The sequence below is a fragment of the Clostridia bacterium genome (genome assembly GCA_016887505.1).
GTDB lineage: Bacteria > Bacillota > TC1 > TC1 > UBA5767 > UBA5767.
This window is the reverse complement of the sequence record CP069393.1, coordinates 1,213,015-1,674,387: the sequence shown is the minus strand read 5'-3', so window position 1 is coordinate 1,674,387 and position 461,373 is coordinate 1,213,015. Positions and strand designations below refer to the sequence as shown.

The window sequence follows — 461,373 nt, the reverse complement described above, 5'->3', positions numbered from 1 at the left end:
GTTACCAGCTTCATTTCGCTACCCAGTACTTTGAACGACTGGTTTATATCTCGCAGTGCGCTTTTAAACTCCTTTTCGCCCTCGACGCCTATTTTCAACCCGAAGTTATCAGCCACTTAAAACACCTCCTCCCTCAAAAAAATTAGATGCCATCAGGGATGACATCTTCGATAAACTGTTCGTGCTTTGGTTTGGTCATTCCGAGGAACTGGCGATGGCATTCCCACAAGTCCAGCAATTGCCCTATCGGGGTGAGCCACGTTTCCTCTTCGGAGCGATTCAGATGAACCGTACCGTAATATAAAAGTCGGGTAAACAACTCATCGTCGCTTACCCGACCTCGGCGTTTTTTGGTTCACCATCCTCGCTTTCGATGTTACGAGCCGTCCCTTTGAACATCGCCTCGGTAATTGCCGACTTATACGCCGCCAGTTCAAGTGGCGAGGTGAGCAATTCCACTTCCTCCTCGGTCAGCAGATCTTTCGGTTTCTCCTTGTTGCGCAGGTTGTGGATGAGGATGGGCTGGTTAGCAAGGAGCGTAATCAGCCAAATAATCTCGTCCAGCGCCATCTCGAAGTTTTCTGACTTCATTAACTTATCACCCAAGTTATCCAGTCCGCCGTAGCGTTTGGCGATTTCCTTTGTAGCACGGGTGGACAGAATCAACTGATAATCTTCATCGCCGATTTTTATGACTGCACTTCGTTCGTTATCCATGCATTAACCCTCCAAACCCGTGTCAAAGTCAGGTTCGTACACTTCTGTATACCAACCGCTGATCACACCTGGTAGCACATCCACATCATCTTCGTTAACTTCCGCTTTCCAAGGATGACGATCGTTGCCGTCCGGTTTATTGCGGCGGGAAACAGTACCTTCAATACTCGGTGTGGAAAAGGTGATGCTATCGCCCTTGGTGGCGAGATTGGTGGACGGAACGCCGAACTTCACGCGGTAAAGCCAGAAGTAGCGGTACTTACCATTTGCTTTTTTTGCCCGAAATCCAATAGCAACAGGGTCGCCACCGTCCTCTGAAGCCGAAATAAGAACGCCGTTTCCATCCATGGTCGCTCCTGTCAGCTTTGCGGCGACGGTTTTTCCGATGTCATCCACACCAAGGGTAAGCTTACCGTTTTTGAATTCCTTGATGATTTCAGCGGCACCATCGTCCGCCCAGAGTGTCGCTTCCGCAAGTTCGATAGATAATTCAGCTGAGATTGCCTTAGCCAGCATTACCGGAGTGTCGTAGGTCTCGTGACCCGTAATAGGCGCTTCGGTGACTGTTGCGTAGTAGAGTTTATCAAGACCAATTGTAGCCATGTTATATTTCCTCCGTTTCGTATTCTTTCGCCACATCGATGGCGTAATGATAATAGCCGCTATCGTTCTCATAGCCGATGTAGCGGCGATCTGTTATCGTAAACGCCGCACCAAGCAGGACGGCGGTAATCTGATTTTTCCGGTTGATGTAATTGCCTTCTGAAAACAGGGATATCCTCACCTCGGACACATCAATAAGCGGTGTATTATCCCCGAACAAGGCAAACTCATCCGTCATCGGTGTGAGAACAAGGTACTCGTTGGGTGCAACACCGCTGAATATGCCCGTTTCCACCGGTAGTAGAGGAGAGAGCAGCGCGTTCAGTTCCTGCAAAATGCTCATATGCGCTCCACCTCCTGGTCGAATTTTTCCTTCATCGCTTCAATAGCCGCATTCCTCGATTGTCTTCGGGCTGGTCTCATGAAGGGTTTCGGCGACTGACCGTGCTTACCGTATTCGAGAATATTAGCGATTTTGGCGTTACTGTCGCCGTCGCTTCTTGGCTCGGCAAAACCAATTTTGATATCCCAGCCTGAGCCGTCCCGTTTCTGCTTCGCAGGCGACAAACCGAGAGAGTCTTCCAACTCACCTGTGGAACGACTCTTTGTTTTCGTGCCATGCCCGACTACAGAGGAGAGGTTGCTTTTTGCCTTAGAAAGAACGACTTCACCGCCTGCTTCCAGCACTTTGGGGATAATTTCATCCGTTTTATTGCCAAGGCGAGAGAGTTTTAAGATGAATTCCTCCGGCATTTTCATCTCGATTTTTGCCATTATCTCACCGTCCCTTCCAATTTCTCCGCCAACACTTCGATATACATCCCGCGTCCACGTACATCTTCCGCGTTAATAATGTTATAGCGGCCATCAGCTTCGGAGATAAAGTGTGAAGTCGTGACCGTTAAGCCTGGAATTTTGCGGAAGCGATACATCGCTGTTACGCTTGAAAACGCTGCGTTCCCAATAATCCGTTCCCATTTTGCGGTGGTGTTGCGAACTTCCTTATAGGCCTTAACCGAAGCGATAATGTTGTCGCCTTTGGTGACGAAGCCCTCCGCATCTTTGACTGGATCGGTTGAGATGATGTTGATTGGCGTACTCATTTTTCCGTATCCCATGCTTACACACCCCACAATCTGTCAAGACGCATAAGCATGTTGACCGTATTCCAGACTTGTTGAGAAGCCTGAACGCTGTCGGCAAAGAAACCGGCCGTTGAGCCATCGCGGGATTCGTACCAATTCGATACAAGCATGATTACGGCCTGTTCAGTTGCGGCGGGCATAGAATTTTCGGTGTAATAGCCCTCCGCAATATGCTGGTAGCTCTCGGCATAATTGACAGCGGCGGCGATGAGGCGCAGGAGCAGATCGTCGTCATCAGCGTGTGTCAGTATTAGGTTTTCTTTGACTTTTGGCAACAATTCCGTTGGCGTCATCGCCGCTCACCTCCATTATTCTTGGTCTGCCATCAATCCCGCAGCTTTCAGCTTTGCGAGCAGGGCATTGAAATCCGTGACAAGAGTGGCTGTGTCCTCAGCTATGCTGTCAGCTTGATTCGCAGCAGCTTTCACAAGTCCGGAGACTGACTCCGTAGCATCGGTAGGATATGTCGGGACATACAGCTTATGGTCTTCGCCGATTTTCACTTCGACGGTGTCGTCCTCGGTTGCTTCGTCAGCTATCACACCGCCTAAAGTTTCATCTGTTGCCGCAGCAAGTGCTTGCACATACAGCTTACTGTCATCGCCGATTTTCACTTCGACAGTGTCATCCTCACCAGCAGCGGCGGCTTTTACACCGCCAAGAGTATCCCCAGTTGCCACAAGGAGAGGGTCGGCGGAGAGCCCCGTTACCGAGGCTCCCTCCTTGATTTCCAGCGTGCCGCCGATGACGGTTTTTTCGCCGCCTTGTTCGGTATAGTTCTTTGTGTTATAGCTCATATTGCACCTCCGTTAAGCTTTCTGCTGGAGAACCTTGATAGCCTCCGGCAGAACCAATTTGCCGTCCACACGTTGGGTGGCAACGAAGCCCACCTGCCCGGTGACAGCGAAGAGTTCATTCAGTCGCTTAAACACACGCCCCTGACGGTCGGCTACCCAGTAATAGCTGAAGTCTCCAAACACAATGGTCTTGGCGGCCGCAGCGATGGTAGGTACATATGCGGAGGTGTAAACAGGACGGTTCAAAATGGTGTCAGGGGTACCAGCTTGCAGGGAGGGCTGCCACAGATACTGGCCCTGCCCATCCTTTAACTTACGGATGGCCTTTACAGTAGCATCGTTCATAACAAATACAGCCTTGTTACGGTAAGGTGCCTTAAGCGAGTAGAACAAATCAAGCACCTCATCCATCGTGACGGCGGTAGCTCCTGCCGTGGTTACGCCAAGCTGTGCACCGCCAGTCGCAGCAAGGATGCCGGTGGGTTTGCCGGAGCCATCGCCGGTAAAGAAGGCGTCCTCTTCTTTATTACCGATGCGCCTTGCAAACTCTCTGGAAATGTAAGCTTCGAGATTGAACACGCTGTCGTTTAGGAGTTCCTCGGATACCTTGATGAGCGTACCGAGCTTGTAAGCGCCGATGGACACCTGGCCGAAAGCATCGTCGCTGTCGGGGATGGTACCTTCTTCGTCGATCCACGATGCGGTGCCCTTGGATGCTACGACAGGAATTTTACGATCACCGGAAGAGGTGGTGATGACGTTTGCCAACCTGCGGAAGACATTCTCCTCGTCGAGAGCTTCCACAAGCGTGCGCTCAAATTCGTCGGGCACGAGGTAGCCGCCCTCGGAGTCGGTGCCGATTTGCAGGGCATTCTTTACACTCATATCAAGACCCTCGTTGCCACGAGTGCGCATGGCATTCCAGAATGCTTTTCTGTATTCGGCGGACGCACGGCCAGTCTTGTCCTCAGTGGACTTGTTCGGCGCGCCCAAAATAGGAGCGGATGTAGGCTTGCTCATCTCAAGGTCATAGGCAGCCTGGCGTTCCAGACGCTCAATTTCCTTGCCGAGAGCGACCATGTCGGCTTCCATCTTGTCGTACTCTGCGGCAGCTTCAGCGGGAACAAACCCGTCAGCGCCGCGCTTCTGGTCGAGGAACTCCTTTGCGGTGTTCCAGATTTTGTTGCGCTTCTCGCGCAGTTCAAGGATTTTATTCATAGTCATTACCTCCATAAATTTAGTGGATAATCAAATTGAGCCGCTTTTGAAGCGACTCAGCGAGTACGCCTTGCGGTTCAGATTTCGGTTGCGGTTGTTCTTTGGTCTTTACCTTATCAAGCAATGAATTGGTGACTGCCCTGCGACTGAACGCATAGGTCGGAGTGGCTTGATGTCTTTTGCTGTCTTCCAGCACACCGTCAGCGAAACCCAGTTCAATCGCCTTGTTTGCGTTCATCCACGTTTCTGCGTCCATCCAGTGGGAGATTTTTGCTCTCGACTGATTGGTCTTGACTTGGTAGGCGTTGATGATGGATTCCTTGACCTCGTCCAGCATGGAGATGGCTTTTTGCATTTCGTCCGTGTCACCGATGGCGATGGTCAGTGGATTGTGCACCATCATCAGGGCGGTGGGAGCCATGAGGACTTTCGTGCCAGCCATAGCGATGACACTTGCCGCAGAAGCGGCGATGCCGTCAATCTTGACCGTGACGTTGTGCGGATAATCCATCAACATGGAGTAGATTTGACTTGCAGCGATGCAGTCTCCGCCGGGCGAATTTAGCCAGATGGTGATGTCACCCTTGTCTGAGAAGAGTTCCGATTTGAACATTGCCGGAGTGATTTCATCACCCCACCAAGTCTCATCCGAGATCTCTCCATCAAAGTAAAGGACGCGCTCGCCACTTTCGTCAGCATCACGCGCCCAGTTCCAAAACTTCTTGTTTTTTGCCATTAGCTTGTATCCTCCGTTTCATTTGGTTTGTATGCTGCTCCAACATCGGCCAGCTTGACCATGTTGCCGTTGACGAAGTGCAGATCGCCGCCTTCCTCGGCAGTCAGCAGATTCATATCCTCCAAGCCACGTACATCGTTGACCGACATAAATCCGTTTTGAATGCCTGTTGAATAGCCTTGCATACGGCTTTGGTAGTCGCCGCGAAGTAGTCCGTCGAGATTAAACTTGATAAAGATCGTCGCTTTTTCCGATGGCAGAATGAGAGCCTGCTGTAAAGACTGCTCCCACCTGACCACCCACGGGTCGAGGGTATACTTGACGAACTCTAAAGACTGCTGTTCGATGTTGGAGAAGCTGCTCTTTTCAAGGTCGCCGACCATATGAGGAGGCACTCTGAAAATACGGGCGATTTCATTTATCTGAAACTTACGTGTTTCCAAAAACTGCGCCTGTTCCGGCGGTATGGACATCTGGTGGAATTTAAGACCTTCCTCCAAAACCGCTACTTTGTGTGCATTTGCGCCTCCGAATTGCGACTGCCAGCTTTCTCTGAGCCTGTCGGCCTGTTCTGGCTTGATGACACCAGGGTGTTCTAACACACCGCCGGGATTCGCACCGTTGGCGAAAAAAGCAGCGCCGTAGTCCTCCGTTGCAAGGGCAAGCCCCACGGCGTTCTTTGCCATCGCAATCGGCGAGTAACCTATAAGGCCGTCAAAGCCCAAGCCGGGGATATGCAGGACGTTCTCACGCCGTAATTTGACCTGCCCCTTGTCACTTTGGTAGGTGTAGACCAGTTCGCCGATTTCGTTTCTATCCACAGCCATTCGGTCGGGCAGGAGTGGATAGAGTGCAATGGGAAACCCCCTGCCGTCTCTGATAATCTGTGCGTAGGCGTTGCCCCAAAGTAAAAGATGACTCATCAGTGTTTCTCTGAACACAAATGAAGTCATCTCGCGGTTAGGCTCATCATGAAGTAGCCGGTAGAGGGGATGCGATGGTTTTGTGGATTTGCTCCCGTTGGCGGTTCGCTCATATACATGGAGCGGAAGTCCCGCCACCGATTCGGCAAGGATACGGACGCAAGCATAGACCGCTGAGGTCTGCATCGCCGTTCGCTCATTGACCGCCTTACCGCTGGTTGTGCCACCGAAGAGAAAACTCCAGCCGCCGCCGACACGGTTTTTAGGCTTATCCCGTGAGCGGAACAACCCTGAGAATCTGCTCATATAAATAACAACCCCCTTTCATCATAGACACTGTCGTTGATACCACCGCCGAGGGTTGCCCTCGCAAGTCCCATGATCAGCGCGACCACACCGTCTATTTTCTCTGTTGATTTCTTTTTATTGGGTTTAATGTTTCCTGCAGCGTCTTGGTCGACGATGACATTACCCATATTCCAGTCGAGGACAGGATGTTTGCCGTGGCGTATTTTGCCTTCCATCACAAACTGAAAGAAGTCCTTTGAAGGTGGGGACATGGAAATGAAACCCTGGCCGAACGGAAACACCGTAAACCCATGCTCCGCACCCAGTTCTTCAAGGTCACGGCGTATCTTCTCCGCACCGTAGCGGTCGTAGGCGATTTCACGAATTCTAAAACGCTCCGACAGCTTGGCGATGAAAGCCACTATGTAGTCATAGTCCACCACATTGCCCTCGGTGGTGTTGAACACTCCTGTCTTTTTCCATACGGCATAAGGAACGTGGTCGCGCCTTGTCCGCAGGTCAATCACATCTTCCGGCAGCCAGTAAAACGGCATCACTGTGTATTTGGTATCACTCCCAACCGGTGGGAATACCAGAACCAGAGCCGTAAGGTCTCCGGTACTGGAAAGGTCAAGACCGCAATAGCAATCCCGACCCTCGTATTCTTCAAAGTCTATGTCTTCGCCGCAGACGTCCCATTTGTCCATAGGCATCCACCTGATATCAGCATTGCACCATTCGTTCAGGCGGAACTGCCGAAAGTGCATCTCCTCGGCGGGGTTCTGTTTCGCCTGTTCATAGGCAGCCTGTACCGTTTCAAAAGGAATCGTTACGTCGATGGATGGATTGACCCGTCGCCAGACGGCTTCGTCATTCCAATCGTCATCTTCTTCAATGCCGAATACAGCAGGATAGAAGGATGGATCAATTTTCGAGCCATCCATAACCGCTTTAGCTTTTTGGTGGATTTCATAACAGATGCTCGTCTTATCCCTGCCCGCTGTAGTGATGAGAAAGTAGAGGGGCTGCCGTCTGGCGTCACCCGTGTACTTGGTCATGGTATCGAACAGTTCGCGGGTCTGCTGGGCGAAGAGTTCATCAAATATAAGACCGGAAACATTGAAGCCTTGTTTGGACTTTGTTTCCGAGGACAGCACTCTATAAAAACTGTTGGTGTGCGGGAATATAATCCGCTTGGTTGACGGCACAAGTTTTGACAGCTTTGCCAGATCGCCGCATTGCTCGACCATCGCTTTGGCAGTATTGAAAACAATACTCGCCTGATTGATGTCGGCGGCACAGGAGTAGACCTCGGCACCCGCTTCGCCATCGGCGAACAAAAGGTAGAGGGCGATTGCCGCCGCCAGTTCCGACTTACCGTTTTTCTTACCGACCTCAACATACGCCGTGCGAAACTGCCGATAACCGTCCTCTCCGACGATGCCAAAAATATCTCGGATAATTTGCTCCTGCCACGGCATCAACTGAAAAGGTTTTCCATACCATTCGCCGGTGGTGTGCTTGAGCATGGATATAAAATTAACCGCAAAATCCGCTCGCCGTACATCGTATCGGCTGGTCGGCAGCATGAGTGGTGTTGGTTTGTATTTGAATTCAGGCATCGTCGTCCTCCTTTCGCGCAAAATAAAAGACCTCCGAAGAAGTCATCAAAATCTATCTGTACGAGAGACAGCCCCTTATCGGGGTGTCTGTCTTTCGGTTGTTTCGTGTTTAGTTGTACTTGCTGAGGATGATGGTGTAGACCGCCTTGACTTCGTCACCCGGTTCGATATCCCAGCCCCTGTCATAGCTGCAAAGGTCGCGGGTCTCGCCGAACTTGCGTAGTGTCAGCTTGCTGATTTTGCCGCCGTCGATACCGAACGGAGAGCTTCCCTCATAATGCTTGACCCAGTATTTGTACTTGCTGCCTGTCGATGGGCAGTAGATAATTCCTTCACTCCACTTTTTCAAGTTCCCCTGTCAATATCAGATTTGCATATCGCTTGGTGTCCGTGGAAATGAAGTTCGCTAATTCGTTGAATCCCATCTCCATCGCAATTTTGAACACTGCCTTGGTATCAAACATATTCGTGCGTCCCGTGGCCGCCACCTTACGACATTGTGCTTTGACAACCTCGGCTTTGGAAAGCAGTCTGATTTCATCCTCGCCAAAAACTGCTCCGAGATGTGAGCCGCTGTCCCAGATAACGAAAACCGTGCCTGTGTCGTCTACGAAGTCTACCGTTCCCGTGTCGCCGGGTTTCAGCTTGGTGTAGGGGTCAGTCATGGAAATCAGTTCAACACGAGCGCCTTTTTTGTACCTTGCCCTCCGTGCTTCGAGGGCTGCTTTTGATATGAAACTATTCACTGTCTGACACCTCCATTTTCTTGCCGCCTTTCCAGCTTGAATTGCCTTCAAGTCTTGAAAGTAATATCTTTCGAGCTGCTTTGTACTCGTCGCCGATGAATCCAAGGGAGAGCAGGAAACACCGCATGGCGTATTTCGGGTTTCTGTCGATGTCTTTTTCTCTTGCCGTGATTCGCTTCTTTTCAATTGCAGTTTTGCAAAGCAGGCTGATCAGCGTGGTGTATGCTTCTGTGTGTTCCGCATCAATTGTTCCTTTAAACCAGGGGAACTGCAGTGTGTCAGCGGTCTGCTTAATCGGCAGGTCATCCGTTCCGATCGACGCCTTGAGAAGCGGGGCTTTGGCATTCACCAGTTTGGAGAGATTGTCGAGTTTTTCAGGTGTAAAGCCGTTAAGGGGTATTTCGATGGTCAGGCGGTCGCTGAGATCCGCTTGGTATGTGCTGCTGGGTCCAGTCGCCAGCTCATCGTATTCTTCGGTGACTGCCTTGAAGCTGTGCAAACCGCAAAGGTTAGCGACCAGCTCCCGGTTGTCCTCGCCCGTGACTGTGCCGGTCTTGTCGATGTGGTAGCCGCCAATCTCGTAGGCGAATGTCGGCGCTCCGAGGTAATTGGTCGGGGCGTTTAGTTCATGGCTGATGGCTGCGACCAGTGTTTTACGTTCAGGGCCTGTTACGTTGTAAGAAAGTCTCATGCTCGTTTCCTCCATTTTCCTTGATTTTGCAGGGGTTTTGTCCTCCGTGCACTACATATATCACTCTGAACGCCTTTATTAGCAAGCTTTTATGTGATAATAAATGCACCGAATATCAAGGAAATACAGCCCCTTGTTATTGTGTGTATGACACAATGCCGCTGAGAATAAAATCATACTTGGAAGAGCCACATAGCGCTTTTGACTATATTAAAGCCACCTCTTTCACGAGGTCGGCATATTGGAATACCTTGCCGTCACGCTCACAGGTGATATCCTCGCCACCGTTTTGCTTGTACTCGGCATACCTGCGTAAAATGACCGAAGCATATTTCTCGTCCAATTCGAGCATGTAGCAGGTGCGGTCAAGCTGCTCGCAGGCGATGAGCGTCGACCCGGAGCCGCCGAAAGTGTCCAGCACGATGGCGTTTGCCTGACTGCTGTTGGCAATAGGATATGCCAGCAGGTCGAGGGGTTTGCTTGTCGGGTGATCGGCGTTTTTCTTTGGTTTATCGAAGTTCCAAATGGTAGTCTGCTTACGGTCGGAATACCACTTGTGTTTGGAGGTATTCTTAAAGGCATACAGCACCGGCTCGTGCATTTGCTGGTAATCACCCCGACCAAGCACGAGGGCATTTTTCACCCAGATGCAAGTCGTGGAATAATGGAACCCTGCGTCCACGCAAGCGCGGAAGAAATTTACCTTCTCCGAATCTGAATGGAAGCAGTAAAAAGCCCCGCCGTCGGCGAGGTTCTCGTAAAGATTCTTAAATGCCGACAGCAAAAAGATGTAGAATTGTTCTGCTTTCATGCTGTCGTTCTTGATTTTTAGTCCGCTCACAGATTCAAAGCTGACGTTGTAAGGGGGATCGGTCAGGACAAGATTGGCTTTGCGACCATCCATCAGCTTCTTGACAGTTTCCGATACCGTGGCATCGCCGCAAATGAGTCGGTGCCGTCCCAGCGTCCAAACATCTCCGGGTAAAACAAAAGCCGCCTGTTCAAGAGCGGCTGTTAAGTCGAAATCGTCGTCAGCTACGTCCCCGCCGGGGTCGGCGAAGAGTTTTTCAATCTCGTCGGCGTCAAAGCCCGTAATTTCGAGGTCGAAGCCGAGTTCCTTGAGGTCGGCAAATTCCAGAGCTAATAGTTCCTCGTCCCATCCGGCATTGAGTGCCAGTCTGTTGTCAGCAAGAATATACGCCCGCTTCTGGGCTTCGGTCAGATGCTCCACAAACACGCAGGGGATTTCGGTCAAACCTTCGGCTTTGGCGGCGAGGACACGACCGTGTCCTGCAATAATGTTTAATTCTTTGTCCACGATGATAGGGGATACAAAGCCGAATTCCCGTAGACTTGAGCGTAGCTGTAGAATCTGCTCCTTGGAGTGAGTGCGGGCGTTACGTGAATACGGAATAAGGCTATCAACACTAACCAATTCAAATCTGTTTGTGATTTTCATAGTGCCACCGCCTCTTTGTATAAGTCATTATTGGTTCTCGCAAATTCCCCATGTAATAAAACAGCGGCTCGGTCATATACCGTAGCCGCTTCTTTTGAGGTAGTGTAGAGTCCCAAATACACGCTTTTGCCGTTTCCCGCTCGGATATCTGCACGGTATTTGCCTAATCGACCGATGTAAGATACCCCTTTGTAGCCAGTCCGATTGTTCGAGTTGAGTTTTCGGTTTCGTATATTTTCTTCCGGCAAACAAACGCGAAGATTACTTTTTCGGTTATCGAGTTTGTCACCCGATATGTGGTCGACAAAGACATCACGACCACAATCAACGGCATCCATTATTAGACGGGCAAGGTATATTTGTCTGCCCTTTGCTTTTGTCTTTACATAGCCTTTCTTGTCAACCCACCAGTGATATTCAACGATACGCAGGTAATCGGCTTTATCGATTTGAAAGGCGTAGCCGTTGTTTGTTTTTAGTATCATAATTAAAACCCCCTATTTGTGAGTAGTTCGAGAAAGGCGTTCTTTTCTTCGCCCTGCGTGTTGCTGTGGCGATTGATGATTTGCATAATCAGGTTAAAGTCGCCTTGCATCGCCTTGTAATACTGAGCGCCTGCCGTGACGTAGGGCGAGAGCTTCAGTTCCTTGGTCATTCGTCCGATTTTACGGTTCATGGCTTCGCAGGCAAGGAAGCCCTGTCTGTTCAGCACATAATCTGTAATTGTCTGTGGCGCGACATAACCATCACAGCCGCGAACTGAGATATATTCCTCAATTTCATTTCGCAGCACCTCTGCCGACGGCACTTCTTTTTCACATTCCTTCATCGCAATGGAGAAGTAGTCCGTCATCACATTTTTGGAATTGACCTTTTTTGGTTTTGGCTGAGTTGCAGCATTTGCGCCAGAAGTTTTGCCTTCAAGCTTTTTATCGATTGGATTTTTCCGAGGACGGCCTGCCCCCGGACGATAGCCTCCGCTGGGCATTGTCATCACCTCGTTTTTGATTTTGATTTCCGTTTTGATTTTTTGATTTTTGATTTTTGAATAATTTGCACGGCAGGCCAAGCGCGCTGTCCACCTTAGAAGTCACAGGGATTGAGACCGCCCCTCGGTCTGAACTTAAAAGTAGTCGCCTTGCCCAGCGTGAAGTCTTGAGTGGCATTCCTGACAAAGCGCCATCATATTCTCCCAGTCGTTTGTGCCGCCGTCGGTCAGCTTGACCTTGTGGTGTGCAAGGGTGGCGGGAGTGAGCCGTCCGTCACGTTTACACATCACACATAGCGGGTTGGCCGACAGGAACGCTGCACGGATTTGTTTCCACGTTCTGCCGTAGCGTTTATTGCTGTCGGGGTCGCGGTCGTATCTGTTATATCGTTTGGCTTCCTGTTTCTGATGTTCCTCACAGTACCTACCCGTGGCCAGCTTGGCGCAGCCGGGGTAGGCGCAGGGTTTCTTTGCTTTATATGGCACGTTGCACCTCCTGTTCTGCGCATAAGAAAAGCCCCGTGGGATTGCTCCCGCGAGGCTCGTGTGTGCATTTAATTTTGCCATTTTAATAATAACAGGCTTCTAAGTGGAATTATAGTGGTCAACAGTGGCGTATGGCATCGATCTCGTCCAAAGCCCGGCCATGAAGCCGGTAAACCCAGCGAAGGTCAAAATGCAACTCGACCGCTATCTGTTCCCATGTCTTGAAACACAAATACCTTAATTCCAGAAGCGTCTGGAGTTCGGGGCTTTCCACGCACTTAATCACCGTGACGATTTCATGCTTCAGATTTATCAGGCGAGTCAGGTCAGCGTTGATTTCAGACTCCAGGTCTACCATCTTGGCGATAACATCTTCCATGCGGTGAACATTGCGGTTTCCCTTGCTTGGCGGCACATCGGACAGAGTGGCACTTGCTTTTCCGGCGAGTTCTCGCAATGATTGCACCTGCTCAATCTTGCTATTGATACGCTGGTCTATGCGATAGGCTTGGGACAAATAATCCTTTGCCGATAGTTTTGGTTTGTTCATAGGCTACCTCCGATAATTTAGTCCACTCGGATTGGCAGCTTTTGACTCCATAGATTGTCATAGATTTGCTTTTACCGCATCAATTAAGGCGGTTTGTGTTTTGTCCTTGGCGGACAGGGCTTTCATTACCCGTTCGTCAATGGTGTCATTGGCGATAATGTGGTGGAGAACCACCGTTTCGGCGGTTTGACCCTGCCGCCACAGACGGGCGTTAGCCTGCTGGTAGAGCTCCAAACTCCACGTCAGCCCGAACCAGATAATCGTGGAGCCGCCCGACTGGAGATTCAATCCGTGTCCGGCAGAAGCGGGGTGGATTAAGGCGACAGGCCATTTGCCCTCGTTCCAGCTTGCGATACTATCCGATGTATCCAATTTTGCAAATGATATATGCCGATCTTTCAGCCTTGCTGATATTCGCTCCAAATCGTGCTTGAACCAGTAGGCCACGAGAACGGGCTTGCCGTTGGCGGCTTCGATTAAATCCTCAAGGGCATCCAGTTTGCGGTCATGGATGTAGTGGACTGTGCCGTCGTCGCCATAGACCGCACCGTTCGCCATTTGGCAGAGCTTTCCTGATAGGGCGGCGGCATTGGCGGCAGTGACATCGCCACCAGCCAGTTTTAATACCAAGTCCTGCCGCAGTTCGTCATATCGCTCACGCTCTTTGTCTGATAGCTTCACAGGATACCCAGCTGTTACCAGATCCGGCATGATCAAGTGGTCAGTAGATTTCATGGATATGGTAATGTCGGCGATTTTGGCGTATATTTCTTTTTCAGCAAACGGCAGAGGCTTGTAGCTGAATATGACCTGACCGTTTCTTTTGTCGGGTGTAAAGTATGTGCTGCGATACTGCCCGATGAACCGTCCGAGCCGCTGACCCATGTCGAGAAGCCGGTACTCAGCCCATAAATCCATCAAACCGTTACTACTCGGTGTTCCTGTCAGACCGATGATGCGTACTACCTTGGGGCGAACCTTCATCAATGACCTGAACCGCTTTGTCTGGTGGTTCTTGAAGCTGGATAGTTCATCAACCACCAGGGTGTCGAAATCGAAAGGGATGCCGCTGTCCTCGATCAGCCACCCTACGTTTTCGCGGTTGATGATGTAAATATCTGCTTTAGCCTGAAGCGCCGCTTTGCGCTCCGTCTCCGTGCCGACAGCAACGGATAACCGCAGATCGGAAAGATGCTCCCATTTACTTATTTCTTCAACCCAGACTGCACTAACACGAAGCGGGCAAATAACAAGAATCTTTCCGATTTCGAAGCTGTCAAACAGCAGTTCATCCAAGGCTGTCAGAGTAGTTACCGTTTTGCCCAAGCCACAGTCAAGAAAGATAGCTGTTTGAGAGTGGGAGCAGATAAACTCTACGCTAAAAGTTTGATAGGGATGTAATTCAGCCTTTGTCAGAGAAGCGTCCATTTGCGTCCCTCCTTTTCTCGGCAGCATGAATCGACATATGCTCTGCCCGTGAGACTACAGCAAGGTTATCTAATGCGTTGTTAGCATGATTGCCGTCTATATGATGGATTTCTTCTTCATTGGTTAACACTCTGCCGATTTTTATTTCGGCAAGTGTGCGATATATGACCTTACCTGCTACATACTGATTGGCAGCGCCAGCTTGTGCGAAATTGATGAAGTCTTGATAGCAACCACGGTCACACAGATTGTGGCTCGACCGTGCTACATCAGAACGCTTCTTTTCAAAAGGCTGATCGCACCACTCGCAGATGACTACGATTTTTTTTACTTTATCAGCCCAACCGCATTCTCGACTGCAATAGAACTGCTTATTGCGTGAACCGTGGCGATTTTTCTGAATAAATTCCTTCCCGCAATAATCGCAGGTCATTTGATGGCTCTTACGGCTCCGCATCCCATTAGCTGTTCCTAAGCACTTTCGGCTGCAGAAGTTATGATCTTTTATTTGTGAAGGCTTTCTGTTAAATTGTTTTCCGCATGTTTCGCAAGTGATAAGCATTCGGCACCACCTCCAATCTGCTCTAAGATTTCTCCGATTTGCGCTCCTTCGTCCAGAACGTAGACCGCAAAACCCAAACGCCGAAGCAGCCCATGCCGCGCTTCCTGCAAAGGTCGAGGTTTCTCCCCATGCCACTTCACTTCAACAAAGGCGATTTTGCCACGTGGCAGGAGAATAAGGCGGTCGGGCATTCCATCGAAACCGGGACTTGTAAATTTAGGTGCGATACCGCCCACTGCTTTGACTGCTTGGACGAGTTTCTGTTCTATGGTTTTCTCTCTCACGATAACCTCCAATTTCTCAATTGCCGATTGCCCGATTTTTCCTATAATTACTACGCGTGCGTTTCCCGTGTGCCTATTACCCTTATCCTTACCTATATAAATTAATAGAATAAAATGGGCAATAAGGGAAAGAGCAACCGTAGAACACTGATTTAGTAGGGGCTTGCGACTTTGCCGAGCTTGGTTGCCTAAGCCCCAAAACGAGCAGACAGGCAATAAAAATGCTTCATTCCGTTCTGACGAACACCCTCTGAATGCCATAGATGGGCAAGGATTTTTTGCCGGTCTTATTTCCGTCGAATAGAGACCAGCCGCCGATACGGTTCAAGATACCTTGGATTTCGTAGGAATCAGCTTTCTTTATGGACTCGCGGGACTTTCCAAAGCACTCACACCATATCTCCATCACGCAGACTTGATTCCTGCGGACGCTTCCGCTCGCTCTTGTGGGGTCGTCAGGTGAACGGATGTATTCGATCCTGCGATAAAGGTCCATTGCATCCCAGCTTTCAGGTAGCAGGGTTTCAAGGTAATCTACAACCATGCCCTCGCGCTCGTCGTTTTCCATAGCGTTGCGCTGTTCGGCAAACGCCGCCATAGCAACATCGCCTTTTAAGAACAATTCTTCGCCGCCTTGGTATTTTACGAGGGCTTCTGCCCAAATCTGATCTATGTCCGCAAGCTCCCAAGCGCGGTATTTACTCTCGCCGGATACCCAAACAGGCCAGAAGCGTCGGTTGCCCGTGATGTCCCGCAGAAATCCGCCGTCTGAGTTGGTCGTACCTACGATAATGCACTGGCGCGGGTGGCTCTCAACCGCCCGGCCGTACGAAGGACGATACTTATCATCTGTGCGGGTGATAAACGATTTTACTGTCTCGACATCCATTTTCTTAATGCCCGCAAGTTCCCCGAGTTCGAGAATCCAGTAGCCCTGAAGCTTCTCCGGGGCAGTTTTATCTTTCATATCAGATATAGAAAGGCTGTCGGAATACCATTGCTGCCCCAGTTTGGAGAAGAGTGTGGATTTTCCAATACCCTGCTTACCGTTGAGGACAAGGATGGAGTCGTGCTTTGTGCCGGGGCTAATAATCCGAGCCACCGCCGCTACGAGGGTCTTACGGGTGACGGCTCTGGTATAAGGTGAATCTTCTGCACCGAGGTAATCAATAAGCAGTGTGTCGATTCGAGGAACTCTGTCCCATTCTGGCAAGCCTTCGAGGTATTCCCGAATCGGATGATAAGCACGGTCGTCGGCAACCTTAGCCAGCGCAAGTTCATAATTTCGTGCCGAAAACGTACCATAGCGTTTATCGACGAAAGCCACAAGCTGGGCGGTATCGACATCCCGCCAAGGCTTATGTGGACGTTCCCAGGGCAGTTCGTCACCGTATATCTGGTTGGCGAGGCGATTATGCCTTATACCCGTTAAGGTTTCGTCGTTGTTCAGGATAAGGAGCAGGTTGCCGAGGGTATTGGAGAGTATGCCGCTTTTCTCACGCTGAAGCTGGGATTTCCAATCAGCATCTTCATCAAAGTCGCTTTCTGCCTTGGCAATGCGCTCCTCGGCGAGCAGTAGTTTTACATTTTCATCCTGTACTGCCAGTGCGCTCATCGCCTTAAAGCCTGCCTTTTCGTCAAGATCGGTGAACTTATGGATGCGGACGAGGTCAAAGGCGTTTAACAGCCTGCCACAGGCGGGGTCGGTGGCGTGATGGGAATACGACCATTTGCTTTCATACAGCACCACACCCGCCGAACTATCGGCAGGGATATAGTCATAACGGCCGCTCATTGCCGACGCCTCGTATACATCAGATAGAAATGTTGCAATCACATCTTCAATCGAATAAGCGCGGCAGAAAGCGCCGACCACGCCATCTTTTTCGAGCGGATCTTGCTGCTGCCTGATGCTGCGCTGTATCACTTCGGACTGACGGCTTGATGTAGGCCAGAGTGAGCAGTCGTGCCAATCGGAGAGCTTGGAGAGGTATGCGTCTGGATCGAGGACATCGCCATCGATTTCTTTAAAAATGTATTCACCGTCGGAAGGTGTGGACGGCCAGTACATCAAACGCTCCGGTTCATAGGTGCTGTCATCAAAGAAGTCCATGCCGATGACTTCCGCTACCAGTCGGGAAACAGCAGCGTATTCGTCCGGCGAAACCTCGCGGGCAAGTGGAATAACCATGCGAAGCCGGGGTTCTTCGGGTGTATGGCTGTGGGTAGAATAGATCACGCACTTGTGAGGAAACAGCATCTCCACCGTGTCAATAAAATTACTACCGGCGTGATCGGCATCAAGGGTTATCCCCGAGCGGCTTTCTACCGTATCCTTTTTACGTCTGCCACCCTTGAGATGCCCGAGAACATAGCCACCTACATCTTTTGCGGCATCGCGACGGTCTTTGGTGAATCTCTTGTATTCTGCGACAGTTTCAGTTGTGCGGCGAGTGACTTTGAACCGCTCGCACAATCCTTCAAATGTGGTCTTTTTATTGATCCACCGTTTTGAAAGACGGCTGTCGCCATATGCGATTTTAAGTTCCATATTCCAGCACCTCACATTTGTGGTTGTAGTACTTAATAGGTATACCGCGCTTTTTTGCCTTAGCGACCTCGCGGGACATACCCTCTGAATGTTTGCCGAAAACCCATAGCTCATCGCATTTGCCAAGCAGGACCAGGGCAAAGAACATTCCCAATTCGCGCTGCTCTCTGTCATCATCATCCATGAACTGCGGGTAGTGGAGGTGGGGAGCAACCGGGATGCATCCCTTGGAAACAGCAAAGCGACAATATCCTCGTGCCCGTTCCATGTTTCTTTCTGTGTCTTCTGCGAAAGGTGAAGCGATGTAAACAAGCGGACGGTAAGTTTTCACTGGAACTTCTGACTTGGCAACCGCCGTCAATGCTTCATAGGCGGTCGGATCGGGATAACCCTCGCTATTGTACTTGTCCATCGGGCACCTCCCCTTGGTAATACTGCTCAACGAGTGAACGCAGCCAGTCGATTTCTTCATCAAGGCGGGCGTTTACCGATTCGTACATAGCGTTCTCAGCTTCAAGCGCAGCAAGCTGTTTTGACCGTTCTGCACTTTTATCCGCGCTGATAAACAGGAGTGAGAAGAAGCATGTCAGCCCGATCCACATCAATACCCACGGGAGCGCTGACCATATTGCCTTCCCAACCTTCTTCAGAGCCGTCTTGATAGCTTGCTTTTTCTCAATATTCATTTTCGTTTACCCCTTTCCCAAGGAACAGATTGATGAAATATTGCTGCCCCTTGCCTGTAACCTTGGTTGTTTTACTGATGGTGACATGACCGTCTGAATGAGTGATGGCGGTTTCCTTGACCCGGAAAAGCCCCAACTCCATCGCCCTTTGGGTTGGCGCGTTATAATCCGATCCCTTGCGCTTGATGAGGTAGCCGTCCTGACGAAGTTTTTCAAACAGACGGTTCTGGCCGATTTCGATACCGTTGCCTTTGAGGATTTTCGCCAACTCACCAATAAGAATGGTGCCCTCGGAGACAGATACCGCATCGGCGAAGATAACCTTTGGTTTATTCTCGGTGGCTTCCAGTTGTAGCCGTTCCTTGGCAGCGCGCTCTTCCTTAAGGGCGGTCAGAACTTTAATCCATGAGTCGGGATCATTCATCAACTCTTCTAATTTGGCGGGAGTGACATACGCGCCGTGCTTGCGGATGGTGGGAAGCACTTCATGGGTGACCCAGCGTTTGAACTTTTTGGCTTCGGGCTTGCGGGATAACAGAATAATGCTGTAAAGCCCGCTTTCAGTAACTGCGATCATTTCCTGTCGGCCACCAAGGGTGTCCACTAATACCGGCTCCCTTTCATCGTCGTCTAATCGTGCTGCTGCGTCGCGATATTTCTCAATCCCGAGAATGCCGCACACATCCTTAAGCACCCAGAGAATATCGCTACCCTTTTTAACAGTCCTGACTTCGTTCCCTTCATATGAGAACACTTGTAATCCGTTCATATTGAACCTCCTGAAAAGTTATTTTTCGAGAGGCAACAACCCCTCTACTGCCTACAGACAGGAGGGGTTGTTTTGCGTACCGGCATTTAATCTTTTTTATAAAATGAGCAATCGAACCCATCGGCAATGAGTAAAAGTCCCTCAGCCCAAGGCGGCGTCCGGCTCATTTGCTGACATAAAATTTCGGCAGACATCTCTGGACCGGTTTCGATAACGACTTCGTCGTGGATGTGCATCACGATGGAGCAATGACGGAGCGTCTGCATGGCGAAGGATAAAATATCCCGGCTGATCGCCTGCACAATATTCTCCACGAACTTGGGACCATAGCTTTCGATACGTTCCCATTTCTTTGTGCCACCGACGCCTTCGTAGGTCACACAGTCTGAGCCGAATTGGTTTGTTCCGATACGTGGCTTGACGTAGGAAAGCCGTCTGCCTGAGGGAAGCACGATAAACAGCATCCCGCTTTGATAACCAAAGCGAATGCCGTGAGTCTCGGTTACAGTCCTGTCCCTGACTGCTTTCATAGCCGCACGGTCAACATCCCACCAAAACCTCACGATATTTGGGTTCGCCGACCGCCATGCTGAAACGAGCGGACGGAGTTCTTCTTCAAATAAACCCATCTCTAAGGCGCCCATCGCTTTGAGTGCACCGACCGAGCCGCCGTAGCCGAGGGCAAGTTCGGCAATCTTTCCTTTTTGTCGGAGTGGGCTACCCTTGGTAACTTCCTCAATCGGAACATGGAACATCTGGCTTGCTGAAGCTTCGTAAATCTTGCCGTGGGTGGCAAACACATCGTTTCGCCACCGCTCTCCGGCAAGCCAAGCGATGACGCGGGCTTCAATCGCCGAAAAGTCAGCGACAATTAGCTTGTAGCCATCCTTCGGTACGAAGGCTGTGCGAATCAACTGGGAGAGAACATCAGGAATGTTGTCATAGAGCAGTTCCAAAGCGGCGAACTCGCCATCATGAACAAGCCATCGTGCATCTTCAAGGTCGGCCAGATGGTTTTGCGGCAGGTTTTGCATTTGAATGAGCCGCCCGGCCCATCTGCCGGTTCTGTTAGCGCCGTAAAACTGAAACATTCCACGGGCGCGACCGTCAGCGCAGATAGCGTTTTCCATCGTCTGATATTTCTTGATTGAGGATTTTGCTAATTGCTGTCGGAGCGATAGGACTTTTCCAAGTGGCTCAGGTGCATCCTTAAGCAGCTCCGTTACCACTTTTTTTCCGAGGGAATCAGTTTCCATACCGTTATCGGCGAGCCACTGTTTCATTTGTTGTACTGAATTTGGATTATCCAGATCAGTTAGTTCTTTCATCAAACGGGTCAACTCAGTACGGGAGCGTGCATCCGCTTTGATGGCATTGCGGACGAGCGCCATGTCCAAAGCTACGCCACGATCGTTAATCTCTTGATCATGGGCGTATTCTTCCCATACAGTATCAGGTACGGGAAACTTGGCAAGCCGCTCTTGGATAGAGAGTTCCGTCTCAACGTCACGGCGATTGTATGCTTTGAACGCTTCCCATTTGTCGGGGGCGTGTTCGGGTCGGTTACGCATCCGCTGACCGTTTGTGGCGGTGGGTTTACAGGGTGAGCAGAAATATCTGATGAGATCCTTGCCCTTGGTTAGTTTCTGCTTCTCAAGTCCCAAGACCGCTCCCGCGCCTTCGAGGGAGAGGGGCAACCCCATGTATGCTGACCAGACCATTGCACAACGCCATGATGCGGGGTTAAGGTATTTCGCCTTGCCGAGGATTTCAGCAGAGTGGTGGTTGTCGGCGAAGGGGTCAAGACTGATGTCCATATCCGAAAGGTATCGAGAGAGACAGACCCTCTCAAAATTGGCGTTGAACGCCCATTTTTGAACATTATCGTCTGTTAGTGCGTTGAGGATTTCCGGCGGTAGATGTTCGCCCGCCGCAAGGTCGATGACCTGAACATCGTCGCCATCTACGGAATAAGCGAACAGGAGAATATCGAAGTCGGGCGACTCGGCGTACTTGTACACACCGCTTTTGGAAAGGTCGTAGCCGCTATAGGTTTCAATATCTATGGATAATGTTTTCATAAGACCTCCATAATCGAAAAAGGCGGCAAGTTGCCCTGCCGCCCTCCGTAGTTGGTGTAATGTATTTATCCGAGGAAATCCTCGTCGTCGTAGGTGGCAAAATCATCCTCTGCACGGGATTTACCGCCGAGGGGTTCGCCGTCGCGAATTTTCTGCAGGTTGTTCAGGCCACAGGCAATACCTTTATTGCCGTTACTGTTGAAAGCGTAGAAATTGATGCTCGCTCTGCCATATACACCGCTGTAAATTTCCGAGCGGTTTATAATTTCCTGACGGTCTGCATCAACCACGCCTGGTGCGGTCGCACTGTTGGCGTTGATAAAATAGGCATTGTTGTAAGCGGGATCATCGGGTCTTTCGGTGTCGCCATCACGGAGCGGGGTCTTGAGGGCGGCAAGGGGCGGTACGGTTTTGCCGTTGCCTTTTAGTTTCGCCTCACCTTCGCGGTAAGCCGCTTCAATCGCTGTCTTGATTTTAGCGATGGTTTTGGTATCGGACTTGGGGATAATGAGTGATACCGAAAACTTCGGCGTGCCGCCGTTGATGGATTTCGCTTCCCACACATTAGCGTAAGACCAGCGGGTATCGGGTCCTGTGATGACCTTCATAGGGTTTTGAGTCTGTGTGTTTACATTGTTTGTCGTGTTAGCCATTGGAATTTTCCTCCTCATAATCATTAAAATCGTGTTTTGCTGTATGGATTGCCGGACGTTTGTCGCCCTCCGGTACGAGCGTTGGTTTGCCTTGTGGCTTCTCGACCAGACTGCCGAGCAGTTCGGAGAACTTTACCTTGCCGAGAGCCTTTTCCATTGCGGTGATGCCCATCACCTTGTGTTCATATGGGTCGTAGCCTGCCGCGCTGACGGCATCAGCGACTGCCTCATCATTTGTGTACCTGCGGTTAGAACGACCTTCAACCAGTTTCCAACCTGTCCAGTGCTTGCCGCTGAGTGCACTTTGAAGAGCATAGTCCTTGATGTCAGAAGCCCACGAAACAAGATCGTCTATCTTGCCAAGAATGGATTCGATTTCATCATCTTCCAAAAGGGGAGGCAACTTGAATTCGTATTTTGCGAGTTCAAGGTTTTGCTCTGCCCGTTTGCGGCAGTCATGCTTCGCCTTGCAGAACTGGCACCAATCGCCACACCGGAATTCGCCCTCACCGTCGTAGGCAAGTTCTGCGATAGGTTTTAAGGTTTCTGCTGCCCACTGATAAAGTGATTCCTTGAAAACTGTGTGGGTGCTGATGTTATCCCTCCTTGGCTGGTAAATGGTCATGCTGACTGTGTCGATGTCATAGATTCCGTCAAACAACTCCAGAGCACCCAAGGCGTATAGTTTCATTTGCGGGTTGTCGTCAGATTCGATCAGTACACCTTGTCCGTGCTTGTAATCCACGATGTGGAGCGTGCCGTCAGCGATGATCACGCAGTCGCCGGTGCCAAAGCCACCCTCGACATACTTAGAAAAGTCGAGACGCTGCTCAATCAGCACCACAGGGTCGGCGCAATTTTGCTTTGCCGTTTCCACCAGTTCCATGATGTAGGCGGCATATCCGTTGGCGCATTGTTCCATCTCCTCGGAGTAGTAGGTCAGGCTGATGGTTGGGTCTTTGGTGCGGATGCCGAGAGCCGTTTTCAACTTGTACTCACAAAGGGTGTGTGCCTCCGTGCCTTCAGCGGCATAACTGCTGCCGTTATCTTCGTACTGCTCTCCAAGCCGGGCCGAGGGAGGGCAGTTCAACCATCGGTGGCTTGAAGAAGCAGAGAGAAGTGCATGTTTACCCATTGCCCAGTACCTCCGCTTCTGCGAGCAGGGCAGCGTACTTTTGGGGGTCGATTTCTGATAGCTTCGCAGCGCCATGCTTTTCGAGCAGTTCCCGAACCTTGGCGGTATGACCATTGCGAGATTTTTCCGCAAGTACTGCTCTAACATCTTCCAGCGTTAGAGGTTTTGAAGTTGGCTTTGATTCTGGCTGTACCGACGTTCTGGGTTGGCTGCCGCTGAAAAGAGAAGTCAAACTATCAGCTACGGTGTTCAGGGACTGTGCAACACTACGAAGTTCGCTAACACAGAGGTCGAGTTCGCCCATCTTGCTCATCTGGTGCACCTCCTTCCCTGGTGGATTCTTTCTGCTTTTGAAGTGCGAGCAGCTTCTTGGCAAGACGTTTAGACACGACACTTATTGCCGTGAGGATGCCTGCAAGTTCTTCGTCCAGCTCGGCATCACGCATTTCCGCGTTCCTTTCAGTTGCTTCTGTTTGCATTTTCTTACCTCCGTTTCCGAGAAGCATTACCGCCCCTCTACCGTCTACAGACAGAAGAGGGGCGGTTGCGTACCACGAAGAGTGGTTACTCAAAAAACTTCTTCAGGGCTTCGTCATTTCGCAGGATGTCAAGGACACGGCGGACATGAACGGTAATGCTGCGTGATGATTTAAAATCGTACTTAGGCGCTAATTCACGCACGGTTTTTTCATGGATAATGCGGTCTGTTATAAGCTCACGGTCTTTTTGAGTGAGGGTAGCAAGTGCGGCATAGAGGGTGTCTAATACAGCCTTTTGTTCTAAAAATTCTGTGATATCAGTGGGATCGGCAGGTTCGTAAAATGTATCCGAGCCGTCAGAATCGTTACCCAATGGCTTATCAAGTTCAACAGTGCGGCTCGTGCGGGACTTACAAGTCTCACATTTTTGGTTACACTTGCTTGTTCCTTTCCATACGCATTGAAATTTCCGCTCTTGATATTTTTGCTCTCGCCATATAGAGCGCATATTCTCCCGCGCAAGGTCTTCCCCCATCTGGTTACGGGGCAGACGGACAACAAGGCCGGATTCCTCATCGACATACCAGCGTTGTGGAAAGGGTTTTTCGGGTTCTTCGGAACGGGCAAGGCACTCTGCTCTTGGTACTTTGAATTCCTGTGCTCCATCCTCCGATAGGATGTAGTAGGCCATCGGTTCACCGGATTTCGTGCGGTGTGGAATGGGGGTGGGTTTGAAAGACTTGTTTTGGCTTTGATTTGCTTGGTTTTTCATCAGATTTCCTCCTGTGATTTGAATTGCGTGAGCAATCGCAGGGAGGAAATATGGAAGTTTGTACAGATTCACACTGTTATCATTGTTTTTCGGATTGGTGCGTGATATAATGGTTTAACAGTGTTTAGTGTGGGTTGTTATTTTGGCTTTTGCACCTTCGCCACCGTACAAGAGCAACAAAAAATGCCCCTGCGATTTCTCACAAGGACATAAAATGGTTCGCCGAGTTCGCCAACCATACTTCGTAGAGTTGGTTAGAGTTCGCCGAGTTAGTTTTTTGAAAAGCGGTGAAAATATATGGCAAAAATAGTAAAGCAGCGTCTTTGCGGCGGCACTTTCCTTACATTGTTTTTACGTGCAAGAAAGCCCCTACGTGGAGCAAATGAATATTATACGGGGAATCCGGAGCCTTATTCCGAACCCATAGCTCTGTTCGCCTTATCTAAGGTGATCGTTCCTGACTGGCAGAACATATTTGTATTCGCTGACAGCACAGTTAGCGGCAATACTTCAGAATATAAGACCTGTAAAAATGAAGGAGGCTCAATATATCCTTTTGGTGACGATGCGGCACTGACTGCATTCAATACGCGAATCAAAGATAATTACCCCTCCGTATTAGCCGAAATGTCTAAGGTAATAGCATTGCTCATTGATACAGGCAGCATGAGAAAAGACGAAAGATTGGTTATAGAACTTTTAGCCTTGATTGAAGCTGATGACTCCATCGGTGATAATCAACTTTTCTTTGCTTCGGAAAGCGGTGATGCAATAACAAAATCCGACATTCTCAAAGCAACAAGTGTTTGCCTGCAATCATTTTTATTAGGTGTTTGGCATTTTGCAGTAACCCGTTCAGAAAAGAATACTTTTGGCAAGGAAACAATCAATTTATGGTGTCCTTCAACCGGAGGGGGAAAGCGTGAATATAAAGGGAACCTTGCAAACCTCATTTCAAGGAATATTACGCTAAACTATTGTGAAGGCTTTGGAGAAAGTGTCGATGCTGAAATTGTTGATGAGCCATTAGTGGACGAACCAATGACAAATGATGAAAGTCCTAATGAGGAACAGTCGGCAGAGAAAGAGCCTGACGCATCCATCTTGACGCAGCAGGTTATAAACAACAATCCTACATTCTTCAATTTCAACATATCCGGCAATAACAACAGTTTCTATAATCATGTAGATACAGTAAATATTAATAACGGAGGGCAAAAAGATGAGTGATAAACTGAAACCGATCTCATCCACCGTTCTTCCGTCGAGTGGTGCATCGGCAAATATAAACCTACCCGGTGATGGGAACACGCTGATTGCTCACGCGAATGCAGTGAATATGAAAAGCGTGTATATTCCTGTAGTTCAGACAAGTGGGGTCACGCTTCCGACAAGACGCACTGTAAATGAGAATTATTATAGTCTTTTCGTTATTGGTGATGAATTGTTCACCGGAGGCCATTTTATGGTACCGAAGGAATGTGCTTTGACCGAGAGTATAGCACCCGAATTAAAAGCCAAATACGCCAAATTAGATATGGGGGCCATTACAGCAATAAAAACCTTCCCGGCTATATTCGCAAGCAGAAATCATCAATATGGTCGTGCAGGTGAAAATCAAGATGCCTATCTCGGATTTGTTGATGAAGTAATAGTTCAAGATAACGGCATCAAGGTGTGTTTTCATTTGCTGTACGCCATATCGCAGCGCCGACTCAATGAGCTTACTTGTGAACTCTCTATCGATAGCGCTTCGGCATTTAATGAATTTGATCGTACACATTGGACGATAAAACAGATAAATCTAATTGAGAAGCTGCGCAAAGCAGATGTAATAAACACTCTGTTTTAAGAGTTGTAACCACAACAAAACGAGATATATACATTATGGAGGTTTTGACATGAGCAACGAGATTGATAAGAATATAACCGAAAAATGGGTGAATCTTGAGGATATCGCCGAGTATCTCAGTGTAAGCAAGGACACTGTCCGCACGTGGATGCGGGAAGGTAAACTCCCCGTTAATAAAGCCGGGAAACGCTATAAGTTTAAAGTCTCCGAAGTTGACGAGTGGGTACGCAAGGGCAAAATCAAGGAGTAAATCGAATGAAATTCTAAGGAGTCAATAATATGCAGATGCCAGAAATGCTTGATAATGTGAATAAAACGGTTAAGGACGACTTGACCGTTTCGATAAACAAGGGCGACAAGCTGTCCATAGCGGCTGCCTGTTTCTCCATATATGCGTACCAAGCCCTCAAGAAACAGCTTGATGGCATCAATGAGTTGCGTTTTATTTTCACCTCACCGACTTTCCTGCATGAGAAGGCGCCCAAGGAAAAACGAGAGTTCTATATCCCACGTCTTAACCGTGAGCGTTCACTCTACGGCACGGAGTTTGAAGTGAAGCTTCGTAATGAATTGACACAAAAGGCAATTGCCCGCGAGTGTTCCGACTGGATTCGTAAGAAGGTAAAATTCCGTTCCAACCTCACAGGCGGGAACATCAGCGGTTTTATGAATGTTGAAGGAAATGAGTGCACGACCTATATGCCACTACATGGGTTCACCACTTCCGACATCGGTTGCGAGCGTGGCAACAATATCATTAATCCGGTTAATAAGATGTTTGCGCCGCTCTCCGGCGAGTATATCCGTATGTTTAATCAAATTTGGAACGACAAGAGCCTGATGCAAGATGTGACTGAGCAGGTCATCGATGGTATCACTGCGGCCTATAACGAAAACGCACCAGAGTTTATTTACTTTGTGGCAATATACAATATCTTCAATGAGTTCTTGGAGGATATCTCCGAGGACGTTTTACCCAATGAAGCGACGGGATTTAAAGAGAGTAAAATCTGGAATATGTTATATGCATTCCAAAAGGACGCCGTACTTGCGATTATTAACAAACTTGAATCATATAACGGATGTATCCTTGCAGACAGCGTAGGACTTGGTAAAACATTTACCGCCCTTGCTGTCGTTAAGTATTATGAAAATCGCAACCGCTCCGTGCTTGTTTTGTGCCCTAAGAAGTTGTCGGATAACTGGAATACATATAAAGACAACTATGTGAACAACCCAATAGCTGCCGACCGCTTGCGATATGATGTGCTGTATCATACGGACCTTTCAAGGGATCGCGGCAAATCCAACGGGCTTGATTTGGATAGGCTTAACTGGGGCAATTATGACCTTGTGGTAATCGATGAGTCCCACAACTTTAGAAACGGCGGTGAAGTATATGGAGAAGACCGTCGCGAGAATCGCTACCTTCGTTTAATGAACCGTGTTATACGCACGGGAGTAAAGACGAAGGTTTTGATGCTTTCGGCAACTCCAGTCAACAACCGTTTTACCGATCTTCGCCACCAGCTTGAACTTGCTTATGAGGGCAATCCGAGTCTCATCAATGAGAAACTCGGCATAAATCGCACAATAGATGAAATTTTTAGAAGCGCCCAAAAGCAATTCAACCAGTGGAACAAGAAGGAAGAGGACGAAAGAACTACGAACTCGCTGTTAAAGTCACTCGATTTCGACTTTTTTGAGGTGCTGGACAGCGTGACCATCGCTCGCTCCCGTAAACATATAGAAAAATATTACAATATGAAGGAGATAGGCTCATTCCCCGAACGATTGAAGCCCATCTCTTTGCGACCGCGCCTGACCGATTTAGAAAGCGCAATAAACTACAGCGAAATTTACTATCAGCTAATGAAATTGAATCTCTCGGTGTATATCCCTACCGATTACATATTCCCAAGTATGCTCCATAAATATGTTGATACTTCCCGCAACATCAACCGCGCAGGGCGTGAAATGGGCATACGCCGCTTGATGAGCATAAACCTAATGAAACGACTCGAAAGCTCCGTAGAGTCCTTTCGGCTCACTGTTGGGCGGGTTAAGCAATTAATTGATAGCACAATTGCCGAAATAGATGCCTACACAAGTGGCGGCTATTCGGTTATAGACGGACGGGAACTCACAGGCGACGCAGACTTCGACGATGATGATCGCAATACGGAGTATTTTGCTGCCGAACACAGCATCAAAATTGACCTTGGCGACATGGATTATAAAACCTGGCGGGACAGGCTTTCAGAAGACAGCGAGGAGCTTGCCTTACTGAAAATGCTGATTGACGATATCACACCAAAACACGACACAAAACTCCAGACGCTTTTCGGACTTATCGAAGGCAAACTGACGAATCCGATTAACGATAGAAACCGAAAGATCCTGATATTCTCAGCATTCTCAGATACGGCGGAGTATCTGTACCACCATGTCAGTTCATTCGTGAAGTCTAAATTTGGGCTTGATACGGCGATGATTACGGGAAGCGTTGATGGCAAAACCACGATAAAGGGACAGCGGGCTTCTATGAACGAGGTGCTGACCTTGTTCTCCCCGATTTCAAAGGACAAAAACCTGTTGATGCCAAACAACACCGCTGACATTTCGGTGCTGATTGCCACAGACTGCATATCAGAAGGTCAGAACCTGCAAGACTGCGACTATTGCGTCAACTACGACATTCACTGGAACCCCGTCCGTATTATTCAGCGTTTCGGGCGGATTGACCGTATTGGCAGCCGCAACGAGGTTATTCAGCTTGTCAACTTCTGGCCGGACGTGGATTTGGATGAGTATCTCTCCCTTAAAGGTAGGGTGGAAACAAGGATGCGGATTTCTGTCATGACCGCAACCGGTGACGACGACCTTATCAACGCCGAGGAAAAAGGCGACCTTGAATACCGCAAAGCGCAACTCAAACGACTTCAAGAGGAAGTTGTGGATATAGAAGATATGCAGTCGGGCATCTCCATTATGGATTTGGGACTGAACGAATTTAGGCTTGACCTGCTTGAATATGTTAAAAACAATGGCGATATGGATAAAGTTCCTTTTGGGCTTCATGCGGTTGTCCCCGCTTCGGAGGATTGTCCGCCGGGAATTGTGTTCGTGTTGAAGAACCGCAATAACAGCGTAAACATTGATATGCAGAACCGCCTCCACCCGTTTTACATGGTGTATATAGGAACGGACGGTGAAGTCATTTGCGACCATCTTTCCCCAAAGGAACTGCTTGACAAGTTCCGGTCTCTATGCAGGGGCAAAACCGAACCAACGATGGAAGCCTGCCAAGACTTCAACAAAGAGACAAAAGACGGGCGAGATATGCGCGGCGTGTCCACGTTGTTATCGGATGCAATCAACTCAATTATTGAAGTAAAAGAGGAAAGCGATATCGATAGCTTGTTCAGCCCGGGCGGCACATCTGCCCTAAATACCAATATCAGCGGGCTGGATGATTTTGAATTGATTTGCTTCCTTGTGGTGAGGTGACGAGATGTTAGGATTGCCACGCACAACGCAGGTAAACCGCCGCATTGCGAAAGAGAAGCTCTACCAAAACGCCACTCTCACGCCGCAGTCGCGCGACATGATAAAAGACCAGATAGATTCAGTCTTCTGGCGAAACAAGCTTGCAGATAGCACGATGGCGATCAGTGCAGGCGAAACAGTTGCGGAAATTCAGATATTTGAAATTCAGCTTCGCCAACGGGAACTCGACAAGCGGGTTCTGCCCGCCATTGCCAAAGCAATACCGTATAAAATCCTGTTTATCCTCGTGTTCGGCGACGAGGCGCAGGTGTGGATTGAAGCATCCGGCACGTTCTACAACACCGACTGGCAGCCGCTTGGTGGTTTTATGTTGAGGTTCGATGGGTTAAATTTGGATGCGGTGTACGAAAACTTGGCGCGGCAGATATCGGGTGGTCGACTCGGAACGGACGGCGATATTGAAGAAGCCGTAGACCGTGATAAACAGCGGCAAAGACTCGAACGCGATATTGTCGCCTTAGAAAAGAAACTACTGCGTGAAAAGCAGTTTAATAAACAAGTTGAGTTGAACGGCGAGTTGAAACGACTTAAAAAAGAACTGGAGGAACTACAATGAGTGATGGATTCAAGTTAGATCCGGCAAATATGCCGAGAATAGATTTTTCAACAACAAATCACCTTGCTAATTCGGTAGCTGACTCGATAGCTGCAAATCAACGTGACATGGAGCGGTCGATGCAAGCTGTCCAAAGAGAGCGTGAACGAAAAGAAGCAGCAGAAGCCGCCTATCGTGAAGAAACAATCCGAAGCCTCCGCGCCATCGAGCAAAACACGGCGAACCTCTATACACTTGTTGACCTTATCAGCAAGAGCAATGAGCAGCAAGATGAATTGATTGAGATAATTGCCGAAGTATTGACCATCGCCAAGGCAAGAAGCCAAGCCGAAGCGAAATCCGTCTATACCAAGGTTATGGGCAGGATAACGCAAACAATCAAGGATGCAGAAACCCTTGCAAAGATAGCAGGTTACGCCACGGCTGTTTGGAACTTGGCTCAACCGATCATTGAGAAACTGCCATAAATAGGAGGATAATTGATATGGATAAAATGAAATTCGAAACCCCGAATCTCACCGCCGAGAATGTGACGAAAATTGCCGAACTTTTCCCCGGCGTAGTGACCGAGGGGAAGGTTAATTTTGACCTACTGCGCTCCATGCTTGGTGAGGATGTATACGGCGATGAAGCGTACGAATTTACATGGGTGGGCAAACGCGCCGCCATTGCCGAGGCCGGAAGACCTATCCGCAAGACACTCCGCCCCTGCGTGGAGGAAAGCAAGGATTGGGATACAACCGAAAATCTTTACATAGAGGGCGACAACCTTGACGTGCTCAAACTCTTGCAAGAGAGCTATTTGGGCAAAGTCAAGATGATCTACATAGATCCGCCGTACAACACAGGGAGCGATAGTTTCCTGTATCCTGATAATTATCGTGCTGACGATGACGAATATGAAGAGGCAGTAGATATGTTCGATGAGAGCGGGCAAAGAAACTTCCGCGAAAATACTATCAGCAACCCCCGTATGCATTCTGACTGGTGTAGTATGATATATTCTCGTTTACGGATTGCAAGGGATTTATTAACGGAAGATGGGGCAATTTTTGTGAGTATCGATGAACACGAGCATTCAACCTTAAAAGCCATGATGGATGAAATTTTTGGTGAAGCTAACTATGTAGACTCCGTTGTATGGGATAAAAAGTCCTCCGCAAAAGGTGTCCCCCCAAGAAATATGATGGTCAATGTCCATGAATACATAGTCGTTTACCAGAGAAGCGACAAGTTTAGTTTTATTGGTGAAGAGCGCAATGAGGAGACGGATGGGTTCAAAAACCCAGATAATGACCCAAGGGGACCGTGGCGCGAGTCAAATATTAAAAGCACGACAAAGCCAATTGAAGATTCCTTTACAATAACCGATCCCAATACAGGTAGAGAATATACAAATACTTGGGCGTTCTCAAAAGAATCGCTGGAAAGGATGATACAGGAAAACCGGATCTTATGGAAAGATACCCTTCCAAAACAGAAGGAATTCATGCGAGAAATGACCAATGAGAATAAAGCAATCAAAAGCAACTGGGGTGTCTTTGATGCACAAAGCACAACGGTTTACTTAAAAAAACTTATTACAGAAGTAAAGTTTGATAATCCAAAACCGTTGAATCTTATGAAATATCTTCTAAAGGTTGTTGTCAAAGGTAATGATATCGTTTTCGACTTTTTCTCTGGAAGCGGAACAACGGGAGACGCTTTAATGCAACTCAACGCCGAGGACGGCGGCAAGCGAAAATTTATAATGGTGCAGCTGCCCGAAGTCACCGATGAAAAATCTGAAGCCTACAAAGCGGGCTATAAAAATATCTGTGAAATCGGCAAAGAACGCATCCGTCGTGCCGGGGATAAAATCAAAGCTGAAGCGGGGTTGACCGCGCTGAATCTCGATATCGGTTTCCGTGTCCTCAAGCTGGACGATACCAACATGAACGATGTGTACTACGCGGCGGGTGACTATACGCAGGACTTGATTTTGCAAATGGAAAGCAACATTAAGCCCGACCGCACCGATATGGATTTGCTCTACGGTTGCCTGCTCGAATGGGGCTTGCCGCTATCCATGCCCCACACCCACGAAAAAATCGACGGCTTCACCGTCCATACCTACAACGACGGTGACCTGATTGCTTGCTTTGAAGATCGTATCAGCGAAAAGGCAATCCGCGAGATAGCAAGCCGCAAGCCCTTGCGTGCCGTGTTCCGCGACAGCAGCTTTTCCAGTTCGCCTGAAAAAATAAACGTGTTTGAAATCTTCAAGCTGCTTGCACCCAACACGAATGTGAGGGTGATATGATGAAAACTAAAAAAGAATGCGGAGGTGCTGGCGAATGAAACTACAATTCCGGCATCAGCCTTTTCAGGCAGACGCAGCAAAAGCGGTCTGCGATGCGTTCGCAGGTCAACCGTTTCGCACCCCAACATATATGATAGATTCCGGTTTGGGACAGCTTTCCCTATCCCAAACACAGGATTTTACGGGCTTCAGCAATGCGCCTATAGTTGTTACTGATGACAAAATACTGGAGCATATCCGCACCACTCAGCGGCAAGGTGGTATAAAACCGTCCGATTCACTTGTAGGCCGTTTTAACCTAACCATTGAGATGGAAACAGGTGTTGGCAAAACCTATACATATATCAAGACCATGTACGAGCTTAACAAACGGTATGGCTGGAGTAAATTTATCATCGTTGTGCCAAGTGTAGCTATTCGTGAGGGGGTTTATAAGTCCTTCCAAATGACGGAGGAGCATTTTGCCGAGGATTACGGTAAGAAAATCCGTTATTTCATTTATAATTCCTCGCAGCTCACTGAGATTGACCGGTTCGCTTCTGATAGTGCAATTAATGTGATGATCATCAACAGCCAAGCATTTAACGCAAGGGGCAAGGATGCCCGGCGTATCTATATGAAGCTGGACGAGTTTCGCTCACGCCGTCCGATTGATATCATTGCAAAAACAAACCCGATATTGATTATAGATGAGCCACAGTCGGTCGAGGGTGCGGCAACCAAAGAGCGATTGAAGGAGTTCGCTCCCCTTGTCACCCTTCGATATTCTGCGACCCACAAAGCTGACAGCCTGTACAATATGATTTACCGCTTGGATGCGATCGAGGCTTATAACAAACGGCTCGTAAAAAAGATAGCCGTCAAGGGTATTTCGGTTTCCGGTAGCACCGCCACAGAAGGGTATGTTTATGTGCAGAGCATAAACCTTTCGAAGGGCAACCCCACGGCGACAATCGAATTTGACATAAAGAATAAGACCGGGTTCAGCCCAAAAACACGGGTAGTAACCGAAGGTTATAGCCTGTTCGATAACTCCGGTGAGCTTGCCGAATATAAGGACGGCTATACCGTTTTGCGAATTGACGGCAGAGATTCTTCCGTTGAATTTACAAACGGTAAGAAGTTGTTTGCCGGGGATGTTATCGGTGCGGTCAGTGAGGATCAGTTGCGTCGTATTCAGATACGGGAAACCATCCTGTCCCATATCGAGCGGGAGCGGCAGTTATTTACCAAAGGCGTGAAGGTTTTATCGCTTTTCTTTATTGATGAAGTGGCGAAGTACAAGCAGTATGATGCTTCAGGCAACGCACAGGGCGGCACCTATGCTGAGATTTTCGAGGAGGAGTACAAAGCCATCGTCGGCAGTATGCAGCTTGCCTTAACTGACACGACGGAGTACCTTGCGTATCTTGACGGTATTGAGGTCGAGCGGACACATGCTGGTTACTTTTCAATTGATAAGAAAAGTGGTCGTATGGTAGACAGTAAGCTCGGCGATAGAAAAGAACGCACATCCGACGACGCGGATGCCTATGACCTCATCATGAAGGACAAGGAACGCCTGCTTGACCGCCGAGAGCCTGTGCGGTTTATCTTTTCCCACTCTGCCTTGCGCGAAGGCTGGGATAACCCGAATGTTTTTCAGATTTGTACTTTGAAACAGAGCGGAAGCGATGTTCGTAAACGCCAGGAAGTCGGGCGTGGGCTGCGCCTTGCCGTCAATCAAGGCGGCGAACGTATGGATGAAACCCTCCTATCCCGCGAGGAAGTCCACAATATCAACGTACTGACGGTTATTGCAAACGAAAGCTACGATAGCTTCGCCAAGGGATTGCAAAGCGAAATTGCCGAAGCTGTCGGCGATCGTCCGCGCAAGGTGGAAGCAAAGCTGTTCACAGAGAAGTTCGGCGAAGATACAGCCCTTGCTATATATGAGAGCTTAATAGAAAACGGTTATGTGAAGCGAGGCGAACTAACCGAGAAATATTACGAGGATAAGAAAAACGGCACTATAGAAGTACCTGAAGAAGCAGCCGGACAAACTGCTGATGTCATAGCCGTACTGGATTCTGTCTACGATCCGAATGCCAATAAGCCTGAAAACGCTCGCAAAAACACCGTCGAGGTCACGCTTGATAAGGGAAAACTGGATAGCAAGGCATTCCAAGAACTGTGGTCACGCATTAACCACAAAAGCTACTATGTCGTAGGATTTGATGAAGATGAATTGGTGGAAAAGGCTGTAAAGGAACTGAATGCACGACTGCGCGTTTCGAAGATTTATTTCAGGGTTGAGACGGGCGAACAGGCAAAGAATATTGACTCCAAGGAACAGCTTGAGTACGGAGAAGCATTTGTTCGAAAGGATATGGTGCGCGAGGAAGCGGCTTCATTCATGACGATGCGGGCAAGTTCATCCGTCCACTACGATCTTGTTGGAAAAATCGTAGCAGAGACGGGACTAACCAGAAAAGCCGTGACAAAGATTATGGTCAGGCTCGAAAAAGTAATCTTTGACCAGTTTGGAGACAACCCCGAAGAGTATATTATCCGCGCGTCTAACATCATCAACGAACAGAAAGCCACAGCAATTATCGAACACATAACCTACGATAAGCTGACCGCTGCTTTTGGTACTGATATATTCACCGAACCTGATCTTAAAAAAGGTAGCCTTGGCGTGAACGCCATGGAGGCAAAGCGCCACTTATATGATTATGTTATTTACGATTCAACCAACGAGCGTGATTTCGCTTCCGCGTTAGAAGCGCACAGCCAAGAAGTAGAGGTCTATGTCAAGTTGCCACGCGGATTTTATATCAACACCCCTGTGGGCAAGTATAACCCCGACTGGGCGATTGCGTTCTATGAAGGTAAAGTGAAACACATTTATTTCGTTGCTGAAACGAAAGGTGATATGTCCTCGATGGAACTACGCAAAATCGAGGAAGCCAAAGCACACTGCGCCCGTGAGCATTTCCGTGCTATCAGCGGCGATAAGGTGAAATACGATGTAGTTGACAGCTATGACAAGCTGTGGGAGCTGGTACAGGGATAAAAATAGTCTGAGGGGAGAGAAAATATGGGTGGGGCTACTATTATATGTCCGAATTGCAAAAAGTCTTTTGAAATATCTGATGCCATACAGCACCAGATTGAGGATGAGTTGCTTCGGGCAAAAACTGAGCAGTCGGAGACACTCCGCAAGGAGTATGATGCCGCTGCCGAGATAAAGTTAAAGCAAGCCGTGGAAAATGCTATATCCGAGGCACAACAGGCGGCACAGCTTCAAATTGAACGGGAGCGGCAGACTGCTAAACTTGAACTGGACAAGGCTCGCCAAACTACTGAACTTGAAGTTGAAAAGGCAAAGCAGACCACGGAACTCGAAACCGAGCGTCTGCGCCGTGAAGCCACCGCTTCAAAGGAAAGCGAAAAGCAGCTCCGTAAGCAGTTATCGGATTTGCTCGAAGAACTCTCCAAGGCAAATAAGGCGCGTGAGGATGCAGAACTCACGGCCCGCAAGGAACTGCTCGAAAAAGAAAAAGGCATACGTGCCGAGGCGGCGCAAAAAGCCTCCGAGGACTTCAACACAAAAATCCGCGAGCAGGAGGAAACCATCAACCGGTTACGTGAGCAATTAACCACAGCTAAACAGGTAGCGGAACAAGGTTCACAGCAGTTACAGGGTGAAATCCTCGAACTGGATATCGAAAATGCCCTCCGCAGCGGTTTCCCGTTCGATACAGTCGAGGAAGTCAAAAAGGGCGAACGCGGTTCGGACATTCGCCAAGTGGTCAACGAGCAGTTTTATATGAACTGCGGCTTGATTTTATGGGAGTGTAAAAATGCCAAGACCTATCAGGCAAGCTGGCTCGGCAAACTGAAAGATGAAATTGCATCAGAAAAAGCTCAAATGGGAGTTATTGTGTTCAATCCCACTGACGGAGGAGGCGACGACTTCAAACAGCTTGCTGATAATATCTGGCTTGTGAAGCCGCGCTATGTGATAATGCTCGCCACGTTATTGCGGGAAGCAATCGTCAAGGTCTTTGCGGCTAATCGCGCTGCTGAAGGCAAAGATGTGAAGGTTGAACTGATATACAACTATCTGACCGGTGGCGAGTTTAGTAACCGGATTCGTTATATCCTTGAGTCCTACGACGAAATGGCAAAGCAGCTCGACACCGAGAAGAAACAAGCCCAGAAACGCTGGGCAGCACAGGAAAAAATCTTGCAAAAGGTCACAAATAGTCTCTATGGTATGAGCGGCGATCTCCAAGGTATAGCCGGCCGGGAGATAATTGCGTTGCCCGCTCTCGGAGATGACGAAGAAGAAATTCCGGCTATAAAGCCACGTATATCGGAGCCGCGAAAACGAACGGAGGATATAGATGATGAATACTAAAATAACTTCCGCAATCGAAAAACTTATGCTAAACGCTGCGACTTTTCACGGCATTCCGGTTGAGCCCACGCTTATCAACTTCTTTTATGGAAACAACGGCACGGGAAAATCTACCATAGCGAGGGCTGTCCATGCCAATGAGGGTTTGTCTTGGCAAGCGGGAAAATCCGCAGATGACTACTCCGTGCTTGTCTATAATCAGGAGTTTGTAGAAGCGAACTTCCGTGACTACGGCAAACTCAAGGGCGTATTCACCGTTGGCGAGCAGAACATAAAGATTCAAGCTGACATTGCTGAAAAAAACACTCAGCGGGCTGAGCAGGAAAAGCTAAATGGCGAAAATACCATAACAAAGGACCGCAAGGAGTCAGCACGAAACACCTTGCTCGACGACTTTCAAGGAACCTGTTGGGATAAAACGAAAGCCATCCGAGACGTATTTGACGCTACGCAGAGCGGCTTTAAGCGGAAGGCTCAGTTTGCCGAGAAAGTATTGCAAATAGGAAACCCTACTCAGCATGATATAGGAGAGTTAAGAACTCTGTACGAAACGGCATTTGACCCAAAAGCTGCTACATATAAGAATTTTCAGCCTACTGGAGGCACGGAAAGATTAAAAGGGTCATCCGGCAACGAACTACTTAATAAATCCATTACGAGCAGTAGTGACACACCTTTTGCTGCTTTCATAAAAGCGATTAAAGCTACGGACTGGATACGCCAAGGGCATGAACATTTCGCCGAAAAATCAGAAGGAAAATGCCCTTATTGCCAACAGGAATTACCCGACGATTTTGAAAAACAAATCTCTGCCTGTTTTGATGGCCAGTATCAAGAGGATATTAGTGCCCTTCGGCAATTTCAAGAGGACTATGTAAGCGATATGCAAGGCTTCCTTGATGTACTTAACGGCAATCTCCAGGATGCTTTCCCGAAACTTGATCTTACTGAATATAAGACGAAACTTGCGCTCTTAGAGAAAATGATTGAAATCAATATCCAACGGATAACTGACAAGTTGAAAGAGCCGTCTTCAGTTATCACACTTGAAAACGTCAAAACTCTGCGTGATGAAATAAACGTCCTAATCGAGGGTTTTAATAAACAGATTCAAGCAAACAACGACATTGTCGGTGCGAAGCGTCAGAAGCAAACCGAGTGCACCAGGAAAGTCTGGGAACTTATTGCATTTACACTTCAAAGTGATGTTTCGACCTATAGATTACGGCGCAAGACCTTTGATGACGAGATTACTGCATTGATTAAGCTGGTCGATGACGGTGCTAAGGCATCACGAGCTTTAGAAAATGAAATTGCAGAACTTAACAAACGAGTGGTTAGTACCGCCCCAACCATCAAAAGCATAAACGATTTACTTCGAGATTCAGGTTTCCAGGGCTTCACCCTGCGGGAAAAGCGAGGTCAGCAAAATGTCTACGAGGTTGTGCGCCAAGACGGGACAGTTGCGGATAAGCTAAGTGAGGGCGAGAGGAATTTCATTGCGTTCCTGTACTTCTATCACCTCGTTCGCGGAAGTCATACCGATGCTGATGTTAGCAAGGATAAAATTGTCGTAATAGACGACCCCGTTTCCAGTATGGATAGCTGCGTCCTATTCATCGTCAGCACCTTGGTGCGGGAGATGGTAGGTGTCTGCTTTAACAACGCTGAATATCGTGAACAGGAACGTGAGGTTCAGGGCGACTATATAAAGCAGATTTTTATCTTGACCCACAACGTCTATTTCCATAGGGAGATAACCTATAACCAAGCATCCCGCTATCATTGCGTATCGTTCTATGTGATAAACAAAGCGAGTAACAATTCCACAATCAAGCATTGTGTCCGACAATGTATATCTAAGCCAACCGAGCAAGAAAACTTCAACCCTGTCCAAAACTCCTACGCTGCCCTCTGGGGTGAGTACAGAGAAGTGGATACAGTTATTCCGCTAATGAACGTAATACGCCGTATTTTGGAATATTACTTCATGCAACTTTGTGGTTACGACGGTGTGAATATCCGCAAGAGGGTTCTTGATGAACATAGAGATAAGTTCGTGGAAACGCCAGACGAAGGGTTACCCGACTACACGAAGTACCACCTCGCCACGGCTATGTTGTCTTATATCAATGCCAACTCCGTAGGGTTTAGCGATGGTTTGAATTATGTTGATGATTGCACCGACATCACGCTGTATAAGGATGTGTTCAAATTAATTTTTGAAGCCTTGGAGCAGGAACAGCATTACAAAATGATGACGGGCGAAGAAGTTGTATAATTCTACAAAAGTAGCAGGAGGGTTGAAAATGAGTTTTTCAAAACAGAAAATTGGTGACAAGAACTTCATCGCTCACGTTCCAAGGGGAGCAGATTGGATAAGCGTTGACGAAGTTCTTTCGTCATGGAAAAATAACAGTTTCAGTCTTCCTGAGAGCAAGTTTGATACTGATGCTGGTTTTCGCTCTGCCCAGTTGGGAGCCATCTATGCTATAAAGTCGCACTGGACAGTATCGTCTTCTGCTGCCACGATTGTTATGCCAACAGGAACAGGAAAGACCGAGGTGATGATAGCCACAGTAGTGTCTGAACATCGTTCAAAAACCTGCATAATAGTGCCAAGTGACTTATTGCGAAAACAAACGATTTCAAGATTTTGTTCTCTTGGCAAATTACGCGAGATAGGAGCAATAAATGATTCCTTTGAAAATCCAGTTATCGGGTGCCTTGTTTCGTCGCCAAAAGACATAACCGAACTACAGGAACTACTCGATAAGAGCAACCTTATCATAACAACAATGTCATTGCTTAATTCTGGTCACTTCAAAGATGAGTTTTTACGACTTTTGGCATCAATGTGCGACACACTTATTATTGATGAATCACATCACGTTCCGGCAAATTCATGGAAGAAAGTCAAAAAAGTGTTTGAATCCGTTGAGTGCTTGCAATTTACAGCCACACCATTCCGAAATGATGGGAAAAAGATAGATGGCGATATCATTTATAATTTTCCGCTTGCTCTTGCCCAAGAGCGTGGGTATTTCAAGCCGATAAACTTTTATCCGATTTATGAATTCGATAATGACAAAAAGGACTTTTCTGTAGCAGCAAAAGCGATTGATCTTCTTGAGGCGGACATAGCAAAAGGATACCCGCATTTACTACTGGTTCGGGCTTCGACACAAACCCGTGCGAAAGCGCTATATGAAAACGTGTACCAGAGTAAATATGCAAAATACTCCCCAGTTTTAATCGTTAGTGGAAACAAAGCAACCGATAATCGGACTGCTCTCCAGAAGGTCAATGACGGGACTTCAAAAATCATCGTCTGTGTAGATATGTTTAGCGAAGGGATAAACATCCCACAGTTGAAGATATGTGCAATCCACGACAAATATATGTCCTTGCCTATAACGATGCAGTTCATTGGACGATTTGCCCGGACACAGGCTGACCTTGGCGAAGCCTCCGTTGTGGCCAATATTGTCGACGACGACATTCAGGAGTCCTTGGAAGAATTGTATTCGCAAGATGCGGACTGGAATAAAATACTCAAAGACACGTCGGATGAAAAAATCGGTCGAGAAGTAGAATTGCAGAAATTGGCTCGTGGCTTCACGGGGACAGAAGTCATTCCACTAAATCAGATAAGACCGAAAATCAGTATGTTTATGTATACAACGACCGAGTCCCAGTGGTATTGGCGGCGATGGAGCAAGGTCTTCAACGAGGAGCATAGTCACCACTACGTAAATGAAACAGAGAAAATTTTGATAATTACGGAGCTTCGCACAAGCAACGTGGACTGGACCACTTGTCGCGACATAACGGATGACAACTGGAATCTGCACATTCTTTACTGGAACGAAACGAAAAACGTATTTTTCATCAACACGACCGATAAAGGAATAGCTGATAGGTTGGCTGAAGCTGTTTTTGACAACTATAAACGAATAGCCGGAGAAGATGTGTTCCGTTGCCTTTCAGGAATAAACAGATTGATGCTTTCTACTGTTGGGCTTAAGACCGCCGTTTCCAATCATCATATCCGCTACAGAATGTTCGCCGGTGTCGACGTTGCTGAAGGAATAACCGGGGCAACTACAGGTACCGCAACAAAATCAAACCTGTTTGGCGTGGGTTATGAAAATGGGAGCAGTATAAGTATTGGTTGTTCCTACAAAGGGACGATTTGGGCAAAGTGGGTTGAGACCATAAATTACTGGAAAGACTGGTGCGATAAACAAGCGGAGAAAATTTTAAACTCGGCTATTGATACCACGACCGTACTAAAAGGTGCGCTTGTTCCAGAGGAAATCACCGCACGGCCTGCGGTTGTTCCTTATCGAATCGACTTTCCATCGGAAATTGAAGAAGACTGGAAAGGATCAATCACCGTAAAAACGGCTCTAACTGATTCCAAGTCGTTCCTTATGGACATAAGGTTGACTTCATTTGATGAAACATCAGAATTAACTTTTTCAGTGGGAAACGATGACTTCAAAGAGGAGTTCACTCTTAAAATAACATCGACTGGGTATTCGGTTAGCCATAAAAGCGGTTCAATTATAAGCATACGTTTCAGCCGCGGCAGAGAGATGCTCATTAGAGACTTTTTCATGGATAACCCTCCGACAATATGGTTTGTTGATGGGTCGTCCCTTGAGGGCAATCTTCTTGTCAAACTAAAAACAGCCCGTCCAGTTACATTTCCTACAGATAGCATTATCCCGTGGGATTGGTCTGGGATCGATATCAGTAAAGAATCCCAGGGGACAGACAAAGCGACGGAAAGCATTCAATATAAACTTATTTCAGAATTAAAAGCATCAGGTAAATACTGTCTTATTTTCGATGATGACGGTTCTGGAGAAGTGGCAGATGTCATCGCAGTTCAAGAAGACGTTGCAAATAACAAACTTTTATTTGAATTATACCATTGTAAATATTCGAGTGCGCCAAAGGCTGGAGCGAGGGTCGGGGATTTATATGAAGTTTGTGGGCAAACGGAAAAATGTATTAAATGGGCAAGTGATTCAAAATCTATGCTGGAACGACTTATGAGACGCGAAAGCGACAGGGCCAGTAATGGGAAACCCTCGCGATATGAGATTGGAGACAACAAGTTAATGTTTATCCTAAAAAACAAACTGAAAGTCTATTCATCGGAGTTTAGGGTTTATATAGTTCAACCGGGTGTCGATAGCACCCAAATTACTACCTCAATGCATCAGGTACTTTGCAGTGCAGAGGCTTATCTGAAGGATACATACGCAATCCCGTTGACGCTGATCTGCTCATAGAAGACGAAATATGCCGTGAGCACCGAAAAATCAGCATTTACCATACTAAATTTTAAGGATTTGGATATAGACACTGTGGTGGTGCAAAAGCGGTGCAAATTTTAACGATTTGATTCGAGCGGTGCATTTTATCAATAGTTAGTTCCTTTGCCATATGTAAACCCCAATATTGATACACCGTGAAGCCTTTGATTTCAAAGGCTTTTATGTATTCTAGGGATAGAATTCAGGTGAAGCTAGAAGAATGCACACAGTTTTACTGAATTGTATGCACCCAGTGGGTGCATTATCTGGCGAAACTATATGATTATGGTTACGCAGCCAATGTACGTGGAGACAGTGGTAAGGCTGGAAAGAAAATGAGACTAGAAACCCTTGGGAATGCCTGATATATAGCATTTTCGAGGGTTTCTGTAGTTTGAGGGAATAAGATGATGGATGTATTTTAGGTGTGTTTTGAAAGAAAACATGAAATAGGGAAGAATTATCAGTAAAGAGTCCAGAAAAGACTGGGCTATCTCAGCCTTGTCCAATACCTGAACCAATGCTACAACGCAGTACCTTAGCGGGTATTGAAGCAATGAATATGATTAGGAAAGGATAGGTTGAAGGTAAGCATTTAGTTGGTTGATAATATGAAATGTTTAATGCACAAATGGAAAATATTAGGTATAATGAAAAAAGGGAGTTTCCGAAAGCAATGACTGGAGGAAACAATAATGAAAAAAAATGAATTTTTTGGAATAGTACAACTAGATGGACCTAAGTCTGTCTAGTTTTTTTGTTTTTATTACTTAAATATTGAATATATTTAATAGACAGGGACTTATATGCCCTTATACTGCCAGTTATTATAATAAAATGAGTTATAAATGAAATAGTTCTATACCAGATTTCTTGACTATGATGATACACATGTTTATTTAGGATTAGAACTTGATTTCGAATCACTAGGATTTGGTAGGAAACAGGAGGTATATATGAGTGAACCGAATTTTGAAATCATTGAACATGTTGGTGTTATCGCTACTAGCGAATTTGGATGGACAAAAGAGTTGAATATCATCAGGCAGAATGATGGGTTGCACCAATATGATTTACGTAGTTGGAATCATGAGCATGATGAAATAGGTGAAGGGGTAACTCTTTCACTAGAAGAGATTAAAGGATTGGCTGATTTATTGCCTCGAATTATAGTCACCTATGATAGTATTAAAAAATTCAAATTTCATTATGAGCGATCCTGGGATGAAGACAACGACTATTACGTCGATTTCGAAAATCATAGATATGGTTATTCAATAGAGGGGTACAACAGCAGATCAAAAGAAGAACCTATTAGGCCTGGAATGGAGAAAGAATTTTTAGATGGCTTGAAGGAATGTAATGTGCTCCTATGGGATGAAAAGTCTACTGTGCTTATGTGTGATGGCAAATCATGGACAATTGAAATTGAAACGGATAAATACAAAATAAAGAAATGTGGCTATAATGCTTTTCCCAAGGAATGGGAGATGTTCTGGAAGATGGTTAATAATTCTTTGAGAACGACTTATTAGATAAACAAAATTATTTCTAGAAGAAATCTAAAGTGGTTCAGAATGAGGAGGACTGAATAACCGATATAAGAAAAGGCTTATCAAATAGTTAGGGGGTTGCTCACACTGTGATTAATCTAGTTGTACAACTTGCGGGAACCGATAGAATTACAAATGGATTTCGATAAGGGGGCGTAGTGAAAAAGTGGACACGCTATTTATAGTCCCATAAGCGTAGGTGTAGTTATTCGAATAAATGCATAAGTTCGAAGCAAAGAGTACAGTAGAGTAAGCATTCAAGAAGATTATAAGGGTTTATTAAGTTTAGAATTATTGTGATTCAGGAAAGTAGGTTAACTATGAAAAAAATAATAGTCATCATTGCGCTAATATGTACCACTGTGTTCGCGTATATGATAATTCAGAACAACAGATTCACGGGATTAGTAGAACAAGGGATTATGAATTTTGATATTGAGGAGTATGCTGAAGCAGAAATAAATCTAACTGAAGCTTTATCATATAGCATAGGCTTCATACATAGTGAAAAAATCCTTGAGGTTGAAGAATTAATAGGAGAAACAAGGGAATTAAATCAATCCAAGAGCTCCTACTTGATGGGAGTAGACGCCTATAATAATCAAGATTATGAGGGAACAATTAGGTATCTTGAACTTGTTTTAGAAAATGATAAGTTAAGGTACGCTGAAGCACAAGGGTTAATTCATTTGTCAAAAATTAGTTTGTCAAATTCTTCTTTTGAAAAGGGATCTTCGGTGTTTAATGATGGAAAATATGAAAGTGCCATATTTCATTTATCAAGTGTGATAGAAGATGATGATAATTATTTTTCTGCTATAGAATTGATCGGAGACGCAAACCATTTTCTTGCTGAAGAATACTATCAGATTAGCTATAAGGCCTATAATTCTGACAATACTGTTGCTGCTCGTATAAATATCAAGAAGGCAATGGGATTCGAAAATTCTGATAAAATTATGGGACTTTCTGGAAAAATTGATAAAGCAATTAGTGATGAAAAGGAAGCAGCAGCAAAAGCGGCAGCAACAAAAGCTGCAGCAGCAAAAGCAGCAGCCTCAAAAGCAGCAGCCTCAAAGCCAACAAGTAATAGTAGTACGCTAGGCCCAGGTGAGTACTGGTGCATGGGCAAGAATGACACCTGTCAGAATAAGACATATGACCCGTGGGATTTTTATTGTGATGAATGTGATCCTGACAGGGATGGTATTGAGAACTAGTAGGTTTTACTAATGTTATAAACAAGTCATTTAGCAAGGCATACAGTTTTTCTAAACTTGGAAAAGGAATAGTACTATTATGAAGCAAATAGCAATCACCATTATTGCTGTACTTATCTTGGGATGCTGTGGGTGTTCAACACAGCATCTGCAAGAAAATGATTCCCAATATGAAAATGAGAGTTTGTTAGATAATTCCCATCCGACAGGCGATCTTGAAAGCTTGTCAGATAATAAGAAATCAGTGTTATCCCAGGATGAGGAGGTTGTTAGAATAATTGAGGAAAATTTTTCTGATATTGCCTACATCCAATTTGATGATGAAACACAAATAATAACGATTACTCCGTATGATGTATCTTTTACCGATGAAGTTATTTTAGCCTTGAATGGAGATGAAAGAGCTAAGAAAAGCTGGAACGCTCTTGTTGATGTAATGACCGACTTGTCTGAAAGGATTCTAGACGTTTCGCCGGGCTATTCTATAGCAATCATTAATCCAACTAATAGCGACAGTACATTTCTCTTTATTAGTGATGGAATTATTTTTTATGATGTTGTATCAGATTGACGTAATTAGTTTAGCAATTTAGCTTTAAGAACGTAGGTTATCTATGAAAAAAAACAAGACCCTTAAAGTTTATAATTACTAATAAATATAGGAGGAGAGAGAATGAGTAAATGGGAAATGTTTTTTTTATTTTTGAAAGCTTGGGGTATCAGCTTTGTGTTTTATATGATGGCCTTTCAGGGCTTTGACGAAATACCTTTACCTCTATTGTTCTCAACTTATATTTTTGCATTTGCTGTTGTTATTTTTGTTTATTTTTCGAAAAAAAGTATGAGCGCAGACTTGTACAAAACCTTATCAAAGAGGATTGATGAAGGGCATGCAATTGATTGGAAAGATGTGTTTTCAAAGGAACTTCAAGCAAAGCCGATTAGTATAATTGAGCAGATTATTAAAAAAGCCATTACAAATGACTTAGTTCAGGCAAATAAGGATTTCGTGATTTTTGATATTCAAGGATTAAGAGGAGATATTCAAGGATTAAGAGGAAAGGAATTATTGTCAATTGTTAAAGATGAGTCACTTAAGCGTTTGGACAAGCTAGCAGAATCAGTAGATATGACAAGTTATGGTTTTGTAGATGTTACACGATCTACTAGGATAGATATCAAGTCAGGAAGATACATATACGTATTTGATAATGATGATAACTTAATACTAATGCTAGTCCCATTCGGAGAATTGAAGGTAAAAAGAAAAAATGATGACCCGAATGGAAGGGGTTTTATAGATGGAAGAAGTTTTGCTTATGATTATAGAAAGCTGACAGATAAAATTGTTATTAAGAAAAAGGATATTAAGGATTTTCAAGTCTACGGGACACAACTGATGGAAAGTAATGTGAGTGTATCAGGGGAAAAGCCAGGAGTTGGTACCGTGCTTTCAGAGGTTATATTCGGCTCATCCTATTCGATTTTAAAGAACATCAGTAAATTTGCTTTAAACACATCACATTCAATTAACGATGCAAGAGTAGTGCAACTAATTACTAACAAGAAAGAAGATGTGGAGTTTAAAGGAATAACAATTTATTATGAATTCAACCGAAGGTATGGAAAAATTAAGAATAAAGAGATCAACAAACTGGTAGAGAATGAAACTAGTAAAAAGAGTGGAGAAAAAGTATCTGATAATTCCGTTACGAACTACATTGATGAAATTAAAGGATTGAAAGAGTTGCTCGATTTGGGTGCTATCACAGAAGATGAATATGAGAGAAAAAAAATGGTATTATTATCGCTAGATGAATAGTATGGTTTATAAGGAATTGCCAGTTATTGTAATAGTATTAATAAGGGAAGAATTGCTAATCATAAAGTTCTTGACAATAATGGGACACAAGTTCATTTAGGATTAGAGCTTGATTTCGAATCGCTAGGATTTGACAAGGTGACTGGAGGCAAGTATGAATAATTCATATCAAGAATCCAAAGGTAAACTTATCGAAGCGTTGGGAGGACTTGCACATTGTGATCATCCAGGTTGCACTACGTGTGGGGGACCAATAGGTCTGGAAATGGATTTTACAAAGGCCTTAAGTTTGTCAATCTATTCCGATGAATTGTTCAATCAGATGATGGAACTCAATGCAGATGATCTTCATAGAATTAAGTTTGATGTCGTTCGTGATAATGGAAGAGCAATAGGATCGATTTTGAAATGCATGAGCCACGAACGTTTTCAGAGACTCTATGAAAGGTATTTTTCTTTAGCGATAAGCGATGCAGAGTTAGCGAATAAATTGCTCGTTTGGACGCTTTTTGGAAAACGACTCACAGAGGATAAGCTAGAAATACTGATTCAATGTGCCTCACCGGTATTGGCAAGAGATTATTCTGCGCGTACGAAGCTAAAAGACACATTAAGATACGAAAACCGTGGGAAGAACATAATGTATTCACCAGATTTATGCAAGGCGTATGATGACGACATGGATAAGTGGCTTAATGAACTGAAAGAAAAAACACGTAAATGGGAAGAAGAAAACCGCAAACGAATAGAGTACAAAAAATATTTGGCCTGTCTATCTGAATTGCCGCTAGTCCAACGACTGGAAAGGATTGTTATTGAGGAAATCGATAGCCAATATTGGGATTCTGCTTGGTGTTATATATCAGAAGCGGAATTAAATAAGTTGACACTGCTAGAGATTCAAGGGTTGATTGAAAAGTGTTTCAGTATCGGCAAGTATTTTTGGAGAGATGTTATAATCGCTCTGTCTGACAAGAGAAATGAAATACGTATTATGGAAATGAATTCTTTGAGGAAAAAATATGTAGGAACGAATCCCGAGGAAATACTAAACATCTTGTTAGCCGACGACCAGATACCGATTGAGCATTATCCACACGAACTATCAGGTTCAGTTTCAAAGGAATGGTATGAGTCGTTGCAGGAAAAGGAGCAAAAAAAGTTCATAGAAATGCTGAGGAATACAAGATTAAGAAAATGGCATCGATTGTTAGAAAGGGTTTATAATTCAGAGAAAGAGAACTAGAAGAACTAGTATACCGTACAAAATTCATTATTTTGTTCAATTTCATCTTGTAATTCAGGTCTGGTTATATGGTTTAAAGGATAAACGAGTAAGTTCAAACGAAATGAGTGAAAATGGATAACAATAAAGGGGAAGCAATGTATAGTGATGACTGGCTGAAACAAGGATATATTACAGGCGACAGAGTAATGGTAAATGGTATTGTTGATTATTACATTTGGCTGGATACTGACGGTGAGATGGTTGGCGTAGCCGTTAATTTTGAAGCGGCTGATGATTTTCACTACGAATTACTTACAGAAGACTGGCACAGCTTTCTCACTAAAGTGTTAAACGTTTCGGACATAGCGTATTCCACAGAGGCGTTCTGTGATTTTTTAGCTCATAGAGATGATCTTTTTGCCTTTGAGGAAGCATTAAATTGTCATAGTATCAAATTTAAAAAGATATCGTTTTATTAATGAAAGCCCTGAAAGAGATGGCAAAAATTAAGTTTGAACTTAAAGAAAACATAAGCGTATTAAAAGTAACCATGAGATTTTATAAATAAATATTTTTTAATTTCACTCTGTACTTTTGCATTGAGTAGGAAGATCTTCAATAAGAAAGGGTACTGACATGGACAAAATGGAGTATATTATTCAGCAGATTGGAAAGACAAACAAGAAGAAATATGAGAATTATGTAGTGACTAGAATATGGAATTTGCTAAATAGTTTAGATTACAAGTTCGTGACTCAGCAATATGTAGTTCGACCGGAAGGATATGCTTTAACGGATATGTATTTCCCACAAGTAAAATTACATATTGAAATTAAAGAACCATATCACATAAAAATTGAATTAAAGGATAGGGATCGAGAAAGAGATATTGTTACAGCAACTGATCATGATGTATTCAGCATAGAGATAATGGGAGGTATTGAAAACATTCATCAACAAATTGATGATGTTGTTAAAGAAATCCGCAGCAAAAGAGAAGAATTGGGTAATACATTCATTCCCTGGGATATCGACTCTGAGTATAATCCTCAAACTTATATTGATAAGGGATGTATCAGCCTCGTTGATAATGTTGCTTTTCACAGAATCGTTGATACTTGCCGATGCTTTGGGCTCAATTATAAGGGATTTCAGCGTGGTGGCGCTACGCATCCTAAAGAAAAAGATACTTTAATTTGGTTCCCTAAATTATATCCTAATGATGAGTGGGATAATGAGCTCACGAGAGATGGTCTCTATATCTATGAAAAGAATCGAGATACTAAGATAGCAGAGAAACATTACCAGAAGGTTCTTGCAGACAATCAGAAGAGGCGGATTGTTTTTGCTCGTGGTAAGGATAATTTAGGTTCTATCCTGTATAGATTCAAAGGAGTATTTGCCTTGGATGTTGAGGAAACAAATAAGCGTAAATATCTAGTTTGGAAAAAGATATCAGATGAGGCAAAAACTTATCAATAACCTCGAGATCAATATGGTAATAGCCACAATATGCGCAAAGTTAAAACTTATATAAACAACATGAAGAGTACATGTTTTTTAGCAGAAATAGTTTTGCCATGAAGTGTATGTTTTTATATAGCCTTGTAGCTAGTGTGAGCGTTTTTCTAGCTAAGTATGTTCTGCTATAGTGAAATTGTAACACCCAGCGAGAGTTTGATGGTATATGCAAACTAGCACAAGGTATTACAATTTCGGTTGACCAGAACAATGCAGAGGGAAACGGTGTTGGGATAGATTTAGCAAAGGCAAAGGAATTGATTGATTTGGCGGAATACTTGAAAAAAAATGACTATCAATATCAATCGGAAAGCGATAGAGGATTACCGGCGACTGAAATGATTGTTGGTGATTTGAATATCAATGAGGATTACAAAATCTAACAAGAAAGTCTGAATATTTCTAGAGTATGACCTTTATAGGGGAGGGCTTCATGGAAGAATTATGCTGGGAAGCAACATTGCATGAAAAGAAAGCACTGAGATTTGCTATCGAAAAACATAAAGGGCAAATGAGACTCGGTGGATCTCAATATATTGACCATCCGATAGCGGTAGCAAATTATCTTTATAGTAAAGGTTATAGAAATGAATTTTTGCTAACTGCACTATTTCACGATTTACTAGAAGACACTGACGCAACAGTTACCGAAATTGAGCAGCTTGGTAACGAAAACATCGTAGAAGCTGTCGTATTACTAACAAAAACGAGGGAAATTGATACAGAACAATACTTAACTAATATCAAAGCGAACAATCTTGCATTCATAGTAAAGGTTTCTGATAGAATACAAAATCTTAAGGATTCTGAAAAAGCAGATCTGAAGTTTAGAGAAAAATATGTTGAAGAAACAATAAGACACTACTTGGAATTTGCGAAAAGAAGCCCATTTTTTAAAGAACTCAATGATGTCTTGTCTCGAATAAAAAATGTAAATGTCAGTGAAAGAGGTCTTGTTCAAATTGCTGATGTGAAAGTAATCTCTGTGAATAAAGGCAAGAATCACTATCTAGTAAAGGGTAATCTTCAGTGTAATAATCCAATGAGTCTGATATATTCTATTGATAAGAAAGAATTTGAAAATCGGACCAATGCAACTGACATTATTGCAGAACTATATGCTGTACCAAAGTGTTCAGCTGAGGTATTCCTTAATGAGATTGAATATTATGATATAAATAGAAGTGATTATTCTCGTCTATGTGAAACACTTGAGTACGACTACAAATACAGTCATCAGAATATTTCACAATCGGCTTTTTGCCTAAATGACGATGATAAAGCTACTGAATGCCCAACTACGAGGATAGCTGGAGTTGTTCATGAGGTGGGAAGTCCTATTCCCGTCCTCTATGGTGGTGTAGAATGCTTCATCACTAAAATTAATGTCTTTGGTATCAAGATAACGCTTCTAATGAATAAATTTGATTTTCAAAAGCCAAGTGTTGATAACATTATAGATGGGCATTTTCAGTTATATGCGAAATTGTACTAAATAGAAACATAGGTTACAGGAATACTAGTTCAAGTTGTAATTACAATTCAGGCTAAAAATATGATTACGTAGAGGAGGATTTTATGGAAAATGATGACAGAAGCATAATAAGAAATTTATTAAGAGAATTATCATGGGAAGGAAGAAGTATAAGAAACTACAGAAATGGTGGAATTGGTTATGAAAATGTCTTAACTGCCGAAGTATTTCAAATTCTTGATTTTCTTCCGCGTGAACATTTTTTAGGTTCCATCATTGATGAATTGAATATGGATAACGATGATTTGAAAACCAAAATGAAGAAAGAAATTGAAATGGGAGTGTTTACCTTACTACCTGGTAATTTTTATTTAAAGCCCAGTGGAGATTCTCATCAGACGAAACATGCAGTTCAACCTGATGGCATTATTGAATTCGATTCAATTTATACTGTCATTGAAGCAAAAAGGATAAGACACAATTCATTTCAAGAAAAACAGCTAGCAAGAGAATTTGTTTTAGCCACAAAAGAAGCAAGAGGTAAAAGTCCTTTGCTTTTTTTAATATTGGGACAGGAGCCTCCAGTATTGGTAAAGGGAAAAGGAAGACAATCTATTGAAGATTCAATTCGTTCACCTTTGGAAGGAATTGTGCTTAATACTGAGGATCATCCCCTAGCTATAGAAGAAATAAAAGAATTGATTAAACACCATACAGCTTGGATAACTTGGCAAAAAATAGAAGAAATTATAAGCAAGCAATTAGAATCATATTGTGAATTAGATTTACCTATATCAAATAAGAACTCAGTTTCTAGATTATGCAATTCACTCGTAGAAGCCATTAAAGCGCATGGATAAGCAGACCATGATTGGCAGTTAAGAGCTGCTGGTCATGGTCTTTTTAATTCTTGAGCCACTTCTTATAATCTTCAAGATCGTACTCGCCAGATCTGACCTGTTCAAGTTTTTCTTTTGCTTCTTGCTGCCATTCGAAAAAACCTGGTTTAGTAAGTTTCCCACTCTTGATTCTAGCATAATGTGTTTTGTAAGCTCTGCTATATGACTTTAGTGGTTGATCCGCTTCTAGTTTCTTCTGATATGAAAGTTTTGGCCCAACATCTGAACAAGTTCTATCATCGGTATTGTCATCATACTCATCTATCAATCTATTACAGTACTCTACATTTTTATTTTTCAGAACGAAGTATTTCCCGCAATTTCTGCATTTCTTTACTAAAACCTGTTCTAAAATCATATAGTAAATTTCTAAGAATAACACTTCAAATAAGCTGTCTACTTTATACTCCTCATAAATCCCTTCCGAATATCCCATCTTCGCCCTTTCAATTATGCTTTTTAAAGTATCAACGGCTTTTGGACGAACATCTTCTTGGTTGTTATGAAAATTCATCAAATTGCCATATAGCGTAGAAGAATCACTAATACCATCAAGAAAATCATGAAAATTGAAGCTATAGCCAAGGCTGTTTCGATGCGGATCTGTGAATGAAATTTGCTTTGTCACGGTCATATGTGGCATGTCGGAGATTGTACTATGCACGTTACCGTATACCCAAACTCTTTCAGAAATTGACAGTTCGTTTAAATAAAGGGCTGATGCATCAAGCATCCAGAATACCATACTACGCAGATGGTCTTGTAAAGAAATTAATCCGCTAAAACCTTTCGGTGGTAGTTCGATATAGGGTGGTAGATCGGCGTCATCATCGGGTTTCACTATTGACAGATAATTTTCATAGAAGCTCTTTATATGTTTTTCTTTTTCATTTTCATAATAGCAATCTTTCAGAAGTGCACTTAGCGTTTCCATATACCACTTTTCATCATAAATAGGTGAGTATGTGTAGTCATCTTCGCTATAACTTCTTTGTAGCAGTAGAGCATTGAAGTAATCAGCGATTGCATTATTAATCTCTTCTGACGAATTAATTTCAAAATATGGATGTATGTAGTCGAGTACATAGTCGACATCTCGTAAATCGTTATATGAAGGCTCGTATCCAGTAAGTTTGAAAGTCTCTTTATCAATTATTTTTGAAATATAGCTTTCTAAGATTTTTGGGAGAGATGACAAATCTGCATCCAAAAAATCGAATAATCCTTTATGTTCCTTGTCTTCATCATAAAAAGATGTACCATCTACATCAGTATAGCTATATCCGTGATTAGTGAATTTTACTAACAAGCTACGACCTCACTTTCATTTTTGATAGTTGTTTTAGCCGGAAAATAGAAAGTTACATTACTCTATAGCAACATTATAATTTTCGTTGCACTCAAAGTCAATGCAAAGTACAATGAAAATAGAAAGTTGTAGAGCCAGAAAGCAACAAACTATTATTGTGTTAAGAAAGTATGAAAGTACCAATCGATGGATATGACTGTCAAGAAAAGATTTATAAATATTATATTGGACAGAACAAATGTTCGGTTTTATAATATAGATAAGCCTTTTCGCCACAAATCAACTTGAAAAGGAGGCAATACATGCAGAGGGAAACGAAGATTCAACACCGCAAACTATCTTCCCAAACATCAAAGGGGGTGAAACAAATCAGGGAATCCAGGAAACCAGATTCACGTCAATACCATAAGACGAAGCTACTCCTGTTAATTTATCGGACTGTAGTATGGAGGATAGAAAGTGCTATCTATGAAGTTCAAGATACCGCTGATGAATACGGTGGTAAGAGAATATCCGAGTTGATGGATTTTCTAAGTCTTGAGCTTGATGAGTACGATCTTGCCAAAGACAAGGAAGCGGTGGAAGAACGTTTAATGTGCATAGCCGAGACGAAACAGATGATCGACATAATAGATAGGGCATTGGTGCATCTGAAAATGCACCCGAAGCACGGGAAAATCTACCACGATATCATTACTAAGTGCTACATTGACAAGCAAATCATGTGTGATGCGGCCATCATGCATGATCTGAATATTGCTCAGACGACCTATTATCGCTACAAGAAACAGGCCATTGAGCTTATGGGGATAGCGCTTTGGGGTTATATTATCCCCCCATTGAAGAATCATTGGAAAAACCTTCAATAACGAGAACGGGAAATGACAGTTATTGAGAACCTGCTGGCAGTGGAAGTGCAGTGGCAGGATTCAGGAAGCTTTTTGAAATTGTATTGGTGGCTCCTACCTCTTATGATAAGTATAGTAGGAAGTGCGTCAAATATTGAATATCATAGCTGGTAGCCGCTTTGACTAGAACTCTTAAGGGTTTTAATCAAAGCGGCTATTTTAGTTATCGGGCATTGGCCCCAGCACGCGAGTATGCGTATTGGGGCTTTTTTTGCGCCCATTTTTGAAACACTTCCTCCTACAAATCTATTCCAAGGAGGAAAGAGCTATGAGTAAAGAGATTAAGATTGGAAAAGTTTCAGTACAGGTGAGCGAGAAAATTTACAAGGAGTACTACAAGATGCAACGTCGGCAGCGGTATCTGGAAGAAGATATCAAGGTTGGAAGTAGTGATGTTGATGCTGAAACAGGCGAGGTAACCTACAAGCCTAGCAAGGAAGATTCCATTGAAAGGTTAATGGACAAGGGAAATGACTTTGCAGGTAATCAGTCGGTGGAAGATTTGGTAATAGATAAAGCCATGCTCATCATCCTACAGGAAGCCATGAAGGAGCTGAATAGAAAAGAGCAGGAGCTTATCAATGATCTCTTTTATGAAGAACTCACTTTACGTGAAGTTGCTGAGAAGGAAAATATCTCCCCGGTAGCAGTCATGAAGCGTAGAAACAAAGTTTTGGACAAACTTAGAAAGTTTTTTTAGAAACTTGGTTAACAAACCACCTCCCCCATTGGCTAATAAGTGAAGGGGTTGTGAAGTGGAAGGAGGTGACCTAGATATGACCCAAAAAAAGGGAGACGAGAACATGAACGCAAGTAAGGAAATTCAAGATGAGATGGTGGGAGTCTTAACCGCCATCAGCATTGTATCGAAGAGGTTGGCCAACAGGCTACTTGAACTTGAGGAAGATGAAGAAAAACCTGAAGAACAAAGAGAGGAGAACACGAATGAATAAAAAACAGAAACCAGCTTACATTTTTACCTCTGAGTCTGTGACGGAGGGCCATCCGGACAAGATGTGCGACCAAATTGCAGATGCGATCTTGGATGCCATTTTAAGAGAGGATCCAGAAGCAAGGACAGCCATTGAGGTAACTGCAGCAGATGGATTCATCCATGTCTTTGGAGAAGCACGAACAAAGGCAAGAGTGGACTACAAGAAGATCGTGCGCGACACCATCGATTCCATTGGTTACAGGGCAGATGAGCTTTCCACCGACGGGGAGTTCTACAGGATGCTGATCAGCATTAACAAACAGTCACCGGATATCGCAATGGGTGTTGATGGCAAGGAGCTAGGTGCTGGCGACCAGGGCATGATGTTTGGATACGCCTGCGATGAAACGGATGCGATGCTGCCTTTACCCGTAGTTCTAGCCCATAGACTTTGTAGAAGACTTGCTGATGCGAGAAAGTCTGGTGAACTTCCATGTCTTAAACCTGATGGAAAGGCGCAGGTTTCTGTGGAATACGACCAAGACCATAAACCTCTTTCTGTGAAAACTATTGTGGTTTCAACTCAGCACAGTGAAGAGATCGACCCTCAAAAGCTCAGAGAAGATGTACTAAGACACATTATTAGGAAGAGTATTCCATCCGCACTCTTTGATAAAGACACCAAGGTCCTAATCAATCCTACCGGTAGATTCGTCTTGGGTGGTCCGGCTGCAGATTCAGGTCTTACAGGAAGAAAGATCATCGTGGATACCTATGGTAGCAAAGGTAGACATGGCGGTGGCGCTTTCTCTGGAAAAGACCCGACAAAGGTTGATCGCTCTGGAGCTTATCTAGCAAGATACATCGCAAAGAACATAGTGGCAGCAGGTCTTGCTAGGGAATGCGAAGTGCAAGTGTCTTACGCGATTGGTGTAGCAGAACCCGTTTCTTTTAATATCAATACCTTTGGCACTGGCAAACTTGATGATGAAGCACTCACCGCTATTGTTTCCTCACTTATTGATATGAGGCCCGGCACAATCATAAAGTCTTTTGGATTGAAACGGCCCATCTATAAACAGTTTGCAGCTTATGGCCATTTTGGTAGAGCGAAGATGCTTGAGGGTGGTGTCGTGAAGAATACGCCCTGGGAGATGCTCGACATGGTTGGCATCCTAAAAGAACTAACAGAGGACTATTTAAAGAAGAAAGGGGGACAAGATCATGAGTAGAAACAAACGGGCACTTGAGGTTGTAGAGAACATGAAGGCATTGGCCACCAGTATCGCATACCTGGTTCAGGCCATAGAAGCTCAAGAATCAGCACCTGAAGATATTCCAGAAATAACAGAGAAGGCAGTTCCAAAAACAAAAAATGTAAAGAAGCGGAAGGTAGAAGAACAGCCTGAAGATGCAGCTCCAACCCTTGAAGAAGTGAGAGCCTTGATGGCAGAGAAAAATAGAGACGGTCACAGAGAGGCGGTAAAAGCCATCATCAACAAATATGGGGCAGAGAAGCTAACATCTCTTGACACTTCATATTACGAACAGGTGCTAGAGGAAGTAGGTGAGCTTAAATGAGTGGATCAACTAATGCCCATTCGATGCTCTCAGCTTCAGGAGCACATCGGTGGATGACGTGTATGCCTTCGGCAATCCTTGAACAGCAGTTCCCCAATGAAACCAGTGTCTTTGCTGAAGAAGGGACAGCGGCCCATGACCTGGCAGAACACAAACTGAGGAAAGCACTGAAGATGCGGTCAAGAAAACCTACCAGTAAGTTTCATTCAGATGAAATGGATGAGATGACAGATCTTTATGTGGAGTACTGTCTTGGCATCATCGAAAAAGCAAAAGAAGAATGCCAGGACCTGCAGATATTAATCGAGCAGAAGCTGGACTTTAGTGACTACGTGCCTGAAGGGTTTGGGACGGGTGACTTGGTGGTTGTAGGTAGTGGAACCCTCCATGTGGTGGATCTGAAGTACGGTCGCGGAGTAATCGTATCAGCTGATAAAAATCCTCAAATGATGCTCTATGCATTAGGTGCACTTTCCTTATTTGAAATGCTCTATGACATTGAAAAAGTATCCATGACCATTATTCAACCAAGAGTGGAAAACTTCTCCACCTATGAAGTAAGTGTGGATGAGCTTCTCTCTTGGGCTGAAAAAGAACTGAAGCCTAAAGCACTTCTTGCTAGTAATGGAGAAGGCGAGTTTTGTGCTGGCGATCATTGCCGGTTCTGTAGAGCTAGAAACCAATGTAGAGCGAGGGCTGTTAAAAATTTAGAACTGCTCAAGTATGAGTTTCAAGATCCAGCACTTTTGTTGGATAAGGAAATTGCTGAAATCATTGGTCTAGCAAATGAGCTATCCAAATGGGCAGGGGATGTCTACACCTACGCGACTGCTCTAGCCATTAATGAAGGAAGGCAGTGGGATGGGTTCAAGCTTGTAGAGGGCAGAACCAGAAGAAAGTACACTGATGAAATTGCTGTCGCGGAAGCTGCAAAGGCTCAGGGCTATACCGACATTTTCAAACAGAGTCTTATCAGTATTACTGAAATGGAGAAATTGATGAGCAAACAGAAATTTAAGCAGATACTTGGAAGCTTAGTGGAAAAGCCAAAAGGCAAGCTGACACTTGTCTCTGAAACAGACAAGCGAGAAGCAGTAGAACCTATAGAAGCAGAGTTCCAAATAGAAGAGTAGTTAACAAACAGTTGAAGGCTTGAGAGAGCCAAATTCAAGGAGGAAAATATTATGAGTAAAAGTACAAGAGTGGTCGTTCCTGGAAGACTTAGTTTCGTGAATTTGTTCGAACCAAAGAGTATCAACGGCTCGGATCCAAAGTATAGCGTATCGGTGATCATTCCTAAGAGTGACAAAAAGACCATCAACATGATTTTAAAAGCTATTGAAGAAGCGAAGGAAGAAGGCGCTCCAAAGTTTGGCGGCAAGGTACCTGCAAATCTTAAGACACCTCTTCGTGATGGTGATATCGACAGACCAGATGATCCCAATTATGCTGATGCCTATTTCATTAATGCTAATTCAAAGAACGCACCTCAGATTGTAGATAGCAAGATTCAAGCCGTTCTTGACCGAAGTGAAGTTTACAGTGGCTGTTATGGGAAGGTAAGTATCAACTTTTATGCCTTCAATGTGAATGGTAACCGAGGGATAGCAGCAGGCCTCGGCAATGCACAGAAGCTTAGAGACGGTGAGCCCTTGGGTGGCATGACAAGAGCTGAAGATGACTTTGAGATTGAGGACGATGATGATTTCATGTCCTAGGTCTCAGCATGTGAGGAGGCGGTAAACCTATGAAGATTTTATCTATAGATATCGAGACATTTTCAGATATCGACTTAAGAAAGAGTGGAGTTTACCGCTACACTGACAGCCCAAACTTCGACATCTTACTCTTTGCTTACAGCATGGATGGTGGTCCGGTGAAACTAATAGATTTGGCTAGTGGAGAAGACATGTCAAAAGAAATCACCAACGATCTGCTGGATCCAAAGGTCATCAAGACAGCCTTTAACGCCAACTTTGAGCGGGTTGCATTGATGAGATATCTCACAAGGAAACTCAGTAAAGAAATCTATCTCAACCCATCCTCATGGAGATGTAGTGAGGTTCAGGCAGCAATGCTTGGACTTCCCCTCCATCTGGAGGGTGTAGCAAAAGTACTCAAACTGGATGCGCAGAAGATGGCAGAAGGAAAAGCTCTGATTCGGTACTTCTGCCTACCCTGCAAACCAACAGCAGCCAATGGTGGTAGGAATCGAAACTTGCCATCGGATGCACCAGATAAATGGGAGCTCTTCAAAAAGTACAATATCAGAGACGTAGAAGTGGAATTGGCCATCAGGGAAAAGATAAAAGACTATCCAATACCTAAGTCAGAACAGGCTCTCTATGAGCTGGATCAGAGGATTAATGACCTAGGCATTATGGCAGATATGGCATTAGTCGACGAAGCAATATCTTGTGATAGGCAGTTCACGGTAGCAGCAACAGAAAGAGCCTATGAACTCACGGGGCTTGAGAATCCAAACTCCGTATCCCAGTTAAAAGATTGGTTATCAGATCGTGGTGTTGAGGTTGAAAGTCTATCCAAGAAAAATGTGAAAGAACTGGTAGATGAGACTGATGGTGAAGTGGAAGAAGCGTTAAAGTTGAGACTTCTTATGGCTAAGACCAGTGTCAGAAAGTACGAGGCTATTGAAAGGGCAGTGTGCTCTGATGATAGAGTTCACGGACTCTTTCAATTCTATGGGGCCAATCGTACTGGTAGATTTTCTGGGAGACTGATTCAGTTTCAAAACCTACCTCAGAACCATTTGAAGGATTTGAAATTGGCAAGAGACCTAGTGATAGAAGGACGTTTTGATGATCTGCAGATGCTCTTTGGCAATACACCGGGTGTCTTATCGGAACTGATAAGGACCGCTTTTATTCCCAAAGAAGGCCATCGGTTCATCGTAGCTGACTTCTCAGCTATAGAAGCAAGAGTGTTATCTTGGCTTGCAGGAGAGAAATGGCGGCTTGAAGTGTTTCAGTCCCACGGGAAAATCTATGAAGCTTCAGCAGCACAAATGTTCCATGTACCCATTGATGAGATTACGAAAGGTAGCCCCCTGAGACAAAAAGGGAAAATATCAGAATTAGCATGTGGTTACGGCGGGGGAGTCGGAGCGTTGAAGGCCATGGGAGCACTTGAGATGGGTGTGGAAGAGCATGAACTGCAAGGTCTTATCAATAACTGGCGCACAGCGAACCCGAGGATTGTTAAGTTTTGGTGGGATGTAGATAAGGCAGCCATTACCGCAGTGAAGGAACGAACCAAGACAAGCACTCACGGCATCTGCTTCACCTATAAAAGTGGCATGCTTTTTGTAACCCTTCCATCTAGGCGAGATTTAGTGTATGTGAAGCCAAAACTCAAGCTGAACAAATTTGGAAGAGAAGGACTCACTTATGAAGGTATTGGTATCACCAAGAAATGGGAGAGAATTGAAACCTACGGACCAAAGATTGTGGAGAATATTGTGCAAGCTGCATCAAGAGACTTATTGGCAGAAGCCATGCTCAGACTAGATAAAAGAGGGTTTGCTATCGTAGCTCACGTGCATGATGAGGTCATCTGTGAAGTGCCAATGGACGAGTCAAGCGTAGAAGAAGTTTGCAGCATCATGAGCGAGAGTCCCAAGTGGTCTGAAGGATTACCTCTAGATGCAGATGGTTACGAGTGCGCTTTTTACAAGAAAGATTAACCAAAGAACCAATTGCATTTCAAGAAGTAACGGAAGCACTAAATAAATTCAAGAAAGAAGGAGGACGCCATGAAATTCACTATTTCGACAGGCAATAGTCGTAAAGACAAGTTTTGGAAAGAACAGACAGTGTCCTGGGTTGAGTTCATACATCGACTCTCTCAAACAACAATCACAAGTGAAACTAGGGAAGAGTACCTGAAAATGAAAAAGTATCAACAGGACGATGTAAAAGACGTAGGTGGTTTTGTAGCTGGAAAGCTCAAAGATGGCAGGAGAAGAAAAGAGTGTGTAATCCATCGGTCCATGCTGACTTTGGACATGGACCATGGAGATGATGCTGAAGGTATAGCAGAGAGCATTGAGCTTCTTTATGGCTATGCTTGCTGCATCTACTCAACCCATAAACATACTAAAGAAACGCCAAGATTGAGGCTAATCATTCCATTATCGAGATCAGTATCCGCTGATGAGTATCAAGCTATCAGTAGAAGGATAGCTCAAGAGATCGGAATTGAGAGTTTTGATGATACAACATATGAACCCAACAGGCTTATGTATTGGCCTAGCACATCATCCGATGGGGAATATTTCTTTAGAAGTATTGAAGGGAGTTTACTGAATCCGGATGCAATTCTAAATCTGTATGAGAACTGGCAGGACACGTCATCATGGCCAGTATCATCAAGACAGACAACTCTTTTAGAGAAGCTGATGAAGAAGCAGGCTGATCCATCGAAGAAAGAAGGTATGGTGGGAGCTTTTTGTAGGGCCTATGCAGTGGAAGACGCTATTGATACATTTCTCTCAGAAGTGTACACGCCAAGTGTCATGCCTGAAAGATACGACTATATTCCAGCTGATTCAACAGCAGGAGTGGTGATTTATGGTAGCAGATACGCATACTCCCATCATGCAACAGATCCTGCTTGTGGAAAATTATCGAATTCCTTTGACCTTGTCAGAATTCATAAGTTCGGTGAGATGGATGAAGATGCAGATGAGAAGAAGCAGCTACCCTCATATAAAGCGATGCTTGAGTTTTGTACGGAAGACAAGTCGGTAAGAAAACAGCTCGCCAAAGAACGTGAGGAAGAGGTTAAGGAGGAGTTTGCCGTCCAGCAAGATGTTAAGAGCGCAGAGTCACAGGATTGGGAGCTAAGCCTTGAACTTAATAAGAACGGAACTGTCAAAGACACGTTAATCAATATCACAGAAATACTCCGTCATGATCCCATGTTTCAAGCAATCGCGTATAACGAGCTTTCTCATGCTATTGATGTGAATGGTACCCTGCCCTGGAAACAGGTGAAATCCGGTTGGAACGATTCAGATTTATCTCGGGCGAAGGTATATTTTGATATGAAATATGGAATCTGGTCTCCTGGAAAGTTTAAAGATGGCTTGTTGACAGCGGTATCCGAGCGAATGTTCCATCCCGTTAAGCAGTATTTCAGTGAATTACCTGTTTGGGACGGAACCGAGAGAGTGGATCGACTGCTTATCGACTATCTAGGTGCAGAGGACAACATCTATACCCGATCAGTAATGCGCAAGACACTATGTGCTGCTGTGGCCAGGATCTATGAGCCGGGTATTAAGTTCGACTATGTGCTAATCCTAAACGGTGATCAAGGGATTGGCAAATCAACCTTTTTTGCCAAACTGGCCGGTAAGTGGTTTTCGGATAGTCTGACAGTCTCAGATATGCGAGATAAGGCTGCTGCTGAGAAGCTGCAGGGATACTGGATTTTGGAGCTTGGAGAATTGGCAGGCCTTAGGAAGATGGATGTGGAAACAGTGAAATCTTTCATTACAAGGACAGATGATAAGTTTAGACAAAGTTATGGTGTTAACGTAGAAAATCATCCGAGGCAGTGCGTCATAGTGGGCACAACAAATGCTGAGAAAGGGTTCCTTAGGGATGTAACAGGGAATAGGCGGTTTTGGCCAGTCTACGTAAAGGTAGGAAAGAAAAGCATTTGGGATGATCTCACTGATTCGAAAGTGGCTCAGGTTTGGGCTGAAGCAATCGTAAAATATCAAGCGGGTGAAGATTTGAACCTAAAAGGTGAAGCGGCAGTGTTTGCTTATAGGAGCCAACAAGAATCAATGGAAGAAGATGATAGAGAAGGTTTGGTCAGAGAATATCTGGATATATTGATACCTGAGAGTTGGGATGATATGGACCTATTCGAGAGACGTAGTTTTCTAGCTGGAGATACTGAGTTTGGCTCTGATAAGTTAGTAGGAAGCGTTAAAAAGATGAGAGTAAGTCTTCAGGAAATTTGGTGCGAGTGCTTTGGAAAGAAGAAAGAGGATTTAAGGAGAACGGACTCTTTCGAGATACAAGGTATCCTAGTTAAAATCGGTGGCTGGAAACGATATGGTGGCAATAAGAATGGGAAGATGAGACTTCCAATTTACGGTCCTCAGCTGACCTATGTACGGGAAAATGGGGAAAAAGCATAAGAACAGAGTTGATGTTCCTAAGATACCTAGGATTGGTGAAGAAACATTTTCAGGAACACCCCAAAAGCCTGTAACTACAAGGGCTATAAGCTATTTGTTCTTATGTTCTTATCTCTACTAGAAAGTATAGATACTAATATATATATAGGTATATAAACACATATACACGCGTAGGGTTTTTGAAACACTTAAGAACACTCCTAGGAACAGAGAATGGGAAGCGAATAATCTTCTAATTTGAAGAGTTCAATAATTGAGGTGAAGGGTATGACGGAAAAAGAAATTGAGCTGATGCTCGTAAAAGAAGTGAAAAGAAGAGGCGGGAGAGCTTTCAAGTTCATCTCCCCTGGCATAAATGGTGTGCCTGACAGGTTGGTGCTGTTGCCTAACGGCAAGACTGGGTTTGTAGAAGTGAAAGCACCAGGCAAGAAGATGCGGCCTAACCAAATAAAGAGAAAAGGTGAGCTGGAAGGGCTAGGATTTTTGGTTTATTGCTTAGACGATCCAGAATACATAGGAGGTGTGGTGGATGGCATTGAACAGCGGAAGGTGTGAGTATCACCCTCATGATTATCAAACCCATTGCACCGAGTTCATCCTTGAGAACAAATCAGCTGGTATTTTTTTAGAGTGTGGACTTGGGAAAAGCGTTATTACATTAACCGCCCTAACGGACCTGCTTCATAACAGGTTTGAAGTATCAAAGGTTCTGGTGATTGCACCACTTCGAGTGGCAAACACCACCTGGCTGGATGAAGTGCTCAAGTGGGAGCATCTGAAAGGCCTCAAGGTTTCAAAGGTGCTGGGCAGTAAAAAAAATAGAACAATGGCTCTTTATAAAAAGGCGGATATCTACACAATCAACCGTGAGAATGTACCTTGGTTGGTGGAGTTCTATAAAAACGACTGGCCCTTTGATATGGTGATCGTCGATGAACTTTCGAGTTTCAAGTCGCCATCAGCTAAAAGGTTCAGGGCTCTAAAGAAAGTAAGACATAAGATCAAAAGGATTGTGGGACTTACTGGAACGCCAGCTCCCAATGGACTCTTGGATATCTGGAGTCAGATCTATCTTCTTGATTGTGGTGAGCGCTTGGGGAGAACCTACAGCGGTTATCGTGGCAGATACTTTCATCCGCAGAAGTATGTAAGTGGCAGCATTCCAACAGACTACGCGCTAAACGATGATGCTGAAGAAAAGATCTACCGTAAGATATCTGATATTTGCATCAGTATGAAAGCTCTTGATTATCTTAAGATGCCGGCGATTATCTATAACAAAGTGGAAGTCACCTTGTCAGATAAGGAGATGAGACTCTACCGTCAGTTGGAACGAGATCTGCTCCTACCGCTTGCAGATAGTGATGTGGATGCTGCCAACGCAGCGGTGCTTTCAAATAAGCTCCTTCAAATGTCTGGTGGTACTGTCTATGACGAATATGGAGATGTACACCAGATTCACGATAGGAAGCTCAATGCTTTAGAAGATCTCATTGAAGCGACCAATGGAAAACCTGTTCTCATCTACTACGGCTTCAAGCATGAAAGAGATCGCATCAAGAAACGATTTGATACAGGAGTTATTAACACCTCGGAGGATATAGCCAAGTGGAACCGGGGAGAAATGAAAATTGCACTGTGCCATCCAGCATCTGCAGGGCACGGGCTAAACCTTCAAGAAGGCGGTTCAACCATCATCTGGTTTGGTATCACTTGGAGTCTTGAACTCTACCAACAGGCAAATGCCAGACTGTGGAGACAGGGACAAAAATCAACAGTAGTGATCCATCATATCCTGGCCAAGGACACCATCGATCAGAGAGTGATGAGAGCACTTGATAACAAAGACACAGGTCAGAAGGCTTTGATTGAAGCTGTGAAGGCTAGAATAAACAATTTAAAAAATGGAGGAAGAAACGATGAGCGTTAATAAGTTCAATGCTGAAGGCTACTACGATCCAACCGCCTTTGAGGCATTAACTAATATTGAAAAAGTAAAAAAGCAAAAGAAGAAGATTGTTTTCATCTGCAGTCCTTTTGCGGGTGATATCGACTGGAGCACGAAAAGAGCCAGGAGATACGGAAGATTTGCAGTAACACAGAAGACGGTCCCGATTATAACCCATTTGATGTATCCGCAGTTCCTTGAAGAAACTGACCCTGAAGAAAGACAGTTGGGCTTAGACTTGGGGCTTGTGCTTCTTGGGAAATGTCATGAACTTTGGGTATTTGGAGATAAGATATCTTCCGGTATGTCCGTTGAGATCAAAAGCGCAAAAAGATGGAACATACGAGTCAGATATTTTACAACAGGGTGTAAGGAGACTGGTGGTACGAGATGATGAATGCAAAGGGATATTTGTCTCAGGCCATTTGGCTTGATCAGGTCGTTGAGAGTAAGTTAGAACAGTTGGAAACATTGAAAAGCCTTTCTATGAAAGTCACCTCGAGTTTTACTGCAGAGAGGATATGTGGGGGGAACACACCGAAGAGTAAGATGGAAAGCGCCATTGTGAAAGTCATTGATATGGAAAATGAAATCAGTGATGATATTGACCGCTTGGTTGATCTTAAGAAGGATATTCAAGATACGATCAACAAAATGGATGACATCAACCAACAGCTCTTGCTTGAACTAAGATACCTGAATGGTAAAGGGTGGGATGAGATTGCAGTTTCAATGAGATACGATCCAAGAACTGTGTTTAGGCTTCATGGTAAAGCCCTAAAAGAATTCGAAAATACGAAAAGATGTCAGTAAATGTCAGTAAATGTCAGTGAATGTCAGTAGCAATCTGTGTTATAGTTATGGTGTAAAGGTATAGAAAATCCACGTACACCATATGTTGTAGCATACGCCTAAGCTATATCGATTCGAATCTTAGGAAACGCAGCATTCTTGGATCCTAAGCTCTGGTTAATGAACTGGAGCTTTTTCTTTACCTTTTTTTAAGCGAGAAAACAGGAGGTGACTTTGATGCCTTGGAAACCAAAGCATATTTGCAACTATCCTGGGTGTCAAACACTGACCCATGATAGATACTGTGAGAAGCACAAGAAAGAGATGACAAAGAGACAAAATGAAAGAAGCTCGAAGATGTACACCTATAGTTGGCGAAAGACCAGCAAGGAGTTTCTTAAGAAGTATCCCCTGTGTGTTAACTGTAAAAGAGAAGGAAGACTCACCCCGGCAACAGAGGTGGACCACATCAAACCACACGGTGGAGACCGGAAGCTATTCTGGAACAAGAAAAACTGGCAGCCACTATGTAAAAGCTGTCACGCGAGGAAGACCGCAAAGGAAGATGGAGGCTTTGGTAATACACTTAAATTGTAGGGGGTAGGGGGTCTGAATCGCGCTAGAACCCTTGGTACGCCAACGCGCTGGGGTTTTGTGTGAAAAATCGCGAAAATCGCTAGGGGGGTATATCCTGAGATACTAGCGATAAATAAAATGAAGTAACATATTTTGTAACTCGTATGAATAGTGGGACGCAGCACACCCTTAATAAATAAAAAGTGTAATCGATGTGAACTTAATACAACCTTGAAAAGCAAACATTTTTCTATGAGTTTTAGCCTGATGACAGTGATCACGGGCTTTTTTTATGCAACGAAACGGAGGTAATCTGATGGGACAGGAAATGATTATAAGAAAAGTACCGGTGACTGGTATCAATCCGGCGGAGTATAATCCAAGAAAAGATTTGAAGCAAGGGGACCCGGCTTATGAAAAACTGAAAAGGTCCATGACTGAGTTTGGCTATGTGGAGCCTATCATCTGGAATGAAGAGACTGGCAATATTGTTGGAGGGCATCAAAGGTATAAAGTTCTTATTGAAGAAGGACATACGGAAGTTGAATGTGTCATTGTTAAGTTGACTGCTGAAAGAGAAAAAGCATTAAACGTGGCTCTTAATAAAGTAACGGGCGACTGGGAGGTTGAAGCGCTGGCTGATTTAATTAAAGACCTGGAAGCTCAGGACTTTGATGTGACCCTAACGGGATTTGATGCTGCAGAAATCGAGGATCTCTTCAGTCAGGTCCATGATAAAGATGTGAGCGACGATGACTTTGATGTAGAGGCTGCCCTAGAAGAAGAACCAATTTCAAAACAAGGTGACATTTGGCTGTTAGGCAAACATCGATTGATATGTGGAGACAGCACTCAAGCCGAAACTTATGAGAGGCTGATGGACGGAAAGAAAGCGAATTTAGTCGTAACGGATCCTCCATATGGCGTTTCCTATGATGGGAGCCAAGGAACTATTCAAAATGACAATTTGAAGGATGAAGAGTTTTACAGGTTTCTTTTTGATGCATTTAAAAACATGGAGAGTATTATGGCTATGGATGCTTCTATTTATGTATTTCATGCAGATACAAAAGGCTACATTTTTAGAAAGGCCTTTCAGGATGCTGGATTCTATCTTTCAGGTGTTTGTCAGTGGGTGAAACAGTCTTTGGTATTAGGACGTAGCCCTTATCAGTGGAAACATGAACCGTGTCTTTTTGGATGGAAGAAAAAAGGGAAACATAAATGGTATGCAGGGCGAAGTGAAACTACAGTTTGGGAATTCGATAAGCCATCAAAGAGCAGTCTTCATAGTACGATGAAGCCAGTTCCATTAATCGCATATCCCATTAAGAATAGTTCTAGTGTAAATTCAATTGTTGTTGATCCTTTTGGTGGATCGGGTAGTACTTTAATTGCTTGTGACCAGACAGATAGAATTTGTTATACAGCTGAGATTGATGAAAAATTTGTGGATGTAATTGCAAAAAGATACACAGCCCATGTTGGAAGCGATGCAGATGTTTTTCTTCTGCGAGATGGCAGGGAAATCCCTTATTCAGATTTGAAACAAGAAGATAGTGAAGTAAAGGTTATTTAAACGCATCTACGCTTGACTTATATCTCCTGTAGAGTGATGTATGTAGTACCGAGAATAAAGGAGGTATGAGTTAATGCGTATTGGAACAACATGTGAAAAGCGAAAAGATGGTGACAACCATGACGAATAAACCAAGAGCCTTGTTCGGAAGAAAGTTTAATGACCTCGAGGAACTCAAGGATGCTACCTTTTATGCGAAAAAAGATAGGAAGCAAGGCAGCTTATATGAAGTGACAAAAGAGATAGCTTTTAATGACGATGAGTTCAAAGCTTTTGCCGAGGACTTTTTTAAAGAGCAACCTTGGATTGAAAAGTCCGATGGCGGCTCTAATGAAAAAGGTGAATTGAGATGCATCCGGGTGATTAATACTGAGACTGGTGAAAGGGTCCTAGTGAGTAGCGAAGGCTATGATTATAGCCGGTACACAGCTCTTGAAGATTAGCGCAAACCTATGTCTAGAGGAGAATGAAGATGTTTACTAACAAAGAAATAGTTGAGAGACTAAAGAATCAGTACCCGCCTGGAACCAGAGTTGAACTAATAAGGATGGATGATAAGCAGGCACCTCCAACCGGAACGCAGGGGACGGTAGTCGGTGTGGACGATATCGGTTCCATAATGGTGTCCTGGGACAATGGCAGTGGACTTAGTATAGTTTATGGTGAAGACAGCTGCAGAATAATTGTAGGGTAATAACTTTATGTTTTAAAACGTAAAATCCTATCCGAGATCACCTGCCCTAAGTATATTCGCGGTGGTGGTTATTATGTATTCCGATGACGAATTAGAGATTCCATTATATGTTAACGAAAATGAATGGCCAAAAGCATTAGATGCATTGGTGTGGACCAGGGTCGAAGATGCTGATAAGGATTGACAGTTTGAGTAATACTTCGTGGAAATTAACAATGTAAAAGACTACTTAGATGAGTATGATTTTACAAAACACGGTATATATAATATACTTACATTGCGAAAAGGTAACAAGAAAGTTGTTCAAGGCGATTATTAAATATGAGAGCTCTTTTATTGTAAGAAGTTTAATCTGGGGGACGTATGAAAAAATTATTAGTAGTCATATTCATAATTTTGTTGGCAACTGGATGCAGTGAGCAGCAAAAAATTGACGAACAAACCGCGCCATTAAACGCGCAAATCGAAACGCAGGCAGAATACATAAAAGAGTTGGAAGAGAGAGTAGAACACAGAGAAGAAGAACTTGAGGATTTAAGTGTGGTGATAGGTGAGTTGACTAGACCAGTGGATAATAGCGTGTATAGTAAAGGATTTAATGAGCGAAAATTCGAGTACCTTCCGCGTGCCATGCATGTCGCTGGACCAACATACCTAAGAACACATCCATATGATGAGGCTGCCGCCCTAAGAAAAAGTACAAATGCACCTTGGCCTCTAAAGGAAAAGGATGTTATTATACATGCCCTCGTACGTAATGAAGACGGTGAGGATTGGGTGCTGGTTGAGTATCCGGATTTAACTAATTATTTGAATAATTTTGGCTATGTTCCACTTGATAGCCTTAAGGAAGTTGAGTATAGCGCCTCGCTCTCGGATGATACAGAATCTATCGCTGGGGTAAAAATTGGTGATATCTTTGAAAAAGCAGTCGTCGTATGGGGTGACGAATACAATAAGAGTAATGGACCTAATATGATGGGGTATTCTTTTGGGGATGAAGCTGTAGCTGGTGTTGATTTGGATCCAATAAAAAATACAATAATGAGTATATTTGTTAGAACTAAAGGATTCTGTACAAAAGAAGGTGTGATGGTTGGAGATTCTGCCAAAGAGGTGATGCAAATATACGAGAAGAAATATGAAAGAAATGTAGATGGTAAACTATATGAAGAAAGAAGCGAATATATCTTTAAACTAAACGATGATGGTTATGTGATAGAGTTTAGACTTAATGAAAATGACATTTCATATGAGAATTTATCTGATGAAATTATTACCAGCATGTCGATCTATAATATCTACGTTGGTGACGCGTAGCATAAAATAATGAAAAACAGTACTGTACAGAGCCTGAATTAGAAAAGCAAAAGACTTCTTAGGAGGTCTTTTTTTCATGGCACTAAAGCCAACGAGGGGAGGTGAGAAGTATGGCTGGGAGAGGAAGACCACCAAAACCCACAGCAATCAAGGAGCTGGAAGGCAATCCTGGGAAACGACCGCTCAACAAAAATGAACCAAAGCCTAAACAAAGAGCACCGAAGTGCCCGTCATGGCTTGAACGGGATGCCAAGAAAGAATGGAGAAGACTTTCAAAAGAACTGGAAGCCATGGGACTGCTGACGGAGGTGGACATGGCTGCTTTTGCAGGGTACTGTCAGGCTTTTGCCAGATGGAAAGAAGCAGAAGAATTCATTTCAAAGCACGGATCTATTCTTAAAACGAATTCTGGATATATTCAGCAGATTCCTCAGGTGTCCATTGCACAGCAGAACCTAAAACAGATTCGAAACTTCTGCTCCGAACTGGGACTCAGTCCATCAGCTAGAAGCAGACTAAACATCAATAATTCTGCGAACACCATCGAAGGAAATGCCATGGAAGAACTGCTTTGCAATGTACCAAGGGCAGAGGATATTTTGAAGAAGTGTGATGATTAATAATGAAAGGAGCCAGGCAATATGCCATTTAGTGAAGCTCATGCGAATCACGCTATTAACTTTATCGAACAACTGAAGCTGACCAAAGGCAGATGGGCCGGTCAGCCTTTTAAGTTACTTTCTTGGGAGAAAGATCTAGTAAGCAGGCTCTTTGGAACTTTGAGAGAAGATGGTACCCGCCAGTACCGAACTGCTTATGTTGAAATAGGTAAGAAAAATGGGAAAGCCCTGGCTATCAACACGCTTTTACCAACCCCTGCGGGGTGGACGACCATGGAAGCCTTAAAAGTTGGAGATGAAGTATTTGATGAAAACGGAAAACCTTGCAAGGTAGTAAGTTGCACGGAAGTAATGTATGGGCACTCTTGTTATGAGGTGACTTTATCAGATAAAGAAAGCATTATTGCTGATGCGGAACACTTGTGGCAGGTCGAAGAATACAAACCGCATAGAAGTCCAAGTTGTGCGACAAGAATACTCAGTACCGAGATGATGAAGGATCAGATCAAATTCAAGAATGACTGTTATCATTACCGGATTCCAGTGCAAAAAGCACTTGAGCTTGAAGAAAAGAAATTGTTAATACCGCCATATATGTTGGGTGTCTGGCTTGCAGATGGGAGTAGCTATAATGCGAGTTTTACCTGCAATGTAAACGATCTTGATATCGTGGAAAAACTGAATAGACTAGGTGTGGAACTTCGAGAATGGAAATCAACAAATACAGGTAGTGTCCAGTTAGCGTTTAGGAATGGAGATAAAAGACAAGCAGCGAGAAATGTTTCTTGGCAATCCAAGATGAGAAAAATGGGATTGTTTTGCAATAAGCATATTCCAAATGAATACCTACGAGCAGCATATGAACAAAGATTAGAATTACTGAAAGGGCTTATGGACTGCGATGGATATGTTTCAAAAGCTGGAGAATGTGAATATACAACAGTCAGCAGGAAACTAGCTCAAGATGTGACTGAACTTATTAGAAGTTTAGGTTTCAAGTGTTCAATAAACGAAGGAGTAGCAAAATTAGACGGCAAAGATTATGGAATAAAATATAGGATTCATTTTTATGCATACAGGAGTAATCCTGTTTTTTCTTTGCAAAGAAAGAATGAAAGACTTAAAGATGAGCCTGAAAAACCTACGAAGAACTCTTTTAGATCCATTATAGATATCAAGAAAGTAAAATCAGTACCAGTAAAATGCATCCAGGTGGATAGCCCTTCCCGACTGTATTTAGCTGGAAAAGCAATGGTTCCCACTCATAACAGTGAACTCGGAGCAGCCATCGCCCTGTATATGCTGCTTGCTGATGGAGAGCCGAATGCAGAAGTGTATGTAGCCGCTTGTGACAGACAGCAAGCCAGCATCATCTTTAATACCAGCATGAACTTTGTTGAAGGGAATCCGACACTTTCTAAAGTAACCAATCTGGTAAGGTCTACAAAACGAATCGTCTATCCAAAGACAGGCAGTTTCTATCAGGTATTAAGTTCTGACGTAAAGTCAAAATCCGGCATCAATGCATCCTGTGTTATCCTCGATGAGATTTGGACCTATCCCAATCCTGACCTTGCGAAGATGCTCACCACTGGGTCAGGAGATGCGAGAATGCAGCCGCTCTTTCTATACCTCACTACCGCCGGGAATAAACTTTCTGGTTATGGCTGGGAGATGCACCAAAAAGCAAAAGCTGTACTGGATGGGAGTCGTATTGATCCTACATTCCTATCCATTATCTATGGGCTGGAGGATGATGCGGATATTAGCGATGAAAAAAACTGGTATAAGACCAATCCGAGTCTTGGCCATACCATTCAGATAGAACGCGTGCGAGAACACTTTAGTCAAGTCAAAGATGATCCTGCGGATTTAGCTCTTTTTAAACAGCTGAGACTAAACATGTGGTTAAAACAGGAAATCAAGTGGATGCCCATGGATAAATGGGATCTTTGCAACTACCCTGTGGACCCTGATGATTTAGAAGGTAGAGTGTGTTATGGAGGTCTTGACCTATCATCCACCAGTGACATTACTGCTTTTGTATTGGTATTTCCGCCGATTGAGGAAGGTGATAAGTTTCATGTACTGCCTTATTTGTGGCTTCCTGAAGAGACCCTCTATCAAAGAGTAAGAAAAGATAAAGTGCCTTATGATATTTGGCATAAGAATGGATTTATCGAGCTTACAGAAGGGAACGTGGTTCATTATGGATTCATTGAGAAGTTTATTGAAAAGCTAGGAGAGAGGTACAACATAAGAGAGATTGTCTATGACCGTTGGGGAGCAACGCAGATGAGCCAGAACCTTGAAGGGATGGGTTTTAACGTCGTGCCATTCGGACAAGGCTTTAAAGATATGTCTCCACCGACAAAAGAACTTATGCGGCTTATCTTAAGCAAGCAGATTGCTCATGGAGGTCATCCGGTGCTTCGGTGGATGGCAGACAACATTGTGGTTAGGATGGATCCTGCTGGAAACATCAAAGTGGATAAAGAAAAATCAGCAGAGAAGATTGATGGAATTGTAGCGCTCATCATGGGACTTGCCAGAGCAACAGTAAATCCGCCAGATGATGTTTCCATCTATGATGAAAGAGACATGATTATTTTAGGATAGAAGGGGAGTGAATATATAGTGGCAAATTTCTTTAGATGGCCTTTTAAGGCAAGAGCAGAACCGACGGACAGTGTCAGTAGTGCCCCGAATTTTTATATGGGGCAAAGCGTATCAGGGAAAATCGTCAACGAACGAAGTGCCATGCAGACCACAGCGGTTTTTGCCTGTGTGAGAATCATTGCAGAGACGGTGGCGTCTTTACCACTTCATACCTACCAGTATAAAGGGGATGGAAAGGAGAAGATGTACACTCATCCGCTATATAGACTTTTACATGATGAACCTAATCCAGAGATGACTTCCTTCACCTTACGGGAAACCATGATGACCCACATTCTCCTTTGGGGTAACGCCTATTGTCAGATCATTCGAAACGGTAGAGGTGAAGTGGTGCATTTGTATCCCCTTCTGCCTGAAAAGATGACAGTGGACCGGGATAGTAATGGTGATCTTTATTACGCTTACAGGAAAGATGGCACCACTCATTATCTAGGTCCTGAAGATATACTTCATGTGCCTGGGCTTGGGTTTGATGGTGTGATGGGCTATTCACCAGTGGCTCTTGCCAAAAATGCAATCGGTCTTAATATTGCCGCTGAAGAATATGGTGGTAGGTTCTTTGCTAACAATGCTACGCCAAGTGGTATTCTTTCAACTCAAGGAACCATCAAGGATCCGACCAAGGTAAGGGATGCCTGGCAATCAGCCTATGGTGGTGTTAACAACAGCAACAAGGTGGCAGTGCTTGAAGATGGCCTGCAATATCAAGCCATCAGTATGCCCAACTCCGATGCCCAGTTTCTTGAGACCAGGAAGTTTCAGATAGAAGAAATATGCCGGATATTTCAGGTGCCTCCCCACATGGTAGCTGACCTGAGTAAGAGTTCATTCAGTAACATCGAGAATCAGTCCATTAGCTTTGTGGTCCATACCATCAGACCGTGGCTGGTTAGAATTGAACAGGCTATGAACAGAAAGCTTTTCAATGAAAGTGAAAAAGGCCAGTGTTTTGTCTCTTTTAATGCTTCCGCCTTGATGCGAGGGGATTATAAATCCAGGATGGATGGCTATGCTATTGGAATTCAGAACGGGTTTTTCTCTGTTAACGATGTAAGACGGATGGAAAACCTGGATCCCATTTCTCAAGATGAGGGCGGGGAGTTGTACTTGACCAATGGTAATATGTTACCGCTTAAGATGGCCGGTGCCTATGCTAAGAAGGCCCTTGAAGCAAGTGGTGGTGAGTAGTTTTGAAGATAAGTGTTTAACTATGGCCATTTGTTTGGAAAACTTAAAATGTAAGGATTAACAGCATTTCTCAAATGGAGGAGTGTTTTTTTAATACAAAAAAAGGAGGTCGATTTTATGGATAAATTTTGGCGATGGGTGGTGAACGAAGCAGGCGAGCCTAATGCGAGAACCTTGCATCTTGAAGGTTATATTGCAGAGTCTTCTTGGTTTGATGATGATATCACCCCTAAACAGTTTAAGACAGAGCTTTATGGCAGTGGTCCGCTTTCGGATTCCATTGTCGTGAAGATACATTCACCAGGTGGTGATACTTTTGCTGCTGCACAGATTTACAACATGTTAAAAGAATATCCCGGAAAAATCAGTGTGCATGTGGATGGCCTTGCAGCCAGTGCCGCTTCTGTGATTGCTATGGCAGGTGATGAAGTGTGTGTATCTCCCCTATCAGTAATCATGGTTCATAATCCAGCGATGCTTATTGCTGGGGAGGTTGCGGATCTTCAAGTGGGAATCAATCTACTGAGTGAAGTAAAGGAAAGTATTATCAATGCTTATCAGACAAAGACGGGACTTTCAAGAGCAAAAATCTCACACATGATGGATGCTGAAACTTGGATGAGTGCCAACAAAGCCATTGAGCTCAAGTTTGCCGACAAGATTCTCTATGAATCAGAACCGGTAGATGAAAAGTCCGGTGGCTTTATCTTTGACCAGATGACAGTGACAAACGCTCTAAGAAATAAGCTACCTGGAATTCAGGCGAGGATGAAGTACCTTAAGGCAAACACGGATAAAGATAAAGAAGCAGACCCTGAAAAGAATGTGGAGTTTGAACTACCGGTTACAGAGGACCCAAAGGGTCCTGCCATTTCAGAAAACCAGATACCCATTGCCCAGCTACAAAAACGGCTGGAGCTGATTGAAAATTGGAGGTAATAAATATGAGTAAAATTCAAGAACTAAGAGAACAACGCGCGAAGGTTTGGGAACAGGCCAAGGCATTCCTTGATGAACATCGACAGGAGAATGGTCTGATTGGACCTGAAGATAATGCAGTCTATGAAAAGATGGAAGATGAAGTGATAAGCTTCGGTAAGGAGATCGAACGTCTTGAGCGTCAAGAGATGATGGACAGAGAACTTTCAGCTGCAATCAGCAAACCTCTTGCTTCAAGACCAGAGAAGATGAGCGAAGAAAAGACTGGAAGAGCCTCGGACAATTATCGGACTGCCTTCTGGGGTGCCATGAGAAACAAGATAAACCCATCGGTTCAAAACGCACTGCAGATTGGGACAGATTCAGAAGGAGGCTTTCTGGTACCAGATGAATATGAGAACCAGTTGATTCAGGCTCTGCAGGAAGCCAATTTACTGAGAAACCTTTGTCATGTGATCAACACTAGCAATGGTGATAGAAAAATCCCTGTGGTGGCAAGTCATGGCTCCGCAGCCTGGATGGATGAAGAGGGTGCTTTTGCAGAGAGCGATGACGCCTTTACCCAGGTGACCTTATCTGCTTATAAACTCGGAACGATGCTAAAAGTATCTGATGAGCTTCTTAATGATAGCTACTTCGACCTTGAAGCATATATCGCAGCAGAGTTTGCAAGAAGAATTGGTGCATCAGAGGAGGAAGCGTTTCTTGTTGGTAATGGTACAGCCAAGCCTACCGGACTTTTGAATGCTACTGGTGGTGCTAGTCTTGGTTTAACAACAGCCAGTGCAACGGCCATCACCCTTGACGAGGTGTTGGACCTTTACCATAGTTTGAAGTCGGCCTATCGAAAGAATGCGACCTTCCTTGTGAACGATGCTACCATCAAAGCCATCAGAAAACTAAAAGATGGTCAAGGTCAGTACCTCTGGCAGCCTTCTGTTCAGGCAGGAACACCGGATACCGTCATCAACCGACCAGTCCTTACATCTCAGTATATGCCGACAATCGCCGCTGGTGAAAAGACGATTCTCTTTGGAGACTTCAAGTATTACTGGATCGCAGACCGACAGGGCAGAACCTTCAAGCGTCTAAGTGAGCTTTATGCTGCCAATGGACAAGTCGGTTTTCTTGCCTCTCAGAGGCTGGATGCGAAGCTGATCCTTTCAGAAGCCATCAAGGTGCTTCAGCAGAAAGCCTAAGTAATGTAATGGGAAGGCAGTCCAAGGGTTGCCTTCTCTTCACTTTGATAAGGAGGAAAAACCATGGGATATAACACGAAAAACTATACCGAGAGGGGCGGCGATAAGACCGTCATTGGTGGTGAGCTTGCTGTAACAGTAGAAGGGAAAATTACCTTTGATGGAACTGAGCTAAAACCTGCAGCAGTCCAAGCCGACAGTGCTGCAACTGAGGTTGCAGGTCTGGTTGTTGATTTCAACGCCCTGCTCGCGAAGCTTAAAACCGCTGGCCTGATGGCATCTGAATAATGATGGGAGGTAAGCGCATTGGTCGTTACACTTGAAAACACTAAAATATGGATGAGAGTCGAGTCTAATGACGAGGATGCGCTCATCGAAAGCTTCATTCTGGCGGCGGAGGATCTGGTAGAAGGCATCCTCCGCTTTCCTTTGAGCAGTTTTGAAGAAACCATTCCTGAACTTGTAAAACATGCCATCTACTTTACCGTTTCCAGATTGTATGAGGAAAGAAACGAGCTTGACACCGAAAAGTTAAACGATGTTTTAAAAGAGTTGCTTTTTCCCTACAGGGAGGTGATTTGGTGATGAAAATTGGGAGATTAAGGAAGCAGATCGCTATTGAAGTTAGCATGACCGGTAGAGACAGCTTTGGCGCAGAGACTTCAGAATGGGTTCAGTTTGCCAAAGTTTGGGCAGAGGTTTCTCCGATATCAGGAAAAGAATATGTCTCCTTTTCACAAGTCAATGCAGAGATAACAACCAAGATCACCATCCGTTATCTTGCAGGGCTCACTACAGAAATGAGAGTGCTATTTAAGGACCGGATTTTTGAAATCATCTCAATTATCAATTATGAAGAAAAGAATGTCTCCCTTCTTCTGATGTGCAAGGAAGTGATTTGATGGAGCTCGAGGAGGCACTAACGTCATATCTGCTTGCCTACCCGGGGTTTACTGCTCTCATTGGCGATAAGCTCTACCCGGATGAGCTGCCACAAGGGATAAAGCTACCAGCTGTCATCTACAGCAAGGTTAGTGACGTTAAGGAGCATACCCTTGTCGGGCAAAACCGCTTGGAAAGACCTATGCTACAGTTTAGCGTTTTTGCCAGCACGAAAACCGCTGCAAGAGCAATCGCAAACCAGCTAAAGATTGCACTATGCGATTTTCAAGGGATAATGTTCGGGCTTGAGATTCAATACATCCGGCTTGAAAATGAGATTTCAAGCCTTGAAAGAAGCTCGGATAGCTCCATTAAGGTATACACAGAAATATTAGAATTTGAAATCAACTATGTAAAGGAGTGAGATAAATGCCAGGAACACATGCATTTGGTACAACTTTTTCTTGGAATGGTACTTTGGTCGCAGGGCTTACCGCCATCAATGGCATTGAGCTTTCGGTGGATACCATCGATGTTACCACACACCAGTCCGCTAACTACTATAAGGAAATCCTGCCCGGCCTAATTGATCCGGGGGAGGTCAGCATCGAAGGACAATTTGATTACACCGATGTCTCTGGGCAGCAGGCGATGCTTGCAGATTTAAACAGCAGGAATGCTAGAGCTGGGGTTATCACCTTCCCTGCTTCAACCGGTAGCAGTTGGACCTTTCAGGGATACATTACCAACCTTAAAATTGGAGATGCGCCTATTGACGACAAGATTCCGTTTTCGGCCACCATCAAACCGACAGGAAAACCTGTTTTTGCTGTGGCAACAACAACTGGACTAACTGATCTTGAGATATCTGATTCAGCAGAGCTTGCTCCTGCTTTTGCAATCAGTACGACTGATTATGTGGCGTCTGTACTGACGGGAGTTTCTAGCGTAACCATGACACCGACAGCTTCTGCAGGAACCATCACCATTACAGCAAATGGGGCAAGTCAGGAGGTAGCTTCTGGTTCAGCCTCGAGCGCTATCCTTCTTGGTTCTGCGGTAAGCATTACCGTTGTCACCATTACCGTTCAGGAGACCAACAAAGCGCCCAAGGTTTACACCATCAGGATCAATCGTCCGTAATGGATAACAGAGAGGGCGGCCCGAAATCCGCCCGTATATTTTCTTAGGAGGAAAACTTTATGGCAATACCTTTTATTATGATGAGTCTAGATAAACCCAGAAAGCTTCGCTTTGGCATGGGCGCTATGGTGGAGTTCGAACAGCTGACCGGCATCAAGCTTATGGAACTGAATGATGAAATGTCTATGGATGTCTGCTCAAAGCTTTTGTGGATCATGCTGAAGCAGGAAGATAAGGAACTGACCTTAGAAAAAACTTGTGAGCTTATCGATGAATATGCAGAAAGCATCACGGAGGTTATCACCGCCATTACCAAGGCTATTGAGGCAGCCTTCCAAAAGGAGACAAATCACCCAAACGTAAAACCGCTGAAGAAATAAAGCCTGACTGGCTGGACTTCTCGGCGGAATTTAGTATTGGAGTTTGTGAACTTCTATTAAACCCGGAGGAATTTTGGAGGCTGACCTATGCAGAGCTTGTGGCAATGGCAGACGCCAGAATCAAAAGTCAAAAAAGAAAGATGAATGAAATGCTTTTTCTCGCCTGGCATATCGAGGCCCTTGCCAGACAAAAAAGGCTACCTGCACTAAGCAGTCTGATACAGGAAGAAAAAACAAATGGCAGGGTACAAAGTGACGAGGAAATGATGAATATGGCCAAGCTTCTTAATGCTGCTTTTGGAGGGGAGGTGCTCGAAGTCTATGACAATACACAGTAAAAACCAAACCACAGTTGAGGGTCTGGATGAACTGATTTCAGCATTTCAAAAACTAGGTGACGATGCGCTTCCCTACTTGATGGAGGGTTCTAACGAAGCCGGTAGCGAGGTGCTTAGGAAAGCTGTGGACAAGGTGCCTGTGGATTCGGGTAACTTAAAAAGAAAACTTAAAGTCGTAAAGGCCAAGAAAAGTGCTAAGTATCCATACCGGGTCTTTTCAAAGGTTACCTTTTCTAGAGGAGCTGCCTATGCGGTCCCTCTAGAGCTTGGACATAACATTATTATAGGTGGAAAGAAAGTGGGCGTTGTTAAAGAACGGCCATTTTTACGTCCTGCTGCAGATGAAAGTAAAGAAGAGGTTGTAAAAACTATAGCGGCCTCAATGAATAAAGCGCTTGGCGAGATGGGAGGGATGAGATGAGCACCGTAATTCGTTCATTAATGGTCAAGGTTGGCGCAGATCTGACGGAGATGCAAAAAGGTCTAAAGAAAGCTGCCAGAGAGCTAAAGAGTGCGGGAAGAGAGATATCCTCGCTAGGTGCTGGTCTCACTACCAGCATTACCCTTCCTATTGTCGGAGCGGCAGCAGCTTCCATTAAGTTCGCTTCAGACCTTGAGGAATCCACAAACAAGGTGAATGTTGCTTTTCAAGGCTCAGCCGAGGAAGTTAAAAAATGGTCTGATACCACTCTTGGGACTTTCGGTATTGCGAAAGGTTCAGCTCTTGATATGGCTGCACTATTTGGGGATATGGGAACGGCTATGGGACAGGCTCCTGCTGAGGCAGCGAAAATGTCTGAGAGCTTGGTTGGTCTTGCTGGAGACCTCGCCTCCTTTAAAAACATTGGTATCGAGGAAGCGCAGACCGCTCTAAAGGGAATATTTACAGGTGAAGGCGAGTCGCTTAAATCTCTTGGCGTTGTTATGCAGGACAGCACCCTTGAAGCCTATGCAATGGCTACCGGCCAAAAGAAAGCCTACGACGAAATGACGCAGGCTGAAAAGGTAGCTCTTCGCTATGCGTTTGTCATGGATACCACCAAAAACGCCCAAGGAGACTTTGCAAGGACCAGTAGTGGTACCGCAAACCAGCTTAGAATTGTCCAGGAATCTTTAAAAGAAGCTGCTGCCACCTTGGGGCAAAACCTGCTCCCCATCATTATGCCCATCCTTCAGAAAATCAATGGTCTTATACAGAAGTTCTCTAATATGGACGAGAGCACCCAGAAATTCATTCTGACGATGGCAGGCATTGCAGCTGCGATCGGCCCAGTCTTATCGGTTATAGGGGGACTTACAACCGGGCTTGGCGGCGCAGTTGGTGCAGTAAGTAAAGCTGCAGGTGTATTGTCGAAAGGTGGAGGTCTTGCGTCAGCATTTGGTGCGCTCATTGGGCCTGGCGGTATCGCTCTTTTGGTTATCACTGCCATTGCCGCCGCTGCTTATCTCATTATCAACAACTGGGCTGAAATAAAGGACTTTTTTACTAAGCTCTGGGAAAGCGTCAGTACCACCTTTACCAGCGCATGGGATGGAATAAAGAATTTCTTTTCCGGCATTTGGAGCTGGTTTCAGAGCTTCTTCAGCCAGTGGGGCATCTTAATATTGGCAGTACTTGCGCCCTTCATTGGGATTCCCATTCTCATTTATACCTATTGGGATGAAATCAAGCTATTCTTTGCTGGGCTTTGGGAAACAGTAAAAAGCTTATTTTATGAAGCTTTAACGGCAATTATTCAGTTCTTTAGTGACCTGCCTGCAAACATCGGCTTTGCGCTCGGTCTTGTCATTGGACATATTCTTAAGTTTGGAATCAGTCTTGCCTCCTGGGTTACGGACACCATACCAGCTGTTACCAGCAGCATCGCTCAGTTCTTTTCTGAGCTACCGGCAAGAATCTCAGAAATAGTAACCGGAGTTTTAGGTCTAATTGTTCAGTGGGGATTGAACCTTACAAATTGGGTCGCTTTGAATATCCCATTGGTGATAAATACCATTGTCACTTTCTTTGCTTCCCTGCCGGATCAAATAACCTCGGCTATTACCGGGGCTATTACTGCAATAGGAACATGGGCTGGAAACCTCATTACCAAAGCGAGCGAGGAAATTCCAAAAGTCGTAACAAGCATTGTAGAGTACTTCAAGGCCCTGCCCAAGGAGATGCTGCAGGTTGGTAAAGATTTAGTCACCGGCTTGTGGAATGGTATGAACGGCATGATGAGCTGGATCAAAAAAAAGATTAAAGAATTTGCTCGTTCAATTATTGACGGTATTAAAGAGGCTCTCGGCATCAGTTCGCCCTCAAAGGTCATGGCAGACAAGGTTGGAAAATGGATACCAGCTGGGATCGCTAGAGGTATTACAGGAAATGCAGGACTTGTGCAGTCGGCGATGGATGCGATAAGCGGCCAGCTAACCTCTAGAGCAAGTCTTGAATTAGAGGGTTCGGAATCAAATGGAAGAATATCAGCTGCCGGAACTTCAGATGGCAATCCAGGTCGTACAACAAACCTGACCTTCAATGTGCAAAGCTATTCTCAAGCCAGACATGAAATTGATTTACTGAATAAGCAACTGGCAGTTATGGCTGGCCTTTAAGGAGGTGACGGTTTGGAACGATTGATTTTCACAAATGCATTAGGACAAACCATTATATTTGATGAAAGTGGTGTCTACAGGTGGCTTGAGGTTGATGATCTTGGGGGCCTTGAGGCGGATTTTATGACTTCCTCTAGTCCTTATCAAGATGGGCTTACCTCAGTGGGAGACGCCTATTTTACAGCGAAAGCCATCAAGGTTAAATTTGTTGTCGTTGCAAGTGAGCTTGATGAAGCCTTGCGCAGCTTAAACAGCATACTTAATCCAAAGCTTGGGCTTGGCAAACTCACCTATGAGCGCGGCGGAAAGAAATATGTCTTAAACAAGGTGAAAACAAGAGCTTTGCCAGCCCTGCCGGGCATGCCATCAAGAGGGATAGGATATCAGGTTACTTGGGTCATCTATGAAGTGTTTGATCCGTATTTCACAGATGAGGAATATCTGGAAGCTTCGGTTTCCACTGGGGACAACTGCCTGGAGTTCCCGGTGAACATATTTGACAGCTTTGTTTTTGACTATACAAATACGACAGGAATTGTTGTAACCAACAGCGGAGATGTGGAATGTCCGCTGACTATTATTCTTGATGGACCTAAGAACAGTCCGCTAACCATAGAAAACTTGGGCACCGGAGAGAAAATCGTGCTGGCTTTAAATCTTCTAGAAAATGAACGTCTTACTATAACCACTGGTATCGATGATATCAACGTAATCAAGGAAGAACTTTCCACTGGAAATAAAGCGGTGGCTTTTCAATACATCGATGTGGCCCAGACTACTTTTTTCAGGCTTCCAAGAGGAACTAGCACTTTGAAGATCACTGCAGGTGAAGCGGAAGTCGAGGAAGCCACCATAAAATTCAAGCAAAGATGGGTGGGGGTTTAGTTGAAAACATTAAATATCATGAGCCTTGATTTTACCTTTAAGGCTGCAATCAGAGGTTATCAAAGCGCCATCATAACGCGCGTATGGAACGGCATCGGAACTTTTGCGCTTGTCATCAGTGAAGAGATTCCTAATGCCAGTTTACTTAGCGAAAATGACATCATCTGGTTTGATCATGAATACCACAAGGCTTTTATCATTGAACATATTGAAACAGAGTTTTCAGGAAACGTTATGACTTATAGGATTACGGCCAACCATATTAACGTTTTGCTCCATGACTATATTACTATTCCACCTACCGGAGAGGATACTGATGCCAGAACCGGATCCAGAGAACAAGTGGTAAGGGATTGGATAGAGCAAAACTGCATCAATCCGAACAATCCGGCAAGGGCGCAGTATCCACTTGTGCTGTCTGAGGTAGGGGGTTTTGGTGGCACCATAACAGAACAAAGCCGATTTGCGGTGCTTTCTGATGAAATTACAAGAGTGCTTTTACCAGATGATCTGGGTTGGCGGATAGATGTGGATTTGGAAAACTCTCAGTTTGTTTTCAAGGTGCTTGACGGCGTAAATAGAACTTCTGCTCAGAGTACTAATAACAGGATCCTCTTTGGCCTTCGTTATGGAAACATTGCAGGCTATCGGAAAGTGAAAGATGTTATCTCGACAAAGACAGTGGCTTTTATTGGCGGGCAAGGCGACGGCTCAACCAGGCTTCTTTTGGAGGTTGACAGTGCTGCTGGTGGACGGCGTAAAGAAGTATTCGTAGACGCCCAGGATATTGGAGCAACAAATGAACTTGCAGAACGTGGGTATCAAGCGCTCTCAGATGCTGCAGCCGTAAACAGTTTTGAATTTGAAGCTTTAAGCAGGCAGTTTCAGTATGAAGAGGATTATGATCTTGGCGACTTTGTTACAGTGGTGATCGATAAGGCCACTATTCAGCATCTTCAAATAAAAGAGCTTAGAGAAGTCTATGAGCAAGCAAATATTACAGTGAAGCCGGTGTTTGGAACTCCTGAGAGAACCTTTGCTAGGACAGTTGGAAGGGTTGCAAAACAACTATCATCCCTAGCCGTATCCTCAACTAAAATTGACGACAACAAGGTCTCTCCTGGCTCAACCTGGAGTTCGGAGAAAATAAAAAATAGTGGAAGTGCACCGGTGGGAGCCATACTTGCAATTGCGACGCCCAATATTCCTGAAGGATGGTTTGAATGTAATGGTGCAAGCATCAGCCGGACTGAGTACTCTGAACTTTTTGAAAGCATCGGCTCTACTTATGGTGCTGGGAACGGTACAACTACCTTTAATCTTCCAGACCTAAGAGGAAGAGCTTTAGTAGGAGTGGACGCTAGCCAATCAGAGTTCTTGGCTCTCGGTCAAACAGGCGGCGATAAAGGCCATACTTTAACTGTCGCAGAGCTGCCTCCACACACCCATGACATAATGATGGACAGCGATACAAGTCCAGATGGTGGAACAGGTGCAACCGCTTCAGAGGACAGCTTTAACAGGACACTGTCTGGAGGTGCAATGAGTACAGGAGACGGGGAAGCTCACAATAACCTGCAGCCATACATGGCGCTTAGGTGGATTATTAAATACTGAGGAGGAAAATAAATTGAGCAATATTAACGACTTTGGGATGCCGTTTACTTCCCAAGCGGGAGATAGGGCCTACAGTTCTTTGGATTGGCGTTCCTATTTCAGTTCTCTCCTTGAAGATGGCATCATTGGAGGTATTGGAAACGAACTTAAAGTCAAGCCCCAGTCCGCACCCAACAAGACGGTGTATGTGGATACAGGGGCCATATTTATGAGTGGAGCTATGCGCTTACTGGTGGATGTTACCAACCTATCTGTGGCAGATAATACCAGTGGTGAACCACGTATTGATCGCATCGTGGCAAGGCTTAATCTGACCAATAGGAAAATTGAGTTTGCAGTTAGACAAGGGTCTGCTTCTGAAAGTCCAAATCCACCAGAGTTAATACAAAATGGTATTACATGGGAGCTTTCTTTGGCGCAAGTTTACCTTGCCAACGGTTTTTCCACCATAACAATTGGTGTGATTGCGGATGAGAGAGGAAGCGAAGATTTATGTGGATACTTCAGGTATAGAGCTAAACCTGCTTGGTATCCGGAGGGAGGAACACCTCCATATGATGCATGGATGTATTCGCATTTCAAAGAGCTGTTATCTGTGGAAGAAGTTGCAGACATTGAAGCAAATGCGACGCTTATGAATATGGTGCTCTCCTCAAATAAGGTGATAAACCTTTTCCCTATGACCATCATGAATGCTTTGCAGCTGCATTCTGCGGAAAGCGAAACGATTTCTGCAAATACTACGCTTGCAGATAAGGTTAATATCTATGAGGATTTGACTATAGATTCAGGTGTGACCCTTACCTGTACACCTGGAACCTCAGTCCTTATTGTGCTTGGAAATCTGACGTTGAATGGCAATATTAATGCATCAGGAAAGGGCGGAGCTGGAGGAAGTGGGGGGACATATTATGGAGCTGGAGGTACTGGTGGGGGTGTTGTTTATGTCTTTGCTAAGAGAATTGCTGGAACGGGTGCGATACAGGCAAACGGAGAAGATGGTGTGGACCAGCTTACTGAGTATTCAGGTACCTCGACAGGGAATGGTAATGAGTCTGGTGTATCTGGTTCGTTTATAGGAAATACTACACCTGTTGGCTCAAAAGCGCATAAGACTTCTCTCCTATCATTCCTTAATTTCGATATTGGGGCTATAGGTGGTGGAGGAGGAAAAAGTGGATATTACGAAGGAGACGATGAAACCGGACCAATCGCTGCGGGAGGACATGGTGTTTATGCTGCGGGCGCTAATGATGGGTCTCTTACGACTAGTGGGGATTACTCCGGCGCTGGAGGAGGCGGTGGCGGAGGTGCCATCATCATTGTATCACTGGATGGTGTGCCGGAAATAGCGGTTGAGGCGAAGGGTGGTGCGGGTGGATCTGCTGAAACCCTACAAGACGGTATTGGAGGTAGTGGCGGTGGTGGCGGTCTGATTTCCATCGCAGCCCTAACGAATGCAGCGACTACTTCTGTTTCAGGCGGTGCAGGTGGTATGAATGGTACCTATAACGGGAACAGTGTAAATTCAGATGGGGATCCTGGGCTTGTTGAGTTTTATGAACTGCAGCTTATTAAGGGGGTGTAGTAGTGCGGGCAAAGATTGAGGAGGGTAAGATTATTGGTTATTACATAGGGTTATCCGATATCAAGGACTGCATTGATGTTCCTGATTTTGTAGCAACAGAACCAAACCGATTTAGTTATGAAAAAGGGAAATTCATAGAGAAGGAGAAAAATGGTAGTCAGGATATGAAGTCACTTGAGCAAAGAGTGCGTGAACTGGAAGAAACAGTCACGGGTTTAAAGGGCTTGCAAGCGGGCGTAAAAGCAGATGCTTAGTCACGTTTAATCCGGGCAGGGCAGTCTTTTTTGTTTAGTAGGTATTCGTCAGGGTGCTTGCCATATTCAAGGCACCGGGGTTTGCCCTCAATGAAAATATCATTTTCACAGGAGGCACATTGGGTAATGATTAGTGTCATATCACTTGTAAGCCTTTTTTCGGCAGCTGACTTCTTGTTCATAGAAATCTCCTTATTTATATTGGTGTGAGCTGTGCATCCTGTTTACAGTATACAACGAAGCAATACATATTGTTATGGCGGAGTCCGTATGGGCTTCGCTTTTTTAGAAAGTGAGGGATTTTATGAAGTATTCTATTACAGCTTGGCAACTTGGTTTTAGCACCTTGGGTGCATATCTTGGCTATTTCTTGGGAGGATGGGACGGATTTTTGTATGCACTAGTAGCATTTGTAGTTGTCGATTACATTACGGGAATTATGGTGGCGATAGTTGATAGAAAGCTTTCAAGCGAGGTCGGTTTCAGGGGCATATTTAAGAAGGTCATCATATTCGCTTTGGTGGGTATCGCTCATCTACTTGATGCAGAAATTGTTGGAAGTGGTAGTGCGTTAAGAACTGCTATTATCTTCTTTTATTTATCCAATGAGGGTATCTCCATCTTGGAGAATGCAGGACGGATTGGACTACCCGTACCGAATAAGTTACTAGAAATCATGGAGCAGCTTAATAAGAAAGGGGACAAGTAATGAATCTCATTAAGAAGTATATGACCAGAAACGATTGTTTCAAAGCAGGTAGAAAAATCATACCGAAAGGAATAATGGTGCACTCAACAGCAGTGCCGGGTGTTATGGCAGGAGATTGGTTTAGCCGTTGGAACAAATCATACAAAGCAAAAGAAACAAACAGACAGGTTTGTGTGCATGCTTTCCTAGATGATAAAGAGATCTATCAGTACCTACCATGGGATCATAGGGGTTGGCATGCTGGCGGTGAAGCCAACAATACACACGTTGGATTTGAGATCTGTGAACCATCAGGATTTACGTATACAGGAAATTTCCAGATGAAGGGATATGACATCAAAAAACAAGAACCGTATTTTAGAAAGGCTTGGCAGAACGCTGTGGACTTATGTGTATTTCTCTGCAAGGAATATGGACTCACTGAAAAAGACATCATCTGCCATTCGGAGGGTAACAAGAAGGGGATTGCAAGTAACCACGCGGATGTCATGCATTGGTTTCCAAAACATGGGGAGAACATGGATTCATTTCGTGCAGCCGTAAAAGCAACTTTGGATAAGGGGAAATCCGAGCCTAAATCTGATGTACTGAACCAGAAGAAATATTACCGCGTTCAGGTTGGCGCTTTCGCACACAAAGAGAATGCGGAAAGACTACTGGGGAGAATTAAGGCTGCTGGTTTTGATGCGATTCTGAAATATGACTAAGAAGTATTTCAATAGGGGCTAATGATGGAGGTGATTATGTGACAGAATCGCAAATTAGAAGAATAAGGGAACGACGTGAGGAGGGGGACAGTTACGCGAGTATTGCAAGGGAACTGTCCCTCTCTGCGAATACAGTGAAATCGTATTGTCAGCGAAACAAAATCGTAAAACCTACAAGGATCATGGAACCAAGCGCGAAGAAGAAGGGAGAAACATGTGTAAATTGTAAGAAGCCTTTAGAGCCAGGACTTACAGGCAGGCCAAAGCGTTTTTGTTCAGAGGGTTGCAGACGGGCCTGGTGGGAAGATCATCCTGAAGAATCCAAGAAGAAGGCATACTATACCGTGATATGTAAGGAATGTGGAATCCCATTTGAGAGTTATGGCAACAAGAACCGCAAGTTCTGCTGTCATGCATGCTTTATCAAGAATCGCTTTGAGAGGATGAAACAGAACTATGACAACGGAACAATTTGAGCGCGAGAAAAATTACCAGGTTACCCTATACATTACCAAGTCAATGCTCGAAAAAGGTCTGATTGATAAGAAGGATTTCGCAAAAATTAGGGCCAAGCTTGTGAAGAAATACAAACCAATAATTGGCAGTTTATAGTGGCCAACATCACTTGCTATGTATCAAAATCAGAGTTAACATGTGACAAATGGAGGTGCTAAGCTTGCGAAAAGTCAGAAAGATTGAGTCTGTTTTAACAAGAATTTCAATAAGAAAAAGAGTAGCAGCTTACGCTAGAGTATCCAGTAAGAAGGATGCTAGCCTTCATTCCCTGTCGGCTCAGGTTAGCTACTACAGTGAAATGATACAGAGTCATACTGGGTGGGATTACGTAGGCGCATATGTAGATGAAGCGATAACCGGGACGGAGAACAGAAGAACGGAATTTCAAAAGCTTCTGAGCGATTCCAGAGCAGGTAAAATTGACTTAATAATCACCAAGTCAATATCTAGGTTTGCTAGGAACACACTAATGTTACTTGAGGCGGTAAGAGAGTTAAAGGATTTGGGTATAGACGTCTTTTTTGAAAAAGAAAATATTCATTCAATGAGCGGGGATGGTGAGCTGATGCTTACTATCCTCGCTTCTTTTGCTCAAGAGGAAAGTAGATCGGCCAGTGACAATGTCAAGTGGCGAATCAGGAAACGCTTTGCTGAAGGTGAGCTGGTGAATCTTCGGTTTATGTTTGGATACAAGATTGAAAAAGGAACGGTAGAGATTAATGCTGAGGAAGCTGGTATCGTTCGACTAATATTTTCAGAGTACGTAAACGGATTGGGATGCACAAGGATAGCCAAGAAGCTTAGAGAAATGCGTGTAGCCAGACCAAGAGGCGGACGTTGGGATGCTGAACGTGTAGCAGAGATTCTTAAGAATGAGAAATACACAGGCAATTCACTGCTTCAGAAGAAGTTCGTATCCGATCATCTAACCAAGAAACTCAAACCAAATAAAGGTGAGCTGCCACAGTACTTTGCTGAAGGCACTCATCCTCAAATCATTGATGGAGTGACCTACCAGAAAGCCCAAGAGATTATGAGTAAGCGTAAGGAGAGGTTCCAAGGCAATACTAAACAAGGACGATATCCATTTACAAGCATGATAGTATGCGGCAATTGTGGGAAAAAGTATAAACGGAAAACTAGCCATGGACGAGTCTATTGGAATTGCTCAACCTACCTTGAGTTCGGAAAGAAAGCATGTCAGGTAAAGCAGATACCCGAGAAAATCCTTAAAGAGCTAGCAGTTGAGGTGTTAGGCGCCACCCCCTTCGATGGGGAATATTTTTTAAACTCAATAAAAGAGATTCGCGTTCTTGAACCTAGTAAATTAGAGTTCATTTTCATGGATGGCCATTCTGTAATTAAAGAGTGGCAGAACAAGACCAGAAGTGAAAGCTGGAATGAAGAAGATAGGGAACGAGCTAGGCAAAGAGGACGAATACAAGGGGAAGGAGGTATTTAGTGCAAACAGTTAAGATTATACCTGCAAAACAAGAACGTATTAAGATGGTTACTGAAAATCAGAGTGCAATGAAAAGAGTAGCTGCCTATGCGAGGGTCTCAACTGATAACGATGAACAACTTTCAAGTTTCAAAGCGCAGCGAGACTACTATGTAAAACATATTCATTCAAAGCCCGATTGGAAATTTGTTGAGATATATACAGATGAAGGGATATCAGCTACAAGTACCAAAAAAAGAGATGGTTTCAATCGAATGATTAAGGATGCTATAGGTGGAAAAATTGACCTAATAATTACTAAATCAGTCTCTAGATTTGCAAGGAATACAGTTGATTCACTAACGACAATTAGGCGTTTGAAGGAGAAAAATGTTGAAGTGTTTTTCGAGAAGGAAAACATATATTCGTTAGATAGCAAAGGCGAGCTAATGTTAACTATAATGTCCAGCCTTGCTCAAGAAGAATCGCAAAATATAAGTTCCAATGTGAAATGGGGACAGAGGAAAAGGTTTGCCGATGGAAAGGTCAGTTTGCCATATGGTAGATTTCTTGGTTATGAAAAAGGAAAGGATAATATCCCGCAGGTTGTGGAAAAGGAAGCTGTTGTTATTCGAAGAATTTACAGACTTTTTCTTGAAGGTAAAACACCTTCAAATATTGCGAGGGTATTAACAAAGGAGAGAATACGGACACCTGGAGGTAAGGAGAAATGGTCATCAAGTACAGTGAAAAGTATCTTAATGAATGAAAAATACAAGGGAGATGCTATTCTCCAAAAGACATTCACAACAGATTTTCTTACCAAGAAGAAAAAAATAAACGAGGGCGAGCTTCCCAAATACTATGTAGAGAATAGCCATCAAGCGATTGTTGATCCAGAAACCTATGAACTAGTTCAAGAAGAGTTCAAAAGGAGAAAGGCATCAGGCAAAACTACCAGTTCCATCAACTGTTTTGCAAGCAGAGTAACCTGTGGAGCTTGTGGTGGTTTCTTCGGTAGAAAAGTATGGCATTCCAATACTAAGTATGCGACCACCATATGGCAGTGCAACAATAAATTCAGAAAAAAGACGTATTGCCATACACCGCATTTGAAAGAAGAGGATCTTAAAAAAGCTTTTGTGGGAGCCTTGAACAGTTTGATTGAAAGTAAAGAAGAAATACTTAAGACTTGTGATGAAGTGATGAATACGATTACTGACTATACGAAGGAAGAGAATGAGGTTAGGGGGATTCAGGAAGAGGCTGATGCTATAGGCTTGGTTCTTGAAAAGCTCATAGGGCAAAATGCTAGGTTGGCTTTGGACCAAGAAGAATATAGCCAGAAATACAACTCGTTGGCCTCAAAGTACAATGAGCTGCAGGAAAATATTCATACTTTAAATGAGGAAATTATTAAGAAAAAAGCGAAAAGGAACCAGATGACAGTCTTTATTCGGGAATTAAGAAGAATGGAGCATCTGATAAGCGAGTTCGACGAAACCTTATGGTCAGCGCTTGTGACTACAGTTGTTGTGAATGGAATGGAAGAATTGATTTTTCATTTTCGGGGTGGGACGATGGCACCCTGGCAGATAAAGGAGTAGATGGTGTGCGGGATTCAAACGACAAAAAAATAATAAGTATTAGAGAGAAAATGAACTCGATTGTTCCCCTAGAAAAAATAAGGGTTTGTGCTTATGTTCGGGTTTCAACAGAGAATAAGGAACAGTTGAGCTCTCTTAAGAACCAGACTGATTATTATAGCGATAAACTACAAAGAAATCCTGAGTATGAATTCTGCGGAATTTTTAGTGACAAAGGAATATCAGGAAATAAAGTTCATCGACCCGGTCTGCAAGAGATGCTTGAGAAAGCAAGGAAGAATGAAATTGATCTTATAGTCACCAAATCCATTTCAAGGTTTGCTCGCAATACGCTCACACTTCTAAGGATCGTAAGAGAATTGAGAGAAAAGAGCGTTGGGATAATATTTGAAGAGCAGAATATCAATACCCTACGAGCTGAAGGGGAATTGATGCTCACTGTGCTTGGAGCCATAGCGGAGGAAGAAAGAAAGTCAGTCTGTGAAAATATTAGATGGGGAGTTAAAAGAAGATTTGAAAATGGGCAATACAAGGTGGATACAAGCCGATTGCTTGGCTATGTTCGTGATGATAAGGGAGATATGATAATCGATGAAGAACAGGCGTGTATTGTGAGGAGAATATACAGTTTATTCATAATGGGCGTTCCAGGTTATCAAATTGCCAAAATATTTAATGCAGAGGCAGTTACAACTTTTAGCCCTAAGCCCTGGGCCTCTCATCGAATCCTTAGGATTATTTCTAACGAAAAATACGTTGGTGATACACTTCTGCAGAAAACCTACGCAAATGAACTTGGAAAAAGTATATTGAATCGTGGAGGAAGACCACAATACTATATCAAAGACTCACATCCAGCCATAATAAGTCGAGTGGATTGGCAGAAGGCAAAGCAAATCAGGATTAGTAGGAAATGCAAACCATACCCATTCACAAGCAAGATAAGATGTCCTTATTGCGGAGCATCTCTCATCAGAGTTGTCCATCAGCGAAAGTGGGTGAGTTGGATATGCTTAACATATATGCAAAGAGGAAAAGATGTATGCAAAGGCGCGCGTATATCTGAGAGTATTCTTAAGAAACTGGTAGGCAGTGGTTCTTTATTGGAAGTAATGGTGCTAATGGAGGTGAATAATGAAAAACGTGCGAAAGACAGGACCGAAAAAGATTTCTATCTTATACCCGCTTCAAAGCATGACGGATCAAGAAGAAAAGAATAAGAAGTTGACGAGAGTGGCCGCATATTGTCGTGTATCCTCTGGAAGCGAAGAACAAAGGACAAGCTATAATGCTCAAATCCAGTATTATGAGAGGTCCATTAGGGAAAACCCAGAATACACCTATGCAGGCATCTATGCTGATGAAGGCATATCCGGTACAGCGCTTAAAAAGCGTGAAGCACTCAATAGGTTGATGGACGATGCCAGAACTGGCCAAATGGATATGATTATAACAAAAAGCTTATCGCGATTTGGAAGGAACACGCTAGATTGTCTGAACATAATAAGGGAACTGAAAGAACTAGGTATAGATCTTTATTTCGAGAAGGAAGACCTCCACACCATGAGAAGCGAAGGAGAATTTCTACTGACGCTGATCGCAGCCACCGCTCAACAGGAGAGTTTGGAGCAGTCCGAGAATGTGAAATGGGGTATTCGAAGAAAGTATGAAGCAGGCAATATAAAGAGCATACCGAGTGGTAAGTTCTTAGGTTATGATAAGGATTCAGAAGGTGAGTTAGTTATCAATGAAATGCAAGCGAAAACTGTGAGAAGAATTTACTCGGATTTTTTGGGTGGGTATGGCACCTATCAGATTGCGAATAGGTTAACAAATGAAAAGGTGCCTATGACTCATGGTGGCAAAGCATGGCATGCCAGTCATATTATGAAGGTCTTAACGAATGAAAAAATTAAAGGGGATACACAGTTTCAAAAGACTTACAATGTTGACTATTTGACCAAAAGACGTGCTAAAAACAAAGGAGAGCTACCCCAAAAGTATTTAGAAAACACTCATCCGGCAATCATAGATCGAAAGACCTGGGAAATTGTGCAACTAGAATTATTACGGCAGAAGCATTTTTCTTTAGAACACTTTACGGATAATTATCACTGGCACTCATTGGAACATCCATTTAGCGGGAAAATAATTTGTGCTCAATGTGGACACACTTATATTCACTTGTCTTCTAAGAAGAAAGGAGAGAAGCCGAAAGAATACTGGAGATGTAAAACATTCTTTGGAAGGAAAGGCTCTCCGATAACAGGGAAGATGTATACACCCAATGCGCCCAAAGGAAGAAACCCGACTCCATCAAATCTACGTCGTCGTAAGAAACTAGAGCCAAGGCAAATGCTCTGTACTGATATTCGGATTGATATAGAAAAGCCTGCAGAGAAATTTATTAGGTCCTGGAACCATTTAGTTGTTAAAAGGGACCAGTATATGGCGAAATGGGAGGGACTGATTGACGGTGAAGATATTTTAGCTTCATATAGGATTAAGGAATTGATGAGCCTACTAGCTACAACGGGTTGCATTGATGACGTGCCATATGAGCTGATGCTTAAGACGCTAAGCCATATTGAGGTTGATAGTGAGGGGGAACTGAAATTGGTGTTTTTAGCGGGGCTAAAGATCTGATTGATGGTAGATAGTACACAGCCAAAGATGTAGTTAATAAAATTACCGGCTTTTCACGAGTTGGGAAACCAGGTGACATTCCTGAAGTGAAAACCTCAAGAAAGAGATAGTTCATTGGCGTTTAGGAGACTGGAGAGGAAGCCAGAAGGACAATATTCGAATATTTTGAGGTCTTCTGCAACCGTCCAAGAGCCCAGAAAAGACTGGGCTATCTCAGCCCTATCCAATACCTGAACCAATACTACACCGCAGTACCTTAACGGGTATTGAAGCAATGAATATGATTCGAAAAGGACAGGTTGAAGGTGTTGATTCTGTCCTGTTAGAGATGAATTTTATAAATAAATTAATGGCCGAAGCAATGTAAAAAATGAATAATAGGGGGCAATATTACTAAGCAAATGATGATGTGGATTTTGTAAGCAATCTTTGCACCAGAACCTAAAAAGGCAAGTGCTTTCGACCTGTATTTTACGCCTATTGAAAGGGTTTGTAGGTAGTAAAATTGAATTATATGTAGAAGTGAGTAATTAAAAGACTTTTGGAATTGAGATGCTACGCTAGTGATGTTAGAATCAGGAATTCGTCAATCTGATGATGAGAGGAGATATCGTGAAGCTGTTTCAAGAGGAAAACCCGAACCCAACGACGATCAATATGGAACATGAAAAGCACAGGCGGTGGACGATTCTTTTAGGGGGATTTCTACTTTCTCTAATGGGGGGGATGAGTTACGCCTGGGGTTCTTTCGTTGTTCCCTTGGTAATGGACTGGGGATGGACTGCGACACAGGCTGTTCTTCCATTCACAGTATTGATTGTTGTTTTCGCGATAACAATGATTCCAGCTGGATGGATTCAAGATAAGATTGGACCAAGAAAGGTAGCAACATGGGGTGCGGTGCTGTTTTTTGTTGGCTACATTTTGTCTGGGTTTCTACCATGGATTCCCTATCCTGGCTGGTTAGTCTTTTCATATGGATTTATTGTAGGCATTGCCTGCGGACTTACTTATTCATGCATCGCTCCTACTGCCCGCAAATGGTATCCTGATCGACCTGGCTTTGCTGTGTCAACTGGGGTTATGGGATTTGGGCTTGCTGCAGTGGTGTTTTCACCGTTTCAACGATTGATGATTAACAGTATAGGAGTAGATGGAACTTTTCAAGTATTCTCGGTTTTTGTAGCAGCAGTAGCTCTCGTAGGCGCTCAGATAATGAAAAATCCGCCAAAAGGATATCATATTTCTAGCTTAAGTGGATCGGCACAAAACGAGGAGATGGACCCAATCAAAGTGGTTGAAGATGTCTCTCCTGAAAGGTTCATTAGAACACCTGAATTCTATCTCTTATGGTCAGCACTGGCTATGGTAATTGGTGGGGGATTAACTGCTATTGGTCTTATTCCTGCTTATGGAGAGATTGAGCTGAAGCTAGCACCAGCCGTAGCAGCTACAGCAATATCTGCTTATGCATTAACAAATGGTTTTGGGCGACCAATAGTAGGTTATTTGTCCGATCGTATCGGAGTAATCCGTATTATGACAGTTGTTTACATTGTACAGGCAATTGTGTTCCTTTTGCTGCCATGGGTTGCAGTGAATTTCGTATTGCTTGTATTATGCTCCTTGCTTCTAGGGGTAGGATATGCCACAACATTTGCACTGTTTCCAGTACTTGTGTCATCAGGTTTTGGTACAAAGTATTTAGGATTGAATTATGGCCTTGTCTTCAGTGCCTTCGCCATAGGGGCTCTTACAAGTTTAATTGGTTCCAAACTATTGGATATTACTCAGTCATTTACACCTGCATTTCTCCTTGCGGGATCCACAACAGTTGTAGGCTTAATTCTATTACGTATATTGAGAAGAAGGCTTAAATGATTATTAGCTACTTGTCAGACTCGCGATTCCGGAAAAATATACTTAGTAAATCCTAGTTTTAGAATAGAAACGTGAATAAGCTGCTTATCTTTTGAGTTTTTCGTCTTTAAATTCCTGATTATGGTACTGTTTTAAACTACTGATATATTCACTAAGTCTATCAGAACTTACATTTTTGTTTGGATTCCGGTAAGCTTTTTCGCCTATTAAGGATTTTAAATAATCCCAAAATACAGCGGTCAAGTTACTTTCATTAAAAGCAAATGCTACGGAGGGCGCAGAGGTTTTAGCAATAATCGCACCAAGATTTTCCTTAACGTAAACCATATATCGGATTTCTATGGGTTTTTCAATTAAATATACATTGAAGTTTGGATAGGTATTCATAAGGTGCTGAATGTTCTCCAAATGAGATGTGTATTCCTCCAGCGTGTAATATGCATCTTCTCCGCTCAACATATAAGAGGAGGAAATCTTAACTTCTCCGTTTTTTATTTTTTCACCGTCAAAAATTCTAATAATTTCAAAAAATGAATTGTCATGCAGCTGTTTTTGAAAGCTTATCATTCTATTTTTTGCGAGCTCATAATAATTTAAATTCTTGTCCATTATGCGAGGTATGAAGCTGGAAGCGACAGCTTCAGGCATTGTTAATAAGGATAGAGATTCCGTTATTATGATGCAGTTGACCTTTTCTTTTTCAAATTCTAGGAGAGTATCGATATATGATGGTTTTTCATACGATGTAAAAATCTTCATTAAGGGGTTACACAAACTTATGTATTGATTAAACTCTTCTGTAAGTGCCCAAACAGCCTCCTTGTTTTTAATATAAAAATTAGCCGCTTTGTTTATCATATCCCCTGTTGTACTTGATGTAATTGCAGATGTATTAGGAGCAATAAAAAGAGTCCTCTTAAAAATACCGTCTTTTTTCTTTGGATAATAATAAGGCTCTATCAAGCCGGACATATAAAGGGGTATCCACTGACTTATGGCATTTAGCATCTCATCAAGGTCACGGCTTACCGTATGGATGATTTTTATTCGATTGCCTTTTGATAGCACCTGCACCATTAACTCAGCCCATTTTGCCGCAAATTCCTTATTGGCAGTTATCCAGTCCGTAGGCTCGTCGCTGTAAAGCAATAAGGTTTGTGATTGCTCCTGAGCAAGAACTTCAGAAAGAAAATACTCAACAGCAAGTCTTTTACCTTCAAGCCCAAAGTAAATTTGAGTGTCAGCTGTGGAAGCAATCGTCGGCAAGAAATTAGCAGGTTCAGATGCTATAGGTCGGGCAGAAATGTTTGTTATTTGGTTTAAAAAATTCTCAATTTTTTTAGCACCCTCATTCTTTTCATCCATTAACCATCTCATTATGTATTGGGAGCTATTGCATGTATCAAGGAAAAGGAAATCTATACCCAGCGTGTCCGCAAGAGCCTTGCGTTGATAATCATCACTACAACGTCGTGAAAAGTACTCCGCCATTAGGCGCAAAGAATTTTCATCCTTAACGGCGCTTCTTTTCCCTCTCCGCAGACGGCTGATATGGGAAGGGTCAAGGTTAACATATAACGACAAAGCGCTGTTGGTTGTATTTGAAATGTTCATTAGAAAATCAAGCTTTTCATAAAATTGCAAATTAAATCACCTCTTTGTGATATTTTACTATATGAAATGATGAAAAACAATACGATTGACATGATTTGTGTCAAGAAAATGGCCGTGTCAAATTATCTAATGCTATTTATGAAAGTCCTTAAGTATTCTATAATTTTAAATATATATTTAATGGGGGTATTATGGGTGATTCTCGATATTCGAATGAAAACTGGCTTTTTTGAGACAAAAGCATACGAGATGCTGATTGGTACGGACAAATTGATAGTATCCTCAAAGGAAACAGAAAGTGATAGTATCATAATCCTGGCAAATAATATCACTTCAATTATATTGAAAAATGAAAAATCCCCGGGGATTGAAATTCAAACGGAGGAGAAAAATTATCAAGGTAGTTTTACTGAGAAAATTGATTTTGAAAAGCTTGTTAGTTTACTAAAAGAAAATCTAAGTGTAAAAATTATCTGCGAATATGAAGGAGGGGAAGATTATGTGTAAAAAAGCGTTATCATGGATACTTACAGTTGCTATGGTGTTTTCATTTTTTGTAACAATGCCGATTACGGCAAATGCTCAACCGCCAGATTACAATTGCCAAATTGTTGAGACTGGAGTTGAGTATGCAAGCCTGGATGTGGCGCTATCAGCAGTCTCTTCAGGTCAAACTATAAAGTTTCTGACGGACATTACGTATGAAGCAATGATTGCGGCGACTAATAAGTCTTATACTCTTGATGTTAATGGATACTCGCTGTCGGTTGCGCCGACAAACCAGACTTGTCTCTACGCGACCTCGGTATATAAACTTAGCATCACGGACAGCGCGGGTGGCGGCTCGGTCAGTTTATCGGTTTCCGGCGACCCTGGTTTAGCCGGTCTGTATGCAAACGGATACGGCAGTGAGATCAACATTGATGTACCAACGTCCGTAAACGTTTCCGCGGATAGCGGTTATGGAGTCTTTGCCCTTACTGGTGGAATCGTCTCTGTGACAGGTGATATCACGTTGATCGGCACCGGCAGCTTAGGCGCTTTTGCCGACAGCGGAGTTTACGGTAGTCTTGTCACCATAGACGGTGAAATAATAAATACCATCAACAACAGCTATGCCTATGTCAACGGCGATATTTTCTCCGGGCCCGGAGAGTGCATAACGCCTACCACGAAGGAAGGATATTATACCTTCCGGGACACGGGGGACAGCGCGAATCCTCAAAGCACTATCTGGGTAAAGGATGTAACTTATGTCTGCGAGGTCGACGGCGTACAATACGAAACCTTGGACGAGGGGCTAGTGGCCGCGGCGATAGATGAAGATACGCTTAAATTACTAACTGATATCGACTATGCCGGAGAGTTACGCTTGATTACTGACACGTGGATCAATTTAAACGGATTTTCTCTTGATGTGGTCAACGACTCCGGTATTGCTTTGTATGCTTACGGACACGATCTTGATATTTCTGGCACGGGAAGTTTGAATGTTACAGGCACTACATTTGGTGCCTTCATCCGTGAGGGAGCCTCGGTAGAAGTGACCAATGCTACTGCGACCGCTGAAGCCGGAAAAGCTATTTACGCTTTAGATCCCAATTGCAGGGTAACCGTACTTGGAAATGCAACGGCTAACGGACAAAATGGAACAGCAGTCTACGCAGAAGGTTCCGGTTCCAGCTCTGCGACAATCCATGGAGATGTTTATGCCCAGGGAACGGGTGGGATTGGAGTCTGTGCTGTTTCTGAAAGTGCAATCACGGTAATGGGAAGAATCTGCGCCACGAACTATCTGCAAGTAGGCGCTCTTATAAAAGAAGAAGAGGAATACACCACCCTTGAGAACAACTATTATATTTATACCGACGGCACCGCTACAGTACAGGCCAGGCAGGAAGTTTGCGCCCTTAACGGCATGCCGTATCTATTCCTAGAAGACGCTCTGGCTGATGCCGAGAGTGGTGACACCATCACTCTTTTGGCTGATATTCGCTATGTAAATGACATCGTTTTAACGGATACTGATCTCCACTTTGATTTGGATACGTATAAACTGGATGTGGGCCGTACCGGGGCTGAGGGATCACTAAAAGTCGATGGCGGTACACTTACCATCGACGATACGAATGGTGGGGAATTGAATATTGTAACCGGATATGTCGGCTTGAAGGCCATCAATGGCGGAAGGGCAACGGTTTCTTCCATTCTTGACCCCACCACCAGCAACAGTCTCAATGGTTATGGAATCATCGGCGAAAACGGCGGTTCTGTAACAGTAAAGGGTGATATCAAAGTATTGAGCTATATCGGAGAAGGACTGCATCTTTCCAGCGGATCTTCAGCTCATGTACTGGGTGACATTTATAGCCTTAATGGAATTACTGTTCAAGGAGACGGCACTGTCGCTACAATTGAAGGCAATATATCTTCTTCAAGCGGAAACGGTGTTGAGATAGGTTCCTCTGGCACGGCGGTCATTCACGGAAATGTACAAAGTGAAACAAGAGGAATTGTTGGCGGTTCTGGAGGCGGCTCTGTCCATGTCATGGGCAATGTAACAGCAAACCGTTGGGAGGGTATTTATGCTTACAGCGATGCGGATATAGTAGTTGATGGAGATGTGATAAGTCCCTACGGTCCTTATGCCTGGGGCGAAGGCACAACCGTCCTCATCAAGCAAAACACAACAACAACCGACACTGCCTATTGGGGCGCGTATGCCTTTGGTGGCGCCCAGATCTCGGTTTACGGTACTATTACAGCTGCTGATCCGGCAAACTACACAAAAGCCGGCGACGCCGTAATGACGGAAGACAGCTTTACTATTAACGGTAACGGTTATTATTTATATACGGACGGTACAAGTTCGGTAATGGTTAGAATAGGCACCTGCCTAATCGATGGCTGTTCCACATCCTTGGAAGACGGAGGCTTTACTCAATATAGTATAATTGACGGCGAAACGTATTATCATGTAACGAATGCCGCGCAGCTGGCGCATATAAATAGTCATTTGGATCAACATTACCTTCAAATGAATGACATCGATCTCACAGGAATAGATTGGTCCCCGATAGGTCTTACTTATGATAATCCTTTTAGGGGAATTTATGAGGGAAATCATCACTCTATAACTAACCTGGAGGTAAACCAAAATGCAGTCAATACTAATAAAAGTGGAGGATTATTTGGTGCCCTCAAGGGAGCTTCGGTTGTTAAAAACCTTAATGTATCCGGGAATGTAAGTTATAGCGTAGTCTATTATGCCTCAAGCTCTATGGCTGGTGGTATCGCAGCTTCAATGTTCAGTGATAATGGAGGAGAAAGACCTATAATCGACAATTGTTCTTTCACTGGGGATGTTACCGCCACTGCTGAATCCAATAACCTTAATAGCAATATTGGTGCTCATGCGGGCGGTATTGTTGGGTATGCTCGTGACGGCATTATTCAAAATTGTTATTATGAAGGGGGAATTGTTTTATCAACGACAATTCCTTATGGGATCAATATAAACATTAGATCAAATGCTGGGGGAATCGCGGGTAACTTAAATGAAGATGCTTCCATAATTAACTGCTACACTTCTTCCACTAGTAACATTTCAGCGACAGGTGGTTATCTAAACAACGCAGGAGGTATCGCGGGGCAGTTGCAATATAATTCAACAATATCCGTTTCTTATAATGTTGGCACAATTGACGCATATACTGAAGAAATAGATGGTACTGTTAATGTCGGTGGTATTTTAGGTCATAGTGAGGGTGTGAATACAATCTCCGATTCCTATTGGCTTGACTCATGTGGAGCTGACAATCAAGTTGGTAATGACGATAATACTTCAGCCAAAGGGAAAATAGCTGAAGTTGAAATGAAGTCTACAAATTTTAAGAGCACTCTAAATACTGCATTGAATACAATTGCCGATACAACACTATTAATATGGGATCAAAATATTGGGAACTATCCTACGTTATCTAGTGTATTATGGGAAGCACCTGTTCCAAGTGGAGGTGGTAGCTCCTATACTGCACCAACAATTGTCGTTATCACGGAAGAAAATAATAATTCAACCACAAATAGTACAGAGCTTTCTCCTACCACAACTTCCGGAACCACTTCTGCTACAGCAAGCACTGCAATCGTAGAGGCGCTTCTAGACAAAATCTCTTCTCATGGAGGTGCGCTCAAGAATGATAGGATTGATCTTGTAGTTGAAACAACGGCAAGGACTAAAGAATTAAAAGTAGATATTCTTCAAGCGGATTTGGCAAGAATAATTAATAAAACGGATGCTAGTTTGTCCATAACTTCACCCTTTATTTCGATTGTTTTTGAGGAGAAAGCCCTTAATACCATCTCATCTGCTGAAAGTGGCGGAACGGTAGTAATATCGGCAGGCATTATCGATAATGACTCCCTGATAGAAGCAGATAAGGCAAAAACAAAAGGAAGACCTGTATATAATATAAGCGTCATGAATGGAGATACTCAGGTTTCCCACTTCAATGGGGGACATGCGACAGTAACAATTCCTTACGAACTTCAGACAGGTGAAAATCCAAACACGGTGGTTATTTACTACTTGTCTGACGATGGTAAGCTGATAGCTGTCAGAGGGCGCTATGATGCTAATTTGAAAGCGGTTGTATTCAAAACTACACATTTCTCTAATTTTGTCATCGGTTATAACCCGATAAGCTTTAATGATGTCGCTGCTGATACGTGGTATAAGAATGCGATCGATTTCATTGCGGCACGCGAGATCACTTCGGGAACCGGTCAAGGAGTATTCAGCCCTGAGACCAAACTAACCAGAGGGCAGTTCATCGTATTGCTGATGAACGCTTACGGGATTAGCGCGGATTTCACTGAGGAAGGAACCACAAATTTTGTAGATGCAGGCAGTACCTATTATACAAATTACCTGCTTGAGGCAAAATCGCTTGGGATAGTAAATGGTATAGGAAACAACATGTTTGCGCCGGAACAGGCGATTACCAGGCAGGAAATGTTTGTGATGCTCTACAATGCCCTTGAAGTTATCGAGGAATTGCCTCAGGCATACGGGGACAAACAATTATCAGATTTCGATGATGTAAATCAAGTGGCATCCTGGGCTCAGGACGCGATGAGTGCATTGATTGAAGGCGGAGTGATTTCTGGCAGTAATGGTATGTTGAATCCAACCGCATCAACTACCCGTGCAGAAATGGCACAAATGCTCTATAATCTGCTTTCAAAATAAGTGCATCTAACTAGAACAGCAGCCAGAATGGATAAAACCCATCTGGCTGCTGTTCTTTAGATAGTTTATCGAAAACCTGACAACCAAGAAAAATCAAAGAAACGGGGAGAATATATATATACAATAAAATGGTTAGCAAATTCTGATTAAGTTAGATTGATTACAAGAAAGAGCAGATGAAGTATAAAAAGAGGTGCTATTGAATGGAGTCTTTATTTACTAGATTATTTAGATATAGGAGAAGAGAAAACAGGAGTCCTGAAGAGGATTTTATGACAGAATTAATAGCATACATATTTCAAAATCACAGGGGTATTTTGGTGTCTTTTCTAAAAGAATGCGGGAGTATGCAAAGCGTAATTGGAATAGAAAGCATAATGGTATCAACACAATACGTGCTGAATAATTCAGAAAGCAGGCCAGATATAGCAATCAAGCTAACAAATGAGAACATGGAGCAATCAATAATATTTGTGGAGAATAAAATTCATGCAGCAGAAGGCCCTAATCAATTACAAAGATATTTCTCATACTTGTCAGAGAAAAGTCAAAATAATATGTGTTCTTGTTATTTAATTTATATAACAAAGAACTACGACAGCAAAGAAAACTTAGATTTTCTTTCAAACAATACAAGTGAAGTGAATTTCATTCAACTGAGATGGTGGCAAGTATTTCAGTTTTTAAAACCATATGAAGACATCGAAGTAATAAAAGAAATATTGAGATTCATGAAAGAACGAGGATTAAGTATGTCCAGAAAATTTACAATTAATGATATAAGTGCATTGATGAATATGAATCGGGTTAGAGAAATGGCTCAGGAAAGTCTTGGCGGAAAAGTAGAGGAAATGTTTAATAAAATAAGCGGAATGAAATATAACATGCCGTCAGCGGAAAGCCAATTAAGAACCACGGGCAGGTATATTTACATGGGCAACCAAGATGATTGGTTCTGGATTGGCATAGGGTATTGGTTTGAAGGAAAGGTTATTGATACTAAATATCCTGATATAGGAGTTGTGGTAGGAGTAAAACCATATCATAGTCAAAGAAAATTAATTGTTAATGCAGTATCTGAATATACTGGAACCAATACAATATGGAAGAGTTTTGGCTTAACAAATGAAGATAAATGGGCAGGAATGTGGAAGAAAGTATCACTAAAAGAAATGCTTTCTGACGAAGATCATATTTCCTCAATTCAACAATGGTACATAAATTCTTTGAATGATGTCATAACATTTAAAGAAAAATACCCTAAGTTGCCATGGAAAAAAATGGATAGATTGTTTTATTTACGGCCATCAGGTTGCTTAAAAGGCTTTTAATGTGAGAACCAGGAACTTTTAAAGATAACTAAAAATAATTGTCAATTAGTAATTAAACCCGGAAAATGGAGAGCTTCATTTTTAAGAGTTAAGCCTGAATTTTCGAATCATCTTTGTGTAGATTCCGCTGGAAAAGAGAAGAAATCGTATTGATATGTTTCCACAAACAGCAAAAGCATTGAAATATTGCCTCAAACCTCGAAAGCTGTTGACCTGTTTCCGCAAACGTAAGATTTGAAATTGATCAACTGACATCAGTTGGCCAAACTCCGGCCATATAGAGACAGTTTTGAAATTGGTGAAAAGCAATGTAAAAAAGTAGTAGTAACTGTAAATATTGTTAAGCAATATTGTTAAGCACAAGAAAATCGGTTCTGGTGCAAACTTTAGTAATATATGATAAACTCACTCCTATAATAAAAATAGAGTTGAATTGTATGTTCAAAGGTAAGCAATATCAGAAAGAAATAATACTATTGACGGTTAGATGGTATTTGAAATATCCATTGAGTTATCGAAATATAGCAGAAATGATGGAAGAGCGTGGACTTACAGTTAGGCACACAACCATAATGCGATGGGTGCATCAGTATGGACCAATAATAAATAAGATGATTAGGAAGCATTTAAAGAAAACAAATGATAGTTGGAGAACTGACGAAACCTATATTAAGGGAGGGTGTAAAATAATTGGTGTAAACTCCTGAGATTGTATAAACTAAATCTATCTTCAAGGAGGAACACTATAATGGCCCAGAAAAAACTCATCGACAAACAACTGATCCGCGAACTCATGAAAGAAGGCGAGCTTAAGGATGTCAAAGACATCCAGTCCCTACTAAAAGCACAATTCAAAGACATCATGCAAGAAATGCTGGAAGCTGAACTGGATCATGAACTCGGATATAGCAAGTATGACTATAAGAACAAGGATACTACAAACAGCCGTAACGGCATTCGTTCTAAAAAGGTTCGTTCCGATTATGGAGAAATGGAAATTGACATACCTAGAGACCGTAATGGGGATTTTGAACCTGTAATCATTAAGAAAAACCAACGTGATGTTTCAAGTATTGATGACCAGGTCATAAGCATGTATGCCAAAGGGATGACTGTCAGAGACATTCAGGATCATCTACATAACCTTTACGGAATTGATGTATCACCAACCATGATTTCACAGATTACTGAGAAAATATTACCTGTAATAAAGGAATGGCAGCAACGCCCACTACAAGAGGTTTATGCCCACCTAATCATGGATGCCATCCACTACAAAGTCCGTCAGGATGGAAAGATAGTCAACAAAGCAGTCTACATCATACTAGGTATTGATTTGGACGGTAAAAAGGACGTTGTAGGTATGTGGGTCGGAGAAAATGAGACCAGTAAATTTTGGCTTAAAGTGTTAACTGATTTGCAGCATCGTGGTGTTAAGGATGTGCTGATAGTGTCTATCGATGGACTGAATGGCTTTAAAGAAGCAATACAGGCTGTTTATCCAGACACCAGAATTCAGCGGTGCATCGTTCATATGATTCGCAATTCAACGAAATACCTGTCCTGGAAGGACCGTAAAGCATTCGTCAATGATCTTAAACCAATCTACAAAGCAATCAACGAAGATTCCGCTTTGAACGCTCTACAAGATTTAGAAGACAAGTGGGGCGAGAAGTATTATATCGCGGTAAAACCTTGGAAAGACAACTGGGATGAAGTAGCAACAATGTTCGAGTATCCGGCTGAAATCAGAAGGATGATATACACAACAAACGCCATCGAAAGCTTTAACCGCCAGCTACGCAAAGTCACGAAATCCAAGAGTGTGTTTCCAACCGATGATGCCCTGTTGAAAATGCTGTATCTGGCAATGATTGATATAACCAAGAAATGGACTATGAGGACTCGGGACTGGGGTAAAATTATTAATCAGCTAGCAATTCACTTCGAGGGACGTATTTGACCTTCCACGAATTGAGTTAAGAAAAATCTTTAAGGAAGTTTACACCAATTTCTTGACAGACTCAATAATAGTGGGCAATATTACTAAGCCAATAATGCTGTGGATTTTACAAGCAATCTTTGCACCAGAAACGATAATCCTTACTGCTGTGATATATTGAGTTTGTATTGTGTCCTAGTATTCATATAAAAAGTGTTCTTACAAATTAACCATACATGGCTTTTGGGTTGGACACTTTCATATTCCATTTTCTAACCTAATCAATTCTAATTAATTTTGTATGATAGAAATATTTACTAATTTGCAATCGCCAATAACTATCCCTAGCGGCTAGTGTAATTCAGTAGTCTTCATGATATATTGTATCTGCTGAAAAAGCTACAAGCATTGAATCGAGCTAGTGCTAAAATGTAGAGAGGCGATAGAATGAAAAAAATTGCTTTAATAACGACCAATAAAATACTTGCACAAAGCCTTGCTGTTGCGGTAAGAGCTATGCCAGACTTGAAATTCGAGTTTATTTTATTGCTTAACTCGAAACAGGCTTTGCTGGATGCAGAAATCTTTGACATTGACATTGCTTTGATTGATGTAGCCTTGCGAGATGGAATAGATTGTAATACAGAAGAAATGACAGTGTTGGCATTTTGTGAAGACTTGTATCATCGTTTGCCAAATTGTCATCTTTTGTTGCTTATTTCGCAATATGATAAAGCAAATTGTAAAATGGTAACGGAAGCAAAAGCAAAGAAGATTATCGATGATTTTGTGTTTTATGATGTTTCGCTGAAATACTTGTTTGCAAAGATGGCAGCCTTTTGACATCGGCACAAAAACCATTTTCGGGTTTTACATGGCTAGAATACCGGTATGAAAGTAGTTTACTTTAAGAGGTCATCATTGTAGGGGGTGTTTTTTTGAAAGCTTGCCTTGCACAGTGTACAAAGCAACCAATGAAACTCATTGGTTTCGTGATCATCCTAATCGTCGCTAATATTCTTTCTGGCTGCTCAAAAGAATTAAAGTCTGATTCAATATTATTTACCTTGGATGATTATTCACTATACCCAAAAGTAGTGGAACAAATCTTACCGAAATATACGACTGGGCTATCGGATAACAATGCATATTATATATTAGACAATGGTGCCGTTGCAGAAGCTTTTGATACGCAAGCTGCTGGCGCAATTGGAACGGGAATTGCAAATCATTGGTATCCGCAGTACCTTGCCACCGTGGTTATAGCTGTGGATCGCAATCAAACGGATGCTGATGTTACTAGTTGGAATGATTTGTTGGCTACCCAACAGGAAGTAGGCTTTTCTGATACGCCAGGAAATGTACAAATGTTGCTGGCTGCGATGGCATACGGCTTGGAAGGTGGGCATTATACTTTGACAAAGCCCATTAACCTGTTGACTTCACTTCAAGAAAGACACCTTCTTAAAATCAATTCATTCGAGGCTCCTATAATTATTTGCTACGATTATCAAGCGGTTAATCTTATGGAAAAGGGGCGCAATCTTCAAATTATCGTCCCTGAAGAGGGGACACTGACATACGAAAAGGGTTTACTTTCAAATGAAGATCTTAACTTTTCTGGAGATGTAAACCAAGTATTGCTTGCAGCAAACTTACGTTTATTAGATGGAGAAAGTAATCTTACAATATATCCGGATGAAAGAGCCTATCGCCCGGCTATAAGAGTGGATGATTACAATTACTTTTCGAAAGCCACTCAAAATGCGAGTTGCCTCATGGAAAGAAACGTTCTGAAAGCCCGAATATATATGTCCATAGACCAGCGAGAACACCTGTTTTTCGCTTTAATTTACATTATTATAGTGACAATCTGGGTAGTGGCGATTATGATCCGGTCTATGCAGAAAGGGATTACATATGCTGCTTTATTCACTGGAATTATTTTAAACGGGTGGATACTGGTTCGTCTCATAAAATATCAGGTTCTAGCAGTTCCAATTCTTAGTCGATATCTATGGTACTCGTATTATATATTTCAATTATCATTGCCCCTAGTATTATTATGGATGGCATGGTCTATTGATAAGCCGAAAAATGAAACGTGTCCTCCAAAATGGTGGCGGGTGATGGCAATATGCATCGGGTTTTTGCTGGTTCTTGTATTCACCAATGACCTTCATGGATTGGTATTCCATTTAGAATTAAATCGTCCGGATTGGGATATAAATTACGGCTATGGCATTGGGTACTATACAGTGCTATTTGTTTGCATGGCGAATCTTGTTGCCGTGTTTGTTATTCTTGTACAAAAAAGTCTAAGAAATCCGAGAAAAAAAAGATTCCTTTTCCCTCTTACTATTTTATTAACCTTTGGTGTATATAATTATCTATATATTACCCGTTTCCCGTTTGTTTATGCAACCGACCTTACCATTGTTACAGGAATTTTTGCAATGCTTTTATTTGAAACTTGCATTCGTTCGGGTCTGATTCCAGTCAACACGAAATATATCGATATTTTCACACGCTCACCTCTTAAACTACAAATTATCAACCAAGATAAAGATGTAATATTGATGTCAGCATCTGCCGTATCCATCAATATGGATGATCTTGACAAAGTGTTGGCTTCAACGCCGGCCCCAATCCTTCAGAAGGATGATTCTTTGTTATTTGCGAACCCAATTCCGGGTGGCTATGCTCTCTGGCAGGAGGATATTCGCAAACTACGCCAATTACAAAAGGAAATTCAGAAGTCAACACAAATGTTGAAAGACGCTAACGTCATGCTCGCTGAGGAAGAAAAGCTAAAGCGAATGACTAATGAAAAAAATGCGAAAAAAGATTTGATGGAACAGTTGGGGGGCGAAATTGATGAACATATAATACAATTATCAACTATGATAGAAAAATTAGCTTTCGCTGAAAATCCATCTCAGGAAATCACACGAATTGCTTTATTACTTTGCTATATAAAACGTCGTTGCAATTTATTTTTCAAAGAGAAGGCAAACGCTACCACCGATTCCGGTGAATTAATTATTCATATTAAGGAACTTTCAGAAATAACATATTATTCGAATGTACAAATTGCAATCAGCAATGAAATAAAAGAAAGCATTGCAATTAGGCATGCTACGTTATTGTACGATTTTTTCTATTGGGTGGTTGATTTGGCCGTCCAAAAAGGTTGCCCATATATTATTGCACATTTGAGAATCGATGAAGGATTCCTTACCATGGGACTTTTGCCGTCAGAAGATATCGGATTTATCAATCCAGAATCAAAACTCATTGTTGCGATTACAGCGGAAAAGGGTGAGATTGTCACGAAGGATGTAGATGATACCATAGGTATCAGCATTTCCTTTCCAAAAGGTGGTGTCGCATATGATTGAATTTTACACTTTTTCATGGATTGCCCGGCTCTTAATTACTTTTCTACTTGGGGTTTGTATTTTGAGTCAAACTCTGGCTATGGTGTTGACTTATTATCGTCTCAGCGATGTATTTGCCCGAGCTTTAGAAACACTGCTTGAAATAGCTATAATATGTGAGATTTTTGTCTTTTCTATTATGTATGGTCAGGTGATCAATGGTTATAAAAATGGATTTGTTGTGCTGTCAGGATATGAGAATACTAGAAGCTTTGTTTTTATCTTAATTTTAATTCTAGTTATTCTTGTCTGTGGATTTGATAAAAAGTTGTTGCCTCTTTCTATTATACCGGGCGCAGTGATATCCTTGCCAATTATGGAGTCAATACTAGGCCCTGCTTTTTCTTGGTTCTTTATTGCTGCTTTAATTTTATTTCTAGCTAGAAGCATTATAATTAGTGTATCCAGTCTCATTGCAATAAAAACAAGCATTTCTGCATTGTCGATTGTCCAGGCAGTGAATAGCTTGCACTCAGGCGTTTTATTTTCTGAAAATGATGGCTACATTCTGCTTGCCAATCACCAAATGCGAAAATTGATGATTGCGATGACAGGCAAAATATTTCGCAACTCAATACAGTTTTATGATCTGCTTGTCTCGGATCCTTATGAAGCGAGATACAAAAAAGCAGAATTAGAGGGTCAAATGATTTATCCTTTGCCGAATGGGACAGCATGGATATTTACAAAAAAGGATGTTTTATTCCGAAGGAAAAAGTATGTTTATATTTCTGCGACGGATGTTAGTAAACAATGGGCATTGACGGTCAAGTTACAGAATCAAGCGCAAGAACTTAGTAGAAAAAGTGATGAATTAAAAAATGCAATTGCCAATTTGCATATTTTTAGCAAGGTACAGGGAATTGAGAAGGCCAAGATGCGCGTTCATGATATTTTGGGACAACGTCTCTCGGTACTACTTCGCATTATACAGAACGAGCATTGCCTAGACTATGATTTGCTTACATCCTTATCGAAAGGACTTTTGGATGAACTAAAAGCAGAACAGAGTAAAACTGGGCCAAAAGAAGATCTAAAAAGTATTCAGCAGATTTTCGCTGCAATCGGCGTAGAGATAAAAGTGGACGGGCAACTGCCAGACAATGAGCAACAAGCCTGTATCTTTGTTGACATTATAAGGGAAGGTGCCACAAATGCTGTCCGCCATGGTTTAGCAACAGAAATCAATATCAAGTCTGAAAAAGTAAAACAAGCATATTATCTAACAATAACCAACAATGGGTACACATCACCCGTCCCAATTGCGACAGGTAGTGGCATTGGATCCATGAGAAAAAAAGTGTGTGCCCGAGGTGGTAACCTGGATATCATTCAATACCCACTGTTCACTTTGTCTGTTGTTTTACCTGGAGGGGACTTATATGTATAAAGTGTTGATTGTAGATGATCATGAATCAATGTGTGATTCACTGTCCCAAGCACTGACAAGCACCAATAGTTTTATCGTTAGTGGAAGTTTGAAAAGTGCTTACCATGCCGAATTGTATTGTAGAAAACTAGAACCAGATTTGGTTCTAATGGATGTTTGCACTGAAGGGGGCGCATCGGGGATTGAGGCAACCCAAGTCATTCGAGAAATGTATCCAGATATTAAAATTATCGTAATGTCTGGGTTTGATGAGATTACGTATGCTCCTAGGGCAAAAGAAGCAGGAGCGCAGGCTTTTGTTTTCAAGAGCAAAAGTCTTGACTATTTTGTGCGGGTAGCTCAAGGTGTCATGGCAGGTGAGAACTTTTTCCCTGTCCCAAAAACTATTCATACGGCGGTGGGAGAAACACCACTTACTGAAAGGGAAATGGAAATATTGAGGCTTTTATGCAAGCATATGACCAACAAAGAAATTGCGGATGAGCTTTTCATCACTGAACACACGGTAAAGTATCACAAATCTAATATGCTGGCAAAAACAGGTTTTAAGAAAACCGTTGACTTAGCATTTTATATGATTTCAAATGGTTTAATCAACCCTCTATATTAAATAGAAAACCGTTTAATGAAAATTTATAAAAAGTAAGTAAAAAACAGGTTTGTGGCAGACCTATTTTTTATGCTTATTTTTAAAGACTAGCCGTTACGGCTAGGGCTAAAAAAAACAATAAACGATATATTAAAAATAAAATAGTTAGGAGGGTCAAACATTGCCCAATATTATGTTGTTAATGAGCCGTATGGCGATTGTTCAGGGTTTGATGGATAGGTTTCAAGATAGTCTCGATATCCACTTAATGTTTGAGCCTGACTATCATCAGGCTACGGATGTGATTCGCCGTTACACTGCTAAAATTGCACTTATTGAAGTTGCAGAATCTGGTCTCTATGATATGTCTTATTGTTTGACAATATGCAAGGAGTTACGTAAAGATGCGCCAGAATGTAAATTGCTTCTCATGTGTTCGGAACAAAATGACAAAAGTGTCCAGCAGGTAGTGGAAGCTAAGTGGGTGAAGCAAATCGATGATTTTGTATTTTATGATGTGCCCATTGACTATTTGGTATCGAAATTAATATCTTTATAGTTGAGCAGGAAATCATGGCTGAGTATAAATTTGTTAGAAGAATAAGGAGGAGATACTTATGAAAAAAATGACAGGGCACGGGATAAAACGGATGCTAGGTATTATACTCACACTGTGTATGGTGCTAACGATGGTGCCAGCTATGCCGGCATATGCGGGAGAGTATACAGACCATGTTATCATCAATGGGCAAGAACTTAACAGTGAGTACAAATATCTTGTAAACGGAGTTCGCAGCAAATCAGGCGTATTGAATGGTAGTACTTGCACCGCTGAACTTGGGGAAGAAGCATTAACTCTATATAATTATTACGGTGGCAGTATTATGCTTGAAACCAGAAGAGGGGATCAGTCCCGTTCTTTAACAGTCAAATTAAAAGGTAATAATACGATTACTAATAATAGTTCTGGCTTAGTTTATGGTGTGCTTGTCGAAACCGGTAAGCTTACGATTACTGCTGAAGAGGATGCCAAACTTGATATCTCAGTATCGAGCTCTAATAATATAGCAAAGGGGATTGACTGCTCATCTCCAATCGGGGTAAATATCACAGGAAAGGCTCGGGTTAGCATAAGGTCATTAAGTCCAAACAATCATCCATATAGAATATATGGGATTTATGCCAAGATATTCCGTGTTGACGAAAACTCCTCATTGGAGACTAACCTCAATGGTGGGATTACGAAGGGAGTATATGCGCCAGATAGTATTATTATTGATACCACTGGGGATGTGACAATAAAATCTGCTGGGACATTCTCTGATAGCCAAACATTAATAACGGAAGGACTCGGTAGTGGTGCTCAACTTGCAAATATTGGGACAATGACGCTTACCGTGCTAGCTAATGCCACTGATCCTGTTAATGTGCATGTGGAGGACACGACTAAAGTGTTTGCCAGATGGCCTTACGAAGAAGATGGCTACAGGATTAACAAGTATATAGGTTGTGAATCTTACAGAGCTAGTACAAATAGTGGGTCTTTTTCACCTCCAGGTTATCACCTTGCGGGAGATATTATTACTCTTACGTCATCCCCAAATCCCTACCATAGCGATAGCCCTTATCAGATATTTAGGGGCTGGGATATTGATGATGATGATCTGGTTATTTTGGAGGGTGCTTCTAGCCCTATAATTAAATTTATTATGCCAGCCAAAGATGTAGTTATAAATGGAAATTGGGAGGAAACCTTTTTTACAAAACATCCTGAAGTAGACGGAGAGGCGGTAGCTGGAAAACCACTTGCTTTTAATTGGGAAATGCATTATTGGAATAGCGTAACATATAGCCAATGTTCACTTCAAGTATACAATGGAACCGAGTGGGAGAGAGTTAAGTGGGTGGAAGCGCAACCTGGAGTGCACACCGACTATTTCACGTGCGATGTGGCTGGGGAAAAGACCTACAGACTATGGCTACAAACGCCGTATGTAGAGAGCTACAGTGAGGAATTTACGGTTGATTGGGGCGTTCCTCCTCTTGAGACACATTATGTACTTGTCGAAAATGGAGGTGGCAGTGGAAATTATACGGAAGGAGATACTGTTTTTATTCATGCAGATCCTGCAGGCTCAGGCATGTGCTTTGATAAATGGTTGGTTGAAGGCGTGGATGAATTGGTTTTTGTAGAAGGCACAATAAATAGCGCTTTCGCTAAATTTACTATGCCAAACAAAACTGTAGAACTTAAACCGAATTTCACATACAGCCCATTTCAAACTCAACCAGTAGGTTACACATCGTATACAAGCAAAGATAATTCAACAGGGGCTAGGTACACATATGGTATTTCTTATGAAGGCTCGTTAGACTATGCTTGTATTCAAGTAAAGAATGGCGAAGTTTGGGACGACATTTCAATGAAAGAAGCAGATAAAGCACCAGGATTTCATGACCTAAATATGCCTAGTGATACAGTGGGCACAAAAACCTTCAGATTATATTACAAAATTGATGGAGTGGACTATTATAGCAATGAATTCACCATAAACTGGGTGCTTGCACCTAATGAAATTAATTATTTTTTCGTTTACCCTGATAGTAATAATATGCAACCAGGGGCAGCACAAAAAGTAGAAGCATATGTTTTTGGTCACGGAGATTTTGATCCGTCAGTAAACTGGAAGGTGACTGGAAATGATAGTGAAAATACCTTTATCGAACACAGAGGTATGTATTTTGAGCCTTCCATTGAAGAAATGGTAAGCGTTGGAATGCTAGTTGTCGGCGAAGATGAAACGGCGGCTACTATTACTATAACTGGTATTTCTAATTTCGATAGCAGTAAGTTTGAGAGTAAGACAGTCACAATTGATGCACCGTTAGAATTGAACGGAACCGTTACAATATTAGGAACGCAGAATTATGGGGAAAAGATCAATGTTATTCTTAGTGATAGTAATAACACAGGGTCTCTAACCTATGAATGGTCTAGAGAAGAAGATAGCGAGGTTCTAGGGAGTGATGAGATTTATACTATACAAGAAGATGACATAGGTAAAACACTTACTTGCGAAATCACGAGCAATGTTCAGACCGGAAATATTTCTGCTTCCAGTGGCATTATCGGCGAGGAGTTAGTAAACATGTATGGTGATGTGAATGGCGACAAGATTATTGATGTTGTCGACCTCATTTCAGTTGCAAAGTATATTGCGGGAACTTATACCTTTAGCGATGACCAAGTACTAGTTGCGGATGTCAACGGTGATGCCAAAATAGATATAGTAGATTATGTTTTGATTTCTAAATACATAGTAGGAACTTTACCCCAATTTCCAGTTGAATAACAGTTTATAACTAAACTACTATTAAAGAGAGGATGAAAATTATGAATGTTAAGAATAAGTTTTCAAGCAAATTTTTTGCAGTAATGTTAGCCGTATCTTTGGCTTTTATTAGTATCCCTGTAGATGAGGCTGCTGCAACACTAGCGCAGAGGGCTGCCGCTTCAAATGGAACTGGTACGATAGGAGAAGAAGTACAAATTGATTTTACTATGAATGATGGTGTCGGGTTAGCTGGAATGCAATTTACGGTTAATTATGATAAAGACCAATTTGAAATTGATGAAAGCGATAGCGACTTTGATGGTAGAGAAGATGGAATTGTTCCAACAAGTGGACTAAATTTAGGTAGTGAACCTACCGTGGGAATATTTAATAGTCTTGGGTATATTAATATTGTTCTTGCGCGTGGCGGAGGTGAATCAATTCCAGCTGGGGCTGCAGGGCAGGTAGTGAATCTTGTGGGAATTAAGTTTACCATAAAAAGTGGTGCTGTAAACGGGACGTATCCGATTACAATTACGAACGTAACAGCGTCTGCTGGTGGAGACACTTCGGAACCATTAGGAGAATCCGTTGCGGGTTCAATTACAGTAACTGGAGGAGCAACATTAGTAGACATCACAGCCTTTGATGCCATTGCGGATGTAAACGCCGGAACGGCAGGCTCAGCAACGTATGCAGACGCCACAGCTGTAATTGACGTACTACCTACAATGGTGAGCGCAAATACAAGTGCAGTGACCGTTCCCGTAACAACATGGGTGGATACCGATAGTTATGATCCGTCTGTTGTAGGAAGTTATACATTTACCGCTACCTTGGGAGCAATTCCAGCAGGTTTTGCAAACCCAGGAGCACTCACGGCAAGCGTAGAGGTGGTAGTAGCATCACCCGTAGACATCACAGCCTTTGATGCCATTGCGGATGTAAACGCCGGAATGGCAGGCTCAGCAACGTATGCAGACGCCACAGCCGTAATTGACGTACTACCTACAATGGTGAGCGCAAATACAAGTGCGGTAACCGTTCCTGTAACAACATGGGTGGATACCGATAGTTATGATCCGTCTGTTGTAGGAAGTTATACATTTACCGCTACCTTGGGAGCAATACCAGCAGATTTTGCAAACCCAGGAGCACTCACGGCAAGCGTAGAGGTGGTAGTAGCAGCACCCGTAGACATCACAGCCTTTGATGCCATTGCGGATGTAAACGCCGGAATGGCAGGCTCAGCAACGTATGCAGACGCCACAGCCGTAATTGACGTACTACCTACAATGGTGAGCGCAAATACAAGTGCGGTAACCGTTCCTGTAACAACATGGGTGGATACCGATAGTTATGATCCGTCTGTTGTAGGAAGTTATACATTTACCGCTACCTTGGGAGCAATACCAGCAGGTTTTGCAAACCCAGGAGCACTCACGGCAAGCGTAGAGGTGGTAGTAGCATCACCCGTAGACATCACAGCCTTTGATGCCATTGCGGATGTAAACGCCGGAATGGCAGGCTCAGCAACGTATGCAGACGCCACAGCCGTAATTGACGTACTACCTACAATGGTGAGCGCAAATACAAGTGCGGTAACCGTTCCTGTAACAACATGGGTGGATACCGATAGTTATGATCCGTCTGTTGTAGGAAGTTATACATTTACCGCTACCTTGGGAGCAATACCAGCAGATTTTGCAAACCCAGGAGCACTCACGGCAAGCGTAGAGGTGGTAGTAGCAGCACCCGTAGACATCACAGCCTTTGATGCCATTGCGGATGTAAACGCCGGAATGGCAGGCTCAGCAACGTATGCAGACGCCACAGCCGTAATTGACGTACTACCTACAATGGTGAGCGCAAATACAAGTGCGGTAACCGTTCCTGTAACAACATGGGTGGATACCGATAGTTATGATCCGTCTGTTGTAGGAAGTTATACATTTACCGCTACCTTGGGAGCAATACCAGCAGATTTTGCAAACCCAGGAGCACTCACGGCAAGCGTAGAGGTGGTAGTAGCAGCACCAACATCTAGTAGTAGCGGCGGTGGAAGTTCTTCCTCAAGAACCTACACTATCACCACTACTGCCGGCAAAGGTGGTAGCATCGAAGCAGTAAAGGGCGTTAGTGTAAAATCTGGGGAAAATGCTACATTTAACATTATACCTAATGAAGGATATGCAATTAATGACATTAAGGTAGACGACAAGAGCGTGGGCGTAGTCAATTCTTACGAGTTTATAAAAGTGGGATCAAATCATATGCTTTCTGCTACGTTTAAAAAGATTGAGGCATTTGAATTTACGGATGTGCCAGAGAGCACCTGGTATTATGGACCGGTCATGACGGCTTATGATAGAGGCTGGTTTACAGGTACTTCTGTGAATAGTTTTAGTCCTAATGCAGCTATAAGTCGTGGTATGTTTGTTACAGTACTGTGGACTATAGATGGAAAACAAACAGCGGGAGTTCATGGCTTCAAAGATGTGTCCACGGATAAATACTACAATGCTGGAGTTGCATGGGCAGCTGAGCATGGGATTGTGGAAGGATACGGAGAAGATATTTTTGGGCCTAATGATAATATCACACGAGAGCAACTCGCCGTTATGTTTCAGCATTATGCAGTATATAAAGGATATGACTTGAGTGCTAGTGATGATTTATCAAAATTCACAGATGCCAACAGGACTTCAGCCTATGCGCGCAACGCTATTAAATGGGCTGTAGGATCAAGAATAATTAATGGAAAAGGTAGTGGTATACTTGATCCAACAGGAAATACTTCTCGCGCTGAGGCGGCTGCTATGTTGATAAACCTTTTTGAGAAATAAAAAAGGTAATTAGTCAGAGTATTACCCAGAAGATTGATGTAAAAATAAGTAGGAATGATTTTTTATAGGTTCATAAATAAATGTTGGGGTGTCAACTCGTAAATCGAGAAGGCACCCCAATATTTTATATTGCTTGATTATACAACCAAGCGTCTGTTATTAATTGATTAATGAGGTGTTTTGTAGTGGAATAAACCAATAGTGCGGAAATCAAAAAAAGCTGAAGGAGTTTTGCTCTCCAACGAATGAATACCTAGTTTATGTGGACAATGCGAATGAGTCAAGATAGCCTTCATATGTCTATAAGCCTTCTGTTTATATCATAGTATTAAATTTATGGTTCTGGTGCAAACTTTATCATATATGGATAAAGTTTGCACCAGAACCACAATTTGTATGCACCCAATGCGGAAATAACAAGGCAGGATATGTTCACACTTCTTTATAACGCACTACAAGTGTTAGGTGAACTACCAGCAGAAAAATCCGGAGATGTTCTTGAAGACTTCAGCGATGCGGGAGCGATTGCAGACTATGCAAAAGATCCAATACAGACTTTCGTTTCGGCGGGTATCGTATCTGGCAGTTAAGGAAAAATGAATCCTACTAATAGCTCAACACGGGCACAAATGGTGCAAGTGCTCTACAATCTACTTTCTGAGGTTAGTAACTAAAGTAAAACCGAAGGTGTGATCTAAGCAAAGTAAAAACAGATTGAAAGAAAGCCTCCTGTCATAGGGCAACACAATGGCAGGAGGTTTTATCTGGTTAAGGTGTAAACGTTATCCATATATGAAAACTTGTCCCTAATAAAAAATGGGGGTACGTGTATGTTCACGATAAGCAATGTTGGAGATGAATTGTATAGATGAGTTAATAGCCATAGCAATATAAATACTGAGTAGCAGTTGATGGCATTATTCATATTGACCGAGTAGAGTGTGATGAGAAAAATTTCGGCAATGTTTTAGCAGCCCTCAACTCAAAGAATCAGGTCGATATAAGATTTATAAAAGATTGTGGAATTTTTTGGTGTGAAGTAGGTTAAACAGGAAAATGATATTTTATTGAGGATGTGTTTCTCTTATTGGTGTTGCATTTGTTAAAAAGAGCAGTGGGTTTATTGGTCTCACTACTGAAATATTATCTTCGAAAGAAAAAGCTAAACAGTGTTCATGCAAGCAATTCAAAAGATACACAAAAAAATCTTAAGGCATTAGCAAGAATAAGGGCCATGGGGACTTTTAAGGCCTAAGATGGTTTGTTTCAATTATGTTACTGTTTGTATTAGTTTGGCTATGGGTGCAAACGATTTTGCGAAAATAAATACCGCTAAATTGTATCAAAATATTAGTCTTTAGACATATGTAAACCCCAATATTGATACAATGAGAACCCGTTGACGTAAATTATTTATGTCAACGGGTTTTATATATCTAGAGTACTAGGGGGAATCAGCTTTGGCATGTGTTTTGGGTAATACTATCGCAACTGGAATATGACAACTTAGGATGACCAATCGAATTTATTGCAAAACAAGAGAATTTTACCCACATTCAACTAGGTTACTCCTATGACAAGAATGGAAATCTCACGAGAATCAGTACTCCTGATGGACAGTATTCCTACGATATGATCCAACAGGCAGACTGATTGAAGAGCAGAATGGAATCAATGGTATCGAGTCCACTTATACCTATTACCCATCAAGCAATTTAAAGTCATTGAATCATAAACTTGGGGAAGATTCAATTGAATCATATTTGTATGAATATGATAGGGTTGGTAACCGAACTAAGGAGATTGAAGGGTTTGACGTCACTGAGTACAGCTATGACAGCCTTTCCAGATTGGAAATGGAAGATGCCGGATGGCACTATACAACATTACTCTTTCGATGATTTAGGAAACATCAAATCTCTGACTGAGATGATTGAGACGCCAAGTGGATCCCATATGATCTTTGAGAACCGTTACACTTACGATGTGTACAACAGGCTGCAGTTGAAGAAAACAACACGGGGAGAAGAAACCTCGTTTCTAAGATTTTCTTATGATCAGGAAGGAAACCAGCTTCAAAAGGATGAAGTATTCCAGGGTATCTATGGAAGCATCGTTATCTTAACGGATGAATTTAGGTATAATGGATACAACCAGTTGGTTGGTGTGGAGGACACTGCAGGATTCAACACGTATTACAAGTACAATGGACAGAATCTTCGTACAAGCAAAGAGAATTGTGGAGAAACCACCTATTTTATTTATGATGGTAACGCTAATATTATCGTTGAGCTGGATGGAAGATCTGCAGTTACTGCGCTGAATGTTCGTGGACTCAGATTATTATCTCGTGAAGCCAATGGGAATGATTACTACTATCTCCACAATGCTCACGGTGATGTGACAAAGCTAACTGACGGACTGGGTAAAATTGTTGAAGAGTACACTTACGATCCATACGGGAATGCTGTAGATAGTCCGGATTACCAAATGCAAGGCGTGATGCCTGAGCTTATGTCGAGCCAGATGGTGAATCCAATTGATAATCCTTATCGCTATGCGGGAGAGTATTTGGATGCAGAGACGGGGAACTACTATCTGAGGGCTAGGTACTACGACCCATCAACGCAGAGATTTACTTCTGAGGATAGTTACAGAGGTGAGTTGTGTGCGCCTCTAAGCTTAAATCGGTATTCATACTGTATGGGGAATCCCATTATCTATGTTGACCCAAGCGGAAATGAATCGACAGAAGAATTAATAATGATGAATATAATGAATGAAACTGAAGAAGGGAAAAAAATCCTAGATGAGCTGTTTGAAGAAAGTGGCTATGTATTGCCGCTTGAGGATGGCAAAACTGCTATAATAGTTACGGCGGATGCGACAGCTTCAGCTGGCGGAGCAGCACAATATAGTGCAGGTTATGTTGTTGTGGTTGATAGTATTGGTAGGGTTGTAAGCGTTGGACGAATTACTTCAGCAGGTGCAGGAGGTGGGTATCTTGACGCAGATTTAAGCGCGACTTTTGCCAAGATTGATGGTATCAATAGTATTGAGGATCTTGAGGGATTAGGCACAGAATTTGGTGCATCTTCAGCCATCGGTACATTAACATTTGGTGCTGGTGTAACATGTTCGAATGATGATAATCGGTATCGGGGTAATTACTTTAGTGTTGGATATGGTTTAAAGTCTCCTGCAGAAGCTCATGTTTTGGAGACGTATACCAATATATATACATCTCCAGATGCAATGTTCATGTCTTGGGCGCTAGGACCTTTGGGAGATTTATTAATAAATCAGCTAGGACTAGATTGATGATTCAGAAAGAAAATCTAAGGGTATAACAACATAAAAGTGTTTAGTCGCAGTATATTATGCTAAGCACTTTTATGGTTTGATGCTCAAATTTCATTGAGAATAGCGGGGATAAAATGCTTAAAAGTAAGCTGTCAAAATGGTGCACTATACTAACTTGTATATTTTTTGTAGCCTTTATTATTGGAGCACTGATGCATGATCAAAGTGTATTTTATGTTTATGCAATCTGCTCACTAGTCTATGGGATTCTTAATTATAGAAAAACTTGGATAAAATATAAACTGTACCTAAAGATTAATCATGAATTAGAATACAATAAATTGTTTAATGGCATAGAGTCTCTTAGAGGACCAGAGTATTTTCACTATGTTTTTTCGAAAGAACGCGAAATGACACAAGAATTACTTGATACAAGACAAGCATATTATTTTGTATTTATCGTATTTTCATCCATAGTATTTGCATCGATCATGTTTGTGTATATTTAGTAAGACGAATCAATAGAATTCCATAAACGATATTTAAGCATGGTGATATGTATCCTAATTTGCCATAGCCCTTTCTATCCATATATATTGCATTTGCTCATATTGGAGATGTTATCTGTTCGCGTTAGGGTTCTGGTGCAAACTTTATATAAATGGGCTAAACTTGCTGCTAGTAGATAAATGGGGGTGAGTTAAATGTTTAAAGGTAAACAGTATCAGAAAGAAATAATACTATTGCTGGTTCGATGGTATTTGAAGTATCCGTTGAGTTATCGCAATTTAGCAGAAATGATGGAAGAACGTGGATTGAATTTGTATGAAAAAGGCGAATATTTTTTTATTGCCGTTACGGGATACTATATGCCAGGAGCATTTCTTGCAGTATGTATTAGACTTATCGGGTGGTGCACACAATTTAGCGATACTCAATATCGCCAAATTGTATTAAAATCATAGTCTTTAGACAACCAAATCCACGACCATACTAGAGAAAATCTGGTATGGTTTTTTTGCGTGTTGGCAGATTGAACATACATGTTGCTGATCTTCCGCTTATAACAATTTAGAATCCAGTTTATGTTCTCATTTCCTCGGTGTACTTCGTTCTGTGCTAGGCATAGTTTTGTTTTTTTCTTTCTGTGCATATGGTGTCAAAACTGAGTATCATTTTTCCACTGAATTCCAATATAGGTAAAGCGATTGGGTATCAAATTCTCACAGCATTCCAGATTGACATAGGATAGTATTTGGTGTGGAAGAAGCTCGCTGTGGTGAATAAGAAAAGTAGATATGAATTTCAGTAGGGGTGCCTCGAAGCCTTAATACATAGGGGGTTCTGGGATTATGATGACTTGCAACGGTCTGCCTAGAGATGGGATTTGTTCTGTATTGGCAATTTGGTTTGCTTTCGCAACGAGTTGTTTGAGCGTAGCCTTAAAAGGATTAACGCGACTGGTTGTCGAATAACTTAAGAAAAGCTTAGTAGAGATAATAAGGAGGAATAAAGAATGAGCGACAACAAGACCCTTGATAACCTGATGGAGGCATTTGCCGGAGAATCTCAAGCAAATAGAAAATATCTGGCTTATTCTAAGAAAGCCGAGAAAGAGGGGAATATTAATGCTGCCAAGCTATTTAAGGCAGCATCTGATGCTGAAACGCTGCATGCATTGAAGCACTTTGAAGTTGCAGGCAAAATCAGCTCAACAGCTGATAACTTAAAGGATGCAGTTGTAGGAGAGACTCACGAGTACAAGGAAATGTATCCTGGTTTCGTGAAGGAAGCAGAAGCTGCAGGAAATAAGGCTGCGGTTAGATCGTTTACCTATGCGATGAAAGCGGAGGAGGTACACGCGAAGCTTTACCAAGAAGCATTGGATAATCTAGACCAGACTGAGGAGGTATTTTATTACCTTTGTCCTGTCTGTGGTAATATTGAAAGATTCAGGCCTGAAAAATGTAGACTTTGTGGTGTCTCAGGGGATAAATTTATCCAATACTGATTCATTCAAATATAATTATAATATATTTGGTGGATTTTTGCAGGTATGACCCATCTCCACCATATTGATAAATGGAGAATTCTGCTGAGCTAGAAAGATGGAAGCGTTGTCCTGTCAAGGGGTGGCGCTTTATTTGCAATTATTGGTTTGAGATATGAAGTTCTATAGTATAATAGTATCCTCGCTCTATTGCATATTAATCGTCCGAAAAATATGTTTTGTATACATAAAATACGGTTGAAAAAGTTGCATAAATTTCCCATATCCACCATATTTAAACCCAATATTGATACAATGAGAACCTGTAGATATAGATTATTTATGTCAACGGGTTTTATATATCTAGAGTACTAGGGGGAATCTGCTTTGGCATGTGTTTTGAATACTATCGAAATTGGAATATGACAACTTAGGATGACCAATCGAATTTATTGCAAAATAAGAGAATTCGACACACATTCAACTAGGTTACTCCTATGACAAGAATGGAAATCTCACGAGAATCAGTACTACTGATGGACAGCATTCCTATGACTATGATCCATCAGGCAATTTGAAGTCGTTGAACCATAGACTTGGGGAAGGCTTAATTGGATCATACTTATATGGGCTCTGGTGCAAACTTTAGTAATATACGATAAACTGGCTCCTAATAAATGGGGGTAAGTTGCATGTTCAAAGGCAAGCAATATCGGAAAGAAATAATACTATTGACGGTTAGATGGTATTTGAAGTATCCATTGAGTTATCGAAATATAGCAGAAATGATGGAAGAACGTAGACTTACAGTTAGGCACACAACCATAATGCGATGGGTGCATCCGTATGGACCAATAATAAATGAAAAGATTAGGAAGCATTTGAAGAAAACAAATGATAGTTGGAGAACTGACGAGACATATATTAAGGTAAAAGGCGAATGGCGTTATCTCTACAGAGCAGTAGATTCTACTGGAACTACAATAGGTTTCTACTTTAGTGCGAAGCGTGATCATAAAGCTCTAAAGAAAGTTCTTCGTTCATCGAAAAAGCATTATCTACTCCACATAACAGCAATCCAAGGGTCATTAATGTGGATAAGAATCCGGCATACTCTTTTGCATTTCCAAAGTTAGTCAAGGAACAGAGTCTCAAGAAGGAAACCAAGTTCAGGCAGAGTAAATATATGAACAATATAATCGAACAGGATCATCGCCATATTAAATGGTTGTACAAAACAATGTCTGGATTTAAAGATTTATGAAAGCTTCTAGTACCTTAGCTGGTATTGAAGCAATGAATATGATTCGAAAAGGACAGGTTGAAGGTATCCATGGATTTTACAAGCAATCTTTGCACCAGAACCGGGTCCTAGTGAGTAGCGAAGGCTATGATTACAGCCAATACACAACTCTTGAAGATTAGCGCAAACCTATGTCTAGAGGAGAATTTGGTGATTTTACCAGGTGTAATGAAACAGAGGATAGCGGTTTGTTTTTGTTGGAGCATTTCAGGCGCGTATAGATGCGTTGATAATTAGTTTGAAGGATGATATAATGCACCTAAATACCCGCATCAAAATTCCAATGCGGATAAAGAGGTGCAAGCATGATTGAAAAACATGAAATAATAGAGGAATTTGAAAAACATGGGGGCGTACTGAAAACATCAGAACTGAAAGAACTGGGTCTAAGTAGCCGACAAATTAAGAAGCTTTTTGAAGAAGGAGAAATATCAAAAATAAAGTATGGTTACTATGAACTCACTGATGAAGTGAACCCAGAGGAAATAATACTCGCAAAACTTTTCCCCGAAGCGGTAATATTTCTTGAAAGTGCACTCTTGCATTATAACTATACAGACAGAATTCCAACGGCTTGGCAAATAGCAGTGGATAGAGATAGTGAAAAAAGCCGGTATATGATCGAGTACCCTCTTGTAAAACCATACTACCAGGAGCCAAAATTCCTTAGTATTGGTGTTTCAACATTTGAAGTAAATGGTGTTGAAGTAAAAATTTTTGATAGGGATCGCACCATGTGTGACATTATGCGCTATGAAAAGAAACTCGAAAAAGAAGTTTTTACCAATGCGGTGATGAGATACATCAAGGACCCACAAAAGAACATCAGGCGACTATTTGAGTATGCTGAAATATTTAATATCACGAAAAAGATTCAATCTCAGATAGGGAAGTGGCTATAATGAATTATTCAAGCGCATCCATATTGGTAAGGCTAAAGAATAAAGCGAAAGCAGAAGGTATTGCTTTTCAGCAACTGCTAAATTTGTTTTTTCAGGAAGAATTTATTAGAAGGTTGGCTCAGAGTCATTATCGAGAACAACTCATTTTAAAGGGAGGATATCTCTTATATTCAATTAGTGACTTCACAACAAGACCTACGGTTGATGCTGACTATTTACTTAAAAATCATTCTAATGAACTGGGTTCAGTAGAAGAATTAGTTGGCTCCATCATTGCTACGAAGAGTAATAATGAATTCATGGAAATTGAAATAAGAAGCGTTGAAACGATTAGTGAAATGAAAGAGTATCAAGGTATTCGTGTAAATCTAATAGGGCGTCTGGGCAAAACAAAGACGCCATTTAGTGTTGATTTTGGTGTTGGAGATACAATTGCTCCATCACCACGCACAAGAACACTCCCTGTTTTGCTAGAGGGGTTTGAAAGACCAACCATTCTAACCTATTCTTTAGAATCAACGATATCGGAAAAGCTTGATGCCATTGTTCGATTCATGGAATCTACGGGACGCATGAAAGATTTTTATGATATATATTACCTTGCGACTTCCTTTGAATTCGAAGGCCGAAAAGTTCAAGAAGCAATATATGAGACCTTCTCAAATAGAGGAACACCAATTGAGAAAGATTCAGTTCAAGTCATCGAGAGACTGATCACGAATGATGCAATTATAAATAGATGGGATATATTTTGTAAGAAGGTATTGAAATACAAATTAAACCTGGATGGAGTCATTAAATTGATTATCTCTTTTCTCGACCCGCCCTTTCAAGCGATGATTATTGAAGAGGAATTCATGAAGAATTGGAACTCAACACATAGGCAATACAAATAAGAAGAGAAAAATAGAGAAATGCACTTAATTACCCGCACTTATAGATAAAGGAGGATAATTAAGTGCATTTTTAGTACGGTAAAATTGATAAATACCTTGCTAATATGTGACTTTAGATTGATGTATAGAGGCTCTGGTGCAAAATTTAGCAATATACGATAAACTGGCTCCTAATAAATGGGGGTAAGTTGCATGTTCAAAGGCAAGCAATATCGGAAAGAAATAATACTATTGACGGTTAGATGGTATTTCAAGTATCCATTGAGTTATCGAAATATAAATGATGGAAGAAGGTGGACTTACAGTTAGGCACACAACTATAATGCGATGGGTACATCAATACGGACCAATAATAAATAAGATGATTAGGAAGCCTTTGAAGAAAACAAAGGATAGTTGGAGAACTGACGAGACATATATTAAGGTAAAAGGCGAATGGCGTTATCTCTACAGAGCAGTTGATTCTACTGGAACTACAATAGATTTCTACTTTAGTGCGAAGCGTAATCATAAAGCTCTAAAGAAGTTCTTCGTTCATCGAAAAAGCATTATCTACTCCACATAACAGCAATCCAAGGGTCATTAATGTTGATAAGAATCCGGCATACTCTTTTGCATTTCCAAAATTCGTCAAGGAACAGAGTCTCAAGAAGGAAACTAAGTTTAGCCAGAGTAAATACATGAACAATATAATCGAACAGGATCATCGCCATATTAAAAGGTTGTACAAAACAATGTCTGGATTTAAAGACTTTAAGAAAGCTTCCAGTACCTTAGCTGGTATTGAAGCAATGAATATGATTCGAACAGGACAGGTTGAAGGTGTTGATTCTGTCCTGCTAGAGATGAATTTTGTAAGTGTATTAATGACCGAAGCAATATAAAAACTGAATAATAGGGAGAAATTTTACTAAACAGTGATGCGGTGGATAGTGTAAGCAATCTTTACACCAGAACCCTAATTAACAACTACGTGTTGATAATACATTTTGTGTGGTACAATTAAATTAACATTTAATGTATAAAAGTTACTTTAATTGCAGTCTTAATAAATCTATCCATCAATCCTAGGAGGTATATTTCATGAAAAGAACTAGTTTTAAAGTGGGGAGCCTAATACTTGCATTGGTTTTGGTCGTAGCCCTTTCTTTGCCAATTACAGGTGTAATGGCAATAGAAACAACGAATACAAGTATCATATATGTTTCGTTAAGCGGTAATAATGCTACTGGTGATGGTACAGAAGATAATCCTTACCAAACAATAGAAAAAGGTATTGAAGCTGTCGGCAATGGTGGGGGCGATACAGTACATATTGGTGAAGGGACATATAGAAATACACCTTTAATCATATCAAATAATATAACAATCACGCTAATAGGAGAAGGATATGATAAAACGATAATTGATGGAGGCAATAAGAATAGAGTAATTACAATTGAGAATGGATGTGATGTTCGAATCAAAAATCTCACCATTCAAAATGGTCAAGCTCCAAATGGTAGCGATGGTGTCGACAGTTTGGGTACAGATGGAGGCGCCGGTGGGTTTGGAGGAGGAATACACAACGCAGGAACACTAGTGGTAACTGGTTGTGCGATAAAGAATAATAGTGCAGGTAATGGCGGCAATGGTGGTGTTGGTGTAGGAAGTTTTGATCACCCTAGCGCTCCGACTCCTATAGATAGTGGAGATGGTGGTGTGGGTGGCTCTGGTGGAGGCATATACAGTACCGGCTCACTAATAGTAACAGGCAGTATAATTGAGAATAACTATCCGGGTGATGGTGGTGCTGGAGCGGAACAAGCTGGAGGGGGGCCTGATTCATGGCCAGGTGATGCTGGCATTAATGGTGTTAGTGGTACTGGAGGAGGAATTCAGAGCGCTAGTTCTTTAGAAATATCAATTAGGGGTTGTTGTATTTTGGACAATGGAGACGACAATGAATTATACGCCGAGGCTGGAAATATGGTCGCAAAGGATAATTGGTGGGGATCGAACATAGGACCAGATGGGGTAGTTGGGAATAACATTGACGCTTCAACATGGCTTGTATTGACTGTGGAAGCTTCAGAAAATCCAACATCACTTCATAGTAGTACTTTCATAAATGCAGGATTTACAATGAACAATCTCGGTCAGAGAATGATTGATGATTCTCTGCCAACGGGAAAGATAGTTGCATATAGTACCAATCTTGGTAGCGTGGAAGGAATGGCTCCTACTGTGAATGGATTGGCGAAAGCAACTTTTACAAGCGCTGAAACGGGGATAGCAACAATCTCAGTAACTGTTGATAGTGAAACAGCTTCAACAGAAGTGACAATAAAACCAACTGGTATACAAGGAGTAATTCCTACGGGTGTTGTTGGCAAATCCTTTATAGCGATATTTACTGGAATTGGAGGAACTGAACCTTATTCATGGACTGCAATAGGACTTCCTGATGGATTAACTATGAATCCAGGAACTGGCGAAATCTCAGGAACCCCATTACAGGCTGGAACGTATGCAATACAAGTTCAATTGGATGCGAATGTAGGTGAATTGGTTTCTCGTGGATACGAGATAAGCATAATAGAGGAAAGTGGTAACGGAGCATATCTTATCACGCCAGTAGATGATGATACGTATATAACAGGCATTTCAGACGGACTGATACCGACAATGACAGTGAATCAGGGATTCTCAGGGTTTACATATTTCTCAGTACAGATTGAGACACTTAAGGGACATTCTGGTAATGAAGTATGTGTATTTGTTCATATAAGAGATAATCAGCAAATTGGGATGAGTTTTATGAAAGCAGATTTAGAAACAGTAAATAGTGTGGGAGCTGCCTTCAATGTTCGTACAGGGGATGCAGTCAAAGCCTATATAGTTGACAATTTGAGTAATAGTCCAGCTTCTAATCCTATTGTATTGTAGATAGTTTAGACTGTGTAAGGATAGGAGTGAATGGAATGTTTAGAAAAATTAGTATTACAACAGTTAGTCGAATCCTAATATCAAGTTTAATCATTGTTGGATCATTGTGCTTGCTAATCAGTGCACCCGCCGAAGCGTGGGCTGCAGATGTCAATTTAAGCTTAAATCCCAGTCGTGGTTATGTGGGAGATAGCATAGCTGCATCAGGTACAGCTGATGCCCAGGTGTGGGTAACCATAAAAATTCTGGATTCTGAAGGTAATATCGTTTATTTTAACCCTACGATGGCTGATGCGGACGGGAACTATATTATTACTTTTAGAATACCTGATGTTTCCCCTGGGGATCTTCAGGTTGTGGCAGGATATGGTACGAGTGTTGCTAATGAGAATTTGACGGTCAAAAGAAGTTCAAGATCATCCGGAGAGGATGATCTTAGTGATGGTAAAACTTCAGATGATTTGGCTTTAGAAAAAGCACTTGAAAATCAAGAAGAGGTAAGGCTTGATCTAAGCAATAGCAAAGAGCAAAAATCCCAATTATCACCAGCATCTATCGAAAAGCTAATAAATAGTGGCAAAGCTCTAAACATAGAATTGTTAGGGATGAAGCTTGGATTTAAAGCAGGCTCTCTTAATGTAAAAGAAGTAGAGGGGGCCAAAGAAACAGAAGACGCCTTAGCAGAATTAGGCGCCAAGGAAGTTTCGGCAGATAAAGAGGCCGAATTTTTAGATGGAGGCCAGTTGGGGCAAAGTATGGGTCTTATTGAAATTGGTGGCAAATTCTTTGAATTGATCGCACAAATCCAAATTCCTAACGCAGATGGAAGCTTTCGTACAGAAAGAATAGAAGAATTTATGGAACCCGTGGAAGTAACCATGGACCTATCCTATTTAGGAGATTTGACACCAGAAGGAATCGATAGGCTAACAGGTGTGCGTTTTGATAAAAATGAAGACGGAAGTATTCAACCTGTACTATTAGGTGGGACATATGATCCTGTTAATAAAACCTTTACCTTTACAACTGAAAAATTCAGTTACTTTGAAGTGATGATGAACAATGAGTTGATACAAATAAAATTAAGCATAGATAAACAAGAGATAACGGTAAACGGGCAAATCAAGCGAGTGGATACACCCCCGGTGCTGATTGATAGTCGCACCATGGTACCTCTGAGATTTATAGGAGAAAACTTAGGTGCAGAAATTGCTTGGCAAGAAGAAACGAAAACGGTGGTCATTCAGCAGGATGGGAAAGTAATAGAATTGGTTATTGGACAGACTGGAACGGAGATCGATGTTCCTGCAACAATTATTAATGATAGAACGATGGTACCTATTAGGTATGTTTCAGAGAATTTGGGTGCAGATGTTACTTGGTTCCCTTCGACCAAGAGTGTGGAGATAGTAAAGTAGAAAGAAATGTTGAATTGTAAAATGAACTTGAACTAGTAAAAAACCATAGTGAATCTAACTGCAATATAATCATTTTCCACGAATAATTTTAATATGGATAGATGCATACTATGGATACTCACATTAACGCATCACGCAAGAAATAATAAACACTGAGGCTTGTTCCGCATGATTGAAACTATTTATATACAAAATACAAGCATAATAGTGCAGAATAATTTGGAAAAAAGAGAACGGAACTGTGGTTCTGCCTGAACTACGTTGGCTTCTGCATAATTGAATGCTACAATTGTGCAGAACCGATAAACTTTAGGCAGAAAGGAGTTTTGTTATGCATAAATTTAATTATGCGACAATGCCTAACGAACTAATGAATCATGAGTTGATGAACTTAGTATCTGCAATTCATGAATATAAAGGGAAACAGGAACTGTTTATCGAAGCTAAGCCGGATACACTTGAGGCGATGCTTGAAATTGCAAAGATTCAGAGTACAGGTGCTTCAAATAGGATAGAAGGGATATATACATCTGATGAGCGGCTGGATGCATTGGTTAAGTCCAAAGCAGAGCCTCGGAATAGAGCTGAAAGAGAAATTGCAGGTTACCGTGAGGTTTTGAGTTTAATTCATGAAAACTATGATTATATGGTTCCGCATTCAAATGTGATCTTGCAGTTGCATAAGGAATTGTATCATTTTAGTCCATCTGCAAGCGGCGGTAGATTTAAGAATTCAGATAGTATTATTGTAGAAATAGATTCAAACGGTGAAAGCAAGGCTCGCTTCCAGCCTTTAAGCGCAGTCGAAACGCCAGAGGCAGTAGATAGGTTAACTGAAAACTTTACTGAGGCAATCAATGCTGAAAAGTATGATCCTTTGCTCCTAATTCCTATGTATATATTGGACTTTCTTTGCATCCATCCTTTTAATGATGGAAACGGAAGAATGAGCCGCTTATTAACTCTGCTTACTTTATATCGATCAGGATACATTGTTGGTAAGTATCTGAGTATTGAGATGATAATTGAAAAGACTAAGGAAAGCTACTATGAGGCCTTGCTTGATAGTTCAGCAGGTTGGCACGAAGGAAAGAATTCGTATTTACCATTTGTTAAATATTACCTTGAAGTCATACTAAGCGCCTATAAAGAGTTTTCGCACCGGATTGAGTTGATGCAAGACCGAAGCCTCTCGAAGCCAGAACGGATTAGAAAGCTATTCGACGGTTCGCTTCAAAAATTATCGAAACGCATGATACTTGATAGGTGCTCGGACATTAGTCAATCGACGACTGAGGCAACCCTAGCAACTTTATTGAAGGAAGGATACATAATTAAGATTGGGGCCGGCAAAAATACTGCATATATTCGTAATACAGAACAATAGATAAAGCCTATAGCAGAAGCATCTTCTTATAAGAGGGTGCTTTTTTATGCTCAAAATCAAGATGAATTTTATGAGAATACCTTTATTATCTAGGATATTTCAGCCGGCTGCTTCTCCCAAGAACAGCTTTTTAGATAGCACATATACTTTTTTCTTCGGAATAACATCCAGTGGCAAAATTATTGGTTCTGATGCATACCCTTATACATATATAATAAATTCGCTCTTAATAATAAAAAGTGGGAGTGAGGTGTATATTCTGGTCAAGCAATATCAGAAAGAAATAATACTATTGACGGTTAGATGGTATTTGAAGTATCCGTTGAGTTATCGAAATATAGCAGAAATGATGGAAAAAGGTGGACTTACAGTTAGGCACACACCCTAATGCGGTGGGTACATCAATACGGACCAATAATAAATAAGATGATTAGGAAGCCTTTAAAGAAAAAAATGATAGTAGTAGAACTGACGAGACATATATTAAGGTAAAAGGCGAATGGCGTTATCTCTACAGAGCAGTTGATTCTACTGGAACTACAATAGATTTCTACTTTAGTGCGAAGCGTGATCATAAAGCTGCAAAGCAGTTCTTTGGAAAGGCATTATCTTCTCTACATAACAGTAATCCAAGGGTCATTAATGTTGATAAGAATCAGGCATACTCTTTTGCATTTCCCAAGTTCGTTAAGGAACAGAGTCTCAAGAAGGAAACTAAGCTTAGGCAGAGTAATATATGAACAATATAATCGAGCAGGATCATCGCCATATTAAAAGGTTGTACAAAACAATGTCTGGATTTAAAGATTTATGAAAGCTTCCAGTACCTTAGCTGGTATTGAAGCAATGAATATGATTCGAAAAGGACAGGTTGAAGGGATCGATACTGTCCTGTTAGAGATAAATTTTGTAAATGAATCAATGGCCAAAGCCATATGAAAACTGAACAGAAGTAGTCAATATTACTAAGCAAATGATGTTGTGGATTTTATAAGCAATCTTTGCACCAAAATTATATATTTTAACAAAAAATTGTTTAATGTAATAAATAGACAAGTGCTTTCGACCAGTATTTTACACCTATTGAAAGGGTTTGTAGGTAGTAAAATTGAATCATAGTAGAAATGAGTAATTTAAAGACGTTTGGAATTGAAATGCTACGCTAGTGATGTTAGAATCAGGAATTCGTCAATCTGATGATGAGAGGAAATATCGTGAAGCTATTTCAAGGGGAAAGCATGAACCCAACGGCAATCAATATGGAACATGAAAAGCACAGGCGGTGGACGATTCTATTAGGGGGATTTCTACTTTCTCTAATGGGTGGGATGAGTTACGCTTGGGGTTCTTTCGTTGTTCCCTTGGTAATGAACTGGGGATGGACTGCGACACAGGCCGTTCTTCCATTTACAGTATTGATTGTTGTTTTCGCGATAACAATGATTCCAGCTGGATGGATTCAAGATAAGATTGGACCAAGAAAGGTAGCAACATGGGGTGCGGTGCTGTTTTTTGTTGGCTATATTTTATCGGGGTTTCTACGATGGATTCCCTATCCTGGCTGGTTAGTCTTTTCATATGGATTTATTGTAGGTATTGCCTGTGGACTTACATATTCATGCATCGCTCCTACTGCCCGCAAATGGTATCCTGATCGTCCTGGTTTTGCTGTGTCAACTGGGGTTATGGGATTTGGGCTTGCCGCAGTGGTGTTTTCACCGTTTCAACGATTGATGATTAACAGCATAGGAGTAGATGGAACTTTTCAAGTATTTTCGGTTTTTGTAGCAGCAGTAGCTCTCATAGGTGCTCGGATTATGAAAAATCCGCCAAAAGGATATCATATTTCTAGCCTAAGTGAATCGACAAAAAACGAGAAGACGGAACCAATCAAAGTTGTTGAAGATGTCTCTCCTGATAGGTTCATTAGAACACCTGAATTCTATCTCTTATGGTTAGCATTGGCTATGGTAATTGGTGGGGGGTTAACTGCTATCGGTCTTATTCCTGCTTATGGAGAGATTGAGCTGAAGCTAGCACCAGCTGTAGCAGCTACAGCAATATCTGCTTATGCATTAACAAATGGTTTTGGGAGACCAATAGTTGGTTATTTGTCCGATCGTATCGGAGTAATACGTATTATGACAGTTGTTTACATTGTACAGGCAATTGTGTTTCTTTTGCTACCTTGGGTTGCAGTGAACTTCGGATTACTTGTATTATGCTCCTTGCTTTTGGGGGTAGGATATGCCACAACATTTGCACTGTTTCCAGTACTTGTGTCATCAGGTTTTGGTACAAAGTATTTAGGTTTGAATTATGGCCTTGTATTTAGTGCCTTCGCCATAGGGGCTCTAACCAGTTTGATTGGCTCCAAACTATTGGATATTACTCAGTCATTTACACCTGCATTTCTCCTTGCGGGATCCACAACAGTTGTAGGCTTAATTCTATTACGTATATTGAGAAGAAGGCTAGAATGATTAATAGCTACGTGTCAGACTCGCGATACCGGGAAAATATATTTAGTAAATCCTAGTTTTAGAATAAAAACGTGTAGAGCTGCTTATCTTTTGAGTTTTTCATCTTTAAATTCCTGTAGAATTGTAATCATCTCTTTCTTTTTATGTCTAATTCGGGGACAGATAAGTTTATTAAAAGGTTCAATCACAACATTGATTTGTTAAATAGTATCAGACCATTGTGATAGGTGTATTTCAGTATTCTGGTGTTATCGAAATATCTAGCCGTTAACGAGTTATTCGCATCTTCCCAAATGGGGCCTCAGTTATATCTTATTTATTTGCTTTAATAATGGAAAATGATAAGAAATAACAGACCGGCCGCAAGTACTTTGATATGAATCTCTACTACCGAACATTAACCAATCTAATGAGATACATCTGAAACTGCCGGCTCCTAGTTCATATTACCAAGTAAATTTATATAGAAAATGGGTTATGACTGATACCTGGTAAATTTAAGTCCGTTTCTAGTCACTGATTTTGATATCCCGCTTTCTTGTATTTTTCCCTATGATGCAGTAGTAGTATAATGAAAACAGAGATATTTTGAGGGGAGAAAGATTATGACAGTAGGTGCGTATGTTAAGTTTAATGGTAATTGCCGCGAGGCACTGAATTATTATGCCAACCTGTTCAAAACAGAACCCGATATTATGTCATTCGCTGAAATGCCACCAGACCCAAAGTTTCCCATTCCCGAGGAGATGAAAGACCTAGTAATGCATGGGAGCTTCTCTGCTTACGGCAGTCTCATCATGGTGTCGGATGCTATGCCAGGCCAAGAGCATACCATAGGAGACAATATTAGTTTAATCGTAACGTGGCATGATCCCAAAGAATTAAAGCGTGTATTTGAGATTTTGAGCAAGGATGGTACAGTGCTTATGCCTCTTGAGAAAACCTTCTGGTCGGTACTCTTTGGAATCGTTCGAGACCAATTTGGCATCGAATGGCAATTCGACTATGACGCCGAGTAACTTCACAAAAAAATGTACTAAACAAATTGAAGTGCACCATAAATGTGGGAGGATAGGCCAACATTTGAGGTGCACTTTTAGTACGACTTAATTTAGAGAAGAACTAAGGAGTGAAGTGGCGATGGAGTGAATAGGTGAGTGCAGTGTAAGGATACCTGAAACCGAACAATCTATATTGATGAGAGGTGATAGTATCATATGAACTCGAAAACTACACATGCCAACAATATATACAGTAAGAATTTTGTTTGCAGATGCAGACCTAGGGTAGTTTCTAATCACATGCTTAGATGAGAACGTAGATGTAGGGATTGTGGGGGAGAGGGGGCAGCATAAATAAATGATTTTACCAATGTTAATCTTTCCAGATATGTGTAACCATGGGGCGATAGCAAAGGGGAACCAAATTATTCGATGCATACAGTTAAGCGTAACTTAGTATTGCCAAATTATTTCAAAATATAAGTCTTTAGATAGATGTAAACTCAAATATTGATACAATGAAAATCTCTTTGGACCTGAACTGGTTCGTGTCAAGTAGACAGTTAATTAAATCAAAATTTATGCTGAGAGTGCTTGGTCCCGATATTCTATCGGAGTCGAGTCTGTCAAGAAATTGGTGTAAACTTCCTTAAAGATTTTTCTTAACTCAATTCGTGGAAGGTCAAATACGTCCCTCGAAGTGAATTGCTAGCTGATTAATAATTTTACCCCAGTCCCGAGTCCTCATAGTCCATTTCTTGGTTATATCAATCATTGCCAGATACAGCATTTTCAACAGGGCATCATCGGTTGGAAACACACTCTTGGATTTCGTGACTTTGCGTAGCTGGCGGTTAAAGCTTTCGATGGCGTTTGTTGTGTATATCATCCTTCTGATTTCAGCCGGATACTCGAACATTGTTGCTACTTCATCCCAGTTGTCTTTCCAAGGTTTTACCGCGATATAATACTTCTCGCCCCACTTGTCTTCTAAATCTTGTAGAGCGTTCAAAGCGGAATCTTCGTTGATTGCTTTGTAGATTGGTTTAAGATCATTGACGAATGCTTTACGGTCCTTCCAGGACAGGTATTTCGTTGAATTGCGAATCATATGAACGATGCACCGCTGAATTCTGGTGTCTGGATAAACAGCCTGTATTGCTTCTTTAAAGCCATTCAGTCCATCGATAGACACTATCAGCACATCCTTAACACCACGATGCTGCAAATCAGTTAACACTTTAAGCCAAAATTTACTGGTCTCATTTTCTCCGACCCACATACCTACAACGTCCTTTTTACCGTCCAAATCAATACCTAGTATGATGTAGACTGCTTTGTTGACTATCTTTCCATCCTGACGGACTTTGTAGTGGATGGCATCCATGATTAGGTGGGCATAAACCTCTTGTAGTGGGCGTTGCTGCCATTCCTTTATTACAGGTAATATTTTCTCAGTAATCTGTGAAATCATGGTTGGTGATACATCAATTCCGTAAAGGTTATGTAGATGATCCTGAATGTCTCTGACAGTCATCCCTTTGGCATACATGCTTATGACCTGGTCATCAATACTTGAAACATCACGTTGGTTTTTCTTAATGATTACAGGTTCAAAATCCCCATTACGGTCTCTAGGTATGTCAATTTCCATTTCTCCATAATCGGAACGAACCTTTTTAGAACGAATGCCGTTACGGCTGTTTGTAGTATCCTTGTTCTTATAGTCATACTTGCTATATCCGAGTTCATGATCCAGTTCAGCTTCCAGCATTTCTTGCATGATGTCTTTGAATTGTGCTTTTAGTAGGGACTGGATGTCTTTGACATCCTTAAGCTCGCCTTCTTTCATGAGTTCGCGGATCAGTTGTTTGTCGATGAGTTTTTTCTGGGCCATTATAGTGTTCCTCCTTGAAGATAGATTTAGTTTATACAATCTCAGGAGTTTACACCAATTATTTTACACCCTCTCGGAGTCAAGCACTTCAGTCGTTTCTGAAACCTTTTATCATTGTAGAACGTTATGTAATTCTTGACTTTATGAATCAAATCTTCCATGGAACTGAATTTCTTTCCATAAAATATCTCTGTTTTTAATGTACCGAAGAAGCCCTCCATTGGACCATTATCAATACACTTACCAATGCGCGACATGCTTTGCTGCATATTGGCGTCATCAATCTTGCTTCTGAAATTATTGTTGGTATATTGAAACCCCCTGTCGCTATGAAATATTGGCTTAGCTTCTGGATTATTTAATACCGCTCTATCAAACATCTTGAATACCAGTTGATTGTTGTTTTTGAAAGACAGTTCATACTCCACTATGCTGTTATCATAAAGATCCATTATTGGACTGAGATATAGCTTTTTGCCATCACCAGGAATCGAGAATTCTGTGACATCCGTCAGCCATTTCTCATTAGGCTTTTCTGACGCGAAGTCTCTGGCGAGAATGTTCTCTTTGACGTAATCAGGTTTGACTCTTTTGCGGTTGACTTTCTTTCTCCGGATCCTTGCAGTAATTCCAAGATACGACATCAGACGATGAATATATCCTTCCGAATAGGATGTCTGATTAAGCCTATTGATAAACATTGTCATACGTCTATAACCCAATATGCCGTCGTAGGTAGCATGATATTCTAGAATAAGTGTACAGAGTAGTTCATCCTGCTTTTCCTTTTCGGGTTTGACTCTGTTCTTATGCTTATAGTAAGCGCTTCTAGCTATACCAAGCTCTTCACAGATTGTCCTTACTGGGTAGTCCAGCTCATGATAATAATCCACTGTAAGGTAACTTGGTTCTTGTCTCACTTTCGAGAGCGAAGCTTCTTTTCGATTTCCTCTTTTTTTTTAAGAAGCTCGAGTCTGAATTCCGCCTTTTTCCTCAGTGCTTTTTCTCGCTCCAACTCATATTTCAGTTTCTCAGTCTCACTCATGCTACTTTCATCCAATTTACTTTTAGGCTTAGGTCCACGTTTCTTATGCTCAAGTCCACTCACACCATCTTTCAGATACTTCTGGACCCAACTGTAGACAAGAGAGTATTTGACTGCATATATGCTGGCAGCTTCCTTATAGTTCATGTCATTGTCAATAACCCATTTGACGATTACCAATCTCTCTTCAAATGTTGTTTTCTTGGATATCATGGTGTAGACCTCCGGTTTGGGTAAATAATCTTTTTGTTCTACACTATTATAATGCTTTTTCATCCACCGACGTATTGTCCAAGTAGAAATTTTATATTTGGCACCTAAATCAGCTAATGAATATTCACCTGAACAGTACAAATTGACAATCGATTGCTTGAACTCCTTAGAATAGGACTGGTTTGCAGGAGAATGATTGAATGCTTCTTCTCCGTGTTCATTATATCGAAGATACCATTCGCGTACGACCGACGGATCTGTGCCGATGCTGTCTGCAATGCTACTAAAGCTACCTTTGTCGCTGTTATAATCTTGGCATGCCTTAATTTTTTCCTCTTTGCTGTACTTGCATATTCTTCCCATATAAAAACCTCCAAAGTAGATTTGTCTAATTTTGATTAATTAGGCTGTCTACTTTGGAGGCATCATATCAACCCAAAGGGATTTTTGTATCACAGGAATTACGGTTTATATAAGCCATATGGGTTTGAATTTTTCCATAGTATTTAATATACTGAGACTGAAATTCTAAGTCGGCAATGAAAAGAGTAATACTAATGGCATATACTAATTTAAAAAAATCTCACTTGAATAAGCAGCACAACCTGTCGATAATCGTATTTTCGTTGTTTTCTGCCTGGGTATTGTCATTTCCTTTCGAAGGACAAGTTTTACATACTTTGGTAGAGCAATACTCAATGGATTCTAGCAAGATGATTCTAGGAGCAATTACAGCTCATATGCTGGGCCTTTTTTCTTGTGGGTTCTTTATACTCAATATAGCAGCTGCAAAGAAAGTGATCTTATATTCTACCTTTATTTGCATAGTTGGAAGCATTGCTTTTTTCTTTCCTCTTATGAATCTTCTCCCGTTTTTACTTTGGGTGCTTTCCTTTGTGGCGGGCTGGTTTGTAGCTGCGTGGGGGTATTTTTTTAAAAACGCAACCCCTTCAGGAAAACGAATTAAAACTGCGGCGGATGTATTGATTTATTCTAATATTTTAATGATAATTGTTAATGCAACGTCTGTATTACTTTCTGCATATTTCGGACTTGCACTATCCATTACCATTCTATTAGGGGCTATATATTTTGCCTCTAAACTAGACTGTAGTATAATGAACAACGGCCCAGCCTGTCCTATCGCACAATATGAATTTCCATCAAAACCGCTTTTTTTCCTTTGCTTGTTCATTTCTGTTATCACCATTAATTCAGGCCTTATGTATCAGGTAATAAATCCTGCCTTTGCATATCTCGAAATGCTTGTAAGCTGGTATTGGGCAGTACCCTATATTACAGCGATTCTTATTATCCGCAATCTTCCAGAAAAAGCAAACCGAAACTATTTATTGTTTGTCGGTATTTCCATGATTGGGCTAGCTTTCCTATTCTTTATGATGCTTGATAGATTACCAATTAGTTATTTAATTGTTGATACATTGATGCTTGGAGCCTGCGGGATATTTGATCTTTTTTGGTGGAGCATACTTGGTGAAATGCTAGAATTAAACCGTAATCCAGCAAAAATATTTGGTATCGGACTGTCAGCCAATGTACTGGGCGTTCTAATCGGAGGTTTAATTGGTTATGGCATTTATAGAATGGATCCCAATACATCGAATCCTACAATCATTGCTTTGGCTGTCGTTTTTATTGTATTAATTTTATTACCCCTTCTAAACGACAATTTATCCAAAATATTGTCAGATCATGCGTATTTAACAAAGCTTACTGTTATGCCAAAACCAGAGCGGGGGAATCAATTTATCAGCATTTTTGAGAGATACGAACTCACAGGGCGCGAAAGAGAGATTGTTCTTCTGCTTTTAAAAGGACGAACCTACAAAATGATTGCTAGTGAACTTTTTCTTAGTGAAAACACAATCAAAACACATTTGAAAAATGTCTATTCAAAATTGCAAGTAAAAAATAAATCGGAATTGATTAATTTGTTTTATTCAGGAATCTAGAAATTTTGTTAATCTAATAATTGAGACGATTTATATAAAATCCCCGTAACCTTTTAAGGTTACGGGGATTTTATATAAATATCACCCGTTTAGGGTGAGGGGGCTTTCACCTAAATGCGATATAGTAAACTATCTAGCAAAAACCATTATGTATTCTATGTAAAGGAGATATGTTGTTGAATAGAATCACGACTAGGATAAAATATATTGCAGCATCTGGCAGTATGACCATTCTAATTGCTTTGTTCTGTATAAATTCGTATGACATGACTATATATCCCACTAGAATTTGGCTGGTTTCTATATTCTTTATTTTATTGTCAATGGGTCTTTTGGGTTTTCTAATCCACGAAATACTAAAGCTCAGAATTGCAAGGATGATTGTTGAGAATAATATTATTCATATCCAGGCTGCAACATCAGAATCCACAAACGGACAAGAAGAAACTATTCCAACAGTATACCTAGAAATGTTCATTTCCTGCTTTGGCGTGCTTCTTGATTCGAAAATAATTAAATTTAACATAAATAATATTAAGCTGAAAGGAGTGAACATAGGCAAGGAATATATCATGCTTTCTTATGGAATAGATAATAATACAAAAAGAATAAAAATTATCCATTCAGCTTTAAGTAAAGAAGAGATAAATCATATTGCAGAAATATTTTGCTATGAGACTGGCATAACGCCCACTATAGAGTGAAATCCAATGATACTTGATGGAAGCAAAGAGCTGCATTTTTCAATTAGTATGATAAGGAGGATATATATGAAAATAATTATTAGAAAAATTCTATCATTGATGCTAACGGTATTTTTATTATTTGGCTTCGTGCCGACAACACTGGCTGTTACAGATAGCAATGTCTGCGAGATTGGTGAAATTGGTTACTTAAGCCTTAATGAAGCGCTTGCTGCAGCATCAGACTCTGAGACTACTACCATAAAGATTCTACAAGACATCAGTCTAAGCACAGGAATTATTATTACGAAGGATATAATTATCGATCTGAATGATAATAATATTGCCATTTCAGTTGCCACAGGCAAAGCTCTTCAGGCGGATGGTGGAAGTCTTAATCTTATGGGAAATGGTGAACTAAATATCTCGTCATCTGCTGCAGATTCTTGTGTCTATGCTAATAATGGGGGGACAATCGAGGTCACCAGCGTTACCCATGCAAAAAACAGTAGCGGTTACAGCATTTATGCCGAAAATTCCGGGTCTGTGATCACGGTTGCAGGTGATGTTTTTGGCGATGCCCCTGCTTATGCTTACGATAGTGGTGTTATCGTCATTCAAGGAAACGTAAGTGGTCTATATGGAATAAGCGCATCTCGTAATGGTTCAATTACTGTCGATGGAGATGTTACTTCCACAACAACAAATACGAGTACATATGCTGTCAATGCATCTTATGGCGCAAACGTGACGGTAAATGGTACTGTAAAGGGTTCCGCTGGTGCTTTATCTACAGGATATACCACCACAAGAAGCAGTGTCATGATAGGCGGTGATGTTATCGCCTTATATGGTATTGGGGTTAATGTTAATGTTAGCGACATGACTGTTCTAGGTGATGTTTTTTCATATAATTCATATGGGACATATGTCGACAGTTATTGGCAATATGACACAGCCTCTTTAAGCGTTGGAGGCAATGTTTTTGGCTATCAAATGGGCGTTTATGCGGCTTCTTCAACAGGAAGTTTTTCTACGGTTCAAGTTGGCGGAAATGTAGCGGCCTCTTCCGATAGCGGAAGTGGTGTATATGCCACGAATAACAGCAAAGTAACGATTGACGGGGGAATCGCAACAGTACCAGCTCCCGATGCTACGTATATCTACTTGTATACCAACGGTTCAAAAGTAAAAAAAACCCCCGATGATTATGAATCCACCTCATCAAAAGAAGGCTATACGGAATATAAAGCAAACAGCGCATATGTGTGGGCAAAGACGCTCACGCTCCCCAATATATGTGAGATCACTGAAACTCAAACGGCATACCCCCTTTTAGCCTCAGCAATATATGAGGGTGATGCACAGACCATAAAGCTTTTTGGAGACTTGGATTACTATTATCCAGTTTCCATCGTTAACAAAGATATTACTATTGACCTTGATGGTCAAAGCCTCACTTTCCGCCCTACACGATCAGACTTGACTGTTGAACAAGGTTCTCTCAATTATATAAACGGAGAAGAACTGAACGTCGTTTGCTACCCCAGTGAAATGTCTTTAGGCGTACATTCTGAAGATTCAGAAATAAGAGTCAATAATGTTGAGGGGCCGGTTGAAGTTGCTACATCACAGGATACTAATAGCAGCAGCCTTACCATCATGGGTGACCTCGAGGTATCCAGCGATATGGTGTCTGCACGAGCCAATGCAAACGGCGATATTAAAATATATGGTGATTATACAGCAATACAGGGTCCAATGGTTTTTGAAGGCACAATAACTGTAGATGGTGCTATGAGCATTCAAACTGAAGATCGATTTGTATATATTGGTTCTTCAAACAACTGGATAACAGTCAGCCAGTTTACCGTTCCCACTACCAAGGATGGTTATACTACTTACACAGGCACTGGAGGTACATTATGGGTCAAGGATTCAAACATTGCTCCATCGCTCGTCGCTGGCGAGGTTACCCGCACAAGTGACGAAGATGCAACGGTTAAATTTACTTCAGATAAAGCAGGGGACTACTTCTTTGATGTCGTCGATAGTGGAGATGACGAACCTGCAATTGACACAACTGTTGCCGGTAGTTCTTGCGACACGTTAGAACAAACAATTGCCTTAGATTCCCTTACACCAGGAGCAAAAGATATTTATATTGTGGTGAAGGATTCTGCCAATAATATCAGCGATATGTTAAAAATTATGATCCCCGAATACATTGCACTGCAACCGGGCACAATTCAATTTATCTCAAGCAGTTGGGAAGTTGAAGAAGGGTATAGCGGTTCAGGGAAAGTAGAGCGTATTGGAGGTACCAACGGAATTGTCACAGTTGATTATTACACAACGAACGGAACTGCGATAGCTGGCACGAATTACATGGCGACTAGTGGTACCTTAACATGGGCAGATGGGGAAAATGGTGAAAAATCGTTTCCTTGCACAATTTATGGTGACAATATATATAACGGATATCTTGATTTCACCTATACTCTGTATAATCCCACGGGGGGCGCCACATTAGGTACGCAGAAATTGCTACCCATCACAATCAGTGACGACGAAAACCCACCGATACCAACAGGCCTCAAAGCAACAGCTGGTAACGGAAAGGTAACACTAACATGGGATAGCGTAAACAGCGCATTTTACAAACTGTATTACTCCACAAGCTCTGGTGTGTTTTCAGATGAAAATAGTATAGTTGTATATGATAAGACGACCACTACAATAGACAAACTGCAAAATCGTACAACCTATTATTTCGCAATAAAAGCCGGACATAGCTCCTATAGCAGCCCCTTGTCGGATGAAGTGACAGCAATACCCTTCTCAAGCAGAACATCAAGTGCGACCGAAAATGAAGGTAAGTCAATAAGAGTAATCACATACGACGGCGGCACATCTGTGAACGGAATTTTAACAATTACGAATAATGGAGTTCAAGTCGATATTGCCGGAGATGATTTTGGTAAGATGGGAGAAACAAACCAAACCGTCATCATTAATGCTGGAAAAGCAATTGTCTCCTTTGATAAAGATGCCACAGACTATATTTGTAGCAAGGCAGAATCAAGTAAGATAAGACTCATAATATCCGAAGTGGCTCCATCGACACTTTCAGACAAGGCTCAAGTGTTAATCGGCGACCGACCTGTATATGACTTTACCTTAATGGCTGGAGAAGCCCAAATTTCAGCATTGCACGGTTTTGCAAATATCAGGATTCCCTACACCCTAAAGTTGAATGAAAATGCGGAGGCGCTAATCGTTTACTATATTAACGACCATGGTTCACTGTCCCATACCAGAGGAGTATATAATAGGGAGACAGGTACAGTTGACCTCACCGTGCGACATTTTTCCCGATATGCTATTAGCTACAATGAAGTGAGTTTTGATGACGTAACGGATGGTGCATGGTATTTTGATCCAGTTACATTCTGTGCCGCACGTGGAATTACTGTAGGCACCGGAAATCATTTATTCAATGCCAACAATACGTTAACACGAGGACAGTTCATTGTGATGTTAATGCATGCTTACGATATTGAAGTTAACGAAGACCTAACGGATAATTTTGATGATGCGGGAGACACATATTATACTAGTTTTCTAGCGACAGCAAAACAACTCGGGATATCCAAGGGCATTGGTGACAATTTGTATGCACCCAATGCGGAGATAACAAGGCAGGATATGTTCACGCTCCTTTATAACGCACTACAAGTGTTAGATGAACTACCAGCAGAAAAATCTGGAGGTGTTCTTGAAAACTTCAGCGATGCGGGAACGATTGCAGACTATGCAAAAGATCCAATACAGACTTTCGTCGCGGCGGGTATCGTATCAGGTAATGAAGGGAAATTGACTCCTACTAATAGCGCAACACGTGCACAGATGGCGCAAGTACTCTACAATCTACTTTCTGACTTTAGTAACTAAAGTAAAATTGAAGGGATTCTGTCGCATCTGTGACCTAAGCAAGGTAAAAACACATTGAAAGAAAGCCTCCTGTCAAAAGGCAACATTGCGACAGGAGGCTTTATCTGGTTCAGGTTTAAACGTTATCCATATATGAAAACTTGCCCTTAAATAGGAATGGTGAGTTGTATGTTTAAGGTAAACAATATCAGAAAGCAATAATACTATTGCTGGTTCGATGGTATTTGAAGTATCCATTTAGTTATCGAAATATAGTAGAATGATGGAATTACAGTTGGACAGACAACTATTATGGGATGAGTACATCAGTATGGATCAATAATAAACAAAATGATAAGGTATAAAATTTGAGTCTTTAGACCCTAGTATTGATACAACGAAAACTCTTTATTTTAAAGGTTTTTTTGCATTCAAGGGGATAGGTATTTGACTGATTGAATACACATTTTTATCGAAACCGTAAAATGAGTTATTGGCTCATTATCATTATACGTACTTATTCTAGGCTGCTATGAGCTTATTAAGAAATATCTACCAGGAAATAGATTATATGCTTGCCATGTGCTATACTTCTAAAGTTACGTTAAAAATAGTAAAAAAAGGCGGCTTATAATTGATTAGTACAAATAATATTAGCTTAAGATACGGCGGACGTAAATTGTTTGAAGATGTAAACATAAAATTTACGCACGGAAACTGTTATGGCTTAATCGGACCCAATGGAGTAGGAAAATCCACATTTTTGAAAATACTTTCCGGAGAAATTGAAGCAAGCACAGGTGTGGTCAACATAACTGCTGGCGAAAGACTTGCAGTCTTAAAGCAGGATCACTATGAATTTGATGAGCACGTAGTTTTGGAAACAGTCATAATGGGACACGTAAGGCTTTTTGAAATTATGAAGGAAAAAGATGCTATTTATACAAAAACAGATTTTTCGGAAGAAGATGGCATTAAAGCAGCAGAATTAGAAGCTGAATTCGACGAACTAAACGGTTGGGAAGCAGAACCTGAAGCTGCTTCACTTCTAACCGGGTTAGGTATAGAGGAATGCTTGCATCAAAAGCTCATGAAAGAATTAAATGGGGATGAAAAGGTTAAGGTTTTACTGGCTCAGGCCCTATTTGGCAAACCACAAATCTTACTTTTAGATGAGCCAACCAACCATCTAGACGAGGAGGCTATTTCTTGGCTAGAAAACTTTCTACTGGATTTTGAAAATACGGTAATCGTTGTTTCACACGATAGGTATTTTCTCAATAAGGTATGTACACATATCGCAGACCTGGATTTCGGTAAAATTAAAATACATGTTGGCAACTATGATTTTTGGTATCATTCAAGTCAGTTATCGCTCCAAATTCAGCGTGATGAAAACAAGAAAGCTGAAGAGAAGAGAAAAGCCCTGCAGGATTTCATAGACCGTTTCAGCGCCAATGCTTCCAAATCAAAGCAAGCTACCTCCCGTAAAAAACTACTGGAGAAGATAACCATGGAAGACATCGAGCCTTCCTCAAGAAAGTATCCCTATATAAAATTTAAGCCTGAGAGGGAAGCCGGCAATGAACTTTTAACCGTTGAAGGTCTGACTAAAACCATAGATGGCAATACACTTTTAGACAATATCAGTTTTGTAATTGATAAAGGCGATAAGGTTGCACTTGTCGGGTCTAATGAACAAGCAAAGACCGCGCTATTCAAGATTTTAATGGGTGAACTTGTCCAAGATAGTGGTGAATTTAAATGGGGTGTTACAACATCTCAAGCTTACTTTCCTAAGGACAACACAGCTTTCTTTAACAAGGTAGAGTTAAATCTAATCGATTGGCTACGCCAGTTTTCTGCGGAAAAAGCAGAAAACTTCATAAGAGGCTATTTGGGTAGTATGTTGTTTTCTGGGGAAGAATCTTTAAAAAAGGCCAATGTTCTGTCTGGTGGGGAAAGAGTTCGTTGTATGCTCTCCAAGATGATGTTAAGTAATGCAAATTTTCTCTTATTAGATGAACCGACCAACCACCTAGATCTTGAGTCCATCACATCACTCAATGATGGACTGATCAACTTCACTGGAACAATAATTTTTTCATCCCATGACCATGAATTTGTACAAACCATCGCAAACCGGATCATAGAAATCACGTCAGATGGCATAATAGATAAAAAAATGACATACGATGAATACCTGGAGTATCAATCCACTTCTGTGGTGAAAATGTAAAGTCAAATAAGCGCTTGTTTTGTAAAGGAGTCGAATTCGACTCCTTTACGTTTTCATTCCGACTTGTTCACAGTATAGTAACCACAAAAATCCAATTCGCTGTTAATCTCCTCTTAATACAGCAAAAATACCCTCCGACTCAGCCTGAAGCTACGAATAAGAAATCATCTTGTACACTCTTATATTTGTATTTAAGTCTTTGGTTTTAGCAAGTAATCTTTGCATTAGAAGCATCTTCGAAATTATTGAATCTGGATTTGCGAAAAGTGCAGAATGTGATTATGGTGTATGAAATGGATTTTTCCCAAGGTGCACCTAGCTGTGATTATTTTTGTCGGCAGGCTTTACTGGCCTCACTATGTTGTAAACTTTGGCAATGAGTGCTTTTAAAATTAACATGTTATAATAGTATGATAATTACTATTGAAAAATGAAAGGATATAAATTCAGGGTGATTACATGGAAAAGATATTCGAATCTAAGGCTTTAGAAGCTAATCTAGTAGAAACCAGACATGAAGATATAGAGATACCCGAAAAGCATAATTGGTTTATCGGCCTTTCGGCAGAGAAGTGGGGTATAAATAAACGAACAGAAGAATTTATTTTGGAATACAATCATAATTTCGTTAACTATGACTATATTTTAGAAAATTTGCATAATATAAGTTTAACTGACCTGTGGTTTTACAACTCCATTGAGGAGTCGGAAGAAGCACTTATTTTTTTGATTGGAATTTTTGAAGACCTCTATGCAAAGAAAATGGGACCTAGCAGAGAAGAACAGTTGATGAAAATCATCTTTAAGTTCATTGATCAACTGCTTAAAGAAGGAAAATCACGTCCTGAAGTTATTAAAAGAGTAATAGCTTTAATAAAAAAAGGTATGGCTAGCAACCAAGATATTTTTATTCGGAATGCAGGCTTTTTTAAAAACTATTTATCGAGGGTCGCAGCGATTCCTGAATTTAACACCGAAATATGTTCAATGACGAAAGATATTTTGCTAAAAAGCACGGATTATTGGAAAAAAAGCACCAATGCTGAAGAGTGGTTCGATAGTAAAAGAAGTATTTTTCAATCTAAATATGCATCTACGGTAAGTGAAGTAATAGGTGCTAAATTCTTTGATGATTTAAAGCAACAGATAGAGAACTCCCAAAATTGGGAGGAAATTACCTCTAATTTATTCTTTAATGATATAGCCAATCATTTTAGACATTTTAGTGATGAATTTGAATTGTCTATAGAGAAAATACAGTACCTATTTTTCATTATGCATTTACCTGGGATGAATCAACTTAAAAATCACTTACTATATAGTATGAATAGATTATTAAAAGATTCTTTAATTGGCTTGGAAAATGATGAAAGATATGAATTTATTGATAAATTATTTAGCCTTTTTGTAGAATTAAATTCTCAATATTCCGGGACTGTTTTAGACTGTATATCCACACTGGGTAAAGAAATTGTAGATATTGATGATCTAAAACTGATTTCTTATTTTAATCGTAAATTGATATCCTTCGGTTTTATAAATCCTGGTAATTTAGAATTAACGATTGATTGGCAAATCAAGGTAAATACAAACCATGTGAAAAATATTAGGGTGTGGTTAGAATTAATTGAAAGAGCACCCAATAGCTTTAAAAAGCTATTAGCAGCCTTGTTGGTTAATGTGAGACTGGGCGGTATATTTATTTCGGATACAGATCTTTTTCAAAGAGATGTTACGAAACTGCTTAATTCGGAAATAGCTCCAGTTTATAATCAAATAAAGCAGTTGGCTCGATTCTTCCCCGTTTATTTCAGAGAAATAGGAGCAGAAGGAAAACTTAGAGAAGCGACGACGGCGATGGATGAATTAGCTAGAAGAGAGGACCGCCTTATCCATTTTGTGCGAAAACAGATTCATACAGAAAGCAATAATACTCATATTGATTTAATTCAAAGAGTGGGCACTTACTGGCTTACAGGAGATACACTTAGCTTAAGTGATATCCTGCCTCCAGACTTAAAGGGCACATTAGATACTAAAAATAAGTATTATACAACTGTGCATAAGCTTATGAAGGCTACTTGTAAGGAGTTTAAAACAGATTATTTAGGGCTCTTAACTTTACCCGAAACGGAAGTCGTAAATTTTATTAGTGGATATGCGAGTGATAACGATCGAGATAAAAAGAGATTAATCTATTTAATTCAAATCAATAATTTGCTAATTGAAAAATACACTTTGGAAACGATTGATATTGTGGGAGTTCTAGAAAAAAGCAATTTTTTTAGTGAAAAGGAAGTTACTATATTAAAAAACCATATGACGGAGCAAAATAATATTGACTCGCTAAATCAAGTCTATTTATTAATGGGTAAATTGAAAAACGTAATACTGGACCCTAAGAAGAGTCAAGCGTATGAAAATATTTATTATAAGCGTCATATCGCTATTGGAATACCATCGATGTATGGGAAATATAGTGAGCCTAAATTTGAGGCTTTAGGCTTAATGTATAGATTGGAAAAAGTCGCATCTAGTTTGATGAATAATATCTTAGGAGAAATTAAATTAGAGTATATTACAGCGAAAACGTTGAACAACATTTATGAAGCGCTTAATTTGTTTAAAATTGGTTTGGAATTAGATGGAATGGAAAATCAGAGTTTCAATTCAAATTTAGAGATGTTTAGGTATAGCTTGTCTTCACCTAGCTTTACTTTGGAACAGTATATAAATATTTTTCAATTCATGGCTCTAAATATTAAAGAGATTATAAATGAATATTTCATGAGATTCTATGATGCTGCTCTTGGAGAAGTGGTACCTCGTATTTTTGATAATTCCAAGGAAACCTTACTAAAAAAATCTGAAGGATTTTATAGAGAGATACTCTCTTCTGCCTTTTTAATTCAACAATTAGATAATTTTATCTCGGATTCTATCAATAAGTTGCACCGTGTTATTGATAACTACTCGCAAAAGTACATCAGAAATATGATGACCTATAATCCTGATTTAACGGTAAGCCCATTCAACAGAGCAACGCCTAGAATAGATAATAGAGTTTTCTTAGGTGCAAAAGCCTATTACCTGAAAAAGTTGACGTCTTATAATTTTCCTATTCCAGCAGGTTTTGTCCTGACGACGGAAGTATTCAGACATATGGAAACGGTTTTAGATCACCCCTATATGAGTTTAGAATTAGAGGAATTAATATACGAAAATATTCGGGAAATAGAGAGAATTACTAAGCAAAAATTTGGAGATAAGAGCAATCCCCTTTTATTGTCTGTCCGCTCTGGAACAGCTATTTCTTTACCGGGTGGTATGAGTACTTTTTTAAATGTGGGCATTAATGATGAAATTGCTACCAATCTGGCTAAGGATCCTGACAAAGCTTGGATGTCATGGGACTCATACCGGAGATTTATCCAAAGCTGGGGGATGTTTAATGGGATAGAGCGATCGTATTTTGATATTCAGATGAAAAATTTAAAGGAGAAATATGGCGTAGTTAAAAAAGCCGATTTTAATTCTTCGCAGATGAAGGAACTAGTGGACCAGTATAAAGTGGTATTGTTAGAGCATAAAGTATTTATAAATAATGATCCCTATAAGCAGTTGAAGCAAGCAATTAATATGGTTTTAGATTCTTGGAATACGCCAAGAGCGATATCCTATCGCAAGCATTTACAAATAGCAGATGAATGGGGAACAGCGGTAATTGTTCAGAAAATGGTGATGGGTAATAAATCAAAAAAATCTGGCTCAGGTGTAGTTTTTACGCATAACCCCAAATTGAGTAAACCAGGGATTAATCTCTACGGAGATTTTACCTTATGTAGCCAGGGAGAGGATATTGTGGCAGGTTTAGTACATACCTTACCCATATCTGAGAACCAAAGAAAAGAGGATTATCAGGATTCGGAGATATCTTTAAAATCAGCTTTTCCTAAAATCTACAAAAGGCTTAAAGAAATATCTTGGGATTTAATATATAACTATGGTTTTAGTAATCAAGAGATAGAGTTTACTTTTGAATCAGAGGAACCAGAAGATTTATATATTCTCCAAACAAGAGAGCAAATAATTAATGCGAAAGAAAGAATTTCCTATTTTAATGTTCCAGCTGAAGATATGAAACTGATTGGCCGAGGAATAGGTACAGATGGTGGCTGCTTGACTGGTAAGATTTGCTTTGACATGGAGGACCTTAACTTGTATAAAAAAGAATCTCCAGAGTATGACCTTATACTAGTTCGGCCAGATACTGTGCCTGACGATATACCCAAAATATTTATATGTGATGGTTTGGTAACTAGTCGAGGTGGTGTAACTTCTCATTCTGCAGTTACAGCAGGCAAACTAGGAAAAGTGTGTATTGTAAATTGCCGGGATTTAGTGATAGACGATATGAAAAAAGAATGTATAATTAATAAGATGAGTTTAAAATCTGGAGACATTATATCGATTGATGGTAAGTCCGGGAATATCTTTTGGGGTAGTTACCCTATAGACTATATGTAGGCTTTAAATGGCTAAAGACAATAATACATTTACAAGGAGAAATCACAATGAATAACTTTTTAAAATGCAAAAAGATCTTAGGGATAAATGGTGCTGGAAGAATAGGAAAATTAACTTTGTGGAATCATTTAAGCTTGCAGTATTTCGATGGTTTCGTGATTAATGTAGGTCGAAAAGCTGGTAGAAAAATGGAGGACATGATAGATTTTTTAACAAAAGATTCTACCTACGGATCAATCCACACGTTTCTCTATGGATATACTAATAAAAAATGTGAAATCAATATTGTCGATGCGTCAGAGGGACTCCTTGAGATTAATGGAATACAGATAAAGATACTAATGACTTCTAGAAATCCTAGAGATATTAATTGGGCTAAAGAAGGCGTGCAACTAGTAATCGATTGTACGGGTGCTTTTGTGGATCCCACAGTACCGGCGGATAGCCCTAAGGGCAGTGTCCGGGGACATATTGAGGCGGGAGCGGAAAAGGTTATTGTAAGTGCTCCTTTTAAAATTAAGGACGATTCACAAAAAATGCCTCAAGATAGTGGAATGTTTGTTTATGGTGTGAATCATAACAAGTATAATCCGGATGAACATCATATAATTTCTGCAGCCAGTTGTACAACTACGGGTTTAGCACATATGGTTAAACCGCTTTTAGAAACTAAAGAGACCTCAGAAATAATCACGGCTTCTATGTCTACTGTGCACGCTGCGACGAACAATCAAAATATTTTGGATGCTATTCCTGGAGAAGGACGCTCTGATTTAAGAAGAAATCGTTCAGTTTTTAATAATATAATACCGACTACTACAGGTGCAGCGATAGCATTGGAAGAAATATTGCCGCAAATTAAAGAAATCGGTTTTATGGCAGATTCTGTTCGGGTACCTACAAATACAGCTTCTTTAATAACTTTAAATTTAACATTTAATACGAAACTTGATGCGGAAACCAAAACCCCGGTCATTAATAGAAACTTTTTGAACGAAGTGTATAAGTCAGCAGCACGTGGTGCTCAAAAAGATATGTTGGTTTTTAGCGAGAAACAAAATGTATCGTCAGACATTGTAGGCTATAGAGCCGCAATCGTTATTGAAGGGGTGGAAACGCATACTCGGACAGGTTTTATTCCACTTAGGGCTGAAACATTAAGGGAATATGGAATAGAAGATGCACAGGATATTAATATTCCCGTAACTCACGCTAAAATATTTGGTTGGTATGATAATGAATTGGGAAGTTATGTTAATTTATTAAGCAAATTAGCAGTCTATATACATAAGAGTATGTCGTAAGGGTTCGTTAATGCATGGCTGCCTAAATGAAGTTACAATCTCTTATGGAGACATAAGGGCAACGTTTGCCGCTTGAGGAAAAAATACTTACGCGACGGTTTTTAAGGTTCAAGAAAGTAAATGCTATTGGCTATACCTAAAATAGACTCTGCGATAGCATATGAAAAACAATTCGGTAATGACTGATATGCCAAAAAGAGATGGAACAGCCCTACTAGGGTAGGCAAAGGAAGAGGACTGTTATGTTAGGGCCAGGTAGAATAGTACCAGTGCAATGAGTGGAAGAAGTTTAGGAATTTGTAGTAGACAATTAGAGAATATGTAAGAAATTAATAAATAACAGGGGAACCCCCTGTTATTTTTGTTTTTTGACTGAGTTGAATTAGTAATGACAGGACTCTAAAAATACAAAAAAGCACATGGTCTGACCGAGAGTAATCTATGTAGACCACTTTACAATCAAGATTTATTCACTTTTTATTAATATAAATCTACCATTATGAATAATTATGAATTATTATATATGATAGAAAGTTAAATAAATGTGATAAGACAGGAGCAAGAAGACATGGTTTTTGGAAACAGAAGGGTAAGCATTATCCTAATAATGCTTATGGTTTTTACGACAGTACCGGTATCATCTTATGCGGCAATAGACAGCGATGCAGGAAATGATAGGGCATGGTTTTCTGATATGCCAAGTGATTGGTCCACAGTAGCACTTAGCAATGCTGTTAGTAACGATTTGTTGTCTGGCTATAACGGGTTCATTATGCCCAATGACTATCTTACTAGAGCACAAATGGCAGCTATTATGAACAAAGCATTTGGTGCAACGGGGCTTGCTTCTTTAGACCAGTATCAAGATGTAGACATCAATGCCTGGTATTATGATGATATGCAAAAAGCAGTTTATCTAGACTTTTTTGCTGGTTGTGATAATGAACTGAATCCAGACAGCAACATTACACGCGAGGAAGTTTTTACGGTGCTTGCCAAAGCATTTAAATTGTCTGAAGGTTCAGAACAGGCCTTAGATGCTTTCATAGATAAAAATTCAGTCAGCCCGTGGGCAAAAGAAGCAACTTCTTCAGTTGTGGAAGCAGAATATGCTGTTGGATCAAATGGTAAGCTGAATCCAAAGCAATTCATTACAAGAGCTGAGTTTGCCCAGGTAATGGATAATATTTTGAAAAATTATATTAAGGAACCAGGTACATATACTGAGGATATTACTGGTAGCTTAATGATAAATGTACCCGATGTGATATTAAAGGATATTATGATTGAGGGGGATTTGATTATTGGAGATGGTGTTGGAGATGGAGAAGTAACACTGGATGGTGTTGTCGTTACCGGGAGAACCGTTATCCGTGGTGGTGGTGTGAATTCCATCAGAATCATTGGAAGTTCCCAAGTAAAAAATATAGTCATAGCGCGTGTTGATGGACGAACTAGGTTATATACTGAAGATGGGGTTGAAATTGGTGATGTCATTGTAGATGGTAGTGATGATGTTATCATTGAAGGTGATGTAGAATCGATAAACGTTATCGCACCGAACGTAACAGTGATAATTAAGAATTCAAAGGTTAAAAATATTTGTGTTCAAGCTGAAAAATCGAACGTTATCATTTACGAAAGAGCTAGTGTTGAAAGTATTACGGTAGAGGGAAATGGAGTAAAAATCAGCGGGGACGGCGATGTCAGTACTGTTATTGCGAATGCAAATAACTTATATGTAACGACACACGGCACACTCCTTGAAGCTGCTGAGGGTACGGAAGGTATTAAAGCAGGCAAAAAAACAGTTCCAGCAGGAACTTCTAAAACCGTTGATAGCGAAAATAAAAGGAGAACTAGTCAAGATACTTTCTCAACCGATGTAGCATATGTTCAGTCCATGAGAGCAAGAAGCTTTAGTGTCTTATATTCATCAATTGCAAGGCAACCAGAAGCAGGAATGGAGATACTTAGAGCTGCAAGAGAGCTCACTGGCGAAGCTTGGAATATGTCATCTGAGGAAGTACAGATGTACAGAGCATATAGCTTTGGCGCCTTGTACGAAGCAATAGCCAGACAGCCAGAAGCAAGTGATAGTTTAATAGCAGGTGCTATTAAACTAACAGGTGAGGCTGGTGATCTGTCATCAAAGAACGCGCAAGTATATAGAGTAAGAAGCTTCAGCGATTTATACTCAGCAATAAGTCGCCAGCCAGTAGCACGTGATGAGATAATTGATGCAGCCATAAAACTAACTGGAGGAGCTAGTAATAAGTCAGATGCCGAGGTACAGGCCGCTAGAGTATCAAGCTTCAGTACCTTGTATATGGCGATAGCCCGTTATCCAGTATATAGTGATATGCTAGAAGCAATAGCCTTAGAATTAACAGGAACAGCTAAGGAAATGGTAGGTGCAGAAGTGAATGCAGGGGTACAGGCCGCTAGAGCATCAAGCTTCAGTACCTTGTATCAAGCAATAGGCAGCAATCCTGCAACAACTGGTATTCTAAAAGAATTAGCCGTAAGACTAACTGGTCCTGTTGGAGATATGTCATCGAAAGAGGCACAGGCTGCTAGAGCATCAAGTTTCAGTACCTTGTACACCTCAATTGCCGATGCATATCCAGAGTCAAGTGATGAGCTAATTGATACAGCTATCGCCTTAACTGGTCCTGTTGGAGACATGTCATCGAAAGAGGCACAGATTGCTAGAGTTTCTGGTTTCAGTGCTTTGTATGAAGCAATAGCCAACAAACCCGATGCAAGTGAAATGCTAAAAAATGTAGCCTTGGAACTAACTGGAGATGCAAGTCATATGTCTGATGCAGGGGTGCAGGCAGCTAGAGCATCAAGCTTCAGTACCTTGTACACTTCAATAGCCGCTATGTATCCGGATACAAGTGATGAACTAATTAATACAGCCATCGAGCTGACTGGTGTAGTTGGCGATATGTCATCGAAAGAGGCGCAGATTGCTAGAGTTTCAAGTTTCGGTGCTTTATATGAAGCGATAGCCTATAGACCTGCCGCAAGTGAGATGCTAATAGCTGCAGCCACTCAATTAACAGGAGAAGCCGGTGATATGTCATCGAAAGAGGTACAAGCTGCTAGAGCATCCAGTTTTAGTGCCTTGTATGGAGCAATAATCACGAATCCAGATGCAAGTGATGCACTAATCGCTGCAGCGATAGCGCTAACAGGCGAAGCTGGCGATATGTCATCAAAAGAGGTGCAAGCTGCCAGAGCAGAAAGTTTTAGCGCCTTGTATTACGCGATAGGCGAAAATCCATCAGCAAGTGATAAGCTAATAGGAGCAGCCATAGCGTTAACCGGTGAATATGGCGATATGTCATCGAAAGAGGTACAGGCTGCTAGAGCTTTAAGCTTTGGTGAATTGTATATGGCAATAGCTAAGCAGCCAGATGAAAACAATAGGTTAGTAGACACAGCCATAGCGCTAACTGGTGAATATGGTGATATGTCTTCTATTGAGGTGCAGGTTGCTAGAGTAACTGGTTTGAGTGATCTGTATTCAGCAATATGCAGAGAACCCAGGGCAAACCTAAAGCTAGAAACGGCAGCTTTAACGCTAACAGGAGAAGCTGGTGATATGTCAGATCCAAAGGTACAAGCTGCCAGAGCATTGAGTTTTAGCTCCGTGTATGAGGGAATTGCTAGACAACCAGAAGCAATAGACAAGATAGTAGGAGCAGCCCTCAAGCTAACTGGTGAAGAAGGGGATATGTTATTGCCCGCTGTATTTTCAAGCAATAAAGTAATCTCAGAATTCAGCTTGCATCAGTTAGACCCTTCGGTAATTGGCACAATAGATGAAGACAATAAGACGATTGAATTAATCGTACCTCTTGGGACAAAACTGACTTGGCTTTGTGCAGAGTTTACCAACTCAGAAGGATCGACAGTAACTGTAAATGGCCGAACACAGTCGAAATGGTCACGAAATGATTTTACAGACCCCGTAGAATATACAGTCAGTGCTGAAGATAGATCTACGGTGACTTACACGGTATCGGTATTATTTGAAGAGTAACCTTAAGGTTCCATTGGGACAAAAGTATTGGCCACTGTATTTGGAGTGTGGTGGAAGAGTGATATACGATTTTGATACTAAATCTAAACCCTAATAGTGATACATAAAAGCTTTTGATTTCAAAGGCTTTTATGTATTTTAGGCATAAAATTCAGGTATATATAGATAAATGCACGCAGCTTCTCTGAATGGTATGAATATGTTTATGCATCCCATGCATGTGGATATAGTGTGTTGGGGGGAGAGAGCTAGCTAGAAGCATTACGATGTTGTAAGTACCTTAATTGTAGGAATATCTGGCCGGGTGATGTATTTATGATACAACGATTGAGCTCTCGAATTTGAATTTTTTGAAAGGACAAAACAAAAGCAAAAGATTTCGTGGTATTAACTACAGGGATAGAACTCCTGTGGATGGATTGTACAAGATGGACTTTTTCATAAGTTCATAAAGGAGAACACGATAATGATTATTATTGATAAACCTTATATTTCAGAAGATTTAAAAAACTATTTGGACCTTTGCCAAATACCTGTTTTGAAAAGTCAGATTTCAATTAGGGAAAATGAGGAACATTCCTTTAATTTAATTAGTGATACGGATTTTATTAAAATATTTGATAAAAACTCACGGCTTTATACTCTTTCTGAGAATTCCCTCGATTGGGTTAAAAAGAACATAGACGATAAGTCTTTACTAAACAGTATTAATATCATGAAAGACAAGTTTGCATTTCGAGAAAAAATTAGTTCTCTTTACCCAAGTTTTTATTTTAAAAAAGTTTGCATTGATGACTTAGAAAAATTAGAGATTGACAAGAGTAAATTTCCTCTTATCTTAAAGCCAGTCGTAGGCTTCTTTAGCGCTGGAGTGTATGCTCTTAGTGATGAGCTAGACTTTAAAACTGCTATTGAGGATATTAAAGAATCGTATGGAAAATGGAAAAGTATATTCCCAACAACGGTTGTAGGAGAACATGAATTCATTTTAGAACAATATATAACCGGTGATGAATATGCTATTGATGCGTATTTTGATGAAAATGGTCAAGCTGTGGTTTTAAATATTATGGTACACGAGTTTTTGTCACAGTCGGATGTTAGTGACACCTTGTATTACACAAGCAAAGAAATACTAGAAAAATATGTCGTAGTGTTCGAAGACTACTTAAATAGTATTAATGCAGTATTGGGTGTGAAAAATTTTCCTTTTCATGCAGAAGTTAGAGTAAATGAAAAAAATGAAATTGCCCCAATTGAGTTTAACCCGCTAAGATTTGCAGGCTGGAGTACTACGGATATTACCAATTTTGCCTTTGGTTTTTTCACCTATGATTATTATTTCAACAATAAACGTCCTGATTGGAAAGAACTTTTAAAGGGCAAAGACGACAAGAAATATACGCTTATTCTTCTTAATAAACCTTCTTCTTACTCTATTGGAGATATATTTGATTTTGAAATGCTTAAAAAAGACTTTATAAAAATCCTTTGTCTTAGAGAACTTGATTATACAAAAACCGAAAATCCTTTTGGCTTCCTATTTACAGAAACACCTTATTGTAATTTAGCAGAACTTACAAAAATTACTACTTCCGATTTAAGTGAATATATAACAAAACAAGATAGCTTATACACCGAGCAGCCAGAAAAATAAAAGATGGCAAAAGTAATGTGATGAGAACTAAATAGTTGCAATAGGGGATGCCTTGTTTTGCGTATAGGGTAAATTAATACAAGGCTATTTTTTTGGAAATCCGTAAGTCATAATAGTAAGGGTAAGCCTTTGGTTGAATGCGTTGAAAATTGCTGTCTTTTGGCAAGAATTTACTTGGAAAAACAAGGCAATGATTTGGCAATTCTACAAAGTGATTTAAACATTGGTGGATTAGAACTGCTTCAGCTCATCTCCACCAATGAAACCCACGACCATACTAGAGAAATCTAGTATGGTTTTTGTTAGCTCTAGTTGATTGGTTTTTCGTATCTTCTCCGCAATACATGACCATAGACATGCCGTTATTAAAGTAGCGAAAGTAACAAAGAATTTCTAGAAATATGCGAGAGATAACAAAGAAGTTACGTGATAAACAAAGTGGATGGAAATACTAGACTGCCTGAAGACCATCTGATTCTGCCTAAGCTGAAAGCGATCAAAATAAAGCAACATAGAATCGTACCGGATGACTATAGACGCAAGTCGGTCACCGTAAGCTTGTAAATATTACATAAGCATCGTATAGGTAACGCCTTTGATTGTATGATCAAGCAAAATACGTCAGAGCAAGTGATTTATCTTTTTTAATTGACAAGGTGTATAACTGATAGTAAAATAAAACTGTAAAATGTAATGCAAACGTTTGTAATGGAATATAAAAAATTACAAAGGAGATTTTATAATGCCTAAAATTAAAGCAGTAAGCTACGGAATAGGGAACATTGGAAAAGATATTGCAAAGTTTATGACCGAAAAAGGGGTAATAATCACCGATGCAATTGATGTTAAAAATGTCGGGAAGGACCTGGGAGATGTAATAGGAGCAGGCCGTAAATTGAATGTAATAATATCCGACGATGCTGATAAAGTTCTTGCAGAAACAGGAGCAGATATCGCATTGGTGGCAGTAGCCACATCACTGGAAACAATATTTCCTCACGTTAAAAAATGTCTTGAGGCAGGCTTAAATGTAATTACCACCTCAGAAGAAGCTTCATATGCATGGACTTCTTCACCCGTATTAGCAGCAAAACTGGATAGAATTGCAAAAGAAAACGGAGTGACATTTACAGGCTCCGGAATGCAGGATGTATTCTGGGCAAATATGATTACAAATTTGACAGGTGCATCACATAGGATAGATTCTATTGAGGGTCAGGTTAGTATTAACACAGATGAATTTCCGACGTTTGTAGCAGACTATTATGTTGTTGGAAGAAAAGCAGATGATATCAGAGAAATGATAGAAAAAGGCGAAAAGCTTCCGATAGGAGACGAAGTAGTTTGTTTGAGAATGGATTTGGAAAACCAAATTTCAGCTCTTGGACTGACAACAAAAAGTATAAAAGAAATTGTGGAACCAATAATTCTTGATCATGATATTGAGTCCAAAGTAATGAAAGGTACAATACCGGCAGGTGATGTTATCGGATTGGATAACACCATAGAAATTGAAACAGAAGAGGGGATACTTTTTAAAGCTACGCAGATTGCTAAAGTATATGAACCTGGTGAAATAGATACTAATGAATGGTGGATTAAAGGTGAACCTAACATTCATGTTAGAAACGATAATCCTCCAACATTACTGGGAACGAGTTCACAGATTGTAAATAGAATACCCGATGTAATTAATGCTGAACCAGGATATGTAACCATCGACCAGCTTCCAAAATTGACTTGTAAAATAAGATCAATGGAACATTATCTTAAATAGTATTTAAACAAATGATATACTCCCCTTCTAGTAGATAGTTAAAGAATTAGCTGTTTACCGTGAGGGGAGTTTTTTATGAGTCCTATAGCCTAAAATAAATGGAGGTTATGACAATGGATGCTATTGTAGAGTGGCTTCATGAAGGTGATGTAAGTATCCAATATTTGACGAGAAAGTACTTATTGGGTGAGAAAGAAGAAGCCCTTATTCGTTTGAGGAAAAGAATAACAACAGAAGGTTGGGGTAAATCATTTTTGGATGCGCGGAATTCTACTGGCCATTGGGGAAAAGACTTTTATCAGCTCAGGTGGACTTGTTCTCATTATACTTTACTGGATTTGAGATACCTAGAAATTGAATCTGTCGAACCGATAATGGATACACTAGGACTTATTCTCAGCCATTGCAAATCTCCAGATGGTAGTATAAGTGAATCACAGACAATTAGGTCTGGTGATATCTGTGTTAATGGAATGTTTCTTAACTATGCTTCTTTTTTTAGAGTACCTGAAGATGATCTCAAGTCAGTCATTGACTATTTGTTGGATAATGTGATGCCTGACGGTGGTTTCAATTGTAGAAAAAAAGCGAGTCATAGTTCCATGCATACTACAATCTCAGTTCTTGAAGGTTTTTGTGAATATATTAAAGCGGGATACCAATATAGGGCTTATGAATTAGAAAAGGTTAAGAAAAATGCTGAGGAGTTTTTACTAGTACACAGACTATATAAATCTGATAAGACGGGAGAAATCATAGACAAAAGATGGATGATGCTTTCCTTTCCTTCGAGATGGAGATATGACATACTAAGAGCCTTATTGTATTTTGTGGATGCAGGTTCAACGTATGATTCTCGTATGGATGAGGCCATCGAGTTACTTATTTCGAAAAAAAGAAAAAATGGAATATGGCCTGTGCAGGCAAAACATCCGGGATTGGTGCATTTTGATATGGAGAAGACTGGCTCCCCTAGCAGATTCAATACCCTTCGTGCACTAAGGGTTCTTAAAAAGTTTGGATAAAGAATCCCATTGGTAGATTATATAGCAATCATTATGTGAGACGGTATTGATAAATTGGTTTCTTGTGCAAACTTACGCCATGTTTAAAAAAAATAGCCCTAATAATCAAAAATAGGGTGATACAGATGGCTAGATGCAATCCACTAAGTTATAGAAATACAGCATAAGTGATGGAAAAATTTGGGCTTACAAGTAGGCATACAATTGTAATGGGTTAGTACATTGGGATGGGTCAATAATAAATAAACGATTGAGAAGCATTTTCATAAGAAAATGATAGTTGCAGAATGGATGAGTTATAGCTTAAGATAAAAAATGAATGGTGTTTTCTTACAAAGCAGTTGTCTTACTGGTCCTACAAAAGATTTCTACTTCAGTGTAAAAAGTTCCCATAACGCTGCAAAGAAGGTCTTTGAAAAGGCATTAAATTTTTTTTGAACGTAATCCAAGGGCAACTAATGTTGATAAGAATTCTGCACACTCTTTTACACTTCCTAAGGTAGTCAAGAAAGCCAAGCGCCTTAGCAGGTATTGAAGTAATGTAAATACTGAATAAAATGGGCAATATAGATAAGCCTGTATCTTTGATTAAATAGATGAAGGCGTTTATTACCTTCTATAACCAAAAGGGATTTTACATATAATCGAACAGGGTTGTCCACATCTTAAAAGTTTTATAACAGGCTGAACGTGCTAGCGATGTCCTGTTCGTGATGAAGATTATTAATAGTTTATGGAAGCAAGTTGAAAAGCGTTTAAAGCACGATTACAATTATTTGAAGAAGGTCACACAGCTTCAGCTGGTGTGGCCTTTCTTTATAGTTTTATAGGCGTTGACACATAAAAAATCCGCTTTCAAATCAGCTGCACAACAATAAAAATTAGTCGTAAATAAGGTCTAGAGATAATGCTTTAATTATTATTATTTGTGGTATAATGAGGTCTTCAAAAAAAGCTGTATTAAGGCTTATGGAGAAAAAAGGTGATAAACAATATGAATAATTCTAAGAGATTCAAAATAATTAAAAGAATCCTAGTACTCCTTATGACACTAATAATACTGTACAGTGTTGCTGTTTTTTCCAATATAGCTTTTATCGCTAAGTGGCGAACGATTTATATAGAAACAGCGATGAGTACTATGGATCATCAGTGGTTAGCTACAAATTTTATTCCAGAAAGTGTAATTGAGAAGGTGCTACTTGAACGCAGTGGCCAAGAAAACTTTCAAAATGGATTAGAGAGTGACTGGACTATATTTCCTTTTTCTAAAAACGATTTATATGAGCCCTGGGACAAAGCAGAAAAGAATTTTTACAAAATTTATAGTGAAATTGATGAGCAAAGTTTCGAAGAGTATATTGAAGCAAATGCAGACGAAGTTCTTAATGAGAATCGTTTCTTAGTAATCGATAAGACCAGTCTTCAGGAAAAAGATATAAACATAAAAACCATTCATGGTGACCAGGTTTTAGCCATTGATACTGAAAATGCCTTGTCCATTATTAAAATAGAAGGTGATGGTTATGTGGGCAGGTTAGCTATCATAAAAGATCCCTCTAGGGTAGGTGTTGGATTAAGTGAAAGTTTTGGCGAAAAAGGGGCAATTATTGCAGATATTGCTCAATATAATCAAGCTATCTTAGCTGTTAATGCTAGTGGCTTTTACGACCCTTCTGGCCATGGTAATGGAGGGATGGTTTTTGGATTGGTGGTTAGTGAGGGCAAGACTTTAAATGATGCACTGAATGGCACAAATAAGAAAGTAGGGTTTGACTCTCAAAACAAACTAAAAATTGGCGGAGAAGAATCATCCTTTTCTTTTCGCGATGCAGTAGAATTTAAGCCGGCTCTCATTATTAATGGGGAAGTTCTCGTTACGGGATCTGCTGGATGGGGAATCCAGCCTAGAACGGCTATAGGTCAGACCCCGAATGGCGAAGTGTTACTACTAATAATCGATGGACGTATGCCGGGCTATTCTGTTGGCTGTACTGTGGGAGAACTTGCCCAGATTATGGAACGGTATGGGGCCGTTCAGGCTTGTAACTTAGATGGTGGTTCATCTAGTATATTGTATTATAATGGGCAGGAAATAAGTAAACCTTCCGCTGCAAACAAAATAAATGGTCGAAATATTCCTAACGGATTCGTATTATATAGTAGAGAAAATTAAAAACTACCTGGTAGAGTAATGCGTAATCTCATAAGATAGTAATATTCGAATAGATATTCAGAATGCATATTACTTCCCAAAAGTGTATCTGTGAGTTATTAGACCGGTCTAAATTCTAGTATTGATACAAAGGAAACCCCTGAAAATACCATCATAAGATACGGTCTTTTCTGGGGCTTCTTTATTTTGGGAGAGACAAGATGAAAAAGTAGTCGAATGTGCAGGACGAGATTGTAAAGGATACAGAAGAATGTAGGTGGCAAGAAAATTCGGCCATTTGCAATGAAGTGCGCAAAAAGGATTAAGCAAAAGGAACATGACGATGTCTCAGCCTAATTCCAATATACCCTTCGTGAAAATGCCAAATCCAATAGGAATGGGTTTGGCATTTGGAATTTAAATGAATTAGCCATAGATAAAACTGATGAAGTTCTTTGAACTATCAGTTTTATTTATTTTACATGTAAAAACAGGGATGATATCCTCTAATATGATGATTGGCCCGATAGCTGTTTGTGTGAAAATATCATATGAATTTATATGGTATTCAAGCCTCAATAGAATTAAAAGAAAGTGTTGCGACGGATGAAAAATAAATTGAATAAGCCGTTATTTAAAATACTCATCCTGGGAATGATTGTTGTTTTCATGGTGTTTATATTTAACAGGTTAAATTTAAATAATTACGGTCCTAATGAGATAAAGGATTTTATTTTAAGTAAAGGAAAGTTGGGGCCAATAGTCTATCTAGTTTTGCTAACCTTGCTTCCGCTCATACTATTTCCGGATTCAGTTCTTGTGATAGGCGGTGGGATGGTATATGGCTTAGCGGGTGGTATTATTCTTACATCCATAGGGTCGTTGCTAGGTGGTATTGTAGCGTTTTTAATCGCTAGAAAATTAGGCCAGGATGTTGTTAAAAAGCTGATCAAAAAGGACCTGGTTTTGTTTAGTAAAGACAATGGATTAGGTGGTTTACTGCTGATTTTGGTGCTTAGGCTAGTTCCCCTATTTCCCTTCAAAGTTGTTAGCTATAGTGCAGGTTTATCGGATATTAGACTGAGGGATTTTTCAATAGCAACTGTAATTGGTTCCTTGCCTGGAATCTTTGTATACACAAATCTAGGAGATAAAACGAACGATGTAGGTTCTAAAGGTTTTTATCAAGCACTTATTATGTTGGTTGTATTATTTATAGCATCCTTGATATTTAAAAAATTGATTAACAGGAAGAATGCTAAAATAAAAAGCGAAGCATACCATGAAGAAGCATAGAAAGGTATAATTCTATAAAGAAAATCAGATGATTTATTTTGAGATATATAAGTTGTCATAGCTGAAAGGAGCTGGTATATGAGGAATATAATAAAGGAAACCAAGGCGTAAAGAATATTGATAATTTAGTTTAGATATGATTATGAAAAGTGACGAGGAGATGCATAAAATGAATACAAAAAAAATAATGTCCCTAGTTTTAGTTTTGGTTATTACATTATCTATGGTGGCTTGTTCAAATGGGTCCGCTGAAGTTAAGGAAACTGCATTTGAAGGCGAGTATATGATCGATGGCAATACAGCCAAAGAGCAATTTGAAGCTGGTAATGCAATATTAGTTGATGCTAGGGGTGAAGATGCGGCCAAAGGCGGCACAGTTGAAGGTGCAATTGCAACCACTTGGCAATATTTATCGAATGTAGAAAATGTTGAATTAGGGGACTATGATTGGGGTTTAATTCTTCAACCAGAAGAACTAGCTACAAGACTTGGTAACCTAGGCTTATCCAAAGATAAAGAAATAATTTTATTTGCAGAAGGACCAAAAGGTTGGGGCGAAGATGCAAGAATCTTATGGACCTTACGAGCAGCAGGCTATGATCAATTGAAAATGGTAGATGGTGGTTTAAACGCACTTCTCGCTGCAGGATTAAGTGAATCAAAAGATGTTACCAAACTAGACCCAGTAGAAGTAAAAATTGATGCTTTAGATTATGAATATGTCGTTAATACCAACGAACTCGAAGCAGCAATAGACGATTACGTAATCATCGACGTTCGTGAAGACAAAGAATATGAGGGTGGCGTTTATTATGGAGAAGCACAAGGTGGACATTTACCAGGTGCGATTCAAATCAAATTTACAGATTTATTTGATGAAGACGGCTATTTAAAATCAAACGATGATATTAATTCTATGTTTGCAGATGCAGGTGTTACGAAAGACGACCAAATCGTTGCATATTGCACAGCCGGAATTAGATCTGCCTATATGCAGTTAGTTTTGGAAATGTTAGGTTATGACAATGCACAGAACTATGATGGCTCTTACTATACCTGGTGTGCTCATAACGACGTAGAAATGTAAAGAATTGATCTCAGACTAATATTGTAGTAATAAAATCCATAGTGTACTGACCGGCTGTTCAACGATATCGAAAAATAACTGGGAGGTAACACTATGGATATTTAAAATATACGAGTGGAAATATCAACAATGTAGTAGATTGCGCTACCAAATAGAGCAGGTAGATATTAAAAATACCTCAGTAGGACCAGGGGTTAGTTTCTATTTAGTTTATGGAATACATGTCGATTTTGTCGGCAATGTTTACACAAAAAGGCGAAGGTATTCAATTGGAGAAGAAACAAAGTATCATAAGTAAAAAAAATATGTATTTGATAATTCTGCTAGTACTAATCATTCTATATATGGTATCGGATGTTTTTAAGTCTTTTAGCAGCCAAATTATGATGCTCTTTACCTCAAATGGTTCCGCGTTCACCATAGGATATTTAAATTCCTTTGGCTTTATGCGACCGATCGTTGCAATAGCCTTAATGATCGTTCAAGCTTTGATATTTCCTTTTAAGTACGAAACGATGATTTTTGCAAACACGACAGTATTTGGAGAAATGCTAGGTGCTAGTGTAAGCATCATAGGAAGAATCATAGGGGCATACATTTGCTATGATATTGGAAAAGCGTTATGGCCAAGTACAATAACATCAAGCATTTGTAAGATCAATAGAAGAAAATTAAAAATGAATAATTTCACGCAAAGTAATTTGGTGAATGTGTTGATAAGGCTGCTACCAATAAACTTTGATTTGATGAGTTATTTCGGCGGAATCATGCGTATAAATTTTAAAAAGTACATGATAAACTCAATCATTTGGATTACAGGAACTACAGTCTTGTATGCCATAAAAAATGGTTATTTTAGTCATGCCTACGAGATATCCGCGATCTATATAAGACTAATTTTATCTTTTATAGTTTTAATAGTCATTGTGAAAAGATATAAAAAGGATAGGAAGGTATAAATGAAAAAAATTAAAAAAGCCACACTACTAAAACTTTTGCTTCTAGCTGTCGCCATACTGTTATTCATCTTTTTTAAACCCCTAAATACTGGATTGATGAATATGCTTATGGCTTTTAAAAATGTAGAATCGGTAAAACTGTACATTAAATCCTATGGTGCATGGGCCGTTGCTATTTCTTTTGCGATGATGATAGTACAGTCAGTCGCTGCACCAATACCTGCATTTTTTATAACCTTTGCCAATGCTGCAATTTGGGGATGGTGGCAGGGTGCCATACTTTCGTGGAGTAGTGCTATGGCAGGTGCTGCTTTGTGTTTTGGTATTTCTAGGTTTTATGGTAGAGGGGTTGCGGAAAAATTTGCCAGTAAAATGGCTCTCGATGAAGTAGAGATCTTTTTTGAAAAATATGGAAAGAATACAATTTTTGTCGCCAGACTATTGCCATTTGTACCTTTTGATCCCATAAGCTATGCTGCTGGTTTGACACCCATGACTTTTGGGGGATTTTTTTTAGCGACAGGTTTGGGACAATTACCGGCAACCATTGTATATTCGTATGCAGCAGCCAAATCTTCTAATCCATCTACTTTTGTAAGTGGCCTGTTGATTTTATTTGGAGTTAGTGCCTTAGGCTTTACGGCAAGAAAGATTTGGATGGATAGGAATAAGAATCTGAAAGATAAAAAAGCATAGGAGGGTTGTTTTATATGGATGCAACTCTTCTCTTTAACTATTGCTAGGGTAGGATGCTGTGCTAGATTGCGAGAAATGATTGGGAGATGAAAAACATGAAATTGTCAGATAAAAGTATGAATTTGATAATTCAAGAAGAAGAAAAATGCATAGGCTGTAAAAAATGCATGGAAGGCTGTCCCATGCTAGATACATTTTCTGATTCTCCCAAGACTCTGTTGGGACAGCTTAAATCTACAGGGACATTCAGCCCGTCATTACCCTATTCGTGTATGTTATGCGGGTATTGTACGGAAGTTTGCCCAACATCGGTGGATTTAAAGAGTTTATTTTTAGAACTGCGTAGAAATACAGTAGATAACTATGATGGTAAGCTCCCTAAAGAATTCAATCTTAGAGGTGTAGAACTGCATCAAAAACTCAGTTTCTCTAGTCTATTCACGGACGACATCCGAAATTTACAATCTGACACAATATTATTTCCAGGGTGTGCCCTTTTATCACATAGTCCTGAAACGGTACAGAACACCTATAATTATCTTAGAGAGAAAATAGATGGTATTGGTATATATACAAAATGTTGTGGAAAACCGACTAGCTATATGGGGAAAAAAGAAGAATTTGATTCCTATTATGGGATTCTTGCGAAAGAATTTCAAACCAAAGGCATAAAAAGAATTATTACATGTTGTCCCAATTGCTATATTACGATTAAAAATAATAGCCCAGGTATTGAGGTTATTTCCCTATGGGAAGTTATAGCAGACTTGGGAATACCAGAAGACAAGGTGGGTAGGTTTAGAAATTTAGACAAAGAGTTTACGATTCATGATCCTTGCCCCATCAGAAAAGAAGAAAATATGCATTATTCTGTTAGAAAAATAATGGAAGATCTAGGGCTTACAGTAGAGGAAATGCAGCATAGCAAGGGAAAAACACTTTGTTGTGGAGCCGGTGGTATGGTTTCAATAACCCATGACGAAATTGCCAAAGCCCATACCAATAGAAGAGCACAAGAAGCGAATACAGAGTATATTATTACCTATTGCCAAGAATGTGTAGAATCCATGAAGAAGGGTGGAAAGACTTCCTACCATATATTGGATTTATTGTTTAATGATAATTATGATAACATGAAAAAAACAAATCAAACATTACTGCTTCGATGGGTGAATAGGTTTAAGGGAAAAAGTATAGGAAAGTAATTACAACGCATTGTTTGTAGAGATGAGAACGTATAAGGGAAAATAGTTACACTAGGCAGTGGCAAGAAATGTAGAAGAAAGACGGCTAGGAGTATACAGCATAACTAGCATAAGAATGGCTATTCACTTAAATAAGATGGTGGATAGCCATTTCGCAATGATCTATTAATTGCTTTGAGTGGAGTAAGTTATGAAAGAGGGAGTGAATAGTTATGAAAGACAAAGGGATTATTTTATTTACAAAAATTCCTGAAATCGGAAAAGTAAAAACTAGACTAGTACCTTTTTTGACAAAAGAGATTTGTGTTGAACTCCAGACAGCTTTTATAAAGGACATATATGATAGTATAAGAGAAATGGGAATCGATATCATCATTAGCTATGCAGGAGCTGGCGATTTAGAGGTTCTAAAAAATATTGTTCATAATGATATTCAATTCATCAAACAAGAAGGACAGGATATAGGAGAAAAAATGTATCATGCCATAGCTAGCGCCTTAGAAGACTATAATAAAGTGATTCTTATAGGCAGTGATATTCCCCTGATACATAAAACGGACTTGGAAAAGGCGTTTAATATTCTGGAAGATAAGGAAATGGTTATTTCGCCCACATTTGATGGGGGATACTACTTAATTGGCATGAAAACGGAAAATCACGATATATTCAAAATAGAATATAGTAAGAGTTCCGTTTTTGAAAAAACAATCGAAAATATGGAAAGTCTAGGATTGAGCTATGGGATAGGAAATATTCTATTGGATATAGATGATAGAGAAGACCTTATACGCCTATATAATGCTTTAAAAAGTGATGAACATATAGCTTGTTGCAACACACGAAAAATTGTAAACCAGATTATGGAAAGTAATGAAGAGAATGAATAAACTATGTTTAGGCACGATAGAACAAGATGAATATTTTCAGGATAGATTCGGCATTGATGATGTGGGATTTAGCATTTTAGGTCAAGGGGAATATAATATTAATTATTTTTTTAGGTCAAAAACCTATGGCAAAGATTTGGTTTTAAGAGTGGCAACAGATAGTCAAATGGACCTCGAAAACCAAATTAAATATGAATATGACGCTCTAGTATTGCTAGAGAAAACAAAAAGGACACCGAGACCAATCTATTATGATGATAGAAAAAAATTGGTGCCATATGGTTTTTTAGTAATGGAATATCTTCCAGGAAGGCATTTGGATTATCGGAGCGACTTAGAAATAGCGGCTAGGATTTTGGCAGATATTCACAATGAACCTGTCCCTGAAGCAAATACTTTATTGAAACCTAAAAATCCAATCGTATCTGTTTATGAAGAATGTTTAAACCTGTTTGAAAAATATAGAAATTCAGACTATGTGGACCAAAGAATAAGCGATAAAATTATTGATTTATTAGAATATGGTAAAAATATCGATACGGATGATATTGGATATAGGTGCATCATAAATACAGAATTGAACTCTGGCAATTTTCTTATTAATGGTAAGAATGGTGCAAACTATTTAGTGGACTGGGAAAAGCCAATATGTGCTTATCCAGCGCAAGATTTAGGGCATTTTCTAGCGCCAACAACAACATTTTGGAAAACAGATGTTATTTTGTCCCGAGAAGAAATTAATCATTTTATAAAAGAATATTGTAGAAATTCCAATCAATATAAAGACGCAAGTGAGCTATGGCAATCTGTTAAAAATTATGTGGCTATAAACTGTTTGCGGGGGATTACTTGGTGCGCTATGGCCTATGTGGCTTACCAAGATCCCAATAAAATCATCGTAAATGAATACACCTATGCAAAAATAAAATCTTACTTATCTGAAGAATTTTTGGACATGATAAAGAAAGAGTATTTTTATGAATATGAATAGACAAGCTAAAATTTCGATAATTGTGCCTGTTTATAATGAAGCTACAAACATCCAAGCATTTATGTCATATATGGAACAATTTAAGCCTCATTGTGAAATTATATTTGTAGATGGTGGCAGCGATGATGGGACTGATCAGATACTTGCAGAAAAATATATGCTGTCCTATTCATCAAAAAAGGGTAGGTCCTATCAAATGAATCACGGGGCATCGCTAGCTAGTGGTGATATACTATTATTCTTACATTCAGATAGCCTTTTATCCGATGGTGCATTGGCTGAAATTGAAAGGATAATTTCAGAAGGTTATAAAGTTGGTTGTTTTAAAATAAGATTTGATAGTAGTAGCATTCTCATGAAGATATGCAGTTTTATGTCCAGTGTAAGAGTGAGAGTAAGGAATATAGCTTTTGGGGATCAGGGTATATTCATTGAAAGGGACTTTTTTAATCAGCTAGGAGGATTTGCAGAGCTTCCCTTGATGGAGGACTACCAATTGTCTATGGACATAAAAAGATATGGACAAAAAATTGCCTTGGCTGATGCAACGATCATAACTTCTGAGCGCCGATTTACAAAATTTGGAAGAATAAGGACCATGGCAAAAATGCAAAAATTGCAATATATGCATAGGCAGGGTGTCGATAGTGCAAAGATTGCCAGTCTCTATGAAGAGGATGCTATATAATGAGTAGAAAGATAATCATAGATTGTGATAATACGTTTTCCGTAAGTGGTTGTGATATAGATGATGGGCTTGCCATTATCTATGCTTTGGCACAAGAAGATACAGAAATCTTAGGTATATGCACAACATTTGGAAATAATGAGTTGGATATAGTCTTTCCGAATACTGTTAGATTTATGAAAGATATTGGATGCGAAAATATACCTGTTTACAGAGGGACAACGGATTCTTGTGCGGACAATGAAGCAGCGAAGTTTCTAGTAGACATGGCCAATACTTATGAAGGAGAACTATCGTTAATTGGCTTGGGCTCCCTGACAAATCTTTACCACGCCTGGCAACTGGACCATACATTCTATAATAAGATAAATGCGATTTCACTTATGGGAGGCATCACCGAACCTTTAATAATAAATAATACCTCTTTACGAGAGTTGAACTTTTCGATTCATTATCAAGCGGCGCTACATGTATTACAACATGCCAATAAACTCATTATCGCTACTGGGAATACGTGTTTAGATGGATTTTTTACCAGAGGAAGATTCGACAAACTGAAAGAGGGAAGTAAATTTGAAGGTTGGCTATATGAACAGGCCATATACTGGTTCGAAGGGGTAGAAAAAGTGTTTCATAGTAAGGGGATATACCTATGGGATATTCTAGCTGTTGCAGCACTCTTGAATCCAGAATTATTTCAAAATAATTGGGTGGATATTTCTCCGGACAAAGTAAGTATAAAGAATGGAATGCTTATTGGTCACGGGAATACCCGAAGTGTAGTGATACCAAAAATTAGAAATGTTGATAATTATATTGAACATATATATTTGAGCTTTAATAAATTTGGAGAAATATATAAATAAAAAGGATCAATTAGTGTGTTTGGGCTACGATAAATCAAAATAATTAGGCATTCAGCAACTCGGAACATGGTATAAAAAAATAATATTTATTGCTACAAGTTTCTACCTGAAGGTTAGTATCAGGATAACTACGCAATTTCATCAGTTTTGGGTTTCAGTATATTGGGATTTACCTGCTCTACTTCACTTGTGAATTCAAAATCTATGAGGTGCTCACAAAACTAGGTAGGTATGGCTAGCATGAATCTTCAGCAGTCATGAAATTAAGTGGAATGTTTTCAAAAGGAGCATTCAAATTAGGCCAAGCCATCAGGCGGTCTTTTTTTCGGTTTGTTTTGTAACTTACCTGATTCGGAGTTCACTGATGGCTTTCCTTTTATTTAATTATCTAGATAAAGAGGCTTGACTATGATAAATTGAATTGACTAAATTATGAGGAGAGAATTATGCCAGCTGGAGTAATCATTAATGTTTTATCTGTGTTTTTTGGAGGAATTCTGGGAGCTATTGGAGGCAAGAGGTTGTCGGAAGAGCTGAAAAGGGAGCTTACCATGATTTTTGGTATATGCGCATTCGGAATGGGTATCGCTGCCATAGGACTCATGAAAAACATGCCAGTTGTCATTTTTTCCGTAGTTTTGGGTACGGCGATAGGGTTACTCACCAACCTTGGTAACTGGATTCATAGATTGGCCATTCAAATGCAAAAACCGTTTATGAAATTGTTTGAAGGACATCATTCAGATATGAGCCATGATGAATTCATGGCTTCCTTGGTAACCATCATCGTCTTGTTTTGTGCAAGCGGTACCGGCATATATGGTTCCATTGATGCTGGGATGACCGGCGACAGTACCATCTTGATATCCAAATCTATATTGGACTTCTTTACGGCAGCTATTTTTGCCAGTCAGTTGGGTGCCGTAGTTTCGTTGATTGCAGTTCCGCAATTCTTAATTCTTGGCTTGCTAGCGGTTGGTGCCAAGTTGATTTTTCCGTTGACGACACCAGAGATGATTATGGATTTTAAAGCCTGTGGCGGTTTCTTGCTCCTTGCCACTGGGCTTCGCATTGCAGGAATCAAGAGTTTTCCCATTGCCGATATGATACCAGCCATGGCCTTGGTCTTACCTTTATCCTATATTTGGACCAATGTCGTTACACCATTACTATCATAATAAGTAATTCACTCGGAAGATTGCCTGGTAGACTTAGCTTAGAAAAATCAGTAATATAAATAGCAAGAAGAATGAACTAATCTTTCAGTAAAAAATGAAATAGTATACCGTTTTGGCTTGGTTTCTTATTTGAAAAGAGACCAAGCCTTTGATGTATTGCGGTGATTGATAAGTCAAGTCCACATTTGTGTGTAAATTCCTCGGTAGTTTAGATTAGGCGACTGCAGCAGCCTTTGCAGAATTCTTAGATTCAGAAAACGTCTGGTAGTAAAGAGCCATCTCAAAATACTTGCGGCCAGTCTGCCATTTCTCGTCCTGTTCCATGAGTAGGGCGCCAATGAGACGGATAACCGAAGCCTCATTCGGGAAGATCCGTATGACTCGCTCTCTACGGCGAATCTCCTGATTTAGTCGCTCAATGCCGTTGCTGGTTCGGATCCGTTTCCTGTATTTTAAGGGAACGCTGAGAACAGCTGTGACATCGGCAAAGGCTTCATCTAGAAGATTCATTGCACGTGATGCTTTGGTTTCGTACTTGTCCATAATCTCATCACGAACTTTGTTGGCACTTTCAAGGTCAACAGCTTCGTAGAGCCTACGTAGATGTTCTTTCAGTTCTGGCTGCAGTGACTTTGGTGTCAAGTCTAGCACGTTCCTTGAAAAGTGTGTTTGGCATCTCTGCCAGGTAGCACCCTGGAAATGTTTCCTGATGGCGTTCACAAGTCCTCTGTGGCTGTCCGAAGTGACCAGATGTACATCTTTAAGACCTCGGTCCTTCAAGGATGAGAAGAACTCGCTCCAGCTTGTTTCAGACTCTGTGTCTGCCACCCTGAAACCGATGATTTCACGGTAACCTTCTTGGTTAACAGCCACCGCTACAAGTAATCCCTTGGAACGTACTCTGCCGTCTTCGCGTACCTTGAGGTAAAGGGCATCCACCACCAGGAAGGGATAATGCTTTTCGAGCGGACGGTTCTGAAAATTCTTTACGATGGGATCCAACTTTTCGCACAGTTTAGAAACCATAGACTTGGAGAACTTCCTGCCACAGAGTTCATAGGTGATGTCTTCCACCTTCCTGGAGGATACACCGCTCACGACCATTTGCATCATGGCCAGAAGCAGGGCTTGCTCGCTGCGCTGGTAACGCTCAAAAAGTTCAGTGCTGAAGTCGCCGTTACGATGTCTTGGGACGTGCAGCGTCAGAGTACCCACGCGAGTGGTCAACTGTCGGTCCCTGTATCCGTTACGGTAAGCCTTCCTTTCGTCGGTGCGTTCGTATGGGGCAGCACCAATTTGGTCATTAGATTGAGCAACCAATACTTGGTTGAATATCTCTTCCAATAGGTTAGAAAAAGCTTCATCTTTTCCATCTGAGACGAAAAGACCGTGCAAGAGTTCTTCGGTTAGGGTAATATTGTACTGAGCCATGATTCACACTCCTCGGTTTAGTATTTGCTAGCACATTTATTGTAACCGAGTTGTGAGTTTTTGGCTCATTTTGTTTTTACACCATTATATGTACTTAATCAGAAGACCATCTGATTCTACCTAAGCTGAAAGCGACCATAATAAAGAAAATATCGGATGACGATAGACTCAAGTTGTCACAGTAAGTAGATTGCCAACTGGGAAATATTATATAAGCATCAGTATCAGAAATGAGATGTGCATTTAAATAAAAGGAACAGTGGGGAATACGGGGTTGGCTTGCTTATGCCTGCTTGAACGAGAAGCTCTCGCTTTTTTACGTAGTGAGAGTATATCACTATTTATATTACAAAATTTGCCGGGCTTCATGAATGTGAGTATGTCCGATAAAATTGGTCAAAGTCTAATTTTTTCAATGGCTGATTTTCCCACTTAAGGTTAAAAAATCCTATTAAAACAAGGGCTAGAAGCTTCATAAGTTTAATTTAGATTAGCCTAGATAGTATAATATTTATCTATTGGATAAAGTAATTTTAATATGATATTCTTCTTAAAGTATCATGATTTGCATACAGATAAATCTTAATTCGATTTACTTAGATTTAGTGACTTATTTTATCGATGGATGCAAAGAGTGACACCAATGGTATTGATGGACAAGAGGATACTGACGAATTAATTCGATTGGTGTAGAAATACTAAATAAAGAAAAGAGGAGTAATCATGAAAAAAATTTCCAATTCTAAAAAGTTAGTTTTAAGCGGATTGTGTGTTGCGCTCAACATAGTTTTAGGGGTTACTGTGGGAGCTTTGAACTTACCTTTTTATGGCGACACAATGGGTACCATGTTTTCAGCCATAATTTTTGGACCGTTAATTGGTGCGATTGTTGGATTCTTGAGTAGTTTTATTAAGAGTATTTTATTCTCTGGTATCCAAAACTTACCGTTTGCAGCTATTAATGTAATGATTGGTTTAATTGTTGGTTTTGCATTTAAAAACAGAAAAATGAGTTTATTGAAATCATTTTTAGTAGGCCTTTTGCTGAGCTTCTTATGCGCACTTATCGGTACACCGATTGGTATTGCTGTTTATGGTGGATTAACTGGAACCATGAGTGATGTTATTGTGATATCTTTGAAAAAAGCGGGAGCTTCCTTATTCACGGCATCCTTTGTTGCGAAAATTCAAAATAACCTAATCGACAAAGTTGGTTCGATGATTATTGTTTACTATATTGTTAAATCATTACCTCTTAAGTATAAAAAAGAGTTTTTACAAGAAAACGAAGAATAAAAGTTGTCAAAGGAGAACGTTATGTTAGAAGCGAAGAATATTGATTATTATTATGAAAAATATAACGAGAATTCTCAAAAAATCGAGAAAGTATTTGCAATTAAAGAGATGGATTTAACTATTGCAGAGGGTGAATTTTTGGTCATACTAGGAAAGAATGGTTCCGGAAAATCTACTTTCTCTAGGCTTTGTAACGCACTCCTTACACCAACTAGTGGTATTCTCTATGTTGATAATATAGACACACTTGACGAAGAGAAGGTTTATGAAATAAGAGAAAAGGTTGGCGTGGTTTTCCAAAATCCCGACAACCAAATTATTTCTACAAAAGTGGAAGATGATGTGGCTTTTGGGCCAGAAAATCTTAATCTAAATAGTTTGGAAATTAGAAACCGCGTCGATTATGCGGTTTCTTTAGTTGGCATTGACCAGATCAAAAATGCTTCTACTGATGAGCTCTCAATTGGACAAAAACAAAAGGTCTCACTTGCTGGTGTTTTGGCAATGAAACCTCAATATATTATTCTAGATGAACCCACATCAATGCAAGATCCAAAAAGTCGGGAAGATATCATGAATGTGCTCAAACAGATACGACAAAAGTCAAACGTTACCATAGTTCTGGTGACACATTATATGGAAGAGGTAATAGATGCGGATAGGGTAGTTGTTATGGATGAGTCAAAAGTTCGGATGAGTGGAACGCCAAGAGAAATCTTTTCTAGAGCAAAAAAGGTTAGAGAGTATGGCCTTGAGTTGCCAAGGATCCTACAGATATCCAATAAACTTAGGGAAAAAGGTGTGAAAATCAGTAAAACGATTTTAACAAATGAAGAATTGGTGGAAGAATTATGTCGATTAGGCTAGAGAATGTGAGTTATAGCTATGGTAAAAACCAAGCAATAAAAAATGTAAACGTAGATATTAAATATGGTGAATTCATAGCTATTATTGGTCATATAGGTTCTGGGAAATCTACATTTATTCAGATGTTAAACGGCCTTAAAATACCTACGAAAGGGAGCATATACTTAGATGGAGAGAAAGTTACGAAGAAAGACTACCAAAGGGGAAAACTAATTAACAAAGTCTCAATCGTATTTCAATATCCTGAGCAACAGCTCTTTGAAAAGACTGTTATAAAAGATGTCTGCTATGGCCTGATAAATCGAGATTTATCAGATGAAGAACGTCTTAAAAAAGCCGAGGCAGCATTAGAAACTGTAAAAATTGATAAAGGTAATTTTTACTCTTCTCCGTTTGAACTATCTGGCGGGCAGAAAAGACGAGTTGCAATTGCCGGCGTTCTTGCTATGGATTTAGATGTTATTGTTTTAGATGAACCAACTGCAGGTCTAGATCCCATAGGAAAAAATGATATATTAGGTATTCTAAAAGATTTGAATCAAAAACACAACAAGACCATTGTGCTAGTATCTCATGATATGAATGATGTGTGCGAATATGCAGATAGAGTAATCGCCATTAACAAGGGCGAGATTGTATTTGATGATATTCCGAGAGAAGTATTTAAAAACAAAAAAGAGCTTGAGTCTATGGGGATTATACTCCCGGAGGCTAATATATTGCTTCGGAACCTTAAGGATAAAGGATTTTCGGTGGATGCTAGTTTAGTCGGTATCGATGAAACAGTAGACGAAATTTATGATTGTCTAATAACTAGGAGGTGTCTGAATGAAAAGTCTTAAATATATTTCTACAGAAAGTATAATTCATTCTCTTGATCCTAGAACGAAACTCATCACAACATTTATATATCTAATACTACTTTTTACTGTAAAAGACATACCAGAGTTCCTTATAGTGGCGATCTTTCTCGCTGGAGTAATTAAATTGGCAAAGGTGCCTTTTAAAACTGTTTTCTCTTGCATAAAACCCTTGTTTTTCTTACTACTTGCTACGTTTATTTTTCAAGTACTAACCAATTCTGGTGATATTGTAAAATCATATGGCATTATTACTATTAGCAGAAAGGGATTCTATAAAGCTCTTCATTTATCTTTTAGAATTATTCTTCTGGTCATTGGTGGAGCAATGGTTTCTTTTACAACTACTACGACAGATATTATGAATGGCGTCGATAAAATCTTGGCCCCACTGAAAAGAGTAAAAATTCCTGTATCTGATTTATCTTTTATTAGTATTATTGCGATAAAGTTTATTCCGATTCTTATAGATGAGACAAGTAGAATAATGAATGCCCAAATGGCTAGAGGAACGAACTTCAGAAGCAATATTTTCAGCAAAGGCAAAAATCTAATAACCATCCTTATACCTGTATTTTTGTCTGCTTTTGATCGTTCTACTGCGATTAGTGAAGCCATGGATTCTAGGTGCTTTAAGGATACAAGCAACCGAACGTATCGAAATACTTTAGAATACGCGAAGATAGATTACATAGCCTATGCACTATTTGCCGTATATTCATTTGCTATCGTAGTAATTATTTAGAATGGAGGAAACAGAGAAATATGAAAAGAGAGAAAAAAATTATTGTTGTCTGTCATTGTTTGCTCAATTGTAATTCTAAAGTAGAAGGCCTATCAGTTTTTGGAGGAGCGCACGAAGTTGTAAGAAGAATTATTAGTGAGGGTTATGGATTAATTCAATTACCTTGTCCGGAAATGATTATGTATGGAATAAAGAGATGGGGACATGTGAAAAATCAATTTGACACCCCCTTTTTTAAAAGCCAATGTAGACTCATGCTGACACAGTACATCCAACAATTTAAGGATTATATTGACAACGGTTATAGCATACCCTCTATTATTGCTGTTAACTACAGCCCTAGCTGTGGTTATGATAAGACTTGTATATCTGAACAATGTGGAGGAAACTCCAAAGAAACGGGTGAATATAACGTAGAGAGCGTAAATGAAAAAGGTGTATTTATTGAAGTGTTGGAAAATATGTTAAAGGAAGAAAATCTCGATATTAAGATAATTGGACTAGATGAAAAATCGTATGATGATACTTTTGAATTCATGTAAAGCTAAGGTTTTGTTAGTGTCAAGTTAAGTGCGCAATTTCATCAGTATTGAATTAGGCATTGTGCCGATCAAGCTGCTTGTTGGCGCTCAGAAGCAGTCAGCTCAAGAGTTTCAGGTTTTACATAAGAACGACCAGTAGACCAATCTTCACTGTATTCAATAAGGTAGCTGGTGACTAGCCGGACATATGAATCAACAGTAGGAAAAACACCTACAACACCGGAACGACGGCGGATTTCTCGGTTGAGTCTCTCAATCATATTTGTAGATGAAATCTTACGAGAGTCAATTCGAGGAAATTCGTAGAATCTAATTGAGTCCTCAAGCCCATCTTCCAGTGTTTCAATCGCTTTAGGAAAACGGGATTCGTATTCATCCATAATCAGGTTTGCATAGGACCGTGCAGCTTGTTCATCAGGCTGAAGCCATATGTTTTTAAGTTTTGCGGCAAAGGATTTCTTTTCCTTTGCAGGTATATGCGCCAAGATGTTTCTCATGAAGTGAACCTTGCAACGTTGCCATGTAGTACCGATGAACGATTCTTTCACAGAGGCCACGAGCCCTTTGTGAGCATCGCTGACAACCAGCCAGACTTTCTCTAAGCCACGTTCCTTCAAAGAGTCAAACATGTGATTGTAGCTAGACTTGGACTCTTCATACATGGGTTCAACGGCCAGAATATCCCTGGTACCATCGGTTCTGAGACCACAGACAACATGGACTGCCATATTGGCGACATGCCCATCAACGCGAATCTTTTCGTAAAGGGCATCGACCCAAAGGACAGGATATTCCTTATCCAATTTCCGGTTCAAAAATGCATCTACCTGAGACTGTAATTCCTTGGTTATATTACTGACCTGGCTCCTTGAAATAGATTCAATACCTAGGCCCTTGGCAAGCTTCTCGATTTTCCTGGTGGAAACTCCGTTGATGAATGCCTCTTGTATAACATTGATCAGAGCCACTTCGGATCGTTTCCGTTCAGTCACGAAGAAGGGTATATAGCCTCCCTTACGTGGTTTGGGTACCATCAAGTACATGCTGCCCATTCTGGTGTCAAAACGTCTTGGACGGTATCCTGCGCGATACTTCTTACGGGTTTCGGTGCGCTCAGATTTGCCAGCACCGATTTCTTCTGCAAACTCAACTTGCATGAGTTGATCGCAAAGCCAGTTCAGCATCGCTAGCATAGGATCTTCAGCAGTCATGAATTTGAGTAGCATTTTTCAAAGGGTAGATTAGAATTAAGATGAGTCATCAGTTGATCTCCTTTTCGGATAGTTTCGTCACTTACCTAATTCGGAGTTCCTGATGGCTTTCCTTTTTTGAAAATTACTTTTGCGCACTTAATTGTATACGACCCAAAAATGGTGCATCAGTTTACAGAATCCATAAATAGCAAATAGCAGTTCTTAATAAAAACATACGCAGCTTGAAGTCTGAAGATGGAAGTTTTGCTTGTAGGCATAGGGATGATATTTTTAGTATATGCTTAACATACTATTGCTATCGTATACAAAATAACCCGTGCAATAGTATTTTGAATATAGTAATATTAAATAGTCAATGGCTATTTATCAAGTTTTTGCATACTGTGAGCAGAAACTTGCAGCTCATAATAGTGCGCCTCTGAATATGTTTTAGGTATTTATCAATATCAATATGTAAAGTAGATGAAGGTGTGTGGTGTTGATTTTTAGGTTAGCAATATGCCGGCGATTCCAATACAGATAATGCAGATAGTATTACACAAAAGAATAAAACATATTTTAGTATCGGAGGACAAGATGAAAAAGCGACCTGTTATTGCACTGCTGACCCTTTGTTTGATGGCGACATTGTTTTTTGGTGTACAGATTGATGAATGTAGCGCTATAGTCTTAGATTTGCCTATTGCAAACTCTAGCTATCTTTTTAGTGGAGGGGATGGATCAAAGGATGATCCCTACAGTATTGATTCGCCACAAGACTTTGCCCAATTCGGCGCAAATGTTAATGGAGGCAGTACCTATGTTGGTAAATATTTTGAATTAGCATCAGATATTGATTTGGGTGTTTATGAAAAATGGGTTCCAATAGGTATCAACGGTTTTTCACCTGACCAGAGATTTCAGGGAACTCTGGATGGAAAAGGTCATGAAATATCAAATTTCACAGTAGAGTATCAGAGTAGTTACAGTGGCTTGTTCGGGATATTGCAAGGAGGGACACTTTGTAATCTTGTTTTATCGAATGGTAGGGTAAATGGGAAGGATATGGTAGGCCTTGCGGTGGGCTTGAATTACGGGACTGTATACAATATATCGGTTGTTGACTCGGATGTTACAGGCCATAGAAGGGTTGGAGGAGTTGTTGGACATAATGGAGTGCAAGTATATAACTGCAGTACTGACGCTTATACAATAGTGTCTGGGGTTGAATTAGTCGGTGGAATAGCTGGATACAATTATTTTGGGTCTTTATTCAATTGTTATAATATGGCATTTGTTGCAAAGAACACAGAAAATTCATATTACACGATGCAAAACCACGGTGGTATAGTAGGCAAGAACCAATATGGCGAATTGGGGAACGTATTCAACGCTGGGATGATTGAGAATATGAATGGCTTCGGTCAAGTTATGGGAGAGGGTAGCATGAATTATTATGCGGATAGCTGCTACTATAACACGCTATGGACGCCGAATAATATGTTGGGAACAGCCGTTTCAGATAATTGTTTTTACAATTATACTTCAACAGATGAGCCATTATCCGAACTTTTAAATAAGAATTTGGATAAATCGTACCTATCGGATACCCGTTATCTAACATGGACTCAAGAGGAAGGGGACATACCAAGGCTTAGCACAGAATATTGGGTTGCTCCAATTAAGGTTGAATCATTGGAAGTTACATCTAAAAATGATAAAGATACCCTTGCATATGGAGATACTTTACAAATGGTTGCAATAGCGAGTCCGGAGGATGCAAGAGATAAATCTGTAAGTTGGTCTGTCGAAAATGGAACTGGAAAAGCAAAGATAAATGCTAGTGGACTTTTAACGAGCGAATCGATTGGCAAGGTCACGGTAATAGCTGTTGCCAATGATGGTAACGGTGTTCAAAACTCTTTAGAGATTACAATAACCAAAGGAGAACAAAATGCGCCCGAAAATCTACTAGGCCTTGCTCCAAGATTCATTGGCTATTCCGATGGAATAATAACAGGAACGAATGAAAAAATGGAGTTTAGCATAGATCAGAGTGACTGGGTTGCATGTAGTGGAGCTGACATAACTGGTTTATCCAAGGGGAACTATTATGTTAGGTATAAAGAAACAGAGTATTATAATAGTGGTGAAATAGCTACAGTCATGGTTCCTGCATCAAATATTTCAGCGCCTGTTGCAACCGTTGAAGGCACGCTTGGGGAAAATGATTGGTACATTGGGCAAGTGAATCTCGTGGCTCCAACTGGCTATACTGTAAGTACAGATGGACAGAACTTTTTTGATAAAATTCAATTCACGGATGATTGTTCATGGAAATCGTTTGAATATTATTTGAAAGAGATTAGTAGCAATACAGTCGAAGATAAAATATTTACCAATGCTATTAAAATAGATCAGACTAGACCAACTATTTTGGAAACTATCGTAAAGGAAATAACGTCACAAAGTGCTTCGATAACAATCACACCATATGATAAAACGAGTGGTATTGAAAAGATCTGTATATCAAATGTTAATAGCACCCCGGAACATATCATCGAGAATGGAACAGAAATAGACAAGACGTTTGAACTATCAGGATTGGCTGCAAAATCTCAGTATTATGTTTATGTAGCAGCCGTGGATTTCGCTGGCAACGTAACTACATATACGGATACGATTCAATTTACTACCCTACCAGCAACTCCAAGCGCACCGACGCTTGAAAGCCAAACTGCAACCAGCATAGTTCTGAATGCAGTAAATGGATGCGAGTATAAGCGGGATAACTTATCATGGCAGGATAGTCCTTATTTCAGTGACCTATCGCCAAATACAAACTATACTTTTTATCAAAGAATCAAGAAGAAAGAACCGATTGCTTCTTCGGAATCTAGTACAGGAACAACGATTTCTACGGAAAAGGGTACCCTGATTGTTGAGATACCACCAAGGGCAAATGCAGTCTATGGCACAAAGTTGGAGTCTATCCCGATTATAGGTGGCATGGTGAAATTTGGGGAGGAACCAATAACAGGAACCTGGGCTTGGAGCGAAGCACAGGATCCAAACGTACTTCCACCGGTGGATGGAGATTCTAAATATGAAATCATATTTATACCAAATCGGAATGCTGAAGACTACAAACCGTTAAGCACGACTATTCTTCCAGTAATTTCTAAGGATAATTATTTGGATGATTATGAGATTGAAACAGAAAAAATCTATGATGGCGAGTCGGTAGAGATTCTAACGGAATCTAACATTTCTTCTGAATATAGTTATATGTGTGAAGGGGAAACAGAGTTCCTTCCAGGGAAACCGATGAATGCCGGAACCTATACAGTGAAGATTATTATCCAAGGTGATCAAAACCATAATGATTTTGAAAAGATTGTAACGGGTATCAATATCTTCAAGGCCAATCTAACAGGAACACCTACCTTTCAAGAAAAAGCCGACCGGTTTGAAAAAATCAAGGTGGATTTAAGTGGTGTTCAGTTTAATGATGTTATGGTTCCTGGTACAATTTCATGGAAAGATTCGAACGGGACGCCACTTATGTCATATGTCAAGGCAGAAAAAGGAGAAACCTATTACTGGACATTTTCATCAGATAGTAACAATTTCAACAAGCTTGAGGGGAAAGTGGTGTTCACAAAAAGTGCTACTCGAGCCTCGTCGGATAATAGTACTAATGAATATGTAGCTATTTATGTGGATGATGACAAAGAATTTGCGGGAAGCCTTAGAACAGAAACTAGTAATGCCCAGTCTACTACAATGTTGACGGTTTCTGATGAGAAACTTTGTGAGATCCTTAAATCTAGAGCTCAGGGTGCAGAAGTTGTAATCCCGATAAAAACGGGTTCAAGTATATGCGCTAGTTTAATAAATGGACAGACAATCAAAGATTTGGAGTCGAAAGAATCAACGATTGAGATGCTAACGAAAAATACTAGTTATCGATTGCCAGCCAAGTTGATTGCAATTGATGACATTGCAAATCGCTTCGGTGAAGGAGTTGCTTTAAAAGACATTACGGTGGAGATTCGCATTAGCGAGGCATCTGATGAAATGGTTGATATGCTGGAAGAGGCAGCTCAAAAAAATAAGTTTTCGATTGTGAGCCCGGCTGAAGATTTCACCATTCGTTGCACATATAATGGGAAAGAAATCTTGGTAAACAGTTTTGGCTCATACGTAACACGAAGAATTGCCATTTCTGTCGCGCTAGATCAAACGAGCATCTTAACAGGAATAGCCATTAATTCAGATGGAAGTACTCGCCATGTACCGACCCGGATGCTAGTAATTGATGGTGACTATTTTGCAGAAATTAGTAGCCTGACAAACAGTACCTATGCTGTGATCGATAATGAGATTATTTTTACGGATATTGAGAATCATTGGGCACAGAATTCTATCCATGAAATGGGCGCGAGAATGGTTGTGTCCGGTATTGGAAATAACGAGTATGCTCCCAATAGTCAAGTCAATCGCGCTGAATTTGCTACAATCTTGGTAAAAGCTCTGGGGCTTGAAGCGGGGAATGGTAGTGAAAACTTCACGGATGTATCGGAAACGGATTGGTATGCAAGCTACATTACGACTGCCGTACAGTATGGTCTTATTGCAGGGTATAGTGATGGAACCTTTAGACCTGAAGAAGAAATTACCCGGGAGCAAGTAATGGCGATTGTTGCAAGAACAATGAAGTTAACGGGTATGGAGGCTTCTTTGCGTGATGATGAGGTTGCTGGGCTATTTGCCGAATATGAAGATGCTGAGCTCGTTGCAAACTATGCAAGAAACAGTGTTGCAACTTGTTTAAAGACGGGCCTTATATCTGGTAGGACTGATGTTACTCTTGCACCCCAAAAAGGTATGTCGAGGGCGGAGATTGCAGTTGTTATTGAGAGACTTTTACAAAAATCAGCGCTAATATAATGGCTGAATTTTGAAGGATAGCCTTGTATGGAGTTTGATAGGTACCGTATTTGAACAGAGATACTCCCAATTATTTTTGTGGGATAAGTAGCATTATGAAGATAAGAAAAAAGGGAGCTTAGCTCCCTTTTTGTTATTGAAATAGGTTTCAAAAATTGCAACGGATGCAATATTCTAGAATTCTTTTTCCTCAAATTCCCCCGAAATCTTGCTTGGGCAAATCATCCAAACTGGTTCTTTTTTCCATCTAAATATCATCATATACATGTAAAGCGCAAGACCGACTAGCATATATATTCCTAAAGCTCTCCAGGCACCTGCAGGTTGACCGAAGGCAGTACCAATCATAATGGCTAGACAGATAATCAAGGTAAATACCCTAAAGGCCATTCCGCCTTTCAGCTTAAAGGGCCTTTCCCAATCAGGTTCTCGTATGGCTAGGCGGATTGAAGAAATGGTAGTGATAAAATAGGCTACAGCTACGGAGAATGCCATCAGTGAGTAGAAGTTTGCTAGGAAGGCTGAGTCAGAAAATGCCAACTGTACCAAGGCCAATCCCAGTATGAGTAGATTGGGAATGATGGGTTGGTCGTATTTATTGGTTTTGGAAAAAGATTTTGGCAAGAAACCTTGTCTGCCCATTGCATACAATAAGCGGACACCTGAAATCCAAAAACCTAAGACGCTGGTGCCAATTGTGAATAGGACTGCTGCAACACCAAATATCCAAAACCATCCTGGTAACCAATATAGGGTTTCCTGTACTACTTTTAGGGATATAAAGGGACTGAAATCACCACTGTTTGTCAAGGCAGCCCATGGCTTTACGGATTGCAAAGCAAAATAGAAAAGCGAGTAGATTAAACCGCAGGTTACGACAGAACCGATGATTGCTTTAGACATGCTCTTTATTGGAAACGTACCTTCTTCCACCATCTGTGGGACAATTTCAAAGCCGAAGAAGGGTGTAATAATTAGCGCAGTACCAATCAACCATCCATACCAGTTTGACCCTCCTCCTACGGGTAATCCATCGGGTGTGAGGGTAGTTCCTGGGGCTGCATAGCCAGAGGCGATAAAATTATTAAAATTACTTAAAGACATATCTTTGCTGAATAAAAACAAGACAGTTGTTATGGCAACGATGGTTAAGGATGAAAACAGCATGAAGGATTGAACTTTACCCGCTATTTGAATGTTTAGCATACTCAAGGTGCAGTAGAAGGCCAACGCAATAGCTGCAATCAGAAACATTTGGGTTAAGGATAGATCCAGTTGGAACGAAAATGAAAACCATTCAATAATGCCCAAGACCCCTGCTGGAGGTACAATCAGCCAGGCAGCCATAATTAACCAGGCGGATAAGAATCCGAAGTGTTTACTTAGGCCTATCGTGTTATAGACAAGCTCGCCACCGCAGTTTGGCATCATCGTGGCTAGCTCACTGTAAATGAAGGCAATCGGAAGACACATCAAAGTCATAAGAATAAAAGATAGGAAGGTAGCTGGTCCTCCAGCCGACATAAACATACCATCCCAGTACCCGATGAAGGTGTAGATGGCACCTGTAGCTAATGCGTAAACATATAGAAGTCGTAATCCTCTTTTTAGCTTGCTTGATTGATCGTATCTTGATAACTTGACCTCACTTGGGGTTGTGCCATTTGTTTCCTTGTTATTAACTGACATACTTACCTCCTAAGTTAAATTGGATTTTTTACAACGTGTTTACTATAAGCCGTAAATATTATATCTGTCGGATTTGAACAGTTCTACTATGTGTAGAAAACCTACTTATGTCAATAGCCTATCTGCTTTATCAGGCGTTAGCCATCTATATATTTGTTCACAAAGATGCTATAAGGATAACGGAGATAATCAGCTTAAGCCTTAACAGATGGGTTGCATAGCTGTTACACTGGCTTCATTTGCAGAAGTATCAATAGCCAGTGTACTGTTACCATGGCTACTTTCTTCACAATCTAACTATTGTTGCTAGTATTCCCATAATTTCCCTCACTTTCACAATATTTGTTTATAATATGTAATATTAGCCTTTCTACGATACCTACCTGTGACAATTCTTTATTCTTATTGGCAATAACGAACATGGATGATAAAAATACATTGCAAATTAAATATTTCACATAGGATAAGAAATTTACTTCAAAAATATTCAAATTTATGCAATAAATGACAGCAATGATATGACTGATGTTAATTGGGTGGGAATTATCAGCGGAGATTAGTATAAATGCATAGTCTTCATTTTACTATATAATAAAGCAAGATATTCCGGATATAGCTTGAACCTTAATGCAAGTGAAAGAGTGCTCCTAGAAAGTGAGAATCGTGGAGTATAAAGGAATTTTTCGAAGTATCGGTATTATTTAAATGTAAAGAGATATTGGAGAATGGGGTCTAGCAGGTTGGAAGGATCATCGTATCAGCTAAAGCCAAGTATTATGAAGCTTTGATCGACAATTTGGCGATACCGAGGAAAGCAATATTAAAAGTGCTTGAAACGGTATTTAGCTAGAATATATAGAAACCGGGCCCTTATGACTACTAGGGCCCGGTTGGGGGTAAGTATTTGAATAGAAGGTTTGTGATGTTATTGATAGAAAACGTTCGCAGATGCCTTCTGGACATCGATGATGATGGTACGAGTTTTTTTTGTTTTAGGCAAATAGTAGCCACAATGTAATTTTTGTAATTTACTATTTAGAAATTGTTCAATATCCTCAGGGTCACTGATTTTGTAATAATGCTCAATGTATTCATAAGCATCTCTTCGGTCTCTAAGAGGTTGACCAAATTCATTTGCTTGAAAAATTTGAGTAAAGGGGATATTCAAATCCTTTAGAATATCTGGTGCTGACTCCATAATCTCTTTTCTTGAATAATCTAGGTTTTTCTTAGTATAAAGTTGTGGTGAGATAGTGTGATTATTCTTTTCTGGAACGATAGCAATGATGTACTTTTTTGCTACTCGCATTAATTTTTCGAGCTGTTCTTCCAAAGCACTAAAGTGACTGAAAAGCACCACGTCAAATTGTTTGTTTTCGGTATAAGGCAACCAGTTTGCAACTACTGGCTCAATATTGCGAATGTTGTTTGATACCAATTCATCCTTTAAAAAGGATATTACTTTTGGATTGATATCAATGGCAGTGATATGCTGTACATGGCTAGAAAGAGTCATGGATAAATGTCCGCAGCCACAGGCTATTTCACATATGTTACTATCTTGGTCTAACAAGTCTATAATTGGTTGAGCAATTTTTTGATAATATTCTGAGTAGGAAGCAGCTTGCTGCATCCATTGAAGTGATTTCTCATTCCATTTGAACATTTTGATTCTCCTTAGGCAAATAGCACCATTGTAGGATCCCAAGTGCCGGATGCAGGGAAGCATTGCACTGGAATATTATATCAGTACTAAGCGTAGTGCTTTGGAATTATCGTATGTAATCATCAAATAAATTCATAGGGATAAGGCCATTCCTAGTGGGTAGCTACTTGTTTGATGGTATTAAATTTGCTATAATAAATTACGTTATTCTAATAGAAGTATAACGCTGGCTGCGAATTTTGTCAATTTGGTTTATCACTGTTCTTATGCCATTGGATCAGTGTCAAACTTTCTGTATTTGTCGAGGATGGATTATGAAAAATATTTTGATAACTGGTGATATCAAGACTGGTAAAAGCACATTGGCAAAAGCGATTGCATGCCAAATGGGAATACCTGCAAGTGGATTCTTAACATTGCCTTATTTTGAGAAAGGCAAAAGAGAAGGATTCTTTCTGAGTAAATGGGGAGAGTCTCCTCTTTATGAACCCGAAAACCAATATCATAAAATATTTTGTCTATATGATGAAAAGCGTGATTTTGCGGTAAAGACGCAGGTCTTTGAAAGCTTTGGAGTTCAATTGGCTAGGGAAGCCTTGCAATCCAATAAGCAGTTGGTAGTCATAGATGAACTGGGCTTTATGGAAAGAAAGGCAACCTCTTTCCAAGAAGAAATATTGAAATTACTAGACAGTAGAAAACAAGTAATCGCTGTGGTCAAACCCAAAAAGACTGCATTTTTGGATGCGGTCAGGAGTAAAGGGATACTATTCGACTTAGATCGACAGTATGCAGAAGATATTATGATGGAAGTAAATGAAATGTTGATTAAAAGAAATAATCTATATTGTGTAGGTTAATCCTAGTACTAAAAATCGAAAAGATTCTACAACAGAGTTTATAAAGGTTAACGTCACCGTGATATGTACCCGGTGATGTTAACCTTTTTTTATTCGCTGATTCTACTCAAATTGAAAAAGGTGCTGATAAGAACCGAAAAAGGTCCTAATCAACACCTATCAACCTATAATTATTCCAATGTTCCTAATAACTCGGATTTAGTCTTATCCTTTTTAACATAGTAGAACTCTATATGGTCTGTGGTTCCATCACTTGTTTCAGTATCAAAATAGATAACGATCGTACCAAGTAGATTTTTTGTATTTCCGCTTCCCTCGTAGGCATAGTTTGCATTGTCTGTCATGAAAATAGCAGGGCAGAAACCTTCGCCAGAGGATAATGTATAGTCATAATCAAGGACACTTCTTTTGCCACTATAGGGATTTGTGATGTTAACTTTATTGCTATTAGTATCTTCACCAGCTTGCGGATTAGAATTGATTTTTTCCCATTCTTTTTCAATAAGGTTATTGAGTGTGGAGGTATCATTTCGGTTGGTATTACAATCTAGGCAATAGTCATCGTACTTGCCATGCCATTTGTTTTTCTCAATCGATACGGAATACAGTCTTACAATTCTCTTGGTATTCAGAGTATTAATCCTCAGGACATCTTCCTTGGCTTTTTCCGTATACTGTAAATATGAAGGAACTACAACGGCCATTAGAATACCTAAAATGGTAATAACAACGATAAGTTCAATCATAGTGAACCCACCATGGCGTATGCTTTCAAATCTTTTGTGTGTTTTCATAGTTGCCACTCCTTTTAGCGATTCTTAGTATTAGTCCATGCTTTTTGTTTAATGAACAATTTATCGACAATTATTGAAAATATATCAGTAATTCATAAAATATACAAGGCTTATTCATATTCCACTTGTTACGTAAAACATTCAGCGTTTGAAAAAGCATATAGCGAAAGTGCAATAGGACCACTTTTTTCCATTAAATATTGTATGGGGTTTAAATTGCAACCCCTAAAAATGAATTTGGCTCATTTTGTGTTTAACCTAAGCTAGCGTGAATCACGACTAGTTTGTCTGCCAAGATAGATAGAACTATTATCAATATTAGTGTATACTGACAAACATATGCACTTTTTAGTACAAAGGTAAATTATTATTTGTATCAAGTAATTTTATGGTAATAAATGTATGACGGATAAAAGATAGAGTTTGTTTTTCGGGATATAGTATGGCCCCAAGTAGGACTCCGATCGTACAAAAATACGGATTAGATAAGGGAATTAATTATGTCGAATCAACAAGAGTGTATTTTTTATAAGCGAAACAATAGATTAAAAACATCTAAGGGGAAATCGCTAAGAATAGCAGGCGCCTATTTTTTGGTTGGATGTATTTGGAGTGTACTTTCAATTTTCCATACCGAGATTGTGCTTGGAGGTACATCTATAGGCTTGGTTACTAGGGTAGCTGAAGATTTCTTATATATGCTTGTAACCTCCTCTTTAATATTTTGGTTGGTAAATCAAACCTTGAAAAAGAAATTGGCTTTGCAAGAGGAATTGTTGAAGGCCAATTCCAGTTTAGAAATTTCGAACAAGGAATTACAGAGGGAGAACCAAAAACGTTTGGAAAGCGAAAGCATTTATCGTTCCTTTATTGATTCTTCCAATGACATGACATATCTAAAAGATGACCAACTTAGACACGTTATCGTGAATCGGAAGATGATTGAAATGCTCGGTGTATCTGAAAAAGGAATCATAGGAAAAAAAGATATGGAATCCGTACCGAGTGAATTCATGCGGCTGTGCCAAGTAAATGAAGAGAAGGTTTTATCGAGCGGCTGTATGAATATTTCGGAAGAGACCGTTGGTGGAAAGATTTATAAGGTTACTAGATTTCCGGTAGAAATGAAAGATAATAGAATCGGAGTAGGCGGATACTTTCATGACATAACCAAAGCCAAGAAAGATCAGAAGGAAATTAATACTGAACGGAATAGAGCCCAAATGTACCTCGATATAGCTGGAATCATTTTTCTTGCTCTAGACAAAGAGGGCAAGGTAACAATGATAAATGACACTGGATGTAAACTGGTAGGCTTAAATAAAGAGGAAGTACTGGGAAAAAATTGGGTTGAATATTTCGTTTTAGAATCGGAAAAGGAAAGCGTAAAGGGTTTGCTCAAGAAAATGATTGAGGAGAACCAGTTCGATGTAAGTGCAAGAATTTACGAGAATCAAATTATAACGTGCAGTGGTGATAAACGGGTTATCGCTTGGAATAATGTTGCTCTACGCGATGATTCGGGCGAAATAAACGGCATTATCTCTTCTGGAATCGATATTACTGAACGAAAAATTGTGTCACAGGCCTTAAATGAGAGTGAACGTAGTAAAGCTGTTCTTCTGTCGCATATTCCAGGTATAGCATTTCGTTGCTACTATGATAGAGAATGGACAATGCAATTTTTATCGGATGGCTGCTATAAGTTAACGGGATATAAACCGGAAGCCTTTATTGACAATAAAGAACTATCTTACCGGGATATTATCAGCGAAGAATATCAAGAGGCTGTATGGTATGAAATTTCACGTGTACTTGAGACGAAAGAATCGTTTAATCATGAATATGAAATTATTACAGCTAGTGGCGAGCGAAAATGGGTAATGGAGTTAGGTCAGTATTTATTTGATGATAATGGAAAAGTGGAAGCACTCGAAGGGATTATCATCGATATTAGTGAGTCTAAACATAATTTTGCAAAAATCCAATATATGAATGAACATGATTCATTAACCAATCTATATAACCGTAGATATTTTGAAGATGCAAAAGTTCAGATGGATACGGAAAGCAATTATCCACTTTGTATTGTCATTGCGGATATCAATGGCATGAGATTAATAAATCATACATTTGGCAACGACAGAGGAAATTGGTTGATAAACCAAACTGCGAAAATTATACAAAGTTGTTGTAGGCCGAGTGATTTACTAGCGCGAACTGGTGGAGATGAATTTAGTATTCTTTTACCGAACACCGATCTTGATGAGGCAAACCAGATACGGTTGTCCATCATAAAGGCAATAAAAGAATTCAATTCTTCTGTTCAAGATGAGGCTTTTGCGATAAGTTTGTCTATTGGATTCGGTATCAAGAGAACCAAAGCTTCTAGTATTGATGAAGCTGAGATGGAAGCAGAAACCTATTTGGCACGTCGTAAGCTTTTGGAGGAAAAAAGTCATCATAGTGCAACACTTAATTCAATAATGGCAACGCTGTATGCTCGTAGCAATGAAACGGAAGAACATGCTCAACGTCTTGCGATGATATCTAGATTAATTGGGGAGCATATGAATTTAGAGCAAACCTGTTTAGATGATTTACAGCTGTTTTCAATGCTTCATGATATTGGGAAAATCGGTGTTCCTGACCGAGTGCTAAACAAACCAGGCCGGCTGACTGAGAAGGAATGGGTTGTAATGAGAAAGCATTCTGAAATTGGATACAATATTGCAATGACTTCCCCAGAGTTTGCCGTAATTGCAAACTATATATTAGCCCACCATGAACGATGGGATGGTAGTGGCTATCCGAGAGGTCTATGCGGTGAAGAAATCCCCTTGCTTTCCCGTATACTCGCCGTTGCAGATGCCTATGATGCAATGACGGAAGACAGGGTCTACCGTAAAGCCTTGCCCAAAGAAGTAGCAATCGAGGAAATTAGAAAGAATGCTGGAACACAATTTGACCCACATGTGGTTCGGATATTTATGGAAAGCATAGGTGTAGCTGATCATTACAATTAAGAACGCCTAGGGTACTGGATAGAGCATTTCGATTCTAACCAATCTTTGGCGGGATGTTCTTCTAGTTGTCTAGTTAAATTTTGAAGTTTACACTGATTAAAGGCACTCAATTGAGTGCTTTTTTTGGTTGAAGTATCGATAGCAATACTACAGCAGAAGGGGCTATACATAGTTGAAACTGCTCCTTGATTACGTATCTAGAATGATGCTTGTAAAGTGGTAAAAACAATCAAAGGCCCTCCTATTGGAGGGCCTTTGAATAGACAGTACCGGTAATAATAGCTATATGTTATGAAAAATTTTCTTCTGAAGCATGAATATCGTATAGTAATCTGTGTTTGGATAATTCAAAAATAGCAAAATACACATACTGGGAGTTGGCTGGGAAAGGAATCAAACATTTATTTGACTAACTCTCAAATGAATAATCACACAGTACATAGTTTTAAATTTGGATATTCTCACTAGTTCATGCGGCTATTAAAGGCTATCAAGCCTTTTGGAATATTCTTTGTTTTTTCTGCCCGCTTTATACATTTCCTTAACTGTAATATCAGTTTCAAGAATTTCAGTGAAGTCACTACATTTTTTTGCAAAATCATCATTTATGGTAATCTCTTTAATTTCGCAATAGGCGCCAGTTCTGTTTGCCGTGAAATACTCACAATTTTTGCAGTTTTTTGCTTTTCTTTTACTCATTTCTTACAATCCTCTCAAATGCTCATTTATTAAATATCAGAACAAATATTTCGAGTAGCTAATAATACTGTCTGTTCTAGAATTAAATCCTATGTTCTATTCATTTCTTGATTTTGATTGACGTAGAGTAAGCTTGATTACCCTAGCTTAAGAGTTGGTGAGTCATATCTGCAAATGAATTATATCAGCATTAATATTTAAGTAAAACAAAAATATTTCTGATAAAGAAAAATTTTTTTAATCTGTATAACTTTTGAAAAGATTAGCATTTCAGGGCGAAAACAAGCAGGCCGATATTTTGAAATATGGTGGAGATCTGGTCCTGCTTATGGTCAATTTAATATGGAAGAAGATTGTAGCATCCAACCATTCCTCAAGTAAGAAGCTAGCATAATTAAGAATCATAATCGCATTAAAAAATCTAGATTTTGATACTGTATGGTATCAAGCAGGAAAAGGTAGCTTGATGTATACAGGATAATATGAGTATCAGTTTCTTGATTGTGACATACTCTCGCTACATAAAGAAGTGGGAGGCTTCATTTGCGCAACCGAATGGATATAGCGTAAGCGAGTTAACCCCGTGTGCTCCACGGTTTCTTTGTTTATTTAGCATACCTTTATTTAGGATATTGATGTTTGCCTAGTAGTAATCCCTGTCGAGCTCTATAGGGCAGTGATTGCAGTAGTAGGTAGGTTCTGATAGTGATATAAGGTATCTTTTATTTTTTCACAAGCGTTGCATATCTTAGAACTTGGAAACCATTTGTCTACTACAATTAAATACTTTCCTTATCAATAGGCTAAAAAACAGACAAACTCAATGATGATTCCGTAAACTATGCCAGCGCTGAAGCCAACGGGATCAGCAAACCCCGTTGAACTATAAAAGGCAAACGAAACTAGAAAGCCTAGGATTGCGCCTCGGGCCAGTGCTTTCTTGAGTTCTAAATTCTTTATGGCCAAGCCAATAACCAAACCAATTAATACTCGGTTATACCAAAATGAGAATAAATAGATGGCATCTTTTGAAAAGTCGGAACGAAGCTGGGCACCTACAATACATACGATACCTAGAATTGCTCCTGTGATTAGACTGGTTTTCATTCTCTTTGTAAACAAAACATTCAACTCCTTTGAATAAAATACGATAGAGGCATATACCTTTTTTGAATAAGGCACAGAATAGGTTTATAGTATGTTATTAGAATTTCTGTTAAAGCATACTCACTTAGTTGCTCGTTGGATAAAGTTCATAATTTCGGTTACCGCTATTTCTTGTTGCTCATCTCGTGATATTGTGGCCGTACCATCTCCATCTTGCAGACCATAGTTTCCAAAATATGCATGGTTTCCACCGACAATTTCGATCACCTGGTCCGTCTTTTCAAGCTTTGAAATATCAAGTTTAATGTCCTCGCTACCATATATGGCAAGAGTTGGCACATCTGCATCGTTGATTGGATATGCTCCTAGGAGGATTAGGCCTTTGATGGTACTACCTTGATCTTCAACGAAGCTACTTGCCATTGCTCCACCGAGAGAATGGCCTGCTAGAAACCAATTCTCGATAGTGGGTACTGCCTCGATTACATTTTCCGCAGCATCTTTATTAAAAACGGCTAAGTTAAAGGGCATTGTAACGAGAACACTAGTCAGCCCTTCTTGTGATAGCAGGCTTAACAAGGGAAGATAGGCGATTGACTCAACTTTGCCTCCTGGATAGAAAATAAGTCCAATCTGCTTATCAACTGCGGGGTCTGGATAAATTGTGGTCAAATTTTTTGAAGTTTGGATATTCAGTGAATCCGACAAGGATACATTTCTTGCTTGCTCATCTGCTTTATAGTAGTCAGATACATAAAGATAGAAGAAACAGGCCAGTATAAGTAGAAGTAAAGCCAATATAGCAATAATCCGCTTTTTTTTCTTTAACATTTCTGCACCTCATTGATTTCAACCTATAGTTGTGAGTTAAGGACACCGTACACAACCTGGAGAGCGTGGTTCGACTATTTACTGGGCAGTTATACATCCCAAGTCTGAAATATTTTACAGCAATATCTATACAGCTCATTATATCTCTATTAGAAAGAGATGTCTCTCAAGTCGCATCCAAATTAGGAAAGAGATGATTTCTATATACTAGTAAGCCAACAATCCTGACGGTGTATTTTCCTCATCATAAATAGTGTAAAAAAATATTTTGACAAAATCTATAACGCCCTCCTCCCATGAGACATAAATTAGAATTCTAAGTTATACTAGTTGTATAAATAGAAAGCGAGTTGCACATTAGAGCTTTAGCCAAAAGAGGTCGCACACAATCCATGGCCGGCAAAATCCAATGTAAGTTTCACGTAAGTGGCAGGTGTGGCAAAGAAAGCGGGTGAGTAGATGATTGAAAAATTTACAATAAACAGGTTTGACCGAAATATTAGTACATCAGACTTTAAAGCGGCGGAAACATTGGGTCTTTCCAAAAAAGAAGTAAAAAAAGAATATCGCATCTTAAAAGATAAGTTTAGTGAACTTCAAGAAGTACTGTTTGCATCTAAAAAGTATGCTTTGCTCATTGTTCTTCAAGGTATAGATTGTAGTGGAAAAGATGGAACAGTTAAGAAGGTGCTATCTGGTATAAATCCCAACGGCTTTCGTGTGGCCTCCTTTAAGGAACCTACACCACTGGAATTAGGGCACGATTACTTATGGCGAGTACATCAGAAAACGCCGAAACTAGGTGATATCGTCATCTTTAATAGATCCTACTATGAAGATGTATTGGTGACTAGAGTGCATGGAACGATTGACGATGAGACAGCGTATAAGAGGTTCGAAGAAATACGTAGTTTTGAAAGGTATCTTACCAGCAACGATACCATAGTGCTTAAATTCTTTTTGCATATATCTCCTGAGTTTCAACGAGAGAAGCTTCAAGAAAGATTGGAAGAAAAGGATAAGAATTGGAAGTTCTCGGAATCTGACCTAGAGGAGAGAAAGCATTGGGATCGTTACCAACAGTGCTATTCGGATATGCTTGCACATTGTGCTACGGAGTATGCTCCCTGGTATGTTGTACCTGCAAATCATAGATGGTTTAGGGATTATTTGATTCTCAGTGTAATAGTAAATACTCTTGAAAGACTGCCCTTTAAGTATCCTGAGCTTCAAACCAATGTTCAAAAACTTATTGAAGAAGTAAAGAGTATGTCCTAGTTGTTGAATTTGTCGGGTAACTAAAATTGTATTTGGCGTTTAGACAGGACCACGCTCTCGTTCGTGTATTGGATTTTAAGGTGTTATAATGTTCATAGAGCCAGTTACAAATTGCTACGGATTACTCATTTTAGGAGGGACAATCATGGGCATTTTTAAAAGTGTAGGAGAAAAAGCAAAAGGTGCTGCAAGTGCTGCTGCATCGAAATCGCAAGAAATGGTAGAGGTTGGCAAGCTGAAGAAGAAAATTTCTAATTTGGAAGACCTAATAGGGGATTCAAAGATGAAAATTGGGGAGCTGACATATGCTGCTCACGTGGAAGGCCAAGAGTTGCCGATTTCGGAAATGGATAAGATTTATAGTGAAATTGATCAGAGTATAAAAGAAATCGAAACGTTAAAAGTAGATATTCAAAATGTAAAATCTGGTACGGTAATTGAATAAAGAATGATAAAAATAAGCGCCCGCGCAGGCGCTTATTCTACCTGCTAAAAGAGGTAAGCGATGATATACGCGGACCTTTAAAAATAATATAGACAAAACACCGAATAGGTGGAAATCTCATCCTAGCCACTGACATCCTGACTACTCATTTATTCGATACTTCATAAGGCCATCACAAATCACCAATTCATAATAACCCATATCTTTTTATTCCAGACTTAGATAGTTCATACAATGTAAAGACAATTGATTGAAGAGCACAGGTGTATATTTGTTTTTAGTGTAGGCGGTGTTATTTAAACGGAGGTTTTTATGAGTGAAGAAATTAGATGCCCAGTAACAGGAAAAACGCGTAAAACGGGTACGAGTGGTGGGACCACCAATCAAGATTGGTGGCCAAATCAACTGAACCTTAAGATTCTACATCAAAATACGAACAAGAGTAATCCACTAGGTGAAGATTTTAAGTATGCTGAAGAATTTAAGAACTTGGACTTTGTGGCCCTTAAAAAAGATCTATATGCTCTGATGACAGATTCACAGGACTGGTGGCCAGCCGACTATGGACATTATGGTCCCCTCTTCATTAGAATGGCTTGGCACAGTGCAGGAACATATCGCACAGGCGATGGTAGAGGTGGGGCATCAACTGGGAATCAGCGTTTGGCTCCCGTAAACAGTTGGCCAGATAATGTGAACCTAGACAAGGCACGTCGTTTGCTCTGGCCGATTAAGAAGAAATATGGTCGGGCAATATCTTGGGCAGACCTTATGATTTTAGCTGGGAATTGTGCCCTTGAATCAATGGGATTTGCTACTGCAGGATTTGGTGGTGGACGCGAGGATGTATGGGAACCAGAAGAAGATATTTATTGGGGCAAGGAAAGTGAGTGGCTTGGTGATGCGCGGTATTCTGGGGACCGAGAGTTAGATAATCCTCTTGCTGCGGTACAGATGGGCCTAATCTATGTGAACCCTGAGGGACCGAACGGAGAACCGAGTGCCGTTGCTTCTGGTAAGGATATTCGAGAAACATTTGCTCGTATGGCTATGAATGATGAAGAAACGGTTGCCCTGATTGCCGGTGGACATACCTTTGGTAAGTGCCACGGTGCAGGAAGTGCTACCCATGTGGGGCCAGAGCCTGAGGCGGCAGCCATTGAGAACCAAGGACTTGGATGGAAGAATAGTTTTGGCAAGGGGAGGGGTGTAGATACGATTTCGAGTGGTATCGAGGGTGCCTGGAATCCTACTCCAACCTCATGGGATAATGCCTATTTTGATACATTATTTGGATATGACTGGGATTTAGTTAAGAGCCCAGCGGGAGCTTGGCAGTGGATACCATCTGACCCTGCAGCAGCAGATACTGTCCCAGATGCCCACGATCCTGAAAGACGACATCCGCCAATGATGACTACAGCAGATATGGCCCTAAGGATGGATCCCATTTACAAGCCAATTGCCAAGCGCTTTCATGAAAATCCAGATGAATTTGCCAAGGTTTTTGCACAGGCATGGTTGAAATTAACGCATCGTGATATGGGTCCTAAAGTACGTTATCTTGGACCAGAAGTTCCGAGTCAGGACTTGATATGGCAAGACCCTGTACCAGTTGTTGACTACAAAATGATTGATGCAATGGATATATCTAGCTTGAAAGGTGAAATTGTATCCTCAGGCTTGTCAGTTTCGCATTTGGTTACGACTGCTTGGGCTTCTGCCTCTACTTTCCGAGGTTCAGATAAGCGAGGAGGAGCAAACGGAGCTCGCATTCGTTTATCCCCACAGAAAGATTGGGAGGTTAACCAGCCAACCCAATTGCAAATGGTATTAAGAATTCTGGAAAAAATCCAAGAAGGATTCAATGGTGCTAGGACTGATGGGAAACGTGTTTCACTTGCCGATTTGATCGTATTGGGTGGATGCGTGGGTATTGAAGAAGCCGCAAAGAATGCAGGCAAAAGCATCTCCGTTCCCTTTGCACCAGGAAGAACCGATGCTACTGAAGAACAAACAGACATTGAATCATTTGCTGTACTTGAACCGGTGGCAGATGGATTTCGTAATTATTTGAAGACTAAGTTTTCTGTATCCGAGGAGGAATTATTGCTTGATAGAGCACAGCTGTTGACCCTGACTGCTCCTGAAATGACGGTATTGATTGGTGGTATGCGGGTCTTAAATACCAATTATGGTCATTCACCATTCGGAGTGTTTACAGAAAGACCGGAAACGCTAACTAATGATTTCTTTGTTAATCTACTAGATATGGGTATAGTGTGGAAACCAACTCTTGAGGATGAGAATGTGTTTGAAGGGTCTGATCGTGCAAGTGGTGAGCATAGGTGGATTGGAAGGCGTACAGACCTCATATTTGGTTCAAACTCTCAACTACGAGCAATTGCTGAAGTCTATGCTAGTGATGATGCACAAGATAAGTTTTTACATGATTTTGTTGCAGCCTGGAATAAGGTGATGAACGCAGACCGCTTTGATTTAGATTGAGTGAGGGTATAGTGTAGCTATAGAATGAACTTTAATGCACCTCCAATAATGGAGGTGCATTAAAGTTCGTAAGCGAATGGTTTGGTATTGAGGTAGCGAGATCGATTGTGGTTGGAATCAGGTGAATAAAATGGATGTTTATTTTATACGAATAGAGCTCAGGTGGTTTTGCAAAAGCAATGGCCGTTAAGATTTTCAATCGCTATTAGAAATGCATACGGCATTAATTATCTGATATGTTATTAGAATGGGGATGATATTTTGACCATATCATTTTTAGAATTTATAGGACAAATGTTAGAACATCCAGTATTGTTTATTTCGGTTGTACTTTCCTTAGGTGTTATTCTTATTAATGGATGGATTGATGTGCCGAATTCTATCGCCACTTGCGTGGCTACCCGTGCACTACCCGTAAAGCAAGCGATTGTTTTGGCTGCTGTCTTTGATTTCATTGGTGTATTTGTGATGACCTCAATCAATGCTTCCGTGAGTCGGACAATTTTCTATATGGTTGATTTTTCTGGAGAAATGCAAGCGTCTATGATTTCACTGTGTGCTGCAATGTTGGCCATTGTGATTTGGTCGATTAGTGCTTGGAGCATGGGTATTCCAAGTAGTGAAGGTCATGCGTTGATTGCTGGGATTTCGGGTGCTGCGATTGCGCTACAGGGAGGTTGGTCTGGAATCATTTGGTCTGAATGGGTCAAGGTATTGTATGGACTGATAATTGCAGTAATTGTGAGTTTTTCGTTGGGGCTAGTAATCACACGCCTTATTGAGTCCTTGTTTTTTCGTGTTGAAAAACGTAAAACTACTTTTTTCTTCAAAAGAGCTCAGATTGCAGGTGCTGCCATGATGGCATTTTTGCATGGTGCACAAGATGGTCAGAAATTTATGGGCATATTTTTGCTTCAAGTTTTTTTGGTACAAGGGTATGGTGCGAATAATAATTTAGGCATACCCATATGGCTAATGTTACTTTGTTCAGTCGTCATGGCAACGGGTACATTTATTGGTGGCTATAGAATCATCAAATCTTTAGGAATGAACGTGGTCCATTTGACCATGTACCAAGGACTATCAGCAGATATTGCTTCTTCCATTACGATATTAGCGTCGACATTTCTAGGTATACCAGTAAGCACAACGCATGTTAAGGCAACTGCAATTGTGGGGGTTGGTGTATCGAATAAAGCATCATCGGTAAATTGGTATTTGGTGAAGGATATGGTGCTTACTTGGATTCTAACCTTCCCAGGTTGCGCTTTGCTCAGCTATGGGATTACGTGGTTATTTTTGCATCAAATCGGATAAGGAGAGTGTCATGTTTGGACGGAAAAGAAAAGGATATGATTATTTTGAAAGTATGGCGAATCTTTCAGATTATACTGTTCAGGCGGCCAACTATTTAAGTGAGGTGCTGAACAATTACAAGAAAAGCAATCTGTCGAAAGCAAGAGCGCAGATGCATGAACTTGAGAATGCGGCCGATGAAGCTAAAACGGATATGATGAAACGATTGATTGACGAATTTCTTCCACCATTGGAGAGAGATGATATCATAAGCTTGTCGCACTATATTGATGATGTGACTGATGCAGTTGAGGAAGTGATGATTCATTATGATGTTTTTGGATATATAGATCTTCGTAAGGACTCTCTAAGATTTGTTAAACTGATTCAAGCTAGTTGTGAGTCCATGAATAAAGCTTTGTGGGAAATGAAAAATTACGAAAAATCTGAGTTGCTTTTTAAACAGATTAAAGAGGTTAAGGAGCTCAAAGCCCAGGGGGATGATTTATATGTACATAGTTTGCGCCAGCTCTACCAAGAGAATAATGCACCAGAAATAGTACTAGCCTATTCAGAAATATTCATGAGGATGAAGAGCTGTTGTGACCGTTGCAAGTTGGTAGTCAATGACATTGAACGAATTGTGATGAAAAACTTGTAGAGGGATAAACAGTAGGCCTATAACGTTGTGTCTTAGATTATGCCTCTACGTGGTAACGAAGTGATCGTTTTTCACATGGACAGTTGATGTTTCTCTACGTGTTTTTGGAATTAGCAAAGGAACAACCGGGAACTTTTGTTGAAATAAGCTTATGATACCATCTTGAACAGTTTGACGAACAAGTCGAGTATGAAGGGGAATAGTATGGCGTAAAATAGGATGCTAACTTTTTTGTCGCCTAACTTATAAATCACCTTTTCAAATATTGGTTGGAGGATATACAAAAATAGTAGGCCGCCCAAACCGAAACGTATTGAAGGTGAAAGGGCAATTCTAGCCTGAAAATTGATAGCATAATCTGCATAGGTTTGCCAGGGCCAGCTGCCAGTTAATATTTCCAACATATAGCTGGCGACTAGTTCAATGCCGGTTGCAACGAAAGCGCAGCCCATAAAAATGATTAAAGGTTTTACATATACGAACCAGTTGGGTTCTTTCTTCTTCATTATTTTTCCAAAGCATAGGATGAAGGCCAATGCGCCAAAACCATAAACGGGACAGTAGGGGCCAAACAGCACACCACGATTTGTGAATCCCCACTGATAAACGACTACTTCTAGAAATACCTCATAGCACCAACCTATGATTGCGTACATCATGAAATAGAGGTATGTTTTCTTAATTGATTTACTGAGTTCCATATAATCTGCTCCAACTATGAAAATTTTTACCTTTAGTATATCATGTTGAAGCTAGAAAGGAATAATTGTCCTAGTGAATAATCATAGAGCTATATTGAATCATATAGGAAGATAGGTATAGAAATAGTCGGTTGCCACAGAGCCTTATCGCCAAGTTAGGTGTAGATGTATGTAGGGAAAATTACACAGGAGGTAATTATGAAAAAAAGAACGTTAATCGGATTATGCGTACTATTTCTTTGTGCTGTAACTCTGGTTGCATGTACTGAAAAGGAAGAGAAGCTTCACATTAATCCTGAAATCACCCTCTATTCTCCCAGTATGTCATCAACACCAGGTATTGGCTTGATTGCTGCTTTTGATCGGGATTTGAAGAATAGTGACTACAAATTTCATTGGGAGACAGAAGAAGGAACCTTTCTTCAATGGAAAAAGAGTGGCGCAGGAAAAATCGAGCAATTAGGTAGTGATGTGTATACGAATGAACACAAGGTATACTGGACGGTCCTGTTAGATAGTCCACCTGAAGGATCTGAATTTTATGTCCACCTTTCGGTCGTGAAATTGGATAATCAGGAAGTGATTGACAAGACAAGTCTAAAGATATACCAGAAGGAAAAAGGAGTATTCACGATAGAATCGGATTGATCGTATCGAGTGCTTCTTCTTAAGAGATGGACGTGCGCGGGGAATAGACCTGAGGGCTAACATTGTGTGAGCGAAAATGCATGTATTGTAGCCTGGGAGATAATTTGCATCTCATAAATCTCATAAATAAGCTTCTAGGGAGTAAAGTGTATGCTCTTGAATCGTCTGTATTCTAAGTGCTGTGGGAAAAAGAAGGGGGTAGCCTATGGATGATTCATCCATAGGCTACCCCCTTAACTTTACTCGGTAACAACGTCAGCGTCAGCGTCAACAACAGCGTCAGCGTCAGCGTCAACAACAGCATCAGCGTCAGCGTCAACAACAGCATCAGCGTCAGCATCAACAACAGCGTCAGCGTCAACAACAGCATCAGCGTCAGCATCAACAACAGCGTCAGCGTCAACGTCAGCATCAACATCAGCATCTATGTCAGCATCAGTTTCTACAGCAACATTGTCGTCATTGTTTACTTCAGCATCAGTAGCATTGGAACAGCCTGCTAGCATTGAAAAGGCCATACAAACAACCATCATCATTGCTAGAAAGTTTTTCAAACTCATTTTTTTCATTTAAGTATCCTCCTTTTGTATTGTCTAAAAACGTCTCTAAAATGTATCTTAGATTGTGTTTCCGAAATGTATTATACGAGCGTTAAAGCTAGAAGTACATATAAATATTTTATAAAAAAGAAAAATATTTTCAGTAAAGCTATTGCTTTATTTACAGTTCAGTTTTTACCTAGAATATGACTTTCGTTGGCAAGAAAGTAAGGGGGAAACTGAAACCATCGTACTATGCTTGATTGGAAGCCCATGCATTATTTAGAGCAATCCGTGGAGGCAAGAAGATACTATTTTTATAAAAAAGAGCAGTAATTTTATTTCTTAGCGTTTTTAGTAGCTTATTTGTTGTTTAGCAAGTATACTTGCAAAGTATGCAGAAATCATCAACTACCCAACACACAAAAGCAAGAGATTGAATGTTTGACACATTGGGCGTGTACAGGATGGTGATTAAGGAAAGACAGCATCAAAAATAATAGATATTAAGCTTAGAGTATTGATATATGAATATGGTGAAATCCTGTCACCGCCAAGTGAACTGGCCTTAGGTCAAGTAGTCAAAACGCGGAGGATTAGGATTATAAGTCTACAATCTGAAGAACGCATTTGATGCGTTCTTTCTTGGTTTTCAGGTTCGATTTGGTGATATCACCAATCGGAAAATCACATTCTCGAAGGTTAAAAAAGGAGAAAGAAATTGTATTTTGAAAATTTAAACATCATCAAGCCGATCCAAAAGGCATTGAAAGCACAGGGATATAAGGAAGCGACACCAATCCAGGCACAAAGTATTCCGCCACTGTTAAAAGGAGCAGACCTATTAGGTTGTGCACAGACAGGCACGGGGAAGACGGCCGCGTTTGCGATTCCTATTTTGCAAGACCTCGCTGCGGAGCAGACAAATCGAAAAGGATCTAGACAGATTCGAACCTTGGTCTTAGCTCCTACTAGGGAATTGGCAATTCAAATTGGCGAGAGTTTTGAAGCCTACGGTAAATACCTTGATTTGAAAACATTAACCATATTTGGGGGCGTTTCGCAACATCCTCAAACCAAATCGTTGAAGCAGGGTGTCGACATTCTAGTGGCAACTCCAGGTCGCCTACTTGATTTAATCAATCAAAAGTTTATCTACTTGGATCATGTAGAACATTTTGTATTAGATGAGGCAGATCGGATGTTGGATATGGGTATGCTTCGTGATGTAAGGAAAATTATTAAGTATATTCCCACTGAACGTCAGACCATGTTCTTTTCGGCTACTATGCCGGCAGAGATTGCCAAATTAGCAGATTCTATTTTGTGTAAACCGGAGAAGATTGAGATAACACCGGAATCACCAACAGTAGATATTATTGAGCAATCTGTCTATCATGTGAATAAAAAGAATAAGATTCAACTTTTGACACATATTTTGAAAGCACAGAACTTTAATTCTGTATTGGTCTTTTCTCGGACTAAACATGGTGCTGATAAGATTGTGAAAATGCTAAGCCGAAAAGGCGTAGTAGCTCAGGCCATTCATGGTAATAAGTCGCAGAATGCTAGACAACGCGCTCTTGGAGACTTTAAGAGTGGTAGGACGCGTGTTTTAGTTGCAACAGATATTGCTGCAAGAGGAATCGATGTAGAAGAATTATCTTGTGTGATTAACTACGATTTACCGGAAGTGCCGGAGACCTATGTACACCGTATTGGCCGTACGGGTCGTGCTGGACAAGGTGGCGTAGCTATCGCGTTCTGTGATGATGTAGAGAGACCCTTACTGCGTCAGATCCAAAAGTTAATTAAAAGATCGATTAAAGTTGTGGATGAGCATCCATATCCATATGTAAAGCTTGCGGAATCGGAAGTAGACTTAAAACCGAAACAAACATCGAATAAGCCTTCTAGCCAGCAGAGGAAAAACAGAAGACCAGCTAAAGGCAGTTACGGTTCACGCAAACAGGGCTCAAGCCAAAAGAGTTCAAGCCAAGGGCGCAGACGAGAAATAGCGTAAATCTTTAAATAGAAGAAGCAGAAAGTTCTAAATGAGCAAACGTCTCATACTGGGAACAGTGGAATGCTTTTCTTTATAAACGAACAGAGAAACAGCGCTATCATGTGATAGCGCTGTTTCTCTTATGCTATTTATGTATGACGAATTGCAATTTAGATTTCTTCTACAGTTACGCCTTTCCAAAATGCGATGTATCCAGCGATATGTTTAGCCTTTTCAAGTGGTTCAGGATAGTACCAGGCAGCATTCTCGTTTACTTTTCCATCTACTTTGATGGAATAATAGGATGCCAACCCTTTCCAAGGGCATTTGGTATGGTAATCTGTGGCTTCTAGATAATCCGTGTTTACATCCTCCGGTGGAAAATACTGATTGCCTTCGATTTCGATGGTTGCAGAACTTCTTGCTAGTTCAACATTATTCCATGACGCAATAAACATACAAAACCTCCTTATTAATAATAGGAGCAAAATGCTCTCAACTACATTACAATTTATTATATAATGTTCAAATGGAGATAGCCAATCCAGAAGGTAGTTGTAGGATAAATATATAATACAACTAGATTTTAATAGGTACTATAGAGTAGGCGACTGTGCTAATCTGCCATTTTACCTTTTACTTTAGAGGTCAAGATGTTTGTCAAAAAAGAATCAGAATAACCACCATATAGGTGATGAAATCAATGAAAAGAGGTTAATTATGAAACAATCAATGTATATCATAGGTAGTATTGAAATTATCTTTGGAGCCTTAATTTTGAGTGTGATTTCAATCGTTAAGAATGCTCTTCCTATTTTGGGAAGAATTGCTTATCAAGCTGGAACTAAGGGAAGTTATTATTCTGGGGATTTTATTGCCTCATTTCCGCTAGCAACAGTAATAGCCGTAATGCTTGTAGCGATGGGAATTATGCAAATATTCTATCCTATGCTGAAACATCTAAGAAAATAATACTGTTGCAGTTAGGTCTAAGTTGCTTTTTGTTTGAAGTGAAGGTTGAGGACATGGCGAACAATCATTTGTATGCATGCAGGACCTATACTTTTCGGTCTAGCAATTGCTAGTAGATTTAGTACAGGGGGTGTGGTCTATATATTTAATCATGTTTCCCTTGCCTGTGGTTGAATGTAAAATGATAAATATCATAGCAGTTTTCGGGATGAATCATTAAATAAAATTACAAGGTGTTTGCATAATTCAGAATAAAGGATTTGACAGAGACCTTATGTATGCATATGATAAGAAGAAGTATATAGCGAGTAAATACAATGACTGGAAACAAGTAACGATTGGGAAACCTTACAGAGAGCTTTTGGTGCTGGGAAAAAGCAGGTGGAAATATCGTGAATACATTCCAAGAGTAGCACACTGAAAGACCTTGGTCCCTAGGCTGTGCCGGTCCATCCGTTAACATGGGGAGCTATAAGCTCATTGAGGTCCTAAAGACGAAGACAAGGTGGTACCGCGTAAGATAATTCGCCCATGTCATGTAAGGGGCTTTTTTTATTTCTTAATTTTGCCGAAAAGGCGTTAAAAGGGGGAAGTATGAAGAAACTATTGAAGGTATTGAGTATTTTATTGGTGATGATGTTGGTCCTAGCCGGTTGTTCTCCTGCAGAAGAGATGGAGGGGGAAGAAGAGATTGCTGAACCAGCTCAGACGATTGAAATTGGTGTAATTCAGTATGTAGAACATGTGGCATTGGATGCAGCGAGAAATGGCTTTATTGATGCATTGGCAGACAATGGCTATACAGATGGAGATACGGTTAACATTGATGTGCAAAATGCCCAAGCTGACCAAAGTAACTTAGCTACCATCAGTGACCGTTTCATCAGCAATGATGTTGATTTGATTCTGGCAATTGCTACGCCTGCGGCTCAGGCTGTTGCAGGTAAAACGACAGAGATTCCTATCTTAGGTACTGCTATTACAGATTATGAGTCGGCGCGATTAGTTGATAGCAATGAAATGCCAGGTGGAAATGTAACTGGAACAACGGATATGAATCCTATCAAAGATCAAATCGACTTGCTGGTAGAATTGGTTCCTGATGTTGAAACGGTTGGGGTTCTTTATACTTCTAGTGAAGATAATTCTATTCTTCAGGCCTCTATGGCAAAAGAAGCAATTGAAGCATTGGGAATGGATTATGTTGAGGTTACCGTAACCAATTCTAATGATGTGCAACAGGCTACCCAGTCAATTGTTTCCCAGTGTGATGCCATTTATATTCCAACAGATAACGTATTTGCTATGGCTATGCCTGTAGTGAGCGGTGTTACGATAGATTCTAAGACACCAGTAATTTGTGGCGAGTCTGGTATGGTTGAAAACGGTGGTCTGGCAACATTGGGTATTAATTACTATGACCTGGGATACCAAACTGGTCTAATGGCTGTACGGATACTAAGTGGAGAAGAATCTCCAGCTAATATGGCTATTGAATCGGCAAAAGGTTTTGACTTTGCAATCAACGGAGCTGTTGCTGAATCTATAGGTGTTACCATACCAGAGCGTTTGGCAGAGTATGTAATTAGTATAAGATAGAAACGAGGAAGAATAATGTTACAAATTTTGCTAGGCGCAGTTTCATTGGGGCTTTTATGGGCCGTGATGACCATTGGTGTCTATATAACGTATCGTATATTAGATATCGCCGACTTAAGCGTGGAGGGCAGTATTGCAATGGGTGCTGCCATTGCGGCAAAGGGAATTATAAGTGGGGTTAACCCGTTTCTTTCAACTGCGCTAGCTTTTGTTGGCGGTATGTTGGCTGGTCTAATTACTGGAGTATTTCATACACAGCTTAAGATACCGGCCTTGTTATCTGGTATTCTCACAATGATTGCCCTATATTCGGTCAATCTTAGAATTTTAGGCAAAGCCAATCTTTCTTTGTTGCGTTTGGATACGGTTTATTCTGGACTCCAAAACCTTGGTGTTGCGCGAAATGATTCAGTCATCGTTTTGGGTGTGATTATTATTGTAGCCCTAATTGGCATACTATATTGGTTTTTTGGAACAGAAGTGGGTTGTGCAATTCGGGCGACAGGCAACAATCCCCAAATGGCGCGAGCCCAGGGAATCAATACGGACAACATGATTATTTTGGGTTTAGTAATTAGTAATGGATTGGTAGCCATGAGTGGTGCACTAATTGCACAAAGTCAGAGTTTTGCTGATGTGCAAATGGGTATTGGCTCTATTGTCATTGGCTTGGCATCCGTTATTATCGGTGAGGTACTCTTTAAGAGTAAAAGTTTCTTTAGCCGTTTGATTTCTCTGGTTTTAGGTGCAATAACTTACCGTGTAATTATTGCCTTGGTGCTGCGCATGGGTATGCCAGCCAATGATTTGAAGTTATTTACGGCTCTCACTGTGGCTGTAGCTTTGTCATTGCCTGTGCTTAAAGGTTACTTAGAACCAGTAAGAAAAGCCTTGAAGGGAGCGATAAAATGCTTAAAATCAGCAATGTAAGCAAAACCTTCAACCCAGGAACAGTAAATGAGAAGGTGGCTTTGCGAAATGTAAATCTGACTTTAGAAGAAGGTGACTTTGTTACCTTAATTGGCGGTAACGGTGCCGGTAAGTCTACGATACTGAACTGTGTTTCAGGAGTTTTTGGTGTTGAGTCAGGAAGCATTGTCATTGATGGCGATGATGTTACCAAACAATCTGAATATAAGCGGGCTGCAGTAATTGGTCGAGTCTTTCAAGACCCGATGATGGGTACAGCAGCCAGCATGGGTATTGAGGAAAATTTGGCGCTAGCGTATCGCCGTGGTCAGGCAAGAACATTGCGCTGGGGCATCACCCAAGAGGAAAAAGCGCATTTCAGTGAACTGCTGAGTTCCTTAGGGCTTGGTTTGGAAAACCGCATGACGGATAAGGTGGGCCTATTATCAGGTGGTCAACGTCAAGCGTTAACGCTTCTGATGTCAACGCTAATCCGGCCAAAAATTCTACTTTTGGATGAGCATACAGCGGCGCTAGACCCCAAAACAGCGGACAAGGTATTGGAGTTGAGTGATCAATTTATTACAGAAGGTGGCCTCACAACCTTAATGGTTACTCATAATATGCGCCATGCAATCAAGCATGGTAATCGTTTGGTCATGATGCATGATGGTCAAATCATTTTGGACATCAAAGGCGAGGAAAAGATGAAATTAACGGTAGAAGACTTAATGCAACGATTCGGCAAGGCAAGTGGAGAAGAATTTGCTAACGATAGGGCATTGCTGTCTGACTAAATGAATATACTGATTGAGAACGCTGCCATTTAGGCAGTGTTCTTTCTATATTGAATGTCTTTAGGCAGAAAACTCATACCAGAGAACAGCTTTGCTGTTGATTGAAGATGAACGTATTGGTACACTTGGAATATATGGTGGTTTTCGTATAACCATCAGAAGGGAGCGTACATCATGGAAAATCAGATTACGCTAAACAACTTGCTTCCATTGGCACATTTCATAGAGCTAGGCAGAAAAGGTAGTGTTAGCTACTACCAGATGAACGAACAGAATCTTCGCGACAGACCCTTCTTTGAAAATGTAAAAGAAATAGGAATAGAACTAGGTGTAACCATGACTTTCCAACGTGGTGATTTGTGCATCAAGATTCGCTGCATCAAATTAGAAGCCCAAGAATGTTATTGGCGGAAAATCAGGTAGTGGATGATAAGTTGAAACAGGTTTGAAACATAGATTGAAGCTGTGCCTATGGATTAAGAGTAGGGAAAATTAGTTGTTACAGTAAAACCACTTTAAAACAAGGAAATTTTTGGTCAATAAATGGCTTGGACTTTTTTCAAAGAGGGTATATAAGCTTTGGGAATACTACTATATATGGTAAAGTGATAATAAATATATATGATATGTTTAAAGGAGATGAGCGCTTATGTTGAAAAAATTAAACCGTGTGAGGAAGAAATTTTTACCTATACTTTTGTGCCTGTTATTATTGATGGCAACTTTTCCAGCAAGTTCGATTGCTGAGGATGATTCGCCATATTCCATAGAACTTGTGGAAGTAACGGTCAATGGAACGGTAGTTGAGGAAAATGTTGCTACTGGACCGTTTGCCATAGATGATGAGGTGACCTTTACCTATGGCTGGAGCATTGAAGATGGCGTGGAAGACACAGCCGGAAAAACGGTAGAGATGGCTCTGCCGGACATATTTGCGAATGCTACGATAAGTGGGCAATTGAATGATGATGATGGCTCATCGTACGGCGAATGGAGAGTAGAAAATGGACTCATTACATTGCATTTCAATGCATTGGCTGGAACTCAGTTCAATGTAAGCGGGGGCGTTCGTTTTACACTGAAATTATCGTTAGAAAAAGTACTTGTTGATGAACCCTATACAATATTGATCCCCATAGATGGAGAGTCAAGTGCGAGCTTTATTTTGACATTTGAACCACCGGAAGATATAGAGAGCATTGCCAAAGAAGGTAGTATTGATTATGACAGTGGAATCATAACTTGGACTATTGATGTAAACCAGGATTTTGCACAAACTGGTGATATAGAAATTATTGATGAATTAGATAGGAGACTGCAACTGGCATCAGATCCTGTTGTAAGCCTATACTCCCTAGAAGTTTATTCGGATGGAACTGTAGCAAGTGGTGATTTAATTGCTGGTGTGAACCCCTTGGTAGGGGTCTCACCAAGTACAGATGAAAATACACCGCATACCTTGACCTTCAACATTCCTGCATCGGCAGGTGGAGACCCAAGTCTGCCACATGCATATCGTATCATTTATGAGACGATACTTGTTCCAGAACTCATTGACACCAGTGCTACGGAGTTTATTTACGATAACCAAGCAAATTTGGGTCTAGATGAAGCGAGTGCTAGTGTGACTAGGATTGGTGCACCGATAATTGAAAAGATAGCCCCGGCATCGTTGGAGACAAATCAGCGAGAATTCACGTGGGAGATTATTATCAATGAAGCGAAATATTCTCTAAACGGTGTACGTATAGAAGATGTACTGCCAAATGGTTTAGAGATTGTGAATCTAGCCAGTGATGTGACTGTAATACGTGATGGGGATACACCAGGAGCCCCACCGGTTTTGGTAACACCAATTTCGCAGTCCTATAATGAAACCAGCCGCAAGTTGGACATTGAGCTTGGAGACATTGAGGGCACATATAGGATACGAATAAAAACGAATATTGCGGATAGTTATTTAGAAGGTTTGGATACGACCGGATCAAGATTTTATAAACTCGATTTTGCGAATACGGCCACCTTATACCAAACTCAAAATGGTATAGAGAATTCTACCAAAGATACAGCAAAGATATCTAACTTGAAGTTTGGTAAAATAATCTTTAAAAGTGGGACTGCTGACATAGGATACAACGACCAAAAAACTGTTTCTTGGACACTGGATGTGAATCTAGGTGAATTGACCACGGATATAACTCAAGTGACAGATACTGTTGGCACAAATCTGATTATGCCAGTAGAGTCAGATATAACAATTAAACCACTGACGATTGATGGAAATGGTGACATAAGTTCTGGAAATGCATTGGATGATGCCGATTATGATATCACAATTTCAGGAAATGATATTACGATAGATTTCAATGATCCTATCACACAGGCTTACCGCATCATATATACAACTAAAATTGATGAAAATTCCTATGATGAAGATGTGAATTTGACCTTGAGCAATACAGGTACGATTGGCTTCGGTGATGGGAAAAGCTATCTTGCTACTGTGACTCCAAAGATACGCAATACTTTTAATAAGGAAGCAACACTAGTAGACTACGAGAGCAATGAAATTAGTTGGAGTATTCAAGTAGACCCTCTACGTGAAGGAATTGATGAGCTGCAAATCGTAGATATGTTATCACCTGAACTTATGTTGTTGCCTGCTCAGTTCAATGCCATAACAGTCAACGTTGACCAAGGTACTGCTCCTGTAAAGGGAACGGACTATACTGTTACAGAAGAATTAATAGGTGGAAAAATAAAGGGATTCACCATTGCTTTTACTGATGGCTACCAAGTGAATAATGCGGTTTATACCATTGATTATGTTAGCACTATGGATCCTGATGTTATCGATGATTCATCAAATTATACCTATGGGAATACGATTAGTTACTCTTGGAAGGACGGTGGCACTTCAGGACCGGTTACGGTATATCCAGAGATTGACCAAGATTATGCCCAGAACAATGGAAGAAAAACGGGAAACCTTGTAGTTGAGGACCAAAAGATTAATTGGACAATTTATATCAATCATTTGTCAAAGAATCTATATGACTATGCAGTAAGAGATACTGTATATCAATCTCCGGAAGGGGATGGTGAAGCTCTAGTTTCAGGAAGCGTTAAGGTTCTTCCCTATACAGTAGACCAAGGTAATAGTATTGACACAGGGGAAGCACTTACTGAAAGTGAACTAGCGGATGCAGGAATTTCTGTAGTTGAGGATTTGGAAAACAACAGTTTTGAAGTTGTATTCAATGGTCTGCTAGCAACACCTTATCAGATTCAATATTCAACAGATTTGGTAGGTATTTCCTCTACCTTATACGAAAATGAAGCAACGACTAGCCTAGAAGAGTCTTTTAAAGCTAGCGTTACATTTGGAAAAGGTGATACCTTTGTGAGCAAGTCAGGTGAAATTGACGGTGACTATGTGAACTGGGAGATTGTCTTGAATGAAAGTCGCTCAGATATTACCAGCTTAACCTTGCTGGATACCATGAGTCCAGGACTTGAATGGGATGAGGAATATTACTTCTGGATGAAGGATTCTTCAGGAAGCTTGGTTGCCTTTGATAACTATTTTGATGTGGAATGGTTGGACAAGGAATTATTCAGCGATCCTACTCAATTTAGATTGATTACGAAAGATTCTGTCATGATAAGCGATATGTATACGATTGGTTATCGAACATCGATTGAGCCGGATGATTTAATTTCTGAATCTTTCGAAAATAAGGTAGTGTTTGATGGAAATAGAGTGGAAGAGGGCGTGAAAAGTACCACGACAAATATCCCACATACTTTTTTGAGCGGTACTGGTTGGGGTTCTGGTGAAGTTGGAAGCATAAGCATCCTAAAAACGGATCCAGACGGAATTCCTTTAAGTGGTGCGGAGTTTGAAGTATACCGGATTAAAGAAGATGATTCAGAGGTATATCTAGGTACGATTACTACAGACGATGATGGGAAGGCAACGATGGGCAACCTACGTAACTTCACTTACAGAGTACAAGAAAGTAAAGCGCCTGAGGGATACCTTATAGGGCTTGGTGAAGAAGCGCAGACTGAGACTACGATTAGTAGTGAAAATCTTAATTTTGATTGGACTGTTGTCAATGAACCTGCTCGCACATTGACCATAGTGAAAAGAAGAAATATTGATAATAGCGACGGATCACCATTTTATTTAGAAGGAGCTCGTTTCCTAGTAACGAAGGAGAATGATAATTCATTCGAGGAAACGGTGATTACGGATGCAAGTGGAAAAGCCTTGCTTGAAGGTTTGGAATATGGCACATATATCATCAAAGAAACCAAAGCTCCAAGTGGTTATGCGCTTGACCAAACACCAGTTGAGATTGTAGTTGATGGCTCGCAAATAGATTATGAAGTCGAGTTCTTTAATGAACGCGAGCGTAATGGAGGCGGTTCTTCAACAGACCCAGATCCAGATCCAGAAATAGAGGATGAGGATGATCCGGTAACAGATCCAGATCCAGACCCCGAAACGACACCGGATGAAGAAGAGACGGTAGAAACGGATGAAGGTGAACCGGTTGGTGGAGATGTGGATACACCGGATGGTAGCGATAACGAAGTGGTGGATGAACCGGATAACGGTACTGTGGAACTGGGACCGGATGGTGACTGGACCTATTACCCAAATGACGGTTTCACGGGTAGTGATTCATTTCGTATTCGTTCGGTAACGCCAGATGGTGAGGTCATTTACTATACAGTAAATGTTGAAGTTGAACCGTTAGCCTTGCCATATACAGGAGCAAAGAATCTTCGCTCTGTGTATGTGATGTTATTAGCTTTGGCTATGACCGGAATTTTTGCTAAAAAAAGAATAAAAGAATAATGATAAAAACCACCCTCGAAGCTAGCAAGTTTCGAGGGTGGTTTTTATTTTTTTATAAATGAAGGTGACAAGTGATGGATGATCTTATATAAGGATAGATGTTAGAGGAGTATTCGATATAAAATGTAATAATATAGGTAAAGAACTGCCAGGCTGATTTCCTTTTTGGTTTGCGGAGAACAAGTGGAGAGGAAGATGAGAAAAAGATGAGATGGAACGCAACTGAGCTTAAACTTCTAATGGTATTTTTAATGGTATTGGACCACATATATGAATTTATCCCGGGAACACCAATTTGGTTTACGTATCTAGGACGACTGGTTGCACCAGTTTTCTATTTTTTGTTGGCAGAGAGTTATCATTATACGCGCAATCGTATCAAATTGATTGAGAGGCTCTATTTATTTGGTCTAATCATGCTGGCTGGGAATATATTAATTACCTATATAATGCCCAGCGAACTAGGGATTCCCAATAATATTTTTATGAATATGGCCTTATGCCTTACTTTCCTTGAGTGCATGGAAAGAATGCACACCGTGACTGACGGGAGAAAAAGGATAGTGTTAACCACTGTCCTCCTGCTTTCACTGGTATTACTATTTTTTACGGAAGGCAATTATTTTACCCTGGCATTCCTCTTGGTTTTTCATTATTTAAGGGAGCGAACAAAACAAAGGGACATAGCCTACGGGCTGATAGCACTGGCTATGACTAATTTGGATTTTTCCTATGCTTCCTTGTTTTTATATAATTATCAATGGATGATGGTTTTTTCCATAGTTTTTTTCAGAATATACAATGGTGAACGAGGAAGGGGACTAAAGTACGCCTTCTATTTTTTCTACCCAATGCATATTTGGTTGCTCTATATAATTTCCCAGATGTTACAAGTTTAAGCGTGTGGAATCTTCATACCACTGATAACCCTCCCGCATGAAGTGATTCTAATTGGTATTTGAGACGCCAACTTCAAACGGGAGCTGTCATTTAGAACAAAATTAAGCGAATGGTTTCAAGAATGTCTTATGTAGTAAAAGAAATCGATGAAGTGGTCTTGGAAAATTACTTATTCGATAGGTATTCTTCAAGTGCTAGCATACTGCTATTAGAGAATAAGGCTGGATTGCCACCGGTATGCAAAAAGAGTACGCGGGATCCCTGCGCAATGATGCCACTTTCGATTTGTTTTAGCATACAATCAAAGGCCTTTCCAGTGTAACAATAATCAAGCATGATCCCTTCAGCTCTTGCTACTGTAAGTACTGTTTCGACGGTTGTTGTATCTGGGTGGTTGTAACCAGGCCCAACACTTTCCATGGTGATTCTCAAGTCGGATTCTTTGATTTTTTGCTCTAGAGAAAACTCTTCTGCCGTATCTGCAAGTAAGGAGAGTAATGAGTCGTGGACGATTTGTCTATCAGCTGGGTTTGAAAGTACATTCATTCCTAGGATTTCAAATGGATCACCCAATCGTTTCGCACCAAGGAGAAGTCCGCCATAAGTACCACCACTCCCATAGGCTGTCACGATATAATCGACGGATTTATGTTGACGTTCAAGTTGCTGATGGATTTCTTTGGCAGCTTCGACGTAGCCAAGAAGGCCCAAAGGGGAACTGCCACCCAAGGGAATTGTATAGACTGATTCACCTGCTCTTTCCGATTGCTCGCAGGCCTTGTCGATGGTCAGCTCAAGGTTTTCGGGTGTTGTAAAAATTAAATCGGCGCCAAAAATCTGATCAAGAATCAAGTTGCCAGAATACTGGCTTGGCTCTTCACCAACAAGGACTAGGGTGCATTTCATCTCAAACATTGCTGCAATTGCTGCGGTCAATCGCCCGTGGTTGGTTTGTACACCACCAGTTGTGAGCAATCTGGTTGCACCTTTGTCTTTGGCGTCTTGGATGAGATAAGCTAGTTTGCGAATTTTATTTCCACCCAAACCGATGCCGTTTAGGTCATCACGTTTTATGCTGAGCTTAACACCGGTCTTGCTTGAGAGCGTCGGTAGGTCTTGAATGGGTGTTTCGAGTAGCGGAAAAATGGTTTTGTTTGGTTTAATCATAATTGCCTCCTGCTAGAATTTTAGCATAAACATGCAATATAGTGTGGGATTACTATTTTGTTAGTTGCAAGCATAAAAAATGAGTACTGACTTACTGGAATTATAGGCAATTGATTCGGGATACATCTTGAATATTGAACGGAATTGAGGTAATATATGTAAGGAGTTTACATATTTTTATTAAGAATATAAGGGTTAAGTACAAGGGGTAAGTATCATTTTGATGCTTGAGATGTGAAGTAAGTTCAGAGCTCACTTTGTGCTTGACATTTTTTTTTTGAATTTGGAGTCAAGTAGGGTGCCCGCAAAAAAAACGGGTGTATGGAAATCATCGAGTAAGGAATAATGCTGAAAGGGAGAAAAAATGAAAAGAATTGTAAGTATTCTAAGCGCAATTTGTTTGTTTAGCAGCATTTTCATCACGCCAGTGATGGCTTTTGAGCCTACACCTTATAGTGATGCGTTTGCAGAAGCTGTGTCTGAATTTAGCGATGGGCAGTATGCAGAATTTGTAGAATTAATTGTCTTGGTTCGTGATTTGGAAAATCCACAGGATCTTGCATTATTATACGCAGAGGCCTTTAATCACCTGAGTCCTGAAGCGCAACAAAGAATTATGCAAGAGGGGTTCTATAACACCGATACGCAATCAGTAGTGAATGCCTTGGCTGCTTATGCAGAGGCTGTAGATGTCGGAGACTTTGGAGATGAGGATCTTCTCGCATTATTTCCTAATAAAGAGAGTTTGAATATGCAAGTATTCGTTCAAACGCTTAATGTGGAGGATGCACTTGAAACCCAACTTTCAACTGCCTATACATCTACAGAAGATATGAAAAAGGCAGTCCAAAGTATGAAAAAAATACTCAATACAACTTTAATTAGTGGAGTCTTCGAAACGGATATATTTGATCCTGTTTCAGAAGCAGATGCTAATTTAGTGTTAAACGAGGTAGAACTTGATAAGCTAATAGCTGTCTATAATGATACGTTAAGCGATGATGTCTTGGGTACGAATGCAATTAGTGAAGCCATAGGAGAATTTGTAGATTACTACAATGCTTTGGAGGATGATGCTGCAAATCGAACTTTAGTTTTTTCCTATTTGGAAAATAACGGCTTAGTCACTATTGAGTCTAGTGGTAGTGGTGGCAGTAGCGGCGGAGCTACTGAAGTCTCGGAAGAACCAGTGGTGGACGCGGGAGATGAACTTCCTCCTCTTGATAGACTGGAATATGAGGCAGCAGTACAGGTGATTGCAGAAGTAGATTTAGTAGATGGTGTTGCGATTGCTGAAGTTCTAGTGGATGGTGACAAAGTTGAAGAAGCTTTGGAGAAGGCTTTGAACATTGCATCAGAGATTGAAGAAATAATCGATGGACGTACGATACAACCGGTTCTGGTCCTGGAAACTGTTTGTGAGCTGGATGAAGGTGATGAACTTAAAAAGATTGATATAAGTTTGCCTCTGGAAGACTTGCAGAAAGCGGAAAAAGAAGGTGTGAAGTTAGCACTAAAGACAGATTTGGGTATGCTTGTTTTTAATACGGAAGATGTTTTGGCTGACCTAGAGCTAGGTGGGGAAAGAAATCCTGAATTGAATTTCAGCATGGAAGTGCTGGAGGCATCTGAATTTTCGGAGTTTGGAGTTCCAGAGTCTGCCCTCATTGTTGATATGTCTCTTTATGCTAATGGTATGCCCTTGAATCAGTTTAAAGCACCTGTCAAGGTGAAAATTCCATATAACCTAAGTGAAGGCGAAGAGCTGGAGGATATAACAGTATTTTGGATAGATGAGACAGGAAGGCCAGTGCCTGTAGGCGGTATTTATAATGAGTCTACTGGTACGGTTAGTTTCCTAACCAACCATTTTAGCAAATTCTTTGCTCAAACAGCGACGAAAGAGTTTCCGGATGTGTTGGATGCTCATTGGGGACATGATTATATTGCCAATATGGGTGCAAAGGGATATATCAGCGGTTACGAAGATGGAACCTTCCAACCGAATGGTGAGATTACCAGAGCGGAGTTTGTTGCCATACTTGCACAAATGTATGCTTTGAACGGTGATGTGAATGGTTTGGAATTCGATGATGTTTCTCAAGAGGCCTGGTATGCTCCCTATATCGCAGCTTGCTATGACAATAAAATAGTTGCCGGAAAATCAATAAATGAATTTGATCCTAGCGGAAAGATAAGTCGACAAGAAGCAGCTGCAATGTTGAGTAATATCTTAGATATGCAGGGCTTTACCGCAAATACTGATCTTGCTATGCTAGATCAGTTTAGTGATCAAACCGTGATTTCTAGTTGGGCTAGCAAGGCAGTTTGCAACAGTTATGCACATGGATTGTTCAGTGGACGTGATGACGGAAGATTTGCACCAAAAGAGAATCTAAATAGGGCAGAAGCTGCAACCATGTTGTATAACCTTCTGTACCTAGAGTAGATATATGAAACGTATAAAACGTGTTGCAGCGATAATGACTAGCATATTTTTACTGGCCATTATCAGTATAAATATACCAAGGTGGTTGTCTGATCCTGCAATGAATACAGATGTAGACAACGAGGGAATAAATATACAACAAGTTGAGGAACCATTAAAAAAACCGCCAACGGTTGAAGCTGAAATAGATGCACCAAACAAGAAAATGGAGGCACCGGAGGTAAGTATAAATCCAAATATGATGCCAATAGAAGATCAACCACTGGAAACAATTGTGGAGCAAGAGCCTTCATGGGCAGGAGAAGTGGGACAACTATTAGATGGCGTTAGCGGTATTGATGAGGAATGGGTGCTGAAAAAGGTAGAAGAGCATCAAGATGAGATTGAGCAGGAGGATCTAGAAATAGGTTTGGCCATTTTAGATAAAATTGATGCGAACTACTTGTATGAAATGTCTGATGGTGGTTTTACCGAAGATGAAAAAATAGCCGCTGAGAATTTTTTGTATGCTGAACTTTCTGAACAAGATATTCAAACTTTGTTGAGTCTTATAGATAAGTATTCGGAGTTGATTGACTGATGTTTGTAGATATTCATAGCCACGCGTTGCCTGGCGTAGATGATGGATCAAAACAATGGAAAATGACCCTGGAAATGTTCAAACAAGCTGTAGAACAAGATATAACTCATATGGTTTTAACGCCACACTATATTGAAGGAGATAGAGACTATTGTCTCGATACCGTGATGTCGGCATATGAGCGCTCGAAACAGTTGATACAAGAGCAGGGACTGGATTTAAATGTTTCTTTGGGCAACGAGGTATTCATTGATGAAAAAAATGTAACTCGTTTGAAAAACAAAGAATGCATGACGTTGAACGGTACTAGCTACGTGCTACTTGAATTACCAGCGCATATATCAACAAGTGCCCTTGAAGGTTTGATATATGACTTACAACTCGAGGGCTACCAGCCAGTATTTGCTCATGTTGAGCGTTATGACTGGCTTTATAGAAGACCGATATTGTTTAAGGAGTTATTAAACCATGGTGTCCTGATGCAAATTAATGCCACTTCAGTATTGAGCAGTGACTGGCGTATGCGCAGGCGCGTGAAACACCTGATTCAAGAGGGAATGGTACATATTGTAGCGAGTGATGCTCACGATGATGTAAAAAGAAGGTTTCGTCTGAAAGAGGCGTATGAAAAGGTGGGCAGGAAGTATGGCTGGAAATTAGCCAATTGTTTATTTATAGAGAATCCACTTCGGGTTATCCGGGATAAGTATGTAGGGGTTCCGGAAAAAGCACAAGAAGGAATATGGTGGAGAAGGTAGGAAAGGAAATAGTGCAAGGGAAGAATATGAAGAGATAGATATACGGGAAATCGTTAGCATACTACTAAAAAAGTGGTGGATCATTGCACTGTTTGTGGTAACTGCAATGTTAGTGACCTCGTATGTTACCAGAGAAATGGTTGAACCTGTTTATGAGGCTAGTTCGACATTATTTGTAGGAACAGAGAAGAATTCTGTAGCAGGCATCAGCTTCAGTGATTTGCAGGTGGATGATCAGCTGGTAGTGGATTACCAGGAATTGATTAAAACGAGATTGGTCACAGAAGAAGTTATTGAAAGCTTAAACCTGCCTTTTTCGGTAGAAAATTTTGTTGCTCGTTTAAATGTATCAGGCATCAAAGATTCTCGCTTTGTGCACATTGTATTCCAAGATACGAATCCGCAAAGAGCAGCAAATATTGCGAACGAGCTCACAGATTCGCTTGTGGCAAATGCTGAGCAAATTGTAGGTGTAGAAAATGTAATGGTCGTAGATAAAGCCGTTGTTCCGGTTAGCCCAATTAGTCCTAACTTGATGATGAATGTAGCGATATCAGCTGTTTTAGGGGCAATGTTGGGAATGTTTTTGATTATGCTTCTTCATATGCTGGATAATACTTTTAAGCGAGAAGATGACATTGAAAGAGAATTGGGAATTACCGTGCTTGGTGTTATACCAAAATTTGAAGGGGAAAGGAGGGCGTCATGATCAGCAAATCTTTAATTTCGCAAAGAGAACCTAAGTCTCCAGTTTCAGAAGCATACCGTATGGTTCGTACCAATCTGGAATATACAAGTATAGATGCGGAAAAAAAGACGATCTTATTCACCTCCTCCTTAGAAAAAGAAGGGAAGAGCACAACTCTAGCCAATATGGCAATAACTATGGCGCATGCTGGCTCAAGAGTGTTGGTGATTGATGCAGATTTAAGGAAACCAGGCTTGTATAAGATGTTTCAAGTGAAAAAATATCCGGGACTTACGAATTATCTTGTGAAGGATATTCCACTTTCAGATGTAATTCAGCAGGAAACCGGTGTTAAGAATTTGAATATAATTAGCGCAGGTCCTGTTCCACCAATGGCTTCTGAACTATTGTCCTCCAAGAAGATGTGGCATTTGTTGGAGGAATTGAAGCAAAGCTACGATTATATATTAATTGATTCACCACCAATACTGAGTGTGACGGATGCAAGCATTATTGCGGGGCATGTAGATGGAACCATCTTGTGTGTTGCCCAATCGGAAACACCCGTGGATGCAGTCAAGGCTAGTGTGAAAAGTCTTAGCAAAGTCAATGCCAATCTGCTCGGAGCGGTGATGACTAAGGCTGACTCCAGAAGAAATGGTGCCTATTCCTATAATTATTATTCTTATGAATATACTGATAAGCCAGAAACAAAAGGTTGGTTGAAAAAATTGAAGTTTTTAAAACATCGAATTTAGATTGTACTTGACCTCAAAGTCTTTATGGTGCAATATATACTGATAAGAAATATATTCTCTGAAACTGATTGTCCTACGGGTAACTAAGGAAAATTGGTCGCTAGGTCGTTTTAGAAATGAAGCGGTCCCCCATTGTGGAAAGGAGATCAATAGCGGACGTAGTCCGTCTGTTGTCGAGCCTTTCTCCGGGGATTCCGGAGTTTTTTTATGCAAACTTTGAGATGGGAGTATTAAAGGGCAAACCTGCCCTGTTTTTTAGGCGGGACTGGAACCGGTTCCGAGAAGGAGGAGAAAAATGAGTTATAGTATTGGTTGTTTTGATAACTATGTGAACGGAAAATTCTGTGCTTCCAGTAGTGGAGAAACGATGGAAACGAAGAATCCGGCGAATGGGTCATTGGTAGCAAAGGTACAGAAATCCACTGTTGACGATGTACACGAGGCCGTTCGCGTGGCCAATGAAGCGTTCAATAACGCTGATTGGGCATGGAATCCTAGACGTCGTACAAGAGCACTGTTTGCTTGGGCTGATGCCATCCGCAATAACATGGATGATTTGATGAGAAAATTGAGTATGGAAACTGGGAAGCCACTTCAAGAGGCAAGGGGCGAACTGATGGGTTCCATAGGTTATTTAGAATACTATGGAGCAATGGCGCGTAGCTTGTATGGAGGTGTTACTTCAATCGATAAAGATTCCTACTCTATGTTGGTACGCGAACCGCTGGGTGCGGTAGGAATAATAGTTCCTTGGAATTATCCGATCACCCTACTAATGCGAGATTTGGCACCAGCTTTAGCGGCAGGTAATACTGCAGTAGTCAAGCCAGCCAATCAAACTTCTGGTATCACCATGGAAGTAATATCACTTCTAGAGGGTATTGATGAGATACCGGCAGGTGTAGTCAATGCTTTGACTGGAAGCGGCAGGGTAATTGGGATGGAATTGGTACGGACAAAGGGCATTGAGATGATTAATTTCACTGGAAGCTCAAGCACTGGAAAAACAATTATGAGGGAAGCTTCCAATACTATGAAGAAGCTGTCCTTGGAATTGGGTGGAAAATCTGCTTCTGTAGTTTTTGCGGATGCTGACTTTGACAAAGCGATGACGTTTGCCATTCGTAGCATCTTTACCCATGCGGGTCAGCTATGTACATCAGCTTCTCGTTTGGTGGTTGAGGAATCCATTAAGGATAAGGTACTTGATGAACTTACCAAGCGCGCTCAAGCTCTTAAGGTGGGCAATGGATTGGAAGAAGGAACTCAAATGGGTGCCATCAGTACGAAAGATCAGTTTGATTCCATCATGAGATATATCGAGATTGCTCGAAAAGAGGGAAGAATCGTTACCGGAGGAAAACAAATTACTAGAGATGGTTTAGATCAAGGGTATTTTATTGAACCGACCATTGTAACGGATCTGCCAATTGATAGCAGGGTAGCCCAAGAAGAAATATTTGGTCCTGTGCTAGTAGTACAGACATTTAAAACCGAGGAAGAAGCAGTGGCGATAGCCAACAGTACTGCATTCGGACTAGCATCAGGGGTGTGGAGTAAGGATATTGATAGGGCTATGCGTGTAGCAAGAAGGATGAAAGCTGGCTCAACTTGGATTAATACATACAACCGCTTAATCCCCGAAGCTGAAACTGGAGGCTATAAGGAAAGCGGAATTGGAAGATCTGGTGGACGAGAGGGTATACTTGAATTTACAGAAGTAAAGCATATTATGATTGACCATACTCCTTTACGCTAAGATATGCATACAAACTATTGACTGTAGAAAAAAAATGTAGCAAACTAAGGCTAGAACGATTCTCTGAAATCTTTATTCCTACGGCTTGCTAAGGAATGAGATCGCTAGGTCATTTTAGAAATGAGATGGTCCCCTATTGTGGAAAGGAGATATACTGCAGAGCTCATTCGTCTGTTATCGAACTTTCGCTCCGGGGTAACCCGGAGCTTTTTTTATGGGAAATTCAAATATGAAAACAAGGAAATTAGTGTGCTTACTACTCATAACCATTCTAGCTTTTTGCAGTGCTTGTTCTGACTCCGAAACGGAGGCATGGAAGCAGGCACTGTATGAGCAGGTTGAACTTGATTTGTATCAGGAATTGCCTGTGGATGAACCTATCTTAGCTGCCTATGTTGATGAACAAAAAAGTGGGATGTTCATAGTGAGTAAAGCACTTGGCTATCATGGTGATGTTGTGGTTTTGGTAAGATATGCTGATAAGGTGGTTGAACAGGTTAGGATTCTTGAGGAAAGTGAAACGGAGGATTATGGGGGCTATATTAGAGAACAGTGGTTTCTTGAACGTTTTAAGGGTATGAATCCAGGACAGAAACTTCGCTTAGTAAAGATGGCCAAAGATGCAGAAAATGAAGTGGTAGGCGTTACGGGAGCGACAGTATCTAGCCAAGCTGTCCTTGAAGCAGTTCAGGCAACGTTGCAATATATGCAAGATTATAAGGGAGGAAACTAAGAAATGTTTAAAATGAAAAAAAGCTGGGTTAGTGTGCTATGCTTACTAGCGATTGTTTTATTGGTGGCTGGTTGTTCACAACCTACAGCCAATGAAGAAGAGAGTATGGGTTCTTTTACGGTAACAGGAATTGGAGATGAGCGTGTAATCTCTGTGGCCGATATTATCGAGCAATATGATGCTGTGGAAATGGATGTTACCAGCGTCGATTCAGCAGGCGAAACGAATGAATATCATGTCAAGGGCGTTCGTTTAGCAGATGTACTCGCAGGTGAAGGAATCTCAGCGGAAGATTATAGTAGTATGCGGGCGGTGGCTGGTGATGGATACGCCATTGAAGTACCGCAGGAAATTGTCGAAATTCGAGACATTGTGCTAGCTTATGAAATGGATGGAGAAGCACTTCCGGAAGATAGCAAACCGATTCGCCTGATTGTGCCGGAAGAGCGTTCCATGTATTGGGTACGCAATATGGCTACCTTGGATCTGATGCAAACAAAGCAGGTTGTTGAAACCACTAAAATTGTATTTTTAGACACGGCAGTTGCTGACTTAACCCAAGAGCCCTACACCTACTATGATAGCGAAGATATGGCTGTATCCATGACTGAGCTTCTGGCTACTTATGGTGTTGAAGGTTCGGACGATATATATTTTGTGTCAGCGGACGGTTTAGAAAAAGAGGAAACAAGAGACAATGTCGAGTTGGGCTATTTGAAGATTACAGGCGAGGATACTCCACTATTCTTGTCGCCTGACCTGCCGAAGGGTATGCATATTAAGCAGGTATTAAGTTTTAGTCAACCAGGAATCAGCTTTTATAGTTTAGAAAGTGGTTTTGCATCCCAAGAGATAGGAACAATAGATAAGTTTGAGGGCATTTCACTTCAAGAAATTGCCGGGCTTACTGGTTTGAAGGAAGCCTCTAGCTATCTTCTAACGGCTCGCGATGGCTATTCGGTCTCTGTAGAAGCAGATTATTTTAATTCCGGTATAATTTATTTCAAAGATGGAACGTACCGTTCGGTATTCCCAGATTTGGATAAAGCAACAAAAGTTAAGGAGATTCTAAGCATTGAAGCCGAATAGGCAATGTTGGGATAGATTAGGGAAAGAGGAGAATTAACATGAAAAAATTTGGAGCATTATTATTGATTGTCTTTTTAGCTATCGGCATGTTGGCTGGTTGTGCAACCGAACCTGCTGCAGAAGAACCAGCCGTAGAGGAACCAGTTGCAGAAGAACCCGCTGTAGAAGAACCTGCCGCAGAAGAACCTGCTGCGGAATGGACCATTGATATCAATGGAACTATGTTTACCCAAGCAGACTACGATGCCATTGATGAGGTGGAGATTTCTGCAACCAAAAAAAATAAGGATGGTACTGAAACAACGCAGACTTGGAAGGGTGTTCCCTTGAAAGCAGTATTAGACTATGTGGGTGCGGAAGGATATGCAGTAGTGACTTGTGAAGCCAGCGATGGTTACGCCAAGGATATTGATGATATGACATTGGTTGAAAGCGAAGGAACCATTTTGGGCACTATGGTAGACGGAGAAGCAGTAAGTGCGGAAGATGGTTATATCGAATTGGTTATGGATGGCAAGGGCTCTAACTGGTGGATTAAGAATTTGGTGAAGATAACAACCAAGTAAGAGGATAAAATGGGTTTTCTTAGTAAACATTTAAGAGATTTTTCTATAATGGAACTAGTACTAATCGGTTTGGTGGCTGCTTTAGGGGTAGCTACTAAACCGATTGTTGTGCCTCTAGTACATATTATTACCGGACCTCTTTTTATACCCGGTGGAGCAGTAGCTGGTGGATTTTACATGCTCTGGATTGTATTAGGAGCAGGCATCATCAGGCGCAGGGGTGCCGGCAGTTTCATTGCCTTAACACAGGCACTTTTGGTGGTTGTGTTGGGCGTATATGGAACGCATGGTATTGTTAGTGTCCTGACATATACTTTGCCAGGTATTGGAGTGGATTTGGTTTTTCTATTTTCGCGTGATAAGAAGTATACGCCATTGCACTATTTTTTAGCTGGTGGGCTAGCCAACTTGATTGGGACTCTCAGTGTGAACTGGGTGTTTTTCCAACTTCCGCTCGTTCCTCTATTGCTAAGCCTTAGTGTGGCTCTTCTTTCAGGTGGCTTAGGCGGATTGATTGCTTACCAAGTAGCCAAACGATTTGCAGCACTGCATTTGCTAAAACAGGACCAAGGTTAGCGAGGTGAAAATAAATTGAATTTTAAAAAGTATGTTTGGCCAATGGCAAGTTTTGTATTGGCAGCATTGCTAGTTGTGAGTTTATTTTATAAGGTTGGGGAGGATGAGTATAGACCGCGCGTGGAAATAATGGGTGATGTGAACCAGACCATCACTTTTAGTAATTTGGATGAAATTGATCCAGAATACCAAGACCAAGTTTCCTTGGCGTCCCTTTTAGAGGTGTGTGAACCTTGGGAGGATGACTATAGTGTTTTGCTTATTGGCGCTGACGGACTTGTCGCCCAGATAGATGAAAGACTCGAAGAGACTTGGCTTCAGTTCAGCACAGCAAATGGATGGGAGATTCGTGACGACGTGCATCCCGTTAGTGCACAAATAAAGCATCTAAGCCAGATTGTGGTGGTTGCCACGTCTGATACTAGTCTTTTATCCATTGGAGTAGATACAAGAAGTGGGGAACTCTTAAGGACTACACCGGGTAATCTAGTATTGCAAGGTTTGAAAAGGCACCTGAATTGGGAAGGCTCATCCAATATAGACCGCGAGTCGGGTACTTATGGGGTGGATATTTACACTAGTCTTTGGACACTCCCTATGGATAGTATCTTAAACACGGAATCAAGGCTCCATATTAGTGGACGCGATGGTTCTGTGCACTTACACCAGGGTACAGGGGAACTAAGTCTCGTAGGCAACCGAATTGACTATCTAGATGGCGAGTATGTCGTTGAAGACATTGCAGGTATTCTAGTTGATGCGCCTGCTGCTTCTGTAGCAGATGCATATGATGAGGCATTATACTATATCAGACATGGAGAACCGGTAATGTTACTATTTTTAGATGGTTTTTCTTATGAACAGTATGCCTATGCCAAAGAACAAGGTTTAATCCCTTACCTGTCTGAAAAACCGGTAGCGAAAGAAGCGCTTAGCTTCTACAAACCGGTTACCAATGTGGGTTTTGCGGCCATGATTAGTGGGCAAGGCCCCGATATGAATGGCATTCATGACAGGAGTGACAGATTGCTTGAGCACAGTATCTTTAGGGTGCTAGCAGACGAAGGAAAGAAAGCCCTTCTGCTAGAAGGCGATGTTCGTATTTTGGATGCAGGTGCTGAAGAAAAACTGCATGTGGATTTAAATGATAACGGTTTTTTAGATGATGAAATATTTGAATCTGCACACGAGGCTGTCAACAGTAGCTATGATTACCTACTGGTACATTTCCATGAAATTGATGATGCAGGTCACAGTTATGGTCCCTTCGGGGAAGAGACCTTGGAACAAATTGCTTTACATGATAAATTTGTAGAAGAGCTTGCGAACAATTTTGAGGGTAAGGTTATTGTGGTGGCAGATCACGGTATGCATGAAACCGAAGATGGTGGAACCCACGGTCAGGTTAGGTGGAGTGACATGGTAGTACCATATTTGGTGATGGATGGAGGAAAATGATATGAAAAAATGGCTAATCGGCATAATTGTGATTTTAGTACTAGCGGTGGGTGTTCTAGCTTGGCTAAATGGTGATCGGGTTGCAGAAAAAAAGAAAATTGAAGAAGACGCTGCTTTTGTCGTGAAGCTCCAAGATGACAGTGTTACCTATCACTTGTCCGATTTGAAAGAAATGGGGCCAGATACCTTTTCTGCGGTACTAAAAACCAATGGTAAAGATCCAATTAACTATGAATATGAGGGAGTAGAATTAAGAAAAGTATTGTCCGCTGCCGGCATCGATGTAGCTCAATATGACACCGTGATTTTGACGGCAATAGACGGATATTCAGTCGCCTATTCCGCAGAAGAAGTTCTTCAGGAAAAAAATGTATATCTAGTTTATGCCCGTGAGGGAGAACTACTGGAAACGGGGGAAAACGGTGGAAGAGGTCCATACCAAACCATCGTGGCTTCAGATCAATTCAGCAACAGACGTTGTAAGTTTGCTGTGGAAGTGGAAGTGCGCTAGATGTCAGCGCTTTGTTTTGAACATGTCAGTTTTGGCTATTTGGGTCAGGAACTGCTTTTGTCAGATGTGAATTTTTCACTTGAAAAGGGAACATGTACCTTGTTGGAAGGTCCTAGTGGTAGCGGGAAAAGCACTATTTGCCATCTTGCTTGTGGTATTATTCCTCGTAACTTTGGTGGAAAACTTGAGGGGAGAATTCTCCTAGATGGAGAACCCTTGCCAGATAAACCAGAACTCATTGCTGGGAAGGTTGGCATCGTCTTTCAAAATCCTGAAACGCAATTGTTTCTGCCATATGTAGAAGATGAGTTGGCCTTTGGTCCAGAAAATTTTTGCATGTCACCGGAAAAGATTGAAGAACGTATCAGCAATACACTTAAAGAGGTGGGCATTGAAGGACTACGCTACAAGAAGACCAACGAGCTTTCAGGTGGACAAAAACAACTAGTGGCCATCGCGTCTGTACATACCTTGGCACCAGAGGTCTTAATTCTTGATGAGGTTATGTCTCAGTTAGATGGATCTTCTACAAAGCGAATAAGAGAACTGATAGCAAAATTGCGAGAGGAAGGAAATACTTTGCTTCTAGTTGACCATGATTTAGAGGATAAAAGTATGGTTGACCAAATTCTTCGTGTTACCAAAAGTGGGATAGTTTGTAGTGAAGGAGTACCAGGATATGCAAATCGTAGAAAATGAAACCGTATATCGGGTTGAAAATATTGCCTTCTCCTATCCTAAAAAAACAGGCAGATACGAGAATTTTACGAGTGGTCCGTTACTTGAAAATATTAGTTTTCAACTTGCGCGCAATCAGTTTACAGTTCTAATGGGAGACAATGGTTCAGGAAAGACCACGCTTGGAAAGTTATTGCTGGGAATCCTGCAACCAGATGCGGGTCGTATTCTGCTAGAAGATAAAGACATAGCTAGATACTCATTGGCAAGTATTGCTAAACGGGTAGGATATTTATTTCAGGATCCTTCAAGACAGCTATTCGGAACTAGTGTCTACGATGATTTAGCCTTTCCTTTGCGCATAAGAGGAATTTCTGAGGATGATATAGAAAAACAAGTACAGCCTATTTTAGAAGAGCTAGATGTTGCGCATCTGCACAATCGGGCGCCATATCTACTTAGCCAAGGTGAAAAACAGAGGGTGGCATTGGCCGGCATTTTGCTCAATGGTGCAAAATACTTGGTTCTAGATGAACCGACTACGGCATTAGACCCGGAACGAAAGAAAAATTTAGGCGAGTTGCTTATACGTCTTAAAGCCCGGGGTGTAGGTGTTCTCATGATTGGTCATGACCAGAAATTTGTAACAACCTATGCGGACCGTTGCCTGAGACTAGGACAGAAGGGAATCAAAGATGAGACGATATGATCCCCGTACCAAGCTGGTAGTAGTTCTTTGCCTCAGCACCTTAGGTGTAATTGTGAAAGACGTCTTTCTGCTCAGCCTGATTTTTATCATTAGCATAATACTGAGTAAACATTTTGGCTCTGCCATCCGGCAAGCAGCCTATAGACTTAGGAAACTACTGTGGATGCTTATCTTGATTGCGATTATGCAGAGCGTATTCAATGGTCAGGGTGAGGTTTTGCTTAAATTCAACAGCATTACCCTCATTACGGTGGGCGGGCTTATGCGGGGGCTTGAGTTTTTGCTTCGTATGGCCATTGTGCTAGTGTCTGCTACTATTGTAGCAACAGCAGATCAACGAGAGATGGTCCAAGGATTGATTCAGGCTAAGATACCGTATGAATTGGCCTTCATGGTTTCTCTTGGTGTCAGATTTTTGCCGATTCTAGGACAAGAACTGAAAGACACCTTGGTTGCAGTACAATTAAGAGGAATAGAGTTAAATCACATACCATGGCGTCGAAGAATGGAAACGTATGGCCATCTGCTTTTACCTGTCCTTGTGGGTACAGTGAAAAAGGCAGAGGCTATCTCATTGTCTATGGAAACCAAAGGCTTTAGAGCTAGGTTGGAACGAAGCAGTTTTAAGCGCTTACTCTTTGCTCGAAAAGACTATATTTGGATGTCGACAAGCCTCATAGGAACCGTTTTGTTGTTGGTGGTGTATTGGTTGTAAGGAGAATAATATATGAAAATCTTATCCATATTTGGGGTAACCCAGTCCGGTAAGACCACAACGGTCGAAGGAATAATACGAGAACTGACGAAACGTCGCTACCGAGTGGACTCTGTAAAAGAGATTCATTTTGAAGAATTCAAAATAGATTTAGAAGGAAGCAATACGGATAGACACAAAAAAGCTGGTGCAGAAATCGTAACAGCTCGGGGATTTTTTGAAACAGATGTGCTGTACAATGGAAAACTTCCAATGGAAAAAATATTCCGCATGTATGACAGTGATTATTTAATCTGTGAGGGTGTGACAGATGCAAATGTGCAGAAAATAATCTGTGCCCACAGTACCCAAGAAGTGGATGAACGTTTAGATGATTCGGTAATTGCACTTGCTGGACGCTTGGGCAACACCATGACTGAGTACCGGGGACTGCCGGTATTTAATGTAGAACAGGACCTTGAGAAGTTGGTGGATTTCATAGAGGAAAAAATTGTAGAAAAATTACCGGACTTCCCTGAAGATTGTTGCGATGCTTGTGGACACGGCGGCTGCCGTGGCTTACTTGCTGCTATTAATAGGGGAGAAGCCAAAAGAGGTGAATGCATTTTAGACAAGAAAGCAGTTCGTCTTTATGTAGATGGTCAAGAAATTGAAATGGTACCTTTTGTGCAACGTATCGTGCGAAATTCTGTACTTTCTTCAGTAAGTGAATTAGATGGCTACAGGAAAAATGGTAAAATTGAAGTTGTCCTAAATGGAGATGATGTTCAATGACCAAGGACCAACTAGGGTTTGATGGGAGAGAACTAATTGTATGCCAGGCGTTTTTTTCCATTAAAAACCAGGTGTACTTGGTTCTTGATACGGACAAGAAGAAAAAAGTGTTGAAGATATTTCAGAGTAAGGAATCTTTAGTAAATGAAAAAGAAAATCTGCATAGGTTTTCTACCGCTAGTCCGCAAGTATTGGAAGAATCGGATGGCGCTCTGCTCATGGAATATATCCCCGGAAGCAACCTATTAGATCTATACATTGAATTAGAAAAAAGCGGGGCAGGTGTTGAAAAATTAGCAAGCCAAATAAAAAATACACTTCAGCGACTTTATGATCTAGCTCCGGGTTACCGCTTGGGAGATATGAATTTACGCAATTTTATACTAGATGAGAAAACTGGTTTCATCCGCTTCGTAGACTATGAAGAGTCATGCCTAGGAAAAAAGGAAGAAGATGCCGGTCGCTTGTTGGCTTTTCTGTTAACCTACCGCCCAATCGATACAAACTGGAAGAGGTCCTTCGTTGTTTTTTTGGCAAAACAATTGGTTTGCTCTGGTCAGGATGCAGAGCTGATTCGGCACTATGCACTAGATGAATTGCAAGCCATATCTAGACGACGAAATATTCCAATGGTTTATTTGCCACTGGAATTTCCAAGGAGAATTTCTTGAGCTTGCAGTGAGTATATTGTACAATGCGCCTAGGGGGATCAAATTATGAAGATAAAGGATATTTTTAGCAAGGATAATTTCGAGAGGCTAGGCGATGTATTCATTGACACTTGGAAACGCTATCCTTTGACATTGGCAATGAGTTACCTTGCGGTTATTTTGGTTATTTATCGGATTGCATCGAATATAGGATATGACCATATTGCTTATGAGGTAATAACAAAACTTTTACTTACGCTGTTTTTGGGGATGACCATTAGCATCGCTGCGCAAGCAATTCTGGAACGATTGGATGTTTCTTTTTTTAAACGTCTGATTTCGTATGGCTTGCAAATAGGTATTTTGGTACTCTATTACATCTTTGTTATGGTGCACTACGAGACAGATGCTGTCATGATTCGCCATTTTATGCTTATGGGAGCATTGCTATTTGCTTTTACAACCATTCCCTATATAGTAAAACGCAAAGGTTATGAGTTCTATGTGATTCGCTTAATGGCTCGCTTTTTCGAGACATTAGCATATACCATTGTACTAGGATTAGGCATTACAGCCATTTTGTTTGCTATTGAGAATCTGTTGTATGAGAAAATGAGTGGAGACTTCTATACCTATACTTGGGTTTTGGTATTTGGTGTTTTTGCTGCAACCTTCTTATTGGCAGGCATACCTAAATTGACAGAAGATATGGGAAGAAGTGAGCTGGGGAAAGTATTGCAGACCATCTTTACTCATATTGTTTTACCGTTATTAAGTGTTTATTCGCTTGTCTTATATCTCTATTTTTTCAAAATTATTATAACTAGAAATTGGCCATCGGGCATGGTTTCCTATTTGGTAATTTTTTCATCTGCCATCGGGGCCTTGGCCATATTTGTTTTGTCTCCAATACAAGAAGAAAAGAGTTGGATCAAGAATTTCAATACTTGGTATCCCCGATTGGTTCTTCCACTTTTGGCCATGATGTTCGTGGCTATATTTATGAGAATTGGGCAATATGGGTTTTCCGAGAACCGCTACTTCATTTTACTAGCTGGTCTATGGGTTACTTTTTCCTATCTCTATTTTAACCTGAGGAAGATTAAATGGAATATTACGCTGATTATGGCCTTGGCTGTGATGATGTTAGTATCTGTACTAGGCCCCGTGAGTGCTTTTGCAGTATCTATCCGGAGCCAGAATAATCGTTTTAATGAGATACTTACACGCAACAACATGCTTGGTTCTGACGGCAGCATACAAGTATCGGATCGTATTTCGGATGAAGACCTCAACCAGCTCTATGAAATCGTGTACTATTTTAGACAAAACCATGAGCTGACGGATTTGAAACGATTGCCAGATACGATTAGCATGGGAAAAGATTCTGACTTGGAAGCACTGTTTGGTGCTCCTAGACCGGACAGTACCAGTGATTTCCAAGGGAAGTACTATAACTTCCGGCTCGCTGAGGATAGGGTTTCTTTGGATATTTCTGACTATGATGCCTATTTCTCTGTTCACTACTATGATGGCTCGGATAAACCATACGAGCAGGAGATGATGACGAACCAGGGCCTATTGACGTTAACCATAGAAGATAGCAAGTGGGTAGTCATCTCACTAGACGGGACAGAACGCTACCGATTCGATATAGGGTCTTATGGTGAGGTACTCTATCATTTGGAGCAAGAAGAAGGATACCAGAGCCTACAAGAGGCTTTGGTGCATAGGGAGGAGAACGACGATGTACGGATTCTGCTTTATTTGAACTATATAAGGACGGACCTTCTTAGTGATGGAGTGGAGTCAATGGACATAGATTGTTATATAGGGATACGCTAAGAAAGAACAGAATACTGATTTTTGAAAAGGGCGGAATTCCGCCCTTTTCGTTATTTGCATACAAGTATAACGCATGCTATCATAGTACATACAATCTGGACATAGAGGGGTATGGAATATGAAAAAGAAGAACATAGTTGTCGCTTTGATTTTGGCTATAGTTTTGCTTTTGGTGACAATTCTTGTTAGCAAATCTAGAGAAAGCGATGAAGAAATTTTTGTTATGGCGGCAGCCAGTCTGCAGGATGTGCTAACCGAAGTGGCTAACCTTTATGAGTCTGAGACTGGTATAGAGCTTGTCCTTAACTTTGCCTCTTCTGGAACCTTACGCAAGGGGATTGAGGAAGGAGCTAATCCGGATATCTTTCTTTCTGCTTCCACCAAGCAGATGGATCTCTTGGTGGATCAAGGACTGGTAGAGGAAGAACACCAAAGGGTTCTAGTAATGAACCAAGTGGTGCTCATTGGCTACAGTGCTGAATCAGAGCCCTATACTCTAAACGAGGTCACAGATACGGATGCATTGCTTGCTATTGGTGACCCTGATTTTGTGCCAGCCGGGCGCTATGCGTTGCAGGTAATCCAAGCAAGAGGTTTGGAAGAAGATTTAAAAGAGCACTTTTTGATATGCAAGGACGTGCGTCAGGTGCTAGCGTATGTAAGCAGTGGTGAGGCGGAATTCGGTATGGTCTACAGGACGGATGCTATGACTAGTGATGTGGTGAATATCATGGAAACCTATGACGAACAAGAATCTGGTGTGGTTCAGTATCCAGCAGCCCTGCTTGCAAAAGGACAAGATAGTAAAAAGGCCCAGGACTTTTATAACTTTTTGTTTAGTCAAAAGGCGAAGAATATTTTTACGCTTCACGGATTTCTTACTTTGGAGGACTAACTATGTTACAACCAATTTTGGTGTCACTTAAGGTAGCATCATTGGCTCTAATTCTGATTGTGGGGATTAGTTTGCTTTTGGTCAGAATATTCACGGAAAAAGACTTTCGGTGTAAGGAGCCTCTTGAGACATTAATAATGTTGCCCATGGTATTGCCACCTACAATCTTGGGTTATGGATTGTTGTTACTGTTTGGTCGTCATGGATTTTTGGGAAAGCCTCTATTTGCTTTATTTGATGCATCCTTGATTTTCACTTGGGGAGCGGCGGTACTTGCTGCTTTTATTGTGGGACTCCCCTTAATGTACCAAAGTCTCAAAGGTGGCATCACAGCCATCGACGAGCAGTATATCCAAGCAGCTAGGACTTTGGGAATTGAGGAAAATAAGATTTTTTGGCGCATCAAATTACCCCTTGCCAAGCAAGGATTTATTAGTGGCCTGGCACTAGCACTGGCCAGAGCGTTAGGTGAATTTGGAGCTACCTTGATGGTTGCTGGAAACATACCGGGGAAAACGCAGACAGTGCCCATAGCCATATATTTTGCTGTGGAAGCTGGAAGATATAAGGAGGCCAATATCCTGCTTGGCTTTATGCTACTTTCCAGCTTGGGATTGATTTATTTCATCACATCCAAACGGAAGGGGAGATAAAGATGTTAGAAGTATCTGTAGAGAAGAAATTACATCAATTTCGTTTGGATTGTACCTTCAAGGTAGGACGAGAAGTCTTGGCGGTTACTGGTGAATCAGGGGCTGGGAAGACTTCATTACTAAAAATGGTTGCCGGTTTGATGCAACCAGATGCAGGACATATCATCTTGCAGGGACGAGAGCTTTTTAATCAGGGAAGTGTAAATCTGCGGACCCAGGATCGTAAAGTGGGTTATGTATTTCAGGACTATGCCTTGTTTCCTCATATGAGTGTGGAGGATAATCTATTTTTAGCCCAAAAAGTACGAGATGAAAAACAAGTAAGGCTGCTTTTGGCAACCTTTGGTGTTGAAAAATTAGCAAAATGCCATCCAAAAGAGATTTCCGGGGGACAAAGGCAGAGAGTTGCTTTTGCACGAGCCTTGGTGACCAAACCAGATTTCTTGCTATTGGATGAACCTTTTTCTTCCTTAGATGTACAGACGAAAGAGCGCTTATATAAAGAGTTTCAACATTTTCGGAAAGAGTGGAATATCGGGGCGCTTCTCGTAACACACAATGCGGTCGAGGCACAAATTCTCGCAGACAAGGTATTGAAAATCCGTGACGGTCGGGTAGTGCGTGAAAAATTTAATCATCTTAGTGGCAGGATTCTGGAAGTTATTGATGAAGAGTATTACAAGGAATTGGTTATTGAAGCCTTGGGTATACGCTTGAGTGTGGTTAAACCGGACTATTTCTCCCTTGCCAATTACCGAAAAGATATGCAAGTGGCGATTAGCATAAAACCGGAAAATCTTATTTTAACGAAGGACGCACAGATTGGAGCTTGTGGGGGGAATCGTTTTTGGGGCAAGGTGTTGCATGTTCATCGCACACGCCGATCCGTTAAAATTGAACTTCAGGTTGGACAGGACAGACTTCTTAGTGCAGTAGGTTTTAGTGCGGCCAAACGGCTGAATATAAAAGAGAACGACCAAGTGGTTTGCCTGCTGGCGGAGCAAGACGTAGAGCTTCTGAATACGTTGGATTGAAGGAGGATAATATGCTAAAAGAAGGAACGCAGATACCATCTTTTACCACAATGGACGGTGAAGAAAAGACGTGGACTGACGGGGACTTTAGAGGGCGTAAGCTGATTCTCTATTTTTATCCTAAGGATAATACTTCTGGATGAACCAAAGAAGCGGAAGGTTTCCGCGACCATTATGAAGAAATAGTGCAATTGGGTGCAGAAGTAGTGGGGGTCAGTAAGGATTCAGTTAGATCCCATAAAAAGTTTTCTGATAAGTTGGGCTTGCCATTTGTTCTTCTTGCTGATACAGAACTAAATATGATGCATGATTTTGAGGTCTGGAGTGAGAAGAAAATATATGGCAAGACCTATATGGGTACTGAGAGAACGACATTCTTGATTGACGAAAAAGGGAAGATTATTAAAATTTGGGACAAGGTCAAGGCGAAGGGACATGCAGAACAAGTCCTGGAAGCATTGCGAGATTAGGTGAGAAGATGAAAATTCTGCATGTCATTGCGCAGAAACCAGACTATACAGGTAGCGGCATTTATGTAAAAAACTTAATGTGTTGGGCTGCCAGCCGGGGCCATGACCAGGCTCTGGTTGCAGCGATGGAAAAGGGGGATCAGTTGCCCCTTTCTTTGATGGACGAGTATTTGGTTACGTTTGGTGATGAGAAATTGCCATTTTTTGTCCCTGGTATGTCAGATGAGATGCCCTATCCAAGTACCCCATATGGTTCCTTAGATGAGGAAGAATTATTGGCGTGGGAGGAGTCTTTCGAGCAACAACTTTTGCTAGCCAAGGAAGGTTTTAAGCCGGACGTAGTGATAGCACACCATTTATGGTTGCTTACGGCCAAGGTGCGGGAAGTCTTCAGCGAGATACCCGTCATGGCCATTTGTCATGGTAGCGATTTACGTCAAATGGGAAAGAACAAGCATTTGCGTGGAAAAGTGTTGCCGGCTAGTCGAAAACTAGATAGAATTTTTGCGCTCAATAGATTCCAAAAACAAGAAATTGCCTCAGTATATGGATATCCCTTAGAAAAAATCGTGGTTAGTGGTATAGGTTATGACGATAAGCTCTTTTGTCCTAGGAAAAAAACTAGGCAGGAGAAAAGAGGCAAAAGATTGATTTACGCAGGCAAGCTTGCACGCGCCAAAGGACTGTTAAGTTTATTTCGGATTATGGAACACCTTAGACGGGATCTAGATATTCGGCTAAGCTTGGCCGGTTCAGGAGATGTGGCGTATTGGCAAGAAGTAGCGCCTGAAGGTGTGGACTTTTTAGGAAGACTCTCCCAATGCGAGCTAGCGGAAGCGTTTCGAGAAAGTGATGTATTTGTATTGCCTTCCTATTTTGAAGGTTTGCCCTTGGTTGCCTTGGAGGCTTTTGGGTCAGGACTATCAGTGGTTATGAGCGATATACCTGGTGTTCGTAATTGGTTGGGTGATGATATTATTGAATCTGGGCATATGGATTTGGTGAAGTTGCCTGCTATGGAGAGGATGGATGAACCCATTGCTGCTGACCTGCCTTTTTTTGAAGCGCGATTTGAAGCAGCAATTCGTAGAATGCTGCTTCAAAAAAAAGATACTGAATGTATGCAGATGCTGGCTCAGCAGAGAAGTTGGGATCAGGTATTCGAGAAGATTGAGCAAGCCATGTATTATGGCTCGTAAATGTGAATATCTGAAAGATTACGGTAGTGCTCGTTGACATCTAGCCCATAACCGACCACATAGACATCTGGTATGGTAAACCCCAGATAGCGAATAGGGAGTTCAACTAGGCGACGAACAGGATTATCAAGCAAGGTACAGACCCACACGGATTTGGCACCTTGCTTTTGTACGTAATCTACTATGTAGTGCAAGGTAAGTCCGGAATCGATAATATCTTCGATGAGTAGTACGTGCCGGTCTTTAAGACTACTGGTCGGCGGGTATCGTATTTCCAACATGCCAGAACTGTCATGGGCTACAGTAAGAAAATCAATGCTATGTTTGGACTGCATTTGCTTGCTTAAATCTGCGGCGAAATAGAAGCTACCCTTCAAAAGTGTTAAGAGTAGAGGATTCGCTTCAGCATAATCGGTGTCGATTTCTTTGGCTAGGGCCTCGATACGTTCTTCTATGACGCGCTTTTCTAGCAGTACTTCCTTGGGTTTATTCATTGGTCTGCCTCCACGTGGGTTTTCAATTTGTAGCGTTGTATAAAGGATTCAAGTCCCTTCTTATCCATCAGTATTACTTTAATTTCAGGATAAAGTTCTCGCAGGCGCTCCACCTTACGCCTTTTTTCAGCCATGTATTTTGGATTCATAACAGTTAGCTCAATATAGGTATCTTCTTGCTTGAGATAAAAATCAGGTGAGATTGCTTGGGTGATATTCCCTTCATCATCGAAGGTGAGAGGGAAGGTGGTCGGTTCGTATTCCCAGTCTATCCCGTAACTATCTAATATAGCTGCAAACTCTCCTTCTACCTCATGTCGAAAATCATAGCGTGAGGTCTCATTTTGGAATAAAGAAAGCTGACCGGCATTATATGGACTTAGACGGTCTGCTTTGGAGATAAGTGTGCGAATCAATTTGCAACTTTCATCGATACCAATTTTAGTGGTATTGATTTTAAGGTCATAGAGAAACTCATCTTCCCAGTCCTGGCCATGTACCTTGCGGATAAATTTTTTCCTTCTAGAATCAGATTCAAGAAGGTTTGCGGTAGCTTTGTCAGTAGAAAGATGCCAACTTTCCTGCATACGCTCTAGGCGGACAGAAAAGGGAGCATTGATGCGAATATGCACTGTGCTTGGGTAGTCTTTGAAAATCACTTGAGATCCCATCCCTAAGAAAATCTTAGGTCCTGTGCTTAAAGTGCTTCTCAATCTGTTTGCAATGTAATCTTTATAGGTGTCTTCTTGATTGAAGGCATGGTGATAAAAGGCATAGCTCGAACGCAGCATATGCACAGCATGTTCATCGGTGACTTCTGGTAGCCATTCGGCGTAGGTAGTCTCTTTATCTATAATGGGTATACTAAGAATCTGCGAAAGTTTTTTAGCGATTTCATCTCCATAGCTACCCAATGTGCGAGAAATAGTCAATATATACAATAGTGTTCACCTCTATCTTCATTATAGTTTTTTTCAGACAAAAAGAAAAATTCTTTTCTATTTTTTTGACAGCCTCTCAGCTCGGGGATATAATAACTCTACATTCCAAGGATGCCCCAATCCCTTCAGGTTAATTCTAGAATCTAGTTTCCATTTACATCTAAGGATGTCGGTGTGAGACAAATAAAGATTGTTAGTACAACCTACCACCCTTTGTTTGCCACTAGAACGTTGGGTTATTCGAACTAGGGAAATAAAGATTCGTTGGAATGGGCGGACAGCATTTGCTGTCCGTTTTTTTTTTACTCGGATTTGAAAATAATCGTGCAATAAAGATATGGCTAAAGAGAATGAGTCTGAAAAGAATGAAATTTCTAATCGATAAATCTGATTCGCATCTTCTGTTTTATGATAAAATAAAGTTAGAAATTAACTGAAGGAGAGACATATGAAAAACGTAATTTGTAACAGACGTAGCATTCGTAAATATTCAGAAGATAAAGTACCATTTGAGGTTGCTAAGGAAGTAATTGAAATTGCAAGGAAAGCACCTTCTTGGAAAAATCAACAGTGTTGGCATTTTGTACTTGTAGATGACCAAAAAATTAAGGAACAGTTAGCTGATGCTATCCCTGAGGGAAATCCAGGACGTAAAGGAATCACGCAAGCACCATATGTAATTGTGGTTTTGGCTGATCCAGAGCATTCCGGCAATCTGGATGGAAAACCCTATTACTTAGTTGATGGGGGCATTGTCTTTTCTACCTTAATGTTGGCTGCGGCTGAACGTGGCTTAGGGACTTGTTTTGTTGGCTGGGTTGATGAAGAAAGTGCGAAGAAAGCATGTAATGTTCCTGAGAATTATCGACTTATTGGGATTACGCCACTTGGGGTAGCTCAGTATATGCCAGAAGAAAAACCAAGGAAAGAATTCGAGGAATTGACGACCATCAATGCTTTCGGAAAGGAAGACTAATGAGCTTCTTTTTGGATTCTGCTAATCAGACAGAGACAGTTCGTTCTTTGTCTGGCGTATTCCATGATAAAGTAGTTGAGAACATACTGCAGGTTTTTAAGGAAATGGGTAAAGAACGTCCACTGCTGGTGCTAGATGACCAAGTGTTTACGAATGAAACGACACAGGAAATCATCAATGCACTCGCCGAATTGGAATATGCTACCTTTTCTGGGTATCCTGTGCCCATTTCCTTAGACGATGTAAAACTGGGCACAGCTCAATATTTCCAGAACGATTGTGACTCATTGATAGCAATTGGGGGTGGCTCAACTGTCGACCTAGCCAAGCTTATTGGCTTGTTGGCCTGCAATAATCATCCTTGGTCGGAGTTTTTTTACAATCCAAATGCTGGTCGTCGAATACCACTTTTGATTGCAGTTCCAACTTCATTTGGTGGTAGCGAATCGAGTACAGGCGCTTTTGCACTAGATTTTTCTGGACCCTTGGTACGGAATATTTCACGTGAGTACTTTGTACCAGCATACGTTGCGTACGATTGGCGTTACCTAACGACTTTGCCCAAGAAGGTTGTCGTTGCTAACTTGTTGTCTATGTTATTGTCTCTAGTTGAACTTTATCTTAGAGGGAATGATGTTGAGGAGATGTTTATCCGGCTAGGTGTTCTTGCGAAGGAAGTATTGGATAAGAACCATGATTACTATCCGGATTTACAAAATTTTTCACTGGATATGGGAAAATTGTATCGAAACAGTGGTTATGGATTTTTATCCGGCTTATCTTGCTCAATAGCAGCCTTTACCGAAGTGCCATGCAATCTCGTAAAGGCAATCTTTATGAGTTCTTATCTGAGATATGAATTGGGGCATAGTGAATTGGCAGAAATAGCATCGCTACTGAGTTGGCCTAGTAGTCAGGCGCTGTTACAGGATATAGATAAATCAGTGGAAGGCAGTGGAATTCGAGAAGAACTAGAACAGGTAAAAGGTATAATTGCAAAAAAAGAAATGGTGATTGCGCTCCAAAGTGTTCAGTCTGAACAAGGAGAAGAAGATTTCAAAGGAATCAGTTCCAGCACAGTAAGACAGCTTATGAAGGAAGTGCTCGAGTATTAGCAGGGAGGCACCTATGAAGAAGATATTCGTACTTGACACCAATGTTTTTCTCAATGATCCCTATGCCTTTTTTGGATTTGCAGATAATGAGGTGGTTATTTCTTCGGTCGTGATTGAGGAAATTGATAGTAAGAAACGGCTGATGGATGATGTGGGGAGAAATGCCAGAGAATTTTCTCGAAAACTAGATCTCTTGCGTGAACAAGCACCTTTGAATATAGGGGTGAAAACCCCTGGAGGTGGACTTCTAAGAGTTGAGATGAACCATCAAAACAATGAAAGAATGAGCCACTATTTTCCAGCACAAAATAACGACAATAGGATTATTTCTGTTGCCTACACTTTACATGAGCAAAACAAGGCTGATAAAACGCCGGTCATACTCGTTAGCAACGATGCGATTGTACGAATTAAGGCGGACTCATTGGGCCTGCGGGCAGAGAGCTATCGCAACGACCAGGTCGTTGACTCTAGAGACAAGCTATATACTGGCTTTAGAGAACTTACCGTACCCGGGGAGCTTATTGACCGTTTCTATAAGGAACATCGCTTGGATATGAAGGCGCTGGATGTGGAGGCCTATCCGCATGAGTTTTTTATCTTGAAGGATCAAGAGGCTAGTAATAAGTCGGCCATCGGTCGATGCCGTGATGCGAAGACATTAGAACCATTCTTTTTCCTAGAAGACCAAGTTTGGGGCATTCATCCCCGAAATGTGCAACAAAAGATGGCACTTGAGCTATTGCTTGATGATACAGTTTCTTTGGTAACCGTCTCTGGTCGTGCAGGAACAGGCAAAACATTATTGGCTCTAGCTACAGCGCTTAGTAAGGTTCTTGATGAAAAACGCTACGTAAAGCTATTGGTGGCACGTCCGGTGATACCGATGGGCAGGGATATTGGTTTCTTGCCTGGGGAAAAGGATGAAAAATTGAGACCCTGGATGCAACCTATTTATGATAACTTAGAGTACTTGTTTTCTGCTGATGAGAAAAATCCATTGGAGAATATGATGGCAGGTACTAAAAGTATTGAAATAGAAGCCTTGACCTATATCCGGGGACGCTCTTTGCCTAAACAGTTTATCATCATAGATGAAGCACAGAATCTGACCCGACACGAGGCAAAGACGATTATATCCCGCGTGGGAGAACAGTCTAAGATTATTTTAGTCGGTGATCCAGAACAGATTGATCATCCATATATAGACAGTATCAGTAATGGGCTTAGCTACACAGTGGAGCAGTTCAAAGAACAGCATATTGCGGGTCATGTGACCTTGATTAAGGGAGAACGTTCGGAACTGGCGGAGCTTGCAGCTACATTATTGTAAGGAAATTCTATCTTGCATGAAAATTCTGTTTTCTATTGAAGAAGAGAAAACAGAACTGCTCGAATTTGTGAAACAGTAGGGACAATTTATCGAAAAGTGAAGAAGACGAGAAAGATGATTCTGTTAAGAGTCATCTTTCTCATATACAGATGAATCTAGGAGCAGCACGTGGAGTTTGTTTTCCTGATTTGAATAACGTGTCCGCTGGTAGATAAAGATTAGCAAAATTAGTCAAACTGAAGAAGCTAATATCACGTGATGCCACCTGCATCGTAAGGCATATTATGTTCAAAAATGGAGGAAGACAATTGCAACACAGGAATATATAGTGTATAGTTATACTGGGTTTGAAATCGCCAAATAGATTACTTGGAAGGAAATGTATGATTAGTAAAATGAATAAAATCATCACGGGAAGACAAAAAAAGATTTATTTTCATATCATTGATATGTTTTTCTTTATCTTAGCACATGGAGCTGCATTGGAATTATGCTTTACTACTGGAGTTCCCCAAGCGCTTATTGAAACTTTTTGGTTCGTATCCTTGGCTATTGCTGTGGTAATGCTCCTCGTATTCCAGTTTTATGGACTGTACAATAGCTTGTGGCAGTTTGCCTCAGTTGAAGAGTTGATTTCTACTGTGGTGGCCTCCATAACTGGTGTGGTACTGCTCTTTGGACTGAGTATTCTTTTTGATGTAGGTTATCCCCATAGTTGGTATTTTATATTCGCTTTATTGGTTATGGTGTTTAATGGTGGGCTTCGAATTGGGTACCGAATTATTCGTCGTTCCTTGACTTTAAATTTGACTAGTAAAGATGAAATGAAAAGAGTCTTAGTCGTTGGTGCGGGTGAAGCGGGTGCTATGGTTATTCGGGAGATGAACCGCAATCCTCAGTTGGGGAAATTGCCTGTGGTATTGGTTGACGATGATCCAGAAAAATTGGGAATGAAAATCTACGGAGTACCCATAAAAGGAAACCGTTATGAGATTAAAAGGCTAGTCAAAGAAGAATACATCGAAGAATTGATTATCGCTATCCCTGCCGCTTCTCAAAAAGATGTGCGTGATGTGCTGGAACTTTGCAAGGATACCCATACCAGGTTGCGTATTGTACCTGCATTGCATCAATTGATTGATGGCAAGGTAAGTATGAAGAAACTGCGTGATGTGGACGTGGTGGACCTTCTAGGACGTGAGCCGGTTAGTCTTAGTCATGAACACATTCGACTTTATTTACGGGACAAGACAGTTCTGGTTACTGGGGGTGGCGGATCCATCGGGTCAGAGCTATGTCGGCAGGTGGCAGCTTTTGAGCCGAAAGAACTAATTATTTTTGACATTTATGAAAATAGTGCATACGACATACAAAATGAATTGCTTAAGGAATTTCCAGAACTGAATTTATGCGTGCAGATTGGGTCCGTACGAGACAAGCATTGCCTAAAGGCACTGTTTGACAAGCATCCCGTGGATGTGGTTTTTCACGCGGCAGCCCATAAACATGTGCCCTTAATGGAAGACAATCCACGAGAAGCCATCTTGAACAATGTTATGGGTACCTATAATTTAGCTCAAACGGCACATGAAAGGGGTACGGAACGATTCCTGATGATTTCCACTGACAAGGCGGTTAACCCGACCAATGTTATGGGCGCTAGTAAGCGAATTGCTGAGATGATTGTGCAGACTTTTAATGCGCAAAGCAAGACGGAATTTGTTGCGGTGCGCTTTGGAAATGTATTGGGATCGAATGGTAGTGTGATACCATTGTTTCGAAAACAAATTGCAGCAGGTGGTCCGGTTACAGTGACGGATTCCAATATTATTCGATACTTTATGACCATCAAGGAAGCGGTTCAATTGGTTTTGGAAACAGGAACCATTGCAAAGGGTGGAGAAGTATTCGTACTAGATATGGGTGAACCGGTCAAAATATTAAAGCTTGCAGAAGACCTAATTAAGCTGTCGGGGTATGAGCCATATGAGGAAATAGATATCATTTTTACAGGTCTTAGACCTGGTGAAAAGCTTTATGAGGAACTATTACTGGCGGATGAGGGTATCGAGAAGACTCAAAATGATAAGATATTTATTGGGAAACCCATCGTTAAAAGCCGGGAAGAACTTGACGCAGATTTGGAACTGCTAAAATCAGTGGTGAATGTAGATGCCGCTCATATAAGAGAAGCCTTAAAACGTGTAGTACCTACTTACCAACCATATGAAGGATAGTTTAACCACAGGAGGAATAACCATGGATTATCATAAGAAGTTCCAAGATTGGCTTAAAGGGGCATTCTTAAGTGAACAAGAAAAAGATGAACTGAGAAGTTTAAGCGAAGAAGAGATAGAGGAACGTTTTTACCGAGACCTTGAGTTCGGAACGGCAGGTTTAAGAGGTATCCGGGGATTGGGTACCAATCGGATGAATGTACACGTTGTTAGAAAGGTCACGCAGGGATACGCGTCATTTCTCAAGAAAGCGTATGCAGACCGGATTGAAAACGGTGTATATTTGGCCTTCGATTGCCGCCATTTTTCGAGAGAGTTTGCATGGGAAGCAGCCCGTGTATTCAGTGGCAATGGGATTCCGGCCAAATTGTTTGCAGACTACCGTTCTACACCTCAATTGTCCTATGTCATCATGGAAAGTAAAGCGATGGGTGGGCTGATGCTCACAGCAAGTCACAATCCACCTGAGTATAATGGGTATAAGGCCTATAATGGACTTGGCTGTCAGCTTTCTCCTAGTGAGGCGGATGCTGTGTTCGATGAAATTGACAATATTAAGGATTATGAACAAATACAGTATGATGCAGAGGACCGCTTGGTTTCAGTAGCGGATGCTACTTTGGATGATGCCTTTATTCAAACGGTGAAGAATTTACACCAGGGACCAGTCAATCACAATCTTAAAATCTTGTATACTCCATTACATGGTGTTGGTGGCGAGTTTACACGAAATATTTTGACAGATCTTGGCTATCAGGTGGAAGTAGTTGCGGAACAGTTTGTTCCAGATGGAGATTTTCCGACTACCAAAAAACCAAATCCGGAGGAACCGGAAGCCTTAAAACTCCTTTTAGCGCAAGGGGAAAGGACCGGGGCAGATCTCCTTTTAGCAACAGACCCGGATGCGGATCGATTGGGTGTTGTCGTGCGCACAAATAGCGGGTATAGGGTACTCACCGGCAACCAAATGGGTGCGTTGATGGTAGACTATCTTATTGCTCACCGCAAGGTAGATAAACCAGCTTCAATCGTGAAAAGTGTAGTAACGAGTGACTTTCCGTCCGACATCGCTAAGAAACATGGATTGGGCGTAGAAAACACTTTGACTGGCTTTAAGTTTATCGGTGATAAGGTGCAGCAATTGGTGGATAAAAACGTGCAAGTATTGTTTGCGTTTGAAGAAAGCATAGGTTATCTGCCGGGTTCTTATCTTCGGGATAAGGATGGTATTGGGACTTCTGTACTCGTGGCAGAAATGGCTGGCTATTATATGAATCGTGGCCAAAATTTATTAGAACGCCTAGAAGAACTATATCTGGAGTATGGCTACTATATGGAAGACACTATGAATATCTATCTTGAAGGGCAGGAAGGTAAGGCACAGATGGAAGCCTTGATGCAAGATGTACGAACCAATCCCTTAACCTATCAGGATGAATTAGAGGTCATTCGTACCATCGATTTCATGGAGGATCTAGAGGGCTATGACAAATCTAATGTTTTACAATATAAACTGAAGAACGGCAGCTGGTTTGCAGTAAGACCGAGTGGAACGGAACCTAAACTGAAAGCATACATTAGCTCTTGGAATCAAGACCGGGGACAAGCTCAAAAGAATCTGCAGACTATTCAGGATGGCATCGAGCACAGAATTAACTCATTTTTGGAAAACTGGAACAGTTAAGCAAAATGTTTGGCAGCAGAAAAAATGAATTGAATGAGAATTCATATATGGATAATCTTTAACAAAGAGAGGGTACAACACAATGGGCGTTGTGCCTTTCTTTTTGTTAAAATAGAGCGAAAGCCTCCATAATAGTGTTAGGAAAATAGGTGTTGGATCCACCCTGCATTCGCATCATGTTGAAAAACGAGTACGTAGATGTTAGACATATAAACAAATTTACATATTCAAGAAGGATTTTAGGTATTACTCTAGAATAGGCATAAGTGGAAAGGATGGAGGACTTAAATGAGAACAATAGTTCATGGGGATTTTGCATATAGCAAGAAGATTACCGAGATGAGCACTCTAAAAGGCAGCTACATGATTGTCGAAGATGGGACAATTGTGGGTTTTTCTACTGAAAAACCAGAAATGCGTGAATCAGATTGTTTTCTGGAATTTGAAAGAAAGCTAATCATACCTGGATTTGCAGATATGCACCTTCATGCACCCCAATTTCCCAACGTGGGTCTAGGAACAGATATGGAACTGTTGGAGTGGTTAAAAAGATACACGTTTCCTGAAGAGGCTAAATATGTTGAAGTAGATTATGCCGAGAAAGTCTATAAGAAGCTGATTAACAAGTTATGGTCGGTAGGCTCCCTGTATAGTTGTATCTTTGGGAGCATTCATGAAAAAGCCAGTACTAGATTGTTTGAGCTACTGATTGATTCAGGCTTGTATTCCTTTGTGGGAAAGGTGAATATGGACCGCAATTCTCCAGATTTCTATGTGGAGACTACGGATGAGTCAATTCGAGAAACGAAACATTTTATTGAAAATAATTACAAGAAATCTGAGCGAGTAAAGCCCATCATTACTCCTCGGTTTGTTCCAACCTGTACAGCTAAACTGATGAAAGGCTTGGGTGAATTGGCTGAAGAATACAATATACCAGTTCAAAGCCATTTGGATGAGAATCAGGCTGAAATCCAATGGGTATGCTCTTTGCATCCAGATAGCAATAGCTACGCGCATGTCTATGAGAGGTTTAAGTTATTTGGTTCACAACCTACCTTAATGGGGCATTGCATTTATTGCAATGATGAAGAATTAGAACTGTTGCTTAATTCCGATGTCATGGCGATACATTGTCCGTTTTCTAATGCCAATTTGATTAGTGGAATCATGCCAGTAAAAAGATATCTTGATTTGGGTGTTAAAGTAGCTCTGGGTTCGGATATTAGTGGAGGCAATGAAATTAATATAGCGAAGGTTATGGTGCTAAGCATGCAATTGTCTAAAATGCTTGCAGTACATAATGCTACACCGGGAGATTACTTATCTACACAAGAGGCCTTCTATCTGGGCACCAAAGCAGGGGGCGCATTTTTTGGCAAACACGGGAGTTTAGAACCAGGCTATGAGGCTGATTTCTTGGTTATCGACGATAGCGATTACTTGATCAATGAATTGAGTGTTCAAGAGAGAGTGGAAAAATTTCTATATGTGGGTAAGGAAGAAAATATACGGGCTCGCTATGTATCAGGAAAGAAAATCGAGAAGCCTTTCGATGTTTAGATTGAATAAGAGGGAAGATAATAAAGAAGCACGCTCCCTTGGGAGCGTGCTTCTTTATTATTAACCTTCAAAGTTTTTACGTACTGCTTTACCATTTTCATTAACAATGGTTTTGGTAATTTTGGCAACTTTTTTCTCTTCACCAATTTTTTTGCATTCCACAGTTTGGAAAACCTTACCAGTAATATCGCCTTGTTTGGCGGCATCACGCAGGATTTTCATTATGGAATAAGTATACTCAGGTGCTTTCATGACCATCATGTTAGCTCCATCTTTCAGAACGACTTTGGTCAGCATTGCTTCCCAATCGACATCCTTCAGGTCACCGATGATGAAATAATCAGCATCAGTATCGAAATCTGACTCAGGTTTACGAACCTGCTTAAAGCTGGTGGTTTCTTTGTCGATGGACATCAACAGGCTACCGAAGAGCTGTGTCAGACCGTGACCTCTATGGCCGGAGATGATAATGGTTTCTTTGCGGGCGATTGCCTCTTCTAAGTATTGAGCTTGTGACTCAGTGATAAAGCCTTGTTCTACAAGGCCTTCAAGTTTTTTACTACGCATAGCGTACCTCCATATCGGAAATTTCAAATTAATTATAACACCTATATACAGAGGTGGAAACCCTTTAAGTGAAAGAAATCTCAAGAACTTTCTCTGATGCTGTGGCGATTATGCTATTTAAAAAGGTCGAATATTACAAAAAATCGAGAGATTATTGATAAATATTTAGAAATATTTTTGTTCCTTTGCAAAAAATGTTGTGTCTTTGGTGAGCAATGTATATAATAAGGTGCACAGGGAGAATAAATAAAAAGGGGGAATAATTATGGCACCAAATGATCGCGTTAGAACTGCAAGAAAGCAAAAGGGATATTCTCAAGTTGCTTTGGCTGATAAGGCGAGTGTTACAAGACAGACAATTGGTTTAATTGAGGCTGGAAAGTACAATCCTAGCTTAAAATTATGTCTTAGAATTTGTTATGCTCTAGATAAAACACTAGATGAATTGTTTTGGTACGATGAAGGAAAATTTGACAGGTAATAATAAAGGGGCCGGATATCCGGCCCCTTTATTTAGGTGAGTGATTGAATTTGAAGCAACAGGCAAGGCCTATTGCATAATTTCTAGTAAATCTTCTTCTAATTTAATATAATCAATTTTTGGTATGTGACTAATTGTTTCTTTTACCAAGGCCAAAACTTCAGGCAACTGATCTCTTTTCTTAATTCGCACTAGATGTGCAAATACAATATTCTTAATATAACTGTCGGAAATCTTGATGTTCATGTAGGCTTCCGATTGCTTTCTAGCTTGAATATATGCTTGTTTAATCTGTGGATTTTTTTCGCAGATTTCTTTTTGCATATAGGCATTCATCAAATAGAAGGTAGCGGTAGTATCTTCCAGGTAGCTTTTAATGTTCATGTAAAAGCTATATCCCAACTTTTTCTCAATGCGCAAGAATTCACTCATTCCATTGCTGATGGCACTTTCTGTAGTCATTACCATGTAAGAGGGAATATTATTGCCATCACAACGCTGGTAGAAGTACTCTTTAATTTTTAAAAGAAACATCCAGGCTTCATTTTTACGCTCAGCTCGTTGTAAGAGCTTGGGTACTTTCAAGAGCAAGTCTATCTCGGTATCGTTGTTAAGCAACATCTTTTCTTTTGCCTTACGGATAAGTGTTAGAGCCTTGTCTCTTTTACCTGCTTGTAAAAGACGATCAGCTTCTACGAGCATGTTTTCAGCCGTCATGGCTTTTAGGTACTCGAAACCTTCTCTGGTGTTGAGCAGTTCAACTAATTTACTTTGCTTTTTTGATGGAAACGAAAAAACTGCCATGAGACCTCCTTTTAAATAGTTAGTAATAGAATCGATTGATCCAGTTCGCTCATCTGCTTTAATGTGGCATCAAACCCATAAAGAGAAAACAAACAATAAAGTTTATCCACGCCGTCAGATTTCAGCAAGGCGACGCGGTCACGTAGGTTTTGTAAGTCGTTCAAGTTTGCTCCAGAAGGATCTGTTACCAATTCTACGGCTAAAATGTTGTGCGCTGTACCGTAAGCAAGTAAGTCAAACGAGGTGTTTTTATCCCAATATGGCCCGATGCGATCGATGTCTAGTTGTAGGCTCCGGCTTTTTTGCAATGCTAGTAGTGTTTCCTTGGCTGCCGGAATCAGACTGCCTTTGAGGAAATGGGGCAAGTTGGGTTTGATTTTATTGTCATAAATCCGATCTTGTTCTCCTTCTTCTAACCAAGAATAATTTGGATACATAAATCGGAAATAGAAGCGAAAATAATTATTATTGATAAGATACCTGCTGTTATGTGCCTTTGTCTGTGGCTCTAGGGATAACGGTTGTTGTTTTGTTACGACCTTATAGTTCTGCAGGTTCTTAAGATAAACATTGATTTTTGTGCGATCTAAACCCGTCTGTTTGCTTATCTCACCAATCCTGGTGAAACCGTTCGCTAAAGCTTCCAGTATGGTATAGTAGGTAGATGGTTCTCTAAGATCTTGCTTCATCAGGTAGTCTACTTCGTTGTACAAGGCACTTCCCTTACTGAGCAGGCTATCTTTAATGTTATCCTCTGTATTTTTAGTAGAAGAAAAGTATTGAAGGTAACGTGGTACGCCACCAAGTATTCCATACGCTTCTTTTGCCCATAGATTATTTTGGCCTAGTAGTGATAGAGAGGCGGTGTAGCTAAGTTCATCTAGGACATAGCTGCCATCGGTTCTTCCGAACAACGGTTTATCTCCTGCCAAAATTTCTTGTTCCATATATGTCATCGCTGAACCAGTAAGTACAATCATTACATTACTTGCTGCACTTTTTGCATCCCAAACGTTCTGCAGGATGGACGGGATTTCAGGATTATTTTGTACCATGTAAGGGAATTCATCAATGACAACTACTTTTTTCCCAAAGTTATTGTCTAATAGAAAAGAGAAGGCTGTTTCCCAGTCTTGAAATTCATGAATGTAGTTTTTCAGAGGGGATTCTTCTAAAACCTTCCGTGAGAATAGACGAATTTGTTCGCCGTCTGTGGTTTCACGGCATACATAGAAAGTATGGCTTTTACCTTTGCAGAATTGTTTTAGGAGTTCCGTTTTACCGGTACGGCGTTTGCCATAAAGAGCCAGCAAAGAGGCACCCTCTTTGTTGAAGTTTTGCTCTAAATACCTTATTTCCCGTTCTCTTCCATAAAACATGGTCATCACCAATATTCTTTAAATTTTCTTGAGTATAATATAGAATAATATAAGGAAAGATTATATAATGACAATAGATATAATCAACTTTATACAAATTATACCACTCGATTTAGCTTTTGTAAATTTGCTATTGCAAAATAGTTACTAGGAGGGACGAAGAAATGCCAAGATTTTGTGAAAACTGCGGAGGTGTCGTTCGGGATGACGCAGATTACTGTCCGAATTGTGGATACGAAATGGATGAACCGAATGATTTAGAAGAAAAGCAGCCAAAGACTGAGAGCAACTTTATCCCCAAAAAGCTTCTTCACTGGATGAAGAGTGATGATGAATATGTTGAAGAAAATATCAGTGTGGAATCTGTGGGCGCTGAAAAAGAAGCGCGTGGCACGCTGGAGGACTTGCGGCAACGGTTTAATCGTGTACAAGATGAAGAACCTGATGAACGTGAAGACTACCAGGAAGATTTTGAGGAAGATGACTTGGAAGAAGATTCACTGATGGATGGATATGAAGAGGATATATTAGAAGAAAAACCAAAGAAAAAAGGCTTGTTATCTTTGTTTGCCGGTGCATTTGGAAAAAATGATGTGTACGGAGATGATGAAGAGGATGAGTTTGAGGATGAAGAAGATGAGTTTGAGGAAGAAGATGAGGAAGAAGAGGAGTATGGTGTAGACGAGACCATTAGCAACCAAGAACCAATCAAGCGGTGGAAGCAAAATGATGACTATTATGAAGAGGATGAGTCTGAGGATGAGTATTTGATTTACGATGAAGAAAAAGGCTTTTTAAAGAGGATCCTCATTATATGTTTATCGGTAATTGCATTGACGGCCCTAGTATTCCTTGGTGTGAAGCTTTTTTCCGGAGGAGCAGAACCGGAAATTGTAGCTGTCGATGAACAGACTGAAGCACTAGAATCAAGTGCTATCCTCTTTTTTGAAGAAGTTCATGATGTAGATCCGACCGAACTTGCTGATTATGATCAAATTTATTTTGGCAATTATGAAGGTGATGAAACATCCTTGGAAGAAGATCTTTCTGTTTTTAGTTATTATACTCAGTATAGTGATATGCAAGTGGAGTCGGTAGAATCATCCGCGATTACGGGAAACATTGGAGCGGTGAAACTGATTTTAGAAGGTACGGCTGAGTCGAAAGAGTATTTTGAAGAAAATCAATTCCGCCTTTTTGGAGATGAGTGGAAGTTTGATTTTGGGTATTTTGCTCAGAAAATTGATGGAGCAAGCGTGGTACCATCAGAATCCTCAGAACCACAGAATCCGGAGGATGCGACTGATTCTGAGGGAACGGCTGACATCACTGCCGAAAAACAAGCAGTAGTACAGACTATTCGTGACTTTGACGAGGCCTGGATTGAGTATGTTAACACCACAGCAAGTGGGGTATTCAACTACTTGAATCCTGGCAGTGTAGCATACAGCCGCTTGGCCAATGCCAATGTTTCTGGATTAAAGGAAGAACTTCTCGAATTGGAATTAAGCAATGTGGAAGTTGATGGGAATAAAGCCAGCGTTGAGGCATATGAGAAGTTCAAAAAGAACAGAAGTGGGGAAGTTAGTATTGTAACTTACCGTTGGTTATATGAATTGGAAAAAGTTGATGGGGAATGGTTGGTAGACGATTATAGCAAGATTGATACTTCGAGCCAAACGCAGGAACCCACCCAAGAAGAACCTGCCCAAGAAGAGCCAGCCCAGGATGAGGAAAAACCAGTGGCTAGTTCTGGATTACTAGATGGCTTTACTTTGGACAAAAGTTTTTCTGGTGGAGCAAGTGGTGGTGGAGATGAGGTTCAAGAGATACGCTACTCAGCTACAACCAATCGGTTAGTACTAGAAATTGCTATGGATGGGGAAAAGACGGATACCGTAGGGCCATACCAGGTGAAGCGCAGTAGTGAAGGAATTTTAGTAACCTTGAATGGTGTCAAACAAGTTACCTCTAATTTACCGGACTTTTCAGGAGGCTTGCTAATAGGTATGAAGTCACCGAGTGTTTCTAGTGATTCAGTTAGCATAGAATTTAACATTGGAACTGACGTGGGGTATAAGGTTTTTGCACTTGGAGCGAACAATGATACCACGGCTAGGTTGGTAATAGATTTCGCAAAATAGCTGAATATGTCGATTACTATTGACAGCAGAGGTAATGAATTCTATAATGTCTTAAACGATGATGAAGTTTGCGAGGAAATGAACATGATACAAACGACGAATGCAAACACAACTTATTTCTTTTATTTTACTAGCTGGAGCTTTTATAGCGCCGGTTTTTTGAGATGAAATGAATAGTTTTAAAACATCAGAGAGATATTGTAGGTAAGATTGCATGAAGAGGCTCGCTGAGCCTCTTTTTTTTATTAAGAAAGGGGATTTATACATGGTTATCGTAATGAAACCGGGCACGTCGCCTGAAGATGTCAATAGACTTAGAGACGAGATAGAGTTATTGGGGTGCAAAGGAAGCATTACCCAAGGAGAAAATTATGCTATTATTGGAGTGGTAGGAGATACGACAAACATCAATGTAAGCCAACTAGAGGCAAGATCTGATGTTGCTAAGATTATGCATGTTGCTGAACCGTACAAAAAGGCCAATCGGCTGTTCCATCCCAAAGACTCTGTTTATAAAATAGGTGAGTCAAGTGTTGGTGGCAAAGAATTGGCCATCATTGCTGGTCCTTGTGCTGTAGAAAGTGAAGAGCAGCTACTTACCATTGCAAAAGATGTAAAGAAGATGGGCGCAACCTTTCTTCGAGGAGGTGCTTTTAAACCTAGAACTTCACCATATAGTTTCCAAGGACTAGGTCAAGAAGGTATCGAAATACTCAAAGAAGCCAGACGTTTAACAGGTTTGCCAATTGTTACAGAAATGATGTCTCCAGCTCAAGTTGGTGCTTTCGGTGAAGAAGTAGATGTGATCCAAATTGGGGCACGCAATATGCAGAACTTTGATCTATTGAAAGCCGTAGGTCAGTTACGAGTTCCGGTACTTCTTAAAAGAGGTATGGCTGCTACCCTGACCGAGTTTCTGATGGCTGCAGAATACATCATGGCAGGTGGAAATGAGCAAGTTATTCTTTGTGAACGTGGTATTCGTACATTTGAGACCTATACTCGTAACACGTTGGATATCAGTGCTGTACCAATACTGAAGAAGAAGAGTCACTTACCCGTTATTGTAGACCCAAGTCATGCAGCAGGAATCCGTTGGTTGGTAGAACCACTCGCTATGGCTGCTATTGCAGCAGGAGCGGATGGACTGTCTATTGAAGTTCACAATAATCCAGAAAAAGCATTCAGTGACGGTCAACAGAGTTTGTTGCCGGAAGATTTCAAAAAGCTGATCGATAGAATTGGCCCCATAAGAAAAGTTATCCAAGGAGAGTAGACTATGAATGTTTCGGAATGCAAGGTTACCATAGTGGGCCTTGGCCTCATCGGGGGCTCCATTGCGTTGGGGCTGGTGGGAAAAGTTGCAGAGGTCAGAGGAGTAGATATATCTGAAGAAATCCTAGATAGTGCTAGGAAACGTCAGATGGCAGATGTTTTGTCCATCTCACCTGAAGAGACCATACCTTATTCCGATGTAGTTATAGTTGCTTTGTATCCTAAGATGACAGAACAATTTATCATAAAGCACCGAGATTTGTTTACACCAGGAACCATTGTAATTGATGTGTCTAGTATTAAATCTCATATTGTAAGCAAACTACAAAATATCATGCCAGAGGGTGTGGAGTTCTTAGGGACCCATCCCATGGCCGGACGAGAGGGACGGGGTATTGATAAAGCTCGTGAGGAAATGTTCCTTGGTTCATATTATCTTTTAACACCTACAGAGAAGAACAGCGAGCGGGCAGTAAAGTTACTGGGTTCTTTGATGGAATTATTGGGAGTCCGAAAGATTGTAAGTTTATCACCAACGGAACATGACGCTCTTGTTAGTTATACGTCTCAAATGCCTCATGTGCTGGCATCACTGCTGATGAATGGATTCACAGAATCGAGTAAATTTTTGATTGGTGGCAGTTTTAAAGATGCTACTAGAGTGGCTACCATCAATGAAGACTTGTGGACAGAATTATTTATTGAGAACAAAGAACATCTATTAGAGGAAATGGACCAATTTGAGAAGCGCTGGTTTGTCTTAAAAGAGGCCATTTCTGAAGGAAATGAAAAGCAAATTTATCGTATTTTAAAGCAGGCCAAAGAATTGAAAGAAAAGATTTAGATAGAGTTTCAAAACAGAAGGAGAATTCATGAAAATCGAGTTGCAGTTATCCCAAAAGACAGTTGCTATTCAAATTAAGACGGGACTTTTCCAAGAGCTATCGTGCTGGATACCCAAAGTATATGAGGGGCGCAGGATTTTTGTCTTGACGGACGAGAATTTGGACCGTTTATATGGTGAGGAGTTGATGGAACAACTCCATCAAGGTGAATTTCGAGCCGTGAAAATGGTTGTACCTGCTGGAGAAGCAAGCAAGAGCTTAGCTATGGCAGAAAGTATCTATTCCTGTTTACTCGAAGAAGGATTTACCCGCAATGATTTAATCCTCATACTCGGAGGTGGCGTGGTTGGCGACTTAGGTGGATTTGTGGCGGCAACTTATCTAAGAGGAGTACGCTACGTTCAGATTCCCACCAGCTTGTTGGCTCAGGTGGACTCCAGCATTGGAGGCAAAGTGGCAGTCAATCTCAAAGAAGGTAAGAATCTGTGTGGCAGTTTCTACCATCCTGAGGCCGTTTGGATAGACCCTGCCTTATTGAAGACACTGCCTGCCCAGGAATTCCGTAGTGGGATGGGCGAAGTGATTAAATATGGATGCATAGGGGATGAAAAACTCTTTAGTTTAGTTGAGGAGTATGTAAGCGATAACAGTATGGATTTTTCAAAATTAAAAGAAATCATTGGCCGCTGTGTGGTTCAAAAGGTAGATGTCGTAGCTTCGGATGAAAAAGAAGGTGGGAAAAGAAAGATACTCAACTTTGGGCATACTCTAGGACACGCCATCGAGAAAAATTTGGGTTATGGCAATATTTCACATGGAGAAGCAGTGGCCATGGGTATGGCGCATATTACTAGAAGGGCACAGAATATGGGACAAACTTGCCAAGGTACTGTGGAGCGCTTGGATAGTCTATTGCAAAAGACGGGCCTTCGTAGCGAGATACCAAAGCAGCTTGCTGCAAATGACCTGTTAGCGGCGATATTTTATGATAAAAAGATGAGTGGGGACAAGATCTCCATTATTCTATTAAAGAAAATCGGGCATGCCTTTATCAAGGAAATTTCTAGAGATGATATCATTAAATACATCGAGAGAGGTTCCCATGGTGAGTAAAGCGAAATCGGTAACACTAGAATCGTCAACAATAAAGGGAACTGTAGACATTCCGCCATCCAAGAGTCTTTCCCATCGTGCCTTGGTGGCTGCTAGTTTAGCACAAGGTACTAGCCGGATATCGAACTTGATTTTAAGTGAGGATATTTTGGCAACGATTGATGCAATGCGTAAGATCGGTGCGGAGATACGGCTTGAAGAAGAAGGCAATCGCTTTGTTGCTTGGGTTAAGGGAGCGTCTTCAAACCTAAGTCTTGGTCGCAAAGATAATGTGACTTTCGATTGCAGGGAAAGCGGTTCAACGATTCGATTTATCATTCCCTTGTCTCTTCATTTTGCCAAAGAAGCCAAGTTTACTGGAAAGGGGAAATTGGTAGAGCGCCCCCAGTCCGTATATACTGAATTGTTTGATGAAAAGAATATAGAATATTCTTATTCAAATAAGCGACTTCCCCTAACTGTGCGGGGAAAATGGCAACCTGGAACGTATACGCTGAGGGGGAATGTAAGCTCGCAGTTCATAACGGGTCTACTATTCACACTTCCCTTACTAGCTGAAGATAGCGTGTTGGAATTGAGTACAGAACTAGAGTCCAAAGGGTATGTCGACTTAACCTTAGAGATGCTTTCCTATTATGGCATTCAAATCGAAAACAGAGGTTCATTTTTCATAATACCAGGGAACCAAACCTATCAGGCTAGAAACTATGTTGTGGAGGGAGACTACTCACAAAGTATCTTTTTCTTACTAGCAGGTATTCTTGGTGGTGAATTAAACATCGAAGGCTTGGCTGAAAAGTCTAGCCAAGGGGACGCAGTGGTGATGCGACTCATGCGTGAAATGGAAGCGGACGTGCGTATTCAAGCGGACAAGAGTATTCAAGTGAAAAAAAGTCGTCCCAAGGGCATTGCGATAGATTGCAATGAATTTCCCGACCTAGTACCTGCACTAGCGGTGCTACTGGCTTTTGCATTGGGAAAAAGTCACCTTACCAACTTAGGAAGACTAAAAATTAAAGAGTCCGACCGTTTGGAAGCGGTGTACCAAAATCTTAAGGCGCTAGGAGCAGATGTTGAACGGGGAGAAGATGATTTGACCATTATTGGAAAAGAACATCTGAGTGGTGGCCTAGTATCTGGTTGGAATGATCACCGCATGGTAATGAGCATGGCGATGGCGGTATTGGGTTGTGAAAAGAGATTGACGGTGACAGATCCAGACAGTGTAAGCAAATCTTATCCGGAGTTTTGGCAGGATTACCAGATGCTGGGAGGAAAAATATATGAGTGGAATATGGGGTAAACGCATAGAATTAAGTCTGTTTGGAGAATCGCATGGACCAGCCATAGGAATTACCATCCATGGACTGCCTAGTGGTATCAAACTGAATTTGACGGAAATTTCAAACCAGATGGCGAGGAGAAGACCAGGGCAGAATGCTTGGTCTACGCCTAGAAAAGAAATGGACAGTTTTGAAATTATTAGCGGATTCTTTGAAGGCTGTACTACAGGAACGCCTCTTACCGCTATTATTCGAAATACGGATCAAAAGAGTCGCGATTATGGGCGCCTTATGCATGTGATGCGTCCTTCACACGGTGATTATCCTGGATTTGTAAAATATGCTGGTGCCAACGATTACCGAGGAGGAGGCCATTTTAGTGGCCGAATTACGGCTCCACTAGTTTTTGCAGGCGCTGTGGCGGCTCAAATACTTGCTCTGAAGGGCATCCAAGCAGGTGCTGTTGTGACGAGTATAGGTAAAAAGAAAGCAGGTCGCATCGATTCTATGAATTTTGACATACAAGACTTGTCTGCTTTGAGAAAGGAAGGTCATCCTGTACTTCAACAACCGGACTGGTGCAAATTTGAAGAAGAAATAAGAATAGCCAGAGAAAACCAGGATTCGGTAGGTGGTACGGTTCAATGTGTGGTTATGGGAGTACCGGCTGGTGTAGGGGAACCATTTTTTCATTCGCTCGAATCGCATTTGGCTAGTTTACTTTTTTCCATACCGGCGGTTAAGGGTGTGGAATTTGGTACGGGATTCGATTTAGCCAGCATGCGTGGTTCAAGAGCCAACGATACATACTATTATAAGGAGGGTGAGGTAGCTACTAGAAGTAACCATAATGGTGGTATCTTAGGCGGTATCAGTAATGGTATGACGATCGATTTTACGGTGGCCATAAAGCCGACTCCGTCCATAGGAAAAGAACAAAAAACGGTAGATATTGAGACCGAGGAGGATACAACCTTGAGCATCAAGGGGAGACATGATCCTTGTATTGTGCCACGAGCAGTGCCGGTAATTGAAGCAGCGGCCACCCTAGCTGTGTTGGACATGATGATGTGGGGGCAAATATGGAACTAGATGAACTGCGGGTGAAAATAGACGAACTAGATGAACAAATACGTTCTTTGCTTATGGAACGTATGGAAATCTCAGTACGAGTGGGTCAATATAAAAAGAAGAATAACATTGCCATTTTCCATCCAGAACGGGAGAAAGAAGTTTTAGAAAAAAATGTGTCCAAAATGGAAAAACTGGAGTTCCGTTCGGCCTACAGGGACATTCTTCGAAAGATTATGGAAACCAGTCGGCGGATCCAAGGAAACCTTGTTTACGAAAAACATGAAAAACATGCAATGGTGGATTTAGAGGCTATATTAGATAAAAAAAATCCAGAAACTGAAAAGCGCATTGTAGGCTTTCAAGGAATCCCTGGCTCATATAGCCAAGAGGCCTTGGATTTAATGATGCCTGGGGCAGACCCTCGCAGAAATTATCCAACTTTTGAAAAGGCGGTATTGGCCCTAAAAGAGGGTGAAATCAGCGACTTAATATTGCCCATTGAGAATTCTTCCACTGGCGGTGTTAAGGAAGTGGAGCATCTGATTGCTAGTAATGACCTCTACATTAGTGGAGAGCTTATTTTACCCATCAAGCACGCACTTTTGGGTATTCCAACGGCGGACATTCACCAAATTAAGAGAGTGTTTTCTCATAACCAGGCGCTTAGCCAGTGTGCCAAATTTATTGAAGACCGAGGATATTTGCCTGAACCGTACTACAATACAGCGATGAGTGCGAAAAAAGTGTTCGAAACGAATGACCCCAGAGTAGGAGCAATTGCCAGTTTGCAGGCGGGAAAACTCTATGGCCTATCTGTTTTGGCTGAAAATATTGGGGACAATGGGACCAATTACACGCGTTTCGTCAGGGTTCGACGTACACCTCTTATTGATAAGGAGTGTAATAAGATTAGTGTGCGCCTATCCATGGCGCATGAAATCGGCTCACTCTACCGGATTATCGGTATTATTACCGAAAGCGATCTTAATATGACTCGGATTGAATCAAGACCTATTTTTGGAAAGCCATGGGAATATTACTTTTTTATAGATTTTGAGGGTAATCTGTTGGAAAATCGGGTTCGCAAGGCGATGTATCGCATGATGGAATCTTCTTCCCAATTTGAGTTTTTGGGTAACTACAAGAAAGGATCTATAGATGGACAAGGAAATTGAGCTGAAACTTGGAATTCAAGACGAACAAACCATGCGCGCTTTATTGTCCGACGATTCAATTTTAGGAAATAAAGCCAGAACCATACATCTAAGAGCAACATATTATGATACCCAGGATTTGCTTCTTGCTAATAGTAGGATTGGATTGCGCCTAAGACGAGAAGACGAAGATATTGTAGCTACCTTGAAATATGGCGGCGGGGTTGTGGATGGTTTGCATACTCGAATTGAGATAAATAAGAAAAAGGATGATTTTAATTTGAGCCTAGCGGATTTTCCAAAGGAACGAGGTATGTTGGAAGAGGTGTTAGGAAGTAAGGAATTAGTGCCACTCATTGAAACGGATATTTTTCGCCATGTACGACAAATTGAGTACAAGGATTCTGTACTTGAATGTGCACTAGACGAAGGCATTGTTCGCGCAAACAACCGAAGTGTAAACATCCGGGAGTTAGAGGTTGAACTTATTAAAGGCTCAATTGAGGCATTAGAATCATTCACGAAAAATGAGCTCCTAGACTACCATTTAGTACCAGAAGATCTGAGTAAGTTGGCTCGTGGGATTGAACTTGTTCATATGAAAAGTTAACCGTCTTATTGGCGGCTTTTTTACTGATTGGATGGGAAAACAGGTAGAAAAAACCAAGAGTCAGTCAATCGTGGTATTTGTAAACAAGAATGCTTGCTGGTATATTGGATAGGATGTTAGATGATCGCTCCCTACACGAAGGGACAGGAGACAAGATGAAAAAGGCTAAGAAAAATGTAAAGATTCAAGTACCTCGTTTTCCCGAAGAGATGTTTTTAGTGGAAAACACCATGAGGGTCATTGAGGATGAACAGCAAATTAATGCGTCAATTATAACTGACTGTAGTTTTGATGCAAGAAGTGCTGAAAGTGTATGTTTGAAAGAAACAATCATCAGGAATACTACTTTTCAGGATGGAACGTTTAGAAGAGCGGACATTGAGGATGTGCGATTCGAAAATTGTGACATGTCAAATTTGGACTTAAGCAATGCGACATTCAACCGAGTTGAGTTTCTCGACTGCAAGTTGTTGGGGTCAAACCTTAGTGAAGCATCCTTGCGACACGTATCTATTGGCAGGTGCAATGCAGGGTATGCTAACTTCAGATTTTCACATTGGAATGGGGTAAGTATTGAAGAGTCATCCCTATGTTTTGCTGATTTTCAGTTGTCTAGTTTTACCGCTGTTCGGTTGACGAACACTGACTTGCGAGAATGTCAAATGTCAGGGCTAAAGCTTGATGGTATTGATATCAGCAGCTGCAATATTTCTGGCCTGGGTGTTCGTATTGAGGATTTGAAAGGGGCTCTTGTTTCTCCCCAGCAAGCAATCCTCTTATCTAGGTTGATGGGCCTAATTATTAAACAATGAGATCATCCATCTGTGAACAGGCAGGCGGGCTATAGCACAAGGTATAATATAAAGTATTCTATTCGCGATAGGGGGATTTTTCCTCTATCGCTTTTTTATATACCCTTGTCACCCTTTCTTGAAACTATAGATAGAGAAAATTTAGGATGAGAAAGGACAATACAAAAAGTAATGCAGCAGTGCTAGATTGCCTTAACCTATTCTTAACAAAAGGTTAACTTCGATCAAACACAAGTTGAAAAACATCATGCTATACTTCATTTGTAAGTTGCAGTGAAGACCACAATGAGTTGACCAAGAATATAGGAGGAAGTTTAATGCTAAAGAAAATTATAATTGTACTAGTCGCCATGTCCCTGCTTTTTGCCTACACTGGATGTTCGGGAAATGAGGATTCAGAAGTAGCGTCTGATGCGCTAGAGGGTACTGTTACCATAGATGGTTCTGGAACGGTATATCCCTTGATGGCCTATATTGCAGAAGAATACATGACACAGGAAGAACCTGGAGTCAGCGTGCAGGTTGGCCGTGCAGGATCTAGTGCTGGCTTTAAAAAATTTATACCAGGTGAAACCGATTTTTCAGATGCTTCTAGAAAGATTAAAGATAAAGAAGTAGCCTTACTCAAGGAGCAAGGGTTAGAAATGGACCGCGATGTAATTGAAATAAAATTAGCGCTAGATGGCTTAACCATGGTAATTAACAAGGAAAATGACTGGGCTAGCGAAATGAGCGCAGAAGAAATCATCAGTATGTTTATTTCCGGTTCCTATAAAGCGGACGATGTGGTCCTTTGGTCTGACATTCGCCCAGACTGGCCTTCAGAAGAAATCAAGTTTTATGGACCAAATGAAAATCATGGTACCTATGAGTTTTTCTACGAAAAGATTCTGGATGAGCAGCCTATGGTCAAGACTGCAAGTCTACAGCAAGAATATTCGACCCTAGTTGATTTGGTAGCCAACGATCAATATGCAATTGCCTATTTTGGTTATGGCTACTATGAGAGCAATCAAGACAAACTGCAAGCTGTTCATGTAGACTTTGGTGCGGGACCGGTTGCACCGACACTTGAGACCATTGGTGAAGACTTAGAATATGCCCAATTCACAAGACCAGTATTCACGTATTTGAATGTGAACTATGCCAAAGAAAAGCCTCAGGTATTGGATTTTGCAAAGTACATAGTATCTGCGGAAGGTGCACAAAAATTGGCTGGAGAAACTGGCTTTGCGCCACTTCCTGCTGAAACCTATGCTGCCTATGCAGCTCAGCTGGATGCTATCAACTAGCAAATAAAGATGTGAGATAGGATTGCTGCTAAGATGAGGAGAAAGTCCTCATCTTGGTTCTGTCTAATTTAGTATGAAGCATTTATGAAATGACTCAACTGTAGGAATACACCGAAAGGATAGAATAAATATGGACGGAAAAACCAATGTCCGGCTGCTGATTCAGGACAATATAAGTCATAAGAAAAACCATGTGGATGCCTTTATGCCCAAGTTTCTCTTGCTCATGGCATCCATGTCTGTACTGACTACAGTCGGTATTGTACTGACCCTATTTTTTGATGCATACAAATTTTTTCAAAAGGTTCCATTTTCAGAAGTTTTCAGTACAAGTCTTGCGCCTCTAAGTGCAAATCCTTCTTTTGGTATTCTTCCTCTCATCAATGGAACTATTTTTACTTCGCTTATTGCCATGTTGGTTGCCGTGCCGGTAGGACTCGCAGCGGCGATTTATTTGAGCCAATTTGCTTCTGCGGGGAAACGTAGAGTTCTAAAACCGATACTAGAAATCTTAGCGGGTGTGCCGACCATTGTATACGGATTCTTTGCCTATTCTTTCGTAACGCCACTTTTAATGCATCTGATTCCTTCCTTGGGGGCTAAAAATGTAATCAGTCCAGGAATTGTAATGGGTATTATGATTATCCCCATGGTTGCTTCCTTGTCGGAGGATGCCATGAATGCAGTACCAAATGCCATGCGGGAAGGTGCCTTGGGCCTAGGATCGACTCGCTTTGAGGTAGCAACCAAGGTAGTGGTACCGGCTGCAGTTTCCGGCATCGTATCTTCTTTCGTTTTAGCCATATCCAGGGCAATTGGAGAAACGATGATTGTTGCGATTGCTAGTGGAAGTAATAAGAATTTCAGTTTTGATATTACTCAGTCTATGCAGACCATGACCTCCTATATTGTTGAATTTACCAGTGGCGATGCCGGCGCGGGTACAACGGGTTATTACAGTCTGTATGCTGTGGGTCTACTTTTGTTTATTTTTACCTTGTTAATGAATTTGGTGGCTCAGTATATTTCTAAAAAATATAGAGAGGTGTATTGAGATGAATTTTGAAACTCAACTATTAAAGGAATTGGCCATTGAAAAAGACAAAAAGATAAATCAAAAACGCTCGTTCAAGATTGATTCTTCCCACATTAAGCGGAGGGTTTGGCTTAACAATCTGTTGCAGAGAGTCTTTTCCTTGTCAACGGTATTCGCCATCGCTGTACTAGTGATCCTATTTTACCAAATTATTAGGCAGTCCATCGGCTGGCTTGATTGGCAGTTTCTAACTAGCAACTTGTCAATTTTCCCTCAAAAGGCTGGTATTTGGGGTGCTATAGTTGGCTCCATCGGACTAATCCTGATTGTTATTCCAGTAACCATTATATTGGGTGTATCTACCGCAATTTACTTAGAAGAGTATGCAAAAGAAGGCAAGATTCGAGACTTTATCCGCATCAACCTATCCAATCTCGCTAGCGTTCCTTCCGTTATTTTTGGCCTGCTTGGTTTATCATTGTTTGGTAGGGTTTTGCACCTGGGTTCGAGTATTTTGGCTGGTGGCTTGACTTTGTCCTTGATGGTTCTACCAATCATTGTAGTGGCGTCTCAAGAGGCCCTTCGGTCAGTACCTGGCTATTTGCGTGAAGGTTCGTATGCTATGGGCGCGACCAAATGGACGACAATCTGGAAGGTTGTCTTACCGATTGCCATTCCGGGTATTTTAACTGGTTCTATCTTATCGGTATCTAGGGCAATGGGGGAGACAGCGCCGCTAGTCGTACTTGGAATTCCAGCGTTGATTATGCGGGTACCGACTAGTATTATGGATGATTTCACTGCCCTTCCTATTCAAATCTATTATTGGACCTTGGATAGTGTATTAACCAAAGAATATGCCAATCTAGCATCGGCAACCATCGTGGTCTTGCTAGTGGTGCTGTTCCTGATGAATTCGGTGGCAATCTTTATCCGGAACAAATTTCAGAAAAGCTATTAGCAGGAGGATAAAAATTTGCGTGAAAAAATAATGAATACGCCTGAGATTGTATATGATATTAAAGGATTAAACCTCTGGTATGGCGATACGCAGGCTCTAAAAGATGTGAACCTGGAAATCTTTAAAAACCATGTGACCGCCATTATCGGACCAAGTGGATGTGGAAAATCTACCTTCATTAAGACACTAAATCGTATGATTGAGAATATACCTGGTGTTCATACCACAGGAGAAATCTTGTACCATGGGAGAAATATTTTTGACAAGTCACTCCGGGTTGAGGAATTGAGGACTAAAGTAGGTATGGTATTCCAAAAACCAAATCCGTTTCCGAAATCCATTTATGAGAATGTGTTATATGGTCCTAAGATTCATGGTATAAAAAACAAGCAATTGTTGGCAGAAATTTTAGAGACGAGTCTTAAGTCTGCAGCGCTTTGGGATGAGGTCAAGGACCGTATAAATGACAATGCCTATGGCTTATCGGGAGGACAGCAGCAGAGACTCTGTATTGCTCGTTGTTTGGCAATACAGCCGGATATCATCTTGATGGATGAACCAACGTCAGCCCTAGATCCCATTGCGACTAGTCGCATAGAGGAGCTGATAAGTCGCTTGAAGGAGGATTACACGATTGCCATTGTAACCCATTCTATGCAACAAGCAGCTCGAATATCGGATCGAACTGCCTATTTTCTGCTCGGTGAGTTGGTCGAGTACGATTGTACTGAAAAAATATTTGCCAATCCTAGAGATCAAAGAACAGAAGATTACATAACAGGGCGTTTTGGCTAACAATACGAATTGTGAAGCATCTAGCGATAGCATGGAGTAAAGAAGAAACCAGTTTCGACTGGTTTCTTCTTTTTACAATGGGCTTGTTGTATAATAGATATGATACTTTGAAAGGAAAAGCTATGATAATTGGTATTGGTGTAGATTTGGTGCATACAGAACGCATCAAACAAGCAATAAACAAAAACGATCATTTTAGAAATCGGGTATTTACACCGAGTGAACAGGCTTATTGTGAAAGCCAAGCTTCATCTTGGGAAAAATATGCAGCTCGTTATGCAGCCAAGGAAGCATTTATGAAGGTGGTGGGCAAGGGCTTGTCTGCTTGCAGCTTTCTGGATGTTGAAGTGGATAAGAAAGAGTCGGGAGAGCCATTTTACCGGTTTGGTAAGGATGCGGAAAAAGTACTTTCTAGTTTGAATATACGTTCTGTATCCTTGAGTTTATCTCATGAAGCAGGTATGGCCATTGCCTTTGCGATAGGGGAGGACTAGATGTTTGCCGTTGAAGGAAAAGTGATTAAGGAGATAGATAAAAAAGCAATTGAAGATTTCGGTATTCCAGGATTGGTGTTGATGGAAAATGCATCATTACGGGTGGTGGAGTTTATGCAGAAACATGTAAACTTGACATCTCAGATGGTATGCATCATTGCCGGAAAAGGAAACAATGGAGGCGATGGTATCGCGGTATTCCGACACCTTTGGAATTTAGGCTATAAACCATATTTAATTCTAGCTTTTGATATCAAAAAGTTATCTCCAGATGCCCAGAAGCAGTACCAAATCATAGAAAAGATGGAAGTGGATTCTTCCCATTTGATTTATTCGAACCAAAAAAAGAGAATACTGGAATGCATGGAAGAAGCAGACATTCTTCTTGATGCATTGTTCGGAACGGGTTTTTCCGGTATTATACGGGAGGAACTATGGCAGATTTATGAACACTATAATGACTCTTCTGCAACCAAGATTGCTCTAGACATACCGTCAGGGTTAGACAGCAACACTGGTTTGGGCGATACCGTTATGGAAAGTGAATATACGCTTACTTTGGGTGCTCCAAAGTTGGGACTGTACTTGGATGAGAAGAAGCGAGCAGGAGAAGTGTATTTAGGAAATATTTCCCTGCCAAAGGCTTTGCTAGAACAGTATGAAGGAAAGTACAGAATTCAGACGACCAAGGGAATCAGTGAAATGATTGGTAAAAGGCATGCTCAAATTCATAAGGGGGATGCGGGTAAGATTCTTATGGTTGGTGGAAAAAAAGGTATGACTGGTGCTGTATACTTATGTGCCGAAGGTGCGATTAGAAGCGGTGCTGGATTGGTCAGCTGTGTTGTTCCGGAACAAATTAATGAAATTATGGAACGAAAATTAACGGAAGCGATGACCATTCCCATGATTGGGAAAGATGGTTGCTTGGGAGAAAATTTAGCGGATGCGATACTTGAAGAATGCAATTTGCGCGATGTGCTAATTTTAGGACCAGGCATGGGGAGACACGATTCCTCGATTGGGCTAGTACATAGATTAGTACTTGAATCCAAGATTCCAATGGTTGTAGATGCAGATGCACTATACCTGCTGGCATACATGGATTCAGCAAAGATCGATAAGAATAAGCAGATGGTTATTACCCCCCACGAAGGTGAAGCAGCTAGACTGCTTAACTGGAGTGCTGCTGAAGTGAAGGCAAATCGACTCGGAGCAGTAAAAGAATTATATATGAAGTATGGAGGTGTCGTCCTCCTAAAGGGTAGCCGAACGCTGATTTATGATGGGAATGAATTGGCCATCAATAGTACGGGCAATCCGGGCATGGCTACTGGTGGAGCAGGAGATGTTTTGAGTGGTATGATTGGAGCACTCATGGGTCAGGGGCTGGATTCTTTTTCAGCCGCGAAGGCAGGAGCCTACTTACATGGACTTGCGGGAGATTTAGCCGCCCGGGAATGGGGCGAGGAGTCCATGAAAGCTGGAGATATCACGAGTTATATTGCGAAAGCATTTATGAGCGTAAAACAAGTATGGGAAAGCCATGCATTTGTAACGAAGATTGTATAGGTTAGACCGAGGAGAAAATATGAGACTAGTATGGGCAGAAGTGGATATACATGCTATCCGCAGTAACATAAAAGCATTGAGGGAATTTTTGGAACCAGAAACCAAAATCATGTCCATTATTAAGGCGAATGGCTATGGGCATGGTGCTAGTCATGTGGCCAAGGAAGCCTTGAATGAAGTAACAGACTATTTTGGTGTGGCTGTTTTGTCGGAAGCGATAGAACTCAGGAAAAAATGGATAACCAAACCAATTTTGATATTGGGCTATACGGATTGGAAGGATTACGACCAGTTATTACAGTATGATATCATGCAGACTATTTTCAACAAAGAACAGGCGATTAAACTGAATGAGGCTGCAAAAAAGGCGGATGCTATTGTCAAAGTGCATATCAAGGTAGACACAGGCATGCACCGAATCGGCTTTGTGAGTGACGATGAATCTCTAAAAGATATAGTGGAGATAGACGATTTGAGCAATATTCAGATTGATGGAATTTTTTCTCATATGGCTAGTGCAGATACTGGTGATGTGGATTATTGCCGAATGCAAATGGATCGCTTCAGTGAGTTTACAGACTGCTTGGAGAAAATGTTAGTGGAAAAAAACGATAGAAATGCACGTCCCACGAAGATTCCCATAAAGCACATGGCAAACAGTGCTGCCACACTGACAATGAAAGAATCGCACTTGGATATGGTGCGCCCGGGAATCATACTCTATGGGCATTACCCATCACAATATATTGAAGGAAGAAGTACCCTACTGCCACTTAAGCAGGCACTCACTTTGAAGGCGAGTATCGTCAATATTTTGCATGCCAAACCTGGTATGCGCATTAGCTATGGTGGAACCTATACGACCACAAGGGACTCTGTTATTGCAACCTTGCCATTGGGGTATGCAGACGGCTATCCTCGCATCTTATCCAATCGGGGTAGTGTGCTTATAAAGGGGAAAAGAGCACCCATTGTGGGTAGCATTTGTATGGACCAAATGATGATTGATGTAACCGACATTCAAGGAGTGGAACTGGGCAATGAAGTAGTTCTGTATGGCGTGGAGGAAGAAACGGGTGCAAGCCTTCCTGTCTCCGAACTAGCAGGATTGACCGGCTCCATTAATTATGAGATACTGACCGGACTTAGCGAACGGGTTCCTAGGGTGTATAAAGATGAGTAGGAAATGTTTTAGGGCAAACAGGGCCCTTATCGAATCGGTATATGTTGAAAATGCCTATGTATTGGTTCAAGATGGACTCATTATGGAGGCTGGTTCTTTGGCAGACTGGGATGGAGAAGCCGACGAAATTTTGGATTGCCCAGGTGTCTTGTTGCCGGGTCTAATAGATGCTCACTGCCATATAGGATTGCTTGAGGAAATGGATTCTAGCGGTGATGATGTGAATGAACTGGGAAATCCAGTCCAACCGGCTCTGCGGGTCATAGATGGCATCTATCCTACGGATGCTCTTTTTACTGATGCACTGGCTTCTGGAATTACAACTGTGGGTATTATGCCGGGCAGCTCCAATTTAATTGGTGGCCAAGGCGCTAGCCTTTATACCGCTGGCAGTACTTTGGATGAAATGCTAATTCAAGAGCCAAATAGTATTAAAGGGGCATTGGGTGAAAACCCGAAACGTGACTATGGAAGCAAAAATATGCAACCGTATACTCGGATGGGTGAGATGGCTCTTCTTAGGAAAGCATTGTATGCAGCAAAGCGTTACTGGGAAGAGCAGCAAAAAAATCCTGATTTATATGAACTAGATTTGGAGCCCTTGAAATGGCTTTTAGAACGTAAGATACCATTCAGAGTGCATGCGCACCGCTACGATGATATACAGTCCGCAATGCGTCTAGCCAAAGAGTTTCATCTAGAGCTGATTTTGGAGCATGCGACAGGCGCGGCTCATATTTTAGATGAATTAAAAGAAAGTGATGCTCTTATCGCCTTGGGACCGTTTTTTATGACGCGCTGTAAGAGGGAAATGAAAGAAATTTCGGATGAGTTGCCAGCCCTTTTGGAAAAAGCTGGTATACCCTTTTGTATTATTAGCGATGCTCCAGAATTACCGGCGGAGTCACTTAGGATTATGGCGATGCAGGCTAGAAAGAAGGGCCTTTCTGAAATGGGAGCTATCGCATCGCTTACAAGCAGTGCAGCACGGGTCTTAGGCCTTGATGAGCGTATTGGAACCCTGGCGGCAGGGTATGAGGCGAATATGGTTTCATTTGATAAAGACCCCTTGGATTTTTACGCCAAAGTGCGAACAGTATGGATTAAAGGAGAAGAAGTTTATCATGAAAAAGCGAACGCTATGGAGTGAAAGCGCCTTGCATACGAAGCACATCGGCGAGATGATTGGTCAGGCAGCTGAACCAGGAGATGTGGTTCTTTTTACCGGAGATTTGGGAGCGGGCAAGACCACCATGAGCCAGGGGATTGCTAGCGGCCTGGGTATTGATACCGATGTCACCAGCCCTACTTTTACCTTGATGCAGATTTACCAGGGTGATCTTACCCTATATCATTTAGATGTATATCGTCTTAACAGTGAAGCAGAAGCAACCGATATTGGACTTGAAGAAGTACTTTATGGTGATGGACTTTGCTTGATTGAGTGGGCGGATCAGTTTCCTGAACTCTGGCCAGACGATTATTTGCTAGTACGGATTGAACGGCAGGGAGACATGAAAAGACGGATTGAATTGACTGGGGCAGGCATGGGAGAAGAATATTTAGGCCGTGTCGCTAAACTATTGGAAAGTGCAGGAATACAGTATGAAAGTGCTTAGCATCGAGAGTGCCACCAATGTAGCATCAGTGGCTTTGTGTGAAGAAGGAATGGTTCTATCGGAACGATTCCTAAATATAAAAAAGAACCATTCGGAAAAGCTATTGCCCATGATTGATGGCATGCTTTCGGATGCAGAAGTGAGTGAAAAAGAGATTGGTCTTGTGGCGGTATCCATAGGCCCAGGATCGTTTACAGGGCTTCGCATTGGTATGTCTACAGCGAAAGGCCTAGCCTATGGCTGGGATTTGCCCCTAAAGGGTGTGAATACCTTGGATTCAATGGCCTGCAGATTACGCGGTGATATGGGTACGGTTGTACCTCTCATAAACGCCAGAAGAAAAGAAGCTTATGGAGGATTCTTCCTCAAGGGAGAGGAACATATTGGCGATTATTTTGTCTTGGATGCCAAGAGCATTGCAAAGAGGATGGAGGAATTGGATTTAAAAGATCCAATCTTTATAGGGGATGGCGTTCATGCGATGCGAGAAGAACTAGAAAAAGCTATGCCGGAAGCACGCTTTGCTTCAGCGGCAACCATGGACAATAGGGCATCGACGGTAGGAATTTTAGCTCTTGAACGCTATGCCTCTGAAGGCGGAGATAATTTGAAGAGACTCGCCCCTACATATATTCGTGCTTCTCAGGCGGAGCAGAACTTGAAAAGGGCAGGTGCCAATGAGTGAACTTAGAATTGAACAGCTGAGTAGCAAATACATCGATGGGTTACTGGAGGTTGAGCGACTAAGTTTTACGACTCCATGGAATAGAGATACTTTTGTTTATGAAATGGAATCCAATACTCTGGCCAGTTATTATGTAGCATTGATTGATGAACAGGTCGTAGGCTATGGTGGTATGTGGTCTGTGCTTAACGAAGGGCATGTGACCAATATTGCTGTACACCCTTTGCATAGAAGGAAGGGTATCGGACAGACACTTTTAAATACATTGCTATTATTCGCGATTGGCTCGAATCTTACCGATGTGACATTAGAGGTTCGTGAAAGCAATGAAGCAGCAAGAACGCTGTATGAGAACAATGGATTTGTAGTAGAAGGGCGGCGCAAAGGATACTATAGTGATGACAAGGAAGATGCGCTGATAATGTGGAGGCATTTCAATGACTGAAAAACCAAGGCTGCTACTGGCACTAGAGACTAGTTGTGATGAAACATCAGCAGCTGTGATTGAAAACGGTAGCATCGTACGTTCAAATATTATTTCCTCTCAGATTGACATTCATAAGCTGTATGGGGGTGTTGTCCCGGAAATAGCTTCGAGAAAGCATTTAGAAAATGTGCTGGATGTTGTAGAAATGGCACTGAAACAAGCGAACGTGGATAAGAAAGAATTAGACTGTCTAGCGGTTACCTATGGACCTGGATTGGTAGGAGCTCTTCTGGTGGGTGTCTCACTAGCTAAATCTCTAGCCTATGCACTTAAGATTCCACTCGTTCCTGTACACCACTTACTGGGTCATATGTATGCCAATTTATTGAGTCATCCAGATGTGCAGTTTCCTCTGATTTGTACTGTCGTATCAGGGGGGCACACGAGCATTATTTATTGGGAAGATCATGGTAAGATGAGTATTATGGGACAGACGAGAGACGATGCTGCTGGCGAGGCCTTTGACAAGGTAGCGAGGGTGTTGGGATTTGATTATCCTGGTGGACCAGAGATTGAAAAAGCGGCACGAAAAGGAGTAGAGAGTATCCAGTTTCCTCGCGCATACTTAGAAGCGGATTCCTACGATTTTAGTTTTTCAGGCCTGAAATCATCGGTAATTAATTATTTGCATAAAAATAAGCAAAATGGAAATGAAGTTGTGGTAGAAGATGTGGCCAGAAGCTTTCAAGAGGCTTTAATAGAAGTACTTGCGGTGAAGACACTCAGGGCGGCCAAAGAGAAAAAAGTTCGAACGGTGGCACTTGCGGGAGGCGTGGCTAGCAATCAGGCATTGCGCCGCATAATGAAGGAAAAACTGGATCCTGAGGGAATCGAGTTAATCTTTCCGGAATCGGTATTGTGTACCGATAATGCGGCCATGATTGGTGCAGCTGCCTATCACTTGGCAGGACAAGGCAAAGAGGCTGGTTTGGATTTGAACGCAGTTCCTAGTATTCCGATACACGGATGAGGTTATCCACAAGAACATGCGTTTTGTGACTAAATTTTGTGGATAATGGGGATAAGTATCCCCGAAAGGAGGAAAATGGGTAAAATATCGAAGGGCATACGCCTACTGGTATTGTTGATAACTTCTGTGGTTATACTCTTTTCAGCCTATAATTTTGGTCTAATTGGACAGGTATATAGTGGTAGAGAATTGGAATCGCAGGCACTTTCTGCTAAGGAACCATACGTGCTTTATTTCTATTCAGATGCCTGCTTGGTTAGTCAAACAGCAAAAAAAGATAAACAGGCACTTTCAGAGAATCTTGAGGCTCTATCGGATTTTCGCTGGGTGGATATAAATGTTGAAAATGAAGGTGAAATGGCCTTTGCTTGGAAAAAACAGATTCAGGTAACACCGACGCTATTATTCTATGCAAGGGACGGGCGACTTATCGGCCATTATTCTGGTAAAATTGATTGGGAAGCGGCCGAGGCTGAATTGGCGGAGGAACTAGTAAAATTGCAGGTACAACAAGAAGTAGAGGATAGAGGATAGTTTATGGGGCGGCCTATGGTCGTTCCATTTTTTTTGTAGTAGTAGATATAAGGAGCATAACCGTTATATGGAGCTAAGAATAGCGCTTATTTATTCGCACAAATTGGCTTCCTGCTTTATAATAAAATTGATAACCTAATTCAAAGGAGAAACCATGCATAAACATCGCATTCGCTGCGTAGGAATCGTAATGGAAAAGGACAGCATATTGATGGTATTACATAAGCATCAGAGTAAAGAAGAGTACTGGCTGATGCCTCCTGGGGGAGGCTTAGTAGAAGGCGAGTCTGTTCTTGCAGGTGCAGTACGCGAGGTCTTTGAAGAAACTGGTCTCCGGACTACACCAGAGCGTATCATATATATACGCCAATTTGTGGAGGATGAACGAAACTATCACAACCTGGAAATATACGTATTGCTTCGAAAAACTGGTGGTGAACTAGTGACTGGCTATGATCCTGAGGAGGAGACCCAGTATATTCAAGATGCAGGATTTTATACGAAAGAGCAACTTGCGAACAGTAATCTAACCATACATCCAGCTTGGTTGTTGGATCGTTTTTGGACGGACAGAGATTCTGATTTTCCCGCGAGTAGCTTGTATCAAGGTATGGTGAATGTGGAGGAGGAGAGACGATGATGGATAATGAAAAAATGAAGGCAGTCGATTTGAAAATCAAAGAAAAAAGCAAGCAGGGACGGATTAGTTGTAAGCTGGCTCAAGAGATTGGTGATGAATTAGCACTACCTTACAGTGAGGTAGGAAAGCGTTGTGAAGTGCTGGATATAAAAATATCCGCTTGCCAACTTGGCTGCTTTTAGGTGCTGAGATGAAAGAATTATTCAATCTGACCTCTATTCCGGAGGCAAAACATATATTAGAAGAAGTTTTTAATCCAACACTAAAGGTTGAAAAAGTAAATCTGGACGATGCTTTGGGGAGGATTTCGGCAGAAGACATCTATGCGGTAGAGCAGGTGCCTAATTTTAGTCGTTCCACGAAGGATGGCTATGCACTTAGAGCGCAAGATACTTTTGGTGCGTCGGAGGCATTGCCGGGTCTATTAAAGCTTGGTGAAGAAATTCTGATGGGTCAAGAGACAACTTTCAGCCTTAAAAAGGGTGAAGCATCCTACATTCCCACAGGAGGCATGCTTCCTGAAGGAACCGATGCGGTTCTAATGATTGAGTATGCCGATCTTCTTTCAGAAGATGAACTGTTGGCTTTCAAAGAGGTAGCTGCTGGTGAAAATGTTGTTAGAAAAGGCGAAGATGTGGAAGTAGGGGATCTTTTGATTCCTGCCAAAAAGCGTCTAAGACCCCAGGAAGTGGGACTCTTGGCAAGCCAGGGCATTGTGGAAATACCAGTTTTGGAACGCTATAGGGTAGGTATTCTTTCTACGGGAAATGAAATTATTTCTCCCGAAAACACGCCAAAGATGGGTGAGATTCGGGATGTGAACAGCTATATCCTTAGAGGAGAAGTAAGAAGCGTTGGTGCTGTGGCGAACGTTTATCCAGTGGCGAAAGATGAGTACCAACATCTATATAATCTAGTGGAACAAGCCTTTAGAGAAAACCATATGGTGCTTATTTCGGGTGGAAGTTCAGTGGGAACGAGGGACTACTGTCTTAGTGTTTTGAAAGATTTGACCGGTAGGGACCCATTGTTTCATGGAATTCCTTTGAAACCGGGGAAACCAGCCTTAGGAGCGACCAAAGATGGTAAGGTACTTTTGGGCTTGCCGGGACATCCCGTATCGTCTAGGACAGTGTTCGATGTGTTGGGAAAACCCCTTCTAAGAACCCCTTCGGAGAACCGTTGGAAGAATACTGTGATGGGCGTTTTGACGCGTAATGTACCTTCAGAGAGTGGTAGGGATGACCATATTAAGGTAAAGGTGCGTGAATCCAATGGAGAGCTTGAAGTAGTTCCATTACTAGGTGTATCTGGTATCGTCAGTCTTTTGACTGAAGGTGATGGAGAAATCATTATTCCGGCAGGAACGGAAGGCTATCCTGAGGGGAAATCTGTACGCGTTTATTTGTATTAGTGCAGATACAAGGAGAAAATTGTGGCTAGAAGAATATATCTTGAAAACATAGAATTAGACGAGGCTCTTCGACGCTGGTTTTTACGGCTTGAGGAAAGTGGAGCTCTTTTGCTTCAAACGGAATCAGTAGATGTGCGGGATGCGCTTGGACGCATAACAGCAGAAGCGGTACTAGCAAAGCGCCATTCACCTCATTTCCTAGCGTCCGCTATGGATGGTATTGCGGTTAAGGCAGAGGAGACCTTACTTGCCCGAGATACGAATCCGGTTCTTTTACATCTAACAAATCAGTACCATGAAGTAGATACAGGAGATCCCCTTCCGGAAGGATGTAATGCGGTCATTATGAGTGAGGAAGTACATTACCCTCAAAAAGGAGTGGCAGAAATAGTTCGTCCAGCAATACCCTGGCAGCATGTCAGACCGGTTGGAGAAGATCTGACTGCCACTGAGATGATTGTGCCGGTAAACCATAGGGTTGGGGCCTATGATCTAGGAGGATTTTTAGCAGGTGGAGTATTTCGCTTGTTGGTGCGCCAAAGACCACGTGTGGCGATTATTCCTACTGGGACCGAGATCAAGAAAGCGGAAAGCAACCTGAAAGCGGGAGATTTGGTGGAATACAATTCAGCGATATTTTCGGCGCTACTTACGGAATGGGGGGCCATACCTGTAGTAGAAGATATCGTGGAGGACGAGCTCGAGCAGATTAAGCAAGCTTTACAGAAAGCTTCCGATACCTATGATGTGGTTATAATCAATGCGGGTTCGTCTGCAGGACGAGAAGATTTTACCCACCAAGCCATCGAAGAACTAGGTGAGGTAGTCGTACATGGTCTTGCGGTAAAACCGGGTAAACCGGCTTTGTTGGGCCTTATTGGCAATACGCCCATCGTGGGTCTCCCTGGATATCCAGTATCAGCGACTCTTGACTGTGAGATTCTAGTAAGACCATTGATGGAAGCCATGCAACAAAACTTGTTGCCACCTAAGGATAAAATTAAAGCTCATATTTCACGAACTACTAATTCTAGTGGTGGCTCAAAGGAGTATATCCGGGTTACCTTGGGTCAAGTGGGTAACAAAATGGTCGCAACGCCAATTTCTAGAGGTGCTGGTGTTATTAGTTCACTGATAAAGGCAGACGGGCTCTTAATTGTTCCTGAGAATCTAGAAGGGTACTCTGCAGGGGAAGAAGTAGAGATTGAGCTTATAAAAGAAAGAAATGCCATCCTTAGAAATATTATATCCATCGGTAGCCATGATTTGACGCAGGACCAATTGGGCTCTTGTATCAGGATGCATCATCCAGATATTAGACTATCTTCAGCCAATACGGGAAGCTTTGGCGGCTTGATGGCCATGCGTAGAGGAGAGACCCATATGGCTGGTATTCATTTATTGGATGAGGAAACCGGCGAATACAATGAGTCTTATGTTAAAAAATATCTCCCCGATGAGGATATTATCTTGATGAATTTAGTCTACAGGCAACAGGGGCTTATGGTCGAAAAAGGCAATCCGCATGGGATTAAAGGCATAAAAGATATGGTGAATCGAAAACTAAGCTATGTTAACCGGCAAAAGGGGAGTGGCACTCGTATTCTATTAGATCATATTTTGAAGCAAGAGGGATTGGATCCAGATAAGCTATTAGGATATGACCTAGAAGAATATACTCATTTGGGTGTGGGAACGGCGATTCTTTCAGGACAGGCTATGGCAGGCCTAGCAGTGTATAGTGCTGCAAAATCATTGGATTTGGGATTTTTGCCCCTCTATGAAGAACGATATGATCTTCTTTTAAGAGCAGATTTTTTTCATTCAAAGGAAGGCCAGGCACTGTGTGAAGCAGTGAACTCGGAGGATTTTGCAAGACGGGTAACGAAACTGGGTGGCTACAGTCTTAGAGATACGGGGAAAATCTGGCTTATGACCGGAGGACAGGAATTGGAACATGAAGGATAACTACCAAAGAGAGATAGATTATCTGCGCATTGCAGTTACAGACAGATGTAACCTACGCTGTACCTACTGCATGCCTGAAGAAGGTATAGAGCCAAAGCGACATGATGAAATTCTATCCTTGGAGGAAATCATTCGCCTAGTACAAATCTTGGTAAAAGATGGAATACGCAAGATTCGACTTACCGGTGGTGAACCACTGGTAAGGAAAAATATTGAAGCCCTGGTTAGGGGCATTCATGGGATAGAAGGTATAGAGGAAATAAGTCTGACCACCAATGGGATCCTATTGGAAAAACTTGCGGTGAGCTTAAAAAAAGCTGGACTGGATCGAGTTAATGTTTCGCTAGATACTTTAAAAAAAGACAAATACCATGCGATTACCCGCTTGGGAGAATTGGACAAGGTAATTCGTGGAATCAAGGCCGCCCAAGCTGCTGGGCTTAACCCAGTCAAAGTAAATGCAGTAGCCATTCGAGGGTTCAATGAAGATGAATTGGTGGATTTTGCCACGTTTGCTATCGACAATAAATTGACGGTTCGTTTTATTGAACTAATGCCGGTGGGCGAGTCCTCGGAAAATGGTGAGTCCTATATTAGTATGGAAGATATTCTGAATACTATTCGGAAAAAATATGAGCTAGCGCAGATTCCTAGAGGCCCCAAGGATGGCCCGTCTAGTAATTATCAGATTGTTGGTACGGAGGGACGAATAGGTGTCATAGCGGCCTTAACCAATCATTTCTGTGCCGATTGTAATCGCATGCGTCTTACCGCAGATGGTAAGTTTAGGCCGTGCTTATTTTCAAGTACAGAATTTGATGTGCGGGAACTTTTGAGAGATGGTTCAGATGATGAGAAGATTCAGGCCTTGTACCATAATGTATTGGGGCATAAACCGAAGGAACACCGCATGGAATATGAAAAATATGAATGCAAGGACCGCCGTATGTCTCAGATTGGAGGGTAGAACAATGGAAAAGAGTTTGTCTCATTTAGACCAAGATGGGAAAGCCTATATGGTGGATGTCGGTGGTAAGGCGGAAACGGAACGCGCAGCGACAGCCAAGGGTGAAATCTATATGAATGAGGAAATAATTAGTAGGATTTTATCAGCAGACATTCCCAAAGGGGACGTGTTGTCTGTGGGACGCATTGCTGGCATCATGGGGGCTAAAAAGACATCGGAATTGATTCCAATGTGTCATCCTATGCTTATTACTTCTGCCAAGGTGGAACTGGAAGTGGTTGAAGAAAAGGGTTGTATAGAGGCAAGAGCAACGGTTAAGACCAAGGGTGTAACCGGTGTGGAGATGGAGGCTTTAACGGCTGTTTCCATTTCTCTTCTAGCTATCTACGATATGTGCAAGGCAATAGATAAGTCTATGGAGATTGGTCGGATCCGCCTAATGAAAAAGACGGGCGGCAAATCGGGAACCTATGAGAGAAAAGAAGGATAAGCCCTTTCTGTTTTGGACTGCTAGGTAGCGTAAATGGTTGGATACGACATTTTTCTCGTCGGAGAAAGAATCGAGGTGCATAATGATTAAGATAGGCATTATTACAGCTAGCGATCAGGGTTCTAAAGGTCTTAGAAAAGATCTTTCCTCTGAAGTGATTCGTAAGAAAACAGCGACTATTGGCGAAGTTGTACAATATAGTTTGGTAGCAGATGAAAAGGACGCGTTGGTGGAGGCGATGAAAGAATGCATCAGAGCGGGTGCTGAATTGGTACTTACTACTGGTGGAACGGGATTTTCAAAGCGTGATGTAACACCGGAAGCAACCCTTGCTGTTGTAGAAAGGCTGACTCCGGGTATTCCGGAGGCTATGCGTTCTGCAAGCATGAAAATTACGGATCGAGCTATGCTCAGCAGGGCAGTGGCTGGCATCGTTGGAGAAACCTTAATTGTTAATTTGCCGGGAAGTCCGAAAGCTTGTGAAGAATGTTTAGATGTGATTTTGCCGGCCTTACCGCATGGATTGGAAATTTTGCGGGGAGAAGCCTCCGAGTGTGCTAGATAGAGTAAAGAACAAAAAAGGTCAGAAAATATCAAAAAAAGTGGAAAAGGTCTTGATTTTCTTTCATTTGTTGATAATATGTACTTAGTGATTAGCACTCTTGGTAAAAGAGTGCTAAATAATCAATCAAGGAGGATTCAATATGAGTTTGAGACCATTGGGTGACAAAATCATCCTGAAAGTAGTTGAAACAGAAGAAAAGACAGCAAGTGGTATTTTGCTTCCTGATTCTGCACAAGAGAAATCCCAAGAAGCTGAAGTTGTGGCTGTAGGCCCTGGCAGAGAGATTGATAACGTCAAGGAAGTAATGGAAGTCAAAGTCGGAGAGCACATTTTGTTTAGTAAGTACTCTGGTACCGAGATTAAATACGATGGCCAAGATTTACTGGTAATTAGCCAAAGAGAAGTATTGGCGGTTATTGAGTAGTCAACTTGGATTGAAAAATTAATTTAAAGGAGAATAAGTCATGGCTAAAGAATTGAAATTTGCAGATGACGCAAGAAGAAGCCTAGAAGCAGGCGTCGACGCGTTGGCTGAAGCAGTAAAAGTAACCTTAGGCCCCAAAGGTAGAAATGTAGTATTGGAGAAGAAATATGGTTCTCCCCTTATTACGAATGATGGCGTAACCATCGCCAAAGAAATTGAATTACCAGATGCATTTGAAAACATGGGCGCAAAACTGGTTAAAGAAGTAGCTACGAAAACAAATGATGTGGCAGGTGATGGAACGACTACTGCTACCGTTTTAGCACAGGCCATTATCAAAGAAGGCCTAAGAAATATCACCGCTGGTGCCAATCCTATGATTGTCAAAAAGGGTATTGAAAAAGCAGTGGAAGCTGCTGTAGCAGATATCAAAGCGGGTAGCAAGCAAGTAATCAATCAAGAAGAGATTGCTCAAGTGGCATCCATTTCTGCTAATGATTCGGAAATTGGTGAGTTGATTGCCGCTGCTATGGATAAGGTTGGAAAAGACGGTGTGATTACAGTCGAAGAATCCCAATCCTTGGCTACTGAGTTGGAAGTGGTAGAAGGTATGCAATTTGATCGTGGCTACCTCTCCCCTTACATGGTAACAGATACTGAGAAGATGGTTGCAAGTTTGGATGATCCTCTCATTCTGCTAACCGATAAGAAAATCACCAACATTGCAGAAATCTTGCCATTGTTGGAAAAAGTTATTCAAACTGGCAAACCTTTGTTGATCATTGCTGAGGATGTAGAAGCAGAAGCACTGGCTACCCTGGTTGTTAATAAACTTAGAGGTACCATGAACTGTGTAGCTGTGAAAGCACCTGCCTTCGGAGATCGTAGAAAAGCTATGTTGCAGGATATCGCTATTGTGACTGGTGGACAAGTTATTTCCGATGAGCTGGGCTTAAAACTAGATACGGCTACTTTGGATATGTTGGGTAATGCTAGACAAGTCAACATTACCAAAGAAGAAACTGTTATCGTAGAAGGTAAAGGCGATGCTGAAAGCATGGATCAGCGTGTTAAGCAGATTCGCAATGAATATGAAGCTTCTACTTCTGATTTCGATAAAGAAAAATTACAGGAACGTTTGGCTAAATTGTCAGGTGGCGTTGCAGTCATTAAGGTTGGAGCTGCTACTGAGACTGAACTGAAAGAAAAGAAACTTCGCATTGAAGATGCTCTAGCTGCTACTAAGGCTGCTGTTGAAGAAGGTATTGTTGCCGGCGGTGGTGTGGCCTTGATTGATGCTATCCCAGCTGTTGCTGCTTTGCATGAAGAAGGCGATGTACAAACTGGTATCAATATCGTGAAACGTGCGTTAGAAGAACCTACTCGTCAAATTGCAAAAAATGCAGGTGCTGAAGGCTCTGTAGTTGTTAGCGCGGTGCTGGCTGCTAAAAGAGGTATGGGCTACAATGCTTTAACTGGCGAAATGGTAGATATGATTGCTAATGGTATTGTAGATCCTGCAAAAGTAACTAGAAGTGCTCTGCAGAATGCGGGATCAATTGCAGCATTGCTATTGACAACCGAATCATTGGTTGCAGATATTCCTGAAGAATCTGCAGCTCCAATGGGTGGTGGAATGCCTGGTGGAATGGGCGGAATGCCAATGATGTAAGCTCTTATGAGTGTTTGAGGAAGGCCTTGGCCTTCCTCTTTTTTTGGTGTATACCCAGAAAGCGCTGGACGGCCTTGTTTCGTTATATTATATTAAGTATAACGGAGGACGAGCTATGAAATATGAAGAAAACAATATACTTAGGAAAGCCTTTGATGAAGCAGCGCCATATCTTGAGAAAAGGTATGTCCAAGATCTACGGATTGGACTAAACATTGTAGGGGTAGAATTGGATAATGGAGAATTGGGTTCTAGCTATGTGCTGCGGGAGGAATTGTCGGGATGTTTGGATGGAATATTTTCTAATAATCTAACACTTTTGGGCATGGATGCTCTTCAGATGGGACATTGGGCTACGGAGAAGATACATATTCTGAAGAGAGCTTTGGGTATTGCTGCCTTGAATACAGGCGCTAGGGCTTATTTGGAAGAAAAGAATCTTATGGAAAATCTAGATGTGTTTTCCTTAGTGCGACCAGATGATACGATTGGAATGGTGGGTTATCTTGGACCTGTAGTGAAAAGGGTAAGAAAAGAAGGACTCACCTTGCATGCGTTCGATAAGGGTCATGCTGGACAACCTGGTGTGGAACCAGTAGAAGATATGTTGAGTACGCTGCCACGGTGTTCAGTTGTCTTTCTTTCCGGTACCACACTTATTAACAATAGCCTTGGGGAACTATTGGAGGTTTGCACCAAAGCACGTGAAGTTATTTTAATTGGCTCGACTACCTTGCCCTATTTGGAAGCATATAGAGATACCAAGATAAGCGTGATAGCTGGTACGCTATGGGATAAGAATTTAGCGGGAGACTTTAAGAAAATTATTTCTATGGCAGGTGGTATACCGAGTCTTCGCTTGTGCAGTAGCAAATTTGCCTACCGCAATCCGAACCGTTCGTAGTAACTTGAAAATTCTTGTTTACACCGTTATAATTGGTAGTAAGAAAAATCATACTCACTTCGAAGTCCTTGCCTCCTAAAGAGTAATCTATGGAACTTGGACCGCTAGGGTTAAAATGGAAACGTTTTGGCCTCCCCCTATTGGAAAGAAGTGCAAGAAGCGCAGACACCCTGCTTCTTTCCTGGAGCAGGTTTTTCTTTTGCTGAGATTATATCTTAGCGTTAAAAAGGAGGCCTCCACCCAGGCTTCTTTTTTATTTCCAAGACTCTCTTTTTTTCTGTATACTGAATAGAACAAGGAACGGACGTGATTGCTATGGCAAGAGAATTAGATAAAGAATTAAAATGTGCGATTGAAATCGCCCTTCTTGCTGGCGAAAAGGTGATGGAGATTTACCAGACTGATTTTAAAGTCTGCTACAAAAAAGACAAGTCTCCGGTAACCTTGGCAGATGAGACGGCAGACCACTTGATATCTCTCAAGTTAGCAGAGTATTTTCCGGATTATGGTATTCTTTCTGAGGAAAATGTATCCAATCAGGAGACCTATGATAAAAAAGATTGCTTTATCGTGGACCCTATAGACGGTACCCGAGAGTTTGTAAAGAGAAATGGTCAATTTGGGGTTAACATTGCCCTTAGTAGGGAAAAGGAATCTGTGATGGGTGTAATTTATATTCCAGTCAATCGAACCATCTACTATGCAAGCAAGGGTAATGGTGCTTTCCAGGCCCAGGTGAATAAGGAGGGCGCGCTTTTTGAAGTAGAGCCGATTCAAGTGTCTGATCGTTTAAATAATCTGATTGTGACGGTAAGTCATCCCTACATTGGAAAAAATTTACAGAAGCTGTTGCAAGAACATGAGTCTCGAATCGGAGGCTACCATTATATTGGTAGCTCCATAAAAGGTTGTTTGGTGGCTAGTGGCAAAGCCGATGTCTATTATCGCTATGGATACACGAACGAGTGGGATACGGCGGCGATGCAAGCCATTGTGGAAGAAGCTGGCGGAATTGTTCGGCAAATGGATGGTTCGGTGCTTCGGTATAACAGAAAGAATCATTTAAATGAAAAAGGATTCTATATTGTGAACAGAAAAGAAAACATTTGGGTCTAGGAAGGGTCAACGGATGAATTTTGAAGGGGCAATCACCACAAGAATACAGCAAACGAACCAATTGAGTTGGGGCGAGTTTTATCCTGAAAATGGTCTATTGAAAAAAGCGGGGGTATCCACAGCACATGATTTTGCAGAAAATATGGGTATCGATTTTTTATCTTTGCCACCAGGTAAAGCAGGTGGAGGAGATTTATTTGGTAGAATGGTTGCGAGGAGCAATGCTCTAAAGAAGCCATCTTTTCCAGTGAATAGTATGGAAGAATTGGAACAGTATGCCCTCCCAAATTTAGATGTGGTAACCTTGGACAAACTAGGCAGCCGAGAGGAGAACAAGGATAACCTACTTCTTTTGGAAGGACCGATACAACTTTTATCTAGCATTATGCCCTTTGACCTTTTTATGATGTCGTTGGCTCGAGATAAAAATTTGATGGAAAAGGCCGTAAAATCCTATTTTGATTGGTTGCTATTAATCGTGAAGAAGGCCATAGATAAGGGAATATCTGGGGTAGTTTTGGGAGATGATATTGCTGGTACTAGTGGTCTTATGATGTCTCCTAGAATTCTGGAAGCGATGTATTTCCCGTTTTTACAGGATTTTATCGGCAGGTGTGAGCTTCCAGTGATTGTGCACAGTGATGGGGATGTCCGGATGGTTATACCATCTTATATAGAAGCTGGCGCGGCAGGCCTGCAATCCATTGAACGTGAGGCGGGTATGCACATAGAGGAATTGGTGAAGACTTATCCAAATTTTCTCTTTTGGGGTGGTATATCTAGAGAGGCGTTTACGGGAGACTTGGCGCTTTTAAGGGAGGAAGCATCTCTTTTGAGAAAATTAAGACATCAGGGTGCTTTCGTGGTGGCCGGGTCTTGTACTGGAATCTTGGATGAAATGATGGAAATCGAGAACCTAAGGGCTCTTAGGGCAATGATTAATGATTGATATGTAATTAGGAGTAGGTTATCATTTTGGTTACTAGTTCACTTGGATGATAGAAAGTTCATACCAGATTGGTATGTGCTTTTTGTTTTTTGCAAACGAGTGGTGGTTTTTTGCGTGCACTAGGGGAAAATTTCCGGGCATGTAATAAGTAGTTGTCATGACTTTTATGACTACTATTGTTCCATTCTAATCATCTAAATGCTATAATACGGTATGAATTCAGGGAGGGTATAAAATGAATTATTTTGACGACAAGATTAAGGATGTTTTACTTACAGAAGATGAGATAAAAGTTAAGGTAAAAGAAATGGGCAAACAAATTACGGCAGATTATAAGGACTCGGGTAGAGAGCTGATTGTCGTCAGTATCCTCAGAGGTTCGTTAATTTTTGCGGCGGACATAATCCGCGAATTAAATATTCCTACGACTTTGGATACCATGGTTGTATCCAGCTACGGGGCGGCTACTAAATCTTCGGGGGTAGTTAAAATTAACAAGGATTTAGAAGAAGATATCATAGACAAAGATGTTCTGATTGTTGAAGATATCGTGGATACTGGATTAACCTTGGCCTACCTGAAGAAAACCTTGCTGGCGAGAGGTCCACATTCTGTGAAGGTATGTACCTTCTTAGAAAAACCTGATCGCAAGGAAGTAGAAGTGGAAGTGGAATACAGTGGGTTTATCATTCCGGATGAATTTGTTGTTGGCTATGGATTGGATTTCGACCAGAAATATAGAAACTATCCTGGTGTGGCCTCATTAAAGCCGGAAGCATACATGTAACTCGAGGAGGAAAGATGGAACACTTAAAAGAAGAATTGGTATTGGTTCTAGATTTTGGAGGCCAATACAATCAGTTGATAGCTAGGAGGGTAAGGGAAGCACATGTATATTGTGAGATGATTCCTTTTTTTACCCCCATTGAAGAAATTGAAAAGAAGAATCCCCAAGCCATTATTTTTAGTGGAGGTCCATCATCGGTTTATGGAGAGAAGGCGCCTACGCTAGACAAGCGAATATATGAGCTAGGCATTCCTATCTTAGGAATATGTTACGGCATGCAACTGATGGCCAAGGATTTGGGCGGAAAGGTGCAGAAAGCGACAGATACGAGAGAATACGGAAAGACGGATTTGAATATTCTTTCTGAGGATATCTTGATGAAGGACTTGCCTGCTTCGCAGCAGTGTTGGATGAGTCATGGTGATTTTATTGCGCAAGCACCAGAGGGCTTTATTGTGACTTCGAATACTGAATCCAGTCCCGTTACGTCTATGTCCAATGCGAAAAGAAAAATGTATGGTGTGCAGTTTCATCCCGAGGTAAACCATACTATCTATGGGCAGGATATGCTGAAGCATTTCCTCTATGATGTAGTTGGTTTAAAAGGCACTTGGACGATGAGCTCTTTTATTGACACGGAAGTGAATCGAATTCGCGAAATGGTAGGAGATAAACGGGTTCTGTGTGCTCTTTCCGGTGGTGTTGATTCTGCAGTCGCTGCTCTACTGGTAAACAAGGCAATATCGGAAAATTTAACATGTGTTTATGTTGACCATGGATTGATGCGTAAAAATGAATCAGAGCAAGTGGAAAAAACCTTTAAAGGTGAATTTGGCTTAAACCTGATTAGCATAGATGCGAAAGAACGATTTTTGTCGAAGCTTAAAGGCGTGTCGGATCCTGAGAAGAAAAGGAAAATTATTGGTGAAGAATTTATCCGCGTTTTTGAAGAAGAAGCGGATAAACTGGGAAAAATGGATTTTCTTGTACAAGGAACTCTGTATTCTGATGTGATTGAAAGTGGTACGGAAACGGCTGCTACCATTAAGTCGCATCACAACGTGGGGGGATTGCCTGAGGATATGCAGTTCAAACTGATTGAACCCCTAAGGACAATCTTCAAGGATGAAGTTCGTATGGTTGGTGAAGAATTGGGTATGCCGAAAGAAATTGTTTGGAGACAACCCTTCCCAGGACCAGGACTAGGTATCCGTGTTTTAAATGAAATAACACAAGAAAAACTAGATATTCTTAGAGAAGCTGATCATATTGTAACCTCAGAGATAGCCAATGCTGGCTTAGATAAAGAAGTGTGGCAGTATTTTGCTGTGCTTCCCAACATGAAGTCGGTTGGTGTTATGGGGGATGAACGAACCTATGCGTACACTGTGATTGTTCGTGCGGTGACGAGTAATGATGCGATGACGGCAGACTGGGCACATCTACCATATGAATTGCTACAGAAGATTTCAGTTCGAATTGTTAATGAGGTGCCACATGTGAATAGAGTGGCCTATGACATAACCAGTAAACCACCAGCAACGATTGAGTGGGAGTAAGGTGCCTTATAAAATAGCACCTGAAAAGCAAAATTGAGGGACACAGAGCATAGCTTTATTATTTGTTTCTAGTTTGCTCCTAACCGTAGAGCTATTGGTAGAGCAAGAAAAAAATAAAAATACAAAAAGATACCCTAATTCAGTTTAAATTGAATTAGGGTATTTAGCTTATTAACTGATAAATCTCAATCAAAATTTATAACCAAAGTGCTTATAGAATTATTTTTCATAGCCTAACATTTTTTTGAGATAGTTTACATTCAATAAATGTAAAGTTTTAAAATTTCCCTCATAGGATACTGGAGTCTGTCAAGAAATTGGTGTAAACTTCCTTAAAGATTTTTCTTAACTCAATTCGTGGAAGGTCAAATACGTCCCTCGAAGTGAATTGCTAGCTGATTAATAATTTTACCCCAGTCCCGAGTCCTCATAGTCCATTTCTTGGTTATATCAATCATTGCCAGATACAGCATTTTCAACAGGGCATCATCGGTTGGAAACACACTCTTGGATTTCGTGACTTTGCGTAGCTGGCGGTTAAAGCTTTCGATGGCGTTTGTTGTGTATATCATCCTTCTGATTTCAGCCGGATACTCGAACATTGTTGCTACTTCATCCCAGTTGTCTTTCCAAGGTTTTACCGCGATATAATACTTCTCGCCCCACTTGTCTTCTAAATCTTGTAGAGCGTTCAAAGCGGAATCTTCGTTGATTGCTTTGTAGATTGGTTTAAGATCATTGACGAATGCTTTACGGTCCTTCCAGGACAGGTATTTCGTTGAATTGCGAATCATATGAACGATGCACCGCTGAATTCTGGTGTCTGGATAAACAGCCTGTATTGCTTCTTTAAAGCCATTCAGTCCATCGATAGACACTATCAGCACATCCTTAACACCACGATGCTGCAAATCAGTTAACACTTTAAGCCAAAATTTACTGGTCTCATTTTCTCCGACCCACATACCTACAACGTCCTTTTTACCGTCCAAATCAATACCTAGTATGATGTAGACTGCTTTGTTGACTATCTTTCCATCCTGACGGACTTTGTAGTGGATGGCATCCATGATTAGGTGGGCATAAACCTCTTGTAGTGGGCGTTGCTGCCATTCCTTTATTACAGGTAATATTTTCTCAGTAATCTGTGAAATCATGGTTGGTGATACATCAATTCCGTAAAGGTTATGTAGATGATCCTGAATGTCTCTGACAGTCATCCCTTTGGCATACATGCTTATGACCTGGTCATCAATACTTGAAACATCACGTTGGTTTTTCTTAATGATTACAGGTTCAAAATCCCCATTACGGTCTCTAGGTATGTCAATTTCCATTTCTCCATAATCGGAACGAACCTTTTTAGAACGAATGCCGTTACGGCTGTTTGTAGTATCCTTGTTCTTATAGTCATACTTGCTATATCCGAGTTCATGATCCAGTTCAGCTTCCAGCATTTCTTGCATGATGTCTTTGAATTGTGCTTTTAGTAGGGACTGGATGTCTTTGACATCCTTAAGCTCGCCTTCTTTCATGAGTTCGCGGATCAGTTGTTTGTCGATGAGTTTTTTCTGGGCCATTATAGTGTTCCTCCTTGAAGATAGATTTAGTTTATACAATCTCAGGAGTTTACACCAATTATTTTACACCCTCGATACTGCCCAATTATTAAAAACGCAAGGCATAGCTTTTGCCTTTTCCAATGTATCCACCTTTTTTAGATTGAGCTTAATTCCATTTGCTTTGCAAAAGGTTTCAACTTCTTTGATACAGTTTGGAATATAGGGACATTGTAATCCATAATATATTGTTAAATCTTTGCTATCTATCTTCTGATTTTTTGCAGTATCAGTAAAACGCGGATAAGTCCCGTCAAAAGAAAGTGCTAAAAGCTCATATTCATCATCAATGGTATCTACTGATATAAATTTTTGTTTAGTCATGAATTTCTTATCACTTAGAAATGGTTTCTTCTTCTTAGAGCTGATAACACAAATTCCTGACTTGTTTTGCTTTTTAGCATCATCTATGCAGTATTCTAAAAGCTCTTTTCCATATCCCTTTTTCTTAAAACTACCTGAAACCCATAGGCAATATATATAAAGATAATTGTCGCCTAAAACTGGCGTCCAAGCTGTTTCAAGGGGAGAATACTCAATAAACACTTTTCCTCTTGCATCTAGTTTTCTAAAAACATGACCTTCGATAACTCTGTCTTTAAGCCATTCTTTTTTTATATATACGCCATCTTGATGCTTTTTATCAGCAATTGCGCAACAAATATGTTCTTCTTCTATATTACCTGCTGTGATATTTATATAGCTCATAATCCGATCTCCTTGCGAAGTAAGTTGCATATAATTTATATTGTTTGCCATTATATTTGGGGTACAAGCTCAATCAATTTTTTCCATTGAACAATAAATGTAAATTCTTTATTAGTATAGCAACATTTGCAATAATCCTTGTTTTTCGTTTTATCTATTTCAAGCATAGCATACTACAAGCTTTACAAGGAACTTCTTTCGTGACTTGAACCCATTAACTAATAAATTGGTTTAACTTTAATATTAACATAGATAAATTGAGACCTATGCCATGTTCGAATTTCTTAGTTTCAGGAATTTCACTTGAAGAATGTACTTAGTAGTAATAGTATACTTTATATAAATTATTGTACAAAAATGGTCAAAATATCTCATGTGACAAACTGTTGTAACAATTTGGGTTTAGACTAAGTGTAATAGTTCGTTGATTGAAAAACTATAATATTTGAAAAAGGCAAGGAGGTACTATGAAGAAGACGTTAGCGCTGTTATTGGCCGTGATGATGATATTTACAGCATGTGAAGGAAGCGATGTTGAAAATTCAGATGAAATGAGTTCCGGAGAGCAAGAGGGTGATATATTGGGAAATGACCCGCTTGCTGAATATGTAGAGAGTGGTGTTCTTAGTGCAGAGGAGTCGGAGAACCTAATGGCCTACTTAGATGAACACGATCCTAAGAATGGTGGCGAAATGGTTGAAGATCCATTAGCAGGGGCTGTTGAAGAAGGGATTATTTCAACAGAACAAGCTATGGCCATTGATCTAACTTCACTAATTGGCATAGAAGATATGGATGAAGGCATGATGAGTACAGGAAGTACGTATACTGTTGAAGAAGCCAATGCTATTGAAGCTGAGCTTTTAGCGGCGGTCGGCTATACAGCAACAATAGGTGGTTATCCTATTGTAGATACAAATCAGACCATATTTTATTCGAATGATGCAATTATTGATGAACCGGCAGAAGGTGAAGATTTTTATGGGCAAGATGCATCTTATACAGGCAATGCGCCAAGCTATACTGACAATGGTGATGGGACGGTTACAGATAATGTGACAGATCTGATGTGGCAACAAGATCCAGGCGAAAAATTAACTTGGCCGGAAGCAGTTGAGCTGCTGGATGAATTTAATGAAGAGGCGCTTGGAGGATATTCTGATTGGAGAATTCCAACGATAAAAGAATTATATTCTTTGGTTCAGTTTTCAGGTCTTACAAGAACGAGCTCTGATACATCAATACCCTATATTGATACGGATTATTTTGAGTTTGAGTATGGTGATGCCGCAGGAGAAAATCGATTTATTGATTCACAGATTATGACTTCTACTATATATGACTCAACAACACTGGGTGGCAATACGACGGTGTTTGGATATAATTTTGCAGATGGTCGTATTAAAGGCTATGAGATTGATAAAGATTTTTATTGTTACTTTGTAAGAGGGAATACAAGCTATGGTGAAAACCTCTTTGTAGATAATGGTGATGAAACGATTACGGATGAAGCGACAGGCTTGATGTGGACCCAAAATGACTCCGGTTATTATGAAGCTGGAACAGAAGCAGATGGTACCCTTAATTGGCAAGAAGCTCTTGAATGGGTAGCAGAAATGAATGAAAGTAACTTCCTCGGATACTCGGATTGGCGCTTGCCGAACGTGAAAGAACTTCAAAGTATAGTTGATTATGATCGGTCACCAGTGACAGGCACGCCAGCTATTAACGAAATGTTCTATTGTGCCCCTATTATCAATTGTTTTGGCGAAGATGATTATGGCTATTACTGGTCTGGTACGACTCATGATGATACCAGTGCTAGCCCTACAGAATACAATGCAGCTAGCTATGTAGTATTTGGTAATGCAATGGGTCTGATGAATGATGTAGAAGTGGATGCTCATGGTGCTGGTTCACAAAAAAGTGATCCGAAGACTGGTGATCGTGAAGATTATCCGGCACCAGATGAAAATGCACCACAAGGTGATGAACAACGTGTATATAATATGGTTCGTTTAGTTCGAGATGCTGATTAAGTAGCAAAATAGTTTTAGAGGTCGTATACAATAAAGTGCGCAAAAACAAATAAGCAAAAGGAAAGTGTCCAAGAAAAAGTCCGCATTTCCAGGTATTGCAATTTTGCTTGACCAGAACAAATGATGCTAAATACAGTTTAAGTAATGGTGTAGTGGAAGGTAGTGTCAGCAAAATCAAACGAACCAAACATTCAATGTATAGGAAGGGCTCGATTGAATTACTAAGAAATAAAGCAGTTTACCAGTCAAATTTTTTAAGTCTCTATAGACCGTTAATCGGATGAACCAACTTGTTATTGCAATTCAGGGGATGAAGATAAAGTGAGTTCATAGTATTAAGAGTCTGTCAAGAAATTGGTGTAAACTTCCTTAAAGATTTTTCTTAACTCAATTCGTGGAAGGTCAAATACGTCCCTCGAAGTGAATTGCTAGCTGATTAATAATTTTACCCCAGTCCCGAGTCCTCATAGTCCATTTCTTGGTTATATCAATCATTGCCAGATACAGCATTTTCAACAGGGCATCATCGGTTGGAAACACACTCTTGGATTTCGTGACTTTGCGTAGCTGGCGGTTAAAGCTTTCGATGGCGTTTGTTGTGTATATCATCCTTCTGATTTCAGCCGGATACTCGAACATTGTTGCTACTTCATCCCAGTTGTCTTTCCAAGGTTTTACCGCGATATAATACTTCTCGCCCCACTTGTCTTCTAAATCTTGTAGAGCGTTCAAAGCGGAATCTTCGTTGATTGCTTTGTAGATTGGTTTAAGATCATTGACGAATGCTTTACGGTCCTTCCAGGACAGGTATTTCGTTGAATTGCGAATCATATGAACGATGCACCGCTGAATTCTGGTGTCTGGATAAACAGCCTGTATTGCTTCTTTAAAGCCATTCAGTCCATCGATAGACACTATCAGCACATCCTTAACACCACGATGCTGCAAATCAGTTAACACTTTAAGCCAAAATTTACTGGTCTCATTTTCTCCGACCCACATACCTACAACGTCCTTTTTACCGTCCAAATCAATACCTAGTATGATGTAGACTGCTTTGTTGACTATCTTTCCATCCTGACGGACTTTGTAGTGGATGGCATCCATGATTAGGTGGGCATAAACCTCTTGTAGTGGGCGTTGCTGCCATTCCTTTATTACAGGTAATATTTTCTCAGTAATCTGTGAAATCATGGTTGGTGATACATCAATTCCGTAAAGGTTATGTAGATGATCCTGAATGTCTCTGACAGTCATCCCTTTGGCATACATGCTTATGACCTGGTCATCAATACTTGAAACATCACGTTGGTTTTTCTTAATGATTACAGGTTCAAAATCCCCATTACGGTCTCTAGGTATGTCAATTTCCATTTCTCCATAATCGGAACGAACCTTTTTAGAACGAATGCCGTTACGGCTGTTTGTAGTATCCTTGTTCTTATAGTCATACTTGCTATATCCGAGTTCATGATCCAGTTCAGCTTCCAGCATTTCTTGCATGATGTCTTTGAACTGTGCTTTTAGTAGGGACTGGATGTCTTTGACATCCTTAAGCTCGCCTTCTTTCATGAGTTCGCGGATCAGTTGTTTGTCGATGAGTTTTTTCTGGGCCATTATAGTGTTCCTCCTTGAAGATAGATTTAGTTTATACAATCTCAGGAGTTTACACCAATTATTTTACACCCTCTAAATCATTACTCTATGCTACACGTCTAATAATCTGCTATCAAATCTAAATTCTTTAATAAATCTTATCCTTGACATATTCTTATTGTATTTTGCAGCATGCTGATAAATTCCATAGTACATGCTTTCTGGTGTTTCCAACCGATTGATTCAATACCCATACCATTCATTATTATGACAAATCCTTTTAATTAATAGGTTAATGCCTTGAACCCCATGCCGGATTAGCGGTAAGTTTCGATTCAAGTGATTCACGTTTTCAAGCTATTTGGCTGAGGCATATGCTCTTTATATTTTAACTTTCGTTGATCAATTAAAGTATATATTCAGGAGAACATTAGCACTATGTAGTTGAATGTAACCGAAAACAGCTAAAGAAGGGGAGGCATTAACAATGAAAAAATATTTTGTGAAAAAAATGGTATTAGTATTGGTGGGCGTGTTACTACTTAGTGGCTGCTCTTCAGGTACAGATGCTGAAACAATTGCGGAGTTGACTAATATCGACGAATCTGTTGCCAAAGACACGGATGGGCTAACAACGGATTATGAACGTCATTTTGATGAGCCGGCTAGCCAACGTATGTCTAATATGGAAGGGATAGTTGGTGATTATGATACGCAATTTGTTGAATTGCAAATCCCTGAAAATACCTTTGATGAAGAGGTAACCATAGAAATCACAAATCCAGAATCTATTCCCCAGTTGAATCCGGAAGATGGAACACCACTTGGCTCTCCATTAGAGATAAGTATTGACCGAGAGAAGAAACGGCTTTCGGAAGAGGTAATCATAAAACTAAAATTAACCCAGGAAGAATTAGCAGGCCTTGTTCATGAAGATGAAATAATGGTAGCGTATTATAACGGTGAAAATTGGGATTACATGCGACCGAAAGAAGTGAATCTTGAAGAAGGTTATGTAACAATAGGTACTTATCATTTTTCAAAATTTTGGGCAGTAGAGCCTACAAAAGAAAAGCGGTTAAGTGATTTTTTATCTAAAAGATCTAAGGCAGATTGGGCTATTTCACAAGGGGCAAGCGGAACAAGCTCAGTACTAGAAAAAATGGTAAATGACTTAGTAGCAGAAAAATTTGGTGTTGTTGACAAAAGTTTTACACAAGATGTGATAGAAGGTTTGATGAAGCAGGGAGATATAACGAGTCTACTTGTAACAGCCAATGATGCTAAAAATTCTGGTGATGATAAAACGATGGATGCCCTTGGTCTGGAGTTGAATACATTCGTTGGAAAAGAGATGTTTAGTTCTTTAGAAAAATTAAAGGCAGCGGGTAAGCTTAAGGATATGCCCATTGGAAATGCTTTAGGTAAGCTAGCAGATAATGCAGGGAAAATAAATACGGGCTTTACCGCATTAACAGAATGGTATAACGGAAATACTGATGGGGCACTTAAGGCAGTATCAAAAGAAATTATCGGTAGTTTTCCCCCTGGAAAGGTTTTAACTGCTGGGGCGGAAGTAATCGAGCGGCAAATTAATAGATGGAAAAATGATAAATTAGAAGCGGCATATAAAATATATCTAAACGGTGCTTCAAGCTGGGTACCGTGGGGTTACAATGTTGAAAAAGGGAACTTTGATGAGCTTTTTGAACAAATGGATGGTTTGAGAAGAGAAGTTTATATTGATGCGATAGAAGAATATGCTACGCTTCATGATATGGAAAGAGCTGCTGATGGAACGCCGTTAACAGACATGCTAGGCGAAAAAACATTGAATAATATTCGCGAAAAAGCTAAAAATGACTTACGAAAAGTTTTTGAAGAAAGAAGCAAAAGAGAAGATGAAGTTGCGAAGTTTGAAAGAGCGAATAAAGAACTAATTGAGGCCTTTGAAAATGCAAAGTTATTAACGAATTCCAAGTATGGATATGATGAGAAGGAAATGTCCATGGAAGAACGGTTAGAAGAATTATTTGTACTTAAAAACAGAATCCTAAAAGATACCAGTAGAGAACTTGGCTTTTCTGGTGGAGGAGATGAAAAGTATATCGAGGCTGGAAGGGTAGCACGATTGGCACAGCTTTTAAAAATGACAGATGGTGAAAAAAGATACCAGGATGAGCTTATTGAATTAGGGTATAAAGAGAAGATGCCAGCGAATTTATCAGGTTCATGGTCTGGCTCTATTGTAATAACTTCAGTGCCGACTGAAACTGAAATTGAAGCCTGTGGAGGTACTGGTGAGTTGAATTTTGAAGAAATGCTAGGCATGCCGATGGAAACGCGTGTGGTTCTGAATGGGAGTGATGGAATGTATACGGGTACACTTACCGTTATTGTTCCAATGGAGGATTGGGAACCAGCCGTAAATACGATTACACTTAAGCAGAAATCAGAAACAATTTATGAACTGGTAGGTGATGATGTGACTGCAGACTTAACCTTTACAGATGGAAATCCACAAACCTTAGGTGGAGCTTTGCCAGTAGAACTATTTGGACTTGATTTAAGTCTGGTAAGGGATGAGTGAGCCCTGTGCTACCATTGATTTACGGGATACCAAGCTATAAAATATTTGCATTATTAGGGAGCATGGCTTTTATCATAATATCAATACTACGATTTCATCAAACAAAGGAATCGCATTCAAATGTGGTGATTAAGTTATTCTTGGTTCTTTGGATTTCTATGATTGGCGCTCGTATACTTTATCACTTTCATAATTCAGATAAAATCATTACTTTAGTGGAATATGTTTTTCCGTTTACTGGTAGCGGATATGCACTTTATGGCGGATTATTGTCTGCAATTTCTGCGATTGGATTGTATGCCTTTGCCAAAAAAGAATCATTTCTAGAAATTATGGACTGTTTAACACCAGGAATTTTAATCGGGTTAAGTATTGGGAGAATTGGTTGTTTGTTAGCGGGCTGTTGCTTTGGAAAAGAGAGCGATATGATTTGGGCAATTCATTATCCCGTCGGCAGTTTGCCACATCAATGGCAAATAGCGAATCAGGTAGTTGGGATTTTTAATAAACCGGTAAGTGTTCATCCAACTCCAGTATATGAAATGTTAGCGTTGGGGTTAATAGCACTCCTTGTTTTATACATTGAAAAACGAGGGAAACACTTTAATGGTCAAGTCTTTCTAATTGCAGCAAGTAGCTATTCTTTTTTTAGATTAATAAATTTGTTTTTTAGAGCGGATGCAAATGAAGATATTGGTTTATTTTTCTATCCAGCACTATACATTCTCATTATGGTCGTCACCATAATGGTATATCGATTCAAATGTAATAGAGGCAAGGCTGGGTATAGTACTGAGTAATGAATGTGTAGTATTTGCTAGCATATGTATTGTAACCTAGGTGTGGCTTTACATCATTATATGTACTCGAGCATATATTGCTTAAAAACAGAATCAGAAGGATACACCTAAGTCAAGTCCACATTTGTGTGTAAATTCCTCGGTAGTTTAGATTAGGCGACTGCAGCAGCCTTTGCAGAATTCTTAGATTCAGAAAACGTCTGGTAGTAAAGATCCATCTCAAAATACTTGCGGCCAGTCTGCCATTTCTCGTCCTGTTCCATGAGTAGGGCGCCAATGAGACGGATAACCGAAGCCTCATTCGGGAAGATCCGTATGACTCGCTCTCTACGGCGAATCTCCTGGTTTAGTCGCTCAATGCCGTTGCTGGTTCGGAGCCGTTTCCTGTATTTTAAGGGAACGCTGAGAACAGCTGTGACATCGGCAAAGGCTTCATCTAGAAGATTCATTGCACGTGATGCTTTGGTTTCGTACTTGTCTATAATCTCATCACGAACTTTGGTGGCACTTTCTAGATCAACAGCTTCATAGAGCCTACGTAGATGTTCTTTCAGTTCTGGCTGCAGTGACTTTGGTGTCAAGTCCAGCACGTTCCTTGAAAAGTGTGTTTGGCATCTCTGCCAGGTAGCGCCCTGGAAATGTTTCCTGATGGCGTTCACAAGTCCTCTGTGGCTGTCCGAAGTGACCAGATGTACATCTTTAAGACCTCGGTCCTTCAAGGATGAGAAGAACTCTCTCCAGCTTGTTTCGGACTCTGTGTCTGCCACCCTGAAACCGATGATTTCACGGTAACCTTCTTGGTTAACAGCCACAGCTACAAGTAGTCCTTTGGAACGGACTCGGTTATCTTCGCGTACCTTGAGGTAAAGGGCATCCACCACCAGGAAGGGATAATGCTTTTCGAGCGGACGGTTCTGAAAATTCTTTACGATGGGATCCAACTTTTCGCACAGTTTAGAAACCATAGACTTGGAGAACTTCCTGCCACAGAGTTCATAGGTGATGTCTTCCACCTTCCTGGAGGATACACCGCTCACGACCATTTGCATCATGGCCAGAAGCAGGGCTTGCTCGCTGCGTTGGTAACGCTCAAAAAGTTCAGTGCTGAAGTCGCCGTTACGATGTCTTGGGACGTGCAGCGTCAGTGTTCCCACCCTGGTGGTCAACTGTCGGTCCCTGTATCCGTTACGGTAAGCCTTCCTTTCGTCGGTGCGTTCGTATGGGGCAGCACCAATTTGGTCATTAGATTGAGCAACCAATACTTGGTTGAATATCTCTTCCAATAGGTTAGAAAAAGCTTCATCTTTTCCATCTGAGACGAAAAGACCGTGCAAGAGTTCTTCGGTTAGGGTAATATTGTACTGAGCCATGATTCACACTCCTCGGTTTAGTATTTGCTAGCACATTTATTGTAACCGAGTTGTGAGTTTTTGGCTCATTTTGTTTTTACACCATTATATGTACTTAATCTACACCTATGTGTAATTTATGGAATGGATGGACCTAACTTTAGTTAAATAATAAAAAATACATAGCTTCTCTTCAATTTAACGATTAAAGAGAAGCTATGTATTTTTGTGATACTTATGAATTCAGCTTAATAAATATCGTATGTGAAATACGTATACGTAGTCAAACTGATTTGGGCAGAGAGTCTAAAGGCTAATCGAGGTAATTTGGGTCAATTAGTAGTGAACGAATATCATCCGTATCAAGTACGAATTCTTGCAATCCCATATAGCCAGGTGCAATTTCATATTTATCAAAAGAAATAACCAATTGGTGTGATTCGTTGATATAGAAGTTTTGGTCTGCTGAGATGCTTTCGAAAGAGGCTATCTGATCATCTGCTAACCAATAAACGAGTGAGTCATCCGTATTCATTCTTTCGGTCATCTGGTCAATAATTAATTCGCTTATTAAAGGTATATAAGTATCATCCTTAAATAATGCAGGTAAGGTGACAATTTGCGCATTTACTTTATCGATGGTGTCATATGACATTGTAGTTGAGGAAGAGGCGACCGTGTTAACGGTATATCTTCCTAGGCTTAAGAACCGCTCATCGTTAGTCTTAACTTCGTATCCACTATCTACGCCCAGATGTCCACCTCCGGCCAGATCAAGTTCTGCTGTTTCTTCCTGAAAAGCTTCATAAAGAGCCTTTCCCTCCTCACTATATTTTTCATTGAGCCCATAAATAACTTGGTTAAGTTTCTCGTTTTCAGGAGAACCATCTTGCTCAATGATATCGGATAAGTCTCCATACACGGAATCGTCAATTTCTATTGCAGGAATTTCAATGTTCATATCGTATTGTGCATCCGTTTGCTGATACTGCGTAAAGGTAGATACTCGCACTACATAGCCAAGTAGTGGCACTCGGGAAAGAGACTCAGCTAGTACTGGATTTACATTGATTGTAATAACAAAAGCAAATAAAGCTACGAGGCCTGCTGACCATTGGTATATTCTTTTATTCTTTTCTTTCATGTGATACTCCTTTATTGTTTGTTGGACGAGGGAATCAAGTTCATCAGGTATTTCTATAGCATCAATGTGTTGTTTAAGTTCATCTCTTGTTCGCACTATTTTTCCTCCTTAATATTTGGTTCTAGTAAGGGATACAATTTTTTAAGTGCACCATATATTCGAGTCTTGACTGTATTGATATTTTCTCCTAAGAGCTTTGCGATATCCTCATTTTTCATATCTTCATAATACCTAAAATACAAGGCTGTTTGCTCATTAACGGACAATGTTGAAATTGCATCAGCTAAATCAATATCAGCATATTGGTCAAAATATGAACTGAGATGTAATTTGCTGACTTCCGACAATTGAGTATTGTATTTCTTGTTTTTTCTTAAGTAATCATAGGATGTGGTCATGAGAATCCGATAAAACCAAGCATTAATTTTAGTTGTATCTTTTAATTGATGGTAGCTCTTAAGTGCTTTTAGAATACTTTCTTGTACAACGTCAAGTGCATCGTCACGGTGCTTAATAATGCTGTAGACATACCTATAGTGGTCCTGCTGTTTTTTCAACAGGTATAGTTCCAATATTTGTTTCTTTTTCTTGCTCATTAAAAAGACTCCTTTGTTTCGAAACATTGTCTTATATTATATAGACGCGTTGAAAAGGAAAATAGTTTGGATAATTATAAAAAAACGTTATTCAATAAAGTAGTATACCAGCAGTCGATAATGATTATGACATAAATATTTGGTGGAAAAAAATTGACAAAAACACGATAAAATATTTTCGTGATTGTTTTTGCAGTGTTTATATGTTTTGTAATTAAGTAATATATAAAATAGAGGCGTAAGTGCAAATCCCGCATTCTTGGTAAAATTATTTCATCAGCGAATTGCTCATCTAGTAAATTATGTTTCTAATTAGTGGCATGCGGGTGATGAAACAATGCTACTGTTCGCATTAATTCAAACAGAAAGCCCTTCAGTTGCTGAATTGGATGTTTGGAATGATAGGGTACTTTACTATTCATACTATCTATATCCAATCACCCAACGGAGTTGCTCTAAAATGTGAAATACACTTTGCAGAATGCATTTGTATACTATACAATAAATTTTTAGCATACTGAGCTATAGCAGCATGAAAGGGTGTAAATATGAAACAGAAAGCTTTAAGCGTTATTCTCACACTATGTATGGTTCTATCTTTTTTCCCGCTACTAGAATCGACAGCAGTTGCTTCCGATGGCGAATGGAGTTATCCGACGGTGGACAATGCGCCGACAGGATTCACGGATGGTATTGGGACCCAAGATAATCCGTATATCATTTCAAGTGCCCAAGATTTGGCTGATTTAGCTTATTTAGTCAACCAGGGGGAAGATTTTGAAGATCAGCATTTTAAGCTTGCTGGTGAAATCGACTTAAACATTGGCGTGAGTTTTGCATTAGACGCTGATACTGGGCTTGTCGTGGTTGCCAAAGAAGGAAAAACGACATATTGGTTGGGCACTGGTATAGCTGGCGATGATAGTGGCAGCAACGAAACATTTGACAGCACAAAAAGTACTGCCGGTTTAGTGTACACGGATCAATTTGGAACTACTGGCTTGGCACCGTTTACAATCAACGAATGGGTGCCTATAGGTGCGGAGTCTTCCAAGAATTTTTCGGGTATATTTGATGGCAATGGAAATGTTATTAAAGGAATATATATCGATGGGACAACAAGATATCAGGGATTGTTTGGACATATCAGTAATGGAACTGTTGAAAATTTGGGAATAGTCAACAGCTATATCACTGCTAGTGACAAATTTGTAGCTGGCATAGCCGCTTTTATCGAGGATAGCACATTGTCATACTGCTATAATGAGGGAATTATAACAGGCACAAATAACTATGTTGCGGGGGTAGTCGGTTACAGTGCGAATAGCATGGTATCCTATTGTTATAACACCGGGACCATATCTGGCAATTCAGATCTAGGTGGCGTTGCGGGTAGGCACCAGGGTATGGAACTTTCCCATTGCTATAACACAGGCAATATATCAGGAGATTCCTATATTGGCGGTGTAGTAGGTTATGGTATTGATAGCTCGATGTCATACTCCCATAATACGGGTACCCTATCAGGTACGGATCATCTAGGCGGTGTAGTTGGCTACAATTATAATAATACAATTTCATATTGTTATAATACAGGCAAGGTATCAGGTGCTAATCATATCGGTGGCTTTAGTAGTCTTATATATACCGGCAAACTGTCTTACTGTTATAACACCGGGAGTGTATCAGGGGATACCGATTATATTGGTGGTATGGCCAGCCAAATCAGTAGTGCAGAGTTGTTGCACTGCTATAATACAGGTACTGTATCTGGAACTTCTAACGTGGGAGGGTTGATTGGCAACAGTTTTACCTCTGGCGCAGTTTTATATTGCTATAACTCTGGTTTCGTATCAGGCTATCGCTACCTAGGAGGGCTGGTCGGATTCGGGTCACCTAAAGAATTGTCCTACTGTTATAATAGCGGTACCATAGCGTGTAGCTACCGCTATGTAGGCGCAATACTCGGTCAGAATAGTTCCAATTATGCGTTAGATTGCTATTATGACAAGCAGATGTCCACATATAAAGGTATAGGCGATAAAGATTATTCAAATCAGGCAGAAGGAATATCTACTTTAAATATGATAGGAACTGGACTCAGAACAGGCTCAAGTGGAGAAGGATGGACGGATGAACACTGGACATTTTCAGACAATATTTATCCTCGACTTGCAGATCCAGCCGATGCTGATTTCGACATGGATACAACGGATGCAGCATATGTTTCAGCAGCCCCTCTGCTCTTTTCATACACTTCAGATAGTGAATATGAGACTGCGAATACTCTATTTTCCACGATAAAAACAGGTTCCTATGAAGGAGTTACCTGGTATGACGATAACGGTGCAAAAATAACAGATAGTTCTACAATATCTATTACAATGGACGGTATTTCGATTACAGCTGAGAAAAACAGTGCGGCCAAAGAAGCTTTTTTGAAAACGACGGAAGAAGATGGTGTATCCGTTTCGGCCATGGTTTTACCAATTCGCAGTGAAGCGGAATTAGTAAGTGTTTTATCTATGACGGATACTAAGACAAGCGGTGCAGGAAGCAGTGACGACCCTGTCTTATGGAATATTGATATAGACTATAGTATATTTGATATATCAGTTTCAGATATCACGGCTTCTAAGTATTCGAAGATAAATCTTTATTTAGAGTCAGATTTTTCTGATGAAATAATGCCTGGCAATTCACTTCTTCTAACAGAAGGAGGTACGACTGACGTATACATAACGGTAACTGCGAACGATGATTCAAGAACTGTATTCTACTCTGTAGCTATAAACAAGGCCGCTAGGACTGCACCGGAAGTATCAACATTGGAAGTATCACAAGTGATGGTTACAGAGGCAACACTAGGTGGAAATGTGTCAGATTCTGGTGGCGAACCAGTAAGTGATAAAGGAGTGCTCTATTCGTCAACGGATGACGCACCCGTAATGGGTGCGGAAGGCGTGACCAAGGTAAGTATGGGAACAGGAACGGGCAGCTTTGGTGAAGTAGTAAGTGGCCTTAGTCCTAGCACAACCTACTACATACGGTCCTATGCCACAAACAATATTGGAACATCATATGGTTCGATTGTAGCTTTTACAACGGATTCCATAAGTGCCTCTTTAAGCTCTGCAACATCATTAACAGAGGAGAACCTCGGTACAGCTATCTTGACAATAAAGCTTTCAGGTACGACTTTTGTTGATGGTGAACTTTTACCATCGAGCTTCACACTAGATAATGCTCCGGATGGGGTAACGATAGAAGCTATTACCTATGCTAACAATACAGAATGTACGGTGATGCTTGAGTATGATGGTAGGGATTTTGACTCAGATCTAGCGGCGTTCAGTGTAACCATCGGGTCAATCGAATTAGCATCAGAAAATGAAATAAAAACCAGCACACTTACTATTGGTGCTAGGGTAGAAACTGTACCGACCTTGACGACATCGGAAGTATCGCAAGTCACGGCAACAGAGGCAACACTAGGTGGAAATGTGTCGGATTCTGGTGGCGAACCAGTAAGTGATAAAGGAGTACTTTATTCGTCAACGGATGACGCACCCGTAATGGGTGCGGAAGGCGTGACCAAGGTAAGTATGGGAACAGGAACTGGCAGCTTTGGTGAAGTAGTAAGTGGCCTTAGTCCTAGCACAACCTACTACATACGGTCCTATGCCACAAACAATATTGGAACATCATATGGTTCGATTGTAGCTTTTACAACGGATTCCATAAGTGCCTCTTTAAGCTCAGCGACATCATTAACAGAGGAGAACCTCGGTACAGCTATCTTGACAATAAAGCTTTCAGGTACGACTTTTGTAGATGGTGAACTTTTACCATCAAGCTTCACACTAGATAATGCTCCAGATGGGGTAACAATAGAAGCTATTACCTATGATAACAATACAGAATGTACGGTGATGCTTGGGTATGATGGTAGGGATTTTGACTCAGATCTAGCGGCGTTCAGTGTAACCATCGGGTCAATCGAATTAGCATCAGAAAATGAAATAAAAACCAGCACACTTACTATTGGGGCTAGGGTAGAAACTGTACCGACCTTGACGACATCGGAAGTATCGCAAGTCACGGCAACAGAGGCAACACTAGGTGGAAATGTGTCAGATTCTGGTGGCGAACCAGTAAGTGATAAAGGAGTACTTTATTCGTCAACGGATGACGTACCCGTAATGGGTGCGGAAGGCGTGACCAAGGTAAGCATGGGAACAGGAACTGGCAGTTTTAGTGAAGTAGCAAGTGGCCTTAGTCCCAGCACTACCTACTACTTGCGGTCCTATGCCGTAAACAGTCTTGGAAGGTCATATGGTGAGGTAGAGAGCTTTACTACTAGTGAAACCTATACAGTAGAAGACTTGAATGATCTCATGATGTCTACCTTGAAATCTAATTATTCTTCTGGAACTCAAGAAACCAAAATCATCACAATACTGTGTAATGGCACTGGAAATCTAACTGGCTTAGCTGTCTCAATGAGTGGAGCTGACGCTGAATCATTTAGTTTTACGCAACCAAAACAAACAAACCTTGTTTCAAATCAATCTACAAGCTTTACCATAGCGGCAAATAATGGGCTTGCTAAAGGTGTATACGAAGCAACAGTGATGGTTAGTGCGGATAATATGGATACGGTTGTATTCATAGTGACCCAGAACATTAATAATTCTAGGTCAGATAGTACATCTTCTTCATCAAATTTATACGACGATGTCGTTATTTTGGTAAATGGCAAGGGGTATACAGCTGCTAAAAAACAAAATGGTATGAATGAAGAGGGAAGAACAAAGACAAAAGTTAGTATTGATACCGATAAACTCAAAGCACTATTAAATTCTGAAGCAGATGGTTTAACGGTTGAAGTACCTATTATTAGTGGTTCTGATATAAAGTCCGGTCTTATAACTGGGAAGATGGTCAAGAACCTGGAAGAGAAGAATGCTAGTTTGATGATTAAGACAAGCTCAGCAATCTATACTCTGCCTGCAAAAGAAATCGATATTGATGCGATGGCAGCCCGTTTTGGTGAGGCGATTGATCTTTCTGACATTACTGTCGAAGTAATGATTTCTGAACCGAATGAGGATATGGAGCTAGTTGTGGAAGCTGCATTGAAAAAGGGTGGATTGATCCTTATGGTAGAGCCGATTGAATTTACAGTTAGCTGTACCTATAACGGAGAAACACGTACTGTTTCAAGCTATAAATCGTATGTTGAACGGAGGATTGAAATACCGAGTGACGTTGACGCGAAGGCCATAACAACTGCGGTCATTGTAGATTCGGATGGTAGTGTACGCCATGTACCAACCCAAATCACTGTCATAGAGGGTATATATTATGCCGTGATCAACAGCCTGACGAATAGCGTTTATGCGCTTATCTATAATCCGATAGAGTTTGAAGATGTGGAAGGCCACTGGGCACAAAATGCGGTAAATGATATGGCTTCTCGCAAGGTCATATCTGGTTATACAGATGGAACATTCAATCCAAACGGTGCGATAACAAGAGCGGAGTTTGCTGTAATAATGGTTCAGGCTCTAGGCCTTGACGATGGTGCTGTGGAAAATGAATTTAGTGACGTCGCTGATTCTGCTTGGTACAGTGGTTATATTGCAACAGCTAAGCACTATGGATTGATTTCTGGTTATGAGGATGGAACATTTCGTCCAAATGATAGGATCACCAGAGAACAGGCAATAACCATTTTGGCTTTAGCAATGGACATTACAGAATTAGATATAGATTTAACTGAAAGTGAAATCAGCACATTACTCGGTACTTTTAAAGATGATGATACCGTTTCTGCTTATGCCGAGACTGGCATAGCAAATTGTCTTAAAGCAGGGATTGTATCTGGAAAAGATGATAAATCACTTGCACCAAAAGATTACGTAACACGTGCAGAAGTTGCAGCCATGGCTCAGCGATTGCTTCAGAAATCAGGTCTGATATAGTAATAAAAGAAATCTAATAAATGGTGGATGTCACTTTGTGGCATCCACTATTTTATTTAAGAGGGTATTGGATTGTATGTTTCTGTGCAATCTACTACCTTTACGATATGTTTTGATTGCTCCACATAATCCTTAAGTAATGATTTAGGATTTCAAAATTAATGCAAAAGTTGACTCCATGAGGACTTTGGCGTTCAACATTCTTACTGACCATTAACAAAGTGTATTATTCGCCAAATCTGTTAGACCGAGATATGAGGTGGTTTTATAAAATACGTGTGGGAGAAAAAACACAGACTACCACGTGAGCACGTTTTGTTTTGGGTGCATTTAGAGTTGAATAAAACCGATTGTATGAATTGTGGAAAGGATAGTTCTTTGAGTCGTGAAGATTTGTTAATGATGGCATTGGTTGAAGAATAGAATATATGTCTTAAATTATGGGAATTCTGTTAAATTTTGATACAAAAGGCTATGTAATGATTAATGATGAAGCGATTTAGAAGATATTGTAACAAAAATGCAAATGAGATAAATAGCTAAAATTCTGATATGACTTTATAAAGCTAGTATTTTATCCATGAATCGCATGATAATCATATTATTTACATAAAAAAAAGTTGTAATTTTCATTAATGGAATGTATAATAAACATAATATTACTAACCTGAATTTCCTGAATATGCGACTGGGTTAATAGTGGATAATGCACTTTATAAATATAAATGCAAAGGACCGTTTAATGATGAAACAACGTGTTGATTACAGTATTAGAGGGAAAATAGGATTGATTGATGCAGATTTATTGGATAATGGAACACGTCATCCAAACCTAGTTATTATGAAGTTAAGTGGATTTTTTAAAGAGCAAGGATGCGATGTGGAACTTATCGAAAACTATGAATGCATTACAAAGGACGATTATGAAGGTATTAGAGAATACGATGCAATATATATATCGAAAGTTTTTGATTTTACAACAATTGATGAAAAAATATTAGAATTTGATAATGTGTTTCACGGAGGCACAGGGTTTTATTTTGATGGTGGAATGGATTTACCTTGCGAAATTGAACATCATATGCCAGACTATCACATTTATGACGAGTATATAGAACATAATGCATTGCATAAAAACAAAACAGTGTATTGGAAAGATTATACAGATTATTCAATAGGTTTTGCGACAAGAGGGTGTTTCAGAAAATGTGAGTTTTGTGTAAACCGAAAATATGATAAAGCTCAATTTCATTCCCATATATCTGAATGGCTTGATACGAGCAGAAAAGGGATTTATTTGTGGGATGATAATATTTTTGCATATGGAAAGTGGAAAGAAGTATTTGATGAACTTATTGCAATAGGGAAACCATTTCAATTTAGGCAAGGCCTTGATATTCGGTTACTTACTTCTAAAAAAGCAGAAATACTTAACAACGTAAAATATAAGGGGGATATAATATTTGCATTTGACCATATTGAGGATAGGGATTTAATAGAAGAAAAACTTAAATTATGGAGAAGCTATAATTGCAAAAGTACAAAATTATATGTGCTTTCTGGATTTGCTTCACAAGATGAAGTGGAAATTGCAAGCATATTTGAAAGGATTTCAATTATTATCAAATATGGTTGTTTACCTTATATTATGCGGCATGAATATTATTTGAACAGTCCATATAAGGGAATGTTTATCCAGATTGCTAGATGGTGTAATCAGCCTCAGTTTTTGAAGAAAAAATCATTTAGGCAATACTGTCAAGCAAATCAAGAATATCATAAAACAGTGGGGACATTGTGTTCTGCAATGAAAGCAATGATAGAGTTCGAAAAAAAATTTCCAGATATTGCAGCAAAATATTTTGATTTAAGATTTGACCAACAGAAATATGTAATTGATATGAAGCAAAGACGGGTGAAAAAGAGAAGGGATGATTAGGTTTGGAAAGTTATATAGAAAAAATACTCAATGGTAGTATTTATGACCATGAAATCTTAAGATTATTCTATTTACACCCAGTTGATGTGATACCTCAGGGAAAATATGCTGAAGGTGAATTGCAGAGAGTAGCTGCACATATACTTAAGACCATTAATAAAACATCGGTAAGGAAAATAATTGATATTATTGAAGCAGATGCAACGAGTATACAAGATATATCGGCTAAAAATATTCCGCAATATAGTAGCATAAATTCAATAGACGATGTTATTAGGATAGTAGAGTCTAATCCAGGTTGCAATTATCAATTGATTGGATATTTTTTTAATAAAACAGGTAGTAAAGGTGCACAGACAAAATATGGAGAAAATCATTATAAAACTGCATCGTTAATGCATCTGACAACAAAGCATCAACCATTTTCTGTTAGCTATATTGGAAAAGAATATATTGAATTTGATGATGATGTAAGAAAAGAAATAAGAACAAAATTATTTCTGCTAATACCAATAATCCAGAAAAGTGTTATTGATGCAAGATATCATGAAGTTAATATGATGGGAATACTTCGTAATTACTTATCAGAAAGTACAGCAATACGTCGAAGACCAAATGTTAGAACCATGCTAGAATATGTTTGTAAATCTATTGATAGTGAAGAAATCATTGAAACCCATTTGAAATGGAAGTGAGAAAATGACTAAAAACTTATCCAATATACCACTAAAAATTTCATATGATTCAGGAATGGATGATGTTTTATGGGAATTTTATATCCCGGTATTATCGTTATCCAATCATTATGATAGAATTGCTGGATTTTTTTCATCAAGTAGTTTAGCACTGGCTGCACGAGGGTTGGAGAATTTTATCTCTAACGGTGGCAAGATGAGATTAGTGACATGTCCGCAATTAAGTTGCGATGATATTATGATGCTAGAAAATTCTGTTAAAAATCTAGATGAGTTGCTTACAGAAAAATTTATTAGTGATTATTCGCAGATTGAATCCCAATTTCAAAAGGACCATATTATGGCACTAGGCTGGATGCTTGCGAAAGATAAGCTTGAAATAAAAATTGCGGTAATAAAAAAAAATGGCAAGATGTGTAGTGCTGACCAGATAAATGAATTAGGAATTATGCATCAGAAAGTTGGAATTTTCCATGACCAAAGTGGAAATATTTTATCCTTTAGTGGCTCCAATAATGAATCAGCATCGGGGTGGCTTGGCAATACAGAAGAATTCAAAGTGTTTTGTAGTTGGTCGGGCGCAATACCTTATATAGAGGATGATATTAAGAAATTTGACAGTTTTTGGAGAGCTGTAAGGCCAGATGTTGAGGTAAAAGATATTCCACAAGCTCTTGCAGAAAAACTAATAACTGAAAGTCAATATTTTGAGCCTTCCATGCTGGCAATAAAGAATTATTATCCAAACAATATTATTATCGAAATGCAATCACCAAAACCTTCACTAAAGCTATTCTTTTATCAAAAGGAAGCAGTTGAAATGTGGGAAGATAATGAAAGAAATTTACTTTTGCAAATGGCAACGGGCTGTGGCAAAACAAGAACTGCAATCGGTTGTATTAAGAATGCAATGGAAGATACTTCAAAGCTACTTGTAGTTATAGCATGTCCGCAAATAACATTGGCATCCCAATGGAAAACAGATATTGAAAGTTTGGATATACAAGTTGACCATTCAATAGAGATAAATGGGAATGTAACTAATTGGCCATCACTATTAAAACGAGAAATTTTGAAATTAAGCACTGGTTTATATAGAAACTTGGTTGTTTATTCGACTCATCAAATTTGTAGTTCTGAAAATTATATCAATTTAATAAATGATACTAGTGACAGAATAACAAAATTTCTGATAGGCGATGAAGTTCATGGCTTGGGTGCGGCAAAAACAAAAAATGGTTTGCTAGAAAGATATTCATATAGACTAGGATTGAGCGCGACACCCCAGCGTTGGTTTGATGATGAGGGTAGTTATTTAATTGAAAAGTATTTTGGTGGTAAATCATATGAATTTTCACTTGAAGATGCTTTGAAAAATCATAATCCTTTAACCGGAAAGCCTTTTCTAGTTAATTTTAAGTATGAACCTCGATTCATATCAATGACAGAGGATGAGCTAGAAGAATATAAAATAATTACAGATAAAATAATTCGTATTAGCAGATTTAAAAGTGAAGAAACTTACAATTACCTTCAGATGATGCGTTTTAAACGTGCAGATATCGAAAAGAATGCACATGAAAAATACAGAGAATTAGAATCTATTTTGTCGGAGATTGGGGCAGAAATATCAGATACAATTATCTTTGTTTCGGCCGATCAGATGGACAAAGTAATGAAAATATTGGGGGAAAATGGTATTTCTGCGTCTAGATTTACTCAGGCACAATCTACAATATCATCAGATAAATACGGAGGGTTATCAGAGCGACAATACATTATTAAATGTTTTAAAGAGAAAAAGTATCAGGTTCTTGTTGCAATAAAATGTTTGGATGAAGGAATAGATATTCCTTCAGCAGACCGAGCTATAGTAATGGCAAGTAGTACAAATCCAAGGGAGTATATACAAAGGATAGGTAGAATAATCAGACAGGCACCAGGGAAAAATATTGCGAATATATACGATATGATTATTAAACCAGATATTTCTGATTTTCATAATGACCAGATAATTGAATTAGAAAAGCGTATTTTCAAAAAAGAGATGGACCGTGTATTGGAGTTATCGAAAAATGCTATCAATAATTCATCTGTTTTAAATGAAGTATATTCTATTTTAAGGGAGGTTACGGAATGATAAAGAACTTGACTATTAAAGCACTATTGGAGGAAAAAACAAAGAATGATAAGGCAATGAGGGATTTTCTTTTTGATATTGTAAATCATGAAAATGAAAGTTGCCAGTATAGTAAAAAATATAAAGAATTGATCGACTTAGCATTGAATGAAAGGGGAAATGAGTAATGCGCTTTTCATCAATTGAAATAAATAACTATAGACAATATAAGAATGTTAAGTTTTGTTTTGACAAGACATCAGAGAATGATATGCATATTATTGTAGCTTCAAACGGAGTTGGGAAAACAAATCTTTTAAATGCGATCAACTGGTGCCTGTACGGGGATGAACCACATGCCTCTGGAGCAGTAAAATTGATCAGTAATCAAAAGGATAAGTTATCATTATGTAATATAGATGCTATCGAAGAAGCGAAAATAAATGATGAACAATATGGATATGTTGTGGTTAAAATTTGTATGACTGAAGGAAACCAAAAGTATGTATTTGAACGTAAAGCTTCAATTAGTGTAAACACCTATCTCCAAGCAGGAAAGGACATATTCAATGTTTTAGAAACTAGAGCGAGTGGAGATACTTATAGGTATGAGGAAGCACAAGCAGATGAAATTATAAATCGATATTTGCCGAAGAAAATAAGAGAGTACTTTTATTTTGATGGTGAGCAATTGCTTAATTATTTTGATCCAGATATTAGTAACGTGTCTCATATACGAGATAGTATTTATGAAATTGCTCAGGTAAATGTGATTGGAAAAGTCGAAGAACATCTGGGAAGTTTTGCTAAGCAATATCAGAAAAAATTATCTAGATTATCACCAAATCTCGAAGCAAAGGCAACAGCATTAAATGTAGTACAGAATAATATTGACAATAAAAAGCGAGAAATAGCGCAAATCGAGGAGCAGATCGCGAATTCAGAAAAAGCGATTGAGCAGATGGATTCAATAATTAACGGGACTGAGAGAATTGTAGAGTATAATAATAGATATAATAAGAATAAGGAAGAAATTGTAAGATATGAAGCGAAACTTATGCAGGTAAAACAAGAATTATCAATATTTGTTCGAAAATATTTAGTGAAGATATTATTGTATAAGAAAAATAAAAATACAGAACAATATATCATGCAAAAAGTGGGGGATGGTTCGTTAGTTCCAGATATTAATATTGATGTCATAAAGAATAGTTTAGAAGAACACAAATGTAAAATTTGCGGTAGTGATTTGAATAAATCAGCAGAAGAATATTTTCAAACTTTAGTTCAAAAGTTTATGTCGAATGTATCGATACAGAAGCTTACAGAAATAAAAAATGACATTCATAGAGGACTTGAAGTATCTGAATATCAGAATGATAAAGAAAGAATATTTGGATTATTGAAAGAATATCAAGACAAAATTGATGATCTAAATGCTGAAAATGATAAATTATATAATCAAATTTCAACAGTCAGTGAAATAAAAGAGATCGAAATAGCAATGATGCAAAAACGAAATAATGAGGACTTGGTTAAATTAAATTCTCAAAAAAAAGGTTCGTATAAAACCCAATTAGAAAATTTAGAAAAAGAAAAAACAGATAAAAAGAAAGAATATGACCAAGCAATAAAGGATAATTCCACTTGCGATGATATTAAAAGACACTATGATTTTGTGTCAGATGCTAGGGAAATCATTATAAGCATTAAGAATAGTATTGTTACTGATGTAAAGTCAAAAATGCAAAAACGAACGATGGAAATTTTCGAGGAATTATTATGGAAGAAAGAAACATACGGAAGGATTGAACTAGACGATAATTTTAGACTGAAATTGTTCCATAAAAGAACAAATTTATCCTGCCTACATAGTTGCTCAGCAGCAGAAAAGGAATTGCTTGCACTTGCATTTACGATTGGACTTCATGAAGTTTCAGGATACGATAATTTATTATTTATTGATACGCCGGTTGGAAGAGTTTCAGATATTAACAGAGAAAATTTTGCAAAAGTGCTTTTAAATGTAAGCCAATCGAAGCAAATAATTTTGGCGGTTACTCCATCAGAATATTCAGATGAAATTAGTAATGTATTAAATCAAGAGGTTATTTCAAGTTACAATAAGCTTACTACAGATGAAATAGCAACTATAAGGGAGGCTTAAGCAATGGCAGATAGATTATCCGCAGACCGACAGTATGTTGAGGGATTAATTAAAGAAAAAATTGATAAAGTTGACATGCTTTGCTTGAAGTCAAATGGTGAAAGAACAGATATTTTTATGCTTGCATTCGCATTAGGAGTGAATGAAGGAACTAGAACAAAATCAAAATCCAAGGAAGGACTTGTTCTTGAATCATCGGCAAAAGGGAAAGACTCTGTAATGGCTTATATTTACTCTGTAGCAATTGATGAATTAAGAAAGACAGAAGAAGAAGATAAAATTAGGAACACTGATTTAGTGTATGGAATAGCGGAGGAATATGCTAATACAGGATTTGGAATTATTGAAAAACTTGTTCCTGATTTCTCAAAGTATGATGAAGAAGGACTGGTATTTCAGCTGGTTGAAATGTTAGATGAGCGAATAGAAGAGATTGAGGAATGATAGTTGTGGAAAAAAGTATTTTGGTGAGTGGTTGATCGCAGTAGAATTTGTCAAGAAATTAGTATAAACTTTCCTAAAGATTTTTCCTAACTCGTTCTGGGGGAAGGTCAAATATGCCCTCGAAGTGAATTGCTTGCTGATTAATAATTTTACCCCAGTCCCAAGTCCTCATAGTCCATTTCTTGGTTATATCAATCATTGCCAGACACAGCATTTTCAACAGGGCATCATCGGTTGGAAATACACTCTTGGATTTCGTGACTCTGCGTAACTGGCGGTTAAAGGTTTCGATGGCGTTTGTTGTGTATATTATCCTTCTGATTTCAGCCGGATACTCGAACAGTGAATTATAATTTAATTGTGTAATAAAAGTATTCCCTTGAACTGCTATCTTATTGATTTCAGGATCTTCTCATTATTGTCTGATATTCTCGTAAGTGTGGAAGCTGTGAGTTCTTTATCTTTCACTGAGTGTTACAATTTCATCAATACAGGGTACATAATTATGAATTACGGAAGAAATATAAGCAAAATAAGATTTGTCCTCATAGGGTCCATCATTGCGTTTTATAATTTAGTTGTATATAATTCATACAGGGAGTTTCCAAAAACCATAAACTGAGGAAACTATAAAATGGAATATTTTGTTATTAGAACCTAATAATTTAGCTAGATGGACATATGTCTGTCTAGCTTTTTTGTGCTGAATTTACACCAATACATGTTTTTATGACTGACACTATGCAAAACCGGCTTAATATTGATGCCTGAAGAATAACTATATGAACTATTATAACTATAGCAAAAAAAATTCACTTACTGCCTGTTGAAACATTGATTTCGCTTCATACAGAGACCAAGCCCTTTGAGGAAGATTGTTGAACTAATAATTGATAAGTGCTCGAAAAAAGCTAAATCGATATAGTCAGCATGACAGACCTGAAAGGGCGAGAGTTAGTTACGAACTCTGTTTGTGCCGAGTAGACCAGACTGCTATGGATGTACAAAGCAAATCTTGGTAATAGTACCGACCAATATTGTATAAGCTCAGGAGTACTATTATATATTTTGTTTTACTGAAAAAGGCCTTATATTTTGGCTTCTCCAAAGGGTTAGCCAGAGTGGGTTTCTGTGGTTGTGCTGATATGTTATTTGGCTTAGATGATGCAGTTGGTTTATGTGACCTCGTTTCTTGGGCTCAAATGATATCTATTCTTTAGATGGAAAAATATGATGTATTCTATAGTGCTTACCCGGTTGCTAGGTGCGTATGATTTGTGATGGGACAATTATAATATGTCAGTTTTGTCATGGACCATATTTAGTCTAATTAAGTTTTATAATTCAGTTAACGGGTAGATAGGAATAGTTGCTGTGGTGCGCAATTATTAATAAATAGAGGCTTTTAAAGATAATGACTATTTGAATTAGTGTGAATTTAGGATAATTTAATTGTGCAAGGCAAGTATTGATAAAGGGTTATAGCCATGGTAGTGAGGTGAAATCAATGAATAAAGAGTTTATCGATAAATTAATCAACCCACATCTGGTGGGGAAAAAAATTAGTGAGCAGAGTTTCGAAAAATTGTTTGATTTTTTACCACTGCAGGATAAGTACATTATCATTGACTATTTAATTGAACGTGGTATAGACCTTATTTTTGATAATGAAACTACAAATATACAGGAATTAAACAATGATTCGAAAGGCAATTATGACCATTTAGAAGAAACTTGTGAAATATCAAATAGAACAATAGCGTTTGACTCTTCTGGTTTGAATAAGCTAAATAATGAAGAACTCTGTTTGATGTATCAAAGAGGTAATCAAAATGTTTTAGGAATACTAATTCAAAAAAATGAACGCTTCATATGGAAAATAGTTCAAAAGTATTCGAAGAGTTATCAGCACAGATTAGATGATGAAGACCTCTATATGTATGGCTTTTTTGGTTTTAAAAAAGCTGTTGAACGATTTGATATTAAGAAAGAATGTAAGTTTCTTACCTACGCCCATTGGTGGGTAACACAGAGTATTACCAGAGCCATCCCAGATAATGGATACCTTGTAAGAATACCTGTCCATCTATTTGAGAAAGTTAATCATATTCGTAAAACCATTCAAAACCATAGTTTTGAGACAGATAAGGAATTAACTGATTTTCTAGTATCAGAAGAAAATTATTCTATTGAAAAAGCAAAAGAAATAATTTCTATAAGCCACAATCTTCTAAGCCCAGCTTCATTGGATGTCTGTGTTGGTGAAGACCATGATACCCAATTGATTGAATTATTTGTTCCAGAGGGAATTACAGTGGAACAAGAAGTTGAGCGAAAACTTATAAGCAGACAATTACATGATTGTGTTGGTCGACTAAAGCCAAGACAAGCTGAAATCATCAGGATGCGATTTGGTATTACTACTGGGGAAAGAATGACATTAGAGGAAGTAGGGAAACATTTTAATGTGACGCGAGAACGAATTAGACAGATTGAATCAACGGCACTTTCAAAGTTACGTAAAATGCAGGAAATAAAAGCTATGCATGGTGACCTGGAGGAAAGAAATGATAGATAGTTTAGAAAAACTAATTAATGAATATAAGGACCCTAAAACAATGGTTGTTATTAAGGGCTTTAATGTTGATGAGGTTTTATCAAGAAAGATAGATTTAGATAGACTTTTGGAGAACAGATTAGGATATTTTATGCGTCTTGAATCATCTAAAGATATCCTTACTTATGATGAATACCTTGCACTACGTGAATTTATATTTGCACAGTATCCCAAGGTCATAATTATTGATAATAACCTATATGAAAATTTTTATCCTCTTTGTGTCAATATAAAAACAAAAATCCAAGATGAACTTTTAAGTCACTACAACTCAGAAATTAAGAAATCAGGAGAAATGAGCAAAACAGCAAAAGCTTACACAGAAATATATTCGAATTTTGTAGAAATCGGTGGAAAAATATATAACACCTTTAATCAATTTGTGGATGATGAGAAAGAAAGAACAATTAGTTTCTACGAAGAATGTAATATCCATGTACCGGAACATTTGTATTCTGAAGGAGTATTGACATATGACCTCCTTGATGAATTGGACTATTTACAGTTCTTGGATAAAGTTCTAACTGATGAGGTTGAAAAGATTCAGATAGTTAAAAGTAATGTTGGATTAGATATTGACCTTCTGAAAAAAAAGATTTCCATTCTTAGCACACTGAGACCAGACTTGGAAATGTGTATAGTTAAGAAGGCCAAAGAAACTCCGGATGAATTTGTCCATCCTGATTTTAGAAGAATATTAAAGCAATATTGGAGAGCTGATAATTTTAAACCTATACAAGTCTATGATATGGATTCTATTGCTGATGGTAAGAGGGAGATTGAGAACATAAAACAAAGCGACGTGATATCGCATCTCGTTGAACAAGTCGAAAGATGTAAAGATGGAGAGTCTTTTAGAGATATATTCGTTACAGCTCCTACAGGTGCTGGAAAATCTGCAATGTTCCAAATCCCTGCAATTTATCTAGCAGAGAATTATGGCTTATTTACAATTGTGATTTCACCTCTTATTGGCTTAATGAACGACCAGGTGAATGGATTGGAATCTAGGGGTTATAAATACTCAAGAACAATTAATTCAGATATTTCACCAATCAAGAAGCAGGAAATAATTGATGAGATTGCTGAGGCGAAATGCAATGTTCTTTATTTATCACCTGAATCACTCATGGGGAAGAGTGATTTAATGCAAATTATCGGACCGAGAAAGCTTGGAGTTTTAGTCATTGATGAGGCTCATATTGTAACTACCTGGGGGAAACAGTTTAGACCAGACTACTGGTATCTTGGTGACCATATTATGAAATTGAGAAAATCCCAACAGAAAAGAGAAGGAATGCAGTTTGTTATTGCGACATTTACGGCAACTGCGATTTTTGGTGGCCTGGAAAATATGTATCAAGAGACTATTCAAAGTTTACATATGATTGATCCCATTACTTATTTGGGCTATGTGCGCCGCGATGATATATCTATAACTGTGAATAAGAGGGAAAAGATTAAAAATAGAAGCGAATATGAGCTTGATAAGTTTGACCTTCTAATTAAGAACATTAAAAGGTCAATAGTAACTGAAAGAAAAACGTTAATCTATTTTCCAACAGTTGCTCTTATAGAGCGTTTCCATGATTATTGTAAAATTAATGATGTAGGCGAGTATGTGGCAAAGTACCATGGCAGGCTAGATGCCTTAGTTAAGCAAGAGAATTATATCCAATTTCTAAACAAAGAGAAGCCTATTATGATTGCTACAAAAGCGTTTGGAATGGGAATTGATATTGAAGATATCGAGATTGTGATGCATTTCGCTCCAACTGGTAATGTATGCGATTACATGCAGGAAATTGGTAGAGCTGCAAGAAAACCCTTACTTAAGGGTAATGCGGTTTATGATTTTATGAGCAATGATTTCAAGCATATAAATCGCTTGCACGGTTTGTCAACGGTAAAAGAGTACCAGCTAGTAGAAGTGATTAAGAAGATATATCAGCTCCATAATGATAACATTCGTAGGAAACCTACCAAGAGACAGACTAAACGGAGCAATGAAATGCTTGTGGATGCAGAGAGCTTTTCTCACATATTTGAGAATGCTTTTTCCAGTCCTGACGATGGGATAAGCAAAGTTAAAACTGCAATGCTTTTGATTCAAAAAGACTTTGAAAGGTCATTATCATATTCACCATTTTATGTTCGTCCAATCCCACTATTTGAGATCGGATATTTCAAACTTTCATCAAAAACAGCCTCAGTTGTAAATAATAAGTATGGGAATATTGCCAAACCAATCAATGAAGAAGGTTCAGTATTCAATGTAAATTTGAAGCAACTATGGGAAAGACAGTATAGTTCAAATTTATCTTTTCCTAAGTTCAAATATATGCTCTATTCAAAAGATAGAGCATTGAGTTTTGACTATTTAGACGCTTTTGATCCAGTTTTAAAAATTGATATTGATTTTAAGAAGGGGCATCAACATGTTTTCAAAGCAGTAAATGATGCATTAAGTGGAGTAATAAATAACTCCGTTCGTGAAGGTACTTATATTGATGCTGATGTACTTGCAGATAATCTTCATAGAAAGACGGGGATTTCGAGATATCGAGTGAAAAGCATTGTTGAGATTAATATCTCAGCTATGCGTATATATGCTCGTGAATATTGTAAGAATTTTAATTCCAATCCATATAGTGCTCGTGAGCAAAAGTCTGGAGTTATAAAGTATCGCTTTAAAAATGCTGTAACAATGTATTTTAATTGGATCAAGAGAGGATTGACATATATTGAACGAGAACAAACCGACAATGAACTATATTTAAATCAAGGTGGTAATTCTAAAAAATTCAAAGAATATCTCACAATACTGGGCGTTCTTGAGAGCTACGATGTTTTATCATATAAGGCACTAGGAGGGAGAAATAGCCAACTATATATTTATATTAACCAAACAAAAACCATGAAAGAAATAATCAATCGACCATATTTCTATCATAATCAGTTATTGGAAATTGTTGGTTTGCGACATAAATTATCTGTAGGCATGTTGACATATCTATTTGATAATGGTCTTAGTAGTGATGAAATATGGAATATTTTGGAAGATTATTTTATCGGGATTATTCCCGACGAAGTGGCAACAGAATTTGAGAAAAGCACTGGTAGATCATTAAGACATTTAAGATGAAAATTGGTTCGAGTAAAATATAAAAGAGGTCTAAACAACTACTCAACGAATATGTCCTCTATGGTGAAATCAAGCTGCACTGGTATGTCAGAAACAGTCAGTTCGGGAGTTATGTTTTCACGTAAGGCCAGCCAGTGGGTCAGCCCTCGCTGCACTCAATATGGTAGATGGTAACATGAATCTATGGAAGGCGATAGACCCCTCAAATTTCTATTCTAGAATTTCAACGGATATTGGAAAGTATGATTCGTATTGCATATGAAAAATTTGAATAGGGCTGTGCTGTTTGCTCATTTGGTTGAAGCCAAATACTTTTGGGCTAGGAAGTTTCTCATGAAGTGAACTTAACTGCGCGGTTAGGAGGTTCCAATGAATAATTTTTTAAAGCTAACAATCCTCTGTGGGCATCACTGGCAACCAGCCAGAATTCATCAAGAACTACGCTCATTCAGAGAGTTAAACATGTAATTACAGTTGGTTTTAGACTCTTTGTATATGGGTTCAAAAGTCATAAAATCTTGGTTATATCGTTTCTGAGAGCATAGACAAAATGTACTGCTATATTGGTAATATGATTGCCTTTATGTATCTTTTTGTATAGTGCTTTAAGCTGCAAGCCTGGATAGTTTTTATCCACTTACCTGTTAATAAGTGTATCTACCTGAGATTGTGATTCCTTGATAATATTACTAACCAGGATTTTGAAAATAGAATCAATAGCTAGACTCTTGGCTAGCATTTCAATATTTTTGGTAGAGAAACCTTTATGAATGTTTCTTGAATCATATTTATGAGGGTTAAGTCTGAAAAAGCTTCCTTCCGGTCACGGAAGCGATATGCGACCAAGGTCATGAGGCTTGTAAGCAACATAAGGTACATGCTATCCATTCTAGTGTCAAATTGTCTTGGACGGTACCTAGCACGATATTTCTAACATGTTTTAGTAGGCTCGGAATTACCTGCGCTAACATCACTTGCGAATACAACATCCAAGTGTTGGCGACAAAGCCAGGTAAGCAATGCTAGCATGGGGCTCTCAACAGTCATGGAATTAAGTAGAATTATCTCAAAAGGTGCATAAGAATTAGAGTAAGCCATCAGTTTATTTCTTTTGCGGTTCGTTTTGTCACGTACCTAATTCGGAGTTAGCTGATGACTCTCCTTTTTATATAATCATTTTTCTAAATTTTATTATAAAAATCTGTTCCTCTAAATTTTTATTCTGACAAAGAGGAAGAGTTTATCCAATCATATAAGAACCATAGTTTGAATAAATATACGAATAATAAGTAGTAAAATAATAAAATTTAAGTTACAATAGATATGTAGAATAATAAAGGGGGACGAATATGAAAGTTTCTACAAACGCAATCGTATCAAATTCTGAAATGATAAGAAACTATAAAAGATGCAGGGATAAGGCAGAAGAGTTGGGTAAAATTTTTATAATGAAGAATAATCAGCTTGATGCTATATTGTTTTCATTTGCAGAATATGAGAGACTTGCTGACATTATAGAGTATCTTGAGGGCCTAGAAGAATTCGATTTCATGAAGGTTTTAGAGTCACTACCAGAAAAGGGAAGAAAAAAAAATTACACTATGCAAAATAGGATACCTAATTCAGAATGAATTTGGGTAATTATAAAATATTGTTTGTGAAAAAAAGCTGCGATTAACATTTACAACAGCTACCGGACAACGGAAGGATTATTAAATGGACATTGCAGTAATAGGAACGTCAAAAAAGGAAAATGAAAAAAGGGTTTCTATTCACCCTAGTCATATATGTCAAATACCTATAAACATACGAAAACACTTATTTTTTGAAAAAGGGTATGGAATACCATTTGGCATGGATGATGAAACGATATATTCTCTTACGGGTAATAGTTTACTAGAACGAAAAGAGTTATTTAAAAAGTTTAAGGCAATTATAATTACAAAACCAGTTATAGAAGATTTTGAAGAAATGCAGGATGAAACATTGGTATGGGGTTGGATCCATAGTGTGCAACAGAGTATTATTGCTCAGATTGCCATAGATAAAAAATTAACTTTAATTGCATGGGAAAATATGAATTATCAGAATGGTCACGAACTATTGCATATATTCAACAAGAATAATGAAATGGCTGGATATTGTGGAGTACAACATGCATTAGAGCTTTTGGGAATTGATGGTCAATATGGACCAAGAAGAAAAGTTGCCATAATCAGCCAGGGCTCTGTAAGTAGAGGAGCTATCTTTGCATTAAAAGGACATAGCTTTAGCGATATAACCGTGTATACGCAACGGCCCTCCTTCTTAGTTGCAAATAAAATACCAGGCGTTCAATACAAGCAAATAGTGAAAGATAATAGTAGTAAGGTTAAAACAATCAATTTGTTCTTGGAGAAGAAACCTCTCTTGGATGATTTAATCGCTGCGGATATTATAGTGAATGGTATGTTACAGGATACGAACGATCCAGTTACTTTTATTAGTGATTGCGATATTGAGAAAATCACTAAGCCATGTCTAATTATTGATATAAGTTGTGATGAAGGCATGGGATTTAGTTTTGCGATACCAACAACATTTTCAAATCCGGTATTTAATATCGGCAAGGTAACTTACTACGCAGTAGATCATACACCAACACTACTATGGAATAGTGCTTCATGGGAAATATCGAAATGTATTCTTCCATATTTACATTATATTGTTGAGGAAACGGATAGTGATGTATTGAAAAATGCTGTCGATATAAAAGATGGTATGATAATCAATAAGGATATACTATCCTACCAAAATCGCTCATTGGAATCTCCATATGAAGTTATTAAGATAAAAAGAGTAAAATAATGCAAGTAATTTGGTAGCTTGTATATATAATGTGCATATGAGTAGGAATGAGAAAAGATTGGCCTGGAGTCCTTGGAAGTTAGGGCTCCAGGCCAATCTTTGTATAATAGGCAATTAAGCAAGGAGAATAGCGTAGATAGTCGGCCAAAGTTTCCAAAGACTGATGGATGCAAGTAGTAGACAATAAATGGGGATAAATACCTTCCAACGTTTTTCGGGCAATACGCGAACAACGTAGGGGGCTGCTAATACTGCTAGCACACTGCCAATCATCATGGAAGGCAAGAGAACAAAGTCTATGCCTAGACCAGCATTCATTAGAATGGCCCAAATAATAATGGAAGTAACACAAACGGTGCCTTCAGATAAGGCGGTAACGGCAATCATGCTTTTTACAGGGATACCACTAAGTATTCCGCCAATAGTGAGTACTGGTCCGTATCCACCCCCACCAATCCCCTTGTTCAGTCCAGCTAAAGCACCGAAAAAAATCATTCTTTGGGGACGGTATTTATAGGTGCTAGTGGCTTTTATTAAGGATATAAGGCCCATGGTGATGAGTAAAATGATAACATAAAGCTTGATCCACACATTGGCTAATTTGAGCAGGGCATAGACCGAGGTGATGGAGAAAATGGTGGCAAGGCTACCTGCTCCGGCGATGATTAGCCAGAGCTTTACGGATTCTGACAGAGGCTTTATCTTCCATTCTATATTGCCATATTCTTGATGCATATAGGCACTGGTTAGTCCCGCACATGCTTGTTGAATCATTATTACCGGTACAATTTGCATGGGGTCGTATCCCATAACCAATAGGAGTGGCGTAAACGCAGTTCCATAGCCCATACCAGCTGTTGAATCTAAAAATTCGAAAATAATAGCGAACAGTACCACTTCCCAGGCGATACCCCAAGTACTCTTTGTCCATCCTTTTGCTAGGATGGCTGGTGAACTAATTCGAATGGTCCCCTCAAAAGGGCAATTTGCAAGCCAATAACCCAAGAGGCCAACTAAAACTAGGATAGCTAAGGAGACTAGAGAAGCCCGAATTTCGCGACGAGACAGTTGCATTCTAGTTTTCTTATCGTGCGACTCGTTTTCAATGGAAACTTCCCAACCAGTAATTGTGTTATTCGACTTCATCGTTATGCACGCTCTCTATCACGAAATCTGCGAGCGTGGTTGCTTCAAGCTTATCTGATATAAAGTCACGGATTTCACGGAATATTAGCAGGACACCTGGTTCTTGTTGAAGTGGTGTATCTGAATAGAAGTATTCACTGACGGAACTAGTTGGAGCCAAAGCGCCGTCCATTAGTCGAACAACTTGGGCTAGCGATATTTCTTCAGCTGGTTTTGCCAACTGGTAACCACCATCTGCACCACGCCTAGTTTGTATGAAACCATTGTGACGAAGTACTGTGAATAAGATTTCTAGGTACTTTTTGGGAATAGAATAATGCTTGCAGATGTCACTTATCTTGACGTATCCCTTTTCTTGCTGTCGGGCAAGATATATCATTGCTAAGATAGCATATTCGCTTTTGGTAGAAAGTTTCATAACGCCTCCTATTGTCTAGTATGTCTATATACAATATAGACATACTAGTAAAAAAATGTCAAATATGTAAAACTATCGCTTGCAATTCGTGTGCCTATTTTGCTAGACAATAATTTTCCTGAGATATTAGCAAGGCCCTCTTTTAATCGAGGCTAAAAGAGGATATAATGATTAGTATTAAAATAAAACTGTAAGGAGAGACATATGAAAAGACTTTTAGTAATTCTACTAGTTGCCATGCTATCAGTATCCATTGTTGGATGCGCAGGAACTGAAGAGGCGTCAGACACTATTAGAATTGGAGTAAACTACGAATTATCTGGTCCAGTTGCAACCTATGGTAGCAATACTGTAGATGGCATCAAGTTGGCCGTCAAAGAAGTGAATGAAGCGGGTGGCATCAATGGGAAAATGGTTGAGGCTATCATTTTGGACAATAAGTCTGATCCAGCTGAAGCATTGAGTGTAGCAACCAAATTAATGGCTGAAGAGAACATCATAGCCTTGTTGGGCCCTGCTACTTCTGGTGCTTGCTTGAACGTTGTCCCAGCTGCAATGGATGCTGGTATACCAATGATGACTGGTTCTGCTACCAATCCTGATGTGACGGTAGATCCAGTAACAGGCGAAACACGTGAGTATATTTTCAGAACTTGCTTTACTGATCCTCCACAAGCTATTGTAGGCGCTGCCTTTGCTATGGGAGATTTGGGCGTTAAGAAAGTTGCCATTTATTATGACAATACCAATGACTACTCAAAAGGTTTGTATGAAGTTTTCAAATCTGAAGTAGAAGCAGCCGGTGGCGAAGTAGTTGCGGAAGAAGGCTTCTCTGCAGATGACCAAGAATTTAGACCTACACTTACTAAATTCAAAAATGCAGGCGCTGAATTGATTTACGTTCCTGCTTATTATGAAAAAGTAGCGAAAATCATTAGCCAAGCAAGAGAATTGGGCATCGATGTACCATTCCTTGGTGCAGATGGTTGGGATTCACCTGATTTAGTAGCTATTGCAGGTGCTGAACCATTGAACAATACATACTTTACCAATCACTTCTCATCTAGTGATACTGCACCAGTAGTTGCAGAGTTCGTTGCAGAGTTTCAAGCCGAATACGGTGAAGTACCTGGATCTTTCCAAGCACTAGGCTATGACACAGCAAAACTTTTGATGACTGCTATTGAAAACGCAGGTAGCGAAGATCCTCAAGCTATTACAGACGCTCTAGCTGCTATTGCTGATTACCCAGCCGTTACTGGAACCTTATCTTTTGATGAGGCACATAACCCTATTAAAGAGATTGCGATCATTGAAATGGTCGATGGGGAGCAAGTACTGAGCACCAAGATTGCTCCTTCCAAGTAAGATTATCTGAGAAGGGGGCTTAAATCAGCCCCCTTTTTCATGTCCGGAGGTTATATGGAAACATTTATTGCACAAATACTGAACGGCCTTTCCTTAGGCAGCATCTATGCGCTGATTGCTCTAGGGTATACCATGGTTTATGGTATTATCCAGCTAATCAACTTTGCGCATGGAGAAATACTGATGATTGGAGCATATGTAGGCTATTATTGCGTGGCCGTATTTGGCATGAACATATATAGCGCCATGGTATTGTCAATGTTGGCTTCATCAGTGGTTGGCGTTCTGATTGAGCGTATTGCCTATAAACCGCTTAGAAATTCAGGCCGTCTATCCGTACTCATCACCGCTATTGGTATGAGTTTGTTATTACAAAACGGTGGATTAATTGTTTTAGGTACAGACTATGTACCATTTCCACAGGTAATCGAAAGAGTACCCTATCATTTTTTTGGGGGACATCTTATGGTTACCAGTCACCAAGTTTTGATCTTTACGGTTAGCATTCTTATGATGATTCTGCTCCAATATATTGTTGGCTACACGAAGATTGGCAGTGCAATGCGTGCCGTTTCCCACGATAGAGAAGCAGCAAGTCTCATGGGAATTAATGTGGACAACGTTATTTCATTCACCTTTATAATTGGATCATCACTAGCTGCCGTAGCTGGAGTCCTATTGGGGCTTTACTACCAAACCATTCATCCGCTTATGGGATTCATGCCAGGACTAAAAGCTTTTGTAGCCGCTGTCTTGGGTGGTATTGGAGTGATACCCGGCGCTATGTTAGGTGGATTTTTGCTCGGGATTGTAGAGGCAATGGTTAGTGGATACTGGAGCACAACATATAAAGATCCCGTTGTTTTTATCGTACTTATAATTATTTTGATCGTAAAACCCACTGGGTTGCTGGGTAAAAATACCAGCGAGAAAGTGTAGGTGCCTAGATGAGTAAACGTAATTTAAGCATAATATGTATTGTACTATTCCTTGTCTGGGGATTGGTTTTTCTAGCCACAGATGTGTTCGGCTTTATCAACAGTTTTCAGCAGGTGAACATCATTTGGGCGGGCATAAACGTTATTTTGGCAGTTAGCCTGAATTTAGTAGTAGGCTTTACCGGTCAGCTAGCGCTAGGACATGCTGGTTTTATGGCCATAGGGGCATATGTTTCTGCCGTTACAACCATGCAATTTGGATTTCCCTACCCGCTCGCTATTCTAGCGGGCGCTTTAGTATCTTTTTTAATGGGTATTTTAATTGGCTTGCCGACGCTACGTCTTCGAGGTGATTACCTGGCCATAGCAACGCTAGGCTTTGGGGAGATTATCCGTGGTGTATTGGTGAATATTGAATATGTGGGTGGAGCAGCTGGAATCAATGGCATTCCCAAGATTACCAACTGGACTTGGACCTTCGTCATGACCGTGTTCACAGTAGTGATTATTAACAATTTCATAAAGTCTATGCACGGTAAAGCTTGTATAACCATACGAGACGATGAAGTAGCTGCAGAACTAATGGGTATAAACACTACCTATTACAAAACATTGGCTTTCAGTCTTGGTGCATTCTTTGCTGGAATTGCCGGGGGACTGTATTCCCACTATTTCTTCATGATTCAGCCAGCAACCTTTGCTTTACAAAAGTCTTTTGACGCCTTGGTTATGGTGGTACTGGGTGGTCTAGGCAGTGTTACCGGTGCAGTGTTTGCAGGACTGGGTGTAACCTTCCTAAATGCGGCATTGATTGAGCTAGGTGCATTCCGTATGGTGATTTATTCCATTCTTTTGGTTGCCGTCATGATATTCAGACCCCAAGGTCTGATGGGCAATAAGGAGTTATCCGGTAAAATATTTGATCGGATTTTGCCGAAAAAAGGAGGGAATGATGATGCTTAAAACCCAAAAAGTATCCAAGATGTTTGGTGGACTGGCGGCTATATCAGATTTGCATATCCACATAGACACCGGAGAACTGGTTGGATTGATCGGTCCTAATGGAGCTGGAAAAACGACAGCTTTTAACTTGTTTACAGGAGTGTACAGTCCAACAGAAGGGGAGCTATACTTTGCTGGTGAAGACGTAGCTGGTTTAAGACCTTACGTTATTACCAATAAGGGGATTGCCCGAACCTTTCAGAACATTCGACTGTTTAAGTCCATGAGTGTGATTGAAAATGTTAAGACTGGATTTCATGGCCATTTGCGGTATGGTCTTTTTAGTGCTTTTGTGCATGGTCGCAAATATAGAGCTGTAGAGGCGGAGATGCATGAACGTGCATTAGAGCTTTTGAGAATCTTTGATTTAGAAGATAAACAAGATGAGAATGCGGCCAACCTGCCGTATGGGGAACAAAGAAGGCTAGAAATTGTACGTGCACTTGCTGCTGATCCAAAGCTTCTTTTGCTGGATGAGCCGGCTGCAGGTATGAATCCTCAAGAAACACAAAATTTGATGAAGTTGATTCATAAAATCCGAAAGGATTTCAATCTGACAATTCTTCTTATTGAACACGATATGTCTTTGGTAATGGGTATTTGTGAGCGTCTCTATGTTTTAGATTATGGTAAGATTATTGCCGAGGGAACGCCTGAAGAAATAAAGAACAACAAACGCGTTATCGAAGCTTATCTAGGAGAGGAGGCAATCGATGCTTAAGATTGATAATCTGCATGTTTATTACGGTGCAATCCATGCACTGAAAGGTCTCACTCTTCAAGTGCATGAAGGGGAGATTGTAACCCTCATCGGAGCCAATGGCGCCGGAAAAACAACGACACTCCATACCATATCTGGTTTGATTCGCCCAAAAGAAGGCAGCATTTTTTTTGAGGGACAGGATATTACAAAGATGCCAGCACAAAAAATTGTGTCTGCAGGGCTTTCCCAGGTACCGGAAGGTAGACGCGTTTTTGCAAACATGAGTGTTAAAAACAACCTTGAACTGGGCGCCTATCTTGAGAAGGATAAAAAGAAAATTGCCGAAAGCATGGAAAAAGTATACACGAGTTTTCCTCGCCTTAAAGAGAGAGAAAAACAATATGCGGGTACTTTATCTGGTGGCGAGCAACAGATGCTGGCTATGGGCAGAGCACTAATGAGTAGACCTAAACTTATGGTGTTAGATGAGCCATCTATGGGTCTGGCCCCTCTTTTGGTAAAAGATATTTTTTCAATTATCAAGAGAATAAACAGGGAAGGAACGACTATTTTGTTGGTGGAACAAAATGCCAACATGGCACTTTCCATTGCAGATAGGGCGTATGTTTTAGAAACTGGAAAAGTAGTGCTTTCAGGAGATGCCAATGAATTAGCCAACAGTGAAGCAGTGAAAAAAGCCTATTTGGGTGGATAAGAAGGAAAAGCTGTTGGGCAAAAATGAATTGCTTTCTGCTAAAAGCACAGCATATGAATATATACGACTGAAAGGTTTGGTTTCTCACTAGAGAAAAACCAAGCCTTTTTATTTTGTTGAAACAAGCAAGGTTGCAAGAGCATGCGGAATAATTGTCCTAGCTGGGCAGATAAGGAGTTTAACATTATTGTGGGGTATCGATAGGAAAAATGCTGTAAGAGGATATATGGCCCGGGCGGAGAAGTGTTATACCTATAAGAGCGATCTAGCTTGACTATCTATAGCAATTCATTGTGGAGGTAGAGTGAAAAAAAATAACGCGATCTATCGGATGTTGGCGCTTTTGGGGTTGAGCATATGTCTGTGCACTTCTTGCACGTTAAAGGTGAGCGATGAAACTAGTATTCAGAATGGGGATAATGATGAAATCGCATTAAGGGCAAATAATGAACAGCAGAAGATTGTTTTTGCCAATCTTGGCACTATTAGTATGCCAAAAGCTGTTGAATTACTAATTCGAGATTTCACCTTAGACTACTATTCATCATTCGTAGATTATCAAGAGGCGAATCTTCTTTCTTATTTTGACTTAGAATATGAAGCCTCTGCCCAAAACGCATACATTAATCAATTGGCACTATCCTATTTGTTGGCAGTGAGGAAAGGCCAAGAGTCAGATCTAAGGCTCAATTACTATGAATGCATATTAGAAATAATTGAGGCTACCGAAATGGGGAACAATCTACTGCGTGTAGTGCTCTTGGAACATAGCCAAATAAGATATTCCTTTATCCCTGAAAGAACCACTTATGCAAGTGGCATAAAACATGAATTTCTTGTTCAAAAAACGGATGATGAGTGGAAGATTCTTATACACACCAAGCAGGAAGATGTTTACTATGTAGCAGAGAAAGGTTTTACCAGCGAATTTAAGAAAGATGAGGCTACCGAAACATTGGATGTTTCGGAAGAAGAATTTAATTGGGATATTGATAAAGAAAAAATTGTGAACTTAGCACTGCTTGATGAAAGATATAGTAAGGTGCTTGGACTTTTAGTACTAGACGCCAATGAAAGCATTCATAATAACGTTGCTGCCTATGAGCAGTATCTAGAAGGGACTAGTGAATTTTCTGATCTTGAACCAGTTTGGGAAAATGAATATGATCGTGAAAAAGCGGTAGAATATGCTTATGAATGGACGGGCTGTTGTGGACTGCTTCGTAATCCAGTGTGGAAGGCATACGATGAATTAGGGGGGAACTGTAACAATTTTATTAGCCAATGCTTGTATGCTGGGGGCATCCCTATGGATATAACCGGCTCTATTAACAATCAGTGGAAATGGTATGGAGATTGTCTAGATGAAAAAGAAAGACATAGTGGTCGTTCATCCTCTTGGTCTGGTGTGGATGAGTTTTATGAATATGCAATGAATAATGAAGGGCCAGGATTGGTTGCCATAGTAGGAGACAATATCTACAGTGGGCAAATTGGGGATGTCATTCAATATGGAACCGATGGAAAGTGGACTCACTCGGTGATTATTGTAGATGTGATTCGTGATGAAAATGATATGCTTGTAGACTATTTGGTTAATTCCAACACAACGGACCGAATTGATTGCCCCATGAGTGCTTATTCCTATGCAGATATCCGACTGATTAAGATAGTGGGATACAATACTGAACAAGGAAGGACCGAGGAAGAGCCAAGCTAGACAGTGGATGAGAGATTTTCTTAAGAGAGAAAGATAGAGGGGTTTAAATCTCATTTGGAACTAAGAAAAACCAATAATATGAGAAATTTTACAGTATTCAAAACTTTTTGGTGCAAATTGGGTATAGGGTAGTAAGTGAATCACAGGAAGGTTTAGTGCAAATGCCGGGTGAAGCATGTCAGGAAAAAGAAAGGAATTTGAAAAACTATTCCAGGAGTACAAAGGCTACATCTATGTTATCTGTTATCGGTATTGTGGTAACGAGCAGGATGCTTTGGATTTATCACAGGAAGTATTTGTAAAAGTGCTTCGCAACTGGGAGAGCGTTGATTTAGAACGGAACCTGAAGCCTTGGATTCGAAGGATAGCATTGAATACCTGCATGAATTTCCAACGTGACAAGAAGAAGACTCTTTCTTTGAGTGCTAAAGATGAAGAATATGGCCTAATGGACCAGATTGCCAGTCCTGAAAATACTGAAGAAGAGGTGCTGGCAAGATTAAGAAGTGAAAATATGAGCTACCATATTGATAAATTGAAGCCTGAACAAAGAGTGGCGATTCTTCTCAGGCACTTTGAGGGGCTAAGTTACAAAGAAATAGCAAGGGCTATGGATAAGCCAGAAGGGACGATCAAAACATATCTCTACCAAGGTCGTAAAGCTCTGGCTCGGAGAATAGGTGAAGAAAAAGGTGGAGGAAATGAGTGATGGAATGTCACATTAGTGAAGAAACACTATATGAATTATTGGATGGCGAATTGGATCAATTAAGTTCTTTGGCTTTGGAAAGTCATCTACTGGGTTGTCCCAAATGCAAGCGGAAGTTGGAAGAGATTAGGGCGCTCTACCTGGATCTAGAAGTTTGGTCTGCAGGCGACACACCGATACCCCAGGAATTGGATGAAATTGGGAAAGTAGCCATAAGGGAAGTGACGGGTCAACGTTTTATTCTAAAGGACTTTCTAAAGCTACAGGCTACTGCCATAAATGGTCCACTTCTATTTTTAGAATATTTACCTGGATTGAAAGTTGCCACTAAGACGGTAAGAGTGGTAGGATCATCTTTTTTGAGTGCTTCTAGAGTTATGATTAGACATAGTTACCGCCGGGTGATGGCGAAGGGATAAGGTCATGATGATGCTTAAGATATTCATGAAGATAATTCAAGTAGTATTATGGGCTTTGTTACTCGTGCTGTTGGCTGTACTCTTTATTCCCTTCCGCTATAAGATACGGGGTGTGAGCAAAGAAGAAAAAAGCGTATCCGTGGACATACATTGGCTTTTTGGACTGCTGGCTCTTAGGGGAATCTACCGGCATGGTTCTGGCTTTGAAGGTCTAATTCGTATTTTGGGAATTCCGTTTAAGGTGGATGAAGAGAGTTTAACCAAGTTTGGAAGCGATAAAAGAAAGGATAAGAAAGGAAAGGATACAAAAGAGAAGAATAAGAAGAGGAAAGATAGGGGTACGGTATTCAGCGTGGAGGCACTAGAATATTTGTTTTCTAGTATCCGAAAGGTTTTAGGTCATGTGCTACCGAGAAGCGTTGAGGGGTATGGAATCGTGGGCTTTGACGATCCATACTATACAGGTCTTATGAGTGCAGTAATAGAAACTATGCGGGGAATGGGATTCCATCACATGAATATCCAATATGCTTTTGACCGCGAGGTGTATGAGGGTGAAATCTACATGGAGGGAAAGCTTGTTATTATCTATATGGTGTACATAGCCATAAGGCTGTTGCTACATAAGTCGTCGAGAAATATGTTGTTGGGAACAAGGAGGAAGAGTTATGGAATTTAAATTCAAAGAAAACATGGATGCAATGTTTGACAAGTTCGAGAACTTCGTTAAGGAAAAAACTGTAATTGGAGAACCTATTCAGATGGAGGGCTTAACCATGATTCCTGCTATGACCATTTCATTTGGCATGGGCAACGGTGGTGGCAATGGTAGTGATGCCTCTGGTGCAGCTGGTACTGGAACTGGTGGAGGATTGGGTGCAAAGATTTCTCCTACAGCCATGATTGTTGTTAAAGATGGTGATGTACAGATTCTGCCAATAAGTAAAGGACATTCCTTTGAGAAATTGCTTGAAATAGTGCCCGACTTGATGGATAAGATGGATCTTTCCATGAAAAAGAACAAGCAAGAAAAGGCTGAAGATGTAGCCGAGTAGTTTTGGTTGTAGTCTAAATGATAAGGCGCTGAGAAATTAGCGTCTTTTTTTGTGGAAGAATAAATAATGTATGTCCCAAAAGTATAAAGTCTTGTTTCGTGGTAATATTATATAATAGACTAAGAAAGCGTAGAGGATAAGAAATGTCTACTATTGCCATGCTAGAAAATGTAGGATATATGCAGGTCGAATCACCAATGGGGCCATTACTAATTGGTTGTAAGAATGCTGCAATTGTAAGTTTGCAGTTTGATGCTGTAGAAATTAAAACTGACCATATAAAACAAAGCCCTGTTGCTCAAGAAGCCATTTGCCAACTTAAAGAATACTTTGCTGGCAAAAGAAAGAGTTTTGACTTACCGCTTACGCTTGAAGGAACAATATTTCAACATCAGGTATGGGAGGCACTACAAAAAATTCCGTATGGTGAGGTAAAAAGCTATAAGCAGATTGCTGAAATCATTGGGAGACCTAGGGCCTACCGGGCTGTAGGAGGAGCAAACAATCGCAACCCTATCCCTATCATAATTCCCTGCCATCGTGTAATCGGAGCTGATGCAAGTATGGTAGGATATCGAGATGGGGTGGAAAAGAAAGCGTGGCTACTACGACACGAAAAAGTATTTTCCCTGTAATGATGCTATATATTTCTAGAATAATGGAGTTATGTGATAACTACTTAATAGATTTGGATATGAAAGGTGGGAGCAAATGACATTCCAATTAAATAAGTGACTAGGCTATATAACGGGGCGCAAAATCAAGTTGCTCCAAGAAGCCTTCGGGGAAAGGCTTGAAGGAACCGGGCTGACTAGATTACAATGGATAGCTCTTTATACCATGCTAGACTACAAAGCCATTAATCAGAAGACCTTGGCCAAGGAATTGGGTGTTGCTGATTCTAGTCTTGGTCGCTTGGTTGATAGACTAGAAAAGATGGGCCTGGTAGAACGATGTCGGGACACTGTAGACCGTAGAGCGTTTGTTCTAAAGTTAACCGAACAAGGACAGAGTCATATTGATTCTCTGCTTTTTGTGGGTCAGTCTTTTAATAATGACTTAATTAGGGGTATTTCAGATGAGGATTTATCCATTTATGAAGAAGTACTAGAAAAAATGGTAAAAAATGTGTGTGATTCGGAAATAGATTGAACCTTGTGAATTTAGTTGCTATACTAATAGTAGCATATGCAACTAAATACATGGAGGTGCGTTATGGCGTATGATGTAAGAGCAATGTTGAAGGATTTTACTTGTGGTTTTAAGTATCTGGGTGAAAATGATCCAGAATGTATGAAAGCCTTTATGGGGCTACTGGATGCATCGTATAAAGAAGATGCATTAGATGTAAAGACCAAAGAACTGATTAGTATCGGAATTGCTTGCTATAATCGTTGCGAATATTGCATCGTTTATCACTGCTATAATGCATTTAAAGCTGGTGCTTCCAAAAAAGAGATTTTAGAAGCTGCTATGGTTTCCGTAGCCTTTGGTGGCGGTCCATCCATGGCGTATTCAATTACCTTGTTGAAGGAGTGCATGGAGGAATTTGCCAAGGATTTTGCCAAATAAAAACGATGCCGGTGGATTTCCACCGGCTATTTTTTTGTCCAATGCCAATGAAAACGATAGAGGTTTGAAGATTTTTCATTGGTGTCTTGCATGACAAGGATTTCTTAATCTGCTATCTTAAAATAGGGGAAAGGAAGGTGCCTAAAAGTGAAATGTATTGTTTGTATGAATAAGGAGGGAATCATAGGTATTGATCATATTCTGCCATGGCATATTCCATCAGAGTTAAAACACTTTAAGCAATATACCATGGGTAATACAGTCATTATGGGCCGTAAAACCTTTGAATCTATCGGTTCTAAGCCTTTAACAGGTAGAAACAATGTAGTACTTTCAACCTGCCGTGAATTTGGGGGTGCTTGTATGCTAAAGAGTATTGATGAATTGCATAAATACCCAAACGGTATTGTCATGGGTGGAGAAATGCTCTATCGCCAAGTGTTAGCTCTCAATTTAATTGATGAAATATGCTTAACCTTAGTAAATATACAAGTGACCAAGAGACCTGGCCAAATTGTGTCCTTTTTTCCAACCGAATATCTAGTCAATTTTGATGAAGTGAAACGAGAAACCAATGATGAAGATGGATATGACATCATATGGTACCGAAAAAAGGGTTAACCAATCAGCTGAGATGCTTCTACAAAGAACGGGTTATTGTAAGTGCTGATATTGTCTCATGTTTGTAATATGGTAGAATACTAGTATAGCTTGGACAGAGGGGAGAACAATACGTTGAAAAAAAATGGTGGCATTAGATTTTTGCGGTGGCTGATATTATTTGCTAAACGCTTCCTTAAGGATGATATGCCAGCAAGTTCGGCACAATTGACTTATTATTTAACATTAGCTCTGTTTCCCTTTCTGGTTTTTCTTATCAACCTGCTAAGCTATACTAAACTCAGCACCTGGTCCTTGACTGAAGATCTACTAACCGTTCTTCCTGCAGGGACGATGCAAATTATTACAAGTGTTATTCGAGAAACCATTGAAGCCAAAAGTACCACACTACTTTCTTTTTCAGCGCTATTTGCCTTATTCTCAACAAGCAGGGCGATGAATGCACTTAACCGAGCTTTAAACAAAGCATATAGGGTTCAGGGCACCAGACCAATATGGAAAAATGCGATGTTATCGTTCCTGTTCACCATGGGCTTAATTGTGCTTATTGTAGCCACTCTTTCTTTAATGGTTTTCGGCCAACTTATCGGAGAACATTTATTTACCTTGCTCGGTGCCTCTGTCTATTTTCTGCATATTTGGAACCTTATGCGTTATTTTTTACCGGTTGCTATCATGGTTCTCATTTTCTCACTGTTCTACCGTTTTATGCCTAATACCGAAGTTAGATTTAGCAACGTATGGCGTGGCGCAGTTTTTAGTACGATAGGTTGGATTGTTGCATCACTATTGTTTTCCTACTATGTTAACCGCTTCGGGAGCTATACCCGGGTATATGGTAGTCTAGGGGGAATTATTGTCTTTTTGGTTTGGCTGTATCTAAGTAGTTTTATCCTCCTTGTGGGTGGGGAAATAAATGCAGTTCTTCTATACGGTGATAGCAAAATAAAATAGATATAATGTTTTGGTCATATGCTATCAATATTATTAATGTAGGTTCAAGAATCACGATTGCAGATTGCTTGTAAACGATTTCACGTAGGCGTAAGGTTAAGAAGAGCAAAAGCTTAAATTCTATTAATGAGGTGAAATCATGGCATTGAAAAAAGTTAACGCTGAAGCAAGTGTAGGTGAATCTTTTCTAGTGGATTTAAAAGCAAGAGACCATGCGTTGGTTATTGACCAACCTAAAATTGGTGGCGGAGCTGACCAAGGACCAACTCCTCTAGAGTATTTTTTCTTTGCATTGGGCGGATGTATCTGCACAATTGCAAGGATTGTAGCAAATCAAAAGCGCATTGCCTTGCGTAATATAACTTGTCGAGTTGAAGGCGAGCTGAACATGGATGTTTTAATGGGAAAATCTTCTGAAGACCGTGCAGGATTTCAAAATATGAAGGTTTACACGACCATAGATGCAGATATGAGCAAAGAAGAGAAAGAATTATTTCTAAAAGAAGTGGATGCACGTTGTCCTATTTCTGATAATGTTCAAAGTACATCTGCGGTTGAGTTTATTGTAGAAGGCTAAGAAAATAAATCATGAAAGAAGCGCTAGAGATTCTGGCGCTTCTTTTTTTAGTTGCAGTACATACTAGGCTTCTGTATGATAGATAAAAAGGAGGTAAAATATATGATGTATGATGTATCTAATGTACTTGTCGCCTTGTTTGCGTCAGGTATCATAATGGCAATTGGGATTGGGATGTACTTGGTCAATGCATTCACGTATTACAAAATGGCACAAAAGGCCAACGTGAATAATGCCTGGCTGGCTTTTATCCCATTTTTACAATTTATTCTTTTCTTTCATATGATTGATCGCTCAGCTTGGTACTTTTTGGCATTCTTGGTACCAATTCTTAATTTGGTATTGTATTTTTATTGGACCTACAAGTTGTTTGAAGTTTTTGACCAAGGAGGAGCGATTGGCGTCTTGGTTCTAGTCCTTTCGATGTTCTTTGGAATTGCGGTAGCCGCTTATCTGCTTTACATTGCTTTTAGCGACAATGTAAAGTATGTATCGAGCAATCGCTATGGACTTTCCTAGTAAACATATTGCAGTACCTGAGAAAAGAACGCTTTTGCGTTCTTTTTTTATGCCCCATAGAGATATGCTAATAGAAAAAAGCCCCGGATTTCCGGGGCTTTAAGAAGGGTGTGATAAAAGAAAGTTTCTCGTTGTTTGCTTGTCTACCAGATATTTACTAGTTGTTTTGTGATAGTCGTAATCCACCAGCACCTTGTGTGCCATGACCTTGATTTGATCTTGATGTATTACTACTTGAGCCAAAACCAAGGTTTAGGTGTTCTGCATTAACCAAACGACCTTCTCCGCTATGGTCTAAATCACAGTTTTGCATGCGTTCCGTTATGGTAGTTTTATAAGTAGCAGCTTGTTCTGTACTGATACGACCGAGATTTACTAGGTTGTCAATACGCTCTAGTTTCAGTTCCAGTAGAGCTTCTTGGTCCATACCTTGATTGCTCAGATACCCACGTGTAGTAAGGTCATCTGCAGTGTCTGCTAGAGCAATGCCACTTCCACCAAACAAAAGTATTACTGTTAATGCGATGATGCTGATTTTTTTAAACATCCATCTACCTCCTTGGTATGTTATTAGCTTACCTATTGGAGGTTACAAAATTGTGACAACTAGAAAAACATTTGGTGTTATTACCAACTTCCACCGCCGCCGCCGCCGGCGCCGCCACCTGAGAATCCACCCCCACCCATACCACTTCCTCCAGAATTGGCATTGGGGTTGACTGCCATCTCTTTAGATACTGAACTGAAGCTGCGATCCATTACGGAAGCGAATACTACTGCATTAAAGAGCCCGCTGTCTCCGCGGTAGTAGTGCGGAGGCTCCATAGTTAGTCCTTCGAACTTTTTGGCCCATTTTTTGGTAACACCCAGTACTTGGGCGTAGGGCAAGGTGTCATAGAAGTAATTCGGATTTTCTTCCAACAAGCGCTCGATACGGTCCTTCTCAGCTGTTTTCAGAAACTGTTTATAGCCAAGTACTAGACCAAGAATACGAGTGCCGTAAGGAGTACGTTTTTCAGTAGCTTGTCCTAAAAAGCCAATGCCCAGGGTAAAGAGAAGTGCCAGCAGTCCATACAGGAAGATGTTGGCCATTTGTGTAAGGACAAGATAGGCTACGATGGAACCGCCTAGAAAAACAAATCCACCAATCATGAGTCCTGCAGTCTTACTCCTGGGGTTAATCTTACGATTGATGAAACCGTTGGACAGTAAGGCAATTCCAATAATTGGTGCCAAAGTGGGCAATCCAGATAATAGTGCTGAGGATATGGAAATATAACCAGCGTTCAGAAGATAGATAGAGTAAGCTACCATCCCCCAAAGTGGCAACAAGGAAAATACTACCAGCAAAAAGCGGTATCCGTCTGAAGAACGGTTGGTAATCCTTCGCTCTGCGTTATCTGTAAAGGAAGATTTAATCATGCCCTGTGCTGTGGCCATTTCTTCATAGAAATCTCCTTTTAGATCCTTGGTAGAAACTTGATTTCCACTTCCTTTATTAAAAAGTGCATTAAAGAAGTAGTGCTCATAGTGTTGCACGCCTTTTTGGGGCAATTCCTTCATTTTGAAAAGACGGAAATGATTCTTACCGTCTTCTTCCATTTCCAGATATCCTTTTTCAGCCCAATAGAGAATCAGACTGGTTACATCGGTGGGTTGCACTGCCCGGTCTATGATGTAGCCGGCCTCGGCCGGTGTCATATTATCTGGGGGGTAAAATTCTGGTGTAATAATGACTTCAGAATCTCTACCCTTCAAATCCCAGATGCGATAGGCTAGCACTGTCAACAATGCTCCCATTAGTAGTATGGCCAGTTTGGGCCAAGTGGCAGGGCCTTTTACATCTGCAAAGTATCCTTCCGGCAGAACTAGATATGCGGTAAGGCCTTGACCTGGTTCAAGACTTGAGAGAGTCTTTCCGGTGAAACCCTGGTCTGTTTGCTGAAATTGTACATTGCTAGTTTCTTCGCTACCTAAATAACCACTCGTGATGGTTAGATTTGAAAAATCATATGGTGCAGGCATATTGACAGTAAAGCTCGCCTTGTGAATGGGAACATCCCATTCTGTGCCAATAATGTTCAAATAGAAGAGATCTGCTTCTGCATCCGTATCGGCCCCTAGAATCAAGGTGTAACGGATTTCATAGTCTTGTCGACCGTCTACAAAGTCTTCTGAATTTCCTATGCGGATTATCTTGCTACCGTTTTCGCTGGAAATATCGGTATCGCCGCCTTCAACAGAAATATTTTTAATTCGAACGGGTCTATCTGCAAAATCCAATGGGATTTCACGATAAATGCCATGCCTAGGTTCTGAAAAATCAACAGCCAGTTTTTCCACAACATCATAAGAGTAATCGCTGTTTACTTGCACTGTAACGTCATAATTCGCAATGTCAAAGTATTCGGCCATAGCGGCTACTGGTGCGGTAAAAAGCATGAATAGAATAGATAGGAAAACCAGTATTAGTTTAGAAGCTGACTTTAACATTTTCTCTTTCCCCTTCTTCAATTTCAAAGTAAGGAGCTTTCATGAAGCCAAAGATTCCTGCAATGATATTGGACGGGAATACTTCAGTCTTGGTGTTGTATTCTTTGACTACACCGTTATAGTATTTTCTAGACTGGGCAATTTCACCTTCCAAACTTTGAAGTTGCTTTTGCAGATCCATAAAGTTTTGGTTGGCTTTCAAATCAGGATAGCTCTCAGCTACGGCAAACAATGTCTTAAGGGTTCCTTGAAGTGCATTCTCACCGGCCATCTTATCTTCTACAGAGGTGGCGCTAGCAGCCATGTTCCTAGCAGCGATGACCTTTTCTAAGGTATCTTTTTCATGGCTAGCATAGCCCTTGACGGTTTCGACTAGGTTGGGAATAAGGTCGTAACGTTTTTTTAGATAAACGTCCATGGTGGCAAAAGCCTCGTCCTTCATATTTCTTAGTTTTACAAAGCCATTGTAAGCACTCATGAAGTAGATGCCAAGAACCAAGATTAGACCAATAATGAAATAAAGCATAATAATATCCTCCTTGTTTGTTTTCTAATTTCAGCATACTATATTTTCTCTTACTTGGGAAAGAAAAGAATGCTATTTTAATGCTTTTGCTGTCTTTTTTCTGTTGGAAGAAATATTAGGGACTGCTAGAAAGCGAATTCCAAATGGTGTATGATATAGCAAGAACAGAAGCATGCTGAATGGCTGTTTTTTGACTTGTTTTGTGGTATCATAATTTTTTACTAAAGAAATGGGGATTCAATATGAAAAGAAAAATATATATAGTAATTATCCTTTTGGGAATGCTCATCCTTATGTCAGGATGCGAGGAGAAACCGGTAAATGATCCCAACCCGGATAATCCAGTGATTTTGGATGATCCCGAATTGCTGGAACTGCAGGGATCTGTTTCTATTGAAACCATTGACATCACAAGTGAGGGATTACTGATTCAGACAGAAAATGAGGAGTATGCGGATAATCTCTTGCCCCTATCCGTTATCGAGCGACTTTTTAGCCCGATAACAATTAAAGCTAGTGGCAAGGATTTGATAACATTCTCTTTTGATAACGCAATACATGTAGATTTAGTGTGTGGTACGGACACGTACTACGTAGATGGTGAAGAAAAACATGCTGCGGGGCCTTCTTTCGAGACATTTGATGAGGAATATGTAAATGCATCCGTGTTGGTGGATATTCTTGATGCGACGGAGACGGAGGCTGGTTGGCTGTTGCCTCTAACTGTTGGGGAAACTGGCGAGATGGTTGATGTGGCAGACTACCGGGGTAAATTGGGCTTTTTGAGCCTCATAAATAAGGAAAATGGGATATCTCGAGATGCTTTAGGTCATAATCTGATTAATTTGAATAAGAACTATCCTCAGTTCAACTATCTGAAAAGTGATATGGAATTTAACCAAACGGCTGCCTTGGCGCTAAATCGTATGATAACAGATATTACGAACGTATCTGGTATGGAAAAACTCTATTTGGTGAGTACCTACCGCAGCTATGATTACCAAGATAGCATCTACAAGAGAAAAATTAAGCAATATATGGATAACTATGGGTACGATGAGGAAAAAGCGACGCTAGAAGCGGGACGTATTGTGGCCATACCGGGTACTTCAGAACACCAGAGTGGTTTGGCTGTGGATTTTACAGGTAAGACCTTGGTTGACCAGGGACTATACTTGGAACAGGCATTTTTGGAAACACCGTCCGGGGCATGGCTTGCTGAACATGCACCGGAGTATGGCTTTATTTTGCGCTACCCAGGAGAAAGCGAAGAAAGAACTGAAATCATGCAGGAAGCGTGGCACTATCGCTATGTAGGAGAACCACATAGTCGCTTCATTACTGAAAATGGGATGGTTTTGGAAGACTACGTGTCGCTACTTGGGAAAACAAAGAAACAGAGCATGAATGATGGAGATAAGTATTTGGTTGTATATTTGGATGAGGAATGGACAGATTTGGTTAGAGTGGATTCTGGATTTTGTTCTGTATCCGATTCAAATGAGGGAGGAATGATCGTTACCATTCACGGATGGTAATGTTAAATAGAGGAAAAGTGGAGAACTGTTAAAGGTAAAGGAGTAGTCAATGCAGATTAAAAGAGTGTTTGTTGAAAAAAAAGAAGGGTTCAACGGAGAAGCAATCCGTCTTCTTGCAGAACTAAGGGAGAACTTGGGTCTTGGTTCTTTGAACGAAGTGAGGATTCTAAACCGTTATGATTTAAGCGGTATCACGGAGGAGCAACTTTCGAGTGTTATCACGAATGTACTGTCAGAGCCCAATATGGATCAGGTGTACTACGAAGAACCTGATTTTGAGGGAAGTCAAGTCTTTGCCTATGAATACCTGCCCGGTCAGTACGATCAACGGGCTGATTCAGCAGCCCAATGTATACAGCTACTAACCGAGGGTGAAAGGCCCCTAGTTCGTTTTGCGACGGTGATAGCTGTTGTAGGTGCAAGTATAGAAGAAACCGAGAAAATCAAAAACTATTTGATCAATCCGGTAGATTCTAGGGAGGCTTCGCTTGCCATGCCAGACTCGATTGCCATAGAGTCTGAGGAACCAGCAGATGTAAAGCGTTTAGAAGGTTTTACGTCGATGCAGAAAGAAGAAATTGAGGCCTTGCAGGAAGAACTTGGCCTTGCCATGAGCAAAGAAGATTTATTATTCTGCCAGTCCTATTTTAAGGCGGAAGGTCGGGACCCCAGCATTACGGAGATTAAGGTTATTGATACTTATTGGTCAGATCACTGTCGTCATACTACCTTCATGACTGTTTTAGACAAGATCTCATTTCCGGGATCTCCTTATGGCGAGAAAATAAAAGAGACGTATCAGGATTATTTGGCAGTAAGAGATGATGTATATGGTAGTCGAAAAAAGGATATTTGTCTGATGGATTTGGCGGTTATCGCCATGAAGAAGCTTAAAAAAGATGGTGTTTTAGATAACCTAGACGAGTCGGATGAAATTAATGCCTGTTCTATTGAAGTACCTGTTGAAATCGATGGAAAGATAGTTCCCTATCTTGTGATGTTCAAAAATGAAACACACAATCATCCGACAGAGATTGAACCCTTTGGTGGCGCGGCTACCTGTCTGGGTGGTGCAATTCGTGATCCTCTATCTGGCAGGAGCTATGTATACCAAGCCATGCGAGTAACAGGTAGCGCAGATCCTAGAGTTTCCATTGAAGACACTATCTTAGGCAAGTTGCCACAGAGGAAGATTTGCCAAGAGGCAGCTCACGGCTATTCTTCTTATGGCAATCAGATTGGCTTGGCAACCGGGAAAGTTGAAGAAATCTATCACCCAGGGTATATGGCTAAACGCATGGAAGTGGGTGCAGTGGTTGGTGCTGCACCAAAGGAAAATGTGGTGCGGGAAAATCCATTGGCTGGTGATCTAGTAGTATTAGTAGGTGGACGGACAGGGCGTGATGGATGCGGTGGAGCGACTGGCTCATCCAAAGAGCATGATGAGGACTCTATTCTTACCTGTGGGGCTGAAGTTCAAAAGGGTAATCCGCCAACGGAACGCAAAATCCAACGTTTGTTTCGCAATCCAGACTGTGCAAAACTGATTAAGAAATGTAATGACTTTGGCGCAGGCGGAGTCTGTGTAGCGATTGGTGAATTGACCGATGGTCTCGTAATCGATTTGGATAAAGTACCCAAAAAATATGATGGACTAGATGGAACGGAATTGGCCATATCTGAATCGCAAGAACGGATGGCAGTCGTTCTTGCACCTTCTGACGTGCCTAGTTTTGAAAAATATTGCGCCATGGAAAACCTAGAGTCTTCTGTGGTAGCAACCGTGACAGAAGAACCCAATCTCGTAATGAATTGGCGAAATGATACGATTGTAGATTTAAAACGCTCATTTTTGGATACGAATGGGGTGAAACAGCATATTGAGGCACGTATTGCGGATGTGGATGCTGAAGAATACTTTAAAGCGAGTGAGGATTTTACCGAGAAAACATGGAAAAAGGTTTGGGTGGAACGCCTAAGTAGCCTAGGTGCTGGTTCACAAAAAGGTTTGGTTGAGCGATTTGATTCATCTATCGGGGCTGGCAGTGTACTCATGCCTTTCGGCGGAAAATTCATGGCGACTCCCAGCGAAGGAATGGTAGCGAAGATTCCTACGGAAGCTGGTACTACGGATGATGCTACGGCAATGAGTTTTGCTTATGACCCTTATCTCACGAGTGAAAATCCTTATCTAGGCGCCATGTATGCAGTGGCTCATTCGGTAGTGAAAAGTGTTTGCATGGGTGTGAATTATAAAGATATGCGCTTATCTTTTCAAGAATATTTTGAGCGTCTTGGGTCTGATTCGCAAAAGTGGGGTAAACCGCTAGCAGCCCTATTAGGTGCTTATAAAGCCCAGAGAGAACTTGAAATTGCAGCAATTGGAGGCAAGGACTCCATGAGTGGTACCTTCAAGGATTTGCATGTACCCCCTACGCTTATTTCTTTTGGATGTGCGCCCGTTAAAGCCAGCAAAGTGATTTCGTCTGAACTTAAAACGGTAGGAGCAGGTATTTACTATTTACCCTTACCGAAAATGGGTGGAGATCATATGGCCCAAGAAATTGATTTTGCTTTACTAAAAGATAATCTCGATGCAGTGCACCAACTGATTGAAGAGGGACGCCTTGATGCGGCCATGAGTATCGGTTCTGGTGGACTTGCGGAAACCTTGAGTAAGATGGCCTTCGGGAACAGATTGGGCTTTGAATATGAGGCAGATATTCAATTGTTGAATGAACGGACCCTGGGTGGGATCGTATTAAGTGCTGTCTCCGACATTTCAGATGCATTTGCCGGCCGCCTTGTACGGCTTGCGACTGTTCTAAATGAGCGGGTGATTCGCCTGATGGGAGAAGAGTTATTCTTAGGCGAGGTCTTTCAAGCGAACAGTAGGGTGTTGGATAAGGTCTATCCCCAGGTGAGTAAGGTCGAAGTACCTAAGGCTAGACAGCTCAGTTATCTCAAGCGAAGTGAGAAAACGCCGAGTGTGAATATTGGTAAACCACGTGTGTTTATTCCAGCCTTTCCAGGAACCAATTGTGAGATTGACTCTAAACGTGCCTTTGAAAAAGCGGGTGCAGAAACATCGGTTCAGATTTTCCGGAATTTGAGCAAGGAAGATATTCATGAGTCTATCCTTAGAATGGAACAAGAAATTCGTAAGGCAAACATTGTAATGATACCGGGTGGCTTCTCTGCTGGTGATGAGCCTGAGGGCTCTGCTAAGTTTATCGCCGCCGTGTTTAAGAATCCCCGCATCAAGGAAGCAGTGAGTGATATGCTCGAGAATCGTGATGGATTGATGCTAGGTATTTGTAATGGCTTCCAGGCGTTAATCAAGTTGGGACTCTTACCCTATGGTGAAATAAGGGAATTATCCACGGATGACCCAACACTTACTTTTAATACACTAGGTCGACACATTGCTTGCTATGTGGAGACACGAGTGTCCTCGGTACTCTCTCCTTGGATGTCGAACGTGGAGGTAGGGGAGAAACACAAGATTGCTATTTCCCACGGTGAGGGACGTTTCGTAGCGAGTGATGCTATGCTAAAAACTTTGATTGATAATGGCCAAGTAGCGACTCAGTATGTTGACCACCTCGGTGTAGCGACACATAGAGCACCCCATAATCCCAATGGCTCGGTGATGGCCATTGAAGGTATCACTAGTGCTGATGGCCGAATTTTGGGAAAAATGGGACACTCAGAACGTACCGGAGAGGACATCGCAAAAAACATTCCAGGAGCCAAAGATCAGAAACTCTTTGCTGCTGGTGTGAAATATTTCAAACTATAGGCAGGAAACTGGACCTAAAACAAGAAATTAAGAGTATGACGGAAAAGAAAAGGAGTGTGAATTATGTTTTTTTGGATATTCGGATTGATCCTTTCATTAGTAGTTGCCCTGTTTGCCAGTCAAAACCCATTGGATATAAGTCTTAAGTTGTTTAATTTGAGTTTTGTACCCATTAGTTTGACGGTAATTATTTTGGCAGCAGCTTTAGCCGGAGCCTTGATTTCCTTCTTCTTCATGGGTGTGCGCGTAATTAGTATGAAGAGAGAACTCAAGAAAGCCAACAAGTTGCTGGAAAAAGCAAGTGCCTTGGAAGCAAGTCGCCAAGAGAAGTTACAGAGTGTGGAAAAAGATTCTGTAGCTGAGGTGGAAAATGCCAAAAGGAATCTAGAAGTCAAAGAAGTGGAGAACATTGAGCTTAAGAGACGCCTAGAACAGTTGGAAAAAGAAGTGGATAAATTGGCACCGGAAAAGAACTCTATTCAGGATGAGCTTTCTGAAGAATAGGTATTCTGCGTGACAAATGATTATGTGTTTGATGAAAGTGGGATGACTGTGTCGTTCCACTTTTTTTCTAGCATTTTTTGTACTAACTTGAATATTTAGTAATATTTATCACGAACTTATCCTTAAGAATGTGGTACGATATATTTAAATTCATGATAAGGGATGGTTCACCACTAGCGGATAAGGGTTGCTAGAGACGGTTTGATCAACTAGTGGAAGAAATGTTCAGGTTAAGTATTCTTTGGCCCTTGCGCGATTAACTAAAAAATTTAGGTGGCATATGGAAAAGAAAAAAGCAGTCATAGAGAGAATAGTATACTACAATTTGGAAACAGGATTCTGCGTTTTGCGTATGCAAGATGAGGAAACTGAGGAAGCATTTACGGCTACGGGCATCTTTTCCAATCCGGTTGCGGGTGCTGAGTTTCTATTAGAAGGGGACTATGCTGAAAGTCGGTATGGCCGACAGTTTAAAGTAATTTCCATGGTAGAAAAGATGCCTGCTAGTTTGAAGGGACTAGAACGTTATTTGGGTAGTGGTTTGATTCAGGGGATTGGAAAAGTTAATGCTCATAAAATTGTGGAAGCATTTGGGCTGGAGACGATTTCAATTATTGAAGAAAACCCAGAACGGTTGCTGCAAATTGACGGTATAGGTAAGAAGAAAATATCTAAGATTACCAAAGCCTGGAATGACCAAAAGGAAATTAAGAATGTAATGATCTTTCTGCAGGGATATGGCGTATCACCAGCCTATGCTGTAAAGATTTATAAAGCATATGGCAACGATAGCATCCGAAAGGTGAAGAATAACCCCTATGACCTTATTCAAGATGTATGGGGAATTGGCTTTACTCTGGCAGATAAGCTAGCGCGCAGCATGGGCATAGGCAATGAATCGGAAGCACGTATTCGAGCGGGTGTTTTCTTTGTTCTGGAAGAAATGAGCAAGTCTGGACATTGCTATGCTACTTTCGAGGAACTATCAGGGCAAGCAGCTAGGGTGCTTGAAGTTGGAGTGGAAATGGTGGAAGGCGAGGTCCGCCATTTAGCAAGGGAAAAGATTATCATATCTGACTATGATGATTTATTCTATCTTCCCTATCTTTATCATTGTGAGGTGGGAATCAAGCAGAGAATTGAGGAAATGATGAAAGCGAGACCAATTCATTTTTCAGTGGATGAAGTTGAAGTGGTTGAAAAAGTCAGTCAAACATCCGGTATTCTCTATGACGATATCCAATTGTCAGGTATTCGTATGAGCCTTGCGAGCCGTTTAATGGTACTCACAGGAGGCCCTGGAACAGGTAAGACAACTACGGTTATGGGCATCATTCGAGCGCTTGAGATGAGCAAACGGTCCATTCTGTTGGCGGCTCCAACGGGACGTGCGGCCAAACGTATGACTGAGACGACGGGAAAGAAAGCTTCAACCATACACCGACTACTGGAATTTAGTCCAGCTGAAGGATTCCAAAAGAACGAAGAAAATCCCTTGGAGTGTGACACTCTGATAGTGGATGAGGCATCCATGGTAGATTTACCACTCATGTTTACGGTCCTTAAGGCTTTACCAGATACAGCAACCTTGATTTTGGTAGGAGATATTGATCAGCTTCCTTCGGTGGGGCCGGGCAATGTCCTTCGAGATTTTATTGATTCTGAGATGGTTGATGTAATTTGTTTGGAACGTATTTTTAGACAAGCAAAGATGTCTGCCATAACAGAAAATGCTCACCGGGTTAATCGTGGGGAGATGATTGGCAAGGGTCCCGAGCTGATGAACGACTTCTTTTTTCTGGAGGAGAAGGATAGCAAAAAAATACTTTTAACCATAAAGGACTTAGTCTCTAGGAGACTACCCAAACGGTATAAGTTGGATCCCTTGCGGGATATTCAAGTATTGACTCCGATGCAAAAAGGAGACTTGGGTGCTAAAAATTTGAACAAAGAACTACAGGAAGTGCTCAACCCAGAGAATAAAAAAATTGTCTTTGGACAGACGGAATACCGCCTGCATGACCGGGTGATGCAGATCCGCAACAACTATGAGAAAAAGGTGTTTAATGGAGATATAGGAACCATAAGTGATATAGACCTTGATACGAAGCAGATGATGATTGATTTTTCTGGAGATGAGCTGATTTATGATATGGGTGATTTAGATGAGTTGGTTTTGGCCTATGCTGTTACCATACATAAGTCTCAAGGTTCAGAGTATCCGGTGGTGATTACACCACTTACGATGTCTCACTACATGATGCTTCAGAGAAATTTGGTGTATACTGCCATTACTCGAGCCGAAAAGCTGATGATTCTATTAGGTGAAAATAAGGCACTAAAACGGGCTATTTCAACGAATGATGTGAAAAAACGCAATACTACACTTAAGATTAGGTTGCAGGAAATGTTGCAGTAGAATAATTAGACAAAGAAGCGCTAGGATGATCTGCCTAAGAGCAGAAAATCCTAGCGCTTTGTTATTTGGGTTGTTCAAGAGCTACTGTACTAGATAAACTCTAAGAGGACATCCATGATGCCGCCGCAAACCATGCCTTCTTCTTCGGCTACTTCATTGGTCATATCTATGCGCTCAATGAAGTAGGTTCCGGGGTCTTGAAAACGTCTAGCTTTTTGTATGATGGCGGCTTCAGCACATCCTCCTCCAATGGTTCCAAGAATTCTGGAATCTTCGAGAACCAGCATTTTGGCACCCACTTTTCTAGGTACGCTTCCCTTGGAAGAGATGATGCTGACTAGTGCCTTGCGTTGACTAGTATCTTCAGCAAGTGATGTAAGCATATCTTTGTCGAGATCAGCCCAACTCGAAGATAAAAGTTTTTTGCGCCTTTCTTCTATGAGTTGTGCTACGATGGCCACAGCTATTTCTTCTGGCGTAGCAGCGGCAATATCGAGTCCAATGGGGGCATGGAGTTTATCTAGAGCGTCTTTGCTGAATCCGTCTGCTAGAAGGATTTCTTTCATTAATTTAACACGTCTTTTGGAGCCAATCATGCCTAGGAAGGCAGGATTTTGTGGTAGAGCTTTTCTAAGACATAGTTCGTCATGACGGTGACCACGTGTGATGCTGATTACGAGGTCTGCTGGACCAATCTGAAGGCTATGAAGCATATTTTCGAAACTGTCGCAAAGAATTTCTTTGGCATCGGGGAAGCGATTCCGGTTGGCGAAGGAAGGCCGGTCATCGGCGACCACGCAATCGAAAGAGACCATGGAAGCGATAGCCACCAAAGGTTTAGAAATATGACCAGCACCTAAAATGATGAGACGAGGTTTTTGAACGTAGGGTTCAATCCAGATACTAGTGCCATCAAGTTTAGTATTCCAAAGAGCTCGCCCTTGTTTTAGCGTTTGCGTGACGAGGCCTTGTTCTTCACATGGAAGGGAGGACTGCTCTCCATCTATAAAAAGTCTTTTGCTAAGAATTTGCTTGCTGCCGTTGGGCTCTTGCATTAGTTTTGTGACCAAGGCTGCGTTAATCCCATTTTTTTGAGATTCTACAAGTTGGGCATATATTGATTCGTACATGTATTTCTCCTTTATTGATGTATTAAGATTAATACTATCATAGGAGATGTGGGCAAAATAGGCAATTATTCGAGGTTTTTCTAAAAGATAGAGGGACATATCAGATGAAAGATGGGAGGAATAAGGTTACTTTATATGAGGTCGCAAAGCATAAAAAGATTCAATGAGTTATCCTCTATCATCTTGAGAGTAGGTCCTATAGAATATACTCAGGTTGTTTGGGAGGCGAAATATTTTGATTATAGACACGCACATACATGAGAAAACATTTTCAAAGGACAGCGAATTGGGTCTTTTGCAGATTGTTAGCAGGTCTAAGCAATTGGGCTTACATGGTATTTGTATTACCGATCATGAAAGTAATGGGATAGCACCGTTAGCAAAATATGTGGCGAAAGAATTGGATTTTCCAATAATTGTGGGGGCAGAGGTATACAGTGATCTCGGAGACATTCTATGTTTTGGTTTAGATGAAGTCCCTGCCTATCGTATACCAGCACAACAATTACTGGATACTGTGAAGAGGGCAGGTGGTACTACGATTGCTGCTCATCCATATAGAAATAATAATAGAGGATTAAAAGACTATCTAATGAGTGTGAACCAGTTAGGTGCAATAGAAGCGTTTAATGGTTCTACAGGTTATATGAATAATATGAGGGCCCTTAAGGTAGCGGAATCTATTGACTTACCTGTTTCAGGAGCTTCTGATGCACATTATGAACATAAACTGGGTACTTTTGCCACGTGGTTTCCTGATGGCGTGAGGACTAGTGAAGATTTGGTGGAAGCGATTCGAACTAAGCAAATTCATCCCATGGCGTACATCAATGGGTGCTACCAAGATATTGAGACATACATTGAATCTGGCAGGGAAATGGTTGGTTAAAAAGTTATATAAAATATTGAGTAAAGTAAAATTAAGCTGTTGCGTAGTGGAGTAGTTACACCACCTTGCAACAGCTTAAATTGTTGGTTGAATGCATGTGCTAATTCAATATATGAAGTGAGGATGGTTCCACATCGAGATGGACGTTTGTTCCTAGCTTATAGATTTTCTGGCTTGCCCGATTGAATGAAATAGCTTCCAAAAGGTGCCCTGAATCTATGATTATGGATTTGATAGAGGAGAAGTATTGATAAGGGTACCTGTCTGATAAGATACAATAATAAAAAGTATATAGCTTGCCCGGATCGTATTTGTGTATCTTCAATTGGAACCAAAGGCGCATAATTATCGTCAGAAAAATATCTAGATTATGAAAGGTGGTAATATATTGAAGAAAGTTTTGAACTAAGGGGAATGATTTATCGTTTAAGCAGTAAGAATTGTCTATAGGGCTTGGATGTATTCCACACCATCTTCCGCGAAGGACGTGATGCGGCCTTGTTCCTGCAGATAATAAAGATGTGCTCTGATGGTGCTTCTGTTGAGAGCTTGGGTGATTTGATTCTCGTTAAGACCGAGTGAGGTAAATAGTTGTCCGTGAAGTTGATCAAGTGTCATACTACCACGGTCTTTGGTGGCACTGTGAATTTGTTCTAACGTGTTTAAAAGGTGTTCGCGGTTGGCTGTAATCAGCATCTGGATTTCATTGTAGCAACCACCATGTGAGATGACATATGCTTTTGCTTCTAGTTTTTCCAACATATAAAGAGTGTATAGATGGTCTCCTAGGTTGTAGATATACATTAGCTGATTATGAGCTAAGGTGGATTTATCCAAAAGAGCATCTCCTAGAAAGGCGATGTTATCTGGCGTGATGATGCCCATCATGTTGGGTGAATGCCCTTTCAGGCGTAAAAAAGAAAAGTATGTCTCATATTCTCGAAATAGTATTTTCATCAATTGGTATGGAATACCATCCTTACCTTCGTCTATTGTAATCTTCTTGTAAACAATGGAGGGCTCAGCGTATTTGGACTTCCGAATAAGGAGATTTTTGGATGTAAATCCATAGAGATAGATATCTTTTAGATGTGGATACTCTATAAAATCTGCTTCAATTCTGGGAGCTAGGATGGTGCTACGCCGCTCATGTTGCAGGTAGTGGTTGCCTCCACAATGGTCGACGTGTGCATGCGTGTTAAAGATATATTTGATATCTATAAGCTCTAAATCTTTAATTTCGTTTAAGAGGTAGTTCCGGTCGCAACCGGAATCGATAAGGAGTGCTTCATTGCCAAGGAGGTATGCTCCCAAGGTGAGGTGTCCTTCACTCATATAGGTGTTACCATAAAGATGTATCATAATCTATGCTCCAATCCGGCTTGAAACCTCTTGTTAAAATTCTATCTTATGCCAAGAATATCCTCTATTTGGTGAAGTGGTTAACTCTTTTGGGTTGAAAACTCCATGAGACTGTATTTTATGAATGACATGTACTATAATGTTAATATAAATTGAATGTGAATATAGAAAGGAAAAAATGATGATTAGAAGAAATGTGTGGTTAACAAGATTAAGCATTTTTGCAATAATTTTGCTGTTGGCGTTGGTGCCTGCTTGTTCTAGCAACGATACACCAGCAGAAGAACCAGCAGAGGAACCAATGGTTGAGGAGCCTGTTGCCGAGGAACCAGTTGCTGAACCTGAAGCTGATTTAATCAGTGATAATGAGTCTTTATCCAATTTATTTAGACGTTCTGAAGAATTAGATGAGTATTCTTATGATGTGAGTTTTTCTTCTGCAGGTGTGGAACAAGGAGCTATGTCTTTCTACATGAAGGGTGATAAAAATCGCATGGAAGGCGAAGCTGATGGGCAGGAAACTCTAATGATATCGGATGGGGAATTCATGTACATGGGTACTATTGGAGGACAGTTTATGAAGACTCCGATAGATAGCGAAGATGCTACTGGAGAGGCAGGTGGAGCTCCGAGTATGGATAGTTTTACGGAAGATGATTCTGCGGACAATATGAATTTTATTGGCTATGAAGAATATGAAGGCTTTAATTGCCCTGTAGCTGAGATGAAGGATCCTGAAGATGGAAGTATGACGACGTTTTGGTTGCATCCAGAATATGGTTTTCCTTTGAAAGTGGTAAGTGAGGGTGCTACGGAAGAGGAAAGCTTTACTATGTTGGTTACCAATTTCAGTACAGATAAAATCTCTGATGATATGTTTGAATTGCCGGCAGATGCTGACATAATGGATATGAGTTCTATGTTTGAAGATATGACTGAAGGCATGGAAGGTATGGAAGGCATGGATGAGTAGGGCGTTTATATTTGAATAGAAGAAAGATATGTTGACAGATATATTAGAAGAACAAACAGCGGATGCTTTAAAGCATCCGCTGTTTGTTCTATATAAAGAATGTTTTTGAAAATCAAAATAATCGATGTTAGGACTGAAATCCCATAATAACGTCGAAGGAGCTTTTTGTATTACCATCCAATACTCCACGTAGAAAGACCTCGGATTGTTCAACTTTTTGTTCCATAGTAAAGGTGTCTTCTTGTTTCATTTCGGCTTGGAAATAGAATTCTAAATGTTTTAATTGGTTTAGATTATCCCTAAAGTGAACTGGTAAACTGTCATAGGCAAATTCGCCATATCTACAATTGTTAACATGTCCCATACCATCGATGTGGCTAGCTCTAATGCATCTTTTCTGTATGCTGCCATAATCTCCCTTGGCCTTGAAACTTGGTTTGGCATCTAATAATAATATTTCTGTAGGATCTTGAAATGAAAAGGGCAATTCATGTTGGCGAAAGATAGTCCGGTTTTTGAGATCCAATAGTATGGAATAGCTACTTGCGTTAAGAAGAAGGTTACCTTCACGGTCATATAATTGATATTCTCGCCGAAAGTAAGGGCCTTTACGTTGTGCATACCAGGTTTTACCAACAAGATCAAAACCTCGAGGAATTTGTTCCTTTATATCTATGGTGATTGATCGGAGTACCCAACCCAAGCCATATTTCATAGTGCTTTCCATATTCATACCGATGGCTTCTAGGTGTCGGTCGACCAGCTGTGCCAATAGGTGTTGGTAGCCGTAAGGCTTAAGGATACCGTCTTGGTTAAAGTAGGAGAAATTTGTGGTAATGGGATATTTGTTTTCTTGTTCCATTTTTTGCTCGTTCCTTTCTGAGTATAATGAATGCTCTATGGTTTTGAAGTTATCCAAATTTAATACTAATCAATATCACAATATTATTCATTATATCTCTATGGAGGGCAAGTAGTAATACTGATTATCAAGAAGAGCCTAAACAATACTAAAAAGTTCAAATATAACCTTGAAATGACACTCATTTTAGCCAAATGAATATTATATGTTCTTGTAACGTTGTGATTACAGCTTTATAATAGACTTATATTATTGCCTTTGGTCGGGCGAAGGTAACCGTGTAATAGTAGTGACAATTGAATGAAGAGATTTAGGGAGGTTTCTTTTTGTGTAGTGGAGGGGCGAATGCTTCTTCCTTATATTGCACTGATGGAAGCTTTTTTTAATACCTATTGGAAGAAGTACATCAATAGTGTTTATTGGGTACTTGGCTGAATGACCCAACAAAAATGCTAGACATCAGCTCAAAACAGTAGGTATGTAATCAGATTTTGCAGAATGTTAGACTTAGGCATGAACGATCAATAAGTATATTGACGCATTATATCAAAGAAATTGCTTCTGATGAAGAAAGGTGGGATTTCATCGAAGAGTATTTCTTAGGTAGAGAACTGCTTCCTATGATGCAAGATAATTTGGCATGATGCATGTGAAGATAAAATAAATTCGAAAGAGATGCAATTATGGATTTGGTACCAGGCACTTATGAACAAATCGTTAACAGAATAGTTGAAGAAAAACTTGAGGGTATGTGTGAACAATATACTGTTTCTAAAACTAATTTGGAAGTAGAAGAATATGCTGATACCCTTGCTTTATACATGCAGAAAGTCATTGTAAAGAGTCTTAAAAAGATGAAGGGAAAAATGCATGCACAGACTCATCTGTGTAACCAAATGGTTGATGTGCTTTATGAACATATTGGCGATGCTGAGATTCTAGATGCTAAGGTTGATGAGAGTGTAGAGCTACTGCTTAGTATTTTCTCACAAGAAAATAGGGAGGTTCGGCCTGCTACCTCACTGAGTACATCATCGCTATTTACGGGATCCAAACATGAGCCAAGCATGATGCACGAACTGAAAAAAGAAATTGCAACTAGCGATAGAATCGATATGTTGATTTCTTTTATCCGCTGGAGTGGGCTAAGAAATATAATTGATGAACTTCGCCTTTTTACGAGTGACCCTACAAAGAAACTTAGGATCATTACTACTACTTACATGGGGGCAACCCAATATAAAGCCATCGAGGAGCTTAGTAAGCTTCCAAATACAGAAATCCGTATTTCGTATAACACAAAATCAACACGTTTGCATGCAAAATCATATATTTTTCATCGAAGAACAGGCTTTTCTACCGCTTATATTGGCTCTTCGAATTTATCGAATGCTGCGATATCTAGTGGGCTGGAATGGAATCTTAAGATATGTGAGTATAGTAGTGAAGATGTGATGAATCAGCTCTGTGCTACATTTGAAACATACTGGCATGACCGTGTGTTTAGCCCGTTCAACTATTTATCCCAGACAGACCAAAACATGCTGAAACGTGCGCTCAAGAAGGAACAAACGGGAGGTGCAGAGGGGTTAAATTTTGTACCTAATTTGTTCCCGTTTCCGTATCAACAGGAAATTTTAGATAAGTTGCAAACTGAACGACTTGTACATAATAGGTATCGTAATTTGGTAGTCGCAGCGACTGGTACGGGTAAAACTATGATTGCTGCTTTCGATTACAAACAGTTCCGAAAAGAGAACAAGAAAGCAAGATTGTTATTTATTGCACATCGAAAAGAAATACTCAAACAGAGCAGATCTTGCTTTCGGCAGGTGCTACGAGACTATAACTTTGGTGAGCTATTGGTAGGGGAATATGAGCCATTAGAAGATGAATATCTATTTGCATCCATTCAAAGCATTAATAGCAGAGGCTATTTAGAAAAACATTCTAAAGACTACTATGACTATATCGTAATCGATGAAACCCATCATGGCGCTGCGAACAGTTATCGGAGGGTATTAGAGTATTTTGAACCAAAAGTATTGCTTGGTCTTACAGCTACACCGGAACGGATGGATAATCAAGATATTCGACAATTTTTTGATGAACATTTTGCCGCTGAAATCCGTTTGGGGGAAGCGATTGACCAAAAGCTGCTTAGTCCATTTCAATATTTTGCCATTACCGATTCAGAAAGCTTAGAGAATCTTACGTGGAGAGCGGGCGGGTATATAAAAGATGAGTTGGTGGTGGTATATAGCAAAAACCGGCAAAGAGCTAATCTTGTTATTGATGCAGTGCATAAATATCTAACAGATGTAAATGAGACAAGGGCCATTGGCTTTTGCGTTAACAAGGACCATGCTGAATTTATGAGTTATGTATTTAATAAGGCCGGAATTAAATCTGCATATCTTACAGCAGATAGTGATAAAGAAACCCGTAATAATGTTAAATCGAAATTGGAGAAAAAGGAGATACAATTCATCTTTGTAGTAGACCTATACAATGAAGGTGTAGACATACCTTGCATAGATACTGTTGTATTTCTTCGACCTACGGAAAGTTTAACCGTATTTTTGCAGCAATTAGGTCGGGGGCTACGTCTAGATGAAGAAAAGGATTGTTTGACTGTTCTTGACTTCGTGGGACAGGCAAATAAGAATTATCGCTTGTATGAGCAAAAGATACGGGCTCTATGTGGCCCCAGCTCTAGAAGTGTTGAAAAGGAAATTCAATTGGAGTTTCCTTCTTTACCAGCTGGATGTTGTATTTATCTTGAAAAAGTGGCGAAAGAACATATCCTCGAAAGTATACGCAATAATTTGGCAGATCTACGGTGGCTGCGAGAGAGGATGAAAGAGTATATTGCGCATAAAAGAGCCTCCAGTGGCGAGATTAACCAACTGGATTTCATGTCTTATGCGGACATAAGTATGGAAAGCTTTTATAGCAATCCAAACCGTTCTTTCACTAAGTTGCTGCGAGAAAATGGTATTGGAGGGAATACTCTTTTACCTAGTGAAGAGAAGATTCTTAAGAGCATTCGGAGGCTGTTGCACATTAATTCAAAGGAATGGCTAACATTTTTACTATCTGTATTCAAGGAATCAAAGGGGCCTTACAATGAGTATGAACGCAAGATGCTATTGATGTTTCATTGGACTGTTTGGCAAAAGAAATTTTCTGAAATAGAAATTAGCAAAGTGGAAGAAAGTATTGAGCTCATAAAATCAAATAAAGACGTTGCAGCAGAGATTTGTAATGTGCTCCAAAACAATATTGAAAATTTGACTTTCATAGAAAAGAGGGTTGATCTTGGCTTCTCCTGCCCAATAAATGTGCATGCGAGATACAACCGCTCGGAAATTTTAACAGCGATAGGCTACAATAATGAAGAAAAAAATGCAAATATTCAAAACGGAGTACTAGAATATGCAGAGAAGAAGCTTATTTTACTTTTTGTAACACTTAATAAGATTGCAAAAGAATTTTCACCTACAACCATGTATGATGACTATGCCATTGACCCATATCATTTTCACTGGCAATCTCCCAATAGTGCATCAGAATTGACACCACAAGGTAAGCTACTAATAAACCATAAAGAGAAAGGTTATAAAGTGCTTCTATTTGTTCGCGAGTTTAAGACTGAGCACTCTGGAGTGGGGGCAGCATTCCATTATTTAGGCCCGGTGCAGTATATAAGTCATGACGGGGGCAAACCGATGAACATGCTATGGAGAATGGAATATCCGATTCCTTCCTTCATTGAGCGTAAAGCGGCGATATAGCGGAGACTAGGTTATGAAAAAGATTGAAGTAGTAGCAGGCATTATCCAAGGAAATGGAAGATTCTTATGTACCCAACGGGGAGCAGGTGGCCCCACAGCATATAAATGGGAATTTCCGGGAGGAAAGATCGAAAAAGGCGAAACTCCCCAAGAAGCCTTAATCCGAGAAATTCAAGAAGAACTAGATGTTAAGATTACCATTGAAAGTCATTTTTTAACGGTTTTTCACACCTATTCCGGCGAGGATGGTTTCGAGTTGACTATGCATAGTTTTCTTTGTCAACTTTGCGGAAATCGGCTTCAATTCAAGGAGCATATAGGAGGAAAATGGTTGCGTGCATCTGAATTAGATGAACTGGATTGGGCTGAGGCGGACTGGCCTATCGTGAGGGAAATTATGCATCTAGAATAATTATTGTGATGAATTAGATTGAGATATAGTGATTTATTCAATGTGTTACAAAACCAGGAGCAAATGAATGAAACTCATCCGCAAGAGAGGAATGCAGGCAGACCTTTCTTGCGGTATTTTTGTACTAATTTGTCCGATACCTGTCACATAATTGTAATATTTGTGTTGTATCATACTATCCATGGACAGGCGGTAGATGGGCAATCCAACAGGTCTGAATGAAAAAATACTCTCTGTTTTCTTATTATTTGGGAGTGCGCTTTAATGAAAATTAGATTGATTGTGAAACTACGGTATTTTTCGGGGGGGGAAGTAGGAACAGACGCAATCTAGTTTGATGTTGTTTAAGGTGGTGCCTCAAAAGGATAAAGATCTTTCAGACTTTGTTGTTGAAATATATTAAAGGCTGCAGTAAAGCGAATAATGATGTTCGCTTTACTGCAGCCTTTTACATTCTTTTAAATGGTATAACGTTGTAGAAAAAGGACCTTCGATAATTGTATTCGAGTATTTAGAAATAGGTACAGAATCATTTGGTGGATTTTACATATAAAAACCCAGATTATCTGGGTTATTTTTTTAGAAAAATGAAAGCTATTATAAGGATAAGTATACATAAAGCAATTATCGACATAGCACACACCCCATCTATTTGAACTAACTTCTATACATGACGAAAGATTTGATCAAAAGAAGTAACCATATTCAATTTTGTTACTTGTGGATTAAAGTAGATATGGCCATAACTAATAGGTTCATCTAAATAATTGTAGTAAGTTTCACGCCAACGAATGAGACAGTGATCCTCAGCGAGATTGAATCGTTTATTGATCTCAGGTTCTACATTGGTATCCATATTTACAACGGCGTGAGTTAAATCTTGGTCTGTGTAGTGTTGCCAAATACTTAATTCGCGAATTTCTTCCCCCGTCTTGGCTAGGAAATCTCCAGGTATCTCGGTGAAAATCTTTCTTGGTATCTTTAAGGAGACAATAATCGCAAGGGTATCGTTCGCATAGTAGTCTTGACGATAGTCAATTATGGCATCATCTTTTTCTAATTCCAACAAATCTGTTAGAAACGCATCAGGTTCTGCTATGCCAATATAGCGGTTATCCTGAGAAGCGCGAAATCCGGAATCTTCTAACATTGTAGTGAAATCTTGAGAAACATCCACTCGCATGTCGGTAGCAATGGCGCTTCGTAGGATATAATTCCCTTTTCCTTTCCGCTTCGTGATATAACCAAGGTCATGAAGCTCAGACAGTGCTTCCCGTACAGTAATGCGACTTACCCCCATACGTTCTGCTAGTTTACCTTCTGGCTCAAGCTTATTATGCTTTGCTGTTTGGAAATAGCGCAGCAATTCTTGAATAACTTGTTCTTTCAGTGTTTCTTTTTTAACTTTTCTCATATAATTCTCCTAGCGATATATATAAGCATAAGCTATAAGGACGGTCTGCGTCAATCAAAATTAGAATAAAAGAAAATTATAACTTGCCAAAATGCGTAAACCCGTACAACTAATATGAGTGAGTTTGATTTTACTCGTGGATTGCCTGAAATCGTGCTATTTATCAATTTTTATGAATCTTGATTTGCGCTTTGAACGAATTCTAAAAAATCTTCCGCTGAACCCATATGATCTGCCTCGATAGGTTCATTGTCATGTTTAATCAAGTAATCTACGACTAGATAGGTAGTCATGCCTATTTTTTTGGCAGCCATATCTTCTTTTGCATCGTTACCAACCATCATGCAGCTTTTTGGGTCTAGAGAAAGATGATTGACAATTTCTTCATAAAAGGCAGCATGCGGTTTGCAATGGCAATTCTTTTCCAATGAACTAATATAGCTGAAATCATTTGGGTTGAAGCCTGCCCAACGAATACGATCATGAACGGCATTTTCAGGGTAAAGTGGATTGGTCGCTACAATTATCTGATATCCATTTTCCAACAAAAGGGATACAGCTTTTTGCATAGCTTTACTAGTGCCAGTCGCTGCTTTGGCTTTTTGATAGCCTCCCTCATAAAATGGTAAGAATTTTTCTTCCGTTAGTTCGGGATTATCACCGGTCATTTGCCTGAACGTTTCCCAAAAAACCTCAGAGTTGGTTCGGTTTTCTGTATTGTCTATCAGGTCTCCGGTAGCTTCCCAAACAGATTTTGTAAGTAACTTAGGTTCTATATGTTCCGCAAAATGTTTACCCATTTCTTCAAAATAAATCTCTAGGAATTTTTCCATATCTACTGGAAGCAATGTTCCATCTAAGTCAAATAGTATTGTTTTTATTTGTTTCATTCTTTTCTCCTTATAGCATAATACTGTGCAAGCACTTGGCACATCTTGAATTATAGGGTATGGATGGATTTGGAGCAATCAAATAAGCGAAAAGAGCTAGTAGAGTAGCCGAAATTCCCTATAAATCTTCATTAGAAGTGAAAAAATACGAATAAAAATTGCTGTTCTACCTTGCCTGTTGGCTATGTTTTCTGATGACAAGCGCTTGGATTGCGATATAATAAGAGTAATAGGAAATGAGAGCATTGAACGGAAATGTTAGTTGAATTTTCGCTAGAAAAAATGCCAGGAGGAAACATGCAATACAAGTTTTGGGGACTACCATTTGTCCTACTGTTGCTATGTGTATTTATGCTCATGCCTGCCCCGGCTTTTGCCCAGGTCAGCCTGATTATTGATGGAGAAGAAATAACTTCAGAACCAGTTCTTTTGGTGGATGGAAGAACGATGGTGCCACTTCGAGTAGTTTCGGAAGAACTGGGTGCCAGCGTAAACTGGATTGGTGATTTAAAGAAAATTGAGCTTGTAAATGGTACAAAAACAGCAGATATGCGTATAGGTGACCATTTGGCTTCTTATGACCAAGAGCAAGGAGTATATGAGGTTATTGACGTAGCTCCACAGCTTATTGGAACGGGCATGGAAGCCAAAACATACGTGCCCCTTCGTCTGGTGAGCAATGCATTGGGAGTGGCCATCGATTGGGACGGAGACCAAAAACAGGTCCTTGTAGATTCCTCTTCTCCGGCAACTGTTGTACCGTATTTTCAATTTGGGTTTTCTGGGGTTGATTTTGGAGAAAAAATCGAAGGTAGACGCAGTCTTAGATTGGTTGATGCAGATGAGTACATCGGCAAGGCCACTCAAGTTCGCTTTCTATTACTCGACCCTGCAACCCACAAGGGTGTAGTTGTTGCAGCTGGGACTGATTTGGATGCAGCCTATTTATGGTTGCCGGATCCTTTGGTAACAGGTGAAAAATTGTTAGTAGCCGGTTTATATGATGCAGACGGTAATTATATTGCAGGAATGACAAAACAAGTTAATATGGCTCCCGTACCCTCTGTTGAGATTCAGGGCCTATCTCAAGGAAGTGTAATAACGGGTAGCACGGAGCTTTCGGTAAAGCTGAATTGTCTAGCAAGCTACGTAAAATATCAGTTTACCAATGAGACTACGGGTAAGAATTGGCTTACGGATAAAGTAGACCCCTATGGAACGTATACTTTCACTCCGGATACAGCAGACAATGGAGATACATTAGTTACGGCTATTGCGTATAACCAAGATGACGAGGGAGTCCTTAGTGAACCCGTATCTATACAAGTTAGTGCTACCCGTTATCTGACCTTGGCTGGTGTTTCGGCAAATCAAACAATCGAGGGCCCAGTGAAGCTAGTTGCAAAAAGAAACTTCTCTGTGTCGAAAACACAATATGTTATGCTTGATTTGGATACAGGCAAAGAGACTATTCTAAAAGAACTGGGCTACGGAAGCTATACGTGGAATGTATCACCTGGTATGAGTGGCAACGTTGAACTGTTTGTAAGAGTTTATGATGTCAATGAAAAACCCGTGGAAGGTAAACACATACCTGTGGTATTGGCTGGTAAGCCCAACGTTACATTGAGTGGTGTTGGACCAGATGCTGTTGTGAGTAGCGATGTAGAATTGAAACTTTCTTCTAACGTCGAATTGATAAATCCAACCTTTAGAATGACCAAAATAGGTTCAGATAGCACCTATGATTACGCAGTCAATTCAGAAGGTGTTTGGACATTGAATCCGGATAATTACCGCGATGGAAGCTGGTCAGTGTATGCATATGGAACGTATGAGGGCAAAACCATAAAAAGTGATGTTGTCAGTTTCAAGATTTATAACGGTACGACCTATAGCTCAAAACCGTTGGTTCCCAAATCAGAATTTTTAGGAGTAGTCACGGACTTAGCCATTGATTCTAGAAATAAAACAGGCATGTCAGCTTCACTCCAAGTTGCGCAGGCTATTTTGGAAACAGGCTGGGGGCAATATATTCCAGTTGATAAATATAATGGGAAATTCTCTTACAATCTATTTGGCATTAAGGGTAGTGCTGTAGGCGGATCAGTAGTTTCAAACACTTGGGAAGAATACAATGGTGTTTCTTTTAGAACGGACGCGAATTTTAGAGCGTATTACAATGTAGAACAATCGTGGGCAGACCATAAGAGAATCTTACTTGAACTATCTCGCTATCAAATCTATCGTGATGTGATGTATAATCCTGTATTGGGAGCCTATGCTGTTCGACGTGCTGGCTATGCTACAGATTCATTGTATCCGCAAAAACTGATCAATATTATTGAGCAATACGATCTGTGGTCTCTAGACGAGGTAGGCATATAGGCATGAAAACAGCAAGAAAAAGTAAAATGAAAAAGATAGGAATTGTGGTTTCTGTAAATAGTAGTCAGTATCGTGAGAAGATCAAAAGAAAAGTGGGAAGAGGCTACTTGGAACAAGGCTATGGATTGAGGGAAGATGGTCATGTCGGTGACTGGCATAGACAGGTTAGTCTACTATCATTGAGTAGTTTGGACCATCTTAGTGATGAAAACAGAAAACTTGCAGAAGAAGACTTTGTTGAGAACATAACCATCGAGGGTGAACAACTATCTGATTTACCTGAAGATACAGTAATTCGAGTAGGTGGAAGTTGGCTAAGAATTACACAGGTAGGTTTACCCATCACAAGAGATTATTCGGAACATACGCAAAGAGAACTGGTAATGCATAAGGATGGTGTTTTTGCTGTGGTTTTAGAATCCGGTTGGGTTCAAGATGGTGATCCGGTATATGTGAAGACGACATAAGAATTTGTTTTTTTGAAAGATGAACTGATGCTGTAAGAACCAATAATAAAACTAGACTGCCACATGTGGCAGTCTAGTTTTATTATTAGGCATTTTCAATTAATTTCTGCTCAATCATACTTTGAATTTTTTCCGGTAAATCACGCATTTGGTCTTTGCTCAGATCTTTCGTTGCGATTGGGTCCAAGATAGTAATTGTCACCGTTGCTGGTTTAATTTTAAATCCCTGTTGCTCCATTAATTTATAGGATCCATTAATTGCGACTGGTACGATGGGCACACCTGCTTTTTGAGCTAATTTAAGGCTACCTGCTTTAAACTCTCCCATCTTATTTCCCTTACTTCTAGTTCCTTCAGGAAACAACACGGTAGAGTATCCCTGTTTTAAATAGTTGGCAGATTGGTTGATAACACTCAGCGACTGGCGTATGTCTGCTCTATCCATAAATACACATTTCATCTGCTTCATCCAGTTGCTTACAATGGGAAACTTACTAAGTTCTATCTTGGCAACGAAGGCTTTCGGTGTTGGAATATATCCTAACAAAAGGGGAATATCAAAATTTCCTTGGTGATTGCTCACAAATACTACAGGCTGATTTGCAGGGATTTTCTTTTCTCCCTGGACCACGACCCTTGCTCCCGCTGCGCGAAGCAGCGCCCTAGCCCACCTTGTTGTTACTTTATTGGTAAGAAGGTCATGCTTCTCTATCTGGCCTTGTGCTTGATAACTTTTAACCCGAAGCAAATTGGGTAGCGTACCCAAGAGGAGTATCCCAAAATATAGGAACCATACTATTGTTCTGATCATGAAGTCGTTCTCCTTATATTGAATATTATGCAAAAGAATCTACGTTCTTCCCATAATACTATTTATCGAGCCTCTTCTCAAGACTTAGATACTCCCAAGAAATCTCCATTTCAATCCAAATCTTGGATATTCATTTTCTCCTTAGCGCTAAGTTTTTTTCTTACTGCATCTCTTCCTGCAACATAGATAGCAACATAAACTATTGTAGGTATGTTAAAGATAGTGAGTACCAAAGTGCTTTGTAATAGTACATTCTTTACGGCCATATAATAGTTCATATTCAGCAAGGCTACCAGGGAAATCAAAATGCTGATGCTAGGCAAAATTAGTCCTAGCCATTTGCTTTTGCTTCTGCTCAGTAAATATTGTAATGCTACACTACCTACTAATATGGCTAGTAAAAGAAATATCTTTTTGCTAATAAACATGACCATCACCACTCCTTTGCTTTTTGTATTCCGTTATTAAAATCTTGGCCGTTTGGAAATCGATCTTTTCATCTAGAGCTAGTTTTTTGATTAAACCGATATATGGTTCTGCTGCGTTCTGTTCATTGATTTTGATTTTTTGAATCAACTTATCCAGGCGTAGGCGTACTGTGGGATAGGTAACACCATACTCTCCGGCCATTTTTTTCAAAGATCCTGAAGACAATATAAACTTTTTTATAAAGCCCATATCTTCTTCATCTAAGTTTTGCATCCATTCCGGTACAATTTCGATAGACATAGCGCCTCCTTTAATAATATTAAAGATAGCATTTAATATTATTAAAGTCAATTTGCAATAGTTCTTTACTTTTAATCGAAAATTGCTTTGTAAATGCAATGCTTCTTTTTGTAGAGCCTTCGGATTGGTGCTATTATAGGGGTACATTAATAAATCGCAATAGTAAGGAGACTATCATGCCACTGAAGATTGTACGAGGAGACATCGTCAATATGAATACGGATGCCATCGTCAACGCAGCAAACGTTGCGCTACAAGCCGGTGGTGGCGTCTGTGGAGCTATATTTCAGGCTGCAGGAGCGAAAGAATTACAAGAAGCCTGCAACAAGATTGGACACTGCTATGTAGGGCAAGCTGTGATTACTCCTGGATTTCACCTTAAGAGTCGCTACATTATTCATACGGTTGGTCCAATCTGGAAGGGAGGATTAAGTGGCGAAGCAGAACGATTAGGCGATTGTTACAAAAATTCTCTCAAACTGGCTAAAGAACATGCACTGAAATCGATTGCATTTCCCCTTATCTCAACGGGCATTTATGCGTATCCTCAGGACCAAGCATTGCAGATAGCCACTCATGCCATCCACAAATTTCTTCTAGATGAGGATGTGGATATGGAGGTCACCCTAGTAGTTTTCGGTAAGAATGCTTTTCAACTGAGCAATAAACTAGTCGGTGAAGTTCAACAATATATTGACGACTACTATTATGAGACTGCACAGATACGAGAAAATAAACGAATAATCGAAGAATATGAACTAGCAGATACCCTTAAATGCTCTGAAGCAATGTATGATGAATCTCCAGCCATAGTTTCAGACTCGGTTGGCACCTTTTTAAGCCAAGCGGCAGAAAGTTTTTCGGATTGTCTATTACGGAGGATTGACGAGAGAGGTCTTAAAGATTCAACTGTTTACCATAAGGCAAATGTTAGTCGTCAAATTTTTTCCAACATTCGGAAAACGAAAGATTACCAACCAAAGAAGGAAACGGCAATTTCTTTTTGTATCGCCTTGGAACTTAATTTGGAAGACTCGCTAGACCTTCTGAGTAAGGCGGGTTACACATTGTCCAAAAGCAAAGAATTTGATCTCATCATCCGTTACTTTATCGAAAATGGCAATTATGACATTACTCTTTTGAATGAGACCCTATTTCATTTCAAGCAGAAATTGTTAGGGGTCTAATTGTCAAATGCGGTTTGACCAAAAGTACTTCTTTCTTCGTTAAACTAATAACAAAAGCGAAGGAGGAAGAAACCATGAAAAAGCAATGTACTGAACTGATTTTCATACTAGACCGGAGTGGATCCATGAGCGGACTTGAAAAAAGCACCATTGAGGGATATAACCACTTCCTTGGCAAACAAAAAGAAGAGCCGAATGAGGCATTGGTTAGCACCATTTTATTTGATAATGAATCCATCATGTTGCATAATAGGGAAAATATTCAAGTGGTAAGGCCGCTTACCGACCATGATTATACACCGGGAGGTTGCACCGCACTGTTAGACGCAATAGGGAATACCATTCAATATTTCACGAAAGCCCATTTGGAAACACCTGGGGCAACATGCCCAGACAAAACACTAATGGTCATCATTACGGATGGTATGGAAAATGCCAGTACGGAATTTAACCACAGCCAAATCATCCGCCTGATAAATGAAAAAAAAGAATCTGGTTGGGAATTCTTATTCTTAGGTGCCAATATAGAAGCCATGGAAACGGCAGAAAGTATAGGGATAAACCGGGATAATGCTTGCGATTATCATGCAGATGAAGAAGGTACCTCCTTAAATTTTGAATCCATAAACGAAGCCGTGAAAAGCTATCGCGCTGGATGTAAGTTGGACCGTAGTTGGAAAAAGAGTATTGAATCAGACTATCAGCGTCGCAAGAGCCAAAAATAGTTGTATAGGCTGCATATTAAGGGAGCATCTGTTGAATAATCAGATGCTCCTTTTGGTTAGGTATCGAAGGGGATATGAGGTAGCCACTCAGATTTAGCTTGCCATTCGTTTTGAATTTGTAATGTGAATTCCGTTACTAAAAGAAACAGTGAAAAGAATCCTGGCTCTTTGCATGTATTGCGGTAAAACATAGAGCAAATTATTGAAACAACAACCATGTTGCTGAGATTTTGCAATAATTGGGCTTGTGTTTTGTGATTAATCAACTTAATTGCAATGAATTGACAAGCAAATAATGCATTAATATTGAATTGTAGTATAATGTATATAATACGTGTATTTATCTAGAGGAATCGCGAGGCAGGTAACATATGAAAAAGGAAAGAAGAAATATACTTTTACTCTCCATCATTATCACAGTAGTCGTATTTTTTTCTTTTATAATGCAATACAATGCCTACCGGGGAAATCTGGAAAGTCTTGGACGTCTCTCACTAGAAAGCTATCAGAATCAAATGAGAAACATGCGAGAAATGACCATGAATAGTACGGAACTTATCTTAAAGGAAATCATAGCAACACCAGATGTGGAAAAGATAATGTTTGACGCCTTGAAAGCGGATGGAACCAGTCGGGTGTTTTATAAGAATGAATTGAAAAAGATAATGATGAGTAGATATTTACCTAATTTATCGGATCGATATAGAGCAATCATCTTTCACTTGGCGGATGGAACCACACTGTATGCAATTGATGAGTTTGGTGAATATGAGGACATAGGCACTGATAAAGTGCTGATGGAATTGGTAAATCGTAGCGAAAAAGCGATATATGGATACGAGGATGATCGAGCGTTTGGCGGTATGCGGTATCTTTATCCAATTGTTTACGAAGACGAATATGTAGGTGCAATTGAGTTCTGTATCACCTCATTCCAGCAGTACCTTGAAATGAGAGAAAACGTTTACTGCACTTGTGCACAAATTATATCGAGTGAATATTTAGATAATAAGACATCTACGGTAGACTGGGATGAGTATCAACCGTCACCGGTTGATGGCTATTTCTTGGATAAAAATTTTGCTGAAGCAATACTGAACGAACCCAATTTAGATTGGATTGAGACCACAGGAGAAGACCAAAAAGAAGAGATTTTATCGCAAGTTCCTAAGCATAAGGATTTTGTAGTTAGTGAAAGAATAGGTGGCCGCTATTTCAGCTTGATTTTCCTAAGCTTTAGTACGGTTGACGGAGAACATGTAGGCTATGATATTTTTTTCGATGAGCACGAACAGGCAGGCTATATATACCAAGTATTCCTCAGCAATTCAGCTCTCCTGTTAATCCTTTGGATTTTAGTGCTGACTACTTTGACAAGCGTTCAACATAACCGTGAAGTACAGCAGAAGCTTAGTGGTAAGGATCATTTAACACAAGTGGGGAATCGAAGTAAATTGGATGAAGCTTTTGCAAGAGAATCTCATAGGGTAGATCGCTACGGCGGTGTGCTCTCCATGATTATTTTTGATATTGATGATTTCAAGAAAATTAATGATCAACACGGACACCTAGCAGGAGATAAGATTCTTAAGGAAGTTAGTGCACTTATCAATAAAACGATACGCTCAACAGATATCTTGGTACGTTGGGGTGGTGATGAATTCATTATTCTATTGCCAGGCATTACTTTGGAACAAGCGCGCCGAGTGGCAGTTAAAATTCAAGGGAAGGTTGCAAACTATGTTCCTAGTGTCAAAGGTCTGGATATGGTATTTATTTCTGTAGGAAGCAGTGAGTATAAAATGGGTGAAAAAATTGATACGATGGTACAAAGAGCCGACCGAGAAATGTATCTAAATAAACAAAATAAGGATGAACGATACGATAAAACCTTTATTTGAACAATCTACCACTTAATCCGTACGAATTTGTAGTGAGTGCTTGCAAACCTCTTGCTCATAGCGAAACAGCTTTTGTAGATATACTTTTAGTTTGATTTCACTTATTGGATGAAGGTTTTCCTACAAGCTTTAGAGCTAAGAAGGGGAGTATCTTGTAAATAATATTAAATAATAGACAAATATGACTTCCGTAAGGAAGCCATATTTGGTTTTTAGAACCGATATAGTTGAGCTATGCAATTAAAGTTCTGGTGCGTAAGGTTAGATTCTTTCTGCATAGGAATAGGTACTTGTGGTATGCTAATTAGTAGAGGGTTTACAATGAAAAACTCGACAGATCATCCGTGCATCCGTAGTAGAAGGAGGTCTGTTTTATTTGGGCCAATTATTCGGTTTCCTAATATAGGAAAAAAGAGATACAATAATGAATAGTAAGTTGAGGATTCGGTATATAAATGAACAATAGAAAAAAACAGATTTTATCTGATATGACTTTGATATTCGTGGCCTTCCTTTGGGGAGGGGGGTTCGTTGCAGTAAAGGATACATTAAATAGTTTGGGCCCAATGAGCCTGAATTTTTTTCGATTTCTAATTGCTGTTGTGGCTATGAGATTATTTCTATTTACCAAGATTGGTAAAATTGAGAAAAAAGATATAAAAGGAGGTTTGGTGGTGGGCCTCTTGCTTTATTTGGGGTATGCAAGTCAAACCATTGGACTACAGTATACTACAGCTTCTAAACAGGGATTTGTCACCGCTACCTATGTCGTAATGGTACCCTTCCTATATTGGTTAATCCACCGAAAACGTCCCTTGCTTAGGGAATTTGTGGCTAGCTTTGCAGCCATCATCGGGGTAGGCTTAATTAGCCTAGATCAAGTGAGTGGCTTTAATTTAGGTGATGGACTAACCTTGGTCTGCGCTTTCTTTTTTGCTCTTCATATCTTGACCATAGAGGTGTTTGCCAAGGAAATGGATGTACTTAAACTCACTTATATGCAGATGCTAGTAGCTTGCATCCTATTTTTAGCTACGGCACTTGTTAGCGAACCAATTAGCTTCAATTTATCTTCTCGGGCTTGGGGCGCATTGTTGTATTTGGGTGTATTCTCCAGTTTCCTGTGTCTTACATTACAGACTACTGCTCAAAAATATACATCTTCTTCTCATGTATCCATTTTCTTGTCTGCGGAATCTTTGTTTGCTGCAGGGCTTGGAGTGATGTTGTTGGGTGAAACGTTGAGCTTACGGATAATAATTGGTGGCGCTGTAATTATTGCTGCGATCTTACTTGTGGAACTGAAAAATGCACAGATATGCAAGGGAAAACCAAAAGATGCTCAAAGGAGTGAACCATGAAAAAGATAACCGTTTTTCTTCTGTTATTGTTACTTCTGGTGTTGGGATTGGATGCTTGTCAGTATTCGGATGAATCTAGTGAGAATCCGGTGGAAGAACCGGAGCTAGAAGAACCGGTAGTGGATTCTGAGGAACTAGTGATGAGCGAAGAGGAAGAAGCGAGGGCTTTCGAGGCTCTTCGTGCTTATTTGCCACTTAAGGAAGGATTTGTATGGGCTTATGAAGGGTTTGCCGAATATGGGCATACCATGAGCATAGAGCAGCGCTTTTGTCGTGAAGATAGCTTACAAATGATTATTTCTGGCATGGCAGACGATATGTCAGGAGAAATGGCGGAGTCGCTCTTAGAGGTGAACGTAGAGTATACGCTGGGCGAGGGTCAGTGGAAGCAGAAGCGAGATGCCCCGCGAATGATGGGTAAAGATATTGTGGATATGGTGTTACTGAAGTATCCCTTGGAAGTAGGCAATACCTGGAATCAAGAAGTACAGACAGTAGAAGGCGAAACTCTTTTTTTGAGTGCTGAGATTACTGGAATGGACGATATGGAACGTATCACAGTGAGATATGATGATTTGAAAAGTGACTATTATGAGGAAAGAACTTTTAGTAAAGGTTTGGGAATTACTGCTTTTAGTGCACTAATTTTGGCAGACGATGGGAATTTTGAAGTCGGCTATATGCTTAACCGAGGTGCTTCGGGCTATCCTTTTGAACTACTTGCTCAAACATGGTTGCCTCCTCAGGATACGATGATGCTCTATTATGGTGTTGCAGAGTATGCTCATCGGGCGACGCTCACTGGGGTCGAATACCAAGAAGATGGACGAACGTATACAGTTGAAGGAGACTTCGAATATGACGGCAGTGGAATTCCCGGCAATTTTACCGTCCAATATGAAGTGGATGGTAGCCGTGGCAGAATTACGGAACATGTTTTGGAAAATACTAGGTTAGGTGAGAAGAAAATAAACTCTAAGTTTAAGGATTTGATCATCCTGCAGTTGCCCCTTACGACGGGAAGTAGTTGGAGCCAGAAACTCATGTTTGAAGGTAAAGAGAAAACGATGACGGCCACAATTATGGAAACAAAGATTTCTGAAAATGGTAATACACAAATCAAGGTGGATTACCAAATTCCCGCTGAGGGATATCATGAGGGAATTTATTTTGAACGTCGTACATTTGAAAAGGGCAGAGGGCTAATCCATTTTTCGCGATTGCTCCCAGGGGAGTTACCATTAGAAGGTAAGGAGTGGGATGATGCAGAAAAGGTGGAACAAGCAATTGCCAACCAACAATTCGGCTATAGTCAGAACCCGATTCAAAGCCCCACGATGTAAATAATTGAATAAAGACCAGGTGAGGCAGGCCGAGAAGGCCTGCCTTCTTTTTGTGCAAAAGATTAGTGTGTTCTTGATACTCTATGCAGATAATATAAATAATACGGTATCAATAGTAGAAATCTTAATACTGCTAAAGACATATAAATGTGATATAGTAATGTTAGAAATATTTGGGAAAAAGAACCAAAGTAGTATACCTGGTCTCTGTGAATACGAGCTAGAGAGTGCATACTGCTTGTTGGTGGGTAAATAAGTTTTGAAAGCTTGAGGCAAGTGGTAAGGAGGAAAATATGTTTTGGCTTATTATTGGAAGTATGCTATTGGTTGCTATAGTACACACGTTGAGTGTAGGCTGTGTCCTAGGGCATCGAAAAATATATAAAAATAAGGAGCCGGTTCGGTTTTGGATTGTTACAATTCTCTGGCTAACCCTAGCTCTAATCTGCATTACACCATTTTTCCATAATCTGTATTATTAGTCTATTGGTTTCGTACAGGCTATTCCTTCGGCCTGAGTGGAGTTTACAGCAGGGTCCACACGATAATGGACAAGTAGGTTTTCTGATGCTGGGCGCAACAGAGATTTTCGCTCTACCGGGTCTTTGGTTAGATCAAGCCAAGAGCTTGCCAAGTCTGCTGTTAGTAGGGCGGGCATTCTTTCATGAATCGGAAGCATCAGATCATTTCCTTTTGTAGTAATGATCAAGAAGCCATATGGATTCGCTCCAGCTGCTACCATGGAATCAGGCAAGGGGGTATAGATTGCAGCAAGATAAAGCAGTTTGTCATTTTTGGGTTTGAAAAGATGAGGAATTTTTTCCTTATCTTTTTTTTCCCATTCATAGAATCCTTCAACTGGAATGATACAAGGATTATTTAGAAAGGAATGAACAAAGGAAGGCTTGCTGTCAATGGTTTCAGCTCGAGCATTTATAAGTGTAAAGGCTCGGTCTTTGGTTTGGCTCTTTCTTACAAAGGGAGTATAGTTCCACTTCATGAGCCCAACTCGCTGCTTGCCAGATTTTGGGTTAGTAATGATGCAAGGTAGTTTGTATCCAGGAGCAATATTGTATCTTGGCTTATAATTCAATTTTTCCGGTATTTCTTCCATATTGAAATCATTGCCTAGAATAAAAGATAACCGGTTCCATTCCATAGAAAGACTAACACGTCCGCACATAAGTACACCTCCGAATTAATTTTAGCATGTAAGAATAGTATTGTCGGCTTTTTTAGGTGCTTAGGCAAGAAGGAAAATATTTTGAGAAGCGTCTATGAGAATTGAATGCTAGGAAATGAAAGGGATTGGGTAAAAGAACATAAAAGGATGATAAAGTATACTTAAAACTGCTAAATAACGTAAATTTAACGGTATTAAAGGATTATTTAACGTCTTAACGAATTAAATTAGTAATACATACTGTTGTAAAAGCTGAGTTTATATTCCGAAAAGTAGCTTTATTGGAGGCTAAGATACCGACCGATAATCTGAGAAAGGAGTAACAATGAACTCTTATATCTTTAAAAGGTTGATTTCAGCAGTACTTACACTGTTGCTCATAGCAACCCTTACTTTTGCTATGATGCATGCCATTCCAGGGGGGCCATTTACTAGGGAAAGACCAGTACCGGAAGAGATTATGAGGACGCTAAATGAAAAATATCATTTGAACGATCCTCTGCCTAAACAGTATTTCGACTATATGAAGGGCCTTGTGACCTTTGACCTTGGTCCATCTTATTCTAAAATTGGTACCACGGTGAATGAACTCATTTCAGGTGGCTTTCCCGATTCAGCCAGAGTGGGAGGGTTGGCTAGTATCCTGATTGTAGTGGTGGGTATACCCTTGGGGATCATATCAGCGCTTAAACAAAATAAGACGATTGACTATATAGTTATGTTTATGGCTACCTTGGGTGTTACCGTCCCAAGCTTTGTCATTGCTACATTGATTATTTATATTTTCGCAGGTAAATTGGGTATTCTACCTAGTTTTGGTTTATCGAGTCCACTAGGATATATTGGGCCTGTTCTTGCACTGGCAGGATATTCTATATCCTTTGTAACTAGATTGACTAGGTCCAGCATGTTGGAAGTTTTGCGGCAGGACTATATTCGAACAGCAAGAGCCAATGGAATACCAGAGTTCTGGGTCATCGCCAAACATGCCGTAAAAAATGCGCTGATTCCTGTGGTAACCTACTTAGGTCCAATGGTAGCTGCAATTTTAACGGGTTCTTTTGTGGTGGAAAAAATCTTCGCCATCGGTGGCATGGGGCGATATTTCGTGGAAAGTGTTACCAATCGAGATTATACGACCATTATGGGCATGACTGTATTCTATGCTGCCTTCTATATCATTATGGTTCTATTGGTTGATTTAGCCTATGGCTTTATTGATCCAAGAATCAGATTTGGAAAGGAGGAATAGCATATGAGTGACAAACGATTTGTGTTTATTGGTGAACAAGAAGAAGAAAAGGAAAGTGAGCGAGCCAGTCTGACCTATTGGGCAGATGCCTGGCGTAGACTTAAGAAAAATAAGTTGTCCATGTTGGGCATTGTCATCATTATATTGGTAATCTTGTTTGGTGTACTGGGACCCTTCCTTACGCCTTACAGTTATTCCGACCAAGCCAATGATTTTCGAAATACGCCACCCAGATTAGAATTGTATGAAATCGGAGATACCTACCTGTATTTGACCAATGACTATTTACTCCTTGAGGTCTCAGCTAAGGGGAATATTATTCGCCGTCTTGAGCGTATAGATGAAGATATTATCAATAAAATCTATATTTATGAAATGGATGGAGAAGCGATTACGATTGATTTTTCATATAATACATTGCCTCAAAAGCAGGGATATGACTATGATTTTACAGTGGCTTATAAAGGGCAGGTTGAAACCCAACCAGCCAAGACTACTTGGAATAGGAGCTTTCCTTTTGGCACAGATGGGTTGGGGCGGGATTTGTTAACCAGAGTGATGTATGGTGCTAGGATTTCCCTATTTGTGGCTTTCGTGGCGACCATGGTTAATCTATTTATTGGTGTCGTGTATGGTAGCATAGCTGGCTTTGAGGGTGGCCGCGTGGACAACATTATGATGCGTATCGTGGATATTATTAACTCTATTCCGTTGGTATTATATGTGATACTGCTTATGGTTTGGTTTAGGAATAATGGACTTTGGAACATCATTATTGCTCTGTCCAGTGTATATTGGGTTTCGATGGCAAGGCTGGTTCGTGGCCAGATGCTAGCCCTAAAAGAACAGGAATTCGTATTGGCAGCCATAACCTTGGGTGTATCGAAAAGAAAGATTATTTTTCGCCACCTGATTCCCAATGCCATGGGACCGATTATCGTTGCCATGGCCATGATGATTCCTAGTGCTGTGTTTACGGAAGCGTTTTTAAGCTTTATCGGTTTGGGTGTATCTGCTCCGATGGCCTCCTGGGGCGTATTAGCAAGTAATGCTCTTTCTGGTCTTACGACCTATCCGTACCAGCTCTTCTTTCCAGCGTTGGCGATTGCCTTTACCATGTTGGCATTCAATTTTTTGGGTGATGGTTTACGTGATGCCCTTGACCCGAGACTAAGGAAGGGCTAGGTGAAAAAATGAGTAGATTATTAGAAGTCAATAATCTAAAGACCTCTTTTTACACACACTTAGGTGAAGTGCAGGCTGTGCGTGGCGTTTCCTTTAACATGGAAAAGGGAGACATACTAGGTATTGTTGGAGAATCAGGTAGCGGGAAAAGTGTAACTGCTTTATCCATCATGAAACTAATTGACCACCCTGGTCGAATCAAAGAGGGAGAAATCTTGTTCGAGGGGGAAAACCTGGTTAATCGTAGTGAGAAGCAAATGAGTGAAATGCGTGGCTGGGAGATATCCATGATATTTCAAGATCCCATGACTTCTCTAAATCCTGTCTATAGCATTAAGAATCAGATGGTGGAAGTGATTCGCAGACACAACAAGGTTAGCAAAAAAGAAGCTTTGAGTCGTGCCATAGAGATGCTTAGCTTAGTTGGGATACCGGAACCGCAAAAGCGAATAAACTCTTTCCCCCATGAGTTTTCAGGTGGAATGAGACAAAGGGTTATGATTGCTACGGCACTTTCGTGTAGCCCGAAACTATTGATAGCAGATGAACCTACAACCGCGCTGGATGTGACCATTCAGGCACAGATTTTAGATCTAATGAAAAAGTTGTCGAAGGAGATTGATACATCCATCATCCTTATTACGCATGACTTGGGTGTGATTGCAGAAATTTGTACCAATATGGTGGTTATGTATGGTGGGAAGATTATGGAAAAGGGGACTACTGAGCAAATCTTTCACTTGCCGTCTCACCCTTATACCATAGGCTTGCTGCAATCGGTTCCCCGGATGGATGAACAGAGTAAGGACCGTCTAGTTCCAATACCAGGTTCACCACCAGATTTGTTGTCTCCGCCGAAAGGATGTCCCTTTAGTACACGCTGTCCTCATGCTATGCAAATCTGCCTAGAAGAGGCTGCGCCAAATTTCAAAGTTTCCGACGATCATATATCAAGTTGCTGGCTACTAGATGATGAAGCACCTACCGTAGCAGGATATAAAAAAGGATGTGAGATTGTTGGATGATAATCGCCCAAAACTACTAGAAGTAAAAAATCTTAAGAAATACTTTGTGATTAAAGGTGGCAGAAAGTCAAAAAGACAATATCTTCAGGCGGTGGATGGCATATCTTTTTTCATCAGAAAAGGTGAAACCTTTGGATTGGTTGGTGAATCCGGTTGTGGTAAGTCGACTACCGGCCGCTGTATTATACGGCTATATAATCCTACAGATGGGCAAATCATTTTTGATGGAGATGATATTACCAAGTTGAAACCGAAAGAGATGTTGCCCTATCGTAAGAGAATTCAGATGATTTTTCAAGATCCCTATGCTTCGTTGAATACTAGAATGACGGTTGCGGATATCATTGGTGAAGGCATTGATACGCACCGCCTATATGCAGGGAAGGAACGTCAAATGCGTATATTTGACCTTTTGTCCCGTGTTGGGCTAAAGCATGAACATGCCAATCGTTACCCTCACGAATTTTCTGGAGGCCAAAGACAAAGAATTGGTATTGCAAGAGCATTAGCCATAGAACCAGAGCTAATTGTTTGTGATGAACCGATCTCAGCTTTGGATGTCTCTATCCAAGCTCAGGTTGTCAATATGTTGGAGGACCTGCAAGAAGAGATGGGCTTAACCTATTTGTTTATCGCGCATGACTTATCCATGGTAAAACATATTTCAGACCGAATCGGTGTAATGTATTTGGGAAATATGATGGAAATATGCGAAAGCAATGAGCTCTATGCTTATCCACTTCATCCATACACCAAAGCACTACTTTCATCCATACCGATTCCAGATCCCGAACTCAATAAAAAAAGCAAACGTATCATTCTAGAAGGAGATGTTAAAAGCCCAATTAATATGCCTGAGGGTTGTCGCTTTGCCTCTCGCTGCCGTTATGCTGAAGAAATATGTACGAGTAAAACCCCAGAACTTCGAGAGCTACGCAAAGACCACTATGTAGCCTGTCATCTTGTAGAGAAAGTCAATGCAACCGAGTAAGCTTTTAGTTTGACGGCAAAATCGAGATGCCGCCAAAAAAATAAGGGAAGGAGAGTGTCGGATACAATGCCGACACAAACAAGAACTATGAAGAAACTGTTATCAATTTTATTGGTGCTAGCTTTCATGGTGACAATGGGATCAGGGTGTCAAGGTTCCAAAGAATCCGCGGAGGAGCTTCCCATTATGAGGTGGAATATCGGGGCTGACCCCAAAACCATCGATCCCGGACTTAACGGTGCAAGTGAAGGTGGGGATGTGGTTAATCAAACATTTGAGGCGCTGACTCGAGAAAAAAGCGGGATAGTATACCCCGGGATTGCAGAGACTTGGGACATTTCTGAAGATGGAAAAACAGTTACTTTTCATCTTAGAGAATCCAAATGGTCGGATGGTTCACCTTTAACGGCCAATGATTTTGTTTATTCATGGAAACGTGCTATGGCCAAGGAGACTGCTTCTGAATATTCTTGGATTTGGGAATATACGAACATTGTTGGAGCGTGGGATGCTGTGAATGGTGGAAGCATGGACGATGTCGGGATTGCCGCGATTGATGATTTGACTTTTGAAGTGAAATTGACTGCTCCAACAGACTATATTGTTCAACTTTTGTCCTTTTACCACTTTATGCCTGTTAAACAGTCTTCTGTAGAATCAGGCTCACTCGGTTCTTGGGCCAAAGACCCTGAATTAGCGATATCCAATGGTCCGTTTGTTCTTACTTCCTATACCATTGGTGAAGAAATGACATTCAGAAAAAATGAAAACTATTGGAATGCGGATGCTGTAAAACTGGGTGGAATTGATGCCGTATTGATTGATGAATCGGCTACAGCCTACCAGGCATTCGAATCTGGCGAGTTGGACTTTATTCCAGACGTCCCACCAGCAGAAATTCCTAGATTAATTGCCGAAGACCAAAGATTTTATGTGTTCCCGTTGCTCGGAACATATTATTACAATATTAATATGGACCTAGAAATGTGGCAAGACATTCGGGTTAGAAAAGCCTTAACCTTGGGAATCGACCGTGAATTAATCTGTGAAACTCTAGCGTCCGGCCAGGTACCTGCGGCTGGATTTGTACCACCAGGATTTTTGGATGATAAGGGAAATGATTTCTTTATGACCGCTGGCACCTATGGACTAGTTGCAGATGATAGTAAGGTGGCAGAAGCTCAAGAATTGCTAGCGGAAGCGGGTTACCCAGGTGGCGAAGGTTTCCCAGAATTCACCATAGTGTATAACACATCTGAGGCGCATCAAGCGGTTGCTGAATTGGTGCAGGAGATGTTTAAAACCAACTTGGGAATAAACTGTAACATTGAAAATCAAGAGTGGGCAGTATTCCAAGATACCAGAAAAGAAGGCGATTACCAGATGTCACGAGGTGGTTGGTTGACTGACTTTATGGATCCGATGGGCCTACTTGCTATTTTTACCACAGAAAACACATACAATGACCCGAATTTCTCGAATGCTGATTACGATGCATATCTAGAAATTGCCAACAATTCAACCTCCCGTGAAGAGCATTTTAATGCTTTGTATGCGGCACAGGAAATCTTGATTGCAGAATTACCCATTATTCCGATTTACCATTACTCGGATATTATGATGGCTAGTCCGAAACTCAAGGATTGGGATCGTTCCGTACTAGGTACCTTGGATTTTAGTAATGCCTACTTGGAAGAATAGGAGAATGAGGTAATCTTTGTATCTGAAAGAAAGAAATAAATCTAGGTTTATGGAAGTTTAGTTTAAAATAGTACGGGGCAGCATTTCGCGAACTATGGGCGAAAGGCTGTCCCGTATTTATGGGTTTACCTGCCCGTATTGTGTTTTGGATAGAAATCAGATTATGCCTATGGCAAAATATATTTTTTGTAGAATAACTTCACAATTGCGTGACTACCTCCTGATTTAACCTTGCCATCCATTGAGAAAGAAGATTACACGTGCTACAATTATTTGACTAAATCTATCGAGGAGTTCTACATGTTTGTCATAACGGACTTATTACAATTTATTGAAACTGCTATCATGATTTCCATGTTGTCTTTTATTGTATTCTTTTATGTGAAGACAAAGGACAAGTTGGTGAAAAAAAACCTGATTGTTCTTGTCCCGATAGCCTTCCTGATTGTGATGCTCTATATTTATGACTATTTTACGACGCATTACGTGCTTCTAGTGGGCGAACAGTTTAATTTAGAATATACCTATGCTGTCTTTTCCGTAGCGGTGATGGGTGCTGTTACAGCCATTGTTGGCCTTTTAACTAGGTATGGAATTGAATTATTCCCAATTAAACCTTATATCCGGAAAATTACCTACCGTGCTGTGGTAAGTTTCATTTGCGTGGTATTTGTCGGCACTATTGTGTCCTTCATGTTTTACTTTGGAAACGATTTGCTGGGAGCCATCGGGGCTGCTATTAATTTCTATTATCCCCTCACTTCATTGGGCGTGTTTGTTATTGCTGTGATCTTGATTTTCCAGTACCGGAATATTGAAGAACCATCAAATAAAAGGCAGGCTAGAGCCTATATCATTGCTTTTGCCCCGCAGATTGTTTACACCCTTTTGGATGTGCTGCTACTACGCAATTATGTTTTGCAATTAACACATTTATCCTATACCATTTTTGCAATTTTAGCGTTTTACAACATCAGTTCACACGTGTTTATCAATTATGAACAAGAGGAGCTGAACTCAATTTCTGAGGCAGAACTGGTTCATCGTTTAGGATTGACCGAAAGAGAGTGCGAGGTAGTTGGCCTTTTGATAGACGGCCTTATGAATCGGGAATTGGCGGAGGAATTAAATATTTCAGAAAATACGGTAAAGACCCATGTTAAAAGTATCTACCGTAAATTAGGTGTATCCAACCGTCTTCAGTTGATTCATCTACTAAGAATGCAGAAAAATGAGACTCACCTAGAAAGGTGATGCGTAGGGGTGAGTGATTATCCCTTTAAAACAGGCAATTTCATCCCTTAGTGGGATGTTTTTTTTTATGAATTTTTCTTACAATATTCTTAGGAATAAACGTTCCAAGTAAATGTAAAGAAGAGGGATACATATGTCTGTAAAAATTATTGCCGATACTTCTTGTGATACAAGTGCACTAGATAATGAACTGGAGAACCTGCTGTTTGCTCCTTTTCAAATTACCATTTGTGGGGATACATTTTTGGATACAGAAAAAACGCGAACCCAAATTGTTGAGGCAATGGACAATTGTCCAGAACCAGCACGTACAGCGTGCCCTTCTCCAAGTGATTTTTTGCAGTATTTTGAAGGGGAAGAAAAGGTCATTTTTGTGGTGTGCATTTCTTCAGAGTTAAGTGGGACATATAGTAGTGCTAGAACGGCGAGGGAACAGTTTTTGGGAGAACATCCCGACCACCAAATATTTATCATAGATTCACTAAGTGCATCTGCAGCAGAAGCTGCTGTAGCACATTTCTTATTGCGTCAGTTGGAAAGTGGTGAATCGGATTACGAGAAGATTGCCCAACGCGTTCAGGAATATGCAAAGAATTTGAAAACAGTTTTTGTTCTAGAAGATTTATCTAATCTTATGAAAAATGGGCGTCTTTCGAAGATCCAAGGTATGTTGGCTAGTCTTCTTAATATTAAACCAATCTTAGGCACGAATGGTAAAGGCGAAATTATGATGATTAAAAATGCCAGAGGTACCAAGAAAGCGTTAAATGAACTTTTTAATACCATCAAGGCTTTGAGTGAAAAGATGGATTTGAGTGAGAAGGAAATATTTATATCCCATTGTGATGCACCAGAGCGGGTGGAAAAACTTCGAGCAAGGATAGAAAAGGAAATTGCATTCAAAACGATTCATATCCTAGAAACCAATGGTTTAAGCACTGTTTATGCATCTGACAAAGGAGTAGTAGTAGCATTCTAAGCATTGCGCGTCCCCAATCTTATCGCTATAATGATAGGACTACGTAAAAGAAAGGGTCATCATGCTTGGAACGATTGTTAATGTCCTAGCCATCATTGCTGGAACGCTGCTGGGACTATTTTTTAAAAAGGGTATTCCTGAACGCTCTAAAGAGATTACTTTTTCGGCAATCGGATTGTCCACGATATTGATTGGATTGAAGATGGGCCTGAAAGGGAATAATGAACTAGTTATGATCATTTCCTTAGTTACAGGCGGACTAATCGGAGAAGCAATTGGGATAGACGAACACCTAAATGCTTTGGGGGAGAAACTCTATAAGATAGCTGGGAGCAAGGACAGTACTTTTATTCAGGGATTTGTTACCGCAAGTCTTATATACTCCATTGGTGCGATGGCAACATTGGGACCACTAGAGGCAGGACTTAATGGAAATTACCAAATCCTGTTCGTAAAATCTACATTGGATGGCATCACATCAATAATCCTGGCATCAACATTCGGAATTGGGGTTATTTGTTCCGTTTTACCGGTATTTGTTTACCAAGGTTTGATTACTGTATTTGCAGGTTCATTGGAAGGTGTCTTGACTGAAGCGGTCGTTACCTATCTAAGTTCTACGGGTGGCATCCTGATTGTAGCAATCGGTGTCAACATGTTGCTTAAAAGAGATATTAAGGTCGCAAACTTATTGCCAGCCTTAGTCGTTTCCGTGCTGGTAACCATATTTGCGGCCAGCTATTTTCCAAATTTTCTATAACGGTCAAGAAAAAAGATATAGGCAATAATGCAAGACGTAAAATACAAATGATGTTTACAAACCGGGTTTTCCCGGTTTTTTTATATTTAGTGTATGGGTTGTCAATTTGAAGCTAGCGAAAATTGACCTTATCTGACCAAAGGGGTATACTATGCATAAAGAATTGATATATATGTTTGATAATAAATAAATTTTGACGAGGAGGACACAATGGATCCGAATAGAATGACCCAAAAAGTAATTGAAGCGATTAATAATGCACAGTCAACAGCTTTGGAATATGGCCACCAGGAAGTGGGCACTGACCATTTGCTTTTTGCTATGCTAAACCAAGAAGAAGGACTGTTTTCCCGCTTTTTACAAGGCATGGACATAAGTTCTGCTGAATTCAAAAATAGATTGGAAGAGATTATCTCCAAACACCCTAAGGTTTCTGGACCTGGTGTCTCTGGGAAGGTTTACATCAGCCAAGAATTAGACCGGGTTTTTCGTGCAGCAGAAGAAGAGGCTAAGATCTTAAAGGATGAGTATATTTCAGTGGAACATATTCTTTTGGGGGTGATTGAGAAGGTTGGTGGCGACGTTAGACAGTTGCTGAATGAATTTGGCATCGACCGAGATCGTTTCCTAAAAACGATGACTCAAATCAGAGGCAACCAACGGGTGTGCTCAGATAATCCCGAAGTCACCTATGAGGCTTTGTCTAAGTATGGACATGAATTGGTAAAAGAGGCTCGGGACGATAAGCTTGATCCGGTTATTGGACGTGATGAGGAAATACGCCATGTGGTGCGTATTTTGTCTAGAAAGACCAAAAACAATCCTGTTTTGATTGGAGAACCTGGTGTTGGTAAAACGGCCATTGCAGAGGGGCTGGCACACCGTATTGTACGGGGAGATGTGCCTGAAAATTTAAAAGATAAGAAGATTTTTTCTTTAGATATGGGCTCTTTGATTGCTGGTGCCAAATTCCGAGGTGAATTTGAAGAACGCTTAAAGGCGGTTCTGAAGGAAATTAAGGATTCTGACGGAGAGATTATTCTTTTTATCGATGAAATCCATAATATTGTTGGTGCAGGTAAAACGGATGGAAGCATGGATGCCGGCAATATGTTAAAGCCGATGTTGGCACGTGGCGAGTTAAACTGTATTGGGGCCACTACTTTAGATGAATATAGGAAGTATATTGAAAAAGATAAGGCACTAGAACGACGTTTTCAACCAGTTTTGGTGGAAGAACCGGATGTGGCTGATACCATCAGTATCTTACGGGGCTTGAAGGAGCGCTTCGAAATCTATCATGGCGTGAAGATCTATGACAGTGCCTTGGTTAATGCAGCTATTCTTTCGAATAGATACATCAATGATAGATTTTTACCGGACAAGGCCATCGATTTGGTGGATGAGGCGTGTGCTCTAATTAAGACGGAAATGAACTCTATGCCAAGCGAGATCGATGATGTACGCCGTCGGGTGATGCAACTGGAGATTGAAGAGGCTGCCCTCACCAAGGAAAGAGATGAAAATTCCAAACGCAGGCTGAAGGAACTACAAAAAGAACTGGCCAATCTTCGAGAAGAACAAAGCGAGCTCTTAGCTACTTGGGAAAAGGAAAAACAATCTTTAGGTGCAGTTAAGCATTTACGGCAAGAATTGAATGAAGTAAATCTGGAAATCGAGAAGGCTGAGCGAGAATATGACTTGGATAGAGCAGCAGAATTGAAATATGGGAAGTTGCCAGAACTTCAAGCAAAGCTTAAAAAGGCAGAATCGACGGAACAGAAAAAAGGTGAGTTGCTCAAGGAAGCTGTGGATGAAGAAGAAATATCTCGAATAATCTCGCGCTGGACAGGTATTCCACTTAGCAAATTGATGGAAGGGGAACGTGAAAAACTACTTCGGTTACCAGAAGTGCTTCACAAACGAGTGGTTGGACAAGATGAAGCAGTAGATTTAGTTTCCGATGCCATACTTAGAGCTCGGGCTGGTATTAAGGACCCAACTAAACCCATTGGATCATTTATCTTTTTAGGGCCGACTGGAGTAGGAAAGACAGAACTGGCTAAAGCGCTAGCAGAGAGCCTATTTGATGATGAAAACAATCTTATCCGTATCGATATGTCGGAATATATGGAAAAGCATACTGTTTCTAGACTCATAGGGGCTCCTCCCGGATATGTAGGTTACGATGAAGGAGGACAATTGACAGAAGCTGTGCGCCGTAGACCGTATAGTGTCATTCTCTTCGATGAAATCGAAAAAGCGCATCCGGATGTATTCAACGTGCTTCTGCAGGTTTTGGATGATGGACGGGTGACTGATAGCCATGGACATACAGTAGACTTTAAAAATACGGTTATCATTATGACCTCGAATATTGGTTCTGACTATCTTTTAGACAATGTTAGTGAGACCGTAATTCCTCAAGAAATCAAGGAAAAGGTTGAAAAGGCGATGAGAGTGAAGTTTAGACCTGAATTTCTAAATAGGTTGGATGAAATTATTCTCTTCACACCTTTAAGCCATGGCCAGATTCGAGAAATTGTAAAACTCTTGATTAAGGGCTTAGAAGCACGTTTGGTGGATAGGCATATTCGATTATCTTATGCTGATTCTGTGCTAGATTATTTAGTAGAAAAAGGATACGATCGAGTATATGGGGCAAGACCTTTAAAACGTTATATTCAGCGTAATTTGGAGACTGCTCTTGCGAAAGCCATCATCTCGGGTGAGGTGAAGGAGGATAGCAATGTTAGTATTCAAGTGGTAGATGACAGGATTCAGGTAAGAAGCATATAAAACGTAACATGAGTATAAAGAAGCCGGGCATTTGCTCGGCTTCTTCTTTGCGATGATTAATAGATGATATAAGTTGATTGATTCAATTGTTTACGAAATACAGTGATGAATCGGATGGAGTAAATTGTTTACATGAGCATGGGAGTCAATTGATAAAAAAGGCAGGTGCATCCGGTTTGGATGCACCTGCTTTGTATTAGCCTTTGCTTAACGTTCACCTAGCAACACCGCAAATGTTAGTGTTTGGTCCTTACGTTCTACCGTAATATTGATTGTGTCTCCTACTTCTTGTGCCTGAATTAACTCGATCAGCTGTTTCATGCTAGTAACTCTAGTGTTTTCAAAATGGGTAATAATGTCACCTCGAACGATACCAGCATTGTAGGCGCCGGAGTCTGCTTGAACTTCCTCAATCAGTATGCCTTCTGGGACATTGTAGGTTGCTACCTCATTTTCCAGTATATCCCGACCCCAGATTCCCAAATGTGGTCTTGAAACTTTGCCAACGTTGATTAGTTCTTCTATGATGGGTTTGGCTTCATTGATGGGAATGGAGAAGCTCATGCCTTCGACTTCCTGATCTGCAAATTTGAGAACATTGATGCCAATTACTTGTGCATTGCTATTCACCAGGGCACCACCACTGTTGCCTGGATTTATAGCTGCATCAGTTTGGATTAAGTTCATAGTTTTATCGCCGACATATATCTCGCGGTTTAGACCACTAATAATGCCGGAGGTAACACTACCTGCAAAATTCACACCTACTGGGCTTCCTAGTGCAACTACCAATTCACCGACTTGCAAACTAGCTGAATCGCCGAGTACTGCTGCAGGTAGATTGTTTTTTTCAATCTTTATGACGGCAAGGTCTGAGAGATCATCGGTCCCGATAACGGTAGCCGGCCACTCTGTTTGGTCTTGTAAGATTACGGTAAGACTGTTGGCACCGTCTACCACATGATTGTTGGTCACGATGTAGCCATCAGAACTGATAATGATGCCGGAACCTGTTCCCTGGGCTTCTTGATTACCACCAAAGATATCAGTGTATTCAGAGGCACTTTCTATGGCCACAATGCTTGGCAAGGCGGATTCCGCAATGGGCACTACAGGTGAAATACTGCCAGTGCTAGAAAGTGGGGTTCCCGGCTGTTCTTGCGCTAATGTAAACTGATCTTCTTGTGTTTCTGCTGGGGTTAATAGACGTTCAGCATATCCATATTGATTTTCAAACACCATTCCAAATAAGAAGGATGCAATCAGTAGAATGACAATGAGTGTGACAAAGTAGCCTTTAGCGCTACGTTTCTTTTTCAGCGCTCGGTTTTCCTTATATTGAAGGAATTCCTGGTATTCTTCGTTGAATGACATTCCGTTGTCAGATGCTACTTTGTTTTCTGGTTTTGTTGTGTTTTGTTCAGTTTCATTCATAGGATTACCTCGCTTTTTAAATTATTAAGGATGAGTAGCCTAACCGGATAGATAGGCAATGTACTCACTTAGATAAACGACACACTCCTTTTTTCAACCGATGGGCCTATCCAGGGGAGATGTCTTCCTTTTAAGATATCATTTTACTGAATGTTTGTGAAATTATTGTGACAAGGAAAAGAAACTGATGTGACATTGAAAAGAAAACAGAAGAATAGGGAAAAAAACTGTTTTCTGCTATAATGGTTGGAGAAATAAAAGGAGGAAAAAAATATGGAAAATAAAAATCCTATCGTAACCATAGAAATGGAAAATGGTCAAATTATGAAAGCAGAGCTTTATCCGGAGATTGCACCCAATACGGTACGTAATTTCATTTATCTAATTAATGAGAAGTTTTATGATGGCATTGGATTTCATCGAGTTATCCCTGGCTTTATGATACAAGGCGGATGCCCTAATTCTACAGGCAGCGGCGGTCCAGGCTATCAGATTAAAGGCGAGTTTACCAATAATGGCTTTACCAATAATCTGAAACATGAAAAAGGGGTACTATCCATGGCTCGAACTAGAGTCCCTGATTCAGCAGGAAGCCAGTTTTTCATTATGGTGGAGGATGCTCCGCATTTAGATAATGAATACGCAGCATTTGGTCGCATAATTGAAAACATGGAAGAAGCAGAGCGTATTGTAAGAGTGGACCGAAATGCCAGCGACAAGCCTAAGGAACCACAGGTCATGAAAACCGTGACAGTGGAGACCTTTGGTGTGGAATTCGATAAACCAGAAGTTAGCTACGAATACTAAATAATTAAATTAAGCAGGCACCGTTCTAGAACGGTGTCTGCTTTTTAGTTCGAGGAATTCCTTTTTTACTTCATCACGCCATTCGTTATCTCTTAGAAGTTGTTCATAGTATACTAGGTATACAGAAACAAGCAGGTCGTAATACAATCTTGCGACAAGAAATCTGTATCAGTCGTTTTACGTTCAAATCAAAAAGTGAGTGGTTGAATGCCTAGTGCTAGAATAGGACCTTCGAGAAGTATCATTTTTTAACCTGGTGTATGATAGATTCAATCATACCTATGCGGTTTAATGGAGTTACTAGATAGAGGCCGGATACGTGATCTTTAACTTTTTCTATGGTCTCTAAAGCTATTGCAATACCACATTGTTCAGCTTCCTCGCGTGATTGCTCTTTATGGAATTGAGCAATAACTTCATCAGGAAGATGGATCCCTGGTATTTCATTATTTAAAAAACGTGCATTTTTGTAGTTTACAATAGGCATAATCCCAGCCAAAATTGTGTAATCATCGTTTAAATTTTCGTTAGCGAGATACTCTATGACTCGTTGCTCATATATGGGCTGGGTCATGAAATAATTTGCACCTAGGGCTTGCTTGCGGGCCATGCGCTCTACTGATTTATCAATATTTCGCACATTTAGATTGAGAGCCGCACCTACATGGAATGGGTTATCCGAAAAAACAGATTCGTTCATGGCCTGGACTAATTCAATTAGTTTGAATGAATTGAGGTCGAAGATGGAAGCTATCTCACTACGTTCTGCTTGGGGAATTGGATCTCCAGTAAGTAGCAAAATGTTGTTTAATTCTTCAATATAGGCTCCCAATAAGTCTGATTTTAAAGCAATCGTGTTCCTGTCCCGACAACAAAGATGTGGCAAGGTACAGATACCAACTTCACGTTTTACTTTTGCCGATAGGGCCAGGGAATTTGTCCTAGCACGACCTAAAGGAGAATCAGAAAAAGTTAGGATATCCGCACCAGCTTTTTTGATGCGGTGGGCCATATTCATAACGGACTTAATATCTGCATCACTAGGGGGTGGCAGCTCCACTGCAATAACAAACTCTTTTCGCTCTAGTTTTTGGGCAAAAACATTTGCTTTCTTTTGTTTTATTTTCCCGGCTGGTTTTGCTTCTTCTTTTTTCTGTTCAGTTTTGGCGATATTGCTGGTGATAGCCTGTTTCAAAAGACGGATATGGTCAGGTGTAGTACCACAACAACCACCTAAAATCTGTATTCCGAGGTTACGCATTTCCAACATGATTTCTGTGAAATATTCAGGATTCTGGGAATAAATGATTTTTCCATCTATCACTTCAGGATAACTGGCGTTGGGCACTACTGAAAAATACCCTTGTGGAAACGTTAGGTTTTCCAACGTGTTATAGAGATGGGTAGGTCCGGTGCCGCAATTAAAGCCTACGGAATCAATATTTTTGTCCGAAGCAACGTCTCGTAAAATAGATTCAGCAGAATAATCCCGCATGGTGTATCCGTTGCTAGATATCGCAAAGCTAGCCATAATGAAAGTGTCAGGATTTTTTTTCTTTATGTAGTCAGCCAGTGAATGGATGTAAGAAGGTGTAGAGAAGGTCTCAAAGTTGAATATCTCACATCCCTTTGCAAGAAAACAGTCGATGATAAAATAGTATTCTGCAAGTGCCTTTTCGTTAGAGATTTCTTCGTTGCCCACCATCTCGGGTAGGGGACCAATATCTGCTGCTACATCTTTACCAAAGGGAAGAGCTTCTTCCAGGGCTAAGTCATAGGCTGCTTGCAACAGAAGTTTAAGTTCAGAATGATCAATTCGTAACTTATAGCTATTGGAGGAAAAGGTGTTGGTATTTAGTACATCAGCACCGGCTTGGAGATATTCACGGTAGATTGCTCGCACCTCATCAGGGTTTTCCCTGACTGCGAGGTCGACCACCGGAATTTTCTTTTCATTTCGTAAATTATAATAGGTTCCCATGGCGCCGTCGAGAATAAGTACCTCGCCGCGCTCTAAGATATTTTTGATATTCATTTAATCAACTTCCTTTGAATTCTTGGCTTGAATTTAATACAATATAAAGACATAATTAGTAAGCAATGACATCATATCATTATAGATGATATTCAATGGGTTGGAAAGGAGCAACATATATGAAGGGGAGAAAAGCACTGCTTGGTTTAGGAGGTCTTCTTGTACTACTGTTTGTGTTGCAGATTTTTGCTCGCATCTATGTACGTTACAATTGGTTCGGAGTCCTAGGATATACCAATCTTTTTACTACACCTATTTTGATACAGATTATCCTATTTGTCACTTCGGGGATATTCTACTTTTTTTTCATCCGTTATGCAATCGTACATGCCATTGGTGTGTATGAAAAAGCTAGAAAGGAATATATAGATATTCGGAATCCGATGGATATTCCGTTTCTACAACGCAAAGAACAGTTGAATGTCATCAATCTAAAGCATCTTAAGAAACCAGCACTTTTCGTTAGTGTACTGTTTTCCTTAATACTCTCTGTAACGTTTGCAGCTGAGGGTTGGATGAAGGTTATGGAGTTTCTGAAAGCTGAACCGTTTGGCCTTAAAGAACAGGTGTTCAATATGGACGTCAGCTTTTATCTGTTCCGTATGCCGTTGCTTGAGTTTTTGCTAGAGAAAATTGGTGGAATTATTCTACCTGTGTTCTTTTTTACGGCACTGTTTTACTTTTTGACGGGCCTCATTACCTTTAATCCTCGTACCAATCCAAAATTTTCTATGTATGTGGGTATTAGGAAATGGTTGGGAACGTTGCTGTCGTTGAGCTTTATCGTGTTGGCGTTCAATAATTTTGTGAGTATTTTTTCAACCATGTACTCCCAAGAAGGTTATGTATATGGCGCCGGATTTACAGATATCCATGCTGGTATTCCTGCAGCACTGGTTTTAACAGTTGTAGCCATAATTGCTGCAATATCTAGTCTTATGTACCGAAGGAAACAGAATTTCAAGTTTCTTTCCTATCCCATAATTATATATGTAGGGATATTTCTTCTGGGCACCGTAGCCCAAGTAGTAGTTCAGTATTCGGTTAGCAACAACGAGTTTGTCAACGAGCGCCCTTATATTGAACAAGAAATCATGTTTACGAGACAGGCCTATGGACTCAACAATATCGTGAACAAAGAATACACGGGGGATGCAGTTTTAAGTTATGCGGATTTGATGAGGAATACGGATACACTTGATAATGCCCGACTAAATGATCCCGAACCATTGCAAGAAGTTATTTCACAACAACAAGGTCTACGGTATTATTACCGCTTTAACGACATTGATGTTGACCGCTATGATGTAGATGGAAAACTTCGAGAAGTGTTGCTTTCTCCTCGGGAAATATCCCAAAGTGCCTTAACTGAGAAAGCTGGAACGTTTATCAATCTTACGATGCGATATACGCATGGCTATGGTCTAGTGGGGACTTTTGCGAATGAGATGAATCGAAATGGGTATGCCAATTTAATCTTGCGAGATATCCCACCTGTTACCCAAGTTGAAAGTTTGAATACGAATGAACCAAGAATCTATTTTGGAGAATTGACCAATGATACGGAATATGGGTATGTAATTGCTGGTAGCAAAACCATGGAGTTTGATTATCCCAAAGGGGATAACAATATGGAAAATTCCTATGATGGAAGTGGTGGCCTTACATTTGGCGGCATCAATAAGCTTATGCTTTCATTATATTTTTCTACATTGCGATTCTACGTTACTGGAGAAATCGATGATAACAGCAAGTTATTAATGATTCGTGATATTGAGGATAGGGTGAGAGAGCTGACGCCATTTTTGGCTTTTGATCAAGATCCTTATCTGGTAGTGCGTGAGGATGGTAGCCTCAGTTGGATACTAGATGCATACACTTACAAGACCGGGTACCCGTATGCTTCTCCCTACGGAGATTTGAATTATATTCGTAATGCAGTCAAAGTAACCATAGATCCATACAATGGTAATGTGGATTTCTATGTATTTGATTCCGAGGATCCGGTTATAAGGACCTATGCGAAAATATTCCCGGATGTATTCCAACCGAAAGAGAATATGCCAGAGGACTTGTTGAGTCACGTACGCTACCCAGAAGACTTCTACACCATACAGAGTAATATGCTTCTCAACTACCATGTTGAGGATCCTTCTGTGTTTTACAACAAGGAGGACACTTGGAGCATTGCTAAGAAAGCCCTGGCTGGTGGCTTAACGGAGAACATACAACCGTACTATGCTGTGATGGCCTTACCAGATAATCCAGACCGCAAGGATACGGAGTTCCTGCTTAAGATGCCTTTTACGCCGGCGTCTCGTGGGGACCAGCCTAGAAATAATATGGTCGCTTGGATGGCTGCTAGATGTGATGGAGAACATTACGGAGAATTGATGCTATACAAGCTTCCTAAGAGCTTAGAGATTCAAGGACCTCTTATGATTGATTCTTTGATTGACCAGGATACTGAAATTTCAGGAAAGCTCTCACTTTGGGATAAAAGCGGCTCTAATGTTATTCGAGGTAACCTGATTACGTTACCGATGGAAGGTGGGTTTATCTATATAGAACCCATATATTTGAAGGCAGAACGAGAGGGCTCATCCATACCACAAATGCAGGCCATCGTATTTGCAGTAGGTAAAGAATTGATTATGGTGGAAACCAATGAGCTTGATGAGGCGATTGAAGCTTTCTTTCTTGGACAAGTTCTAGACCAACCTACAGTTCCCACGGAGCCTACTGAACCGGGTGCTCCAATAGACACAAATCGTCTCAGAACCTTGGTAGAAGATTTGAAGGGGAATATTCAGGAATTAGAAGATCTACTTGATTCATTGGATGCAGATGATGCAAATTCACAAGAAATAGTCGAAGAAGCACCTGCCTTAAATTAGTACTAGATGAAGAAAAAATAAGACATACAAAAGAGGGTGTAACTCATTCAACGATGAGTTACACCCTCTTTGTTTAGAGACTATCTTCGATCTTAAAATAGTTGGAAGAAGATGGTTGTTTAGTTGGTATAGAAATCTAATGTGTTCATGTATTCAGGTAGGTCCATTCCTAAGAAAGGAACAATATTGACACCCATAAAGACATTGTCAGAAAGAGTACCTTGCTTGTCAACCATATGGTAGGTGACGTCATCTAAAACGATACTATGTCCATCCACAAAACCATAGGCAGCTTGGTAATTGCATGGAATTGCAATTTCGCCTAGCTTGTTTACATATCCCCAGGCGTTATCCTTAAGAACTGGGGCTAAACCATCTGAGAAACCACCGGCATTTTGAAAGGGACCTTCAATGGCAATATTTCCTTCTTTATCAATGAAGGAAAGTTCTCCATCGATGGCTTGAACGGCTAGACCTTCGAAGAAGGATACAGCCAGTCCTTCGAGCTGGATGGATGTACTCCCATCTGGCGTTATGAAAGAGGAATCTTCTCCACTTACGACCAATGCCAGCCCATCTTGAAAAGAATAGGCTTTGTCGTATTTTAAATCAATGGCCACGTTACCTTCTTTGTCGATGAAACCGTATTGTTCATCTTGAATGACCAAGGCCAATCCATTTTGATACGGTTCGATATAGTCGTAAATAGGTTCAACCACAAAGTTGCCTTCTTGATTGATAAGACCCAGTTTTTCATCTTTTACCACACGAGCTACTTTTCCTTCAAAGGCAAAAGCATATTGATATTGGGGCTCTATGACCAAGTCACCGCTTTTGTTGATAAAACCAAATTCACCATCTACCAAGACTTTGGCCAATCCATCGCTGAAGGGATAGGCTGCATCATACGTAAAGTCAATGAAAGGTTCTCCCATTTTATCGATGTAGCCCCATTTGTCATTCTGTCTTACTGGTGCTAAACCTTCCGAAAATGGAAGCGCTTGGTCAAAGCTGGGCTCAATAACCAGTGAACCATTTTGGTCGACATAACCCCAAAGTCCATCTTTCGAGACAGCGGCTCTATCGTCACAAAGACTCATGATACCTAGAAGCAAGGGTGAGTTGAGATAGCTTAAATCATAGGTTGGCTCAACGACATATTCTCCATCTGGCGTTACAAAGCCCACCATGCCATTATCATCTACTGCGGCAATTAAATCAGTGCTGGGAGCATTGCTGCAACCAGTTAACAGTAGCAAAATCAGTATAAGCATTATAAATAGACGTTTCATATATTCCTCCGTTTAATCAGTTTGTTATTGTACTATTGTACCTCTTTTTTGGACAGAATGAAGGGCTACAATTGTAAATAGGGCAAAGTTATTTCTGTTTTTCAGGTTCTGAACGAATTGTTTGACGGTTGACACGGTAAAGATAAAAGGCAGATAGGAGGACTAAAAAAATACCGATCCAAGACCAAAAGTCAGGTAATTCAGATAGTATTAGGTTCCCTAAAACAGCCGAAAAAATAACGGTGGAGTAACCATAGATAGAAACTTCTCCTGCTGGTGCATACTTGTAGGCAGAAGTAATGAAGTATTGTCCGCCAAGCGCAAAGATCCCGAATCCAGCCAAAGCCCACCATTGCTCTACTGAGGGCTGGTGATAGGCAGATAGGGTTAAGGGTAAACTCATAAGACAAGAAAATAGGGAAAAGAAAAATACGATTGTCAAGGGTTCTTCTTTTCCTTTTAAGAAACGCACAATCACGTAGGCACTACCAGCAAACAAGGCGGAGAATAGTCCCGATAGGGCTGGAAGAGTTTGTGCGGAAAAACTTGGCTTAATCACCAATAACACTCCGGCAAAGGCTACTATCAATGAACGAATGTGTTCCTTTCGGATTGTTTCCTTAAGAAAGATTGCCGCTAATACCATGACAAAAAAAGGAGAAAATCGGTTTAACATGCTTGAATCTGCCAGGTTCATTCTGCCAACTGCATATAGATTTGTAAATATGCCCAGGGTGCCGAAAGTACTTCGCAAAATAAGCCATTTACGGTTCTTCTTTTTTCCCAGTGGTGGAATGCCTTTGAGTAGTAAGATGACACTTAGGACAATGACCCCTAAAAGGTTTCTGAAAAACACTTTTTGGGCAACGGGAAGATCGCCAGCCATCTTAGCAAATAGCTGCATCAGAGCAAAGGAAAATGATGAAATTAGCATCATCGTTATGGCTTTGGGTTTTGAATCTTGATTTATATTCACGATTAACTGCTTTCTTTTGGATAAACATTTAAGGTGTTCTTTCATGAAAAGAGTGCAATCTGCAGAAATATCTCTTATCATAAAAGCAGAGTCTTGCAACAGAACAGGAGGAGCAAATGTTTCGTAATATCATAAGCTGGATTGTTCCGGCAATCATTGCAATATTATGCGTTTTATGGGGCTTTTTCAACCTATACAGACAAAAAAAACTGGAAACCGAAAAAGAAAACCTCAAACATCGTGTAAATGAGATGAAGGAAAATCTGGCCCAAAGGGATACCTTGTTTCGTGAAGTATTGCGGGCATTGCCAGGGGCATTCTATGAACTTTGTTTCAGTAAAGAGGAAGCTGCTGGTTTTCTATCGGGTAAAGAGAAGTATCCTCAATGGCGAAAGGCTTTTCATTTTGACCGACAAGAAAAACCTGCTGAATGGTGGCTAGAACGTGTACATCCTGAAGACCGAGAGTTTCTAATTAGGTCATGGCTGACAGCTTCTAGCCAAAAAAGTGAGGGCAAAACGCTATGTTACCGACTCCTAGATGGCAGGGGAATTTATCGACAGATTCTTACTTGCTTTAGCTATTCGGAAACAAATCATGCAGGAATGGTAAGGCTGAAGGGGTTGGATTTAGATATTACCAGTATCTATCAACATAGGGCTGGGGAAGGAATTGAGAGGCTATTGGCGGATGCCTTACTTGAGCACCAAGATATTTTGGCAGCAGCCATAGACCGCCAGGGGAACATATGCTACGCCAATGGTTTGGTACAAAAACATTTGGGATTGAGTGAAGAAAAATTATTGGGTCGCTCTTGGGAGAAGACTATTATGGAGGTTGGCGAACAGACAAATTGTATTGAAAATCAAGCCGAAAATTTCCCATCTGTGGCAAGCACTCCAAGAAATGTGCGTTGGCTTCAAAAAGAAGCACTCAGTGAAAAAGGAGAAAGGACGCATCTATTCTTGGGGATAGACGCAACTGAGATTGAGAAGGCAAAAGAAGAAATTAAGCATCTTGCATACTACGATGCATTGACTGGACTCCCCAACAGGGAAAAAATGTTTGGTGACCTGAGACAGTATCTACAAGGTGAAAATAAAAAGCTTGCTATGCTATTTATCGACTTGGATGAATTCAAGGACATAAACGATGTGTTTGGACACGATACAGGTGATGAGGTTCTGAAAACCTTTACTCAGATTCTAGGTTTGGCTTTGGCTGACTATCCCGTCTATCGTTTAGGGGGAGATGAATTCGTATGCTTGGTGGATTCTGCCTCGTTGCAAGATGAGGTTAAAAGGCTGTCTAGGCGAATCGCAAATCTGCTGCAAAGTCCTGTTTCCCTTCATAATAAGAAGTATTACTTATCGTGTAGTATCGGGGCCGCCTTATATCCAAAGGATGCTGAAAATGAGAAGGAACTATACAAGGCAGCAGATATTGCCATGTATCATGCGAAAGAAAAGGGTAAAAACCAGCTATGTTTTTATGACCCTGAATTAACGAATCAGGCGCTGTACCGAATTGCCATATCTAGCGATATTCATAAGGCCCTGCTAAAGGGTGAGTACCATATGGTCTACCAACCGATTTGTACTAAGGAAGATCTTTATGGATTTGAGGCCTTAATTCGTTGGGAGCATCCTGTATTTGGAAACATTGCACCATTGAGCTTTATCCCACTAGCCGAAAAGAATGGAACCATCGGTGAACTCGGGTATTGGATCTTGGATCAAGTTTTTACCGATATTAAGAATTTTTGTGAAAAAGTAAGCGGTCAATATGTGTTTTTTATCAATATTTCTGTTAAACAGTTGAAGGATACGAAGTTTGTTTCGAAGTTGAAGCGAAAACTGTTTGAAAGGGAAATAAATGCTGAAAGTGTGATATTTGAAATTACAGAATCTACACTGATTGACGATTTCGAGGGCTATCGGGAAACATTAAAGCAAATTCGTGACTTAGGCATTCGAATTGCCCTAGATGATTTTGGTACCGGTTATTCTTCACTCAGCTATCTGACGAAATTACCCGTCGATATTGTTAAGCTTGATAAGAGCTTTATTGATAACGTTGCCTTAAAGTCTGATAAAAGGTTGATTTACAATCTGATTCAGTTGATTCAGGACTATGGAATGCAAACATTAGGCGAAGGGGTCGAGAATCGGAATCAATTTGAGGAACTGAAAAAGTTGCATTGTTTCTATTTTCAGGGGTACTATTTGAGTAAGCCAAAACTACCGGAAGACCTTTGGCAGGATATGGGACTGGTAAACTAGCATAAGAGGTGTATATGGAAGTCCAGGAAGCGATAAATCAGGAAGTATTACAGAAAGATCCGAAACGTCTTTTAATCCAATATGCCATTCCAAGTATGATAGCCATGCTATCTCAAGCCCTGTACATCTTAATTGATGGTATATTTATAGGCAATTTTGTGGGAGCAAAGGGTCTGGCGGCAATTAATCTAGTTATGCCGGCATGGAGTTTGATGTCTGGTATTGGTTTGATGTTATCCATCGGAGGCGGAACCCTCATTTCGATTCGAATCGGTCAAAATGATCGTCGGGGAGCTAGGCTTCTTTTTGCGAGGGTATTTACAACCCTGATTATCTTATCTTTGTTTGGTACGGTAGTGGCCTTAGTATGTATCCAACCGATTGCCTATTTATTGGGAGCAACAGAGACAATTCTATGGGAGGTTATGAGTTATATCCGCTATATCTCATATTTCTTTTTTGCCTATTTGTGTAACTACTTTTTAGACTATATCCTAAGGGCTTCCAATCAACCTAAAAGAGCTATGCATATTATGGTTGCGGCCTCACTTCTAAATATCCTACTCGACTACTTGGCTATTGTAGTACTAGATTGGGGTGTAAAAGGGGCAGCCGTGGCTTCAGGATTGGCCATGACCTCGGCCTTCATTTTATTTGTTTGGTCGCTACGAAATTGTGAGATGCGCTATTCGTTCATGCCGAAGAGGATTCCACGGCCGCTGCTCTTTCGGGCTTTATATAATGGAAGTTCTGAGCTTTTTACCGAGCTAAGCTTCGGAGTTTCAACATTGATATATAATTTGGCATTGATGCGACATATTGGCGTATTAGGGGTCAGCGCATTTGCGGTGGTTACTTATATCAATGTAATCTTGGCTTTCCTAATTTTTGGTTTTGGCATTGCCATGCAGCCATTAATCAGTATAAATTACGGAGCAGGACGCTTGGACCGAGTTCGTGCCATCTTACGGATTGCATATCTCTTTGGATTCAGCTTGGTGGCACCAGTTTCTTTGCTGATTTTCACCCAACGAGGATTTTTGGTAGGCCTTTTTGTTAGTAATCGGCCAGACTTGGTAGCTCTGTCTACTCATGCTTTAGGAATCATAACCTTGAACTTTATTTTCATGTGTTTTAATGTCATCAGCTCATCGTATTTCACAGCGATTGAATGGGCCGGTACTTCAGCCGTAATCAGTATTCTCAGGGGGATGGTTTTTACTTTTATAGGGGTAAATCTCCTTCCACTGTTTTTACAGACCGATGGAATTTGGTGGACCAGCCCTTTCACAGAATTTGCGACCTTGATGGTAGCAGCTCCTTTGCTTTTGAGGAATATGAAAAAAATGAGAGAAGATTTCGGGAGGCGGAATAATGAAACACTATAAAAAGGACGATACAAAAGAGGAACAACAAGAGGAACAACAAGAGGAACAACAAGAGGAACAAAAGACCTATTATCCTGACGAAATCCAATTCGAGGGTAAACGCATAAGACGTTATCGCAAAGACTATTCTGAAGCCAAATTTATGCAAAAAATCAAGACAGGATTTGGAATGGCGGGCAAGAAGGTTATCTATTTGGCCCTGTTGCTTTATTACCTCATGGTTGACGGTAAGGTTCCTATTAAAACCAAAAGCATCATAATGGGGGCGTTGGGCTATTTCATTTTACCGTTTGACCTAGTACCGGATGTTATACCAGTTGTGGGTTTTGGGGAGGATTTGGGAATCTTGATTGCGGTGTTTATGGAAGTGCAAACCTATTTGTCGCTAAAAATGCGTGAAAAGGCGAGAAATAAGGTGAGAGAGATTTTTAAAGAAGACCTATCTGATGAAGAATTCGATCATTTTGAAAGCTAACTTGTGGAAAAACAAGGAGCGGGAAATCAAGAATGATAGTTCAACAAAGTATGATAAGAAAGGCTTGTTTCCTCAGTCGATGGGGAAACAAGCCTTTTTTCTATTGGTACATGCCAAGCTTATTTGCTTTGGCTTCTTCTTCTAAGTCATCGAAAATTTGCTGGTAGGCAACGTCGGGCTTGTAAGTTTTTGCCTCAGCATAGCCTTTGTCAATCAGAATAGCATTAAACATCTGTTCCCGAATACTGTCTGGGTCCGACAAGTCCTCTACAGGACTTAGCCAAACATATCGTAAGAGTCGGTCGTGGGTATCGCGGTCAGATTCATCTATTTGCAAATACACTGTTGTGCCGAGTGGTAGTGCCTGTGCGGTGAAATTGGACGCTTCTTGTCCAAAAGGTTCTTCTTCTGTGTAAGGACCATCCTTTTCAGGGGTATCGATGCCGATGAGACGAACAGTTTCCTGGCTACCATCTACTTCTACAACGAAGGTATCTCCGTCAATATGCTTAGATATGGTGGCTGGGGTCAGCTGGTCTGTTGACTGCGGACTTGAGACCTGACTTAAATATCCTACAATCAATACTATTATAGTGATGATTAGACGGATTACTTTTTTGTTCATAGAACACCTCATCGTTTTTAGGTATTATAATGTGAAATATTTTAGTCGTCAAGTTGGCATCCTTTATATTGACATATCTGTCAGAAAAGAATATTATGTATGCATAAATTATTGACATGTATGTCAGAAATAGGAGAAACATGCCGAAAATTATTGATTATCCCAAAACTAGAAAGAATATTTTATTGAAGTCGCTACCCCTATTTGTTGATTTAGGTTATCAAAAGGTACGGCTGGAGGATGTGGGCCGTGCAGCAAGTATGGGGCGAACCAGCCTGTATCAATACTATAAGAATAAAGAAAATTTGTATTGTGACATGATACTGATGGTGGTTGATAAAATCAAGGAACGTGTTGATGAGATGATTGCCATGAACGACTTGACCTTGTTGCAAAAATTGGCTTGGCTTGATGAAGCATTGCTAAAGGATTTTGGTAAGAGCAGTATTAGTATCTTATTTATGGAATTTCTAATTTTGGCAAAACGAGACAAGGATGATTCTTACAACGAGTTGATAAATCATATTACGGAAGTAGAAGACTATATAAGTCGCAAGTTAGATGAGGAGGTGTCAAAAAAAGCATTAAAAGACGATGAGTGGATGGATTTGATGCAGATTTCATTCGTTTTGTCCATGATTCAACAATTAGGGTTGGAAGATAGAAATTTACATGACAGCATGATGCATGCAGTGGGAAGAAAAGGGAAAATTTCTAAGGACTAAAGGAGGAAAGACACAATGGCTGTTAAATCGAACTTGAGTAAAGCAATGTTAGAAAAAGCACTAGGCTATCTCAGAAAAGACCCTATGGCTAATTTTCCAAAGCTTCTGAAGTGGGCCGGCAAGATTCCGATGGAACCTGGTACTAGAAACCAATACGAGTTAATTAAGGATGCTTGGGAAAATGGTGGCAACTGGCGTGAACTTATTGAAAAGATTCTGACTGAGGTAGATCCTCATGTGCGCAATACCTTAATCTACAACATTGGAATTCATGCCGGAATTGAAGGCGCCAAAGAACTGAATATTGCAAGAAAAAAATATGATAGAAATATTCCGTGGGCGATTTTGATGGATCCAACTTCTGCCTGCAACCTAAAGTGCATTGGATGCTGGGCGGCTGAGTATAAGAAAACAGATAGTATGAGTTATGAGCTATTGGATGATATTATTAAACAAGGTAAGGAATTAGGAATTAGAACCTATATCTACTCTGGTGGTGAACCAACCATTCGTAAGGCAGACTTGATAGGTTTGGCAAGAAAACATAAGGATTGTGTTTTTTTGGCATTTACCAATGGAACACTTTTTGATGAGGCATTTGCCAAGGAAATTCAAGAAGTAGGAAACATAACCTTTGCAATCAGTGTGGAAGGCTTTAAAAAAGAAAATGATATGCGCCGGGGAGAAGGTACTTTTGATAAGATTATGGCAGGCATGGATATACTGAAGGCGCATGGTATTCCCTTTGGCTTTTCAACCTGTTATCACAGTGGCAACGTGGATGTGGTTGGTAGTGAAGAGTATATAGACCTTATGATAGAGAAGGGATGCTACTTCGGTTGGTATTTCACCTATATTCCCTTGGGTAAGGATGCTGTTCCTGAATTGCTGGCAAATGCGGAACAACGGGAGTTTATGTACCATCAGCTTCGCAAATTCCGCAAAGAAAAACCCCTATTTACGATGGATTTTTGGAATGATGGGGAACACGTAGATGGTTGCATCGCAGGGGGAAGAAGATATTTGCACATTAACGCGGCGGGTGACGTGGAACCGTGTGCTTTCATCCACTATTCTAGCGCTAACATTCATGATGTTTCATTGCTTGAAGCACTTGGTCAACCCTTATTCAAAGCCTATAGAGAAGGCCAGCCGTTTAATCAGAATATGCTAAGACCGTGCCCCTTATTAGATAATCCAGAGTGTTTACGCAAGATGGTACTTGAATCAGATGTACATTCTACACAACCACTTGATAAGGAAGATGTTCGAGATTTGACAGATAAAACTAAAAAGGTAGCAGAAGAGTGGTCTGTTGTTGCAGATAGACTGTGGCAGAATAATTAATGATATGAAAATAAAAGAATGGAAACGAGCCGGTTTTCCGGCTCGTTTCTCTTTACAAATACCGTTTAATACCGTAAACTACTACTAGTTTCATGTAAAGGGGTGCTGACGTAGGTCGGCTGAGAGGCAATCGCTAACCCTAAACCTGATCTGGGTAATGCCAGCGTAGGGAAATAAGCAAGATTCATTTCCTTCTATCGCATACCCGGCGGTAGTTTTTTTTATTTCTATTTATGCTTTATTGGAGAAGGAGGAAGAATTGATGAAGAATGTACGAACTTTGGTGGAGGCCGGCTTGATGATAGCTTTGGCTCAAGTGCTTAGCTATGTAACTATAATTACGATGCCTCAGGGCGGATCGGTTACGGCAGGCAGTATGGTGCCAATTTTGTTCTTTGCATTGCGTAGAGGGTGGAAACAAGGTATGTTAGCCGGGGCTGTATATGGTACCTTGCAGTTTATTTTGGGACCGAAGTATTCTTTTCATATTATTTCATTGTTGTTTGACTATGGTGTTGCTTTTGCTGCTTTGGGACTGGCTGGTGTCGTTAGACCGACAAGCAGAGTAAAAATCGCCATAGGAACTGCCATTGGGGTGTTGGGACGTTTTGCCTGTCACTTCGTTTCTGGTGTGGTGATTTGGTCTACTTATGCTGAAGGAACCAATCCTTACGTTTATTCCTTGATTTATAATGGTAGTTATTTGCTTCCAGAGATGATTGTTTCAGCAATTATTCTTATGCTTATTTATCTGCCTGTAAGTCAAAAGATAGATCAAAGAGCATAGAGGTTTTAAACAGAAGATAAATTGACAAAGAAGAGACCATGGCAATGAATGCTGTTTGCATTCGCCATGGTCTCTTCTAATTTTTTTATCGTATTAGTTTAGTTTGATGGGAATTCAGTAACACGTTCTCCATCCATAAATTCATTGAATACGGCAATAGTGGCATCCTTATCTTCCGGTGTGATTAAGTCATCATTCCAAGTTGCAAAATATTGAACCCCATCAGCAATACCGTAAGGTGTTGATTTTCCTTCAAACGTTCCGTCAAGGATGGTATCCACAACGTTACCAATCAGCGTGGAAATTGACTGATAGCCAGAAGTAATTACAGTATTGGGACCTAGTGAAGACATATCAGCAGACCAACCGATAAATTTAACCAAATGGTCAGCTTCTTCACAAGCCTGGATGGCTCCTGCATCACATGCATCACCGACACCATAGATAATGTCAGCGCCAGCATCAATTTGACCGATGGCTGCTTCTTTACCAGCTGCGATATCTACCCATGAACCTGTGTAGGTTACCATGACGTCACAGTCAGGATTTACTTCAGCAATGGCTGCTTTAAATGCTTCCACATCTGCAGCAATAGTCGGGATTTCCATGGCGCCCACAAAACCAACTTTGTTTGTTTCGGTCATTCTTCCAGCCATAACACCTAAAACATATCCCATTTCACCAGTTTGGAAACTGGCTGATGCTACGTTATCTGCTACCGCCATACCACCAATATTGATGAAATGTACATCGGGATGGTTGGCAGCAACGGCTAGAATTGCATCGCCATACTCGAAACCATGACCAATGATTACATCGTAACCTTTTCTTGCATAATCGTTCATAATGGCTTCTTGGTCATCTTGCTTAACATTCTCAGTATAGCTTACCTCAAAACCATACTGGTCTTGCAAGTTTAGAAGACCTTCATAAGCCAACATATTCCAACCACCATCGTTGATAGGGCCAGAGGTAAGTAATGCGGCTTGCATTGGCTCCTCAGCCGGTTCTTCCACCACTGGTTCCTCAGCTGGTTCTTCGACGGGCTCTTCTTCTGCAGCAGGTGCACAACCAGCCACCATTGTTATTGCGAAAATCAAAACAAACCCAAGCGCTAGTAATTTTTTACGTTTCATAAAAGTTACCTCCCCTAACATAAAAGCTATTTGTGGTATTTACTCATAGTTCTTTTCATTCGACGTTTTAGTGTTTTATCCTTTAATGTATTTTGTATTGGTAAAAATTATTTGTGTAGAAGACTGATATCCATATTTTTGCAAGGCTCATTTAAAAGGCGTAAAAATGATTTAGGGTTTATACTAAAGTCATCTAGTAACAAGTGCTTAAGATAAAAAGAAGAGCAGCTAAGTGTGGGAAAAAGGTGAGAAGGTCAGGTAATACAGGAGGATTTTTAAAAGGAAAAAGGTGAAGCCTAGTACAATGTGAACCACGAAGTGTTATTAGGGGAATGATTAACTGACCCTCGGGTCAGAAATTTAGTGAAATCAATTGACCAGTGGGTCAGTTATTGATAGGATGGACTCAATACTCGCGTTAAAGGAGATAAAAAATGGGAAAAATGCGTTGGACATTATTGATATTTCTAATCGCAGCTCTAGTTTCGGGCTGCGCTTCTCAACCAGAAGCTGAAGAAGAATTTCGTGTGGCTGTCACCACCCAAATGGTGGAAATGGGCTCACTTTCCATATCCGATCGATTGAACGGAACAGCGAAGGCTACGGATGAAGTGGTTATTACTGCTGGGGTACCTGCAGAGGTAGATACGGTGTTGGTTAGTGCTGGTAGCCGGGTTAGCAAAGGCGACTTGTTGATTAAGCTAGATGCTGAAAGTGTGAATCAGCAGATTACTCAAGCGAATGCAAACTACTCGATGGCTAAACTGCAATTGGAAAATGCAAAGGATACTTACGAGAAAACAGCTAGACTATACCAAGAAGGTGCCGTATCTAAGCAGCAATATGACTCTAGTAAGAGCCAGTATGAACTGATTCGGGATGGCTCCTTTCAACAGGCTCGTGTAGCCTTGGACATGGCTGGAGATGGTCTAGAACAAGTGAATATTACGGCGCCAATAGATGGTATTGTTGGCTATGTCAATGCTCAAGTAGGACAGACGGCTAGTATGGGCCTACCAATTATCTCGATCATTGATTTATCCAGTGTGGAAGCAACCTTTGGATTGAGTGAAAAGCAGATCAATCAAGTGGAAGTTGGGAAAACCATTGATGTATGGTTTGAATCTATTAAAGAGGAACCCTTTAGTGGAATCATTGTTGAGGCAAGTCCTCAAGCGGATGCTATGACCAAATCCTTTGCCATTAAAGTGCAGATAGACAATCCAGATGAACGAATTAAGTCAGGTATGTCCTGTACCATCAATCTGGTCCAAGATACGGTGGTTGACGGTTTGATTGTTTCTGAGGATGCCATTCGGTACACAGATAATGAATCAACTGTCTTTGTACTAATTGGCGAAACCGTCCGACAGGTACCAGTTGAAGTTCTATTGACCGATGGTGAGCGAGCTGCAATACGCGGTGATATAAACCAAGGTGATGAAATTGTAGTTTTAGGTAAGGAACGTCTAAGCGATGGAGTCTCTGTTCAAGTGATTGAGGAAGGGGCCGAGTAATGAAAATATCGCATTTTAGTGTTGAACGGCCGGTAACCATTGTCATGATCTTGATAGCGGTAGTGGTTCTAGGGGCAGTGTCCCTATCTGGGATTAGCTTAGACTTGATGCCAGATATGAATCTACCGATTGCTATTGTTACGACCAGCTATTCTGGTGCGTCGCCTCAGGAAGTTGAGAATATTATAACCAAGCCGTTGGAAAGCTCATTGGCGACCACCTCAGATATGGAGAATATTACATCCTATTCTAGTGTAGGTAATTCATTGCTTCTTTTGGAGTTTGGTTGGAATACAGATATGTCTGACGCTACGTTGGATATGCGCGAAAAGATAGATTTGATTGAGGGTTATTTGCCAGAGGATGCAACGAGTCCTATGGTTATGCAACTAGATCCCAACATGATGCCCATCATGCAGTTTGCGGTAACTGGCAACCGGGATACGGAGGAGATTAAAAGCATCATTGAAGATACGATGCTTTCCCGATTAGAACGTATCGATGGTGTGGCTAGCGTAAATTTGACCGGCGGAAAAACGCGGGAGATAACGGTGGTGTTGGATCCAGCTAGGTTGAATAGCTATGGTTTGACCATGGCTCAGGTAAAGCAAGCAATTACGTCTGAGAATATCAGTATGTCTGCAGGCCTGATGGAAAAGGGCAGTAAGGATCTGATTATCAACGTTGAGGGTGAATTTACAGAGCCTGGGGAAATTGCACAGGTTGTTATCAATACTCCAACGGGCGCGTCGGTTCGGGTTGCTGATGTGGCTGAAGTAGTGGATGGATTCAAAGAGCAGGCAGCCATTTCCAAAATGAATGGTAAGGAGTCAATTACTCTTTCCGTCAATAAGCAGTCTGGCTCCAATACGGTTGCCGTGGCTGCTGCAGTCAAAGCAGAAATGGAAGAACTGAAGAAAGAATTACCAGATGATTTTGTTATCGATATATTCTATGATTCATCGGAATACATTGAAGTGGTTATTCAAGCTGTGGCAACCAATATGTTGTTGGGCGCCCTGTTGGCGGCTCTAGTCCTGTTCTTGTTTTTACGGGATATTCGCTCCACGCTGATTGTAGCCTTGTCCATTCCAATATCGGTTATTGCAACGTTTGTTTTGATGTATTTCTTTAATTTGACTTTGAATATTATGACACTAGGTGGCCTAGCCTTGGGAATTGGTATGATGGTGGATAATTCCATCGTTGTTCTTGAAAATATTTTCCGGCACAACCAACTAGGTGAAGAACGCATGAATGCAGCTAAAATAGGTGCTAGTGAAGTGACTTCAGCCATTGTCGCTTCCACCCTGACTACGGTGGCTGTGTTTTTCCCAATTGCCTTCACGGAAGGGATGACATCGACAATTTTTAATGAACTGGCGTTGACGGTATCCTTTTCCCTCTTGGCCTCATTGTTTGTGGCCATTACGGCAACCCCCATGCTATCCTCTCGCTTGATTAGGGTGGATGCACATCACCGGGCAAAGAATAGTTTAGTTAAGCGAATACTGACCCGATTTAACAATGGGTTTGACCGATTAAACAAGGCACATGGTAGATTATTGACATATGCGTTAAAGCATAAAAGACGTATTGTGGTTATTTTCAGTGGTATCTTTATTGCCAGCCTATTCTTACTTCCGTTCGTAGGGCAAGAATTTTTCCCTGCTTCGGATGAGGGACAGATTAGTATCGCTGTTACCATGCCAACTGGAACCAAGTTGGCTGAGACAACAAAGGTCGTAGCTGGATTGGAAGATTATCTAGGCTCATTAGATGAGAATGAGTCGATTGCCACAGTCATTGGATCGGGTGGTATGCAGATATCTCTTTCTGGCGATACTACCAATGCAGGTACCATATATCTGTATTTAAAAGATGATAGGCAACGAAGCACAGATGAAGTAGTAGAAGCCATCCGACAGCATACAGTCCTAATTCCTGGTGCTGATATCACGGTAAGTGCAGCCGACTCCATGGGCGGAGGTATGTCCATGGGCTCAGCAATCTCTATTAGTATCAAGGGAGACGATATTGACACTCTCCAAGAACTTTCAAGTAAAGTTAGCGCCCTAGTCGGCAGCGTGGAAGGAACTCGAGAAGTTAGCTCCTCGCTAGATGAGAGGCGTCCAGAGATGCGTATTGTGGTAGACCGAGAGAGGGCTTCGGCATATGGACTCAGCGCATATACGATTGCATCTACTGCTCAGATGGCCATTGGTGGCTCTACAGTGACTCGTTACACGACGGGTTCGGATGAGATTGACGTGCGAATTGTATTAGATGAGAGTGCACGAGATTCTATACAAGAAATTGGTAGTATTAGTATCATGAGTCCACTGGGCTATGTGGTTCCTTTGAATCAAGTAGCAAATATTGAAAATGTGAATTCACCGAATACCATCACAAGAAGTAACCAAGTAAGAGAAGTAACCATATCCGGCGATATATTTGGCCGTGACTTGAATAGCGTAATTACGGACATACAAGCCTCGATTGATGAAAATGTAGCACTACCGGAAGGATATGAGGTTGTATTTGGAGGCACGGCAGAGCAGATGGCAGAAACATTCTCTGACTTGTCTTTGGTTGTACTCTTGGCCATTGCCTTGGTATACATGATTTTGGCCTCACAGTTTGAATCACTTCTTTACCCATTTATTATCATGTTTACCTTGCCGTTTACCATTATCGGTGTGGTTTGGTCACTCCTAATTACCAATCAGACTCTAAACGTCGTGTCGTTTATTGGAGTGGTCATGCTGGTTGGAATTGTAGTGAACAATGCTATTGTGCTGATTGACTATATTAATCGGTTGAAAAATAGTGGGATGAAATCTATAGAAGCCATAATTCAGGCCGCATCTGCACGTTTGCGTCCGATCATTATGACCACATTAACTACAATCTTGGCGATGATACCGTTGGCTTTAGGGCTTGGTCAAGGTGGTGAAATGTTTGCTCCGCTTGGTGTTGCCATTATCGGCGGTCTGGTAGTGTCCACCGTGATTACATTGGTGTTCATTCCTGTAATTTATGCAATTTTTGATCAAATAAAGGAAAAAAGAGCAAATAAGAAGAAAAAGAACAAGAAGAGCACGATTCAGGAGGAGGTAGCGCAATGAAGAAGAAAAGCTGGATTGCCGGTATTGCATGTCTGCTAATTGGTGTAATGGTAAGTACGCCAGTTGTGGCTGATGAGAAATATGAATATAATTTTGAAATTCCACAGGTAATCACCGAAGAACAGACGGAAATCACCCTTACCCTGGCTGAGGCGAAGGCTATGGTTCTAGAAGGTAGTCCTGAGTTAGAACTTTCTGAAGTAGGACTCGACAAAGCAGAGTTTTTGGATCGGAAACAGAAAAATGATTCAAACGATATTAATACAAAATCCTATAGCATATATAGTACCAACTATGAGCGTTCTTTAGGAAAATATGTAGCTAAAAAGGCAACGGAAGTAGGCTTGCAAGTAGCAGAAGCTTCGTATGCAGTAACTGAAAATGCAATTCTATTCGGTGTGCAAAGCAGTTATTATGAGCTATTAAAAGCACAAGCTTCATTGAAAAATGCAGAAAATACTTTGGCGAGAGCTCAGGAACAGCTGAGAATCACGCAATCTTTCTTTGATGCTGGAATGGTATCGCAAGGAGAAGTCATGGGGGCTCAAGCCTTGGTGGCTGGCAAAAAAGCGGATCTTGCCGGAAAACAGGCTAGCCACATGAATGCCATGATGGATTTGGCAGCGCAATTGTCTTTGCCATTGAATACTCCGATTGTAGCAACGGATGAATTTTCTTATAAACCAGTCGAAATCGATTTAGATGAAACGATTGCTGAGGGTATGGAAAAGGATGTAGCCTTAATAGGGGCTAAAGGAGCATATGAAATTGCGGCAACAGGATTTGCGGTTGCGGATGCTTACTATACGCAAAACACAAACATATATAAGGAACAAAGGTATGCGATGTTGGAAGCCAAATTGCAGTATGAATCTCAACTTCAACAAAGTGAATTGAAGATTCGTTCTGCTTACACGAATCTGGCAGCGACAGAAGAAGCGTATCTGTCTTTCTTGGAAAATGTAAAATACTCCAAAGAAAACTACCGAGTTGTGAAGCTGCGTTACCAAGAAGGAATGGCAACTAGGTTGGAAATGGAAGAGGCAGAAGGTGCGCTAGCTGAAGCAGAGGATGCTGCGACGTCTATGCTGCTGAACTATGAATTGGTTAAGTCTTCCTTTACCTACTCGTTGTTCATGTAGGAGAATTATGGGCAGGATAGAGACAAGAAAAAAGATTTTGGAAGGTGCATTTGAGTGCTTTTCCACAAGTGACTTTCATGATGTAAAGATGATTGAAATTGCGAGGCAAGCAGGTGTAGGCAAGGGTACAGTCTATGAGTATTTTGAAAGCAAGGAAGAACTGTACTATCAACTTTTTAACTTTATGCTGGAAACCTACTTGCAAGAGATGGAAGATGTCGCAGCATTGAAAATTCCTGTTAAGGAACGTATTGTGGCTCTCTACGAAAAGCAGATAAGATTTAGCGAGGAAATGCGGGATACTGGAAAAGGCATGCGCATGATGGAACAGATGTGGATTATGAAAAGGGATAGGCCCTTTAAAAACATCGGTGAGAGCATAATGGCGTTGTTTAAAAAACTCATCGAGTTGGGTGTGAAAGAAGGAAGTATTCGTGAAAACATGCCAATGCAGGAAATGCAGATGATGTTGGTCATTGGTTTACCAGCATTATGCCATACTCCTTTTGATGAAAAAATGGATCCTCATGGCCGAGCATCACGGTATGTGGAAATGATATTTGATGGTATTGGAATAGCTTAAAAATGTATAGATAGTGGCCTAAGGCTTGGTTTCTCATACGGAGAAAGCCAAGCCTTTTTTAGCATCACTAATAGTAAATTTGATAAACATAAAATGGAACTTTATCTCATTGTAAGCGTCATAATATTGGCCTAATCTCGCATCGCGAATAATTGCTGTTAAAAGAAGATGGTTTTTTATTATTTTGAATGTCCAGTGTAAAAAAAGGGTATTGCTTTTCTGTGTGGAGAGAGTATCCTAGTTAGGCAAAAAGGATGGATATTCTAGGCGATTTATGAGAAAATAAAGGGTGTTATGAAAGAGTAGGTTGCTTATGCGCAGAAAGTTATTGATCTTCATACTCATGCTATATATATTTATGAACCCAACGAGAGCTTGGGCATTTTCTGATGTCAATGAAAACCATTGGGCTTCCCAATCGATTTCAGTATTAGCCTCGAAGGGCCTGGTTAGCGGATATGCTGATGGGCTTTTCCGTCCAGAAGCATCTTTAACCCGTGCGGAAGCGGTTGTGCTGTTGGTTAATGCCAATGGTGCAAGCGATGGACTGCAAGAGCTTAAGGATACGGAATGTATCTTTCGTGATGTAGAAAAAGGCCATTGGGCTAGTGCCTACATCAATGTAGCCTGGGAAAGAGGTTTAGTCAGTGGCTATCCGGATGGTAGCTTTAAACCGGAACAGCAGGTTAGCCGTTTGGAGTTCACCACTATGCTGACCCGGGCACTGGAGATGGATGAGTATGGTAGTCTTGGTCTGACTTTTCGTGATGAAGAACAGATTCCTGCATGGGCTAAGTCAAGCGTCAATCTAGCTACTAGCTATGGACTGATTTCGGGTTATCCGGATGGCACTTTTAGAGGAAGTCTGAAGGTAAGACGTGATGAGGCTACCGCAATGTTAGGGGCTTTCTTGAAAGAAGTAGGCACATATTATGATTTTTATGGAACCTTAATTTCTTATGACTACCAAAAAGCAGATTTTATCATTGGTAAGCAGTCGGTGCAAATTCCGTTCGATTCTGAATTATTGGGGCAGTTGGAAGAGAGCCTTGAGACAGATGGTTTATATTTGGGAGTAATTAGTCAAGACGGGAAATTGTGTTATCTGGAATCGACTTTGGCTACCGATTTGGAGCCTACGGTGCCAAAGTTTCTTTCGACAGAAATAATATCTGAGTCTAGTACAGCACAAATACAAGTAGCCTCGACCTTGTCTGCACAAAATTTTGACTCAGGCGATGCTATGCGCAGTTCCTTGATATTGCGCCAGGCACTTGGTATGAATGATACATATCAAGGACAGGGTGAAATCATTGCAATTATTGATTCTGGAATTGATCCGGGTCTTAGCTCTTTAACAAATACGCCTGATGGAGATAAGAAGCTGATTGGCTTTTACGATGTAACCGAAGAAGGGAAAATAACGGGCATTGGGGCAGTAGCTAAAACGGACCGGTATGTATCAATCGAAGGAAAACAGTATGATTTGCAGGGAACATATACGTTGAGTGGACGTCTTCCATATGCTATTCTTGATGAATCAGTGTTGAAAATTGACTTAGATGTAAATGGTCGAATAAATGACCAACTCCTCGTTCTTTTTGCCGATTCAGAAGAAAAGGGCGTTTACGATACTCTATATATTGATACCGACCATGATTTTCGTTTTTCAGATGAAAAATCGATGACAGAATATACGGCCGACCAGGAATGGTACAATCTGAGTAAAAATGATGCAGGAGATTTCAACGTGATTGTGTCTGAAATCCAAGCTGATGGAAGTGAAGCAACATTAGGCTTTGATGCGAACGGCCATGGCACCGCCATGGCTTGTGCTGCTTCTGGCAATGGCAAGGTGATGGGGACTGCACCAGCAAGTAAGTTGCTAGTGATTAAGGCCTTCAATCGGTTGGGACAGGCTCAATGGAGAGATTTGGAAGAAGCCATTCGCTTAGCAGTTGAAAAGGGCGCAACCGTAGTTAACCTGAGCATGGGTTATCAGGATTCGATTACCTCTGGTAATAATTCATTAACCTATTTAGCTCAAATTTATAGTGAACGTTATGGTGTTGTATTCGTTGGTGCTGCGGGTAACCTAGGCCCCGGAATTCATACAGTAGCTACACCAGGGAATGGAGAGTCTGTACTTGGCGTAAGTGGGTATCTTCCCAAGCAGTTTGCGAATGAGATTTTGGGATTGCCTTTAACCAAAGACGTGATTTGGTCTACCAGTTCAAATGGCCCTCGAGATGATGGCTATGTGGGTATCGATGTGAGTGCTCCGGCAATTGGGGTTTTGCCAACGCCCGAATGGGATTCTTCCTCTTACAAACTGGTTGAGGGAACATCAGTAGCCAGTGCATTGGCCTCAGGAGTCGTGGCGTCGTTTTTGAGTCAGGACGGCAAAGTAGACCGGAATGTGAAAGAAAGCGCCATGATTGATATTGTGCGAGATAGTGCTAAAATAGCAGATTTTGAAATATACCAGAGTGGCAATGGTATCCTGGATTATGGGTCATTGGATAAATGGAGCCAACCTTCTGCTGATCTATCTATTACCACTTGGAATAAAGAATTGGGTGTGGGGCTAGGCTTATATGGTCGGGACTATACACCTGGAAGCCTACCAATTTATGTTGAGCAGTCGGGAGACACGAAAAAAATTCTGTATTGGCAATCTGACAAAGATTGGGTTAAACCAAAAGCATCGTTGATGGTAATGCCCAAGGAAGGCATCCGAACCCTACCATTGGAGTTCGATGTGCCCGAAAAACCAGGGATCTACTATGCTTCCTTAACCGTGTCAGTCTTGCCTGAATTGAGTGAAGTGAAAAAATTGTATGTGTCTGCCATCGTTCCTTACGTGATGCAGCAAGGGAAGTCTGAATTGATGGAGCTTGAAATAGAACCACGAATAGACCCAGGCGAAATTGAAAGAATCTTCATTAAGGTAGAAGAGGGATCGAGCAATTTACAAGCAACGATTAATCCTCATAGAAAGGATATTGAATACTGGTTTTTTGATCCGGCAGGGCGCGTGATGGCCCAGAATACATTGGATGGTTCTACAATTGGAACTGTGCATTTAGAAAATCCTGTTTCTGGTGTATGGGAGATTGTGGTAGTGGGCGGTCTTGAAAATAGTTTACTATCTGATTCTACTGCCAACGTCAATCTCAACTTTAGTAGCTTGCAGGGCGATACAGGGAGTAAACCAGCGACCTACGATGTTTTTGTGGGTAACATAACGAAATCTTTTACTGAAAATGAAAAGCAATGGGTTTCACTTTGCGTACGAGACAATGGTTTTCGACCGCAAAATGGAATTACTATAGAAATTGAAGGAAGAATGTATGAAGTTGTAGATGGTTGGGTGCGAATTAAGATGGATCAAAACCAATTACAAAAAATTATGGATGGAACAATAAATATACGATTCTAGGGGGAGCAGTATGAAATTGCAGACAGCAATCGACAAGCATTGGTCGGTATTGGAAAAACTGTTATATGGGCTGGTGCTAATCGGGCTGATTACCGGTTCGGTTTTAATGGGTGGCAGATTCGCGATTGAGCAGAATTACAATCAAGTTGAAATTGCAATCCATTATGAAGATCTGGTAGAAGAAAGCAGATTAAGTGGATTATCCATGGAGGACTTGCTCCTTAAATACCAAGAGGCAGGGGCGACTTCTCTTTGGGTTAAAGAATATGATATTGAGACACTGAAGGACCAGACATCAATTGCTTCTGGCCTAGAACTATATTGGGATGGACTTCCCGCCTATCCGGAGCTAAGTTATCTGATGTTACCGGAGGGCGCTTTAGCAGATAATATCCGTCTAAACTTAGAAATAAGGGATTATCTAAAGGATGATTTCACACTAGGTGCGATGACCTATTTGGGAACGGATTTGCCTCTTTCCTCGCTTTGGAGCCTACAGGCATATGAACTGACGAACATTCTTGGAGTAGGTATGGGATGGCCACTAGAGGATATGCACCAGGCGGAAAAAATTGGTTACTATCTTCAACTGCAAATAAAAGATTGGGAGAATCCGTCACAGGAATCTTTGTCTCGTTATTTTTCTCAGTTTGAAAGCCTAGGTCAGGTTAGTCTTTTCCTGTTTAATTCTTCAGATTTGTTTGGTTATAGCGAGGATCCAAAAGTTCGCACTGTTTTTCCTGTATTAGCAGAAGAAATATCCAAAAAAGGTGCTGAGATTGGACAGGTTGAATTCTTCAAACAGTTGGGCTTTGAGAATTTGGCGGAGGAGATGAAAGAAAAGGTTGTACGAGTACATTCCATCGCAGAAAATGAATTGCGTACCATGACCCAAACTGCTTCCGTGGAACGATATATGTTAGCGGTTAAGGATCGGAATATGCGTAGCCTATTCGTTCGAGGATATGAAAGCGGACAAAAAGAGTCTTGGTCTAAGAATGTGGCCTATGTAAAAAATATTGCGGAAGGTATAGAAAACCAAGGCTTTGTCGCTGCAAGAGCAAAACCACTTACGAATTTATTCGTTCCCGAATGGGCAATATTATTGTTGTCAGTCGGTGTATTGGCTGCAGCAGTTCTGCTTTCTCATTATTGGGGCCTAACGTTTTTGGGAATATTGGGATTTATTTTGGGAATACTAATGTCTGTGAGCTTGGTTGCCATGCAAGAATGTATCTTTTTGCAAAAGATGATGGCTCTTCTTGCAGGTTGTATATTCCCGCTACTTGGGGTTACATTTGTATTGGAAAATAGTAAGGAAAAGCGCAGTATACCTCAGAGTATACTGGGACTTCTTTTGATGAGTGCTGTGACTTTGGTGGGCGCTGTGTTCGTAGTTGGACTTTTGCGAGAGAGAGCCTTTATGCTTGGCTTAAACTTGTTTACTGGTGTAAAACTTACACTTAGTCTGCCACTTGCTGGCTTATTGGTTTATTATTTTCTTGAGCGCAAGAAGGAAGAACTAATTATTCTTTGGAAAGAATTACTCAACCGACCATTAACGATTAAAATATTGTTAATTGTTGGCTTGGCTGCAGGTATTTTGGGTGTATATATACTTAGAACAGGGAATGCCGGTTTGGTACCATCTTCCCTAGAAACAGCTGCTCGTCGTCTTTTAGAACAAGTAACGATGGCACGCCCAAGGACCAAGGAATTCATGATTGGGCATCCCTTAATGTTGGTGGGACTCAGCTTAGGATTTCGTTTTAGAACGCTACCATTTTTTCTACTGGGTATGATTGGACAGGTTTCAATGCTCAATACGTTTACGCACTTGCATACACCACTAATGATTTCGTTATTGCGTAGCACATATGGATTGATTATTGGTATCATTCTTGGTGTAGTGATATGGAAGATCGCTCATATGATCTATGCTAGATGGAAGAGGTAAGGTTATGAAACGAGTAGTATTGGTGGGCTATTACGGATTCAACAATACCGGGGATGAAGCAATCTTATATAGCATTATCCGTAGTATGAAACAGAGAGACAAGAATGTTGAAATTACTGTTTTGTCAAACAATCCGGAAAAGACAAGCAAGGTTTATGGTGTAAAAGCCAGGAATCGTTGGAAATGGCTTGAAGTGCTTTCTACAGTATTTAATCATGACATACTGGTTTTTGGGGGTGGTAGCCTTTTGCAGGACGTGACCTCGACTAGGTCGTTGGATTATTATCTGATGATTGCTAGGGTTGCAGTATTGCTGCGGAAGAAGGTTTATTTCATGGCCCAGGGTATCGGACCTTTTAAGCAGAAAAGATCACGTGAAAAAGTGGTTTCCCTGCTTAATAGGGTTGATGTGATTACGGTTCGAGACAGAGACTCGAAGCAGGAACTACTGGATTTGGGTGTAACCAAACCTCAATTAGAAGTCACGGCTGATGGCGTGTTTAGTTTGTACAGAAATGAAGTGGAAAAGCATCCTGGTGAAAAAGTGCTAGCTCGCAATGGTATTGAGGGCGAAAAGTTAAATCGATTGATTGGTTTTTCTGTCAGGGACTGGGCGGACCTTAGCAACTACAAGAATATACTTGCTAAATTGGCTGATGCGTTGACAGGAAGTGGATACCAGGTAGTATTTGTTCCTTTCCATTTTCCAGATGACGTTTCATGTGCTAGGGATATTGCCAAATTAATGGTGGAAGATGCCGTAGTTATGAAGGAACAATATAATACGGTGGAGATGTTGGGCATAATTGAGAAGATGGACCTTTTTATCGGCATGCGGATGCATAGTATCGTAATGGCTTCAATTATGGGGGTACCAGCCATCGGATTGTCTTACGATCCGAAGATTGAGGCAGCAGTACAAGCTACAGGTCAGACATTTGGTGGCCGTGTAGAGAACTTAGATATTGATAAGTTGTTGCACACAGCGAAGGAATTATTGATGGACCGGGATGCAAGCTCGGTGGCGATACTGGAACGAGTGGATAAATTGCGCTCCAGGTCTAGAAAGAATATGGATATATTAGTGGATTTGATGGGAAAAAAGAGGCATGAGTAGTTTAGCAAAAGCGACCAGTGTTGTGCTCATTCTCAATATGCTATCTAAGGTTCTGGGTTTTGTTCGAGACGCTACACTGGCAGCGTATTTTGGGACTTCAGGGATAACGGATGCCTATTTGGTAGCGTATACGTTTCCCTATTCATTACAAGCCGTTTTTGGAATGTCGTTTCTGTTGGTCATGGTTCCGTTATTGACAAAGTACATGGCAGAAGGGCGCAAGAAAGAAGCCTATGGCATTGCGAGAGATGTTAGTTTGCGGTTGGTGCTTATTTTAGGTGGAATCGTCATAGTGGGTGAGGTTTTGGCTTTTCCCCTTACGCGTATGTTGGCGCCGGGATTTACAGCGGAAAATCTAGCGCTTTCGGTAAAATTGACTAGAATTATTCTGCCTTCGATTGTCTTTATGGGAATGGCGATGCTTTTCTCCGGAATTTTGAATGGAGAAAAAAGATTTGCACTTGCTTCTTTTGGACCGGCTCTGGCCAATTTAGTTGTCATCGGAAGTATAGTGCTTACGGCAAGAAAATTGGGTATTCAAGGTGTCGCATATGGTACCTTGATGGGATTTTTTGCGTTTTTTTTAATGCTCTGGGTTGGGGTGCAAAAAAAAGGTTTTCGGCTTTTTAGCCATGCTAACTCCAACAAGCCAGAAGCCCTACGGGTATTACGAGATATTTTGCCGGTTACACTGAGTGTGTCTGTAAATCAGTTCTTTCTTATGATTGCTCGGGGATTTGGAAGCTCATTGATTCCCGGAACTATTTCTGCACTTGAATTTGCAGGTCGCATCATTAACCTGCCAATCGGGGTTTTTACCGCAGCCGTAGTAACCGCAAGCTATCCAATGCTTGCAGAAACGGCCCTTAAGGGAGATCGACAGGCCCTGAGCGAGAATCTCTTGGGAACGATACGATTAATCCTATTGGTCATGGTTCCAGCGGCAGTGGGTTTGGTCGTTCTTAGAGAACCTCTAATTGGCCTGTTGTATCAAAGGGGTGCATTTGATCAAGCAGCGGTCACTCTGACGTCAGAAGTCTTGGTATATTATGCTTGGGGCATGATTGCTATGTCTGTGAATTTGGTGTTAACCCGGGCCTACTTCGCCGTTTCCAATTACAGAGGACCCCTGATTGCAGGCATAGTAGCCCTCGTGATTCATATAGCCATCAGTGCTGCTTTGGTTGATACCTTTAACCACAAGGGATTAGCAGCGGCTTATGCAATGGCCAATGTAGCTTATGCCATATTTCTCATGATTGGGTATAGGAAATATATGTTGTCTGATAATCTAAAGGCCCAAGGGCGGGTGGTCATAAAATTTATTTTGGCTGCTGCCGTGATGGGGTGGAGTGTTTTGAGTGTGAAAGGATTTCTTCTAAATATGCTTCAACCTGGAACCTTGGGAACATTGATACTGTTGCTTATTTGTGGGGCGCTTGGTGCTATCGTATATTTCTTATTCTTAGCAGTCCTAGGTTATGATGAACATTTGAAGTACTTTCGAAAGAGACGGAATGAGGGGGCAAACCTATGATTGCTGAAATATTATTACTTGGAACGATAGCGACGGTGATTTCACTGTTATTAACACCAATTGTTAAGCGACTGGCCATAAAGATTGGGGCGGTTGATTATCCAAATGAACGTAAGGTGCATGAAGGTGTGATGCCACGTCTTGGAGGCTTGGCTATCTTTCTTTCTTTTTTGGTGGTTTCGCTAGCGTTTGCAGAAAAGAGTAGTACTTATACTGGTCTTATCTTGGCGGACCTGATTATTGTGTTGACGGGAATTGCTGATGACACGAAAGGTCTAGGACCAAAATTGAAACTGATGGGGCAAGTTTTAGCGGCCTTGGTATTGGTCGAGTTTGGTTTTCGCATTAACTTTATTGTTTTTCCCATTACCTCGTATATATTTTTAGAAAGAGCAAGCGTTATTGCGACCGTTCTCTGGCTTGTGGGTGTAACCAATGCTATCAATCTGATTGATGGCTTGGATGGATTGGCAGCAGGTACGGTTCTATTTGCCGTGTTTTTTATTAGCGTTAGTGCTTATCGGATTGGACTGATGCCAGCGGTACTGTTAGGTGCAATTTTTGGTGGCTCCATTTTAGGATTTCTACCGTATAACTTTAATCCTGCCAGCATATTCATGGGAGACACTGGTTCCATGTTATTAGGATTTAATGTTGCTGCCTTGGCTATCCTTGGGATGACAAAAAGTGTAACTGCGATTTCTCTATTACTTCCCGTAGTAATCTTGGGTATTCCCATCCTAGATACGTTATGGGCAATATTAAGACGGGCTAGTACCGGTAAGAAAATTTTTGAAGCAGATAAGAAGCATTTGCACCATAGGCTCCTTAATATTGGTCTTAGCCACCGGAATACAGTACTGACTATTTATGCGATTGATGTTGTGTTGGGTGTATGTGCCATGTTTATTCAATCACTAGGGTCATGGTGGTCCTTGGTTATTTTGGTTGCACTAGCAGCACTGTTAATTACAATGGCGGTAAGACTAGGCATTGCAAGTGATGAAAAATTGGATGCCAAACAGGAGGAAGAACATGAAAGCTGAAATTATTTGTACTGGAACAGAATTGCTTTTGGGTCAGATTGTGAACAGCAATGCCCAAATGTTTTCTAGGGCATTGGCTGAAGTTGGAATTGATTTATATAAAATTACGACAGTAGGGGATAACAAGAAAAGAATAGAAGAGGCCATTCAGATGGCGGCTAGTTCAGTAGATTTGATTATTTTAAATGGAGGGTTGGGACCTACAGAAGATGACCAAACTAGAGAGGCCTTGGTGAGCGTCCTTGGCTTAGGTGAAACGGTGCATCAACCCACATTGGATAAAATTCGGGCTTATGGAAAAAAATGGAATCTTCCTTATTTGAAAAATAATGACAAAGTTGCCTTGGTACCTGAAAAAGCAGTAGTTTTTGCCAATCCAGTAGGTACTGCGCCAGGTTCCGCGGTGGAAATGGATGGACATACCTATATTCTAACACCGGGTCCACCGCATGAATTGGAGCCTGTACTTAATCAGCTAATTCTACCCTGGCTTAAACAGGAGTTTGGTTTGACAGAACGTATCCTTTCACGTGTTATGAAGGTGGCTGGTATCGGCGAATCCACAGCGGAAGAAAGAGTTCGGGACTTGATTGCCTCAACCAATCCTACGCTAGCACCGACAGCAAAAAGTGGAGAAATTCACTTCCGAATTACTGCTAAGTCTAACGAGGAGGGTGAAGCAATTCAACTCCTTGACCAAATGGAGAGTGATTTTAGGGATCGTTTAGGCTCACATGTTTTTGGCAAGGATGATGACACGTTAGAACAAGCTGTGGGACGTTTGCTGCTAGACAAGGGCTTAAGCATTTCCTGTGCAGAGTCCTGCACGGGAGGACTCTTAACGTCAAGTCTGACAGACGTACCAGGCAGTTCAAACTATATGCAATTTTCTGCCATAACATATAGCGACCAATGGAAAGAAGAATTTTTGGGTGTATCGAAGGATGTATTGCTAAAACGAGGCGCTGTTTCTGCCGAAACAGTCCAAGCCATGGCAGCAGGAATACGGAAAAAAACGGGTGCTGATATTGGTGTAGCCGTATCTGGTATAGCTGGACCGGATGGAGGAAGCTTAGAAAAACCAGTGGGTTTAGTCTATGTTTGTGTTGACTACAATGGGACGTCTCATGTCAAAAAACTGCTGCTTTCTGGCAACAGATTGCGCAACAAGTCTATGAGTGTTAAACGAACCTTGGCTTTCCTTTATGCGGTATTGGTAGAAGCGGAGGCGTAATATGCACGATAATCAGGGAATCAGTGAAGATGATGTGCGAATGATTAAGCATATTGATTCTTTAGTCCCGAACCAGAGTAATTCAGATTTACTGTGGGAATTGGCGGAGAAGGCCACAATTGTAGTGGCACACCGGTCTCTGGAACGATTAAAAATGGTATCGTCTATTGTGGAAGCAAATCGGGCCTATAATTGGATTAAAAACACGCAAATTGCTGAAGAAAAGCGCATGCGGGCATTAGATGTTCTGGCTGTATGGCTAAAGCATGAGCGAAAAGAATGCGGGGAGTCTAGTCTATATCAGGATGGTATCTGCCTATTAAAAGATTGCTTTTTTGATAAGAATCCCTATTTTTCGAAGGGAACGGTAGTGGCATTGGGGATAGCAGGTGGACATAGTGCGCTGGATGCTTTGTTTTCGTTAGCTGTTTTGCCTGCCGGTCGGTTGATCCGGCCGGAATTGTATGAAGAATCCATTCAAGTTGCAGCATATGGGTTGGATGATTTTTCAGAGTATTTGGAAAAGTGCAAGGAAGAAAATCCACGACTAAAGATTTATCTGGCATCATTCCAACCTGAAGTAAAAGCTGCAGGTAAGTTTACAGTCTATCCAGCCAATGACTATATGGCCCTTGCAGTCAAAGCACAGGGCGTTAATTACAAACAGTTTAAGTATCTAGTGGGGGAACGATAAGATGCATATATTTAGGCGAGACCCGCGATGTCCCTTGTGTGGAAGTGCCAAAAAAGAGCAGGAAATGTTGTGTGTTTCCTGTCGTCAAAAAATCAATAATTTTCAACAACATAATCCTCTGCTTGCAGGGGATTTTCTTTTATATCGTGTGGCGTCATACAAGGATTTTAGACAGGTACATTTAAAGTTTAAATATGGCGGACAAACGCAATTGGCCAAGACCATGGCCATGCTCATGCTTCAGGCTTACCTAGGCAATATTCCGGATGCAAGCCAACTGCCTGCATTGATAACCTATGTACCGAGCACCGGAGTTCGTGTGGGACAAAGGGGCTACAATACGGCGGAGCTGTTGGCAAAATGGTTGGGCCGGTATATGGACAGGCCAGTTCGGTGTCTTCTGAAGAGGAAGAATTCACCCAAGCAGACCAACCTAGCTACTACCGAGCGCCGTGAAAATATTCACGGTGTATTCACAGTGAACCAGAGCATTCAAAAGAGATGTATAAATTTTGAAAAGCAAAGGGTACTGCTCGTTGATGACGTATTTACATCAGGTGCAACCATGACAGAGGCAGTTTGCACTTTGAGTGCCTGCGGTTATGCCCATATTGTAGGAATTTGCTTTTTGGCAAAGCACTAGAATGTCCACAATTGGAACGCTTTATCCGTGGGGAAAAACAGGGCTTATCCACAATATCCACAATGACTTTCAGGAAGAATTAATGAAAAAAAAGGGTGAAAAATGCAAAATAGTGCTTGACATGAAAAAGGGAAAATTTGTTCGATTGTGGATAACGATGAAAACAAGAATATCTTTATCTAGTGAATAAAATTTGTAAAAATATTCAGAGAGTAACTTCTATATGGCAGAGTTTCTGGAGGCATAAAATGACTAGAACCCTTGATATATAAGGGCTTAAAGGAATAAAAAGATCGATTAATACCGGGCAGGGGTAGTAAAGTTTACATAAAATAGGAAGAAGGGATTTATGGACAGATTAGCCACTTATCCACATTATCCACATTTTCATGAATCGGCTGGAATGTCCGTTTTATGGGCAATTGTGAAAATAGGGATTAAAAGATAGAAAAGAACTATGTGGATAAGTGTGGATAAATAACCCCACACTTATTTTATGAAAAATAGGAGTTAGTCCAAAGAAATTTTTCTATTTGGCAGGGTTTCTGGACTGTCATAAGGAATATAGTACTATACAACATAATAGAGGAGGTCGAAAGTATGAAAGTATTAGTTAGAACCAAAGGCACTGAGGTAACCGATCCTCTGAGAGTTTACGCAGAAAACAAGCTCCAAAGCATGGATAAGTATTTTGATGATGATGCAGATGGTGCTGTGCTACTTCGAGTAGAAAGTGGTGTCCATATTGCAGAATTAACAGTTCACTACCATAGCTATTTCCTTAGAGCCGAGCAAAGATCTGAAGATATGTATTTGAGCATTGATCGCGCTTTAGATAATTTGGAGAAGCAGTATTTAAAACACAAAGAAAAATTGGATCGTAAGAATAAGAACCGCGGGGTAAAAAAAATTAATTTAGAAGCATTCAAGCAGGATAGTGAGCCTGTTGAAGAACCCGGCATTATTCGGAGAAAGAGTTTCCAATTGAAGCCGATGACTGAGGAAGAAGCCGTGATGCAGATGGATATGTTGGGACATACATTCTTTGTATTCACCAATGCAGCCAATGGCAATGTCAATGTAATTTATGCTAGAAAAGATGGTCACTATGGAATAATTGAATCGGAACAGTAAATATCTATAAAAGACGCCGGAAATCCGGCGTTTTTTTATGTATAAGTGAAGGTATTCATGAACGAAATGGGTTATAATAAGCAGTGTAGATTTTTTTAGCACACTTCAATTAGAGCTACTTAAAGACTAACTATATGAAGTCAAGCAAAACATTTAATTGTTCAAGAGAACTATAATGGGGATTTTCGCATCATAAAAAGACGTAGCAATTTTGCTACATGTGGCAAACAATTTCAACTAGTTACTACTGCTCGACGTAGTTCTGGTTGCTAGACAATAGTTTAAAGATGACCCGGATCAGCTTTTTAGTTGTATGAGACAGAGCGACATAGTGATGTTTGCCTTCAGAACGTTTCTTCTTATAGTACTCTTTGAAGGTCGCATCTCGCATCACAATCAACCTGGCGGCTTGCAAGAGGGCCCAGCGCAAGTAAGGGGATCCTCGCTTGACCATTCTGGTTTGAGTCGCTGTGAACTTGCCAGACTGATGTGTGGATGGATCCAACCCTGCGAAGGCAAGCAGCTTAGCGGGAGATTCAAACCTGGTGATGTCTCCGATTTCCGAGAGGATGACAGCTGCCAACCGATGGGAAATGCCAGGTATGCTGAGCAAGGGAGAATTCAGTTCACCAACAAGCTGTTCAATTATTTGATCCAGCTCTTTAATCTCGTTCTGCAGGTTTTGTATCAAGTGAATGGTTTGCTTAAGTTCATAGGATAAAGATGGTGAACATGTGCCAATAGATGTTCTGGCAGAATCACGAATAGCTACAGCTTCTTCTTTTCCATAACGTCCATGGGAAGCTTTACTAAGGACATGAGTAAGCTTGGTTAGGTGAGCATCGGCAATTTCTCGAGTGTTAGGAAAAGCCAGTAGGAGCTGATAGACAGAAGCCTGATGGATAGACCAGACCAAGGCTGGGAGCTCCGGGAAAACGATATCTAACAATCTAGTGATGGACATTTTGTAAGAAGCTCTGGTTTTGACAAGACGCGATCGGTGTCTAGAAAGTGACTTGAGCTCTCTATGGTGGTAAGATACAGGTGAGTGGGATTTGAAGTCACCTGTTCTGAGCATCATAGTAATGGTTTTTGCATCAACCGAATCTGTTTTGGTCTTTCTAAGCGTTTGAGCTTTTCTGAAAAGACTGGTTTGCAGAGGATTGAGAATAATCACGGGAAGATTGTTTTCTGTCAGGAAGTTGATGAGATTATTGCTGTAATGTCCAGTGGCTTCAAGTCCTATTAGTATTTGCGAGTGACTCACGTCAGGAATGGTTTGCAGTAATAGGTTGAAACCCTGGCGAGAGTTTTTGAAGGTGAATACGTTATGGATGATTTCACCCTCCGAATCAACAATAAAGCAGTCATGTTTATTCTTGGCGACATCGATACCAACATAGATCATAGTGACACATCCTTTACTAAAAAGTTGCTGCGCTCCACAAGCATCTATGTCATGTAACCTTGCCCGAGATAAAACATCTACGTGTTATCTAACTCATTAACAAAAAAACATAGAGATGTGGTTAGAGCCTTTACGAAATAGTCAAAGCTATAGGAGAAAGCACTAATCCACAGCACTATGTAAATTATATCAAAATACTTTTGAACTATAGCTTGCTATAAGTTCATAATACAAGGAGAAAACATGATTAAAAAAATTATGGGGTTATTTGATGAGAATAAAAGAGATCTCAAAAAGTTGGAGCCCTTGGTAAAGAAAATTAATGAAATTGAGCCTTTGATGCAAAAACTAAGTGATGTAGAGTTGAAAGCAAAAACACCTGAATTTCAGGCTAGAGTGGCCGCGGGTGAGACGTTGGACCAGCTCTTACCAGAAGCTTTTGCTGTGGTTCGTGAGGCGGCAGTTAGAGTACTCGGTATGCGTCACTACGATGTGCAGTTAATCGGGGGGATCGTATTGCACCAAGGCCGTGTGGCTGAGATGAAGACTGGTGAAGGTAAGACCTTGGTTGCTACCTTGCCTTGTTATTTAAATGCTCTTACAGGAGATGGAGTTCATGTCATTACAGTCAACGACTATCTAGCACGAAGAGACTCAGAATGGATGGGTCCCCTCTATGAATTTTTGGGGCTTTCAACTGGACTCATAATCCATGGTGTGGAGCCGGAAGTACGAAGAGAAGAATATAAAAAGGATATTATTTACGGAACAAACAATGAGTTTGGGTTTGATTACCTGCGGGATAATATGGCCAACACCCCAGAGAGATTGGTTCAACAAAAACTGAATTACGTGATTGTGGATGAGGTGGATAGCATTCTGATCGATGAAGCTAGAACGCCACTCATCATTTCCGGACAGGCGGATAAGCCGACTGAGCTTTACTATACCATTGCCAAAATGATTCCTATGTTGAAACGGGATGTGGATTTTACAGTTGAAGAAAAGGAAAAAAATGTAATCCTGACAGAAGAAGGTCTTTCTCGAGTGGAAAAAATCTTGGGGGTAGACAGTATCTATGAAGGGGCAAATGCAGAGCTAGGACACCATGTTAACCAAGGACTTAAGGCTCACATGCTGATGAAGAAAGATGTCAACTATGTGGTGAGAGATGGTGAAGTGGTCATTGTAGACGAATTTACCGGAAGGTTAATGTTTGGACGGCGCTATTCTGCTGGCTTACACCAGGCGATTGAGGCAAAAGAGAATGTTAAGATTGCAAGAGAATCGCAGACCCTAGCAACGATTACTTTCCAAAACTATTTCCGTATGTATAAAAAGCTTTCTGGTATGACTGGTACAGCCAAGACTGAAGAACAGGAGTTTACCTCCATTTATGGAACCGATGTAGTAGTTATTCCAACCAATAAACCAACGGTTCGTATTGATGCGGATGACCGGGTATATCGGACAGAACAAGGTAAGTATGAGGCAGTCGTGGAAGAAATCGTAGAACGTCATGCCGGACGTCAACCGGTGTTAGTAGGAACGATTTCTATTGAAAATTCTGAGATGCTGGGCCGTATGCTGGACAAGAAAAAAATTAATTACCAAATTCTTAATGCCAAGCACCATGAGCAAGAAGCTGAGATTGTATCACGTGCTGGTGAAATCGATATGGTAACGATTGCTACCAATATGGCTGGACGTGGAACAGATATTGTTTTAGGAGAAGGCGTAAAAGAATTGGGCGGATTACATATTGTGGGTACGGAGCGTCATGAGTCTAGACGTATTGACAATCAATTGAGGGGACGGGCCGGACGTCAAGGCGATCCCGGTTCAAGTGTGTTCTTCGTTTCGATGGAAGATAAAATCATGCGCTTATTTGGTGGAGAAAACATGAAGGGCCTGATGGATAAGATGGGTATGGATGATTCGATGCCGATTAACCATCCCTTGCTTAGTAAATCGATCGAATCTGCCCAGAAAAAAGTAGAGGCGAGAAACTTTGACATTCGGAAGAATGTATTAGAATACGATAACGTGATGAACCAACAGCGGGAAGTGATTTACAAGCAACGACGTCAAGTATTGATGGAGGAAAATCTGCGAGAACAGGTCCTAGGCATGATCGACGATGTAATTCGAGAGTCCATTGGTCGCTTTGACCATCAGAGTGAATTTGTGGAAGAATGGGACTTAGATGGACTGTTGGCTTTTGCCAGTCAGACCTATTTCCCTGCGAATGCTCTTAAAAAGGACGAGTTACTTAAATTATCTCCTGAGGAGGTTGCGGAACGCTTTATTAAGCAGGCACATGATCTTTACCGGATTCGTGAACAGAAGCTCACCGAAGAGGTCATGCGTAAATTGGAACGCATCGTACTTCTCAAAGTGGTGGATGAAAAGTGGATGGACCACATTGACGCGATGGATGATTTGAAGGATGGTATTGGACTTCGTGCCTATGGTCAGAGAGATCCTTTGGTAGAGTTTAAGTTTGAAGGCTATGACATGTTTGAAAACATGATTGCGAGCATTAAAGAAGATGTAACAAGGCTGATCTACAGGGTCATGTTGGTTGAACCCCAACAGACAGCTAGGAATTTACATCAAAACCGGGGTGAGGACACCGAAAAAAAACCGGTTCAACGGAGCAAGAAAATTGGACGAAATGAGCCATGCCCTTGTGGTAGCGGGAAAAAATATAAGCATTGCTGTGGAAAGTAGGAAAATATGAAGAATCAGATGGAAGAATATAGTCGTAAAAGAGAACAACTGGAGGCGTTAGAACTAAGGCTTAGGAGCTCTCTTTGACTTAGCCGGTAAAGAAGTTGAAATTCAGAAATTGGAGCAGCAGATGACTGCGCAAGATTTTTGGGACGACCGTGAAAAAGCTGAAAATACAGGTCGCAAACTGAATGACCTTAAGGCTATTGTGAATCGCTTTGCAAAGATTGGCGAGACATGGGAGGAATTAGGGGTCCTAGAAGAGTTGATGGAGATGGAGGATGATGATTCCCTAAAGCTCGAATGGGATAAGCAAATCGAGATGTTGGAGACTGTGCTGAAAAAGACTGAGTTGGAGACCTTGTTCGCTTCACCGTATGATGCTCTAGATTGTATCATGACGCTTCATCCAGGTGCGGGTGGTACAGAAAGCCAGGATTGGACAGAGATGCTTTACCGTATGTATCTACGTTGGGCTGAAGCCAACGGTTTTGCGACGGAATTATTAGACTACCAAAATGGTGATGAGGCGGGTATTAAGAGTGTAACCTTTGGTGTTTCCGGCCGTCATGCATATGGCTATTTAAAATCCGAAAAGGGTGTGCACCGATTGGTCCGCATATCTCCTTTTGATACAGCAAGCAGAAGACATACAAGTTTTGCCAGTGTGGACGTAGTTCCGCAGATGCCAGAAGAAGAAGCTGTGAGCATAGATGAGGCAGAGTTAAGGATTGACACGTATCGTTCAGGTGGGGCAGGTGGACAGCATTTGAATAAGACGGACTCAGCTGTGCGCATTACACACTTGCCAACAGGGATAGTGGTACAGTGTCAAAGTGAACGCTCCCAGCATAGCAACAAGGCTGGAGCCATGAAGATACTGCAAGCCAGACTATACGAAGAAAAAAGGAAAAGAGAAGAGGCAGAGCATGCTAAATTGCGTGGGGCTAAGGGCGAAATAGCCTGGGGCAGCCAGATTCGTTCATACGTTTTTCATCCGTATAAGTTGGTTAAAGACCATAGAACAAACATTGAAATTGGAAACATTGACAAGGTTATGGATGGAGACATCAACCCTTTTATAGAAGGGTATCTGCATGCTATGGCAGAAAAACCGAAGGAGGAACAAGGTGGAAAGTAAAGCGATTATCGATTTACAGACGGCAATAGCCCTTATAGCTGATGCAAGTCGTGAAAAGGGGCAGTCATTTTTCTTCTATTATGGCGCTGGTGTTTCCTCGCCTACGGTACCGTTGGCTGAGAAAACCTGTGAGAGTTGTCTTGCATTCAGGGATAATAGTAAACGGGATTATGAAAACCGACTGGATGATCACTATACGGAAATACTGAGGGAGTCATTTACGAAAGATGACGATTTAAGTAGCTTCATTCATGCGCAGACCAAGGCAAAACCATCGGAGGCGATTCAACTTCTAGCTCGTATTTTGGTTGGCCGTATTTCCTCTGGACTAGCAGTAACTGGCAACTACGATACAACCCTAGAACAGGCCGTTCGAAACATGGGGGAAGATCTCTTCGTTTGGGATGAATGCCCTAAAGAAAAGCTTCTTCCAAATGAAATAAATCTGGTATATCTTCAAGGTTCTAGAAGAGAATATCGTCTGCAAGGCCTTAAAAGTAGACTGGCAAATTCTCCATTGGAGCAGGAAAGTGATGAAAAAGAGGCTTTTCTAAAAGCACAACTGGCGGATAAGGGTTGTTTCGTGCTCGGCTTTTCAGGTAGAGAGGACAACTCGTTTATGAGGGCTTTGGCCCAAAGTCTGAAAAATAAGGAACAAGGTACCAGTATTTATTGGTTTCTACACCAGGAGCAGGACTATTACGCGCTTCCATCATGGCTAAAAAAACATCCAAGGGTATTTTTTGTTGGAAAGACTAGTGAGAAAAGAGAGACTTTTTCCTTTCCACAAGAGAAGACGAGCCGAGTACTACAGGTATCGTGTGCAGAATTTCTACCATTGATAGAAACCCAAAAGCTTACTGCAGTGCAGGTGCTAAGGGAACTTGTGCGGGAACTCTCTGTTCCCTTACCCAATCTTATAAGCAATCCTATGCAGTTTTTACAGACTAAGCAAAAACACTTTTTAGCAGAATATGGGCTGAGTGATGCTTTGCTGATTCAAAATAAACTGGATGGATACACACTTCAAACGAAGAAAAATACTCCTATCGATGCAGTACGCGAAAAACTTTTGTCCTTCCAATATGAGCAGGCAGCAGAAGCTTTGCTTGCTTTTGAACCCAAAACCGTGAAAGAACAAATGGATAGCTATTTGCACATGGTTTTACAGACGGTTCAAGGTCTGGGGACCCAAAAGACGGCGAAGGCTCTTTTGGAAAAAGCACTTGCTTTGACAGATAAAACCAAAAAAGGAGAAAAGCTGGATTTTAAAGCAGCACTTCGTACCTGCCTGGGACTAACATTAGAATGCAGTGGAGATGATGTAGGCGCATTACAAAAATTCCAAGAAGTATTGGATCTTTTGAAGAATGTAAAAGCAGAAAACAAGGGCCTGGACGATTACCATGACGTAGCTTTGCTGCATCTTTCCTTGTGCCATATGAGGGCAGGTAGAAGCTCTGAAGCTATTGCTGCAATGAATACCGCCTTTCGTGCACAGGCTAACCTAGGTAGAGAACGTATGTGTAAGGCTTATTTTCTAGCAACTGCCGGTGATTATAAGGTAGCGCATGGAATGCTACGGTCTGAGCATATCGATATGCGTAGCGAGTATTTGGATTTACTTTGTCTATATAGCGAGGGCGAATTTACTGGCCTTGCGGACCGCATCCGGGATTTGTTGAAAATTTTACCACAGGGCGCTAAAACCATGCACCAAAAGGCAGTGCTGTTTTATTTGCTTGCTGACCTGAAGTCTAAAGACGAAAACGGCTATCCCTTGAAGGCTTGGAACAAGCTGATCAATCGTTATGAGAATGCGTTTGATGTCAATGTTCGACGTATTCGGGCGCAGGCATTGCTAAGAAAAGCCAAAGCTTTACGCGATGCTGGTGGTTATGTAGAAGCTATCAAGACCTATGACTTGCTTGATGCGGATTATCATGGAGACTGGGACGATGAAATGCTTCTTTTATGCGCCCAAGGTGCTCTTGCCAAAGCTATGGTCAAAGCGGAACTTGGTTGGCATGAAGAAGCGATGTTGGATTATCAATCCTTCATAGGGGCCTATGAAGGTCTTTCTTCGACTAGAGCAAGAGAGATGATGGCTCAAGGAAAGTATTCCTTGGCGGCCTTGGCCATGGCCTCAGATGAAACTGAAAAAGCGATGGAATTATTCGTAAATATCAGTTCAACCTACGACCGCGAGGAAAGTGCCACTATTCGTACATTTATGGCTACCTCATTATTGGAACTTGCTAAGACGTATCGTCGTCGTAAGGAGTATGAGTCTAGTCTTGACTATATTGATAAGATGTTGCAAAGCTTCAAGGTTTACAAGGATAACAGTGTTGAAAGGGTTCTGTCACTAGGCTATTTGTTTGCTGGCGAAACCTATGTTGAAAACAATTATTTCCAAGAAGCTGTGGAGTACGCAAAGCGTGGAATAACTCGTTTGAAAGAAAGCAAGGATAGCTTTATTACAGACAAGGTAGGTGCGCTTTATTTGGTGCTCGTGTCGGCATTGGAAAACACCCAACATCAAAAAGAAGCGGTCGACGCTGCGAGTGCATTGTTAGAATATGCAGCCGATGATACGAATTTGGATGGGGTGTCTGCCAAAGCACTGGCTAAACGAGGTGATTTGCTTCATCATCTTGGACAGAGTGAAGAAGCCCTACGAGATTATGATCGATATGTAGTTCGTTATGGTAATGAAGCTATTTTGGAAACCAAGGGGGATTTACTGGAAGTTTTCTATAAGCGGGGAAAAATTCAACGTCAGCTAGGACAGAATATTAATGCGCAACGCAGTTTGGATCAAGTGGTACTCTGTGCTAGAGAACTTGAGGATACAAGGTATGATGAGCTCTTAGCCAAAAGCTATTTGGATAAGGCATATATGCATTTGCAGGATGAACAATACGACCAACAGATGGTAGTCTTAACTGAAATGGAAGATTTTTTTAAGAATCGCTCCGGCGAAAATACGGTCATCTACCGGATGCAAGCTCTGTACGAAAGGGCCAAGAGCCTTTTCTACCGCCAAAAGCATGCGGAGGCGTTGATTGACTTGCATCAGGTCCGTACCCTTAGTCCAGACAATGAAGTTGCCTGGGAAGTGTTTAGCCGAGCAGCAAAAATGGAAATTTCTGTGCTTCGGAAGATGGAGGAAGACCAAAAGCTTTGCGGGCTGTCTGAGCTAGCAAGATTGAAACTGCAAAAGGCGCTTTCGGCAGAGACCAGAAAGAACCTGATGGTCATCCTACGTGAAGCCCAAGAAGCGTACAGAAGGCAAGGGAATAACGAAAAACTTGTTATGGGCGCACAAAATATTGTTGAGCTATTTGACCAAGAGAAGGCGCTGGATCAAAGGAAGAACCTGGCGAGAACGCGTTTAGAACGCATGGAAGCATCGTTTACGTTACGCGATAGAAAACAGGTGGAAACTGATTTTATCGTACTCAAGGATGAAATTGGGTCTGAAAGTGATATAGTATTAAAAGAACTGTTGGCCAGAGCAACGTTGATTTATGCTGATATGATGCTTGAAACTGGTGAGCAGAAACCGGCTATCGACCAGTATATGCAGATGCAAGAGATTTTTGGTACCAGCAAGGGGAATTTGGTAGATGAATATCGGTCTCAAGCGCTCTACAAGTTGGGAAAAGCTTTTTCGGGAATAGGTAGTAGGAAAAGAGCGATGAAGGCATATCAAGAGCTGGTAGACACGTATGAGAATCGCAAAGATGAAAATACCTTGATTTATGTATACAAAGGTCTTTTGGAGCTCGCGACACTTTTTTGTGAAAAGCGGTTCGGCTTTTTTGGATCAATTAATGCCAAAAGAGCATATCGAATTTATGATAAAATTTTAGGACGAAAAATCCCGGTATCGGGTGAAGAAGGCGACAAACTTGTGGCAAAAGCTATGCAAGGGAAAGCCAAACTGTGTATGCAGAAAAAAAAGAAAAAAGAAGCGATTCAGTTGATTCAGCTGCTAATAAAGACCTTTGAAACTAGCGAAGAACCGTATGTCCGTTCTTTGGTGGAAAAGGCCCAAGAAGATCTGCAAGAGCTGGGACAGAATAATAAATAACAATCAAGTCAAAAAGGAATTCCCCGAGAATTTCACGGAACACGTCATGGAGGTTGTATGATTCGAATAAAATCTGTATCTAAAATATATCCGGGTCGCATTGTTGCTCTGGATGAGGTGAGCTTTAATGTGGCGCGTGGTGAATTCGTTTTTTTAGTAGGGCCCAGCGGCGCGGGAAAATCTACTTTGCTGAAGATGATTTTTCGCGAAGAAATCCCCAGTAAAGGTCATGTGGTAATAGACCGAAAAGATGTAGCCTTACTGAAGAAGAAAGATCTGAATAGCTTACGGCGTAATGTGGGCATTGTCTTCCAAGACTTTAGGTTGCTTGAAGATAGGACAGCCTATGAAAATGTAGCCTATGCCATGGAGGTTTTGGAGTTTAGCAAGGCTGATATTAAGAAAAGAGTACCAGCAGTGCTGGACCAAGTAGGTATGTTGAAACGAGCGCAGCACTATCCTGACCAGCTCTCTGGGGGAGAACAGCAGAAGGTGGCCATTGCCAGAGCCATCGTTAACCATCCGAAAATCCTGTTGGCAGATGAACCATCAGGGAATATGGACCCAGAGACAGCCATGGAAGTTATGCATATATTTAAAGAAATCAACAAAAGGCGAACCACGATTATTATGGCTACACATGATAAAATGGTGGTTGATGCCATGCGGGAAAGAGTTATTGCTTTAGAAAATGGTCGCCTAATTCGCGATGAATTGAAGGGAGGCTATGACTATGGCTATTAGAAATCTGGCCTATTTTTTTAAACAGGCGTGGCTATCCATTCGACGCAATAAGGCGATGTCAATGGCTACAGTCATGACCATCACCGTATCGTTATTCATTGTGGGGCTTTTTTCTCTCATTGTGCTCAATGCAAATTATTTTGCTGAAAATATTCAACGGAGTGTGGAAATATCTGTGTTTCTAGATGTGGATACACCTAGAGAAGTAGCAGTGGATCTTCAGGAAAAAATTGAAGGTATATCTGGAGTGGAAGAAGCTGAATTGACCACAAAGGAAGAGGGCTTGGCTGATTTGGAAGAAAAATTTGGTCAATCTCATGACCTTTTGACTTCACTAGGTGGGGATAACCCTTTACCGGATTACTATGTGGTTAAGGTTGCAAATCCTGAGTTTCTAGATTACGTTACCAATGCAATACGCAAGCTGGACTATGTGGAAAAGGCTGAGTATGGCAAGGAAGTCATGGACCGGGTATTTCGGCTGGTCCAATATGTACGCTGGATAGGGATTGTGATTATGAGCGTTCTTTGCCTTCTGGCAGTTTTCCTAATATTTATCACAATTAAGTTAACTGTGTTCAGCAGGCAAAAGGAGATTAAGGTGATGAAATATGTCGGCTCTTCAGATGGTTTCATCCGTGCTCCGTTCGTGATTAAAGGCGGCCTGCTCGGAGTAGCAGGTGCATTCCTTGCTGATATCTTTCTCTATCTTTCCTACTACTTTTTCAGTGATTCAGTTCAGGGAGCGGTGAGTTTCATAACGCCCATTAATGACCAGATTCTGATTTTAAAGGTACTGGCAGGATTACTTGCAATTGGGCTCAGTATCGGTTTGTTTGGTAGCAATCTATCTATCCGAAAATATCTCAAAGTATAGGGGGCATACTATGAAAAAAGTATCAAGTTTTAAAAAGCTGTTTTGCATCTTTTTGACATTCGCGATTCTTATGTCCTTGCCAGCTGCTGCTTTTGCGGTTTCTTTGGATGAGTTACAACAAGCCCAGGAAGAAGTTAAAAACAATATTAATCGCTACAAGAATATTATTAATTCAACCAAGAGTGAAATCAATAGTGTTTCTTCTGAAATGGCCAATCTAGACCAACGGATTCAGGCAAGGGAAAAGGAAATTAGTGCCCTGGAGATGGCCATAGCAGAAAAGGAAGCTATGATTTCTGGCTTGGAAGAAGACCTGGTAATGACGGAGCTTGGGTATGCCTCTAGACAGCAGACTTTGCAGAATCGTTTGAGAGCAATTTATGAGAATAAAGATGTAGACTATGTTGAAGTTCTAGTTGATTCTACAGATATGACAGACTTTTTGGTACGCTACGAACTTTTGTCTCGATTGGCAGGTGGAGACATTAGTCTTTTGGATGAATTAGATAGTCAGCGAAGAACCTTAGAGGAAATGAAAATCTCCTTGGTTGAGGACCAAAAATCGCTCGAGGAATCGAGGGCTGAGCTGGAAGCTTCTAAAAATTCCTTGTATACGGCGAAGAGCGATAAAGTTTCTTTGCAAAACAAGCTATTAAGCGAAAAAGAGGTAGCTCAAAAAGCCTTGGACGAAGAACAAGAGTCCAATAAGGAAATTGAGGCCATGATTAAGGATTATATAGCCTCTCAGAAAAATGGTGGTAGCTATACTGGCGGAAAGTTTACCTGGCCTACTCCAGGTTATACTCGTATTACGAGTCCTTATGGTTGGCGTATCCATCCGATTACCAAAAAACGATCCATGCATACTGGGATCGATATTGCAGCAAATGGTGGCTCACGTATTGTGGCCGCGGCAAATGGAACAGTAATATATGCGGCCTGGTATGGTGCGTATGGCAATTGTACCATCATTGACCATGGCGGCGGATTGACTAGTATGTATGGCCATCAAAGCAAGTTGGCCGTACAAAAAGGAGATATCGTCATCAAGGGCAATACGATTGGTTATGTTGGAACCACCGGCCTAAGTACCGGTAACCATCTGCACTTTGAAGTGCGTATACAAGGTAATCATACTAGTCCTTGGCCATATTTGAATGGAGATCTCTGATGAACAATCAGGAATTACTACAAGAGCTAAGAGGCCAGGTTGAAAAGTGCCATTTATGTGACCTATACCAGACGAGAAACAAAGTGGTATTCGGTGCAGGCTCAAAAGACCCAGTCATTCTTTTTGTGGGGGAAGCACCTGGAAAAAATGAGGATGAAAAGGGTATTCCTTTTGTGGGTCAAGCAGGTCAGCTGTTTGCAAAAATTCTTAAGGCAGCTGACATCTCTAGCAAGTCAATTTTTGTAACCAATATAATAAAGTGTAGACCACCTCGGAACCGCACACCCAATCCGGAAGAAGTTGCTCATTGCATGCCTTATTTGATGGGGCAAATTGCTCTATTGAATCCGGATTTTGTGGTGACATTAGGTCGTGCGGCTACAGGTGCACTTCTCGAGACCAAACAGTCCATGGGAAGTCTACGGGGAAAATGGCGCAAACAAAATGGGATACTGGTGCTGCCAACCTATCATCCGGCAGCACTACTAAGAAATGAAGATTTGAAGGCGCCAACATGGGAAGACTTTCAAATAATCCGGGACGAATACTTGAAGTGCCTAAAGAACAGGCTCGAGAAGGGGGACTGAATTGAAAAAAGCTCTACGAATTATCGGGAAAATATTGGCAGGGATTTGCATCATTTTTACTGTTGCAACCCTGATTTTTTTGGGAATCAATTATGACAGTGTCGGAAATCTGCTGTCTACCTATACTATTGTTAATCAAGCATTCTACGAAGAACCAGATTCAGAAGCACTATGGGATGGTATGAATGAAGGCTTGGTGAATGGTTTAGGAGATCCATATAGCGCTTATATGACCAAAGAAGAGTATGACTCGATGTCAGAACGTCTTCAAGGTGGATTTGCTGGTATCGGGATTTATTTTACTGTGGACGATGACGGTCCTTTGGTTATGGCGGTATTTGAAGACTCTCCGGCAGAGGCTGCTGGTTTGTTGGAAGGAGACCGCATGCTAATGGCAGACGATATTTCTTTGGATGGTTTGGAATCCGATGAGATTGTTTTGCTGCTTAAGGGCGAAGAAGGGACTTCATTTACCTTGCGGGTACTACGTGAATCGGGAGAAGAAGAGGATTTGGTTTTAACCAGAGCGTTTGTGGAATATGATTCCACTTTCTCATCTAAGATAGAAGATACAGACATAGGCTATATCTATATTAGCAATTTTACTATGTTGACGCCAGAACAGTTTCGTGACGATCTTTTGGAACTTGGTGATATAGATGGACTGATCATTGACCTTCGCAACAATGGAGGTGGACAGACTACTGGTGCTTATGGCGTGGCCTCCTTGTTTTTGCCTGAGGGCCCTATCGTTTTTGAAGAAACCAGGGATTCTATCAGTACGCAAGAAGCGACGGGCGGTAATCTGGAACTGCCTTTGGCGGTTTTGGTGAATGGCAATACAGCTAGTGCTTCAGAAATCTTGGCTGGTGCGATTCAAGATACCAAACGGGGTGTCCTTGTAGGAGAACAGACCTTTGGCAAAGGAACGGTACAACGGTTTTACCAGACGCTCCATGGAGACTATATAAAACTGACCATTGCCCGGTATCTGACCCCAAACAAGAGAAGCTTACATGGTATTGGATTGACACCTGAATATGAGGTTCCTATGACTGAGGAAGAATATATGGAAGCCATCTATGGGGAAAATGCCTTGCATCTCGATATTGATGCTCAACTGACTAAAGCGGTGGAGGTGCTTGAATCTGGTGAGAGCCTTGAATAGCGGGGGTGAAAAAAGGAAAAATTTGCCTAGTTATGGAAATTTTTGATGATAAAAAGAAAAAATAAAAAGTATTAAATAAAAGAAGGAACACCTATTTTCACAGTGAATTTAACTTCAGTAGGAGTAATCCTATAGAAAGTAACAAACGAGGGGGACAAAATGAAAAAACTGTTAAGTATTCTATTAGTGTTTATGATGATCGTATCTTTTGTGGCCGGTTGTAGTTCAGATGAACCAACAGGCGAATCAAGTGGAGAGGAACCAGCAGAACCATTGAAGGTGGCTGTAATTCTACCAGGTCCGATTAGTGATGGTGGATGGAACGCATCAGCTTACAATGGCCTTTTAGCCATCGAAGAAAAATATGGTGCAGAAGTAGCCTATAACGAAAGTACACCTATTTCTGACTATGATGAAGTATTCCGCATGTATGCCAACAATGGCTTTGATATTATTTTTGGTCATGGCGGTGAATTTGGTGACTCCGCAATGCGTGTAGCACCAGAGTTTCCAGATGTACAGTTTGCTGTAACTTCAACCAATATTGTACAAGAGCCGAATGTGTCTTCGATTCAGAACGACAATGCTTCTCAAGGCTTTATGCAAGGCGCAGCCGCCGCTATCATTAGTAAAACGGGTGTAGTTGGCGCGATTGGTGGAATGAACATCCCATCTATTGCTGACTCAATCACTGGTTTCGAAGTTGGTGCTAAGTACATCAATCCAGACATCGAAGTGATGACCACTTTGACAGGTAGCTTTGATGATGCAGCCAAGGCTAAAGAAGTAGCAAATTCTATGATCGAAGCTGGTGCTGACGTAGTTATGCAGAATGCTGACCACGCTGGTATGGGTGTTATTGAAGCCTGTGAAGAGCATGGAATTTATGCTTTGGGTTCAATTGGTGACCAAGCTGAATTAGCACCGGAGACAATTGTATTGTCAGGTATGGCTGAAATGCCGATTGCTTTTGTAGCTTATGTAGATAAATACATGCAAGATGATTTTAAAGCTGCAAACTTCATGATGAGTGTGTCTGAAGGCGTTATTCACTTTAGCCCATTCTACAAATTCGACGATATTTTAACGGAAGAACAAAAAACAGAAATCATGGGAATCCAAGATGGAATCAAAGATGGTTCAATCGTTCCTAGAGAACTAGGCGATTTCATGATGTAGTCTATAAGTTTATCAGTAAAGAGGAGGCATTCCGATTTTAAAGGAATGCCTCCTCTTTTTTATGCATGCTTTTACTCAGACTAGATAGAGAATAGGCAAGTGAGTAGAGTTTTAGACACTAAAATTTTCTAAAAAAGCCATCAGAATAAAGGAAAATTACACTATTCGTTTAATATACTATGTATGGAAAAATTGTTTCCAAAAAGTATCATTACATTAAAGGGGGAAGAACATGAAAAAGTTTTTAAGTATTTTGCTTGTGTTCATGATGATGACTGCCTTAGTGACTGGGTGTGCTGGTGAGGAAGAACCTACTGTGGAACCCAGCGAGGAACCTATGGAAGAACCTGATGAAGAACCTATGGAAGAACCGTTGAAAGTAGCCGTAATTTTACCAGGACCAATCGGTGACGGTGGTTGGAATGCTTCAGCCTATAATGGTATTCTTGCAATCCAAGAAAAGTATGGTGCTGAGATTGCTTACAATGAGAGCACTCCCATTTCTGACTACGACGAAGTATTCCGCTTATATGCAAGCAGTGGCTATGATATAGTATTCGGCCATGGTGGTGAATTTGGAGATGCTGCAATGCGCGTGGCTCCGGAGTTTCCAGACGTACAGTTTGCTGTAACTTCTACGAATATTGTACAACCACCAAATGTTTCTTCAGTACAAAATGACAATGCAGCACAAGGATTTATGCAGGGTGTTGTAGCCGCTGTTGTTTCTGAAAGCGGTGTAGTCGGTGCAATCGGTGGAATGAACATCCCTTCTATCGCAGACTCTATTACTGGATTTGAGGCAGGAGCGAAATATATCAACCCGGATATTGAGGTTCTCACTACGCTAACGGGTAGCTTTGATGATGCTGCTAAGGCAAAAGAAGTTGCCAATTCAATGATTGAAGCAGGTGCGGATATCGTGATGCAAAATGCTGACCATGCCGGTATGGGCGTTATTGAAGCAGCAGAAGAAAATGGTGTATATGCAATTGGTTCTATCGGCGACCAAGCTGATTTGGCACCAGACACCATTATTGTATCAGGTGTTGCGGAAATGCCTGTTGCGTTTGTAGCTTTTGTTGACAAATACATGATGGATGATTTTGAAGCCAGTAACTTCATGATGGGTGTGGCTGAAGGTGTTATTTACTTAAGTCCATTCTACAAGTTTGACGATATCTTAACGGAAGAACAAAAAGCAAAGATTATGGAAGTTGAAGATGCAATCAAGGACGGCTCACTCGTTCCTAGAGATTATGGAGATTTCTTGATGTAATAGTAGCTGCAATTTTGCGGAACGGTCCTAGGACCGTTCCTTTTTTGTTGGAGCTCTGCCTTTTTTTGGGTATTATATATATATTGAGATGAAAAGAGGATTAAGGTGTATGGATAAATTCAAGTTGGTATCTGAATTCGAACCGAAGGGAGATCAGCCGCAGGCAATAAAAGAGTTGGTGGAGGGAATTAAAGATGGACATGTTCATCAGACGCTATTGGGGGTAACCGGCAGCGGAAAAACATATACTATGGCAAATGTTATAGAGCAGGTACAGAAGCCTACTCTCGTGATGGCGCCCAATAAGACGTTAGCAGCTCAACTTTGTAGTGAATTCAAAGAGTTTTTTCCAGACAATGCGGTGGAATATTTTGTCAGTTACTATGACTACTACCAACCAGAGGCCTACATTCCCTCATCGGATACACATATTGAGAAGGATAGCTCAGTCAATGACGAGATTGATAAGCTGAGGCACTCCGCAACGGCAGCACTGTATGAGAGAAAAGATGTCATCATTGTGGCTTCCGTGTCTTGCATCTATGGATTAGGTTCCCCAGAAGACTACAAGGAAATGATGCTGTCGCTTAGAGAAGGAATGAAGATTTCTAGAGATGATATCTTACGAAAATTAGTGGATATTCAATATAGCCGCAATGATTTAGACTTTCATCGAGGTACATTTAGGGTTCGTGGCGATGTGATTGAGATTATTCCTGCTTCCAATGGAGAAACAGCAGTCCGGGTAGAGATGTTTGGAGATGAAGTAGAGAGAATTGTGGAAATTGATACGTTAACCGGAGCTTTGAATGCGAGAAGAAAGCATATCGCCGTTTTTCCTGCGAGTCATTATGTCACAGGAGAGGAAAACTTGAAGCGTGCTGTGAAGACCATTAAGGAAGAATTGAATCAGAGAATAAAGTTCTTCATGGAAAACAATAAGCTGTTGGAGGCACAACGTATAGAGCAACGGACCAAGTATGATTTGGAGATGCTGCAGGAGATTGGTTTTTGTTCAGGTATTGAAAATTATTCTAGACATCTAACAGGTAGAAAAGCAGGGGATCGACCTTCCACCTTGTTCGATTATTTTCCCAAGGACTTTCTGTTGATGGTGGACGAGTCCCACGTCAGTATTCCCCAGATTGGAGGCATGTCCGCTGGTGATAAGGCTAGAAAAACAGTCTTAGTCGAGCATGGCTTTAGGCTGCCTTCAGCGCTTGACAATCGGCCACTCAATTTTCAAGAGTTTGAATCTATGGTCAACCAGGTCGTTTATGTTTCAGCTACACCATCAGACTATGAGCGGTCCCATTCTACCCGAATCGTGGAGCAGATTATTCGTCCCACAGGCTTATTAGATCCAGAAGTAGAGGTGAGACCTGTGGAGGGACAGGTGGACGACTTGCTAGCTGAAATCAGAGAGCGAGTGGCTGCCCAACAGCGGGTTTTGGTTACCACCTTGACCAAGCGCATGGCAGAAGACTTGACGGATTATTACGAGAAGATGGATGTGCGGGTGAGGTATCTTCATTCGGAAATACATACTATAGAACGCATGGCCATCATTCGAGACCTAAGGCTTGGAGAATTCGATGTGTTGGTTGGAATTAACCTATTGCGCGAAGGACTAGATATTCCCGAAGTTTCCTTGGTAGCGATACTGGATGCTGATAAGGAAGGTTTCTTGAGATCGGAACGTTCACTGATTCAGACCATTGGACGGGCTGCTAGAAATGCTGAAGGAAAAGTGATTCTTTATGGAGATCATGTGACAGATTCAATGAAGAAAGCGATGTATGAGACCAATCGAAGAAGAAAAATTCAGCATGAATACAATATAGAAAACGGCATTACACCTGAAAGCATTCATAAAAAGGTGAACAATATTATTGAATTGACCTACAAAGATTTGGACAAGACTGCAGGGATTAAGGGTGATATTAAATTGTCCAGTATGAAAAAATCGGAGCTTCGAAAAATGATAGATTCGTTGGAAAAAGAAATGACAAAGAAGGCGAGAAACTTAGAATTTGAGAAGGCAGCGGAGCTTAGGGATGTCATTATGGAGCTAAAGGCTGAATTGTAGCATATACTGCAAAAGAGTAAGATACCACGTTTTTCAGCGTGGTATCTTACTCTTTATAGGCTTACAACGATGCTTAAATCTAGTTCTTCAGGATGGAAGGAAAGCTTGCAAAAGCAGATGGACTGGTCATGAAGATCCTTAAATACTTGTTCCCAGGTTTCGATCACTTGCTTTTTCGAGTGAAAAATTTCAGCCAGGTCAGGCCTGAGATCAGAATTAATCCAACTAATATGATAGGTGATATCAGGCGTCAAGTAGTCCTTCATATATTGCTTGAAAGTCGTAAAATACTCTTCCGGTGGTTCTTTAATAAAGTACTTTTCAGGCATTTCAAATTCCGCATACACGACTAATTTTCCGTTTAGCATATAGCGAATGGCCCAACTGTATACAGGATTTCCTTCCACTTCCGGCATACGATGTAACATTTCTTTAGAGGGCTTGGTGAGAACGGGCTTGCTAGAAAGGGTGCTAACCTCTCCGGAAGCACCGAGCAATTCTCGTATCTCTTCATACTGGTCCATCCGAAAAGCAAGCTTACTGACGGAAGGAAAGGCATAGATATCTCCTGCTTTACTCCTTGTAATGGTTTTATCAAGAATTAAAGCATTCAAAGCTGTTCGCAGGGTTGAACGACTCACGTTAAATTTTTCAATTAGGTATTTTTCCGAAGGAAGTTTATTCTTCCCTGGTTTCATATTCTTAATGACTTTCAGTAGGGCAAGTCTGATTTTATCGTATAACGGTTGCTTTTCCATTTTTCATCTCCATATTCTTTCGTAATGCTTACAATATGATATCACACGTAGAATTAGAAATAACCATAACTTGGGATAAATTTGTTTGAGTGTAAAAGGATTATGTGAGGGCAAGGGATTTTTGAAGTGCTGAAGTTAGACCGCACTTGTCTCGCCATTTACTTTAGTGCGTATGTCAAACTTATCTTAGGATAAAGAAACTAGTTCCTACCTGGATATGAAATGGATCAGTGCCTCTAAGGCCTTTGTATAATCGATAAAAACACTTGGTGGTAAGCGGATGTATGCTGAAAGATATCTGGATTTAAGGATTCTTGTTGGCAGGGTATGACCCCTTGCCGGCTGGTGTAAATTCGTCGTACTTATATGGATTCATTCATGAAAAAATGTATGTCAAGATAAAATTCTATTAATAAATTAAAGACTATCGTGTATACTGTAGTGACGGGTGTGAACTGCTCAAAAAGATGGATGCAGCCTGTAGAAGCTGCAGTGGAGAGAGGTGTTTAGATGCAAGAATTATTATTGAACGTGAATAATGAAGATGTGCGTGTCCAAGTTGAAGACAAGTGGACTCTAATGAAAGTTATCCGTGAGGTATTGAATCTCAAAGGCACTAAGTGTGGTTGTGCAACGAATGATTGCGGTGCTTGCAAGGTTCTAATCGATGGTGTAGCGAAAAACTCATGCGTAGTATTGGCAAAAAAGTGTGAGGGCAAAAAAATAGTGACCATCGAGGGTATTGCTGAGGGAGAAAACCTGCATCCTGTACAGCAGGCTTTTGTAGAAACGGGCGCAATCCAATGTGGATTTTGCACACCAGGTATGGTTATTTCCGTGGTGGGACTGCTAAATAAAAATTTGAATCCCACGGAAGAAGATATCAATAAAACCTTAGATGGCAATCTATGCCGTTGTACCGGATATGTGAAGATTGTTGAAGCTGTGCAATTGGCTGCAAAACGCATGCGTGGCGAAGAGGTTCCTGCACCTCAAGTTAAATCAAAAGATAATCGTCAGATTGGTAGTCGCATGCCAATTCTAGATGCTGTTTCCAAGGTTAGAGGTGAAGCGGTATATTTGGCAGATATTGACAGACCCCATATGTTAATTGGTAAGTTGCTTCTTAGTCCATTAGCCCATGCTAAGATTAAGAGTATTGATACAAGTGAAGCAGAAAAACTTCCAGGAGTTAAAGCGATTGCTCATTGCTTTAATTCACCCATGACCAAATACAACAGCTACATGACTTTTGCTGGTCAAGATATTCTGAAAAATGAGACCATCTTTGCAGATACGGTGCGATTCGTGGGTGATCGAGTTGCTGCTGTTGCAGCAGTTGATGAAGCTACGGCCAATGAAGCCATAAAGCTAATCAAGGTGGAATATGAAGAACTGCCCGTAGTAGTGGATGCTAGAAAAGCGTCAGAAGAAGGGGCGCCAGAAATCTGGCCAGGTGGCAATCGCATTGCTGATATGAGTTCTGAGGCAGGCGACGTAGATGGTGAAATGGCCAAGGCGGCGCATGTATTTAATCATAAGGTTAGCACACAGAAAGTACACCATGCGGCAATTGAATTGCATGCAAGCATGGCTGAATATAAAAATGGAAATCTGACCGTTTGGACACCGACTCAAAATAACTTCCCATTCCGTGCTGTATTGTCAGAAATTTTTGATATGTCCATGAATAAAATTAAGGTTATTCGTCCTACTGTGGGTGGCGCTTTTGGTGGAAAACTAGAAGTGATACTAGAGCCAGTAGCAGCGATTCTAGCTATGAAATCTAGACGACCTGTCAAAATTGAAATGACACGCAGAGATGTAATTAGTGCTTCAAGATGCCGACACGGTTCTCATTTCGATATCACAACTGGCGTAGACAAAGATGGTAAAGTGGTAGCCCAGGAAGCGAATGTTATTGTGGATACAGGTGCGTATTGTAGCTCAGCATTCGATGTAACGGGTGCTATGCTAGATAAGATGACCCGTGTATACGATGTGCCAAACTACCGCATCCATGGATACCCGACCTATACAAATACGATGATTTCCGGTGCTATGCGCGGATACGGCGCACCTGAAATTATTGCAACCAAAGAGATTCATTTTAATTGCATTGCTCGTAAATTGGGTTATGATCAGGTTGAATTCCGTATGAAAAATCTAGTGGATCCTCGAGGCTGGAACTATAAATACGACGAAACCTTGGGCGATGCTTACGTAAAAGAATGTTTAGAAAAAGGTGCCGAAAAATTTGGCTGGAAAGAAAAAGTTGCTCGTAAGAAAGATGAAGGTCGCTACAGAAGAGGTGTGGGTGTTGCCTGCGGTGTACACGGTGCAGGTTTTATGCATGCACAGTTTGACTATTCAACCATCTCCATCAAAATGAATGAGGATGGTTCTTGCAGCTTGATTACTGGTACTCATGAGTTGGGCCAAGGTGTTAGTGTGACCTTAGCGTTGATGGCTTCTGAGGTGCTCGGTATTCCAGTAGAACGTATCACGGTTGTCGATTCAGATACGGACGTAATTTTCTGGGATAACGGAGCACATGCTAGCCGTAGTACCTGGGTAGCAGGTAAGGCCACAGTGAAGGCTGCGGAAGCTCTTTCTCTAAAGCTACGAGAGATTGCAAGTCATATCATGAATATACCAACTCAAGGCTTGGTCTTGGTGGACGGATGTGTAGCGAAGGCTACAAATCCTGATGTGCGTATAACTTTGGAAGAAGTGGTTCTTAAGGCGCAAGCGGGACCAAATTCACAATGTCTGTATGCAACAGAGAGCTACCAATCCTTCTTCGATCCAGGTGCCTACATTGCAGATTTTGCTGAAGTAGAGGTGGATACTGAGACAGGTGAGGTTCGCGTAATTCAGATTGTGGCAGCACATGATATTGGTAAGTCTATTAATCTACTTACGACTGAGGGTCAAATCCACGGTGGTATTCAGATGGGGCTAGGCTATGCGACCAAGGAAGAAATTCTTTGGGACGAGGATGGAAAGCCGACAAACAACAATCTAAAAAAATACAAGCTATTTAAGGCCTCAGATATGCCTAAGATAGATATTATCTTGGTTGAAAATGGTGAAAAACATGGACCGTTTGGTGCAAAGAGTATTGGCGAAGCAGCTACAGATGCTGTTGCTCCTGCTGTTATTAATGCGATAACGGATGCCATAGATTGTGAATTCTTTGAAATGCCAGTTACACCGGATAAAATCTTGAAGGCTCTTGCTGAGAAGAAATAGGAAAAAATGAAGAGACTAGTTATGAAAATGGTCTATATAAAAAGAAACGTGAATTAGCCAATTCACGTTTCTTTCTTTTTTATTCTTCGGAAAGATATTTTTGGATGCGTGGTGCACCAGTTTCTGGGTCAGGTACAAATGTAATGGTGGTAACCATATCGAGATGAAGTTCATTGCTTTTGGCATCTCCTGGTGTCCACATACGTACATCCCAATGCAAGGGAATGATTGCCGTAGCCGTTTCTTTTTCCATGCTAATATCGATGCTTTTGAGAGTGTGCTTGCCATCGAAGAAGGTTTTGTTATTTTCTTCATACCAGGTGGAAAATGATTCAAAATCTGTCTTGGGTTTGGGTGGCAGATCAATGAAGAGTTCACCTTGGGCGAGTAATGATTTATAGGTTTCTATGGGGGCATGAGAATCAAAGCTATCATACCAGTTTTTAATCACGGCCAATACTTCTTCTTTGTTAAATAAGTTCATAATTTTCTCCTTTACTTCATTTGACAAGCTAAATTTTATCATAAAAATACGAAATTAGGTATGTGAACTTGTCTAAGAGCGACTCAAGGCATATAATTTAGTGAGATTTGCATTGAACGCCAATTGGCTTGAATCATAGAAGAGAAAGAAGGGATAGTATGGATTATACAACAGATGAAATGGTAACAGATGAATATACTGAAAATGTCATCAATCATTTTTTAGACCCTAAGAATGTAGGAGAGATAGAAGATGCCGATGCTAAGGTTAAGGTCGGGGACCCCAACTGCGGGGACTATATTGAGGTATTCCTTAAGGTTAAGGACAACAAGATTGAAGATTTGAAGTATTTGGTATTTGGTTGCATTGGTGCCATATCTACTAGCTCAGCCCTGTCCGTGATGGTGATGGGTAAAGATTTGGATGAGGCTTTGCAGGTAACGGATGATGATGTGGTTGCTTTTTTGGGTGGAATTCCCGAGAAAAAGAAGCACTGCTCCTTGCTAGGCGTGAGAGGCCTTTTAGCTGCTGTGGAACAATATAGGGGAAAAAATGAATAGCATACTGGTAACGGGCCTCAAGGGAGGCGTAGGACGAACTACTGTTGCTGAATCGCTACGTTACGTTGCCAAAAAAGAAGGTCTAGAGTGCGAGATTCTTGATGGACATGCTAGGTTGAATTGTGATCTACGAAAAAAAGCTACGAGGGCAGATTTGGCACTTATCGTGGTTGAACCAGGTGTATTCGGACGATTGGATATCGGTTTCATGGCAGCAGAAATGCTTAAAAACAATACGAGCTGTGCTGTTTTGGTCAATAAAGCCAGAGAAGAGGTAGATAAAGGGCTTTTAGACTTATTGGAGGAATTGGAGATAGCGTATGTGGGCTCAATTCCCTTTAATCGGTATTTTGCCTACGAACTTAGTGAAGATACAGTATTGGCCGAAGATAACCAAGGGGTATACAACCTGATGAAGGATGTTTTCTCCTTGCTTGCTCCGGAGGTTTAATATGAAGACGATATGTATTACTGGGGCGTCCGGTGGAACAGGCAAATCTCTGGTTGCCGCTGTATTGGGGAAAATTCTTGACGATGCGTTAATGGCAGATGTATCCTTTTCTCATATGGGAGTCCGTGCTTTTGCTGGAGGCGAGCCATTTCGTGAGATGGAACACAGCAAGACACTAATGGCCAAAAGATTTGAATCTAGTTGTAATAAGACAGGGCAGTGTATCGCGGTTTGCCCCAAAGGGGCTATTCGTTTAGAATATATCGATCCATGTCTTTGCGACGGTTGTGGGAAATGCATACAAGCATGCCCTACTGAGGCCCTCTATATGACCTCGAATCCAGCTGGACGTTGGTTTTATGCTGACACAGATGCAGGACTTTTGGTGGATACAGATCTTAAAGGAGCCCAGGTTTTTGATGAAGCCTTTGCAAGGCAGGTATACCAAGAAGCGTTGAAACTGGCTGTGGCAAGACAAGCCAAATACCTAGTGGTAGATTTGGCGGCAGGCTTTGACGACACCAACTTGGATATTATGGAGGATGCAAGCTTGAGCCTTTTGGTAGTTGAACCAACCAAAAAGGATTTGGAGGCTTTGAAAAGAAATTTGCCCTTGTTGCAAGGTAAGGGAATTCCTGTTTGTTTATGTATCAATAAGCACGATTTAAACAAAGACTACACGATGCATATCTTGGATTTTGCTATTGCAGAAGGATTAAAAACAGTTGGGAAGTTGTCGTATGCAGATGACTTGGGTCTGATGCTCGAAGCATCAAAGACAGAAAAACAATCTTTCTTTGGCCTTATTCCCAATGAACTGAAAGCGGAGTTTGTCAAGATGATGGTATCGCTTAGATTTTTGACAGAAGAAGGAGAGTAATATGGATAAGAATATCAAACACGTAATTGCAGTCGCTAGTGGAAAAGGTGGTGTAGGAAAATCTTCTGCAACCTCTCTGCTGGCAGCGACACTGGCCCATAAAGGCTACAAGGTTGGTGTGATGGACGCAGATATAACCGGCCCCAGCATTCCCAAAATATTTGGTGTAGCTGGTCACCCGGATAAAGGTGAAAATGGATTTATTGACCCCGTGATGTCAGACAGTGGCGTCTTAGTAATGTCCATTAATTTACTATTGGAGGATGCAAGCCAACCGGTCATCTGGAGAGGACCTTTGGTAGGAAAGATTGTAGGCCAGTTTTTTAACGAAGTTAACTGGGGCGAATTGGATTTTCTTTTGATTGACATGCCTCCTGGAACTGGTGATGTACCCTTAACTGTTTTGCAAAGTTGCGATGTGGAAGGCGTAGTTATGGTAACCACACCACAGGACTTGGCAGGTATGGTAGTAGGGAAAGCCGTTCACATGGCTGAAAAAATGGACAAGAAAGTAATTGGTATCATCGAAAATATGAGCTATGCAATGTGCCCTGAATGTGGTACAAAAATTGAGATTTTCGGTAAGGGACATGGGGAGGAACTGGCTAATAAGTTCAATCTGCCTGTGCTGGGAAGAGTGCCCATCGATCCGGAATTCACTCGCCTTTCCGATGAGGGAAAAATTCATGAGTACCAAGCTACACCGGAGATACTATCGATTGTGGAGCAAGTGGAAAAATTTGTAGGATAGTAGAGGAGGCTCGCAAGAGCCTCTTTTTTGTACTGGAAGAATCGAATCCAGTGCCCGACTTTCATGATTCTTGAATTGCTACGAGATGTTTGTTTTTGCAAAATATTTATGGAAAAGCTGGTTTAATGCTGCTTCTGCTTCTTGAATGAAGGAATGATAGTTCTGCATTAAGTCTTTGGCTTCCTTGGTAAGACTGCTACCGCCGCCGCCTGCTCCGCCCACAGTGCGCTCAATCAAGGGATAACCCAATTCTACCTCTAGGCTTTTAATAAGTTTGTGGGCAAGGCTATAGGACATATTCATATCCTGAGCAGCCTTTCTTAGAGAACCTAGATTATTAACGCCAATCAGTAGCTGATAAGGTCCATCACCGAATGCTTTACCGTCGTTCTCCAACCATATCTTGAATTTTAAGTTAAGTTTATTTTTCATGGCAGAAATCCTCCTTCAGTTATAGTATAATTGATGCATAGGACAAGGTAAACTGTCAATTCTCGACGGAAGGAGTGACGTATGAATAAATATATTAACCGAGAGCTTAGTTGGCTGGCCTTCAACAGCCGCGTGGTGGAAGAAGCAGAGGACCGAAATAGCCCCTTATTGGAACGCCTAAAATTCATATCTATTGTGAGCTCTAATTTAGATGAATTTTATATGATTCGTGTAGGTTCACTGTGGGATCAAGTTGAAGCAGGAGTTAAGATTGAGGACCCCTCTGGGATGAATCCTCTTAAGCAAATAGAGGTTATCAACAAAAAAGTACACGAGATGTATACTCGTCAGTATAATGCCTATTTTCAGTTATTGGATGACCTAAAGAAAAAGCAGGTACGTTTTTATCGATATCGGGAATTGAATAAGGAACAAAAAGACTTTGCAGAACGTTATTATAAAGAGATGGTCTACCCTGTACTTACGCCTTTGGTCGTAGATCAGTCAAGGCCATTTCCTTTAATTCAAAACAAGACACTTAATGTGGGCCTTTTGCTGCAAAGTCAGAAGCATAGGGACAAATATCTTTTTGCAACGGTACAAACACCATCAGTGCTACCACGCTATATTGAGGTGCCATCCTCTGGAGGAAAGCGTTGCTTTATCTTGTTGGAAAAGATTATTAAGGAACATTTGGGTGAATTATTCGATAACCACAAGATTTTAGCGTATGGTCACTATCGTATTACTAGAAACGCCGATTTGGGCTATGACGAGGAAGAAGCAGAAGACCTTTTGGCGACCATTCAGGAGACACTGAAAATGCGTAAATGGGGCAAGGTGGTTCGTCTAGAAGTGCAGTCGGATATGGATCTTCGTTTACTCCGCATTCTTCAAGAACGTTTAGAGGTCAGCGCTCGTGAGACGTTTAGGGTACTGCACTCCATCGATTTAACATTCTTGATGAAATTCGTCCGCGAGGTTCCACTACAAGCGGAGGCATATAAGCCATTCACGTCCCATCAAGCGATGACCTACAAGGACGCCTCGAGTTTCTTTAAAAAGCTGCGAAAGAAGGATGTATTACTGCACCATCCATACGATTCATTTACACCCGTTATCGATATGGTGCGTTATGCGGCTAGTGATTCGAATGTTCTAGCAATTAAAATGACACTCTACCGGGTAAGTGGTAATTCTCCCATCATTGAAGCCTTGGCTACAGCGGCAGAAAACGGAAAGCAGGTGACAGTTCTAGTAGAACTGAAAGCTCGCTTTGACGAAGAAAGCAATATCATATGGGCTAAGAAATTGGAAAAAGCGGGCGCGCACGTCATCTATGGTTTGGTAGGCCTAAAAACGCATTGTAAATTGCTCTTGGTGGTGCGCAAGGAACACGATACCATAGAGCGCTATGTGCACCTATCTACAGGGAACTACAATGATGTGACAGCAAAGCTGTATGTGGATTTGGGCCTTATGACAAGCAATAAGAAGATTGGGGAGGATGTGAGTGCAATCTTTAATTCTTTGTCGGGATACACCAAGGTAAATCATCTGCAGTGTATGGCCACAGCACCCGAAAATCTGAGGTCTAAATTCTACCAATTAATCGACAAGGAAATTGAAAATGCGAAAAATGGTTTGCCTGCTTCCATAGAAGTGAAAATTAATTCTTTGATTGACGAAGAAATAACCGAAAAACTGTACGAGGCTTCAAAAGCAGGTGTGAAAATTCGTCTTATGGTAAGAGGAATATGTGGGTTACTACCAGGCAAAAAGGGGCTAAGTGAGAACATAGAGGTATATAGCATTGTGGGCCGTTTTCTGGAGCATTCTCGTATTTTCAAATTTGGCAACGCCGGGGATCCACTTTATTTTCTTTCGAGTGCCGACTGGATGCGACGTAACTTAGACCGGAGGGTGGAAACCTTGTTTCCTATCTTAGAGAATAAGGCCAAAGAACGTTTGGAACGGATATTGGCCTTACATTTTGCGGACAATGTAAAGTGTAGAGTATTGGGGGATGATGGAATTTATCGTAGAAAACCCCAAGGCGCTGAAAGTATCAATAGCCAAGAAATATTCCTAGAGCAGAGCATTTAAGAGCATGATGCAAGGAGGAGACATGGTAGAACATTTCACAGTCAAGACAAGAGAAAAGGTAGCACTGCATGTGGATGTATATCATCCCAAAATGGACCCCAGAGCTACCCTATTGGTGCTCCATGGCATGGCCGAGCATAAGGGAAGATATAAGGAACTATGTACTTATTTGGCAGATAGAGGCTTTAAGGTGTACATATATGATCAACGCGGATGTGGAGAAACGCAGGTGTTGGATTTCCCCAAAGGGATGATCGCCTACCAACATGGCTGGGAACTTTTGGAGGAAGACGCCAATCAAATGTTGGGACTCATCCACGCTAGGCACGATGATTTGCCCCAATTTTTGTTAGGCCATAGTATGGGTAGTTTATTGGCAAGAAGCGTTGCCTCTACAAAGAAAGAAGATTTGGCTGGTGTAATACTTTCAGGAACGCCTAAAAATCCTGGGACTATGGGTGCCGTAGGCAAACGTATTGCAGGTTTGATTAATTTCTTTGGTGATAAGAAGAAGCCTAGCCCATTCTTATCTGAAATGTTATTTAAAAATCATAACGAACGCTTTGAACCAAAACGAACTAGTTATGATTGGCTCTCAAGAGACGATGAACGCGTGGATGATTATGTATCTGATGAATATTGTGGTTTTATTTGCCCTCCTTCTTTTTACTATGATTTAATCAGTGGTGCTCAAAAGGCATGGAGGCAGAAAACTTGTGATCATACATCCAAAAATCTACCGTTTCTTTTCTTGAGCGGTACAGATGATCCGGTTGGTGGCTATGGACAAGGAGTAAAGGAAGCCAAAAAAGCCTACCAGGATGCTGGTGTTAAACGGGTGACGGTGCAAATGTATACGGGTGCTCGTCATGAAGTATTCAATGAAATAAACCGCAAAGAGGTTTTTCAGGATGTAGAGAACTGGATGGATGAAGCAATTATCGGGTGGGAAGGATAGATATGCAGGAATACATCTTAGCATTAGACCAAGGGACCACGTCGTCACGAGCGATAGTATTTGATGCCCAGGGGAATATTATTGCCAAAGCACAACAGGAATTTCCACAGATTTATCCTGAGCCGGGTTGGGTAGAACATGACCCGATGGTGATTTGGGAAACTCAGATTGCGGTAGCAGAAGATGCTAAAAATCAGCTAGGGGAGAGTCAGAAAATTGCAGCAATCGGAATATCCAACCAACGGGAAACAGTATTGGTTTGGGATAGAGTAACGGGGGAACCAATATATAATGCTATCGTGTGGCAGTGCCGGCGCACCAAAGAAGAATGTCAACGTTTGGTCAAAGAAGGTTATGCACCGATGATCCAGCAAAAGACAGGCTTGGTGGTGGATAGCTATTTTTCAGCAACAAAGATTAAATGGATTTTGGACCATGTGCCAGAAGCAAGGTCGAGGGCGAATGCAGGTGAACTGCTTTTTGGTACCATAGATACTTGGCTTTTGTATCGTTTGACGAAGGGGAAAGTGCATGCAACTGACTGCAGTAATGCATCCCGTACCATGCTTTTTAATATTCATAAAGGAGACTGGGATGAGGAATTGCTTACGTTGTTTGACATACCGCGTAGCATGTTGCCAGAACTACATGATTCATCCTATCTTTATGGTGTTGCAACAGAGGAAAGACTCGCGGGTATTCCCATAGGAGGAATGATTGGAGATCAACAGGCGGCGCTATTTGGTCAGCGTTGCTTTGCAAAAGGAAGTGCGAAAATCACATATGGAACAGGTTGCTTTCTTCTTATGAATACGGGCAAAGTGCCGGTGTATAGTGAAAGAGGACTTCTTACTACGGTGGCTTGGAAGCTTGATGGTCAGATAACCTATGCTTTAGAAGGTAGTATCTTTATTGCTGGTGCCCTAATCCAATGGCTCAGAGATGAGATGGGTTTGCTAAAGCATGCTTCTGAAAGTGAACAGATGGCGAAGAGTGTTTTAGACAATGGTGGTGTTTATTTGGTGCCGGCATTTACAGGACTAGGGGCACCCTATTGGGATATGGATGCTAGAGGAATTATTGTGGGTTTGACTCGAGGCTCAAACAAAAATCATCTTGTAAGAGCGGCCTTGGAAGCAATTTGCTATCAGGTGAAAGATGTCCTTGATTTGATGATGGAAGAATCTGGAGTTCCACTACGTAAACTGAGAGTAGATGGTGGCGCAGTTACCAATGATTTTCTAATGCAATTTCAAAGTCAAATGTTGGATACTCCTGTGATTAGACCTAAGCTAGTAGAAACAACGGCATTTGGTGCGGCAACATTGGCTGGTCTTGCTACAGGCTTTTATAGCGGTATGGAAGACCTAGATGAGACACTAGCAATCGACCGAGTTTTCAAACCTGAAATACAAACTGAATTACGAGAGCAATATTATCATGAGTGGAGGCGGGCTGTGGAACGTTCACAGCACTGGATAGAAAATAGGGATGTGTATGGAAAATAAACAAGTGAACACAAAAAAACCAACAGAAAACAAGAAGCGAATGAGTAGAAAAGAAAAGAAAATCATTCAAGAAGTAGCGCTAGTATGTCTCTTTTTGCTTATTTGTGCTGGATTAATTTATGGTTCCATTTATATGGTAGACCAGAAAATTTCAGCTATGGAAACGCGTATTCAAGAAGAATTTCAACAGGAACTTGCAAGTGAAATGGAAGTATTCCGTGCAGATACAGAAATGACTCTTGCTGAAGTTGAGGAGAGAGTTGATGGACTCAAAAATGAGATAAAAGAGTTGGCCGATGTTTTGGATAATGCGGATGAAACTTTGGATATGAGCCAAGATACCAGCAGAGAACTTAGTGAAAGGATAGAAGATCTGGATGAGCAGTTGAAATCGTTAGAAGAAAGCTTGCAGATCTTGTCACAAAGGCCATGAGAAAAATATGGATATTGATGCCCATAGTCCTTTCATTGACATTGGGGCTAATGTTATCTTTTGCTTTGTTAAAAAATCCAGGCAATATGGCCTTGTCTGCTAGTCCAGGAACCATAGACACGGCCTCTATACACCAATCGTTAGACATCCTAGCAGACGACTTGAATGAGCTACGTCTAGACGTGGAGTCAATTAATGGTAATTTAGAACAACAAGCTGAAGAATATGCTGCCCAACGGGAAAAATTGCAGCAATTGGCTAAAAATGCCCAAGATTACAAGGAATCTAGCGATGATATCTATGAGGCGAAGATTATCTCACTGTTAGGTGATCCCGTTGGATTTTCCAATACCAAGTCATCGAGTATTATGGTGTTCGACTTTTATAAGATAGACTACCGGGGATTTGTAGCCAAAGTAACGCCCAAACAGCAAAAAGCCATATCGGTACGCATGGCGGAAAATAGTCAGCGGGAGACGACTTCGGTGGCCCTTAAAAGGGCGGGTGGAGTTTTAGCAATCAATGGAGGTGGCTTTTATAGTGCTGTATCCCAAGGTAAAACCGTATACCTGCCACTAGGAAATACGGTAGTAGCGGGGGAATTAGTCGGAGATTTTGTTCCTACATACAAGAATCTAACCTTTACAGGATTTACCAATTCTGGGAAATTAATCGGTGGTGAATTTGAAACGAAGGAAGAATTGATGGACACAGAACCTTATGCTGGCGTGACATTCGTTCCCCAGTTACTTTCTGGAGGCAAGAAAACGGCAATCCCATCCCAATGGGCAGCTGCAAAGCAGCCTAGAACGATTGTGGGTGAGTATCCCAACAAGGATATACTGATGATTGTTATCGATGGACGTCAATCGGATTGGTCGTCTGGCGTTACCCTAGAAGAAGCACAGGATGTGCTTATCCAGTTGGGTATTAAGGAAGCGTATAATCTTGATGGGGGTGGTTCGACTTCTATGGTATTTAATGGAGAGGTATTGAACAAGCCTAGTGATGGCGTAGAGCGTCCTGTAGTTAGCAACATTATCGTACAATAATAAAACCACCTTCGGGTGGTTTTTCTCTTGGCTTCTAGTGCTATAATAAAAAAGAGGTATTTGATATGATGATGCCAAAAGAAGTGAATGCATTGGTAGAGGAATTGCATAAATTGGGGGTCAGATCTTATATCGTGGGCGGAGCTCTGAGGGACTTGCTTTTGGGCATGGTACCGCTAGATTACGATATCGCTTTTAAAGGTAATCTTGACTTATTGGAAACGATTGCAAAAAATTACCATACTAGTAGGATTGACCGCATCCACGGGACCTTGTCCATGCACTTTCTGGAAATGAAAGTTGAAATTAGCCTGTTTCGTAAGGAAGAAAGTTACACAGATGCAAGACATCCCCTTGAGATTAGCTTCAATGCTGAATTAGAAGAAGATCTTTTGCGCCGTGATTTTGTGCTCAATAGTATGGCTTACGATTGTAGCACAAAAGAAATCGTAGACCCATTTAAGGCGCGAGAAGATTTGGGGAAAAGACCGATAGATATCAGAACAACTCGACCTGCGGCCATTTCCTTTCAAGAAGATGCTTTGAGAATGATTCGGGCACTCCGTTTATTCGGGCGCGTGTCTTTAGTCAGACAAGCCGAGTTTTCCCAGGAAATAAAACAAGCGCTATGCTCTTTTCGTAGTCAAATATCGCTTCTTCGGAAGGAAGTAGTACATCGGGAACTTCTGAAAATATGGAATGAATCCAATACCGGGGATACCTTTTCTTGTATTGCGGATTTGGATGTTTTTCAACTTATATTTCCAGCTATTTGGGGCCAACAAATATCAACAGATATGTCGTGCTTGAACGGTCATCAGCCATTTACGATGAAACTGGCTCAATTTGCTAGTTGTGTTGGCATTCCACCCATGATTCTCTATGATGGACTAGGCTATAACAAAAAATACTGGAAAAAGGCTGAAAAAATGTATCATGCCACTAGATTGCTTGGTGGTGACGCAATTGAACTAGCCAAGACAGAACTTTCAAATTTGGATGAAAAAGAGCGGAGGCTAGTTTGTCGGTTGTATACACAGTTTTATGCAAAAAAAACACCGCTGTATGTTAGAATATGTGAGAAGCATGAGGCCATCACTGTGTACGATTTGGATATAGATGCGAAAGAACTTATCGCACTCGGTTTGCGAAAGGAACAAATTGGCTCTGGCCTACGTTGGTTGCTTCAACAGGTGTATTTGGATGAATCCTTGAATGAAAGAGATAAACTAATACAATTATTACTTGAGAGGGGAAAATAGATGGAAAATTCACAGATCAGCGATTTAAAGACCAATCAGGAGGTGATTGGTTACTACTTGGTCAAGGAAATGACACTGAAAGAGGGGGCGAACGGCTGCTATTTAGATATTACTTTGTCTGATCCCACAGGTGTCATTAATGCCAAAGTATGGAAATGTGATCCTAAGGATGCCAACAAATATCGCAAGGGAACTCTAGTAAAAGTCATGGCAAGAATTGCCGAGTTTAGGGGTAAGGCTCAAATGAATATTGTGAAAATACGCAAGGCCAATGAAGAAGATGGCGTAAAGGTGGAAGATTTTGTAGCCGCTGCACCGTTTTCGGGTAAGGATATGTATGAGAGCGTTACGGAATTTGCCAGAAAAATAGAAGATCCAGATATTCGTAAAGTATGTTTTAATTTCTTAGAAAGCAACCGCAAGGAGCTTATGTATTATCCAGCAGCAAAGGCGATGCACCATGCGATTCGGAGTGGTTTGCTCTATCATGTATTGCGCATGCTACAAGTAGCTGAAGGCGTGAGTAAAGTATATACAAACTTGGATAGGGATTTGCTTTTTGCGGGGGTCATCCTGCATGATATAGAAAAAGTGGGAGAACTATCGTCGGATGAATTAGGCCTTGCGGAATATACCTTGGAGGGTGAATTGCTGGGGCACCTTGTTATGGGGGTCAAGAACATCGAAAAATACTGCGATGAAGCCAATATTCCTAAGGAAAAATCGCTAGTTTTACAACATATGGTTTTGTCACATCATCAGCGACCGGAATATGGAAGTCCCAAAATGCCCATGATTCCCGAAGCAGAAATGCTCCACTATATCGATATGATGGATGCGAGACTATACAGTTTTGAAGATGCTTTGAAGGATGTTGAACCTGGAGAAATGAGCGAGCGTGTGTTCTCTTTGGATAATAGGCGAGTATACCGATATAAGAAATAGGGGTTTATATGAGATTGATTGCGACCGCGGCTTTCGGGTTAGAAGCCATCGTAAAAAGGGAATTGGAAGAACTGGGGCTTGAGCCCTTATTAGTTGAAAACGGGAAGGTCTACTTTGCTGGTGGCTATCCGGAGATGGTCAAGGCCAATTTTTGGCTTCGTACTTCGGATCGTGTACTCTTGGAGATGGGAACTTTTCCTGCCAGGACGTTTGATGAGTTATTTGAGGGCGTGCGTGCCTTGCCTTGGGAGGACTGGATTCATAAGAATGGTATTTTCCCGGTAGAAGGAAAATCGGTAAAATCTACACTGTTTAGTGTTTCTGACTGCCAGCGCATCACCAAGAAGGCTGTTGCAGCGCGTCTAGGCCAGGCCTATGGTATGGAGTGGCTGGATGAAACGGACTCTCTTTATAAGATTCAGGTATCCTTACTAAAAGATATTGCGACGCTAACCATTGACACGAGCGGAGTCGGATTACATAAACGTGGCTACCGTGACTATAATGCGATTGCACCACTAAAGGAAACGCTAGCTGCAGCGATGGTGAAGCTAAGCTATTGGGATAAAAACCGGCCCTTGGTTGATCCTTTTTGCGGTTCAGGGACAATTCTAATTGAAGCCGCACTGATAGGTATGAACATGGCGCCAGGATTGAATCGGGAATTTGCCTTTGAAAGTTGGTCTAATTTTCCGAAGGATATTTACAGTGATATGCGTGACGAGGCAGTGGATGCAACCGACTGGGATGCTAAACTGAATATAGTGGGTTCGGACCGAGATTTAAATGCCCTAAAGTTAGCTGAACGCCACATTAAAAGGGCAGGTGTAGAAGACCAAATTAGGCTAGTTCATGCGGATTTTCATAAAATGCCTTTCAAAGGGGACTATGGTGTCATCATCTGTAATCCGCCCTACGGCGAACGGATGGGCGAAAAGGATGAAGTTGAAGCGATGTACCGGGATATGGGGGATTTATTTCGAACACTTCCTACTTGGTCCAAATATGTAATTACCTCACATCGAGGATTTGAAAGATTGGCAAGAAAAAATGCCGACAGGAAGCGTAAACTATATAATGGGCGTATTCAGTGTAATTACTATCAATATTATGGGCCTAGACCCCCGAAAGGAGATATAAATGAGTAAATTAACGCAAGGACATGTGGGGATTTTTGTAGATGATTTGTCAGTATCTGCAAAATTTTACCAAGAAGTTTTAGGTGGAAGTTTACAAGAAAAATTGGTTTTAGCAAAAGATCTTATAATCCAACATGTTTTATTTGGAGATTTCGACATTGAATTGGTGAAACAGGCAGGTATGGTTCCAACTTGTGATGGACCGGTTAATCATTTGTGTTTTCATGCGAACGATGCAAAGGCGGAATATGACCGAATTGTGTCTGGCGGATATGAGATTGATGAAGAACTAGAGGACAATGACGATGTGGCCTATTTCTTTTTCAGAGGCCCGAACAAAGAACGCATAGAAATCATGCAGAGAAAAAGAAACTAGGAGGACATAATGGGTAAACTAGAAGGAAAAATTGCCATGATCACAGGGGCTACTTCGGGCATTGGTAAGGCAACAGCCTTGCGTTTTGCCAAAGAAGGCGCCAGCTTAATTTTGACAGGAAGAAACGAAAAAAGTGGTAAAGACTTAGTTGAAACTATTAAGGGAATGGGACATACAGCAGTTTTTTATCGTTGCGATGTTTCTGCTTTGGCGGATATCGACGCACTAACCCAAACAATTGATATAGAGTTTGAGGGGATAGACATTTTACTAAACTGTGCTGGCATCGCAACCGCAGGTACCATAGAGAACTTAAGCTATGAGGATTGGGACTATATTTTTAACGTGAACGTGCGCTCAACCTTTGCTTTTTGTAAGTGGGCAGTACCCGTAATGCGTAAAAGGGGCGGTGGCAATATCATCAATGTGGCCTCAACTGCAGGTACCGTAGGCGCGGATGGATTGCATGCATATAGTTCTTCCAAAGGGGCTGTCGTGTTATTGACGAAGAGTATGGCTGCCGATTATTCTAAGGAAAATATCCGCGCTAACTGTTTGTGTCCAGGTGCAACGATGACACCAATGATGGATGGATTGGGAGAAGAAGGCCTACAGGAATTTGCCAAATTGATTCCTGCAAAGAGGATGGCTGAGGCAGATGAGATTGCTGGTGCGGCCTTATTCTTGGCAAGTGATGATTCTAGCTTTGTATACGGGGCAACATTGATTTCAGATGGTGGGTTTACAGCCATCTGATAAGACTAACTATATGAAGTCAAGCAAAACATTTAATTGTTCAAGAGAACTATAATGGGGATTTTCGCATCATAAAAAGACGTAGCAATTTTGCTACATGTGGCAAACAATTTCAACTAGTTACTACTGCTCGACATAGTTCTGGTTGCTAGACAATAGTTTAAAGATGACCCGGATCAGCTTTTTAGTTGTATGAGACAGAGCGACATAGTGATGTTTGCCTTCAGAACGTTTCTTCTTATAGTACTCTTTGAAGGTCGCATCTCGCATCACAATCAACCTGGCGGCTTGCAGGAGGGCCCAGCGCAAGTAAGGGGATCCTCGCTTGACCATTCTGGTTTGAGTCGCTGTGAACTTGCCAGACTGATGTGTGGATGGATCCAACCCTGCGAAGGCAAGCAGCTTAGCGGGAGATTCAAACCTGGTGATGTCTCCGATTTCCGAGAGGATGACAGCTGCCAACCGATGGGAAATGCCAGGTATGCTGAGCAAGGGAGAATTCAGTTCACCAACAAGCTGTTCAATTATTTGATCCAGCTCTTTAATCTCGTTCTGCAGGTTTTGTATCAAGTGAATGGTTTGCTTAAGTTCATAGGATAAAGATGGTGAACATGTGCCAATAGATGTTCTGGCAGAATCACGAATAGCTACAGCTTCTTCTTTTCCATAACGTCCATGGGAAGCTTTACTAAGGACATGAGTAAGCTTGGTTAGGTGAGCATCGGCAATTTCTCGAGTGTTAGGAAAAGCCAGTAGGAGCTGATAGACAGAAGCCTGATGGATAGACCAGACCAAGGCTGGGAGCTCCGGGAAAACGATATCTAACAATCTAGTGATGGACATTTTGTAAGAAGCTCTGGTTTTGACAAGACGCGATCGGTGTCTAGAAAGTGACTTGAGCTCTCTATGGTGGTAAGATACAGGTGAGTGGGATTTGAAGTCACCTGTTCTGAGCATCATAGTAATGGTTTTTGCATCAACCGAATCTGTTTTGGTCTTTCTAAGCGTTTGAGCTTTTCTGAAAAGACTGGTTTGCAGAGGATTGAGAATAATCACGGGAAGATTGTTTTCTGTCAGGAAGTTGATGAGATTATTGCTGTAATGTCCAGTGGCTTCAAGTCCTATTAGTATTTGCGAGTGACTCACGTCAGGAATGGTTTGCAGTAATAGGTTGAAACCCTGGCGAGAGTTTTTGAAGGTGAATACGTTATGGATGATTTCACCCTCCGAATCAACAATAAAGCAGTCATGTTTATTCTTGGCGACATCGATACCAACATAGATCATAGTGACACATCCTTTACTAAAAAGTTGCTGCGCTCCACAAGCATCTATGTCATGTAACCTTGCCCGAGATAAAACATCTACGTGTTATCTAACTCATTAACAAAAAAACATAGAGATGTGGTTAGAGCCTTTACGAAATAGTCAAAGCTATAGGAGAAAGCACTAATCCACAGCACTATGTAAATTATATCAAAATACTTTTGAACTATAGCTTGCTATAAGTTCATAATACAAGGAGAAAATATGAAAAAACGCGTGGTTGTGGTTCGCTCCATAATGGAAAAATGTATTTGGAGTGCTTATGAAGAAAAGCGCATGAGCCGCAAACAATTCTTGGAAGAATTACATCATCTATATGGTGTTTCCCAGTGGTCGCAGCACCTAGCCTACCGACGTGGCTTAGTGCCAGATATAGCTTGTGTAATTGGTCTGATGCATGACATCGGCCGTATTGAGATGGGCTGGGATGGTGAAAAACATGTTTCCGAAGGGGCCAAGCTAGCGAAAAAAATCCTTGCGGATACGGGCCTATTTAATGATACGGAGTTGAAAATTATTAAGAAGGCCATTAAACGTCATAACCGAAAGGATAAGGTGGAACTAGCTAGCTATGCTGAGCTGATCAAGGACGCAGACCTTATGAGTCGTTACTATGAAGAACCTGGTAAAAACCTAAGTGCATCTAAGCGTTTGCGCTTGAAACAGCTTCAAGAGGAGTTGGCTCCAATAAAAAATCAAGAGTCTCTGCCTTGGTCTTTTAAAAAATTTATTCCTAAAAGAGTGGAAACGAGGTAGAATATGAAAGGGGTATTTACCCAAAAAAGAAAAGAGGCATTCATCAACTATTTTCTGCAGGACCGTTTTGCTGGGGAGAATGGAATGCTTTTAGAAGATATTGACTTTGGATGGGCTAAGGCTAGCATGAAAGTCAATGCCAGCCACCTAAATGCAGCTGGTATGGTGATGGGAGGCGCACTGTTTACCTTGTGTGACTTTGCATTTGCTGCGGCTTCTAATTCCTATGGTTGTATGGCGATAGGGACACAGATGGATTTTCATTTGCTAAGAGCACCTAAAAGTGAAAAACTAGAGGTTCAAGCTGTGGAAATAAAACGTGGTAGGACATTGGGTATTTACGAAATGTGCTTACGTGATGAAGAGGGTCAACTTTGTTCTAAGATGACCGGAACAGTCATGATCTATAAGGATAGGAGCTTATTTCCGGGTTCCATTGAATTCTAGGAGCCGAGTGATATAATGGGAGCAATCGAGAAAAGGAGACAATCGTTTATGAAGAAAACCATACAAGAGATAAATGAAAGAATCTTGAGCGGCAAGGCGGTTGCTGTGACAGCAGAAGAGATTATTGATTTAGTCGATAAAGACGGAATGGAAAAAACATTTGAAAAAGTAGACGTAGTAACCACAGGAACGTTTAGCCCCATGTGTTCCTCTGGTGTATTTTTAAATTTTGGGCACGATGATCCACCTATTAAAATGAATAAGACGCTGTTAAACGGTGTTCCGGCTTATGCGGGGCTTGCGGCAGTAGATGCATTTTTGGGTGCTGGTGAGTTGGCTGAGGACCATCATGGAGATGATTTGTACGGTGGCGCCCATGTCATTGAATCCTTGCTAAAGGGTGAAGAAATTGACTTATATGCTACGGGCTCGGTTACAGATTGCTATCCCGGCCGTGAATGCAATTATAAGATTACCTTGGATTCCATCAACGAGGCCATCATGTTCAATCCTAGGAACTGTTACCAAAACTATGCGGCAGCAGTTAATGGCTCACAAAAGACGATTTACACCTATATGGGCATTTTATATCCCAATTTTAAGAATATGAATTATGCGACGTCCGGTCAATTAAGTCCACTCTTGAATGATCCTACTTACCGCACCATAGGAGTGGGAACCAAGATTTTCTTGGGTGGTGCCCAAGGACATATTGCCTGGAATGGAACTCAATTTAAGACCAATGTTGAACGTTTAGAAAACGGGATACCAGTAGCGCCAGCGGCGACCTTAAGCTTGATTGGTGACTTAAAAGAGATGAGTGCTGAGTTTATTCAGTCGGCAGTCATGGAACGTTACGGGGTATCGATTTATATTGGAATGGGATTGCCGATTCCTCTACTAGATATGGATATACTAAAAAATGTTTGTGTACGTGATGAGGAAATTTTTACGACTATCGTAGATTATAGTGTGCCTAAACGAGATAAGCCTACTTATGGTCGTATCGATTACAAGAGCCTAAAGAGTGGTACAGTGGAATTGAACGGCAAAAAAGTACGGACTGCACCGATGTCTAGTATTCCCAAGGCACGAAAGATTGCGCAAACCTTAAAAGAATGGATCATGGCTGGTGACTTTACTTTGACAGAACCGGTACGCATGTTCCCTGAAAATACAAGTCTAAAGAATCTGGGCGGAAATGG

General features: G+C 40.9%; 390 protein-coding genes, 9 pseudogenes, 4 riboswitches and 1 other annotated feature (2 of these 404 cut by a window edge). Of the genes and pseudogenes, 311 read left to right on the top strand and 88 right to left on the bottom strand.

The window, feature by feature from the left end; all coding sequences use genetic code 11:
- From JR334_07980 to JR334_07825, 32 genes are all read right to left on the bottom strand, one after another.
- On the bottom strand, positions 1-116 hold the beginning of the coding sequence (locus tag JR334_07980) for a phage tail protein (GenBank protein ID QRN84908.1). Its footprint begins 2,353 nt before the window's first position; 116 of the gene's 2,469 nt are visible here — the first part of the coding sequence; the start codon lies at positions 114-116; its stop codon lies off the left edge, out of view.
- A 214-nt stretch (positions 117-330) separates the two neighbouring features.
- The gene (locus tag JR334_07975; protein QRN84907.1) at positions 331-717 is read right to left on the bottom strand and encodes a hypothetical protein; all 387 of its coding nucleotides are present in this window, start codon (positions 715-717) and stop codon (positions 331-333) included.
- 3 nt (positions 718-720) lie between these two features.
- A complete protein-coding gene (locus tag JR334_07970; protein QRN84906.1) occupies positions 721-1,320 on the bottom strand; it encodes a phage tail protein in 600 nt (199 codons plus the stop codon).
- A 1-nt stretch (position 1,321) separates the two neighbouring features.
- Complete coding sequence (locus JR334_07965) at positions 1,322-1,663, bottom strand: hypothetical protein (protein QRN84905.1); 342 nt, start codon at positions 1,661-1,663, stop codon at positions 1,322-1,324.
- Positions 1,660-2,094, bottom strand: coding sequence for an HK97 gp10 family phage protein (locus JR334_07960; GenBank protein ID QRN84904.1), 435 nt, complete (start codon positions 2,092-2,094; stop codon positions 1,660-1,662). Before JR334_07960 ends, JR334_07965 begins: the two co-directional genes overlap by 4 nt.
- Entirely contained in the window at positions 2,094-2,438 is a 345-nt protein-coding gene (locus JR334_07955; protein ID QRN84903.1) for a head-tail adaptor protein, read from the bottom strand. Before JR334_07955 ends, JR334_07960 begins: the two co-directional genes overlap by 1 nt.
- 2 nt (positions 2,439-2,440) lie before the next feature.
- Positions 2,441-2,758, bottom strand: coding sequence for a phage gp6-like head-tail connector protein (locus JR334_07950; GenBank protein QRN84902.1), 318 nt, complete (start codon positions 2,756-2,758; stop codon positions 2,441-2,443).
- A gap of 15 nt (positions 2,759-2,773) precedes the next feature.
- The gene (locus JR334_07945) at positions 2,774-3,262 is read right to left on the bottom strand and encodes a hypothetical protein (protein ID QRN84901.1); all 489 of its coding nucleotides are present in this window, start codon (positions 3,260-3,262) and stop codon (positions 2,774-2,776) included.
- A gap of 12 nt (positions 3,263-3,274) precedes the next feature.
- Entirely contained in the window at positions 3,275-4,480 is a 1,206-nt protein-coding gene (locus JR334_07940) for a phage major capsid protein (GenBank protein ID QRN84900.1), read from the bottom strand.
- A gap of 19 nt (positions 4,481-4,499) precedes the next feature.
- Entirely contained in the window at positions 4,500-5,216 is a 717-nt protein-coding gene (locus JR334_07935; GenBank protein QRN84899.1) for a Clp protease ClpP, read from the bottom strand.
- The gene (locus tag JR334_07930; GenBank protein ID QRN84898.1) at positions 5,216-6,445 is read right to left on the bottom strand and encodes a phage portal protein; all 1,230 of its coding nucleotides are present in this window, start codon (positions 6,443-6,445) and stop codon (positions 5,216-5,218) included. The genes JR334_07935 and JR334_07930 overlap by 1 nt, the downstream gene beginning before the upstream one ends.
- Positions 6,442-8,049: a terminase large subunit gene (locus JR334_07925; protein ID QRN84897.1), complete on the bottom strand. Its 1,608-nt coding sequence runs from the start codon at positions 8,047-8,049 to the stop codon at positions 6,442-6,444. The genes JR334_07930 and JR334_07925 overlap by 4 nt, the downstream gene beginning before the upstream one ends.
- A gap of 109 nt (positions 8,050-8,158) precedes the next feature.
- Entirely contained in the window at positions 8,159-8,377 is a 219-nt protein-coding gene (locus JR334_07920; protein QRN86895.1) for a hypothetical protein, read from the bottom strand.
- 4 nt (positions 8,378-8,381) lie between these two features.
- Complete coding sequence (locus JR334_07915; protein QRN84896.1) at positions 8,382-8,795, bottom strand: DUF4314 domain-containing protein; 414 nt, start codon at positions 8,793-8,795, stop codon at positions 8,382-8,384.
- The gene (locus tag JR334_07910) at positions 8,788-9,486 is read right to left on the bottom strand and encodes a virulence protein (GenBank protein QRN84895.1); all 699 of its coding nucleotides are present in this window, start codon (positions 9,484-9,486) and stop codon (positions 8,788-8,790) included. Before JR334_07910 ends, JR334_07915 begins: the two co-directional genes overlap by 8 nt.
- 205 nt (positions 9,487-9,691) lie before the next feature.
- Positions 9,692-10,945 (bottom strand): site-specific DNA-methyltransferase, encoded by a 1,254-nt coding sequence (locus JR334_07905; GenBank protein QRN84894.1) that lies wholly within the window; start codon positions 10,943-10,945, stop codon positions 9,692-9,694.
- Positions 10,942-11,283 carry an HNH endonuclease gene (locus JR334_07900; GenBank protein QRN86894.1) on the bottom strand — a complete coding sequence of 114 codons (342 nt, stop codon included), beginning with the start codon at positions 11,281-11,283 and terminating at the stop codon, positions 10,942-10,944. Before JR334_07900 ends, JR334_07905 begins: the two co-directional genes overlap by 4 nt.
- Before the next feature lie 149 nt (positions 11,284-11,432).
- Positions 11,433-12,014, bottom strand: coding sequence for a hypothetical protein (locus JR334_07895; GenBank protein ID QRN84893.1), 582 nt, complete (start codon positions 12,012-12,014; stop codon positions 11,433-11,435).
- A gap of 54 nt (positions 12,015-12,068) precedes the next feature.
- Positions 12,069-12,419, bottom strand: coding sequence for an HNH endonuclease (locus JR334_07890; GenBank protein ID QRN84892.1), 351 nt, complete (start codon positions 12,417-12,419; stop codon positions 12,069-12,071).
- A gap of 118 nt (positions 12,420-12,537) precedes the next feature.
- A complete protein-coding gene (locus JR334_07885) occupies positions 12,538-12,969 on the bottom strand; it encodes a DUF1492 domain-containing protein (GenBank protein QRN84891.1) in 432 nt (143 codons plus the stop codon).
- Positions 12,970-13,026: 57 nt separating this feature from the next.
- A complete protein-coding gene (locus JR334_07880) occupies positions 13,027-14,397 on the bottom strand; it encodes a DEAD/DEAH box helicase (protein ID QRN84890.1) in 1,371 nt (456 codons plus the stop codon).
- Positions 14,372-14,830: an HNH endonuclease gene (locus tag JR334_07875; GenBank protein ID QRN84889.1), complete on the bottom strand. Its 459-nt coding sequence runs from the start codon at positions 14,828-14,830 to the stop codon at positions 14,372-14,374. Before JR334_07875 ends, JR334_07880 begins: the two co-directional genes overlap by 26 nt.
- Positions 14,831-14,901: 71 nt before the next feature.
- The gene (locus JR334_07870; GenBank protein ID QRN84888.1) at positions 14,902-15,243 is read right to left on the bottom strand and encodes a VRR-NUC domain-containing protein; all 342 of its coding nucleotides are present in this window, start codon (positions 15,241-15,243) and stop codon (positions 14,902-14,904) included.
- 226 nt (positions 15,244-15,469) lie between these two features.
- Positions 15,470-17,794, bottom strand: coding sequence for a hypothetical protein (locus JR334_07865; protein QRN84887.1), 2,325 nt, complete (start codon positions 17,792-17,794; stop codon positions 15,470-15,472).
- Positions 17,784-18,206, bottom strand: coding sequence for a DUF4406 domain-containing protein (locus tag JR334_07860; protein ID QRN84886.1), 423 nt, complete (start codon positions 18,204-18,206; stop codon positions 17,784-17,786). Before JR334_07860 ends, JR334_07865 begins: the two co-directional genes overlap by 11 nt.
- Positions 18,190-18,480, bottom strand: coding sequence for a hypothetical protein (locus JR334_07855; protein ID QRN84885.1), 291 nt, complete (start codon positions 18,478-18,480; stop codon positions 18,190-18,192). Before JR334_07855 ends, JR334_07860 begins: the two co-directional genes overlap by 17 nt.
- Positions 18,470-19,249 carry a phage antirepressor KilAC domain-containing protein gene (locus JR334_07850; protein ID QRN84884.1) on the bottom strand — a complete coding sequence of 260 codons (780 nt, stop codon included), beginning with the start codon at positions 19,247-19,249 and terminating at the stop codon, positions 18,470-18,472. Before JR334_07850 ends, JR334_07855 begins: the two co-directional genes overlap by 11 nt.
- A gap of 86 nt (positions 19,250-19,335) precedes the next feature.
- Positions 19,336-21,330, bottom strand: coding sequence for a DNA polymerase (locus JR334_07845; GenBank protein ID QRN84883.1), 1,995 nt, complete (start codon positions 21,328-21,330; stop codon positions 19,336-19,338).
- A 65-nt stretch (positions 21,331-21,395) separates the two neighbouring features.
- Positions 21,396-21,983, bottom strand: a complete 588-nt coding sequence (locus JR334_07840; GenBank protein ID QRN84882.1) for a DUF2815 family protein — start codon at positions 21,981-21,983, stop codon at positions 21,396-21,398.
- Positions 21,976-23,118 (bottom strand): DUF2800 domain-containing protein, encoded by a 1,143-nt coding sequence (locus JR334_07835; protein ID QRN84881.1) that lies wholly within the window; start codon positions 23,116-23,118, stop codon positions 21,976-21,978. Before JR334_07835 ends, JR334_07840 begins: the two co-directional genes overlap by 8 nt.
- The gene (locus JR334_07830; GenBank protein ID QRN86893.1) at positions 23,111-23,431 is read right to left on the bottom strand and encodes a DNA ligase; all 321 of its coding nucleotides are present in this window, start codon (positions 23,429-23,431) and stop codon (positions 23,111-23,113) included. The genes JR334_07835 and JR334_07830 overlap by 8 nt, the downstream gene beginning before the upstream one ends.
- A gap of 251 nt (positions 23,432-23,682) precedes the next feature.
- Positions 23,683-24,369 (bottom strand): sigma-70 family RNA polymerase sigma factor, encoded by a 687-nt coding sequence (locus tag JR334_07825; GenBank protein QRN84880.1) that lies wholly within the window; start codon positions 24,367-24,369, stop codon positions 23,683-23,685.
- Positions 24,370-24,666: 297 nt separating this feature from the next.
- Between JR334_07825 and JR334_07820 the strand changes: the two genes are divergently transcribed.
- The 20 genes from JR334_07820 (at position 24,667) to JR334_07725 (ending at position 52,065) form a co-directional block, all read left to right on the top strand.
- Complete coding sequence (locus tag JR334_07820) at positions 24,667-25,599, top strand: hypothetical protein (GenBank protein ID QRN84879.1); 933 nt, start codon at positions 24,667-24,669, stop codon at positions 25,597-25,599.
- Positions 25,592-26,221 (top strand): hypothetical protein, encoded by a 630-nt coding sequence (locus tag JR334_07815; protein ID QRN84878.1) that lies wholly within the window; start codon positions 25,592-25,594, stop codon positions 26,219-26,221. Before JR334_07820 ends, JR334_07815 begins: the two co-directional genes overlap by 8 nt.
- A gap of 49 nt (positions 26,222-26,270) precedes the next feature.
- The gene (locus JR334_07810; protein QRN84877.1) at positions 26,271-26,471 is read left to right on the top strand and encodes a helix-turn-helix domain-containing protein; all 201 of its coding nucleotides are present in this window, start codon (positions 26,271-26,273) and stop codon (positions 26,469-26,471) included.
- 29 nt (positions 26,472-26,500) lie between these two features.
- Positions 26,501-29,731 (top strand): DEAD/DEAH box helicase family protein, encoded by a 3,231-nt coding sequence (locus JR334_07805; protein QRN84876.1) that lies wholly within the window; start codon positions 26,501-26,503, stop codon positions 29,729-29,731.
- A 4-nt stretch (positions 29,732-29,735) separates the two neighbouring features.
- Positions 29,736-30,347, top strand: a complete 612-nt coding sequence (locus tag JR334_07800; GenBank protein ID QRN84875.1) for a DUF4391 domain-containing protein — start codon at positions 29,736-29,738, stop codon at positions 30,345-30,347.
- Positions 30,344-30,814, top strand: coding sequence for a hypothetical protein (locus JR334_07795; GenBank protein ID QRN84874.1), 471 nt, complete (start codon positions 30,344-30,346; stop codon positions 30,812-30,814). Before JR334_07800 ends, JR334_07795 begins: the two co-directional genes overlap by 4 nt.
- A gap of 17 nt (positions 30,815-30,831) precedes the next feature.
- Entirely contained in the window at positions 30,832-32,649 is a 1,818-nt protein-coding gene (locus JR334_07790) for a site-specific DNA-methyltransferase (GenBank protein ID QRN84873.1), read from the top strand.
- Positions 32,650-32,683: 34 nt separating this feature from the next.
- On the top strand, positions 32,684-35,707 hold the full coding sequence (locus tag JR334_07785; protein ID QRN84872.1) for a DEAD/DEAH box helicase family protein: 3,024 nt from the start codon (positions 32,684-32,686) through the stop codon (positions 35,705-35,707).
- Positions 35,708-35,731: 24 nt separating this feature from the next.
- A complete protein-coding gene (locus JR334_07780) occupies positions 35,732-37,057 on the top strand; it encodes a DUF2130 domain-containing protein (protein QRN84871.1) in 1,326 nt (441 codons plus the stop codon).
- Entirely contained in the window at positions 37,044-39,338 is a 2,295-nt protein-coding gene (locus JR334_07775) for an AAA family ATPase (GenBank protein ID QRN84870.1), read from the top strand. Before JR334_07780 ends, JR334_07775 begins: the two co-directional genes overlap by 14 nt.
- A 28-nt stretch (positions 39,339-39,366) precedes the next feature.
- Complete coding sequence (locus JR334_07770) at positions 39,367-42,363, top strand: DEAD/DEAH box helicase family protein (protein QRN84869.1); 2,997 nt, start codon at positions 39,367-39,369, stop codon at positions 42,361-42,363.
- A gap of 980 nt (positions 42,364-43,343) precedes the next feature.
- Positions 43,344-43,922: a hypothetical protein gene (locus JR334_07765; GenBank protein ID QRN84868.1), complete on the top strand. Its 579-nt coding sequence runs from the start codon at positions 43,344-43,346 to the stop codon at positions 43,920-43,922.
- A 338-nt stretch (positions 43,923-44,260) separates the two neighbouring features.
- The gene (locus JR334_07760) at positions 44,261-45,160 is read left to right on the top strand and encodes a hypothetical protein (protein QRN84867.1); all 900 of its coding nucleotides are present in this window, start codon (positions 44,261-44,263) and stop codon (positions 45,158-45,160) included.
- Between the two features lie 79 nt (positions 45,161-45,239).
- Positions 45,240-45,731, top strand: coding sequence for a hypothetical protein (locus tag JR334_07755; protein QRN84866.1), 492 nt, complete (start codon positions 45,240-45,242; stop codon positions 45,729-45,731).
- Between the two features lie 558 nt (positions 45,732-46,289).
- On the top strand, positions 46,290-46,982 hold the full coding sequence (locus tag JR334_07750; protein QRN86892.1) for an SHOCT domain-containing protein: 693 nt from the start codon (positions 46,290-46,292) through the stop codon (positions 46,980-46,982).
- A gap of 154 nt (positions 46,983-47,136) precedes the next feature.
- On the top strand, positions 47,137-48,228 hold the full coding sequence (locus JR334_07745; protein ID QRN84865.1) for a hypothetical protein: 1,092 nt from the start codon (positions 47,137-47,139) through the stop codon (positions 48,226-48,228).
- 113 nt (positions 48,229-48,341) lie between these two features.
- Positions 48,342-48,689 (top strand): hypothetical protein, encoded by a 348-nt coding sequence (locus JR334_07740; protein QRN84864.1) that lies wholly within the window; start codon positions 48,342-48,344, stop codon positions 48,687-48,689.
- A 157-nt stretch (positions 48,690-48,846) separates the two neighbouring features.
- Entirely contained in the window at positions 48,847-49,692 is an 846-nt protein-coding gene (locus JR334_07735) for a hypothetical protein (GenBank protein ID QRN84863.1), read from the top strand.
- A 472-nt stretch (positions 49,693-50,164) separates the two neighbouring features.
- Positions 50,165-51,226: a bifunctional (p)ppGpp synthetase/guanosine-3',5'-bis(diphosphate) 3'-pyrophosphohydrolase gene (locus JR334_07730; GenBank protein ID QRN84862.1), complete on the top strand. Its 1,062-nt coding sequence runs from the start codon at positions 50,165-50,167 to the stop codon at positions 51,224-51,226.
- Between the two features lie 83 nt (positions 51,227-51,309).
- On the top strand, positions 51,310-52,065 hold the full coding sequence (locus JR334_07725; protein QRN84861.1) for a hypothetical protein: 756 nt from the start codon (positions 51,310-51,312) through the stop codon (positions 52,063-52,065).
- Positions 52,066-52,108: 43 nt separating this feature from the next.
- Here JR334_07725 and JR334_07720 read toward each other — a convergent pair whose 3' ends face one another.
- Positions 52,109-53,413, bottom strand: a complete 1,305-nt coding sequence (locus JR334_07720) for a hypothetical protein (protein QRN84860.1) — start codon at positions 53,411-53,413, stop codon at positions 52,109-52,111.
- A 302-nt stretch (positions 53,414-53,715) separates the two neighbouring features.
- On the opposite strand from JR334_07720, the gene JR334_07715 reads away from it, so the two are divergent.
- From JR334_07715 to JR334_07535, 37 genes and pseudogenes are all read left to right on the top strand, one after another.
- A complete protein-coding gene (locus JR334_07715; GenBank protein QRN84859.1) occupies positions 53,716-54,282 on the top strand; it encodes a hypothetical protein in 567 nt (188 codons plus the stop codon).
- Positions 54,283-54,589: 307 nt separating this feature from the next.
- A pseudogene (locus JR334_07710) lies at positions 54,590-55,064 on the top strand (sigma-70 family RNA polymerase sigma factor).
- Between the two features lie 33 nt (positions 55,065-55,097).
- Positions 55,098-55,274: a hypothetical protein gene (locus JR334_07705; protein ID QRN86930.1), complete on the top strand. Its 177-nt coding sequence runs from the start codon at positions 55,098-55,100 to the stop codon at positions 55,272-55,274.
- Entirely contained in the window at positions 55,267-56,487 is a 1,221-nt protein-coding gene (locus tag JR334_07700; protein ID QRN84858.1) for a methionine adenosyltransferase, read from the top strand. The genes JR334_07705 and JR334_07700 overlap by 8 nt, the downstream gene beginning before the upstream one ends.
- Positions 56,480-56,836, top strand: coding sequence for a hypothetical protein (locus JR334_07695; GenBank protein ID QRN84857.1), 357 nt, complete (start codon positions 56,480-56,482; stop codon positions 56,834-56,836). Before JR334_07700 ends, JR334_07695 begins: the two co-directional genes overlap by 8 nt.
- Entirely contained in the window at positions 56,833-57,969 is a 1,137-nt protein-coding gene (locus JR334_07690) for a DUF2800 domain-containing protein (GenBank protein QRN84856.1), read from the top strand. The genes JR334_07695 and JR334_07690 overlap by 4 nt, the downstream gene beginning before the upstream one ends.
- Positions 57,970-58,020: 51 nt before the next feature.
- On the top strand, positions 58,021-58,554 hold the full coding sequence (locus tag JR334_07685; GenBank protein QRN84855.1) for a DUF2815 family protein: 534 nt from the start codon (positions 58,021-58,023) through the stop codon (positions 58,552-58,554).
- Between the two features lie 29 nt (positions 58,555-58,583).
- Positions 58,584-60,539 (top strand): DNA polymerase, encoded by a 1,956-nt coding sequence (locus JR334_07680; protein QRN84854.1) that lies wholly within the window; start codon positions 58,584-58,586, stop codon positions 60,537-60,539.
- A gap of 69 nt (positions 60,540-60,608) precedes the next feature.
- Positions 60,609-63,011 carry a hypothetical protein gene (locus JR334_07675; protein ID QRN84853.1) on the top strand — a complete coding sequence of 801 codons (2,403 nt, stop codon included), beginning with the start codon at positions 60,609-60,611 and terminating at the stop codon, positions 63,009-63,011.
- 267 nt (positions 63,012-63,278) lie between these two features.
- Positions 63,279-63,566 carry a VRR-NUC domain-containing protein gene (locus JR334_07670; protein QRN86891.1) on the top strand — a complete coding sequence of 96 codons (288 nt, stop codon included), beginning with the start codon at positions 63,279-63,281 and terminating at the stop codon, positions 63,564-63,566.
- Positions 63,541-64,941 carry a DEAD/DEAH box helicase gene (locus JR334_07665; GenBank protein QRN84852.1) on the top strand — a complete coding sequence of 467 codons (1,401 nt, stop codon included), beginning with the start codon at positions 63,541-63,543 and terminating at the stop codon, positions 64,939-64,941. The genes JR334_07670 and JR334_07665 overlap by 26 nt, the downstream gene beginning before the upstream one ends.
- A complete protein-coding gene (locus JR334_07660) occupies positions 64,931-65,353 on the top strand; it encodes a DUF4406 domain-containing protein (GenBank protein QRN84851.1) in 423 nt (140 codons plus the stop codon). The genes JR334_07665 and JR334_07660 overlap by 11 nt, the downstream gene beginning before the upstream one ends.
- On the top strand, positions 65,353-65,772 hold the full coding sequence (locus tag JR334_07655) for a DUF1492 domain-containing protein (GenBank protein QRN86890.1): 420 nt from the start codon (positions 65,353-65,355) through the stop codon (positions 65,770-65,772). Before JR334_07660 ends, JR334_07655 begins: the two co-directional genes overlap by 1 nt.
- Positions 65,773-65,988: 216 nt before the next feature.
- On the top strand, positions 65,989-66,348 hold the full coding sequence (locus JR334_07650; protein QRN84850.1) for an HNH endonuclease: 360 nt from the start codon (positions 65,989-65,991) through the stop codon (positions 66,346-66,348).
- Between the two features lie 307 nt (positions 66,349-66,655).
- A complete protein-coding gene (locus tag JR334_07645) occupies positions 66,656-67,906 on the top strand; it encodes a DNA modification methylase (GenBank protein QRN86889.1) in 1,251 nt (416 codons plus the stop codon).
- 119 nt (positions 67,907-68,025) lie between these two features.
- A complete protein-coding gene (locus JR334_07640; protein ID QRN86888.1) occupies positions 68,026-68,349 on the top strand; it encodes a hypothetical protein in 324 nt (107 codons plus the stop codon).
- A 23-nt stretch (positions 68,350-68,372) separates the two neighbouring features.
- Positions 68,373-68,600: a DUF4314 domain-containing protein gene (locus JR334_07635; GenBank protein ID QRN84849.1), complete on the top strand. Its 228-nt coding sequence runs from the start codon at positions 68,373-68,375 to the stop codon at positions 68,598-68,600.
- A gap of 363 nt (positions 68,601-68,963) precedes the next feature.
- On the top strand, positions 68,964-69,920 hold the full coding sequence (locus JR334_07630; GenBank protein QRN84848.1) for a hypothetical protein: 957 nt from the start codon (positions 68,964-68,966) through the stop codon (positions 69,918-69,920).
- 110 nt (positions 69,921-70,030) lie between these two features.
- Complete coding sequence (locus tag JR334_07625) at positions 70,031-70,540, top strand: phage terminase small subunit P27 family (protein ID QRN84847.1); 510 nt, start codon at positions 70,031-70,033, stop codon at positions 70,538-70,540.
- Positions 70,541-70,561: 21 nt separating this feature from the next.
- Positions 70,562-73,159 (top strand): terminase, encoded by a 2,598-nt coding sequence (locus JR334_07620; protein ID QRN84846.1) that lies wholly within the window; start codon positions 70,562-70,564, stop codon positions 73,157-73,159.
- A 96-nt stretch (positions 73,160-73,255) separates the two neighbouring features.
- Positions 73,256-74,407: a phage portal protein gene (locus tag JR334_07615; protein ID QRN86887.1), complete on the top strand. Its 1,152-nt coding sequence runs from the start codon at positions 73,256-73,258 to the stop codon at positions 74,405-74,407.
- A 117-nt stretch (positions 74,408-74,524) separates the two neighbouring features.
- On the top strand, positions 74,525-75,346 hold the full coding sequence (locus JR334_07610; protein ID QRN84845.1) for a Clp protease ClpP: 822 nt from the start codon (positions 74,525-74,527) through the stop codon (positions 75,344-75,346).
- 5 nt (positions 75,347-75,351) lie between these two features.
- Positions 75,352-76,545, top strand: a complete 1,194-nt coding sequence (locus JR334_07605) for a phage major capsid protein (protein QRN84844.1) — start codon at positions 75,352-75,354, stop codon at positions 76,543-76,545.
- Between the two features lie 63 nt (positions 76,546-76,608).
- The gene (locus tag JR334_07600) at positions 76,609-76,833 is read left to right on the top strand and encodes a Head fiber protein (protein ID QRN84843.1); all 225 of its coding nucleotides are present in this window, start codon (positions 76,609-76,611) and stop codon (positions 76,831-76,833) included.
- A gap of 51 nt (positions 76,834-76,884) precedes the next feature.
- Positions 76,885-77,130, top strand: coding sequence for a phage gp6-like head-tail connector protein (locus JR334_07595; GenBank protein ID QRN84842.1), 246 nt, complete (start codon positions 76,885-76,887; stop codon positions 77,128-77,130).
- Positions 77,127-77,447 carry a phage head closure protein gene (locus tag JR334_07590; GenBank protein QRN84841.1) on the top strand — a complete coding sequence of 107 codons (321 nt, stop codon included), beginning with the start codon at positions 77,127-77,129 and terminating at the stop codon, positions 77,445-77,447. The genes JR334_07595 and JR334_07590 overlap by 4 nt, the downstream gene beginning before the upstream one ends.
- Positions 77,447-77,851: a DUF3168 domain-containing protein gene (locus JR334_07585; GenBank protein ID QRN84840.1), complete on the top strand. Its 405-nt coding sequence runs from the start codon at positions 77,447-77,449 to the stop codon at positions 77,849-77,851. The genes JR334_07590 and JR334_07585 overlap by 1 nt, the downstream gene beginning before the upstream one ends.
- 5 nt (positions 77,852-77,856) lie before the next feature.
- Positions 77,857-78,570 (top strand): cadherin-like beta sandwich domain-containing protein, encoded by a 714-nt coding sequence (locus tag JR334_07580; GenBank protein QRN84839.1) that lies wholly within the window; start codon positions 77,857-77,859, stop codon positions 78,568-78,570.
- Between the two features lie 59 nt (positions 78,571-78,629).
- On the top strand, positions 78,630-78,950 hold the full coding sequence (locus tag JR334_07575; GenBank protein ID QRN84838.1) for a hypothetical protein: 321 nt from the start codon (positions 78,630-78,632) through the stop codon (positions 78,948-78,950).
- Positions 78,947-79,081: pseudogene (locus JR334_07570) on the top strand (phage tail assembly chaperone). The gene JR334_07575 and the pseudogene JR334_07570 overlap by 4 nt, the downstream one beginning before the upstream one ends.
- The gene (locus JR334_07565) at positions 79,055-79,288 is read left to right on the top strand and encodes a hypothetical protein (protein ID QRN84837.1); all 234 of its coding nucleotides are present in this window, start codon (positions 79,055-79,057) and stop codon (positions 79,286-79,288) included. The pseudogene JR334_07570 and the gene JR334_07565 overlap by 27 nt, the downstream one beginning before the upstream one ends.
- On the top strand, positions 79,272-79,709 hold the full coding sequence (locus JR334_07560) for an HK97 gp10 family phage protein (protein QRN84836.1): 438 nt from the start codon (positions 79,272-79,274) through the stop codon (positions 79,707-79,709). The genes JR334_07565 and JR334_07560 overlap by 17 nt, the downstream gene beginning before the upstream one ends.
- Positions 79,706-81,886, top strand: a complete 2,181-nt coding sequence (locus JR334_07555) for a phage tail tape measure protein (GenBank protein QRN84835.1) — start codon at positions 79,706-79,708, stop codon at positions 81,884-81,886. Before JR334_07560 ends, JR334_07555 begins: the two co-directional genes overlap by 4 nt.
- A gap of 12 nt (positions 81,887-81,898) precedes the next feature.
- On the top strand, positions 81,899-82,771 hold the full coding sequence (locus tag JR334_07550) for a phage tail family protein (GenBank protein QRN84834.1): 873 nt from the start codon (positions 81,899-81,901) through the stop codon (positions 82,769-82,771).
- Positions 82,772-84,388 (top strand): tail fiber protein, encoded by a 1,617-nt coding sequence (locus JR334_07545; GenBank protein ID QRN84833.1) that lies wholly within the window; start codon positions 82,772-82,774, stop codon positions 84,386-84,388.
- A gap of 13 nt (positions 84,389-84,401) precedes the next feature.
- Entirely contained in the window at positions 84,402-85,976 is a 1,575-nt protein-coding gene (locus tag JR334_07540; GenBank protein ID QRN84832.1) for a hypothetical protein, read from the top strand.
- A gap of 2 nt (positions 85,977-85,978) precedes the next feature.
- The gene (locus JR334_07535; protein ID QRN84831.1) at positions 85,979-86,230 is read left to right on the top strand and encodes a hypothetical protein; all 252 of its coding nucleotides are present in this window, start codon (positions 85,979-85,981) and stop codon (positions 86,228-86,230) included.
- Here JR334_07535 and JR334_07530 read toward each other — a convergent pair.
- Complete coding sequence (locus JR334_07530; GenBank protein QRN84830.1) at positions 86,227-86,412, bottom strand: hypothetical protein; 186 nt, start codon at positions 86,410-86,412, stop codon at positions 86,227-86,229. The two genes, JR334_07535 and JR334_07530, sit on opposite strands and share 4 nt — an antisense overlap.
- Positions 86,413-86,534: 122 nt before the next feature.
- On the opposite strand from JR334_07530, the gene JR334_07525 reads away from it, so the two are divergent.
- From JR334_07525 to JR334_07480, 10 genes are all read left to right on the top strand, one after another.
- Entirely contained in the window at positions 86,535-86,939 is a 405-nt protein-coding gene (locus JR334_07525) for a phage holin family protein (protein ID QRN84829.1), read from the top strand.
- A complete protein-coding gene (locus tag JR334_07520) occupies positions 86,939-87,646 on the top strand; it encodes an N-acetylmuramoyl-L-alanine amidase (GenBank protein QRN84828.1) in 708 nt (235 codons plus the stop codon). Before JR334_07525 ends, JR334_07520 begins: the two co-directional genes overlap by 1 nt.
- 38 nt (positions 87,647-87,684) lie before the next feature.
- On the top strand, positions 87,685-88,122 hold the full coding sequence (locus JR334_07515; protein QRN84827.1) for an RNA polymerase subunit sigma-70: 438 nt from the start codon (positions 87,685-87,687) through the stop codon (positions 88,120-88,122).
- Complete coding sequence (locus JR334_07510; protein ID QRN84826.1) at positions 88,103-88,258, top strand: hypothetical protein; 156 nt, start codon at positions 88,103-88,105, stop codon at positions 88,256-88,258. The genes JR334_07515 and JR334_07510 overlap by 20 nt, the downstream gene beginning before the upstream one ends.
- 49 nt (positions 88,259-88,307) lie before the next feature.
- On the top strand, positions 88,308-89,624 hold the full coding sequence (locus JR334_07505) for a recombinase family protein (GenBank protein ID QRN84825.1): 1,317 nt from the start codon (positions 88,308-88,310) through the stop codon (positions 89,622-89,624).
- A gap of 44 nt (positions 89,625-89,668) precedes the next feature.
- A complete protein-coding gene (locus JR334_07500) occupies positions 89,669-91,210 on the top strand; it encodes a recombinase family protein (GenBank protein QRN86886.1) in 1,542 nt (513 codons plus the stop codon).
- Positions 91,211-91,215: 5 nt separating this feature from the next.
- Positions 91,216-92,430: a recombinase family protein gene (locus JR334_07495; protein ID QRN84824.1), complete on the top strand. Its 1,215-nt coding sequence runs from the start codon at positions 91,216-91,218 to the stop codon at positions 92,428-92,430.
- The gene (locus JR334_07490; protein ID QRN84823.1) at positions 92,345-93,856 is read left to right on the top strand and encodes a recombinase family protein; all 1,512 of its coding nucleotides are present in this window, start codon (positions 92,345-92,347) and stop codon (positions 93,854-93,856) included. Before JR334_07495 ends, JR334_07490 begins: the two co-directional genes overlap by 86 nt.
- Positions 93,857-94,008: 152 nt before the next feature.
- On the top strand, positions 94,009-94,116 hold the full coding sequence (locus JR334_07485) for a hypothetical protein (GenBank protein QRN86885.1): 108 nt from the start codon (positions 94,009-94,011) through the stop codon (positions 94,114-94,116).
- 334 nt (positions 94,117-94,450) lie between these two features.
- Complete coding sequence (locus JR334_07480; protein ID QRN84822.1) at positions 94,451-95,737, top strand: OFA family MFS transporter; 1,287 nt, start codon at positions 94,451-94,453, stop codon at positions 95,735-95,737.
- An 84-nt stretch (positions 95,738-95,821) separates the two neighbouring features.
- On the opposite strand, the gene JR334_07475 is transcribed toward JR334_07480, so the two are convergent.
- Positions 95,822-97,381: a transcriptional regulator gene (locus tag JR334_07475; GenBank protein QRN84821.1), complete on the bottom strand. Its 1,560-nt coding sequence runs from the start codon at positions 97,379-97,381 to the stop codon at positions 95,822-95,824.
- A 165-nt stretch (positions 97,382-97,546) separates the two neighbouring features.
- Here JR334_07475 and JR334_07470 point away from each other — a divergent pair, with 165 nt between their 5' ends.
- The 28 genes and pseudogenes from JR334_07470 to JR334_07335 all read left to right on the top strand — a co-directional run bounded on the left by JR334_07470 (position 97,547) and on the right by JR334_07335 (position 135,104).
- Positions 97,547-97,858 carry a hypothetical protein gene (locus JR334_07470; GenBank protein ID QRN84820.1) on the top strand — a complete coding sequence of 104 codons (312 nt, stop codon included), beginning with the start codon at positions 97,547-97,549 and terminating at the stop codon, positions 97,856-97,858.
- On the top strand, positions 97,851-102,602 hold the full coding sequence (locus tag JR334_07465; protein ID QRN84819.1) for an S-layer homology domain-containing protein: 4,752 nt from the start codon (positions 97,851-97,853) through the stop codon (positions 102,600-102,602). Before JR334_07470 ends, JR334_07465 begins: the two co-directional genes overlap by 8 nt.
- 272 nt (positions 102,603-102,874) lie before the next feature.
- On the top strand, positions 102,875-103,933 hold the full coding sequence (locus JR334_07460; protein QRN84818.1) for a PD-(D/E)XK nuclease family protein: 1,059 nt from the start codon (positions 102,875-102,877) through the stop codon (positions 103,931-103,933).
- A 422-nt stretch (positions 103,934-104,355) separates the two neighbouring features.
- Positions 104,356-104,607, top strand: a pseudogene (locus JR334_07455) (IS6 family transposase).
- A 74-nt stretch (positions 104,608-104,681) separates the two neighbouring features.
- Positions 104,682-105,896 carry an IS256 family transposase gene (locus tag JR334_07450; protein ID QRN84817.1) on the top strand — a complete coding sequence of 405 codons (1,215 nt, stop codon included), beginning with the start codon at positions 104,682-104,684 and terminating at the stop codon, positions 105,894-105,896.
- Positions 105,897-106,322: 426 nt separating this feature from the next.
- Complete coding sequence (locus JR334_07445; protein QRN84816.1) at positions 106,323-106,718, top strand: hypothetical protein; 396 nt, start codon at positions 106,323-106,325, stop codon at positions 106,716-106,718.
- A gap of 131 nt (positions 106,719-106,849) precedes the next feature.
- Positions 106,850-109,276: an ABC transporter substrate-binding protein gene (locus JR334_07440; protein QRN84815.1), complete on the top strand. Its 2,427-nt coding sequence runs from the start codon at positions 106,850-106,852 to the stop codon at positions 109,274-109,276.
- Positions 109,269-110,705 (top strand): hypothetical protein, encoded by a 1,437-nt coding sequence (locus tag JR334_07435; GenBank protein QRN84814.1) that lies wholly within the window; start codon positions 109,269-109,271, stop codon positions 110,703-110,705. The genes JR334_07440 and JR334_07435 overlap by 8 nt, the downstream gene beginning before the upstream one ends.
- Positions 110,698-111,315, top strand: a complete 618-nt coding sequence (locus JR334_07430) for a response regulator transcription factor (GenBank protein QRN84813.1) — start codon at positions 110,698-110,700, stop codon at positions 111,313-111,315. Before JR334_07435 ends, JR334_07430 begins: the two co-directional genes overlap by 8 nt.
- Positions 111,316-111,496: 181 nt before the next feature.
- Positions 111,497-111,853 carry a hypothetical protein gene (locus JR334_07425; protein ID QRN84812.1) on the top strand — a complete coding sequence of 119 codons (357 nt, stop codon included), beginning with the start codon at positions 111,497-111,499 and terminating at the stop codon, positions 111,851-111,853.
- A gap of 58 nt (positions 111,854-111,911) precedes the next feature.
- Positions 111,912-114,647: a dockerin type I repeat-containing protein gene (locus tag JR334_07420; protein QRN84811.1), complete on the top strand. Its 2,736-nt coding sequence runs from the start codon at positions 111,912-111,914 to the stop codon at positions 114,645-114,647.
- Positions 114,648-114,688: 41 nt separating this feature from the next.
- The gene (locus tag JR334_07415) at positions 114,689-117,475 is read left to right on the top strand and encodes an S-layer homology domain-containing protein (GenBank protein ID QRN84810.1); all 2,787 of its coding nucleotides are present in this window, start codon (positions 114,689-114,691) and stop codon (positions 117,473-117,475) included.
- Positions 117,476-117,849: 374 nt separating this feature from the next.
- A complete protein-coding gene (locus JR334_07410) occupies positions 117,850-118,065 on the top strand; it encodes an S-layer homology domain-containing protein (GenBank protein QRN84809.1) in 216 nt (71 codons plus the stop codon).
- Positions 118,066-119,242: 1,177 nt separating this feature from the next.
- Positions 119,243-120,796 carry an RHS repeat-associated core domain-containing protein gene (locus tag JR334_07405; protein ID QRN84808.1) on the top strand — a complete coding sequence of 518 codons (1,554 nt, stop codon included), beginning with the start codon at positions 119,243-119,245 and terminating at the stop codon, positions 120,794-120,796.
- 194 nt (positions 120,797-120,990) lie between these two features.
- Positions 120,991-121,287, top strand: coding sequence for a hypothetical protein (locus JR334_07400; protein ID QRN84807.1), 297 nt, complete (start codon positions 120,991-120,993; stop codon positions 121,285-121,287).
- Positions 121,288-121,482: 195 nt separating this feature from the next.
- Positions 121,483-121,602, top strand: a pseudogene (locus JR334_07395) (IS6 family transposase).
- A 692-nt stretch (positions 121,603-122,294) separates the two neighbouring features.
- Positions 122,295-122,789: a rubrerythrin family protein gene (locus JR334_07390; GenBank protein ID QRN84806.1), complete on the top strand. Its 495-nt coding sequence runs from the start codon at positions 122,295-122,297 to the stop codon at positions 122,787-122,789.
- Between the two features lie 457 nt (positions 122,790-123,246).
- Complete coding sequence (locus JR334_07385; GenBank protein ID QRN86884.1) at positions 123,247-123,417, top strand: RHS repeat protein; 171 nt, start codon at positions 123,247-123,249, stop codon at positions 123,415-123,417.
- A 28-nt stretch (positions 123,418-123,445) separates the two neighbouring features.
- Positions 123,446-124,094: pseudogene (locus tag JR334_07380) on the top strand (IS6 family transposase).
- Between the two features lie 282 nt (positions 124,095-124,376).
- The gene (locus JR334_07375) at positions 124,377-124,973 is read left to right on the top strand and encodes a type IV toxin-antitoxin system AbiEi family antitoxin domain-containing protein (protein ID QRN84805.1); all 597 of its coding nucleotides are present in this window, start codon (positions 124,377-124,379) and stop codon (positions 124,971-124,973) included.
- Positions 124,973-125,869 carry a nucleotidyl transferase AbiEii/AbiGii toxin family protein gene (locus tag JR334_07370; GenBank protein ID QRN84804.1) on the top strand — a complete coding sequence of 299 codons (897 nt, stop codon included), beginning with the start codon at positions 124,973-124,975 and terminating at the stop codon, positions 125,867-125,869. The genes JR334_07375 and JR334_07370 overlap by 1 nt, the downstream gene beginning before the upstream one ends.
- 177 nt (positions 125,870-126,046) lie before the next feature.
- Positions 126,047-126,753, top strand: a pseudogene (locus tag JR334_07365) (IS6 family transposase).
- Between the two features lie 199 nt (positions 126,754-126,952).
- Positions 126,953-128,797, top strand: coding sequence for a putative Ig domain-containing protein (locus tag JR334_07360; protein QRN84803.1), 1,845 nt, complete (start codon positions 126,953-126,955; stop codon positions 128,795-128,797).
- Between the two features lie 35 nt (positions 128,798-128,832).
- Positions 128,833-130,215: a hypothetical protein gene (locus JR334_07355; protein QRN84802.1), complete on the top strand. Its 1,383-nt coding sequence runs from the start codon at positions 128,833-128,835 to the stop codon at positions 130,213-130,215.
- A gap of 331 nt (positions 130,216-130,546) precedes the next feature.
- On the top strand, positions 130,547-131,602 hold the full coding sequence (locus JR334_07350; protein QRN84801.1) for a Fic family protein: 1,056 nt from the start codon (positions 130,547-130,549) through the stop codon (positions 131,600-131,602).
- A gap of 250 nt (positions 131,603-131,852) precedes the next feature.
- Positions 131,853-132,541, top strand: a pseudogene (locus tag JR334_07345) (IS6 family transposase).
- Positions 132,542-132,816: 275 nt separating this feature from the next.
- Positions 132,817-134,085 carry an OFA family MFS transporter gene (locus JR334_07340; protein QRN84800.1) on the top strand — a complete coding sequence of 423 codons (1,269 nt, stop codon included), beginning with the start codon at positions 132,817-132,819 and terminating at the stop codon, positions 134,083-134,085.
- A 605-nt stretch (positions 134,086-134,690) separates the two neighbouring features.
- Complete coding sequence (locus JR334_07335; protein QRN84799.1) at positions 134,691-135,104, top strand: VOC family protein; 414 nt, start codon at positions 134,691-134,693, stop codon at positions 135,102-135,104.
- A 664-nt stretch (positions 135,105-135,768) separates the two neighbouring features.
- Here the strand turns inward: JR334_07335 and JR334_07330 are convergent.
- Genes JR334_07330 through JR334_07320 form a run of 3 tightly spaced genes read right to left on the bottom strand, consistent with a single transcriptional unit; the run spans position 135,769 to position 138,604 of the window.
- The gene (locus JR334_07330) at positions 135,769-136,983 is read right to left on the bottom strand and encodes an IS256 family transposase (protein ID QRN84798.1); all 1,215 of its coding nucleotides are present in this window, start codon (positions 136,981-136,983) and stop codon (positions 135,769-135,771) included.
- A gap of 41 nt (positions 136,984-137,024) precedes the next feature.
- Positions 137,025-137,903 (bottom strand): IS3 family transposase, encoded by an 879-nt coding sequence (locus tag JR334_07325; protein ID QRN84797.1) that lies wholly within the window; start codon positions 137,901-137,903, stop codon positions 137,025-137,027.
- Positions 137,900-138,604 (bottom strand): transposase, encoded by a 705-nt coding sequence (locus JR334_07320; GenBank protein ID QRN84796.1) that lies wholly within the window; start codon positions 138,602-138,604, stop codon positions 137,900-137,902. Before JR334_07320 ends, JR334_07325 begins: the two co-directional genes overlap by 4 nt.
- 194 nt (positions 138,605-138,798) lie before the next feature.
- On the opposite strand from JR334_07320, the gene JR334_07315 reads away from it, so the two are divergent.
- The 22 genes from JR334_07315 to JR334_07210 all read left to right on the top strand — a co-directional run bounded on the left by JR334_07315 (position 138,799) and on the right by JR334_07210 (position 173,421).
- Entirely contained in the window at positions 138,799-140,214 is a 1,416-nt protein-coding gene (locus JR334_07315; protein ID QRN86883.1) for a LuxR family transcriptional regulator, read from the top strand.
- Positions 140,215-140,390: 176 nt separating this feature from the next.
- Positions 140,391-140,918: a hypothetical protein gene (locus JR334_07310; GenBank protein ID QRN84795.1), complete on the top strand. Its 528-nt coding sequence runs from the start codon at positions 140,391-140,393 to the stop codon at positions 140,916-140,918.
- Positions 140,919-140,984: 66 nt separating this feature from the next.
- A complete protein-coding gene (locus tag JR334_07305) occupies positions 140,985-144,851 on the top strand; it encodes an S-layer homology domain-containing protein (protein ID QRN84794.1) in 3,867 nt (1,288 codons plus the stop codon).
- Between the two features lie 613 nt (positions 144,852-145,464).
- The gene (locus tag JR334_07300; GenBank protein QRN84793.1) at positions 145,465-147,069 is read left to right on the top strand and encodes an ATP-binding cassette domain-containing protein; all 1,605 of its coding nucleotides are present in this window, start codon (positions 145,465-145,467) and stop codon (positions 147,067-147,069) included.
- 459 nt (positions 147,070-147,528) lie between these two features.
- Positions 147,529-151,596, top strand: a complete 4,068-nt coding sequence (locus tag JR334_07295; protein QRN84792.1) for a pyruvate phosphate dikinase — start codon at positions 147,529-147,531, stop codon at positions 151,594-151,596.
- A 47-nt stretch (positions 151,597-151,643) separates the two neighbouring features.
- On the top strand, positions 151,644-152,900 hold the full coding sequence (locus JR334_07290; protein QRN84791.1) for a glyceraldehyde-3-phosphate dehydrogenase: 1,257 nt from the start codon (positions 151,644-151,646) through the stop codon (positions 152,898-152,900).
- Positions 152,901-153,468: 568 nt separating this feature from the next.
- On the top strand, positions 153,469-156,954 hold the full coding sequence (locus tag JR334_07285; protein ID QRN84790.1) for an S-layer homology domain-containing protein: 3,486 nt from the start codon (positions 153,469-153,471) through the stop codon (positions 156,952-156,954).
- A gap of 466 nt (positions 156,955-157,420) precedes the next feature.
- Positions 157,421-158,611: an ATP-grasp domain-containing protein gene (locus JR334_07280; protein ID QRN84789.1), complete on the top strand. Its 1,191-nt coding sequence runs from the start codon at positions 157,421-157,423 to the stop codon at positions 158,609-158,611.
- A 426-nt stretch (positions 158,612-159,037) separates the two neighbouring features.
- A complete protein-coding gene (locus JR334_07275) occupies positions 159,038-159,175 on the top strand; it encodes a hypothetical protein (protein ID QRN84788.1) in 138 nt (45 codons plus the stop codon).
- 178 nt (positions 159,176-159,353) lie between these two features.
- Entirely contained in the window at positions 159,354-160,388 is a 1,035-nt protein-coding gene (locus tag JR334_07270; protein ID QRN84787.1) for a dihydrodipicolinate reductase, read from the top strand.
- A 107-nt stretch (positions 160,389-160,495) separates the two neighbouring features.
- Positions 160,496-161,413, top strand: coding sequence for a hypothetical protein (locus tag JR334_07265; GenBank protein ID QRN84786.1), 918 nt, complete (start codon positions 160,496-160,498; stop codon positions 161,411-161,413).
- Positions 161,414-162,407: 994 nt separating this feature from the next.
- On the top strand, positions 162,408-163,589 hold the full coding sequence (locus JR334_07260) for a phosphodiester glycosidase family protein (GenBank protein QRN84785.1): 1,182 nt from the start codon (positions 162,408-162,410) through the stop codon (positions 163,587-163,589).
- A 585-nt stretch (positions 163,590-164,174) separates the two neighbouring features.
- On the top strand, positions 164,175-164,864 hold the full coding sequence (locus tag JR334_07255) for a TVP38/TMEM64 family protein (GenBank protein QRN84784.1): 690 nt from the start codon (positions 164,175-164,177) through the stop codon (positions 164,862-164,864).
- 169 nt (positions 164,865-165,033) lie between these two features.
- Complete coding sequence (locus tag JR334_07250; GenBank protein QRN86882.1) at positions 165,034-165,951, top strand: sulfurtransferase; 918 nt, start codon at positions 165,034-165,036, stop codon at positions 165,949-165,951.
- Between the two features lie 212 nt (positions 165,952-166,163).
- Positions 166,164-166,910: a TVP38/TMEM64 family protein gene (locus JR334_07245; protein QRN84783.1), complete on the top strand. Its 747-nt coding sequence runs from the start codon at positions 166,164-166,166 to the stop codon at positions 166,908-166,910.
- A complete protein-coding gene (locus JR334_07240) occupies positions 166,911-167,606 on the top strand; it encodes a TVP38/TMEM64 family protein (protein ID QRN84782.1) in 696 nt (231 codons plus the stop codon).
- An 86-nt stretch (positions 167,607-167,692) separates the two neighbouring features.
- Positions 167,693-168,811: a (Fe-S)-binding protein gene (locus JR334_07235; protein QRN84781.1), complete on the top strand. Its 1,119-nt coding sequence runs from the start codon at positions 167,693-167,695 to the stop codon at positions 168,809-168,811.
- Between the two features lie 212 nt (positions 168,812-169,023).
- Entirely contained in the window at positions 169,024-169,698 is a 675-nt protein-coding gene (locus JR334_07230; GenBank protein ID QRN84780.1) for a TIGR04282 family arsenosugar biosynthesis glycosyltransferase, read from the top strand.
- On the top strand, positions 169,691-170,689 hold the full coding sequence (locus JR334_07225; protein ID QRN84779.1) for an aminoglycoside phosphotransferase family protein: 999 nt from the start codon (positions 169,691-169,693) through the stop codon (positions 170,687-170,689). Before JR334_07230 ends, JR334_07225 begins: the two co-directional genes overlap by 8 nt.
- On the top strand, positions 170,676-171,377 hold the full coding sequence (locus JR334_07220; GenBank protein ID QRN84778.1) for a TIGR04283 family arsenosugar biosynthesis glycosyltransferase: 702 nt from the start codon (positions 170,676-170,678) through the stop codon (positions 171,375-171,377). The genes JR334_07225 and JR334_07220 overlap by 14 nt, the downstream gene beginning before the upstream one ends.
- Positions 171,377-172,243: a nucleoside hydrolase gene (locus tag JR334_07215; GenBank protein QRN84777.1), complete on the top strand. Its 867-nt coding sequence runs from the start codon at positions 171,377-171,379 to the stop codon at positions 172,241-172,243. Before JR334_07220 ends, JR334_07215 begins: the two co-directional genes overlap by 1 nt.
- Before the next feature lie 446 nt (positions 172,244-172,689).
- Positions 172,690-173,421 carry a DUF554 domain-containing protein gene (locus JR334_07210; GenBank protein QRN84776.1) on the top strand — a complete coding sequence of 244 codons (732 nt, stop codon included), beginning with the start codon at positions 172,690-172,692 and terminating at the stop codon, positions 173,419-173,421.
- Positions 173,422-173,634: 213 nt separating this feature from the next.
- On the opposite strand, the gene JR334_07205 is transcribed toward JR334_07210, so the two are convergent.
- Positions 173,635-174,852 (bottom strand): IS256 family transposase, encoded by a 1,218-nt coding sequence (locus tag JR334_07205; GenBank protein QRN84775.1) that lies wholly within the window; start codon positions 174,850-174,852, stop codon positions 173,635-173,637.
- Between the two features lie 720 nt (positions 174,853-175,572).
- Here JR334_07205 and JR334_07200 point away from each other — a divergent pair.
- Genes JR334_07200 through JR334_07180 form a run of 5 tightly spaced genes read left to right on the top strand, consistent with a single transcriptional unit; the run spans position 175,573 to position 179,162 of the window.
- Positions 175,573-176,148 (top strand): ECF transporter S component, encoded by a 576-nt coding sequence (locus JR334_07200; protein QRN86881.1) that lies wholly within the window; start codon positions 175,573-175,575, stop codon positions 176,146-176,148.
- A gap of 21 nt (positions 176,149-176,169) precedes the next feature.
- Positions 176,170-177,015 carry an energy-coupling factor transporter ATPase gene (locus JR334_07195; protein ID QRN84774.1) on the top strand — a complete coding sequence of 282 codons (846 nt, stop codon included), beginning with the start codon at positions 176,170-176,172 and terminating at the stop codon, positions 177,013-177,015.
- A complete protein-coding gene (locus tag JR334_07190; protein QRN84773.1) occupies positions 177,000-177,857 on the top strand; it encodes an energy-coupling factor transporter ATPase in 858 nt (285 codons plus the stop codon). Before JR334_07195 ends, JR334_07190 begins: the two co-directional genes overlap by 16 nt.
- Complete coding sequence (locus JR334_07185; GenBank protein ID QRN84772.1) at positions 177,844-178,620, top strand: energy-coupling factor transporter transmembrane protein EcfT; 777 nt, start codon at positions 177,844-177,846, stop codon at positions 178,618-178,620. The genes JR334_07190 and JR334_07185 overlap by 14 nt, the downstream gene beginning before the upstream one ends.
- 20 nt (positions 178,621-178,640) lie before the next feature.
- Positions 178,641-179,162 carry a hypothetical protein gene (locus tag JR334_07180; GenBank protein ID QRN84771.1) on the top strand — a complete coding sequence of 174 codons (522 nt, stop codon included), beginning with the start codon at positions 178,641-178,643 and terminating at the stop codon, positions 179,160-179,162.
- 68 nt (positions 179,163-179,230) lie between these two features.
- Here the strand turns inward: JR334_07180 and JR334_07175 are convergent, their stop codons facing one another.
- Complete coding sequence (locus tag JR334_07175) at positions 179,231-180,388, bottom strand: IS256 family transposase (protein ID QRN84770.1); 1,158 nt, start codon at positions 180,386-180,388, stop codon at positions 179,231-179,233.
- 564 nt (positions 180,389-180,952) lie between these two features.
- Here JR334_07175 and JR334_07170 point away from each other — a divergent pair.
- Positions 180,953-185,308: an S-layer homology domain-containing protein gene (locus tag JR334_07170; GenBank protein ID QRN84769.1), complete on the top strand. Its 4,356-nt coding sequence runs from the start codon at positions 180,953-180,955 to the stop codon at positions 185,306-185,308.
- A 174-nt stretch (positions 185,309-185,482) separates the two neighbouring features.
- On the opposite strand, the gene JR334_07165 is transcribed toward JR334_07170, so the two are convergent.
- Entirely contained in the window at positions 185,483-186,997 is a 1,515-nt protein-coding gene (locus tag JR334_07165; GenBank protein ID QRN84768.1) for an APC family permease, read from the bottom strand.
- Between the two features lie 925 nt (positions 186,998-187,922).
- Complete coding sequence (locus JR334_07160; GenBank protein ID QRN84767.1) at positions 187,923-188,663, bottom strand: methyltransferase domain-containing protein; 741 nt, start codon at positions 188,661-188,663, stop codon at positions 187,923-187,925.
- 314 nt (positions 188,664-188,977) lie between these two features.
- Here JR334_07160 and JR334_07155 point away from each other — a divergent pair, with 314 nt between their 5' ends.
- On the top strand, positions 188,978-189,523 hold the full coding sequence (locus JR334_07155; GenBank protein ID QRN84766.1) for a hypothetical protein: 546 nt from the start codon (positions 188,978-188,980) through the stop codon (positions 189,521-189,523).
- Between the two features lie 170 nt (positions 189,524-189,693).
- Here JR334_07155 and JR334_07150 read toward each other — a convergent pair whose 3' ends face one another.
- Entirely contained in the window at positions 189,694-190,317 is a 624-nt protein-coding gene (locus JR334_07150) for a type II secretion system protein (GenBank protein QRN84765.1), read from the bottom strand.
- Positions 190,318-190,817: 500 nt separating this feature from the next.
- On the opposite strand from JR334_07150, the gene JR334_07145 reads away from it, so the two are divergent.
- Positions 190,818-193,343, top strand: coding sequence for a PAS domain S-box protein (locus tag JR334_07145; GenBank protein ID QRN84764.1), 2,526 nt, complete (start codon positions 190,818-190,820; stop codon positions 193,341-193,343).
- A 480-nt stretch (positions 193,344-193,823) separates the two neighbouring features.
- On the opposite strand, the gene JR334_07140 is transcribed toward JR334_07145, so the two are convergent.
- From JR334_07140 to JR334_07130, 3 genes are all read right to left on the bottom strand, one after another.
- Positions 193,824-194,042, bottom strand: coding sequence for a hypothetical protein (locus JR334_07140; protein ID QRN84763.1), 219 nt, complete (start codon positions 194,040-194,042; stop codon positions 193,824-193,826).
- Positions 194,043-194,837: 795 nt separating this feature from the next.
- Positions 194,838-195,164, bottom strand: a complete 327-nt coding sequence (locus JR334_07135) for a hypothetical protein (protein QRN84762.1) — start codon at positions 195,162-195,164, stop codon at positions 194,838-194,840.
- Between the two features lie 105 nt (positions 195,165-195,269).
- The gene (locus tag JR334_07130) at positions 195,270-195,980 is read right to left on the bottom strand and encodes a carboxymethylenebutenolidase (GenBank protein QRN84761.1); all 711 of its coding nucleotides are present in this window, start codon (positions 195,978-195,980) and stop codon (positions 195,270-195,272) included.
- Positions 195,981-196,439: 459 nt separating this feature from the next.
- On the opposite strand from JR334_07130, the gene JR334_07125 reads away from it, so the two are divergent.
- The 5 genes from JR334_07125 to JR334_07105 all read left to right on the top strand — a co-directional run bounded on the left by JR334_07125 (position 196,440) and on the right by JR334_07105 (position 202,168).
- On the top strand, positions 196,440-197,258 hold the full coding sequence (locus JR334_07125; protein ID QRN84760.1) for a polyphosphate kinase 2 family protein: 819 nt from the start codon (positions 196,440-196,442) through the stop codon (positions 197,256-197,258).
- Between the two features lie 145 nt (positions 197,259-197,403).
- On the top strand, positions 197,404-197,703 hold the full coding sequence (locus JR334_07120; GenBank protein ID QRN84759.1) for a hypothetical protein: 300 nt from the start codon (positions 197,404-197,406) through the stop codon (positions 197,701-197,703).
- 312 nt (positions 197,704-198,015) lie between these two features.
- On the top strand, positions 198,016-200,211 hold the full coding sequence (gene katG, locus JR334_07115) for a catalase/peroxidase HPI (GenBank protein ID QRN84758.1): 2,196 nt from the start codon (positions 198,016-198,018) through the stop codon (positions 200,209-200,211).
- 261 nt (positions 200,212-200,472) lie between these two features.
- Complete coding sequence (locus tag JR334_07110; protein QRN84757.1) at positions 200,473-201,528, top strand: inorganic phosphate transporter; 1,056 nt, start codon at positions 200,473-200,475, stop codon at positions 201,526-201,528.
- A gap of 10 nt (positions 201,529-201,538) precedes the next feature.
- On the top strand, positions 201,539-202,168 hold the full coding sequence (locus JR334_07105; protein QRN84756.1) for a DUF47 family protein: 630 nt from the start codon (positions 201,539-201,541) through the stop codon (positions 202,166-202,168).
- 149 nt (positions 202,169-202,317) lie between these two features.
- On the opposite strand, the gene JR334_07100 is transcribed toward JR334_07105, so the two are convergent.
- Positions 202,318-202,869, bottom strand: a complete 552-nt coding sequence (locus JR334_07100) for a putative ABC transporter permease (GenBank protein QRN84755.1) — start codon at positions 202,867-202,869, stop codon at positions 202,318-202,320.
- A gap of 198 nt (positions 202,870-203,067) precedes the next feature.
- Here JR334_07100 and JR334_07095 point away from each other — a divergent pair, with 198 nt between their 5' ends.
- Entirely contained in the window at positions 203,068-203,517 is a 450-nt protein-coding gene (locus JR334_07095; protein QRN84754.1) for a hypothetical protein, read from the top strand.
- A 239-nt stretch (positions 203,518-203,756) separates the two neighbouring features.
- Here JR334_07095 and JR334_07090 read toward each other — a convergent pair whose 3' ends face one another.
- On the bottom strand, positions 203,757-204,086 hold the full coding sequence (locus JR334_07090) for a hypothetical protein (protein ID QRN84753.1): 330 nt from the start codon (positions 204,084-204,086) through the stop codon (positions 203,757-203,759).
- 691 nt (positions 204,087-204,777) lie between these two features.
- Between JR334_07090 and JR334_07085 the strand changes: the two genes are divergently transcribed.
- On the top strand, positions 204,778-206,079 hold the full coding sequence (locus JR334_07085) for a DEAD/DEAH box helicase (protein ID QRN84752.1): 1,302 nt from the start codon (positions 204,778-204,780) through the stop codon (positions 206,077-206,079).
- Positions 206,080-206,231: 152 nt separating this feature from the next.
- On the opposite strand, the gene JR334_07080 is transcribed toward JR334_07085, so the two are convergent.
- Positions 206,232-206,519 (bottom strand): DUF427 domain-containing protein, encoded by a 288-nt coding sequence (locus JR334_07080; GenBank protein ID QRN84751.1) that lies wholly within the window; start codon positions 206,517-206,519, stop codon positions 206,232-206,234.
- A 262-nt stretch (positions 206,520-206,781) separates the two neighbouring features.
- Between JR334_07080 and JR334_07075 the strand changes: the two genes are divergently transcribed.
- The 7 genes from JR334_07075 (at position 206,782) to JR334_07045 (ending at position 216,107) form a co-directional block, all read left to right on the top strand.
- On the top strand, positions 206,782-207,033 hold the full coding sequence (locus JR334_07075) for a hypothetical protein (protein QRN84750.1): 252 nt from the start codon (positions 206,782-206,784) through the stop codon (positions 207,031-207,033).
- Between the two features lie 308 nt (positions 207,034-207,341).
- Positions 207,342-207,569: a binding site (T-box leader), on the top strand.
- Positions 207,570-207,627: 58 nt separating this feature from the next.
- Positions 207,628-208,632, top strand: a complete 1,005-nt coding sequence (locus JR334_07070; protein QRN84749.1) for an ABC transporter substrate-binding protein — start codon at positions 207,628-207,630, stop codon at positions 208,630-208,632.
- Between the two features lie 15 nt (positions 208,633-208,647).
- The gene (locus JR334_07065; protein ID QRN84748.1) at positions 208,648-209,562 is read left to right on the top strand and encodes an ABC transporter permease; all 915 of its coding nucleotides are present in this window, start codon (positions 208,648-208,650) and stop codon (positions 209,560-209,562) included.
- A complete protein-coding gene (locus tag JR334_07060) occupies positions 209,541-210,338 on the top strand; it encodes an ATP-binding cassette domain-containing protein (protein ID QRN84747.1) in 798 nt (265 codons plus the stop codon). Before JR334_07065 ends, JR334_07060 begins: the two co-directional genes overlap by 22 nt.
- Before the next feature lie 174 nt (positions 210,339-210,512).
- Positions 210,513-210,761 carry a hypothetical protein gene (locus JR334_07055; protein QRN84746.1) on the top strand — a complete coding sequence of 83 codons (249 nt, stop codon included), beginning with the start codon at positions 210,513-210,515 and terminating at the stop codon, positions 210,759-210,761.
- A 226-nt stretch (positions 210,762-210,987) separates the two neighbouring features.
- A complete protein-coding gene (locus tag JR334_07050) occupies positions 210,988-215,208 on the top strand; it encodes a hypothetical protein (protein ID QRN84745.1) in 4,221 nt (1,406 codons plus the stop codon).
- Positions 215,209-215,378: 170 nt separating this feature from the next.
- Entirely contained in the window at positions 215,379-216,107 is a 729-nt protein-coding gene (locus JR334_07045; protein ID QRN84744.1) for a conjugal transfer protein TraX, read from the top strand.
- 166 nt (positions 216,108-216,273) lie between these two features.
- Here the strand turns inward: JR334_07045 and JR334_07040 are convergent, their stop codons facing one another.
- Complete coding sequence (locus tag JR334_07040) at positions 216,274-217,275, bottom strand: pyridoxal-phosphate dependent enzyme (protein QRN84743.1); 1,002 nt, start codon at positions 217,273-217,275, stop codon at positions 216,274-216,276.
- 364 nt (positions 217,276-217,639) lie between these two features.
- Between JR334_07040 and JR334_07035 the strand changes: the two genes are divergently transcribed.
- The 23 genes from JR334_07035 (at position 217,640) to JR334_06925 (ending at position 238,822) form a co-directional block, all read left to right on the top strand.
- Positions 217,640-219,724, top strand: coding sequence for an S-layer homology domain-containing protein (locus JR334_07035; protein ID QRN84742.1), 2,085 nt, complete (start codon positions 217,640-217,642; stop codon positions 219,722-219,724).
- Between the two features lie 4 nt (positions 219,725-219,728).
- On the top strand, positions 219,729-220,304 hold the full coding sequence (locus JR334_07030; GenBank protein QRN84741.1) for a hypothetical protein: 576 nt from the start codon (positions 219,729-219,731) through the stop codon (positions 220,302-220,304).
- Positions 220,304-221,062 carry a hypothetical protein gene (locus JR334_07025; GenBank protein QRN84740.1) on the top strand — a complete coding sequence of 253 codons (759 nt, stop codon included), beginning with the start codon at positions 220,304-220,306 and terminating at the stop codon, positions 221,060-221,062. The genes JR334_07030 and JR334_07025 overlap by 1 nt, the downstream gene beginning before the upstream one ends.
- Positions 221,063-221,156: 94 nt before the next feature.
- Positions 221,157-221,771, top strand: a complete 615-nt coding sequence (locus JR334_07020; GenBank protein ID QRN84739.1) for a hypothetical protein — start codon at positions 221,157-221,159, stop codon at positions 221,769-221,771.
- On the top strand, positions 221,768-222,508 hold the full coding sequence (locus tag JR334_07015; GenBank protein ID QRN84738.1) for a CpsD/CapB family tyrosine-protein kinase: 741 nt from the start codon (positions 221,768-221,770) through the stop codon (positions 222,506-222,508). The genes JR334_07020 and JR334_07015 overlap by 4 nt, the downstream gene beginning before the upstream one ends.
- Before the next feature lie 44 nt (positions 222,509-222,552).
- Positions 222,553-222,669: riboswitch (molybdenum cofactor riboswitch) on the top strand.
- 134 nt (positions 222,670-222,803) lie between these two features.
- Entirely contained in the window at positions 222,804-224,267 is a 1,464-nt protein-coding gene (locus JR334_07010; protein QRN84737.1) for an aldehyde dehydrogenase, read from the top strand.
- Positions 224,268-224,316: 49 nt separating this feature from the next.
- Positions 224,317-224,432: riboswitch (molybdenum cofactor riboswitch) on the top strand.
- 64 nt (positions 224,433-224,496) lie between these two features.
- Positions 224,497-225,000, top strand: a complete 504-nt coding sequence (locus JR334_07005; protein QRN84736.1) for an FMN-binding protein — start codon at positions 224,497-224,499, stop codon at positions 224,998-225,000.
- A gap of 3 nt (positions 225,001-225,003) precedes the next feature.
- The gene (locus JR334_07000; GenBank protein QRN84735.1) at positions 225,004-226,089 is read left to right on the top strand and encodes a molybdopterin-dependent oxidoreductase; all 1,086 of its coding nucleotides are present in this window, start codon (positions 225,004-225,006) and stop codon (positions 226,087-226,089) included.
- Positions 226,090-226,127: 38 nt separating this feature from the next.
- Complete coding sequence (locus JR334_06995) at positions 226,128-226,655, top strand: molybdopterin-dependent oxidoreductase (GenBank protein QRN84734.1); 528 nt, start codon at positions 226,128-226,130, stop codon at positions 226,653-226,655.
- Positions 226,656-226,664: 9 nt separating this feature from the next.
- Positions 226,665-227,231: an ECF transporter S component gene (locus tag JR334_06990; protein QRN84733.1), complete on the top strand. Its 567-nt coding sequence runs from the start codon at positions 226,665-226,667 to the stop codon at positions 227,229-227,231.
- Positions 227,232-227,246: 15 nt separating this feature from the next.
- Positions 227,247-228,689 (top strand): alkaline phosphatase family protein, encoded by a 1,443-nt coding sequence (locus JR334_06985; protein ID QRN84732.1) that lies wholly within the window; start codon positions 227,247-227,249, stop codon positions 228,687-228,689.
- Position 228,690: 1 nt separating this feature from the next.
- The gene (locus JR334_06980) at positions 228,691-229,200 is read left to right on the top strand and encodes a molybdopterin-dependent oxidoreductase (GenBank protein QRN84731.1); all 510 of its coding nucleotides are present in this window, start codon (positions 228,691-228,693) and stop codon (positions 229,198-229,200) included.
- Positions 229,201-229,899 carry an ABC transporter ATP-binding protein gene (locus JR334_06975; GenBank protein ID QRN84730.1) on the top strand — a complete coding sequence of 233 codons (699 nt, stop codon included), beginning with the start codon at positions 229,201-229,203 and terminating at the stop codon, positions 229,897-229,899.
- Positions 229,880-230,587, top strand: a complete 708-nt coding sequence (locus JR334_06970; GenBank protein ID QRN84729.1) for an ABC transporter ATP-binding protein — start codon at positions 229,880-229,882, stop codon at positions 230,585-230,587. Before JR334_06975 ends, JR334_06970 begins: the two co-directional genes overlap by 20 nt.
- The gene (locus JR334_06965) at positions 230,574-231,302 is read left to right on the top strand and encodes an energy-coupling factor transporter transmembrane protein EcfT (GenBank protein QRN84728.1); all 729 of its coding nucleotides are present in this window, start codon (positions 230,574-230,576) and stop codon (positions 231,300-231,302) included. The genes JR334_06970 and JR334_06965 overlap by 14 nt, the downstream gene beginning before the upstream one ends.
- A gap of 12 nt (positions 231,303-231,314) precedes the next feature.
- The gene (locus tag JR334_06960; GenBank protein QRN84727.1) at positions 231,315-232,076 is read left to right on the top strand and encodes a molybdopterin-guanine dinucleotide biosynthesis protein MobB; all 762 of its coding nucleotides are present in this window, start codon (positions 231,315-231,317) and stop codon (positions 232,074-232,076) included.
- Positions 232,073-232,747, top strand: a complete 675-nt coding sequence (locus tag JR334_06955; protein QRN84726.1) for a hypothetical protein — start codon at positions 232,073-232,075, stop codon at positions 232,745-232,747. The genes JR334_06960 and JR334_06955 overlap by 4 nt, the downstream gene beginning before the upstream one ends.
- Positions 232,748-232,792: 45 nt before the next feature.
- Complete coding sequence (locus JR334_06950) at positions 232,793-234,571, top strand: DUF4153 domain-containing protein (GenBank protein ID QRN84725.1); 1,779 nt, start codon at positions 232,793-232,795, stop codon at positions 234,569-234,571.
- 118 nt (positions 234,572-234,689) lie between these two features.
- Positions 234,690-235,466 (top strand): molybdate ABC transporter substrate-binding protein, encoded by a 777-nt coding sequence (gene modA / locus JR334_06945; protein QRN84724.1) that lies wholly within the window; start codon positions 234,690-234,692, stop codon positions 235,464-235,466.
- A 2-nt stretch (positions 235,467-235,468) separates the two neighbouring features.
- Complete coding sequence (gene modB / locus JR334_06940) at positions 235,469-236,119, top strand: molybdate ABC transporter permease subunit (protein QRN84723.1); 651 nt, start codon at positions 235,469-235,471, stop codon at positions 236,117-236,119.
- Between the two features lie 2 nt (positions 236,120-236,121).
- Entirely contained in the window at positions 236,122-237,153 is a 1,032-nt protein-coding gene (locus JR334_06935) for an ATP-binding cassette domain-containing protein (protein QRN84722.1), read from the top strand.
- Positions 237,154-237,164: 11 nt separating this feature from the next.
- Positions 237,165-237,623 (top strand): thioredoxin-dependent thiol peroxidase, encoded by a 459-nt coding sequence (bcp, locus tag JR334_06930; protein ID QRN84721.1) that lies wholly within the window; start codon positions 237,165-237,167, stop codon positions 237,621-237,623.
- Between the two features lie 8 nt (positions 237,624-237,631).
- A complete protein-coding gene (locus JR334_06925) occupies positions 237,632-238,822 on the top strand; it encodes a glycosyltransferase family 4 protein (protein QRN84720.1) in 1,191 nt (396 codons plus the stop codon).
- Here JR334_06925 and hpt (JR334_06920) read toward each other — a convergent pair.
- Complete coding sequence (hpt, locus tag JR334_06920) at positions 238,810-239,316, bottom strand: hypoxanthine phosphoribosyltransferase (protein QRN84719.1); 507 nt, start codon at positions 239,314-239,316, stop codon at positions 238,810-238,812. The genes JR334_06925 and hpt (JR334_06920) overlap by 13 nt on opposite strands.
- The gene (locus JR334_06915; GenBank protein ID QRN84718.1) at positions 239,313-240,248 is read right to left on the bottom strand and encodes a cytidylate kinase family protein; all 936 of its coding nucleotides are present in this window, start codon (positions 240,246-240,248) and stop codon (positions 239,313-239,315) included. The genes hpt (JR334_06920) and JR334_06915 overlap by 4 nt, the downstream gene beginning before the upstream one ends.
- A gap of 457 nt (positions 240,249-240,705) precedes the next feature.
- Here JR334_06915 and JR334_06910 point away from each other — a divergent pair, with 457 nt between their 5' ends.
- The 6 genes from JR334_06910 (at position 240,706) to JR334_06885 (ending at position 249,165) form a co-directional block, all read left to right on the top strand.
- Positions 240,706-241,233: a nitroreductase family protein gene (locus tag JR334_06910; protein QRN84717.1), complete on the top strand. Its 528-nt coding sequence runs from the start codon at positions 240,706-240,708 to the stop codon at positions 241,231-241,233.
- The gene (locus JR334_06905) at positions 241,233-242,348 is read left to right on the top strand and encodes an iron-containing alcohol dehydrogenase (GenBank protein ID QRN84716.1); all 1,116 of its coding nucleotides are present in this window, start codon (positions 241,233-241,235) and stop codon (positions 242,346-242,348) included. Before JR334_06910 ends, JR334_06905 begins: the two co-directional genes overlap by 1 nt.
- Positions 242,349-242,361: 13 nt before the next feature.
- A complete protein-coding gene (locus JR334_06900) occupies positions 242,362-243,681 on the top strand; it encodes a PhoH family protein (GenBank protein ID QRN84715.1) in 1,320 nt (439 codons plus the stop codon).
- Positions 243,682-244,076: 395 nt separating this feature from the next.
- Positions 244,077-245,918: a polysaccharide biosynthesis protein gene (locus JR334_06895; GenBank protein QRN86880.1), complete on the top strand. Its 1,842-nt coding sequence runs from the start codon at positions 244,077-244,079 to the stop codon at positions 245,916-245,918.
- 22 nt (positions 245,919-245,940) lie between these two features.
- Positions 245,941-247,602: a phospho-sugar mutase gene (locus JR334_06890; GenBank protein QRN84714.1), complete on the top strand. Its 1,662-nt coding sequence runs from the start codon at positions 245,941-245,943 to the stop codon at positions 247,600-247,602.
- Between the two features lie 288 nt (positions 247,603-247,890).
- Entirely contained in the window at positions 247,891-249,165 is a 1,275-nt protein-coding gene (locus JR334_06885) for an amidohydrolase family protein (GenBank protein ID QRN84713.1), read from the top strand.
- 60 nt (positions 249,166-249,225) lie between these two features.
- Here the strand turns inward: JR334_06885 and JR334_06880 are convergent, their stop codons facing one another.
- Positions 249,226-249,732: a hypothetical protein gene (locus JR334_06880; GenBank protein ID QRN84712.1), complete on the bottom strand. Its 507-nt coding sequence runs from the start codon at positions 249,730-249,732 to the stop codon at positions 249,226-249,228.
- A 265-nt stretch (positions 249,733-249,997) separates the two neighbouring features.
- On the opposite strand from JR334_06880, the gene JR334_06875 reads away from it, so the two are divergent.
- Positions 249,998-250,213 (top strand): helix-turn-helix transcriptional regulator, encoded by a 216-nt coding sequence (locus JR334_06875; GenBank protein QRN84711.1) that lies wholly within the window; start codon positions 249,998-250,000, stop codon positions 250,211-250,213.
- A gap of 69 nt (positions 250,214-250,282) precedes the next feature.
- On the opposite strand, the gene JR334_06870 is transcribed toward JR334_06875, so the two are convergent.
- Together JR334_06870 and JR334_06865 are read right to left on the bottom strand one after the other, a co-directional pair.
- Complete coding sequence (locus JR334_06870) at positions 250,283-251,017, bottom strand: hypothetical protein (protein QRN84710.1); 735 nt, start codon at positions 251,015-251,017, stop codon at positions 250,283-250,285.
- Between the two features lie 11 nt (positions 251,018-251,028).
- Positions 251,029-252,396, bottom strand: a complete 1,368-nt coding sequence (locus JR334_06865; protein ID QRN84709.1) for an ATP-binding protein — start codon at positions 252,394-252,396, stop codon at positions 251,029-251,031.
- 164 nt (positions 252,397-252,560) lie between these two features.
- Between JR334_06865 and JR334_06860 the strand changes: the two genes are divergently transcribed.
- The 36 genes from JR334_06860 to guaA all read left to right on the top strand — a co-directional run bounded on the left by JR334_06860 (position 252,561) and on the right by guaA (position 287,789).
- The gene (locus JR334_06860) at positions 252,561-254,540 is read left to right on the top strand and encodes a zinc ribbon domain-containing protein (GenBank protein QRN84708.1); all 1,980 of its coding nucleotides are present in this window, start codon (positions 252,561-252,563) and stop codon (positions 254,538-254,540) included.
- A 265-nt stretch (positions 254,541-254,805) separates the two neighbouring features.
- On the top strand, positions 254,806-255,816 hold the full coding sequence (gene aroF / locus JR334_06855) for a 3-deoxy-7-phosphoheptulonate synthase (protein QRN84707.1): 1,011 nt from the start codon (positions 254,806-254,808) through the stop codon (positions 255,814-255,816).
- A 3-nt stretch (positions 255,817-255,819) separates the two neighbouring features.
- On the top strand, positions 255,820-256,659 hold the full coding sequence (locus tag JR334_06850; protein ID QRN84706.1) for a prephenate dehydrogenase: 840 nt from the start codon (positions 255,820-255,822) through the stop codon (positions 256,657-256,659).
- A 28-nt stretch (positions 256,660-256,687) separates the two neighbouring features.
- Positions 256,688-257,773: a 3-dehydroquinate synthase gene (gene aroB, locus JR334_06845; GenBank protein ID QRN84705.1), complete on the top strand. Its 1,086-nt coding sequence runs from the start codon at positions 256,688-256,690 to the stop codon at positions 257,771-257,773.
- The gene (aroA, locus tag JR334_06840; GenBank protein ID QRN84704.1) at positions 257,766-259,076 is read left to right on the top strand and encodes a 3-phosphoshikimate 1-carboxyvinyltransferase; all 1,311 of its coding nucleotides are present in this window, start codon (positions 257,766-257,768) and stop codon (positions 259,074-259,076) included. The genes aroB and aroA overlap by 8 nt, the downstream gene beginning before the upstream one ends.
- On the top strand, positions 259,057-260,148 hold the full coding sequence (gene aroC, locus JR334_06835) for a chorismate synthase (GenBank protein QRN84703.1): 1,092 nt from the start codon (positions 259,057-259,059) through the stop codon (positions 260,146-260,148). Before aroA ends, aroC begins: the two co-directional genes overlap by 20 nt.
- Positions 260,139-261,305 (top strand): chorismate mutase, encoded by a 1,167-nt coding sequence (locus tag JR334_06830; GenBank protein ID QRN84702.1) that lies wholly within the window; start codon positions 260,139-260,141, stop codon positions 261,303-261,305. Before aroC ends, JR334_06830 begins: the two co-directional genes overlap by 10 nt.
- Positions 261,289-261,894 carry a CYTH domain-containing protein gene (locus tag JR334_06825; protein ID QRN84701.1) on the top strand — a complete coding sequence of 202 codons (606 nt, stop codon included), beginning with the start codon at positions 261,289-261,291 and terminating at the stop codon, positions 261,892-261,894. Before JR334_06830 ends, JR334_06825 begins: the two co-directional genes overlap by 17 nt.
- A gap of 155 nt (positions 261,895-262,049) precedes the next feature.
- Positions 262,050-262,706: a pentapeptide repeat-containing protein gene (locus JR334_06820; protein QRN84700.1), complete on the top strand. Its 657-nt coding sequence runs from the start codon at positions 262,050-262,052 to the stop codon at positions 262,704-262,706.
- A 317-nt stretch (positions 262,707-263,023) separates the two neighbouring features.
- Positions 263,024-263,998 (top strand): PstS family phosphate ABC transporter substrate-binding protein, encoded by a 975-nt coding sequence (locus JR334_06815; protein QRN84699.1) that lies wholly within the window; start codon positions 263,024-263,026, stop codon positions 263,996-263,998.
- Positions 263,999-264,128: 130 nt separating this feature from the next.
- Positions 264,129-265,052 (top strand): phosphate ABC transporter permease subunit PstC, encoded by a 924-nt coding sequence (gene pstC / locus JR334_06810; protein ID QRN84698.1) that lies wholly within the window; start codon positions 264,129-264,131, stop codon positions 265,050-265,052.
- 1 nt (position 265,053) lies between these two features.
- Positions 265,054-265,995 (top strand): phosphate ABC transporter permease PstA, encoded by a 942-nt coding sequence (gene pstA / locus JR334_06805; protein ID QRN84697.1) that lies wholly within the window; start codon positions 265,054-265,056, stop codon positions 265,993-265,995.
- Between the two features lie 30 nt (positions 265,996-266,025).
- Complete coding sequence (locus JR334_06800) at positions 266,026-266,790, top strand: phosphate ABC transporter ATP-binding protein (GenBank protein QRN86879.1); 765 nt, start codon at positions 266,026-266,028, stop codon at positions 266,788-266,790.
- Positions 266,791-266,897: 107 nt separating this feature from the next.
- Positions 266,898-267,284 (top strand): holo-ACP synthase, encoded by a 387-nt coding sequence (gene acpS / locus JR334_06795; GenBank protein ID QRN84696.1) that lies wholly within the window; start codon positions 266,898-266,900, stop codon positions 267,282-267,284.
- Positions 267,285-268,856, top strand: a complete 1,572-nt coding sequence (locus JR334_06790) for an NAD(P)H-hydrate dehydratase (GenBank protein QRN84695.1) — start codon at positions 267,285-267,287, stop codon at positions 268,854-268,856.
- 19 nt (positions 268,857-268,875) lie between these two features.
- Entirely contained in the window at positions 268,876-270,039 is a 1,164-nt protein-coding gene (gene alr, locus JR334_06785; GenBank protein QRN84694.1) for an alanine racemase, read from the top strand.
- Entirely contained in the window at positions 270,032-271,189 is a 1,158-nt protein-coding gene (locus tag JR334_06780; protein ID QRN84693.1) for an amidohydrolase family protein, read from the top strand. Before alr ends, JR334_06780 begins: the two co-directional genes overlap by 8 nt.
- On the top strand, positions 271,164-271,658 hold the full coding sequence (gene tsaE, locus JR334_06775) for a tRNA (adenosine(37)-N6)-threonylcarbamoyltransferase complex ATPase subunit type 1 TsaE (GenBank protein ID QRN84692.1): 495 nt from the start codon (positions 271,164-271,166) through the stop codon (positions 271,656-271,658). Before JR334_06780 ends, tsaE begins: the two co-directional genes overlap by 26 nt.
- Positions 271,645-272,343, top strand: a complete 699-nt coding sequence (gene tsaB, locus JR334_06770; protein QRN84691.1) for a tRNA (adenosine(37)-N6)-threonylcarbamoyltransferase complex dimerization subunit type 1 TsaB — start codon at positions 271,645-271,647, stop codon at positions 272,341-272,343. The genes tsaE and tsaB overlap by 14 nt, the downstream gene beginning before the upstream one ends.
- Positions 272,336-272,788 (top strand): ribosomal protein S18-alanine N-acetyltransferase, encoded by a 453-nt coding sequence (gene rimI / locus JR334_06765; GenBank protein ID QRN84690.1) that lies wholly within the window; start codon positions 272,336-272,338, stop codon positions 272,786-272,788. The genes tsaB and rimI overlap by 8 nt, the downstream gene beginning before the upstream one ends.
- Positions 272,781-273,800: a tRNA (adenosine(37)-N6)-threonylcarbamoyltransferase complex transferase subunit TsaD gene (gene tsaD, locus JR334_06760; protein ID QRN84689.1), complete on the top strand. Its 1,020-nt coding sequence runs from the start codon at positions 272,781-272,783 to the stop codon at positions 273,798-273,800. The genes rimI and tsaD overlap by 8 nt, the downstream gene beginning before the upstream one ends.
- A gap of 75 nt (positions 273,801-273,875) precedes the next feature.
- Positions 273,876-274,334 (top strand): thioredoxin family protein, encoded by a 459-nt coding sequence (locus JR334_06755; GenBank protein ID QRN84688.1) that lies wholly within the window; start codon positions 273,876-273,878, stop codon positions 274,332-274,334.
- Between the two features lie 154 nt (positions 274,335-274,488).
- Entirely contained in the window at positions 274,489-274,974 is a 486-nt protein-coding gene (locus JR334_06750) for an NUDIX hydrolase (GenBank protein ID QRN84687.1), read from the top strand.
- Complete coding sequence (locus JR334_06745; GenBank protein QRN84686.1) at positions 274,971-275,156, top strand: hypothetical protein; 186 nt, start codon at positions 274,971-274,973, stop codon at positions 275,154-275,156. Before JR334_06750 ends, JR334_06745 begins: the two co-directional genes overlap by 4 nt.
- 8 nt (positions 275,157-275,164) lie before the next feature.
- A complete protein-coding gene (locus tag JR334_06740) occupies positions 275,165-276,388 on the top strand; it encodes a molybdopterin molybdotransferase MoeA (protein ID QRN84685.1) in 1,224 nt (407 codons plus the stop codon).
- Positions 276,389-276,409: 21 nt separating this feature from the next.
- On the top strand, positions 276,410-278,356 hold the full coding sequence (locus JR334_06735) for a molybdopterin biosynthesis protein (protein ID QRN84684.1): 1,947 nt from the start codon (positions 276,410-276,412) through the stop codon (positions 278,354-278,356).
- Positions 278,346-279,323, top strand: coding sequence for a GTP 3',8-cyclase MoaA (gene moaA / locus JR334_06730; GenBank protein ID QRN84683.1), 978 nt, complete (start codon positions 278,346-278,348; stop codon positions 279,321-279,323). The genes JR334_06735 and moaA overlap by 11 nt, the downstream gene beginning before the upstream one ends.
- Positions 279,324-279,327: 4 nt before the next feature.
- Positions 279,328-279,813, top strand: a complete 486-nt coding sequence (gene moaC / locus JR334_06725) for a cyclic pyranopterin monophosphate synthase MoaC (GenBank protein ID QRN84682.1) — start codon at positions 279,328-279,330, stop codon at positions 279,811-279,813.
- Positions 279,814-279,895: 82 nt separating this feature from the next.
- A complete protein-coding gene (locus JR334_06720; GenBank protein ID QRN84681.1) occupies positions 279,896-280,378 on the top strand; it encodes a MogA/MoaB family molybdenum cofactor biosynthesis protein in 483 nt (160 codons plus the stop codon).
- A gap of 139 nt (positions 280,379-280,517) precedes the next feature.
- Positions 280,518-280,802 (top strand): co-chaperone GroES, encoded by a 285-nt coding sequence (locus JR334_06715; GenBank protein ID QRN84680.1) that lies wholly within the window; start codon positions 280,518-280,520, stop codon positions 280,800-280,802.
- 40 nt (positions 280,803-280,842) lie between these two features.
- The gene (groL, locus tag JR334_06710) at positions 280,843-282,474 is read left to right on the top strand and encodes a chaperonin GroEL (GenBank protein ID QRN84679.1); all 1,632 of its coding nucleotides are present in this window, start codon (positions 280,843-280,845) and stop codon (positions 282,472-282,474) included.
- 115 nt (positions 282,475-282,589) lie between these two features.
- Positions 282,590-283,378 carry a hypothetical protein gene (locus JR334_06705; GenBank protein ID QRN84678.1) on the top strand — a complete coding sequence of 263 codons (789 nt, stop codon included), beginning with the start codon at positions 282,590-282,592 and terminating at the stop codon, positions 283,376-283,378.
- A 45-nt stretch (positions 283,379-283,423) separates the two neighbouring features.
- Positions 283,424-283,545, top strand: a riboswitch (molybdenum cofactor riboswitch).
- Positions 283,546-283,693: 148 nt separating this feature from the next.
- Positions 283,694-284,494, top strand: a complete 801-nt coding sequence (locus JR334_06700) for a 3'(2'),5'-bisphosphate nucleotidase CysQ (protein ID QRN84677.1) — start codon at positions 283,694-283,696, stop codon at positions 284,492-284,494.
- Between the two features lie 13 nt (positions 284,495-284,507).
- The gene (locus JR334_06695; GenBank protein QRN84676.1) at positions 284,508-285,443 is read left to right on the top strand and encodes a hypothetical protein; all 936 of its coding nucleotides are present in this window, start codon (positions 284,508-284,510) and stop codon (positions 285,441-285,443) included.
- A 235-nt stretch (positions 285,444-285,678) separates the two neighbouring features.
- A complete protein-coding gene (gene hpt / locus JR334_06690; protein ID QRN84675.1) occupies positions 285,679-286,230 on the top strand; it encodes a hypoxanthine phosphoribosyltransferase in 552 nt (183 codons plus the stop codon).
- 14 nt (positions 286,231-286,244) lie between these two features.
- Positions 286,245-287,789, top strand: a complete 1,545-nt coding sequence (guaA, locus tag JR334_06685) for a glutamine-hydrolyzing GMP synthase (protein QRN84674.1) — start codon at positions 286,245-286,247, stop codon at positions 287,787-287,789.
- A 365-nt stretch (positions 287,790-288,154) separates the two neighbouring features.
- On the opposite strand, the gene JR334_06680 is transcribed toward guaA, so the two are convergent.
- The 3 genes from JR334_06680 to JR334_06670 all read right to left on the bottom strand — a co-directional run bounded on the left by JR334_06680 (position 288,155) and on the right by JR334_06670 (position 290,283).
- Positions 288,155-289,369, bottom strand: a complete 1,215-nt coding sequence (locus JR334_06680) for an IS256 family transposase (GenBank protein ID QRN84673.1) — start codon at positions 289,367-289,369, stop codon at positions 288,155-288,157.
- A 63-nt stretch (positions 289,370-289,432) separates the two neighbouring features.
- A complete protein-coding gene (locus JR334_06675) occupies positions 289,433-290,116 on the bottom strand; it encodes a GNAT family N-acetyltransferase (protein QRN84672.1) in 684 nt (227 codons plus the stop codon).
- 50 nt (positions 290,117-290,166) lie between these two features.
- Entirely contained in the window at positions 290,167-290,283 is a 117-nt protein-coding gene (locus tag JR334_06670; GenBank protein ID QRN84671.1) for a hypothetical protein, read from the bottom strand.
- Between the two features lie 639 nt (positions 290,284-290,922).
- Here JR334_06670 and JR334_06665 point away from each other — a divergent pair.
- Positions 290,923-292,155, top strand: a complete 1,233-nt coding sequence (locus JR334_06665; GenBank protein ID QRN86878.1) for a DUF1566 domain-containing protein — start codon at positions 290,923-290,925, stop codon at positions 292,153-292,155.
- 402 nt (positions 292,156-292,557) lie between these two features.
- Here the strand turns inward: JR334_06665 and JR334_06660 are convergent, their stop codons facing one another.
- Positions 292,558-293,772 carry an IS256 family transposase gene (locus JR334_06660; protein ID QRN84670.1) on the bottom strand — a complete coding sequence of 405 codons (1,215 nt, stop codon included), beginning with the start codon at positions 293,770-293,772 and terminating at the stop codon, positions 292,558-292,560.
- A gap of 466 nt (positions 293,773-294,238) precedes the next feature.
- Here JR334_06660 and JR334_06655 point away from each other — a divergent pair, with 466 nt between their 5' ends.
- Both JR334_06655 and JR334_06650 read left to right on the top strand, forming a co-directional pair.
- Positions 294,239-296,341 carry a hypothetical protein gene (locus JR334_06655; GenBank protein QRN84669.1) on the top strand — a complete coding sequence of 701 codons (2,103 nt, stop codon included), beginning with the start codon at positions 294,239-294,241 and terminating at the stop codon, positions 296,339-296,341.
- Positions 296,342-296,346: 5 nt separating this feature from the next.
- Positions 296,347-297,141 (top strand): prolipoprotein diacylglyceryl transferase, encoded by a 795-nt coding sequence (locus JR334_06650; GenBank protein QRN84668.1) that lies wholly within the window; start codon positions 296,347-296,349, stop codon positions 297,139-297,141.
- A 152-nt stretch (positions 297,142-297,293) separates the two neighbouring features.
- Here the strand turns inward: JR334_06650 and JR334_06645 are convergent, their stop codons facing one another.
- The 3 genes from JR334_06645 to JR334_06635 all read right to left on the bottom strand — a co-directional run bounded on the left by JR334_06645 (position 297,294) and on the right by JR334_06635 (position 300,230).
- A complete protein-coding gene (locus tag JR334_06645) occupies positions 297,294-298,511 on the bottom strand; it encodes an IS256 family transposase (GenBank protein ID QRN84667.1) in 1,218 nt (405 codons plus the stop codon).
- A 292-nt stretch (positions 298,512-298,803) separates the two neighbouring features.
- Positions 298,804-299,634 (bottom strand): DUF3298 domain-containing protein, encoded by an 831-nt coding sequence (locus tag JR334_06640; GenBank protein ID QRN86877.1) that lies wholly within the window; start codon positions 299,632-299,634, stop codon positions 298,804-298,806.
- 95 nt (positions 299,635-299,729) lie between these two features.
- Entirely contained in the window at positions 299,730-300,230 is a 501-nt protein-coding gene (locus JR334_06635) for an RNA polymerase sigma factor (protein ID QRN84666.1), read from the bottom strand.
- A 548-nt stretch (positions 300,231-300,778) separates the two neighbouring features.
- Here JR334_06635 and JR334_06630 point away from each other — a divergent pair.
- The 7 genes from JR334_06630 to JR334_06600 all read left to right on the top strand — a co-directional run bounded on the left by JR334_06630 (position 300,779) and on the right by JR334_06600 (position 313,581).
- Positions 300,779-306,217 (top strand): S-layer homology domain-containing protein, encoded by a 5,439-nt coding sequence (locus tag JR334_06630; GenBank protein QRN84665.1) that lies wholly within the window; start codon positions 300,779-300,781, stop codon positions 306,215-306,217.
- Positions 306,218-306,986: 769 nt separating this feature from the next.
- Positions 306,987-308,156 carry a hypothetical protein gene (locus JR334_06625; GenBank protein QRN86876.1) on the top strand — a complete coding sequence of 390 codons (1,170 nt, stop codon included), beginning with the start codon at positions 306,987-306,989 and terminating at the stop codon, positions 308,154-308,156.
- Between the two features lie 2 nt (positions 308,157-308,158).
- Complete coding sequence (locus JR334_06620; protein ID QRN84664.1) at positions 308,159-308,851, top strand: hypothetical protein; 693 nt, start codon at positions 308,159-308,161, stop codon at positions 308,849-308,851.
- 4 nt (positions 308,852-308,855) lie between these two features.
- Entirely contained in the window at positions 308,856-310,991 is a 2,136-nt protein-coding gene (locus tag JR334_06615; protein QRN84663.1) for a DEAD/DEAH box helicase family protein, read from the top strand.
- A complete protein-coding gene (locus JR334_06610) occupies positions 310,988-311,158 on the top strand; it encodes a hypothetical protein (protein ID QRN84662.1) in 171 nt (56 codons plus the stop codon). Before JR334_06615 ends, JR334_06610 begins: the two co-directional genes overlap by 4 nt.
- A complete protein-coding gene (locus JR334_06605) occupies positions 311,158-313,137 on the top strand; it encodes an AAA family ATPase (GenBank protein ID QRN84661.1) in 1,980 nt (659 codons plus the stop codon). Before JR334_06610 ends, JR334_06605 begins: the two co-directional genes overlap by 1 nt.
- Before the next feature lie 3 nt (positions 313,138-313,140).
- Complete coding sequence (locus JR334_06600) at positions 313,141-313,581, top strand: hypothetical protein (protein ID QRN84660.1); 441 nt, start codon at positions 313,141-313,143, stop codon at positions 313,579-313,581.
- Positions 313,582-313,654: 73 nt separating this feature from the next.
- On the opposite strand, the pseudogene JR334_06595 reads toward JR334_06600, so the two are convergent.
- Positions 313,655-313,930, bottom strand: a pseudogene (locus JR334_06595) (transposase).
- Between the two features lie 1,158 nt (positions 313,931-315,088).
- Here JR334_06595 and JR334_06590 point away from each other — a divergent pair.
- From JR334_06590 to JR334_06575, 4 genes are all read left to right on the top strand, one after another.
- Entirely contained in the window at positions 315,089-316,159 is a 1,071-nt protein-coding gene (locus JR334_06590) for a sigma-70 family RNA polymerase sigma factor (protein QRN84659.1), read from the top strand.
- The gene (locus JR334_06585) at positions 316,149-319,343 is read left to right on the top strand and encodes an ATP-dependent DNA helicase RecQ (protein ID QRN84658.1); all 3,195 of its coding nucleotides are present in this window, start codon (positions 316,149-316,151) and stop codon (positions 319,341-319,343) included. The genes JR334_06590 and JR334_06585 overlap by 11 nt, the downstream gene beginning before the upstream one ends.
- 1,349 nt (positions 319,344-320,692) lie before the next feature.
- The gene (locus JR334_06580) at positions 320,693-320,974 is read left to right on the top strand and encodes a hypothetical protein (GenBank protein QRN84657.1); all 282 of its coding nucleotides are present in this window, start codon (positions 320,693-320,695) and stop codon (positions 320,972-320,974) included.
- Between the two features lie 85 nt (positions 320,975-321,059).
- The gene (locus tag JR334_06575; protein QRN84656.1) at positions 321,060-322,190 is read left to right on the top strand and encodes an alanine dehydrogenase; all 1,131 of its coding nucleotides are present in this window, start codon (positions 321,060-321,062) and stop codon (positions 322,188-322,190) included.
- A gap of 114 nt (positions 322,191-322,304) precedes the next feature.
- Here JR334_06575 and JR334_06570 read toward each other — a convergent pair whose 3' ends face one another.
- Both JR334_06570 and JR334_06565 read right to left on the bottom strand, forming a co-directional pair.
- Positions 322,305-323,336, bottom strand: coding sequence for a sulfite exporter TauE/SafE family protein (locus JR334_06570; protein ID QRN84655.1), 1,032 nt, complete (start codon positions 323,334-323,336; stop codon positions 322,305-322,307).
- On the bottom strand, positions 323,323-323,754 hold the full coding sequence (locus tag JR334_06565) for an Rrf2 family transcriptional regulator (protein ID QRN84654.1): 432 nt from the start codon (positions 323,752-323,754) through the stop codon (positions 323,323-323,325). Before JR334_06565 ends, JR334_06570 begins: the two co-directional genes overlap by 14 nt.
- Positions 323,755-323,958: 204 nt before the next feature.
- Here JR334_06565 and JR334_06560 point away from each other — a divergent pair, with 204 nt between their 5' ends.
- The 17 genes from JR334_06560 (at position 323,959) to JR334_06480 (ending at position 336,626) form a co-directional block, all read left to right on the top strand.
- Positions 323,959-325,122: an ABC transporter substrate-binding protein gene (locus tag JR334_06560; protein ID QRN84653.1), complete on the top strand. Its 1,164-nt coding sequence runs from the start codon at positions 323,959-323,961 to the stop codon at positions 325,120-325,122.
- Between the two features lie 54 nt (positions 325,123-325,176).
- Positions 325,177-326,061, top strand: a complete 885-nt coding sequence (locus JR334_06555) for a branched-chain amino acid ABC transporter permease (GenBank protein ID QRN84652.1) — start codon at positions 325,177-325,179, stop codon at positions 326,059-326,061.
- Positions 326,062-326,069: 8 nt separating this feature from the next.
- Complete coding sequence (locus JR334_06550; GenBank protein ID QRN84651.1) at positions 326,070-327,023, top strand: branched-chain amino acid ABC transporter permease; 954 nt, start codon at positions 326,070-326,072, stop codon at positions 327,021-327,023.
- A complete protein-coding gene (locus tag JR334_06545) occupies positions 327,010-327,783 on the top strand; it encodes an ABC transporter ATP-binding protein (protein ID QRN84650.1) in 774 nt (257 codons plus the stop codon). The genes JR334_06550 and JR334_06545 overlap by 14 nt, the downstream gene beginning before the upstream one ends.
- On the top strand, positions 327,776-328,480 hold the full coding sequence (locus JR334_06540; protein QRN84649.1) for an ABC transporter ATP-binding protein: 705 nt from the start codon (positions 327,776-327,778) through the stop codon (positions 328,478-328,480). The genes JR334_06545 and JR334_06540 overlap by 8 nt, the downstream gene beginning before the upstream one ends.
- Before the next feature lie 304 nt (positions 328,481-328,784).
- Positions 328,785-330,200, top strand: a complete 1,416-nt coding sequence (locus JR334_06535; protein ID QRN84648.1) for an amidase domain-containing protein — start codon at positions 328,785-328,787, stop codon at positions 330,198-330,200.
- Positions 330,201-330,375: 175 nt separating this feature from the next.
- Positions 330,376-330,909 carry an RNA polymerase sigma factor gene (locus JR334_06530; GenBank protein ID QRN84647.1) on the top strand — a complete coding sequence of 178 codons (534 nt, stop codon included), beginning with the start codon at positions 330,376-330,378 and terminating at the stop codon, positions 330,907-330,909.
- Entirely contained in the window at positions 330,909-331,328 is a 420-nt protein-coding gene (locus JR334_06525) for a zf-HC2 domain-containing protein (GenBank protein QRN84646.1), read from the top strand. Before JR334_06530 ends, JR334_06525 begins: the two co-directional genes overlap by 1 nt.
- Before the next feature lie 25 nt (positions 331,329-331,353).
- Positions 331,354-332,007, top strand: a complete 654-nt coding sequence (locus JR334_06520) for a hypothetical protein (GenBank protein ID QRN84645.1) — start codon at positions 331,354-331,356, stop codon at positions 332,005-332,007.
- On the top strand, positions 331,997-332,383 hold the full coding sequence (locus tag JR334_06515) for a sporulation protein (protein QRN84644.1): 387 nt from the start codon (positions 331,997-331,999) through the stop codon (positions 332,381-332,383). The genes JR334_06520 and JR334_06515 overlap by 11 nt, the downstream gene beginning before the upstream one ends.
- 158 nt (positions 332,384-332,541) lie before the next feature.
- On the top strand, positions 332,542-333,018 hold the full coding sequence (locus JR334_06510) for a methylated-DNA--[protein]-cysteine S-methyltransferase (protein ID QRN86875.1): 477 nt from the start codon (positions 332,542-332,544) through the stop codon (positions 333,016-333,018).
- Between the two features lie 205 nt (positions 333,019-333,223).
- Positions 333,224-333,535 carry a MarR family transcriptional regulator gene (locus JR334_06505; GenBank protein ID QRN84643.1) on the top strand — a complete coding sequence of 104 codons (312 nt, stop codon included), beginning with the start codon at positions 333,224-333,226 and terminating at the stop codon, positions 333,533-333,535.
- A 63-nt stretch (positions 333,536-333,598) separates the two neighbouring features.
- On the top strand, positions 333,599-333,955 hold the full coding sequence (locus JR334_06500; protein QRN84642.1) for a carboxymuconolactone decarboxylase family protein: 357 nt from the start codon (positions 333,599-333,601) through the stop codon (positions 333,953-333,955).
- Positions 333,956-334,120: 165 nt separating this feature from the next.
- The gene (locus JR334_06495) at positions 334,121-334,576 is read left to right on the top strand and encodes a dihydrofolate reductase (protein QRN84641.1); all 456 of its coding nucleotides are present in this window, start codon (positions 334,121-334,123) and stop codon (positions 334,574-334,576) included.
- 114 nt (positions 334,577-334,690) lie between these two features.
- Positions 334,691-335,530, top strand: a complete 840-nt coding sequence (locus JR334_06490; GenBank protein QRN84640.1) for a YihY/virulence factor BrkB family protein — start codon at positions 334,691-334,693, stop codon at positions 335,528-335,530.
- A 136-nt stretch (positions 335,531-335,666) separates the two neighbouring features.
- Positions 335,667-336,107, top strand: a complete 441-nt coding sequence (locus JR334_06485; GenBank protein ID QRN86874.1) for an OsmC family protein — start codon at positions 335,667-335,669, stop codon at positions 336,105-336,107.
- Positions 336,108-336,209: 102 nt separating this feature from the next.
- Entirely contained in the window at positions 336,210-336,626 is a 417-nt protein-coding gene (locus JR334_06480) for a hypothetical protein (GenBank protein ID QRN84639.1), read from the top strand.
- A 157-nt stretch (positions 336,627-336,783) separates the two neighbouring features.
- Here JR334_06480 and JR334_06475 read toward each other — a convergent pair whose 3' ends face one another.
- From JR334_06475 to JR334_06465, 3 genes are all read right to left on the bottom strand, one after another.
- Positions 336,784-337,173, bottom strand: a complete 390-nt coding sequence (locus tag JR334_06475; GenBank protein ID QRN84638.1) for a hypothetical protein — start codon at positions 337,171-337,173, stop codon at positions 336,784-336,786.
- A gap of 80 nt (positions 337,174-337,253) precedes the next feature.
- Positions 337,254-339,119: a DUF2207 domain-containing protein gene (locus JR334_06470; protein QRN84637.1), complete on the bottom strand. Its 1,866-nt coding sequence runs from the start codon at positions 339,117-339,119 to the stop codon at positions 337,254-337,256.
- Entirely contained in the window at positions 339,100-339,645 is a 546-nt protein-coding gene (locus tag JR334_06465) for a LemA family protein (GenBank protein QRN84636.1), read from the bottom strand. Before JR334_06465 ends, JR334_06470 begins: the two co-directional genes overlap by 20 nt.
- A 242-nt stretch (positions 339,646-339,887) precedes the next feature.
- On the opposite strand from JR334_06465, the gene JR334_06460 reads away from it, so the two are divergent.
- The 4 genes from JR334_06460 to JR334_06445 all read left to right on the top strand — a co-directional run bounded on the left by JR334_06460 (position 339,888) and on the right by JR334_06445 (position 347,908).
- Complete coding sequence (locus JR334_06460) at positions 339,888-341,183, top strand: M15 family metallopeptidase (protein ID QRN84635.1); 1,296 nt, start codon at positions 339,888-339,890, stop codon at positions 341,181-341,183.
- A gap of 49 nt (positions 341,184-341,232) precedes the next feature.
- A complete protein-coding gene (locus JR334_06455; GenBank protein ID QRN84634.1) occupies positions 341,233-344,985 on the top strand; it encodes a phosphoribosylformylglycinamidine synthase in 3,753 nt (1,250 codons plus the stop codon).
- 63 nt (positions 344,986-345,048) lie between these two features.
- The gene (locus tag JR334_06450) at positions 345,049-345,489 is read left to right on the top strand and encodes a DUF1049 domain-containing protein (protein QRN84633.1); all 441 of its coding nucleotides are present in this window, start codon (positions 345,049-345,051) and stop codon (positions 345,487-345,489) included.
- A 280-nt stretch (positions 345,490-345,769) separates the two neighbouring features.
- Positions 345,770-347,908, top strand: coding sequence for an ATP-dependent RecD-like DNA helicase (locus JR334_06445; GenBank protein QRN84632.1), 2,139 nt, complete (start codon positions 345,770-345,772; stop codon positions 347,906-347,908).
- An 89-nt stretch (positions 347,909-347,997) separates the two neighbouring features.
- Here JR334_06445 and JR334_06440 read toward each other — a convergent pair whose 3' ends face one another.
- Complete coding sequence (locus JR334_06440; GenBank protein QRN84631.1) at positions 347,998-349,038, bottom strand: XdhC family protein; 1,041 nt, start codon at positions 349,036-349,038, stop codon at positions 347,998-348,000.
- A gap of 235 nt (positions 349,039-349,273) precedes the next feature.
- Here JR334_06440 and JR334_06435 point away from each other — a divergent pair, with 235 nt between their 5' ends.
- Positions 349,274-349,927 (top strand): PHP domain-containing protein, encoded by a 654-nt coding sequence (locus JR334_06435; protein ID QRN84630.1) that lies wholly within the window; start codon positions 349,274-349,276, stop codon positions 349,925-349,927.
- A 444-nt stretch (positions 349,928-350,371) separates the two neighbouring features.
- On the opposite strand, the gene JR334_06430 is transcribed toward JR334_06435, so the two are convergent.
- Positions 350,372-351,289 (bottom strand): MBL fold metallo-hydrolase, encoded by a 918-nt coding sequence (locus JR334_06430; protein QRN84629.1) that lies wholly within the window; start codon positions 351,287-351,289, stop codon positions 350,372-350,374.
- A 178-nt stretch (positions 351,290-351,467) separates the two neighbouring features.
- On the opposite strand from JR334_06430, the gene JR334_06425 reads away from it, so the two are divergent.
- A complete protein-coding gene (locus JR334_06425) occupies positions 351,468-352,262 on the top strand; it encodes a hypothetical protein (protein ID QRN84628.1) in 795 nt (264 codons plus the stop codon).
- 127 nt (positions 352,263-352,389) lie between these two features.
- On the opposite strand, the gene JR334_06420 is transcribed toward JR334_06425, so the two are convergent.
- Positions 352,390-353,124, bottom strand: a complete 735-nt coding sequence (locus JR334_06420) for a hypothetical protein (GenBank protein ID QRN84627.1) — start codon at positions 353,122-353,124, stop codon at positions 352,390-352,392.
- 683 nt (positions 353,125-353,807) lie between these two features.
- Here JR334_06420 and JR334_06415 point away from each other — a divergent pair.
- Positions 353,808-356,921, top strand: a complete 3,114-nt coding sequence (locus JR334_06415; GenBank protein QRN84626.1) for a DUF3427 domain-containing protein — start codon at positions 353,808-353,810, stop codon at positions 356,919-356,921.
- A 13-nt stretch (positions 356,922-356,934) separates the two neighbouring features.
- Complete coding sequence (locus JR334_06410; GenBank protein QRN84625.1) at positions 356,935-357,333, top strand: (deoxy)nucleoside triphosphate pyrophosphohydrolase; 399 nt, start codon at positions 356,935-356,937, stop codon at positions 357,331-357,333.
- A gap of 664 nt (positions 357,334-357,997) precedes the next feature.
- Here the strand turns inward: JR334_06410 and JR334_06405 are convergent.
- A complete protein-coding gene (locus tag JR334_06405) occupies positions 357,998-358,747 on the bottom strand; it encodes a GntR family transcriptional regulator (protein ID QRN84624.1) in 750 nt (249 codons plus the stop codon).
- 170 nt (positions 358,748-358,917) lie between these two features.
- A complete protein-coding gene (locus JR334_06400; GenBank protein ID QRN84623.1) occupies positions 358,918-359,637 on the bottom strand; it encodes an HAD hydrolase-like protein in 720 nt (239 codons plus the stop codon).
- A 297-nt stretch (positions 359,638-359,934) separates the two neighbouring features.
- Between JR334_06400 and JR334_06395 the strand changes: the two genes are divergently transcribed.
- Positions 359,935-362,025, top strand: coding sequence for a glucosaminidase domain-containing protein (locus JR334_06395; protein QRN84622.1), 2,091 nt, complete (start codon positions 359,935-359,937; stop codon positions 362,023-362,025).
- A gap of 26 nt (positions 362,026-362,051) precedes the next feature.
- A complete protein-coding gene (locus JR334_06390) occupies positions 362,052-362,492 on the top strand; it encodes an MOSC domain-containing protein (GenBank protein QRN84621.1) in 441 nt (146 codons plus the stop codon).
- Between the two features lie 85 nt (positions 362,493-362,577).
- Here JR334_06390 and JR334_06385 read toward each other — a convergent pair whose 3' ends face one another.
- The 3 genes from JR334_06385 to JR334_06375 form a co-directional block, all read right to left on the bottom strand.
- Complete coding sequence (locus JR334_06385; protein ID QRN84620.1) at positions 362,578-363,303, bottom strand: 1-acyl-sn-glycerol-3-phosphate acyltransferase; 726 nt, start codon at positions 363,301-363,303, stop codon at positions 362,578-362,580.
- Positions 363,304-363,413: 110 nt separating this feature from the next.
- Positions 363,414-363,731, bottom strand: coding sequence for a hypothetical protein (locus tag JR334_06380; GenBank protein ID QRN84619.1), 318 nt, complete (start codon positions 363,729-363,731; stop codon positions 363,414-363,416).
- Positions 363,721-364,032 (bottom strand): DUF2089 family protein, encoded by a 312-nt coding sequence (locus JR334_06375; GenBank protein QRN84618.1) that lies wholly within the window; start codon positions 364,030-364,032, stop codon positions 363,721-363,723. Before JR334_06375 ends, JR334_06380 begins: the two co-directional genes overlap by 11 nt.
- Before the next feature lie 176 nt (positions 364,033-364,208).
- Here JR334_06375 and JR334_06370 point away from each other — a divergent pair, with 176 nt between their 5' ends.
- The 5 genes from JR334_06370 (at position 364,209) to JR334_06350 (ending at position 370,549) form a co-directional block, all read left to right on the top strand.
- Entirely contained in the window at positions 364,209-365,219 is a 1,011-nt protein-coding gene (locus JR334_06370; protein ID QRN84617.1) for a macro domain-containing protein, read from the top strand.
- 74 nt (positions 365,220-365,293) lie between these two features.
- Positions 365,294-365,944: a VWA domain-containing protein gene (locus JR334_06365; protein ID QRN84616.1), complete on the top strand. Its 651-nt coding sequence runs from the start codon at positions 365,294-365,296 to the stop codon at positions 365,942-365,944.
- A 371-nt stretch (positions 365,945-366,315) separates the two neighbouring features.
- On the top strand, positions 366,316-367,845 hold the full coding sequence (locus tag JR334_06360) for a diguanylate cyclase (protein QRN84615.1): 1,530 nt from the start codon (positions 366,316-366,318) through the stop codon (positions 367,843-367,845).
- A 455-nt stretch (positions 367,846-368,300) separates the two neighbouring features.
- Positions 368,301-369,206: a DMT family transporter gene (locus JR334_06355; GenBank protein QRN84614.1), complete on the top strand. Its 906-nt coding sequence runs from the start codon at positions 368,301-368,303 to the stop codon at positions 369,204-369,206.
- Positions 369,203-370,549, top strand: coding sequence for a hypothetical protein (locus JR334_06350; protein ID QRN84613.1), 1,347 nt, complete (start codon positions 369,203-369,205; stop codon positions 370,547-370,549). The genes JR334_06355 and JR334_06350 overlap by 4 nt, the downstream gene beginning before the upstream one ends.
- A gap of 478 nt (positions 370,550-371,027) precedes the next feature.
- Here the strand turns inward: JR334_06350 and JR334_06345 are convergent, their stop codons facing one another.
- A complete protein-coding gene (locus tag JR334_06345) occupies positions 371,028-371,732 on the bottom strand; it encodes an SOS response-associated peptidase (GenBank protein ID QRN84612.1) in 705 nt (234 codons plus the stop codon).
- 325 nt (positions 371,733-372,057) lie between these two features.
- On the opposite strand from JR334_06345, the gene JR334_06340 reads away from it, so the two are divergent.
- The 9 genes from JR334_06340 to clpB all read left to right on the top strand — a co-directional run bounded on the left by JR334_06340 (position 372,058) and on the right by clpB (position 383,678).
- Positions 372,058-372,984 carry an ABC transporter permease gene (locus JR334_06340; protein ID QRN84611.1) on the top strand — a complete coding sequence of 309 codons (927 nt, stop codon included), beginning with the start codon at positions 372,058-372,060 and terminating at the stop codon, positions 372,982-372,984.
- Positions 372,985-372,987: 3 nt separating this feature from the next.
- The gene (locus JR334_06335; GenBank protein QRN84610.1) at positions 372,988-374,169 is read left to right on the top strand and encodes an ABC transporter permease; all 1,182 of its coding nucleotides are present in this window, start codon (positions 372,988-372,990) and stop codon (positions 374,167-374,169) included.
- A gap of 8 nt (positions 374,170-374,177) precedes the next feature.
- Positions 374,178-375,194: an ABC transporter ATP-binding protein gene (locus JR334_06330; GenBank protein ID QRN84609.1), complete on the top strand. Its 1,017-nt coding sequence runs from the start codon at positions 374,178-374,180 to the stop codon at positions 375,192-375,194.
- The gene (locus JR334_06325; GenBank protein QRN86873.1) at positions 375,184-376,185 is read left to right on the top strand and encodes an ATP-binding cassette domain-containing protein; all 1,002 of its coding nucleotides are present in this window, start codon (positions 375,184-375,186) and stop codon (positions 376,183-376,185) included. The genes JR334_06330 and JR334_06325 overlap by 11 nt, the downstream gene beginning before the upstream one ends.
- A gap of 87 nt (positions 376,186-376,272) precedes the next feature.
- Positions 376,273-377,886, top strand: coding sequence for a peptide ABC transporter substrate-binding protein (locus tag JR334_06320; GenBank protein QRN84608.1), 1,614 nt, complete (start codon positions 376,273-376,275; stop codon positions 377,884-377,886).
- A gap of 300 nt (positions 377,887-378,186) precedes the next feature.
- On the top strand, positions 378,187-379,140 hold the full coding sequence (locus tag JR334_06315; GenBank protein ID QRN84607.1) for a hypothetical protein: 954 nt from the start codon (positions 378,187-378,189) through the stop codon (positions 379,138-379,140).
- A 133-nt stretch (positions 379,141-379,273) separates the two neighbouring features.
- Complete coding sequence (locus JR334_06310) at positions 379,274-380,119, top strand: DegV family protein (GenBank protein ID QRN84606.1); 846 nt, start codon at positions 379,274-379,276, stop codon at positions 380,117-380,119.
- 61 nt (positions 380,120-380,180) lie between these two features.
- On the top strand, positions 380,181-380,879 hold the full coding sequence (locus JR334_06305; protein QRN84605.1) for a DUF554 domain-containing protein: 699 nt from the start codon (positions 380,181-380,183) through the stop codon (positions 380,877-380,879).
- 210 nt (positions 380,880-381,089) lie between these two features.
- Positions 381,090-383,678: an ATP-dependent chaperone ClpB gene (clpB, locus tag JR334_06300; GenBank protein QRN84604.1), complete on the top strand. Its 2,589-nt coding sequence runs from the start codon at positions 381,090-381,092 to the stop codon at positions 383,676-383,678.
- A 207-nt stretch (positions 383,679-383,885) separates the two neighbouring features.
- Here clpB and JR334_06295 read toward each other — a convergent pair whose 3' ends face one another.
- Positions 383,886-385,112 (bottom strand): trypsin-like peptidase domain-containing protein, encoded by a 1,227-nt coding sequence (locus JR334_06295; protein QRN84603.1) that lies wholly within the window; start codon positions 385,110-385,112, stop codon positions 383,886-383,888.
- Positions 385,113-385,385: 273 nt separating this feature from the next.
- On the opposite strand from JR334_06295, the gene JR334_06290 reads away from it, so the two are divergent.
- Complete coding sequence (locus JR334_06290) at positions 385,386-385,919, top strand: peptidylprolyl isomerase (GenBank protein QRN84602.1); 534 nt, start codon at positions 385,386-385,388, stop codon at positions 385,917-385,919.
- A gap of 241 nt (positions 385,920-386,160) precedes the next feature.
- Here the strand turns inward: JR334_06290 and JR334_06285 are convergent, their stop codons facing one another.
- Positions 386,161-387,954, bottom strand: coding sequence for a bifunctional homocysteine S-methyltransferase/methylenetetrahydrofolate reductase (locus JR334_06285; protein ID QRN84601.1), 1,794 nt, complete (start codon positions 387,952-387,954; stop codon positions 386,161-386,163).
- Between the two features lie 119 nt (positions 387,955-388,073).
- On the opposite strand from JR334_06285, the gene JR334_06280 reads away from it, so the two are divergent.
- Complete coding sequence (locus JR334_06280; protein ID QRN84600.1) at positions 388,074-390,851, top strand: UPF0182 family protein; 2,778 nt, start codon at positions 388,074-388,076, stop codon at positions 390,849-390,851.
- A 119-nt stretch (positions 390,852-390,970) separates the two neighbouring features.
- Here JR334_06280 and JR334_06275 read toward each other — a convergent pair whose 3' ends face one another.
- Together JR334_06275 and JR334_06270 are read right to left on the bottom strand one after the other, a co-directional pair.
- On the bottom strand, positions 390,971-392,143 hold the full coding sequence (locus tag JR334_06275) for a WG repeat-containing protein (protein ID QRN84599.1): 1,173 nt from the start codon (positions 392,141-392,143) through the stop codon (positions 390,971-390,973).
- Between the two features lie 88 nt (positions 392,144-392,231).
- Positions 392,232-393,200, bottom strand: a complete 969-nt coding sequence (locus JR334_06270) for a DMT family transporter (GenBank protein QRN86803.1) — start codon at positions 393,198-393,200, stop codon at positions 392,232-392,234.
- 35 nt (positions 393,201-393,235) lie between these two features.
- Here JR334_06270 and JR334_06265 point away from each other — a divergent pair, with 35 nt between their 5' ends.
- The 3 genes from JR334_06265 to JR334_06255 are packed head-to-tail and all read left to right on the top strand — an operon-like array spanning position 393,236 to position 397,264.
- Positions 393,236-395,401: an EAL domain-containing protein gene (locus JR334_06265; protein ID QRN86802.1), complete on the top strand. Its 2,166-nt coding sequence runs from the start codon at positions 393,236-393,238 to the stop codon at positions 395,399-395,401.
- Between the two features lie 14 nt (positions 395,402-395,415).
- The gene (locus tag JR334_06260) at positions 395,416-396,789 is read left to right on the top strand and encodes an MATE family efflux transporter (protein ID QRN86801.1); all 1,374 of its coding nucleotides are present in this window, start codon (positions 395,416-395,418) and stop codon (positions 396,787-396,789) included.
- Positions 396,776-397,264 (top strand): DUF1232 domain-containing protein, encoded by a 489-nt coding sequence (locus tag JR334_06255; GenBank protein ID QRN86800.1) that lies wholly within the window; start codon positions 396,776-396,778, stop codon positions 397,262-397,264. Before JR334_06260 ends, JR334_06255 begins: the two co-directional genes overlap by 14 nt.
- Positions 397,265-397,364: 100 nt before the next feature.
- Here the strand turns inward: JR334_06255 and JR334_06250 are convergent, their stop codons facing one another.
- Positions 397,365-397,889, bottom strand: coding sequence for a thermonuclease family protein (locus tag JR334_06250; protein ID QRN86799.1), 525 nt, complete (start codon positions 397,887-397,889; stop codon positions 397,365-397,367).
- Positions 397,890-398,029: 140 nt separating this feature from the next.
- Between JR334_06250 and JR334_06245 the strand changes: the two genes are divergently transcribed.
- From JR334_06245 to thiT, 3 genes are all read left to right on the top strand, one after another.
- Positions 398,030-398,614 (top strand): TetR/AcrR family transcriptional regulator, encoded by a 585-nt coding sequence (locus JR334_06245; GenBank protein ID QRN86798.1) that lies wholly within the window; start codon positions 398,030-398,032, stop codon positions 398,612-398,614.
- A gap of 15 nt (positions 398,615-398,629) precedes the next feature.
- Positions 398,630-399,961 carry a radical SAM protein gene (locus tag JR334_06240; GenBank protein QRN86797.1) on the top strand — a complete coding sequence of 444 codons (1,332 nt, stop codon included), beginning with the start codon at positions 398,630-398,632 and terminating at the stop codon, positions 399,959-399,961.
- Between the two features lie 88 nt (positions 399,962-400,049).
- A riboswitch (TPP riboswitch) is annotated at positions 400,050-400,151 on the top strand.
- A gap of 72 nt (positions 400,152-400,223) precedes the next feature.
- The gene (gene thiT / locus JR334_06235) at positions 400,224-400,748 is read left to right on the top strand and encodes an energy-coupled thiamine transporter ThiT (protein ID QRN86796.1); all 525 of its coding nucleotides are present in this window, start codon (positions 400,224-400,226) and stop codon (positions 400,746-400,748) included.
- A 98-nt stretch (positions 400,749-400,846) separates the two neighbouring features.
- On the opposite strand, the gene JR334_06230 is transcribed toward thiT, so the two are convergent.
- Positions 400,847-401,884: a BMP family protein gene (locus JR334_06230; GenBank protein ID QRN86795.1), complete on the bottom strand. Its 1,038-nt coding sequence runs from the start codon at positions 401,882-401,884 to the stop codon at positions 400,847-400,849.
- A gap of 434 nt (positions 401,885-402,318) precedes the next feature.
- On the opposite strand from JR334_06230, the gene JR334_06225 reads away from it, so the two are divergent.
- The 14 genes from JR334_06225 (at position 402,319) to raiA (ending at position 421,058) form a co-directional block, all read left to right on the top strand.
- A complete protein-coding gene (locus JR334_06225) occupies positions 402,319-403,401 on the top strand; it encodes an efflux RND transporter periplasmic adaptor subunit (GenBank protein QRN86794.1) in 1,083 nt (360 codons plus the stop codon).
- Positions 403,401-406,529 carry an efflux RND transporter permease subunit gene (locus JR334_06220; protein QRN86793.1) on the top strand — a complete coding sequence of 1,043 codons (3,129 nt, stop codon included), beginning with the start codon at positions 403,401-403,403 and terminating at the stop codon, positions 406,527-406,529. Before JR334_06225 ends, JR334_06220 begins: the two co-directional genes overlap by 1 nt.
- Positions 406,526-407,671 carry a TolC family protein gene (locus JR334_06215; protein ID QRN86792.1) on the top strand — a complete coding sequence of 382 codons (1,146 nt, stop codon included), beginning with the start codon at positions 406,526-406,528 and terminating at the stop codon, positions 407,669-407,671. The genes JR334_06220 and JR334_06215 overlap by 4 nt, the downstream gene beginning before the upstream one ends.
- 7 nt (positions 407,672-407,678) lie before the next feature.
- Positions 407,679-408,254 (top strand): TetR/AcrR family transcriptional regulator, encoded by a 576-nt coding sequence (locus tag JR334_06210; GenBank protein ID QRN86791.1) that lies wholly within the window; start codon positions 407,679-407,681, stop codon positions 408,252-408,254.
- Positions 408,255-408,612: 358 nt separating this feature from the next.
- Positions 408,613-411,696 (top strand): S-layer homology domain-containing protein, encoded by a 3,084-nt coding sequence (locus tag JR334_06205; protein ID QRN86790.1) that lies wholly within the window; start codon positions 408,613-408,615, stop codon positions 411,694-411,696.
- Positions 411,697-411,706: 10 nt separating this feature from the next.
- Positions 411,707-413,653 carry a hypothetical protein gene (locus tag JR334_06200; GenBank protein QRN86789.1) on the top strand — a complete coding sequence of 649 codons (1,947 nt, stop codon included), beginning with the start codon at positions 411,707-411,709 and terminating at the stop codon, positions 413,651-413,653.
- A gap of 4 nt (positions 413,654-413,657) precedes the next feature.
- Entirely contained in the window at positions 413,658-414,770 is a 1,113-nt protein-coding gene (gene csaB, locus JR334_06195) for a polysaccharide pyruvyl transferase CsaB (protein ID QRN86788.1), read from the top strand.
- Complete coding sequence (murJ, locus tag JR334_06190; protein QRN86787.1) at positions 414,763-416,307, top strand: murein biosynthesis integral membrane protein MurJ; 1,545 nt, start codon at positions 414,763-414,765, stop codon at positions 416,305-416,307. Before csaB ends, murJ begins: the two co-directional genes overlap by 8 nt.
- Positions 416,304-417,353, top strand: coding sequence for an undecaprenyl/decaprenyl-phosphate alpha-N-acetylglucosaminyl 1-phosphate transferase (locus tag JR334_06185; protein QRN86786.1), 1,050 nt, complete (start codon positions 416,304-416,306; stop codon positions 417,351-417,353). Before murJ ends, JR334_06185 begins: the two co-directional genes overlap by 4 nt.
- Complete coding sequence (locus JR334_06180) at positions 417,343-418,587, top strand: competence/damage-inducible protein A (protein ID QRN86785.1); 1,245 nt, start codon at positions 417,343-417,345, stop codon at positions 418,585-418,587. The genes JR334_06185 and JR334_06180 overlap by 11 nt, the downstream gene beginning before the upstream one ends.
- A gap of 1 nt (position 418,588) precedes the next feature.
- Positions 418,589-419,281, top strand: coding sequence for a hypothetical protein (locus JR334_06175; protein QRN86784.1), 693 nt, complete (start codon positions 418,589-418,591; stop codon positions 419,279-419,281).
- A 148-nt stretch (positions 419,282-419,429) separates the two neighbouring features.
- Entirely contained in the window at positions 419,430-419,924 is a 495-nt protein-coding gene (locus JR334_06170) for a ComF family protein (GenBank protein QRN86783.1), read from the top strand.
- Between the two features lies 1 nt (position 419,925).
- On the top strand, positions 419,926-420,114 hold the full coding sequence (locus JR334_06165; GenBank protein QRN86782.1) for a hypothetical protein: 189 nt from the start codon (positions 419,926-419,928) through the stop codon (positions 420,112-420,114).
- Between the two features lie 410 nt (positions 420,115-420,524).
- Positions 420,525-421,058, top strand: coding sequence for a ribosome-associated translation inhibitor RaiA (gene raiA / locus JR334_06160; protein ID QRN86781.1), 534 nt, complete (start codon positions 420,525-420,527; stop codon positions 421,056-421,058).
- 244 nt (positions 421,059-421,302) lie between these two features.
- On the opposite strand, the gene JR334_06155 is transcribed toward raiA, so the two are convergent.
- Positions 421,303-422,466: an IS110 family transposase gene (locus tag JR334_06155; GenBank protein QRN86780.1), complete on the bottom strand. Its 1,164-nt coding sequence runs from the start codon at positions 422,464-422,466 to the stop codon at positions 421,303-421,305.
- A 243-nt stretch (positions 422,467-422,709) separates the two neighbouring features.
- On the opposite strand from JR334_06155, the gene secA reads away from it, so the two are divergent.
- From secA to uvrB, 11 genes and pseudogenes are all read left to right on the top strand, one after another.
- Complete coding sequence (gene secA, locus JR334_06150; protein QRN86779.1) at positions 422,710-425,199, top strand: preprotein translocase subunit SecA; 2,490 nt, start codon at positions 422,710-422,712, stop codon at positions 425,197-425,199.
- 6 nt (positions 425,200-425,205) lie between these two features.
- Positions 425,206-426,340, top strand: a pseudogene (gene prfB / locus JR334_06145) (peptide chain release factor 2).
- Complete coding sequence (locus tag JR334_06140) at positions 426,330-430,439, top strand: SIR2 family protein (GenBank protein ID QRN86778.1); 4,110 nt, start codon at positions 426,330-426,332, stop codon at positions 430,437-430,439. The pseudogene prfB and the gene JR334_06140 overlap by 11 nt, the downstream one beginning before the upstream one ends.
- A 57-nt stretch (positions 430,440-430,496) precedes the next feature.
- Complete coding sequence (gene ftsE, locus JR334_06135; protein QRN86777.1) at positions 430,497-431,183, top strand: cell division ATP-binding protein FtsE; 687 nt, start codon at positions 430,497-430,499, stop codon at positions 431,181-431,183.
- On the top strand, positions 431,173-432,060 hold the full coding sequence (locus JR334_06130; protein ID QRN86776.1) for an ABC transporter permease: 888 nt from the start codon (positions 431,173-431,175) through the stop codon (positions 432,058-432,060). The genes ftsE and JR334_06130 overlap by 11 nt, the downstream gene beginning before the upstream one ends.
- Before the next feature lie 10 nt (positions 432,061-432,070).
- Entirely contained in the window at positions 432,071-433,231 is a 1,161-nt protein-coding gene (locus JR334_06125; protein ID QRN86775.1) for a peptidoglycan DD-metalloendopeptidase family protein, read from the top strand.
- Positions 433,231-433,818, top strand: coding sequence for a uracil-DNA glycosylase (locus JR334_06120; GenBank protein QRN86774.1), 588 nt, complete (start codon positions 433,231-433,233; stop codon positions 433,816-433,818). Before JR334_06125 ends, JR334_06120 begins: the two co-directional genes overlap by 1 nt.
- A 1-nt stretch (position 433,819) precedes the next feature.
- Positions 433,820-434,986, top strand: coding sequence for a S41 family peptidase (locus JR334_06115; GenBank protein QRN86773.1), 1,167 nt, complete (start codon positions 433,820-433,822; stop codon positions 434,984-434,986).
- 159 nt (positions 434,987-435,145) lie between these two features.
- Positions 435,146-436,165: a BMP family protein gene (locus JR334_06110; GenBank protein ID QRN86772.1), complete on the top strand. Its 1,020-nt coding sequence runs from the start codon at positions 435,146-435,148 to the stop codon at positions 436,163-436,165.
- A 232-nt stretch (positions 436,166-436,397) separates the two neighbouring features.
- Complete coding sequence (locus JR334_06105) at positions 436,398-437,444, top strand: BMP family protein (GenBank protein ID QRN86771.1); 1,047 nt, start codon at positions 436,398-436,400, stop codon at positions 437,442-437,444.
- 109 nt (positions 437,445-437,553) lie between these two features.
- Entirely contained in the window at positions 437,554-439,533 is a 1,980-nt protein-coding gene (uvrB, locus tag JR334_06100; GenBank protein ID QRN86770.1) for an excinuclease ABC subunit UvrB, read from the top strand.
- Between the two features lie 53 nt (positions 439,534-439,586).
- Here uvrB and JR334_06095 read toward each other — a convergent pair whose 3' ends face one another.
- Positions 439,587-440,291, bottom strand: a complete 705-nt coding sequence (locus tag JR334_06095; protein QRN86769.1) for a GntR family transcriptional regulator — start codon at positions 440,289-440,291, stop codon at positions 439,587-439,589.
- 510 nt (positions 440,292-440,801) lie between these two features.
- Here JR334_06095 and JR334_06090 point away from each other — a divergent pair.
- Complete coding sequence (locus tag JR334_06090; protein QRN86768.1) at positions 440,802-443,546, top strand: molybdopterin-dependent oxidoreductase; 2,745 nt, start codon at positions 440,802-440,804, stop codon at positions 443,544-443,546.
- 79 nt (positions 443,547-443,625) lie between these two features.
- Here JR334_06090 and JR334_06085 read toward each other — a convergent pair whose 3' ends face one another.
- Positions 443,626-444,030: a hypothetical protein gene (locus tag JR334_06085; protein ID QRN86767.1), complete on the bottom strand. Its 405-nt coding sequence runs from the start codon at positions 444,028-444,030 to the stop codon at positions 443,626-443,628.
- Between the two features lie 179 nt (positions 444,031-444,209).
- Here JR334_06085 and JR334_06080 point away from each other — a divergent pair, with 179 nt between their 5' ends.
- Genes JR334_06080 through JR334_06065 form a run of 4 tightly spaced genes read left to right on the top strand, consistent with a single transcriptional unit; the run spans position 444,210 to position 446,672 of the window.
- Positions 444,210-444,590: an iron-sulfur cluster assembly scaffold protein gene (locus JR334_06080; GenBank protein QRN86872.1), complete on the top strand. Its 381-nt coding sequence runs from the start codon at positions 444,210-444,212 to the stop codon at positions 444,588-444,590.
- Positions 444,583-445,041: a hypothetical protein gene (locus JR334_06075; GenBank protein ID QRN86766.1), complete on the top strand. Its 459-nt coding sequence runs from the start codon at positions 444,583-444,585 to the stop codon at positions 445,039-445,041. The genes JR334_06080 and JR334_06075 overlap by 8 nt, the downstream gene beginning before the upstream one ends.
- Position 445,042: 1 nt before the next feature.
- On the top strand, positions 445,043-445,921 hold the full coding sequence (locus tag JR334_06070; protein QRN86765.1) for a 4Fe-4S binding protein: 879 nt from the start codon (positions 445,043-445,045) through the stop codon (positions 445,919-445,921).
- 1 nt (position 445,922) lies between these two features.
- Entirely contained in the window at positions 445,923-446,672 is a 750-nt protein-coding gene (locus JR334_06065) for an Mrp/NBP35 family ATP-binding protein (protein QRN86764.1), read from the top strand.
- A gap of 78 nt (positions 446,673-446,750) precedes the next feature.
- Here the strand turns inward: JR334_06065 and JR334_06060 are convergent, their stop codons facing one another.
- Entirely contained in the window at positions 446,751-447,104 is a 354-nt protein-coding gene (locus JR334_06060) for a LysR family transcriptional regulator (GenBank protein QRN86763.1), read from the bottom strand.
- Positions 447,105-447,185: 81 nt separating this feature from the next.
- On the opposite strand from JR334_06060, the gene ppk1 reads away from it, so the two are divergent.
- From ppk1 to JR334_06010, 10 genes are all read left to right on the top strand, one after another.
- Positions 447,186-449,210: a polyphosphate kinase 1 gene (gene ppk1 / locus JR334_06055; protein QRN86762.1), complete on the top strand. Its 2,025-nt coding sequence runs from the start codon at positions 447,186-447,188 to the stop codon at positions 449,208-449,210.
- A gap of 22 nt (positions 449,211-449,232) precedes the next feature.
- Positions 449,233-450,168, top strand: coding sequence for a lysophospholipase (locus JR334_06050; protein ID QRN86761.1), 936 nt, complete (start codon positions 449,233-449,235; stop codon positions 450,166-450,168).
- A 2-nt stretch (positions 450,169-450,170) separates the two neighbouring features.
- Entirely contained in the window at positions 450,171-451,676 is a 1,506-nt protein-coding gene (gene glpK, locus JR334_06045; GenBank protein QRN86871.1) for a glycerol kinase GlpK, read from the top strand.
- Complete coding sequence (locus JR334_06040; protein ID QRN86760.1) at positions 451,666-452,109, top strand: hypothetical protein; 444 nt, start codon at positions 451,666-451,668, stop codon at positions 452,107-452,109. The genes glpK and JR334_06040 overlap by 11 nt, the downstream gene beginning before the upstream one ends.
- Positions 452,106-453,161, top strand: coding sequence for a phosphodiester glycosidase family protein (locus JR334_06035; GenBank protein QRN86759.1), 1,056 nt, complete (start codon positions 452,106-452,108; stop codon positions 453,159-453,161). Before JR334_06040 ends, JR334_06035 begins: the two co-directional genes overlap by 4 nt.
- A 65-nt stretch (positions 453,162-453,226) precedes the next feature.
- Positions 453,227-454,423, top strand: a complete 1,197-nt coding sequence (locus JR334_06030; protein QRN86758.1) for a CCA tRNA nucleotidyltransferase — start codon at positions 453,227-453,229, stop codon at positions 454,421-454,423.
- Positions 454,424-455,368 carry an HD domain-containing protein gene (locus JR334_06025; GenBank protein ID QRN86757.1) on the top strand — a complete coding sequence of 315 codons (945 nt, stop codon included), beginning with the start codon at positions 454,424-454,426 and terminating at the stop codon, positions 455,366-455,368.
- Positions 455,369-455,376: 8 nt separating this feature from the next.
- Complete coding sequence (locus tag JR334_06020) at positions 455,377-456,516, top strand: class I SAM-dependent RNA methyltransferase (GenBank protein ID QRN86756.1); 1,140 nt, start codon at positions 455,377-455,379, stop codon at positions 456,514-456,516.
- Positions 456,509-456,883, top strand: a complete 375-nt coding sequence (locus JR334_06015) for a VOC family protein (protein QRN86755.1) — start codon at positions 456,509-456,511, stop codon at positions 456,881-456,883. The genes JR334_06020 and JR334_06015 overlap by 8 nt, the downstream gene beginning before the upstream one ends.
- Positions 456,884-456,892: 9 nt before the next feature.
- On the top strand, positions 456,893-457,639 hold the full coding sequence (locus tag JR334_06010) for an SDR family oxidoreductase (protein QRN86754.1): 747 nt from the start codon (positions 456,893-456,895) through the stop codon (positions 457,637-457,639).
- A 123-nt stretch (positions 457,640-457,762) separates the two neighbouring features.
- On the opposite strand, the gene JR334_06005 is transcribed toward JR334_06010, so the two are convergent.
- Complete coding sequence (locus JR334_06005) at positions 457,763-458,926, bottom strand: IS110 family transposase (GenBank protein QRN86753.1); 1,164 nt, start codon at positions 458,924-458,926, stop codon at positions 457,763-457,765.
- A 243-nt stretch (positions 458,927-459,169) separates the two neighbouring features.
- On the opposite strand from JR334_06005, the gene JR334_06000 reads away from it, so the two are divergent.
- The 3 genes in view from JR334_06000 to JR334_05990 are tightly spaced (at most 48 nt apart) and all read left to right on the top strand, a layout consistent with a single transcriptional unit that may run on beyond the window.
- The gene (locus JR334_06000) at positions 459,170-459,721 is read left to right on the top strand and encodes an HD domain-containing protein (protein QRN86752.1); all 552 of its coding nucleotides are present in this window, start codon (positions 459,170-459,172) and stop codon (positions 459,719-459,721) included.
- Positions 459,722-459,724: 3 nt separating this feature from the next.
- Positions 459,725-460,168 (top strand): PaaI family thioesterase, encoded by a 444-nt coding sequence (locus JR334_05995; protein QRN86751.1) that lies wholly within the window; start codon positions 459,725-459,727, stop codon positions 460,166-460,168.
- A 48-nt stretch (positions 460,169-460,216) separates the two neighbouring features.
- Positions 460,217-461,373, top strand: the 5' portion of a protein-coding gene (locus tag JR334_05990; protein QRN86750.1) for a homocysteine biosynthesis protein. The gene runs 19 nt beyond the window's last position; 1,157 of the gene's 1,176 nt are visible here — the first part of the coding sequence; it begins with the start codon at positions 460,217-460,219; the stop codon falls past the right edge of the window.

Bases quoted from the DNA above. Each gene is read 5' to 3' on its own strand.
- JR334_07745 (QRN84865.1), top strand. From the start codon at position 47,137: ATGAATAATTCATATCAAGAATCCAAAGGTAAACTTATCGAAGCGTTG.
- JR334_06590 (QRN84659.1), top strand. From the start codon at position 315,089: ATGAATAAAGAGTTTATCGATAAATTAATCAACCCACATCTGGTGGGG.
- JR334_06275 (QRN84599.1), bottom strand. From the start codon at position 392,143: ATGAAACGTCTATTTATAATGCTTATACTGATTTTGCTACTGTTAACT.
- JR334_06330 (QRN84609.1), top strand. From the start codon at position 374,178: ATGAGTAGATTATTAGAAGTCAATAATCTAAAGACCTCTTTTTACACA.
- JR334_07780 (QRN84871.1), top strand. From the start codon at position 35,732: ATGGGTGGGGCTACTATTATATGTCCGAATTGCAAAAAGTCTTTTGAA.
- JR334_07680 (QRN84854.1), top strand. From the start codon at position 58,584: ATGAAGATTTTATCTATAGATATCGAGACATTTTCAGATATCGACTTA.
- aroB (QRN84705.1), top strand. From the start codon at position 256,688: ATGAAAATCGAGTTGCAGTTATCCCAAAAGACAGTTGCTATTCAAATT.
- JR334_06950 (QRN84725.1), top strand. From the start codon at position 232,793: ATGAAGATAAAGGATATTTTTAGCAAGGATAATTTCGAGAGGCTAGGC.
- JR334_06375 (QRN84618.1), bottom strand. From the start codon at position 364,032: ATGTCTATCGAAATTGTACCGGAATGGATGCAAAACTTAGATGAAGAA.
- JR334_06260 (QRN86801.1), top strand. From the start codon at position 395,416: ATGGAAGTCCAGGAAGCGATAAATCAGGAAGTATTACAGAAAGATCCG.
- JR334_06565 (QRN84654.1), bottom strand. From the start codon at position 323,754: ATGAAACTTTCTACCAAAAGCGAATATGCTATCTTAGCAATGATATAT.
- JR334_07185 (QRN84772.1), top strand. From the start codon at position 177,844: ATGAAAAGTCTTAAATATATTTCTACAGAAAGTATAATTCATTCTCTT.
- JR334_07075 (QRN84750.1), top strand. From the start codon at position 206,782: ATGAAACAATCAATGTATATCATAGGTAGTATTGAAATTATCTTTGGA.
- JR334_07585 (QRN84840.1), top strand. From the start codon at position 77,447: ATGGAGCTCGAGGAGGCACTAACGTCATATCTGCTTGCCTACCCGGGG.
- JR334_07845 (QRN84883.1), bottom strand. From the start codon at position 21,330: ATGAAAACATTATCCATAGATATTGAAACCTATAGCGGCTACGACCTT.
- JR334_06970 (QRN84729.1), top strand. From the start codon at position 229,880: ATGCAAATCGTAGAAAATGAAACCGTATATCGGGTTGAAAATATTGCC.
- JR334_07035 (QRN84742.1), top strand. From the start codon at position 217,640: ATGAAAAGAATTGTAAGTATTCTAAGCGCAATTTGTTTGTTTAGCAGC.
- aroF (QRN84707.1), top strand. From the start codon at position 254,806: ATGGTTATCGTAATGAAACCGGGCACGTCGCCTGAAGATGTCAATAGA.
- JR334_07765 (QRN84868.1), top strand. From the start codon at position 43,344: ATGAGTGAACCGAATTTTGAAATCATTGAACATGTTGGTGTTATCGCT.
- JR334_07120 (QRN84759.1), top strand. From the start codon at position 197,404: ATGGGCATTTTTAAAAGTGTAGGAGAAAAAGCAAAAGGTGCTGCAAGT.
- JR334_07055 (QRN84746.1), top strand. From the start codon at position 210,513: ATGGAAAATCAGATTACGCTAAACAACTTGCTTCCATTGGCACATTTC.
- JR334_06040 (QRN86760.1), top strand. From the start codon at position 451,666: ATGGAAAATAAACAAGTGAACACAAAAAAACCAACAGAAAACAAGAAG.
- JR334_06060 (QRN86763.1), bottom strand. From the start codon at position 447,104: ATGAAAAATAAACTTAACTTAAAATTCAAGATATGGTTGGAGAACGAC.
- JR334_06345 (QRN84612.1), bottom strand. From the start codon at position 371,732: ATGTGCGGACGTGTTAGTCTTTCTATGGAATGGAACCGGTTATCTTTT.
- JR334_06680 (QRN84673.1), bottom strand. From the start codon at position 289,369: ATGGCCCAGAAAAAACTCATCGACAAACAACTGATCCGCGAACTCATG.
- JR334_06335 (QRN84610.1), top strand. From the start codon at position 372,988: ATGAGTGACAAACGATTTGTGTTTATTGGTGAACAAGAAGAAGAAAAG.
- JR334_06120 (QRN86774.1), top strand. From the start codon at position 433,231: ATGAACAATCAGGAATTACTACAAGAGCTAAGAGGCCAGGTTGAAAAG.
- alr (QRN84694.1), top strand. From the start codon at position 268,876: ATGAGACTAGTATGGGCAGAAGTGGATATACATGCTATCCGCAGTAAC.
- JR334_06755 (QRN84688.1), top strand. From the start codon at position 273,876: ATGGGTAAAATATCGAAGGGCATACGCCTACTGGTATTGTTGATAACT.
- JR334_07620 (QRN84846.1), top strand. From the start codon at position 70,562: ATGCCATTTAGTGAAGCTCATGCGAATCACGCTATTAACTTTATCGAA.
- JR334_07295 (QRN84792.1), top strand. From the start codon at position 147,529: ATGGAAAAGATATTCGAATCTAAGGCTTTAGAAGCTAATCTAGTAGAA.
- JR334_07505 (QRN84825.1), top strand. From the start codon at position 88,308: ATGGAGGTGCTAAGCTTGCGAAAAGTCAGAAAGATTGAGTCTGTTTTA.
- JR334_07615 (QRN86887.1), top strand. From the start codon at position 73,256: ATGGGGCAAAGCGTATCAGGGAAAATCGTCAACGAACGAAGTGCCATG.
- JR334_06935 (QRN84722.1), top strand. From the start codon at position 236,122: ATGTTAGAAGTATCTGTAGAGAAGAAATTACATCAATTTCGTTTGGAT.
- JR334_06965 (QRN84728.1), top strand. From the start codon at position 230,574: ATGAGACGATATGATCCCCGTACCAAGCTGGTAGTAGTTCTTTGCCTC.
- JR334_07060 (QRN84747.1), top strand. From the start codon at position 209,541: ATGCTTAAAATCAGCAATGTAAGCAAAACCTTCAACCCAGGAACAGTA.
- JR334_07650 (QRN84850.1), top strand. From the start codon at position 65,989: ATGCCTTGGAAACCAAAGCATATTTGCAACTATCCTGGGTGTCAAACA.
- JR334_06365 (QRN84616.1), top strand. From the start codon at position 365,294: ATGAAAAAGCAATGTACTGAACTGATTTTCATACTAGACCGGAGTGGA.
- JR334_07490 (QRN84823.1), top strand. From the start codon at position 92,345: ATGAAAAACGTGCGAAAGACAGGACCGAAAAAGATTTCTATCTTATAC.
- JR334_06450 (QRN84633.1), top strand. From the start codon at position 345,049: ATGTTTTTTTGGATATTCGGATTGATCCTTTCATTAGTAGTTGCCCTG.
- JR334_07575 (QRN84838.1), top strand. From the start codon at position 78,630: ATGGCAATACCTTTTATTATGATGAGTCTAGATAAACCCAGAAAGCTT.
- rimI (QRN84690.1), top strand. From the start codon at position 272,336: ATGAGTGAACTTAGAATTGAACAGCTGAGTAGCAAATACATCGATGGG.
- JR334_07935 (QRN84899.1), bottom strand. From the start codon at position 5,216: ATGGCAAAAAACAAGAAGTTTTGGAACTGGGCGCGTGATGCTGACGAA.
- JR334_07775 (QRN84870.1), top strand. From the start codon at position 37,044: ATGATGAATACTAAAATAACTTCCGCAATCGAAAAACTTATGCTAAAC.
- JR334_07910 (QRN84895.1), bottom strand. From the start codon at position 9,486: ATGAGACTTTCTTACAACGTAACAGGCCCTGAACGTAAAACACTGGTC.
- JR334_07635 (QRN84849.1), top strand. From the start codon at position 68,373: ATGAAGATGTTTACTAACAAAGAAATAGTTGAGAGACTAAAGAATCAG.
- JR334_07520 (QRN84828.1), top strand. From the start codon at position 86,939: ATGAATCTCATTAAGAAGTATATGACCAGAAACGATTGTTTCAAAGCA.
- JR334_06155 (QRN86780.1), bottom strand. From the start codon at position 422,466: ATGATCTATGTTGGTATCGATGTCGCCAAGAATAAACATGACTGCTTT.
- JR334_06675 (QRN84672.1), bottom strand. From the start codon at position 290,116: ATGAGCTATATAAATATCACAGCAGGTAATATAGAAGAAGAACATATT.
- JR334_06700 (QRN84677.1), top strand. From the start codon at position 283,694: ATGGCAAGAGAATTAGATAAAGAATTAAAATGTGCGATTGAAATCGCC.
- JR334_07670 (QRN86891.1), top strand. From the start codon at position 63,279: ATGACGGAAAAAGAAATTGAGCTGATGCTCGTAAAAGAAGTGAAAAGA.
- JR334_07150 (QRN84765.1), bottom strand. From the start codon at position 190,317: ATGAAAACACACAAAAGATTTGAAAGCATACGCCATGGTGGGTTCACT.
- uvrB (QRN86770.1), top strand. From the start codon at position 437,554: ATGGATAAATTCAAGTTGGTATCTGAATTCGAACCGAAGGGAGATCAG.
- JR334_07795 (QRN84874.1), top strand. From the start codon at position 30,344: ATGAGTGATGGATTCAAGTTAGATCCGGCAAATATGCCGAGAATAGAT.
- JR334_06430 (QRN84629.1), bottom strand. From the start codon at position 351,289: ATGATACATCTTTATGGTAACACCTATATGAGTGAAGGACACCTCACC.
- JR334_06720 (QRN84681.1), top strand. From the start codon at position 279,896: ATGATTAAGATAGGCATTATTACAGCTAGCGATCAGGGTTCTAAAGGT.
- JR334_06215 (QRN86792.1), top strand. From the start codon at position 406,526: ATGAAGAAGAAAAGCTGGATTGCCGGTATTGCATGTCTGCTAATTGGT.
- JR334_07375 (QRN84805.1), top strand. From the start codon at position 124,377: ATGATTGAAAAACATGAAATAATAGAGGAATTTGAAAAACATGGGGGC.
- JR334_07040 (QRN84743.1), bottom strand. From the start codon at position 217,275: ATGATTAAACCAAACAAAACCATTTTTCCGCTACTCGAAACACCCATT.
- JR334_06575 (QRN84656.1), top strand. From the start codon at position 321,060: ATGGACATTGCAGTAATAGGAACGTCAAAAAAGGAAAATGAAAAAAGG.
- JR334_07525 (QRN84829.1), top strand. From the start codon at position 86,535: ATGAAGTATTCTATTACAGCTTGGCAACTTGGTTTTAGCACCTTGGGT.
- JR334_07940 (QRN84900.1), bottom strand. From the start codon at position 4,480: ATGAATAAAATCCTTGAACTGCGCGAGAAGCGCAACAAAATCTGGAAC.
- guaA (QRN84674.1), top strand. From the start codon at position 286,245: ATGGAACACTTAAAAGAAGAATTGGTATTGGTTCTAGATTTTGGAGGC.
- pstA (QRN84697.1), top strand. From the start codon at position 265,054: ATGAATTTTGAAACTCAACTATTAAAGGAATTGGCCATTGAAAAAGAC.
- JR334_07105 (QRN84756.1), top strand. From the start codon at position 201,539: ATGTTTGGACGGAAAAGAAAAGGATATGATTATTTTGAAAGTATGGCG.
- JR334_06380 (QRN84619.1), bottom strand. From the start codon at position 363,731: ATGTTTATTAGCAAAAAGATATTTCTTTTACTAGCCATATTAGTAGGT.
- JR334_07370 (QRN84804.1), top strand. From the start codon at position 124,973: ATGAATTATTCAAGCGCATCCATATTGGTAAGGCTAAAGAATAAAGCG.
- JR334_07210 (QRN84776.1), top strand. From the start codon at position 172,690: ATGCCAGCTGGAGTAATCATTAATGTTTTATCTGTGTTTTTTGGAGGA.
- JR334_06090 (QRN86768.1), top strand. From the start codon at position 440,802: ATGCAAGAATTATTATTGAACGTGAATAATGAAGATGTGCGTGTCCAA.
- JR334_07030 (QRN84741.1), top strand. From the start codon at position 219,729: ATGAAACGTATAAAACGTGTTGCAGCGATAATGACTAGCATATTTTTA.
- JR334_07425 (QRN84812.1), top strand. From the start codon at position 111,497: ATGAGCCGTATGGCGATTGTTCAGGGTTTGATGGATAGGTTTCAAGAT.
- JR334_06895 (QRN86880.1), top strand. From the start codon at position 244,077: ATGAATAAAATCATCACGGGAAGACAAAAAAAGATTTATTTTCATATC.
- JR334_07790 (QRN84873.1), top strand. From the start codon at position 30,832: ATGGATAAAATGAAATTCGAAACCCCGAATCTCACCGCCGAGAATGTG.
- JR334_06015 (QRN86755.1), top strand. From the start codon at position 456,509: ATGAGTAAATTAACGCAAGGACATGTGGGGATTTTTGTAGATGATTTG.
- JR334_06480 (QRN84639.1), top strand. From the start codon at position 336,210: ATGATGTATGATGTATCTAATGTACTTGTCGCCTTGTTTGCGTCAGGT.
- JR334_07265 (QRN84786.1), top strand. From the start codon at position 160,496: ATGACAATGGATGCTATTGTAGAGTGGCTTCATGAAGGTGATGTAAGT.
- JR334_07875 (QRN84889.1), bottom strand. From the start codon at position 14,830: ATGACCTGCGATTATTGCGGGAAGGAATTTATTCAGAAAAATCGCCAC.
- JR334_07805 (QRN84876.1), top strand. From the start codon at position 26,501: ATGCAGATGCCAGAAATGCTTGATAATGTGAATAAAACGGTTAAGGAC.
- JR334_07000 (QRN84735.1), top strand. From the start codon at position 225,004: ATGTTTAAAATGAAAAAAAGCTGGGTTAGTGTGCTATGCTTACTAGCG.
- JR334_07255 (QRN84784.1), top strand. From the start codon at position 164,175: ATGAAAAATAAATTGAATAAGCCGTTATTTAAAATACTCATCCTGGGA.
- JR334_07840 (QRN84882.1), bottom strand. From the start codon at position 21,983: ATGGCTAACACGACAAACAATGTAAACACACAGACTCAAAACCCTATG.
- JR334_06085 (QRN86767.1), bottom strand. From the start codon at position 444,030: ATGAACTTATTTAACAAAGAAGAAGTATTGGCCGTGATTAAAAACTGG.
- JR334_07785 (QRN84872.1), top strand. From the start codon at position 32,684: ATGAAACTACAATTCCGGCATCAGCCTTTTCAGGCAGACGCAGCAAAA.
- JR334_06340 (QRN84611.1), top strand. From the start codon at position 372,058: ATGAACTCTTATATCTTTAAAAGGTTGATTTCAGCAGTACTTACACTG.
- JR334_06905 (QRN84716.1), top strand. From the start codon at position 241,233: ATGAGCTTCTTTTTGGATTCTGCTAATCAGACAGAGACAGTTCGTTCT.
- JR334_07905 (QRN84894.1), bottom strand. From the start codon at position 10,945: ATGAAAATCACAAACAGATTTGAATTGGTTAGTGTTGATAGCCTTATT.
- JR334_07065 (QRN84748.1), top strand. From the start codon at position 208,648: ATGTTACAAATTTTGCTAGGCGCAGTTTCATTGGGGCTTTTATGGGCC.
- JR334_06360 (QRN84615.1), top strand. From the start codon at position 366,316: ATGAAAAAGGAAAGAAGAAATATACTTTTACTCTCCATCATTATCACA.
- JR334_07440 (QRN84815.1), top strand. From the start codon at position 106,850: ATGAAACTCATTGGTTTCGTGATCATCCTAATCGTCGCTAATATTCTT.
- JR334_06640 (QRN86877.1), bottom strand. From the start codon at position 299,634: ATGAAAGAAAAGAATAAAAGAATATACCAATGGTCAGCAGGCCTCGTA.
- JR334_07740 (QRN84864.1), top strand. From the start codon at position 48,342: ATGGATAACAATAAAGGGGAAGCAATGTATAGTGATGACTGGCTGAAA.
- JR334_06030 (QRN86758.1), top strand. From the start codon at position 453,227: ATGATGATGCCAAAAGAAGTGAATGCATTGGTAGAGGAATTGCATAAA.
- JR334_06635 (QRN84666.1), bottom strand. From the start codon at position 300,230: ATGAGCAAGAAAAAGAAACAAATATTGGAACTATACCTGTTGAAAAAA.
- JR334_06025 (QRN86757.1), top strand. From the start codon at position 454,424: ATGGAAAATTCACAGATCAGCGATTTAAAGACCAATCAGGAGGTGATT.
- pstC (QRN84698.1), top strand. From the start codon at position 264,129: ATGGACGGAAAAACCAATGTCCGGCTGCTGATTCAGGACAATATAAGT.
- JR334_06075 (QRN86766.1), top strand. From the start codon at position 444,583: ATGAATAGCATACTGGTAACGGGCCTCAAGGGAGGCGTAGGACGAACT.
- JR334_06890 (QRN84714.1), top strand. From the start codon at position 245,941: ATGGATTATCATAAGAAGTTCCAAGATTGGCTTAAAGGGGCATTCTTA.
- JR334_07555 (QRN84835.1), top strand. From the start codon at position 79,706: ATGAGCACCGTAATTCGTTCATTAATGGTCAAGGTTGGCGCAGATCTG.
- JR334_07090 (QRN84753.1), bottom strand. From the start codon at position 204,086: ATGAAAAAAATGAGTTTGAAAAACTTTCTAGCAATGATGATGGTTGTT.
- JR334_07565 (QRN84837.1), top strand. From the start codon at position 79,055: ATGGCAGACGCCAGAATCAAAAGTCAAAAAAGAAAGATGAATGAAATG.
- JR334_06095 (QRN86769.1), bottom strand. From the start codon at position 440,291: ATGGAAAAGCAACCGTTATACGATAAAATCAGACTTGCCCTACTGAAA.
- JR334_06470 (QRN84637.1), bottom strand. From the start codon at position 339,119: ATGTTAAAGTCAGCTTCTAAACTAATACTGGTTTTCCTATCTATTCTA.
- JR334_06665 (QRN86878.1), top strand. From the start codon at position 290,923: ATGAGTACAGGAAGTACGTATACTGTTGAAGAAGCCAATGCTATTGAA.
- JR334_07965 (QRN84905.1), bottom strand. From the start codon at position 1,663: ATGAGCATTTTGCAGGAACTGAACGCGCTGCTCTCTCCTCTACTACCG.
- JR334_06600 (QRN84660.1), top strand. From the start codon at position 313,141: ATGGCAGATAGATTATCCGCAGACCGACAGTATGTTGAGGGATTAATT.
- JR334_07885 (QRN84891.1), bottom strand. From the start codon at position 12,969: ATGAACAAACCAAAACTATCGGCAAAGGATTATTTGTCCCAAGCCTAT.
- JR334_07630 (QRN84848.1), top strand. From the start codon at position 68,964: ATGAAAAAATTATTAGTAGTCATATTCATAATTTTGTTGGCAACTGGA.
- tsaB (QRN84691.1), top strand. From the start codon at position 271,645: ATGAAAGTGCTTAGCATCGAGAGTGCCACCAATGTAGCATCAGTGGCT.
- JR334_06255 (QRN86800.1), top strand. From the start codon at position 396,776: ATGAAACACTATAAAAAGGACGATACAAAAGAGGAACAACAAGAGGAA.
- JR334_06515 (QRN84644.1), top strand. From the start codon at position 331,997: ATGGAATTTAAATTCAAAGAAAACATGGATGCAATGTTTGACAAGTTC.
- JR334_06400 (QRN84623.1), bottom strand. From the start codon at position 359,637: ATGAAACAAATAAAAACAATACTATTTGACTTAGATGGAACATTGCTT.
- JR334_07835 (QRN84881.1), bottom strand. From the start codon at position 23,118: ATGGGTAAACATGCACTTCTCTCTGCTTCTTCAAGCCACCGATGGTTG.
- JR334_07975 (QRN84907.1), bottom strand. From the start codon at position 717: ATGGATAACGAACGAAGTGCAGTCATAAAAATCGGCGATGAAGATTAT.
- JR334_07220 (QRN84778.1), top strand. From the start codon at position 170,676: ATGAATATGAATAGACAAGCTAAAATTTCGATAATTGTGCCTGTTTAT.
- JR334_07420 (QRN84811.1), top strand. From the start codon at position 111,912: ATGAAAAAAATGACAGGGCACGGGATAAAACGGATGCTAGGTATTATA.
- JR334_06315 (QRN84607.1), top strand. From the start codon at position 378,187: ATGTTTGTCATAACGGACTTATTACAATTTATTGAAACTGCTATCATG.
- JR334_06740 (QRN84685.1), top strand. From the start codon at position 275,165: ATGAAAGAATTATTCAATCTGACCTCTATTCCGGAGGCAAAACATATA.
- JR334_07315 (QRN86883.1), top strand. From the start codon at position 138,799: ATGGCATATACTAATTTAAAAAAATCTCACTTGAATAAGCAGCACAAC.
- JR334_06225 (QRN86794.1), top strand. From the start codon at position 402,319: ATGGGAAAAATGCGTTGGACATTATTGATATTTCTAATCGCAGCTCTA.
- JR334_07130 (QRN84761.1), bottom strand. From the start codon at position 195,980: ATGTTAAAGAAAAAAAAGCGGATTATTGCTATATTGGCTTTACTTCTA.
- JR334_07660 (QRN84851.1), top strand. From the start codon at position 64,931: ATGAGCGTTAATAAGTTCAATGCTGAAGGCTACTACGATCCAACCGCC.
- JR334_06290 (QRN84602.1), top strand. From the start codon at position 385,386: ATGGAAAATAAAAATCCTATCGTAACCATAGAAATGGAAAATGGTCAA.
- JR334_07950 (QRN84902.1), bottom strand. From the start codon at position 2,758: ATGACGCCAACGGAATTGTTGCCAAAAGTCAAAGAAAACCTAATACTG.
- JR334_06860 (QRN84708.1), top strand. From the start codon at position 252,561: ATGCCAAGATTTTGTGAAAACTGCGGAGGTGTCGTTCGGGATGACGCA.
- JR334_06815 (QRN84699.1), top strand. From the start codon at position 263,024: ATGCTAAAGAAAATTATAATTGTACTAGTCGCCATGTCCCTGCTTTTT.
- modA (QRN84724.1), top strand. From the start codon at position 234,690: ATGAAAAAGAAGAACATAGTTGTCGCTTTGATTTTGGCTATAGTTTTG.
- JR334_07605 (QRN84844.1), top strand. From the start codon at position 75,352: ATGAGTAAAATTCAAGAACTAAGAGAACAACGCGCGAAGGTTTGGGAA.
- JR334_06510 (QRN86875.1), top strand. From the start codon at position 332,542: ATGCTAGAAAATGTAGGATATATGCAGGTCGAATCACCAATGGGGCCA.
- JR334_06305 (QRN84605.1), top strand. From the start codon at position 380,181: ATGCTTGGAACGATTGTTAATGTCCTAGCCATCATTGCTGGAACGCTG.
- JR334_06980 (QRN84731.1), top strand. From the start codon at position 228,691: ATGAAAAAATGGCTAATCGGCATAATTGTGATTTTAGTACTAGCGGTG.
- JR334_06205 (QRN86790.1), top strand. From the start codon at position 408,613: ATGAACCCAACGAGAGCTTGGGCATTTTCTGATGTCAATGAAAACCAT.
- JR334_07480 (QRN84822.1), top strand. From the start codon at position 94,451: ATGATGAGAGGAGATATCGTGAAGCTGTTTCAAGAGGAAAACCCGAAC.
- JR334_07640 (QRN86888.1), top strand. From the start codon at position 68,026: ATGACGAATAAACCAAGAGCCTTGTTCGGAAGAAAGTTTAATGACCTC.
- JR334_07430 (QRN84813.1), top strand. From the start codon at position 110,698: ATGTATAAAGTGTTGATTGTAGATGATCATGAATCAATGTGTGATTCA.
- JR334_07175 (QRN84770.1), bottom strand. From the start codon at position 180,388: ATGCTACTCAAATTCATGACTGCTGAAGATCCTATGCTAGCGATGCTG.
- thiT (QRN86796.1), top strand. From the start codon at position 400,224: ATGAAGAATGTACGAACTTTGGTGGAGGCCGGCTTGATGATAGCTTTG.
- JR334_06390 (QRN84621.1), top strand. From the start codon at position 362,052: ATGAAAAAGATAGGAATTGTGGTTTCTGTAAATAGTAGTCAGTATCGT.
- JR334_06750 (QRN84687.1), top strand. From the start codon at position 274,489: ATGCATAAACATCGCATTCGCTGCGTAGGAATCGTAATGGAAAAGGAC.
- JR334_06745 (QRN84686.1), top strand. From the start codon at position 274,971: ATGATGGATAATGAAAAAATGAAGGCAGTCGATTTGAAAATCAAAGAA.
- JR334_06660 (QRN84670.1), bottom strand. From the start codon at position 293,772: ATGGCCCAGAAAAAACTCATCGACAAACAACTGATCCGCGAACTCATG.
- JR334_07580 (QRN84839.1), top strand. From the start codon at position 77,857: ATGCCAGGAACACATGCATTTGGTACAACTTTTTCTTGGAATGGTACT.
- JR334_07705 (QRN86930.1), top strand. From the start codon at position 55,098: ATGACCCAAAAAAAGGGAGACGAGAACATGAACGCAAGTAAGGAAATT.
- JR334_06270 (QRN86803.1), bottom strand. From the start codon at position 393,200: ATGATAAGAGATATTTCTGCAGATTGCACTCTTTTCATGAAAGAACAC.
- JR334_06975 (QRN84730.1), top strand. From the start codon at position 229,201: ATGTCAGCGCTTTGTTTTGAACATGTCAGTTTTGGCTATTTGGGTCAG.
- JR334_07160 (QRN84767.1), bottom strand. From the start codon at position 188,663: ATGTTCAAATGGAATGAGAAATCACTTCAATGGATGCAGCAAGCTGCT.
- JR334_07230 (QRN84780.1), top strand. From the start codon at position 169,024: ATGAAAGACAAAGGGATTATTTTATTTACAAAAATTCCTGAAATCGGA.
- JR334_07560 (QRN84836.1), top strand. From the start codon at position 79,272: ATGACAATACACAGTAAAAACCAAACCACAGTTGAGGGTCTGGATGAA.
- JR334_07960 (QRN84904.1), bottom strand. From the start codon at position 2,094: ATGGCAAAAATCGAGATGAAAATGCCGGAGGAATTCATCTTAAAACTC.
- JR334_06245 (QRN86798.1), top strand. From the start codon at position 398,030: ATGCCGAAAATTATTGATTATCCCAAAACTAGAAAGAATATTTTATTG.
- secA (QRN86779.1), top strand. From the start codon at position 422,710: ATGATTAAAAAAATTATGGGGTTATTTGATGAGAATAAAAGAGATCTC.
- JR334_07645 (QRN86889.1), top strand. From the start codon at position 66,656: ATGATTATAAGAAAAGTACCGGTGACTGGTATCAATCCGGCGGAGTAT.
- JR334_07595 (QRN84842.1), top strand. From the start codon at position 76,885: ATGAGAGTCGAGTCTAATGACGAGGATGCGCTCATCGAAAGCTTCATT.
- JR334_06995 (QRN84734.1), top strand. From the start codon at position 226,128: ATGAAAAAATTTGGAGCATTATTATTGATTGTCTTTTTAGCTATCGGC.
- JR334_06910 (QRN84717.1), top strand. From the start codon at position 240,706: ATGAAAAACGTAATTTGTAACAGACGTAGCATTCGTAAATATTCAGAA.
- JR334_07025 (QRN84740.1), top strand. From the start codon at position 220,304: ATGTTTGTAGATATTCATAGCCACGCGTTGCCTGGCGTAGATGATGGA.
- JR334_07050 (QRN84745.1), top strand. From the start codon at position 210,988: ATGTTGAAAAAATTAAACCGTGTGAGGAAGAAATTTTTACCTATACTT.
- JR334_06825 (QRN84701.1), top strand. From the start codon at position 261,289: ATGGACAAGGAAATTGAGCTGAAACTTGGAATTCAAGACGAACAAACC.
- JR334_06240 (QRN86797.1), top strand. From the start codon at position 398,630: ATGGCTGTTAAATCGAACTTGAGTAAAGCAATGTTAGAAAAAGCACTA.
- JR334_07215 (QRN84777.1), top strand. From the start codon at position 171,377: ATGAGTAGAAAGATAATCATAGATTGTGATAATACGTTTTCCGTAAGT.
- JR334_06585 (QRN84658.1), top strand. From the start codon at position 316,149: ATGATAGATAGTTTAGAAAAACTAATTAATGAATATAAGGACCCTAAA.
- JR334_06445 (QRN84632.1), top strand. From the start codon at position 345,770: ATGGAAAAGAAAAAAGCAGTCATAGAGAGAATAGTATACTACAATTTG.
- JR334_07405 (QRN84808.1), top strand. From the start codon at position 119,243: ATGAATATGATAGGGTTGGTAACCGAACTAAGGAGATTGAAGGGTTTG.
- JR334_07190 (QRN84773.1), top strand. From the start codon at position 177,000: ATGTCGATTAGGCTAGAGAATGTGAGTTATAGCTATGGTAAAAACCAA.
- JR334_07510 (QRN84826.1), top strand. From the start codon at position 88,103: ATGACAACGGAACAATTTGAGCGCGAGAAAAATTACCAGGTTACCCTA.
- JR334_06220 (QRN86793.1), top strand. From the start codon at position 403,401: ATGAAAATATCGCATTTTAGTGTTGAACGGCCGGTAACCATTGTCATG.
- JR334_07305 (QRN84794.1), top strand. From the start codon at position 140,985: ATGAAAATAATTATTAGAAAAATTCTATCATTGATGCTAACGGTATTT.
- JR334_06960 (QRN84727.1), top strand. From the start codon at position 231,315: ATGAAAATCTTATCCATATTTGGGGTAACCCAGTCCGGTAAGACCACA.
- JR334_06655 (QRN84669.1), top strand. From the start codon at position 294,239: ATGAAAAAATATTTTGTGAAAAAAATGGTATTAGTATTGGTGGGCGTG.
- JR334_06630 (QRN84665.1), top strand. From the start codon at position 300,779: ATGAAACAGAAAGCTTTAAGCGTTATTCTCACACTATGTATGGTTCTA.
- moaC (QRN84682.1), top strand. From the start codon at position 279,328: ATGGAAAAGAGTTTGTCTCATTTAGACCAAGATGGGAAAGCCTATATG.
- JR334_06800 (QRN86879.1), top strand. From the start codon at position 266,026: ATGAATACGCCTGAGATTGTATATGATATTAAAGGATTAAACCTCTGG.
- JR334_07435 (QRN84814.1), top strand. From the start codon at position 109,269: ATGATTGAATTTTACACTTTTTCATGGATTGCCCGGCTCTTAATTACT.
- JR334_06570 (QRN84655.1), bottom strand. From the start codon at position 323,336: ATGAAGTCGAATAACACAATTACTGGTTGGGAAGTTTCCATTGAAAAC.
- JR334_07450 (QRN84817.1), top strand. From the start codon at position 104,682: ATGGCCCAGAAAAAACTCATCGACAAACAACTGATCCGCGAACTCATG.
- JR334_06110 (QRN86772.1), top strand. From the start codon at position 435,146: ATGAAAAAACTGTTAAGTATTCTATTAGTGTTTATGATGATCGTATCT.
- JR334_07235 (QRN84781.1), top strand. From the start codon at position 167,693: ATGAAAAACATGAAATTGTCAGATAAAAGTATGAATTTGATAATTCAA.
- JR334_06130 (QRN86776.1), top strand. From the start codon at position 431,173: ATGGCTATTAGAAATCTGGCCTATTTTTTTAAACAGGCGTGGCTATCC.
- JR334_07830 (QRN86893.1), bottom strand. From the start codon at position 23,431: ATGAGCAAGATGGGCGAACTCGACCTCTGTGTTAGCGAACTTCGTAGT.
- JR334_06880 (QRN84712.1), bottom strand. From the start codon at position 249,732: ATGCGTAGTAAAAAACTTGAAGGCCTTGTAGAACAAGGCTTTATCACT.
- JR334_07080 (QRN84751.1), bottom strand. From the start codon at position 206,519: ATGTTTATTGCGTCATGGAATAATGTTGAACTAGCAAGAAGTTCTGCA.
- JR334_07335 (QRN84799.1), top strand. From the start codon at position 134,691: ATGACAGTAGGTGCGTATGTTAAGTTTAATGGTAATTGCCGCGAGGCA.
- JR334_07675 (QRN84853.1), top strand. From the start codon at position 60,609: ATGAAATTCACTATTTCGACAGGCAATAGTCGTAAAGACAAGTTTTGG.
- JR334_07690 (QRN84856.1), top strand. From the start codon at position 56,833: ATGAGTGGATCAACTAATGCCCATTCGATGCTCTCAGCTTCAGGAGCA.
- JR334_07725 (QRN84861.1), top strand. From the start codon at position 51,310: ATGGAAAATGATGACAGAAGCATAATAAGAAATTTATTAAGAGAATTA.
- JR334_07685 (QRN84855.1), top strand. From the start codon at position 58,021: ATGAGTAAAAGTACAAGAGTGGTCGTTCCTGGAAGACTTAGTTTCGTG.
- JR334_07755 (QRN84866.1), top strand. From the start codon at position 45,240: ATGAAGCAAATAGCAATCACCATTATTGCTGTACTTATCTTGGGATGC.
- JR334_07715 (QRN84859.1), top strand. From the start codon at position 53,716: ATGCAGAGGGAAACGAAGATTCAACACCGCAAACTATCTTCCCAAACA.
- JR334_07460 (QRN84818.1), top strand. From the start codon at position 102,875: ATGACAGAATTAATAGCATACATATTTCAAAATCACAGGGGTATTTTG.
- JR334_06925 (QRN84720.1), top strand. From the start codon at position 237,632: ATGAAAATTCTGCATGTCATTGCGCAGAAACCAGACTATACAGGTAGC.
- tsaE (QRN84692.1), top strand. From the start codon at position 271,164: ATGAAAAAGCGAACGCTATGGAGTGAAAGCGCCTTGCATACGAAGCAC.
- katG (QRN84758.1), top strand. From the start codon at position 198,016: ATGAGTGAAGAAATTAGATGCCCAGTAACAGGAAAAACGCGTAAAACG.
- modB (QRN84723.1), top strand. From the start codon at position 235,469: ATGTTACAACCAATTTTGGTGTCACTTAAGGTAGCATCATTGGCTCTA.
- JR334_06540 (QRN84649.1), top strand. From the start codon at position 327,776: ATGCTTAAGATTGATAATCTGCATGTTTATTACGGTGCAATCCATGCA.
- JR334_07735 (QRN84863.1), top strand. From the start codon at position 48,847: ATGGACAAAATGGAGTATATTATTCAGCAGATTGGAAAGACAAACAAG.
- JR334_06285 (QRN84601.1), bottom strand. From the start codon at position 387,954: ATGAATATCAAAAATATCTTAGAGCGCGGCGAGGTACTTATTCTCGAC.
- JR334_06715 (QRN84680.1), top strand. From the start codon at position 280,518: ATGAGTTTGAGACCATTGGGTGACAAAATCATCCTGAAAGTAGTTGAA.
- JR334_06165 (QRN86782.1), top strand. From the start codon at position 419,926: ATGTCCACAATTGGAACGCTTTATCCGTGGGGAAAAACAGGGCTTATC.
- JR334_07665 (QRN84852.1), top strand. From the start codon at position 63,541: ATGGCATTGAACAGCGGAAGGTGTGAGTATCACCCTCATGATTATCAA.
- JR334_06990 (QRN84733.1), top strand. From the start codon at position 226,665: ATGGGTTTTCTTAGTAAACATTTAAGAGATTTTTCTATAATGGAACTA.
- JR334_06830 (QRN84702.1), top strand. From the start codon at position 260,139: ATGGAACTAGATGAACTGCGGGTGAAAATAGACGAACTAGATGAACAA.
- JR334_06550 (QRN84651.1), top strand. From the start codon at position 326,070: ATGAGTAAACGTAATTTAAGCATAATATGTATTGTACTATTCCTTGTC.
- JR334_06900 (QRN84715.1), top strand. From the start codon at position 242,362: ATGAAGAAGATATTCGTACTTGACACCAATGTTTTTCTCAATGATCCC.
- JR334_07925 (QRN84897.1), bottom strand. From the start codon at position 8,049: ATGCCTGAATTCAAATACAAACCAACACCACTCATGCTGCCGACCAGC.
- JR334_06200 (QRN86789.1), top strand. From the start codon at position 411,707: ATGAAATTGCAGACAGCAATCGACAAGCATTGGTCGGTATTGGAAAAA.
- JR334_06065 (QRN86764.1), top strand. From the start codon at position 445,923: ATGGATAAGAATATCAAACACGTAATTGCAGTCGCTAGTGGAAAAGGT.
- JR334_06545 (QRN84650.1), top strand. From the start codon at position 327,010: ATGATGATGCTTAAAACCCAAAAAGTATCCAAGATGTTTGGTGGACTG.
- JR334_06280 (QRN84600.1), top strand. From the start codon at position 388,074: ATGAAGGGGAGAAAAGCACTGCTTGGTTTAGGAGGTCTTCTTGTACTA.
- JR334_07095 (QRN84754.1), top strand. From the start codon at position 203,068: ATGAAAAAAAGAACGTTAATCGGATTATGCGTACTATTTCTTTGTGCT.
- csaB (QRN86788.1), top strand. From the start codon at position 413,658: ATGAAACGAGTAGTATTGGTGGGCTATTACGGATTCAACAATACCGGG.
- JR334_06495 (QRN84641.1), top strand. From the start codon at position 334,121: ATGAATAAGGAGGGAATCATAGGTATTGATCATATTCTGCCATGGCAT.
- JR334_06415 (QRN84626.1), top strand. From the start codon at position 353,808: ATGGATTTGGTACCAGGCACTTATGAACAAATCGTTAACAGAATAGTT.
- JR334_07865 (QRN84887.1), bottom strand. From the start codon at position 17,794: ATGGAACTTAAAATCGCATATGGCGACAGCCGTCTTTCAAAACGGTGG.
- JR334_06555 (QRN84652.1), top strand. From the start codon at position 325,177: ATGGAAACATTTATTGCACAAATACTGAACGGCCTTTCCTTAGGCAGC.
- JR334_07245 (QRN84783.1), top strand. From the start codon at position 166,164: ATGGAATACATGTCGATTTTGTCGGCAATGTTTACACAAAAAGGCGAA.
- JR334_06670 (QRN84671.1), bottom strand. From the start codon at position 290,283: ATGCTTGAAATAGATAAAACGAAAAACAAGGATTATTGCAAATGTTGC.
- JR334_06350 (QRN84613.1), top strand. From the start codon at position 369,203: ATGAAAAAGATAACCGTTTTTCTTCTGTTATTGTTACTTCTGGTGTTG.
- JR334_06455 (QRN84634.1), top strand. From the start codon at position 341,233: ATGCAGATTAAAAGAGTGTTTGTTGAAAAAAAAGAAGGGTTCAACGGA.
- JR334_07810 (QRN84877.1), top strand. From the start codon at position 26,271: ATGAGCAACGAGATTGATAAGAATATAACCGAAAAATGGGTGAATCTT.
- JR334_06520 (QRN84645.1), top strand. From the start codon at position 331,354: ATGAAGATAATTCAAGTAGTATTATGGGCTTTGTTACTCGTGCTGTTG.
- JR334_07750 (QRN86892.1), top strand. From the start codon at position 46,290: ATGACAAGTTATGGTTTTGTAGATGTTACACGATCTACTAGGATAGAT.
- JR334_07820 (QRN84879.1), top strand. From the start codon at position 24,667: ATGGCAAAAATAGTAAAGCAGCGTCTTTGCGGCGGCACTTTCCTTACA.
- JR334_05995 (QRN86751.1), top strand. From the start codon at position 459,725: ATGAAAGGGGTATTTACCCAAAAAAGAAAAGAGGCATTCATCAACTAT.
- JR334_06035 (QRN86759.1), top strand. From the start codon at position 452,106: ATGAGAAAAATATGGATATTGATGCCCATAGTCCTTTCATTGACATTG.
- JR334_07465 (QRN84819.1), top strand. From the start codon at position 97,851: ATGTGTAAAAAAGCGTTATCATGGATACTTACAGTTGCTATGGTGTTT.
- JR334_06705 (QRN84678.1), top strand. From the start codon at position 282,590: ATGAAATATGAAGAAAACAATATACTTAGGAAAGCCTTTGATGAAGCA.
- JR334_06475 (QRN84638.1), bottom strand. From the start codon at position 337,173: ATGTTTAAAAAAATCAGCATCATCGCATTAACAGTAATACTTTTGTTT.
- tsaD (QRN84689.1), top strand. From the start codon at position 272,781: ATGACTGAAAAACCAAGGCTGCTACTGGCACTAGAGACTAGTTGTGAT.
- JR334_06865 (QRN84709.1), bottom strand. From the start codon at position 252,396: ATGTTTTATGGAAGAGAACGGGAAATAAGGTATTTAGAGCAAAACTTC.
- JR334_07930 (QRN84898.1), bottom strand. From the start codon at position 6,445: ATGAGCAGATTCTCAGGGTTGTTCCGCTCACGGGATAAGCCTAAAAAC.
- hpt (QRN84675.1), top strand. From the start codon at position 285,679: ATGAATTATTTTGACGACAAGATTAAGGATGTTTTACTTACAGAAGAT.
- JR334_07880 (QRN84890.1), bottom strand. From the start codon at position 14,397: ATGGACGCTTCTCTGACAAAGGCTGAATTACATCCCTATCAAACTTTT.
- JR334_07730 (QRN84862.1), top strand. From the start codon at position 50,165: ATGGAAGAATTATGCTGGGAAGCAACATTGCATGAAAAGAAAGCACTG.
- ftsE (QRN86777.1), top strand. From the start codon at position 430,497: ATGATTCGAATAAAATCTGTATCTAAAATATATCCGGGTCGCATTGTT.
- JR334_07415 (QRN84810.1), top strand. From the start codon at position 114,689: ATGAATGTTAAGAATAAGTTTTCAAGCAAATTTTTTGCAGTAATGTTA.
- JR334_07015 (QRN84738.1), top strand. From the start codon at position 221,768: ATGATCAGCAAATCTTTAATTTCGCAAAGAGAACCTAAGTCTCCAGTT.
- JR334_07320 (QRN84796.1), bottom strand. From the start codon at position 138,604: ATGGGAAGAATATGCAAGTACAGCAAAGAGGAAAAAATTAAGGCATGC.
- JR334_07205 (QRN84775.1), bottom strand. From the start codon at position 174,852: ATGGCTCAGTACAATATTACCCTAACCGAAGAACTCTTGCACGGTCTT.
- JR334_07195 (QRN84774.1), top strand. From the start codon at position 176,170: ATGTTAGAAGCGAAGAATATTGATTATTATTATGAAAAATATAACGAG.
- ppk1 (QRN86762.1), top strand. From the start codon at position 447,186: ATGAATAAATATATTAACCGAGAGCTTAGTTGGCTGGCCTTCAACAGC.
- JR334_07280 (QRN84789.1), top strand. From the start codon at position 157,421: ATGATTATTATTGATAAACCTTATATTTCAGAAGATTTAAAAAACTAT.
- JR334_06695 (QRN84676.1), top strand. From the start codon at position 284,508: ATGAATTTTGAAGGGGCAATCACCACAAGAATACAGCAAACGAACCAA.
- JR334_06020 (QRN86756.1), top strand. From the start codon at position 455,377: ATGAGATTGATTGCGACCGCGGCTTTCGGGTTAGAAGCCATCGTAAAA.
- JR334_07270 (QRN84787.1), top strand. From the start codon at position 159,354: ATGCCTAAAATTAAAGCAGTAAGCTACGGAATAGGGAACATTGGAAAA.
- JR334_07165 (QRN84768.1), bottom strand. From the start codon at position 186,997: ATGTCAGTTAATAACAAGGAAACAAATGGCACAACCCCAAGTGAGGTC.
- JR334_06645 (QRN84667.1), bottom strand. From the start codon at position 298,511: ATGGCTCAGTACAATATTACCCTAACCGAAGAACTCTTGCACGGTCTT.
- JR334_06395 (QRN84622.1), top strand. From the start codon at position 359,935: ATGCAATACAAGTTTTGGGGACTACCATTTGTCCTACTGTTGCTATGT.
- JR334_07760 (QRN84867.1), top strand. From the start codon at position 44,261: ATGAAAAAAATAATAGTCATCATTGCGCTAATATGTACCACTGTGTTC.
- JR334_06530 (QRN84647.1), top strand. From the start codon at position 330,376: ATGTCAGGAAAAAGAAAGGAATTTGAAAAACTATTCCAGGAGTACAAA.
- JR334_07070 (QRN84749.1), top strand. From the start codon at position 207,628: ATGAAGAAACTATTGAAGGTATTGAGTATTTTATTGGTGATGATGTTG.
- JR334_07100 (QRN84755.1), bottom strand. From the start codon at position 202,869: ATGGAACTCAGTAAATCAATTAAGAAAACATACCTCTATTTCATGATG.
- JR334_06885 (QRN84713.1), top strand. From the start codon at position 247,891: ATGAGAACAATAGTTCATGGGGATTTTGCATATAGCAAGAAGATTACC.
- JR334_06105 (QRN86771.1), top strand. From the start codon at position 436,398: ATGAAAAAGTTTTTAAGTATTTTGCTTGTGTTCATGATGATGACTGCC.
- JR334_06780 (QRN84693.1), top strand. From the start codon at position 270,032: ATGAGTAGGAAATGTTTTAGGGCAAACAGGGCCCTTATCGAATCGGTA.
- JR334_06230 (QRN86795.1), bottom strand. From the start codon at position 401,884: ATGAAACGTAAAAAATTACTAGCGCTTGGGTTTGTTTTGATTTTCGCA.
- JR334_06420 (QRN84627.1), bottom strand. From the start codon at position 353,124: ATGGAACAAGAAAACAAATATCCCATTACCACAAATTTCTCCTACTTT.
- JR334_07010 (QRN84737.1), top strand. From the start codon at position 222,804: ATGAGTTATAGTATTGGTTGTTTTGATAACTATGTGAACGGAAAATTC.
- JR334_07850 (QRN84884.1), bottom strand. From the start codon at position 19,249: ATGAACGGATTACAAGTGTTCTCATATGAAGGGAACGAAGTCAGGACT.
- JR334_06955 (QRN84726.1), top strand. From the start codon at position 232,073: ATGACCAAGGACCAACTAGGGTTTGATGGGAGAGAACTAATTGTATGC.
- JR334_07800 (QRN84875.1), top strand. From the start codon at position 29,736: ATGTTAGGATTGCCACGCACAACGCAGGTAAACCGCCGCATTGCGAAA.
- JR334_06525 (QRN84646.1), top strand. From the start codon at position 330,909: ATGGAATGTCACATTAGTGAAGAAACACTATATGAATTATTGGATGGC.
- raiA (QRN86781.1), top strand. From the start codon at position 420,525: ATGAAAGTATTAGTTAGAACCAAAGGCACTGAGGTAACCGATCCTCTG.
- JR334_06355 (QRN84614.1), top strand. From the start codon at position 368,301: ATGAACAATAGAAAAAAACAGATTTTATCTGATATGACTTTGATATTC.
- glpK (QRN86871.1), top strand. From the start codon at position 450,171: ATGCAGGAATACATCTTAGCATTAGACCAAGGGACCACGTCGTCACGA.
- JR334_07005 (QRN84736.1), top strand. From the start codon at position 224,497: ATGAAAACAAGGAAATTAGTGTGCTTACTACTCATAACCATTCTAGCT.
- JR334_07355 (QRN84802.1), top strand. From the start codon at position 128,833: ATGTTTAGAAAAATTAGTATTACAACAGTTAGTCGAATCCTAATATCA.
- JR334_07770 (QRN84869.1), top strand. From the start codon at position 39,367: ATGAGTTTTTCAAAACAGAAAATTGGTGACAAGAACTTCATCGCTCAC.
- JR334_06005 (QRN86753.1), bottom strand. From the start codon at position 458,926: ATGATCTATGTTGGTATCGATGTCGCCAAGAATAAACATGACTGCTTT.
- JR334_07530 (QRN84830.1), bottom strand. From the start codon at position 86,412: ATGAACAAGAAGTCAGCTGCCGAAAAAAGGCTTACAAGTGATATGACA.
- JR334_06560 (QRN84653.1), top strand. From the start codon at position 323,959: ATGAAAAGACTTTTAGTAATTCTACTAGTTGCCATGCTATCAGTATCC.
- JR334_06460 (QRN84635.1), top strand. From the start codon at position 339,888: ATGAAAAGAAAAATATATATAGTAATTATCCTTTTGGGAATGCTCATC.
- JR334_07815 (QRN84878.1), top strand. From the start codon at position 25,592: ATGAGTGATAAACTGAAACCGATCTCATCCACCGTTCTTCCGTCGAGT.
- JR334_07610 (QRN84845.1), top strand. From the start codon at position 74,525: ATGGATAAATTTTGGCGATGGGTGGTGAACGAAGCAGGCGAGCCTAAT.
- JR334_06820 (QRN84700.1), top strand. From the start codon at position 262,050: ATGAAAAAGGCTAAGAAAAATGTAAAGATTCAAGTACCTCGTTTTCCC.
- JR334_06465 (QRN84636.1), bottom strand. From the start codon at position 339,645: ATGCTTTATTTCATTATTGGTCTAATCTTGGTTCTTGGCATCTACTTC.
- JR334_07625 (QRN84847.1), top strand. From the start codon at position 70,031: ATGGCTGGGAGAGGAAGACCACCAAAACCCACAGCAATCAAGGAGCTG.
- JR334_07225 (QRN84779.1), top strand. From the start codon at position 169,691: ATGAATAAACTATGTTTAGGCACGATAGAACAAGATGAATATTTTCAG.
- aroC (QRN84703.1), top strand. From the start codon at position 259,057: ATGAGTGGAATATGGGGTAAACGCATAGAATTAAGTCTGTTTGGAGAA.
- JR334_06210 (QRN86791.1), top strand. From the start codon at position 407,679: ATGGGCAGGATAGAGACAAGAAAAAAGATTTTGGAAGGTGCATTTGAG.
- JR334_07860 (QRN84886.1), bottom strand. From the start codon at position 18,206: ATGGACAAGTACAATAGCGAGGGTTATCCCGATCCGACCGCCTATGAA.
- JR334_07825 (QRN84880.1), bottom strand. From the start codon at position 24,369: ATGAAAAACCAAGCAAATCAAAGCCAAAACAAGTCTTTCAAACCCACC.
- JR334_07445 (QRN84816.1), top strand. From the start codon at position 106,323: ATGAAAAAAATTGCTTTAATAACGACCAATAAAATACTTGCACAAAGC.
- JR334_06385 (QRN84620.1), bottom strand. From the start codon at position 363,303: ATGATCAGAACAATAGTATGGTTCCTATATTTTGGGATACTCCTCTTG.
- clpB (QRN84604.1), top strand. From the start codon at position 381,090: ATGGATCCGAATAGAATGACCCAAAAAGTAATTGAAGCGATTAATAAT.
- JR334_07170 (QRN84769.1), top strand. From the start codon at position 180,953: ATGAAAAAGCGACCTGTTATTGCACTGCTGACCCTTTGTTTGATGGCG.
- JR334_06850 (QRN84706.1), top strand. From the start codon at position 255,820: ATGAATGTTTCGGAATGCAAGGTTACCATAGTGGGCCTTGGCCTCATC.
- JR334_07500 (QRN86886.1), top strand. From the start codon at position 89,669: ATGGTTACTGAAAATCAGAGTGCAATGAAAAGAGTAGCTGCCTATGCG.
- JR334_07125 (QRN84760.1), top strand. From the start codon at position 196,440: ATGATTGAAAAATTTACAATAAACAGGTTTGACCGAAATATTAGTACA.
- JR334_07970 (QRN84906.1), bottom strand. From the start codon at position 1,320: ATGGCTACAATTGGTCTTGATAAACTCTACTACGCAACAGTCACCGAA.
- JR334_06295 (QRN84603.1), bottom strand. From the start codon at position 385,112: ATGAATGAAACTGAACAAAACACAACAAAACCAGAAAACAAAGTAGCA.
- JR334_06320 (QRN84608.1), top strand. From the start codon at position 376,273: ATGAAGAAACTGTTATCAATTTTATTGGTGCTAGCTTTCATGGTGACA.
- JR334_07360 (QRN84803.1), top strand. From the start codon at position 126,953: ATGAAAAGAACTAGTTTTAAAGTGGGGAGCCTAATACTTGCATTGGTT.
- JR334_06505 (QRN84643.1), top strand. From the start codon at position 333,224: ATGCTAGACTACAAAGCCATTAATCAGAAGACCTTGGCCAAGGAATTG.
- JR334_06405 (QRN84624.1), bottom strand. From the start codon at position 358,747: ATGAGAAAAGTTAAAAAAGAAACACTGAAAGAACAAGTTATTCAAGAA.
- JR334_07145 (QRN84764.1), top strand. From the start codon at position 190,818: ATGTCGAATCAACAAGAGTGTATTTTTTATAAGCGAAACAATAGATTA.
- JR334_06185 (QRN86786.1), top strand. From the start codon at position 416,304: ATGATTGCTGAAATATTATTACTTGGAACGATAGCGACGGTGATTTCA.
- JR334_07400 (QRN84807.1), top strand. From the start codon at position 120,991: ATGCATGATCAAAGTGTATTTTATGTTTATGCAATCTGCTCACTAGTC.
- JR334_07155 (QRN84766.1), top strand. From the start codon at position 188,978: ATGAAAAATATTTTGATAACTGGTGATATCAAGACTGGTAAAAGCACA.
- JR334_06580 (QRN84657.1), top strand. From the start codon at position 320,693: ATGAAAGTTTCTACAAACGCAATCGTATCAAATTCTGAAATGATAAGA.
- JR334_06010 (QRN86754.1), top strand. From the start codon at position 456,893: ATGGGTAAACTAGAAGGAAAAATTGCCATGATCACAGGGGCTACTTCG.
- JR334_06180 (QRN86785.1), top strand. From the start codon at position 417,343: ATGAAAGCTGAAATTATTTGTACTGGAACAGAATTGCTTTTGGGTCAG.
- JR334_07600 (QRN84843.1), top strand. From the start codon at position 76,609: ATGGGATATAACACGAAAAACTATACCGAGAGGGGCGGCGATAAGACC.
- JR334_07900 (QRN86894.1), bottom strand. From the start codon at position 11,283: ATGGATGCCGTTGATTGTGGTCGTGATGTCTTTGTCGACCACATATCG.
- JR334_07700 (QRN84858.1), top strand. From the start codon at position 55,267: ATGAATAAAAAACAGAAACCAGCTTACATTTTTACCTCTGAGTCTGTG.
- JR334_07330 (QRN84798.1), bottom strand. From the start codon at position 136,983: ATGGCCCAGAAAAAACTCATCGACAAACAACTGATCCGCGAACTCATG.
- JR334_07290 (QRN84791.1), top strand. From the start codon at position 151,644: ATGAATAACTTTTTAAAATGCAAAAAGATCTTAGGGATAAATGGTGCT.
- JR334_06425 (QRN84628.1), top strand. From the start codon at position 351,468: ATGATGATTAGAAGAAATGTGTGGTTAACAAGATTAAGCATTTTTGCA.
- JR334_07285 (QRN84790.1), top strand. From the start codon at position 153,469: ATGGTTTTTGGAAACAGAAGGGTAAGCATTATCCTAATAATGCTTATG.
- moaA (QRN84683.1), top strand. From the start codon at position 278,346: ATGAAGGATAACTACCAAAGAGAGATAGATTATCTGCGCATTGCAGTT.
- JR334_06265 (QRN86802.1), top strand. From the start codon at position 393,236: ATGTTTCGTAATATCATAAGCTGGATTGTTCCGGCAATCATTGCAATA.
- JR334_07180 (QRN84771.1), top strand. From the start codon at position 178,641: ATGAAAAGAGAGAAAAAAATTATTGTTGTCTGTCATTGTTTGCTCAAT.
- JR334_06125 (QRN86775.1), top strand. From the start codon at position 432,071: ATGAAAAAAGTATCAAGTTTTAAAAAGCTGTTTTGCATCTTTTTGACA.
- JR334_07350 (QRN84801.1), top strand. From the start codon at position 130,547: ATGCATAAATTTAATTATGCGACAATGCCTAACGAACTAATGAATCAT.
- groL (QRN84679.1), top strand. From the start codon at position 280,843: ATGGCTAAAGAATTGAAATTTGCAGATGACGCAAGAAGAAGCCTAGAA.
- hpt (QRN84719.1), bottom strand. From the start codon at position 239,316: ATGAATAAACCCAAGGAAGTACTGCTAGAAAAGCGCGTCATAGAAGAA.
- JR334_06050 (QRN86761.1), top strand. From the start codon at position 449,233: ATGGTAGAACATTTCACAGTCAAGACAAGAGAAAAGGTAGCACTGCAT.
- JR334_06610 (QRN84662.1), top strand. From the start codon at position 310,988: ATGATAAAGAACTTGACTATTAAAGCACTATTGGAGGAAAAAACAAAG.
- JR334_06790 (QRN84695.1), top strand. From the start codon at position 267,285: ATGTTTGCCGTTGAAGGAAAAGTGATTAAGGAGATAGATAAAAAAGCA.
- JR334_07945 (QRN84901.1), bottom strand. From the start codon at position 3,262: ATGAGCTATAACACAAAGAACTATACCGAACAAGGCGGCGAAAAAACC.
- JR334_06615 (QRN84663.1), top strand. From the start codon at position 308,856: ATGACTAAAAACTTATCCAATATACCACTAAAAATTTCATATGATTCA.
- JR334_06500 (QRN84642.1), top strand. From the start codon at position 333,599: ATGGCGTATGATGTAAGAGCAATGTTGAAGGATTTTACTTGTGGTTTT.
- JR334_06870 (QRN84710.1), bottom strand. From the start codon at position 251,017: ATGGCAGTTTTTTCGTTTCCATCAAAAAAGCAAAGTAAATTAGTTGAA.
- JR334_06250 (QRN86799.1), bottom strand. From the start codon at position 397,889: ATGAACAAAAAAGTAATCCGTCTAATCATCACTATAATAGTATTGATT.
- JR334_06175 (QRN86784.1), top strand. From the start codon at position 418,589: ATGCACGATAATCAGGGAATCAGTGAAGATGATGTGCGAATGATTAAG.
- JR334_06370 (QRN84617.1), top strand. From the start codon at position 364,209: ATGCCACTGAAGATTGTACGAGGAGACATCGTCAATATGAATACGGAT.
- JR334_06440 (QRN84631.1), bottom strand. From the start codon at position 349,038: ATGTACGAATCAATATATGCCCAACTTGTAGAATCTCAAAAAAATGGG.
- JR334_06310 (QRN84606.1), top strand. From the start codon at position 379,274: ATGTCTGTAAAAATTATTGCCGATACTTCTTGTGATACAAGTGCACTA.
- JR334_07260 (QRN84785.1), top strand. From the start codon at position 162,408: ATGAATAATTCTAAGAGATTCAAAATAATTAAAAGAATCCTAGTACTC.
- JR334_07655 (QRN86890.1), top strand. From the start codon at position 65,353: ATGAATGCAAAGGGATATTTGTCTCAGGCCATTTGGCTTGATCAGGTC.
- murJ (QRN86787.1), top strand. From the start codon at position 414,763: ATGAGTAGTTTAGCAAAAGCGACCAGTGTTGTGCTCATTCTCAATATG.
- JR334_07390 (QRN84806.1), top strand. From the start codon at position 122,295: ATGAGCGACAACAAGACCCTTGATAACCTGATGGAGGCATTTGCCGGA.
- JR334_06410 (QRN84625.1), top strand. From the start codon at position 356,935: ATGAAAAAGATTGAAGTAGTAGCAGGCATTATCCAAGGAAATGGAAGA.
- JR334_06070 (QRN86765.1), top strand. From the start codon at position 445,043: ATGAAGACGATATGTATTACTGGGGCGTCCGGTGGAACAGGCAAATCT.
- JR334_07955 (QRN84903.1), bottom strand. From the start codon at position 2,438: ATGGGATACGGAAAAATGAGTACGCCAATCAACATCATCTCAACCGAT.
- JR334_07140 (QRN84763.1), bottom strand. From the start codon at position 194,042: ATGAGTAAAAGAAAAGCAAAAAACTGCAAAAATTGTGAGTATTTCACG.
- JR334_07855 (QRN84885.1), bottom strand. From the start codon at position 18,480: ATGAATATTGAGAAAAAGCAAGCTATCAAGACGGCTCTGAAGAAGGTT.
- JR334_06080 (QRN86872.1), top strand. From the start codon at position 444,210: ATGGTAACAGATGAATATACTGAAAATGTCATCAATCATTTTTTAGAC.
- JR334_06000 (QRN86752.1), top strand. From the start codon at position 459,170: ATGAAAAAACGCGTGGTTGTGGTTCGCTCCATAATGGAAAAATGTATT.
- JR334_07250 (QRN86882.1), top strand. From the start codon at position 165,034: ATGAATACAAAAAAAATAATGTCCCTAGTTTTAGTTTTGGTTATTACA.
- JR334_07695 (QRN84857.1), top strand. From the start codon at position 56,480: ATGAGTAGAAACAAACGGGCACTTGAGGTTGTAGAGAACATGAAGGCA.
- JR334_06605 (QRN84661.1), top strand. From the start codon at position 311,158: ATGCGCTTTTCATCAATTGAAATAAATAACTATAGACAATATAAGAAT.
- JR334_06875 (QRN84711.1), top strand. From the start codon at position 249,998: ATGGCACCAAATGATCGCGTTAGAACTGCAAGAAAGCAAAAGGGATAT.
- JR334_07240 (QRN84782.1), top strand. From the start codon at position 166,911: ATGAAAAAAATTAAAAAAGCCACACTACTAAAACTTTTGCTTCTAGCT.